This is a genomic window from Bradyrhizobium sp. U87765 SZCCT0048 (assembly GCF_018131225.1).
Lineage (GTDB): Bacteria > Pseudomonadota > Alphaproteobacteria > Rhizobiales > Xanthobacteraceae > Bradyrhizobium_A.
In genome coordinates this window covers 1,026,796-1,488,168 of the sequence record NZ_JAFCMM010000001.1, presented here as the reverse complement: position 1 = coordinate 1,488,168, position 461,373 = coordinate 1,026,796, and the positions used below count along the sequence as shown (strand labels likewise).

Sequence of the window (461,373 nt, the reverse complement as noted above, 5' to 3'; positions counted from 1 at the left end):
GTGTTCATGGCCTATCTCAACGGCCATCAGGACCATTTCACCATGATCGGCGGGCAGGAGAGCACACGCTCGACCGTGCATCTCGCCGAGATTTTCCGGCTCGCCGACAAGGCCGGTTTGTTCGCCGATCCGGCGCGCGCGACCGCCCGCATGAAGGCGGTGCTGGCAACACGGGGCATCGATAGCTGACATGCGTGACTTTTCGAGGGATCACCGGTGGTTGTCGCTGAATACGGCGACGGTCCGCCAGCAGGGCAATCTCGTCGAGATCGTCGACGCCTGCGCCCGCATGGGCATCCGCGCCATCGATCCCTGGCGCGACCAGGTCGCGGCGGTCGGGCTCGAGCGCGCGGTGAAGGCGGTGCGTGACGCCGGCCTCGAATTGTCCGGCTACTGCCGCGGCGGCATGTTTCCGGCGGACGCCGCCCATCGCCAGGCGATGCGCGACGACAACCGCCGTGCCGTCGACGAGGCCAAGGCGCTGGGGGCGCCCTGCATCGTGCTGGTGGTCGGCGGCCTGCCGCAGTATTCGCGGCCTGGCAGCGCGCCGTCAAAGGACATCGCCGGCGCCCGGCAACAGGTCGAGGACGCCATCGCCGAGATGCTGGAATATGCCCGCTCCGTCGGCATGCCGCTGTCGATCGAGCCGCTGCATCCGGCCTATGCGGCCGACCGCGCCTGCGTCAACACCACGAAGCATGCGCTCGACATCTGCGACCGGCTCGATCCGGAGACGTCGGGCATGCTCGGCGTCGCGCTCGATGTCTATCACATCTGGTGGGATCCGGAGGTGATGGCGCAGATCAAGCGTGCCGGCAAGAAGCGCCTGCATGCGTTTCATGTCTGCGACTGGATGGTGCCGACCAGGGATATCCTCAACGATCGCGGCATGATGGGCGATGGCGCCATCGACATTTCCTCGCTGCGCGCTGCGGTCGAGGCTGAAGGGTTCGCGGGCTATTCGGAGATCGAGATCTTCTCCCACGACTGGTGGGCGAAGCCGATGGACGAAGTGCTCACGACCTGCATTGAGCGGCACCGCACCGTGGTGTAGGACGCAACGTCCCGAGTGAGCTCGTTTTCGGTCATCCTGAGGTCGAGCGAAGCGAGCCTCGAAGGATGAACGGCCGAGGCTTTATCGCTCGGGCCGTCGCCCTTCGAGGGCCATGCTTCGCACGGCCACCTCAGGGTAACGGATCACGTGGGGGAATCTATCGCGTTCGGTGGGCGGCCAACGCTTTGTTGCCCCAATACCGCCGCCAGCCGCCCAGCCGGCATGCCTGCCAGTTCCCCCGCCGATATTGATGTCCGCCGGGGACAATGGTTAAGTCGGCCGACTGCGGTGCACAATGCCGCGCGGGCCGGCCGATCCGGCCCGACAACAACGAATGTCGGGAGAACCATCATGACAGCAGCATCGATCGTCGGCTGGGCGCACACGCCGTTCGGCAAGCTCGAGGCCGAAACCGTCGAGAGCCTCATCGTGCGCGTGGCGACGGACGCGCTGGCGGATGCCGGCGTCGCGCCCGGCGATGTCGACGAGATCGTGCTCGGCCACTTCAATGCCGGCTTCTCTCCCCAGGACTTCACCGCGTCGCTGGTGCTGCAGGCCGATCCGGCGCTGCGCTTCAAGCCGGCGGTGCGGGTCGAGAACGCCTGCGCCACCGGCTCGGCCGCTGTGCATCAGGCGATCAAGACCATCCGCTCCGGCGCGGCCAAGGTGGTGCTGGTGGTTGGCGTCGAGCAGATGACCAAGACCCCGGGGCCGGAGATCGGCCGGAACCTGCTGCGCGCGTCCTACCTGCCGGAGGACGGCGAGACCAAGGGCGGCTTCGCCGGCGTGTTCGGCAAGATCGCCGAGCAGTATTTCCAGCGCTATGGCGACCAGTCCGACGCGCTGGCGCTGATCGCGGCGAAGAATCACAAGAACGGCGTGGCCAATCCCTACGCCCAGATGCGCAAGGATCTCGGCTTCGAATATTGCCGCTCGGAGGGCGAGAAGAACCCGTTCGTCGCCGGCCCCCTGAAGCGCACCGACTGTTCGCTGGTGTCCGACGGCGCCGCGGCGCTGGTGCTGACCGACGCCGAGACCGCGAAGGGCATGCGCCGCTCGGTCGCGATCCGCGCCGTCGCCCATGCCCAGGACTTCCTGCCGCTGTCCAAGCGCAACATCGTCGATTTCGAGGGCTGCTCGGTGGCGTGGGGACGGGCGCTGGAAGCGGCCGGCATCACGCTGTCGGACCTGTCCTTCGTCGAGACCCACGACTGCTTCACCATCGCCGAGCTGATCGAGTACGAGGCGATGGGCCTCGTGCCAAAGGGGCAGGGCGCGCGCGCCATCAAGGAAGGCTGGACCTACATCGGCGGCAAGCTGCCGGTGAACGCCTCCGGCGGCCTCAAGGCCAAGGGCCATCCCATCGGCGCCACCGGCGTGTCGATGCATGTGATGAGCGCGATGCAGCTCACTGGCGAGGCGCCGGAGGGCATGCAGCTCAAGAGCCCCAAGCTCGGCGGCATCTTCAACATGGGCGGAGCGGCGGTCGCCAACTACGTCTCGATCCTCGAGCCATCGCGCTGACAGGGCGCTGACATGAACATCGCGGAGTGGCTGGCGGCGAGCGCCCGGCTGGTGCCGGCCGCTCCCGCTTTGCTCGGCGGGACCAAGGTCGAGGCCGACTATGCTACCTTCGCGCGGCGCGCGGCGGCGATCGCCGCCAACCTCGCCGCGCAGGGGCTTGCGCCCGGCGACCGTGTAGCGCTGTTCCTGTTCAATTCGACCGACTATCTCGAATGCCTCTATGGCATCTGGTGGGCAGGCGCGGTAGCCATCCCGATCAACGCCAAGCTGCACGCGCGCGAGGCGGCATGGATCTGCAGCAACGCGCAGGCGAAGCTCGCTTTTGTCGATGCTGAGACCGCGCCGCTGCTGGAGGCCGCGCGGGCCGATCTGCCCGCGGGCCTGCCGCTGATCACGGTCGGCAGCGCGGCCTACACGGCGTTGCGCCAATCCCTGTCATCCGCGCCGCCGGTGGCACGTGAGATCGACGATCTCGCCTGGCTGTTCTACACCTCGGGCACCACCGGGCGTCCGAAGGGCGTGATGCTGAGCAACGGCAACCTGCTGTCGGCGTCGCTGTGCTACCTCGCCGATGTTGACGAGGTTCATCCCGCGGATGCAGCGCTCTACGCCGCGCCGATGTCCCATGGTGCCGGGCTCTACAACTTCATCCATGTGCGGATGGGCTGCCGCCATGTCGTGCCGCCGTCCGGCGGCTTCGACGCCGACGAGGTGCTGACACTTGCGCGCGAGCTCACCTCGGTGTCGATGTTCGCAGCGCCCACCATGGTCAAGCGGCTGGTCGCGGCGGCGCGCAGCCGCGGCGAGACCGGGGAGGGCATCAAGACCGTCGTCTATGGCGGCGGCCCGATGTACCTCGAGGATATCAAGGAGGCGATGGCGGTGATGGGCCAGCGCTTCGTGCAGATCTATGGCCAGGGCGAGTCGCCGATGACCATCACCGCGCTGTCGCGGGCGCACCACGCCGACGTCGATCATCCGCGCCATCTCGACCGGCTGCGTTCGGTCGGCACGGCGCACAGCGCGGTGTGCGTGCGCATCACCGGCACTGACGGCGCGGTGCTGCCGCCGGATGCGGTCGGGGAGATCGAGGTCAAGGGCCCGCCGGTGATGCTGGGATATTGGAACAACCCAAAGGCCACGGCTGAGACGCTCGTTAACGGCTGGCTGCGCACCGGCGATGTCGGCCGGCTCGACGCCGACGGCTTCCTCACCCTCTCGGACCGCTCCAAGGACGTCATCATCTCCGGCGGCACCAACATCTATCCGCGCGAGGTCGAGGAGGTGCTGCTGGCGCATCCGTCGGTGGCAGAGGTCTCGGTGATCGGCGTGCCCGATCCGGAGTGGGGCGAGAATGTCGTCGCCTATCTCGTGCTCGCGCCGGGCGCGACGTTGGACATCGCGGCGCTCGATGCCCACTGCCTCGCCAACATCGCCCGCTTCAAGCGGCCGAAGAGCTATGTCGCGCTCGCCGAGTTGCCGAAGAACAACTACGGCAAGGTGCTGAAGACGACGCTGCGGGAATTGGCAGCGCGGCCGGGGTAAAGCGGTAGTGGCTAGCCATAGGAGCATGCCGCAATGTTGACCAGGGTCGTCAAACTTGCCGAAGAAGATGGCTGGATCCAGGTTGCTATTATTGCCGATGGGATGCAGCTTCAGTCGCTGTCGAAGCGGATCGAACGTGTCGGGTTTGGAGATGAAGCCGATGCGAAAGTGCTTGCGTGCTCGTTCGGCCCGCGAGATACCAAAAATATGTGGCGCTGATCAATGCGCTGGTTTCTACAGGTCGCGGCCATCAATACCTTGATCCGGTAAACGTTGAGGCAACAATAGAATTGTTGGTCTCGCTGAATGAGCTTTCTGCCTGAGTGGAAATTTAGGATTTCTGGCGGGCAGCGCAATCGGAGTGGTCGACGCCCTCTGCCCTTCCGGAGTGGACTCTTCCGATCGAGCCTTTCGCAGGATAGGGAGGGTGATCTAATGAAATACTCTTCGGGCGAGCAGATTCGATTGGGAGATCTGGTCAGATTGGGCGACGACTCCGAAGGAGTTGTTGTGTGCTCTATTGATGCTGATGAATATTCGCTTGAATATCCTAGAGCGCAATGGAGCTATCTCGGGCGGGGCGTTGTTGTCGTGTTCCCAAAGTTTGGTCCCATCCACTACCAGCAGCCAGAAGATGATTTGACGCTGGTCAGTCGCTGCATGTGAGCGCCAGCAAGACCACCGTCGAGGTCGGCTATGCCAGCTTCATTTCTCCCGGGAATCTAATCCCCATTCCATGATCTTTGACAGGGGCGCTGGCTTTTCAAGAGAGATATACATTATGACAAATGCTCAAACTCTCATCGGAACTCGAGAGCTCTCGCTTTCTGATGGAGGCAAAGTTGTTGTGTCGCTGTATCAACCCGTGATGTTCGCACCCCACGAATTTGGTTGCGCCTTTGAGGTCTCCGGTTTGAAGCGTGCCGAAGCAGGACGAGCTATTGGTGGTGACGCGCTCCAGGCTCTCCAACTCGCCCTCGTTCGGATCGGCATAGAGCTGTCGAAATCCGATGAGGGGCAACAAAAGCGACTGATGTGGAACGGAGATCCCGATCTGGGGTTCCCGTCGCCAGATTCTCTACGGTAGCATCCAGTCGGTATGAGGTCTCAGGAGGTTGAGCATGTCGGTGCGTGCCACGTTGACCTTGTCGCCAATTCTCGTCCATCGTTGAGTTCGCTCTGACGGTTGGGGGAGTGTTCCCCGAAGCCTGGCCAGCGAGCGGTGGAATTTTCCAGCGTCATGGCGCATGTTGGCAGGTGGGCCGATGAGCTACGCTCCAAAGATCGTTTTGCAACTGCCCCTGTCGAGCTTGGATGCGCTGGATGCGTTCGTCGAAGATTGTATTCGTGATGGCGTGTCACTCATTGCTATCGTCGGGAAAGACGCAAGTAAAGTCGACGACATCATCGACGAGCTTGTCGTCGGTGATGGTTCAGATCCAAGTCGCTTCATCACGACCTCGTTCCACCCAGATGAGACGGTGGAAGAGGTCTTGGAATTCGCGCGCGCTTGGGAGCGTGAAAAGGATCAAGCGGTTCAGCTTGTCAAGTTGTAAGGCTTGCAGCACGCCGCGTGCGAGCCATACTCACGGCGTCATGCGCAGGCTTGACCCGCGCATCCAGCTTGTTCGCGGTTTTTCATGAGCTCTTAAGCTGGATCACCGGGGCACGGCGCGGGGTCTGTCATCGGGCCACGCTTCGCGCGGATCCATTGGCGCCGGCCCAGGTGATGACGCAAAAATGGGCGCGCCACGTATCTCAGACGACGGCTATGGGCAACAAGTTCCGTCCCGTTCACAAGGCCATTATTCGCACGAGGCACACTGAACCGGATCGTCGTGCCCCGAAGCCGGGCATGACAAGGGAAACCGGTACTTCCGCATGTTTAAAACGTACGTTTGAAAGTTCAATTTTTGTTTCAGCCGGGTTAGCCACATGGCTTCTCGCTGATCATCTCTAAGTCTCAACGATTGCAATCGTTTGTCCCTCGGCGACCATGTCGTCGACGCCGACGAGCACCGACTTGATCGTGCCGGCCGCCGTCGCTGCGATCGGGATCTCCATTTTCATGGCTTCCACAAGCGCGATGTCGTCGCCTTCCGCGACGCTTTCGCCGGCTTTCATCAGCAAATCGCAGATGCGGCCTGCGACTTCTGTCGTGATCTTGATGTCTCCCACGTCACCTCCCTGAACGGTCATAGCTGTCTTGCGCACACACGCTACGCAAGTTTGCGTCCCGGCGCCTTTGCCGGTTGTCGCCCGAGATTGCCTGAGGTAGCGTATCGCACAAGTGGAATTATATTCCGCAGAGCGAAATTGAGGGAGTGAGCATGCGACATCCAGCAAGTCCCGGAAATGCCCATCTGGTCACGCGTGTGGGGGAGGCTGCCTGATGGGACGTCGATCCGAACGCCTGGGCCGGCACGGCCAAGTCGCTGTCGATGGCACCGTGGAGAACGATGTCATCCAGGTGGTGTCGCGCGCCTTCGATGTGATGCGCTGCTTCGAGGGCTATGAGTCCAGGCTCGGCAATCTCGAGATCGCCAATCGCTGCCGTCTGCCGCGTTCCACCGTCTCGCGCCTCACCCACACGCTGACCCGCATGGGGCAGCTCGTTTACCTCCCGCAAGATCAGAAGTATCGCCTCGGTCCCGGCGCCGTCGCGATGGGTTCGCAGATGATGCGCGGGCTGCGCTTCCGCGCGCTGGTGCGGATGCGGATGCAGGAAATGGCTGAACGCATTCCCGGCACTATCGGCCTTGTCGCGCCCGACCGCTTCCACATGGTCTATCTCGAATACGCGCGCGCCTATGATGCGGTCGGCCTGCAGTCGACCACCGGCAGCCGCATCGAGATCGCGCGCACCGCGGCCGGCCATGGCTACACCGCGGCGCTGCATCCCGATGCCTATGCGGCGCTGATGGCGGACATGGAGCGCGAGATCCCGCAGGACGCGAAGCTGCTGCAGCCGCGGATCGAGGCCAACCGCCGCTCGCTACGCGACAACGGCTATGTCATCTCCTGCGGTTTGTGGAACCCGCATATCAACGGCATCTCCGTGCCGATCTGGTCGCCGCAGTATCGCGACTATCTGGTGATCACCGTCGGCCTGCTGGCCGGCATGTATGACGAGGCGCGCATGCGGGTGGAGGTCGCGCCGGAGCTGCTGAAACTGTCGCGAGCGGTGATCGGCATGTCCGACAGCGTCGAGGACAATCCTTTCGTGGAAGCGCCGTCGGCGCGTCCGATCCGGAAGGGGCCATCGATTGTCGCCGGCGTCAGGGAGATGCGGAATGAACTGGAAGCCGGAGCTGGACGAGCTGACGCGGCGGCAAGCCTTCGCGCAGCAGATGGGCGGCGCCGGGAAAGTCAGGCGGCAACATGATGCGGGACGCCTGACGGTCCGTGAACGGATCGACAGGCTGCTCGACGCCGGCAGCTTCCACGAGATCGGCGCCATCGCCGGCAGCGGCGAATATGACGACAACGGTGATCTCGTCGACCTCACCCCGGCGAACTGCGTGTTCGGCCGGGGGCGGGTCGATGGCCGCACCGTCGTCGTGGTCGGCGACGATTTCACCGTGCGGGGCGGCTCGGCCGATGCGTCGCTGCCGCAGAAGCCGCTGATGGCGGAAACGATGGCGGCGGATTTCCGCCTGCCCATCATTCGTGTGATCGAGGGCTCCGGCGGCGGCGGTTCGGTGAAGACCATCGAGACGCGCGGCGCGGCGAACCTGCCGGGCGGCATTGGCGGCACGATGGGGTTCTACTTCACGACCACCAATCTTGCGCAGGTGCCGGTGGTCGGTCTCGGGCTCGGCTCGGTCGCGGGCCTTGGTGCGGCGCGGCTTGCCGCCAGCCACTATTCGGTGATGACCGGGACGTCGGCGATGTTCGTGGCGGGGCCTCCGGTGGTGGCGCGGCTCGGCGAAAAACTCGACAAGCAGGAACTCGGTGGCTGGGAGATCCAGACGCGCAGCGGTGCGGTCGATCATGCGGTCGACACCGAGGAGGAGGCATTCGCCTGCGCGCGGCGTTTTCTGTCCTATCTGCCGTCGTCGGTCTACGAACTGCCGCCAACGCTGGCCTGCGACGACGATCCCGAACGCGCCGACGAAAGTCTGCTGAAGGCCGTGCCGCGCAACCGCCGGCAGGTCTACAAGATGCGGCCGATCATCGACAGCGTCGTCGATCGCGGCACGTTCTTCGAGATGGGACAGAACTTCGGCCGCTCGATCATCACCGGTCTCGCACGGCTTCACGGCCGGGCGGTCGCGCTGATGGCGAGCGATCCCTATCACTACGGCGGAGCGTGGACGGCCGAGGCCTGCCAGAAGATCGTTCGGTTCGTCGATCTCGCCGAGACCTTTCATCTGCCCGTGGTCTATCTCGTCGATTGTCCCGGGTTCCTGATCGGGCTGGAGGCGGAACGCGCGGCCACGATCCGTCATGGCGTTCGCGCCATGGCGGCGATCAACCAGACGCGGACGCCGTGGTGCACGGTGATCATCCGCAATGCGTTCGGCGTCGCCGGCGCCGTCAATCAGCCGGCCGGCCGGCTGTCGCTGCGTTATGCCTGGCCGTCGGGCTATTGGGGGTCGCTGCCGCTCGAAGGCGGCATCGAGGCGGCTTATCGCGCCGAGATCGACGCCGCCCATGATCCGCAGGCCAAGCTGGCGGAGATCGAGGCGCGCCTCAACAAGCTGCGTTCGCCATTTCGCACTGCCGAAAAGTTCTGGGTCGAGGAGATCATCGATCCCCGAAAGACACGATCACTGTTATGTGATTTCGCCCGCCTGGCTGAACCTGTGCGCACGCCCGGCCCTGTCACAATGGCGATGCGGCCCTGATTTCACGGCGTTGCGCGTGAGCGCGACGCATGGCTGACCATCGGCGAGACGCCTCACGTTCGACGACGCGGCGCTTTACGGCATGGCGCGGTCTGGCTATCCAAGTGACGTCACTTTCGCGCCGTCATCGATGCGAGGCCGGATCGTCATGAAAACGCGCACGCAAAACCGGTGGCTTTGGCTGCTGGCTCTTCCCTACATCGGACTGCTCTGGGTCCCGTTCTACAATCAGCACGACCCGGTCCTGTTCGGCTTTCCCTTCTTCTACTGGTACCAGCTGGCCTGGGTGCCCATCACCTCGCTCCTGATCTGGATCGCCTATCGGGGAGTGAAAGATGAAGACTGAAGTCGATACCGTCGCCCTCGGCGTTTTCATTTTCTTCTTCATCCTGGTCACCATCATGGGCTTCGTCGCCGCCAAGTGGCGGCGTCCGGAAACCCTGGCACGCATCGACGAATGGGGCCTCGGCGGCCGCAACTTCGGCACCTGGATCACCTGGTTCCTGATCGGCGGCGACTTCTATACCGCCTACACCGTCATCGCCGTGCCGGCGCTGGTCTATGCGACCGGCGCCTACGGCTTCTTCGCGCTGCCCTACACGATCGTGGTCTATCCCTTCGTGTTTGCGGTGATGCCGAAGTTGTGGGAAGTCGCCAAGACGCACAATTACATTACCGCGGGCGACGTGGTGCGCGGGCAGTATGGTTCGAAGACGCTGGAGCTCGCGGTCGCCATCACCGGCGTCATCGCCACCATGCCCTATATCGCCCTGCAGTTGATCGGCATGGCGGCGGTCATCAAGGCGCTGGGACTGACCGGCGAGACGCCGCTGATCATCGCCTTCCTCGTGCTGGCGTTCTACACCTACTCGTCGGGCCTGCGCGCGCCGGCGCTGATCGCCTTCGTCAAGGACATCATGATCTATATCGCCGTGATCGCCGCGGTGGCGTTGATCCCGTCGAAACTCGGCGGTTACGGTGCGGTGTTCGCGGCGGCGGATGCCGCATTCAAGGCCAAGGGCTCCGGTGGCATCCTGCTCGGGGGCAACCAGTATGTCGCCTATGCGACGCTGGCGCTGGGGTCTGCGCTCGCCGCCTTCATGTATCCGCACACCCTGACCGGCATCTTCGCCAGCAACGGTGCCAACACCATCCGCAAGAACGCCATCCTGCTGCCGGCCTACACGCTGTTGCTCGGCTTGCTGGCGCTGCTCGGTTACATGGGCATCGCCGCGCATCTGCAGGTCGCCAGCAACAATGACGTAGTGCCGGCGCTGTTCCAGACGCTGTTCCCGAGTTGGTTCGCCGGCTTTGCGTTCGCGGCGATTGCGATCGGCGCACTGGTGCCGGCGGCGGTGATGAGCATCGGCGCGGCCAACCTGTTCACCCGCAACTTCTGGCGCGCCTATGTCAATCCCGACATCTCCGATGCCGGCGAGGCGCAGGTTGCCAAGATCACCTCGATGGTGGTGAAGGTGGGGGCGCTGGCCGCGATCGTCTTCCTGCCGCTGCAGTTCGCTCTTGATCTGCAACTGCTCGGCGGCATGTGGATCATCCAGACGCTGCCGGCACTGGTGTTCGGTCTGTTCGTCGGCTGGTTCCGTGCGCCGGCGCTGCTCGCCGGCTGGGCGGTCGGCTTCTTCGGCGGCACCTACTTCGCCTTCTCCGATGGATTGAAGCCGCTGCACACCTTGCATCTCGGCGACACCGCCATCACGCTCTACACCGGGCTGCTGGCGCTCGCGCTCAACATCGCCGTGGCGGTGATCGTGAACCTGGTGGTGCCCGCGAACAAGCCGGTGGTCGCCGCCGGCTGATCGTCAGGCGTTGCCGGCGCGGCCTGCGCCGCATCGACCGACACAAAATGGCCGGGCATGTGTCCGGCCATTTTTCTTTTTTAATGTGATCGGCGCATCGCGAAAGCCTCAGCGCGCATCCTCGACCATCATCGCCGATCCCTTTTCGGCGATCATCGCGGTCGGCGTGTTGGTGTTGCCCGAGGTGATGGTCGGCATCACCGAGGCATCGATCACCCGCAGGCCGCCGAGGCCATGCACGCGCAGCCGTTCGTCCACCACCGCCGTGGCGTCGTCGGCGCGGCCCATCTTTGCGGTGCCGACCGGATGGAAGATGGTGGTGCCGATATCGCCGGCGGCCTTGGCCAGCGAGCCGTCGTCGTCGCCGACCCTGGGGCCGGGCAGGTACTCGTCGGGCCGGTAAGGGGCGAGCGCGGCCTGTTTCATCAGCCGGCGTGTCACGCGGATCGCATCCGCGGCGACCTGGCGATCGTCGGCGGTGGCGAGATAGTTCGGCGCGATGATCGGCGGCGTATCGGGCTTGCTGTCGCGCAGGCGAATGGCGCCGCGCGAGGACGGGCGCAAGTTGCAGGCGGCGACGGTTATGGCAGGGAAGCGGTGCAGCGGCTCGCCGAACTTGTCGAGCGACAGCGGCTGCACGTGGAACTGGATGTTGGCGCGCTCCTGGTGCGGATCGGAGCGGGTGAAGATGCCGAGTTGCGACGGCGCCATGGTCAGCGGTCCGCGCCGGCGCAGCAGATAGTCGAGCCCCATCAGGCCGCGGCGCGGCAGCGAGTAGTAGGTCTCGTTGAGGGTGCGGATGCCATTGACCTTATAGATCGCGCGCTGCTGCAGGTGGTCCTGCAGGTTGCGGCCGACGCCGTCGCGTTCGAGCACGGTGTCGATGCCGAGCGGCGCCAGCCATTCGCGCGGGCCGATGCCGGAGCGGTGCAGCACCTGCACCGAGCCGATCGACCCCGAGCACAGCACGACCTCGCCGCGCGTGCGGGCTTCGACGATCTCGCCGCCTTGGATGAAGCGGACGCCGACGGCGCGGCCGTTCTCGACGATCAGGCGGTCGACCAGTACGCCGGTTTCGAGCCGCAGGTTCGGCCGGTTCAGCGCCGGCTTGAGGAAGCCGCGCGCCGACGACCAGCGCCGGCCGCGCTTCTGGTTGACATGGAAGTAGCCGATGCCTTCATTGTTGCCGGTGTTGAAGTCCGCGGTGCGCGGGATGCCCATCTCCGCAGCCGCATTCGCGACCGCATCCAGCACGTCCCATGACAGCCGTGGCGCCTCGATGCGCCAGCCTCCACCGACGCCGTGCATGTCGCTGGCGCCGAGGAAGTGATCCTCCAGGCGCTTGAACGCCGGCAACACGTCGTCCCAGCCCCAGCCGGCGAGGCCGAGCTGGCGCCAGTAGTCGTAGTCGGCCGCCTGTCCGCGCATCGAGATCATGGCGTTGATGGCGGAGGAGCCGCCGATCACCTTGCCGCGCGGGTAGGCGAGCGCCCGGCCGTTGAGGCCGGCTTCGGGCTCGGTGCGGAACATCCAGTCGGAGCGCGGATTGCCGATGGCGAAGAGGTAGCCGACCGGGATGTGAAACCAGATCCAGTTGTCGCGGCCGCCGGCCTCCAGAATCAGCACCCGCCGGCGTGGATCCGCCGACAGGCGGTTGGCCACGATGCAGCCGGCCGTGCCGGCGCCCACCACGATGTAGTCGAAATCCCCCTCGAGCCGCCTGGTCATTCCACCCCGTCACGTCACATGTCGTCATTCTGTCACGGGTTTTAGAGCATTTTTTCCCTGTCCGGGGAACGTGCGGAAAAGCCATATCCGTTGTGCGAAATGCCTGTGTTCGGGGCGATTCGGCCCTCGTGGTGACCGTTTTTGCCGCATCGCCGATCTTGGGCGAGAGCCCCGGCCCATGGTAGCCTCAAGGGGATCGCAAATGGTCGCCGTCTCCGCGGCGGCTGTATTTTTGGTTTTTGGTAGGACGTCATGCCCATCGTCAATCGGATCGCCGAACTTCACCCCGACATTACGGCCTGGCGGCGGGATCTGCATGCCCATCCCGAACTGATGTACGACGTGCACCGCACGGCGGCGTTCGTGGCCGAGCGGCTCAAGGAGTTCGGCTGCGACGAGGTGGTCACGGGCCTTGGCCAGACCGGCGTCGTCGGCGTCATCAGGGGGCGCAAGGCGGCGGAGGGCCGCAACGTCCGCGCCATCGGCCTGCGTGCCGACATGGATGCGCTTCCGATCGAGGAGGAGACCGGCGTTCCCTACAAGTCGACCACGCCGGGCAAGATGCATGCCTGCGGTCATGACGGCCACACCGCGATGCTGCTCGGTGCCGCGCGCTATCTCGCCGAGACGCGCAACTTCGCTGGCGACGCCGTGGTGATCTTCCAGCCGGCCGAGGAGGGCGGCGCAGGCGCGGCCGCCATGATCAAGGACGGCCTGATGGATCGTTTCGCGATCGATCAGGTCTACGGCATGCACAACATTCCGGGCATGCCGATCGGCAGCTTCGCCATCCGTCAGGGGCCGCTGATGGCCTCGATGGACAAGCTCGCCATCCGCATCGAGGGCAAGGGCAGCCACGCGGCCATGCCGCACAAGGGCATCGACCCGATCCTCGCCGGCTCGCAGCTGGTCACCGCGCTGCAGAGCATCGTCTCGCGCAGCGTCGATCCCCTTGAGTCCGCCGTGGTGTCGATCTGCAGCTTCCACGCCGGCCACACCACCAACGTCATTCCGCAATCGGCGGAACTGCTCGGCACCGTGCGCGTGCTGAAGCCGAAGATGCGCGACCTCGTGCAGCAGCGCGTGCAGGAGGTGGTGGCGGGCGTGGCGCAGGCCACCGGTGCGGCCATCGAGCTCGACTACAACCGCGGCTATCCGGTGCTGGTCAATCATCCCGACCAGACCGATATCGCCCTGAAGACCGCGGCCGAGATCGCCGGCGAGGCCAACGTCAACGCCAACGCCATCCCGATCATGGGCGCGGAGGATTTCGCCTACATGCTGGAAGCGCGTCCCGGCGCCTTCATCTTCATGGGCAACGGCGACAGCGCCGGCCTGCATCACCCCGCCTACAACTTCAACGATGAGGCGATCGTCCATGGCTCGTCGTACTGGGTGAAGCTGGTCGAGGGCACGCTGCCGGCCTGATCAGGCCGCGTCCGCCTGGCGCAGCGCCTTCGCGACCAGTTCGAGATCTGCGACGAAGGCCGCGTACTGCGCGGCCTTTTCGTTTTCGTCGGGCAGCCGCAGCAGATAGGACGGATGCACGGTGACGATCGCCTGCGCGCCGTCGTCGAGATCGATCAGCCGGCCGCGGCTCTTGCCGATCGGCGTTGCCTTGCCGAACACGCAATGCGCGGCGGTTGCTCCCAGCGCGACCACCAGGGTTGGCTTCACCAGCGCGCGCTCGCGCGCATACCACGGGCGGCACGCCTTGATCTCGCCGGCGTTCGGCTTCTGGTGCAGGCGGATCTTGCCGCGTGGCACGAACTTGAAATGTTTTACAGCATTGGTGACATAGACCTTGTCGCGGTCGATGCCGGCCTCGGCGAGCGCGCGGTCGAGCATCTGTCCAGCGGGGCCGACGAACGGCCGGCCGGCGAGGTCTTCCTTGTCGCCGGGCTGCTCGCCGACCATCATCACCGGCGCGTGGGGTGGCCCTTCGCCGAACACGGTCTGGGTCGCATCCTGCCACAGGTGGCAGGCGCGGCAGGCCATCGCCTCCTGGCGCAGATGCGCCAGCGCGTCACTGGTCGCGGGAGACTTGTCCATCACGGCGTCCTTTCGCTGCGGTGATCCATGCGGCGCGGTCGGCGGCTGGGCAACCATGTCCTGCGTCCGCTGGCCGGCTTTTCGGATCAGCGGGTCAATCAGCGAGGCCTCCGGCAGGTTCCGCCAGTACTTCACCGGCATCTCCGCCTTCATCGCCCGGACCTTGAGACGGGCCGGATTGAAGATGCTGGCGTAATAGGTGCGCCAGACGGTTTCCAGCGGATCGCCGGCCGGCGCGTCGGCCTTCGTCGCGCCTTCGGTGAACACGGTGTGGGAGCCGTCCCAGTGGGCGCAGCGGTCGGGGGTGAGGATGGACCAGGCCATGTCGGCGAAACGCTGCGCGAAGAATGGCGCGGTCGCCTCGACGATGTAATGAGCCGGTTCGAACCAGGCGACGTAGCGCGACTCGCGCTCGCGGCCGATCTCGCGGAAGCGGACGAAGGCCTGCATCTTGTGTTCATCGCGATGGACGTCGCGGGCAAGGCTGCCGATCCGCATGACATCCTCGTCGGTGGCGAGGCGCATCAACTCGGGTTCGGCGCGCAGGCGCCACAGCAGACGGTAGAGCAGGGCAAAACGCTGCGGCTCGCGGTTGAGAATGGCGCTGCGCGCCAGATTCATGAAGGCCGCGGGAACGTGCACGGCGGCGGCGTTGCCGTCCGGCTGTGGCAGCGGCGTCGGCGCGAACAGTACGGCCGCGCGGCCCTCGACATCCCAGGCGATGTCTGCCGGCGCGACATCGGCGCGCAGCAATGTACGCGCCGCCGTGCGCCAGCCTTCGAAATCGGTGTCGCTGGCAAGCAGGATATGATGCATGGTCGGGCCTCCTCACTCGAACACGAAACCAAGTTGTGCGGCGGGCGGCCGCAGGCGCTCGCGCAGGCGGTTGTCGTCGAGCTGGGACGGCGCGGGCGTGTGATCGGCGAGCGTGATGAACGGCAGCGTCTTGCGCCGCGGCACGTGCAGCCGCGCGAGATCGGCGACGCGCAGCCGTGTCAGGCGGCGGGCGTCGAGGATGCTGGCGACGGTGCGCGTACCGAAACCGGGCACGCGCAGCAGCTCCTCGCGGCTGGCGCGGTTGACGTCGACCGGAAAGCGCTCGCGGTGGCGCAGCGCGTAGGCGAGCTTCGGATCGATGTCGAGCGGCAGCATGTCGTCTTCGAGCGGGCTCGTCAGCTCGCCGAGGTCAAAACCGTAGAAGCGCAGCAGCCAGTCGGCCTGGTAGAGCCTGTGCTCGCGCACCAGCGGCGGTGCCTGCAGCGGCAGCGCGCGGCTGGCGTCGGGGATCGGGCTGAAGGCCGAATAGTAGACGCGCTTGAGATTGTACGAGCCATAGAGGTTGACGCTGGTCTGCAGGATGGTCCTGTCGCTGGCGGTGTCGGCGCCGACGATCATCTGGGTGCTCTGGCCCGCCGGGGCGAAGCGCGGCGCCGTCTTGCCGCGGTGGCTCCTGCCTTCGCGGGCTTCGTCCAGCTTGAGGCGCAGCCGGCCCATGGTGCGGCGGATGGCGCGCACGTCCTTTTCGGGAGCGAGCGTCGCGAGACTGCTTTCGGTCGGGACCTCGATGTTGATGCTGAGACGGTCGGCATATTTGCCGGCCTCGGTGATCAGCCGCTCGTCGGCGTCGGGGATGGTCTTGAGATGGATGTAGCCGCGGAAGTGATGGTCCTCGCGCAGGCTGCGCGCGACCCGCACCACCTGCTCCATGGTGTAGTCGGGGCTGCGGATGATGCCCGACGACAGGAACAGGCCCTCGATATAGTTGCGGCGATAGAAGGCGATGGTCAGTTTCACCACCTCGTCCACGGTGAAGCGGGCGCGCGGCACGTTGCTGGAGGCGCGGTTGACGCAGTAGAGGCAGTCGAAGCTGCAGGCGTTGGTCAGCAGCACTTTCAGCAGCGAGATGCAGCGCCCGTCCGGCGCATAGGAGTGGCAGATGCCCATGCCGGGGGCGGTCGAGCCGAGGCCCTTGCCGTCGGAGGAGTCCCGCGCCTCGGTGCCGCTGGAGGCACAGGAGGCATCGTACTTGGCGGCATCGGCCAGGATTTCGAGCTTGCGTCGCACGTCCATTCGATCAGGTCTCTGTTTTTATTCAGGAAAATAGCATCGGGAAAAGTCGCATTGACTCCGGCAGCCGGCTTTGCTTCACTGGAACATACCATGAACAAATGGCGCGGTCATTCGTTCAATCCGGGCGAATGATGTCAGGCCAGAGTTTTCAGGAGCGGCGCATGAGCGGCGCGCGCACGAGCACGCTTGCGACCTTGCGTGGAGCGATCGAACGCCTCGAGGCGGGCGAGACGCGCCATGCGGTGGCGCGCGTCGAACTCGGCCATCGCGGGGCGGATGCGACGCTGCAAGGCGGGGTCGTGCGCAGTGCGTTGCACGAGGTCTTTGCGCCGGAGACCCGTCAGACCGCATCCGCCACCGCGTTCGCCGCCGGCCTCGCCTGGCGCTGCGCGATGTCGCGTCCGCTGTTGTGGGTGCGGCAGGATTTTGGCCCGGGAGAAACCGGTGCGCTGTCGATGGGCGGGCTCGCCGAGCTCGGGCTCGATCCGCGCCGTATTGTGATGGTGCAGGCCACCGATATCGACATGGGGCTGCGCGTCACCGCCGATGCGCTCGCCTGTTCCGCGCTCGGGGCCGTGGTGCTCGATGTGTGGGGCGGCGCGCGCCAGTTCGACAGTGTCGCCAGCCGCAAGCTCACACTGGCGTCGCAGGCCTCGGGCGTCACCTGCCTGGTGTTGCGCACGGCCGCGGCACCGGTGGTGAGTACCGCCGAGACGCGCTGGGTCGTGCGTTCGGCACGCTCGCGCAGGACAACGGCATGGAGCGCATGGGGGGCGCCACAGCTAGACGTCGCGTTGGTTCGTCATCGTCATGGCCAGACCGGCCAGTGGATCATGGAATGGATGTGTGATGAGTGCCTTTTCCGTGAACCGTCGGCGCATTCTCAGCCTGCGGCTGCCACGCCTTCCTATCGACCGCCTGCGCCGCCGGCTGTCGCGCACCGCCGCGCCGGCTGACGTCGCGTCGTCGCCGTCCGTCCCGTGGGTGGTCGTCGGCAAGGTGGTCAACGCTCTGGTGATCACCGCGCTCGACGAGGTCGCGACGGCCTGCGGGCTCGAGGTCGGACAGCCGCTGGCCAATGCCCGCGCCATCTGTCCCGACCTGCAGGTGTTCGACGCCGACGAGGCCGCCGATGCGCAGGCGCTCGGCGCCATTGCCGACTGGTGTGATCGCTTCACACCCCTCGTGGCGTTCGATCCGCCGCACGGCCTGCTGCTCGACGTCTCCGGTTGCGCCCACCTGTTCGGTGGGGAGGCGGCGCTGATCGACACGCTGTGTGCCGCGCTCGCCCGGCAGGGGTTTGCCGTGAGCGCGGCGATCGCCGGCACGCCGGCCTGTGCCCGGGCGGTGGCATTTGCCGGGCGCGGGCGCGTGGTGGCACCGGGCGAGGAGGCCGCCGCAGTCCATCCCCTGCCGGTCTATGCGCTCGGCGCGGATGATGCAGTGACGCGCGGCCTGCGCCGCGCCGGCCTCAAGACCATCGGCGATGTCGCCTCGCGCGCGCCGCATGAGATCACGGCCCGCTTCGGCGCCGCTTTCACCGCGACGCTGCAGCAGGCGCTGGGGCGCGGCGACGCGCCGATCTCGCCGCGCCACCCGTTGCCCGACTACATGGCGGAGAAACGCTTTCCCGAACCGGTGGCGTCCGACGGGGCGATCATGGGTACGCTCGATGCGCTGGCGCGCATGCTGGTGACGACCATGGAGCGTCATGGCAAGGGCGCGCGCCGGCTGACAGCGGCGTTCTTCCGTACCGATGGGGCCGTGCGCACGCTTGCGGTCGAGGCTGGACGTCCCATCACCCGGACGGCGGTGGTGGAGCGGCTGTTTCGTGAACGCGTGGCCGCGCTTGCCGACCCGCTCGATCCCGGTTTCGGCTTCGACCTGATCCGGCTGTCGGCGAGCCATGTCGAGACGGTGGTGCAGGAGCAGCGCGACCTCGACGCCCACGCCCACGATGCGGACGAACTGTCGGCGCTGGTCGACCGCATCGCAGCGCGCATCGGCGGCCATCGTGTCGTCGTGCATCTGCCGCAGGATACCCACGTCCCCGAGCGTGCGGAGATTGCCGTGCCGGCCCAGCATCGCCTCGACGCCGCAGGGGTAGCGACGTGGCCGGCACGCATCGCGGCCGAGCCGCCGCTGCGGCCGCTGCGGCTGTTCGAAACACCCGAGCCGGTGGAGGCCATCGCCGAGGTGCCTGACGGCCCGCCGGCGCGCTTCAAGTGGCGGCGTGCCACCCATGCGGTGGTGCATGTCGAGGGTCCGGAACGCATCGCCATGGAGTGGTGGCGGCAGGACGAGGCGCTGCCCACGCGGGATTATTTTCGTGTCGAAGACGAAGCCGGCCTGCGCTTCTGGCTCTACCGTGACGGTCTCTACGGCGAGATGCACGATGCCGACGGCAAGGCCGTATCGCCGCGATGGTTCATGCACGGGCTGTTCGCATGAGTACGCCCGGCTATGCCGAGATCGGCATCACCACCAATTTCTCGTTCCTGCACGGCGGCTCGCATCCGCAGGAATATGTCCATGAGGCGAGCCGTCTGCGCCTGCCGGCGATCGGCCTTGCCGATCGCAACACGCTCGCGGGTGTGGTGCGGGCCTACAGCGAGCTCGGCAATGACGAGGTCACGCACAAGCCGAAACTCTTGGTCGGCGCGCGGCTGGTCTTCATGGATGGCACGCCCGATATCCTGGTCTATCCGCGCGACCGCGCCGCCTATGGCCGGCTCTGCCGGCTGCTCAGCCGCGGCAAGCTCGCCGCCGGCAAGGGCGAATGTCATCTCGCGCTGCCGGATCTGCTGGATTTTTCCGAGGGCCAGCTGCTGGTGCTGGCGTTGCCGCATCGTTTCGACGCTGCGGCGGCCCGGGCCTTGCTGGCGACATTGCGCGCCAGCGGCGCCGATGGCGTCTGGCTTGCCGCGAGCCTGCTGTACCGCGGCGACGACCGGCGGCGGCTGGCGCAGTTGCAGCACATTGCCGCGACCGCCCATGTGCCGCTGCTCGCCACCAACGAGGTGCTTTACCACGATCCCGGTCGCCGCCCGCTGCAGGACGTGCTGACCTGCGTGCGGGAGAAGACCACCATCGAGGCGGTTGGCCGGCGGCTCGCGGCGAATGCCGAGCGCCATCTCAAGCCGGCGGCGGAAATGGCGCGGCTGTTTCGTGATCTGCCGGACGCGGTCGCGGAGACCCTGCGCTTCGCCGACCGCATCACCTTTTCGCTCAGCGAGCTCAGGTACCAGTATCCCGACGAGCCGATCCCGCCGGGCAAGACGGCGCAACAGCATCTGCAGGATCTGGTGCGGGACGGCATTGCGCAGCGCTATCCCGGCGGCATCGAGCCGAAGGTGCAAAAAACCATCGACAAGGAACTGGCGCTGATCGCGACCCTTGACTACGCGCACTACTTCCTGACCGTCCACGACATCGTGCGCTATGCGCGTTCGAAAGACATCCTGTGCCAGGGGCGGGGGTCTGCGGCCAATTCGGCGGTGTGCTACGTACTCGGCATCACCTCGGTCGATCCGACCAAGGTCGACCTGCTGTTCGAGCGCTTCCTGTCGCAGGAGCGCAGCGAGCCGCCGGACATCGATGTCGATTTCGAGCACTCGCGGCGCGAAGAGGTGATGCAGTATGTCTTCAACCGCTATGGCCGTCACCGCGCCGCCATTGTCGCCACCGTGATCCACTACCGGCCGCGCAGTGCCATCCGCGATGTCGGCAAGGCGCTGGGGTTGACCGAAGACGTCACCGCGGCCCTCGCCGACACGGTGTGGGGCAGCTGGGGCGATGGCCTCAGCGACATGCAGATCAGGCAGGCCGGTCTTGATCCCGCCAATCCGATGATCCGGCGCGCGGTCGAACTCGCCGGCGAATTGATCAAGTTTCCCCGGCACCTGTCGCAGCATGTCGGTGGTTTCGTGCTGACCCAGGACCGGCTCGACACCTATGTGCCGATCGGCAATGCCGCGATGGACGACCGCACCTTCATCGAGTGGGACAAGGACGACATCGATGCGCTGAACATGATGAAGGTCGACGTGCTGGCGCTGGGCATGCTGACCTGCATCCGCAAGTGCTTCGATTTGATCGATGACCACAAGGGCAAGCGCTGGGAACTGGCGACGATCCCACCCGAAGAGAAACCTGTCTACGACATGCTGTCGCGCGGCGAGTCCCTCGGCGTGTTCCAGGTCGAGAGCCGCGCCCAGATGAACATGCTGCCGCGGCTTAGGCCGCGCACTTTCTACGATCTCGTGATCGAGGTCGCCATCGTGCGGCCGGGGCCGATCCAGGGCAACATGGTTCACCCCTATCTCAAACGCCGCAATGGTATTGAGAAGGTGGTATATCCGTCACCGGCGCCGGAGCACGGTCCGGCGGATGAATTGGAAAACGTGCTAGGGCGCACCCTTGGCGTGCCGCTGTTCCAGGAACAGGCGATGCGGATCGCCATCGAGGCGGCCAGGTTCACACCGGACGAGGCCAACCAGCTGCGTCGCGCCATGGCCACGTTCCGTCACATGGGCACGATCCATACCTTCGAACAGAAGATGATCGGCAATCTGACCGCGCGCGGCTATCCCAAGGAATTCGCCGAAAACTGCTTCAACCAGATCAAGGGATTTGGCGAATATGGTTTTCCGGAAAGCCATGCCGCGAGCTTCGCGCAACTGGTCTACGTGTCGTCCTGGCTGAAGCATTTCCATCCCGACGCGTTCGCCTGCGGCCTGCTCAACTCCCAGCCGATGGGATTCTATGCGCCGGCGCAGATCGTCAGCGACGCCCGCAAGAACGGTGTCGTGATCCGTGACATCGACGTGTCGTTCAGCGAGGGCCAGAACACGCTGGAGGATCGCTGCGGCCGCTATCATGCGCTCCGGCTCGGTTTCCGCCAGATCGATGGATTCCATGTGTTGGATCCCGATGTCAGGGACGAGGACGCGGCGGCGATGCGGGCGCGGCAGGCGGACGCCTGGGACATGCGGATCGCGCGGGCCCGCGCACGCCGGCCGTTCACGTCACTGGAGGAGTTTGCCCGCGACACCGGCCTGCCCAAGCGGGCGCTGATTCTGCTCGCCGACGCCGATGCGTTCCGCTCGCTCGGCCTCGACCGCCGTTCGGCTCTGTGGGCGGTGCGCCGCCTGCCGGACGACGTGCCGCTGCCGCTGTTCGCCGCCGCCACCGCGCGTGAGCAGCCGGACGAGGCGGCGCAGCCGCTGCCGGACATGGCGCTGTCGGAACATGTGGTCGCTGATTACCAGACTATCCGGTTGTCGCTGAAGGGGCATCCGATGCAGTTCCTGCGGGAGCGTTTCACCCGCGAGCGCGTGCTGTCCTGCCGGGACGCAGTCGCACGGCCGAATGGCGCCAGGACGGCAGTCGCCGGCGTCATCCTGGTGCGGCAGCGGCCGGGCAGCGCCAAGGGCGTCGTGTTCCTGACCATCGAGGACGAGACCGGCATCGCCAATATCGTGGTATGGCCGAAGGTGATGGAGCGCTTCCGCAAGGAAGTGATGGGCGCGCGCCTTGTGCTGATTGAGGGGCGCATCCAGAGCGCGGAGGGTGTGACCCATCTCGTGGCCGAGCGGCTGATCGATCGCTCGCAGGATCTGGTGGGGCTCGCCAACGATGCGCTGGTGCGGCCGTTGCTGCCGGCCGCGGCGACACCGGGGTCACCGCTCGCCGTGGAGCGCGAAGACGCCAGCCTGCCGGCGCCGAAACACCGCCATCCCCGCAATGTCCGCATTCTGCCGGCGTCGCGCGATTTCCACTGACCGGGATAACAGCACGGCCCGGCGGCCGCCGCGCTGTCCGTTGTGGTGCGCCGCCGGCACGCGGCCATGCGCGTGAAGGCGCGCAATTCGCTTGACCACCCCATGCCCGATGGCGACATTGGCCGCATCTGAGCGGATTTGACATTCGCTGTCGGGAGAACAAGCGATGGCGCGGGAACGAGTTCTGGTGACCGGTGGTGCGTCGGGTATCGGCCGTGCGGCGGTCGAGCGATGTCGTGCCGACGGCTATGATGTCGTCAGCATCGACCGTGTCGGGGATGGCCTGATCGCCGACCTGTCCGATCCGCAGGCGACCGCCAGCGCATTGGCCAAAGCGCTCGAGGGCGGCCCGATCACCCGTCTCGTCAACAATGTCGGCACCGTGCGCCCGGCGTCGCTGGAAGAGCAGACGCTGGCGGATTTCGACGCGGTGATGCAGCTCAACGTCCGCTGCGCGATGCAGTGCCTGCAGGCGCTGCTGCCTAGCATGAAAGCGGCGGGTTTTGGCCGCGTTGTCAACGTGTCCTCGCGCGCCGCGCTCGGCAAGGAACTGCGCACCGTCTATGCCGGCTCCAAGGCTGCGCTGCAGGGCATGGCCAAGGTCTGGGCGCTCGAGCTCGGCGAGCACGGCATTACCGCCAACGCCATCGGCCCCGGGCCGATCAAGACCGAGCTGTTCGACCGCGCCAACCCGCCGGACAGCCCGCGCACGCAGGCCATCATCGACGCCGTGCCGGTGCGCCGGCTCGGGACGCCACAGGACATCGCCAGCGCGATTGCGTTCTTTCTGCACAAGGACAGTGGCTTCATCACCGGCCAGGTGCTCTATGTCTGCGGCGGCATGACCGTCGGCGCCGCCGGCGCCTGACGTCGATCTCATCCGCCTGCCGAATGCGAGCCTTGTGATGCCGAAGATCTTTTCCGATCCCCAAACGCTGGCGGAAGAGATCGTCAGGGACGTCGGCCGGCGGCTCGTCGTCGGCCTGCCGCTCGGCCTCGGCAAGGCGAACCATGTCGTCAATGCGCTGTTCGACCGTGCCGCCGCCGATCGCAGCATTCATCTGACGATCTTCACGGCGCTGACGCTGGAAAAGCCGCGACCGTCCGCCGAGATCGAGCGCCGCTTCATCATTCCGGTGATCGACCGCCTGTTCGGCGGCTATCCCGATCTTGCCTATGCCCGTGCGCTGCACGACGGCACGCTGCCGCCCAACGTCGAGGTGCTGGAGTTCTTTTTCCTTGCGGGGCGCTGGCTGCGCAATCCGCCGGCGCAGCAGAACTATATCGCCGCGAATTACACCCATGCGGCATCCTACCTGCAGGCGCGCGGTCTTAATGTCATCGCTCAGCTCGTCGCCAGGAAAGTGGTCGACGGCGTACCGCGCTATAGCCTGAGCTGCAACACCGACACGACGCTCGACGTGCTGCGTGCGGTTCGCGCGCGCGGTGGTGCGATGCCGAAGATGATCGCGCAGGTCAATTCCGAACTGCCGTTCATGCCGGGCGAGGGTGATCTTGCGGCGGATCAGTTCGACGCCGTACTGGAAGGGCCGGCCTGCGATTTCCCGCTGTTCGCCCCGCCATCCGAGCCGGTGAGCGATACCAAGTATGCGATCGGCTTGCATGCCGCCGGTCTTGTGCGCGACGGCGGCAGCCTGCAGATTGGCATCGGGCAGGTCGGCGATGCGCTGGCGCAGAGCCTGATCATCCGGCATCGCACGCCGGAGCGTTATCGCGACCTCGTCGCACGGCTGGCGCCGGGTGGGCCGCCGCCGGAGACCGGCCGCTTCGACAAGGGCCTCTACGGCGTCAGCGAAATGTTCTTCGAGGCGTTCCTGGCGCTGATCGAGGCCGGCATCCTGACGCGCGAGGCGGATGGTGCGCGCCTGCATGCGGCCTTCTTCCTCGGACCGAAATCGTTCTACCGCGCGCTGCGCGAGATGGCGCCGGCGGATCTCGACCGCATCCGCATGACGCCGGTGTCGTTCACCAACGAACTCTACGGTGACGAGGAAGGCAAGCGCCGCGCCCGGGTCGATGCCCGCTTCGTCAACAACGCCATGATGGCGACGCTGATGGGCGCGGTGATCTCCGACGGTCTTGACAACGGCCAGGTCGTCAGCGGCGTCGGCGGCCAGTACAATTTCGTCGCCCAGGCGTTCGCACTGGAGGGGGCACGTTCGATTCTGACGCTCGAGGCGACGCGCGGCACCGGCCGCAAGGCGACGTCGAACATTCTGTGGTCATACGGCCACCAGACCATTCCGCGTCATCTGCGCGATGTCATCGTCACCGAGTACGGCGTCGCCGACCTGCGCGGCAAGTCGGACGCCGACGTCATCGCCGCGATGCTGGCGGTGACGGATTCGCGTTTCCAGGGCGAACTGATGGCGCGGGCGAAGGAGGCGGGCAAGCTGCCGCAGTCCTATGTGATTCCGCCAGCACATCGTGACAACCTGCCGGAGCGGATCGCGGCGGCGCTGAAGCCCGCGCGTGACGCCGGACTGTTGCCGATGTTTCCGTTCGGGACAGACTTCACGGATGTCGAGCAGCGGTTGATTCCGGCGCTGCAGCTGTTGCGGGAGGCGTCCGCGTCGCCATGGGCGCTGCTCGATCTCGGGCGCGAGGGGCTGCTGGGCGCAGGCCCGACGGCTGATGACGTGGCGTGCCTTGCCCGCCTTGGTCTCGATCGTCCGAAAAGCGTCGCCGATCGGGTGTTCAGGCTGCTGGTCGGCGCGGCGCTGCGGCGCGCGCGCATGGCATGAGGAGAACGCGCGGCGCCGATGCGCCGCGCGCGGTATCGGTCAGCGGTTCCTGAATTTGGCTGGGCGCTTCTCGATGAAGGCGGCCATGCCTTCGGAGCGGTCTTCCAGCGCGAAGGTCGCGTGGAACAGGTCGCGTTCGACGTTCATGCCTTCGGCGAGGGGCGTCTCGAACGCGCGGTTGACCGCGCTCTTGGCCATCGCAGCTGCGGGCTGCGACATCGCGCCGATCTTCTCCGCCATCGCCATCGCTTCGTCGAACAGCTTGTCGGCCGGCAAGATGCGGCTGACGAGGCCGGAGCGCTCGGCCTCGGCGGCGTCCATCATTCGACCGGTCAGGCACAGATCCATCGCCTTCGACTTGCCGATGGCGCGGGTCAGGCGCTGCGTGCCGCCGATGCCGGGAATGGTGCCGAGCGTGATTTCGGGCTGGCCGAACTTGGCCGTGTCCGAGGCGACGATGATATCGCACATCATCGCGAGTTCGCAGCCGCCACCGAGGGCGTAGCCGCTGACGGCGGCGATGGTCGGCTTGCGGCATTCCGCCACGCGGCTGCCGCGCACGGAGTGGAAGTCGGTGTTGAACATGTCGACGAAGCCTTTCGGCTGCATCTCCTTGATGTCGGCGCCGGCGGCGAACGCCTTTTCGCTGCCGGTGATGAGGATGCAGCCGATCGCCGTATCCGCCTCGAGCTGGTCGATCGCGATGGCGATCTCGCCGAACACGCCGAACGACAGTGCATTCAGCATCTTCGGCCGGTTCAGCCGGATGACGCCGACCGCGCCCTTGTGTTCAACAATGATGTGCTCGAACGTGCTCATGATCCATCCCGTGACAGGTTTGAGGTTGGGCTGCTCATGTCGGACGCAGCCGTGGATGAGCCGCAATCTGCCTGCTGAGCGCTGCGGCTGCAAGACCGCGGCGACCATCGGATGGACGAGGGGAACGCCGGTCCGCGACCGGGCCGGGCGCGATCTCAGGCGATGAACATGCGCGCCGCGGATGCCAGTGTCAGCAGGCCGCCGACCGCGATGAAGATCTTGCCGATCATCGACGCCTGATTCCAGGTGTCGTTCGAGCTGGCGCTCGCGAGCTGGTTGTTCGACGATGTCGGACGCAGCACGCTCGACGCGGGCTTGTTGCTGGCGGCGCGATCGAGATCGTTGAGTTCGTCGGAGGCAACGACCTGACTGCCGGTCTCACCGCCACTGTTCGTTGCGGCCTTTGCGCTCTGGTCACTGGTGCTCAGCGTGTCGCCGGACGACAGCGGTTGGGCGCTCTTGTCGGCGGCGGGCAGCGCTTCGGTCGTGGGCGCGCCGATCATCTGGGCGTTGGCATCGGCGACAGAAGGCCACACGTTGTCCCTGGCGTTGCCCGGCCCGCCGGCCTTGCCGGACTCGGCGCCTGCTGCCGCATTCCTTGCGGTGGCCTTGCCCGCGGTTGCGTCCACCGACTTGTCGGTGTCGTCAACCTTGTTGCCGGCATCCTTTTGGGCCGCGCTGGCCTTGGCGTGCTTGTCGGCCTTGCGTGATGCATGGCGGGCATGGCGGCCCTTCTTCTGTGCCGTCGGCGCGGGCTCGGCGGACTGTGGCGCGTCGGTGGCCGCGGCGGCGTCCTGGGCTTCGCTAGCCTGTGCCAGCACGATGCGTTGGCAGTCGGAGGTTTCGCAGGCCAGCACCGGCGATGCCCAGATGGCAGCCAGTGTCGTGGCAGCGATGATGGCCGAACGCCCGTTGGCCCTGATCTTCATGGCAAATATCCCCGTTTGCCGTCCCCGGCCGAGGCACAGGAGCCCCCGGTCGTGACCGCCGTTGGGCAAAAAAAGGGAATCTTCAGCCTTGTGCAGGGCAAAAGCGCGGCACCCGGAGGAGGGCCTCCAAGTCTCTGGCCGGGGCCGGCAAATCCGCTTCGTTCACGATCGCGTGATTGCAAGATTGGTCCGTAACAACGTACGAGGAGGGGCGAATTTGAAGGGAGCGCCTGTGCGCGGACGTGACAGTGAATGGACCGGCCTGATGCGGGCGGCCAATGGGGGCGACAATGTCGCCTACCAGACATTGCTCCGGGCTGTGACGCCGGTCCTGCGCGCCGCCGCGCGTCGCGGACTGGCACGTGCGGGCCAGCCGGTCGATCACGCCGAGGATATCGTGCAGGACATTCTTCTCGCCGTGCATCTGAAGCGGCACACCTGGGACGAGAACGCGCCGTTCGCGCCATGGCTGTTCGCGATCGCCCGCAACAAGCTGATCGATGCGCTGCGCCGGCGGGGCCGGCGTGTCTTTGTCAATATCGATGACTTCGCCGAGGTGATTCCAGGCGAACCTGCCGAGGAGCCGTTGCCTTCGGTCGATGTCGCCGGCCAGTTGAAGACTTTGCCTGCCCGCCAGCGCGATGTGCTGCAGTCCATCGCGGTGGACAGCGCTTCGATCAGGGAGACGGCGGCGAAGCTGGCGATGAGCGAGGGCGCGGTCCGCGTCGCGCTGCATCGCGGACTCGCCAGTCTCGCCGCTCGTTTCCGGAAGGACTGAGATGGATACCGATCGCCTGATCCGCACCCTTGCCGCCGACAACGACTGGCGAACGCCGCCGGTTCGCATGTGGCTGACTGTCGGCCTGATCCTGGCGGCTGCAGTGTCATCGATGATCTTCATGATGACGCTGCACATGCGCCCGGACATCCACACCGCGATGCGCAATCCGTTCTTCGATCTCAAGTTCGCGGTGACGCTGGCGCTGGCCATTCCTGCCATCGCGCTGGCCATGCGGCTGGCGCGGCCGGATGCGCGGGTCGGCGGGCGAGCCTGGTGGCTGGCCCTGCCCGTCGGTCTCCTGGTGTGCGGCATCCTCGCCGAAGCGATGGTGCCCCAACGCCTGAGCTGGAGCACCCGGCTGGTCGGCAACAATGCCCGGGCCTGCATGATGGCGATCCCGGCGATGTCTGTGCCGCTGCTGGCCGCGTCGCTGGCGGCGCTGCGCCATGGCGCGCCGACCCGTCCGGCGATCGCTGGCGCGGTTGCGGGCTTCGTCTCGGCGGGCCTCGCGGCGACCCTCTATGCCTCGCACTGCACCGACGATTCCCCGCTGTTCGTCGCGACCTGGTACACGCTGGCGACGGCCATCGTGGCCGGGCTGGGAGCGCTGATCGGGCGGCGTGTGCTGCGGTTCTGATCGGGTAAAAGCCAGGAATTCAAATAGCTTAATCGATTATTGGTATTTTAATACCGATTGCGTGTCTGGACCGATGCCTTGCCCTGAGCCCTGATTCAGGGGCAATTTGCGCGGGCGCTTCCACCCGCTTCGATTTTCCAGGCATTTAGCGAAGATTTTCACGTGGCATTCGAACCTCCCTTCAAATCGCCCCGACCAACCCAGCGAGTTGGCCGTTGAGTGCCGTCCAGGCGGCTTCGGATGAGGCCCTGATCTCCCGGATTGCGTCCGGCGACCGGCTCGCCATGCAGGTGCTCTATGCAAGGCACCATGTGCGGGTGTTTCGCTTTGCGTTGCGGCTGGTGCGGAACGAACAGGTCGCGGAAGACCTCATCAGCGAGGTGTTCCTCGATGTGTGGCGTCAGGCCGGCAAGTTCGAGGGCCGCTCGGCGGTCTCGACCTGGCTGTTGGCCATCACCCGTTTCAAGGCATTGTCGGCCCTGCGCAAGCGTAAGGACGCAGAACTGGACGACGAGACCGCAGCGTCGATCGAGGATACCTCGGACGACCCCGAGGTCGCAGTCCAGAAGAAGGACAAGGGCGAGACGCTGAAACGATGTTTGACCGCACTTTCGCCCGAGCACCGGGAGATCGTCGATCTCGTCTACTACCACGAAAAGTCCGTGGAAGAGGTAGCCGAGATCGTCGGCATTCCGGAAAACACGGTCAAGACGCGGCTGTTTTACGCGCGCAAGAAACTTGCCGAGCTGCTGAAAGCAGCCGGCGTCGAACGAGGTTGGCCATGACCGCGACGAGCAAGAAAATTCCCGAGGGCGAGCCAGGCGAGCTCGAGGCGCTGCTGCCGTGGCACGCCAACGGCACGCTCAGCGCACGCGATGCGCGGCGGGTCGACGACGCGCTGCGGCGCGATCCCGCACTGGCGCGGCAGTACGCGGTGATCCAGGACGAGCAGGCCGGCGCCATCTATCTCAACGAGACTCTCGGTGCGCCGTCGGCGCGGGCGATGCAGAAGCTGTTCGCCGCGATCGATGCCGAGCCGGCGCCCACGCCGTCGGCGGCGGCCGGCCTGTCGGCGCGCGTCAATGCATTTTTCGCCAGCCTGTCTCCCCGCGTGCTGGCGTTGTCCGCCACCGCGGCTGCACTGCTGGTGCTGCTGCAGGCGGGCGTCATCGGCACCGTGCTGGTCAAGGATCGCGGCGGCTACCAGACCGCTTCGTACCAGGGAGCGCCGCAGGCCGCTGGCGCCGTGATGCTGATCCGCTTCGCGCCGGACGCGCGGGTCGCCGATATCAATGCGTTCCTCGGGACCTACAAGGGCTCGATTGTCGATGGTCCGAAGGCGGGCATGTTCCGTGTGCGGTTCGGTGACAGCGCGCTGTCGAAGGACGACCTGGCGAAGCTGACGTCGCAGATCCAGTCGGAAAAGATCGTCGGTTTCGTCGCCACGGCGGAGTGAGCGGCGTTGGCTTGTCGATGACGCGGCGCCCGGCTCGGGCGCACGCCACCGACGCGGCGGGATGCGAAGGTATCTGACGCTCAGGGCACGGAGGGGTGCATGACCAAGCCTCGGAGCGGTTCCACGGCCGGGCATCGCCGGATCGTGTTCGGCGCGATGATCGCGGCCGCCACGCTTGCGATGTCGTTCGCCGTCGCCCGCGCGCAATCGATCATGAACCGCGGCCCGCAGGTCAACTCCATCAATGTCGGGCCGCGCGTCGCCCCCACGGTGGCGCCGACCGTGAGCGCGACCGTCGGTCCGCGCATGCCGAACGTCAATCTCGGCAACGGCCTGACGCCGAATGTCCGCTATTCGCCCAACCTCAATTATCAGGACCCGACGACCAGGGGGCAGACCAAGTCCGCCTCCGGCAACTCAGCCGGACAGTCCGGCGGGGGATCGTCGCCGCGCGGCAAGAAGAACAGCGCGCCTGACAGTGACCGCCGCTTCGTGCCGCGCGAGCTCGTCATCGAGGTCGACGGCAATCCCACCGACGCAGAAGCCGACGCGATCGCGCGCCGCCACCGTCTGACGCGGCTGCAGTCGCAGAGTTTCCCGCTGATCGGCAGCACCATGTTCCGCTGGCGGATTCCTGACAATCGGTCGGTGAGCACCGTGGTGCGGGAACTGGTCGCCGACAATGTCATCAAGTCGGCGCAGCCGAACTATCGTTTCACGCTGCAGCAGGCGGCCGTGGCGGTGGCTGAGGGCGATCCGGCGCAGTATGCGCTGGCACGATTGCGGCTGCCCGAGGCGCACGGGCTCGCGCGTGGTGACAACATCACCATCGCGGTGATCGATTCCGGTATCGATGTCAGTCATCCCGAACTCGCCGGCGTGATCGGCGGCACCTTCGATGCGCTTGGCAGCAAGGAAGGGCCGCACGCGCATGGCACCGGCATTGCCGGCGTGATCGCCGCCCATGCCCGCCTGATGGGCACGTCGCCGTCGGCCAATCTTCTGGCGATCCGCGCCTTCGGCGTCGCCGGCAGCAGCGCCGAGAGCACCTCGTTCGTGCTGCTGCGCAGCCTCGACTACGCTGTGTCGAAGGGGGCTCGTGTCATCAACATGAGCTTCGCCGGCCCGGAAGATCCGCTGCTGGGCAAGAGTCTTGCCGCCGCGGCCGGCAAGGGCGTGATCCTGGTGGCGGCGAGCGGCAACGCCGGGCCGAAATCGCCACCGCTGTATCCCGCTGCTGATCGCAACGTCATCGCGGTCAGTGCGACCGATGCATCGGACAGGTTGTTTCCGGCCTCGAACCGCGGCAGCCACATCGCGATCGCCGCGCCCGGCGTCGATATTCTGACTTCCGCACCCGACGCCAAATATCAGGTGACGTCTGGCACGTCGTTCGCCGCAGCCTACATCAGTGGACTCGTGGCGCTGATGCTGGAGCGCAATCCGGCACTGACTGCGAGCGATGTGCGCGGCATTCTTGCCAAGACCGCGCAGGATCTCGGCGCGCCGGGGCGCGATGATCTGTTCGGTGCGGGACGCGCCGATGCGCTCGCGGCCGTGCAGGCCGCCGGCGCGCCAGTAGCGACGGCGAGCGGTTCGGGCGCTGCGGCCGGAGAAGCGCCGCAGCCGACTGAGCATTGAACGGCGGCGACGCGCTCAACCACGACGATCGGTTCCGAATGCCGTCGCGCGGAGCATCGCACGGCGTGCATGCGCAGCGACAATGGAATGACGGGTGTCCTGTCTAAGGCTGTCTCCCGATCGTTCGATACTCTCAAAAAAAATCGCCACCGCTTTGAACGTCTCGTGCGCTGCCGCGACTATCTGTTGTGGGAGGGGCAACCTTCCCGGGCTGTTCGGCGCGAGCGCCCATCCACCCACGTGCCGAAACGGCTGGACCCGCCCGGTTGTCCCCCCGGGCGGGTCCTTTTTCAATCGGATCGGCGATGAGGCGCGAGGCAGTCATTCGGTGGTGTCCCGAGGTTCCGCGCAGCGTTTTCCGTCGCGCGGGACTGGCCGTGCTGATCGCCGTATCGGCGCTGTCAATGTCTGCGCAGGCGCAATCCCTCGAAGACGAGATTCGCGCTGCGTTGCAGCCACCGCCGTCCCCGAGCCGCAGCGTCGGCATGGCCGCGCCGGCTGGTTCCAGAACGGATTTGAAAGTCGATCCGAAACCGGATGGCGAAGACAAGGCGAGGGCCGCCGCCGACAGGCGCCTCGTCGATACGCTGCGCAGCCGCTCGATCACCATCGAACCTGCGGCGCCGCCGACGGCGACGGAGCGGGCGCAGGTCTATGCGATCGCCAGCGTGAAGCCGGCGATCGATCTCGAGATTCTGTTCGACTCCGGCTCCGCCGTGATCGGCGCGCGGGCCACGCCAGCGCTTGCTGCGCTCGGGCAGGTGCTGTCGCGGCCCGAGTTCAGGGGACAGGTGTTTTTCATCAACGGGTACACCGACGCCAAGGGACCGGCGCTGGTGAACCAGCGCCTGTCGCAGCGCCGCGCCGACGCGGTGCGACGCACTCTGATCACCCGCTTTCATCTCGCACCCGATACGCTGATCGCGATCGGTTTCGGCAGCGAGCGGTTGAAGGCGCCGTCCAGTCCGTTCGCGCCCGAGAACCGCCGCGTCCAGGTCGTCAACACCACGGTGACGGCCGCGCGCTAGCGGAAGCCATATGTGCGGCGGCAAGACGCGGTCTCGCACCCGATGGTTTTCCAGCCCCATCAAATCGGATAGACGAGGGCTTTTGAAGGACATGCGCATGCTCGGCCGTTTCTCTCCGTTTCGCCGTGGCGTGGCGCGTATCGCCATCGTCGCGGCGTTCGGGATGCTGCTTGGCGGCACGGCGATGCGGGCCCAGGATGCGGCTGTTCCGGTCGCCCCCGCCGATGCGGTGGCGAAGGCGGCCTTCGATATGCTCGATCGCAACTGCGCGCGCTGTCACCAGCAGGGGCGTCTCGTCGATCGCGACCGGCCCGCCAAGAACTTCGGCAACATCCTGCGGCTCGACCAGATCGCGGCCAACCCGAGCTACGTGCTGCCCGGCAATCCGCTGGGCTCGAAGCTGTTCCGCCAGATCGCCGACAAGGAGATGCCCTACGACGTCAACTACGAGGGCGCAACACGCTTCGGCAGCGTGTCGGAGAGTGATCTCAAGGCGCTGGAAGCCTGGATCACGGCGCTCGGCAGCCGCACCGCCGCGTCCTGCGAAGGCCGCAAGCGCATCACGACGGCGATGATGACCGAGGCGATGGCCGCCGATCTCGCGCGCCAGCCGGCGGCGCGGCGTGCCACCACGCGCTATCTGACGCTGACACATCTGGCGAACATCTGTACCGATGCGGCGGCGATGAAGGTCTATCGCCAGGGCGCCGTGAAGCTGCTGAACTCGCTGAGCCGTGCCTCGTCGGTGGTGGCGCTGGAGACTATCGATTCCGATGCAACCATCCTGCGCGTCAATCTCGCCGATCTCGGCTGGGATGCTGCGGACTGGGACAGCCTGCTCGCGGTCTATCCCTACAACATGCAGCCGGATCTGCCGGGACAGACGGCGCTGACGGACGCCACGCGCTCGCCGCTGCCTTATGTGCGTGCCGACTGGTTCGCGTTCGCCGCGTCCCAGCCGTCGCTCTATCACCAGCTGCTGCGCCTGCCGGCGACGTTCGTGGAGCTGACGCGCGATCAGGGCGTCAATGTCGAGAACGATATCCGCACCTTCGCCGCCCAGCGCGCCGGCTTCCAGAAGTCCGGCGTCAGCCAGAACAATCGCCTGATCGAGCGCCATCCCTCGCGCAGCGGCTACTTCTGGACGTCCTACGACTTCGCCGGCAACCGTGACCGCCAGAACCTGTTCGACTATCCGCTCGGACCGGGCGGCGAGGGCTTCTACCACGATGGCGGCGAGACCATCTTCAGCCTGCCGAACGGCTTTCAGGGCTACTATCTCAACAAGGCGAACGGCGAGCGTCTCGACAAGGGCCCGACCTCGATCGTTCGCGACGCATCGCGCAAGGATTTTACCGTCACCAACGGCGTATCCTGTATGGGCTGCCACGACCAGGGCATGCGCAAGGCGCGCGACGAGATCCGCGACAGCGTGCAGGGCTCGCGCGCGTTCCCGCAGGAGATGCGCAGCGTGGTCGAGGCGCTGTATCCGCCACGCGAGACCATGGATGCGACGATCGCCGCGGACGGCAAGCGCTTCACCGAGGCCATGATGCGGGCTGGACTCGAGCCCGTGCTCAAGCTCAACGGCGTGGAGATGACCAATGCGCTGTTCAAACGCTACGAGGACGATCTCGACCTGACGTCGGCGGCGGCCGAACTGGGACTGTCGGTGAAGGACTTCAACGCTGCCGCACAGGACGCCAATCTGCGGATCAGGCCACTGATCCGGCGGTTGTCCCAGGGAACGGTCCCGCGCGACCAGTTCGAGGTCATGTTCCGCGATCTCGCCGCCGAACTCACCAGCCTCAAACCGGTCCGGGTGGCGAATGCACGGCAGCCGGAAGTTTTCAGCCAGTCTCTTGCACAGCCGATCTCGCTGACCGACCTGACGCTGACTTCGGATGCGGACGGCTATCGCCAGGGCGACAGCCCGGTATTCACCATTGTCGCGCCGCGCGACTGTTTTCTGACCCTGACCGATGTCGATGAAAAGGGGGAGGGGACCGTACTGCTGCCCAACCGTTTCCAGCAGGACAACCGTGTCCGGGCCGGCATGCCTGTCCAGTTTCCCGGCATCGGCGCACCATTCAAATACCGCATGAAGGACAAGGGCACCGAGACGGTGGTTGCGGTTTGCGCCATCCGCCCCGATGGCGGCGATGCCATCCGCCACGATTTCACCCGTGATGCATTCACGGCGGTACCCGACTACACGGCGGCGCTGTCGCGCGCGATCGCCGTCGTCCCGGTGCCATCGGCCGCAGCGCCGGCCCTGTCGGGCGCGCCCAAGGCACCGCCGGCCGCGTCCGGCCCGTTGTTGCCGGACGCCTCGCGGGGCTCGTTTCGGGCGGCCATCAAGCTGCAGGTGAGATAAGTCCGGCGTATCATCCGGTTTTCAAAAATCAGTCATCAACCGATGCGATATGAGCGGCGGAAGCGGAGCTGATCGTGCCCCGACGATCGGCTTCTGCGCCATTCCTTCCCGCCAAGTGTGTCCAAATGCGGAATGTCAATTCTCGCATCTGGACAACTCACAATCTTTCCACAAAATAGTCGCATCGGCTGTTTGATTCGTCGTTGCGTCTGCGTCCGGCCTTTACTCCTTGCGGACTTTTTATGACTCAGCGACTTGAGACCCGGCCGCGCGCCGACATGACCCCGGGCGTCACCTACTTCGCCGAACCCGCTGTGCGGGGGCGCGCGCTGGCGGAGCAGCGGCTGGCCTATCTGACCGAGCTTTACGATAGCGGCCGTTGGCGCCGTTTCCACACCGAAGTCGACTTCCTGGTGAATGTGCGCGAGGCCAAGGCGGCCGTCGACGCCTGGTGCAGGATTCAGCAGTTCGATCCGGCGGGTGTCCGTTTGCGCCCAGGACCGTGTGCCGAGGTTGCGCCGTCGGCCGCGCCGCAACCGAGCGCCTCCATCGTGGCGTTGCTGGAGCGTGCGGCGCTGACTGCCGAGAAGAAGGCAGACCGGATCGAGGTCGCGCCTCGTCCGGCTGTGGTGCTGGAATCGTTGGTGCCGGAGCCTTTGGCATTAGAGCCCATCGCACCGGAGCCCTTGGTGCCAGCGTGCCAGGTGCCTCAGTCCGCGGCACCGCAGCCCGTGGCGGCGAGCGCGTTCGACGACGTATGGCCGGGCGAGGTCGCCGAAGTCGGCGAACAAAACGCCAATGCCGGTCTGCCGCAGGCGGCGCCGGAGCCGATCGAGACCAGCGCGCCGATCATTGCGCTGCTGGAGCGGCGCAAGGCCGTGGACAGCCAGCGTGAGGTGGAGGCCCGGCGGCCGTCGCTGCTGCCGCCGGTGATGTTTTCAACGTACGGTATTGGTGCCGAGCGCAATCTGCTGAAAGCGTGATGCGCCTTCGCGGGTGAGGTCGCCGCTGACCGGCTTGGCATGGTCGAGGCCGACGATGGCGCCACCGGCCGCGCCCGAGATCATGTTGCCACTGACCACCGCTGTGCCGGCGCCCGGGACGACCGAGACGCCGATGCCGACGAGCGCGTTGCGAACGACGTTACCCGTGATGGCGACATCCCGCAGATAGTTTCCCCAGCCGGCGATAATGCCGAACGCCGGGGCATTCTCGATCACATTGCCGCTGACTGCGGTGTCGGCCTCGACATAGATGCCGATGCCGGCGTCGTCGTCCGGCGCGGTGCCGGCGGGGCGCTTGGGCAGCAGGTTGCGGATGACGTTGCCCTGAACCGTGGCGAGGCGACCGCCCTCGTTGAAGTTGCAGACGGAGACGCCGACGGCGGCGCCGTCCACCGTGTTGCTGGCGATCACCGCGCCCTCGAAGCTGAATTCGGAGTAGAGCGCGACCTCGCGGACACTGCTGACGCTGTTGCCGACGATCTGGATATTGGCCGCCGAATTGCCGCGCACCGCCGAATAGTCGCAGTCGCTGATGCGGTTGCCGCGCACGATGACATTGCCCGCGCGAAACGCGTTGATGGCATTGCCGTATTGTCCGGAGCCGCCGGGGCCGGCCTTGATGCCCTCGATCCGGTTGTCGGTGACCAGCGTGCCGTCGTCGCCGGGCGCGCTCCGCAGGATCTCGACGCCGTTGACGTTGCAGGCCCGGATCGTGTTCTGGCCGACCGCGAGGCCACGGGCGTCGAACGAAATCACCGCGGTGGTGGCGATGTCGTGGATGCGATTGCCGCGTACCTCGCCACCGACATTCTCGAACCAGATGCCGGCGCCGCCGCTGGCCATGATCTCGCAGTCGGCGATGCGCAGGTCTTCGCCTTGCAGGCAATGGACAAGGCCGCGGCGCGTGGCCAGCGGCAGGCCGGCACCATCGAGGACGAGGCGGGTGAGACGGATACCGTTGCCGCCCTGGCTTTCGAACAGCGAGGGACCGTTCGTCAGTTGCAGCCGGCTGGCGCCGGCGACGCCGATAATCTGTGCGCCATGCGGCAGCCGCAGCAGGCCCGTGCGATAGGTGCCTGGCGGCAACGCCAGCGGCACCTGTGCCCGCGCGCAGTCGTCGATGGCGCGCTGCAGGGCGCGGGTCTGGTCGTCGGCGCCGTTGGGGCGCACGCCGTATTGGGAGGCATCGCGGCCAAGCGCCGAGGGCAGCGATGCGGCGGCCATGGCGAGCGACGGCGCGAGCGTAACGCTCGCAAGGGCAGCGGTCGAAGTGCGGAGCAGGCGGCGGCGATCGATATCCATGACGGGCTCCGGAACTGGCGCTGTCGGCGCGAAGGCAACTCGGCACAAGAATAACTTTGTCCGGCGGCACGTCGCTGCCGCATGGCGACGATTGTTGCGGGCGTGGTTAACCGCTGGCCGTCGTGCGCAACTGCTGGCGGGTCAACGCCACCAGGGTGACGAGCATCGCTTCGCCGGCATCGACCAGTTCCTCGAAGCCGACCCTTTGCCCTTGTCCCAATCGTCGGCCGGTTGCATCGCGGGGGATTGGCGGCACATGGACGAAAGCCGTGAGCAGCGGGCCGCCCGGCGCGCGGCTGGCCTCGATCGCCCGCCAGCTCAGGTAATTGCAGAGATAACGTCCGGCGTCGCGCGATGGCCGCGCCCAAACGCCGCTCTGCTGCGCGGCCCGCAGCAGGCGAGCGGTGTGCGGACCGAAGTGAAGGTCTGCCGCCGCCTCGTGAGCGATCTGCGCCGCCAGTCCGCGATTCTGGTCGGCGTCGGGCCACAATGTCGTGACGGCGTTGCGTGCCCGCGTTTCGATGCGCACGAACGGCGTGCGCTGGGCGAGGCCGAACATCAGCATGGCATGCGGCTGATGGAGAGCCAGCAGCGTGGGCAGGTCGCGGTCGACGGCGCCATAGCTGACATGGAAGGTGTGGCCTCGCAGCGCAACGTCGGCCAGCGCCGGACGGCGCAGCCTCATGAGGCGCGCGACCAGCCGTTCGGTCGGATTGTCGGGCGCGCCCGGGAAAGGGCCGAAGCCGGTGATCAGGATTCTGAGCCTGTCCATTCCCGGCGGGCCTCCGTGTCAGCTGTTTCGGGCGCCGGCGTCGAGCAGCCGCGCGATGGTGTCGGCGGCGATGGCGGGAGTGATGCGCCCCTCGGCGACCGACGTTTCGGTTTCCTTCACTCTGGCGCGGATGACGGGATCGGCACGCAGGCGTGCCCGCATGCGCTCTTCCAGCATCGACCACATCCACTTCACCTGCTGGGCGCGCCGCCGCGTGGCGAAATCACCGCAGGCGATCATTGCGGTGCGGTGATCGAGCACCTTCTGCCACAGCGCGGCGATGCCGCTGCCGGTCAGCGCAGAGTAGGTGACGACCGGCGGAAACCAGTGCTCCGAGCGTGGTGTCAGAATATGCAGCGCGGCGTTGTACTCGGCGGCGGCCGCTTTGGCGCGGGCGAGGTTGTCGCCGTCGGCCTTGTTGACCGCGATCATGTCGGCGAGTTCGACGAGGCCCTTCTTGATGCCCTGCAGTTCGTCGCCGGCGCCGGGCAGCATCAGGGCGAGGAAGAAATCGGTCATGTCGCAGACCGCGGTTTCGGACTGGCCGATGCCGACTGTCTCGACCAGCACGATATCGAAGCCGGCCGCTTCGCACAGCAGCATGGCCTCGCGGGTCTTGGCGGCGACGCCGCCCAGCGTGCCGGCCGACGGCGAGGGGCGGATATAGGCGTTCGCTTCCGCGGACAGCCGCGCCATCCGCGTCTTGTCGCCGAGGATCGAGCCGCCGGTGCGGGCGGACGAGGGATCGACGGCGAGCACCGCGACCTTGTGACCGCGGCCGATCAGCTCCATTCCGAGCGCATCGATGGTGGTGGATTTGCCGACACCGGGCGAGCCGGTGATCCCGACCCGGATGGCGTTGCCGGTCGCCGGCAGCAGCGCCTGCAACAGGTCGCGCGCGAGCGTCTGGTGGTCGGTGCGCCGGCTCTCGATCAGGGTGATGGCGCGCGCGAGGGCTGCGCGATGACCGCCACGGACGTCATCGGCGAAGCCCGTCAGGTCATTGGCAGGATCGCGTGCGGTCATGGCTGTTCAATAGTCGACCACGCGGACCGCGTCACTCCCGCGGCCATCCCGATTGGGCCGATTTTGCAGCCAAGCGATGCCGCAGTGACGACCATGGAGACGGCGGGCGTGGTGTAAACCTGATATTTTTCATGGGTTTATGCCTATCGTGGCGTGACACCGCATGGCGTGGTCGTTCGTGAACTTTCCGGCTGTCCACCGCCACTAACGGTCAGGTCGTTGTGCGGGAGGGGCTGATGGTGTGGATCACGGCCACGCGGACGGTGTGTTCGGCGGCTTTCATGATGCTGGGTGTCGGCCCGGCGCTGTGCGCAGACCTTGTCTGGCAGGTCGAAGGCCCATTCCGTTTCTTCCGCAACACCAGTTCCTTCGCGATGTATGAACGCGGTTATCCCGTTGCGCGCGATGGCGCGACGCGGCCGCCGGCCGACGCGATCTGGCGCACCGAGCGTCGTCTCAACGATCCCGATTGCCGCGACGCGACCACGCCGGACGCCTGCGCGGCGTCGGCGCGGGCGCGCTACGCCGCCTCGCGGCTCGGCTGGGCGGCACAGACCATCGATGCGGTCTGCTACGACAGCACGGCGGCGCGCTATCCCGTCACCTGCGAACGACGTTATTCCTGGGGCGTCGCGAAGGAGGACTACGTTCTTCCAGAGGCACACACCGTCGTCCTGCGCCTTGCGCCCGAGCGCCTCGCGGAGGTGCCGCAGGGCGATTGCACCTGGAGCTGGACCCCGCGCAAGGCCGGCGGCCGTGCCGAGAGCCGCAAGCTCGCCTGTGCCGCCGCACTGGTCATTCCACGCGTGCCGTTCGCGCTCGATCGTGCGGTGTCCGGCGTCAGGGTCGAGGTCACGCTGCCCGATGGCCGCACGCTGACCGACGGCAATGTCAGCGTCGACGATGTTCTGGTCGTGGCGATGGGGGATTCCTTTGCCTCCGGCGAGAGCAATCCGGACCGCCCGGTCACCTTCAGCGCCTCGCGCCAGATGATCTATGATCCGGCGCAGGCACGCGACGATCAGGTTGCGGCCCGCAAGGTCGAACCGCAGAATCGCGCCGCGGTGTTCGGCCTTGCGTCGTCGTCCGGCTTCGATCCCAAGCTGCTGCCGCGCCGGCTGCTGGAGGACGAGACCAGGGGGCTGAGCTACCGCCTGAGTTCGCCGGAATTCGCCGCTGCGTTCGCGAAGGCCGGGCCGCGCTGGCTCAGCCCGGATTGCCATCGTTCGCAGTACGGTTATCCATTCCGCGTCGGCCTGCAGCTCGCGTTGGAAAATCCGCACCGCTCGGTGACGCTGATCAGCCTCGCCTGCACCGGGTCGGAAGTGACCGAAGGGCTGTTCCTCGACAAGAAGGCGCGCGAGGGCGCCGCCAACGCGGTCGCGCGCGCCCAGCTCGACCAGCTCGCCGAGTTGATGTGCCGTGGCGCGCGGACGCAGGCAGCATCCTATACGCTGCCGGTCTATGCCAGCGGCAGCACGCAGATCTCCACCCGTATCGTCGCCAAGACCTGGTGCGCACCGCAGAGCCGCAAGCGGCCAATCGATACCGTGCTGCTGTCGATCGGCGGTAACGACGTCGGCTTCTCGGCACTGTTGCTTTACGCCATGACGGAAGGCGCGAGTGATCTGGCGCCGATCGCCGGCGCCATCGGCCAGCAGATCCGCTTCTCGCCGCAGGTGTCGCGTCTCTACATGGAACAGCTCGACAAGCGCATGAAGGCGTTGCGCGATGCACTGCAGGATGGCTTCGGCGTGCCGCCGCAGCGGGTGCTGCAGACGGCGTACGAGCCGATCCAGTTCGACGAGAACGGCGGCCTGTGCGGGAATGAGCCGGCGCTCGGGCTCGATGTCCATCCCAGGCTGCGGCTCGATCGCGTGCGCCTTGGCGAGACCGTCGACTTCCTGAAGGATTTCTTCACGCGCATGCGCTGCATCGACGATGCCCGTGCCGGCGGCTGTCCTGCGCTTGTGACCGGTAGCGGTACCGGCTTCCAGCTTTTGACCGATCATCAGGTCGAGTTCGCTAGGCGCGGCCTGTGCGCGCGCGATCCCCGGCGTGCGGTCGCCGATGGCGACCTCATGGCGATGCCGCGTCGCTGGCCCGACGCCGACGGCTATTCGCCGTACTCGCCCGCGGCGTTCCTGCCCTACGAGCACCGCTGGCGGCTGTTCCGCACACCCAATGACGCCTTTCTGACCGCGAATGTGCATTCGACGGCGTTCTCGCTGTTCGACATCCTGCAGCCGGTCTATGCCGGGATGTACAGCGGTGCGGTGCATCCGACCGCCGAAGGGCATGCCATCGTCGCCGATCATGTCGTGCGTCATGTCCGCGCCATCCTCGACAAGGCACCCGGGCGGGAAGCGGAGGCACGTTGAGCGCGGGCAGAACGAGCGGCTGACGCAGCGACGCTGCGAGCGACGCGCTGCTGAACGTGCTGGTTGTGGCGAGCAAGATGAACGCCGGAAACGGGAAAGCCGGCGAAGTTGCCCGATCAGGATCAGACTCTCTTTACCAACCGCCCAGTTCCATCGCACCGCAACAGAGGGGTTTAATCCCGCTCTAAGCGATGTTCAGCTTTGTTGGGGCCGAACGGATGGGATTCGGTCAAAGTTCATGACGTCGCTTCGCCTTCGAAAGCTCTATCGGCTGGCCGGTTGGATGACCGCGATCGGTTGTCTGCTCCTCGGCGGCGTCCTGTTCATGGCCAACCTCGAGGCGTATCAGCGCGATCGTACGGCGGCGCGGGAGCTGGAGCGCTTTCACCTCGCCCTGGTCGTGGCGAACCTGGTTTCGGCCGAGCGCGGCCCGGCCAACAGCCGGATCGGGGCCGCGCCGGATGCGCAGGTGCGTCTCGACGCCGACCTCGGCGCTGCGCGACGTCATTCCGACAACGCCATCAGCGCGTTCGAATCTTTCGCCCGCCGGACCTCGTCGGATGCAGACAGCGAGCTTGCGTTGATGGCCAGGGTCCGCATGGCGCTTGCGAGCGGGCGGGCCGCCGTCGATGCCATTTCCGCCGAGCTGCTTGCGCAACGCGACAGCGCGCGTGTCCGTGACGCCATCGAGAAGATGTTCGCCGCAGCGGACGTCGCGGCCGCGCTGCGAGACGATCTCGGCGGCGACATCATTCGCGACTATCCCCAGGCTGGCAACGAGGTGCTGCTCAGCACCATCTGCAGCAATCTGCGCGAGTATGCCGGCCGGCTCGGATCCTATGTGGTGATGATGCTGGCGTCGTCGGGAGCGCCCGATCGCGAGCTTCATGACCGCATCACCGCGACCGAAGGCCGACTGACGGAGCTTCGTGCGCTGGTGTCCAGCTACGCCGGCACACTGATCGACGATGCAGCAGTGCGCGCGGCGCTCGACGATGTCGACCGAAAATATTTCGGTGAGGCGCTGCCGTTTGCCCGTCAGGTGGCCGACAACATCGCATTGATGAGCGGTCGCCTCAGCCTCGCCGAATTCACCGCCGACTATGTGCCGGGCATGAAGCCGGTGGAGACGCTGCGCGAGCTGATCGGCCAGGCCTCGCATCAGCGGGTCGCCCAGGCGCGGGATCATGCCCAGAAGATGCTGGCGCTGACCGCGGCGCTGATGCTGTCGGTCTGGTCGGTGCTGATCCTGATCGGCGCGGCGCTGCACTATCTGCTGTTCGTGCCGCTGATGGCCGCACGGGAGCAGATCGTGGCGATCGCCCAGGGCGTGCTGACCGAGCCCGAGGGCGAACGCCGTCAGGGCAGCGAGGAAATGCAGGAGCTGTTCGACAGTCTCGACGTGCTGCGCCAGCAGCAGCGTCTGCAAAAGGATCTCGAACTCGATCAGGAGCGCATGGCGGCGAAGCTGAAGCGGCTGTCGGAGACCGACCCGCTCACCGGCCTGCTCAATCGCCGGGCGCTGGAGGCGGTGGGGCGGCGTGCCGTCGCCGAGGCCGACCGCAGCGGACGATCGCTGGCACTCATCATGTTTGACATCGATTACTTCAAGTCGATCAACGATACCTATGGCCACGGCGTCGGCGACGTGGTGCTGAAGTGTGTCGCGACGACGGTGCAGGCGCGCCTGCGGCCGGGAACGTCGTTCGCACGCCATGGCGGCGAGGAGTTCGTGGTGCTGGTCCAGGCCAGCCGCGACGACGAGGGACGGCTGATTGCCGAACGGCTTCGGACCGCTCTGCGGCTGATGGCGGTGCCCGACGTTCCCTCGACCTTGTCGGTGACCGCGAGTTTCGGCGTGTCTCTCTATCGCCCAGGCCAGATGAGCTGGGATGCGCTGGTCGCCGAAGCGGACCAGCGGCTCTATCTCGCCAAGCGCCTCGGGCGTAACCGGGTGTGCACCGAGAGCGATGACGAGACGGCGACGTCCCCGAAGGGGGATCGGCTCGCCAGTTGATCCCGGGCGGCCGCGGCACCGGCGTGGACCGATGCCGCGGCGATCCTGCCCGTCTCAGGTCCGCGTGATCGAGACGCCACCATCGACCAGCATCGCCGTCCCCGTGACGAAGCTCGCCGCGTCGGAGGCGAGATAGAGCGCGGCCTGCGCGATCTCTTCGGGCCGGGCGAGGCGCTTCAACGCATGCAGGCCCTCGATGAACGCGCGGCTCTCCGGTGTGTCGGCGACGCTGCGGCCCATCGGCGTATCGGTGCCGCCCGGCAGCAGCGCATTGGCGCGAATGCCGCGCCCGCCGAATTCCGCCGCGATCACCTGGGTCAATCCGACGAGGCCGGCCTTGCTCGCGGCATAGGCGCCCATGCCGGGAAAGCCGACGGTATGGCCGACGAAGGTCGAGGTGAAGATCAGCGAGCCGCCGCCGCGCGCCAGCATCGCCGGGATCTGGTGGCGGGCGGCGAGGAATGCGCTGGTCAGGTTGGTGTCGAGGGTCTCGCGCCACGCGGCGACCGGCAGGTCGGGCAGGGGGGCGGCAGTGCCGGTCATGCCGGCATTGTTGAAGGCGATGTCGAGGCCGCCGAAGCGCGCGGTTGCAGCGTCCACCAGCCCTTGTGCGTGAGAGTCGTCGCGGACGTCGCCGGCGAGCGCATGGGCGCGGCCGCCCGCCGCCTCGATCTCCGCGACCAGGGCATCGAGTTCGCCCTGGCGACGGCCTGATGCGATCACGGCCGCGCCCTCGCGTGCGAATAGCAATGCGGCTGCGCGACCGATGCCGGAGCTTGCGCCGGTGACGATCGCGACTTTGTCGTGAAGTGTGCTCATCGAGCCTCCTGAGTTGGCAGGCGGCTCTTTTGTCAGCGGGGCGAGGGGACGGCCACCCGTTTTCCGGACGGCTATTTGGCCTTGTCGACGGGCGGGCGCTGGCCGTCGAAAATCGCGCGGCCGTCCGCCGTCAGGAACGTCTTGAAGCGTTCCCATGGTACGAACGCCTCATAGCTGCCCTCGGCGTAGGAGCCGACCGCATAGGGCGAATAGATGAAAACGAGGCCGCTGCTCTTGCCCGCGACCGTCGAGGGCGCGAGGCTGACGGGCCCGATCTTCAACAGCTTCGGCTCGATGCCCTTGAACCAGTCCATTTCCGGACTGTCCTCGACGCCGCGCGCTTTCTTCTCCGCCTTGAGGGCGTCGATGATCGCGGTTCGCAGCGCCGACAGCGTCGGGCCGCCGTCGGCGAGCTCGGTGAAGAACGGCCGGATGCTGATGCGCTTGCCGACGGTGCGGTCCCACAGGATGGTGTCGAGAACCGTGTTGGGGTGGGCGCCGCCGGTGTAGCTGTATTCCTGCCGGGTGATGCTGACGTAGCGGTCGGCGACCACCGCATCGGTGGCGTACTGGCGCTCGAACGACCAGGGATTGCCGTCGCGGAAGAGCTCGGGCGAGGCCTTGGCTTCGGTCTCCGCCTCACGGCGGGACTTCTCCGCCCAACGCTTGCCCTCCGCCAGCAGGTTGGCGGCGAGCGGCGGGTCGGCCTTGATCGTGGCGTCGAGGCCGACGACGGTTTCGACGATCTTGCTCTTGAACGTCACACCGGCGTTGTCTCCGGTCGCGATGGCGCGAGGCGGAGAGAAGAGCATGAGCCAGGTCGCGACCGCACAGGCGGTCAGGCGCAGGGCGTTCGCCGGCGCACCGCGCCGCGCGGTCGGGAAGATTGGTCGCATGGGGTCTACTCTGCTGCCGCGCTGGAGTGGCCGAGCCGCGCGTTGAGCTTGTGGATCAGCTCCTCGGCGGCATCCGCGATCACCGTGCCCGGCGGGAAGATGGCTTCGGCGCCCGCCTTGTACAGCGCGTCGTAATCCTGCGGCGGGATCACGCCGCCGATGATGATCATGATGTCCTCACGGCCCTGCTTTTTCAGCGCGGCCTTGAGCTCCGGCACGGCCGTGAGGTGCGCTGCCGCCAGCGACGACACGCCGAGCATGTGGACGTCGTTCTCGACAGCCTGGCGGGCGGCCTCGTCCGCGGTCGCGAACAGCGGTCCGATGTCGACGTCGAAGCCGACGTCAGCGAACGCGGAGGCGATCACCTTCTGGCCGCGGTCATGGCCGTCCTGGCCGATCTTGGCGACCAGGATGCGCGGCCGCCGGCCCTCGGCCTCCTCGAACTGCTCGATCAGGGCCTGCAGTCGCTCCACCTTGTCGGACATCGCCGAAGCCTCGCGCTTGTAGACGCCGGTAATGGACCTGATTTCGGCGCGGTGGCGGCCGAATACCTTCTCCATGGCGTCGGAAATCTCGCCGACGGTCGCTTTCGCCCGTGCGGCGTCGATGGCGAGCGCCATCAGGTTGCCGGTGCCATCCTCGGCGGCGCGGCTGAGGGCGTGCAGCGCCGAGGCGACGTCGGCCTCCTTGCGCTCGCCGCGCAGGCGCTTGAGCTTGTCGATCTGCAGCCGCCTCACGGTCGAGTTGTCGACCTTGAGGACGTCGATCGCGGCCTCGCTTTCGGGGCGGTACTTGTTGACGCCGATCACCGACTGGCGACCGGAGTCGATCCGCGCCTGGGTCTTGGCCGAGGCTTCCTCGATGCGCAGCTTGGGAATGCCGGCCTCGATCGCCTTGGCCATGCCGCCGAGCGCCTCGACCTCCTGAATGTGATCCCAGGCCTTCTTCGCAAGATCGTGGGTCAGCCGCTCGACATAGCTGGAGCCGCCCCAAGGATCGATGATCCGCGTCGTGCCGCTCTCCTGCTGCAGGAACAGCTGGGTGTTGCGGGCGATCCGTGCCGAGAAGTCGGTCGGCAGCGCCAGCGCCTCGTCGAGCGCATTGGTGTGCAGTGACTGGGTGTGGCCTTGCGTCGCCGCCATCGCCTCGATGGTGGTGCGCGCGACGTTGTTGAAGACGTCCTGGGCCGTCAGCGACCAGCCCGATGTCTGGCAGTGGGTGCGCAGCGACAGCGATCGCGCATCCCTGGGGTTGAACGGCTTGAGTAGTTTCGCCCACAGCAGCCGGGCGGCGCGCATCTTGGCGACTTCCATGAAGAAGTTCATGCCAATCGCCCAGAAGAACGACAGCCGCGGCGCGAAGCGGTCGATGTCGAGGCCGGCGTTGATGCCGGCGCGGACATATTCGACGCCGTCGGCGAGCGTGTAGGCAAGCTCGAGGTCCTGCGTCGCGCCGGCTTCCTGCATGTGGTAGCCGGAGATCGAGATCGAGTTGAACTTCGGCATCCTCGTGGAGGTGAAAGCGAAGATGTCGGATATGATCCGCATCGAGCTCGCCGGCGGATAGATGTAGGTGTTGCGCACCATGAACTCTTTCAGAATGTCGTTCTGAATGGTGCCCGACAGCTTCTCCGGCGGTACGCCCTGTTCCTCGGCCGCGACCACGAACAGGGCGAGGATCGGCAGCACCGCCCCGTTCATGGTCATCGACACGCTCATTTGGTCGAGCGGGATGCCGGCGAACAGGGTGCGCATGTCGTAGATGGAATCGATCGCCACCCCGGCCATGCCGACATCGCCGGAGACGCGCGGATGATCGCTGTCGTAGCCGCGGTGGGTGGCGAGGTCGAACGCCACCGAGAGGCCTTTCTGGCCGGCCGCGAGGTTGCGGCGGTAGAATGCGTTGGAATCTTCGGCCGTGGAGAAGCCGGCGTACTGCCGCACGGTCCAGGGCTGGTTGACATACATGGTCGGGTAAGGGCCGCGCAGGTACGGTGCGATCCCCGGCCAGGTGTCGAGGAAGTCGATGCCGGCGAGATCGTTCTCCCCATAGGCGGGTTTGACGGCGATGCCTTCCGGCGTCTGCCAGGGCGCGGCGCTGCCATGGACACTCGCGGCGGCTCCAGCCGCAAACGCGATGCCGGTGAAGTCGGGAACGCGGGTCATGGAACCCCCATCTGAGCATAGGCTGCGTCGAGCGTCGCCAGGGCGTCGCCTCCCGCAAAAATGAAATCGCTGATGCCGGCCGCGCGCAGCGCGGCCTCCTGCTCGCCGGGGCGTCCTGCCAGGTAGAGATGGCGGGCGCCGGTGCTGCGCAGCGCCCGAGCCACGGGTTCCGCGAGGCTCGCGTAAATCTTGTCCGACGAGCACAGGCAGACGAGTATCGCGCCCGAGGCCTTGAAGGCCGCTGCGATGGCCGCGACGTCGGTGCCGCCCTCGCCATCCACCGCGGCGATACCGCCGGCCTCGAAGAAGCTTTTGGCGAAGGTCGCGCGCGCGGTGAAGTCCGCAGCGGTGCCGAGATTGGCGAGATAGACGGCCGGGCGCGATCCGGTCTGCGCCAACTGCCGGTCGGAGCGGTCACGCAGGCGCTCGAACGGTTCGGCGAGACGGGTCGGCGCGAGTGCGGCGAATTGGAATGCCGGCGCGCCGTAAGGCGGCAGTGTGACTGGATTGGCCGCGAGCACGGCGACCGGCGCCTCCTGCAGGTTCGGAAATTCGCTGGCGCCGGTGAGCACGTCCTTGCGGCGGGCAATGTTCCTGTCGCGTGCCGCGCGCACTGCGGCGACACGATCCTGGATCAGATTCTGCTTCAGCGCCGGGAATACGCCGCCGGCCTTCTCAATGTCCTGGAACAGCGTCCAGGCAGTGCCGGCCAGCTCGGCGGTCAATGCCTCGATGCCGCCGGAGCCGGCGGCGGGATCGGTGACCTTGTCGAGGTTGGATTCCTCCAGGAGGATGAGCTGGGTATTGCGGGCGATGCGGCGGGCGAGCGCATCCGGCAGCCCGAGGGCGAGCGTATGCGGCATCACGGTGATGCTGTTGGCGCCGCCGAGCCCGGCGGCGAACGTGGCGATGGTCGCGCGCAGCACGTTCACATAGGGATCGCGCTGGGTCAGCATGCGCCAGGCGGTGTCGGCAGCGACGACCAGCGGCTGTGGTTCGAGGCCGCAGTGGCGCTCGACATGGGCCCACAGCAGGCGCAGCGCACGAAATTTCGCCAGCGTCAGGAACTGGTCGGCATCGGCACTGAGGCGTGCGTAGATCATCCGCCGGGCAACGTCGAGCTCGACGCCGGCGGCTTCCAGGGCGCGCAGATAGGTGACCGCCGTCGCCACCACGAAAGCGAGTTCCTGGGCCTCCGAGCCGCCCGCGTCATGGACGACGCGGCCATCAGCGACAGCGAACGGGCCGGCAAAGCCGAGCCGTGCAAACTGGGCGACGGCGGGGCCGAAGAACGCGGCGATCTCCTGCCAGTCGTAGGGGCTGGCGCCGCCGGCCGCCGCGGCGCCGATGGGATCGAAGCCGAAACGGGCGTCGACGCTTGCCGGGGCGACATTCCGCCGGGCGAGCAACTCGGCGAAGTGGTGCGGCATGTCGCGGGTCTGTGGGCCGATCTGGAACTCGATGGCGATGCCGGCGTCAACATAGATGCCGTCGAGGATGCGCTCGAGCGCAGCGGCCGATGGCTCGAGGCCGAAGCCGTGGGCGCCGTGCGCGCCGGCGAACACCAGCGCCAGCCCATTGGCGCCGTTCTCGAGGTCCGTCAGCGCCTGTGCGTTTGCCGCCGTCGCGTCAGGATGATCGACGCGCTGCATGATGCGCCAGGGCGTTGCGGGGGCGCGGCCGGCGATGAGACCGGCATTGGCCGCACGGGAATAGATCGGCGCGATCGGCAGGCCGTCATAGGTCTTGCCGACGAGACGGTCGAACGGCGCGCCCTTGAGAACGCCATCGACCAGCTTCCTCCAGTCGTCTCGGCTCGCCGGCGGAAATTCCCGCGCCAGCGGCAGATCGTCGGTTTCTGCGGACATGAAAAGGGGTCGTCTCCCGCACAGGCCTTGTCGTTGCCGTGCAAAATGCCACGGCCGGCCGGCCCTGCCAATCACCGGTTACGGGGGACCCGGCAGGGCACGAATGCCGTCGGCGCTGAGCCCCTGGAGGGCGTCGCGCGGGGTCCGGCTGCCGATCAGGCGATCCGGCACGATCTCCGAGAGGGGAACGAGCACGAAGGCCCGCTCAAACAGGTGGGGGTGGGGCAGGACCAGATCCGGCTCGGCGAGCGCGATGTCGTCATAGGCGAGGAGATCGAGGTCGAGGGTGCGCGGCCCCCAGCGGGTCTCGCGCGCGCGGTCGCGGCCATGAACCGCCTCAACCGTCTGTAGTACGCGCAGCAGCGCGAGTGGCGAGAGGGCGGTTTCGATGCGGATGCAGGCGTTGATGAAAGGGGGCTGGTCGGCCTTGCCCCAGGGCGGGGTGATGTAGTCCGCCGAGCGTGCCAGCAGCGTGGCGCCGGCGTGGTCGCAGATCGCGGGAATGGCATCGGCGAAGGTCGCACGGACGTCGCCGACATTGCCCCCCAGCGCGATCAGCGCGTCGGCCACGGTTCAGTCCCCGACGCGGCTGCGCGTGATGGTGACGCCGACGTCATGGAAGATCGCCGGGATCGGCGCATGCGGCTTGTGCACCGTGACCTTGACCGCGCCGATGCGCGGGAAGGCGCCGAGGATGGCGTCCGCGACCGCGCCGGCCGCGCGCTCCAGCAGACGGTAGTTCTTGTCGGCGAACGCAGCGGTCGCGGCCTTTACCACGTCGGCATAGGACACGGTGTCGGCGAGCTTGTCGGTGCGCGAGGATTCCGACAGGTCGGTCGAAAGCTCGAGATCGATGACGAAGCGCTGGCCGACTTCGGCCTCATGCTCCATCACGCCGTGGCGGGCATGGATCAGCAGGCCCTGAATGAATATCGTGTCGGTCATTTTAGATCCTCGATCCGGGCTGCGACCCGCAGCGCCTGCACGGTCTCCGCGACATCGTGAGCGCGGATGATGCGGGCGCCGTTCTGTGCGGCGATCAGGTGGGCGGCAATCGAGCCGCCGAGCCGCTGTTGCGGTTCGGACGGGACCACCGTGGCGATAAAGCGCTTGCGGGAGGCGCCGACCAGCAGCGCGCAGCCGAATGTCTTCAACTCTGCGAGGCGCGCCAGCGCCGTCATGCTCTGCTCCGGCGTCTTGCCGAAGCCGATGCCCGGATCGAGCACGATGCGCTCTGTCGCGATGCCGGCCTTCGCCGCGATATCGAGCGTGCGCGCGAAGAACGCCTTGAGGTCGGCCATGATATCGAGGGCGGGCTCGACCGCGTCACGGTTGTGCATCACGACCACCGGCGCGCCGTGGGCCGCGACCACGGCGGCCATGTCGGGATCGCGTTGCAGCCCCCAGACGTCGTTGGCGATGGCGACGCCCTGGCCGAGCGCCCAGTCCGCCACGCGGGCCTTCATGGTGTCGATCGATACCGGCGTGCCGAGCGCGGTGATTTCGGCCAGGACGGGGCGAAGTCGCGCCAGTTCGTCGTCGGCGGTGACCGCCTGCATGCCGCCATAGGGACGGGTGGATTCCGCGCCGACGTCGATGATGTCGGCGCCCTCCGCGATCAGGCGGCGCGCCTGTTCCAGCGCGCGCTCCGGGCTGTCGAAACGGCCGCCGTCGGAGAACGAATCCGGTGTGATGTTCAGCACGCCCATCACCGCGGGCGTGCGACCGCGCAGCAGCGGCGCCAGATCGAACGGCGTCCGGGACGGCGGCGGCGAGGGCAGCGGTGCTGGCGTCATGCGGTCGCTTTGCGCGGTCCGCCGGGCGGAGTCAAGGCGCGAAACGACAACGTTGTGCTGCGGAGAAGGGGGCTAATAGGAAATTTTCAGGGGCAGCTTGCGGGCATGCTCGATCAGGCGCTTGACCGAGGCTTCGGAGGGCAGGACGTCGACCAGCTTGCGGCGGGCGTTGGCTTCCTTCATCGCCTGGGCGAGCCTCTCCGGATTGCGATGGACGAACTCCCGGACGGTGGTCACGCCGGCCGCGCGCAGCAGCTCGGCCTTGGCCTTGCCCATACCCTTGATGCGCATGCAGTCGGCGATGTTGGCCCACTCCAGCAGCTGTTGCTCGGCGAGGCCGGTCGTCGCCGCGAGCGCCTTGCGCCCCTTGACGGTGCGCGCCGCTTCGAGCAGCCCTTCAGTCGTGCGGATACCAATGGCTTTCAGTTTCGCTGCGGCCTGCCCGTTGAGGCCATCGATCTTGCTGATGGGGTATGTCATGACGCTGGACTGGACTGAACTGTATCAGGCGAACTGGCGCAGACCCGGGGTGCCGGCAATGATGTCGTCGATCGTGTCCATTCCAACTCTGTCGCGGCCGAACCTGAAAAGTTCACGCGCGACGTCCTGAATTTCACCCATGCCCAGCCCAAGCCCCATCAGCTTGCCGCCGAGGGCCATCAGGCCGCCGCCGAAGAAGCCACTGAGCTTGCTGGTGCCGCCGCTTGCAGCGATCACGGCGTCAGCACCTGGAATTTTGTCGATGAGAGCCTGAACCTTGTCGGCGGGGCCTTCGGTGCGAAGAAAACTCAAGATGATACCGATCGTCTTTTCCGCAACCGCTCTATCAATACCGACCTTCGCAGACAACTGCTCGATCAACTCGTCCATAACACCCCGCCTCAACCGGTTGCTTGCCGGCCCCTTCATTATAAAATTCATCTTGAGCTTTCGAGTGGAAAAATTCAAGCGAAGCGCGCGCGAGAAATTTTTGATTCAGTCCGAAGTCGCCCCGACTGTTGCCGCGATGCAAGGTGATCTGGCGCTTTATGTCGCATCTGCGGTGCCAGCAAGCCAACGCGAGCAACCGACTTCAACTTCGGGTTTTGTCGGTAAGGATTTCCTCACTCCGGTTCCGGTTTGAGAGTTTCATTACCGTTGTGGAATGAAGTAGAATTGATCATCCGATGTTCTCCGGAGCGATGCGATCCACGCGCCGGAATGTGACGAGGCGAGGCAAGACAAATGGCCACAGCGACGGCGGCGGACACCAGCGACTCCATCTTCATCGGCAAGGGAGAACAGCCCGCCTATCTGACCTTGTCGCTCGCAAACCGTCATGGGCTTGTGACCGGCGCGACGGGCACCGGCAAGACGGTGTCGCTGCAGGTCATGGCGGAGGGATTTGCCCGGGCGGGTGTTCCGGTTTTCGCCGCGGATATCAAGGGCGACCTGTCCGGCATCGCCGAGGTCGGCGAGGCCAAGGACTTCATCCTCAAGCGCGCCCAGGAGATGGGCCTCAAGTTCCAGCCGGACCAGTTCTCGACCATTTTCTGGGACGTGTTTGGTGAGCAGGGCCATCCGGTGCGGGCGACCGTCTCGGAGATGGGACCCTTGCTGCTGGCGCGGATGATGGATCTTAACGATGTGCAGGAGGGCGTGCTCAATATTGCCTTCCGCGTCGCCGACGAGCAGGGATTGCTGCTGCTCGACATGAAGGACTTGCGGGCGATCCTGAGCTTCGTGGCCGAGCACGCCGACGAATTGACAACACAATACGGAAACGTGGCGAAACAGACCGTCGGCACCATCCAGCGCCAGCTCCTGGTGCTGGAGAACCAGGGCGGCGCCAAGTTCTTCGGCGAGCCGGCGCTCGACCTCGCCGACTTCATGCGCACCGATCGCGACGGCCGTGGCATGGTCAACATCCTGGTCGCTGACAAGCTGATGCAGAGCCCGCGGCTCTATGCCACCTTCCTGCTCTGGATGCTGTCGGAGCTGTACGAGCACCTGCCAGAGGTCGGCGATCCGCCCAAGCCCAAGCTCGTGTTCTTCTTCGACGAAGCCCATCTGCTGTTCAACGATCCGCCCAAGGCGCTGATGGAGAAGATCGAGCAGGTGGTGCGCCTCGTGCGCTCCAAGGGCGTCGGCGTCTATTTCGTGACCCAGAACCCGATCGATGTTCCGGACAAGGTGCTGGCACAGCTCGGCAACCGTGTGCAGCATGCGCTCCGTGCGTTCACCCCGCGTGATCAGAAGGCCGTGGCTGCCGCGGCGGAGACCTTCCGTCCCAACCCCCAGCTCAACACCGCCAAGGTGATTACAGAGCTCGGGAAGGGCGAGGCGCTGGTCTCGTTCCTCGAAGGAAACGGCACGCCGGCGATGGTGGAGCGGATCATGGTGCGCCCGCCGTCGGCGCGCATCGGGCCGCTGACCCCCGAGGAGCGCAAGGCGATCATCGCGGCGAGCCCCGTCAAGGGCAAGTATGACACCGAGATCGACCGTGAGTCCGCCTACGAGGTGCTGCAGAAGCGTGTCGGCGGTGCGGCGGCCGGTGGCGGCGAGGGCGGCGGCGTGCTCGGCCAGCTCGGCTCGATCGTCGGCTCCATTTTCGGCACCAACACGCCGCGCGGCAAGCTCTCCACGGGACAGAAGATCGCGCGCGACGTCACCCGCACCGTGACCGACAAGGTGGTCGGCGGCGTCGTCGCCGACCTCGGCAAGTCGGTCGGCGGCTCGATGGGTGGCTCGATCGGTCGCGCGATCGTGCGTGGCGCGCTCGGCAGCCTGCTGAAAAGATAGCCATGATGTCGTCCGTTTGCCTCCGGACCTCCATGCAAGGAAAAGATTGAATGTCCGATACCGCCCGCCTGTCCGCGGTTCTCGACCGCATCGACGCCGACTTCGACAACAGCTTGCAGCGGCTGTTCGCGCTGCTGCGGATCAAGTCGATCTCCGCCGATCCGGCCTACAATGAGGACTGCCGCAAGACGGCGGCGCATCTTGCCGCGGACATCGCCTCGCTCGGTTTCGACGCCGAGGTCCGCCCGACCGCGGGACATCCGGCCATCGTCGCGAAGAGCAAGGAGGCACATGCGCCGGGCACGCCGCATGTGCTGTTCTACGGCCACTACGACGTCCAGCCGGTCGATCCGCTCGAGCTGTGGCACCGCCCGCCGTTCGAGCCGGTGGTCACCGATCACGCCGACGGTCGCAAGATCATCGTTGCCCGTGGCGCCGAGGACGACAAGGGTCAGCTCATGACCTTCGTGGAGGCCTGCCGTGCCTGGAAGGCTGTGACCGGCAAGCTGCCGCTCAACGTCACCTTCCTGATCGAAGGCGAGGAGGAAATCGGCTCGAAGAATTTCGGTCCGTTCCTCGCGAGCAACAAGGCCGACCTCGCTGCCGACTTCGCGCTGGTCTGCGATACCGGCATGTGGGACCGCAACACGCCGGCGATCACGACCGCGCTGCGCGGCCTCGTCTATGACGAAGTCCGCATCAAGGCTGCCAACCGCGATCTGCACTCCGGCGTTTATGGCGGCACCGCGCGCAACCCGATCCGGGTGCTGACCCGCATCCTCGGCGGTCTGCACGACGACAATGGCCGCATCACCATCCCCGGATTCTATGACGGGGTGAAGGATCTGCCTGCCGATATCCGGGCCCAGTGGGCGGCGCTCGACTTCACGCCGGATACCTTCCTCAAGCCGATCGGCCTGTCGGTGCCGGCGGGCGAGACCGATCGGCTGATGATCGAGCAGGCGATCTCACGGCCGACCTGCGACATCAACGGCATTGTCGGCGGTTATACCGGTGAGGGCTCGAAGACGGTGATCCCCGCGGAAGCGTCGGCGAAGGTCTCCTTCCGCCTCGTCGAAGGACAGGATCCCGAGAAGATCCGCGCCGCGTTCCGCGCTTATGTGACCGAACGGCTGCCGGCCGATTGCAGGGCCGAGTTCATCGATCATGCCGGCGCCCCGGCGATCGCGCTCGACTGGACCATGAAGCCGCTCGCCGCGGCCAGGCGCGCGCTGACCGACGAGTGGGGCAAGGAAGCGCTGCTGATCGGTTCCGGCGCCTCGATCCCGATCGTGGCTGACTTCAAGAGCACGCTCGGCCTCGATACCGTGCTGATCGGATTCGGGCTCGACGACGACAACATCCATTCGCCGAACGAGAAGTACGATCTGCAGAGCTTCCACAAGGGCATCCGCTCGTGGGCGCGGATCCTGGCAGCCTTCGCCGACGCGCCGCGCGGCTGACGCGCGCAAGGCCTTTGCGAGGGGCCTCCAGACGTGAAAAACGCCGCCCGGAATTGGGCGGCGTTTTGTTTCTCGGGAGCCGAAAAGGTGTAGAGGTATGTGGCGTCAGACCTAGCACATTTCGCCGCCCTGTGCACCCGCCGCGTGGTGGCGGGCGCCACAGGGGCGCGGGGCGGTTTGCTCAGGTCTTGTAGCTGGGATCGAGGCGGTCGAGCTTGCGCAGCAGCGGCGGCCACACCAGCCGGGTCGCGCGGCGCTCGGCGCGGTCGAGATCCGACACCAGGCGTTCGTTCTTTTCGATCACCAGCTTCTCGACCGGGTAGGCGGTCGGCCCGAGCATGCGGGTGCGCACCTGCATCGTGCAGGCGCGCTCGAGGTGATACATGCGCTCGAAGGCCGAGGCGACCGAGCGGCCCACGGTGAGAGTGCCGTGGTTGCGCAGCAGCAGGTGGTTTTTGTCGCCGAGGTCCTTCTGGATGCGTGGGCGCTCGTCGTGGTCGAGGGCGATGCCTTCGTAGTCGTGATAGGCGAGGTCCCCGGTCACGAGCTGGGCGGTCTGGTTGAGCGGCAGCAGCCCCTCCATGCAACTGGCCACCGCAGTGCCATCCGGCGTGTGGAGATGCAGCACGCAGCCGGCATCCTCGCGGACTTCGTGGATCGCCGAGTGGATGGTGAAGCCGGCCGGATTGATGTTGTACTCGCTCTCGGTGAGCAGGTTGCCGTCGAGGTCGACCTTGACGAGGCTCGATGCGGTGATCTCGTCGAACATCAGGCCGTAGGGATTGATCAGGAAGTGATGCTCGGGGCCGGGAACGCGGGCCGAGATATGCGTGTCGACGAGGTCGTCCCAGCCATACAGGGCGACGAGGCGGTAAGCCGCGGCGAGGTTGACGCGCTGCGTCCACTCCGCCTCGGTCATGGCGGATGGAATGTCCTTCAGGCGCGCTTCGGCGGGCGACATGGCGTCTCTCCATTGTCCGTGTTGTTGCATCCGGCTGATCGATACGAGCCTAGTGCCGGGGGCGGCCAGCGGCAACACCACGAGGGCCCCGAATCCCGCTTTCGCGCGTGCAGGCTGTCATGCCTGACGCGCGTCGCGGGTATGGGAGAGACGGTTATTTCAGGGGGCGGGAATCGCCAGCAGGTCGGAGATGTTGCGGCCGCGAATGTCGTAGACCCGGGCGAACACCACGTCGTCGCGCTTGATCTCCACCAGTACCGGAGCGGTGAGGCCCTTGCAGTAGAACTCGCCGAGCGTCATGGCGAAATCGGCGCCCTTGCTGTCCCAGCCGATGGTGAAGTCCTGCCCGAGCGCGACTTGTGCGGGCCGCTGCGGGCCGCACACCGCGACCTTCCACTTGCGGTCCTTCGGCGCTTCCTCGTCGCGTTCGTCGAGCAACTCCTGCAACTCGTCGGACGCCTGCTTGAAGGCGAGGCCCCAGTAATCGAGCATGTAGCGGGCATCGGCGGCGCGTACGGTGCCGGCGATGTGGTTGAAGTGGGTGTACTGGTAGGGATGCAGACGCACCATCTCGGTCAGCGGCAGCGCCAGGCCGAACACGAACACCGCAGCGGCGACGCTCTGGGCGCCGCGCCCGTGTTCCTTCAGCCAGTCAACCAGCCAGCCGAACGCGACACCGCCGAGCACAGTCATCGGCGGGATGACGAAGATGAAATGGCGAATACCGTTGTAGAGCGCGGGGCGCTTCACCATGGCGATGGCGAGCGGCAGCGTTGCGGCGAGCGTCAGCACGAGCAGCACGGTGCGGCGCTTGGCCGGCACCTCGGGGCGCAGCAGCGACATCAGCGTTCCGGCAATGCCTGCGGCGAGCAGTCCGAGCAGAATTTCCGGCAGTTGCAGCGCGAACAGCGTCGGCAGGTAAGACCACGGCATGTCGGGAACCGACACCAGTGCGCCGTCGAACATTTCTTTCCAGGGCTTCTCGAAGAAGTGCGAGAAGTAGGTCACGGCCTGGAACGGATTGGATGGTTCGATGATCGACCACGGCCAGATCAGTCCCATCACCAGATAGCCGAGCACGAGGCCGGGCAGCAGCACGTAGCAGACATGGGCGAAGCGGTGGGTCGCTTCGCGCACGCCTTGGGTGCGCACGTCGGCGATCCACAGCGGCAGGAAGCCGATCAGGGCATAGATCGCCGCGAGGCCGCCGAGGATGCGCGAGCCGATCGACAGTCCGGCGCCGAGACCGAGGATCAGCACGGTGTGGGCCGACGGCTTGGGATATTCCTGGGCGAGGCGCACGAGACCGAGCACGAGGATGATCATCGCCACGGCGAATGGTGCATCCTTCGGGTTCATGAACATGTGGCCGTAGAAAGTCGGGCACAGCGCGAGCAGCAGAAGGGTCGCGAGCCCGGCGATCGGGCCGCCGATGCGCCGTCCGACGCGCCAGGTGACGGCAAGGCCGATCACGCCGACGATGGCGCCGAGCAGGCGTCGCGTCTCGAACAGTTCCAGCGGCAGCACCTTGTGCATCAGCGCCGCGACCATGTCGAAGCCGCCGCCATACATGTAGAGGTTGGCGAACGACAGGGCGCCGGTGTCCTTGAAACCTGTGCCGTACATCTTCAGCAACAGGTCGGCATATTCGGCGTGGGTATAATCGTCCCATCCCAGGCCATAGTCCTGGAAGGTCAGTCCGGCAACAATGGCGACGATGCCAAGCGCAAGCCAGGCAAGGTCGTCGCAAATCTGTTCCATCGAGCGTCGTTGCGACGACTCAATGACCGAAGTCGTTATCGATGACATGATGAGAGTTGAACCCAGCGACCCCCGGAGGCCTCGCGTTCTGCTATTTTAGGCCTTCATCTTCCCCAGTAGCCCATATATAGCGCGGCATTCGCGTCAAGTAATTGCTAATTGTGGCGCAATTGGCCTGATGCGGCGCAACATTTGGGGCATGGTGAAATAATGCCGGCTCGTCGGGCACACTCGCGCCAAGGATGTACCGTCGTCGTCCTTCAATGATGGGGCGGGACAACCGTCGGTGTTGAGAAGGCGGCATTGTCCGCAATTGTCGGTTGTTCCGCCGAACGCTATGACGCTATCGTGGCGCAGGACGAAGCCGCGATAGGCGTGGAGTTGCAGATGCTTGGGCTCTTTGTGGCCGGACTGGTGTTTCTTGTGGTGGGGCTTCTGGGGATCGGCTTCGGCTTCCCGGTAAAGGAGTTCAGCTTCGGCAACACCCTGATCGTGACCGGCGCCCTCGCGGCCTGCACCGGCGCGCTGCTGATCGCAATCGGCCTGGTGGTGCGGGAACTGCGGGCCGTGGCCGAGGTGCTGGCGTCGGCGCCGCATCTGGATGGGCGCCAGGCGGATCCGCTGGCTGCACCGGCTCTGCCCCCGGTTCCGACCCGTCCGGCCGTCGAGGCCCGGGTTCCGGAACCCGCGGCGCGCGCCTCCGATGCGCCGCCCTGGCACAACGAGCGACCGGGACGCGAGCGCCTGCCGTCCGCTGTCGAATCGGAACCCGAGCCTGCAGCCGAGCCGGCTCCGCCTCCAGCTCAGGAGCCGGTGCGCAAGCGTCGCAATTTGCTGTTCACGTCGACCCGTCGCGAGCGGGAGGCATCTGAGGCCGCCGCCGCGGAGGCCGGGTCCGCGTCCCCGGCAGCGCCCGCCGGCGACGAGCCGCACCCCTCATTCGACGACGCCTGGCCCGCTTCCGAGCGCGGCCGCCCGCCGCGCCAGAACCCGCGCGAGACGGCGGATGTGAGACCGCCACCGCCACCGATTCGGCGGCCGTCGGAAGCGCCTTCGGTCTCGATCCTGAAGTCCGGCGTCGTCGACGGCATGGCGTACTCGCTCTATTCGGACGGCTCGATCGAGGCGCAGATGCCCGAGGGCATGGTGCGGTTCTCGTCGATCGACGAACTGCGCAAGCATCTCGAGCAGCGCGGCGGCTGAGCCGCCGCTGCGGATCTCGGGAATGACTGTCATGGGCAAATAGACGTGGTCCATGACAGCGTTGTTCTTGTCATGGCCGCAGTCGATCGCCCATAATCCCATGTATTCGGCAACGCGTATGCGCTCTCAAATCTTGAGATGCGGCGCGTTCGCGTTTTCTGTGAGATGCCCGCCATGAGCGATGCTCCGGCCAAGACCTTCATCGATCTGACGGCCGGTATCGTGTCGGCCTATGTCAGCAACAACACGACGCCAGCCTCGGAACTGCCGGCCCTGATCAATCAGGTCCATGCCGCGCTGGTGCGCGTCGCCGGCGGCCATGTCGAGGCGGCGCCGGAGCCTGCCAAGCCGGCGGTTCCCGTCAAGAAATCGATGACGTCGGATTATCTGGTCTGTCTCGAGGACGGCAAGAAGTTCAAGTCGCTCAAGCGGCATCTGCGCACGCAGTACAACATGTCGCCGGAGCAGTATCGCGAGAAGTGGGGCCTGCCACCGGACTATCCGATGGTCGCACCGAACTACGCGGTCGCCCGTTCCCAGCTCGCCAAGAAGATGGGGCTTGGCCAGCAGCGGCGGCGACGGCGGTAATCGCCGCAGTCGAACGCGCGGGCTGGCTGCCATCAGGCTGCCGCCAGGACCTCGCGGGCATCGCGGCGGATGCGTTCGACCATGGCACGGAAGCCATTCGAGCGCTGCGGCGTCAGATGTTCGCCAAGACCCAGTTCCTCGAACAGCGCAACGGCGTCCGTATCCAGAATGGTTCGCGCCGGCTTGTCCGAATAGAGCGCGAGGAGGATCGCGATGAGACCGCGCACGATGTGCGCGTCGCTGTCGCCGACATAGTGCAGCACGGTGCGGTCGGCCGAATCCTTGTTCGTGGTGCGGGCCAGCCAGACCTGGCTCGCGCACCCCTGCACCTTGTTCGCGGCGGAATGGTCCTGCTCGCTCATCGGCGCCAGCGCCCGCCCCAGTTCGATCACATAGCGGTAGCGGTCGTCCCAGTCGTCCAGCAGGGCGAAATTGTCCTTGATCTCGTCGATCGTCATCGTGTCCCGGATCCGTTTGTCCGAGACTTATATGAGTTCGCGGGCGCTCGAAAGCGATATCCGCCCGGACAAAAGGCGGCGGCCGGCCCGCTGGGCGGCCCGGCCTGACGGGCGACGGTCAATATAGGGAGGCGGGTTCCGCCTAGCCCGACGGCGTCGAGCCGGGTTCGGGGGCGCGCCATTCGATCCGCAGGTCTTCATTGGTCAGCGTGTCGCTGCCGATGCGTGCGGTCTCCACCCGGCCGACCGATCCGGTGTGATCGCCGCGCTTTTCGGTGATGATGTTGTAGAGCTTCTTGGCGCCGTTCTGCGCACGCTGCCCGATCACCGCCGCAGCCTGGCCGCCGACCGCGCAGGCGCTCGGCTGGCGCGTGCAGAACTGGCTCATGTCCGACACTGCCGCCGTTGCGGCGGAAATCGCATCCGCGGCGCCGACCTGCGCCTGCGGCGCCTTGGCGTCAGCAGCCGTCTCTTGAGATTTATCCGTTGGCAGCAGCACGAGCACCAGCCCGAGCCAGAATGCCATGCGAAGCAGGAAAAACATTTCGCCACCCGTCCTGTACTGTCGTCACCCCGTTGCGATTGGTCTCGCAATCTGCCGCCATCAGTAACAGGCATGGATAAATCCACGGTTTGAGCGCTGCGCGCAATTTGCAGAAAATTTGAACGATTTGGTTTGCCGTAAATTTTTGCTTGAGGCCGCACATCGGCTTTGTCGCGAATACGATTCGATTTTCGGAGGGGCGCGATGGCCGAAAGATGTGGCGTGTAGCCGCGGGCGGCGGCCGTGCACGATTTCGAAACCATACCCGGACATGCGCCGGAAACTTTACGTTCACCATGCGCGGCGAATAGCGGTGGTTTCCGCCGCAAACGCTGTGTTGCCGCGGGACAGTATCGCTGCCGCGAGGCTGCTTTAGCGTTCGCTTAAGCTGCCTCTGACACGATCGCGCAACGATAACGGGGGCGGTCCGGCGCGTCTTGGGGACGACCACGCCGAAGCGCGAGAACAACGTGACGGTTCTGAACAAAATTCGCGATCATCTCGACGCGCTGCTGCATCCGTCGGCACGTTATGATGCGATGACCAGTGCGCGACATCGCGCATTCATCGCTCCACGTCTGCTTGGCAGTCTCGCGGCGCTGGCATCGCTGCCGGTCTATCTCGCGGTGCGCGGCGCACCGGCCGAGATCGAGGTCGCCGTCTATGCCTGGCTGATCGCGCCGATCCTCGTCGCCTATTTCCTGTCGCGCACCGGCCGCTACGAAAGCGCCCATGTGCTGTCGTCCGTTGCGCTCGCCACCATGATAATGGCGGTGTCGATCGCGACCGGCGGCATCTCGTCGTTCGCGGCCGTGTGGTTCGTCGTGGTGCCGCTCGAGGCGGCGTTGTCGGCGTCGCGCCGTGTCGTCGGCTTCTCAGTCGGTCTTGCGCTCGCCTGCGTCGCCGGGCTGGTGCTGATCGAGGTGTCCGGAGTGCTGCCGCTGTCGCGCATGCCGTCGCACGCCGGCATGGCGCTCGAGGCAGCCGGCATCGCGTCGGCGACGCTGTTCGCCGCGGTGCTCGCTTTTGGCGCCGAGTCGCTTGCGCGCACGAGCAGCAAGCTGCTGATGGTCGAGGAGGAACGCTTCCGCCTGCTCGCGCTCAACATGAGCGACGTGATTTCCCGGCACCGGCGCAATGGCGCCGTGCAGTTCATCTCGCCGGCCGCGGAGACGATGCTAGGCGGCTCGCTGGCGAGCCTCTATGGTCATGGCCTGTTCGATCGCGTCCATGTCGCGGACCGTCCGGCCTATCTCAAGGCGCTGTCGGATGCGGCGCGGGGCGGCGAGGCGCGCAGCGTCGAATTCCGCCTGCGCCGCGAAGCGCCGCGCGCAGATGCGGCGGCCGGCGCCAACTGGATCTGGGTCGAGATGCGCTGCCGTCCGATGGAGCGCTCTCAGCTTTCGTCCGACGAGGGTGAGGGCGAGGTCGTCGCGGTGCTGCGCGATGTCACCGAGCGCAAGGTGCAGGAAGAGGCTCTTCAGGCCGCGCGGGTCGAGGCGGAACGGGCGGACGCCGCCAAGAGCCGCTTCCTCGCCACCATGAGCCACGAGCTGCGCACGCCGCTCAACGCCATCATCGGCTTTTCCGAGATGATTGTCCGCGAGGACGAGTTGATGATCACCGCCGAGCGCCGCAAGGAATACGCCGGCCTGATCAACGAATCCGGTCAGCATCTGCTGTCGGTCGTCAATGGCATCCTCGACATCTCGAAGATGGAAGCTGGCAATTTCGAGATCGCGCTGCATCCGTTCATGCCGCGCGAGGCGATTGTCGGCTGCTGCAATCTCATGGCGCTCAAGGCGCGGGAGAACGGCCTCGACCTGCGCACGCGCGTGCCGGACGATCTTCCCGAGGTCGTTGGCGACGTTCGTGCGTTCAAGCAGATCATGCTCAACCTCGTGTCCAACGCCATCAAGTTCACCGAGCGCAGCGGTTCGGTGACGGTGTCGTCCTGGGTCGAGGGCGCACGCCTCGTGCTGTCGGTTGCCGATACCGGTGTCGGCATCGGTGGCGAGGATCTCAAGCGCATCGGTGCGCCGTTCTTCCAGGCGGGCACGACCTATCAGCGACGGCACGAAGGCACCGGCCTCGGACTTTCGATCGTCAAGAGCCTCGCCGAACTGCACGGCGGCAACATGACGGTCGCGAGCCGGCTCGGCGAGGGGACCACGGTTACCATCATGCTGCCGCTCGTGGCGACGGCCAACAAACCGAAATCCAACGTGACCCCGCTCGCGCCCGCACAGCGTTCCGACCGCCAAGACATCCAGGTGAAGAAAAGTGCCTAAAGCCCTCGTAATCGACGACGACGATATCCAGCCGCGCCGCCGCGGCAGGGCCAAGCGGGCCGTGGTGGAGGACGTCGAGGTCGAGCGCAACCTGCTGATGCGGGTGCTGCTGTACAGTCCGAAGGATACGGTGGCCGGCGGCATCGCCCTGGTCGCGATCGGTGCGATCGTGGTCAATGCCATGTTCATGCAGCCTGGGCGCCATCCGGCGCCGATGTTTCATACCGCTTTCCCGCTTCCGGACAGTGCGCCGGCGGCCGCGTCCGCTCCGGTTGCGCAGTCTGCCGCGGCGTCGACAACCCAGTCCCAGGCCGTTCCGGCCGCAAGCCCGCTGCCGCGTCCGCGGCCGGTCGAAGCCGAGGTGCGGCCTGCCGATCCCGTGGCGCAGAAGCTGGCGGCTCATGGGCCGGCGAGCACCGTCGCCCGGCCTCCGGCCCCGATTCCGGCCACGCGCAGCGACCCGGTCGGCGATCTCATCGTGTCCACACGGCGCGTCGCCGCCGTGCAGCGCGCGCTAACCGATTTCGGCTATGGCCAGCTCAAGCCCACCGGGGTGATCGGCACCGACACCCAGACCGCGATTCAGAAGTTCGAGCGCGAGCGCAAGCTGCCGGTGACCGGGCAGATCTCCGATCGCCTGGTGCGTGAACTCGGCGCGATGACCGGCCGCGCCATCGACTGAGCGGATTTGCCTGGCTCAGTCGCCTGCCGTCGTGGCGGCGGTCGTCACAGAAACGGCTTTGTCCGGTCGCGCCGCTCCGTTATCGTCCTGCCATGCGTTTGAAATCGAATATCTGGGTGGCCGCCTATCTGCGCCGCTGCCAGGTCAACGGCGTGTTCGGTGCGGTGCGCCGGCGCGGCGCCGAGGAAGCGGGGGCGGTGTTCGTCAAGGTGGCGCTGCTCGACGGCTCCGCCCTGCTGTTCACGCCTGCGCCGCAGACCGCCTACGACAACAGCCGGCCGGTCGAGCGCGTGTTTACGCCGCTGTCGTCAGCGCCTGTGCCGGAGGCGGAGGTGGAAGAGCGGCTGACCAAGGAAATCCGGTTCGACCCCGACGTCTGGATTGTCGAGATCGAGGACCGCGAGGGGCGGCACTTCCTGGAACTGGCGCCGAAGTAGGCCTCAGCCGCGGTTTGGCTGCCGTGCGGGAAGCGGGGTGAACGCCGGCTGCACGGTCGGGCGAGGCTGGCTGGCCGCCGGGCGGGCGCGCTGCCGTTCGTCGTCGTACAGCACAGGGCGATGCCGCGCGCGGCCGGCGAGTGTGGTGCCCCGCCAGGCGGCCAGCATCACCAGGCCCATGCGCTCGCTGAGCGAATCGTACAGCCGCGCCAGCGTATAGACGCGCGACACCGATGCGCCGAGTTCTGGGTCGAGGAACAGCAGCACGCGCTGGAACGTCTCGCCGGGCATGTCGATCGCCTTCATGGCGCAGGCCAGCGGCTCGCCGCCCTGGTCCTCGACGATGCGTTGCGCGATCCGCACCGGCAGGATCAGCACTTCAGCGAGTTCAGCGGTGAAGCCGAGCAGGTCCGCGTCCAGCGCCATCTGCTCCAGCGCGGCGATTGCCCGCGCCGTCCGGCGCGCGTCGATCCGGGGGGCGGCCTTGAGCGGCGTTCTCTCGAGGTTGCGCAGGATCTCGAGGCGCTCGTGCGCGTCGGCCCTGAAGAACATGTCGTTGAGTTCAGACGCCTCGTGCGGCTGCATCGTCAGCGGCGGCGCGTCGGTCGCTTCGCCTTGTGGCTGTGGCGCGGCGGGACGGACAGGAGCCGGGGCGCGGCTCGTCAGCTTGGCGAGAATCTCTGGCGGCGTTCCCGCATAGATCGACAGCCGGGCGCGCACGGCCGCGCGGGTGGCGTCGTCGACTTCGTCGATCAGACGAGAGGTCAGCGCAACGAATTGCTGCTCCTCGTCGAGGGTGTGCGACGGGGTCTGGACATACAAATCGGTCAGCACGCGCAGCAGCGTCGGACGAATGTCGACGCCTTCGCGACGCGAAAGGGTGATCAGGCCATCAAGGCCAGGAACAGGAGGAAATGTTGTCATCGCTCATGTGCGGCCGCCTCCCGAATCCCAGATTCGCCCGAGAAGGCCTCCCGGCCGCGACATTAGCGAGGTGATTTTAACAGCCCCTTAACCCTAAGGGTTCCTGAGCAAATTCGTTCAAATGCAGGGGATCCGGCGTCGCTGCCGGCGGCCTCAGTCGACGATGCCGAACCCCGCCAGAGCGGCGCTCAGTCCGCCACCCGGCGTCGTCGCGGTGAATTGGCCCCAGCAGCGGAAGCCCGCGAACGGCCAGGCGCCGAAATAGAAGATGCTGACGCCGCCGCCGTTCGGGCCAGGCTTGGGCGGCGGCATGTCGAAGATCTTCGCCAGGATCTCACCGGATTCGCCGAACGTCGCGCCGGCGGACAGGATGTAACCACGGCACGGAAAGCACATCGCGTCGAAATAGCGGTTGCTGCACACCGGGCCGACGCCGCCGCTGGGATCAGTGAAGTGCGACTTGGAGAGGCCGATGGGGAGGCCTTTGCTGAGCGAACCGGCCAGCGCCTTGTAGCCGATACGCATCTCTTCGCCGGTGGCGCCGTTGCTCAGCACAACCGTGCCCTTCGAGTAGGTGCCGATCAGTCCGATCGACATGTCTTCGGACGTCTCGTAGCTCCAGTCCGTGGTGTACTGGAATTGAGACAAGCCGAGAATCGCCATGACGCTCTCCCCTCGATCATATGTCGCCGTTCGCCCGATCGAACGCGTCAGGCAACTGGTGAGACAACCGGGGGCGGCCCGAGGTTCAAGCGTCTGATCGCTCCGTGCGCGGCAGCGCTTGTGGCGTGTGCGCGCGGCAGTCCCGGATCAGATCGGGCAGGCTGCGCCCGCCGCGCCACACACCGCTGCATCCTGTTGACATCGTTGGTATTGTTAACAGCTCGTTAACCATAAGGCGGTCTTAATGATTGCACGCTGCAGGGGCTCTCGGGTGAGGACGGCGGCGGGGAGACGGCACTATGGGCACCATCATCGATTTCCCGACCGACGCGGTGACGCGCCGACTGGGGTCATGGCTGGATGAGGCGCCGCGCCCGGGCATGGGGACGGTCGTCATCCTTCCCGTCGTTCGGATCGAGCGTCACACCGACGAGACCACTGGCGGCAGTGGGCCCGCCGAGGGCGCGACCGCCGGCCGCCGCCGCCGCAGGCGCGCGCGGTCCTGATCTGTCATTCATGCGAGCCCGTCGAACCCTGAGCTTCGCGGGGCTTCAGTCCCGCTCCCTGTTTCCGACAGGCGCCGCGCTCGTGCTCGCGGCGTCTCTTGGCGGCTGCGCCAGTGGTGATTTCGGACGGACCCGGGACTCCGCGCTTAACGACGACATGCATCGCTGGGTCGGGGCCGAGGCGACCAGCAGCATCGGGCGACGGCCGTCGGACTTCCAGCTCACCGATTACGAGCGCACGCTGCGCGACCAGGCCTACGCCTTTATCGAGCCGCCGCACTCGCGGCCGTACTGGAAGGGCGTATTCGGCGACTACGATCCGATTCCGGCGCCGTGGCACCGCAAGGCGCGGTTCGATCCCACGATCTACGGCCGCCAGCTCATCGACGAGCCGCATCGCTCGCACGCCTCGCGCTACGCCCAGCTCATCGAGGACGTTCGCAACGACCTGACCCGGCTCGATCCATTCTTCACCACCTCGGCGCGCGTCGCCGATTTCGACCAGAAGCGCGGCGCCAGTCTGCGCTATATCGGCAATCTCGAACCGCGCGAGCGTGCCGATGCGCTGGCGCGAATGAAGGAGAACGCGCTGATCGTGCAGTGGGTGGGCATCTGCCTGCAGCAGCGCATCGCGTCCTATCGCTGGGCGCTGGAGCGCCTGGTGATCCATGCGCCCGACGGTCTCGCGGCGGAGGCCGATCGCCTGATCACCGAACTCGCGGCCCGCGCGGGAGCCGGCATCGGTGCAACGCCGGTCGTCGGGCAGGTCCTGACCGTCAAGGGATAAGCCGGCTGAACCTCCCGAGTGGCTGGTGCAACTAACGCTCGCACTTTCGTCCCGCCGGCTCCATTGTCGCAGGATCCGGATCCCCGATCATGAACGAGAGCCTGTCGATGCGAACCGAGTGGATCGTGCTGATCGTGCTGGTGGCGGTCGCCATCGCCGCCGTCGTCATTTTCAACCGCCTGATCCGTCAACGTAACCTCGTGCGCGAGGCCTGGAGCGGCATCGACGTCCAGCTGCGCCGGCGCAGTGACCTCATCCCCGGTCTCGTCGAGGTGGTGAAGGCCTATGCCGCGCACGAACGCGGCCTGTTCGACGATATCGCCGCGAGGCGGGCCTCCGCCGTGGCGGCCGACGGCACGGCGCAGAAGGCTGTCGCCGAGCAGGCGCTGCAGGGCTCGCTTGGCCGGCTGTTCGCCGTCGCCGAGGGTTATCCGCAGCTCAAGGCCGATCAGAATTTTCTCGCGCTGCAGCAGCAGATCGCCGACATCGAGGATCAGCTGCAGATGTCGCGCCGCTACTTCAATGGCACGGTGCGCGATTTCAACATCGCGGTGCAGTCGTTTCCCGACCTCGTGATGGCGCGGCTGCTCGGCTGGCATGAAGAGCACTTCTTCGAGATCGACCCGTCGTCAGCGGCGACGCCGCAGATCAACCTGTCGGGGGCCTGAGCAATGGCCATGTTCGGGAGGACGGCGGCCATTGTGATGGCGCTCGTGCTCATGGCGGCCGTCGTGCCGGCCGATGCGAACGAGCGCATCACCCGCTTTGTCAGTGACGTCACCGTTCAACCCGGCGGCCAGCTCGACGTCACCGAGACGATCACGGTGGCGGCCGAGGGGCAGTCGATCAAGCGCGGAATCCTGCGTGATTTTCCGACCAGCTACGCCAATCGCGACGGCACGCGGGTCGAGGTCGGCTTCGATGTGCGCAGTGTGACGCGGGACGGCATGACCGAAGCCTACGCCACCGAGCGGCTCGGCAATGGCGTGCGCGTCCGGATCGGTCGCGCCGACACGCTGCTCGCGAACGGCAGCCACACCTATGTCATCACCTATCGCACCACCCGGCAGGTCGGCTTCTTTGCGGAGTACGACGAGCTGTACTGGAACGCGACCGGAAACGGCTGGACCTTTCCCATCGATGTGGCGGAAGCGCACATTCACCTCCCCGAGGCGGTGCCGTTCCGGCAGTCGGCTTTCTACACCGGGCCGCAGGGTGCGCAGGGCAAGGATGCGCTCGTGGCCGAGCAGCGGCCGGGACTGATCGTCTTCCGCACCACGCAACAACTGCCGCCGCGCAACGGGCTCACGGTCGCGGCCGGCTGGCAGAAGGGCGTCGTGACGCCGCCCAGCACGGCGACCCAGGCGTCCGACTGGTTGCTCGACAACCTGCCGCTCGGCGTGGCTGCGTTCGGCCTCGTTCTGGTCGCCGGATATTATCTGATCGGATGGCGCCGCGCTGGCCACGATCCGCGGCGCGGCACCATCGTGCCGTTGTTCGGACCGCCCAAGGATATGTCGCCGGCAGCCGTGCGCTACATCGCTCGGATGGGCCTGGACGACCGGACGTTCACCGCTGCCATCGTCGGGCTCGGCGTGCAGGGCCATATCAGGCTTACGGAGCGCAAGAGCGGTCTGCGGATCGAACCGCGCGCCGACGGCAAGCCGCTTGTTGCGGACGAACAGGCGCTGGCGACCGCGCTGTTCGTAAGCCGTTCGTCGCCGATCGAGCTCGATCCCTCGAACAGCGACATCCTGCAGCGCGCGCGCAGGGCGCTGGGCGAGGCGCTACGCACGCAGTATGTCGGACGCATGTTCCACAACAACCGGTCGTGGTCGATCATCGGCCTGCTGGCGTCGCTTGCGGCGATCGTTGCGGCGGTGGCGTCGGTATTCGCGGGATGGGGCGTCGACCAGGGCGTCGCCACGGTGATCGGCATGCTGTCGCTGGTGCCGGCGATCATCGTGGTGACGTTGCTGTTCGTCGCCGGACCGCCGCGCAGCGTCGGCCCGATCGCGCTGCTGGTGTTCGGCTGCGTGTTCGCGTTCCTTGTCGCCAGCGGCGGCTATCATCTCGTGACGGCCAATGTGCACGGCTGGACCGAGGCGCTGCCGGCGGCGCTGCCGCTCGTGCTTCTGCCGCTGTCGCTGTCGGCGTTCGGCTGGATGAAGGCGCACACCGTGGAGGGGCGGGCCGTCACCGATCAGATCGAGGGCTTTCGCCAGTATCTCGGTGTCGCCGAGGAAGATCGGCTGAACGTGCTCAATCCGCCGGACAAGACCCCTGAACTGTTCGAGCGCTTCCTGCCCTACGCGATCGCGCTCGATGTCGAGAATGCGTGGGCGACGCGCTTTGCGGGCGTGCTCGCGGCGGCGTCGGTGGCTGCGGCCACTCAGGGCTGGTACCAGGGCGGCAGCGACCACGCCCACGACCCGGTGAGCCTCGCCAATTCGCTCGGCCATGGCCTGTCGCAGACCATTGCCTCGGCATCGACGCCGCCGGGCTCGAGCGGCAGCGATTCCTCGAGCAGCGGTGGCTCTGACGGTGGTGGATCGTCGGGCGGCGGTGGGGGCGGAGGCGGCGGCGACGGCTGGTGAGGTCAAGCCGCCTGGCTCCGCCGCGGCGGCTTGCGAGCCGGGCTGACGAGGCTGATCAGCGTCTGCAGCGCCGTGGACGGCGCCCGCGTCGCGCCATAGGCGAGGCCGACCTGGCGCGAGACGTCGACGTCGGCGATGTCGCGGACTGCGATATCGGGCCGCGCGCGGGCGACGCCTTCCGGCACGATGGCGATACCGATGCCGGCAGCGACCAGCGCCATGGCCCAGTCCTCGGATTCGGCGATCGCGACGGCCGGCGCGCGGCGACGACGGCCGAAGAAAGCGCTCTGTTCGCAGTGGCAGCGATCGACCAGCGGCACGTCGGCGAGATCGCCGGCGCGCAGCCGCTCCTTCAGCGTCAGCGGATGGGCCGGGGGCAGCGCGGCGACATAGCGGTCCGTCCACAGCGCGATGAACTGTTCGCGCGGCTTGACCATGCTGCGGGCGACGATGCGGGCGTCGGCCTTGTCGGTGGCGCCGACAAGGCGGAGCTGCAGCCGTCCATCCGCCGTCACCGGCTTGAGCAACGCGATGGTGCGGGGAATGTCGAGCGTGCGCATCAGGCCGAGCGTCAGCGTCGGCCGTTCCACCGGCGCGCGGAATAGCTGGCGTGCGGCATCGGCCTCGTCAAGGATGCGGCGAGCGATCGCGTCGAGCTTTTCGGCCGCCGCCGTCGGCGATACGCCCTTCTTGTGCCGGATGAACAGGCTGGCGCCGAGTTCGGCCTCGAGGCTCGCGATCGCAGCTGAGATCGACGGCTGCGACACAAAGCAGCGCCGCGCCGCTGCGGTCAGGCTGCGCGCCTCGAATACGGCCGAGAAGTAGCGCAGCTCGCGGATATCCATAATCAGTTCCTATGGATGATATCAGATAACAATAATTTACCTATGGGTATGCCGATGGCAAGCCATGCCGGTGACGTTTATGAACGAGGTCGGCATGCGCATCCATCATCTCAACACCGGGACCATGTGCCCGATCGGCCGCCGGCTGGTGAACGGCACCGGCAGCATCTTCCAGCGCGCCCGCATGGTGTGCCACTGCCTGTTGATCGAGACCGACGACGGTCTTGCCCTCGTCGACACCGGCATCGGGCTCGGCGACATCGCCGACGCCGCACGGCTCGGGCCACGATGGGTGCGCCAAACCCGGCCGCGGCTCGATCCGGCGGAAACGGCGCTGCATCAGGTCAGGGCACTGGGCTACGCGCCGGACGACGTGCGGCATGTGCTGCTCACCCATCTCGACCGGGACCACGCCGGCGGTCTGCCGGATTTCCCGAAAGCGAGGGTTCATGTCCATCGCCGTGAGTACGACATGGCGGTGGCGCAGCGCGTCGCCGCGCCTGCAGGACGCTATATCGCCGCGCAGTGGCGTCACGGGCCGGACTGGATGTTCTACGGCGACGGCGGCGAGGACTGGTTCGGCTTCAAGGGCGTGCGTGCGCTCGGCGATCGCGAGCCGGATCTTCTGATGATCCCGCTGCCCGGGCATACGCCGGGCCATTGCGGCATCGCGGTGCGCGGCAAGGACAGGTGGCTGCTGCATGCGGGCGACAGCTACTTCTTCCATGGCCAGATTCAGGATCCGCCGGTGCGGGCGCCGCTGATGCTCGGCTTCTTCCAGCGCAAGGCCGACATCGACCGGGCGGCGCGGCTCGCCAACCAGGAGCGGTTGCGCCAGCTCAACGCCTCGCATCGCGCCGAGGTGACGATCATCAACAGCCACGATCCGGAGGACTACGAGCGCTGCCGCTGCGGCCGGCACTGAGGCCGCCCGGTGTCTCAGCGGGTGGCGACGGGCGTCGTCTGCAGCTTGCAGCTCGCGGCGGCGAGCGAGGCCTGGGCCTGCGCCATCAGGCCCGGCTCGGGCGCCAACGCCTTCAGCACGATCAGCCCTGTGGTGCTCGGAGAATCGATGATCAGCCGATCGGCGGCGGTGACTTCCTCGTCCTCAGGCACCTCGGCATGCTGCGCTTCGGTCATAAGGTCGAGTTCAATGACCTTGCGGCCGGCGGAGCGGTCGTTGATGGCGTAGTAGGCGACATCGCTGCGGGTGTAGAATGACACTGAAGTGTAGGCCTGGCTGACCGGCACGGCGAGCTTGATCGATCCCTTCGACAGGTCATAGCGGCACACCGCGACGGCAAAGGCCGGATCCATGTAGGGCATCAGGGTATTGCCGGGCTCGGCGGCCGGCAACGCGGTCACGCCGTTGACCGTGGTGATCGGCGCGAGACGCGAATAGGCGTCGAGGCTGGCGATGCGCGGCAGCGCCAGCACGCTGACGAGATGGACGAGGCCGCCCAGCAGCAGACCGACGACCAGCGTGAACAGCAACCGGATCATGGGCACCCCACGGTGGCGATCGTGGGCATCGGTGCATCGCGCTGGGTGCGGGTCGCGACGCCGACAGGCGTATCGTACAGCCGCAGCATCAACTGGTAGCGATCGATGCCGCCGGTCGGCAGCCAGTTGCCGGCGCGGGCACGCGAGGTGATGCGCACCTCGAAGGCGCCGTCGGAGCCGCGCACGATTTCCTGACTGGTGAAGCCATAGCGGTTCATGCTGTTGGCGACGAGCTGTCCCTTGGCGTCGTACAGCGTCAGTGTCCAGAATCGCGCCGCCGGGGTCACACCGCTGACGACGACGTCGCAGCGGCCGTCGAGCAGCCGCTTGCTGTCGTCGGCCCGGGCGACGAAGGCAATGCCGTCGCCGGTGCCGATCGGCAGCTCGCCGCTGCGCGCGATGCTGGCGCGGGCGTAGGGATCGATGTCGCTGGAGCCGGTTCGCGGCCGCGCGGTCCAGGCGCCGATGGTCAGCGTGCCGAGATTGACGCCGCGAGTCGCGGTCATCCAGGTCGCGCCGAGGCCGACGGCGGTGGCCACGATCAGGGCCAGCAGGGAGGACAGGATCAGCCGCACGTCACACCGTCATCATCGGCGGTCAGTTCCGACGCATCGCGGGCGGAGCGCCGGCACCGTCGAGCTGCGAGGCGGGCGCCGCCGAGGCGAAGCTGTCCGGGAACGGCAGCGCGCTCGAGGTCGACGGCCTGGCCGGCGCGGCCGGCTTCGCCTGGTCGTTCTGCGAGGTTCGCGCCGCGGTCTTGGCCGCGTCGTCCATCATCTTTTCGACCCGCACCAGAATGTCGGCGCCGCGACGGGTGAGGACCGGCGGTGGTCCCGGCATGACCTCGGGCGCCTTGGCAGAAGCGCTGATCGCGTCAGCCGGCAGCTTCTTGCCCGCGCCGACGCCGGCGAGGTCGCGGATCTCGATGCCCTGGTGAGCGACCACCATGATGTCGTGCCAGGTCTGCGCCGGCAGCGAGCCGCCGGTCATGCGGTTGGTCGGCGAGTAGTCGTCGTTGCCGTACCACACTGCGCAGGTGAAGTTGCCGGTGTAGCCGACGAACCAGGCGTCGCGGAAATTGTTGGTGGTGCCGGTCTTGCCGGCGGCGGGGATGCCGTCGAGCTGGGCGCGCCGCGCGGTGCCTTCCTCGACGACGTGGCTCATCATGCCGGCCATGTCGGCGGCGACGGACGCCGGAATCGCCTGGTTCGGCTTCTTGCCGTCGCGGTCCCAGCGCCACACCAGATCGCCGGCGCCAGTGCGCACCTCGAGCACGGCATGGGGCGCCACGGCCTTGCCCTTGTTGGGGAACGTCGCGTACGCCACCGCGTGCTCGACCACGCTGACTTCGTCGGAGCCGATCGGCAGCGACGGCGTATCAGGCAGCGGCGCCTTGATGCCGAACTTGCGGGCGGTCTCGATGATCTTGGCGCGGCCGGCCTTGGGGCCGTCCTTGCCGCCGAGTGCGATCGACAGTTTCACCGGCACGACGTTGATCGAGCGGGTGATTGCCTGGGTCAGCGTCACTGCGCCGGAGTAGGATCGGCCGTAGTTTTGCGGGCACCAGTTGCCGATGCACACCGGGCCGTCGACCACGATCGAGGTCGGCTTGAAGCCGTTCAGCAGCGCCGTGGTGTAGACATAGGGCTTGAACGAGGAGCCGGGCTGGCGCATCGCATCGACGGCGCGGTTGAACTGGCTGGCGCCGTAGTCGCGGCCGCCGACCATGGCGCGCACGCCGCCGTCGAGGTCGCCGACCACGGTCGCGGCCTGGGTCGCATGATAGTCGCGGCCGAACTGGCGCAACTGGTTCTCGATGGCGTTCTCCGCCGCGCGCTGCACGTTCATGTCGATCGCGGTGCGAACCACGAACACGCGCTCGGTGTAGGACTTCGGGAACGTCGCGACGAGCTTGCGCATCTCGTCGAACGCCCAGTCGAGGTAGTAGTTCGGCGAGTTCTCGTCGCGGCGGTCGACCGCGGTGGCGGGATTGCGCCGGGCGCCGAACACCTGACCCTCGCTCATGAAACCGGCCTCGACGAGGTTGTCGAGCACGACGTTGGCGCGGGCGCGGGCGGCCGGCAGGTTGATGTGCGGCGCGTACTTGGTCGGCGCCTTGAACAGGCCGGCGAGCATCGCTGCTTCCGCGAGGTTCACGTCGCGGGCCGACTTGTTGAAATAGAAGTGTGCGGCGCCGTCGACGCCGAAGGTGCCGCCGCCCATGTAGGCGCGGTCGAGATAGAGCTTGAGGATCTCGTTCTTGGTCAGGCGCGTCTCGAGCCAGATCGCGAGGAACGCCTCGTTGACCTTGCGTTCGATGGTGCGCTCGTTCGACAGGAACAGGTTCTTGGCGAGCTGCTGGGTGATCGACGAACCGCCCTGGCGCACGCCGCCGGCCTGGGCGTTGGTGACGAGTGCACGGGCGGTGCCGGCGATATCGATGCCGAAATGGTCGTAGAAGCGACGGTCCTCGGTCGCGAGCGTCGCCTTGATCAGGTGGTCGGGAAACTCTTCCAGCGGAATCGAGTCGTTGTGCTTGATGCCGCGGCTGCCGATGACGTTGCCATAGCGGTCGAGGAAGGTGACCGCGAGATCGGACTTCTTCAGCCAGTCCTCGTCGGCGGTCTCGCGGAACGCCGGCACGGCGAGGGCCAGCATCAGGATCAGGCCGCCGAGGCCGATGGTGGCCATCTCCGACAGCGGTTCGACGATGACCCAGCGCTTCCAGCGGCCGACATAGAAGCGGTCCATGAAGGTGGAGAACCGCTCGAACAGCTCGCGGATGCCGGCGCCGGACGAGAACAGGGTGGAATCGATGCGCGCGTCGAGGTCCAGCAGGAAATGCCGGATCCAGGTCTTCCAGTTCTTCCGTTGACGATCGCGCACCGGAACCTTCGATCAGCTTCGCGCCGCTCACGGGGCCGACGGCGCGCCAGTGAGACGATGCGGATGCGATGAGGCAACCCTAAGGCGGCACCACCCGCCGCCGGGAAGCCGTCACCTTCTAGCCGAGGGCCGGTCATAAACCAATGGTCGACCTGACAATTTTGCAAACAGGGTTCACGCCGTCCCCGGTTTTCGGCATCACATGGCGGTTGCCGCTTCCCCTTCGCGGCGTGGCTGCCTAGAACAGGCGGACGGCCCAGCAGCAGGGATCTTCAGCGACCATGGCGGACGACGCCGGCCCGATTTCGGGCCAGGAAAATTTCTTCTGGAAAACCAAGACGTTGGAAGAAATGTCCGACGCCGAATGGGAATCGCTGTGCGACGGCTGCGCGCGCTGCTGCCTCGAGAAGCTGGAAGACGAGGACACCGGCAAGATCTACTTCACCCATGTCGGCTGCACCCTGCTGGATGCGGCGACCTGTGCCTGCAAGGATTACGCGAATCGGTCGGCCAAGGTCCCGGACTGCGTCCGCCTGAGCCCGGAAAACGTCCGCACCCTGAACTGGCTGCCGCCAAGCTGCGCCTATCGCCTCGTGGCCGAGGGGCGCGATCTGTACTGGTGGCATCCGCTGGTCTCCGGTGATCCGAACACCGTGCACGAGGCTGGCGTCTCGGTGCAGGGGCGCGTGCCCGTCAGCGAGGACGAGGTCGACGACGCCGATCTCGAGGGCCACATCGTTCGCTGGCCGGCCCTGCTGCCGCGGGACGCCCGTGGCTCGAAACGGCCTCGCAGGCTGTCGCGACCGAAATAACCGGGGTCACCATCGGGTGTCCCGCGATGCGGCTGGCGGATAGGGCCATGCTGCAACGCGTCTTATTGTCCGTGCGCGGCTTTGCTAGAAGATTGCGCTATTCCCCTTGCGATTTGCGGCGCAAACGCCGCGGAGTTCCATGAACAGTCTCGCCCGGAACCACGCCGCCTCCGCGGATGATGAAGGCATTGCGCTCGCAGCAGCCGAGGCGCCAGCCGCGCCCGCCGGCGTCGCCCCCTCGCTGCATGCGCTCTCCCATTCCGAGGTTCGCACCATCGTCATCAGCCTGATGGTGGCGATGTTTCTCACTGCGCTGGACCAGACCATCGTTGCCACGGCGCTGCCGACCATCGGACGCCAGTTTCTCGACGTCACCAACCTGTCCTGGGTGATCACGGCGTATCTTTTGTCGTCGACCTCCGTTGCGCCGGTGTTCGGCTCGCTCAGCGACATCTACGGACGTCGCGCCATGATGACGACGGCGCTCGGCCTGTTCCTGCTCGGCTCGGTGCTCTGCGCCGTCGCGCCGAACCTGCTCGTTCTGATCCTCGCCCGCTTCCTGCAGGGCCTTGGCGGCGGCGGCATCCTGCCGCTGGTGCAGACCGTGCTCGCCGACATCATCACCCCGCGCCAGCGCGCGCAGTATCAGGCGTTCTTCAGCATGGTGTGGGTGTCCGCCGGCATCGGTGGTCCAGTGCTCGGCGGCGTCATCGCCGAGCACCTGCACTGGTCGGTGATCTTCTGGATCAACGTGCCGCTCGTGCTGCTCGCGGCCGGCATCCTGCTGCCGAAGATGAAGAAACTGCCCATCCATCACCGACCGCGCAAGCTCGATCTCGTCGGCGGTGTGCTGCTCATGGCCGCCGCGATCACCTTCCTTCTGGTGCTGACCTGGGGCGGCAACAAGTACGCATGGCTGTCACCGACACTGGTGGCGCTGATGGGGGCGGTGCTCAGCTTGGCCGGCGTGTTCGTCTGGCATGCGCGTCGTGCCGACGAGCCGTTCCTGCCGCTGCCGCTGCTGACCGGACCGATCGTGCCCTATGCGATCACCGCCGCGGCGTGTGCCATCGGCGTCCTGGTCGGGCTCACCGTGCACATGCCGATGTACTACGAGTCGGTCTATCACCTGACCGCGAGCGAGGCGGGCCTTGCGTTGATTCCGATCGTCGCCCTGTCGGTGCCTGGCGCCACGGTCGCCGGCCGGGTGATGATGCACATGAAGCACTACAAGTGGATCTCGCTGCTGGGCCTCTCGGTCGGCGCGGTGATGGCCGTCGTGCTCGCCATCGTCACGCCGCTGCCGCTGTGGGGCCTGCTGACGCTGCTGGCGCTGCTGGCGCTTGGCCTCGGCACCACTTTCCCGGTGGCGGTGGTGTCGGTGCAGGCCGCGGTCGCCCGTCATCTGGTGGGAACGGTGACCGGCGCGATGAACTTCTTCCGGTCGCTGATGGCTGCGGTGACCGTGGCGCTGTTCACGGCAATCCTGCTGGCTGCCCTCGGCGCGTCCTCCTCGGGGATGCTGGAGCATCCCGACCTCGGCGCGACTTCGAGCGCCGACATGATCGCCGCGTTCCGCTACGTCTTCATTGCCGCGGCAGTGATGCTCGGCACCGGTGCGCTGGCCATCGCCCTGATGGTCGAGCGCCCGCTCGGCGATGCGCCGAAGCCGTCTGTGGACATGGCCGAATAAGCCTGCGCCGGGTGTTCGCCCCCGGTGCGGCGGCGCCTTGCCCCTTCGAAGGGGCTTGGCGCGGCCGTCATTCTTGTCTAATCCCCCGCCATCATCCACCAGACAAGCGGGAGCGACACGTGCAGGACAATCCGAAGGACAGGCTGGCCCTGCCGTTGAAGGGCTATCAGCTGGTGGACAACACCATGGACCCGACCGTGGTCGGCATCGCCTTCGAGACCGAGCAGGGGCCCTATATGTTCGTGGCCAACCGCGAGATCCTGGAGACGCTGGCGAAGGCGTTCCGCGCCAAGGCGGCGAGCATGCCGTCGCAGAAGCCGGCGACCTGATGCGCGGCTAGCCTCAGGGCGCCGGCGGCAGGCTCACGCGCCAGCCGCCTGCGGTCTGGGCGATCCAGTCGCGGTAGAGCGTCAGCGGGGTCACGCCGGTCAGGCCGCCACAGCCTGCGGTGTTGCCCGCGCCTGTGGACCAGCTGACCACGCCGACGATCGTGGCCCGGCCGGCCTGCGCCTCGAACACCGGAGCGCCCGAATCTCCGGTACAGGCGCCGAGGCCAGGGCGGGCGTTGTTGGTCGCGGGATCGACAAGGCGGATCTGCAATGTCCCGGGCTGGCCGGTGGCGACCAGGCTGGCGCTGCGCACCACGCCGCCGCTGCGGCCGTCGCCCTGGACCGTGACCCCGATACCCGACACCGTGAAGCTGTTGCCGGCCGCGAGCGCGCGGGGCGCTCCCAGCGGCGCCATGGACCGCCCGGTCATCGGCGCGGCCAGCTGCAGCAGCGCGACATCGGCGCTGGCGCGGTGGGCCATGATGCCCTGAACATTGAAGTCCGGATGCGCCGCGACACGGCGGACGTCGCGCAGCCGCGGCTGCCGGCCGGCGTCGTAGTCGACGATCTTGTAGGTCGCTCCCGGCAAGGTGCAGTGCGCCGCCGACAGCACGAGGTCGGGCGCGATCAGCGCGCCGGTGCAGAAATTACCGCGGGAACCGACGATCGTGACCACCGCGGTCGCGGCCGCATCGGCAGGCGCGCCGCCGACCATTGCGGCGGCTGGCGAGACGGCGGCGGAGGCGGTGGCGAACAGCAGCGGCAGGTGGCGAAGCATCGCGCGACAGAGCATCGTTGCCGGTGGCATGTCAACGTCGTTGCCCTGCGTCGTTGGCGCTGCCCGAGCGCCCGTGACATAGTCGGGCGAGGGGATTCGACCGCGGCGTCGGGCCGGGTCAGGCCGTGGCGATCAGCGACGGGGCGGCGCTGCAACGAAGACGGCCGCGTGACAAAATTGTAAGGTTGCGTGCAATTCGCTGTTCATCGGGCATTCACCCCGAAAGGGGTCTTGTTGAACAACGGCAATCTCGCCGGTTGAACGTTGCGGAGACGATCTTGCGCCTTCTAGTCGTTGAGGATGATCCTGATCTCAATCGCCAGCTCACCACCGCGCTGACTGATGCAGGCTATGTGGTCGACCGCGCCTTCGATGGCGAGGAAGGGCACTTCCTCGGCGATACCGAGCCTTACGACGCCGTCGTGCTCGACATCGGTCTGCCCAAGATGGACGGCATCTCGGTGCTGGAGGCCTGGCGCCGCAACGGCCGCAGCATGCCGGTGCTGATCCTGACCGCCCGCGACCGCTGGAGCGACAAGGTGCAGGGCTTCGATGCCGGCGCCGATGATTACGTCCCCAAACCCTTCCATCTCGAAGAGGTGCTGGCACGCATCCGCGCGCTGCTGCGGCGCTCGACCGGCCATGCGCAGAGCGAACTGACCTGTGGTCCTGTCCGTCTCGACACCCGCACCGGCCGCGTCAGCGTCGATGGCAATCCCATCAAGATGACATCGCACGAATATCGCCTGCTGGCTTACCTGATGCATCATGCCGGCCGTGTGGTGTCGCGCACCGAGCTCGTCGAGCATCTCTACGACCAGGACTTCGACCGCGATTCCAATACCATCGAGGTGTTCGTCGGTCGCATCCGCAAAAAGCTCGACGTCGATATCATCCAGACCGTCCGCGGGCTGGGCTACATGCTGACGCCTCCGGTCGATGCGCGGTAATTCACTCGCCACCCGCCTGTTCCTGTCGGCGACCGCGTGGGTGGTGGTGATCCTGGTGATCACCGGGTTCGTACTGTCGTCGGTCTATCGGCAGGCGGTCGAGCGTTCGTTCGACCGCCGCCTCAATCTCTATCTGCGCACCCTGATCGCGGAAGCGGCGACGCCCGAGGACAGCGCCGGCGAACGTCAGTTCCAGTCGCTCGGCGAGCCGCTGTTCGAGATTCCGCTGTCGGGCTGGTACTGGCAGATCGCGCGCATCGACGCCGACAAGCCGGACGTGCGCTCGTCGCGCTCGCTGTGGGACAAGCAACTGCCGAAGCTCGACGACGCCACCGGCGCGATGACGGCGGCCGGCGTGCGCATCGGTTACGTCAACGGCCCGGAAGATCAGCGTCTGCGCATCGTCGAGCGTCAGGTCGATTTCGGCAGCGACGGTAAATTCCTGGTCACGGTCGCCGGTGACGCCACCGAGATCTTCGATGAGATCCGTACCTTCGACTACTATCTCGGTGGCACGTTCCTGGCGCTGACGCTGGTGCTGGTGTTCACCACCATCTTTCAGGTGCGCTTCGGTCTTGCACCGCTCAAGCGCATTTCCGAATCGCTGGCGGCGATCCGCTCCGGCCGCGCCGAGCGGCTCGAGGGCCGCTTTCCCGTCGAGATCGCGCCGCTGGCGCGCGAGACCAATGCGCTGATCGACGCCAACCGCGAGATCGTCGAGCGCGCTCGCACCCATGTCGGCAATCTCGCCCATGCCATCAAGACGCCGCTGTCGGTGATCGTCAACGAGGCCAATGCCCACGGCGCCGATCCGTTTGCGGCCAAGGTGCTGGAGCAGGCCGAGGTGATGCGCAGCCAGGTCGCCCATCACCTGGAGCGGGCGCGCATCGCCGCCCGTGTCACGGTGGTCGGCACGGTCACGGAAGTCGCGCCGGTGATCGAGGGCCTGCGTCGCACCATGGAGAAGATCCACCGTGGCCGCGACCTCGCCATCGATGTCGAGAACGACGTGCAGCCGAAGTTTCGCGGCGAGCGGCAGGATCTCGAGGAGATGGTCGGCAACCTCGTCGACAATGCCTGCAAGTGGGCGCGCTCGCGGGTGCAGGTCGAGATCCTGATGGAAACCGCGACGCCGGAGCGGCCGCCAATGTTCCGTATCGTGGTCGACGACGATGGCCCCGGACTCTCCCCGGCCGAGCGGGCGCAGGTGGCGCGGCGGGGCCAGCGCCTCGACGAATCGAAGCCGGGGTCGGGGCTCGGCCTGTCGATCGTCATTGACCTCGCGGCGCTCTATCATGGCCGCCTGTCGCTCGACACCGCCCCGATCGGCGGGCTGCGGGCGGAACTGGTGCTGCCGGCTGCGTGATTTTGCCGTCGCTTTTCGTCTGACTTCCGCCGGATTCGTTCTGTTCCTGCGGTTTCCAGGCCGTCAGGGGCCATTGATTCAAGGGGGACATATGTCGAAGTCAACGATCGTTCTGGCCTCGCTCGCGGCGCTCGCGCTTGCCGGCTGCGCCTCGAACAGCGGGCCGAAGGAGAATGCCGGTACGGTCGGCGGAGCGCTCGCCGGCGCGCTGATCGGATCGACCATTGGCGGCGGCACGGGCGAACGGGTTGGTGCTGCGCTTGCCGGCGCCGCGATCGGTGGTCTGATCGGCAACCGCATTGGCGCCTCGCTCGACGATCAGGACAAGCGCTTCGCCTACGAGGCCGAAATGAACGCGCTCGAGCGTGGTCGTTCGGGAGCCGCGGTTGCCTGGCGCAACCCCGATAGCGGCCGCTATGGCAATATCGTGCCGGGCCCGGCATACGATCAGCGTGGCACCAAGTGCCGGCCTTACACCCACACCATTTACATCAACGGCAATCCGGAGATTGCGCGGGGCACCGCCTGCCGCAATCCCGACGGGACCTGGACGCAGCTGTCCTGACGCGGCGCGTTGCTCCGCAGTTTGCGGTCCACCGGCGGCCGGCACCGTGACCATGGTGCCGGCCGTTGTCGTCTGAAGTCAGCGTGCGGTCGCGGAGGCGAGCAGGTCGTCGACCGCGGCGGCGATCTCCTCGACATGGGTTTCCAGCGCGAAGTGTCCGGTATCGAGCAACTGGACGCGCGCGTTGGGGTTGTCGCGCCGGTAGGCTTCCGCGCCGGCCGGGATGAAGAACGGGTCATGCCGTCCCCAGATTGCCAGCAGCGGCGGCCTGGCCGTGCGGAAATAGGCCTGGAACGCGGGGTAAAGCTTCACGTTCGACGCATAGTCCAGCATCAGGTCGAGCTGGATGTCGACATTGCCGGGCCCCTCGAGCAGGGCGGCGTCGAGGATGGCTGCCTCCGGGGCGACCGCCCTGGGATCGGCGACACCGGTCAGATACTGGAATCGCGTCCCTTCGAGGGTGAGAAAGTCGCGTAGCGCATCGCGGTTTGCCGGGGTCGGATCGCTCCAGTAGGCGCGCAGCGGCGTCCAGGCTTCGCTCAGGCCTTCCTCGTAGGCGTTGCCGTTCTGAGAGACGATCGCCGTGATCTGTGCCGGCCGCGCCAGCGCCAGCCGCAGGCCCACCGGCGCGCCGTAGTCGAACACGTAGATGGCGAACCGATCGAGGCCGACGGCATCGACGAATGCCCCAACCGTGCGGGCAAGCGCATCGAATGAATAGGCATAGCCGCGCGCGGCCGGGACGGTGGTGAAGCCGAAGCCCGGCAGGTCCGGCGCGATCACGCGGTAGTGGACCGCGAGGCGCGGAATGAGATCCCTGAACATGTGCGAGGAGGTCGGGAAGCCGTGCAGCAGCAGAATGGCTGGCGCATCGCGCGGTCCGGCTTCGCGATAGAAGATTTCCACACCGTCCGCGGTGATCGAACGGAACGTGGTGCGGGGGATGACGGGCAGGCGGGATGTGGACATGACGACTCCGTCGAAACCGTTAAATTGGCGGTTTATTGGTTACATTGGGAGTGTAACTTGTCAATTGACATTTTAATGGTTACGAGTGGCTGCGATGACCGATCAGACGCCTCCCGATTTCGAGCAGCTCCGCCAGCAGGCACTTCGCCAGCCTGTCTCGGCGGACCATCCTGTGCTCGAGCTGCTCAATACCGTTCCCCACGTCAACGGCCGCGCGCTCGATCTGTGGGTATCCGACCGGGATGTCGCCGACTGGCTGCTGCGCCATGGCTGGCACGATGCGGCGATGGTCGCGGCGGCCGGCGACCGTGGGCTTTTGGCGGCCGCGCGGGCCTTGCGGGAGACAGTCCGCCGCCTGGTGACACAGCGGAAGCAGGGCGAGGCTCTCGATCTGGCGGAACTCAACGCGCTACTGGCGCATGGCGAGAGCCATCTCGAGCTGATCTCGGACGACAGTGGTACCCGGGTGCTGCGGCGACGCCGGGTACGTGCGCCGCTCGATCTGCTGGTGCCGGTCGCGGAGGCTGCCGCCGAGCTGCTGGCCGAGGGCGACTTCGATCTCATCCGCAAATGCGAGGATCCGACCTGCACGCTGTGGTTCTATGACCGCACCAAATCCCACCGGCGACGCTGGTGCAGCATGGCGGCCTGCGGCAATCGCAACAAGGTCGCCGCCTTTCGCCAGCGGCGCCAGCGGTAGCCAGGCGCAACTGTTGGAAACCGGTGCTCAAACCGTTGTTCCTAAACACGTTCTTAAGAACGGCGCTGGTATGACTTGGCAAAGGGTGAAAACCGCCTGAAAAGCGGTTGGTCACCCGTTGGAATGACGATTTTCGACCGGACCATCGGCTTATGGGCCTCTCGACACAGTCCACTGACCGCCTCAAGGAGTATCTGGCTCAGCTGCCTCTGAAATCGCAGGCGCTGCTGATGCGGGAGTTCGAGCGTGCGCTGGAGCGCGGGGAGAACACTGCGGTGGCCTCCCTCGTGCTCGAGCAATTGCGCATGATCGTACGCCGGTCCGACGACAACGAGCGGACCCGGACCGACGAGCCTTCGCGGCTGGTGTTCCGGCCGCTGGAACCCTTCCTGGTCGAGGGCAGTTCGCCGCTGCGGCCGGCCCAGGTTCGTCGGGCATCGCTCGGCCCGGTATGGGCCTGGCTGATGCGCGAGGGGGCGACCGCCGAAGTGCAGGCGCTGGAAGCGGCGCTGGATGCCGGTGGTGGGCCCGCGGTTGATCAGGCTGTTCGCAAGCTGCAGCTCGCGGCAGTCGCCGCGATGGAGCAGATCGTGTCGCCGGCGGGCCGGGGCGGGGATCAGCGCGCCGTGAGCCGGATCGGCGGCCCGAGCGTCGTGGAAGACCTCGTGTCGATCGTCGCCGTGCTCAAGAACCGCGAGCCGCTCGAGACGTTCGCGGCGCGGACGTCGAGCAGCATTCGCAATCTCGCCGATTCCCAGCTCGCGGCCGTTCAGACGGCGATCAATGTGCCGTCGCTGCAGACGCCGCAGACCCTGCCGTTCACGCTGTCGCTGCTGATGCAGCGTATGGCTTCACCGTGGCAGGTGATCCGCCTCGCGGTGGCGGTCGCCGGTTCCGACGACGAGATTCGCGTCGCGGCGACCACCTACGGGGTCGCTGTGACCATGGTGATCCACGACCTGTCCGAAATGGTCGCCGACCTGCGCCAGGACATGAAACAGGGTCGGATGGACAGTCTGTCGCATCATCTCAAGACCATTCATGACGGGTTGCGAGGCCTGCGCACCGAGCTCGATATCCGCACCGAGTCCGCCTGGGGAAAGCGGCTGTCGGCGATCCGCATCGACATTTCCAACACCCTGAAGTCGGAGATCGAAGGGGTGCCGGGACGGGTGAGGCGGCTGCTGCGCCAGCGTCCGGGCAAGGACATCCATGCTGGCTCCAAGCTCGATCCGACGGAGATCGACGAGACTGCGGCGCTGATCGATTTCGTTGCCATCTGCCGCACCTACGCCAGCGAGCTCGCGATCAACGAGGTGACGCTGCGGACGTTCTCCGACTTGCAGCACTATACCGAGGTCGCCACCGAGGCGCTGGTGGAGTCGCTGCGCGCCAGCGACAGCAAGACGCGCCCGTTCCGCAAGATGCAGATGGACACCGCGATCCGCTTCTGCGACCTGCTGTTCGGCCACGACTACGCTTCGCTGATGCGCAAGGCCGCGGACGTGGCGCTGGCCGGCGAGCGTAAGGGTTCCCGGGCCGCCGGCGAGCGCTGATTCCGCCCGTCGCGGCTGCGCTGGCGGCGCGGCTTTTTCTACCGGAAATGTCAATTGCACGTGGGTTCCAGTCATGATGTAACCCGCCCGGATGCTCGACGGCGCGTGTTCTGGAACCTGTTTCGATGTCGCTCTGGTTTGTTCTCGCCCTGATGACGGCGACGGCGGTGCTCGCCGTGCTGTGGCCGCTCGCGCGCCGCGGCGACACTGCGACCGGCGGCCGCGAGAGCATCGTCTACAAGGATCAGATCGCCGAGATCGCGCGGGACCGCGCCGCGGGGCTGATCGGCGTCATCGAAGCGGAGGCCGCGCGGGTCGAGATCGGGCGGCGGCTGCTGGCGGCCTCCGACGCCGATGCCGAGGCGGCGATTGTTCCACGCCCGGCGCTGCGCCGAGCTACGGCCATTCTGGCGTTGATCGGCCTGCCTCTGCTTGCGGTCGTGGTCTATCTGCGGCTGGGATCGCCGATGCTGCCGGATTTTCCGCTCGCCGAGCGTGCGCGTCAGCCGGTGGCGACCGCGTCCCTCGACAACCTGGTTTCCCAGGTCGAGGCACATCTGGAAAAAAATCCGACGGACGGCCGCGGCTGGGAGGTTCTGGCGCCGGTGCTCATGAAGCTCGGCCGCTTCGATGACGCCGTGCAGGCGTTCCGCAAGTCTCTGGCCACCAACGGCGAAAGCGCTGGACGCCATGCCGATCTCGGCGAGGCGCTGGCCGCCGCCGCCAACGGTGTCGTGACCGCGGAAGCCAAGGCCGAGTTCGAGCGCGCGGTGGCGCTGCACACCGACGAGGTCAAGGCCCGGTATTTCCTGGGTCTTGCTGCGGAGCAGGATGGGCGCACGGCGGAAGCCGCCACGATCTGGCGCGCGATGCTGGCGAACGCGCCGGCCGAAGCGCCATGGCGGCCGCTGGTGCAGGCGGCGCTGGTGCGCGTTGGAGGCGGCGTCACCGCGCCGGTGCTGTCGAACGACGAGATGGCGGCGGCCAAGGACATGACGGAGGCCGATCGCACCACGATGATTCGCGGCATGGTCGATCGCCTCGCCACGCGGCTGAAGCAGAACGGCAATGATGTCGACGGATGGCTGCGGTTGCTGCGCGCCTATAAGGTGCTCGGCGATGGTGACAAGGTGCGCGCGACGCTGGCCGAAGCCCGCGCCGCGCTCGGCGAGGATGCCGAGCGCCTCCGGCAATTCAACGACGGACTGAAGGGTCTTGGACTCGATGGCTGACCGTATCGCTTTCCAGTTTCTGTCGCAGAGCCGGCCATGACGCGCAAGCAGCGGCGATTGACGATGATCGGTGTGGCGGCGGTCGTGCTGTTGGCGGCCACCGGGCTGGTGCTCAACGCGCTGCGCGATTCCATCGTGTTCTTCTCGACGCCGTCGATGGCCGCGGAAAAGCATATTCCGGCGGGCAAGCGGTTCCGGCTCGGCGGCATGGTACGTCCCGGGTCGGTCGAGCGCGGCGATCATCTCACCGCACGCTTCGATGTTACCGATGGCAATGCGACGTTGCCGGTCGCCTATCAGGGCATCCTGCCGGATCTGTTCCGTGAGGGGCAGGGCGTCGTCGCCGAAGGCGCGATCGATGCCTCCGGCGTGTTCCGCGCCGACACCGTGCTCGCCAAGCACGACGAGACCTACATGCCCAAGGATGTCGCCGACGCCCTGAAGAAGCAGGGCCACTGGAAGGACGACTACGGCAAGGCCGCGCAGGGAGCCGCGAAATGATCGCTGAAGCCGGGCACTATGCGCTGGTGCTGGCCCTCGGGCTGGCGCTGATCCAGGCCACGGTCCCGGTGCTTGGCGCGCGCCTGCGTGACCCCGTGCTGATGGGCGTCGCGCCCTCGACCGCGATCGTTCAGATGGTTTTCGTGGTCGCGTCGTTCGCCGCGCTGGTGATGCTGCACGTCACCTCCGACTTCTCGGTGGTGAACGTCTACGAGAATTCGCATTCGCTCAAGCCAATGCTCTACAAGATCACCGGCGTGTGGGGCAGCCACGAAGGTTCGATGCTGCTGTGGGTGCTGATCCTCGCGCTGTTCGGAGGTCTGGTTGCGGCATTCGGCCGTAACCTGCCGCTGTCGCTGCGCGCGCTCGTGCTCGCCGTGCAGTCCTGGGTCGCGAGCGCGTTCTATCTCTTCATCCTGATCACTTCCAATCCATTCGCGCGGATCGCCAACCCGCCGATCGAGGGGCGAGACCTCAATCCGGTGCTGCAGGACATCGGCCTCGCGGTGCATCCGCCGATGCTCTATCTCGGCTATGTCGGCTTCTCGATCTCGTTTTCGTTCGCCGTTGCGGCGCTGATCGAGGGCCGTATCGATGCCGCGTGGGCGCGCTGGGTGCGGCCGTGGACGCTGATGGCCTGGATCTTCCTGACCCTCGGCATCGCCATGGGCTCTTACTGGGCTTATTACGAACTCGGCTGGGGCGGCTGGTGGTTCTGGGATCCGGTCGAGAACGCCTCGCTGATGCCCTGGCTCGCGGGAACGGCGCTGCTGCATTCCGCGCTGGTGATGGAGAAGCGCGATGCGCTCAAGGTCTGGACCGTGCTGCTCGCGATCCTCACCTTCTCGCTGTCGCTGCTCGGCACCTTCCTGGTGCGCTCCGGTGTGCTCACCTCGGTGCACGCCTTCGCCACTGACCCGACCCGTGGCATCTTCATCCTGCTGATCCTGTGTGCCTTCATCGGCGGCAGCCTGTCGCTCTATGCCTGGCGAGCGCCGACGCTCCGTCAGGGCGGGCTGTTCGCGCCGATCTCGCGCGAGGGCGCGCTGGTGCTCAACAACCTGCTGCTGACCACTGCCTGTGCCACCGTGTTTGTCGGCACGCTGTATCCGCTGGTGCTGGAGGTGTTGACCGGCGACAAGATCTCGGTCGGCGCGCCGTTCTACAACCTGACCTTTGCGCCGCTGATCCTGCCGCTGCTTGTCGCGGTGCCGTTCGGGCCGCTGCTGGCATGGAAGCGCGGCGACCTGCTCGGCGCGGCGCAACGGTTGATCGCTGCGGGCGGCATTGGGCTCGTCGCGGCTGCAGCCGTTGTCGCCTGGACGCAAGGCGGCGCGGTGCTGGCGCCGCTGGCGATCGGTCTTGCGGTGTTCGTCATTCTCGGCGCACTGACCGATATTGCCGAGCGCACGGCGTTGTTGTCCGCACCACCGTCGATCGCATGGCGGCGGGCACGCGGCCTGCCGCGCGCGGCATGGGGCACGGCGGTGGCCCACGCCGGTCTCGGGCTTACGCTGATCGGCATCGTCTGCGAGACGACCTGGAGCACTGAGCGGATCGTCGCCATGAAGCCGGGCGATACGGTCGCGATCAGCGGCTATCACGCCACGCTTGCCGATCTCGGGCAACGTCAGGGACCGAATTTCCGTGAGATGCTCGGCCGCTTCGTGATCGAGACCGACGGCCGCAGCATCGGCGTGATGACGCCATCCAAGCGCAGCTTCACCACGCGCGGCATGTCCACCACCGAGGCGGCGCTGCTGACCCGTGGCGTCAGCCAGCTCTACATCTCGCTGGGCGATTCCAATTCCGACGGTTCGCTGGCGGTGCGCATCTATCACAAGCCGCTGGTGCTGCTGATCTGGCTCGGCGCGGCGGTGATGGCGGCGGGCGGCGTGCTGTCGCTGTCGGATCGGCGGCTGCGGGTCGGGGCGCCGCGCGTCGCGCGCAAGGGCGCGCGGGCGCTGCAGCCGGCGGAGTAGGCGTCATGCGGATCGGGGTATTCGCGGCAGCAATGTTGACGGCGGCGCTGCTCGTCTGCAGCAGTCTTGCGCATGCCGTGCAGCCCGACGAGATCATGGCCGATCCAGCGCAGGAGGCGCGGGCGCGCGTGCTGTCGCGCGAGCTGCGCTGCATGGTCTGCCAAAACCAGTCGATCGATGATTCCGATGCGTCGCTGGCGCGCGATCTCCGCCTGCTGGTGCGCGAGCGCATCGCTGCGGGCGACAGTGACACCCAGGTGCTCGATTTCCTGGTCGCGCGTTACGGCGCGTTCGTGCTGCTCAAGCCGCAGTTCAACAACGAGACACTCGCGCTATGGCTGTTGCCGCCGCTGGTGCTGGTCGGCGGCGGGCTTGGACTGTGGTGGCATGTGCGCCGCAAGGCTGCGGCCGCCGCAGCTCCCGCGACAGCGGCGGTCGAGGGGTTGTCGCCTGCGGAAGAGACGCGCCTCAGGCAGCTGATGGCCACCGACGGTTCTTCGGATACTTCGTCATCCTGACGGGGTGGAGCGATGAGCGCCCAGCCTTGTGGGCGGGAACCCGCGCCGGCGTGATATTCGCCGCCCTGATGCGATCGTTTGGTCGCCGCGACAAGGCGTCGCTGTTTATTACCAAAGATTAATTCCGCCGACAGAGCGCCGTAAGGGCGCGACGCCCATCTTCAGGTCATCCAAGGTGCAGCCCGCACCGCCGCATAGCCGAAGGCCTGGAGATTCTTATGACTGAACGTCCCGTCGATTTTTCATCGCTGCCGTCCTATACGCCGCGCCGTTCGCGTCTGTCGCTGCGTCGTGCCGCGCTGATGGCGTCGGTTGTTGCCGGCCTCGGTGTCGCCGCCTACGGCTTCGGACCGGCGCTGAGCAACATGGACGTGCTGACGACGACTGCGCATGCGCAGGTCAGCACCACCATGCGCAACGCGCAGCAGCCGGTCGGCTTTGCCGATATCGTCGAGCATGTGAAGCCGTCGGTGATCTCGGTGAGCGTCAAGATCAATGAAAAGGTGACCTCGAACGACAGCGACGACTCGCCGTTCCCGCCGGGCTCGCCGATGGAGCGTTTCTTCCGCCGCTTCGGCGGACCCGATGGTTTTCCGGGGCGTGGCCCGCGCGGCCGTGGTGGGGTCGTGACCGGCCAGGGCTCGGGCTTCTTCATCTCCGCTGATGGCTACGCGGTGACCAACAACCATGTCGTCTCTGGTGCCGACAAGGTCGAGGTGACGACCGATGACGGCAAGACCTATGCGGCGAAAGTGATCGGGACCGACCCGCGCACCGACATCGCCCTGATCAAGGTCGACGGCCGCACTGATTTCCCGTTCGCCAAGCTGTCCGAGGCGCAGCCGCGCATCGGCGACTGGGTGCTGGCGGTCGGCAACCCGTTCGGTCTCGGCGGCACCGTGACGGCCGGCATCGTGTCGGCGCGCGGCCGCGACATCGGCAACGGCCCCTATGACGATTTCATCCAGATCGATGCGCCCGTGAACAAGGGTAATTCCGGCGGTCCGGCCTTCAACGTCGACGGCGAGGTGGTGGGCGTCAACACTGCGATCTATTCGCCGTCGGGCGGCAGCGTCGGCATCGCCTTCTCGATCCCGGCCGCGACCGTGAAGACGGTCGTCAAGCAGTTGCAGGACAAGGGCACGGTCAGCCGCGGCTGGATCGGCGTGCAGATCCAGCCCGTCACCGCCGAAATTGCCGACAGCCTCGGCCTGAAGAAGGCGGAAGGCGCGCTGGTCGCCGAGCCCCAGGCCAACGGTCCGGCGGCGAAGGCCGGCGTCGAATCCGGCGACGTCATCACCGCGGTCAACGACAAGCCGGTGCATGATGCCCGCGAGCTCGCGCGGACCATCGGCGGCCTCGCTCCGGGCAGCTCGGTGAAGCTCAGCGTGCTGCACAAGGGCCAGGACAAGACCATCAATATGACCCTCGGTGAATTGCCGAACACCAAGGAAGCCCGTGTCGGCGGCGACCAGGATTCCGAGCGCGGCAGCGCCACGCGCGGCATCGAGGTGCCCAAGCTCGGCCTCAACGTCGCACCGGCGAACGCTGTGGCCGGCGCCGGCAAGGAAGGCGTCGTCGTCACGGGTGTCGAGCCAGGCGGCATCGCCGCTGAGCGTGGCTTCAAGGAAGGCGATGTCATCCTCGAGGTTGCGGGCAAGGCGGTGGCGAGCCCGAACGAGGTGCGTGACGCGCTCGCCGCGGCCCGCAAGGACAACAAGAGCAGCGTGCTGATCCGCGTTCGCTCCGGCGACGGTTCGCGCTTCGTGGCGCTGCCGATCGGCCGCGGCTGATCCCAGCCAGACGAGTTGGGAAGAATCGCCGGCAAAGTCGCCCCCGCCGACGGTCCTTTCCGGGGGGCGGGCCGCAGGTCCGTCCCCCACCCATTCCCTTCCGGTGGATCCAGCCCCCTCCGTCGGAAGGTTTCAGGACGGGCGGTGAAGTGCCCCCAAGCTTCGCCGCCCGTTGCCTGTTGCATGGCGTAGCGTCCCGGCTGCCGGCGGCATGGCCTTGCATGAGGTTCATCCCCGCGCCATGGTGAAGAAGGCGAACCGTTCTTGACCGCGACCGAAACCCAGATGCGTCTGCTGATCATTGAAGATGACCGCGAATCCGCGGACTATCTCGCGAAGGCCTTTCGCGAGGTCGGACATGTTGCCGAACTCGCTGGTGATGGCGAGGAGGGCTTGTCGCTCGCCGAGAGCGGCGACTATGACGTCCTGATCGTCGACCGCATGCTGCCCAAGCGTGATGGCCTGTCGGTGATCGGCACGTTGCGCGGCAAGGGTAACCGTACCCCAGCGCTGATCTTGTCGGCCCTCGGTCAGGTCGACGACCGCGTCAAGGGCCTGCGCGCCGGTGGTGACGACTATCTCCCCAAGCCGTATTCGTTCGCCGAGCTGCTGGCCCGCGTCGAGGTCTTGTCCCGACGCAACAGCGGCCCCTCGGAAGAGACCGTCTACCGCGTCGGCGACCTCGAGCTCGACCGCCTGTCCCACCGCGTCATGCGCGGGCAGGACGAGCTGACGCTGCAGCCGCGTGAATTCCGGCTGCTCGAATACCTGATGAAGCATGCCGGGCAGGTCGTGACCCGCACCATGCTGCTGGAGAATGTCTGGGACTATCACTTCGATCCCCAGACCAACGTGATCGACGTGCACATCTCGCGGCTGCGCTCCAAGATCGACAAGGGCTTCAGCCGGCCGCTGCTGCACACCATCCGTGGCGCGGGCTACATGATCCGCGACGGGCTGCGGTGACAGCTTTCGGCAAACTGGTCCGGACCACCGCATTCCGGCTGACGCTGGTCTATCTGCTGCTGTTCGCGCTGTTCGCGGTGTCGCTGCTCGGCTATTTCGCCTGGAACACGCGCCGCCTGGTGACCGAGCAGATCACCAGCACCGTCAATTCCGATTTCATCGAGATGAACGACGAGTACGCGCGGGGCGGCCTGCGCGGGCTGGTCTATGCGATCGAGAGCCGCGCGCTGCGCCCCGGCGCCAGCCTCTATCTGATCACCACGTCGACCGGGCAGGCGCTCGCCGGCAATGTCGGCTCGCTCGCGCCGGGGGTGATGAACCATATCGGCTGGTCCGAGACCATGTACCGCCGGCTCGACGAGCAGGACAACTTCGACCACCGCGCGCTGGTGCGGGTGTCCGAGATGTCCGGCGGATTCCGCCTGCTGATCGGGCGGGATCTCGAGGAGCGGCGACGGATCTTCGGCATCGTCGCGTCGGCGGCGCAGTGGTCGGTGCTGATCGTCGTGGTGCTCGGCCTCGCCGGTGGCATTTTTGTCGCGCGGCGCGTGCTGCGGCGTATCGACGCAATGACCGGCACGACCCAGCGCATCATGGCCGGCGATCTCAGCGAGCGCCTGCCGGTCGGGCGCAGTGGCGACGAGATCGATCGCCTGGCGGAAAACCTCAATGCCATGCTCGAGCGCATCGAGATGCTGATGGTGGGTCTCAAGGAGGTCTCCGACAACATCGCCCATGACCTCAAGACGCCGCTGACGCGGCTGCGCAACCGTGCCGAGGAGGCGCTTGCCCGCTCCAGCAACGAGGCGGAGTATCGCGCGGCGCTGGAGCGCACGATCGACGAGTCCGATGGCCTGATCCGCACCTTCAACGCGCTGCTGATGATCGCCCGGGCGGAATCCGGCCAGGCGCGGGGCGATATGGTGGATTTCGACGCCGCCGAGGTCGCGCACGGCATTCACGAGCTCTACGAGCCGCTGGCCGAGGACAAGGGCCTGTCGCTATCCGTGGATGCGGAAGCGGCACCACTGCATGGCAATCGCGAGCTGATCAGCCAGGCACTGGCCAATCTCGTCGAGAACGCCATCAAGTACGGCATGCCGGCGGTGGCCGGCGAGGGCACCGCGACGGCAGCGCCAGCGCCTCCGGATATCGTGATCGCGGCGCGGCGTCAGGGCGACAGCGTACTGCTGAGCGTCACCGATCACGGGCCCGGAATTCCGCAGGCGGATCGGGCGCGGGCGGTGGAGCGTTTTGTCCGCCTCGAGGCCAGCCGGACCCAGCCCGGCTCGGGCCTCGGCCTCAGTCTGGCATCCGCGGTCGCGACCTTGCACGGTGGCGAGCTCAGGCTCGGCGATGGCGATCCCGGATTGCAGGCCACGCTCGCGTTCCCGGCGCCGTCGGTCGCCAAGCTTGCAATTCCGGCGCCGCTGGAACAAAAGACGGCATGATTTCAGCCGCGAAGGCCGACGCGGAGATGATCAGTCTCGCCGCGCGTTTTATCAGCGTGCCCTGCCTCTCCGATGCGGAGGCGGCGCGGCAGCGGCTCGACGAGTGGCTTTCGGAGGTCGCCCCCGAGACGGCGGCTGAGATCGGCCGGGTGTTCGCCAGCCATCCGCGGGCGCGGACGATTTTCGAAAGCATCGCGGAGGCATCGCCCTATCTGTTCGATCTCGCCCGCATCGATGCGGCCCGTGTGCTGCGCCTGCTGGAATGCGAGCCGGCCGCACACCTTGCCGACCTGATCACCCGTACCGCGGCGGCTGCGCCGGCGGCGGAGGATGAGGCCGGCGTGATGCGCCTGCTGCGGCGGACGAAGGCCGAGGCGGCGCTGTTGATTGCGCTGTGTGACATCGGCGAGGTTTGGCCTGTCATGACCGTGACACAGGCGCTCACCGACATCGCCGTGACCTCCGTGCAGTCGGCGCTGCGCTTCGTGCTCACGCAGGAAGCGGCGCGCGGTCGCCTGCAGCCGCCGTTGGCGGATCATGCCGAGGAAGGCAGCGGCCTGGTCGTGCTGTCCATGGGCAAGATGGGTGCCGGCGAACTCAACTATTCCAGCGATATCGACCTGATCGTGTTCTTCGATCTCGAGGCGCCGACGCTCGCCCCGGACATCGAGCCCCAGCCGTTCTTCGTCCGCGCCACCCAGGCGATGGCGCGCATCCTGCAGCAGCGCACCGCCGACGGATACGTCTTCCGTGTCGATCTGCGGCTGCGCCCCGATCCGGCGTCGACGCCGGTGGCGATCTCGACCGCGGCCGCGCTGCATTACTATGAGCGCGAGGGCCGCACCTGGGAGCGGGCGGCGATGATCAAGGCGCGGCCCTGCGCCGGCGATCTCGTCGCGGGCGAGGCGCTGGTGGCCGAGATCGCGCCGTTCGTGTGGCGCAAGCATCTCGATTTTGCCGCGCTGGCCGATGTTCACGACATGAAGCGGCAGATGCAGGCGTTCAAGGGGCATGCCGACATCGCCGTCGAGGGCCACAACGTCAAGATCGGCCGTGGCGGCATCCGTGAGATCGAGTTCTTCGCCCAGACCCAGCAATTGATCGCGGGCGGGCGTCATCCGGAACTGCGGGTTCGGCCGACGCTGGAAGCCCTTGGCATTCTCGCCGCGACCGGCTGGATCACCACGGACGCGCGCGATGAGTTGACCACAGCCTACGAATTCCTGCGCCGCGTCGAGCATCGCCTGCAGATGATCGCCGACGAGCAGACCCATACGCTGCCCGAGGAGCCGGAGGCCATCGCACGCTTCGCCCGCTTCTTCGGCTATGAGAGCCGCGATCATTTTTCGCGTGACCTGCTGGCCCAGCTCAACATCGTGCAGGGGCACTACAGCAAGCTGTTCGAGGGCGATCCTGCCGCATCGGTGACCGCGCCAGCGGTCAACTATGGCGCGGGCCCCGAGGATGCGCGGCTGCTGGAGCGGCTGCTGTCGCTCGGGTTCAAGTCGCCGCGGATGGTCGCCGGCACGCTGGAGCAGTGGTTCAAGGGGGACTACCGCGCGTTGCGTGTCGAGGCGACGCGGCAGGCGTTCGAGGCGTTCGTGCCGTCGCTGGTCGCTGGCCTCGCCAAGGCGGAGGATGCGGACGCCGCGGTGACGGTGTTCGATCGCTTCCTGCAGGCGCTGCAGCGTGGCGGCAGGCTGATCACGCTGCTCAGCCAGAACAGTGATCTCGTCGAGCTGGTCGCGCTGATCCTCGGGGCCGCACCGCGGCTCGGCGACATGCTGGCGCGTCAGCCGCAGATCATGGACGGCCTGATCGATCCGCGCTTCTTCGGCGCCATGCCGGATCAGCGCGAGATTTCCGAGCGGCTCGCCGCAACGCTGGCGGATGCCGGCCCCTATGAGGAATTCCTCGATCGCCTGCGGCTGTTCGGCCAGGAAAGCCTGTTCCTGATCGGCGCGCGTATCCTGTCGGGCACGGTGTCGGCGCAGCACGCCAGCGTCGCCTTCGCCGACGTCGCCGAAGGCATCGTGCGCACGGTGCACCGTCTGGTGGAAGACCAGTTCGCCAGCCAGTACGGCCGCATCAAGGGGCAGGAGACCGCCATCCTGGCGATGGGAAAGCTCGGCAGCCGCGAGATGACCGCGTCGTCCGATCTCGATCTCATTCTGGTCTACGATTTCGACGAGGACAGCCCGGATTCCGACGGCGAACGCTCGTTGCACGGGCCGCAATACTTCGCCCGTCTGACCCAGCGTCTGATCAGCGCCTTCACCACCCGCACCAACTACGGCGTGCTCTACGACATCGACATGCGGCTGCGGCCCTCGGGCCGCGCGGGTCCGGTCGCATCACGTGTGGATGCGTTCGCCGACTACCAGGAGCACGAGGCCTGGACGTGGGAGCACATGGCGCTGACGCGCGCCCGCGTGATCTCGTCGTCGCCGGCGTTGAAGGCACGCGTCGAGACGGTGATCCGGGCGGTGCTGACGCGGCCGCGCGATCATGCGATCACCGCCAACGACGTCCTGGAGATGCGCCGGGCGATCGGCGAGGAGAAGGGTGAGGACGATATCTGGGACCTGAAATACGCGTCCGGCGGCCTCGTCGACATCGAGTTCATTGCCCAGTATCTCCAGCTCATTCACGCTGCGACCCAGCCCGATATCCTCAGCGTCAGCACCGTGCAGGTGCTCGACCAGGCCGCAAGGCTCGGCATCCTGCCGCCGGCGACAGCCGACGTCCTGCGTTCAGCGGCCCGGCTGTATCACGACCTGACGCAGATCCTGCGGCTGTGTGTCAGCGCCAAGTTCCAGCCGGCGACGGCCGGCGAGGATCTGCTGCGTATTCTGGCGCGGGCGGGGGATGTTCCGAATTTCTCGGTGCTGGAAGCGCGGGTGAGGGAAACCCAGGTCGATGTCCGGCAGATCCTGCTGGAGCTGCTCGACGCGAAGGCCTAAGCCGCCGCAGCTGTCGTCAGGAGGGGCGGCAGCTCGGCGCCGCCGCGCGGCACGCTGACATACACCACCGTGCCGCAGCCGATCCGGGAGCGCAGGCGCATGGTGCCGCCGTGCAGCTTGGTCAGGGATTTCGCGATCGCGAGGCCGAGGCCCGAGCCGTGATAGGTCTTGGCGAGCTGGCTCTCGACTTGTTCGAACGGGCGTCCGAGGCGGGCCAGCGACTGGCTGGTGATGCCGATGCCGGTGTCCGCGATCATCAGCACGACGCGGTCTGACAGCGCGCGGCTGCGCACCGTGACACTGCCGCCATCGGGCGTGAACTTGACCGCGTTCGACAGCAGGTTGATCGCGATCTGCTTCATCGCGCGGCGGTCGGCGGTGACCGTGACGCCACCGGCGATCTCTGCCTTCAGCACGAGGCCCTTGTCCTCGGCGCGGCCGGACACCACGCGCAGCGATTCCGCCAGCGTCTGGCCGAGGTCGAGCGGCTCGAAATCGAGCTTCATGCGGCCGGCTTCGATCTTGGACATGTCGAGGATGTCGTTGATCACCTCCAGCAGGTAGCGGCCGCTGGTCAGGATGTCCTGGCAGTATTCCTGATATTTCTCTGAGCCGAGCCGGCCAAACATGCCGCTGCCCATGATCTCGGAGAAGCCGATGATGGCGTTGAGCGGCGTGCGCAGCTCATGGCTCATGTTGGCGAGGAATTTGGACTTGGTCTGGTTGGCTTCCTCGGCCCGGGTCTTCTCTTCGGCGTATTTCCGGGCGAGGTCGGCGAGCTCCTGGGCCTGCCGTTCCAGCGTCAGCTGGGTGAGCTTGAGGTCGGCGACCGTGGCGCGCAGGCGCAGGTCGTTCTCGACCAGCTTCTGCTCGTGGCGCTTGATCTGGGAGATGTCGGTCCCGACCGAGACGTAGCCGCCATCCTTGGTGCGGCGCTCGCTGATGTTGAGCCAGCTGCCGTCCTCGAGCTGGGCCTCGAAGGTGCGGGCGCCCGGGGCGAGGGCGTTCGCCTCGCGCAGGCGGGTGCGCACTTCGGGCATCCGGCCGACTTCGCTGACGGTCTCATAGGGCGTGCCGGGGATGACGGCCGAGTCCGGCAACTGATGCAGGCGCTGGAAGTAGGAATTGCAGAGCACCAGACGGTTGTCGGCGTCCCACAGCACGAACGATTCCGGAATCGTCTCGATGGCGTCGCGCAGCCGCAGGTCGGCCTCGATGGTCTTCTCGGCGAGGCTCTTCTGCTCGGTGATGTCGACGGCGATGCCGATCAGGTGAGTCTCGCCTTCGCTGCCGGCGGCGAGTTCGCAGCGCACCCGCAGCCAGATCCAGTGTCCGCCGGCATGGCGCATGCGGAAGGTATGGTCGATGCAATTGATGTCGCCGGAGATGAGCTGGTTGGCGGTCTCGAACAGGTCGATGTCGTCGGAGTTCACCAGCGCGTTGACCTCGCCGAAGGTCATCAGGTCGCTGCGGCTCTCGAGCCCGAGCAGGGTGAACATCGATTGCGACCAGAAGATCTTGCCGCGCGACAGGTCCCAGTCCCACAGACCGCAGCGGCCGCGGTTGAGCGCGGTGTCGATGCGGCTGCGGACGGCGTCGTTGATGATGTCGCCCTCGCGGGCGCGCGTCGACTGCCAGTGGAAGGCGAAGCCGAGAATCAGCACGACGAAGCCGGTGGTGGCCGACAGCGTGATCGACAGCGCGGCGTCCGAGCGCCACAGCGAGTCGGTCTGCTCCTGCACGACGATGGCCTGGCCGCCGAGCGAGCGGATCGGGCGCTGGGTCACCAGCGCATGGGCGCCGTTGGCGAGGGTGACGTCGAGGATTGGCGATGGCGTCTCGGTGCTGGTGGCCGACTGCAGCACATTGAGGGCGTCGAGCAGGCTGCCCGTCTCTTCCGACGACGAACCCATCGGCACGTGGGCGAGCAGCCGCTGCTCGGCGCCGGCGACGATGACATGGCGGCCGTTGACAATGCCCCAGCCGGGGATCAGGCCCGGCAGCAGGTTCTGCAGGCGTTCGGTTGAGACGGCGTGGTCGAGCGAAGTCCGGTCGGTGTGCGCGACGGCAGAGCGATCGAGGCGTTCGGCGAGGAGGTCGGCAAGTGCGACCAGGTCGCGCTTCATCGCCGTATGCTTCTGCCGCGTCTGATCGACGACCTGAACGATGGCGCCGATGCAGATGGTGAGAAGGAAGGCGATGATCAGGGTGGGGACTGCGCGCCGGAGCGCGGGTTCGGCAATCAGCAGGCGATGGTACGCCGGCTTCGCGATCGACTGCGCCAATCCTTTGATCGAATCGGATTGGACGCACGCGCTCGTCGCGTGTGCGCGCACCATGCCGTGACCCCCTTCCGGAATATACCCCGCCCAACGACCGGAAGGATGAACTCTGCATCACTCCGAATCATGGCTATTTGAGTCCAGATTTTTCGGCCTGTCGAGAGTCAACGATTCATTAACGCGGAAAAAAGTTGTCCCAAAGAGATTTCCCGCGCGTGATTGATGTTGACGTGAGTCCGAAACAGGAACGTCGCGTGACGCATGCGCTTCGTTGATGCTGCATCGGAAGGCGCAGTGTTCAGCGTTCCGGTTCGGCGTGGCTGATGACGCGCTTGACGCAGGGGAAGGCGCGCCGCAACGACCGCTCGATCGCGTCGGCGTGGCGATGGACCTCGATCACGCTCATGGTGGCGCTGGCCCGGCAGTGGAAGTTGACGATCTGGCCGGCGTCGGTGTCGCGAACCCTGACGTTGTGGATGTCGTGGATGGCGCCGCCCTCGGCGGCGATCCCGGTGAGCGCTTCGTGGATGCGGGCGGTGTCTTCGGCCGCGGCGTCGACGCCCTGCGGCAGTTCCGGCTCGAGCGGCTCGATGTGGGTGTCGACCTCGACGTCGGCGCCGAACTCGTCGCGGATCGCCTGTTCGAGGTGGAGCGTGATGCCGTGGGCGTCGACCAGGGCCATGTCGGCATCGACCTCGAGGTCGATGCCGATGGTTAGCCTGCCGCCGAGATCGTGCACCGTGACATGATGGATCGCGAGGCCGCGGTTGCGGGCGATCACCATGATGCGGTCGCGCACGGTCTCGCTGTCGCGGGCCACCGGCTCCGCCGTGAAGCTGAGATCGACGTCGTGCAGGGCCGCGGCCACCGCCTCCTGGGCCTTCAGCTTGATGACGGCGATCCGATCGAGCGGGTAGGTGCGTGGCACCTTCACGGTGGCGTCGATGAAATGCGTGGCGCCGACCATGCGCACCCGCAGCCGCTCGATGTCGATGATGCCGGGGACGGCCCGGATCGCCGCTTCCGCAGTCTCGGCGGCGCCCTTGGGCGCCTGGTCGAGCAGGGTCTCGACGGTCGAGCGGGCAAGGCGCAGGCCGAGCAGGGAGATCATCACCGCGACGCCGAGGGCTGCGGCGGCATCGCCCCAGTGGAAGCCGAGGGCGAACAGCGACAGGCCGATGATGACGGCGACCGAGCCGAACACGTCCGAGGCGAAGTGCAGCGCGTCGGCTTCGAGCGCCTGGCTCTTGGTATCGCGGGCGGTCTGGTGCAGGGCCCGGGCGCGCCAGAGGTTGACCGCGATGTCGACCACGAGAACGACAAAGGGAAGCGCCGAGATCGTTGTCGGCGTCGTTCCCTCGCGCAGCCGGCTGAACGCTTCGACGACAATGCCGCCTGCGAGAATGTAGAGCATCGCGATGACGCCGAGCGCTGACAGACTTTCCAGCTTGCCGTGACCGTAGTGGTGCTCGGCGTCTGCGGGCTTGTCGGAGACGCGGACCACGGCCCAGGTGATGACGGTGGCGACGAGATCGATGCCGCTGTGCAAAGCCTCCGAGATCAGCGCGATGCTGCCGATCGCAAGGCCGACGACGAGCTTGATCGCCGCCATGCTGGCGCTGGCGAGGATCGAGATGGCGGCGACGCGGGTTTTGACGGAGGAGGTGGCGGTGCTCATGGCGGCGGGTTTAGCAGTCCGTCCGCCGCCATCAAAGCCGCGAATCCGCGCACGGGTGCGGACTCAACATCTATGTTTGCTCTTGCAACTTATTCGCGGTTGAAGCTGCTACAGCGCGACGACGATCTTGCCGAGATGACGGTTGGCGGCCATGTGCGCGAACGCTGCGCCGATCTCCGCGAACGGGAACACGCGATCGATTGGCAGTTTCAAGTGGCCGCTTTCGACCGCGGGCCAGATGTCGTCGCGAACCGCGCGGAAGATCGCGCGGATCTCCTCCATTGTGCGGCTGCGGAAGGTGACGCCGACATAGGTGATGCGCCGCGCCGCGTGGGTGTCGAAATCGAAATCGGCATGGCTGCCGCCGAGCCGTCCGACATTGACGATGCGGCCGAGGACGCGGGTCGCGCGCAGGTTCTGGTTCGCCACGCTGCCGGAGATCTGGTCGATGATCAGGTCGACGCCACGGCCCTCGGTCGCGGCCAGCACCCGGTCGACCCAGCCACCGTCACGGGAATCGATCGCGAGATCGGCGCCGAAGCGCGCGAGCTGGCTGCGGCGCTCAGGGGTGGTCGACGAGCCGATCACGGGCCTCGCGCCCTTCAGCCGTGCGATCTGCAGCGCCATCAGCCCGACGCCGGAGCTCGCCCCCTGGACCAGCACGGACTGCCCGTCCTGCAGCATGCCGTTGGTGACAACGGCGTTGTGCATGGTGGTCAGCGCGAGCGGCAGTGTCGCTGCTTCTTCGTAGCTCATGCCATCGGGGATCGGGAACAGGCGGCCATGGTCCGCAAGGGTGTGGGCGGCGAATGCTGCTGCCCCCGATCCCATGACGCGGTCGCCGACCGCGACGCCTCGCGCCTCCGGACCGACGGCAGTAACCTCGCCGGCCCATTCCATGCCGAGCACGGTGCCGGGGCCGCCGGCCGCGCCATGGGCATGGCCCCTGGTCATGCCGATGTCGGCGCGGTTGAGACCGCAGGCATGGACGCGGATCAGCACCTGAGGCCCCTGCGGAGCGGCGGGCTCGGGAACGTCGGCGATCGCTGCGCCGCCGGTCGCGTAAACGTAGGCCTTCATGGGCGAGGGCTCCGTTGTGTCGTTGGCGTCTGTGTCGTTGACGTCAGCGGCGACCGCCGGCGGTGATGCCGCCGTCGATGGTCACAATGACGCCGCTGGTGTAACCGGAGCGATCGGAGGCCAGGAACGCCATCATGTCGGCGATCTCGCGCGGCTTGGCGGCGCGACCGAGCGGAAAGCCGGCCATGATCTCGGCATGGCGATTCTCGTCGCCGAAACGGTCGGCGGCCTGGCGCTTCGACAGGGCGATGATGCGATCGGTTGCGACCGGTCCGGGATTGATGCCGACGACGCGGATGTTATCCTTGAGGCTCTGGCCGCCAAGGGCACGCGTAAAGGCCATCAGCGCGGCGTTGCCCGCGCTGCCGGTGATGTAGTTGGCATCGAACCATTCGCCGGCGGCGCCGATATCGTTGATGATCACGCCATGGCCGCGACGCTTCATGGCAGCATAGACCAGCCGCGTCAGGTTGATATAGCCGAACACCTTGAGGTCCCAGGCATGCCGCCAGGTGGCTTCGTCGACCTTGTCGAGCGAGCCTCCGGGGATGTCGCCGGCATTGTTGACGAGCACGTCGACGTCGGCTGCGGCGTCCGCCAGAGCGGCGAGCTGGTCCGACTGGCGCAGGTCGACCGCGTGGACCGAGACCTCGATGCCATGGGCCTTGCGCAGGCGTTCCGCCAGCGTTTCGAGGGCATCGATGTTGCGGGCGGCGAGGCGCAGGTGGCAGCCTTCCTCGGCGAAGGCTTCGGCCGCGGCGGCGCCGATGCCCTTGGAAGCGCCGGTGATGAGGACGCGTCGTCCGCGCAGATGCAGGTCCATGTGCTAAACCTCGGGTTGTCCGGCTTCGTGAGACCGGCTGTGGCGGCGGCGTTGCGCCGATGGGCCGCTCCGGCCATTGTCGAGGCCATGAAAGACAGGATGGGAACCGAACTTTGCCGCCGGTGCGACGCGATGTCCACTGCGCAATGTTGCCGTAATGTGAATGTGAGACATCGAACCTCAGACAACGCTGGCGTATCACTTTGCGAATCTTGCTGGTCGAAGACGAGCCAGAAATGGCCGAAGCGCTGCGGACCGCGCTCAAGCGCTATGACATCGTGACCGATCATGTGCGCACGCTCGCCGACGCCGTCGAGGCGGTGGCGGTCGACGTTCATGGCGCGATCCTGCTCGACCGCCAGCTGCCCGACGGCGACGGCCTCAGCCTGATTCCACGCCTGCGGGCCAAGGGGCTCGGCGTTCCGGTCATCGTGCTCACCGCGCGCGGCGACCTCGCCGACCGGGTGACGGGACTGAACACCGGTGCCGACGACTATCTCGCCAAGCCGTTCGCCATCGAGGAACTGATGGCGCGGCTGCGGGCGATTCTGCGCCGCCCGGCGGATGTGGCCGCCGACATCATGCAGGCGGGCCGGCTGTCGTTCGACTTCGACAACCGAGTCGCGTCGGTCGGGGGTGAGGCACTCAACCTGCCGCGGCGCGAGCTGCTGGTGCTGGAGACGCTGTTGCGGCGGATGGGGCGCACGGTGCAGCGCGCCTCGCTCGAGCAGGCGGTGTACAGCTTCGACGACGAGATCCAGTCGAATGCGCTGGACACGCACGTGTCGCGGCTGCGCCGCAAGCTGACCGATGCGGAAGCGGGCCTCGAGATTCATGCCATCCGGGGCATCGGCTATCTGCTGAAGCCCGCACGATGAGCGAGCGGCCGCTCCGCTCCCTGCGGTCGCGTCTGATCTGGCGCCTCGTTCCCCTGCAGGCGGCGCTGCTCACCGCGCTGGTCGTGCTGGTGATCGGGGCGATGTGGGCCACCGGCTATCTCATCGACAACCGTGACGAGGACCGCGTCATCGATGTGGTGCAGGCCGCGATCGTACGCAATGCGTCCGGTGGACTGACGCTGCGCGCGACCGCGGATCTCGCGGCGCTGCGCGCCGACGATCCCGGCCTGTGGTTCGTCGTGCGTGATGGACAGGATCACGTCCTGACCGAGGGCGTGGTGCCGCCGGATTTCGCCGGTATCGGCGGCGCGCTCGACCAGATCAGCCAGGGGCGTCTTGGCTGGCAGATCGGCGACGATCCCGATCGGTATGCCGCGCGGTTCAAGCGGGTGACCACCGAGGCGGGGCCAGTGCAGATCCTCACCGCGTCGCAGGGCCCGATGCCGCTGCGCAAGGCGGTGCTGGTCGGGCTGTTGCTGTTCGCCGCGATCGGCCTGCCGTCGCTGCTGCTGATGACGCTGGCGACATTGATCGCGACCCCCGTGGTGGTGCGCCGTGCGCTCGCCGGGCTCGGCGATGCCGCCACGCAGGCCGGCCGGGTCGACTTCGATCGCCGCGGCGCGCGCCTGTCGCCGGCCGATATGCCGGCCGAGGTTGCTCCGCTGATCGATGCATTCAACGGCGCGTTGCGGCGTCTCGACCACGGCTACGAGCGGCACAAGCGCTTCCTGACCGACGCGGCGCATGAGTTGCGCACGCCGATCGCGATCCTGCAGACGCGTCTCGAAGGCCTGATCGACAGCGGCGACAAGGAGCGCCTGCTGGAAGACGTGTCGCGCCTGGCGACGCTCGCGGAACAACTGCTCGACTTGCAGCGCCTCGATCTGCACCCCGAGCTCATGGCACCTGTCGACCTCGTCGGCATCGGCGCCCGTGTGGCGTCCGATCTCGCGCCGCTGGCAATCATGGCCGGCTACGAGATGTCGTTCGTCTGCGAGGCCGAGACCGTCATGGTGACGGGCGACCAGGCTGCGCTCGAGCGCGCGGTGATCAATCTCGTGCAGAACGCCATTGCGCATGGCGGGCGCAAGGGCAGCATCACCATCAGCGTCGAGCAGCCCGGCACCATTGCGGTGTGCGATCAGGGACCGGGGATTGCGCCGGAACACCACGAACGGATTTTCGAGCCGTTCCATCGCCTGCAATCGCACAACCGCGGCGTCGGCCTCGGGCTCAACATCGTCCGCGAGATCGTGCAGCGCCACAACGGGCGGATCGCCGTGGCAAGCGGGCCGGGCAAGGGCGCCTGCTTCCGGATGTCGTTTCCCGTGCTGTAGTTATTTTCGCGCGTGCGCCGCGAATCGCAATGTCCCCATCATCTGGCTGCGTCACAAGGCAGAAGCCTTTTCGATCGCAGTGGATTGCCGGAATGATGACAACAAACGACGTGTTTTCCTTCTTTCGCGCCTGGGTGACGCAGCCGGCCCGTGTCGGCGCCATCGCGCCGTCGGGCGCGGCGCTGGCCCGTCTGATCACCAGCGAGATCGGTCCGAACACCGGACCGGTGATCGAACTGGGGCCGGGCACCGGTGTCTTTACCGAGGCGCTGCTCGCGCGCGGCGTGCAGCAGGAGAATCTTGCCTTGATCGAGTACGGCTCGGATTTCGTGCGGCTGCTGCAGCTGCGCTTTCCCGACGCACGGGTATTGTGGATGGATGCCGGGCAGATCAGTCAGCACAACCTGTTCGACAGCCAGTCGGTCGGCGCGGTGGTGAGCGGCCTGCCGCTGCTCAACATGACGCCGCGCAAGATGATGGCGATTCTCGGAGGCGCATTCAACTATCTGCGCCCGGGAGGCGCGTTCTACCAGTTCACCTATGGTCCGCGCTGCCCGGTACCGCGGCCGCTGCTGGACCGTCTCGGCCTGAAGGCGACCTGCATCGGCAGCGCGCTGCTCAATGTTCCACCGGCGTCCGTCTATCGTATCAGTCGCCGCAAGCCGCTCCGGATCGGCTGAGCATTCGACGCCGGCCGCATTTCCTGTCATAGGGAGGCCCGTGAATGCGAGGAGCAGTACGGGTATGCGGATCTTCATTTTCGGGCTTGGCTATTCGGCGGAGATCATCGCGCAGCGTCTGCTGATTGCTGGCGCCGGCGTGGCGGGAACCGTGCGCACCGCCGCCAAGGCGGAACGCCTGTCCGATGCTGGCCTGACCGTGCGGTTGTTCAGCGGCGAGGAGCACGATGCCGCGATCGCCGAGGATCTTGCCGCGAGCGATGCCGTGCTGATCTCGGTGCCGCCGCAGGGCGGGCAGGATCTGGTGCTGCGCATCCATGGAGCGGACCTCGCGGCAGCATCGCACCTGCGCTGGATCGGCTATCTCTCGACCGTTGGCGTCTATGGCGACCACGGCGGCGGCTGGGTTGACGAGGGCACGGCGGAGACGCCGTCCGACGGCCGCTCTCGGGAGCGTCTCGCGGTCGAGCGGCAGTGGCTGGCCTTTGGTGCCGAGCGCGACATCCCGACCCATATCTTCCGCCTCTCGGGGATCTATGGGCCGGGGCGCAACCAACTCGTGCAACTGGCCGAGGGCAAGGCACGGCGGATCGTCAAGCCGGGGCAGGTCTTCAACCGCATTCATGTCGCCGATGTTGCGCAGCTCGTCGAGGCGTCGCTGGCGCGGCCGCGCGCCGGCGCGATCTACAACGGCGCCGATGACGAGCCGGCGCCGCCACAGGACGTCGTGACGTTCGCCGCAGCGCTGTGCGGCGTCCAGCCGCCGCCGGAAATTGCCTTCGACGAGGCCGATATGACGCCGATGTCGCGCAGCTTCTTCATGGAGTGCAAACGGGTGCACAGCCAGCGCACCCGCGCGGAGCTTGGCGTCACGCTGCAGTATCCGACCTACCGTGAGGGGCTCACGGCGTTGCGTGCGGCCGGCGACGGCCCGGCCTGAGGCGAACGTTGTCAGCAGCGGCGCTGCGCGGTAAGCAGGGCTGAACGACCGCTACCCTGAGGATTCCCGTCATGACCGACCAGCTTCCGGACCGCCTGTCCGTCGACCCGAAGAGCCCGTACTACAACGCCGACGTGCTGGCGCGGGACATCGGCATCCGCTTCAAGGGAGTCGAGAAGGACAACGTCGAGGAGTACTGCGTCAGTGAGGGCTGGGTACGCGTGCCGGTCGGCACGGCAAAGGATCGTTTCGGCAATCCGATGACCATCAAGCTCAGCGGTCCCGTCGAGCCGTATTTCCGCGACAAGACCTGAATATTTCGGAGGCGCCGATGTCCGTCATCGTCACTGCGCTCGACCATCTCGTCCTCAATGTTCGCGACGTGGAAATTTCAGCGAGGTGGTACCAAAAAGTGCTGGGCATGGAGCGCCGGGATTTCGATCCGGGGCAGGGCAAGCCGCCGCGTGTATCGATGGTGTTCGGCCATCAGAAGATCAATCTCCGCCCGCTGACGGCCGACAAGGTCGAGTGGTTCACGGCCGACCACGAGACTGCGGGCAGCGACGATCTCTGCTTCCTGACGACCGCCTCGCCCGACGAGGTGGTGCGGCATCTGCAGGCCTGTGGTGTCGCGATTGCGGAGGGGCCGGTCGCCAAGCAGGGCGCGCGCGGCGTTCTCGCATCGGTGTATTGCCGTGATCCGGATGGCAGCCTGATCGAAATCTCTTCATACTCCGCCTGAAGGCGTCGCGCGATCCGTGCCGCCCAAGGAAGGTGCCGCGGGCCGTGCTCGCGGCTGTGAAGAACGGGGAGGAAAACCATGCGCGCCTATGCCGTCAAAATGTTCTGCGAGCCGATCGCCGAGATCGATGTGCCCGATCCGCAGCCCAAGGGCGCCGAGGTGGTGATCGAAGTGACGCGCTGCGGCGTCTGCCACAGCGATCTGCATCTGCAGGAGGGATACTATGATCTCGGCGGCGGCAAGAAGCTCAGCCTTGCCGATCGCGGTGTGACGCCGCCGGTGGTGCTCGGCCACGAGGTGCTCGGGCGGCTGGTGGCCAAGGGGCCGGATGCGCCGATCGGCGACGACATGATCGGCCGGACGTTCCTGGTCCATCCCTGGCTCGGCTGCGGCGCGTGCGAGATCTGCCGTCGCGGCGAGGAGAACCTCTGCCCCAAGCCGAATTCGATCGGCGTCCATCGCGCCGGTGGCTACGCCGAAAAGTGCCTCGTGCCGCATCCGCGCTATCTCGTCGACGTCACTGGTATCGATCCGACGCTGGCGGCGACCTATGCCTGCTCCGGTCTCACCGCCTACAGTGCGCTGCGCAAGGTCGATATCGCCGGTGATCGCGACTGGCTGTTGATTCTCGGCATCGGCGGCGTCGGTCTCAGCGGCCTTGAGATCGCCAAGGGGCTCGGTTTCAGGAACATCGCGGTCGCCGACATCGATCCGGCCAAGCGCGAGCTGGCGCTGGCGAGCGGGGCTGGCGTGGTGGTCGATCCCCGCGACAAGGACGCACTGGCGACGCTGCAGGCGAAGACCGGCGGTGTCGGTGCGGCGATCGATTTCGTCGGCGCGCAGGCGACGGCGGAGTTCGGCATCGCGGCGATCCGCAAGGCCGGCACCTACGTCGTGGTCGGCCTGTTCGGCGGCGATATCACGCTGTCGCTGCCGCTCTTGGTGCTGCGCGCCATCAACCTGCGCGGCTCCTATGTCGGCAATCTTGGCGAGCTCAAGGAGCTCATCGACCTCGTCAAGCAGGGAAAGGTGCGGGCGATGCCGGTCGAGGCCGTGCCTATGGCGCAGGCCAATGCCGCGCTGGACCGGCTGCGTGCCGGCAAGGTTCGCGGCCGCCTGGTGCTTGAGCGCGCCTGAGCGCAGAACTTTCGATGTCGTGAAATCAGGCGCGGCCTGCGGGCCGCGCCTTTTGCGTTGGATGCTTCAGGCGCCGACGCCGGCGAGCGACAGCACGGTGTGCAGCAGCACGTTGGCGCCGGCGGTGCAGTCGGCCTGGGTCGCGTCCTCAATTTCGTTGTGGCTGATGCCATCCTTGCACGGCACGAAGATCATCGCGGTTGGCATCACGCCGGCCATGTTGCAGGCGTCATGGCCGGCGCCGGAGGTGATGCGGCGGCTGGAATAGCCGAGCGCGTCGCTCGCGGTCTGCACGGCCTCGATCATGCGGGTGTCGAAGTGGGTCGGCTCCTTGCGCCAGATCATGTCGAGGTCGACGGCGACCTTGCGGCGGGCGGCGATCTCGGCGATTGCCGGACGCAGCGCACGGTCGAGCGCTTCGAGCGTGTTGCCGTCGGGGCTGCGGAATTCCATGGTGAAGGCGATGTCGCCGGGAATGACGTTGCGCGAGGGGTTGTCGATCACCGCTTCGCCGACCGTGCCGACCGCGTTCGGGCCGTGCTCGCGCGCGATCTTCTCGACCGCGAGGACCACTTCAGAGAGCGTTGCCAGCGCGTCGCGGCGCAGCGGCATCGGGGTCGCGCCGGCGTGGCTGGCGAAGCCGGCGATCCTGCCGTCGTACCAGATGATGCCCTGGCCATGATCGACGACGCCGATGGTCTTGTTCTCCGCTTCCAGGATCGGCCCTTGCTCGATATGCAGCTCGACGAAGCTGCCGAGCCTGATCGCGCCGACGGGCTCGGTGCCGCGATAACCGATGCTGTCGAGCGCCTGGCCGACGCTGATGCCCTCCGCATCGGTCCGGCCGAGGATGTCGTCGGTGGTGTAATCGCCGGCGTAGGCGGCCGACGCCATCATGGCTGGTGCAAAGCGCGAGCCCTCTTCATTGGTCCAGTTGATGATGCACAGCGGCGCGTCGGTTTCGATGCCGGCGTCGTTGAGGGTCCGCACGACCTCGAGCGCCGCGAGGGTGCCGAGAATGCCGTCGTACTTGCCGCCGGTCGGCTGGGTGTCGAGATGCGAGCCGAGGCCGATCGGCAGCTTGGTCATGTCGCGGCCGCGACGAATGGCATACATGGTGCCGAGTGCGTCGACATGCACGGTGCAGCCGGCTGCCTCGCATGCGGCGCGAAACCAGTCGCGCACCTTCTTGTCCTCGGGGCCGAGCGTCAGGCGACGGACGCCGCCCTTTGGCGTCGCGCCGAACTGCGCCGTCTCGTGGATGGCGCCCCACAGCCGGGCGGAATCGATCTGGAGGTTGGAGAGATGCTTTGCCATGTGCGGGGACTTTCCTGACAGTCGGAGGCCGGTTGCGGCATAGCATCATTCGGCGGGTCGCGGAACGGGCCGTGCCGTATGGCGGCTGCTGCAATTGTCGCCGCCGGCTGGTCGTTTCGCGGGCAAATCACGGCAACGCCGCTGCAGACGACAGCAGGCGTGAAGACTTCAGCCCAGCATGCGGGTGTCGCCGCAGATCGAGATCGCCTGGCCCGAGATGGTGCGACCGCGCGGGCTGCACATGAACACGATCTGGTCGGCGATCTGCTCCGGCGTCACGTACTCCTTGATCGAGGTGAAGGAGAAGGCGATGTCCTCCATCTCCTTGTAGGAGACACCGCGCTGCTGCGCCTTGGCCTCGAGCACACGGCGCTGGCGGTCGCCGGCGACGAGGCCGGGCAGGATGGCGTTGACGCGGATATTGTCGGGGCCAAGCTCGATGGACAGCGATTTGGTAAAGCCGATCACGCCCCACTTGGCGGCGGCGTAGGGCGAACGCAGCGCAAATCCGAGCCGGCCGGCCGCCGACGACAGGTTGACGATCGAGGCATTGGTGCTCTGCCGCAACAGCGGCACCGCGAGCCGCGCGCAATTGAACTGGCCGGTGAGGCAGACCTGCAGGCAGCGGTCCCAGTCTTCCGGATGCATCTCTTCGACGCGCGCCGTGGGACCGGCGATGCCGGCGTTGTTGACGAGGACGTCGAGGCCGCCGAGTGCTTTGGTGACGTTCTCGAACAGGGGGGCGACGGCGGCGCGGTTCGCCACATCGCAGGTGAAGCGGGAGAACTGCGGATCGCTCGCAGCGCGCGCGGTGAGCGCGGCTTCGTCGACGTCGCAGATGGCGACGCGCGCGCCTTCGCGAACGAAGGCCTGGGCGATGGCGAGACCGATGCCGCTGGCGCCGGCGGTGACGAGAACGCGCAGGCCCTTGATATCGAGATCCATGTCAGCTCCGGAATTTAAGTCAGTCGGGCAGGCCGCCGCGCGAGAGGATGAAGCTCGAAGCGCCCTGGATGTCGGCGGCGATGCCGGCGCGGGCGCCTTCGCTGTTGCGCGCCGTGATCGCCCGCAGCACGGCATCATGCTTGGCGACGATGCCGCTGGCGGCAAGGCGCTGCGGATTGGCGCGCAGGTCGAGGTTGATCACCGGGCCGGCCTTGAGCCACAGCGCGCGGATGATCTCCAGCAGCGTGGGCGAATGGGCGGCGGCATACACCGCGAAATGAAAGCCCTTGTTGAGTTCCACGGCACGGGCGAGATCGGGCTCAGCGGCTTCGCTCTCCTCGCGCATGGCCGCTTCCGCAGTGATGAGACCTCCAAGATCCTCGGGGGTGTGCAGGGCGGCGGCCTGGGCTGCGGCATACCCCTCGATCTCGATCCGGATGCGCGTCAGGTCGCGAAACTGTTCGGCGGACATCACCGGCACGCGCACGGCGCGGTTAGGCGCGACTTCCAGCGCGCGGTCGGCGATCAGGCGCGACACCGCTTCGCGCACCGGCATGATCGAGACGCCGAGGACTTCTGCGGCGCCGCGCAGTGACAGCTTTTCGCCCGGCGCGAGGCGGCCGGAAATCAGGAGATCGGCGAGCTTGGCATAGGCGCGCTCGCCAAGCGTCTGCCGGTCGAGCGGCTCAACGATGCTCAGTGCGGTGGTGGACGACCCCACGGCTGATCTCCTGCAGACAGTTTCCCCAAGACGCCAAGCCGGTGCGAGCCGGAGACAGGCGTCATGTGATGTTTGCCGGGTTTTGTCCCTCCGGACCAGCGGTCGCACCGCCGGCCAACGAAAAGGGGCTGGACAACCCGATGACGTTTTGTCAGTCTAACTGTGATCACAGATCACGGCAAGGTAGATCAAACGCGCGGCTACAGCGCGAAGTCTCGCCGGACAACGACAATCGCCATTCGCGGCGAAGCCGCACAGGGAGGCACGTCCATGTCGCAAGAAGGCCGTCTCACGCGCCGAACATTGTTGAAGGGAACCGCCGGCGCCGCACTGGTGTCCGGCCTGTCTGCGCCGTCGCTGCTGCTGGCGCAGACACCGGACGTGGTCCGGATCGGGCATCTGACGCCGCGCACCGGCTTTCTCGGTCCGCTCGGTGAATATGCGGTGATGGCGATCGACCTTGCCGTCGAAGAGATCAATGCCGGTGGCGGTGTGATGGGCCGCAAGGTCGAACTGCTGAAGGAAGATTCGGTCAATCCGCAGACCGCCTCGACCAAGGCCGAGCGCATGATCGAGCGCGACAAGGTCGCCTGTATCATCGGCGAAATCTCGTCGGCCTCGGCGCTGACCATTGCCCAGGTCGCCCAGCGCAACAAGACGCTGTTCATCAACACCGGCGCCAACTCCGACGCGCTGCGCGGTGCCGATTGCAAGCGCTACATGTTCCATGTCGAGTCGCAGAACTCGATGTATGTCAAATCGGTCGGTCGCTCGTTCCTGCGCGATGGCCTGGTCAAAGGCAAGAAGTGGTACTCGCTGACGGCCGACTATGCCTTCGGTCATGATCTGCTGCGCGTCGCCAAGCGCTTCATGGGGAACAATGGCGGTGACTTCGCGGGCGACGAACTGGTGCCGACCGATGCGACCGATTTCTCGGCGTACCTGCTCAAGATTCGCGCCAGCCAGCCCGATCTCGTCGTGCTCAACCTCTCGGGCACCCAGATCACCAACTTCCTCAAGCAGTATGCCGAGTTCGGCCTGACCTATCCGGTTGGCGGCTTCGGCTTCGACACTGCGCTCGCCTGGGCGGCCGGCAAGGGCAGCTTTGTCGGCACCTGGCCCTGCGTCTGGCACCATCTCGTCGACACGCCGAACAGCAAGGCGTTCGTTGCGGCCTTCACCAAAAAGTACGGCAAACCACCAGAGAACCAGGCGTGGGGCGACTACGTCGCCGCCAGGATCGTCGCAGAGAGCATCAACGAGCTGAAGTCGCCGGACTCCACGAAAATGGTGGAGCACTTCGAAAAGGGCGCCAAGTTCGACGTGATGAAAACCCGTGCCGGCTATTTCAGGGCTTCCGACCACCAGCTGATGCACGAGATGTATGCCATCACCGCATTGCCGGCGGACAAGATCAAGAACCAGTGGGACATCTTCACGTCGAGCGACCCAGTCCCCGGACCGAACGAAGATCTCGAGGTCATTGCCTCAACCAAGGAAGAAAATACCTGCACGTTCGCCCCCTGAGCGTGCAACCTGCCGCAGCCCTCCATGGGTTCAGCCCTGGAGGGCTGCGTCTTCCTTCCTTTTCCGGATGCGCAGGACGAAGCCGCCCGTTCCATGCGGCTGCGTCCGATAGCGATCGTCCATCAACAGGATCGAGACCGTGTCGGTGATGCTTTTCGTCCAGCAGCTGCTCAACGGCCTGCTCGATGGTGTCTACTATCTCCTGATCGCGCTGGGTCTGTCGCTGATCTTTTCGCTCGGCGGCATCGTCAACCTCGCGCATGGCGCATTCTTCGCCATCGGCGCCTATCTGACATTGGTACTGTCGCCCTATCTCGGCTTCGGCGGATCCTTTGTCGCCGCTCCCGTAGCAGTGGCGCTGCTCGGTCTCGTCATCGAACGCCTGCTGTTTCGCCGCTTCTACCGCGCCGATCCTATCCTGTCGCTGCTGTTGACCTTTGGTCTTGCGATGGTTGCCGAGCAGGCGCTGCGCATGATCTTCGGTGCGCCGCCGCTGTCCTATGCCATCCCGCCGGCACTGCGCGGACAGGTGGTGGTCGGCTCCTTCATCTATTCGTACTACCGCACGGTGCTGCTCGGTGTCGCGACGGTCTGCGTGCTCTTGCTGTGGCTGCTGCTGCAGAAGACCGCGTTCGGCCGCGTGGTGCGGGCAGGCGTGCAGAACCCCGACATGGTCGGGGCGCTGGGCATCTCGCTGCAGCCGTACATGTCCACGGTCGCCGCACTCGGCATCGGGCTCGCCGGGCTCGCCGGCGTGCTGCTGGCGCCGATCTATTCGGTGCATCCGGCGATGGGAAACGAGATCATCACCCCGGCCTTCGTGGTCGTGGTCATCGGCGGCCTCGGCTCGTTCTGGGGTGTGGTGGTCGCGGCGCTGCTGGTCGGCCTCGTCAAGGGGACGATGATCGCGATCGGCTATTCCGCAGCCTCGACCGCGGCGATCTACCTGTTGATGTTGCTGGTGCTGCTGTTCCGCCCGCGCGGCCTGTTCGGCGAGCGCATCATGCGGTTCGAGTAAGCGGCAGGTGACTCCGATGACGCACAAGCTGCCGCTCCCCCTGATCATCGTCGCCGCGGGCCTGCTGCTGCTGCCAGCGGCGATGCTGGCGATCGGGTTGACCATGACGTCGGCGACCGAGGTCGTGGTGTTCGCCATGGCCTGCATGGCGCTCAACATCCTGGTCGGCCACACCGGCCTCGTGTCGTTCGGCCACGGGGCCTGGTTCGGGCTCGCCGCCTATGCCGCCGCTATCGTCCAGCGCTCCTGGATGCCAGGCTCGTTCTTCGGTCCGGCGCTCGCCGGTCTCGCGCTCGTCGCGGTCGTCGCCGCCGCCTTCGGCTTCCTGATCCTGCGGCGGCGCGGCGTCTACTTCTCGCTGCTGACGCTGGCGCTCGCAGCCATGCTCTATGTCATTGCGTTCCGCTGGACGGATGTGACGGGCGGGGAGAACGGCATCGGTGGTATTACTCGCCCGACGTTGCTCGGCGTCGATCTCGAATCCTCGTCCAGCTATTACTGGTTTGTCGCGGCGATCGCCTTCGTCGTGGTGGCGCTGCTGTGGCGCTTCCACAATTCGACGGTCGGCTCCGTGCTGGTGGCGATCCGCGAGAACGAGCAACGGGCGCGCTTCCTCGGCTACGCCACCACCCGTTACAAGCTCGCCGCCTTCACGCTGTCGGCCACCATCACTGGCCTTGCCGGCATTCTGCTGCTCTACAAGAACCGCATGACCTCGGCCGATCCGATCTCGGTCGGGTTCTCCGGCGAGCTGCTGGCGATGGTGGTGATCGGCGGCATGCGCAGCTTCCTCGGCCCGGCGCTGGGCGCGCTGTTCTATGTCATGTTTCGCGAGTTCCTGAGTATCTATTCGGAGAACTGGCTGTTCTGGCTGGGGCTGGTGTTCGTCGGCTTCATCGTGTTCTCGCCCTCGGGATTGACCGGCGTTGCCGGACGGCTGCTGGCGCCGTTCCGCAAAGTGCCCGTGGAGGATGCCGCGATGGCGGCCCGGCGCATCGAGGCGCTGCCGCTGCCGGACATGCTGCGGCCGCAGGCCGCGTTCGATGGCGCGATCCTCGCCGCCCGCCAGATGACCAAGAGTTTCGGCGGCATCCGCGCGGTGCAGGGCATCGACATCGCCATCGCCGACCGCTCGCTGCACGCGCTGATCGGGCCGAACGGCGCGGGGAAGACCACGGCGTTCAACCTGCTGTCCGGCCTGCATGTGCCGGACGACGGCGCGGTCACGCTGATGGGACAGGCGATCGCCGGCCGCGCGCCGGAAGACATCGCAGCCGCCGGTATCGGGCGCTCGTTCCAGATCACCAACCTGTTTCCGGGATTGTCGGTCGCGGAGAATATTCGCCTGGCAGTACAGGCGCGCCATCCGCGCCGCGCCGATCCCTTCACGCCGGCGCTGTCGATCGCCGATATTAACACCCAGGCCGACGAGATCATCCGCTATCTCGGCCTTGCCGGCATCGAGCGCGCCGAGGCCGGCTCGCTGTCCTATGGCGGCCAGCGGCTGCTCGATATGGGGCTTGCGCTTGCCACCGCGCCGCGGGTGCTGCTGCTCGACGAACCGCTCGCGGGCCTTGCCGCCGCCGAGCGCGAGCGCATCGGCGCCATCATCAAGCGCATCTCCGCGGACATCCCGGTGCTGCTGGTCGAGCACGACATCGATCGCGTGTTTCAGCTTGCCGACCACGTCACGGTCATGAACGAGGGACGGGTGCTGCTCGACGGCTCGGTCGAGGACGCACGCTCCAGTCCGAAGGTGCAGGAGGTCTATATCGGCTCCGGCACGGCGGCGATCGCCGCGCAGGTACGCGAGACCGCGGCGACGCCGGGCTTGCTGATGGCGGTCAAGGATGTCGACACCTTCTATGGCAAGAGCCATATCCTCAAGGGCGTCGATTTTCCGCTGCACCACAATGAAATCATCGCATTGCTCGGCCGCAACGGCGCCGGCAAGTCGACCTTGCTGAAGACGCTGATCGGTATTGCGCCGGCGTCCACGGGCTCGATCGTACTCGCCGACAACGAACTGGTCGGGCGCAGTCCCGCAGAGATCGCGCGGCTCGGCATCGGCTATGTGCCGCAGGGCCGCGGCCTGTTCGCCGGCATGACGGTGGAGCAGAACCTCGAGCTCGGCGGCCTCAAGCGGCAGACCGGCCATGGCGTGCACTGGACGCGCGAGCGCATCTACGAGTACTTCCCGCGCATCCGGGAGCGGCTGCACAGCCCGGCGGACTATCTCTCCGGCGGCGAGCAGCAGATGGTCGCGGTCGCCCGCGCGCTGTCCGGCGATGTGCGGGTGCTGCTGCTCGACGAGCCGTTCGAGGGACTGGCGCCGGCGGTGGTCGAGCAGCTGTTCCACACATTCGATCGACTGCGCAACGAAGTCGCCATTGTCATTGTCGACCATAATCTCGACCTCGCACTGGCGTTGTCGGACACGACGGTGGCGCTGGAGCGCGGGCAGGTGATCCATCGTGGCCCGTCGCGCGCGTTGCGCGAGGATCTGGACCTGCGCCGCAAGGTCTTGTGGCTCTAGGGAGAGGAAGACAGCACATGGCGGAAAAGGCAGGACAGGTCGCGATCGTCGGCGTTGGATTGATCGGCCGGGCATGGGCGGCGGTGTTCGCGCGCGCCGGCTGGACCGTGCGGCTGACCGATCCGCATGCACCGACATTGGCCGCCGCGCCGGAACTGATCACGGGCGAACTCGCTGGTCTTGCCCGGCATGGTCTCGTGACGGATCCTGCTGCTGCGGCGGCACGGATTTCCGTGGCGCCGAACCTCGCCGCCGCGGTCGACGGCGTCGATTTCGTCCAGGAGAACGGTCCGGAGACGGTGGAAGCCAAGCGACAGATCTTCAGCGAACTCGATCGCCTTGCGCCGCCGCAGGCGCTGCTGGTGTCGTCGACTTCAGCGATTGTCGCCTCGCGCTTCACCGAACGGCTCGCCGGCCGCGCACGCTGCCTGATCGGTCACCCGGTCAACCCGCCGCATCTCGTGCCGCTGGTCGAATTGTGCGGAGCGCCGTGGACATCGCCGGACGCGATCGTGCAGGCGCGGCAGATCTATCAGGCCGTCGGCCAGGTGCCGATCACGGTCAGGCGCGAGATCGATGGCTTCATTCTCAACCGCCTGCAGGGCGCGCTGCTGGCGGAAGCGTTCCGTCTCGTTGGCGAGGGCTTTGTGTCCGCGGAGGATCTCGACCACACCGTCAAGGATGGTCTTGGCTTGCGCTGGTCGTTCCTCGGGCCGTTCGAGACCATCGAGCTTAACGCGCCCGGCGGCATTCCCGACTACTGCGCACGCTACACCGGCTTCTACAAGCAACTGGCCGCAACGCCGGCCCGGGCCGACGTCTACGAAAGCCCCAATGTCGATGCGGTGATCGCCGCGTGGCCGCACACGCCGGCACCGGAGCGGATTGCCAGGCTGACCCGGCGACGCAACGAGCGCCTCGCGGCGCTCGCCGCGCACAAGGCCGCCCAACACGATTGAACGTCACGTCAAGGAGAAGCGAACCATGGCCCGTAAAGTCATCATCACCTGCGCCGTCACCGGCGCCATTCACACCCCGTCGATGTCCAGGGCGCTGCCGGTGACACCGGAGGAGATCGCCGACGCGGCGATCGAAGCGGCCGAGGCGGGCGCTGCGATCGTGCATCTGCATGCGCGCAACCCGAAGACCGGACAGCCTGACCAGAGCCCGGAGGCGTTCGCGCCGTTCCTGAAGGTGATCAAGCAGCGTTCGGACTGCGTCATCAACCTGACCACTGGCGGCGCGCCGACCATGACCGTCGACGAGCGCGTGCGGCCCGCCGCTGTTTACAAGCCGGAGGTGGCGTCGCTGAACATGGGGTCGATGAACTTCGGCTTCTTCGGCATGCTCAACCGCTTCAAGACCTTCCAGCATGAATGGGAACGCAAGCATGTCGAAAACAAGGACATCGTGTTCCGCAATACCTTCGCCGACATCGAGTACGTGCTGACGACATTGTCGGGCTCTGGCACTCGCTTCGAGTTCGAATGCTACGACACCGCCCATCTCTACAACCTGAAGTACTTCCTCGATCAGGGATTGGTGAAGGCGCCGCTGTTCGTACAGACCGTGTTCGGCCTGCAGGGCGGCATCGGCGCCCATCCGGACGATGTCATGCATATGAAGCGGACGGCGGACCGTCTGTTCGGTGACCAGTACCAATGGTCGGTGCTGGGCGCCGGGCGCAACCAATTGCCGATCGCGGCGATGGCGGCGGCCATGGGCGGCAATGTCCGCGTCGGCCTCGAGGATTCGCTGTGGGGCGGCCCCGGGAAGCTCGCGCAATCCAACGCCGAGCAGGTGCGTCTCGTGCGCCAGATCATCGAGGGCCTCGGTCTCGAGATCGCGAGCCCCGACGAGGCGCGCGAGATCCTCGACCTCAAGGGCGGCGACAAGCTGGAAGTGTAGGGTCTCGTGACCCGGCGCCCTGAGTGCACAGCCCCGGCTTTGGCCGGGGCGTTCTTTAAAAGCCGCAAGTCGGGCAGGCCCGACTTGCGATGCGCAGTACGGCCCTCGACGGGCGACGGCCCGATCATCGGCCACGGTGCGGTTCATTCTTCGAGGCTTGCTATCGCGAGCACATCAGGATGACGGATGAAGCGCTCGGCCGCAGAGCTCTCTACACCCGCACGGCGCTGGTGATGCGGTCGGCGTCGCCGAATACGCGCAAGTAGCGCGCGATTTCTTCCGGCGCGCCGGTCGCCTTTTCGGTGTTGTCCGAAAGCTTCACCGCGGGGCGGCCGTTGACCTCGGTGACCTTGCACACCAGCGAGATCGGATCGAGGTCGGCGGTGCCATCCGGCGTGCAGCCGATGAAGTCGTTGGTGAGGTTGGTGCCCCAGCCGAAGCTGGTACGCACGCGGCCGGCAAAATGGCGGTGCGTCTCCTCGATGGTGTCGACGTCCATGGCGTCGGAGAAGATCAGGATCTTCCTGCGGGGATCGCGTCCCTTGTCCTGCCACCAGCGGATGATCTGTTCGCCGGCAGAAATCGGCGGCGCGCTGTCGGGACGGAAGCCTGTCCAGTCCGCGACCCAGTCGGGCGCGTCGCGCAGGAACGCAGTGGTGCCGAACGCATCGGGCAGGGCGATCAGCAGGTTGCCGGCGTAGCTCTTGCGCCATTCGTCGAGCACACGGAACGGCGCCTGGCGCAGCTCGTCGTCGTTGCGGGCAAGGGCGGCTGCGACCATCGGCAGCTCGTGCGCATTGGTGCCGATCGCCTCGAGATCGTTGTCCATTGCCAGCAGCACGTTCGACGTGCCGGTGAACGAGCGGCCGAGCCCTTCCTTCACCGCCTCGACGCACCAGCGCTGCCACAGGAAGCCATGGCGGCGGCGGGTGCCGAAGTCCGACAGCAGCAGGCCGTCGAGCTTCTTCAGGCGCTCCACCTTGGTCCACAGCTTGGCCTTGGCGCGGGCATAGAGCACGTCCAGCGCAAAGCGGCCGTGGCCCTTCATCGCCTGGCGCGAGCGCAGCTCGTTGACAATGGCGAGCGCTGGAATCTCCCACATCGTGGTGTGGGTCCAGGGGCCTTCGAAATGCAGCTCGTACTGGCCGTCGACCTTGCGCAGGTCGTAGTCAGGCAGGCGGAAGTCGGCGAGCCAGGCCAGGAAGTCCGACGAGAACATCTGGGTCTTGCCGTAGAACGTGTTACCGGCGAGCCAGATGTGCTCCTTTTTCGATAGCTGCACCGTGCGGGCGTGATCGAGCTGGGCGCGCAGCTCCTTCTCGTCGATGACCTCGGCAAGGCGGATGTTGCGGCTGCGGTTGATCAGCGAGAATGTCACCTCCACGTCGGGGTGCAGCTCACGGATCATCTGCAGCATCAGCAGCTTGTAGAAGTCCGTATCCAGAATGCTGCGGATGATCGGGTCGAGCCGCCAGCCGTGGTTATAGGTTCGCGTGGCAATATCGGTGACAGTCATCGATCTGGCTTACATCCGGCGGGTCGTGGTCGCGGCGTCGGCCATCATGCTAACCGACGCCGAGGGTTCTTCCTATAGCAGTGCAACCATCTGTTTCGTCAATGGATTTCCGCAGCGCGGGCGAGCGCGGCCCGGAGCTTGTCGAGGCTGAAGGCGTCGCTGCGGGCGATTTCCAGGATTGGCTCCTCACGCCGGGCGCAGAGGTCGGCGGCCTCGGGCAGGCGGGCAGCGACGTCGGCGGGGATCACCACGGCGCCGTGCCGGTCGGCATGGACGAGGTCGCCGGAGCGCACGGTCATGCCGGCCACGTTGACGGCATCGCCGAAGCCGGCGAGATGGACATGGGCGTGGGACGGACCGATCGAGCCGGCGAGCGCCTGGAAGCCCGGCGCCCATTGCGGAATGTCGCGGATCGAACCGTCGGTGACGACGCCGAGGCAGCCGAGCGCCTTGTGCAGGGCGCTGTTGACCTCGCCCCAGAACGCGCCGAAGCCGATGTTGGCGCCGTCGAGATCCTGGATCACGCTGATGCGCGGGCCGTGGCCGGCGCCGACATACTCATAATACGCCAGCCGCTGCTCGCGCTGGGCCGCCGCCGGCAGGGCCGAGGCCGTGGTCGCACGGATGGTTGCGGTGCGGGCATAGCCGACAACCGGCGGCAGGTCGGGGAAGGGACAAACCAGCGGCTTGACCGTGTAGCCGATGAGCCGGCGCTCAGGCGCCACCAACTCCATCGCATTGCAGATGGTCGGGGTATCGTAGCGCGCGAGTGCGGTCAGCACCGACGGGGGAAGAGGGGCGGTCTCGGTCACAGGGCTCTCCGGCTTAAGATGTGGGTCGCTTCCTCGGGCGTGCCGCCAAGACTGCCTTGCGACGATCGCCGCCGCAAGGCCGCACCGCTTCGATGCAACACCGTATGACGCGATTGCATATTGCCCATCGCCGTTCGTTTGGGGATGCTGCGAGACGGCCCGCATGAGGCGCGACAATGGCGCACCTTCGATCGCCGGACGATCATCTCAAAGGATGGATATGACCACGAACAGGAAGAAGCTGCTGATCGTCGAGACCATGCCGCAGGATGGCTGGGCGGTATTCGAGGCGCGGGGCGATATCGACGCGGTGCGCTTCTCCAACGCGATCTCGGCGGCCGACTTCAATGCCCTGCTGCGCGAGCACGCGCCGGTGCATGGCGTCGCGCTCGGCGCGACGGCTTTCGGCAGGGCAGAGCTGGAGTCCGCTGGCGGCATCGAGGTTGTGGCACGGATGGGAGTCGGCTTCGATGCGGTCGATGTGCCGGTCATGACCGGGCATCGGGTACCGGTGATGACGACGGGCATCGCCAATTCGCCGTCGGTGGCCGAGGCCGCGCTGTTCATGATGCTGGCGCTGGCCAAGCGCGCAGCCGAACTCGATGCGCTGGTCAAGTCGGGGGGATGGAGCAGGCGTCTGGGCGCGATCCCATACGACCTCTACGGCAAGACCGTGCTGGTGGTCGGCTTCGGCCGTATCGGCAGCCGTACCGCGAAGCGCTGCCTGGCGATGGACATGACCGTGCTGGTGCACGATCCCTTCAAGCCGGACGCGGACATAGAGGCCGCCGGTTACACGCCGGCGCCTGACCTCGACGCTGCGTTGCCCGTCGCTGACTTTGTGACGCTGCACTGCCCGAAGACGCCGCAGACGCTGCGCATGATCGACGCGGCGCGGTTGAAGCGGATGAAGCCGACGGCCTATCTCATCAACACCGCGCGCGGCGGCATTGTCGACGAGGCAGCGCTCCATGCCGCGCTGACCAGCGGCGCACTGGCCGGCGCAGGTCTCGACGTGTTCGAGAAGGAGCCGGCCCCGGCCGACAATCCGCTGTTCCGTCTCGACAACGTCATCACCGCGCCGCACGTCGCCGGTGTGACGAGCGAGGCGCTCGATCGCATGGGGCTGCAGACTGCCCGCAACATCGTCAGCGCCCTCGACGGGGCGCCGATCGCGGACAACGTGGTCAACCGTGAGGTCCTCGGATAAGGTGCGCGCTGCGTCGCCGCGTTGAAGAGGATCCGCATGACCACCGTGCTCGCCACGAAGATCGCCCGGGAGTACGGCACCCCGGCCGTCGTCATCGATATGGACCGTGTCGAGCGCAACATCGCCCGCATCCAGGCGGCCTGCGATGCCGCAGGGGTCGCCAACCGTCCGCACATCAAGACCCACAAGAGTCCGTATTTGGCCGGTCTGCAGCGCGCTGCCGGAGCAAAGGGCATCACCTGCCAGAAGCTCGGCGAAGCCGAGGTGATGGTGGATGGCGGTCTCGACGACATCCTGATCAGCTACAACCTGCTCGGCGAGCAGAAGATGCAGCGTCTCGGCGCGCTGATGCGGCGCGCCGCCGTTACCGTCACCACCGACAACCCGGTGGTACTGGCGGATCTGCCAACGGCCGCCACGGCTGCCGGTCGGCCGGTGCCTGTGGTGATCGAGTGCGATACCGGCCGCAAGCGCGCCGGCGTCGAGACCCCGGGCGAGGCGATCGCCCTGGCCCGGCAGATGACGGCGATGACGGACCACGTCACGTTCGCCGGCTTCATGCTGTATCCGACCGAGAGCGGCTGGCCCGAAGCGCAGCGCTTCCTGGACGAGGCGCTCGCCGGCGTACGTGCGCTCGGCCTCGAACCGTCGATCGTCTCCACGGGCGGTTCGCCCAATCTGAAGAATCTCGGTCAGTTGCGCGGCGCCACCGAGCATCGTCCGGGCACCTACATCTACAACGACCGCATGCAGGTCGCGGCCGGCGTCGCCGGCTGGGAAGACTGCGCGCTGACGGTCTATTCCGCGGTCGTCAGCCGTGCGGCGCCCGAGCGCGGCATCCTCGATGCCGGCTCGAAGACGCTGACCGCCGACACCGGCGGTCTCGACGGCTATGGCCTGATCCTTGAGCATCCCGAGGCCAGGATTGCACGCTTCGCCGAGGAGCACGGTTTCCTCGATCTCTCCCGCGGCAATACCCGTCCGCAGGTCGGTGACGTCGTGCGCATCGTGCCGAACCATGTCTGCGTCGTCGTCAATATGGTCGACGAGGTGGTGATGGTCCGCGGCGACGACATCGTTGGAACGCTGCCGGTGGCGGCGCGCGGCCGGCTGCGCTGAGCGCAGTGGCCTCCTGTTCCGGCTCGAACCTGTCGCTCAGGCATGGGCCTGGCGGCGCGCCGGTTGCCGCGCCTCGCGGTCGTTGTCGGCGTCCGCGCGGTTGCCGACCTGCACCACGATGGTCTGGTTCGGCTGGGCGATGGTAATCCCGGCTTCCTGGAAGCGGCGCTTCATCCGGCGATTGAATTCGCGCTGCACCGGCCAGCGGCCACCATCGGTGCAGGGGATCTGACCGACCAGCGTCGCCATGGCGCCGTCGACCTTGTCAACGCCCCACAGATCGAGATCGCTTCGGATCAGGTTCTGGTATTTCGGCTCGCGGCGCATCTCGGCGGCGATCTCCTTGAGGATCTCGCCGGCGCGATCGGTGTCCTCGCCATAGGCGACGCTGACGTTGACCGCCGCGTTGCCGACACCGCGGCTGTTGTTGGTGACACTCGTCACGGCGCTGAACGGCACGATATGCACCGCGCCGTCGCCGGCGCGCAGGCGGATGGTGCGGATCGACAGGTTCTCGACCACGCCGGTGAGGCCCGAGACAGTGACGGTGTCGCCGACCTGGACGACGTTCTCGAGCAGCAGGAACAGGCCGGTGATGACGTCCTGCACCAGCTTCTGCGAGCCGAAGCCGATGGCAATGCCGATGATGCCGGCGCCGGCCAGCAGCGGCGCGACGTTGACGCCGACCTCGCTGAGCGCGGTCAGTGCCACGATGGTGACAATGACGCACAGCAGTGCAGTGCGCAGCATCGGCATGAAGGTGCGCAGCCGCGCGGCGCGCACGAAATGGCCCTCGCGCGTCAGGCGCGCGAGCTGGCGATCGAGCACCGCATTGACCGCTTCCCATACGGCCACGGCTGCGGCGACGGCGATGCCGATGGTGATCACCGCCGAGATCAGCCGGCTGCCGATCTGGCCGCCATAGAACCAGACGATGGCGTCGACGCCCCAGACCTCGAGCAGCGCGACGAACCCGATCGCGGCGATGACGCCGGCGACGATCCGGCGCAGCACCGGCAGATAGAGGTTGGCGCGGGCCTCGAGACCCGGGTAGCGCTGCATCATATCGGGATGGATGCGGAAGACGCGGTCGATCGCGCCGAGCACGAGGATCGAGACGATCCGCGTTACCAGCACCACGGCAACGGTACCGACGAAATACTGCAGCAGCAGCGCATAGCCGTTGCGAACGTTGAGCGCCCAGATCGTCCACAGCGCCAGCACCAGCGCGATCGCCAGAAGGTGCCACAGCCCGGCGGCGCGTTCGCGCAATGCCGCAAGGAATCCGGTGGCGTTGCGTTCCGGACGGATCGCCTGGGCGATCTGGCGGCGACATTGCAGGATGATGACGACGACGAACAGATGGACGGCGAGCATGACCAGCCGCATCAGTGCGAAATAGCCGGCGCGATAGAGGCCGAGCAGCAGCGCGACGTTGGCGAGGGCTGCGCCGAACGCGCCCACGGTGGTGATGCGCCAGACCCAGATGTCGATATAGGCGGCGGTCTCGTCGCGAACGGTCATCAGGCTGAGCGGTCCAGCGGAGACCACCGTGCGGCTGATCGCAATGAGGCCGCGGCTCAGCACATAGGCGTTGACGATGGCGAGGATCGCAAGGCGGGTGGTGGCAATCTGATCGACGACGCTGCCGAGCAGGGCCGAGGCCGCAGCGGCGAAGGCGACCAGCGGTAGCAGGCTGAGCACCAGCTTGCCGAGGATGAAGGGCAGGCGGATCATCGATTGCCAGGCGCGTGTCAGCACGACACGCCGGCGGCGAGGCGGGGGAATCAGCGCGGCTTCGACGGGGCCGCCGGCGGGCGCGTCGCCAGCCATGATGGGGCTGGCCACGGTGTGAGCCACCGGCACACGGCTCTCCAGCCATTGCAGCGGTCGCCGCACGGCGCGGCCGATCAGCCACTCGGCCACCAGGGCGCATCCCAGCACCAGCGCGAGCTTCCAGCCGATGTCCATCAGCAACTGATAGGACGCGGGGTCCGTCGCGGTGCGCTCGAGCCAGTACCACAGCAGCGGAAAGCGGGTGATCGAGCGGGCGGCGTCGGCGACATCGCGCGACAGGTCGCCGAGCTGCTCGGAGACCGACAAGAGCAACTGGGCGCCGAGGCCGTCCGCGGACAGCTGCGGCGTCGCCGCAGGCGTCTCTGCCGGCGGGGGTGCCGGTGTGGCAGGCGTGGCCTGCGTCGGTGACGCATTTGCGACAGCGCGCAGCGTGTCGATGAGCTGGGCACGCTTGGCGTCGTCCTGCAGGGTTTCGAGCGCGCGTCGGGCCTGGTCTGCGGTCACCGGCGGCACGGTCGCCGTCGGTGGCTTTGTGGCGGGCTGAGCGGAAGCGGCGAGGGGGACTGCCAGCAACAGGACAGCGAGCACAAGATGGATTGCGCGCGGCATGCGAACTCTCTCTGAATATGAAGTGCCTGTTTCGCCTTCTTCGGATGGCGGAAATGCGCCGCTCCTGCGACGATCTCTTGGCATTTGCGCGTGGGCTTTTGAATCCGCGTCACGCGGCGCGGATGGCGAGGCGGCGGGCTTCCTGTTCGATCAGGCGGCGGTAGTGCCCGTCGCGGGCGATCAGCGAATCGGGCGAACCATCTTCCACGGCGCGGCCGGAATTGAGGACGATGATGCGGTCGAAGCTGCGCAGCGTCGACAGGCGGTGGGCGACGGCAATCACCGTGCGTCCGCGCATCAGGCGTTCAAGCGCGACGCGAATGGCTTCCTCGGATTCGGAATCGAGCGCTGACGTCGCTTCGTCCAGCAGCAGGATCGGGGCGTTCTTGAGAAAGGCGCGAGCGATCGAAATGCGCTGGCGCTGCCCGCCAGACAGCTTCAGGCCGCGGTCGCCGACGATAGTATCGAGACCGCGCGGCAGCGCCTCGATGAACAGGTGGCAGCGTGAATCGACGGCCGCCTGCCAGACCTCCTCGTCGGTGGCGTCCGGCCGGCCGTAGCGGATGTTCTCGCGCAGCGTGCGGTTGAACAGCGCGGTGTCCTGCGGAACGGTGGCAATCGCCTGACGCAGACTGCTCTGGGTGATGCGTGCGATATCCTGACCGTCGATCAGGATTCGGCCGTCGTCGAGGTCGTGAAAGCGCTGAAGCAGCGCCAGCAGCGTGGATTTGCCGCCGCCCGAGCGACCGACGAGACCGACGCGCTGGCCGGCCTGGATCTCGAGCGCGAGGTCGTTGAACACCTCCCGGCCGTCTGGATAGCGAAAGGCAATGTTCTCGAAGTTGATCCGTGCTCCCTGCGGCACCAGCGCGACGGCTTGCGGGTGATCCTGCAACTGATGGGGCACGAGCAGGGTCGTCAGGGCCTCTGACAGGCGAGCCATGTGTTGGGTGACGTCGACAAGGGCGACCGCGAGGTCGCGTGTCGCGCTGAGGACGGAGATGCCGAGCGTACACACCAGCACGACGTCGCCGGCGCTTGCCGTGCCCTGTTGCCAAAGATGGATCGCCCAGGCGAGCAGGCCAAGCGTCAGCAGCACGGTCGCGAGCGCATGGCCGAGACGCAGCTTTTCGAGATAAAGCAAGCTGCGCCGCCGCGCGCTGAGCTCACGCGCGACCGTCTGGTCGAAGCGGACGTGCTCGCGTACGAGGCCGCCGAACGCGCGGACAAGCGCCATGTTGCCGACCACGTCCACCATTTCGCCGTCGACGTCCGCGGCCTTGTCGGCGAACGCATGGTGCAATGGCCGTCCGGCAGCCGCGAATCGGAACATGACGACGACCACGACGCCGGCGATCACCACCAGCGTGGCGGCCATCGGGCCGTTGACCGTGGCGAGGAACGCGATGGCGCCGATGGTCGCGAGACAGGGTGGCAGCACATTCCACATGAACATGTTTTCAATCGCGAACGCGGCGTTCGAGGTCGCGGTGATGCGGCTCGTCAGCACGCCGGGCAGGCGGTCGGCGAAGAAGCTGTGGGCGTGGGCCGTGAGATGGCGGAACAGGTCACGCCGCAAGTCGCCGGTCACCTGCACGAATGTGTAGCTCGCGACCCAGCTTGCCACCCGCCAGCAGAGATTGTCGGCCGCGATCAGTGACACCAGCAACACGAAGGGCGCCCACGGGCTGCGATCGGGGCGAACTGTCGACGACAGCGTGTCGACGAGCACTTTCACGCCATACTGCGTGCTCACGGAACAGGCGACGGCGAGGACGACCGCGCCCAGGATCAAGGCATGGGACAACTTTCGCCGAAGCACGTAGTGCAGCAGAAACGCCACCGGTCGTTTCGCCCAGCGACAAGGGTCATTCATATGGCCACCTGGGTGCGGGAACATCGATGGGGATGCCAGTTGTCCCGACAAACGCGGCTCATTTGCGACAGCAGGGCTGCGTTTGCGCGAGGCGAGCCATGAGCGGAACAACTGTCAGCAATGCTGATTATCGAGGTCGACCGGCGTTCTGATGGCGACCTCTGCGAGAGGCGCGTGCAGGGCGGGCTGGGCGGTCATCCTCGCTTCTTCCTTCCGGTTCATCTTCTGTGGAGACCTCCGACATGCGTATCGCGCAAATTTCTCCGTTGACCGAGGCGGTTCCTCCCAAGCTTTATGGCGGAACCGAACGGGTGATTTCCTGGCTCACCGATGAACTTGTGTCACTCGGCCACGACGTTTCGCTGTTTGCGAGCGGAGATTCGACGACGCGGGCGCGGCTGGAGCCGATGTGGCCGCGGGCGCTGCGCCTCGACGGCTCGGTGCGCGATCCGAACGCACTCCACATGATGATGATCGAGCATGTCTGCCGGCGTGCCCACGAATTCGACATCCTGCATTTTCATCTGGACTATTATCCGTTCTCGGTCATGTCGCGGCAGCCGACGCCATTTGTGACCACGCTGCACGGCCGCCTCGATTTGCCCGAGCACCAGCCAATGTTTGAAACATTTTCGTCAATTCCCGTCATCTCGATCTCGAATGCGCAACGCCGGCCTGTCCACCATGCGCGCTGGGTCGGCACCGTTCACCATGGATTGCCGCACGACCTGCTGACCCCGCAGCCGAAAACGCCGGCGTATCTCGGCTTTCTCGGGCGCATCTCACCGGAAAAGCGTGTCGACCGGGCGGTGCGCATTGCGGAGCGTTGCGGACTGCCGCTGAAAGTGGCGGCCAAGGTCGATCGCGTCGATGCCGATTACTTCAACGACGAGATCCGCGGTCTGTTGGCCCAGCCTCATGTCGAATTCATCGGCGAGATTTCCGATGACCAGAAGTCCGAGTTCCTCAGCGGTGCGCTGGCGTTGATCGTGCCGATCGACTGGCCCGAGCCGTTCGGCCTTGTCATGATCGAGGCGATGGCCTGTGGAACTCCGGTGATTGCCTATAATCGCGGCTCGGTTCCCGAAGTCGTCGAGGACGGGGTCACCGGTTTCATTGTCGAGGATGAGACCAGCGCGGTCGCCGCGCTGCGTAACATCACAAGCCTGTCACGAACCGTGATCCGGCAACGTTTCGAGGAGCGCTTCACGGCGTCGCGCATGGCGAAGGACTATCTGGATATCTACGGAAACGTCGGCCGCCTGCGTTCGGCGAGCATCGAACCGTTCAAGCCGCGCCGGGTGGCCGGCTAGGCCGGCGGCCGATCGTCCCGGTCGCCATCGTCGGGCGGCCGGGTTTCAGGCATCCGCCACAGCAACAGCAGCAATCCTGTCGCGGCGATGATCGCAAGACACAGGAACGTAGTGTGGCTGTTGAAGCGATCGGTCAGATAGCCGGCCAGCGTCGTGCTGATCGAGGCGCCGATGCCCATGGCACAGCCGATCGTGCCTTGTGTGAGGTTGAATCGCCCGGAATCCCTGGTCAGATCGGCGATGGTCAGGGGCACGAGCACGCCAAGAACCGCAGCTGACAGGCCGTCTAGCAACTGGATGGCGACCAGGAACGGCGGACTGCTGACCAGCGAGAACAGCAGTGCGCGGCAGGTCAGTGCGGCAAAGCCGGCGATCAGCAACGGGCGGCGGCCCCAGGTTTGCGCCTTGCGTCCGACGGCGGGCGACAGCACGGCGACCAGAAACTGGGGAACGACCATCGTGACGGCGATCAGCGCGGTGGCCGATTGGCTGGAGCGGATCGTGAGTATGCTCGCGACCAGCGGCAGGATCGCCGCGTTGGCGAGGTGAAACAGCATGACGCCAAGCGCGAACACCAGCAGCGCGCGGTTGCGAAGCAGGCTGCCGAAGCCGCTCAGCAAATTCATTGGATGCGCCTGCCGCCCGCCATGGGCACGGACGGAGTCGATTTCCGCGGCGCGTATATGCCACAGCGCCGCCAGCGCCGGCAGCACGAACGCCGCAGTGACATAGAATACGGCCTGGTTGGACAGGTAGTAGCCGCAGGCGCCCATGCCGGCGGCGGCCAGCCCGGTGCCGACGGAAGCGAACGCGGCATTGCGCCCGAGCCGTTCGCCGATCTCGCGCCGCTCGACCAGGCCAAGGCTGAGCGAGGCAATGGCCGGACCCAGCACGCAGCTCGCCGCGGCCTGCAGCACGCGCGAGGCCAGCACCACCGGAAACACCGGCCAGAGCGCCAGCATCAAGGCGCTGGCGCCGATCAGCACGACGGCAATCGCAGCCGCGAGACGGGGCGAGCGCAACGCATCGAGCAGCGCACCACCCGGCACCTGGCCGAACAGCGAGATCAGGCCACCGACCGTGAGGATCAGCCCGATGTCGACCTGGGTCCAGCGATGGGTGGTGAGGTAGACCGCGACGAACGGGCCGAAGCCGGTCTGCACGTCGGCGACGAAGAACACGAACCAGTCGAGACCGCGCCGGCTGCGGGGCGAGGCGCCACCCGGCCGCGTCGCCGCGGCTGGATGCCGTTGCCTGATCTTGCCCCCGTGGCTGTCACCATCCATCCTCCGGCCCGCACATCACTGCGGCTGTTGTTGCGGCGGAGAGGTTTGCGGCGGCTGAGGGTAGGGGATCTGCGCCGCGTCGCGCGATGGTGTCGGTGCTGCGGTAACTGCTGGTTCTGTGCGAGGGCGGCCAAGCACGACGATCTGCTCACCGGCCTTGTAGGCTGGTGCGACGCGGAGCTGATCGCGGGTCAGGTCGACGGTGAGGGCCTCCGATTTCTGGTCGGATGGAAAGCGCAGGGCGCGCCAGTCGACGGCAATCTGGCGGGTGCCGACGCCGAGAAAGCCGCCGAAATCAATGATCGCGGCACGGATCAGGCCGGTCTTGTCGACGATGACATCGACGATGCGGCCCATGTCCTCACCGCTGCTGCTGCGGACCCGCTTGCCAAGAATGCTCTCGACCTTCTGGCCATCGATCACCACGGCGGGAATGCCGGCATCGGGGCCGGAGTCGGCCGCGGCTTGCGGCGTCGCTATTGCGGAGGCTGACGGCGTCGCGGGTGGAGAAGCTGGCGGTGGGGGCGGCAAGGCGGAAGACGGCGACGCCGGCTGGGCGGGGGCATCGGATTGAGCAGGTGCCTGGGCGTTTGTACTGCCGATGCCAAGCGCAGTGCAAAGCAGGACCGTCCGCCCGGCGATACGGACCTGGCGCCATCGATGCACAGGCTCTCCGGTTGCGCCTCTCGACATGCATCGATCTCCCTTCTGCTCCGTGACGGCGCGACCGACAATGATCGCACATGAGGCCGGGCGTGCGATCGCATCCGCGCGCCGCGTCCCGCAGCCTCATTGGAGGCCGACCTCATGCTCTCATCACGGCGGGGATGTGGCAGTTCCAGCTGGAACCCGCCCATTGGAGATTGCAGTGCATGTATCGCGATGCGCCGGAACAAAATCGCGCGTCCGGCGTTTCCTGCGACCTCTATCGCTCACAACATCCGGCGGTCCGTTGTCGATTTCATCGCCTGCATCCCTTGTCGAAGTGGTGTCCACCCCGGACGAAACGCCGTTCTACATCGCGGCGAAGGGGCCGACCGCGCGTCCGCGCCGCACGCTGAAGCATAATGACACGTTCGCGCTGGTCGATGATCATGGTGACGTCGGCGCGTCTCCGGGCGAGCCCGATGGCATCTTCAATCACGACACACGTTATCTGTCGCGGCTGGAACTGACGATCAACGGCGTGCAGCCGTTGCTGCTCGGTTCGAACATCCGCGATGACAACACGCGCCTCGCCGTTGATCTCACCAACCCGGATATCTACGTGCGCGACCGCCTGGTCCTGCCGAAGGACACGCTGCACATCGTCCGGACGTCGTTCATCTGGAATGACATGTTCTACACCCGGTTTGGCATCACCAATCACGGCGACCGGCGGGTCGACCTGACGCTGGCGCTGGCCTTTGGCTGCGACTTCGCCGACATCTTCGAGGCGCGCGGGATGCGGCGCGCCCATCGCGGCACCTTGCGGCCGGCGGTCGTCGAGGCGCAGGACGTCCAACTCGCCTATACCGGTCTCGACGATGTGACGCGTGCGACCTCGCTGCATTTCGCGCCGGCGCCCGATCGACTGACCGGGGATGCGGCATCCTATCGTTTGACGCTGGCGCCTCATGAGCGGCAATCGATCTTCCTGACCGTAGGTTGCAACGACGGCGAGCAGCGCCAGTCGCCGGACTTCTTCCGGGGCATGGCGCAGGCGTCGCGCACACTGCGGCGGTCGCGGCGCGCGGCCATCGGGATTGGCACGTCAAGCGACGTGTTCAACCAGGTCGTGTCACGTTCCCTCGTCGACCTGCGCATGCTGACCACCGAAACCCGGGAGGGCGCCTACCCTTATGCCGGCATCCCCTGGTATTCGACGACATTCGGGCGCGACGGCATCATCACAGCGCTCGAGATGCTGTGGTGCATGCCCGCGCTGGCGAAGGGCGTGCTGTCGCGTCTTGCGGCGTTCCAGGCGATCGAGGCCGATCCGCTGAACGATGCCGAACCCGGCAAGATCCTGCATGAGATGCGCGGCGGCGAGATGGCAAAGCTGCGCGAGGTGCCGTTCGGGCTGTACTATGGCAGCGTCGACGCCACGCCGCTGTTCGTGTTGCTCGCCGGCGAATACGCCGCGCGCACCGGCGACGACGATACCATCCGGATGCTGTGGCCGAACATCGAGGCGGCGCTGGAGTGGATGCGCGTTCATTCAGCGCAGGACCCGCGAGGGTTCCTGCGCCACTCGCGCAACACCACGGACGGCCTCGCCAATCAAGGCTGGAAGGATTCGTTCGATTCCGTGTTCCACGCCGATGGCCGGCTCGCCGAAGGCTCTATCGCTCTCGCTGAGGTCCAGGCCTACGTGTTCGCGGCGAAGCGCTCGATCGCCCGGGTCGCACGGCGGCTCGGCCATCTCGACCTCGCGGCCCGGCTCGAAATCGATGCGGCCATTCTCGCCATGCGTTTCGATCAGGCGTTCTGGTGCGAGGATATCGGCACCTACGCGATCGCCCTCGACGGCAGCGGCGAGCCGTGCCGGGTGCGCACTTCGAATGCCGGCCATGTGCTGTTCGGCGGGCTGGCGTCCGCCGAACGCGCGCAGCGTGTGGTCGCCGGATTGATGGAGCCGCGCTTCTTTTCCGGGTGGGGGATTCGGACTGTGGCGTATGGCGAGAGCCGCTACAACCCGATGTCGTATCACAACGGCTCGATCTGGCCGCACGACAATGCGCTGATCGCGGCCGGCTTCGCCCGCTACGGCTTCAAGGCCGCCGCTGCCGAGCTGTTCGAGGCGGTGAGCGGCGCGGCGTCCTACATGGAACTGCGCCGGCTACCGGAGCTGTTCTGCGGCTTCCGCCGCATCCGGGGGCAGGCGCCGACGCTCTATCCCGTGGCCTGTTCGCCGCAAGCCTGGGCCAGCGGCACGCCGATCGCAATGCTGCAGGCCTGCCTCGGGATCGAGTTCGAGCCGGAGCAGAACCGCATCCGGCTGGTCGATCCGATGCTGCCGCCATTTCTCGACATGGTGGTGCTGCGCAACCTCGAACTCGGCAATGCCAGGATCGACATGGCGCTGTCACGCTATGGCGAGAACGTATCGTTGCAGATCCTGCGCAACGACGACGGCATCGAGGTGTCGGTCAGCCATCGGCGGCCGCAGGCAACGGAACCGCCTGCGGCGTGAGATCCCGGCCTAGAAGCGAGCGCGGGAATCGTGACGTGACAGGCGCGACAGCAGGTAGTCGACCTCCGCACGCGCCGTTGCGGTGAGGCTGCTGCCGGGCTTGCGCTGGGCGTCCGAGGCGATCGCGCCGCGCTTCTGCAGCACGTATTTACGCACGGCGAGGCCGACGCCCTGCTGCTGCTCGTAGCGAACCAGCGGCAGATGGGCATCGAAGATGTCGTGGGCCTTGTCGCGCTCGCCGGCCTTCGACAGCCGCACCACGTCGACCAGCATCTCCGGGAAGGCATAGCCGGTCATGGCACCGTCGACGCCACGCTCCATCTCGAAGTCGAGGAACAGGCCGCCATTGCCCGTCAGGATCGAGATGTGCTTCATCGATCCGTCCTTCTCGAATCCGCGCATCGCCGTGATCTTTTCCAGGCCCGGCCAGTCCTCGTGCTTGAGCATGACGCAGGACGGATGGTTCTGCACGATCTGGCGGAGCACCTTCGGCGTCATGACCACCGTCAGCGTCAGCGGATAGTCCTGGATCACGAACGGGATGTCGCTGCCGATCGCCTCGATCGCCTGGGCGTAATAAGTGACGATCTGGTCGTCGGTGCGCAGGTGCGACGGCGGGGCGATCATCACGCCGGCGGCGCCGCGCTCCATCGCGCCATGGGCGAGCGAGCGCATTGCCGCAAAGCCGGGTGCGGACACGCCGACGATCACCGGCACACCGGCGCGGCTGACCACCGCCCTGGTGACGGCCAGTGATTCCTCCTCGCTGAGCTTGGGCGCCTCGCCGAGAATGCCGAGGATGGTCAGCCCGGTGGCGCCGCAGCCGACATAGAAATCGGTCATGCGGTCGACCGAGGCGAGGTCGAGACGCCCGTCCGGATGGAACGGGGTTACCGCGATGGAATAGACGCCGTGGGCGGACTCGTCGAGCTTCATGGTCGGATTCCCGGTGAGACTGGAGCGCCGGCAGGCCGGTGCGGCTCCCTGATGCGCTTTTAGGCCATCGCGGCAGGCATTGCATCATCCATCGCGTCGCAGCAGCCGGCGCCCGGGCCGGCATGTTCGACCCGCATGGTGGGCATCGCAAGGTCGTGATGACGTTGGCGGCCGGACGGGGTGTCGTTATGGTATCGAAGGAAGCAGACAGCGACACAGGGACGGCACGCCACATGACCAAGGGATTGCGCAAGGGCCTCACGAGCTACGGTGACGCCGGCTTCTCGCTGTTTCTTCGCAAGGCCTTCATCAAGGCCATGGGCTATTCGGACGATGCTCTCGAGCGCCCGATCGTCGGGATCACCAACACCTACAGCGACTACAATCCCTGTCACGGCAACGTGCCGGTACTGATCGAGGCGGTGAAGCGCGGCGTGATGCTGGCCGGCGCCATGCCGATGGTCTTCCCGACCATTTCGATCCATGAAAGCTTTGCCCATCCGACATCGATGTACCTGCGTAACCTGATGGCGATGGACACCGAGGAGATGATCCGTGCCCAGCCGATGGACGCGGTGGTGGTGATCGGCGGTTGCGACAAGACGCTGCCGGCCCAGATCATGGCGGCGGTGAGTGCCGACCTGCCGACCGTGGTGCTGCCGGTCGGCCCGATGGTGGTCGGCCATCACAAGGGCGAGGTGCTCGGCGCCTGCACCGATTGCCGGCGGCTGTGGAGCGCCCATCGTGCCGGGGAGATCGATGCCGACGAGATCGCCGCGGTCAACGGCCGCCTAGCGCCGTCGGTCGGCACCTGCATGGTGATGGGCACCGCCAGCACCATGGCGTGCATCACCGAAACGCTGGGCCTGTCGCTGCCGATGAGCGCGACCATTCCCGCGCCCCATGCGGAACGGGTGCGTTGCGCCGAGGCGAGCGGCCGCCGTGCCGCCGAGATGGCGGTGAGCGGCGCGCCGCGGCCGAGCGAACTGCTGACGCCGGCGGCGTTCCGCAATGCCCAGGTGGTGCTGCAGGCGATTGGCGGCTCGACCAACGGCCTGATCCATCTCACCGCGATTGCCAACCGCACGCCACAGCGCGTCGATCTCGATGCTTTCGACACGCTCGGCCGCGAGGTGCCGGTGCTGGTCGACCTCAAGCCGTCCGGCGAGCACTACATGGAGCATTTCCACCATGCCGGCGGCGTGCCCAAGCTGCTGGCGCAACTCGGCGACCTCATCGATCTCGACGCGCGAACCGTCGCCGGCGGCACGCTGCGCGACGTCGTCGCGCAGGCCGAGGAGGTGCCGGGGCAGGATGCGATCCGGCCGCGCAGCCGCCCGATCAAGCCGGAAGGCGCGATGGCGGTGCTGCGTGGCAACCTCGCGCCGCGTGGCGCCGTGATCAAGCATGCGGCGGCGAGCGAAAAGCTGCTGCAGCATACCGGGCGTGCGGTGGTGTTCGATTCGGTCGAGGACATGACGCTGCGGATCGACGATCCCGAACTGGAGGTCGAGGCCGACGATGTGCTGGTGTTGCGCAATGCCGGCCCCAAGGGCGCGCCGGGCATGCCGGAGGCTGGCTACCTGCCGATCCCCAGGAAGCTCGGCAGCCGCGGCGTCAAGGACATGGTGCGCATCTCCGATGCCCGCATGAGCGGCACGGCGTTCGGCACCATCGTGCTGCACATCACCCCGGAGGCGGCCGTTGGCGGTCCGCTGGCATTGGTGCAGACCGGCGACCGCATTCGGCTCGACGTGCCGGCGCGCCGCATCGAGTTGCTGGTCGACGACGCCGAGCTCGCGCGCCGCCAGACGGCGCTGGCCGCGGCGCCGGCCAGAAGCGGTCCGGTGCGCGGTTATGCCAAGCTGTTCGACGCCTCCATCCTGCAGGCGGATGACGGCTGCGACTTCGACTTCATGACCCGAACGGGCGTCGCCGAGAACTGATCTCGCATGCGCCCGTCCGCGTTCAAGACGCGCGGGCGATGCGGTTCAGCGCCAGAGCTGCCACGCAGGCGAGCAGAGCGGGCACGGCGGCCGCGGCGAACAGCGTGTCGGCGCCGACATGGCGGGCAAGCATGATGCCTCCGACGAGCGGCCCGACGATCGAACCGATGCGTCCGACACCGAGCGCCCAGCCGACACCGGTCGAGCGCATGGCCGTGGGATAATAGGTCGCGACCAGCGCATTCGCCGCGGTCTGTCCGCCGACGATGCAGAAGCCGGCACAGAAGATCGCCACGGTCACGAGCGCGATCGAGTGTCCGGAATAGCCGATGGCGACGACGGCGACGGAAGCCGCGAGATAGGTCAGGGCCAGCGCACGGAAGGAGAAGCGGTCGACGAGGCGCCCCAGCGCGAACACCCCGACGACGCCGCCGACCTGCAGCATGGCGCCGACCGCGGCCGCGACGGCGATCGAGGCGCCGAGGTCGTTGAGAACGGTCGGCAGCCAGTTCGACAGCAGGTAGAGGTCGAGCAGGCTCATGAAGAACACCACCCAGAACAGCAGCGTCGCAGGAGTGCGCCGTTCGCTGAACAGATGGGCGACAGGCAGGCCGGCGAGCCTGGGTTCATGCACCCCGAAGCGCGCGCCCGGCGCGAAGGCGAGCGTTGGCGCAATCCGCTGCAGCAACGTCGCGACACGGCTGTGGTCGCGCCCCGTCAGCGCGAGGAAGCGGATCGATTCCGGCAGCTGGCGCGCCAGGAAGGGAGCGTAGAGCAGAGGGGCCGCGCCGCCGACGATAAAGACCGAGCGCCAGCCGAACGCCGGGATCAGCGCCGCCGCCAGCAGGCCACCGACCGCCGCGCCGATCGAGAAGCCGACGAACATGAACATCACCATGGTGCCGCGGCGGCGATGCGGGCTGTACTCCGAGGTGAGGGCGATGGCATTGGGCATCGCGCCGCCGAGGCCGAGCCCGGTGATGAAGCGCAGCGCCATCAGTGCGTCGAGATCGTTGGCAAGCACGGTCAGCAGCGTGCCGAGCCCGAACGCGATGGTGCTGAACACGATGATGCGTTTGCGACCGATGCGGTCGGCGATGGGGCCCAGCACCAGCGCTCCGATCATCAGGCCGAACAGTCCGCTGCTGAACACCGGGCCGAGCGCTCCTCGGGCGAGGTGCCAGTCGCGGGCAATGTCGGGGGCAACATAGCCGATCGCCTGGGTGTCGAAGCCGTCGATGAACAGCACCGCGGCACACAGCAACAGCAGTTCGATCTGAAAGCGCGACACCGGCTCGCGGTCGATGACCTCAGCGACATCGATGGTCTGCGCCGCCGAAGCAGCGTCGATGGTGTCGGCCAGAGCTGCCGTCATGTGTGCACCCTCCCAGTTGGCCCCGCCGTCCGAGGCGGGTTTCGGTCCGGCGATGGCTGTCGCAGTCCGAAATATTGTAAAATCTCTTATTGCGAGATTATGATGAGATATTGCCGTGGGTCCGGGGCGAATTTCAAGCGCTTTTGCCAATCTCCCGACGCCATGGCAGAGGACAGGCCAGCGGCCGGCGGCGCGGGCCGTGCGTCGGGTTGATGCGGCGATGAGAGCGTCGGGGCGTCGAAGGGCATGAAGGCGAGCAACAGTCTGGAGCGGGTGCTGGCCGTGCTCGAGGTGTTTTCCGAGCAGCGGCTGGAGTGGACGCCTGAGGAACTGATGCAGGAGCTCGGCTACAGCCGGCCGACGCTCTACCGCTATCTCAAGACGTTGCGCGACGCCGGCCTGCTGATGTCGACGGGCAATGCCGCGTTCACGCTCGGCCCGCGGGTGGTCGAGATGGACTATCTGGTGCGCAAGTCCGACCCGCTCGTGGTTCATGGTGCGCCGCATCTGAAAACCTTGATCGCCGAGCGGCCGTGCACGGCGCTGCTCGTGCGCTGGTACGGCAACAAGATCCTCTGCGTCGCCTCGGATGCGTCCGCGGCCCATCCGGCGAGCAGTTATCCGCGCGGGCGCCCAATGCCGCTCGGCCGCGGCGCAATCGCGCGATCGATCATCGCGTTCCTGCCGCGCGCGCGGTTGATGGCGCTGATCGAGCGCAATCTCGCCGACTTCCGCGCGGTGGGACTGGGGACGAGCGCAGAAGAGATCCATGCCAGCCTGCGCAAGGTGCGCAAGGCAGGCTTCGCCGTTGCGTTCGGCGAGGTCACGCCCGGTGCGGTCGGCATCGCCGCGCCGATCTTCGATGCTGCCGGCCATCCGGTCGCCAGCCTGTGCATGACCATCGCCGGGCATCTCGTCAGCGGTGCCGACATCGATCGCATCGGGCCGCATCTCCACGATGTGGCGCTGCAGATCGGGCAGGAAAGCTTTCCGGTCTGACCTCTGCCGCGTGGAGCGCCGCGGCCGGCGAGGGGCGGGCCCTCGGGATTCGCGCCGCGGGATGAGGGTGCGCGCTGTCAAGCCAACCCAGGATCGCGATATATCAAAATCTCGCATTATGAGATTTTACTTGATCGATCTTCAGGGAGCGTGTGTTAATGGCCACCCGGCCGCAGTGCGGTCGGGTGGCCGGCGAGCGCTCGCCGGCGTCGAATTCCGGGACAGTTACCGATGTCGAACGCAGGGGACGCTGAGGTTGTCATTGTCGGCGGTGGGCCGGTCGGCACGGGGCTTGCGATCGAGCTCGGCCAGCGCGGCGTGCGCTGTCTCCTGGTCGAGCGCTACACCGAGCCGCAGCCGATCCCCAAGGGACAGAACCTGACCCAGCGCACCATGGAGCATTTTCACTTCTGGGGCGCGGAGAAGGAACTGCGGGCGGCGCGGACGATTCCGAGAGATTATGGCATAGGCGGCATGACCGCGTATGGCACTCTGCTCGGCGAGTACCATCACGACTGGATGCAGCGCGAACTGGTCCGGCCGTTCTATTTCACCGACAACGAGCGCCTGCCGCAGTATGCGACAGAGGCGGTGTTGCGCCGGCGTGTCGCCGAAATCCCGACGGTCGAGACGCTGTACGGCTGGAATGTCGAGACCGTCCGGCAGGATGACGGCGGCGTCAACGTCGGGATCGCGGAACGCAACGGCGAGGGGCGGCGCACGCTGCGCGCCGCCTATGTGGTCGGCTGCGACGGCAGCCGCTCGACCGTCCGCGACCAGGCCGGGATCACCCAGACCCGCTTCGATCACGACCGTTTGATGGTGCTGCTGGTGTTCCGCTCGACCGGCCTGCACGAGCTGCTGTCGCGTTATCCCGGCAAGTCGTTCTACTGCGTGCTGCATCCGGAGTTGAAAGGCTACTGGCGCTTTTTCGGCCGGGTCGATCTCGGCACGACGTTTTTCTTTCATGCCCCCGTGCCGCTGGACACGACGAAGGACAACTTCGATTTCCGGCGTCTTCTCCACACAGCCGCGGGCGCCGAGTTCGATGTCGCGTTCGATCACATCGGCTTCTGGGATCTGCGGATCGCCATCGCCGACAGCTACCGTCACGGCCGTGTCTTCGTCGCCGGCGATGCGGCCCACAGCCATCCGCCCTATGGCGGCTATGGCATCAATACAGGTCTGGAGGATGCCGCCAATCTCGGCTGGAAGCTCGCGGCGACATTGCGCGGCTATGCCGGATCGAGCCTGCTCGACAGCTACGATGAGGAACGCCGGCCGGTGTTCGCCTCGACGGCGCGTGACTTCATCGAGAAGGCGATCCATACCGATCGCGATTTCCTGCAGCAGTTCGATCCACAGCGCGACCATGCCGCGTTCGCGGCCGCGTGGGCCGAGCGGACGTCCGGGGCACGCGACGAGGTCCACTCCTTCGAGCCGAACTACGAGGGGGCGTCGATCGTGCAGGGCGGTGCCGGCGCGCCGAGTGCGATCGGCCGGCATGCTTTTGCAGCGCGCGCTGGTCATCATCTGACGCCGCAGCCGTTGTCGTCGGGGCGCAACGTGTTCGACGAACTGGGCGAGGGCTTCACCCTGATCGACCTCGGTGCGCCACCGGCATTCGTGCAGGAATTCCGCCGTGCCGCAACAGCGCTGGGCGTGCCGCTGACGATCGTCACCGACAGCAGGGCGGACGGGCGCGAGCGTTACGAGGCCGCACTCATTCTCGTGCGGCCGGACCAGTTCGTCGCCTGGGCGTCGGGGGAAGCCGTCGGATGTCCCGCCGATATTCTCCGGCGGGCGATTGGTGCTGCGCCATAACCTGCACGGCCATGCGCCATCCGGTGAATTCCGTGACACGAGAACCGACTCGCGACCATTCCGGTGAACACAGGTCGAGCGAAGGCGCCAGCCCGACCTCCTGACAGCATGCAGCGGCTTGTCTCCGGCCGAGCGCGCGGGCTAGACTGCCGGCAACGCACGTCGACAATCCATCAATGAAAACAATCAATCAATGAAATCAGAGGAAACGTCATGTTGAAACGGGCCAGCGCAGCCGTCGTCGCCGCATGGGCGATGGCAGGCACCGCCATCGCCGCGGATGCCCCGAGCGAGATCAAGATCGGAACCCTGTATGCGTCGGCCGGTCGTTACGCGTCCATTTCCATGCCGGTGCACAGCGGCCTCAAGTTGTGGGTCGAGCAGAAGAACGCGGAAGGCGGCATGTATGTGAAGGCTTTCGACAAGAAACTGCCGATCAAGCTCGTGGCCTATGACGACCAGAGCAACACCGCGACAGCCTCGACGCTCTATAACCAGCTCATCACCCAGGACAAGGTCGACCTGCTGGTCGCCGATTCCGGCTCGGTGCTGACGGCGCCGGCGGTAGCGATTGCCCGCGACCGCAAGATGTTCCTGTTCAACCAGACCGGTACCGGCGCCAGCTTCTTCTCCAAGGAAAATCCCTATATCGCGCTGATGGCCGATCCGGTCTCCACCGTGTGGCCCAAGCCCATCGCGGATTTCCTGATCAACGATGGCCCCGCGCTTGGCATCAAGAAGGTCGCGATTCTCTACGCCACCAACGAGTTCACGGGTACCCAGGCCACCGCGGTGCGCAACTTCCTCAAGAGCGCCGGCTCTCAGATCGAGATCGTCTACGATCAGGGCGTTCCGACCGAGACCACCAACTACACGGTGATCATCAACAACATCAAGGCGGCGCAACCCGACGCGGTGATCCATCTCGGCTACGCGCCGAACGACATCGCCTTCCTGCGCAACGTTCAGGACGTCGGCGTCAAGTTCAAGATGCTGTTCTGCATCTATCCCGGCCTCGAGACCGAACTGCTGGAGAAGAACGTTGGCAACAAGGGCCTCGAACACGTCTTCACCTACGTGCCGTCGTCGGAGCTCGCCTACGAAACCAATTTCGGCATGAAACTCCCCGAATTCCGCGCGGCCTGGGACAAGAAGTATTCCGACGGCAAGGTCGAGTTCGGCTTCAATTCGGTCGCCGGCTACACCACCGGCCTCGTGATCGAGAAGGCGATGTCGGAGGCGACGAGCCTCGACCAGCTCGAGATCCGCCGCGCGGTGTTCAGCCTGTCGGGCAAGCTCAAGACGCTCGATGGCACCTTCGCGCTCGACGAGACCGGTGGCCAGATCGGCGAATTGACGCCGCTCGGCCAGCTCGAACTCGGCGACCACGGCCACCTCAAGTTCGTCACCGTCTATCCGCATGACGTGGCGACCGGCAAGCCGGTCTATCCGCGCCCATGATCGCAGTCAGGCGAGCGGCTTCGATCTGCGGGGGACGTCGGCGATGCTGTATCCACTGATCGCGGGCGTCCTGTTCGGGCTGTACTTCAGCCTGGTCGGGATCGGCCTCAATCTCGTGTTCGGCGTCATGCGCATCGTCAACCTTGCGCATGGCGACTTCCTGATGCTGGGCGCGTTCATCGCCTTCGGCGTGGTAACGCTCGGTGGTTTCGATCCTCTGTACGCGGTGCCGCTCGCCTTCGTCACCTTCCTGATCGGCGGCCTGCTGCTGTACCATGTGCTAGTGCCGCGGCTGCAGCGCGCCAAGGATCCGGAGATGCTGTCGATCATCCTGTTCTTCGGGCTGTCTCAGGTGATCGAAGCGGTGATGACCATCGGCTTCGGTACCAGCGAGCGCTCGATTCAGAGCCGCGAGCTTGGCCGCAGCGTCGCGGCGCTGCGCGCCCGGGTGCTCGGCGGCGACGTCGACACCGGTCCGCTCGAGCTGTTCGGCCAGTCGTTTCCCGCATCCTGGATGGCTGCGGCCGTGACCAGCCTCGTCTGCATCCTGCTGGTCTACCTCTATCTCTACCGCAGCCGGCTCGGCACCCTGACGCGGGCCGTGATGTCGCGCCGCGACGAGGCGCTGGCGTCGGGCATCGACGTCGATCGCGTCTCGGCGGCGGCCTTCGGCATCGGCCTCGGGCTCGCCGCCATCGCCGGCGTGTTCGCGCCGTTCATGTTCGGCTCGTTCACCCCGGCGTTCGGCGTCGACGCCACCGTCACCTCGTTCGTCGTCGTGGTGCTGGGCTCGCTCGGCAACCCGCTGGGCACCGCGCTCGGCGGCATCATCTATGGCGTATCCTACATGTTCGTGCAGACCTACCTCAGTTCGTGGGCGGACCTGCTGCCCTATGTGCTGCTGATCGCGATCCTTCTGCTGCGGCCGAGCGGTCTGCTCGGAAGGCGGGTGCGTGTTGCCTAACGCCGTTCGCCACCTGCTCTTGATCGTCGCGCCGCTGATCGCGGTGTTCGCCGTGCTTCCGTCGGTCTACGACAACCATCTGCTGCTGTTTAATTTTGTCATCTTCCTGGTTCTCGCCCAGGGGGTGAACATCATCTATGGCTTCACCGGCTATCTGCCGTTCGGCTATGTCGGCTTCTTCGGCGCCGGGGCCTACGGCTTTGCCATCATGGTGATGCACCTGCAGGCGCCTGCCGTGATCGCGGTGCTGGCTGCGGGTGTCGTGGCGCTGCTGCTGGCGCTGCTGTTGACGCCGCTGCTGCGGCTGTCCGGGGCCTACTTCTCGATTGCCAACCTCGCCGCGGCGCTCGCGGTGCTGCATTTCGTCGCCAACCCGGCGCTGGAGACGATCACCCGCGGCCCCTATGGCGTGTCGCTGACCGGGACCTTCAATCCATCCATGGCCTATGTCATTGCTCTGGTTCTGCTGGCAGCGACCCTTGGCGTCGTGGTGTTTCTGAAGAACTCCAGTTTCGGCCTCGCGTTGCAGGCGGTGCGCGAGGATCCGGTCAGTGCGGCGATGGCTGGCGTTCCGGTGGTGCGGATGCGGGTGATCGCCTGGCTGCTCGCCGCCGTGGTCGCGGGTTTCGCCGGCGGAGCGTTCGCCTGGTACGTGTCGGTGTTCTATCCCGACAATGTGTTCAGCTCCGAGTTCAGCATCTTCGCCATTGTGTTCGCGCTGTTTGGCGGCGTCGCCACCATCGTCGGGCCGATCGTCGGCGTGATCATTCTCTATGGCGTCTACAATGTCATCGGTTTCACGACGCCGCAGTATTTCCAGCTGATCTACGGCCTTCTGATCATGGGGCTGGTGCTGTTCCTGCCCGCGGGGCTCGCCTCGCTCGCAACCCGCCGAGGCTGGCATGTCCCCTGACGGTGCGCGCATTCTCGATGTCTCCGGTCTGATCAAGCGCTTCGGCGGCTTCCATGCGCTCGACGGCCTGAGCTTTCATGTCGCCGCCGGCGAGATTCTCGGCCTTGTCGGCCCGAACGGCTCCGGCAAGACCACGGCCATCAATGTCATCTCCGGTCTCTATCGGCCAGACGGCGGGGAGGCGATGTTCGACGGCGCCTCGATCGGCGGGATCGCTTCGCACCGCCTCGTGCGCCGTGGCATCAACCGCACCTTTCAGGTTCCCAAGCCATTCCTGTCGCTGACGGTGCGCCAGAATGTCGAGGTCGCGCTCGCCTATGGCCAGCGGTCGGGTGGGGCGGCACACAACATCAACGACCTGCTCGAGGACTATCATCTGGCGGCCTTTACCGCCCGACCGGCGAGCGAACTCAACAGTGTGCAGCAGAAGATGCTGGATCTCGTCCGGGCGCTGGCGACGCGGCCGAAGCTGCTGCTGCTCGACGAATTGGCGGCGGGCCTCAATCCCACCGAACTCGACTGGATCTCGGACAAGATCAAGGCGCTGGCCAGGAACGGTGTGGCGATCATCGTGGTCGAACACCTGATGGGGTTTATCGAGCATGTCACCGACCGTGTCATAGTCATGAACGCCGGCCGTGAGATCTTCGAGGGCAAGCTGGCGGTCGCGGTCCAGGTGCCGCAGGTGATCGAGGTGTTTCTGGGAGGCCAGCATGCTGCCTGAGACGCCGCTGATGCAGGCGCACGGCATCGATGCCGGCTACGGCACCATGCAGGTGCTGTGGGGCGTCGATCTCGACGTCCGGCCCGGCGAGACCGTGCTGCTGCTCGGCGCCAACGGTGCGGGCAAGACCACGTTCCTGAAGTCTCTCGTCGGGCTGGTGCCGGTACGCCACGGTCGCATCGATCTCGCGTCCACCGAGGTGACGCGGATGCGCTCCAGCGACCGCATGCGGCTCGGCATGACCTATATGTCCGAGCTCGGCGTGTTTCCCGATCTCTCGATCGAGGAAAACATCCGCGTCGGAGCCCAGGCGCTGGGCCATCCCGATCCCGGCGCGCGGGTCGACGAGCTCTACGGGCTGTTTCCGGTGCTGCGTGACAAGCGCCGCGCACCGGCGTCCAGCCTGTCGGGCGGTCAACGCAAGATGCTGGGGATCGCCAAGGCGCTTGCCGCCGAGCCGAAGCTGCTGGTGATGGACGAGCCGTCGGCGGGGTTGTCGCCGTTGTTCGTCAAGGAGGTGATCCGCATTCTCGGCGACCTGCGCCAGCATGGCATCGCATTGCTCATCGCCGAGCAGAACATCTCGTTCCTGGACATCGCGACGCGGGTGTTCGTGCTCGAAGGCGGTCGCATCCGCTTCTCCGGCACCGTTGCCGAGATGACGGACAACGATGCCTTGCGCCGGGCGTATTTCGGGCTCAAGTAGAGACATGACCAACTCGCTCGCCACCATGGTCGCGCCCAACGGCGCCCGTAAATTGCCGGCCGACCATCCCCACCTGCCGATCACCATCGCGGCGATCGCGGCCGAAGCTGCGGCCTGCCGCGCCGCCGGCGCACAGGCGCTGCACCTGCATGTGCGCGACGACGCGGGACGGCATACGCTCGATGCCGCGCGCTATCTCGCGGCGACCGAGGCCGTGCGGCGGACGGCCGGGCCGGACATGGTTGTCCAGATCACCACTGAAGCCGTTGGTATCTTCAAGCCACACGAGCAGATGGCGACCGTGCGCGCGGTGATGCCGCAGGCCGTGAGCATCGCGCCGAAGGAATTGATCCCCGACAGTGCGGCGGAGGCGGCGGCCGCCGAGTTCTACGGCTGGGCCCACCGCAGCGGCATCGCCGTCCAGCACATCGTCTATGCTGTCGCCGAGCTCGACTGGCTGCTCGACCTGATCGGCCGGGGGATCGTGCCCGGCGCGCGGCACTCGCTGATCTTTCCGCTCGGCCGCTATGTCGCGGGCCAGGAGAGCGATCCCTCGGAGCTTGCGCCGTTCGTCACGCGGCTGGGCGAACACGGCGGCACAGGCCGGTTCGACTGGTGGGTGTGTGCGTTCGGGCGTGCCGAGACCGCATCGCTGGTCGCGGCCGCCGCGCTCGGCGGCCACTGCCGTGTCGGTTTTGAAAACAGTTTTTTCAATGCCGACGGCAGCCAGGCGGGCAGTAATAGCGAGCGGGTGACGAACGTGCAGGCCGCGGTCGCCGGCCTGCGGCGTCCTCCGGCGTCGCGCGAGGAGACGCTGAGGTTGCTCGGTCGTCCGGCGTGAGGGCGCAGCATTCGCCGCGCCCTCGCATCGTCACTTGATCATCGGGCAGCCGCCTTCGGCGATCGGCCGGAACGCCTTGTCAGCGGGAATGGTCGAGATCAGCTTGTAGTAGTCGTAGGGGTACTTCGACTCCTCCGGCTTCTTGACCTCGAACAGATGGACTGGATGGATCACTCGTCCGTCCTGGCGGATCGCCAGTTCGCCGAACAGCTTGTCGGTGCCCTTGAAGGTCTTCATCTGCGGCACGACGATCTTGGCGTCGTCGCTGCCAGTCGCCGCCACAGCGTTGAGATAGGCGAGGGTGGAGGCATAGACGCCAGCCTGGTTGCCGCTTGGCATCTTGCCGTTCATCCCCGGCCGCTGGGCGAAGCGTCTGGCGAACGCACGGGTATCGTCATTCATGTCCCAGTAGAACGCCTCGGTGAGCAACAGGCCCTGGGCCGCCTTCAGTCCCATACCATGGACGTCGTTGATGAACAGCAGGAACGCGACCAGCGACTGGCCGCCGTCCTTGAGACCGAACTCGCCGGCTTGCTTGACGGCATTGATGGTGTCGGCGCCGGCATTGGCGAGGCCGATCACCTTGGCCCTGGATCCCTGCGCCTGCAGCAGCAGCGAGGCGAAGTCCGAGGTGCCGAGTGGGTGGCGGCTCGCGCCCAGCACCTTGCCGCCATGCTTCTGGATATAGCTGGTGGCTTCGGCCTCGATGCCCTGTCCAAGGGCGTAGTTCACCGTGAGGAAGTACCAGTCGTTGCCGCCGCGCTGCATCATCGCCGCCGCGGTGGTGTTGCCGGTCGACCAGGCGTCGTTGACCCACTGGACGGTGTTGGGTGAACAATCCTTGCCGGTGAGGTCGGAGCTTGCGGTCGACGACGCCAGCAGGGTCATGGGTGTGCCGCGCAGCAGCGCGTTGACGCCCAGGCCGACGGCGGAGTTCGGCACGTCGACCACGGCGTCGACCTTGTCGACATCAAGCCACTTGCGCACGATCGCGGTGCCGACATCAGCCTTGTTCTGATGATCGGCGTAGACAATCTCGACCTTGATGGCCTTGCCGCCGCCGTTGAAATCCTCGGCGGCCATGCGCGCGGCCTCGACCGAGCCCATGCCGTTGGTGTCCTGGAACACGCCGGAGATGTCGTTGAGGACACCGATGCGGACGACATTGTCCGAGATTTCGGCATAAGCCGGCGTCAGCGCCGCACAGGACAGCGCGAGCGCCAGCGATCGTGTCAACACGTTCATGAAAGATCTCCCTCGGGATGGTGATGTGATCCCCCGGTCGTGACGCCGGAGGTTGGAAACGACGGCCCTGCTGCGAGGGCGCGTCAGACCTGCCGATCGGGCAGGCGGAGCACGAGCCCGGCGAGATCCGGGACGATCTTGAGCTGGCAGGAGAGGCGACTACTCGGCAGCCGTTCCGCAGCCGCGCCATCGAGCAGCGCATCCTCGTCGTCGCCGATCGGCGGGACGCGATCGGTGAAGGCGTCGTCGACATAGACGTGGCAGGTCGCGCACATCGCGTTGCCGCCGCACTCCGCGACGATCTCGGCGATGCCGGCGCGGGTCGCGGCCTGCATCGCGCTCTCGCCGTCGGTGGCGTCCACCGCCTGGGCGTGGCCGTCGGGATGAATGAAGGTGATGGTGGTCATGTCGGTCGGGCTCATGCCGGCTTGAAGGTGACGGGAAGGTGCTCGAGACCGCGCAGCGTGTTGTTGTAGCGGCGCGTCACGGGCCCGGTGATCTCGATGGTGGCGACGCGGCGCGCGAGCGCCGACAGCATCACTTCGCCCTCCAGACGGGCGACGAGCTGGCCGACACACATGTGGATGCCGCCGCCGAATCCGACATGGCCGCTGGTGCGGCGGGTGATGTCGTAGCTGTCGGGGGCATCCCAGCGGCGCGGGTCGCGGTTGGCGGCGCCGAGGAACATCAGCACCTTCTCGCCCTCGCCGATGGTCAGGCCGCCGAGTTCGACGTCACGGGTCGTGGTGCGAAAGAAGGTCTGCACCGGACTTTCCAGCCGCACCGCTTCCTCGAAGGCATTGCGCGCCAGCGATGGATCGGCACGCAGCCGCGCCCACTGGTCGGGGAAGCGTGCGAGGCAGTAGATCGCGGCGCCAAGGCCGTTGACGGTGGTGTCGAGGCCTGCGCTGAGCAGCGAGCGCACCAGCAGGGGCGCTTCGGCCGCGGTGATGTCGCCGACATCGACGCGGGCATGGATGCAGGCGCCGAAGCCGCCGGGGGCGAGGTTCTCGCGCTGGCATTGTTCCTGGACGTAAGCCTGGTGTGGCGCGGAGCGCTCGATCGCGGTCTGGCGTAGCTCGTTCGGCGGGCCGAAGGCGTTGAACACGAGGCCCGCATAGGGCAGCAGGTGCTCGCGCCCGTCCTGCTTGAGGCCGAGCGCATCGGGAAACACCGAGAGCGGATAGGCTTCGGCGAAATCGGCGATGGCGTCGAAACTGCCTCTGGCGACAAGCTCATCCGCCTTGGCCTCGGCGGCGGCGGCGAAGCTGTCGCGGATCTGCTTCATCACCGCTGGCGACAATACGCGGTTGAGCACCGCGCGCGTGCGGGTGTGGGCCGGCGGGTCGGCCTCCAGGATCAGGCTCGGCGGCCGCCACGGCTTCTCCCTGGCGAAGTCGCTGAGGCCGACGCCGCGGCTGGAACAGAAGGTCTGCGGGTCGTTGAGCACCGCATGGACCTCGTTGTAGCGGGCGACCGCGTGCACGTTCCACGTGTCGAGATAGACCACGGGTCCTGCGTCCCGCAGCGCCTCCTGTGCCGGGAACGGATCGTCGAAATAGGCGATCGAGAACGGGTCGATGTCGAGGCGGGGAATCGCCGCCGACGGTGGACGGGCGCCGGTCGACGGCGTCGGGGACGAGGTGGTCGCGGCCATGGAAGCCTCCAAGATTGGTCTTGTAAAACGCCGGTCGGTGTCTCTATCTCTTGCGGTCAGTGAAACGATCGATGTGCGGCGCCGCGCGCGGCCTGGATGCAGGGACAGTCAAGAGCATGGCCAAGGACAAGGCGGCGAGCGGAGTGCGGTCCGCCGCGGTTCAGAAGGCGGTCCGGAACGGCGAGATGCTCGATCTCGAGCGCTACGTCCCGGCCCTGATCACCTTCATCGCCAACAAGCTGTCGCGTAGCGCCACAACCTACTATCAGAAGCATTTCGGCGTGAACGTCACGGAATGGCGGATCCTGTCGCTGCTGGCGCTGGAGCCGGGCATCCCGGCGTCGCGCATCTGCCATGTCATCGGCTTCGACAAGGGGCCGGTGAGCCGGACGCTGGCGCTGCTGCAGAAGCGCGATCTCGTGATTATCCGTACCGATCCGCAGGATGGCCGCAGCCACTCGATCTCGCTGACGCCCAAGGGGCGCACCACCCATGACGGTGTCATCGCCGTGGCGCTCGACCGCGAGCGGCGGCTGTTGGCCTGCCTGCGCAAGGACGAGCAGGAGACGCTGATCAAGCTGCTGCTGCGCATTCACGGCAATCTCGGCGCCGTCGTCGACCTCGCCGAGCCGGATGCCGCGGACTGACGACGTGCTCATGCCGCGGCCGCCCTGGCGCTGGCCAGCGCCTTGAGATCGAAGGTCGGATCCGCCGCCTGCGCGGGCGTCAGAGCGGTGCCGAGCAGCCGCCGGCCGACCATGTGATCGCCGGGCCTGTTGACGGACTCGACGCCCGCGAGCCGTCCGTCGCGGAAGCAGAACACCGAAAAGGCACGGCTATCGGGGTCGCCGCGCACGACATGATGGTCGTGCGGCGCGGGCAGTCCCGCGATCTGCAGCTTCAGCGGGCCCTGGTCGCTCCAGAACCACGGTACGGCGCCGTAGGGCTGCGCCGCCCCGGTAAGACGCGCGGCGACGCAGCGGGCGTGATCGACGGCGTTCTGCACCGACTCGATGCGGCCACGCAGGCCATCCGCGAACGGTTGTGGAAATGCCGCGCAGTCGCCGATCGCCGAGATCGCCGGATCGTCCGTCGCGAGATGGGCGTCGACGACGATGCCGTTGTCGGTGGCAAGGCCGGCGTCGGCGGCGAGTTCGATGTTGGGGACGACGCCGATGCCAACCAGCACGAGGTCGGCGGCATGGCGAACGCCGTCGGCCGTCTCGACCGCGGTGACATATCCCTTCGGACCGATCAGACGTGTGACGGCGGCGTCGAACACGAACCGCACGCCGGCGGTCTCGTGGGCGCGCTGGAAGAACGACGACATGGTGGTGGACAGCGCCCGCGCCATCGGCCGTGCGGCGGCTTCCAGCACCGTTACCGCGCAGCCGCGTGCGGCGGCAAACGCAGTGAGTTCGAGGCCGATGAAGCCGGCGCCGACGATGACCACGCGTTCGACGCCGGCAAGGCGGCCGCGCAGCCAGTCGCCCTCGGTCGCAGTGCGGAGATAGGCAACGCCGTCGAGGTCGCTGCCCGGCACGGCGAGCCGGCGGTTGCGTGTGCCGGTGGCGAGCACGAGATGGTCGTAGGGTAGCGCGATGCCATCATCGAGGCTGACCTGCCGGCTGGTGCGGTCGATCGCGATGGCGCGTCGGCCCGCGGTGATGTCGATGTTCGCCTGAGTGAAGAACGCCGCCTGCCGCAGCGCCAGCGTGCTGCGGTCGGTGGTGCCCGCGAGGTAGGCCTTCGACAATGGCGGTCGCTGATAGGGCAGGCCGTCCTCGTCGCCGACAAGGCGGATAGTGCCGGCAAAGCCATTGTCGCGCAGCGAGGCTGCGGCCTGGAAGCCGGCCTGGCCTGTGCCAATGATCACGACATGACGACAGTCGTCGCCGGCGCGCGCGTCCATGCGTTGTCCCTCCCAGCCGCGATCCCGGCGGGTGGCCCGCTCTGACGTCCGATCGCTGACGTGACGGGAGCCTCTCATGTGTTTGTTGCCTTGGCAACCAAAATCTTATGGGTAATCCTGCCACGGGGACGCCGGTTTCCGGGACTTTTCCCATCGGGATTCACCCCGCTGAAACCCGCGGCAGGCATGCTGCGGCAACGTTTCGGGAACGGATTCGCGGCGACATGATCGACGGGCAGCAGGGATCGGCGCTGGCGGTGCGCGGATTGACCAAGCATTTCGACCGCCCGGCGGTCGATGCGCTCGACCTCACGGTGCACGCGGGCGAGTTCTATGCGTTGCTCGGCCCCAACGGCGCCGGCAAGACCACGACGCTGCGGATGGTGGCCGGCCTGTTGCCGCCCGATGCCGGCGCGATAGCGGTGTGGGGTATCGATGCGCGGCGTGATCCGGTCGCCGCCAAGCAGGTGACGGCGTGGGTCTCGGACGAGCCGATGATCTACGACAAGCTCACGCCCCTCGAATACCTCGAGTTCATCGCGGGGCTGTGGGGGTGTGACGCGAGGCAGGCCGATCACGCGGCGCACGAGCTGCTGGCATCGCTCGGGCTCGCGGCGCACCAGCACGAGCGCTGCGAAGGTTTCTCCAAGGGCATGCGTCAGAAGGTGGCGCTCGCCGGCGCGCTGATCCACGAGCCGCGCCTGATCATCCTCGACGAGCCGTTGACCGGCCTCGACGCGGTATCGGCGCGCCATGTCAAAGGCCTGCTGCAGGCGCGGGTGCGCGCCGGCTGCACCGTGATCATGACCACCCACATCCTCGAGGTCGCCGAGCGCATGGCCGACCGGATCGGCGTCATCGCCGCCGGTCGGCTGATCGCCGAAGGCACGCTCGCGGAATTGCGCCAGCGTAGCGGCGAGGCCGAGACGACGCTGGAGGAAATGTTCGTCGCGCTGGTCGGCGGCGAGGCCGCGGCGGCATGAGCGCAAGCCTCGCTTTCGTCGCGCGGCACGAGATCCGCCTCGCATGGCGCGATTTCATCGGCATGCTGACGGCGGGACGTCCGCGGCGCGCCCGCGGCGCGATCGTCGGGCTCGTGGCGCTCGCGCTGTTCCTGCACTTGCCGGCCTACGCCATCGTCGGCCGTTTCGCTGATATCGCCGACCGGCCGGACAAGGCCTCGCTGATCGTGATCGCTGCGAGCCTTGCACTGGCTTGGGCGCTGATCCTGTCGCAGGCGATGGAGTCGGTGACGCGGATGTTTTACGCGCGCGCGGACCTCGACCTGATCATGTCGTCGCCGGTGACGCTGTCGCGGCTGTTTTCGGTGCGCATGGCGGCGATCGCTCTCGCCGTCACGGTCATGGCGCTGTTGCTGTCGGTGCCGTTCGTCGACGTGCTGGTGATTGGCGGCGGGGTGCGCTGGCTGGCGAGCTTCGGCGTCATTGTCGCGGTCGGCGTCTCGGCGGCGGCGGTGGCGATCGCGCTGACCATCGTTCTGTTCCGCAGCATCGGCGCCAGGCGGACGCGGCTCGTCGCCCAGATCACCGCGGCGGTGATCGGCGCGGGCTTCGTGATCGCGCTGCAGATTGCCGCGATCCTGTCCTACGGAACGCTGTCGCGCTTCGCGGTGCTGACGTCGTCGGCGGCCGCCGTCTATGTTCCGGACGAGGCCAGCGTGGTGTGGTGGCCGGTGCGGGCGCTGCTTGGCGAGTGGCAGCCGCTGATCGCGTTGCTTGCCATCAGCCTGCTGCTGCTCGGCAGTATCATGCTGGTGGTGGTGCCCGGGCTTGCCGCGGATATCGCGCGCGCGTCGGCGTCGACGGTTGCAATCGGGCGGTCCGCCGGTTCGACCCGGCGGTTCGCGGTGGCTTCGCGGGCCCAGGCGCTGCGACGCAAGGAGTTGATGCTGTTGCGTCGCGATCCCTGGCTGGTATCGCAGACGCTGATGCAGCTGCTCTACCTGGTGCCGCCGGCGGTAATGCTGTGGCGCAGCTTTTCCGACAGCGGCGTGGCGCTGATGCTGATCACGCCGGTGATCGTGATGGCTGCGGGCCAACTTGCCGGTGGCCTCGCGTGGCTGACCATTTCCGGCGAGGATGCTGCTGATCTCGTGGCGACGGCGCCGCTGCCGCCGGCGCGGGTGATCCGCGCCAAGGTCGAGGTCGTTCTCCTGGTCATTGCGCTGGTGGCCGCGCCGCTGGTGCTGCCGCTGCTGTGGATTTCGCCGTTCCAGGCTGCGGTCACCGCGGCCGGCGTGATCGTCGCGACACTGTCGGCGGCCGCCGTCCAGCTCTGGTTCCGCGTACAGGCGCGGCGCAGCCAGTTCCGCCGCCGCCAGACGTCGTCGCGCGTCGCGACCTTCGCGGAGGCGTTCTCGTCGATCGGCTGGGCGGCGACGTCGGCGCTGGCGCTCGCCTTGCCGGTGCTCGCCGCCATCACCGCCGGCCTGACGCTGGCGATGCTGGCGCTGACCTGGAAGATCAGTCCGCGGCCGCGGTGAAGCGGCCGGCCGATACTGCGCGCGCGGCGACGTCGCCGATCGCACCGACGACGGCGTCGGTGATGCCCGGATCCTGCAGCGAGTGGCCGGCTCCCTCGACCACGCGCACCTCCGCGTCCGGCCATTGTGCGACCAGCGCATGCGCCGTCGCCGGCGGACACAGCAGGTCGTAGCGTCCCTGCACGATGACGCCGGGCACGCCGCGCAGCCGGTGCGCACCGTTCAGCAATGCATCGGGGGGCAGAAAGCACGCGTTGCTGAAATAGTGCGCCTCCATGAACGGCGTCGTCGGCAAGGGCCGGACGCGGTCATGCAGGGCGTCGCGATCGACCCGTGTGCGGCCGGGACGTAGCTCCGACAGCGCGCGCTCGGTGTCGTACCATGCCCGCACCGCGGGGGTGTGCACGGCGGGATCGGGGTCGAGGATGCGTCGCCAGTAGGCATCGAGAGGGGCCGAGCGCTCCTGCGGCGGCAGCACCGCGAGGAAGTCGTCGAACAGCGCGGGATGAACGCGGGGCAGGCCGCCAAGAAAGGCCCAGTCGAGCTCGGCGCGGGTACCGAGGAAGGTGGCGCGCAGCACCAGACCGGCAACGCGGTCGGGGTGCTGCTCGGCGTAGGCCAGCGCGAGCGTCGCGCCCCACGAGCCGCCGACTACCAGCCAGCGCTCGAAGCCGAGCAGGTTGCGGATCGCCTCCATGTCGGCGACGAGATGCGCCGTGGTGTTGGCGGTTCGTGCGCCACGCGGGCGGCTGAGGCCGGCGCCGCGCTGATCGAACAGCACCACATGGAAGCGTGTCGGATCGAACAGCCGGCGATGGTCGGGCTGGCAGCCGCTGCCGGGGCCGCCATGGAGGTAGACCGCCGGCATGCCACGCGCATGGCCGACCGTTTCGACATAAATTTCGTGCCCGTCACCGACGGGCAGCATCTGGCGCGTCAACCGCCCGTCGGGTTGAGCGTCGCGACCGTCAGGCGCCATGGCGCGTCATGCCCTGTGTCATTCGATCCCTCGTCTGCCGGGTGGCCGATGAGGCCGCCGGTCGGGCAGATATAGGGAGGCTGCAGCCGGATGCGAAGCACCCCGCCACCGGAGATTGCATGGGATCGCCGGGGCGGGGCACCTTCGTAATCACATCCCGCTATACGGGATGTCACGACTGGAGGCGAGGTCGTGCGGCTCAGGCCGCACTCGCCTGGGTCTTGCCGCCGCGCTCGGCGAGATGCTTGGCGGCGATGTAACCGAAGGTCAGCGCCGGGCCGAGGGTGATGCCGCCGCCCGGATAGTTGCCGCCCATGATGCTGGCCATGTCGTTGCCCGAGGCATAGAGACCGGGAATCGGCTGGCCGGCGTCGTCGAGGACGCGGCTGTGCTGATCGGACCGCAGCCCGGCGAAGGTGCCGAGGTCGCCGACGACCACTTCGACAGCATAGAACGGGCCGGTCGCGATCGGCGCGAGGCAGGGGTTGGGCTCGAACTCCGGATCGCCGTTGAAGCGGTTGTAGGCGGTCGAGCCCTTGCCGAAGGCGCGATCCTCGCCCTGGGCGATGTCCGCGTTCCAGGTCGCGATGGTCTGTTCAAGGCCGGCGGGATCGATACCAGCGGCCTGGGCGAGCGCGGCGACGGTGGCGCCGGTCTTGAGATAGCCCGAGCGGATGTTGGGGCCCACCGGCACCGGGAACGGCTTGACGAAGCCGAGGCCGAAACGGCTGAGGAACGGCTTGTCGACGATCAGATACGCCTTCGCCGGCTTGTCGGTGCCGCTCGCGGCAAACAGCGCCTGGCAGAAGTCGTGGTACGAGTTGGCCTCGTTGACGAAGCGCTTGCCGTTCGGCAGCACCGCGATCAGGCCGGGCTTCGCGCGGTCGATGAAGTGCGGGAAGATGCCGAAGCTGCCGTCGCGCCGCGGCACGCGCGACACCGGCACCCACGCCGCGGCGTTCGGGTAGCCCTTTTCGACCGCAGCGCCGATGTCCTCGCCGAGACGCAGGCCGTCGCCAGTGTTGGTGACGGGGGCGGGCGAGTGGTGGCCGGTGTTCTCGCGGTCGTGCGGGAACATGGTGCGGCGGCGGGCCATATCCTGCGGGAAGCCGCCGGCGGCGAGCACGACGCCGCAGCGGGTGCGGACCTCGACCTCGCCATTGGCGGTCTTGACGATCGCGCCGGTCACCTCGTTGTTGTCACGGATCAGTCGCTGCACCGGCGCATCGGTCCAGACATCGACGCCGACGTCGAGCGCGCTGCGGAACAGCCGCGCCGCCAGCGCATTGCCGTTGGTGAGCAGCATGCCGCGACGATAGAGCGCGAGATCGCGCATGTGCGAGGTGAGACGTCCGGCGACATAGGCGGCCGACCTGACCGAGCGGGTGACGTTGAAAAAGTGCTTCAGCTCCGGGCCCGAGCCGATCATCAGACCGACGAAGGTCAGCTCGGGCAGCGGCGGACGCAGGCGCTTCAGCTCCTTGCCGAGGCCTTGCGCGCGATAGGGCAGCGCCTTGATCGAGCGGCCGCCCGAGCGACCACCCGGTGCGTCCGGATGGTAGTCGGAGAACGCCGACGCCGGCTCGAACTGCAACTGTGTCTTGTTATGGAAGAACGCGATGGCCTCCGGACCCTCCTCCAGGAAGGCGTCGACATTGGCGGCGTTGAAGTGGTTGCCGGCTTCGTGGCGCAGGTAGGTGCGCGCAGCCTCGACCGAATCCTTGATGCCGTCGGCCTGCGAGATCGGGTTGTTCGGCACCCACATGAAGCCGCCGGACAGCGCGGTGGTACCGCCGACAAAGGGAGCCTTTTCGGCGAGGATGACCTTCAGGCCGCGGGCGCCCGCGGCCACGGCCGCGGCGAGGCCGCCGGCGCCGGAGCCGACGACGAGCACATCACAATTGACGGTCTTTGCCATCTCAGTTCTTTCCTTGTGTGAGGCCGACATCGCCGGCGTGTTGGCTGCGCTGTCTGACGACGTCGCGTCGTTGGCGCAAGGTTTGTCCCATCGTTTCCTCGCGCTTGGCGAGCCAGACGCCATGGCGGACCGGCCAAGCGTCGTAATCCGGATCGAGCCCCAGCGTCTCGCGTGCGCGGCGTGGCCAGTAGGGATCGTTGAGCGCTTCGCGGGCGATCGCGATCAGGTCGGCGGCGCCGGTCTGCAGAACCTCTTCGGCCTGCTCGCCGTCGACGATCAGGCCGACCGCCTGGGTGACCACGCCGGTCTCTTCGCGGATCTGGCGGGCGAAGCCGACCTGAAAACCGAGGCCGCGGGGCACCGTGAGGCGGCGCGTCTCTTCGGTGAGGCCGCCGGACGAGACGTCGATGACGTCGACGCCGCAGCGTGCAAGTTCGCGGGCGAGAACGACCGAGTCCGCGACGCTCCAGCCGTCCGCAGCGCCGTCGACCGCCGAGATGCGGCAGAACAGCGGCTTGCCGGCCGGCCATTCGGCGCGCACGCGCTGCGCGATCTCAAGCGCAAGACGCATGCGTCCAGTGCGGTCGCCACCATAGCCGTCGGTGCGGTGGTTGGAGATCGGCGACAGGAAGCTCGCAACAAGGTAGCCGTGGCCGAAATGCAGGTCGATGGCATCGAAGCCGGCGGCGTCCGCGCGCCGCGTCGCCGCGGCGAACTCCTCGATGATCGCAGCGATGCCGGTGTCGTCGAGCGCCTCGGGCACGCTCCATTCGGGCCCCGCAGCGCGCGCGCTCGGGCCGAGGCGGCACCATGGCGTACCGTCGGCGAGACGAAGCTCCTCCGTCGTCAGGGCGCGGCCCCCCTCCCACAGCGCCTGCGAGCCGGCCTTGCGGCCGGCATGGGCGAGCTGCACGCCGATTGGTGCGCCCTGCGCATGGACGAAGTCGACGACGCGCTTGAGAGGTGCGACCTGGTCGTCGCGCCACAGTCCGAGATCGCACACGCCGATGCGGCCGTGCGGCGACACCGCGGTGCTCTCGGTGAAGATCAGGCCGGCGCCGCCAAGCGCGAATTTACCGAGATGCACGAGATGCCAGTCGGTGGCGCGGCCCTCGTCGGCGGCGTGCTGGCACATCGGCGAGATCACGATGCGGTTTCGCAGCACGAGTTCGCGCAGGGCGAGCTGCGAGAACAGCAGGGGCGCGCGTTCAGACGATTTCATGGACGTCCACCAGGAATGTGGTGATGCTCTGAAGGAAGCCCAGCGCATGGCGCTGCGATACCTCGGCAGCCGGCGACTGGAACGCGGCGACGAGATCCTGCTGGGTGTGAAACCACATTTCGACGATGCCGTCGGGCGCGCCTCCGTCCGCGTCGGCGTCGATGCCGGGGGCAGGGCCACATGCCGTGACGACGTTTTGCCGATAACCGGCGATCGCGGGGAAGCGTGCGACCATCGGGGCGTGCACCTCCAGCCACTCGCGGCGGAAGTCCTCGGGCGACAGGCCATCGCGGCGCTGCAGGATCGACATCCGCTTGATCGCGGGTCTGCCCTGCGGCGCGACCACGGTGATCTGGTCGGCGACGATGACGCGCGTCGCCGCCATGCAGTGCGGCGAATCCGCGACAACAGCCTGATAGGGCTCGGACGCGATGGCGCGCTCCATTGCCGCAGCGTCGTCGAACCACAGTTCGGAAAAGCCGTCGAGATCCCAGCCGCCGCGCGCATGGTCGATCGCAAGCTGGGTTTTGTCGATGATGTGATTCTGATGATAGGCGCGCAGCCCCGGCATCCTGGCGGCGAGCGGGCCGTGCACCTCGCGCCAGTGGCGGCGGAAGTCGGTGGTGGAGAGGCGTGGCAGCTTGCGCAGCAGTCCCATACGCACGATCATGCCGCCATCCTCGCGATGGCTGGTGCGATGCGGATCGCTGCCGCGTTGCGGTGCGAGCTCCGTGCCGCGTCGTCTCCCGTCCGTGTCATTGCTGGCCTTGTGGTTGGCGAGTTCGGTGGTTGCCGATCCTGCGACCGTGCGCCGCATAATTAGAATATAGCGAGTGGATTCGGTTATGACAAATTATCTGGGAGTGCCTACGGATTTGGCTATTGCGTATCAGTTAGCCACTTGCTAATCGAAAGTCTGCCGATTTCCAGGTGAAAAGAGCCGGTCAAACGCGGTGGAAAGCTTCAGGCTGCCGCAGCGGGGCCTGCGCTGCATCCAGTGGGTAGGGCGGGGCCCGAAAGCGGCGACGTCCGGCCATCCAAGGGGAGGAACCATGACTGACATCAAGAAACTGAGCCGCCGTGCCTTCAACCAGACCGCGCTGACCGGCCTCGTGGCCGCGTCTGTTGGTTCGTGGATGGCGGGCAGCGCCCGCGCCGAAGGCGACATCAAGGTCGGCTTTAATGGCGACCTCTCGGCTTCGCCGTCCGCTCAATCGGGGCGTGCAGCGGTGGTCGGCATTCAAGCTGCGATCGAAGATCTCAAGGCCAAGGGCCAGAGCTTCTCGCTCGTCGTGCGCGACGATCTCTCGCAGCCGCCGAAGTCGATCCAGAACATGTCCGACCTGATCGACAGCGAGAAGGTGGTCTCGGTGTTCGGTCCGACGAACTCCGGCAACGCGCTGGCGTGGAAGCAGATCCCGAACCAGAAGCGCATCCCGGTGATGGGCTGCATCGGTTCGGCCACCGACATCACCAAGCCGGTCAGCCCGAACGCCGACAACTACATGTTCCGCGTCGGCAGCGTCGATCGCACCCAGGTCGTGGCGCTGATGGCCTATGCCAAGAAGAGCCCGAACGCCAAGAAGATCGGCTTCCTGACCGAGACCACCGGCTATGGCCAGGGCGGGCTCAAGGACCTGCAGGAGATTGCTGCGCTGCAGGGCCTGAATGTCGTCGCCAACGAAAAGTTCAACGTCAACGACACCGACATGACCTCGCAGCTCGGCAAGCTCAAGGCTGCCGGCGTCGACACCGCGCTGGTGTGGGCGCAGGGCACGCCGATCGGCCAGTTGATGCGCAGCATGGAGAAGATCGACTACTTCCCGGTGGTGCTGACCAGCTGGGCCGCCGACAATCTCACCTTCATCAACGCCTCCGGCCCGGCGCTTGCCGAGAAGCCGATCTTCCTGCGTACCGTGTCGGAATCGCGCACCGCATCCCAGCAGGCGTTCTTCGACCGTATCCGCCCCAAGATCGACGCCGATTCCGCGTTTTCCTTCGCGGTGCACGGTTATGACGCCATGATGCTGCTGGCGCTGGCCATCAAGCAGGCCGGCTCGACCGACGGCGCCAAGGTCCGCGAGGCGCTCGAGGATCTCAAGACGCCGTTCGAAGGTTACGCCAAGTCGTACAACAAGCCGTTCAGCAAATCGGAGCACGACGCGCTGACCGCGGCCGACCAGCGCTGGACCTGTTGGCGCGGTGGCAAGCTCGCCGCGTTCAAGGACGCGGTGGTCGAGGGGCTCAAGCCCGAAGACTTCAAGGGCTGACGTTCAGAAAAACGCCGCCCGCCCCTGGGGATAACCCCGGAGGGCGGGCGTGCGCTCGTTTTTTGCGGTAGTTTCTCCGTGGTTTTCTAGTCAGGGGTGTTCGCGGTGCTGGCGACCTATCTGCAGGTGTTGGTGAGCGGTCTCGCCGTCGGCGGCGTCTACGCGCTCTTGGCCTTGAGCTTCAGCATCACCTTCACGACGACCAAGACGCTGAACTTCTCGCAGGGCGAGTTCATCAGCTTTGGCGCCTTCGTCGGCGTCACCGCGCTCTATGTCCTGTCCGCCCGTAACGGCAGCACCGGTTTCGCCGGGCTGACCGACCAGGCCTCCGCCGGCTTCAACTATCCGATCGCCGCCCTCGTCGTCGGCTGCGTCACTGGCGTGCTCGGCATCGCGATCTTCGTCGCCGCGGTGCGGCCGTTCGCTGGCAAGCCGGGCATGTCGTGGGTGATGAGCACGATCGGCTTCGGCATCATCCTCCAGAGCATCGGCCTTGCGATCTGGGGCCCGGCCCCGGTCAAGCTGCCATCGCCGTTCGGCGACGACGTGCTGCGTTTCGGCGGCGTCGGCGTGCGCCCTCAGGAACTGCTGGTGCTGGCGTTCGCCGTCATCGCGATGCTGGCGCTCGACGTCGTGATGCGCCGCACCCGCATCGGCAAGGCGATGCGCGCGGTCGCGCAGAACCCGGCCGTCGCCTCGCTGATGGGCATCAATGTCGCCGCCGTCATGATCGGCGCGTTCGTGCTGTCGTCGGCGCTCGCCGGCCTTGGCGGCATCCTGGTGGCGCCGATCGCCTCCGCGTCGCTGTTCATGGGCCTCGGCATTGCGCTCAAGGCGTTCTCGGGCGCCATCATGGGCGGTCTCGACAACCCGCGCGGCTGCATCTTCGGCGGCTTCGTCCTCGGCCTGCTCGAGCAGACGGTGGCGCTGTGGCAGGCGCAGTGGCGCGAGATCGTGATCTTCGCCCTCATCATCCTGGTTCTCGCCGTGTGGCCCAACGGGCTGTTCGGCTCCCGCTCGCTCGACAAGGTCTGATCTGATGCGTGGGACATTGGCTGCGGCGGCCCTGGCGCTCGTCGGTGTGGTGCTGGTGTACGTCACCGGCAACGACTTCTATCTCCGGATCATGTTCTCGATCTGCATCTACTTCCTGTGCGCCACTGGCATGAACGTGCTGGTCGGTTTCGCCGGGCAGAAGTCGCTGGGGCAGGCCGGGCTGTTCGCCGCCGGCGCCTACGCCGTGGCGCTGCTGACGACGTCATGGGACATGAACCCATGGCTGGCGCTGGCGATCGCGGTCGTGGTGTCGGCGCTGTTCGGTGTGCTGATCGCCGCGCCGTCGCTGCGCGTGAAGGGACCGAGCCTCGCCATGGTCACGCTGGCGTTCGGCATCGTCGTCGAGAAGCTGGTGACCGAGGCGTCCGACCTGTTCGGCGGTGCGATGGGCATCTACGCTATTAAGCCGCTGACCATCGCCGGCGCGCCGTTCGACATGAAGCAGTGGGTGTGGTTCGCCATCGCGCTGTCGCTGGTCGTGCACCTGCTGCTGCGCAATGTGCTGACCGGCCGGCTCGGCCGCGCGCTGCTGTCGATCCAGGCTGACGAGGTTGCGGCGGCGTCGATGGGCGTGCCTGTGCTGCGGTACAAGGTGCTGGCGTTCGTGATCGCGGCAGCGACCTGCGGTCTCGCCGGTGCGCTGGTCGCACAGCAGAACCAGTATATCAATTCCGACTTCATCAACTTCAACCTCTCGGTCTTCATCCTGCTGCTGGTGATGTTCGGCGGCAGCGGCTCGATGGCGGGTCCGTTGCTCGGTGCGGTGTCGCTGACGCTGATCGGCAGCTTCCTGGCGCGCTGGAGCTGGGCGGAGCACTTTGCCAACGGCGCGCTGCTGCTGTTCGCGCTCTATGTGATGCCGCGCGGCCTTGCCGGCGTTCTGTCAGACCTGCTTGACCGCGTCCGTGGTGCATCGGCGGTCCCGGCGGTTGCTGGCCAAGGCGAGAGCGCCCCGGCGCTGTTCCCGCGCGACGGCGCGGCGGTCAACGAGACGCTGCTGCAGACCACGGATGTCTGCAAGGCCTATGGCGGCGTGCGTCCGGCGCGGGATCTCAGCGCGAGGCTGACGTCTGGCCACATTCACGCACTGATCGGCCCCAACGGCGCCGGCAAGAGCACCTTCATCAACATTCTGTCCGGTATCGTGAAGCCGGACAGCGGCGAGATCGTCTTCCGGGGCGAGCGTTTGACCGACAAGCCGGTGCACGCCATCTGCAGCCGTGGCATCGCGCGCACCTTCCAGAATTTGCGCCTGTTCAAGGATCTCAGCGTCCGCACCAACATTCTGGTCGGCCAGCATCGGCGGATGACCAACGGCTTCTTCGTCTCGATGTTCGGCGGCGGCCGCCAGCAGGAGGCACAGGCGTCGCGCCGGGTCGAGACCATCATGCAATTCGTCGGCCTTGCCGCCGATGCCGACAAGCCGGCAGGCGCGCTGGCGTACGGTCTGCAGCGCCGGGTGGAGCTCGCGCGGGCGCTTGCGACCGAGCCTGAATTGCTGTTGCTCGATGAGCCGGCGGCGGGTCTCAATCCGCAGGAGACGGAGGAACTGGGCGGCCTGATCGAGCGCATTCGCGACCAGGGCATCACCATCCTGCTGGTCGAGCACCACATGGATATGGTGATGAAGATCGCCGACCACGTCATCGTGCTCGACTATGGCGAGAAGATCGCCGAGGGGCCGCCGTCGATCGTGCAGACCGACAAGCGGGTGATGGAGGCCTATCTCGGCGTCGACGAGGCCGACGAGCCTCCGGTTGTGGCGACGGCGTCGTAGGGATTACGTGACATGACGATGCTGCAGCTCAAGAATATCAGTGTGTCCTACGGCCCGATCGAGGCGGTTTCCGATGCATCGATCGAGGTCGAGCAGGGCCAGGTGGTGGCGATCGTCGGCGCCAACGGCGCCGGCAAGACCACGTTGCTCAAGGCCATCGCCGGCCTGATGCAGCCGCGCACCGGCGAGATCGTCTTCGAAGGCCAGACGATCACCGCCTCGCCACCGCATCGCCGCGTGCAGTACGGCATCGCGCTGTCGCCGGAAGGCCGTCAGGTCTTTCCCGACCAGAGCATCCGCGACAATCTCGAGCTCGGCGCCTATGCGCGGCGGCTGACGACCGCGGAGCTGAACGAGGCACTGGAGGAGCAGTATCGCCTGTTCCCGCGGTTGCGCGAGCGTCAAAACCAGATGTCGGTGACGCTGTCGGGTGGCGAGCAGCAGATGCTGGCGATCGCCCGCGCGCTGATGGGCGCGCCGCGCCTGTTGTTGCTGGACGAGCCGTCGCTCGGCCTTGCGCCGCTGATCATCAAGGAAATCTTCGCGATCATCCGCGACCTGCGGTCCCGCGGCATCACCATCCTGCTGGTCGAGCAGATGGCGAACCTGGCGCTGCGCCTCGCTGACCGGGCCTATGTGCTCGACAGCGGCCGCATCACCATGAGCGGCACAGGCGCCGAATTGCTGGCGCATCCGGAAATCCGCAAGGCCTATCTCGGCAACGCGCACTGAGGATGTGACGGCAAGCGCCGTGCCGATGCACGGCGGCTTGGCCGACGCGTCTTCGTATCATGTCTTGTATTCAAGACTTGCGCGTGCGCGCCTTGGGCTTGGCTGCAGCTGTTCGGGCGGCAAGATCGGGACGATAGCCGAGTTGCTCCGACAGGCGGTTGATGATCTCGATGACTGGCTGCATGTTGGCGCTGCCTGGACGCACGTCGAGCTCCGAATTCGGGCCGATTGCGGTCATCGCAAACTGCATCTTCTGGCTTTGGTCGAACACCGGAACGCTGACCGCATTGATGCCGGGCACCGGTACACCCTCGGTGGTGGCGTAACCCTGGCGGCGGATGTCCTCGAAGTCCTCGGCGAACGCCTGGCGTGACTTGCCGCTCGGCAGGTGCTGGCCTTTCTGCTCCGCACGCATTTCCCTGGCGAGCAGTGTCCGTACGCTTTCCAGCGGATAGAGCGCGGCGAACAGGCGCCCGGTCGCCGTTCCGGTCAGGGTGTAGAGTGCGCCGGCGCGCAGATTGACGTGCACCGGATAGATCGCCTCGTGAACCTGGATGATGGTGGGGCCATGTGGTCCCCACACCGACACCGTGACCATGTAGCCGGTTTTTTCGGAAATTTCGGTGGCGACGGTGCTGGCCATGCGGAGGGGGTCTGTTCCACGCATGCGCACGAGGCCGAGTTGCAGCGCCAGCGGGCCGAGGAAATAGCGCCCGGTGGCGGAATCCTGTTCGACCAGCCCGAGCTTGCGGTAGCTGACGAGATAGGCATGGGCCTGCGCCGACGTCATCCCGGCGCGGGCCGCGAGATCGCGCAGCATGGTCGGCTGGCCGAACTCGATCAGCGCCACGAGAATACGGCCTCCGACCTCGATCGACTGGACTCCTCGGCCTTCCACTTTCATCCGCCCGACGTCTCCTCTTGGATGTCGACCGGTATAGCGATTCCGGATCGGCAAGGGGAGGCCCTTGGCGGGTTTTACCGCGCCTGTCACCGATGCGCGTGTTGCGTCAATCGTGCAGCGCCATGTCCTGCAGGATCCGGCGGACATCCTCCTCGGTGGCGGAGCGCCGGGCGGCCGGCTGTGGCGCCGCCGCCGGAGCGGCGTGCGCCGCCGGTGCCGCATGGAGCGGGGCCGGTGCGGCAGCATCGGCGTCGCCGGCGCCATACGCACGAATGAGCACGGTTGCCGCCAGCACACAGGCGAGGCCGAGCGCTGCGACTTCGAGCAGGCGGTCCTTCAGTGCCGGCGCAGCCGTGCGTGTCGATATGGAGCGGTTCTCGAACATGCCGCCATGGTGGCGGGTCAGAGTAAGGGTGGCAATTCGCAGTTTTCGTGAGGTGCCTTCGGCATCGCCGAAGGCTAATGGTCCAAGAGGCGCCCAGGGGGTATCCCGACGTTGGGGCGGCCGATCGGGGCCGCGCCAGTTGATTTCATGGGGACGGCGCCGGGCCGGCAGCTTTCTTGCATGATCCTCGCAAGGTAGACTTGCACAATTTTGTCACATTGGCTGGGAGAGGTCGTCGTGAGTCAGATCGAGGGTACAGCGGGGATGGTGCTCGCCACGGAGACGGTTCGCGACTCGAAGTCCAGCGCACAAAAGGCTCTGTGGGGATCGGCGCTCGGCTACGCCATGGACGGCTTCGACCTGCTGATCCTTGGCTTCATGCTCGGCGCGATCTCCGCGGACCTGCACCTGAGTTCGACCCAGAGCGCGTGGCTCGTGACCGTGACCTTGATCGGCGCCGTCGTCGGCGGGATCGTCTTCGGCATGCTGTCGGACCGGCTCGGCCGCGTGCGGGTGCTGACCTGGACCATTGTGCTGTTCGCCGTCTTCACCGGCATGTGCGCACTGGCGCAGGGCTACTGGGACCTGCTGATCTACCGCGCGATCGCCGGCCTCGGGCTCGGCGGCGAATTCGGCATCGGCATGGCGCTGGTGGCGGAGGCCTGGCCCGCGGCCAAGCGTGCGCGGGCCTCGTCGTATGTCGGCCTCGGCTGGCAGTCGGGCGTGCTGGCCGCGGCGCTGATCACGCCGCTGCTGTTGCCGGTGATCGGCTGGCGCGGCATGTTCATCGTCGGCATCTTCCCGGCGCTGATCGCCTACTTCATCCGCCGCCATCTTCACGAACCGGACGTCTTCGTCGCCAACAAGGCGCAGCACCAGGGCGCGGTGTTCTCACTCAAGCTGCTGATGACCGACCGCGAGACCATAAAGACCAGCCTCGGTATGATCATTCTCTGCTCGGTGCAGAACTTCGGCTACTACGGCATCATGATCTGGCTGCCGAGCTATCTGTCCACCCAGTTCGGCTATGGTTTGACCAAGACGGCGCTGTGGACCGCAGTGACCATCGCGGGCATGGCTCTTGGCATCCTGATGTTCGGCCACATCGCCGACCGTCTCGGCCGACGTCCGGCATTCCTCGGCTACATGATCGGTGCAGCCATCATGGTCGTGGTCTACTCACAGCTCGTCAGCCCCATGGCGCTGCTGATCGGCGGCGCGGTGATGGGATTCTTCGTCAACGGCATGCTCGGTGGCTACGGCGCGCTGATGAGCGAGCTGTATCCCACGGCCGCGCGTGCGACGGCGCAGAACGTGTTCTTCAACATCGGCCGCGCGGTCGCCGGCTTCGGGCCGCTGCTGGTTGGCATCGTCAGCAAGGACTACGGCTTCCAGACCGCGATCGCCGCGCTGGCGTTGCTCTACATCGTCGACATCGTTGCGCTGCTGCTGCTCGTGCCGGAACGTCGCGGCGCCGAGCTGGCGTAGCGGTGGCTCACGGCGCCATCGTGCTGGTCGTTCAGACCAGCTCGGTGGCCGCGAGGCGATTGAGCGCCTTGACCTGCTCCGATGGCGGCAGGCGGATCGAACGTTCAGCGTCGCCGACGGTGGTCAGCAGCCGCTGATAGGCCTGCTGCGCGACGTCTGCGGGCAGCGGCTCCTCGTCGTAGGATTCGATATGGCGGCCGGCGAGACCGGCGAGCAGATGGTACAGGGCGCCGTGCTCGGCGTCGGTTGACGCGAGTTCGAGGGCTTTGCGCTGCAAGGAAGCGTAGGTCCGCAGACCCGGGTGCTGGCCAACGAGCCAGTCATATAAGTCAGTCACGTGTCGTTCCCTCCCTCCATTCGAGAAGAAACAACCATTTATATCATGGATTTTGCCGTTTCCAATGCCCAGGCGTAGCGGCAGGCATTTCGATTGCTGCAGGGCAGGCCGGCCAATTTGCAGAAAACGGCGTCATTGTAAGGTATTCGAAATTGCCTATATACTTTATGGGGAGTCCTGCGGGGCTCCCTCGTTGATCTCGTTTGACCGTCAGGCCCGTCGTTCCGGCGGGCCGTCGCCGTTTTAGGGGTTGCCGACTTTTAGGGGTTCTGGACTGATGACCCGTTCCAATCGCACCGATCACATTCGGCTCACCTCACACCCGGTGCCGGGCGCGAAGCATGAGTTTCCCATCACATGGGGCGCGTCGACCGCGCGCGAGCGCGGGCCGGTGATCGGCACGGTATCGCGGCCGCAGGATCGCAACGTCATCGGCAGCCATGGCGGCTCCTATGCCGTCTATCGGGCGCTCGCGGTGTCGTCGGGAGCGCTCGATCCGATCCGCCGCCCCGATCTCACCAATACCTATCCGGCGGCGACCATCGGCCCGTTTCCGCAGTGGAGCGATCCGTCGCGCATTGTCGCGCTCGATCCGTGGGGACATCTCGTCGCCGAAACCTTCCGCAAGGAGATCGCCGAAGGCATCGACATTCGCCCCAGCATCGCGGTGACCCGTGCGCGGCTCGACCTGCCGGAGCTGCAGGCCGCGCTCGCCGCCAAGCGCCTCGAGGCCGATGGCGACGTGGTGCATGCCAACGGCAGCGTTTCCGTCGTCAAGATCGCGATCGACCCGGTGTGGTACCTGCCGGCCATCGCGACGCGCTTCGGCACCAGCGAGACCAACCTGCGCCGCGCGCTGTTCGAGCAGACCGCCGGCATGTTTCCCGAATTGGTCACCCGTCCCGACCTGCAGATCTTTCTGCCGCCGATCGGCGGCACCACGGTCTACCTGTTCGGCGATGTCACCCGGCTGCCCGACCATCGCACGCGCATCACCTGCCGTGTCCACGACGAGTGCAACGGCTCGGATGTTTTCGGCTCGGATATCTGCACCTGTCGGCCCTATCTCATCCATGGCATCGAGGAGTGCGCCCGTGCCGGCCAGACCGGCGGCCTCGGCGTCATCGTGTACAATCGCAAGGAGGGCCGCGCCCTCGGCGAGGTCACCAAGTTCCTGGTCTACAACGCGCGCAAGCGCCAGGAGGATGGCGATGCCGCGGCTGCCTATTTCGAGCGCACCGAATGCGTCGCCGGCGTACAGGATGCGCGCTTCCAGCAGTTGATGCCGGACGTCATTCATTGGCTTGGCCTGCCGCGCATCGACCGCTTCGTGTCCATGAGCGATATGAAGTACGACGCACTGACGTCCCAGGGCATCGAGATCGTCGAGCGCGTTCCGATTCCCGACGACCTGATTCCGGCCGACGCCCATGTCGAAATCGCCGCCAAGAAGGCGGCGGGCTATTTCTCCGTCGAGAAGCCGGCTTCAAGCGAGCTCGACGATACCGTCGGCCGGTCGCTCGACAAGTACTGACCGCTGGATGCACGGGGTGTGACGCGCGATATGGTCGATGCACAGTCACTGTTGTCGGCTGAGGCGGTGCGCGAACGGGCGCATCGGCTCCTGCAAGTCGGGCTCGAGGATCGTCTGCCGCATTTCCGGGTCGATCTCGCCAGGCTCGATACCGCGGTCGATCTGGTGCTCGCCACCATGCGCCGCAACTATCCGCTCGGTGAGATTCCCTTTCATTCACGCTGGCGTCACTTCATAATCGACGGCGAGGACCGCTGGGCAGCGATCGCTGCCAGCGCTGGCTGGTCCGATCCGATTGCCAGGGCGCGCGCCGAGTTCGATCTCGCCATCGTCAGCGTGTTGCTCGATGCCGGCGCGGGCGCGCTCTGGCGCTATCACGACAATGTCAGCGATGTCGCGATCGGCCGTTCCGAGGGGCTCGCGCTCGCCAGCCTCGACATGTTCGATTCCGGCGCATTCTCGGCGACGGAGGATGACCCGCTGCGGGTCGATGCCGAGGCGCTGCTACGCCTCACCGCCGACGATGTGCGGCGCGGCTTTCAGGTCACCGAGGACAATCCGCTCGTCGGCATCGAGGGGCGCGTCGAGTTGCTGCGACGGCTCGGTGCGCAGCTCGCGGCGCAGCCGGCGGTGTTCGGCGGCGCGGGCGGGCCGCGCCCCGGCGGTCTTGTCGATCATCTGCTGTCCCGCGCCGGCGGCGGCGCCATCGCCGCGCCGGATATCCTGTCGGTGGTGCTGCAGCAGCTCGGACCGATCTGGCCGTCGCGGCTCGATCTCGGCGGCGTTCCGCTCGGCGACTGCTGGCGGCATCCGGCGCTGGTCACCGACGATGCGTCGAGCGGCCTCGTGCCGCTGCACAAGCTGTCGCAATGGTTGACCTATTCGCTGATCGAGCCGCTGCAGCGCGCCGGCGTGACGGTCGCCGATATCGACGGCCTGACCGGGCTTGCCGAATACCGCAATGGCGGTCTGTTCATCGACACCGGCGTGCTCGCCTTCCGTGACCCGGCGGCGGCGGAGCTGGACTACGACGTCTCCTCACCTCTGATCGTCGAGTGGCGTGCGCTGACGGTGGCGCTGCTCGATGGGCTGGCGCAGATCGTGCGCGAGCGTCTCGGTGTTGACGCGGCGGCGTTTCCGCTCGCCAAGATCCTGGAAGGCGGCACCTGGGCGGCTGGACGCACCATTGCCTTCGAGCGCCGGCCCGACGGTTCGCCGCCGATCCGTGTCGTCAGCGACGGCACGGTATTTTGAAGCAATCAAGAAACGCAGCGCACGGAGACAGCCATGGACGGCGTCACGATTGTCGATCACCCGCTGGTGCAGCACAAGGTCACGCTGATCCGCGACAAGTCGATCTCGACCAAGTCGTTCCGGGAGTTGCTCAAGGAAATCGGCATGCTGCTGTGCTACGAGGTCACGCGCGACCTGCCGTTGACCGAGGTCGAGGTCGAGACGCCGCTGGCGCGGATGCAGTCGGCCAGGATCGCAGGCAAGAAGCTGGTGTTCGTGCCGGTGTTGCGTGCCGGCGTGACCTTCGTCGACGGCATGCTCGATCTCGTGCCGACAGCGCGTGTTGCCCATATTGGCCTCTATCGCGATCCCGAGACCTTCACTGCCGTCGAATACTTCTTCAAGGCCCCCTCCGATCTGCATGAGCGTCTCGCGATCGTCGTGTCGCCGGTCCTGGCGACGGCGAACACTGCGGTGGCCGCTGTCGACCGCCTCAAGGAGCGGGGCGCCAGGGAGATCCGCGTGGTGTGCCTCCTGGCCGCCCCCGAAGGGATCGAGCGGCTGCGTGGCCTTCATCCGGATGTGCCGGTATGGACAGCGGCGATCGACGAGGGGCTCGACGACAAGGCGTTCATCATCCCGGGCCTCGGCGATGCGGGGGACCGTGCCTACGGTACGCGGTGACCGCCGTCCGGTGGCTCAGGCTGGAATGCCGTTGGTCAGCAGCTCGCGGGCGATGATCGAGCGCTGGATCTGGTTGGTGCCCTCATAGATCTGGGTAATCTTGGCGTCGCGGTAGAGCCGCTCGACCTCGAAGCCGCGGATGTAGCCGCTGCCGCCGAAGATCTGCACCGCGTTGGCCGTCTGGGCGACGGCGACGTCGGCGGCAAAGCACTTGGCCATCGAGCAGTAGATCGTCGCCGGTTCGCCGGCATCGAGGGTGCGTGCCGCCTGATGGACCAGGAGACGGGCCGCGGTGATGTCCTTGGCCATGTCGGCGAGCATCCACTGCAGGCCCTGAAAATCGACGACGCGCTGGCCGAACTGCTTGCGGGTGCCGGCGTACTCCAGCGCGGCCTCGAGGCCGGCCTGGGCGATACCGACCGCAAGCGCTGCGATGCCGATCCGGCCCTTGTCGAGGGCGCTCATCATGATGTGGAAGCCGCGGCCCTCGGCGCCGAGCAGGGCATCGGCAGGAAGCTCGACATTCTCGAAGTGCAGCGCGCCGACCTGGGACGCGCGCTGCCCCATCTTGTGTTCCTTGGCGCCGCGCGACACGCCGGGCCGGTCGAACTCGACGATGAAGATGCTCATGCCGCGCTTGCCGGCGGCCTTGTCGGTGCGGGCGAGCACGAAGCCGACGTCGGCGACGGGCGCATTGTGGATCCAGAGCTTGGAGCCGTTGAGACGCCAGCCGGTGGACGTGCGCTCGGCGGAGGTCTTGATACCGGAGACGTCCGTGCCTGCATCGGCCTCGGTGATGCAGTAGGCCGGGCGCAGTTCGGCGCGCAGCAGGCGCGGCAGCCATTTGTTCTGCTGCTCGACGCTGCCGTGCACCGCGAGAAGGGTCGCGATCAGCTCGTAGAGGCCGCACTGGTCGGCGACCGACGAATAGCCGCGTGACAGCTCCTCCATCACCAGTGCGTAGGACAGGGCGTCGAGGCCGGCGCCGCCAATCTCGGCGGGCGCGGTGATGCCGAACAGGCCGAGCTCTCCCATGGCCTTGTAGATGTCGTGGGGGAAAGCCTCGTCGCGATCCAGGGCTTCCGCCTGCGGGCGGACGACCTGCTCGGCAAAGCGGCGAGCGGTCTGGCGGATTTCGCGGTGGGTCTCGGTCAATTGCATGGCTTGGGCTTTCAGGGTGGGTCCGGCGGTGGTCAGTGAGTTGCAGCCACCCATTTCATGATGTGCGTGCCGACCAGACACGGCTCGCCGTCCTGGTTGACCACCTCGACACGCGAGCGCGACCGCCCCGCGGCGACGTCGATCTCCTCGATGGTGTAGCTTGCCGTCAGCGTGTCGTTGATGAACACCGGGCGGGTGAAGCGGATCCGGTCGTAGCCAAGGGACACGGAGGTCGCCGTCGAACCGCGCTCGACGGAGCGGCGCGACATCATCGAGGCCGTGGTCGACAGCAACCCCATGACAAGAGCGCCGTGGGCGATCCGGCGTCCGAACGGCGTCGAGCGGGCGTACTGCTCGTTGACATGAAGCGGATCGAAATCGCCGGTCAGCCCGGCGAACAGCACGAGATCGGCCTCCGTGATCGTCTTGGCGAAGGTCGCGGTCTCTCCCACCTTGAGAAAGGTGTCCATGTCAGTTCACTCCAGGTCGGTTTGCTTCAAGTCGGCTCACTTCAAGTCAGTTCATTCCGGCGCCAAAGAAGGCGGCGAGCTCGTCCGCCTGGCCTTCGAGCATGATGCGGCCATTGAAGGTGCGGCAGCCGCGCGCTCGGGAGGCGGCGAGCAGGGGCGTGACCTCCGGCTTGATGATGACGTCGACCACCATCGTGTCGGCTGAAAGTCCGTCGATCGGCGCCGGCAGGCCGTCGCCCGGAGCCATGCCGATCGGTGTGGCGTTGATCAGCGTGTCGTGACCGGCGAGATCGACGGCGCCGGCGCGCACGGCACATGCCGGATAGGCACTGCGGGCACGGTCCGCGAGCGCCGTCGCCTTGTCCGCATCGACGTCGAAGATCGTCAGCGCGGCGATGCCGGCGTCGGCGAGCGCGACCGCGACGGCGCTGCCGGCGCCGCCTGCGCCGATCAGCATGACGCGCCGACCGGCGAGCCTGACGTCCGCTTTGCCGAGGCCGCGCACCAGGCCGCGGCCGTCGAACATGTCGCCGCACCAGCGGCCATCCGGCTCGCGCCGGAGCGCGTTGGCGGCGCCGACTTGCTGCGCCATCGGCAGCACGTCGTCGATCAGCGGCAGGATGCGGCTCTTGTAGGGCACGGTGACGACGATGCCGTCGAGGTTGCCGATCGCCATCAGCCCGCGCACGGTCGCCTCGAAATGATCGGGCCTGACGTTGACCGGTATCATCACCGCATCCATGCCGGTGGCGACAAAGCGTGGATTGAGCACGCGTGGTGACTTCACCTGGGCGATCGGGTCACCGATGATGGCGAACAGGCGCGTGGTGCCGTCGATGATGATCTGCTCGGCCGGGTTGCGTTCGGTCATGGCCGTATTTGTCATCGGCCCGCTCCGGCGACGGCGCGCGCCCGCTCGCGGGCAGGCGTGTCGCTGCGTGGCCGTGCGGCAAGGTCTGCTGCGAGCTGCAACGGCTCAGGTCGGAACAGGCGCGGGTCCATGGTTTTCAGCGCGGCGGAGATGATCGGACGGAAACCCATCCGGCCGATGACGTCCCGTTCGACGTCGGCGCCCGGCGCAATCTCGATCAACTCCACGCCGCGCTCGGTGAGCTGAAAGACCGCCCGTTCGGTGACATAGAGCACGTGCTGGCGTCGCCGGCTGCCATAGGGCCCGCTGTAGGTGATCTGCTCGACATTGGCGACGAACTTGGGATGATCGCCGTCGCGCACGAGCTGCATGCGGCCGCCCGGCCAGCCGATCTCCGACTTGCCGGCGGTGAAGGTGCCGCTGAAGACCACGGTCTTGGCATTCTGGCTGATGTTGATGAAGCCGCCGGGACCGACGATGCGTTTGCCGAACCGGCTGACGTTGACGTTGCCCGCGGCATCGACCTCGGCAAACGACAGGAACGCGAGATCGAGGCCGCCGCCGTCGTAGAAGTCGAACTGGTAGGGCTGGTCGATTACCGCGGCGTAGTTGCGCGCAGCGCCGGCATCGCCTCCGGAGGCCGGCGCGCCGCCGACGAGACCTTGCTCGTTGGTGAAGCAGACCTCGTCGAGGATGCCTTCCTCGGCGCCGACATTGGCGATCCCGGTCGAGATGCCGGATCCGAGATTGCAGATTGCGCCGGGAAACAGCTCGAGCGCGGCGCGGCGGGCGATGACCTTGCGGGCGTCGAGCGGCAGCAGCGGGATGTCGGACAGCGGCATGCGCAGCTCGCCGGCGTAGGACGGGCTGTACTCGACCTCATAGGTCTGCCACTGGGTTGGTTCGACGACGACGAAGTCGACGAGAATGCCGGGGATCTTCACTGCCTTCGGCGGCAGCGTGCCGCGTTTCGCCATGCGCTTGACCTGGACGATCACGATGCCGCCGCAGCGCCTGGTGGCCTGGGCCTCCGACAGCATCTCCAGGAACACCGCCTCCTGCTCCATCGTGATGTTGCCGTCCTCGTCGGCGGTGGTGCCGCGCAGGAAGCACACGTCGATGTGGAACGGCTTGTAGAACAGGTATTCGTCGCCGCGGAAGTCGATGAGCTCGACGAGGCCTTCGGGCGCGCACTTGCTCTGGCGGCCGCCGCCGTGGCGGGGATCAACAAAGGTGTGCAGGCCGGTCTTGGTGATGAGGCCCGGGCGGCCGGCGGCGATTTCGCGCATCAGCTGCGACAGCGCGCCTTGCGGCAGGGTATAGCCCTCGATCTTGTCGGCGATCGCCAGATCCGAGATCCTCGGCGAATTGACGAAGGTGCCGCAGACGATCCGCTTGAGCAGGCCTTCATGGGCGAAGTGGTTGGCGCCGCGCGTGGCGCCGTCGCCGAGGCCGACGGGATGCACGGCGGTGATATTGCGTGGCTGGCCCTCACTCAGGAAGCGGCGCTCGACGGCGGCCATCAGCGCTTCCGGCACGGCATGGCCGCCGCCGGAACCGCCGATGACAACGGTGTCGTTGGAGCGGATGAGCTGGACGGCTTCGTCGGCAGTGACGCGTTGCACGGTGCCTCCTAGTTGAGCTGGTCAGGGAAATGGCAGGCGGCGAAATGGCCGGCGGCATGTTCGGTCAGAGGCGGCGGCGTGCTGGCGCAGACGGGCTTTGCGATCGGGCAGCGCGTACGGAAGCGGCAGCCCGACGGCGGCGCGATGGCGCTCGGCGGCTCGCCGCCGAGCTGGACGTGCCGTCGCGCCCGCTCGACTGCGGCGTCGGGAATAGGCACAGCCGAGATCAGATAGCGGGTGTAGGGGTGCAGGGGGCGGGTGAAAATCGCGTCGGACGGGGCGATCTCCATCACCTTGCCGAGGTAGAGCACCACGATGCGGTTGGAGATGTGGCGCACCACGGCGAGATCATGGGCGATGAACAGGTAAGTCAGCGCGAAGCGTTCCTGCAGATCGAGCATCAGGTTGATGATCTGCGCCTGGATGTTGACGTCGAGGGCGGAGATCGGCTCGTCGGCGACAATGAATTCGGGGTCGACGGCGAGGGCGCGCGCGATCGAGATGCGTTGGCGCTGCCCACCCGAGAACTCATGGGGATAGCGCTGCGCCGACTTCGGATTCAATCCGACGGTGCGCAATAGCTCGTCGATGCGGCTGCGGACCTCCGCAGACGTGCTGACGAGGCCATGGAAGCGTAGCGGCTCGCCCAGAATCTCGGCGACACTCATGCGCGGATTGAGCGAAGCGTAGGGGTCCTGGAACACCATCTGCATCCGCTTGCGAAGAGGCCGGATCTCCTTCTGCGAGCTGCGCGCGATGTTCTGGCCGTCGAACAGGATGTCGCCGGCATCGGGCGTGTGGATGCGGATGACATTGCGAGCGAGCGTGGACTTGCCGCAGCCGGATTCGCCGACCAGGCCGACAGTCTCGCCGCGCCGAACGTCGAGGTCGACATGGTCGACGGCGTGGACGAAGCGCGGCGCTTCGAAGAAGCCGCGCCGCGGCAGCGCAAAGCGCTTGACCAGCCCGCGCACCTGAAGGATTGGCGCGGCCTCGGCGCGCGCGACGGGCTCTGGCCGTTCGGCGGACACGACGGCGGCCGGCTCGGCGCGGGTCCGTGGCGTCAAGGCCGCGCCGCGCTGGGTGACCCAGCAGCGCGCCTTGCGCTCGGGCAGCACCTCGGCGAGCTCGGGATGGACGTCGCACTGGGCGACCCGGAACGGGCAGCGCTCGGCGAAGCGGCAGCCCGGCGGATGGTTGAGCGGGTCCGGCGGCTGGCCGTCGATAGTGGTGAGACGCCGGCTCGTTGACGCGGCATCGTCCATGCGCGGCACGGCGTTGATCAGCGCCCAGGTGTAGGGATGGCGGGGATCGGCCAGCAGGTCCTCAGTCGGGCCGTCCTCGACGACCTCGCCGCCATACATCACGATGGTGCGGCTGCAGACACGGGCGATGACGCCGAGATCGTGGCTGATCAGCACGATGGCCGTGCCAAAGTCCTGGTTGAGCTCCCGCAGCAGCTCGAGGATCTGGGCCTGAATGGTGACGTCGAGCGCGGTCGTCGGCTCGTCGGCGATCAGCAGCGACGGCTCGTTGCTCATGCCGAGCGCGAGCATCACGCGCTGGCGCATGCCACCCGAAAACTGGTGAGGGTAGCTGTCCACCGCGCGTTCCGGGGCGCTCACTCCCATGCGGCCGAGCAGGCTGACGGCCCGCTGTCCCGCCTGCTCGGGGCTGTAGCGGCCGTGCACCACCATCGTTTCGACCAGCTGGCGGGCGATCTTCAGCACCGGGTTGAGCGAGGTCATCGGGTTCTGGAACACCATGGCCAGGCGATCGCCGCGCAGGCTGCGCAGTTCGTCAGGGCTCGCCTTGAGCAGGTCGCGGCCCTGGAAGCGGACCTCGCCGCCGACCACGCGGCTCGGCTCCTCGAGCAGGCGCATCAGGCTCAGCGCCGTAATGCTCTTGCCCGAACCGGACTCGCCGACGATGCCCAGCGTCTCGCCGGCGCCGACCGTGAAGCTGACGCCGTCGACCGCGCGGACGATGCCCTCGTCGGTGAAGACCTGCGTCCTGAGATCGCGCACGTCCAGCGCCGGGACGGCTGGGGCAGGACTGCCGCTGCTGATCGTCATGCCATCTCTCATCGCATGCGCGCCTTCGGGTCGAGCCAGTCGCGAACGCCGTCGCCGAGGAAGTTGAAGCCGAGCACCACCGTCAGGATCGCAAGGCCCGGAAAGGTGGCGACCCACCATTGCTGCACGAGTTCGCGCCCTTCGGCGACCATCGAGCCCCATTCCGGGGTCGGCGGAACGACGCCGAGGCCGAGGAACGACAGGCCGGCGAATGTCATGATGGCGTTGCCGAGATCCAGCGTCACCAGCACCACGAGCGGACCGACGGCATTGGGGATGATGTGGCGCAGCAGGATGCGCGACGGCGCGAAGCCCATCACGACGGCGGCCTCGACATACTCTTGCGACCGCTGCACCAGCACCAGGCTGTGGGCGAGACGCGCGAACTTCGGCCACCACACGATCAGCATGGCGATCATGGTGTTGAACGCGCCGATGCCGAGCGCCGCTGCGATTGCCAGCGCGAGGATGATCGGCGGAAAGCACAGCACGAGGTCGGTCATCCGCATGATGAGGTTCTCGGTCCAGCCGCGGGCGTAGGCGGCCATGCCGCCGACCAGCGTGCCGAACAGCGCCCCCAGCAACACGACCAGCAACGCCGTGCTGAGCGACACGCGCGCGCCGTAGAGCAGGCGGGTGAGCACGTCGCGTCCGAGCACATCAGTGCCGAGCCAGTGTGCGGCGGACGGCGGCTGCAGGCGGTTGGCGACGTCGACGAAGTCGGGCGCGTAGGGCGTCAACAGCGGTGCCGCCAGCGCGATCAGCAGCCACAGCACCACGATGGCTCCGCCGAAGGCGGGGAGGCCGTAGCGCCGGCGCCAACGCTGGGCGGCGGTAGGCACAGCCTGGACTGCAGGCGCCGCCGGCGATTGATCGACGGTGATGCTCATCGGTTCACCCGGGGATCGAGCAGCGCATAGCTGATGTCGGTCAGGAGGTTGACCAGCAGGTAGACCAGCGCGACGATCAGTGTGATGCCCATGATGGCCGGCATGTCGAGTGTGGCGGCGCTGCGGAACGTGTAGCGGCCGAGGCCCGGCCAGGAGAACACGGTCTCGGTCATCACCGCGCCGGTGAGCAGGTTGGCGTAGGCGAGGCCGCCGAGCGTCACCACCGGGATCAGCGCGTTGGGAAGCACATGACCCATGATGATCGTCCGCGGCTTGAGGCCCTTGGCGCGGGCGACGCGGACGTAATCCTGCTGGATGCTCTCGAGCATGCTCGCGCGGGTGGTTCGCGTGATCAGCCCGAGTGTCGCGGCGGCGAGCACGATCGACGGCAGTACGAGATGGGCGGCGGCGTCGCGGAATGTGTCCCAGTCGCCGGCGAAGAGGGTGTCGATCAGCATCAGTCCGGTGACGGTGGGAGGCGGGAAGGCGATGGGATCGAGGCGCCCGGGCCCCGGTGCGATCTCCAGGCCGCCATAGAAGATCGCCAGCACGATGAAGGCGAGCCAGAAGGTGGGGGAGGAGACGCCGATCAGCGACACCATGCGCGCCAGATGGTCGATCCAGCTGTCGCGGCGCACGGCGGCGACGATGCCGAGCGGAATGCCGATGACGAGGGCAAGCAGGAAGCTGATGGTGGCGAGCTCCAGCGTCGCCGGAGCGAATTGCGCGATGTCCTGCAACACCGGGCGCTGGGACGAGATCGAAATGCCGAGATCGCCGTGGAGCAGTCCTTTGAGGAAGATGAAATAACGCTCCCACAGCGGCAGATCGAGCCCCCACTTGGCGCGCCACTCGGCGACAAATTCCTTGTTGGATGCGGCGACGTCGCCGAGCTGGGCGAGGATCGGATCACCGGGGACCATGTTGGCGATCAGGAAGATGATCAACGTGGCAAGGAGCGCCATCACGATCGTCAATCCGAGCCGCGAAACGATGAAGCGCAGCATGGCCTGCTCCGCTAGCGAGAGCGCAGGGCGTGACGGCGCACATCTGTCGAGACCGGCGGCGGGCGCAAGCTGCGAGCAGCCATGGAACCTCCCTTCGCATTATATGGGATATTTCCCTTATTAGATCGTTCTAAATTTTCAGTGACGGCGTGTCAATCGTGATTTAACGTCGAAGCCAATCAAGATCGTCGCAGGTGCGATCGCGCGTGCAGGACGATGCACGCAGCGGCTGCGGCACGGGAGGCGGACGGTGGCGATTTTCCGCGGGAGATCAGGTGCGGCGAGGCGGGCAGCTCGACTCGCGCAGAACCAGCTTTGGTTGCATCACGACGCGGCGCGGCGGTGCATCCGGGTGTTCGATCCGTTGCAGCAGCAACTGCGCGGCAGCAACGCCGATGCCGATGGAGTCGATCGCCACTGTCGACAGCGCCGGCGTCCACAGCTCGGCCTCGGCGAGGTCGTCATAGCCCATGACCGCAAAGTCGCGGCCGGGCTCGAGGCCGACCTGCCGCAAGCCGAGCATGACGCCGAACGCGATGACATCGTTGAAACACACTGCGGCGGTCGGCGGATTGGGATTGGTGAGGAGGGCCTTCACGGTCGCCGCGCCGAAGCTGCGGGTCGGCGGGCCGGGAATGATCAGCTCCTCGTCGATGGCGATGCGATGTCTCGCAAGCGCTTCGCGATAGCCCTTGCGGCGCTCGGCGCCGGTGGAGATCAGGTCAGTGCCGCCGATCATTGCGATGCGCCGGTGGCCGAGCTCGATGAGATGCTCGGTCGCCATGCGCATGCCCTCGAGGTTGGCGTGGCCGGCGTAGTCGAGACCGCAGCCGGCGACGTTGCGCGAGATCAGCACGCAGGGAATGCCCTGGTCCTTCAGCCGCTTCAACGTCTGGCGGGTGGTGCCCTGGGACGGGCAGATGGCGAGGCCGTCGGCGTTGTACTCGCGCATGGTGGCGATGAACTGGTCCTGGCGCGCCGGATCCTCCTCCGAATTGGCGATGAAGACCGTGCGGCCGAGATCCCAGAAGGCGCGCTGGATCGCCGCCGTCAGCTCGGCGAAATAGGGGTTGGTGATCTCGTTGATGGCGACGCCGATGGTGTGGGAGCGCTGGGTGCGCAGGTTGGCCGCGCCGCGGTTGTAGACATAGCCCAGCGCGCTGACCGCCTCGAGCACGCTCTCGCGCGTCCTGTCCGCCACCAGCGGGCTCTTGCGCAGCACCAGCGACACGGTCGCCCGCGACACGCCGGCATGCCGCGCCAGGTCGTGCAGGGTGACGCGCTGCGGCTTCGGCAGGCTCTTGCTGGGGCGCTTCATGATCGCTTCGTGCACCTGTTTGCAGCGGTTCGTCAAACCTGAATACGTGAGAGGAAGCCCAGATGGAAGACGAAGTATTGCTTGAGCGCGATGGCGCGGTCGCGGAAATCGTGCTGAACCGGCCGGCCAAGATGAATGCGATCACGCCCGCCATGGCGGCGAGCATCGAGCGGATCTGCCGCGATCTCGACCGTGCCGCGGATGTCCGGGTGATCCTGCTGCGCGGCGCCGGCGAGCGCGCGTTCTGCGCGGGCAGCGATCTCAACGCGCTGGCGGCCTATCCCACGGCCTGGGATTTCCGCAACCGCCGCGAATACGCGACATTCGTGCGCAACATGCGCAAGCCGGTGATTGCGGCGCTGCATGGCTGGGTGCTCGGCGGCGGCGCGGAAATGGCGCTTTCGGCCGATCTGCGGGTGATGGGACGCGGCGCGCGGCTCGGCTTTCCGGAGGTGCAACGAGGGTGGGTCGGCGGCGGCGGCGCCTCGCAGATGCTGCCGCGCCTGATCGGCTACGGCCAGGCGATGCGGCTGTTGATGTGCGGCGATCCGATCGATGCCGCCGAGGCCCATCGGCTCGGGATCGTGGAATACATCGTCGACGATGGCGAGGTACTGGCGACGGCGCGCCAACTTTGCCGCAAGCTCGCAGGCTTCAGTCCGGTGGCCGTCGAGTCGGTCAAGGCGGCGGTGCGCATGGCGCTGTCGTCGACACTGCCGGCGGGCTTGGCGTATGAGAACGAGATGAATACCCTGTGCTTCTCGGCGGGAGACCACATGGAGGGAATTCGCGCCTTCCAGCAGAAGCGGGAGGCGGAGTTCAAGCAATGACCATCGGCGTCGCCATCGTGGGCCTCGGAATGGCCCACAAGCCGCATATCCAGAGCCTGCGTGAACTGGCCGACCGCGTTCGCATCGTGGCGTGCCAGGCGCCCAGCGCGAGCCGGCGCGAGACGTTCGCCCGGCTCCATCCGGACCTGCCGGTGACCGGGGATCTCGACGCCGTGCTCGGCGATCGATCGGTCGAGGCGGTGATTCTGCTGACGCCACCGCTGACCCATCACGACCTCGTGGCGCGATGCGCGGCGGCCGGCAAGCACGTGCTGCTGGAGAAGCCGCTGGACGTCACGGCCGAGCGGGCGCGGCAGTCGGTCGACGCGATGCAGCGGGCGGGGCGCACGTTCGGTGTCGTGCTGCAGCATCGCTTCCGCACGGCGGCGCGCAGGCTAGCGTCCACTCTGCACAGCGGCGAGCTCGGCCGGCTGGTGTCAGGCTCGGCATCGATCCGGTGGTGGCGCTCGCCGGAGTATTTTGCCGAGCCCGGGCGAGGCATGATGGCCCGCGACGGCGGCGGCGTTCTCATCACCCAGGCGATCCATACCCTCGACCTGTTCCAGAGCCTCGCCGGGCCGATCGCGCGGGTGACGGCAATGGCAACGACGTCGCCGTTGCGGCGCATCGACACCGAGGATATCGTGGCAGCGGCGGTCGCGTTCGAGAACGGTGCAATCGGTACCATCGACGCGACCACCGTCTCGTTCCCCGGCTTCTCGGAGCGCATCGAGCTCGCCTGCGAGAATGGCACCGCGGTGCTGGAGGCGGAATCGCTGGCGGTGTTTTACCGCGACGGGCGGGTCGAGCGCTTCGACGGCGGCGAGTCGAAGAGCGGCGGCGCCGATCCGATGGCGTTCTCGAACCAGGCTCACAAGGCGCTGATCGAGGACTTTCTCGATGCCATCGCCGCCGGCCGCGAGCCCGTGGTCAGCGGCCGCGAAGCGCTGAAGGTGCATCAGCTCATCGAGGCGCTGTTGCAGTCCTCGGCATCCGGCCGCCCGGTCGCGCTCGGCTGACGCCTGGCGCGCCTCCCCCGCGAACACGTCGTTCGCGGACGGCCGGCATGGCCCGGCCGCCCGCCGATCGCCTCACGCCTTCGGCTTGGTATCGTACATGTCGATCTGCCAACCGGCCGCGGTGAGAGGCAGTTTATCAAGGGTGTTGCGCACCGCGATCTGATAGATCGGCTGGAACAGGATGATCAGGTTGGCCTGGTCGACGACGCGCTTCTGGTACGCGACCCACAGATCCGCCTGCTTCTGGGGATCCTGCTCGCCCGCGGCGGCATGGACGAGCTTGGTGACGTCCTCCGGCACGGCCCAGTGCACGCGCCGGGCGACCCGCTCGACAGTTGCCGCCGCCCACAGCAGGTTCTCCACTGCCGGCGGATTCCAGAACGTCAGCACGCCGCCCTGGGCCTTGTTGCCGGTGTAGGTGGTGCGCAGGTTGACCTGGTCCATCGGCGTCAGCTTGACACGGATGTTGATGCGGGCGAGGTCGGCCTGAATCTTCTGGGCGAGCGTCTGGTAGGTCACGCCGGCGATCGCCGCAGTGCCATAGGCGAGCTCGAATTCGAAGCCGTCGGCGAGACCCGCGCCTTGCAGCAGCGCCTTGGCCTTGGCGAGATCCTGCGGGAATCCGATGTCGCGCGCGATCTTTTCCGTCGATCCGGACACCCCGATCGGCAGGAAGTTGGCGGGCCGCACCGCCGCGCCGCCGAGCAGATTGGTGATGATGCCGTCATAGTCGATGGCATAGCCGATCGCCTGGCGCGCTTCCTTGACGGCGAGCGCCTTGTTGTACTCGGCCTCCTGAGTCAGCGCCATGTAGACGAAATCGAGGCTGGTGAGGGCTTCGAGGCGCAAATTGGCGTCGGCTTTGACGGTTGCGATCTGCTCGGGGATGAGGTTGAAAGCGATGTCGACGTCGCCGCGACGGATCGAGAGCAGTTGCGCAGCGCTGTCGCCGATGTGGCGGATGATCACCCGTTCGAACGGCGGCTTGCCGCGCCAGTAGTTGTCGTTGCGTACGAACTGGATCTGGGCATTGCGCTCCCAGCCGACGAGACGGTAGGCGCCGGCGCCGGCGGAGTTGCTGTTGAGCCAGGTGGTCGCCTTGTCCTTGGTCTTGGCTTCGATGCTGGCGTCGCCGCCGTGCTGCTCGAGTAGCTTGCGGTCGTAGATGACGAATCCGGGCGCGGCGAGGATGGTCAGCAGCGGCTGTGACGGATCCTTGAGGACGACGTCGACGGTCGTGGCATCGACGATCTCGGTACGATCGACATGGGCGATGTACTGGGCTGTCTGGTCACCGAGGTACAGCACGCGATCGAGCGACCATTTGACATCCTCGGCGGTCATCGGATTGCCGCTGGCGAACTTGACGCCTTCGCGCAGCGTGAAGCGCCATCCCTTGCCGTCGGGCGTGCGCGCCCACTTGGTGGCGAGGGCGGGGCGGATGGTGATGTAGTCGCCCGGCGCCATGGTGACCAGCATGTCGTAAGCCGCCAGCAGGGTCATCGGCGGCGTGTACTGGGCCTGGCGCGCCGGGTCGAGCGTGATGGTGTCGCTGATGTCGAGCCCGATCACCAGCGTGTTCTTGCGCGACTGCGCGAACACGCGGTCGGGCAGCCCGGCGGCAAGGGCGGTGCCGCCGATGCCGAGAAGCTGGATCATGTCGCGCCGGCTCAGCCAGCCATAGGTTTTCGTCATTGCTGCTCCTCCCCAGGAATGCGCCGGCTGTGCCGGTCGCGGTTGTCAGATCGCTCTCGGAAATCCGTGACTCCGCTTGTGGTTGTTCTCGATCTGCGGCTCTTGCCGTGGCCGCTTCAACTGGTCGGCCGACTCCGCGCGACCAGGATGACCTCGCCGTCCTGGACCGTGTCGCCGTGTTGATTTCTGACGTCGAAACCCAGCGTCAGGATGTTGCGGTCTCCCTTGCTGTTGAGGCGCTTTGCCTTGATCGTGACATGCACGCCGATGCGGTCACCGGCGAAGATCGGGCCCTTGAAGCTCCAGTTCCAGCCGAGCGCGGCCACCACCAGGATGCGCACCGGTGAGCGGTTCTTGAGGCCGTCGGCCATGGCGAGGCCGAGCAGGCCATGGGCGACGCGGCCTGGAAAGCCTTGCTCGCGGGCGAAGGCGTCGTCGACGTGGAGGTCGAAAAAGTCGCCGGAGACGCCGGCAAAATTGACGATATGCGCCTCGGTCACGACGATATGGCCGGTGTCGTAGTGGTCGCCGACGATGAGATCCTCGAACCAGTATTCGCCAGGCGGCAATCGTCTCGCGGTCTCACCGGTCATCAGCGGTCTCCTTAGAGCTTCGGCAATGCCAACCCGCCGTCGACATGGACCACCTCACCGGTGGTGTAGGGGAAAACGCCGCTGGCGAGCGCTGCGACGGTGCGGCCGACATCCTCCGGCTCACCCCAGCGCGACAGCGGCGCGCCATTGCTGGCGAACAGCTGGTCGTACTTGTCGCGCGCCACGGCGGTCATGGCGGTGCGGATGACGCCGGGGCGGACCTCGTAGGTATGGATGCCTGCGCCGGCGAGGCGCAGTGCGAACAGACGGCTCATCATGCTGAGGCCGGTCTTGGAAATGCAGTACTCGGCGCGGTCGGGGGAGGCGGCTTCGGCGTTCATCGACGAGATGGTGATGACACTGCGAAAGCCGACCGGGGCGGCCGACAGCATCCGCCTGGTGCAGGCCTGCGTCAGGAAGAACGGTCCACGCAGGTTGATGGCCATCAGCCTGTCGAAGCTCTCGGGCGTGACGTCGAAGAGATCGCCGCGCGTCGCCACCGAGACGCCGGCGTTGTTGACCAGGCAGTCGATGCGATCGAAGGCCGACCACGCGGCGTCGAGGAGGTCGCCATGGCGATCGATCGCCGCGATGTCGCCGACCGCGCTGCGGGCTTCCGTGCCGCGATCAGCCAGCAGGCGCAGCGTTTCGGCGAGGTCCGCGGTCATGGCAAGGTCGTTGATCACCAGGCGGAACCCCTGTTCCGCGAGGGCGAGCGCGATGCCGCGTCCGATGCCGCGGCCGCCGCCGGTCACGAGCGCAACCCTGCCTGTTCCCGCCGCCATGTGTCTTCCCCGTCTCTCGTCGATTTTTAGATCGATCTAATATGGATCGATCTCATACGGCATGAGGGCGTGCGATGGCAAGCCGCAAAATCAAGCTCCGGGCGAGACGGCGCCGGGCGTGCTGCGCACGCACATGATCAGACAGGAGGAATCCTGCATTGGCGCGAGGCGGCGCTGGTGCGCAGTGACAAGCGGTCGCGGCGAGCGATCGCTGGTGATGCACGCAGATGGCGAGCGGGGCGCACGACGTCGACGGTCGCGATCTCGCAGAGAGCGAGGGCGGTTCTGCGGTCAGGCCGGGGTGGCCTGACGGGCGCTGCTCAAGCTGAAACCCGCATAGTCGTTCGCAGCGATCTCCGCGCAGATCTGCCGATAGGCCGGTACGCCACCGATATAAGGCATGAAGATCCGCGGTTTGCCGGGGATGTTCGCCCCCATGTACCAGGAATTGGCTTGAGGATAGAGCGTACGGTGCGCGACCTCGTTGACGTGTGCGACCCAGTCGTCCTCTGCCGCGACGGTCGGCTCGATCCGATCGAGGCCGCGGGCGCGCATGTGTGCGATGCAATCGGTGATCCAGTCGACATGCTGTTCGATCGACACGATCATGTTGCTGAGTACCGACGGGCTGCCCGGTCCCGTGATGATGAACAGGTTCGGGAAGCCGGCGCTCATCAGTCCGAGATGGCAGCGCGGTCCCTCGACCCATTTCTGGTTGAGGGTGCGGCCGTCGCGGCCATGGATATCGATTTTGGCGACCGAGCCGGTCATGGCGTCGAAGCCGGTCGCGAACACGATGGCATCGAGCGCATACTCCTTTGCACCGGCGCGCAGCCCGTTCGGCAGAATGCGTTCGATCGGCTCCGCGCGCACGTTCACCAGGGTGACATTGGGGCGATTGAAAGTCGCGTAGTAGTCGGTGTCGACGCAGATCCGCTTGGAGCCGATCGGATGGTCGTTCGGCTGCAGCAGCCTGGCGACGGCCGGATCACGCACGATCTCGGCGATCTTGCCACGCACGAAATCGCAGGCGGTATCGTTCGCCTCCTTGTTGAGCAGCAGGTCGTTGTAAGACGACATGAAGCTGATGCCGCCACGCGCCCAGCCGGCCTCATAGGCGGCGCGGCGGCCCTCGGCGGTATCCTCCATGGCGCTCTTGTCGGGGACCACCGTGAGGATGCCGTTGCGGGTTTCTTCGCGAGCGCGTCGTCGCCGAGCGGCGTAATCGGATTTCCACGATGCGGCGTAGTCCGTTGAAATGGCCGCATTGTGCGCCGGCACGCTGAAGTTGGCAGTGCGCTGGAACACGAACAGGTGTGCCGCCTGCTCCGCGATGATCGGGATCGACTGGATGGCAGAAGAGCCGGTGCCGATCACGCCGACGCGCTGGCCGGTGAAGTCGATCGTCCGATGCGGCCAGTGGCCGGTGTGGTAGGTCTTGCCGGCGAAGTCGTCGAGCCCCGGAAAGTCGGGAATGCGCGCGTTGGACAGGCAGCCGGTGGCAAGAATCAGATAGCGCGCGGCGGTCTCGGCGCCGTCCGAGGTGCTCACCGACCACGTCCCCGAGGCGTCGTCGAAACGCGCGGCGGTGACGCCGGTATCGAACTGGATGTCGCGGCGCAGGTCGAAGCGGTCGGCAACGTGATTGGCGTAGCGCAGGATTTCCGGCTGCGGTGCGTACCGCTCGCTCCATTGCCAGTCCTGCTGGAGATCTTCGGAGAAGCCGTAGGAGTATTGCATGCTCTCGACGTCGCAGCGGGCCCCGGGATAGCGATTCCAGTACCAGGTGCCACCGACACCGCTGCCCTGTTCGAACACGCGAGCGGAGAGCCCAAGGCCACGCAGGCGATGGAGCATGTAGAGCCCGCCGAAGCCGGCGCCGACGATTACGGCGTCATGGCTGCGCAACGCCGGTGCAGCTGAGTTCGGTTGCAGGGCGTCCATGGCGTCACCTCCCGATTTTCTTGTCGTTGTGCAGCCAGCATTCTATGGGCCGCCGTGGATCGCAAGCTGCAAATCTGCGGTGACGCTCGGCTTGGCAGACAAGGCGTCCGTGGCGCGGAATTATCGTGCCTTGAGCCATGCACCGATTTCGTGCAGCGCGCTTTGCGCCGCTGGCAACAGCTTGCTCATGGTGATGAAGCCGTGGAATTGGCCGGGATGGGTCTGATAGGTCACGGCGACGCCGGCGTCCGTGAGGCACTTCGCGTATTCATCGCCTTCGTCGCGCAGCGGATCGGCGCCTGCTGTCAGTACGAAAGCTGGCGGCAGGTCAGCGAAGCTGCGCGCACGCAGCGGTGACGCCCGCCAGTCGTCGCGCTCGGCCGGGGTGTTGAGGTAGTGGTCACGAAACCACGCCATCACGGCGTGAGTCAGCAGGCAGTCGGTCTCCGGTTCGCTGTGCGAGGGATGACGGAAGGAGAAGTCGGTCGCGGGATAGATCAGCACCTGGCCGGCGAGCGCGGGTCCGCCATCGCGCGCAGCCAGCGCCACGACCGCGCTGAGGTTGCCGCCTGCGCTGTCGCCGCCGACGAAGAGATGGCCTGCATCGATTCCGAGCTCCTGCGCCTGGGCGGCGACCCACCGCGTTGCGGCGATGGCGTCGTCGGCGGCAGCCGGAAACTTGTGCTCCGGAGCGAGGCGGTAGTCGACCGCGATCACCAGCAGTTTGCCCTCGTCGGCGATCGTGCGGCACACCACGTCGTGGGATTCGAGATCGCCGATCACCCAGCCGCCGCCATGGAAGAACACGAGGCAGGGTGACAGTCCGCCGGATTGCCGCAGCCCGAGGGGTGTGTAGAGCCGTGCCGGGATCGCTCCTGCCGGGCCGGGGAGGGTGAAGTCGCGGATCTCCGCGAGCGCCGGTGGCTCCGGATTGGTCAGGGTCCGCGCCGCAAGATAGTAGTCGCGCGCTTCCGGCGCGGTGAGCGTCTCATAGGGCGGCCGCCCGGCGTCGCGAAAAGCCTGCAGTACTGCGGCGGCGTCGGGGTCGAGGATCACGGGCATCTGGAGGCCTTCTTGCTTGCTTGGGATGATCGGCGTCTGGGTCAGCCGGCGGTGCGCCCGCCGTCGACGGTGTAGGATGATCCGGACACGAAGCTCGCGTCATCGGACGCGAGGAAGGCGACGACGGCCGCAACCTCGTCGCTGAGACCGAAACGGCGAGCCGGCGTGCGGTCCAGAACCTTGCGGTCTGGAAGCGGAGTACCGTCGGGGGCGAGGCCCTCGAGGATCGATGTCATCATCCGGCTCTCGATCTGGCCGGGGCAGACGCAGTTGATACGAACCTTCGTGCCGGTACATTCCAGCGCCGCGCTTTTGGTCAGGCCGATGACCGCATGCTTGCTGGCGCTGTAGGCGGCGATCCGTGGGGTGCCGATCAGGCCGGCGATCGACGCGGTATTGATGATGCTGCCCGCGTTCTGCCGGTACATCACCGGCAGCACGTGTTTCATGCCCAGAAAGACGCCGACGACATTGACGTCGAGCACGCGGCGAAAGGTGTCGAGCGAATAGTCGGGAATCGGCCCGACATCGCCCTCGATGCCGGCATTGTTGAAGAACACGTCGATCCTGCCGAGCATTTTGGCCGTGTGGGCGACGAAAGCCGCGACCTCGTTCTCCTGGGTGACGTCGGCGGTCAGCGACAGGGCTGCACCGCCGGGAAGCATGGCCACCGCGCCGGCGAGGCGGGCTGCGTCGCGATCGATCGCCACGACGCGGGCACCGCGCGCGGCGAGGAGGCGGGCTGTCGCCGAGCCGATTTCGCCCGCCGCGCCTGTGACCAGCGCGACCTTGCCGTCCAGAGTGCGGTCGATCATCGGCCAGGTTCTCCCCGAGTATTTTTTTGATGACCCGAGCGCGTGGTGCCGCGCCGGTCTTGTCACAAGTATTTCATTGGATCGTCGGCATGGCCAGTACAGACCATGTCATGGTCTGCATTATTGCGGTTAGGCTTGCGGAGCGGCGCCGGGATCGTCAGCCTGTCAGTCAGCCGATGGACGACGAAGTTGTCGTGTGATGAGGAAGCGCTCGCTTGTGATTCTTCCGCACGGTGTGGTTAAATGCCGCGCAGCGGTCTTTTGTCGGGTGAGGTCAAAGCGGGATGCAACGGTCACTGAATTCTACAGGGACGTTCACGCACGGCCTTGATCGGCTGCCACGCATGGCACTCTTGGGAGTGCTGTTCGCGCTGGCAGGCTGCAACGAAGGCACGAACCAGCAGGCTGCGGCGCCGCCACCGCCACCTGTGACCGTGGCGCCGCCGGTGCAGCGCAGCGTGACCGACTGGGACGAGTTCACCGGGCGCTTCGAGGCGGTCGAGCAAGTCCAGATCCGTGCCCGTGTCACCGGTTTCGTGACAAGCGTGGAATTCAAGGATGGGGCCATCGTCAAGGCCGGCGACCTTCTCTATGTCATCGATCCCCGGCAGTACGAAGCCGTGGCCGAGCAGGCGCAGGGGCAGCTTTCTGACGCCAAGGCCAAGGTCGATCTCGCCGAGCGCGAGCTGACGCGCGCGACCGAGCTCAACAAGTCGCAGTTCGCGGCCGAAAGCGTGGTCGACCAGCGTCGGCAGGCGCTGCAGGCGGCCCAGGCCGCAGTGCTGCAGGCCGAAGGCGCGCTGCAGCGCGCCAACCTGGATGTCGAGTTCACCAAGGTCAAGGCGCCGATCGACGGCCGCGTCAGCCGCCATCTTGTCAGCGTCGGCAACCTCGTGCAGGGCAGCGAGAGCGGCGCCACGCTGCTGACGTCGATCGTCTCGCTCAACCCCATCCATCTCTATTTCGACATGGATGAATCCATTTACATGCGTAACAGCCGCCTGTGGTTCGAGGGCCGCCGGCCGAGCTCCCGCGATACGGCAAACCCGGTACAGGTGATCCTCTCCGGTGAGACGAAGCCGTCGCATCAGGGGGCGGTGGACTTTCTCGACAACCGCCTCGACGTCTCGACCGGCACGCTGCGCGGACGTGCCCTGATCCCCAATCAGGACCTGTCGATCCTGCCGGGCCAGTTTGCCCGCGTCCGGGTGATCGCCAGCGCGCCCTATCAAGGCCTCCTCGTGCCGGACACCGCGATCGCGACCGACCAGTCGCGCAAGATCGTGCTGGTGGTCAGGGATGACAACACCGTGGAGGCGCGCCAGGTAACGCTGGGGCCGCTCGATGACGGTCTGCGGGTGGTGCGCGACGGCCTCAAGCCTGACGACAAGGTGATCGTCGACGGCCTGCAACGCGCGAGGATCGGGGCCAAGGTGGCGCCGCATGCGCCGGCGACGGGTGCGGCCAAGCCATGAATCTCGGTCGTCTCTCCATCAATCAGCCGATTCTCGCGATGGTGCTGTCCATCGTGCTGTTGATCGTCGGCGTCATCGCCTACAACACATTGCCGGTCGCCGAGTATCCGCAGGTGGCGCCGCCGACCATCGTGGTCACCACCCTGTATCCCGGCGCCTCGGCCCAGACGGTGTCCGAGACGGTCGCGACCCCGATCGAGCAGGAGATCAACGGCGTCGAGGACATGCTGTACCTCTACAGCCAGGCGACCTCGAACGGCCAGCTCACCATCACCGTCACCTTCAAGCTGGGGACCGACCTCGACAAGGCCCAGGTGCTGGTGCAGAATCGCGTCGCCATCGCCCAGCCGCGCCTGCCGCAAGAGGTGCAGCGCAACGGCGTCACCACCCGCAAGAACAGTCCCGACCTGCTGATGGTGGTGTTCATGCTGTCGCCCGACGACAGCTACGACCAGCTCTATATCAGCAACTATGCGCTGCGGCAGGTCCGTGATCCGCTGTTGCGTCTTGATGGCGTCGGTGACATTCAGGTGGCGGGTGCGCGCGACTATTCGATGCGACTGTGGCTCGATCCGGACAAGATCGCCAATCTCGGCATGACCGCCGGTGACGTGCTGACCGCAGTCCGCGCCCAGAATCTGCAGATCGCCGGCGGCCTCATCGCCGAGCCGCCAATCAGCGATCGTGCGCTGCAGCCGAACCTGACCTTCACCGGACGACTGAAGGACCCGTCGCAGTTCGAGGACATCGTGCTCAAGCCCGGAGCGGATGGCCGCACCGTTCGGTTGCGCGATGTCGCCCGCGTCGAACTCGGCGCGCTGTCCTACACCACCAACAGCTTCCTGCTGCAGAAACCGGCGGTGGCGATGCTGGTGTCCCAGCGTCCGGGATCGAATGCGCTTGCCACCGCCAAGAACATCTCCGACACGATGGCGCAGCTCAAGGCCGATTTCCCGCCGGGGTTGACCTACAACATCGGCTACAATCCCACGGAGTTCATCGCCCAGTCCGTCAGCGAACTGATCAAGACCATCTATGAGGCGATGATCCTTGTCGTCGTCGTGGTGTTGCTGTTCCTGCAGGGCTGGCGACCGGCGATCATCCCGATTCTCGCGATCCCGGTGTCGCTGGTCGGCACCTTCGCGGTGATGGCCGCTCTGGGCTATTCGATCAACAACCTGACACTGTTCGGTCTGGTGCTGGCGGTCGGCATCGTGGTCGACGACGCCATTGTTGTCGTGGAGAATGTCGAGCGTCACCTCGCCATGGGCAAGAACCGCCGGGATGCGGCGTTGCGCACGATGGAAGAGGTCGGCGGCGCGCTGGTGTCGATCGCGCTGGTGCTGTGCGCGGTGTTCGTGCCGACCGCATTCCTCGGCGGCATTTCCGGCCAGTTCTTCCAGCAATTCGCTGTGACCATCGCGGTCGCAACCGCGATCTCCTGCTTCTGCTCGCTGACATTGTCGCCGGCTCTGGCGTCGCTGATCCTGCAGCCGCATGCACACAAGACGCCGCCGGCGTCCTGGAACGTTGTCGCTCGCGGCTGGAACGCGTTCACCGGTGCTTTCAACAGGACGTTCGATCGCCTGGCGCATGTCTATGGCGATCTCGCCGGCTTCGTGATCCGTCACTCGCTGGTGATGCTGGTCGTCTATGCCGTGCTGATAGGCTCCGCCGGCTGGCTGCTCGTGACGACGCCGCAGGGCTTCATCCCGGCGCAGGACCGAGGCTATGTCATCGTCTCGGTGCAGTTGCCGGGCGCGGCTTCGCTCGCCCGCACCACCGAAATCGTCCGCCAGATCGAGACCATCGCGCTCGGTGTGCCCGGCGTCGTTCGTGTGCCGGCATTCGCGGGTTTCTCCGGCGCTACCCGTACCCAGACCAGCAATGCTGCCGCGCTGTTTCCGGTGTTCGACGATCCGGAAGTGCGGGTGAAGAAGGGCCAGACCGTCGCTTCGATCACGGCCGAGTTGCGTAAGCGGCTTGGTGCCATCGAGGGGGCGTTCATCGTGGTGATCCCGCCGCCGGCAGTACCCGGCATCGGCACCGGCGGTGGCTTCGCGATGCGTATCCAGGACCGCCAGGGGCGGGGGCCCGAGCTGCTCGCCGCCGCCACCGACGAGCTTGTTGCCGCGGCGCGTCGCACGCCGGGACTGACCGCGGTGTTCTCGCCGTTCTCGGCCAGCACGCCGCAGGTGTTCGTGGATATCGATCGCGCCCGGGCGCAGATGCTCGGCGTGCCGCTCCAGAATGTCACCGAGGCGATCGAGACCTATTTCGGTTCGTCTTATGTCAACGACTTCAACATTCTTGGTCGCACCTATCACGTCACTGCACAGGCCGATTACAAGTTCCGCAAGGAGACTGCGGACCTCGCGCGCCTGCAGACCCGCAACAATGCCGGCAACATGGTGTTGCTTGGCAGCGTGGTCGACTTCCGTGACGTCGCCGGGCCCGACCGTGTCGCGCGCTACAACCTTTATCCGGCGTCCGAGCTCCAGGGCGACACCTTGCCCGGCACCAGTTCGGCGACCGCGATCGCCAAGATAAAAAAGCTTGCCGAGGACATGCTGCCGACCGGCTTTTCGTTCGAATGGACGGATCTGTCATACCAGCAGGTCAACGGCGCCAATGCCGGTCTCTACGTCTTCCCGATCTGTGTGTTGTTCGTCTATCTGGTGCTGGCTGCGCAGTACGGCAGCTGGACGCTGCCGTTCGCGGTCATCCTGATCGTGCCGATGTGCCTCCTGGCGGCGACGCTCGGCGTGCGGCTGATGGGGCAGGACGTCAACATCCTGACCCAGATTGGCTTCGTGGTGCTGGTGGGACTCGCCGCAAAGAATGCGATCCTGATCGTCGAGTTCGCGCGCGACATCGAGCTCGAGGGGCGCGATCGCCTCGATGCGGTGATCGAGGCCTGCCGGCTGCGCCTGCGGCCGATCCTGATGACGTCGTTCGCCTTCATCCTCGGCGTGCTGCCGCTGGTGCTGTCGTCGGGCTCCGGTGCGGAGATGCGCCAGGCGGTCGGTGTCGCGGTGTTCTTCGGCATGCTCGGCGTGACGCTGTTCGGTCTCGTGTTCACGCCGATCTTCTATATCCTGGTGCGACGGCTCGCCCCGGGTTCGGTCGCGGTGCCCAAACCCGAGGCCACCGAGGCGGCGCATTAGGGCTGCGGGATCTTCGCCGCGGTGATGACGCCCTTCCAGCGCGCGATCTCGGTCGCGACCATGTCGCGCATCTCGTCCGGCGAACTGCTCCGTGGCTCGTTGCCCATCGCTTTCAGCCTCTGCTGGATTTCCGGGCTGTCGAGCACGGCGCGGACCTCGCGGTTGAGCCGCGCGACGACCGGCGCCGGCACGCCCCTGGTCGTGGCGAGCCCGAGCCAGGACCTGACCTCGTAGCCGGGCACCGTCGCCGCGACCGGCGGCAGGTCCGGCAGCGAAAACCAGGGTTGCGCGCTGGTGACGGCAAGGCCCCGGATGCTGCCGGACGCGAGTTGCGGCGCGGTCACCGTGAGAGTGTCGATCACGACGTCGATCTGGCCGCCGAGCAGGTCGTTGATCGGCCCGCCACCACCGCGGTAGGGCACGTGGACCATGCGGATGCCAGCCATCGACGACAGCAGCTCGCCGGCGAGATGCTGGGTGGTGCCGATTCCGACCGAACTGTAGGTGATGGCTTCCGGCTTCTGCTTCGCTTCGGCGATGAGATCGGCAAGCGTGCGGAAACGATGGTCGCTCTTCACCGCGATCACCAACGGGAAGAAGATCACCGTCGAGACCATCTGGAAATCGTCGACCGGCTTGAATGGCAAGGTGCGGTACAGCGCCCCCGCGGTCGAGTGACCGCCGGTGAGCATGATCAGCGTATAGCCGTCGGGCGTCGCCTTGGCGACATGGTCGGATGCGATGGTGCCGCCGGCGCCGGCGCGGCTCTCCACGATCACCGGCTTGCCGAGGCGCTGTGACAGGCCGTCGGCGACGATACGGGCGATGACGTCGGCATTGCCCCCCGCGGCAAAGCCATGGACCAGGGTGATCGGCCGGCTCGGGTAGTTGTCCTCGGCGACCGCAGTCGCGGTGAGCATGAGCCCGACAATGAGCCCTGCGATGGCAGAACGAAGCTGCACGTCTTTCCTCCCCAGCATGCGCCGCGGCTTGGTCGCCCGGTCGCGATCGGTCACCCAGCTTCCCCTGCAATTCCGTGGCGGCGCAAGGGGTTGGCGGCTGGCATGAGAGGCGGGAACGAGGCGCGTCCTATTCAAACTCCGTATATTCGTTGACGGATAATATGGTCCGGGCTATGCGTGGTGCATGACCGCACGCCCCTCCACCCCGCTCGCCCTTGCCGTGCTGGCGCTCACCTTCGAGCGTCCGATGCACCCCTATGAGATGGCGGCGCTGCTCAAGCAGCGACACAAGCACGAGAGCATCAAGCTGCGTTACGGCTCGCTCTACACGGTGATTGACGCGCTCGCCGCGCGGGGACTGATCTCGCCACTGGAGACGTCGCGCGGCGGGCGGCGGCCGGAGCGGACGGTCTACATGCTGACGCCGGACGGCCGCGCGCAGCTCGGCACGTGGATGCGTGAACTGATCGGCACGCCGGCGAAGGAGTTTTCACAATTCGAGGCCGGCCTCAGCCTGCTGCCGGTGCTGCCGCCCGACGAAGCGGTCGTGATGCTGCGCGCGCGCGCCGAGCGGCTGCGCGATACCGTCGCGCAGATGTCGGCGCAGATTGAACAAGTCGGAGCACAGGAACTGAGTGCACTCACCGGGCCTGACGAGCAGTTGCCAACGCCCTTGTTAGGCCAGAAATTTCCGCCAATCTTCATGGTCGAGAGCGAATTTCGCCGCGCGCTGCTCTCTGCCGAACTTGCCTTCGTCGATGATCTCGTGCGCCGCATCACCGAAGAGGGCTGGGGCCCCGTCGGTCTCTGGCGTGACGTCCAGGGCATGTGCGAAACCAACTACCGCGCGCGAATCGATCGGGGTAGCGAGCTGGCAAAAACGGCTGGCCGACGTGCGCGGGGCGCGGGGACGACAAGGCGATGACCGAGGACAAGGCCAAGCTGCTGCGATCGCTGACGATCGACCGGACGTCCACGCCAGCGCCGGCCGCGCGCGGGCGTGCGCGGTTGCCGTGGCTGGTCGGTGCGGGCGTGCTGCTGGTTGCGCTCGTCGGTGCGGCCATGGCGTTTGACGTCGGCCGGTTCTTTCGTCCCGAACCAGCCGTCGTCCAGACGGCGGCTCCGGCCGCCCCTGCAGCCTCGCGCGTGTCGGCGCCGCCGCAGGCCCAGCCTGCGCCGCAGCCGGTCACCGCCGGCGAGCCCGGCAGCCTCGCCGCGTCGGGATATGTGGTGGCGCGTCGCCGCGCGACGATCGCGGCCGAAATCACCGGCAAGGTCGTGGAGGTGCTGGTCGAGGAAGGCATGGTCGTCACGGCCGGACAGGTCACCGCGCGGCTCGACAGCGTGCTCGCCGAGAAGGATCTCGCGCTCTCGAAGTCGCGTGTCGAGGCGTCCAGCGCCGCGGTCGCCGCGATCTCCGCCGATCTCGACGACGCCAACCGCATCATGGCGCGCACGCGCAGCCTGCAGCAGAACCGCTTCGCGAGCGAGGCCGATCTCACCAAGGCCGAGGCGCGCGTCGGCGTGCTCGCCGCGCAGATGCGCCAGGCGCAGGCCCAGTACGAGAGCGCCAAGGTCGATGCCGAACGTGCCGCCGCGGTGCTCGACAAGCATCAGATCCGCGCGCCGTTCAGCGGCGTCGTGGTCGACCGCAGCGCCCAGCCCGGCGAGATGATTTCGCCGATGTCGGTCGGCGGCTTCACCCGCACCGGCATCTGCACCATCGTCGACATGGACTCGATCGAGATCGAAGTCGACGTCAACGAAGCGTTCATCGGCCGTGTCACGCCGGGCGGCGCCGTGACGGCGGTGCTCGATGCCTATCCGGACTGGCAGATTCCGGCCTCGGTGATTGCGATCGTGCCGACCGCCAACCGCGACAAGGCGACCGTCAAGGTGCGCATCCGTCTGGAGAAGAAGGATCCGCGCATCCTGCCTGACATGGCTGTGAAGGTGACATTCCTGCGCCCGGCGAAGGCCGGGACCGCTTCCGGCGCATCGCCGATCGAGAACTAGAGTGACAAGGGAGCTTGCCGTGACGAGCGAACATCCGATGGTCCGCCTTGCGGGCGTCAGCAAGGGCTTCACCAAGGGCCGCGAAACCATCACCATCTTCGACCAGCTCGACATGGTGATCCCGCGCGGTGACTTCATCGCCGTGATGGGGCCGTCCGGCTCCGGCAAGACCACGCTGCTCAACCTGCTCGGTGGCATCGACCGCAGCGATCGCGGCGAGGTGACGATCGCCGACAGCCGCATCGACGGCTTGTCGGAGAGCGAACTGGCGCGTTGGCGTGCCGCCAATATCGGATTCATCTTCCAGTTCTACAATCTCATGCCGATGCTGACCGCGGCGCAGAACGTCGAGTTGCCGCTGCTGCTGACAAAGCTGCATCGCAAGGAGCGGGCGGAGCGGGTACAGACCGCGCTGTCGGTGGTCGGTCTCGCCGACCGCGTCAAGCACTACCCGCGCGAGATGTCGGGTGGCCAGCAGCAGCGCGTCGCGATCGCCCGCGCGATCGTGTCAGATCCCAATCTGCTGCTGTGCGACGAGCCGACCGGCGACCTCGACCGGACGTCGGCCGACGAGATCCTGTCGATCCTGCAACTGCTCAACAAGGATCTCGGCAAGACCATCGTCATGGTCACGCACGATCCGGCGGCGGCGCGCTATGCGCAACGTACGCTGCATCTCGACAAGGGGCGGTTCGTGGCCAAGGAGCTGGCGGCGTGAACGACTTCGACCTCGTCCGCAAGAACCTGTTCCGCCGCAAGCTGCGCGCGATCCTGATGATCGTGTCGATCCTGGTCGCGTTCATGATCTTCGGCGTGCTGGCCGGGTTCTACCGCGCGTTCACCTCGGGCGAGGACCGCGCGGCCGCCGACCGCATGATCACGGTCAACAAGATCAACTTCACCCAGCCGATGCCGATCGCCTATGTCAACCGCGTGCGTGCCGTCGAGGGCGTACGGCAGGTCACCTATGCCAACTGGTTCGGCGGTTATTATCAGGATCCCAAGAACTTCCTGATCGCCATGGCGGTCGATCCCTTGACCTACTTCGACGTCTACAGCCGCGATCTCGACATCGCGCCGGACGCGTTGCAGGCGTTCGCCCGAGAGCGGACTGCCGCGGTGGTCGGCGAGAAACTGGCGCAGAAGTGGGGCTGGAAAGTCGGCGACCGCATTCCGATCGGCAGCAATATCTTCTCGCAGAAGAGCGGCGGCACCAGTTGGGACGTCACCATCGCAGGCATCGTCAAGGGCAAGTCCGAGGCGATCGACACCAACTTCCTGCTGCTGCAGTTCGCCTATTTCGACGAGACGCGCAGCTTCGGCAAGGACACTGTGGGCTGGATCGTGCTGCAGACCCGCTCGCCGGCGGACAATGACCGCGTCGCGAAGGCTATCGACGCAATGTTCGCCAACTCCAGCGCGGAGACCTCCACCGACACCGAGAAGGCGTTTGGCAAGGCGTTCGCGGCGCAGTTCGGCAACATCGCGCTGATCGTGGTGCTGGTGGTGGGCGCCGCCTTCGTCACCATCCTGATGATCGTCGGCAATACCATGGCGCTGACCATCCGGGAACGGACCCGGGAAATCGGCGTGTTCAAGACCCTGGGCTTCTCCGGCGCCCGGATCCTGCGCATGGTGCTCGGGGAATCGATCCTGCTGGCGCTGCTCGGTGGCATCCCCGGCCTCGTGATCGCGGCGCTGGTCACCATGGCGCTGCGCACCAGCCTTGCCAACGTCGCACCGTCATTTGCGGTGTCACCTGACATCGCGCTGATGGGCATCGGGCTGATGATCGCGCTCGGGGTGATCACGGGGATCATCCCGGCGCTCAACGCCATGCGGCTGAAAATCGCCGCTGCGCTCGGACGGGGATAGCTCCATGCGCTCGCTCTTGCTTCAGATGCTGGCCGTTACGTCGATCAACCTGCGGAGCCTGCCGCAGCGCCGCTGGCTGTCGCTGTCCACCGTGGTGGCGATCGCGCTCGTGGTCGTGGTGCTGCTCGCTTTCCTGGCGATGGCCAACGGCTTTCAACGCACCATCGCCGGCTCGGGTGCCGATGACATTGCGATTGTGATGCGCGCCGGGTCGCAGGCCGAAATCAACAGCACGGTGACGCGCGACCAGGGGCGCCTGATCGAGGATGGCCCCGGCATCGCCCGTGGCGGCGACGGCAAGCCACTGATCTCGCCTGAGCTCTATCTGGTTGTCGACGGCCTCAAGCGCACCACCCATACCAAGGCCAACCTGCCGCTGCGCGGTATCAGCGAGCAGGGCGCGGCGCTGCGCAGGCGCATCACCATCACTGCCGGGCGAATGTTCAACCGCGGCGCCAACGAGATCGTCGTCGGCAAGGGGCTGGTGCGCGAGTTCGAGGGCTTCGACGTCGGCAGCACGGTGGCATTCGGCACCACACGCTGGACCGTGGTCGGGATCTTCGAGGCCGCCGGCAGCGTGTTCGAATCGGAGATCTGGGCGGACCTGCCCGTTCTGCAGAGCCTGTTCAACCGCAACAACGTGTTTCAGACCGTCCGTGTCAGGCTGACATCACCTGCGGCGCTGACCGAACTGAAGGCCTATAGCGACAACGATCCGCGGCTCAAGCTCGACGTCAAGTCCGAGACGGCCTATTTCGCTGAACAGGCCTCGCGCACGTCCGACCTCATCCAGAAGCTCGGCTGGCCGCTCGCGATCGCCATGGCGTTCGGGGCGCTCGCCGGTGCACTCAACACCATGTATTCGTCGGTAGCGGCGCGGGCGACCGAAATCGCCACCCTGCGCGCCATCGGCTTCGGCGGCTTCGCCGCTTTTGTCGGCACGCTGGTGGAGTCGCTGTCGCTCGCCGCGATCGGTGGTCTCATTGGCGCCGCGGCAACCTACCTGATCTTCGACGGGGTTTCGGCATCGACGCTGGGCAGCAACTTCACGCAGGTGGTGTTCGACTTCAAGCTCACGCCGGCGCTGATGGTGCAGGGCGTGATCCTTGCGCTGGTCGTTGGCCTGATCGGCGGCCTGTTCCCGGCAGTGCGCGCCGCGCGCATGCCGATCGTCGCTGGACTTTATGGCTGAGCCGGTCCGGGCTTGGAGGTCTTCTAGCTCTAAGGTTGCTCTCTGCCCGTTGAGCCAGCGGCGGCGCAGGCCTAGACCATGTCGATGCGGCGCACGATTGCCGCGTCTGGCAAGGGAGAGTGCGCATGCGCGAGCCACGTCGTATCGAGGTTGATGGCGATCCGGACGTGCAGGGTGAGCTCCAGCAGACGCTCCTGACGATATTCTGTCGCACGCTCGATAGTTCGCGCCTGCCGCCGATGACGGTGCTGGGGATGATGGCCGAGGCGCTCGGTGGCGTCTACAGGCAGGCGGCCACGGCGCACCTGACCCAGCCGTGTCCGTGCGGCTGGCGGCCGATGACGGAGGCCGATATCGCAGCGCTGCGCGCGGCAGTGGAGACGGCGGCGAAGCTGCGTACCAGTGCTGATCTGGCCTGGATGGAAGTGGTCGGTCGGGCCTGAGGTCGCTCGGCTACTTCGGCGCGGCGTCTGGCGCGATGGATGTCGTCAGGCCGAAGCGTCCGTGAAGGCCGGCGAGCAGCAGGCGCCCGATGCCCTGCAGCCAGCTCTGGCGTTGCAGCCATGTCATGACGATCGGTCCTCGCCGGTGGTGATCCCGCCGGCCATGGTGACGCGCCGCGTACAAAAGCAAAGCTTGAATAACGTGCGTATGCTGCTCAGTTCTTGAGCAGGCGCGCCGTCGTGTCGCGCCCCATGCGTGCAGAAAATGACGGCAATTCAATCTCGCGGCGACTGGCACGCCTCGTGCATCAGAGGCTTTGAGTTGGTTGCTAGGGTTCCGGCTTTGCGTCTGCAGAGCGCTGGTCCGAGAGCGGCCGCTTGCGGGGGAGACATCCCCGCAGGTGCACGGCGGGACAAAAGCCCGGGAGACCTCGTTGAGCCAAGGGATTGGCAACGCGATGGTCTGTCGCCGATCCCTTTTTGTGAATTCGCAAGAGGGATCTGCCAAATGATCAGACTGACATCTCAACTGCGCTCGACCGTTGTCCGCACGTTCATTGCGGCGTCTGCGGTCGCTATCGCGTTCGTCGCACCGGCGGAGGCCGCGCCGAAGAAGGACTTCAAGGTCGCCTGGTCGATCTATGTCGGCTGGATGCCGTGGGGCTATGCCGCCGACACCGGCATCGTCAAGAAGTGGGCGGACAAGTACGGCATCACCATCGAGGTGAAGCAGTTCAACGATTATGTCGAGTCCGTCAATCAGTACACGGCGGGCGCCTTCGATGCGGTGACCATCACCAACATGGACGCGCTGTCGATCCCCGCGGCCGGCGGTGTCGATACCACGGCTGTGGTGATGGGGGACTTCTCCAACGGCAATGATGCGGTGATCCTCAAGGGTAAGCCGGATCTTGCTGCCATCAAGGGGCAGAAGGTCAATCTCGTCGAATTCTCGGTGTCGCACTATCTGCTCGCCCGGGCGCTTGAAACCCGGCATCTCGCCGAAAAAGACATCAAGGTCGTCAACACCTCCGACGCCGATCTCGCCGCAGCCTACAAGACGCCCGACGTGACCGCGGTGGTGACCTGGAATCCGATCGTCTCGGAGATCATGGCGTCGCCGGACGCTAAGAAGGTGTTCGATTCCTCGCAGATTCCCGGCGAGATCATGGATCTGATGGTCGTCAACACCGCTGTGCTCAAGGACAATCCGAACTTCGCGCGGGCGCTGGTTGGCATCTGGTACGAGACGCTGGCCCGCATGGCCGGCGAGGGCGCCGACGGCAAGGCGGCGCGCGAGGCGATGGCCAAGGCCTCGGGCACCGATCTCGCCGGCTTCGACAGCCAACTGGCTTCGACCCGTCTGTTCGACAAGCCGTCCGACGCCGACGCCTTCACCCGCAGCGTCGCCGTCGGCACCACCATGGACCGTGTCCGCAAGTTCCTGTTCGACAAGGCCTTGCTCGGCAAGGACGCCAAGTCGGCTGACGCGGTCGGCATCGAGCTCGGTGACAAGACGGTGCTTGGTGACAAGGCCAACGTCAAGCTGCGCTTCGAGCCCGCCTACATGGACGAGGCCGCCAAGGGCAAGCTGTAAACGGCTGACCCGAGTCACGGGCGAGACACCGACGAGCGGGGAGCGAGCATGCGTCTGATGAATTTGAGACCGGGCCGGCAGGGGGCGTTCTATCTTGCTGCCCTGCCGTTCGTGCTGGTGCTCGCCGCCTACCTTGCGGGTTCGGGTCTGCGGCTCGCGGACAATCCCAACGACAAGTTGCTGCCTGCGCTATCCAGCATGGCGCAGGCGGTCAAGCACATGGCGTTCGAGACCGATGCCCGCACCGGCACGATCCTGATGCTGACCGACACGCTAGCGAGCCTCGGCCGGCTCGCTTCGGCGCTCGCGATTTCGACCGCTGCGGCGCTGGTGCTCAGTGTCGTCGTCGGCCTGTTGCCGGCGGCGACCGCGTTGCTGGCGCCGTTCATCAATGTCGTCTCGATCGTGCCGCCGCTTGCACTTCTGCCGATCCTGTTCATCGTCATGGGTCTTGGCGAGAACGCCAAGATCGCGCTGATCGTGATCGGCACGCTGCCGTGCATCGTCCGCGATCTGATCATGAAAGTGCAGGAGTTGCCGCGAGAGCAACTGATCAAGGCGCAGACGCTCGGCGCGTCGACGTGGCAGGTAGCGTTGCGCGTCGTGCTGCCGCAGCTGTTGCCGCGCCTGCTGGATTCACTGCGGCTGCAACTGGGACCGGCCTGGCTGTTCCTCATCGCGGCGGAAGCGATCGCGTCCGACAGCGGGCTCGGCTACCGTATCTTCCTGGTGCGGCGTTATCTCGCGATGGACGTGATCATTCCCTACGTCGCCTGGATCACACTGCTCGCCTTCTTCATGGATGCCGGTCTGCGCCTGCTGCAGCGCAAGGCGTTTCCTTGGTTCGCCGCGGTGAGGGCGGCATGAGCGCGATCCGGTTCGACGACGTCTGGAAGGACTATGACGGCCATATCGTGCTGGAGCGGATCACGCTCGATGTCGCGCCGCGCGCCTTCATTGCACTGGTCGGCCCCTCCGGCTGCGGCAAGACCACCTTTCTGCGGATGCTGCTCGGCGAGGAGAGCCCGACGCGCGGCGCCATTTATGTCGATGGCCGGGCGCTGCGGCCGGAGCCGGATGCTGATCGCGGCGTCGTCTTCCAGCGCTATTCGGTGTTTCCGCACCTGACGGTGTTGCAGAACGTGCTGCTCGGCCGCGAGCTGCAGCGGGCGCCGCTGACCGGCCGGTTGTTCGGTGCGGCAAGGCGTGCCGCCAGCGAGGAGGCGCGGGCGCTGCTCGCCGAAGTCGGCCTCGCCGGCCACGAGGCAAAATATCCGGCGGCGCTGTCCGGCGGCATGCAGCAGCGCCTCGCGCTGGCGCAGGCGGTGATGCGCCGGCCGAAGGTGCTGCTGCTCGACGAGCCGTTCGGTGCGCTCGATCCCGGCATCCGTGCCGACATCCACGTGCTGATGAAACGGCTGTGGAACGAGACCGAGCTCACGGTGGTGATGGTGACCCATGACCTCAGCGAAGCCTTTCGCCTCGCCACCCGCGTCATTGCGTTCGAGCGCCATCGCGACCGCCCGGAGGAGCGCGAGCGCTACGGCGCGACTATCTCGCGCGACCTCGAGATCTATCCGCGGCGCGTCGCCGACGCGCAGCGCCCATCGCTTGTCCGCTCCGGCCGGGACGACCCGGCCGCCCAGGGAGCATGATCCGGGACGACCCGGCACCTGTCCGAGAGAGGGCAACCATGATCCTGACGCAAGAGCAGCAGGCCGAGATCGCCGCAAACCGACGTCGCTATGAAGAGTTGAAGGCGGCCGGCCAGGGGCAGGCGCCGCGCGCGCTGCCGCCGCTGACGGCCCGCGACGGCGCTCCGATCGCCGAAGCCGCCATCGATCATCGTGAGACCATCGCCGACGGCTGGTACTGGACGACGCGGCTGAAGCGTGGCGAGGCGCTGCGGCTTGTCAACACCGGCGGGCAGTCCTGCGTCAGCCTGCTTGCCTGGAGTGCCGCCGAGCCCAGCGAGAGGCTCAACCATGCCGACACCATCAAGGTGCAGTGGGCGGCGAGTCTGCGCAGGGGACGGGTGATCTTATCCGACATGGGGCGGGTATTGCTGAGCATGGTGGAGGATACCAGCGGTGCCCATGACACCCTCGCGGGAGCGTCGTCCGCTGTGACCAATGCCGAGAAGTACGGAGCCGGTTCGTATCGCAACAGCCGCGACAATTTCATTCTCGCCGCCGGCAAGCTCGGCCTTGATCGCCGCGACGTCATGCCGTGCATCGCGTTCTTTGCCCCGGTGGCCGTGGATGGGACGGGGCGTTTGGTGTGGCAGGAAGAGCGGCGGCGTGCAGGTGACTTTGTCGACCTGCGGGCGGAGATGGATCTGCTGGTTGCGTTGTCCAACTGTCCGCACCCGCTCGATCCCCTGCCGACGCCGCGGCGGGGGGCGGTCGAGGCCATCCGCTATCGGGCGGGACCAGCCGCCCCGGACGATCCCTGCCGCACCGCAAGTGCGGAAGCTTTGCGCGCCTTCGAGAACAACGCGCTGTCCGACAGCGCCATCGCCGGGTGACCGCCATGACCATGCATACCATTCCCGCCGACGCCCGGGTCGTGATCGACACCGAGATCGCTGCCTGCGCTCCATGGTCCGCGATCATCCGCAAGGGCCAGCGGCTGCGCATCATCGACAGCCACGGTCAGCAGGCCGTCGACACGCTGTTCTACAACGCCGCCGATCCGCAGGAGCGCTACAGCGGCCAGGATACCCTGCGTGCGCAGGGGGCGGCCTATGTCAGCACCGGCACCCGCATCGTCTCGAACGAGGGGCGGACCATGCTGCGCATGGTGGCGGACAGCTGCGGCCTGCACGACACCTCCGCCGGCGCCTGCTCGTGCGAAAGCAACACCGTGCGCTTTGGCCGTCATACCCGCTATCTCCATGCCTGCCGCGAGAACTTCCTGATCGAGGCGGCGAAGCACGGCCTGTCGAAGCGCGACATCGTGCCGAATCTCAACTTCTTCATGAACGTGCCGATCGATCCGGAGGGGAATTTCACCGTCGTCGACGGGGTGTCGAAGCCCGGTGACCATGTCGAGCTGCTGGCCGAGATGGACGTGCTCTGCCTGATCTCCAACTGCCCGCAGATCAACAATCCCTGCAACGGCTTCTTTCCGACGCCGGTGCAGGTGGTGGTCTTCGAGGCGAAGGGGGACTGAGCATGTTCAGGAAGGTTCTGATTGCCAACCGCGGCGAGATCGCCGGGCGGATCGGCCGGACGTTGCGCCGGATGGGCATCGCGTCGGTCGCGGTCTACTCCGACGCGGATCGCTTCACCCGTCCGGTGCTGGATGCCGACGAGGCCGTCCGCATCGGGCCGGCTCCGGCCGCCGACAGCTATCTGAATGTCGATGCGATCGTCGCGGCGTGTCTGCAGACGGGCGCCGACGCGGTCCACCCCGGATACGGCTTCCTGTCCGAGAGCCGGCATCTCGCCGAGGCGCTCGCGCGCCACGGCATTCGCTTCATCGGGCCGCGGCCCGAGCATCTCGAGGCTTTCGGTCTCAAACACCGGGCGCGGGAGATCGCGGTCGATGCCAGCGTGCCGCTGTTGCCGGGTTCGGGGTTGATCGAAACGGAGACCGAGGCGGTCGCAGCCGCTGCCGGGATCGGTTACCCAGTGATGCTGAAGAGCACGGCCGGCGGCGGCGGCATCGGCATGCAGTTGTGTCACGACGTGGCCGCGCTGCGAGACAAGTTCGCCACGGTCCAGCGCACGGCACGGGCGAGCTTCGGCGACGCGCGTGTCTATCTCGAACGCTTCGTCGCCGAGGCGCGCCACATCGAAGTGCAGATCTTTGGCAACGGCAACGGCGGTGTGATCGCGCTTGGCGAGCGCGACTGCTCGCTGCAGCGGCGTAACCAGAAGGTCGTGGAAGAGACGCCTGCGCCGGGGCTGAGCGAGGCGGTGCGGCGGCGGCTGCATTCCGCCGCGGTCACGCTGGGCCAGCGTGTTGCTTACGAATCCGCCGGCACCGTCGAGTTCATCTACGACGTTGCGCGCGAGGATTTCTATTTTCTCGAGGTCAACACCCGCCTGCAGGTCGAGCACCCGGTGACCGAGGCTGCATTCGGCATCGACCTCGTCGAATGGATGGTGCGCCAGGCCGCGGGCGAGGATGTGCTCGCCGGTCTGCCGCCGCTCGCGCCCTGCGGGGCGGCGATCGAGGTCAGGCTCTATGCCGAGAACCCCGCCGCGGGTTTCCGGCCGAGCGCCGGCCGCCTGACGGAGGTGCGCTTTCCGGCGGGGGCGCGGATCGACGGCTGGATCGAGACCGGCGTCGAGGTGACGCCGTTCTACGATCCGATGCTGGCCAAGATCATCGTCGCGGCCGATAGCCGCGCAGACGCCATCGAGCGCCTGCAGCAGGCGCTGCAGGCGACCACGGTTGCCGGCATCGAGACCAATCTCGACTATCTGCGCACGGTCGTCGCGGCCGAGCCGTTCCTAACCGGGCGTGTGGCGACCAGCGTGCTCGGCTGCCTGCCGTTTACGCCGCGCACCGTCGATGTGCTGGCGCCGGGCGCGCAGTCCGGATTGCAGGAACTGCCCGGGCGGCTGCATCTGTGGCACGTCGGCGTGCCGCCGAGCGGTCCGATGGACGAACGCTCGTTCCGCCTTGCCAACGCCATCGTCGGCAACGCGGAGACGACGGCGTCGCTGGAGCTGACGGTCAATGGTCCGACACTGCGTTTCAACGCCGACGCGGTCATCGCGCTGGCTGGTGCGCGCATGCGAGCGACCCTCGATGGTGTTGCCATCGATCATCAACGACCGATCGTCGTGCGCGGCGGCCAGGTGCTGGCCATCGGCGCAATCGAGGGTGCCGGCCAGCGCTGCTATCTCGCGCTGCGCGGCGGCTTCGAGGCGCCGCAGATCCTCGGCTCGCGAGCAGTGTTCGCGCTGGGAGCATTCGGCGGGCATGCCACCGGCGTGCTGAAGGGCGGAGACGTGCTGCACATGGCCGATGCCGAGGCGGCCGGACCGCCGCGTTTGCCGAGCGACAAGGAGGTGCCGGAGCTGACGCGGGCCTGGACTATCGGTGTGGTCTACGGTCCACACGGCGCCCCGGATTTCTTCCTCGATGGCGATATCGAAACCCTGTTCGCGGCGACCTACGAGGTGCATTTCAACAGTGCCCGCACCGGGGTTCGGCTGATCGGGCCGAAGCCGGCCTGGGCGCGGCCGGATGGGGGCGAGGCGGGCCTGCATCCGTCGAACATCCACGACAACGCCTATGCGATCGGCGCCATCGATTTCACTGGCGATATGCCGATCATTCTCGGCCCGGACGGCCCGAGTCTCGGCGGCTTCGTCTGTCCGGCGGTGGTGGCGCGTGACGAACTGTGGAAGGTCGGTCAGTTGCGTCCCGGCGATACCGTGCGGTTCGTGGCGCAGCGGCGCGACGATCCCGTCGCCGGCCCACTGGTCGCACGCGCAGCGCCCGACCTTGGCGCGGCCGTCGTGGGCCGTGACGACCGCGGCGCAGTGCCGGTGGTCTATCGCCGTGCCGGCGATGACAATCTGCTCGTCGAATACGGACCGATGGAGCTCGATATCGGTCTGCGGCTGCGGGTGCATGCGCTGGCTCAGGCCGTCGAGCGCGCGAAACTGCCGGGCCTGATCGACCTGACGCCGGGCATCCGCTCGTTGCAGGTGCACTACGACAGTGCGGTGCTGTCGCGGCGGCGCCTGCTCGATGCGCTGCGGGCGCTCGAGCGCGACCTGCCGGCAGTGGATGCGATGACCGTACCGAGCCGGATCCTCCACCTGCCGCTGTCGTGGAACGATCCGGCCGCGGTGCTGGCGATGCAAAAGTATCAGGAACTGGTGCGGCCCGATGCGCCGTGGTGCCCTTCGAACATCGAGTTCATCCGCCGCATCAACGGGCTTGGCAGCGAGGACGATGTGCGTCGCATCGTGTTCGACGCGAGCTACCTGGTGCTCGGCCTCGGCGACGTCTATCTCGGCGCCCCGGTCGCGACCCCGCTCGATCCGCGCCACCGCCTGGTGACGACCAAGTACAACCCCGCAAGGACCTGGACGCCGGAGAACGCGGTCGGTATCGGCGGCGCCTACATGTGCATCTATGGCATGGAAGGCCCGGGTGGCTATCAGCTGTTCGGCCGTACCATCCAGGTCTGGAACACATGGCGGACGACGCCGGTTTTCGCGCCGGGGCATCCCTGGCTGCTGCGCTTCTTCGACCAGATCCGGTTCTTTCCGGTCGATGCCGCTGAACTGATGGAAGCACGCGAGGCGTTTCCGCACGGCGCCTATCCGCTGAAGATCGAGGAGACGGAATTCTCCTATGCCGAACATGTGCAGCGACAAGCCGCCGCGCACGACAGCATCGCGACGTTCAAGGCTGGCCAGCAGGCCGCATTCGAGGCCGAGCGCAGCCGCTGGAAAGCGCTCGCGCTCGACGAGGTGCGCGACGATCCCGGTGGGCCCGTGGGGGACGACGGCATTCCGGACGGTACGACCGGAGCTTTCTCGGAGGTGCCGGGCAATGTCTGGAAGATCCTGGTCGAGGAGGGGGCGAGGGTTGCGGCCGGCGAGACCCTGGCGATCATCGAATCGATGAAGATGGAGATCGGCGTGCCCGCGCCCGTGGGGGGCAGGGTGGCGCAGGTCCGCATCCGGCCGGGCCAGACCCTGCGGGCCGGCGACGTCGTCGTTCTGATCGAGGCCGCCTCAATGCCGCAGGAATAGAAAGTGTGGCGAGGACAGCGAGGCAATTTGCCCGAATTTCGTCCTCGCCACCGGGCTGAAATCCGATTATGTCGTGGTCGTGTGTGCGCTGCACAAAAGGTGGTGCAACCCCTGCGCGTACCGAGGCGACTGGAGATCGAGTGTTTTGACGACCACCTGGAATACGAAGTACGGTTCGCGGCGGCTCAAGGTCGACCTGCCGACCCTGGAGGAGGCGATCTACGCCGCCGCCGGGATCACGGACGATCGCGAGCAGCAGGCCGATATTGCAGCAGCGCTGATGGGCATGCCGCTCGATCAGGTTCGCACCGAAGTCATGAAGACCCGGGTGCGGAGCGCGGCTGAACCGGTCCGGCAGATCATCGAGGGCGTCGGTGCGCGCCGTGGTCCACGGGTGGTGGTGGTCGAGCAGAAGTCGGCCAGGCGCCGGCGGATCATTCCAGGCTGACGGGGAAGGACGGGGTTTGCGATGGCGTTTCAGTGTACGACCCCGGCCATTCCAACCATTCAGAGCGACGACGATACGGTCCGGATTACCCGCTGGGACTTCGTTCCCGGGGCCGTGACCGGCTGGCATCGCCACGGCTGGCCCTATTTCGTGATCATGCTCACCGATGGCGTGCTGCGCATCCATGACGGCGCGGTCGTCAGCGATGTGCCGTTGTCCGCAGGGCAGTCCTATCGCCGGTTGGCCGGCGTGGAACACGATGTCATGAACGGTTCCGAACACCCGATTGCGTTCGTCGAGATCGAGGTCAAGCGTCCCGAAGCGCTCGCCGGCTGAGCGTTACCGGTTACCGACGGCGTCCATCTGCCGTGCAGTTGCCCGTTTTCACACCAACGAATAATGGCGGTTGTTCGCCAATTCGGGCTATCATCGTTCCGCCGGTGCTGCTTTCTTCATCGGCTAACAACGGCGTCGGCCCGATGGGCAGGCGCGCAATAACATCCGGCCCAGCAGACGACATCGGCGACAAGCCGGGCGCGGGACGGGAGGGGGCCATGAATGGGACTGCGCAGGCGTCAGGACCTCCTGACGATCGCACACGGACAATCGAGCCATATTGCGCAACAGCGCGAGCCGTGCCGTGATCGCTGGTCTTCGCCGGTGTCCGGGAGGCCGGACCGCGACCGATGCCTGTTGCCCATGACCGTTGCCCATGACCGGGGGAACGCGCGGTGTCCGCCGAACTTGTCCTGGTCCGAATTATGCAAGCATTTCGCCGCTCCCGGCGGGACGGAGTGGACGCGGCCAGGCCCGCGGTCACCCCGTTCGCCGGACAGGCGGTGCAACCACCACGGCCTGAGCTTGAGAGGAGGAGAAAGACGAATGAAAAACTATGTGATCATCGGCGCCGCGATCGGGGCGCTCGCACTGGGCGGTGGCCCGGTGGCGGCGCAGCAACTGACCGGCACGCTGAAGAACATCAAGGACACCGGCACGATCACGATCGGCTTTCGCGATTCGTCGATTCCGTTTTCCTATCTTGACGACAATCAGAAGCCGGTCGGCTTCGCGATGGACATCTGCTATCGCATCGTCGATGCGGTGAAGAAGGAGCTCAAGCTCGACAAGCTCGAGGTCAAGCTCAACCCGGTGACCTCGGCGACCCGCATTCCGCTGATGGCCAATGGCACCATCGATCTCGAATGCGGCTCGACGACCAACAACGTCGAGCGTCAGAAGCAGGTGTCGTTCACCAATACCCACTTTTTGACCGCCAGCCGCTTCGTCTCCAAGAAGTCGAGCCACCTCAACACCATCGACGACCTCAAGGGCAAGACGGTGGTGTCGACCTCGGGCACGACCAACATCAAGCAGCTCAACGAGGTCAACGCGGCGCGCAGTCTCGGCATCAATATCGTGCCGGCCAAGGATCATGCCGAAGCATTCCTGATGGTCGAGACCGACCGCGCCGTGGCGTTCGTGATGGACGACATCCTGCTGGCGAGCCTCGCCGCCGGATCGAAGGATCCCGACGCCTACGTCATCTCGAAAGACGCGTTCTCCAAGCCCGAGCCTTACGGCATCATGGTGCGCAAGGACGATCCGGCCTTCAAGAAAGTGGCCGATGATGCGACCGCGGCGCTCTACAAGAGCCCGGAAGGCGCCAAGATCTATGACAAGTGGTTCACACAGAAGATCCCGCCGAAGGGGCTGAACCTCAACGTGCCGATGGGGCCGGAGCAGAAGAGGGCGTTCGCCGAACCGTCGGACTCGCCCGATCCCGACGCCTATATTCCCAAGTAACGGGACTGGCAGCCCGCGCCGCGGCGACTTGCCCGCGGCGCGGGTGCCCGCTGTGATCCGGAGGTCGGGGGACCGAACGTGAATTATCACTGGAATTGGCGGATTTTCTGGGAGCCGTCGCCGAGCGGCACCGGCACCTATCTGGACATGCTGCTGTCCGGCCTGTGGTTGACCATCGCAACGGCGCTGTGCGCCTGGGTCATCGCGCTGGTGGCTGGCGCGATCATCGGCGTAATGCGCACGCTGCCCTCGAAGACCGCGCAGCGCATCAGCTTCGCCTATATCGAGCTGTTCCGGAACATGCCCCTGCTGGTGCAGCTGTTCCTGTGGTTCTTTGTGCTGCCCGAAGTGCTGCCCCGCAGCTGGGGGCTGTGGCTGAAACAGCTGCCCAATGCGCCGTTCCTGACGGCGGTGATCGGTCTTGGCCTGTTCATGTCGGCGCGCGTCGCCGTGCAGCTCTCGGCCGGCATCAACGCGCTGCCGCGCGGCCAGAAGATGGCCGGCACCGCGCTCGGCCTCACGACCGGGCAGACCTACCGCTACATCCTGTTGCCGATGGCATTTCGCATCATCCTGCCGCCGCTGACATCGGAATTCCTCAACACCATCAAGAATTCCTCCGTGGCGATCACCATCGGCCTGATCGAGCTGACCGGGCAGGCGCGCGCCATGCAGGAGTTCTCGTTCCAGGTGTTCGAGGCCTTCACGGCCGCGACCATCCTCTATCTGATGGTCAATATCGTGGTCGTCGTCGCCATGCGTTTCGTCGAGCGCGGGGTTGCGATCCCCGGCTACATCACCGGCAAATAGCGAGGCGTCATGTTCGCGAATTTCGACTTCGACGTCATCCGCCGTTCGCTCGGCTATCTGTTCTTCGACGGCATGACCTTCACGCTGACGCTGACGGCGCTCTCGGCGTTCGGCGGACTGGTGTTTGGCACCTTGATCGCTCTGATGCGGCTGTCGAACCTCAAGCTGCTGGGACGCATCGCCGGGCTCTACGTCGACCTGATGCGGTCGCTGCCGCTGGTGCTGGTGATCTTCTGGTTTTATTTCCTCGTGCCTTACATCGGCCAGTGGCTGACGGGCGCGTCGCGGCCGATCCATGTCGGCGCGTTCACGTCCTCGCTCGTGACCTTCATCCTGTTCGAGGCGGCGTATTTCTCCGAGATCATGCGCGCCGGCATCCAGTCGATCTCTCGCGGCCAGCCGGCGGCGGCGCAGGCCCTCGGTCTGACCTATGCCCAGACCATGCGCTACGTCGTATTGCCGCAGGCGTTCCGCAAGATGCTGCCGGTGCTGCTGACCCAGACCATCGTGCTGTTCCAGGACACTTCGCTGGTTTATGTGCTCTCGATCCCCGATTTCCTCGGGGCCGCCAGCAAGGTGGCGCAGCGCGACGGGCGTCTGGTCGAGATGTACCTGTTCGCGGCCGTCGTCTACTTCGTCATTTCGTTCATCGCGTCGGCCGGCGTCAGGCGGCTGCAGGCGCGCATCAGCTTTGCCCAGTAACGGATTCCTCATGATCGAGATCAGTCACATCAGCAAGTGGTACGGCACCAGCTTTCAGGTGCTGAAGGACTGCACCACCAGTGTCGCCAAGGGTGAGGTCGTGGTGGTGTGCGGACCGTCAGGATCGGGCAAGTCGACCCTGATCAAGTGCGTCAACGCGCTCGAGCCGTTCCAGGAAGGCGACATCACGATCGACGGCATCAAGGTCAATGACCCGAAGACCGATCTGCCCAAGCTGCGGTCGAAGGTCGGCATGGTGTTCCAGCACTTCGAGCTGTTTCCGCATCTCAAGATCGTCGACAATCTCTGCCTTGCCCAGGAAAAAGTCCTCGGCCGCAAGCACGACGAGGCGCTTGCCAAAGGCATGGCGCTGCTCGACCGCGTCGGCCTGAAGGCCCATGCCGAGAAATTTCCCGCCCAGTTGTCGGGCGGTCAGCAGCAGCGTGTCGCCATTGCGCGGGCGCTGGCGATGGATCCCATCGCCATGCTGTTCGATGAACCAACCTCGGCGCTCGATCCGGAAATGATCAGCGAGGTGCTGGACGTCATGGTGCAACTCGCCCGCGACGGGATGACCATGATGGTGGTGACCCACGAAATGGGGTTCGCCCGCAAGGTCGCGCAGCGCGTGGTCTTCATGGACCGCGGCGAGATCGTCGAGGATGCCCGTACCGAAGATTTCTTCGGCAAGCCGCGCAGCGACCGCGCCCAGAACTTCCTCTCCAAGATCTTGTCGCATTGAGGGTTCATAACGGCCAGCGGACGCCTATCGCGCGCCGGTCTATCGTCGAGGAGATATCGCTTTGAGTCGCATCGCTTACGTCAACGGTTCGTTCGTACCCCTGGAGGAGGCCAAGGTTTCGGTCCTCGACCGTGGGTTCCTGTTCGCCGATGGCATCTATGAAGTCTCGGCGGTGCTCGATGGCAAACTGGTCGACAACGATTCCCATCTGACGCGGTTGCAGCGTTCGGTCGGCGAGATCGCCCTGGCGCTGCCGGAGACCCTCGAGCGGATCAAGGAGATCCAGAAGGAGCTGATCGCGCGCAACAGCCTTGTCGACGGCCTCGTCTATCTGCAGGTGACGCGCGGCGCCGCCGAGCGCGACTTTCCGTTCCCCAAGGACGCCAAGCCGACGCTGGTGATGTTCACGAGTGTCAAGGACATCGTCAACGCGCCCGCTGCCAAGACCGGCATCGCGGTCAAGACCGTGCCGGACATCCGCTGGGCGCGGCGCGACATCAAGAGCGTGGCGCTGCTGGCGCAGGTGCTGGCCAAGCAGGCGGCGGCCGAGGCCGGCTGCCAGGAGGCCTGGATGGTAGAGGATGGTGCCATCACCGAGGGCGGCTCGTCGTCGGCATTCATCCTGACCCAGGACGACACCCTGGTGACGCGACAGAACTCTAACGCGATCCTGCCGGGATGCACCCGCAAGGCGGTGGTCGCGCTCGCCGCCGAACGGCAGCTGCGCATCGAGGAGCGGGCATTCACGGTTGCTGAGGCGCTCGCCGCCAAGGAAGCCTTTATCACCAGCGCGTCCAGCTTCGTGCAGCCGGTGGTCAAGATCGACGGTGAGGTCGTCGGTGGTGGCAAGCCCGGACCGGTCGCGACGCGGTTGCGCGAGATCTATATCGATTTCGCCCGCGCCACCGGCGACTGACGGGGCAGGCGCGTCTTCATTGACGAACGGCGGTGTGAAGCGCTCGGCAGCTTCACACCGCGGAAGGCGCGAGCGACCGCATTTCCTGTCCGCGGAAATCTCGCGACCGCAACATTCCGATCCGGCCTGCGACCGGTGATCCCGGACGGCACGTCTGGGGTTGGTCGCGTGCCGATCCGCCATCTTCGCTTCTCTTCGGTATCAGACACAACGCGTCGGGCTGGACCATGGCCCACGCTCTGGGCTGGTCATGCCGCACTGCGCCATTGCCATGGCGCGTTTCAAAATGGCGCGTTCCAAAAGCAACATCGACGAACGGCGCATAGGTCGCGCTCTGGTGCACGACATTTCACGATCGTGAAGCGCGTGGCTGCGCGCTTCGTCTTGCCGTGATCGCAGCGGTGGTTACACTGGTATGCCAAGAGGCTGATCAACAGGCCTCGCCAAGCGAGAGAGGAACCGATCATGCATGACCAGAATTTCCGGCGTGCGCCGGGATCGATGCGATCCATTTTCCTGACCTCCGCCCTGGGCCTGTCCCTCGGCGTCTCCGCACTTCTCGGCGCCGGTCCGGCGCGCGCCGCAGACCCCATCAGGATCGGCATCATTGCCGAGGCGCAGGCGATCGCCGGCGCCTCGATTCCGCAGGCGGCACAACTGGCGGCCGATGAAATCAACGCCAAGGGCGGCGTCGACGGCCGCAAGATCGAGATCATCACCTACGACAACCACAGTTCGTCGGCGGACTCGGTCCGCGCGTTTCAGCGCGCGGTCAACGAGGACAAGGTCAATGTCGTCATCGCCAGCTTCATCAGCGAGGTGGTGCTGGCGCTCGAGCCATGGGCCTCGCGGCTGAAGACGCCGTTCATTACCCCGGGCGCGGCGTCGAACGAAATCAGTCTCAGCGTCCACAAGGACTACGACAAGAACAAATACACCTTCCACGGCTATCTGACGTCGGCGGCGCTGGCGCTGTCGGTCTGCGATGCCGCGAAGGATCTCCTTGTCGACGACAAGAAGATGAAAACCGCGGTGATCATGAGCGAGGATGCGGCGTGGACCAAGCCGCTCGACATCGGCTACGAGGAGTGCCTGCCGAAGATCGGGCTCAAGGTGCTCGACCACATCCGCTTCTCGCCGGATACCACCGACTTCACGCCGATCTTCAACAAGATCGAGGCGGCGAAGCCCGACGTGATCATCACTGGCATCTCTCACGTCGGCGTGCAGCCAACGGTGCAGTGGAAGAACCAGCAGGTTCCGATCCCGATGCTCGGCATCAGCTCCCAGGCGACCAACAGCACCTTCGGCAAGGACACCAACGATGCGGCGAACGGCGTGCTCTACCAGGGCGTGTCGGGGCCCGATGTCGCGGTGACACCGAAGTCGATTCCATTCGCCGAAGGCTTCAAGGCCAGGTTCGGCAACTATCCGTCCTATGCGGGCTACACCGCCTATGACGAGGTTTACTTCATCGCCGACGCGGTCAAGCGGGCAGGGACGACCGATGCCGATCCGCTGGTCGCTGCACTGGAAAAGACCGACTGGGAGGGCACGATCGGGCGGGTGCAGTTCTACGGCAAGGACGATCAATTCACCCACGCGATCAAGTACGGCAAGGGGCTGATCACTGGCCTGATGCTGCAATGGCAGGACGGCAGGCAGATCAGCGTCTGGCCCAAGGAGGTCGCGAAGGGACAGCTTAAATTCCCGAGCTTCATCAAGGTCACGAGCAACTGACGGTGCCGACAGCGGCGCTCCCGGAGATGTTCGGGAGCGCCGTGCCGTTTTCCTCCAGTGACGGCCGGCTCGGCCGCGGCGTGACCTGATGCTTGTCCTGCAGATCTTGATCGACGGCTTTGCCGTCAGCGCCCTCTATGCGCTTGGCGCGATGGGCTTCACGCTCATCTTCGGCGTTTCCGGTGTGCTCAACCTGTCCCATGGCGCCATCATGGTGCTGGCCGCGGTCGCGGCCTGGGCCGCGGCGAGCGTGCTCCATCTCGACACCTACAGCGGCGCACTGATGGGCGTCGGTGTCGCGCTGGTCGCCGCGCTGATCACCTACTTCGCGGTGGTGCAACCGATCCAGCGCTCCCGCAAGATTCCGAACGAGGAGAAGGAGATTTTCGTGCTCACAGGCACGCTGCTCTGGGGCATCATGATCCAGGAGCTGATCGCCTACTTCTTCACCAACAACGCCAAGACGGTTCTGCCGATTGTCGAGGGCGTGGTCAGCATCGCCGGCGTCCGCACCCCGCGCAACGAGATCTTCACTGCGCTGGTTTGTTGCCTCGTGATCGCGCTGCTGTGGCTGCTGGTCAATCGCACCCGCACCGGCAAGGTGGTGCTCGCGGCATCGATGAACCCGCGTGGTGTCACGCTACTCGGCTTCGAGCTGACCAACGTCTACATCGTGGTGTGGAGCATCTATGGCGTTCTCGCTGGGATCGCCGGGGTACTGCTCGGCATGTTTCTCGGCGTCAGCTCCTACAGCGTCGGGCCGCTGACGGCGAGCGCGTTCTCCATCGTCGTGCTTGGCGGCCTAGGCAGCGTGTCGGGTTCGCTGATCGCCGCGCTGGTTGTCGGCTATCTCGAAACCATCACGGCGTACGTGATCTCACCGGCCTATCGCACCATTCCCGCGCTGCTGCTGCTGGTCGCGGTCATGTACATTCGGCCGCAAGGCCTGCTCGGGAGGCGCTGAGCATGGGAGACATTCTTCGTTCGCGACCGCTGTGGATCGGCCTTGTCGTGGTGATCCTCGCCGCGACGCTGCCGCTCTACGTGTCCGGCTACATTCTCGGCCTGCTCACGGTGGCCTACTACTTTGGCGTGTTCGCGATGGCGTGGGACCTGCTGTTCGGCTTCGCCGGCGAGGTCAATTTCGGGCCGACCTTCCTCATCGGGGTCGGCGCCTATACGGCCGGCATCGTCAACAACCAGTATGGCCTGTCGGTCTATCTCTGCATCGTCCTCGGTGCGCTGGCGTCGGTGGTGGCGGGGCTGGTCCTTGCGCTGCCGGCGCTGCGGGTCCGCGGCCCGTATTTCGGCCTCACCACGCTCGTGGCGGTGCTGATGCTGCAGAACTTCATCGTCGTGTTCGCCGACCTCACCGGCGGCGAGATCGGCCTCACCATTCCCGATGTGATCACCATCAGCGCCGACATCAACTACTGGATCGCGCTCGGCTTCATGGCGATCAGCGCGGCCATTCTCTACGGTCTGTCGCGCTCGCCGGTCGGACTGATCCTGCAGGCGAGCGGCCAGGATCCGGTGCAGGCCGGGGCGCTTGGCTTCAACATCGTCAAGCACAAGCTGGCCGCCTTCATCGTCAGCGCGTTCTTCTCCGGCCTGTCGGGTGCGCTGCTGGTGTTCTACTTCGGCACCGCCTCGGTCGGCACCGTGGTCGATGTCGCTGTTGGCGTGCAGGTCATCGTTGCGGCCGTGCTCGGCGGGCGGCGCACGGTGCTGGGGGCCGCGCTCGGCGCCATCTTCCTGATCGTCGCGGGCGAGTTCCTGCGGCCGACTGGCGAGCTCGCCACCTTCATCGTCTCGACGGTCGCATTGCTCGCGATCCTGTTCATCCCGAACGGCTTCCTCGGCTATGCTTTGTCACGGGGAGCGCGCTCGTGAGTGCAGCGGTGCAATCGGCGCCGGTCCTCGAGGTACGGGGACTGGTCAAGCGTTTTGGCGGCCTCACGGCAGTCAAGAACCTCAGTCTCGATCTTCATGGCGGCGAGATCCTCGGCCTGATCGGCCCCAACGGTTCGGGCAAGTCGACCGCGATGAAGTCGATCATGGGCATCGAGCGGCCGACCGCCGGCACGGTGCGGTTCGAGGGCGACAACATCGCCGGGCAACCTGCCCATCAGATTGCCCGGCGTGGTTTCGGCATGGTGTTCCAGCACTCGCGGCCGCTCAACCGCCAGACCGTGCTCGAAAACATCATGGTCGCGCTGCTGCCGGACAGCCTGTTCAAACTGTTCGCCGACCATGCGCTGATCGCGCGGGCGACATGGATCGCCGAGCGGGTCGGGCTCGGCGCGGTGATCGACCGCCGGCCGCCGACCCTGCCGTTTGCCGATTTGCGCCGGCTCGAGCTTGCCAAGGCGATCGCGCGCGACCCCAAGGTGGTGCTGGTCGACGAGCCCTTCGCCGGTCTGACGCTGGCGGAAGTCGCGACCTTCTCCGACCTGATCCGAAGCTTTCGTGACGAGGGGCGAGCGGTGCTGCTGGTCGACCACAACGTCAAGAGCGTGGCCGCGCTGGTCGACCGGGTGCTGGCGATGTATCTCGGCGAGGAGATTGTCACCGGCCGCGCCGACGAAGTGATGCGCAACGACACGGTGCGGCGCGTCTATCTCGGCGGCGCGATCGAGACGTCGGCCCGCCCCGAGACCAGCTTTGCCGACGAGGTGCCGCTGCTGCAGGTGCAAAACCTCAGCGTCTCCTATGGCAAGGCGCAGGCGCTGCAGGACGTGTCCATCCACGTCCATCAGGGCGAGTTCGTCTCCGTGGTCGGTTTGAACGGTGCCGGCAAGACGACGCTGTTCAACGCCATTTCCGGTCTGCTGCCCTTCAAGGGCGAGATTGTTCGCGACGGCGCGTCATTGCGCGGCCAGACACCGGCGAAGATTGCCCGCAGCGGCATCGTCCATTGCCCGGAGACGCGCGAGCTGTTCGGCGAGATGACGGTACGCGAGAACCTCGATCTCGGCGGCCAGCACCTCGACGACGCGGCTCGTAGCCGCCAGCTCGCCTGGCTGTTCGAGTTGTTCCCGATCCTGAAAGAGCGCCAGGGGCAGATGGCGCAGACGCTGTCCGGCGGCGAACAGCAGATGCTGGCGATCGGCCGCGCGCTGATGATGCAGCCCAAGATCCTGATCCTCGACGAACCGACCCTCGGCCTTGCACCCGTGATACTGGAACAGCTGTCCAAGGCGCTGACCCGGCTGCGCCAGACCACCGCGATCACCGTGCTGCTCGGTGAGCAGAATGTGACCTTCGCGCTGCCCCATGCCGACCGGGTTTATGTGCTGGAACACGCACGGATCGTGTGGGAGGGAGATCCCGGCCGCTTCGCCGAGGAGGCGGGTGAGGGGTATCTATGAGCGGCGGGGTGGTATCCGCGTAGAGAAAATCGGGGCGAACCCGGATTTACAGCTTGCGTGAGCTGGCCGATGATACCCGTCCTGCAACGATCCGCATTTCGGCAGCGGTCAAGGGGGCGATCATGTTCCAACTGTTTTCGCGTGCGCGCTCCGGCGGGACCTTTCGCGCTCGATCGGCAGGGCGAGACGCGGAGACCGACGGTGGCCGCATCGCCTCGATCGTCCAGGCGATCGATGGTGCGGTCGGAGCCGCGGAAACCGAGTGGTCGGGGCTCAACACCCGCATCGACGATGTGCTGGCGCGCGCCGCGGTGACGCTTGGCAACGACAGTGACGAGTACCTGCACCGCGAGCCGCTGGATACCCACCATCAGAACCTGTTCGATCAGGAGATCGCCAACGGCCAGCGCCGCCTCGACGAACTCTCCCACAGCATCAAGCACTTCAAGTTCGTGAAGGCTGCGCTGCTGTCGCGGTTCCCCAACTTCCGCATGCCGGCCACGCCCGCCAACTAGCACGCCTGTATTCAGAACGTCGGCGGGGTGCAGGCGCTGATCACCTCGCACGGCGCCGGACCGACGCAGCGAAAGCGGTGTGGCCGCCGGCTCTCGAAATAGTAGGCGTCGCCCGGGCCGAGGATCTTGCGCTCGTCGTCGACCGTGACTTCGAGCCGTCCACTGAGAATGACGCCGCCTTCCTCGCCCTCGTGCACCAGCGGCACCTTGCCGGTCTCGGCTCCCGGCTCGTAGCGCTCCTTGAGGATCTGCAGCGCGCGTCCCAGCATGCTCTCGCCGACCTGGCGGAACGAGATCGGGCCCTTGCCGATCTCGACGAGTTCGTCCGCCCGGTAGAACACCTGCTTGGGGCGATCGGGCTCGAACGAGAAGAACTCCGCGAGGCCGATCGGGATGCCGTCGAGAATGCGCTTGAGTGCGCCGACCGACGGGTTGGTCTGGTTCGACTCGATCAGCGAGATCGTGGAGTTGGTCACGCCTGTGCGCTTGGCGAGCTCGCGCTGGGAGAGATTGTGCCGAATTCGCAGGTATCGCAGCCGGTTGCCGATGTCGTCGCTCATTGCGGTGTCCGTGGGGACCGTCGGACCGAGCCGGCGGGTGTTGGGGTTGTTCAGAATACAACAAATACGCAATTTTGATGCAAGCAATTTCAATGGGTTATTAGAAATGAGAAAAGGACTATTCAACGCCCGCGCACACGTGGTTCCCTTCCTTCAACGAAAGGAAACGTCCCCCATGACCATTCAAGCCACGGCCAACGCGCTCGACCTGTCCAACTACTGGATGCCGTTCACGCCGAACCGTCGTTTCAAGCGCGAGCCGCGGCTGCTAACGAGTGCGCAGGGGATGTACTACACGACCGCCGACGATCGCCGCATCCTCGATGGCTCGGCCGGACTGTGGTGCGTCAACGCCGGTCACGGGCGGCGCGAGATCGCCGAGGCGGTGGAGCGGCAGTTGTCGACGCTCGACTATGCGCCGTCGTTCAACATGGGCCATCCGCTGGCCTTCGAGTTCGCCGAGAAGCTTGCGGCGATGGCCCCGGGTGGCGGCACCCTCGACCGGGTCTTCTTCACCAACTCAGGCTCTGAATCGGTCGACACCGCGCTCAAGATCGCGCTCGCCTATCAGCGCGCGATCGGCCAGGCCGGCCGCACCCGTCTGATCGGCCGCGAGCGCGGCTATCACGGCGTCGGGTTCGGCGGCGTCTCGGTTGGTGGCATCGTCAACAACCGGCGAGTCTTCCCGTCGCTGCCGGGCACGGACCATCTGCGCCACACCCATGACCTGTCGCGCAACGCCTTCTCCCGTGGCCTGCCGGAGCATGGCGCGGAACTCGCCGACGATCTCGAGCGGCTGGTGGCGCTGCATGGCGCAGAGACGATTGCCGCCGTCATCGTCGAGCCGATTGCCGGCTCCACCGGCGCGCTGCTGCCACCGAAGGGCTATCTGCAACGGCTGCGTGAGATCGCGACCAAACACGGCATCCTGCTGATTTTCGACGAGGTGATCACCGGTTTCGGCCGCCTCGGCACGCCGTTCGCCACCGACTACTTCGACGTGACGCCGGATATCGTCACCACGGCGAAGGGTTTGACCAATGGCGCGATCCCGATGGGCGCGGTGTTCACAAGCTCGGCGATCTATGATGCGCTGATGCACGGCGACGAAAGCCAGATCGAATTCTTCCACGGCTACACCTATTCGGGGCATCCCGCGGCCTGCGCGGCAGGCCTTGCGACGCTTGGGATCTACGAACGCGAGAAGTTGCTGACCCGTGGTTCCTCGCTTGCCGCCGGCTGGTCGGACGCGATGCACACGCTGCGCGACTGTCCGCATGTCATCGACATCCGCGCCATCGGGTTGATCGCCGGCATCGAGCTGGCCTCGCGCGACGGCGCTGTTGGTGCGCGCGCCGGCGAGGTGTTCGCCGAATGCTACCGCCAGGGCGTCATGGTGCGTGTGACTGGCGATGTCATCGCGCTGTCGCCGCCGCTGATCATCGAGGAAGCGCAGATCGGACAAATCGTCGCAACGCTGCGTGCAGCGATCGCGCAGGTGAAGTGACGACAGGGCGACGCCGGCGGAAAACGTAAGGCCAGGGAGGGCGCCGCCGAACGATCATCAAGGCTGACCCGAGCACTGCGACAGCGGCTGCCGGGCGGCCTTTTTCGGGAATTCATTTGCAATCGATTGCATGCCGGCTATTCTTCGACTTTCGGGAGGAGAAGATCGGATCATGAAAAAGATCGGACAACGGATCACACGACGCCAGTTCACCATCGGAGCGGCAACTGCCGCGAGCGCTGCGCTTCATGCGCCTTACGTGTTCGCGCAATCCGGCTTTCTGGAGCCGGCGCGCATTCGCATGGGATACGCGCCTTACATTTCCGGCGGGCCGTACTTCATCGCGCAGGCGAAGGGCTATTTCAAAAAGCTCAACATCGAGATCGAGCCGACGAGCCATGTCGATGGCTCGCTGTCGATGCCGGCGCTCGCCGCCGGCGAGCTCGACATCACCGGCGCGACGCTGAGTGCGGGCCTGTTCAACCTGATGGCGAAAGGCACCGGACTACGCCTGTTCTTCGAGCGCGGACGTGAAGCGCCGGGCTGGGGCTCCAATGCGATCATGGTCTCGAACGAAATGTGGGAGAAAGGTTTTCGCGGTCCGGACGGTTATCGTCTCGCCAAGGGTCGCAAGATCGGCATCTCGTCGCGTGGCAGCGTTGCGCAATATCTTCACACGGTCGGGCTCGACAAGGCCGGCCTGAAGGAAGGCGACCTCGATTGGCAGTGGGGCCTGACGCCGCAGGCGAGCCTGCCGCTGATGCAGCAGAACCGCATCGACATCCTCAACATGCCGCTGCCGGGCGCCTACGCCGCGCAGAACAAGGGCATCGGCAAGGTCGCGACCTGGAGCGACGAACTGGCTCCGGATTTCGTGCTGGCGTGCTCGGTCGCCAGCGAGAAATTCCTGCGAGAGAAGCACTCCGCGGCGGTACGCTTCTCGATGGCAATCATGCAGGGCAACATCGAGTTCATGGCGGCGGCGAAGTCCGGCAATCCGGAAATCCTCAAGATCATCGCCGACGCCACGGGCCTCACCGTGCCGATCATCGATGAGACGCGGCCGCGCTGGACGTTCATGGCGATCGACGGTCTGCCGAACATGCCCTCGATCGTGGCGCAGCAGAAGTTCTGGCGCGAGCGCACCGACCTGCTGGCGAAGTCGGTGCCGGAAGATCAGATCTTTGACGACCGTGCGATCCGCGAGGCCAAGCAGCGGCTCGACGACAAGAACCCGTTCATCTGATCCCGTTCACGTCCACATCCTCCCGAAGGAGCGCGTGTCGTCCGATGTCGTTCGAATACATTTCCATCGAAGGTGTGTCCCACCGCTTTCTCAGCCGCAACCGGCAGCCGACGACGGCGCTGACCGACGTCTCCGGCCTGTTTCCCGCCGGAAAGGTGACGTCGATCGTCGGTCCGTCGGGATGCGGCAAGTCGACCTTGCTGCTGATCATGCGTGGGCTGGTTGCGCCGGCACAGGGACAGGTGCGCTTCCTCTACCGCGACGCCGCCGGCGCGCTCGCGCCCGGTGAGGCGCCGCGGATGGCGACAGTGTGGCAGTCGTTCAACCTGCTGCCATGGCGCACTGTCGCCGACAACGTCGCCTTCGGGCTCGAACTTCAGGGCGTGCCGCTCGCCGAGCGACGCGAACGCGCGGCGGAGGCGATCCGTTCGGTCGAGCTCGCGGGGTTCGAGAACCACTATCCCGGCCAGCTTTCCGGCGGCATGAAGCAGCGTGTCGGCCTTGCTCGCGGCATGGTGATGTCGCCGGATATTCTGTTTCTCGACGAGCCGTTCGGCGCGCTCGATGCACAGACCCGCCTCTATCTGCAGGAGCAGCTGTCCGCGCTGGTCGAACGCCATGCCAAGACCGTGGTGCTGATCACCCATTCGATCGAGGAGGCGATCTTCCTCGGCGATCATGTGGTGGTGATGACGGCGCGGCCGGGGCGCATCGCCGCCAGCCTGCCGGTCGACCTGCCGCGGCCGCGTGACCTCGACGTGCAGAAAGACAAACGCTTTGGCGAGCTGTTCGCCGAGATCTATGGCCTGCTGCGCGACGAAGTGCGCAAGGCGATGATGAACTGAGGACGCGCCATGACCGACGTCAATCATCTCGCCACCGACATCGCTGCCCCCAAGCCCGTCGCCGACGAGCGGCTGCGCGACGACACATGGTGGTACGGGCCCGTCGCCATCGCCTGCTTCCTGGCGTTCTGGGAACTGGCCGTTCGGTTGGGCAATATCCCGGAAATCTTCCTGCCGCGGCCGTCGCTGGTGGTCGTCGCGCTGTACGACCTGTTTGCGCACAAGCAACTGCTCTACGATCTCTTCATCACCCTGGTGCGGATCTTCGGCGGCTTCTTCCTCGCCGCGATCGTCGGCATCACGCTCGGCCTGTTGATGGGCATGTCGCGGCGGATTTATGCGATCGCGGACATTTTCGTCGCCGCGCTGTATCCGGTACCGAAGATCGCGCTGCTGCCGCTGCTGGTGATCTGGCTCGGCACCGGCAACGCCTTCCAGATCGCGCTGTCGGCGCTCGGCTGCATTTTTCCGATCCTGATCAACACCATCATCGGCGTGAAGCAGTGCGACGAGGGGCTGATCCTCGCGGCGCGCGACCTCGGCGCCAGCAAGGTGCAGATCCAGCGCAAGGTGGTGTTGCCGGCGGCCGTGCCGGCGATCTTCGGCGGGCTGCGGCTCGCGCTCGGCATCTCGATCATCCTGGTGGTGGCGGCGGAGATGCAGACTGCACGCTACGGCCTCGGCGCCAAGCTGCAGCTCGCCGGCCAGGTGCTGGAGACCGGGCAGGTGTTCGCGATCCTGCTGCTGCTCGCGATCATCGGTATCGCGCTGACCAAGGTACAGGATCGCATCGGTGCGGTGGTCGATCGCTGGCGCGCAAAATAATCAACGATAAACAAGCATGGAAACGGCTCCATCGCGAGCCAGGGGAGGATGACGGATGAAACGAACCCTGATCGAATGCGGCTGGCTGGTCACCATGGACGACGCCATCGGCGATCACCGCCGTGCGCGGGTGCTGGTCGAGGGCAATCGCATCGTGGCAGCCGGGCAGGGGATCACCGCGGATGCCGACGAGGTCATCGACGCCAGCGACATGATCGTGATGCCGGGACTGATCAACGCCCATCTGCACACCTGGCAGACCGGCTTGCGCGCCATCGGCTCGGAGTGGCTTGGGCCGGATTATCACAAGAACATCCACGCCAATCTCGCCACTCACTATGGCCCCGAGGACAACTATCTCGGCAACCTCGTCGGTGCGCTGGCGCAGATCGACGGTGGCGTTACCACGGTGCTGGACTGGTGCCACAACCTGACCTCGCTGGAGCACGCCGAGCGGTCGGTCGACGGCCTGGAGGCATCGGGCATCCGCGCCGTGTTCGCCCATGGCACGGCCAAGCCGCCGACGCGGCCGGGCGAGGTGCCCTATACCCATGTGCCTCATCCCCGCGACCGCATCGAAGCATTGCGCAAGTCGCGCTTTGCGTCCGACGATCGGCTGGTGACGCTGGCGATGGCGATCCTCGGCCCGCACTGGGGCACTTACGAGGTCGCCGAACAGGACCTGCGGCTGGCGCGCGAGCTCGGCTTGCTGTCGACCTCCCATGCCACCCGCAAGATCGCCGACCAGGTAGCCCCGGGCGGCTACAAGCGGCTGGTGGAGGCCGGACTGATCGGCCCGGACCACAACCTCGTCCACGGCAACTACATCGAGGATGAGGAGCTCAAGCCGCTGGTCGAGGCCGGCGCCTCGGTCACGGCGACGGTGCTGGTCGAGCTCCATGGCCATGCCGCCGATCCGGTCACGCTGCGGGTGCGGGCGTTCGGCGGCCTGCCGTCGATCGGCATCGATGTCGAGCCGATCGTCACCGGCGAGATGTTCCGCGAGATGCAGGCCGCGCTGCTGCATGCCCGTTGGGCGGCGCTCCGGGAAAATGCTGCCGCCGGCCGGCCGCCGTTGCAGGTCATGCCGGTGAGGTCGCGTGAAGCTCTGCTGTGGGCGACCATCGGCAACGCGCGGGCGATCGGCCTCGAAGACCAGATCGGCTCGATCACGCCCGGCAAGAAGGCCGATCTGGTGATGTTGCGGGCCAGCGACCTCAACCTGTTCCCGGTGCACGATCCCTTGCTGTCGATCACCGATCAGGCCCATGCCGGCAATGTCGATACCGTGATGATCGACGGCGTCGTCCGCAAGCAGGGCGGCCGACGCGTGTTCCCGGATGACGTGCTGGCGCGCCGCCGCGCCGAGCTCGTCACCTCGGTCGAGCGTGTCATGCGCGCCGGCGGTTTCGTGCTGAAGGCGGCCTGACCGCAAGCCGGGTGGGGGTGCAGCCGCGCCCGGCTTGCTCGACGTTGCGACGCAGGCCCTTGGGGCCGGGGAGAGAGCCACATGACAAGAACACGGGTGCGCTGTGGATGGCTGGTGTCGATGGACGATGCCATTGGCGACCAACAGAACATCGACCTCGTCATCGCCGATGACCGTATCGAGGCTATCGGCCGCGATCTGACGATGGCGGTCGACGAGGAGATCGACGCCTCCAGCATGATCGTGATGCCGGGCCTCATCAACATGCATCTGCACACCTTCCAGGCTGGCTTTCGCGGCGTCGGCTCAGAGTGGCTGTCGGCGGACTACTTTCGGATCCTCTATGGCGACATCGCCACGCGCTTCACGCCAGAGGACAACTATCTGGGCACGCTGTTCGGGGCCCTTGGTCAGCTCGATGCCGGCGTCACCACGCTGCTGGACTATTCCCACAACCTGCGCTCGCTGGAGCAGGCCGAGCGCTCGGTCGATGCGCTGGTCGATGCCGGGCTGCGCGCGATGTACATCCACGGCGACGGCTTGCGCGAACCGGCGAAGCCGGGCGCCTTGCCGGCGCGGCGGCTGCATCCCGCCGATCGGGTCAAGGCGTTGCAGGCGAGCCGCTTCGCCCATGCGGGCCGGGTGACGCTCGGCCTCGGCATCGCCGGACCGCACTGGGCGGACTGGGAGGCGTCGCTGCACAATGTCCGTCTCGCCAGGGATCTCGGCCTGCTGGCATCGTCCCATGTCACCAAGTCGCGGGCCAACGCCATCGTGCCGGACGGCTACGATCGGCTGCTGGCGATGGGGTTGCTTGGCCCGGACCACAATCTTGTTCATTGCCATCATCTGTCGGCGGACGAGATCGGCCGGCTGCTCGACGCCGGCTGCTCGATCACCTGCACCAACATGAACGAGCTGCACGACTATCCCAACATGACCGCGATGCTGCGCGTGATCGCCCATGGCGCGACGCCATCGATCGGCGTCGATGTCGAGGCGATGGTGACGGGCAGCCTGTGGCGCGAGATGCAGATGGCGCTGCTGTTCGCGCGCAACGGCGGCCTGCTGCAGAAGAGTGCGACCCCGATGATCCGGTCGCGGGAGGCGCTGCGCTGGGCGACCACGGCCGGCGCGAAGGCGCTGATGATGGAACGCGACATCGGCGCGCTGCGGCCGGGCATGAAGGCCGACCTGATCATGCTCGATGCCGGCGAGCTCAACCTGTTCCCGGTGCACGACCCGGTGTTCGCCGCGGTCGAGCAGTCGCATCCCGGTAATGTCGACACGGTCATCGTCGACGGCATCGTGCGCAAGCGCCACGGCCGCCTGCTGTTCGACGCGGGCAAGCGCAAGGCGCTGGGCGAGAAGCTGATCGACTCGGTGACGCGATTGTCGGCTGAGTCCGGCTACGCCCTGCCGGGGGTGTGAGAGGTCAGGGCGCCGGCAGGAACTTGGCGCTCGACCACCCGCCATCCACTGGCAACGTGACGCCGGTGATGAAGCTCGCGGCCGGCGACGCCAGGAACACGCAGGCCGCGGCGATCTCGTCGGCACGGCCGGGGCGGCCGAGCGGGCAGTTGTCGATCATCATGGTGCGGAACCAGGGATTGGTGCCGAGCCGTGTTTCCGTGAGCGGCGTGGCGATCAGGCCGGGGGCGACGGCGTTGACGCGGATCCCGTCGCGGCCGAACTCGGTGGCGAGCTGCTGGGTCATACCGATGACAGCCGCCTTGGTCGGCGCATAGGCCGAGCTGTTCGCGGCGCCCACCATGCCGAACACCGAGGCGATGTTGATGATGGCGCCGCCGCGGCCCTTCATGGCGGCGATGACCTCGCGGCACAGCCGGAACGGCGCGGCGACGTTGACGGCGAGATAGCGCGCGAGATCCGCGTCGCTCGTGAGTGCAATCGACTTGGCGTCGCCGATGCCGGCATTGTTGATGAGCACGTCGACCTCGCCGAAGCGGGCGCGGCAGGCGGCGAGCACCGCATGGCCGGCGTCCTCGGCGGTCAGATCCTGCGTCAGTCCGCCGAATTGCGGATGCGCGGTCAGCACGGCCGGCGCCTCGGTGCGGTCGGTGCCGAGCACGCGGGCGCCGGCCTGCAGGAAGGCCTGCGCGGTGGCGAGGCCGATACCGGACGAGGTACCGGTGATGATGACGATGCGGCCGGTGATGTCGAACAGTGCGGTCGAGGCGCTCATCCCGAAGTCTCCTGTTGTTCTTGTTGTCGTTCTCGTCTTGTTTTTTTTGGTCGATGTGAGCGGACGGCGAGGCGCCGCTAGGAGGCCAGCACGTCGCGCCAGGCTTCCGGCTGGATGACGTCGTCATGGCCGCAATACTGGCGCAGGTGACGCTGCAGGTTGAGGCCGGCGTAATAGACGTGCTCGCGCATCAGCGATTCCGCACGCCATTCCTTGCGATGCAGGATGGCGTCGAGCACGCGATGGTGGTCGTCGTGCGAGCGCCGCAGGATCGGCAGGTCCTGCCAGAGAATGATGCGGTCGGACAGCAGCGGCATGTTCTGCGCCGAGCGGATCGCTTGTTCGAGCCGGGCGCTGTGGGCGGCGCGGATAACGGTGCCGTGGACCGCCATGTTCATTGCGCGGTAGGGCAGCAGGTCGTCCGGCTCGAAATGATCCTTGGTCAGGATGCGATCGCCGTCGGCCAGCGCCGCGCGGATCGCGGCTTCGTCCTCCTCGCTCAGCCCGCGCTCGGCGGCGCGCCGGGCGGCGAGGCCTTCCAGCGTGGCGCGGACGTCATAGGCGTCCATCAGTTCCGACAGGTCGAAGCGCCGGACGAAGTAGCCTCGGTTGGGGTGGTAGACGAGAAAGCCCTCGCTCGCGAGCGTGCTCAGTGCTGTTCGCACGGGGGTGCGCGACACGCCGAGACGCTCGGCGATCGGTTGCTCGTTGGCGTGCTCGCCCGGCTGCAATTCTCCCTGAACGATCAGTTCGCGGATGTCGTCGGTCACGGTCTGGGACCGCGTGCGGTTGGCAGCCATGTGGATCCTATTGGATACAATCTAAGCGTTAGGAGGTTTTTTATTCCTTGAAATTGGTCTTTACAAGGGTAATTGTATCCAATTATAAGCCGCCCCCGATCGGAAGGTGCTCATGGACGGAATTGCTGGACGGCTGTTTCTCATCACCGGCGGGGCGCGCGGCATCGGCCGGGCGACCGCTGAGGCGATCGCCGCGGCCGGTGGCGATGTCGCGCTCGCGGACATGGACGGCGCGGCCGCGTCGCAGACCGCGCGGGAGATCACCGATCGTTTCGGCACCCGCGCTGTGGGGCATGCGCTCGACGTGCGCGACCTCGACGCCACCAAGGCGGTGGTCGCGGCGATCGAGCGCGGCACCGGCCCGATCGCAGGCCTCGTACCGGCGGCGGGCATCACCCGAACCCAGCCGGCGGAGACCATGGACGGCGCGGCCTGGCGCGACGTCATCGACATCAACCTGTCCGGTACGTTCTACAGCTGCCAGGCCGCAGCCGAGGTGATGTTGCCGCGCCAGCGTGGCGCCATCGTCACGCTGGCCTCGATCACGTCGTTCGGCGGTCAGGCGGGGCGGGCGAACTACGCCGCATCGAAATGGGCGGTGGTCGGGCTGACCAAGACGCTGGCCATCGAGTGGGGCAACCGCGGCATCCGCGTCAACGGCGTCGGGCCCAACGCGGTCGATACGCCGATGCTGCGCGGCGGCGTGCCCGAGCGCTTCGTCGACGGGGTGATGTGCGACCGCACGCCGCTCGGCCGTGTCGCACAGGCGAGTGAGATCGCCGCCGTCATCCTGTTTCTGCTGTCCGACCACGCGTCCTACGTCAACGGCGCGGTGATCCCGGTCGACGGCGGTTTGACTGCCGGCTTCCTGACCCACGCCAGGGGCCGCGACTACGCCAGCAAGATCCTGGACGCCCAGCAGTAGCTGGCGTCCGGGCAAGCAAGAACCAAAACGAGAGGGAGGGCCGTCATGGCTGTTGTGAAATCATTGTTGAAGATGCTGGCTGCGGGCGTGTCACTCGCTGCGCTGATGGGAGCGGCGTCAGCCGAACCGCTGAAGATCGCGATGATCGAGGCGTTGTCGGGTCCGGCGGCGCAGACCGGCATCGCCTTCACCGAAGGCATGCGCTACGGCGTCGCCAGGATCAACGAGGCCGGCGGCTTCAACGGCGACAAGGTCCAGCTGATCGAGTACGACAACCAGGGCGGCCCGACCGGCGCCGCCGACAAGCTCAAGACCGCCATCGCCGACGGCGCGCGGGTCATCTCCTCGGCGTCATCGTCCGCCGTCGCCGCCCAGCTCACCGAGGACATTCGCAAGTACAACCTGCGCAATCCCGGCAAGGAGATCATCTACTACAACGTCGGCTCGGAAGCTTATGAGCTGACCGCGGAACGCTGCCACTTCTGGTTCTTCCGGATGGGATCGAACCCCTATGTGCGCATGCAGGCGCTGGTCAAGGTGATGAAGGAGACCGGCGTGCTCGGCACCAAGGTGTACTCCATCAACCAGAACTATTCCTACGGCCACGACATGCAGGCTGCCCAGGCCCGCGCGGTCAAGGAAGCCGGCGCCACCGTGGTCGAGGCAGTACTGCACGACGTCAACAAGATCCAGGATTTCTCGCCCTACATGGCGAAGATCAAGGCGTCCGGCGCCGAGACGGTGCTGACCGGCAATTGGGCCAACGACATCATCCTGTTGCTCAAGGCCGCGGGCGACGCCGGCTCCAAGGTGCGCTTCGGCAACACTTCGCTGGATACGCCTGGCACCCTCGGCAACGCCGGCCCGGCCGCGCTCGGCTCCTACCTCGTCAAGATCTACAACCTCGAGGCTGGCGGCGAGAAGGGCAAGGCCTTCATCGAGGACTTCAAGACCCGTATCGGTCATTATCCCTATTCCGAGGAGCCGACCGCGGTGTTCGCGCTGATGCTGCTCGGCGAGGCGCTCAAGACCGTCGACTTCAAGGGCGGGGCGATCGACGCCAAGGCGCTGGCGCTGGCCATCGAGACCGCGAGCTGGGAGTCGCCGATCGGGCCGTGGTCGGTGCGCAAGGACGACCACCAGGCGATTCTGCCGATCACCGTCAGCGAGGTGTCGAAAGCTGCGACCCACAAGGTCGACGGCACCGACATGGGCTTCAAGCTGCTGAAGGTGGTCGACGCGAAGACCGCCGCCATCGAGGTCGCGCCGTCCTGCAAGATGCAGCGGCCGAACTGATCGCCAATCGCTAACGGGAGGCGCGCGCCGCGGGGGCGGCGCGCGGACACGCGATGGAATTCATCGTCGTTTCCACCATCAACGGCCTGATCTATGGCCTGCTGCTATTCATGGTGTCGGCCGGCCTGACGCTGGTGTTCGGCATGATGGGCATCATCAATTTCGCCCATGCCTCGTTCTACATGATCGGGGCGTACCTGGCGTACTCGCTGGTCAAGCTGATCGGTTTCGCGGGCGCCCTCATCGTCGCGCCGATCCTGGTCGGGATCATCGGCATTGTGGTCGAGCGCTTCCTGTTGCGGCCTGTCCACAAGTTCGGCCATGCCCACGAGCTGCTGATGACCTTCGGCCTCGCATTCGTGGCCGAGGAACTGATGAAGCTGGTGTTCGGCAATTATGCGGTCCCCTATGGGGTCCCCGCAGCGCTGCGTTTTCCGGCGTTCTCGCTGTTCGGCACTGATTACCCGTTCTACCGCATCTTTGTGGGCCTGACCGCGCTCGTGCTGTTCAGCATTCTGTTCTATCTGCTGCGCCGTACCCGCATCGGCATCGTCGTGCGCGCGGCCGTGCAGCGGCCGGCCATGACCGGCGCGCTCGGGCACAACGTCGATACGTTGTTCATGGGCACCTTCGGCCTCGGCGCCTGGATGGCGGGCGTTGCTGGCGTCGTCGGTGGCGCGCTGCTCACCACCAGCCCCAACATGGCGCTGGAGATGGGCGTGCTGGTGTTCGTCGTCGTCGTGGTCGGTGGCCTCGGCTCGCTGGAGGGCGCGTTCGCCGCGTCGCTGATCATTGGTCTGTTGACCTCGCTGTCGATCGGCATCGACGTTTCGGTGGCGGACCTGTTCGGCTATGTCGGCCTCGGTAGTGTCGTCACCGCGCTCGGCGGCCCGCTCGTCGTCAAGCTCTCGACCTTCGCCGGCGCCATGCCGGTGCTGGTGATGCTGATCGTGTTGATGGTCCGGCCCGCCGGCCTGTTCGGAGATCGTCTGTAGGATGACCGCCATGCCTCTCACCGCTTCGTTGCATCCACTGGGCGGCGCGGCGCTGTCCCGGTCGCGGATCGGCGCCGCCGCCCTCGTGCTCGTGGTGGTGGTGCTCGCCGCGGCGCCGTTCCTGCTCGCCGACGCCACGCTCGGCGTGCTCGGCAAGGCGCTGATCGCCGCGCTGTTCGCGCTCGCTTTCAATCTGCTGGCCGGGCAGGCGGGCATGTTGTCGTTCGGCCATGCCGCCTATTTTGCCATCGGCGCCTTCGCCGCCGTTCATGCGATGGTCGCGGTCGACCGCGGCGTGCTGTGGCTGCCGACGCCGTTCATTCCGCTGGCCGGTGCGCTGGCGGGCGGGCTTGCGGGGGCGGTGTTCGGCTTCTTCGCCACCATGCGCAGCGGCGTTTATTTCTCCATGGTGACGCTGGCCGTCGCCGAATTGCTGTACACGCTGGCGCCCAATCTGCAGGGCGTCTTCGGCGGCGAGACCGGCATCTCCTCGTTCCGCCAACCCTTCGCATTGTGGAATTTCGGCTCCGAGCAGCATGTCTACACCCTGGTGCTGGTCTGGACGCTGCTGTCCGCGGGGCTGCTGTGGGCCTATACCCGCAGCCTGTTCGGCCGCCTGACCATCGCGCTGCGGGAGAACGAAAAGCGGCTGCCGGCGCTGGGCTACAACGTCCACGCCACCAAGATCCTGGTGTTCGCGGTGTCCGGGCTGTTCTCGGGCGTTGCCGGCGCGCTGCTCGCCGTGTCGAACGAGAGCGCCAACTATGTCCTGTTCCAGCTCAGCATGTCGTCGAGCGTGGTGCTGACCACCTTCATCGGTGGTTCGACGCTGTTCCTCGGTCCGGCAATCGGCGGCTTCCTGATGAGCCTGTTCGGTCATGTGGTGTCCGACCTCACCCGCTCGTGGCTGCTCTATCAGGGCATCATCTTCATCGTTGTGATGCTGAAAGCGCCGAACGGCATCGCGCAGTGGAGCCTCGACTGGGTCGATGCGATCGGTCGTGATGGCTGGCGGGCTGCCGGCCGGCTCGTCCTGCAACTGCTGACCCTCGCGCTCGCCGCGCTTGGTCTCGTGCTGCTGTGCGAGCTCTGTGCCACGCTGTTCGCCCGTGACTACGCCGCCGAGGTCGAGCGCACCGGCATATGGCCGGCGATCTCGGTGTTCAACCGCGCCTGGCTGCCGACGTCGCCGAGCACGTGGCTGATGCCGGTGATGCTGGTCGGAGCAGCCGCCCTGGTACACTGGTCCACCCGTCGCCTCAAGGTGCGCCCATGACGCCGGCCCTTCAGATCAACGGCCTCAAGAAGTCGTTCGGCGACGCCGAGATCATCCGCGGCCTCGACCTTACGGTCGGGGAGGGCGAGCGCCATGCCATCATCGGCCCCAACGGCGCGGGCAAGTCGACGCTGTTCAACCTCGTCACCGGCTACTACCAGCCGACCGCCGGTGACATCCGTCTGCGCGGGGCCAGCATCGGCGGCATGGCGCCGCACAAGGTCAATCGCGCCGGACTGTCGCGCTCGTTCCAGACCACGACCGTGTTTGCGCGCCTCAGTGTCTTCGAGAATCTGCGCATCGCGGTGATGGCCCGCCACGGCCGCCGTTTCAGCCTGTTCCGCCGTGCTGCCGCGGCGCGCACCATCAACCGCGAGACGGAGGAGTTGCTGGAACTGGTCCGTCTCGAAGGGCTCGCCGCCAAGATGGCGGGCGATCTGACCTATTCGGAGCAGCGGGCGCTCGAGATCGGCATGACGCTGGGGCCGGGCGGGCAGGTGATCATGCTGGACGAGCCGACCGCCGGCATGTCGCGCGAAGAATCCAGCTACACGGTGGACCTGATGAGCCGTGTTACCACCGGCAAGACCCTGATCGTGATCGAGCACGACATGGACGTCGTATTCTCGCTGAGTGATCGCATCTCGGTCCTGGTCTACGGCCAGATCATCGCCTCCGACACGCCCGCGGCCATTCGCGACAATGCCCGCGTCCAGGAAGCCTATCTCGGCGAGGGCCACGCATGAGCGCGCTATCGATCCGCAACCTGCATGCCCACTACGGCAAGAGCCATGTGCTGACCGGCGTCGACATGGCCATGGAGCAGGGCGAAATCGTTGCCGTGCTCGGCCGGAACGGCTCGGGGCGCTCGACCATGCTCAAGACCATCGTCGGTCTGGTGACGCCGAGTGCGGGTTCGGTCCGCCTCGGCGACCGGGAGCTGGCGGGCGCGCCGGCGCATCGCATTGTGCGCCACGGCATCTCCTTCGTGCCCGAGGAGCGGCTGGTGTTCGATTTTCTCACGGTGGAGGAGAACCTGCAGGTGGGCCAGCAGCCGCCGGTCGCAGGCGCCCCGGCGTGGACCATCGAGCAGATGTACACTTATTTCCCGCGCCTGAAGGAACGACAGCGCACAAAGGCGGGCAATCTGTCCGGTGGCGAGCAGCAGATGCTGACCCTGTGCCGCTCGCTGCTCTGCCATCCCCGCATCATCCTGATCGACGAGCCGACCGAAGGGCTGGCGCCGAAGATTGTCGAGGGGCTGGTCGACGTCATGCAGGACATCGCCCGCCGTGGTGTCGGCATCGTGCTGGTCGAGCAGAAGATGACCATCGCGCTGCGTATCGCCGGACGATGCCTGGTGATGGGACGCGGGCAGATCGTTTTCGAGGGGACGCCGGAAGCGCTGCGTGGCGACGCGCAGACCCGGCGCAATTGGCTGGAAGTCGCGTAGGGCTCGGTTTCAAGGCGTTCAATCAACTGCACCGCGCCGCAAGGGACGGGCGGAATCGGCTCCAAGGTTCAAGAAAAGACAGGAAACAAGAGTGATGGTCGGTTCGCAGTGGGATCACGAGATCGATGTGCTGGTGATGGGCTCCGGCGCCGGCGGCATGGCCGCCGCGCTGACGGCGGCCCATGCCGGCCTCGCCGTGATGGTGGTCGAGAAGACGGAGTATTTCGGCGGCAGCACCGCGGTGTCCGGCGGAGCCGTGTGGATTCCCGAAAATCCCCTGATGGCCTCAGTCGGCCACAGCGACAGCCGCGCCAGCGTCTGGCGCTACCTCGAGCAGACGCTCGGCAACCGGCTGCGTCGCGACATGGTGGAGGCCTACCTCGACGCCGGTCCGCGCATGGTGTCGTTCATGGCCGCAAACACCGCCGTCAAGCTGGTGCCGCGGGCCTACTCGCCGGACTATGAACCGGAACTCGAAGGCGCCTCCCTCGGCGGCCGCACGCTCGATCCGGCGCCGTTTGACGGCCGCGAACTCGGGCGGCGCTTTGCCAGCGTGCGGGCGCCGCTGCATACCTTTGTCGCCCTCGGCGGCATGATGGTGGACCGCAAGGACATCGCCAACCTGTTGTCGGCGCACAGGTCGGCGAAGTCGTTCACGGCGGCGGCGAAGCTGATCGGGCGCTACCTGTCGGACCGCCTGCGCTATCCGCGCGGCACCCGGCTGATCCTCGGCAACGCGCTGGCCGCTCGACTGCTGAAGTCGGCGCTGGATCGCGGCATCGACCTGCGGCTGCGCACCAGCATCAGCGAGCTGATCGTCGAGAACGAACGGGTCGTGGGGGCAGTGATCGAGGCGAGCGGGCAGAAGCAGCGGGTCCGCGCCCGCAAGGCTGTGGTCCTCGCCGGCGGCGGGGCGCCGCAGAACCCGCAATGGCGGGCCGAGCATGTAGCGTTCGCCGGCCAGCACACCAGCATGTCGCCCCCCGGCAATGTTGGCGACGGCATCAGGCTTGGCATTTCGGCCGGAGGCATCATGGAGAGCGAGGCGGCGGAGCCGGCTTTCCTGACCCCGGTGTCAATCCTGAAGAAGAAGGACGGCTCGACCACCGTCTTTCCCCACCTGGTGCTCGACCGCCAGAAGCCCGGCGTCATCGCCGTCAACAGCAGCGGCCGGCGCTTCGTCAACGAGGCGACCTCCTACCACAGCTTTGTCGAGGGCATGTACCAGGCGCACCAGAGTGTGCCGTCGATCCCGTGCTATCTCGTGTGCGACGCAGCGTTCGTGCGGACCTATGGGCTCGGCCTCGCGCGGCCGGGTCCTTATCTGCATGGCCCGCTGATCCGCGCCGGCTACCTGATCGAGGCGCAGAGCCCTGCGGAATTGGCAAAGGCCATCGGCGTTGATGCCGCCGCGCTGGCGGAAACGGTCACGAACCACAACCGCTATGCGCAGACGGGCGTCGATCCGGAGTTCGGCAAGGGCAGCTCGGAATACAACCGCTATCTCGGCGATCCCGACCACAAGCCCAATCCGTGCCTCGGCCCGATCGTCAAGCCGCCGTTCTACGCGGTACGGATCTGGCCGGGCGATATCGGCTCTGCGCTCGGTCTGAAGACCGATACCCATGCCCGGGTTGTCCGCGAGGATGGCGAGCCGATCGCCGGCCTCTATGCCTGCGGCAACGACATGCGCTCGATCATGGCCGGCAACTACCCGGCCGCAGGCATCACCCTCGGTCCGGCGCTGACCTTCGGATACATTGCCGGCTGCGACATTGCCGGGCGGGCGCCGTAACGCCGCGATCGCCACCCGTTCCACCGATCCGTTCCTGTCTGATGGAGGTTTCCGATGCTGAAAGTGTTCTACTCCCCCGCGTCGCCGTTCGTTCGCAAGGTGCTGGTGACGGCCCACGAGACCGGTCAGTTCGACAAGGTTGAGAAGCTGCCGAGCGCGGCGCACCCGATCAACCGCGACATGACCATCGTGGCGCGCAATCCGCTCGGCAAGGTGCCGACGGCGCTGGCCGCGGACGGCACCGCGCTGTTCGACAGCCGCGTCATCTGCGAATACCTCGATGCCCAGTCGACCGGCACCAAGGTGTTCCCGGCGGCCGGACCGCAGCGCTGGGCCGCGCTGGTCCAGCAGTCGCTCGGCGACGGCCTGATCGATGCCGCACTGCTCGCGCGCTATGAAACCGTGGTGCGTCCGCCCGAAATGCAGTGGAAGCCATGGCGCGACGGCCAGATTGCCAAGATCGACTCGGTCCTCGACCAGATCGAGGCGCTGGCGCCGCAGCTCGGCGATGCCGTCACCATCGGCACCATCACCCTGGGATGCGCGCTCGCCTATCTCGACTTCCGCTTCCCCGACCATGGCTGGCGCGATGGACGTTCCAACGCGGCGCAGTGGTTCAAGCTGTTCGGCGAACGGCCGTCGATGGCCGCGACCTACGCCCATGACGCGCCGGCGCGCTGACGGGGAGGCGGATCATGGCTGAACAACGGCTCTCCGGCCGCGTCGCGGTGGTCACCGGCGCTGCCCGCGGCATTGGTTTCGCGACCGCGAAGCGGCTCGCTGCCGACGGCGCTCATGTGGTGCTGACCGATGTCGATCGTCATGTCGAGGAAGCGGCGGCAGGTCTGGCGCGCGACCATGGCGGCCGGGCCGAGGCGCGATTGCTGGATGTGCGCGATGAGGCGGCCTGCGAGGCGCTGATCGCCGGCCTGCGGCAGGTCGACGTCATGGTCAACAACGCCGGCATCTTCGACGTCAAGAAGACCGAGGACCTCACCACCGAGGACTTCCGCCGGATGTACGACATCAATCTCGTCGGCATGTTTGTGCTGGCGCGGGCGGCGGCGCGGCGCATGTCGGCGAGCGGGCGCATCGTCAACATCGCTTCGCGGGCCTATCTCGGCGCCATCGACTACGCCCACTACGTCGCGTCGAAGGCGGCGGTGGTCGGCCTCACGCGGGCCCTGGCGCTGGAACTCGCGCCGCGCGGCATCCTTGTCAACGCGGTGGCGCCGGGTGTTATCGACACCCCGATTCTGGCTGCCTGGAGTGATGAGGCCCGGGCCAAGCTGGCGTCGGTGCAGCCAGTGGGGCGACTCGGCCGCCCCGAGGACATCGCCAACATGGTGGCGTTCCTGGCCTCGCCTGCGACCGACTTCATTACGGGCCAGGTTATCCTGGTCGATGGTGGCCGGTCGCTCGGCGGTCTCACCGGCTGATCGGCACGGCGGAGCTGCGACGGCTCCGCTCCGTACGTCAGGGGAGCGGGCGTGGTGACGGCTGGAGATTGTTGCTTGAATGTCGTGGCCTGAAGACGCGGCCTTGCAGAGGAGGGGCGGCGCCGCGACGCGGCGCTGGCCTGATCAGTAACGCTCTGACTTACGGAAAAATTCGGCCCATAGGCAGCAACCGACTGCCCATGGGTCGAAATTTCATCATTCGTTGCCGCGTAACAGATAGGGCCGGAGAGACGTTGGCGTCTGCCGGGCGATGATCCCGCGGAAAGCGAGTCTCGGCTTGGAAGCGCGGCGCGTGTCGCGACGTGCGAAGATTACTTCTTCTTCTTCGCGGTCTTCTTCTTGGCGGTCTTCTTGGCCGCCTTCTTCACCGTCTTCTTCGCCTTCTTCGCTTTCTTCGCCATGATGTCCTCCATCAGACCAAAAGGGCTCAAACGAATCTGCGCGGATCGGGAATCGATCTGCACAACAACAAGATTACACCACAATTCAATAATTGATACGCCGCCCCCTCAATCTGTTGTTGACGACGCGATGAAGTTGGCGGGGGAGGTGGGCCGCGCGTGCGAGGCGAGCGCCGCGACGATCCACTGATCCATGGTGTCGGCTTGAAGCCGCGCAACCATCGATACATCCGCATTCCGGCGGCTGCGACATGATGAGCCGAAGCGCTCAGACGATGCATCGGCATCGGCATCGGCATTGGCATCGTCCGCGTTCGGGCGCGGTGCGCATCGTCGGCTTTTGCGATCGCGTGTTCCGAGGATATTCAGTGGGCCGTCCAGGACGCCGTCGTCGTCGGTACCACGCCGTCTGTTCTCTTTCTCGCGCTGGTCTCCTGCCATGCGGCGATGGTCGCCAATGGCGCCGCGCTGACGCAGTTGCCGTGACTGGATGCGTCGGCACTGCGCGTCGGTCGACGCTGCGGCCGTTCGACACGGTCGCCAACTTCAATGGCGGTTCGCGGACGTGAACGTGCCGCCCTGGATGATGCCGCGCCGCGCCGTCCGGTCGCGGAAATTCCCAAGGCTTGCTCGCGGGTTGGCGGCGACGCCAGGTCATTGTTGCAGTGCGAAGGGCATGTCACGGCGGCGTCGCTTTCCCCTGCAAAATTCGGGGTTGCCGGAGATACTTTGACATCAAACTAGATACTTTGATATCCAAGTATCTTGTCGGGCTCCGGCAGGTTTGCTAGTCGTCCGCCAACAAACGCCGGATCAAGCATCGCAACCGATGCGGATGAGTGAGGGAGAGCGCCATGAATGTTCAGCTTTTGATCGACAATTCTGATCTCGACGCCGCGAGCGGGCGCAAGTTCGAGCGCACGAACCCTGTCACCGGCGCGGTCGCGACCACGGCTGCCGCCGGCGGCGTCGAAGACGCCAAGCGCGCCGCCGATAGCGCCGCGCAGGCGTTCCCGGCCTGGGCGGCGCTGTCGCCGACCGAGCGGCGCATGCTGCTGCTCAAGGCCGCCGACGTAATGCAGGGCAAGGGCGCCGATTTCGCCGCGCTGATGACGGAAGAGACCGGCGCTACCGCGCCGTGGGCCCACTTCAACGTCATGCTGGCCTCCAACATGCTGCGTGAAGCCGCGGCGATGACCACCCAGATTTCCGGCGAGGTTATTCCGTCCGACAAGCCGGGCACGCTCGCCATGGCGGTGCGCAAGCCGGTCGGCGTCTGCGTCGGCATCGCGCCGTGGAATGCCCCGGTCATCCTTGGCACCCGCGCCGTGGCCATGCCGCTGGCGTGCGGTAATACGGTGGTGTTGAAGGCCTCCGAGCTGTGTCCTGCGACCCAGCGCCTGATCGGTCAGGTGTTCCGCGAGGCCGGTTTCCCGGCCGGCGTCGTCAATGTCATCTCCAACGCGCCGGCCGATGCCGCCGCCGTCGTCGAGGCGCTGATCGCCCATCCCGCGGTCAAGCGCATCAATTTCACCGGTTCGACCCGCGTCGGCCGCATCATCGCCGAGACCGCCGGGCGCCATCTCAAGCCGGTCCTGTTGGAACTCGGCGGCAAGGCGCCGCTGGTGGTGCTCGACGACGCCAACATCGATGACGCCGTCGATGCCGCGATCTTCGGCTCGTTCGCCAACCAGGGCCAGATCTGCATGTCGACGGAGCGGATCATCGTCGACGAGAAGATCGCCGATACCTTCGTCGCCAGGTTCGCTGCCCGCGCCAAGAAGCTCCCCGCCGGCAATCCGCGTGAGCACGTCGTGCTGGGCTCCCTCGTCAGCGTCGAGGCGGCCGAGAAGGTCGAGGAGCTGATCGCCGACGCAAGGGCCAAGGGCGCCGAGGTGGTCGCGGGCGGTGGTCGTACCGGCTCGATCATGGAAGCGACCGTGATCGATCGCGTCACTCCGGCGATGCGCATCTACAGCGAGGAGTCGTTCGGCCCGGCCAAGAGCGTCATCCGGGTCAAGGGCGACGACGAGGCGGTGCGGGTCGCCAACGACACCGAGTACGGGTTGTCGTCGGCGGTGTTCAGCCGCGACATCAACCGCGCGCTCAGCGTCGCCGGCCGGATCGAAAGCGGCATCTGCCACATCAACGGTCCGACCGTGCACGACGAGGCGCAGATGCCGTTCGGTGGCGTCAAGGGGTCGGGTTATGGCCGGTTCGGTGGCCGCGCGGCGGTGGCGGAGTTCACCGATCTGCGCTGGGTGACCATCGAAAGCCATCAGCACTACCCGTTCTGAACGGTTGAGCATCGTGGCCGATCACAAGACCAAAGCGTCCGCGAAGACCTCGTCGCCATCCGGCGGCGAGGAGGCCTATGTGCCGCCGGCGCTCGCGAACCTGATCGGCTACTACCTGCGCATTGCCCAGGAGGCTTCCTTCCAGGCGATCCGCCAGGGGACCGGCAAGAGCGATCTCAAGCCCGGCTGGTACACGCTTCTGACCATCCTGTCCGAAAATCCGGGCGTCACGCCGACCGAACTCAGCAAGCTGTGCGGCCGCGACCGTTCGACGCTGACCTCGACGCTCAACGGCCTCGACGCCCGCGGCCTGATCGCCCGCCGCCGCAAGGCCGGCGACCAGCGCAGCTACGGCGTCAAGCTGACCGCGGCGGGAGAGGCCATGTTGCGGAAACTGCAGGTGATTGCACGCGCGCACGACGAGCGGCTCGATGCCATCGTCGGCAAGGACAAGCCGCTGCTCATGACGCTGCTTCGCCGCATCGTCGACGAGCTCGGCAACGGATATCCGCCCCCGCCTGCGCGAGGGCTTGGCAAGACCAGCCGAACTAGATAACATGTTAAATAACTAGCATGACGGAACAGCCGGGCTTCCCGGTCAAGTTCGGCTTTCACCACCGAGGGAGGAGAGACCTTTGAAGAAGACGACACTGCTGGCGCTCGCGATGGCGGGGACGATGTCCGCGCTGACCCCGGCGATGGCGCAGGACAAGACCATCACCCTGAAGATCTCGCTGTGGGTGCCGCCGGCGCATCCGCTGGTTCCGGCGACCCAGGCCTGGGCCGCCGATCTCGAAAAGGCCTCGGGCGGCACGATCAAGGGTATCGTGTTCCCCTCCGAGCAGCTCGGCAAGGCGTTCGACCACTACGACATGGCGCGCGACGGCATCGCCGACGTGACCTACGTCAATCCCGGCTACCAGCCGGGCCGCTTCCCGATCGTGGCCGCCGGCCAGATCCCGTTCACCTTCGGTGACGGCAAGAAGGGAACGATGGCGCTCGATGAGTGGTACCGCAAATACGCGCCGACCGAGATGAAGGACACCAAGCTGTGCTTCGCCTTCATCCACGATCCCGGTTCGCTGCATGGCAAGAAGAAGATCGTCGTGCCGAGCGATCTGAGCGGCCTGAAGGTGCGTCCCGCCCAGAGCACGTTCGCCGAAATGGTCAAGCTGCTCGGCGGCACCAACGTGCAGGCGTCGGCGCCTGAATCGCGTGACGCGCTGGAGCGCGGCGTCGCCGACGAGATCGCGTTCCCGTGGGGTTCGGTTTTCCTGTTCGGCATCGACAAGGTCGTGAAGTACCACATCGACACGCCGCTCTACACCACGGTGTTCACCTACAACGTCAATCTCAAGACCTACAATGCGATGTCGGACGCCCAGAAGAAGGTGTTCGACGACCACTGCTCGCCGGAATGGGCGGCCAAGGTCTCCGACCCGTGGACCGAGTTCGAGGCTAACGGTCGCGTCAAGATGCGCGCCCTGCCGGGGCATGAGGTCTACAAGCTGACGGACGAGCAGATCGCACAGTGGAAGACCGCGACGCAGGTGCTGCGGTCGAGCTGGGCGGACTCGGTCAAGGCCGCTGGCGCCGACCCGGTCAAGGTTCAGGCGGACCTCGACGCCGCCATCAAGAAGCACGACGCCGGTATCTGAGCCGCGTCTCCCGACAGCGTGCGGCGGTCGATGTCGGCCGCCGCACGGATCTTCTGTTGCTCTGGACTGCCTGTTTCACCCGTTCCACCCCCAGGGACCCGATGACCGCACAACCGGAAGTCAGTCAGGACGGCGCGCTAGCGCCGTCACCGTCAGGCAGCAAAAGCCTGATGGACCGCTTCATTGACACGATCGAGCTGATCGCCGCCGCTTTCGTCGGCATCGTGGCGCTGAACACCTTCATCGCCATCGTCATGCGCAAGTTCTTTGCCGTGACCATCCCGGACTACTACGACTTCGGCCGGCTGCTGCTCGGCATCCTGATCTTCTGGGGCATTGCGGCGACCAGCTACCGCGGGTCTCACATCACCGTCGATCTTGTGTGGGCGAATGCGACGCCGCGCTACCAGCGGCTGATCGATATCTTCGCGACGCTGGTGCTGCTGTTCGTGGTGACCGTGCAGACCATCACGCTGTTCGACAAGGTGCACACCACCTACCAGGACAACGTGCTGACCTACGACCTGCGGCTGCCGAACTGGCCGTTCTTCGCGGTCGCCTGGATCGGCGACGTCTCGGCGGTGCTGCTGATCGCGATCCGGACCTATCGCCTGATCTTCCATCCGGAAGATGTCCATGATGCCAAAGTCAAGACAGCGGAGTGAACGGCCGTGACCCCTGAAACCGTCGCCGTCCTCGGCTTCGTCTCCCTTTTCGTCCTGATGCTGCTGCGCGTGCCCGTCGGCATGGCCATGGGCCTCGTCGGCGTCACCGGCTTCGGCTACCTGACCGGCTTCGGCCCTGCGCTCAAGCTGGTCGGCCAGACCACCATGCGCACGGTCACCGACTACACCTTCGGCGTCATCCCGATGTTCCTGCTGATGGGCGCCTTCGTGTCGGTGTCCGGCATCAGCCGCGAGCTGTTCCGCGCCGCCAACACCTTTGTTGGCCACTGGCGCGGCGGCCTCGGCATCGCGACCATCGCTGCCTGCGGCGGCTTCGCCGCGATCTCCGGCTCGTCGGTGGCGACCGCCGCGACCTTCTCGGCGGTGGCTTACCCCGAGATGCGGCGCTTCAACTATCCGCAGTCGTTCGCGACCGGCGTCATCGCGGTCGGCGGCACGCTCGGCGCGATGCTGCCGCCGTCGACGGTTCTGGCGGTGTACGGCATCATCACCCAGCAGGACATCGGCAAGCTGTTCGTCGCCGGCATCATCCCGGGCCTGCTGGCGATCGCTATGCACATGATCACCATCGCCATCATCGGCCGGGTGCGGCCGGGCTTCCTGCCGGCGGGCCCCAGGAGCAGCTGGGCCGAGCGCACCACGGCGCTGCGCGACGTGTGGTCGCCGCTGCTGCTGTTCGTATTCGTGATCGGCGGGCTCTATGGCGGCCTGTTCATCCCGACGGAAGCGGGCGCGGTCGGCGCGGTCGGCGCCTTTGTCATCGGCGTTGCGCGCGGCAAGCTCAACGGCCAGGGTATCCTGCAGTCGCTGCTGCAGGCGACGCGCACGGCGGCGGCGGTATTCACCGTGCTGATCGGCGCGCTGTGCTTCGGCTACTTTCTCACCATCACCCAGACGCCGCAGCACGTCACCACGTTCCTGACGGGTCTTGGCATCGGCGCCTACGGCGTGCTGGCGCTGATCCTGCTGATGTATCTCGTGCTCGGCTGCCTGATGGACGCCATGGCGATGATCATCCTCACCGTGCCGATCGTATTCCCGGTGGTCACGGCATTGGGCTTCGATCCGATCTGGTTCGGCGTGATCATCGTGATGACGGTCGAACTCGGCCTGATCCATCCGCCGGTCGGCATGAACGTGTTCGTGATCAAGAGCGTGATCAAGGACGTCAACATGTCGACGATTTTCGCCGGCGTGCTGCCGTTCGTGGTCACCGACCTGATCCGCCTCGTCATCCTTATTCTCTTCCCGCTGCTCGCCACCTGGCTGCCGCAGCAAATGATGGGACAGTAAATGACCAAAGCAACCGACAACGCCGCCGGTGCGGCGTCGACCGACACCCCGAAGATCACCGCGGGCGGCGCGGTGCTGGCCCGCCTCAAGGCGGTCGGCGTCGACTACATCTTCGCCAACTCCGGCACCGACTTCCCGCCGATCATCGAGGGATTGGCGGAAGCCACGGCGAAGGACATCGATTTACCCCGGGCGATCGTGATCCCGCACGAGCATGCCGCCATGGGCATGGCCCACGGCTACTATCTCGGCACCGGCCGCGCCCAGGCGGTGATGGCGCATACCAATGTTGGCCTCGCCAATTGTGCCATCGGCGCGATCAACGCGGCGACCGAGCACATTCCGGTGCTGCTATTCTCGGGCCGCACGCCGGTGACCGAAAGCGGCCGCCTCGGCACCCGTACGGTGCCGATCGGCTGGGGCCAGGAGATGCGCGACCAGACGGCGCTCGTCCGCGAAGCGTCGAAGTGGGACTACGAGCTGCGTTTCCCCGAGCAGGCGCTCGAGATCATCGACCGCGCCTATGCGATCGCGAACTCGACCCCGAAGGGGCCGGTGTATCTCAGCCTGCCGCGCGAAGTGCTGTGCGAGCTATGCCCGGCGGATCAGCTCGACGCACTGCCGCGCATGATGCCCGCCATCGCCGCGCCGCAGCCGTCGGCACTGGATGTTGCGGCGCAGTTGATCGCCAACGCCAAGAAGCCGGTGATCATCGCCCAGCGTGGTACGGGATCGGCCGAGGGTTTTGCGACGCTCGCCGAGCTGGCGCAGACTTGGGGCATTCCGGTGTCGCAGTATTGGGCGGTCAAGCTCGCCATCGCCACCGACCATCCGATGTCGGTCGGCAGCGACCCGAAGCCGTGGCTCAAGGACGCCGATGTGATCATTGTCATCGACTCGCTGGCGCCGTGGTCGCCGGCGGCGCACGAGGTGCCGCCGACTTGCAAGGTGATCCAGATCGGGCAGGATCCGCTGTATGCGCGCTTCCCCGTCCGCAACTTCCAGGCCGACGTGTCGCTGGTCGGCGAGGCCACGGACATCCTGGCCGAACTCGCAACGCGGCTGCAGCCTCATCTTGACGCTACGGCCGCGGTTCGCGACAGCCGTCGCGCCGAGGTGACTGCGGCGCACACCGCGCGCCGCGCGGAGGTTCGCAAGCAGGCCGAACTCGGCAATGGCGACCTCATGACCAAGGCGTGGGTCAGCCACTGCCTGTCGGAGGCCATCGCCGGGCTCGATGCCACCGTGCTGTCCGAACTCGGCGCACCGCTGGAGCCGATGACCCTCGGTGCCCACCAATCCTGGTACCAGGAGCCGCATTCCGGTGGTCTCGGCTGGTCGTTCCCGTGCGCGCTCGGCCTGCAGCTCGCAGGTCCCGACCGCCTCGTGGTCGCCACCATGGGCGATGGCTCGTACATGTTCAGCAATCCGGTGGCCTGCCATCAGATCGCCGAGGCCATGAACCTGCCGGTGCTGGTGCTGATCCTCAACAACTCGGAATGGGGCGCTGTGCGCCACTCGGTGCTTGACGTCTATCCGAAGGGGTTTGCGGCGAAGACCAACAAGATGCCGTTGATCTCGCTGGAGCCGTCGCCGGATTTCACCAAGGTCGCGGAAGCGAGCCGTGCCTTCACCATCAAGGTGGAAAAGGGCGATGAGCTTGCGGCGGCGCTGAAGCGGGCGATCACCCACGTGCGCACCGAGAAGACCCAGGCGCTGGTCGAAATCCGTATCGCGCCGTGACCATGACCGCACCCGGCACGTACTCGATCGACAGCCTTCGTGAGAAGGCGCGCAGGCGCATTCCGCGTTTTGCGTTCGATTTTCTCGACGGTGGCGCGGGCACGGAGGCGGGGCTCAACCGCAACCGCGCCGCGCTCGAGAGCCTGCGGCTGTTGCCGCGGGCGATGGTCAATGTCGAAGGGCGGTCGCTCGCGACGAGCTTTCTCGGCCGGCAGTGGTCGGCGCCGTTCGGCGTCGCGCCGATCGGCATGGGCAACCTGATCTGGCCGGGCGCGGACGAACTGGTCGCGGCGGCGGCGCGGGACGCGGATATCCCCTACATCCTGTCCACGGCGGGCACCACCGCACTGGAGCGGATCGCGGCGATTGCGCCGGAGCACGCCTGGTTCCAGCTCTATGTCGGCAAGTCACAGGCGATCGTCGACGATCTGCTGGAGCGTGTCGCGCGGGCGGGCTTTCAGGTGCTGGTGGTCACGGTCGACGTGCCGGCGCCGGGCCGCCGGCTGCGCGACCAGCACAATGGCCTCAGCCTGCCGCTCAAGCCGTCGGCGATGTGGGGCATCGAGCTGGCGAGGCATCCGGCATGGAGCTTCGCTGCCCTGCGCAAGGGTGCGCCGCGCTTCGCCAACCTCGAGCCCTACGCCGAGCGCAACGCCAGCGCATCGTCGCTGGCGACCCTGATGGCCGAACAGAGCTCGGGCCGGCTCGACCTCGACCTCGTCCGTGCGATCCGGGCGCGCTGGAAGGGAAAGATGATCCTCAAGGGCATTCTGTCGCCCGAAGACGCGGCGCGGGGGCGCGACATCGGCGCCGATGCGGTGGTGGTGTCGAACCATGGCGGCCGCCAGCTCAGCGGCGCGGCGGCGACCATCGAGGCCCTGCCGGCGATCCGTGCCAAGGTCGGCCCGGACTTTCCGCTGATCTTCGATGGCGGCATCCGTGCCGGCGAGGACGTCGCCAAGGCGCTCGCCGCCGGCGCGGACTTCACGCTGATCGGGCGGGCGGTGATGTATGGCGTCGCCGGCATGCCGGGCGGCGCCGGTCATGCGATCAATCTGCTGAAGGCCGAGCTCGGCCAGACCTGCGCGCAGCTCGGTGTGACATCGCCGGCCGAGATCAACGAGCGCTTCCTGTTCGCGGGCGGCCGCTGAGGCCGCTCAATTTACGCCGCGCAGTTCGACGAACTGGCATAGCAGGCTGGCGCCGATCGGCAGGATGTCGTCGTTGAAGTCATAGGCCGGGTGGTGGACCATCGGCGATTCCGGACCCGTCCCCTGACCCACCAGCAGGTAGGCGCCGGGTCGCTGCTGCAGCATGAACGCAAAGTCTTCGGCGGCCATCAACGGTGGAAACGCGGCCGCAAAGCCGTCGCGGCCGAGTGTGGCCTCGATCGCCGCGCCGGCCTGCCGGCTGGCAGCGGCATCGTTGATCAGCACGGGGTATTCCCGGATGTAGGCGATATCTGCCTGTGCGCCGTAGGCCTGCGCGACATGCTGCACGGTGCGGCTGAACCCGGCCTCGATGATTGCGCGCGCCGCTTCGTCAAGCGCACGGACCGTGCCGGCGAAACGCGCCTCGCTCGCGATGACGTTGTGGGTGGTGCCAACATTCATCTGGGTGACGCTCAGCACCGCCGCCTGCAGCGGGTCGGTGTTGCGTGCGACCAGCGCCTGCAGCGCCACCACCACATGCGCCATGGTCAGGCCGGGATCGATCGTCTTGTGCGGCATCGCCGCATGGCCGCCGACGCCGCGGATCGTCACCTCGAAACGATCGAATGAGGCGAGGGCCGGCCCCGGACGAACCGAGGCCTGGCCGAACGGCAGCAGCGGCATGTTGTGCAGCGCATAGATCTCGTCGCAGGGGAAGCGCTCGAACAGGCCGGCCTCGACCATCACACGGCCGCCGCCGAGACCTTCCTCAGCCGGTTGGAACACGACGACGACGCGGCCGTCGAAATCACGCGTCGCGGCGAGATGGAGCGCGGCGGCGAGCAGCATCACGGTGTGGCCATCGTGGCCACAGCCATGAAAGCGACCGGGAATGGTCGATCGCCACGGCCTGTCGCCGGCCTCGTCCATCGGCAGCGCATCCATGTCGGCGCGGAGGCCGATGCTGCGCGAGCCCGGGCGCCCCTCGATCACGCCAACGACGCCGGTACCGGCGAGCCCGGTGTGAACGGCGATCCCGGCAGCCCGCAACCGGTCGGCGACGAATGCGGCAGTTTCGACCTCCTCGAAGCCGATCTCGGGGCGGGCATGCAACTGCCGGCGCCAGGCGGTCATTTCGGCGTGCCGGGCGACAATCGACGGGATCAGGTCCATGGCGGCATATTCCCTGCAGGATGGCGGTTGGCGTCAGGTCGCGGCGCTCTCGGCGCCGGCATTGATCGCCTTGAAGGAAGCAGCGGTGGAGAACGTCCCACGGCCGATAGCGTAGACTTCACCTTGATCGTCGCTGATTTCGATGTCGGCGACCGACAGCGTCTTGCCCGCCCGCACCAGCCGTCCGGTGGCGATCAGGTCGATCTTCGCCGGCGATTTGAGAAAGTCGACACGGAAGTTCGCGGTCAGAGTCGGGCGGCCGGTCTTCAGGCCGCAGGCGACCGCACCGGCGACATCGATCAGCGCGGCAATGACGCCGCCATGGTAGACGCCGGCATCGGGGAAGATGCTGAGCTTAGGATCATAGGGCAGGCGCAGCACCACGACACCGGCGGCTTCGTCGGCCCGGTCGAGCCTGAGCCCGATGAACTGGTGAAAGGCGGCCGTTTCCACGATGCGGCGGAAGGCGTCGATGTCGAGCATGATCAGGAGACCTCATTGAAGGGGGCGACTTCGAAGGCAAAGGCAAACGCGCCGAGCGCGTCCTTGATGGGCTGCACGCAGGCGGGCGCGGCACGCACCTTGACGAGCAGGCCGTGGCGCGGATGGGGCGCAATGGTGATGGCCGCTGGCTGGTCGAGCCCGGTGATGGCGTGGACGAGGCGTTCGACGGCGCGTTGCGTGATGTCCAGCTTCAGCGGCTGCTTGTGCACCTTGCCCACTGCCGTGACCGGCAGCTGCGGCAGGATGATGATCTCCTTGGGGATCGCGGCGCGCTCCCGGATGCGCCGGGATGCGAAGGCGAGCAGCTCCGCCTCATCGACCGCTGCGCCCGGGCGCAGCTGGACATAGGCAACAGGAACTTCGCCGGCGTAGGCGTCGGGACGGCCGACCGCCGCCGCCAGCGTCACGCTGTCGTGGGCCGCGAGGGCATCCTCGATCGTGCCGGGATCGATGCCATGCCCACCGCGCTTGATCAGCTCCTTGGCGCGGCCGGTCACCCACACGAAGCCGTCGCGATCGACGCGGCCGAGATCACCGGTGTCGAGCCAGCCATCGGCAAAGAAGGGTTGCTCGTCGGCGCTGCGGTTGAGATAGCCGGAGAACACCATGGGGCCGCGGATCGCCAGCACGCCGATGTCCTCACCGGCATCGCCGATGACGTGGCCGTTCGTGTCCGTCCGCATCGCACGGACTTCGCAATAGGGCAGCGGTAGCCCGACCGAGCCCTGCCGGTTGGCGCCTTGAAACGGGCCGCTGGTGACGGCGAGGGTCGCCTCCGTGAGGCCCCATGGCTCGACGACCGGGACGCCGAGCCCGCTGCTCAGGCGCTCGCCGACCGCTCGCGGCAAGGCCGCCGCGCCATTGATCAGGAGGCGGAGGTTGGGCAGGTCGGCGCGATCGGGCAGGTTGCCGGCGAGCTGGGCCATGACCGTCGGAGGTCCGACGACGACGCTGGCCCTTGAGGCGGCGATGGTCGCAGGCAACGCGGCGACGACTCCCTCGCCACGATAGCCGAGCGGCCCGAGGATCGCGAGACTGCCGCCGGCGCTGAGTGGAAACAGCGAGCAGGCGAACAGGCCACCGACATGGAACATCGGCATCGCGCAGAGCACGCGATCCCGCGCGCTGTAGCCATAGCCGAAGCAGGAGATCAGCGCGGCCGCGGCCAGATTGTGTGCTGTCAGCGGCACGAACTTCGGCAGGCCGGTGGTGCCGCCGGTGTGGAATAGCGCGACCTTGTCCTGCGGCGCTCGCGACGGCAGCGCCGGGGCATTGGCGGTCGCGATGGGCAGACGCGCGGTGTCGATCTCGATCAGCGGCAATGCCCGCGCTTCACAATTCGCGCGCAGGATCGCCAGCATCTTTGCCAGCGCCGGCGGCGGGTCGGCAGGCACGAGAACCACTTTGGCGCCGCTCTCCGCGATCAGCGTCATGACCTGCGCCGGTTCGAGGTAGAAGTTTATGGGTGCGAGCGTCGCCATGGCGAGGGCGGCAATCGTTGCCGCGACGGTCGCCGGGCCGTTCGGCAGCAGCGTGGCCACGACATCACCGGTGCGGATGCCGGCCTGCAGCAGCCGGACGGCGATGGCGCGCGCGCCATCGTGCAGTTGTTGCCGCGACGCGGTGGCCATGACGTCGCCGGCGCGCCCGGAAGAAAAGTAGTGAATGGCGTCCGCCTCGCCATCACGGTTGGCGTGCGCCGTGATCATGGCGACGATGTCACGGCCATCGAGACGCCGGTCGAGCGGGACGGCGGCGAAGGCGGCGACGTCGGCGGCTGTCGCGAAACGGTGAGGCGTGCTGGTCATCGGGCCACCATCTTCGCTCAGGGTTTCACGATGACCTTGCCGACTACGGCGCGCTCCTCGATGGCACGCACCGCGGCGATGCCGTCCGACAGCGCGCAGACCCGGTCGATTGGCGGATCGAGCCGTCCCCGGGCGACGAGGTCGAGGCAAGCCTCCTGATCCGCGCGGTCCCAGCCGGTCGAGCCGATGATGCTCATCTCCGACATGAACAGGTAGGGGATGTCGGTGACGGCGGCATAGCCGCCGGTGCCGCCGCAGCACAGCAGCCGGCCGAACCGCTTGACGCAGCGCATCGACGGCGCCCAGGTGTCGCCGGCGGTGAAGTTGACGACGACGTCGACGCCGCCGCCGCGCAGCAGGCTGCCGGTGGTCTCGCGCACATACTTGTCGATCTTGACGGTGCTGTAGTTGATGGCCTCGTCCGCGCCCAGATCCCGCAGCCGCGCGCACTTGTCGTCGCTTCCCGCGGCGGCGATGACCTTGCAACCGGCGAGTTTCGCCAGCAGCACGCAGGCCGTTCCGACGCCACCCGACGCGCCGAGCACCAGCACGGTCTCGCCGGCCTTGATCTGCCCGCGGGTGTGCAGCATGCGGTGCGCGGTGCCGTAAGCGCAGGGCAGTGCGGCTGCCTTGTCGTCCGGCACATTGTCGGGGATGCGCATCAACTGGCTCGCGCGCACGGTGCAGTATTCGGCCATCGCGCCATTGCGCGTTTCGCCGAGCATTTCGAAATTGCCGGTGCTCCAGTCGACGTGATGCGACACAGGCAGAACGCGCTCGCCAATGCTCCAGCCTTCGACGCCGTCGCCGAGCTTGTCGATCACGCCGGCGCAGTCACCGCCGGTGATTCCCGGCAGCTCGACCTTGATGCCGGGCATGCCGCGCCGGGAGAAGATGTCGAGGTAATTCAGGCCGCACGCGCGCACGCGCAGGCGCACCCAGCCGGGCTTGGGTTCGGGAAGCGGCAGGTCGCCATACTGCAGAACCGACAGGTCGCCGTGGGTCTCGAAAAAAACAGCCTTCATCTGCGCCTCAATTCGCTCAATAAATCTTCTTGCATATTCTGCATATGATTGCACAATGTGCAATAAGAGAAAACTACGGAGGGATGACGTCATGTGGAAGCGTGTTGTGTGGGCGCTGGCGATTGCCTGCGCCGTGACATCAAGTGCGTCGGCGCAGAGCAAGCGCGTCGCGATCGCCGGATGGGGCCCGCATCCGACGCTCAACGAGACGATCGCCGGCTTCAAGAAGGGGCTGGCCGAAGGCGGTTTCGTCGAGGGGCGCGATGTGACGTTCGACGAGACCAACGTCAATTTTGACGCGGCACTGATTCCGCAGATGCTGACGCGGCTCGCCGGCGCGCAGCCGGACCTGATGGTGACGGTCGCGACGCCGGTGTCGATCGCCGCACGCAATCAGTTGCGCTCGCGCAGCTTTCCCATCGTGTTCATGCCGATCGCCGATCCCGTGCATGCCAGACTGGTGCCGTCATGGGACACGGGCGATCGCCTGATGACGGGATCATCGGTAGCGCTCGACTATGTGGCAGGGCTGACGTTCTTCAGAGGTTTGCTGCCGGACATGAAGCGGCTCGGCGTTCTCTATGATACCGGTGACGACAGCTCGAAAGCTGCGGTCGACGGCCTGGAGGCTGCGGCCGCGGGCAGCGGTGTCGTCATAACCAAGATCGGCGTCGACAATCCCAACGAGTTGTCGCAGCGCGTGCAATCGGCGGTCGGACAGGTCGATGCCCTGTTCACGGTGGCATCGGGGCGCATCCAGCAGGGCATGGCCGCGATCTCGGCCACTGCCGACCGGGCGAAACTGCCGGTCATCACCTCGATCCCCGATGCGGTGCGTCAGAATTACGCGCTCGCCGCGTTCGCGGTGTCGTTCGCCCAATCGGGCGAGGCTGCCGGCCGCATCGCCGCGCGGGTGCTCAAGGGCGCCGATCCCGCGACCATTCCGCCCTATCGCGCCACGGCCGCAGAGCATGTGCCGCTGATCAGCAGCCGCAAGCTGGCGATGCTGGGGCTCAAGGTTCCGTCCGGCCTTGCCGCCTGCAACTGCCTGGTGGATTGAAATCGATGATCGTCGTTTCCGGTCTACGAAAGGTCTTCAACGCGGGCTCCGCGTCGGAGAAGATCGCTATCGCCGGCCTCGATCTCGAGGTGGCAGCTGCGGACGTCGTCGCGGTGATCGGCGGCAATGGTGCCGGGAAGAGCACACTGCTCAATCTTCTGGGGGGCGGGCTGATCACCGACGCGGGTCGGATCACCATCGACGGCGCTGATGTCACTGGGATGTCCGAGCACGTCCGTTCCAGCATCATCGCACGGGTGTTCCAGGACCCGATGATCGGCACCGCGCCGTCGCTCACGGTCGGCGAGAACATGACGCTGGCCCTGATGCGGGCGGACGGTCGTGGCCTGCGCCGCGCAGTCACTCGGGCGCGGCTCGACGAATTCCGCGACGCGCTCGCCGGCCTGCGGCTCGGGCTCGAGAACAGGCTCGACGCGCTGGCTGGCAGCCTGTCGGGCGGGCAGCGGCAGGCGCTGGCGCTGGCGATGGCGACGCTTCGGCCGCCAAAACTGCTGTTGCTCGACGAGCATACGGCCGCGCTCGATCCACGAACATCTGAACTGGTGATGGAAGCGACCGCGGCACTGGTGCGTCGGGGCAAGCTGACCACGCTGATGGTGACCCACAACATGCAGCATGCGCTGTCCTATGCGTCACGCATCGTGATGATGGATGCCGGACGCATCGTCGCGGATATCGGACAGGAGAAGAATGCGATGACGGTGGCCGATCTTGTCGCGCGCTTCCATCTCACCGACGATCGCATCGTTCTGGCGCGGGCGGGTGCGCGATGATCGGCGTCTTCCTCAATCTCGTTCCCGTGACGCTTGTGCAGAGCCTGGTCTACAGCCTCGTTGCCATCGCGATCATGATCCCGTTCCGCACCCTGTCGCTGCCTGACCTCACGGTCGAAGGCAGCTTCCCGCTCGGCGGCTGCGTCGCCGCGGCGCTGGTGACGGCAGGGCTCAATCCCTGGGCGGGTACCTTCCTCGCCGTCGCGGCAGGCGTGCTGGCCGGTGCGGCGACGGCGATGATCCATCTGCGCCTGCGTATTCCGTCGCTGCTGGCCGGCATTCTGGTCGCGACCATGATCTGGAGCGTCGACCTCAGGGCAATGGGCATGCCGAACCGGTCCGTCGCACCCGAGCTCTCGCTCTATGATACGATCACGCCCGAGATCCTCCTCAGCAACTGGCTTCAGGTTGCCGTGTTCGCGGCGCTCGTCGCGGCCATCGTGCTGGCGCTGATCGGCTTCTATCGCGCCGAGATGGGGTTGTCGCTGCGCTGCGTCGGGGCCAACGCCCGGCTGTCGCCGGCGCTCGGCATTTCGGCGAAGGGCTATATCGTGCTCGGGTTCGGCCTCGCCAACGGTCTCGCTGCCCTTGGCGGCGCGCTGGTGGTGCAGCAGCAGGGATATGCCGACGTCACCATGGGCTTCGGCATCCTGGTCAATGCGCTGGCGGCGCTGATCATTGGCGAAGCGATCGTCGGCCAGGCGTCGATCGAGCGGCAGATCATCGCGCCGGTCATCGGCTCGATCGTCTACTACCAGCTTGTCTCGCTGGGGCTTGCGACAGGACTGCATCCGTCCGATCTCAAGTTCCTGACCGGGGCTTTCGTTCTGATCACGCTCGGACTGCCGCTGCTCACCGGGCGTGCGAAGTTGGCGGGCGGGATATGACCGTGGCGCGGGCGACGGACGAGGGGCGGCGGCAACGCCGCGGCCTCGGTCTGATCGGCGGCATGAGCTGGCGATCGACTGCGCTTTATCATGAGCGGCTGAACCGCGCCGCCGAACGGACGTTCGGCCCTCATGGCACGATCGTGGGGCAGATCGACAGCCTCGATTATGCGGAGCTGTTGTCGCTCGCGTCTCGCGGCGACATGGCGGCAATCGAGGCGCGCCTGGTCGATGCCGCGCGCCGCCTGCGTCGTGTCGGTTGCGAGGTGATCGCGTTGACCGCGGTCACCGCCCATCACTGGCATGGCGCCGTCGCGGCCGCGGTCGACGTGCCCGTGCCGCATGTGCTGTCGGCGGTGGCGGAGAGGCTGCAGGCGGGCGGGCTCGTCGAGGTCGGTGTGCTCGGCACCGCTCTGACGTGTGGTTCGCTGGCCATTCGCAGCCGTATCGAGGACGGCCGACGGCTGCTGTTTCCGGACGATGGCGCGCAGGGACGCGTCGATGACCTGATCCAGCGGATCCTGACGGTCCAGGGCGCCGATGACGCGGGGCGCGACACGCTGGCCGAGGTCGCCCTGACCCTGCAGGATCGCGGCGCCCGTGCCATCGTCCTGGCCTGCACGGAGCTCCCCCTGCTGCTGCCGGTTTCGACGATCGCCCTTCCGGTCGTCGATGCCGTCGCGCTGCACATCGATGACATCTTCGACCACATCTGTGAGTGAAACCATGGCTGACTATCCCATCGCCGAAATCGATCACCTCCTGACTTACGTGCGCGACCTCGACGCCGCCGCCTCGCTGTTCCGCTGCATGGGTTTCACGCTGTCGCCGATCAGCCGCATCGAGCCGATGGGCATTTCCAACCATCTCGTGCTGATGCAACCCCGCACCGCCGGGTTCGCCAACTATATCGAGCTGATGGCGTCGCACGACCGCACGCGGCTGCCGCCGGCGATGGCGCGGACGCTGTCGGGCGGGGAGGGCGTCAAGTCGATGGTGCTCGGCGCCCGTGATGCTCAGGCGGCTCACGCTGCAATGACCGCTGCCGGGTTCGATGCCGGCTCGCCCGTTCATGTGCGCCGTGAATGGGTGGTGGCGCCCGGCGAGTCCGTGTTTCCGGAGTTCGATGTCATTCTGCCCGTCGACACGCCGCTCGCTTTCAACGCCTGTCGCTATTACGATGTCAGCCTCTACCTGCGCCCGGCATGGCTGTCCCATGCCAACACCGCGCGGGGGCTGAGCGGGGTGTTCGCCGTCGCCGACGATCCCGATCGCTGGCGCGCGGATTTCACCGGCTTGTTCGGCGGTGCACGGGATGGCCGGCCGAGCCCCGGGCAGGTCTGGCTGGACGTGTTGTCGCCGGCCGAGGCCAAGCAACGCCTGGGCGTGAGCGCTACCCTTGATGGCGCGGGTGCCCGCTACGTCGGCTACCAGATCGAGGTCGCGTCCATTGCCGCGCTGCGCGCTTGCCTCGAACAGGGTGACGTTAGCCATCGTGTGAACAGCGACGCCGTTTACATCGATCCGGAAATCGGCTTTGGAAACCTGATCGTTTTCCAACAGCACGGACGCTAGCATGGCAAAAAAGACCAAGCCGGCCGGTCGTGGGTCCTCATCGGGCTCACGGCGGTCGGCCGCCTCCGATCGCATCCAGGGAATTCAGTCGGTCGAAATCGGCTTCTCGGTGCTGGACGTTCTCGCCGACAGTCCCGGGCCGTTGACGCTGGGAGAGGCGGCGCGTCGGGCGGGGCTGTCATTGAGCCAGACCCGCCGCTATCTCGTCAGCCTCGTGCGCTGTGGCCTTGCCACCCAGGACGACGCGACCGGTCTCTACGACCTGGGATCGCGGGCCCTGCGTGTCGGCCTTGCAGCGCTCGCCCGCGTCGAGGCCATCGACCTCGCGACGGCTGCGCTCAAGGAGCTGGTGGCGCGCACGCTGGAAGGTGGTACGCTCGCGGTCTGGGGCGACGGCGGCCCGACCGTGGTACGCTGGTTCAGGGGCGGCGGCATTGGCGTGACGTCGCTGGGGCTCGGCACCGTCTTTCCGCTGTTCGCCTCGGCCACGGGACATGTCTTTCTCACCTACCTGACCGAGGACAACACCCGCGGGCGCCTCGAGCGCGAACTCGGCGCCAGGTTTCTCGCGTCGCCCGAGGGGCGTCGGGCGGTCGATGGCGTCAAGGCAAAGGTGCGCAAATCGGGCTTCGGCTGGCTCAAGGGCCATTTCGTCGAGAATATCCGCGGCGCCGCGGCGCCGGTGTTCGACTCCCAGGGTGAACTCGTGGCCGTGCTCGCCATCGCCGGCCCTGATGGTCAGGCAACCGACGGCGATCCGTCGGTGCAGGCGCTGGTCGAGGCCGCCGCGCAAGTCTCTCGTCAGTTGTGCTTTTCAGGAATTCCACGCGTGAACCAGAAATGAGCGATGATCCGACGGTCTTTACTCTCACAGTGCCGATCACGGGTCCCGCGGCGGCCGATCGCGACTGGGCAACCCAGGCGCTGGGCCTGATCGAGACCGACCAGCGGCGGTCCGCCGACACCCACCTGCTGCACTTCGATGCGCCGGCGCTGAAGGGCTTGTCGATCTATCTCAAGGATGAATCGACCCATCCCACGGGCAGCCTCAAACACCGTCTGGCGCGGTCGCTGTTTCTTTATGGCATCTGCAACGGCCGTATTCGCGGCGATACGCCGATCGTCGAGGCCTCGTCCGGCTCGACCGCGGTGTCGGAAGCCTACTTTGCGCGGCTGCTCGGCCTGCCGTTCTATGCGGTGATGCCGGGGAGCACGTCGCGCGAGAAGATCGAGGCGATCGAGCGCCAGGGTGGGCACTGCCACCTCGCGCAGCGTCCGTCCGAGATCTATGCCGAGGCGACGAGCCTCGCCGAGCGCCTGAAGGGCGTTTATCTCGACCAGTTCACGTTCGCCGAGAGAGCCACCGACTGGCGCGGCAACAACAACATCGCTGAGTCGATCTTCCAGCAGATGAGCGGCGAGCCGCATGCGGTGCCTGCCGTCATCGTGATGAGCGCTGGCACCGGGGGCACGACCGCCACCATCGGGCGTTACATTCGCTACAGGCGTTTCAGCACCCGGCTGTGTGTCGTCGACGTCGAGAACTCGGTGTTCTTCGATGCCTATCGGCAAGCCGACCGCGGCGTCACCAGCGACCTGCCGTCGCGCATCGAAGGGATCGGCCGGCCACGCGTCGAGCCGTCGTTCCTCAGCGAGGTGATCGACGAGATGATCCGCATTCCGGACGCGGCGTCGCTGGCGGCGATGCGGGTGCTGTCACGCCGGCTCGGCCGCAAGGTCGGCGGATCGACCGGCACCAATTTCTTCGGCCTGTGTCTGGTCGCCGCGCGAATGCAGCAGGCTGGCCAGGAGGGGTCCCTGGTGACATTGATCTGCGACGGTGGCGACCGCTATCTCGGCAGCTATTACAACGATGGCTGGATCGCCGCGCAGAATCTCGGTCTGGGCCCCTATGAGCGGGCGATCGACCGGTTCCTCGACGGGGAACCACTGGTTGTTGAAACCGTTTAGCTTGGTCGCGGCGCGGGAACGAACGCCGGCGTTGCTGGTTGGGGTGATCGCCATACGCTGCCTGACCCAGAGTGGGTTCCACGCGGATGGTGTTGCAGCCGCGGCAAGCGGCGCCGAATCGCGAGGAGATGCCCGTGTCCTGGTCCGACCGTTTCCCCGAGCCAATCGTCCTGTCCTCCGGCACCTGCCTGCGCACCTTGCATGATGCCAAGGTGTATCTGATGAACCTGCCGCGCCCCGCCGACGCCGAGCAGGACCGCGTGCTGCATGATGCGATCGAGGCGTTGATGCGGGCCGGGGAGAATGAAGCCTGCCTCATGCACGGCCATCTCGGGGTGATGCGGGTCGTGGGCGGCCTCGCTGTCGTGCCACAAGGTCATGCGACCATCGCGCCATTGTCCTGATCCGTCCCTTGACCGACGGTCCCCGAAGGGCCGCTGTCAGGTCGATCGGCGAATTCGACGAATGAGGACCGCAGCGGGGCTCATTTCACCGGCACGCTGACACCGGTCTTCACCCGGTTCATCGCGACACTAGGTGTGTAAGTCCTTGGGTGTGGTAGTGCTTGACGTTCCTGTTCTCGAGGAACAGGAGGCGGCCCCGGCCCTCGTATTCCTCCATGGTCGAGACCATCAGCACCAGCAGGAAGTCGTTTGCGCCGGTGACGTCGTAGCACTGCTGCACTTCCGGCACCGACGCGAACCATGGCCAGCCGCTTCTGGGGATCGATCAGGAGATGTTGGGGCCGGCCGCAGCGGCCCGGGTCGGCAGCATGCTGGCTCTCCTGCCAAGCCATCGGGCGATGGCCTTGCACAGCGGTCGCGGCCTCCTCGCCCGCATGGCGCGAGATGATCGGGTTGGACGCGCAGGCGCGCGTCTTGCTGTTCAACACCGAGGGCGCAACCGCGCCTGACGTCTATCAGAGCCTGACCGGCCTCGATCCGACCGAACTGCGGCCGGCGAGGCCGCCGTCGCCATGATGTCGCCGATGAGATGGGCAGGGATAGAGCAGGTGTCAGGGCCGCGTCGCATCGACGACGCCGCCGATCAGGTTATGGCGGGCAAGCGCGTCGACATTGATGCCGTCGGCGTCGCCGGCGGGCCGCAACGCGGCCAGCGTTGCCTGGATAGCGGCGTGCTCGCTCCGGCGCGCGGCCTCGGCCTCGACCCGGGTGACGGCCTTGAAGGTCACCGTCTGGCCGGCCTTGCGGCGGCCGAGCAACGGCAGGTCGGCGGAGATCACGGTCGCGACCTTCGGATAGCCGCCGGTGGTTTGCGCGTCCGCCATCAGCACGATCGGCAGGCCGGAGCCGGGGACCTGCATCGAGCCGGCAACGATACCGTCGGACACGATGTTGTAGCCGCGGCTGTGATGCAGGGCGGGGCCGGCCATGCGGAAGCCCATGCGGTCCGATGCGGGGGCGATCGTGTAGGTCGACGACAACAGCAGTGTGATCGACGCTGCGTCGAAGTAGTCGTCCTGCGGTCCGAGCACGATCCGGATCGGCTGCGCGAACTGCAGGTCCTGGGCGGCGGGAAGCGCGAGTTCCGTGCGTGCGGGGACGTCGTCGCGATGGCCGTGCAGGATGTCGCCGGCCAGCAGCGCGCGTCCGGACAGGCCGCCGAAGGCCGCGCGGGTGTAGGTCGACAGACTGCCGAGGCACAGCGGCGCGTCGAATCCGCCCTCGAATGCCAGATAGCTGCACAGCGCTTCGCCGCCAAGGCGGATGCGGACGACGTCGCCTTTCACCGCGCGCAGGCTCTGGCCCGCGGGGGCCTGTTCGTCACGGCCGAGAATGTCGATCTGCGCGCTGCCGCCGACCAGCGCGAGCCGCACCGACGGCGCAAGGATCTCGCATTCGGGCCCCGAACCGATGAGCTCGAGGCAGGCGGCGTCCAGTGCATTGCCGACGAGGCCATTGGCGAGCACGAAGCTCAAGCGGTCGAGCGGGCCGGAGACGGGCACGCCGATGTCCTGATGGCCGCGCCGGCCGGCATCTTGCAGTGTCGAATGGAAACCGGGCTTGATGACCTTGACGAGTGGACTCATGGGCCGATCTCTTGGCTGGCCGGGACAAACTCGTTGCGCTCGACCGCGGCCTTGATGCGCGCGAATTCGGTTGCGTCGATCGACTCGAACGTCACTGCGTCGCCCGCGGCGAGCAGCGCTCCGCGCGGGCTCGCCGCATCGAAGAACCGAACCGGTGTGGTGCCGATCAGATGCCAGCCGCCAGGACTTTCGTACGGATAGACCGCGGTCATGTTGGTGGCGATCGCCACCGATCCCGGCGGCACACGCGTGCGCGGGTCCACGCGCCGCGGCAGCTGCAGCGCCGGAATGACGTCGCCCATATAGGGATATCCCGGCACGAAGCCGATCATGTAGATGTGATAGCGCGTTGCCGCGTGAAGCCCGGCGACCTCGCCGGGGGTGAGAGACAGCGTGCGCGCGATCTCCTCGATGTCCGGCGCGTGAGATGGCTCATAGCAGACCGGGATGTGCCACAGCTGTCGTGTGCCGTGGGTGATCGTCTGGCTCTGGCGGGCAATCTGCGTCACCGCGGCTTCGATGTCGTCGCCGGCGGTGATCAGCGAGTCGTAATGGATCATCAGCGAGCGGAAGGTCGGCACCAGTTCGATGACGCCGACGATCGCCGCACGGTCGACGGCGTCCGCGAGCGCCAGCACCTGGTCGTTGATGGCGCGGTCCACGGTTTCGCCAAACTCGACGACGACGGCGCTGTCCGATGCCTGCAGGAAACGGAATCCGGTCATGTGCGTCGGCTCCCTGTATCCCATTGTCCTACTATCAATGGTGCCGTGCGATCAATCCAAGTTTCAACGAGACGGTTCACCGGCTGAAAGGCTGGCGCCGCCAGAACCCGCGTCGAGGGAGGTGTGAAGTCGATTTCCGCGAATTTGAACGCCGATACGGCGGAGGGGTTTGGCGCCTGCAATATCGGCGACGACGACGCGATTCCGAAGATCATCAAGTCGGCGAACGTCGCCTGCGGCTTTCATGCCGGCGATCCGCTGATGATGCACTCCGTGGTGCAGCGGGCTATGGCCGAAGGCGTCAGCATCGGCGCGCATCCAGGCTTCAACAACCTGTGGGGGTTCGGCCGGCGCCAGATCGACATGAATTTGGCCGAGCTCGAATACCTGATCGCGCGCCAGATCGGCGCGCTGCAGGCGCTGGCGTCCTGTTCCAACGTCAAGGTCACCCATGTGAAGCCTCACGGCGCCCTCAACAACATGGCGGCAGTGCGGGAGGACGATGCCATGGCCATCGGCCGTGCGCTCAAGACCGTTGATCGGGACCTGATCTATGTCGCGCTGGCTGGCTCCGAAATGGAGAAAGCGGGTCGGCGCCTCGGCTTGCCGGTGGCGCGGGAGCGGTTCTGCGACCGGCAGTACGATGACGATGGCAACCTGACCTCGCGCAAGATTCCGGGAGCCATGCTGAGGGATCCTCAGGCCGCGGCCTGAGCCGGGGCGGCGGCCAGCCGGCCCATCACAGGCAGCCGCCCTTTTCCCGGGGGGCGGGAACGTCAACGCACGTTCTGGATCATGCGGCGTCGTGAAAACGTGCCCGCAAGCGATTGGCGACGTGGCCAGCCGCAATTCCTGCCGCCAGCCCGACCACCTTGACCACCGCATCGTGCAGGCGGGCGTGACGTCCCGAGAACAGAACCTGCGCCAGTTCGAAAATACCTATCGCAAGCCCCAGGGCGATGAAAATCACCACCAGGCGATTGGGATAGGCGAGTGCGAACAGGCCGCCGACGAAGGCCAGGGCCGCGGCACGTTCGATGTTCGGAGACAGATGGGTCACCGGCCGCAGACCGATCGGTCCGTCGGTCACCACGACGATGGCAAGGATCGAGGCCCACGCGAGCACGCGTAGAATTGTCTGCAATGTCATGGAGCTCGGATCCGCCGCGGTCAACTCCGATTGTTGTCGGCAAATTTGCGAAAAATTGTTTAACGTCGCTTTGCAAACTCCTAACCGTCGCTCTTAGGGTTAATGCCTGCTTAACGCGATCTCTCGGATTGCGGTGGGGTAAGCCTAACGCGCGATCAGAGTTTTGAAATGCTTTCTCTTTGGCGGTCCGGTGATTAACTACCGATGACCCTAGGGGAGATTGCAAAGTGAAAGCGTGGCTCAGCGACTCTGATCTCATCGAACTGGCTCCCGGCACGATGCTGGAGCAGGGCGCTCGCCTACCCAAGATCAAGGCGCAAATTCCCGTCAACACGGCGCCGCGCCGCATCAGCATCTTCGGCCTCGGCTATGTCGGCGCCGTTTCGGCTGCCTGCTTCGCCAAGGTTGGCCACACGGTGATCGGCCTCGACGTCAATGATATCAAGCGGCAGTGCTTCCGCGAGGGCAAGCCGCCGGTGGTCGAGCCTGGCCTTGGCGAAATGATGCAGGAGTTGGTGCAGATCGGGCGCCTGACGGCGGTCGATGACGTGCAGCAGGCGATCGACGACACCGATGTCTCGTTGATCTGCGTCGGTACGCCGAGCCGCGACAATGGCAGCATCAATATCGATATCGTCTGCGGCGTGGTCGCCGAGATCGGTCGCGCGATCCGCAACAAGAAGGGCAGCCATCTCGTCGTCGTGCGTTCGACGATGATTCCCGGCACGATGCGCAACACCATTATTCCGATCCTCGAGCGCGAGTCCGGCCGTCGCTGCGGCGAGGGTCTATCGGTCGCCTATAACCCCGAGTTCCTGCGTGAGAGCACCGCAGTTTCCGATTTTTTCTCGCCGCCAAAGACCGTGATCGGTACCGACGAACCGGCAGCCGGCGACCAGGTTGCCGGTCTCTATGAGGGCATCGTCGCACCGGTGTTCACCGTTGCGTTCGAGACCAGCGAGATGATCAAGTATGCCGACAACACCTGGCATGCTCTGAAAGTGTGTTTCGGCAACGAAATCGGCAACATCTGCCAGGCGCTGAACATCGATAGCCACGAACTGATGGATGTGTTCTGTTCGGACACCAAGCTCAACATCTCCCCGACCTATCTCAAGCCTGGCTTTGCCTTCGGCGGTTCGTGTCTGCCGAAGGATTCGCGGGCGCTGACCTATCTCGCCCGTCAGCTCGACGTCGAGGCGCCGATCCTGTCCAACATCCTGCCGAGCAACCGCATCCAGATCGAGCGCGCGATCAGCAAGGTGATCGGCTTCGGCCACCGCAACATCGCGGTGCTGGGCTTCAGCTTCAAGCCGGGCACCGATGACCTGCGCGAGAGCCCGCAGGTCGAACTAATCGAGCGGCTGATCGGCAAGGGCTACAACCTCAAGCTCTACGATGCCAGCGTCAACCTGTCGGCACTGACCGGCGTCAATCGCCGTCACATCGAGCAGGCGATCCCGCACATCGGCTCGATCATGATGTCGTCGATGCGCGAGACCGTGGAAAGTGCCGAAGTCATCATCATCGGCAATGCATCGCCTGAGTTCCGCAATATCGAAGCTCTGATCCGCGAAGACCAGATCGTCCTCGACCTTGCCCGCCTCTGGGACACCCCGAAGCTGGGAGCACGCTATGTCGGAATCAACTGGTGACAGCAGACTGGTCAGGAACGGCCGGCCGCTCCGCGTCCTGATCATCGTCGAAAATCTCGCGGTTCCGTTCGACCGGCGGGTGTGGTCGGAAGCCAAGACGCTGGCGCGCGCCGGCTGCACGGTCTCGGTGATCTGTCCGAAGGGTTTTGGGGCCGACCGGTCCTACGAGTTCATCGACGGCGTTCATATCTATCGCCACAATATGCCGTTCGAGGCGAAGCGGGCGTCGGGTTATCCGCTGGAGTACGGCTGGGCGCTGTTGTGCGAGTTCTTCCTTGCCTGGCGGGTGTTGTTCGCGCAGGGCTTCGACGTCATTCATGCCTGCAATCCGCCGGATACGATCTTCCTGATCGCGGGCTTCTTCAAGTTCCTGTTCGGCAAGAAGTTCATCTTCGATCATCATGACATCAACCCCGAACTCTACATGTCGAAATTCGGGCGCAAGGACGCATTCTATCGCCTGCTCGTGCTGCTGGAATGGTTGACCTTCAAGACCGCGGATATTTCGCTGGCGACCAACGAATCCTATCGCGAGATCGCGTTGACGCGCGGCCAGATGGATCCCGATGACGTCTTCGTTGTGCGGTCGGGACCCGATCTGACCCGCATCCAGCTGCTGCCGCCGAACGATTCGCTGCGCCAGGGGCGGCGCTTCCTGGTTGGCTATGTCGGTGTCATCGGCGCGCAGGAAGGCATCGATCTGTTGCTTGCCGCGGTCAAGACGATCGTCGAGGATCACGGCCGGAACGATATTCATTTCGGCATCGTCGGTGGTGGTCCCGCGCTCGACGAGATGAAGCGTCTTGCCGTCACGCTTGGCGTGCAGGATTATGTGACTTTCACCGGCCGCGCCAGCGACCACGACCTGTTCGAGATGCTGAACACGGCGGATGTCTGCGTCAATCCGGACAAGGCCGACGACATGAACGACAAGTCGACCATGAACAAGATCATGGAGTACATGGCGCTCAGCAAGCCGATCGTCCAGTTCGACCTGACGGAAGGCAAGGTGTCGGCGCGCGATGCCTCGCTTTATGCATTGCGCAACGATCCCCGTGACATGGCGGCCAAGATCCTGCAGCTGCTCGACGATCCGGCGCGGCGCGCCGTCATGGGTACGTTCGGCCGGCGCCGGGTCGAGAACGAATTGTCGTGGGCGCACGAGGCGCCAAAACTGCTCAGCGCCTACGCCGCGCTGGCACGGCGCAGCTGGGCAGTTCGCAAGGGAGCCGGCGAGCCGCGCGTGACGCCGTCCCAGGCCCGTCCGAGGTGATGCATTATCATGGCTGTGGCGCACAAGCTCGGCTGGTACGTCAATCGCCTGCGAGCGATGGATGCGCGCGAGATCTGGCATCGGGTCGGTGAAGCCGCCAAGCGTCGCGTGGCGGCGCGGCGGAACTATTGCTGGGATGACTTCGCGCCGCACACCGGTCGCCTGCCGGCGATCGTGATCGACCGCGCGGCGCTGTCACTGGTGAGCGACGATGTTCGCCAGGCCTGGCGTACGGTCGCTCCGTCGTCCGATGGCCCCGGCATCTACCGCGCGCTGGGGCATGCTTTCACGATCTCGAAAGGGATCGACTGGCATCGTGATCCGGTCTCCGGCTTGCGCTGGCCGGACGATGTCTACTGCTTCGCCATCCCCTATCGTCACGATCGCGAGCGTGGTGACGTCAAGCTGGTGTGGGAGCTCAACCGCCTGCAGTTCGTGCCGGTGATCGCGGCGCTTGCGGTTACCGACGGCGAGGAGCAGCTCGCGCAGTCTGCGCTCGATCTGATCGACAGCTGGATCGACGCCAATCCACCGTTCAGGGGCGTCAACTGGGTCTCGGGCATCGAGCTGGCGTTGCGCGTCGTCGCGATCACGCTGACCGTGGGCCTGCTCGGCGAGAGGCGGGTCGGAGCACGTCTCAGCCGCAAGATCGCGTCCTGTCTCGCGGCGCATGCCTACTGGCTGCAGCGCTATCCCTCAAAGCATTCGTCGGCCAACAATCATCTGATTGCGGAAGCCGCGGCGCTGTTCGTCCTCGGCACGCTGTGGCCGGACGCCGGTCTCGGCGAGGCGGCAGCCGAAGGGCGCCGGATCCTGATCGAGGAGGCGTTCCGGCAGATCCACGACGATGGCGTCGGCGCCGAGCAGTCTCCGACCTACACGGCATTCACCTGCGAATGGTACCTGCTCGCCTTCATGATCGCCGCGCAAGCCGGACAACCCTTTCCGGCCGACGTCATCGGTCGGATCGGGGCCGCGGGGGATTGCCTGCGCTGGATCACCGACAGCAACGGCCATCAGCCGCGGATCGGCGACGACGACGAGGGGCGGGTGATCTCCTCGGGTGAGGGGCACGAGGCCTTCTATGTCGCGTCAGTCGTCAACGCCATTGCGGTCGCCACCGGGCGTGACGATCTGGCGATGGCGTTCGGCGGTCCGCAACTGCGCAATGTCGTGATTGGTTGGCGCGCGGCAGCGCTGCCGAAGCTCGAGGGGGTCCGTACGTTCGCTGAAGGCGGCTACACGGTTTACCGCGGCACGCTTGGCCGCCGCGCCGCGCTGGTGGCGATGGATCACGGGCCGCTCGGCTATCTGTCGATCGCCGCCCATGGCCATGCCGATGCATTGTCGCTGATGCTGCATCTCGACGGCCAGCCGGTGTTGGTGGATGCCGGCACCTATCTGTATCACGCCGGCGGAGAGATCCGCGATCGTCTGCGTGGCACCGCCGCGCACAATACCTTGTGCATCGATGGGGTGGACCAGAGCAAGATCGCAGGCGCCTTCAACTGGCGTCATGCGGCAACGACAGAACTGGTGGCAAGCGGGGATGGCGCCGGCGGCGGGGTCGTCGCCCGTCATGATGGCTATGTCCGCGACTATGGCCTGATCTGCCAGCGGAGCGTCGCGATCGACGCTGATGGCCTGATGATTGTCGATGAGCTGCTGTCTGCAGGCCGTGGCGGCTCGGCTGCCCTGAGCAGTATCCGCATCGGCTTCCTGCTGCATCCCGATCTGTCCGCGACCCTGGATGGCTCGATGGTGGTCGTCAGCCGGGCGAGGGCGCCGCTGCTGGCTTTCACCATCCCCGGCAACATGTCCTGCCGGTTCGAGGCCGCGGAGTATTCCCCGGCCTTCGGCGTGATGCGCGCCGGCACGCGTATCGTCTTTGCGGCGGCCGATCCTGAGGAGCGGCGTTTCGAGACACGGATTGCGGTGCAGCCATGGGAGGGCGCCGCGCGGATCGCGATGGCGGCCGTGCGGCTGCAGCCGGACCAGGCGCCATCGATTGCCGCGACCGACGGCGCTGCGGAGCCGGGGCGATGATCGCGGGCGCCAACGTCCTGTTGTATTTCGGCGCCAACCTGGCGCCACGGCTGTCGACCTTCGTGCTGCTGCTCGTTCTGACGCGGCTTCTGCCGGTCGAGGAGTACGGCTTGTTCGCGCTGGTGGTCACCACCGGTGAGATTCTCGACATGGCGGTCGGCGGCTGGGTTCGCCTGTTTATCCTCAGCAGCGACAGCGGTCGCGGGGAGCCGTCGCCGGCCCAGTTCGGCCGCACGCTGGTGCTGACGGTCGGCTCGTGTCTCGTGTCGCTGGTCGGGGCGGTCGTGCTGGCACTCGTACAGCCGAGCCTTGCAGGGCCGTTTACGGTCGCAGTGCTGGTCTATGTCGCATCGTTCGCCATCCTGCGGCTTGGGCTGACGCTGTTGCAGACGCGCCAGAACCACAAGCTCTATGCGGCGATCGAGGTCGGTCGCGCCGTACTGTCGCTCGCCTGCGCAATCGGCGCCGAGGCGATGTTCGGCTCCTCTTTCCTCACGGCATCGCTGGGCGTGTCGCTGGCGACCCTGGTCATGGGCCTGATCGGGTGCGCGGCCGCGTTCCGCGACATGCCTCGCCCGACCATTCCGCTCGCGGGATATCGCGCCGCGCTCGCCTTCGGTCTGCCGATCGTGCTGGTGACGGTGCTCGGGCAGGTCGTGGGCTGGCTCGATCGCTTCATCCTCAATCATGCGATGGGGCCGGCCAGCGTTGGTCTTTATGCGGCTGCGTTTGCGCTGGCACGCCAGCCGATCGAACTGTTCAGCGGCTCGCTCAATCCCTATACTTATCCGACCCTGGTCCGCAGCTATCTGAGCGATGGCCGCGAGGTCGCCGGGCGGGTGCAGGCTGGCACGCTACTGGCGCTGCTGCTGTTGTGTGGCGCGGTGACAATTGGCGTCGCCGTGCTGGCGCAGCCGTTCGGCGCCCTCGTGCTGCCCGAGGCCTATCGGATCGAGGCAACGCGGGTGATGCCGTGGATCGCGCTGGCGACGCTGTGCACCAGCCTGAAGAACTTTTGCTTCGACAACGTGTTCTTTGTGGTGCGCAAGAACTGGCTGCAACTCGTCAGCATGGTGCCCCCGGCAATCGTGTCTGCGGTGCTCGGCCTGCTGGTCATTCCAATCGGCGGACCGCAGGCCGCCGCCATGGTCGCCGCACTGTCGGCCCTGGTCGCCTTGATCGGCAGCGCCGCGCTGTCGCTGCGCCAGCTGCCATTCACGATCGCGCCTCGCGCCCTCCTCGGGCTTGTGGTGTCCAGCGGCCTCGGCGCGCTTGCCATGATCGCCGTGCGGTCACTTGTCGCCGGTGCGCCATCGATCGTCGTTCTGCTCGTCTGCACACCGGCTTTTGCGGTGGTCTATGCGGCTGGCTTGGCGCTGTTCGGCTTCTCCCTCAGGCGGATGTTCGATCGGCCGTGGGAGGTGTGGCATGGCGATGCCGCGCTGCGACCACCGGTCAGCGCGTCAGCATCCTGTTGAACAGGGCGAGATAGTTCGTGACAGCGGTTGCCACGTCGAACGTCCTGGCATGAGCGACACGAGGCAAGGGATCACCCGGATCGTCCAGTGCGTGATTGATCGCACCTGCGAGAGCGGGGATGTCGCTGTTGTCGACGAGCGTACCGAAACCACCATGCGCCAGAATTTCGTCCGGGCCGCCGCTGCGGGTCGCGACCACCGGCAGGCCGGAAGCCAGCGCTTCGACCACCACGTTGCCGAACGCCTCCTTGGGCGAGGCCAGGGCAAAACAGCGCGCGGTGGCGTAACAGGGCCATGGATCGTCACGATAGCCGGCGAGTTCGAGCCGCTCCGCGACGCCGAGGCGCTCTGCCTGGGCCTGGAGGGCGGCGCGTTCTGGCCCCTCGCCATAGATGACCAGCCGTGCATCGGGTCGCAGGTGCGGCAGCGCCTCGATGAGGTCGGAAAAGCCCTTTTCGGGACTGAGACGGCCGACGCTCATCACGATCGGCGGGCGCTGCGCCAGCGCTTCGCGGCTCACCGGCAGCGCGCGCTCGACGGAAACCGGATTGTAGATCCGTGTGATACGTTCGCGCGGCACGTGCCAGTCGTTGCAGAGGTGATCGGCGAGGCCGTCGGACACGCAGACCATGCCGGCATGACGCGACAGCCTGCGGGCAAAAGTGTAGGAGGCATGGCCGAGACGGCCGCGGCCGACGTCGGAGCGGCCGTGATACGACAGGACGATTGGAACGCCGGAGCGGGCCAGCACGCGCGCCGCGGCGAGCTTGACATTGGCGCCGCCGCCGATGGCGAGCACGATATCGGGCCGCTCCGTGCGCAGGAAGCGGGCCAGCTTCAGCGTCGCGGAGGCGTGGGATTGCCCGAGAACGGTTACCGGGATTCGCTGAGCGACCAGCGCGCGATTGTCGCTCGCCTCGAAGTCGACCACCAGGCTGATGCGCCAGCCAGCTTCGAACAAGCCGGTCGCCAGCAGTGCGGCGACGCGTTCGGCGCCGCCACGGTTGAGGGCGGCAACATAGATTGCGAGATGTCCTGGCTGTATCAACATCGATTGTAATCTGAACGATTAAGGTAAACGCAGAATTTAGACATTGAAGTAAGGCCGGCGAAGCAGAGAGCGAGTAAATCGGGTAGTCTGCTGCCGCAACGGGACAGGAGAAGGACGAATGACTCTTCTTGATGTCGCAAGAGGTGCCTACGTCAGGTTGCCATTGTCAACCCGTGCCTACGTCGGGCGGGTGCTTAAGCATGTTCCGACGTCGATGAAATTCGGCGGCACGTACCGCCATTGGCGCGAGCAGATCGCGAAATCGCGCGAGGATGTCGCCTTCGTCGAGTCCTATCGTCGGACGCAGCTGTCCGAGGTAGTCGATCGCGCATTGAAGAATGCGCCCTATTACGCTCGCACCATCGGACCGCTGATCGGTGAGCGGCGGGGCGGCGCCCTGATGGATCCGGATGTCTGGTCGCGTCTGCCGGCGCTGTCGCGCCAGACCGTGCTCGACCACCGTCTCGAGATGTGCACGGTTCCACCGGAGACGCTCGACCGTGCGTCGACGGACGGCTCGTCGGGCCAGCCGCTGTCATTCCTGCTCGATCGCAATCGCAGCCCGATCGAATACGCCTTCATTCATGACGCCTGGTCGCGGGCGGGTTTCACTGCCGGCGACTGGCGCTGTGTGTTCCGCGGCTTCGATCTGATCGATGGCGAGCATCGGCATCTGGAGCGGGAGCCGGCGCTGCGCGAACTGCGTGTTTCGGTCTTCCATCTCAATGATGAGACCATGGCGAGCTATCTGCAGGAGATTCGCGACGGCAAGATCGCGTTCATCCATGGCTATCCTTCGGCCATCGCAATCTTCGCCGAGTACCTGATCCGCAAGGGCCTTGCGCCGCTGTCGCAGATCCGCGGCATGTTTCCGATCTCTGAAAAGTTCTACCCGCATCAGCGCGAGCTGATCGCCCGCGCCTTCGACCAGGCCAGGATCGTGCCGTTCTACGGCCTCAGCGAGAAGGTCGCTTTTGCTGTCGAGCGTGACGGCGAGCCGGACACTTACGAGTTCAATCCGCTTTACGGCTATACCGAGCTCGTGGACGACGACGGTCGTCCGGTCACGACGCCAGGGACAGTCGGCCGTATCGTCTCGACTGGCCTCCTTTACAAGGGGATGCCGCTGATCCGCTACGACACACGCGATGTGGCCGAGCTGGTCGAGGTGCCGCATGTCGCCAATGGCTTCAAACTGGTGGTTCGGCGCATGACGCCGCGACGCAACAGCGAGTATGTGGTCGGCAAGTCGGGGACGCTGATTCCGTTCGCGGGCCTGTGTGTGCCCATCGACGATCGCGACATGACGCGCGAAATTCAATTCATCCAGACGACGCCTGGTGAGATCGACCTGATGATCGTGACGGAGAACGGCGAACAGCCGGATCTGTCGAATTATCTCCAGCGCATGGCGCTGCGTGCGGCGGGCGACCTGTCGATCCATCTGAAGATCGTCGATCAGCTGCCGATGTCCGGGCGCGGCAAGCGCAAGTTCATCGATCAGCGATTGCAGGTTCCGCACGATTGAGATGCGTTGCCCGAAGGAGCGCAGGCTTCGTTCAGCGGGCAGCCGCCTTGAGATAGACAGCCCGCAGGGCGTCGGCAAGCGCGGATACCGTGAAGCGCTTGCGATAGATGCCGCGTGAAGCCGCCTGCATCTCCTTCAGACGGGCGCGGTTGGTGGCGAGCATGGCGAGGGCCGCGGCGATTGCGTCCGGCTCGCGCCGCACCAGGGCGCCATTGACGCCATCCTCGACGATGCTGCGGACGTTGCCGACGTCGGTCGCGACAAGAGCGGCGCCGGCACAGGCGCCCTCGATCAGGCTGAGGGGCAGCGCCTCGGTCCGCGACGGCAGCACCACGATGTCGGCTTCGCGCATGTAGCGATGCATGTCGTCCGCTTCGATCCATCCGGTGAACGTCATCTGGCCGCGCAGGCCGGCCTGATCGGCCATCGCGGAGAAGGTCGCGACCTCGCCGTTGCCGGCGGCCACGCAGTGCCAGTCCGTCACGGTTTGTCCAAGCCGGGCGAGGGCGGGGATCAAGACCTGCATGCCCTTGTTTTCGGTCAGGAGGCCGGAGAACAGAATATGCAGCGGCTGGCCGCTTTTTTGCTCGAGTACGCCTTCGCCAGCGAAATCGGGAATGCCGTTGGGGACGATGACGATGCGGTCGGCGTCGACGCCGATGCGGCGAAAGCCATCAGCGTGGGCCTGGCCGAGCGCGATGACGATGTCGGCGCCCGTCGCGATTGCCTTGAACAGTCGGCCTGCCGGCGTGCGCGCCGCGACCTTGTCTTCGATGAACTGACCGTGGAAGTGGACGACGATCCGGGCCCCGAATGCCCGGGCGAGCTTCAGGATGCTGTACTTGCGCGGCAGGCTGCCACCGGTGGCGAAGTTGATGTGTACGATATCGGGGCGAAAGCGAGCAAGCTGGCCGGCGAAGCGGGCGAGAATCAATGGAAAGGTTGCAATCCAGCCGTTGCCGCTGGCGCCACCGCGCGATTGCGCAAAACGCAGATCGATACCCGCCATGCCGTGCGTTTCGACATGGCCGCGCAGGTAGAAATAGAGTCGGTCGATGCCGCCGCGGCCCGATGGGCCAAATGGTGTGACGCAGAGAACGCGAAGAGCTGACATCGGCGGGCTTTCGTGACCGGTGCGGGATGTTGGTAAACGGCGGCAAGGCAACACAGGGGCAGGGACACCGTATGCTTAGACAAGCATTAAGACTGCGGGGTTAAAGTTTATTGCCGGTCATTGCCATCCGCCCCGTTTCATGGCCAGCCAGAAGGTGGCGCAATGCCATCGGACGGTAGCCCTGTGATCGTGAGCCAGCTCTACATGGTCTTTGTTGCTTTTGTCCTGCCGGGGATCGGTCCTGCTCGCCGCGCTTGTCGCGCGTGGCGCATGGCCGCCGGAGCGATCCTGCTGGCTATGGCGGCGATCGGCACGGCATCGGCCGATACCAGCGCGTCGTTCCGCCACGGTGTCGGCGTGCACCGGCCGCTCAATTGGGCGTCGGTCTCGCCGGCGGATCCGACGCTCTACGTGTGGCCGCCCTTCGCCACCGCCGAGCACGCCGTTGCGGACGGATTGATCGCGCGGCTTCGTCCCGACGGCTTCGACTTCGTGCGCCTGACCGTGGATCCCGGGCCGTTCCTGCAGACGACGGGCAAGCGGCGGCAGGAGCTCGACGTCGTTCTCGCCACGACGATCCGCCGGTTCCGTAGCCAGGGCCTCGGTGTCCTCATTAACTTCCACGGCAATTCGCAGGTCGCGACGGTCCGGCCCGAGGTGGTGTTCGGCGATCATGGCGGGCCGTTGTTTGCCGCGTATGTCGCTCTGGTCGGGCACACGGCGCGGCTCTTGGCCGATTTGAAGGACCCGGGCGTGGCACTCGAGCCGGTGAATGAGCCTCCGGCGGGCTACGACGAGGGCAGCGCGGCGAACTGGCAGAGGATGATGGAGGCGCTTTACCGCGCCGCTCGGCAGCAGGCGCCGGATCTTCTGATCGTGGTGACAGGAGCTCAGGGCGGCAGTCGACGTGGCCTGATGCGGCTCGATCCCGCGCCGTTCCGCGACGGCAATGTGCTCTACTCCTTCCATTATTACGAGCCCCACATTCTGACGCACCAGGGCGTCGAGTCGCGCAGCCCCGAAGACAGCGAGATCTGGCGCTATCTGCAGGCGTTGCCGTATCCGGCGACGGCAGCCGATCGGCCGGCGGTCATCGCGGCCGTGCAGGGCAGGATCGACAAGGATCCGGAACTTTCGGATGTGGATCGCGTGCGTCTGTCGCGTGCCGCCGCGCGCGGCATCGATGGCTACTTCAAGCAGGAGTGGAAGGCCGCGACCATTGCAGCGGCGTTCGACGAGGTCGTGGCCTGGAGCGCGCGCCATGGCATCGACCCCGGCCGGATCCTGCTCGGTGAGTTCGGCGCGACGCGGATCGCGCCCCCCAATCCGCCCCATGACGCCGCGAGGGCCGCATGGCTGCGCGATGTTCGCTGCGCCGCCGAACAGCGGCACTTTCGCTGGTCGATCTGGGAGCTGAACGGCAGCGGCGGGATGGCGATCGTCGAGCCGCACGCGCCCGAACGGCTCGATCGCACCACGCTCGACGCGCTCGGGCTCGACACGGCGGCTGCCTCCATGCGGGAATGTCACTCATGACCGGCGGTTTGCAGCGACGCTCGCTTCATCTCAGGCTCAACAGCGCGCGGTTGTGGCGCTGGCAGCGCGAGCTCGTCGCACGTCTCGCAGCGCATCCCGACGTCGATCTCACCGTGTCGTTCGTGGACGGCAAGCCACTGCCGTCGGCGTTCGTGCTGCTGACCACCATTGAGCGGTTCGCGTTTCGGCTGCGTGGCGGCCATGCCTGCGATCATCTCGACCGCACCGCTTTCGGCGGCCCTTGGCTCGGCGAAGCGCCCGCCGGGGCGTTGACCCTCGACCTTGGCGGCGATGCAGCCGGCCACGCGGCGGCGCAAACGATCCGGCTGCGCTACGACGGCGCGACGGATGACGATGCGCTGCTTGTCGCCGTGCTCGATGGCCGTTGCTGCGAAATGACGGCCGTCGAGGACGGCACCGGCCGGGTGCTCGACACGGCCCGGCCAGCGATCGAGGATCCGGCGGTGCTGACGCGTGCGCTCGACTGCGCGTTCACGGGGCTGCTGCGCTTTTGTGTCCGTATCCTGGCCGGGCCTGATGCCGGTACCGGCGCAATGGCCGTGCGCGCTGGGCGTGCGTCGCCGACCGTACGGGTCGGGACGGTGGCGAGATTCATTGGGCGCATGCTGGCTGAAAAGATCGACCATCGTCTCAAGCGTCTGTGTGGCCAGGCGCCGCGCTGGTTCGTTGCCTGGCGGCCGCTTCAGGCCGAAGACGGCGGTGTCACACTGCCTGGAATGGAGGCGTATCGTCGTCTCGCCGACGACGGTTCGCGCTACTATGCCGATCCGTTCGTGTTCAGGCGCGGCAACGAGACCTTTCTGTTCGTCGAAGAGTATGTCGGCGCGACCGGCAAGGGCATCATCTCGGCAGCGTCGTTCGATCCTGCCGCCGGCTTCACCACGCCGAGGCCTGTGCTGGAGACGGCCGTGCACCTGTCCTATCCGCACGTCTTCGAGCACGACGGGCAGGTGTGGATGATCCCCGAAACCCTGCAGGCCCAGTCGATCGAGCTCTACCGTGCCGAGCGGCTGCCGGACGTTTGGGTGCATGAGACGACGTTGCTCAACGGCGTCGATGGCTCCGACGCCACGGTATTTCAGCACAATGGCACCTGGTGGATGTTCGCAGCGACGCGGGATTGGCTGGGGTCGAACTGGGATACCCTGAGCGTGTTCCAGGCCGAGCGTCTGCAGGGGCCATGGCGTCCCCACCCGGCCAATCCGGTCCTGATCGACAGCCGCAGCGCGCGCCCGGCCGGGCAGGTGTTCCTTCACGGCGGTGCGCTGTTGCGGCCGGCGCAGGATTGCTCGGACGGATATGGCGCAGGACTCGCGATCTGCCGGATCGACCGGCTCGATGACGAGGTGGTCCGCCAGAGCGTGGAGGCTGTCGTCCGCATGCGGGGAGAGGGCGTCTCCCGCGGGCCGCACACGCTGAACCGCGGGGCCGGGATTGAGGTCATTGACCTCTATGGCGTCCGGCGCTGATGCGGGTTGCGGCAGGCGGTCGCGCCGGATTGTGCGCCCGTTTTGAGCGAAATGTTAACCATATTCGCGGCAGACTGGCAGCGCGTGCCCGAGCCTTCGGCCCGGGCACGCGCATGTGCGTGTCGCCGAGGTTGTTGCAAGGTCGTTCCATGAGTACGCGCCGATCAAACCTGCCGTTGCCGGGGCGACCGATGGAGCGGTGCGACCGGATCCGGCGCAGCGCGCTTGCGAATACGGCTGGGGCGGCCTGATGGTCGCGTTCGTCGACACGCAGCAGGCGCCGGCAGCGGTCATCGATCTGCGCGGTCTCGTCCGCGTGCTCGGCCGGCGCAAGGCCTGGATCGCCGCGGCGAGCGTGTTGTGCACGGTGATCGCGCTCATCGTCGCCCTGTCGATGACGCCGCGCTACATTTCCCAGATCAAGCTGCTGATCGATCCGCGTGGCTTGCAGATCCTGCCTAACGATATCAACGGTGGCGCAGCAGCCTCGACGGAAGCCACCTTCGCGGTGCTCGAGAGCCAGGTCCAGGTCATCACGTCGACCGAAGTTCTGCAGAAGGTCATCGCCAGGCTCAAGCTTCAGGACGATCCGGAGTTCGTCGCGCCCGGCACGCTGCAGACGTCCGATGGAGCCGAAGCTCCGCCAAGCATGGACGGGCAGACATGGGCTGCGCTGCGGACGCTGCGCAAGCGGCTGGATGTGCGCCGGCCGGATCGGACCTTTATCCTGGACCTCTCGGTCTGGACATCGTCCGGCGAGAAGTCGCGCCAGATCGTCAGTGCCGTCGCGCAGGCTTATCTCGATGTCCAGGCCCAGATGCAGGCCGAGACGGCAAGCCGCACCGCGGCCGCGCTCGAGGCCCGTCTTGGCACGCTGCGCCAGAGCGTCGCTGCCGCGGAGCAACAGGCCGAGGCCTATCGCACGGCCAACAACCTGGTGGGGGCCGAAGGCCGTCTGCTCAGCGACCAGGAACTGGCCGATCTCACCAATCAACTCTCGGCCCAGCGCATCCGGACCGCCGAACTCCAGGCCCGCCTCGACGTGCTGCGCAAGCGCAGCGAGGGGGCGCCCCTCGACACATTCGCCGAAGCGCTGCAGTCCTCGACCATCACCGACCTGCGGGCACGCTACGCCGAGGCCAAGAAGGCCGAGGCCGACAGCGTCGTCTCGCTCGGTCCGCTCCATCCGGCGGTGATCGCCGCGCAAGCGCAGGTCAAGCAGGTCCGCGAGCTGATCGACACGGAGCTCGGCCGTGTGCAGCGCAGCCTCGAGACCGAATATCAGCGCGCCAAGGCGGTCGAGACCGAGCTGACCCGGCAGATCGCTCTGGCCCGCAAGGTTTCGGCGTCGGATCGGCCGCCGGTGCTCAAGCTCAAGGAACTGGAGAACGAGGTCGCGGCCCGGCGCGCGGTCTACGAGACGGTGCAGCGCCGCGCCAAGGAGATCCGCGAAGAGGGCATGCTCGATCGTACCAACGCGCGGATCATTTCACCGGCGACGCTGCCGCTGCCTGAATATGTGGTATCGCGGATGATTGTGCTGGCCGGCGGCGCGGCGTTCGGCCTGCTGCTCGGTGTCTTCCTCGCCGCGTTCCGCAATCAGTTCGATAGCTCGGCCTGGGATGCCGATCAGCTGTTCGAGCGCACCGGGCTCTTCAATCTCGGCAGCGCGGCGCGCAAGGACGTCATCGCGGTGAGCCAGTTGAACGATCGCGAGGCACTCAAGCGTCTCGAAGGGCTGCGGCCGCTGCCCGACATGCTGGTGACGGCGCTGGGCAAGTCACCCGGCGCGGTGCTGGTGGTCGGTGCCGGCAGCGCAGCCTCGAGCGCGGCCATGACCGTGGTTCTGGCGAAGCTCGCCGGAGAAGCGGGACTGCGCGCCCTCGCTGTCGACGGCACCGCCCGGGCCCGGACGATCACGCGGCAGTTTGGTCTCGGCGACAAGGCGGGCTTCGCCGAGGCGAAGCAGGATCTGCTGCCGCTGAGCCTGTTCGAGGTGACGATGCCGACGGGCGTCCGCGTACTTCCTGCCGGTGGGGCCGCCAAGGTGGCGCATCCGGCTGGCATGGCCGCCACGTGGCAGGACGCGCCCGTGCCCTACGACATGACTCTGATCGATGGCGGTTCGCTCGACGAGCGCGACTATCTGATGTCGCTCGGGCTCGCCGGCATAGTCGTCATCGTGGTCGACGCCGGAAAGAGCCATTGCGATCGCATCGCCCGCAGTCTTCAGGTGCTCAATCCGCATCACGCCCGCCTCGTCGCCACGGTGTTGCAGAGCTGACGCGGCCGGCTGGGCGCGCCGTCAGGCATTCTCCACGAGGAAATCGAGGAATGTGCGGACCTTCGGCGGCACGTGCCGGGTGCCCTGATAGACCGCGGACACCGGTAGCGGCGGCGGGCGGAAGTCGCCGAGCACTTCGACCAGGCGGCCGCTGACGAGATCGTCATGGACGGTGAAGTCGAGCAGCCGTGCAAAACCCGCATCGTTCAGGGCCGTCGTCAGCACGCCGAGAGGATGATCGAAGGTCATGCCCGGTTGCACCGCGACGGTGCGAATGCCGCCCTCGCCATCGGAGAAGGCCCACGGCATCAGACGGCCGGTATCGGGCATCAGCAGCCCGAGGCAGGCATGGTCGCGCAGATCGTCGGGAACGCGTGGTGTCCCATGCTGGCGGAGATAGGCTGGTGACGCGACGACGCAGGTCTGTGCGTCGTGCAGCTTGCGCACCACGAGGCCTGAGCCGCCGACGGCGCCGAGCCGGATCGACATGTCGACATTCTCGGCGACGAAGTCGATCACCGCATTGCTCAGCGAGGCCTCGACCCTGATCTGGCCGAGATAGCGTTCGACGTAGCGCGGCAGCAGCGGCAGCACGCGCTTTACGCCATACGTGTAGGGGAGGCTCAGCCGCAGGATGCCGCGCGGCATGCCGCGATGGCGCGTCAGCGTCTTCTCGACCTCATGTATGGTGTCGATCGCGTTGCGGCAGGTCGTGTAGTAGGTGCGGCCTTCCTCGGTCAGTCGGACGGCGCGGGTGGTGCGCTGGAACAGCTTGATGCCGAGCCGGTTCTCCAGCCGCTGCACCGCCTTGCTGATCGCGGAGGGCGTGGTGCCGAGTTCGGTCGCCGCCGCGGTAAAACTGCGGGCGCGCGCTGCGGCGCAGAACAATTCCACAGTGCTGAGCCGATTGGTGCTGCTGACGGTCATGCGCTCGATATCTTCCCGGCCGCGGCGGCGGCCTGGCGCCACGGTTCATTTGTGCCCGTTTGGCACAAATGAAGTGCCCGGTCATGCCTTCTGTCAAGGCGGGTTCGTTCCTAGAGTGCGGCGCACACCAAGATGGTGGCGACGGCGGCACGGGGCATTCGGTTCGCCGGCGGAATCCAGGGAGGACGAGGCAGGTGAAGACCTTCAGGAGGATGGTGTCCGCGCTCGCGCTGGCGGGCGGGATGGTCTCGGCGGCGCATGCGCAGGTGTCCGATGACGTGGTCAAGATCGGTGTGCTCACCGACATGTCGGGGCCGGCGTCGACGGCCACGGGACCGGGGTCGCTGGCGGCCGCGCAGATGGCGGTCGACGATTTCGGCGGTCAGGTGCTGGGCAAGCCCATCAAAGTCATTTCCGGCGATCATCAGCTCAAGCCCGACATTGGCGCGGCCCTGGCCCGGCGCTGGTATGACGTCGAGCAGGTCGATCTGATCGTCGACGTTCCGGTATCGGCGGTCGGTCTTGCCGTGCAGGGGGTGGCGAACGATCGCAAGAAGCTGTTCATCACCCAATCGACCGGTGCGGCCGACTTCCATGGCAAGTTCTGCAATCCCTATTCGATGCAGTGGGTGTTCGATACGAGAGCGCTGGCGGTCGGGACGGCGCAGGAGGTGGTGAAGCGCGGCGGCGACAGCTGGTTCTTCATCACCGACGATTATGCCTTTGGCCATTCGCTGGAGCGTGATGCATCCACGGTGATCAACAAGATGGGCGGCAAGATCCTCGGCTCGGTCCATCCGCCGTTCGCGACGCCGGATCTCTCGTCGTTCATCCTGCAGGCCCAGGCCTCCAAGTCCAAGATCATCGGCATCGCCGGCGGTCCGCCCAACAACACCACGGCGATCAAGACCGGCGGCGAGTTCGGCGTGTTCAAGGGCGGCCAGCAGATGGCGGCGCTGCTCGCGCTGATCACCGACATCGACTCGATCGGGCTGCAGTCGGCTGAAGGTCTGCTGCTGACGACGTCGTTCTACTGGGATCTCGACGATACCACGCGGGCGTGGTCGAAGCGCTACTTTGCCAGGATCAACCGCATGCCGACGATGTGGCAGGCCGGGGTCTATTCGGCGGTGTCGTCCTATCTCAACGCCATCAAGGCGGCGGGCACGGACGATCCGCTCAAGGTCGCAGCGAAGATGCGCGAGACACCGGTTTCCGACATGTTCACCCGCAACGGCAGGCTGCGCGAGGACGGCTTGATGGTGCATGACCTGATGCTGGTGCAGGTCAAATCGCCGGCAGAATCGAAGTATCCGTGGGACTACTACAAGATTCTCGCGACCATTCCGGGGGATGAGGCCTTCGGCCCGCCGGACCCCGCCTGTCCGCTGGTGAAAAAATAGCGGACGGAGAGCCTGCACGTCGAGTGGCCTGATCCGCCGTCCGGCCTGATCCACGGGACCCAACCGTGCATCGGGCCGGCGGCGGAGAGAACTTCCGTCGGACTACTTCTTGAGCACGCCTGCAATCGCGTCCAGTGTGAGGGACGGGACGAACGTCTTGTCGATATAGCGGGCGCGGACGTCGTCGGGCTCGAGCTCCTTCAGCTTTCTTGGCGCAATGGCGTCGCCATGTCCCTGCGTCCAGGCGGACTCCCAGAGCATGGCGAGATAGCATGCACCAAGCGCCATCACCTCGACGGTCTGCTCTCCAAGATCATCCCACATGGCGTCGAGCGTTGCCTTGCCGGTCCCGGCGCCGGCGTTCTCATAGCTGTCGAGAATGGTCATCGGCGGCAGGATTTTGGCGACGCGATCCATCAATGTCACGGTCGCCTTCGCGACGTCATGGCCGGTGCTGCAGAGTGTGAGCCCGTGACCATCGCCGGCGTCGAGTTTGGCCTTGATCGCGGGCAACAGATCCGCGGCCTTGTACGCCAGCATCTTGGTCTCGTAGATGCTGTGCACGCCCTTGCCGTAGGGTACGTCTTCATCCTCACCGGATCGGGGATGGTGGCGGGTGACGATGCGTGACGGATCACCGTCGGACAGCACCGAGCCGTGGAGCGGCTGAGATCCGTCGCCCATGTAATGCGCGGCGGTGCCAGCTGCCGTGAGGAAGCCGACGACGTCGCCCTGCTCGGCGAACGCGGTCATGGCATCGAAAAACTGCCAGAGCCGGAATGGCAGCAGACCTTGCTTGAACTTGGAGCGATACCGCTTCGCTTCGTCGGCATTTCCTTCGGTGTCGGCCTTGGCGGCGAGATCGGCGTAGAATGCCTGCCAGGCTGCGACCGTGAGGTTGTTGTCATCGGCCAGGCACATCTCGCGGAAGGTCTTGCCGCCGGCACCGACGACGGCATCGATATCGGCATAGTGGTTGGGATGCTCGGGGCCATCGCTGCCGTGCGGGCCAGCCGAAACGTCGCGACCACCTTCACGGCCGTTCTTGCCATGGTCGAGTTTCTTCCAGATCTCGTCGGGCGCGTCAGCCAGCGGAACGAACGCGTCGCCGAGCTGCCCCACCGATGCGTCGAAATCCTTGTCCTCGATCTTGTCCAGATCGAAGCTCAGCAGGCTGCTGTTGGCATTCAGAAAGCTCTTGAGGCGGCTGTTCCTGACCAGGGAAATGGCAAAGGTTGCGATGCTGTAGTGACCGGTGCGGCCCCAATAGCCCGAGACGCCGCGAGACTGGTCGGTGACCAGCTCGACGTCGAGCAGCCGGCAGACGTTGCTGAGGCTGGTTGCGATCGCGAATGTCGAGCGATGGCCGTCCTCGTCGAAAGTCTGTCCGCCCCATTCGACGGCGAGCGGCCTGAGATCGCGATCCAGCAGCGGCGTCGCCGGGCCTTTGGCCGGATCGGTGACGTCGAGATGCCAGATCATGCCGGAGTCGCCGTGGTGGGTGGCGGTACCGTCGCGCGGACTGATGAGAAAGTCTCCGACATAGTCGTATCCGCCGACCGAGCGGTAGCGGTAGAACAGCGCCTTGATCGTTCCGCTGAGAATGCCGGACGCCGCGCCGCGGCCGATAACCGGTTGATCGATCAGCCTGAGCGACAGGTTGCGCTCATGAACGTCGGCGAGCGGGCCCGATGGCGGGAAGCCGAAGGTGTTGGACGTCCAGTCGTCGATCGCGTCGAGCTTGACCAGGCCGGCGTCGAGGGCGACGTAAGAGCGGCGCCCCGGGAAGTCCGAATAGACGTCGGAGAACGATTTCCGGGTCAACTGGTGAGCCGAGCTGACGCCGATGGTGGTCTTGCCGCCGCGGAGCTGACTCCTGATCACCGTGCCTGGTTCGCCGCAGGCGTGACGTGCAGTGAGCGCATAAGTCGTCTGGCCATCGGAGACAAGGCATCCGGCGGTTGCAAACCGCTCGATGCCTTGGGAGGTGATGATGATTGGAGCGCCGCCGCCGAGCTGGTAGGCGGGAAGGTTGCCCGGCGCATCATAGGCGGCGTCATCCCGGCTCGCAGCCTCGTCGACCTGCACGACGCAAACGGGGACGGCCCTGCCGTCAGCAAGGTACAGCGTCTTCGGAACGATCTGGGCCGGATTGTAGCGCCCACCGGGGCCGAATGCTTCCTCGGCAGCCCATGATCGCACGAAGGCCAGGATGCAAGGCCACGAATAGTCGCGCACTTCGGAGTTTCGCAACGTGCGTGGATAGGTCTTCTTGTTGGGCGGCGACTTCGCTTCGCCCTTGCGTCTGGGCCACTCCTCGTCCTTCCGGATGAGATAAAGCCCGATCGCGGTGCCCACAACGTTGGCCTTGCTCAGCAGGTGGTAATGATAGGTGTCGCGTGCTTCGAGCAGGTCGTGAACCGACAGGCTGGCGAAATTGTAATCGAGATCGAGAACTGTCATGGCGCTATCCAGCAAATGGACCGTCGTGCGATCATGCCGACGGATCATGAAAATGAATTGGTCGCAAACACGATATGAAAACAAAGCTGGATGCTATCAGGCAGACGGCGCGGTCGCCAGTTGACGCGCGAACGGGGTGCTGCGTCGAAACGTCCGATCAGGAGGCTTGCCAAGCGGCTTCATGTTCGTGTCATGATATTGAAGTGTACTGAGCTTGGTCTCGCGGCCGGTTGGTCTGCATTCGGTCATCGGGCGTGCCGGTCCCGCCGCGTCGCTGCCCCGTGAGCCGGTCGGCGTCATTTCAAGGAAATTTCCAAAACTGCTTCGCGCCAAACCGCTGGCCGCAGGCCTTGCACCGTCTCCGCAATCCAAAGAAGCTTTCCCGAAGCTGGACAGTCGATCCGGCGGGGACCCATGAGCGTTGCTGCCGGTTTTGCCCGGCGGCGCGGGTCTGGGAAGGAAACAGGGTCGGACCAGCCGGAAGCTGTGTATTGCAGCCGGGCTGCCCCGACGCATGGGGGAGGAAACCCAGTGCTGGACGCATATTTCAAGCTCAAGGAGCAGGGCACTTCGGTGCGCACGGAGGTCATTGCCGGGATCACCACGTTCCTGACGATGTCCTACATCATCTTCGTCAACCCTGAGATCCTGTCGACCACCGGCATGGATCGTAATGCGGTGTTTGTCGCCACGTGCCTCGCGGCAGCGCTGGGCTCGCTGGTGATGGGGCTGTACGCGCGCTGGCCGATCGGCATGGCGCCAGGCATGGGCCTGAACGCCTTCTTCGCCTTCACCGTGGTCGGCGCCATGGGGTTTTCCTGGCAGCAGGCCCTTGGCGCCGTCTTCATCTCGGGCATCATCTTTCTCGTCCTGACGGTCAGTGGTGTGCGCAGCTGGCTGATTTCCGGTATTCCGCACTCGATGCGCAGCGCCATCGGCGCCGGTGTCGGATTGTTCCTGGCTATCATCGCGCTCAAGAGCTCCGGCATCGTCGTCGCCAACCCGGCGACTTATGTGACGCTCGGTGACGTGACCAAGGTTGGCCCGCTGCTGGCGATCCTCGGCTTTTTCATCATTGCCGGCCTCGACGGACTCAAGGTGCGGGGCGCGATCCTGATCGGCATTCTGGCGATCACGGTGCTGTCGATGGCGCTCGGCGTCAGCAAATTCAATGGTGTGGTGTCGGCGCCGCCGAGCATTCTGCCGACCTTCCTGCAGCTCGACCTTCTCGGGGCGCTGCATGGCGGATTGCTGCATGTCATCCTGGTGTTCGTGCTGGTCGAGGTGTTCGACGCGACGGGAACGTTGATCGGCGTCGCCAAGCGCGCCGGGCTGATCGAGGAGGGCAAGCCCAGCCAGCTCGGCCGTGCGCTGCTCGCCGACTCGACCGCGATCGTTGCCGGCTCGCTGCTCGGGACCAGCAGCACCACCGCTTATGTCGAGAGCGCTTCGGGTGTACAGGCTGGCGGCCGTACCGGATTGACGGCTCTGGTGGTGGCGCTGCTGTTCGTTGCGGCGCTGCTGTTCTCTCCTTTGGCGGGCTCGGTCCCGGTCTATGCCACAGCGCCCGCGCTGCTGTATGTCGCAGGACTGATGTTGCGCGAACTTGTTGAAATCGATTGGAACGATGTCACGGAGGCCGCGCCCGCGGCTCTGACCGCGCTGATGATGCCGTTCACCTACTCGATCGCCAATGGTCTGGCGTTCGGCTTCATCAGCTACGCGGTGCTGAAGACGGTGACGGGCCGGTTCCGTGAAGTCCATGCGGCGACCTGGCTGGTGGCAGCGCTGTTCGTGATCCGCTTCGCGCTCGTCGCCGGCTGACACGGTCGAGCCCCAAAAAAGACGGCCCGGGCCTTCGTGGGCCTGGGCCGTTCTGTTTTGTCTCGGGTTTGAGTGAAACCGCTCGTCCGGAGCGCGGCGCGACCGCTGGTGGGGCGCGCCGCGTTGTATGGACCGCCGCTCTCAGAACTTGACGGACACGCCGGAATGCAGCGACTTCTCGGTGCAGCTCTTGTTGTTGACGCCATTGGCGAAGAAGCAGACGCCGTTGGCGGGATTGCCGTCGTCGAGGCCGAACTTGTTCTCCCAGTAGCGGTAGGCGACCCAGACATCGACGAAGTGAGTGTATTTCGGCCCCCAGAACGCTTTGCTGGCGTCGAAGGTCAGGCGGATCGGCTCGCTGTTGATCTCCATCTTGGTCGCGTTGGTCGCCGGGATGGTGTAGTTGCCGTAGGCTCCGGTGCCCTTGGGCCCGTAGAAGCCGGCGCGGCCGCTGACCGCGAAGTACCGCAGGCTCTCCGGCAGGAAGCCGAGATCCATGTAGTAGTTGACCTCCACCGCCCAGGTCGGATGGAAGTGGGTGTTGCCGTCGGGAATGCCGGTGAAGCCGGCCGGCATGAAGCCGGGCGTCAGGAAGGCGTTGTGATTCCACTCCTGGTAATACAGCGGCGAGACGTTGAAGAAGCCCTTGTAGGGCAGGTCGAAGGCGAACTGCAGGCCGGCGACGACGTCCTTCTTGTTCGGCGCCAGGAACTGGTTCTCGGTCTCGCCGTCGGCGCCGACGATGAACGAGATGTTGCTGAGCGGGCCGATCGAGAACGCCTTGGTGTTGAAGATCTGATTCCAGCCGAAGGTGCTGCGGAACAGGCCGTAGAACTCCATGGCGCCGGCGCAGTTGTTGGCAACGCCGACGGTCGGCAGGCAGGGCGACGCCGGATCGCGGCTGTCGGACTTCAGCAGCTCGAGGTTGATGAAATTGGTGCCGTAGGCCCAGACGTCGAAGTGGGTGAAGGCGAACACCTGCTTGGCGGTGCGATCGGCCGCGCCCGGCGACGTCGCGGTGAACTGATAGGCGTAAGTCAGGCGGTTGTCGTTGACGATGAAGAACGGCAGGTCGAGCACCGACTTCGGCGCTTTCGTCGGCATGTCGACGTCGGCGGCAAGGGCAGAGCTCGCCATGAATGTGAGGCTGGCCGCAATGGCAATCGATTTGCAAGACATGGATATTTCCCCCTGAATGTTTGATTTGCTCTGTGCTTTGGACATGACGAGGCGATCGGCGAGCGCCTTGCGGCACTCGTCGTTCATTGGCTTCAGCGCCGTACGTTCCCCCAACGTACCTGCGGGCCTGATGTGAAAAGTGGTCAGTTGCGCCGACGCCCGTCACGGTGACGAGGCGTCGGAAGTCCGGAAAATGGCAGCGCGTCTGCTGGCGCGATCACGCAACCCGGCGACTGGCGTCGGTTTGTGCGGTCACGTCGGCGGCAAAAATCGTGATCAATTCGGCGGCGGCGAGTGCGGCAATCACGGCGGGGCGCTTGTCGCGAACGGATGGACTGCCGATCGGGCAGGTGATGCGTGCAATGTCGCGCGCGTCGATGCCCTGCTGGCGGAAAGCGGCTTCGAAGCGCTTGCGCTTGGTGCGCGAGCCGATGATGCCGAGATAGCGAAAGTCGCCGCGCTCCAGCACCGCGCCTGCAATCAGGGCGTCGAGCGCGTGGCTGTGGGTCATCACGAGATAGGCGGCATCGGTCGGCGCAGCCTCGACCTCGGTCAGGGTGCGGTCAGTGACGACCTGCACGATGCCACGCGCGTCGAAGCCGGCGAATTCGGCGGCCCGGTTGTCGATCAGGCGGACATGGAAGGGCAGGGGCGCCAATGCACTGGCGAGCGCGCGGCCGACGAACCCGGCGCCGAAGATCAGAATCTGCGGCCGGCTGGCGCGCTCGGCAGCTTCGCTCGTGATCATCGCCGCGAGGGTCTGCGCATCGGCGCGCGCGATGGTCAGGGTGACATGGCCGCCGCAGCACTGGCCGATCGCGGGACCGAGCGGAATCTCCAGGGTGCGATGGCTGCCGCCGGAGGCAAGCAGCTCGCGCGCCACGGCGATCGCGTCCCATTCGAACCTGCCGCCGCCGATGGTCCCTTCCGTTTGGTCGACGGTGACCAGCATGGCCGCGCCGGCTTCCCGCGGCGTCGACCCCCGCGCGTCGGCGACGACCACGCGCGCGACGTCAATGCCGGCTGCAAGGAAGGTCGCGAGCGTCTCGGCGAGGCCCCGGGTCATGGCATCCTCACGCTTTCGCTGCGGCGCGCATCCGCTCGACGGCGTCGAGCACCCGTTCGGGCGTCGCCGGGGCATCGAGGCGCGGACAATGGCGATGGCCGGCCACGCTGGCCACCGCATCGGAAATGGCATGCAACGCCGAGACGCCGAGCGGCAATGGCGGCTCGCCAACCGCCTTGGAGCGGAAGATGCTCTCCTCGCGGTTTTGCCCGTCGTACAGCGCGACGTTGAAGATGCGCGGTCGATCGCTGCAGGCCGGGATCTTGTAGGTCGATGGCGCATGGGTGCGCAGCCGGCCCTTGCCGTCCCACCACAGCTCTTCCGTGGTCAGCCAGCCGGCGCCCTGGACGTACGCACCTTCGATCTGGCCGATGTCGAGGATCGGATTGAGCGAGCGGCCGCAGTCGTGGAGGATGTCGACGCGTTCGATACGATATTCGCCGGTCAGCGTGTCGATGGCCACCTCGCTGCAGGCTGCGCCATAGGCGAAGTAGTAGAATGGACGGCCGCGGCCGGCCTGGCGATCCCAGTGGATTTTGGGCGTCTTGTAGAATCCCGTCGCCGACAGCTGGACACGGGCGAGATAGGCCTGCTTGACCACGTCGGCGAAAGGAACCTCCTGGCTGCCGATGCGCAGGCGGTTCGGCAGGAAGGCGACCTCGTCCCTCGGCACGCCCCACTTCTCCGAGGCAAAGGCGATCAGCCGCTCCTTGATGGTCAGTGCGGCGGCTTCTGCTGCCTTGCCATTGAGGTCGGCGCCGGACGATGCGGCGGTCGGCGACGTGTTCGGGACCTTGGCGGTGGTGGTGGCGGTGATCTTGATGCGGGAAATGTCGATCTGCAGCACCTCTGCCACGACCTGGGCGACCTTGATGTAGAGGCCCTGGCCCATTTCGGTGCCGCCGTGATTGATCTGCACGCTACCGTCCGTATAGACGAGCAGCAGGGCACCCGCCTGGTTCGACGACGTCAGCGTGAACGAAATGCCGAATTTCACCGGCGTCAGCGCGATTCCGCGCTTGATCACCGGGCTGCCCGCATTGGCGCTGTGGATCGCCGTACGGCGCGCCCGGTAGTCACAGTCGCGCTCCAGCTTCTCGACCAGTTCGAGGGCAATATTGTCTTCCACCGTCTGGTGGTAGGGCGTGAGGTCGCGGCCGGCGTCGCCGTAGAAATTGCGCTTGCGCACATCCAGCGGATCGAGGCCGGTGGCGTAGGCGATCTCCTCGATCAGGCGCTCGGCGCCGACGATGCCTTGCGGACCGCCGAAGCCGCGGAAGGCCGTGTTGGACACGGTGTTGGTCTTCAGCGGTTCGGACACCGCGCGCACGGCGGGATAGAAGTAGCAGTTGTCGGCATGGAACAGGGCGCGGTCGGTCACGGGACCGGACAGGTCGGCCGACCAGCCGCACTTGGCGGCAAAGGTCATGTCGACGCCGTGGATACGGCCGTCGTCGTCGAAGCCGATGTCATAGTCGACGGTGAAGTCGTGACGCTTGCCGGTCATTACCATGTCGTCGTCGCGGTCGGGACGAACCTTGGCGGCGCGATTGAGGTGCTTGGCGACGATCGCGGCGTAGCAGGCGAAAGCGCTGCACTGGGTTTCCTTGCCGCCGAAGCCGCCGCCCATGCGCCGGACTTCCACGGTCACGGCATGAGCCGCGACGCCGAGCGTCGCCGCCACCATGTGCTGCACTTCGGTGGGGTTCTGGGTCGAGGAATAGACGGTGACGTCGTCCTCCTCGCCGGGCACGGCGAAAGCGATCTGGCTTTCGAGGTAGAAGTGCTCCTGACCGCCGATCTGCAGCCGGGCCTGGATACGGCGCGGGGATGCGGCGAGCGCGGCGGCGGCATCGCCACGCACCAGCGTCATGGGAGTGGTCACCATCTTGCCGGCGACCTTGGCGGAGTCGATGTCGAGCACCGCCGGCAGGTCGTCATAGGTGACGGCGGCGAGGCGCACCGCGGCGCGGGCTTCGAGGCGGGTGCGCGCGGCGACCATGAAGAGCGGCTGGCCGACGAATTCGACGCGGTCGCGGGCCAGCAGCGGCTCGTCATGAAGGTGCTGCGGACTGACGTCGTTGGCGCCGGGAATATCCGCGGCGGTGAACACCGCCAGCACGCCAGGGGCGGCGCGCACCTTCGACAGGTCGATATCCACGATGCGGGCGTGCGCCCGCTCGCTGAGCCCGACATAGACATGAACCATGCCTTCCGGCTCGGGCATGTCGTCGATGTAGATGGCCTCTCCGGTGACATGGCGTCGGGCGCTGTCATGTGGCAGCGATGCCGACACGCCGCTCTTCAACGCCGCCTGTTGTGGGAATGTGCGTTCAACCCTGGACATGTGCGATCGCCTTGTCGCCGACGAGCCTGGTCTCGATCCCGGGATGCATCAGTTCGAGATGAAGCCGTTCGATGAGGTTCCGTGCGGCCCGCAGCCGGTAGTCGGCGCTGGCGCGCATGTCGGTCAGCGGGCTGAAGTCCTGCGCCAGAGCGGCCTTGGCCGCGGCCACCGCAGCCGTGTCGAACACCTGGCCGCGCAGCGCTTGTTCGGCCGCAGCCGCGCGCTTCGGCGTGGCGGCCATGCCGCCAAAGGCGAGACGGATGTCGGCGATGCGATCGCCGTCGAGCCGGACCCAGAACGCGCCGAGCACGGCGGAGATGTCCTGGTCGAAGCGCTTGGAGATCTTGTAGGCGCGGAAGCGTTCGCCTGATGCGGGTTTGGGGACGGTGATCCGCTCCACGAATTCGCCGGGCCGGCGGTCCTGCTTGCCATAGGCGATGAAGAAGTCGGCGAGCGGCAGCGCGCGGCGCTCGGCGCCACGGCGCAGATGCAGCGTGGCGCCCAGCGCGATCAGCGCCGGCGAGGCATCGCCGATCGGCGAGCCGTTGGCGATGTTGCCGCCGATGGTGCCGGCATTGCGGATCGGCGTCGAGGCGAGGCGGCGGATCAGTTCGCCGAGGTCGGGATAGTGGCGGGCCAGGAGGTCGCTGGCGTCGCTGTAGGTGACGCCGGCGCCGATGTCGATCGCGCCGCCGTGGTCGTCGAGAACCCGCAACTCGCGCACCCGTCCGATCCAGACCAGCGTCGGCAGTGAGCGCATGTGCTTGGTGATCCACAGCCCGACGTCGGTCGAGCCGGCGACGATGGTGGCATCAGGGTTGGCGATGAGGAGGTCTGCCAGCGCGTCGGCGGTGGCTGGCGCATAGAAGTTGCCGGAGGGATCGCCGACATGGACGGTGGCATCGTCCTGCAACGCCTCGAGGCGCGACAATGTCTCGGCGGCTTGGCGGTCGAACCGATCGGCTTCGTTCCCGGCGCAGGCCTGCCGCGCGGCACGCGCGATCGGCGCATAGCCGGTACAGCGGCAGAGGTTGCCGGACAGGGCGTCGTCGATCGCCTGGTCGGTGGGAGCAGGGCCGCTCACCTTGCTGAAGGCGAACAGCGACATCACGAAACCCGGGGTACAGAAGCCGCACTGCGAGCCGTGCTGCTCGACCATCGCCGCCTGCACGGCATGCAGTGTGCCGTCGTTGTTCTTGAGATGCTCGACGGTGAGAAGCTGGCAGCCGTCGAGGCTGCCTACCGGCTGGATGCAGGCATTGACCGCACGATAGGTCAGCCGGCCGTTGTCCGGCCGCACCACTACCACGGTGCAGGCGCCGCAATCGCCTTCGTTGCAGCCTTCCTTGGTTCCGAGCTGACGCTTGGTGAGACGCAGCCAGTCGAGGACCGTCATCGTCGGGGCGATGCGATCGATCTCCTGCAGATCCCAGCCGAAGAAGAAACGAATGTGAGGTCGCAAGCGAGGTCCTCCGTCCGGGCAGTCAGCTGCCGCGGTAGGTACTATAGCCATAAGGTGAGATCAGCAGTGGCACATGGTAGTGGGCATTGGCGTCGGCGATGCCGAACCGGATCGGGATCTCGTCCAGAAACGGCGGCTCGGGAAGGTTGCCGTACTCGCGCCGCAGATAGGCGCCGGCGTGGAACACGAGCTCGTAGCGGCCGGGAACCATGGTGTCGCCGGAGAGCAGGGGGCCGTCGCAGCGTCCGTCGAGGTTGGTCTGGGTCTCGAGCAGGACCGTCGGTCCCCGGGCCTCGAGGCGGGACAACACGATGCCCAGGCGCACCGCCGGTCGGCCGTTCGTGGTGTCGAGGACGTGCGTCGTGAGACGCCCGCTACCGTGCTGGCTGGTCATAAGCGTTTCCTGTTGGGCCGCTATCCACGCGGCTTCCTTCAGCAGGAATAGTGCCACGTTCGCCGTCAACCGGCTTGCCGGGAGCTTCGGAAACATCTTTTGAAATTCCCGAAAGGCCAGCCGGCCGCAGCGCGCATAGTGTTGCGCGCTGTTTGCGCAAGGATATCACGCTCCATGACCGATACCACCGACTATCCCCGGGACCTCGCCGGCTATGGCCGGACCGTGCCGCAGGCCGCCTGGCCCGGCGGCGCCCGGATCGCCGTGCAGATCGTGATCAACTACGAGGAGGGCGGCGAAAACTGTATCCTCCATGGCGATGCCGCCTCGGAGGCGTTCCTGTCGGAGATCGTCGGTGCCCAGCCCTGGCCTGGGCAGCGCCACATGAACATGGAGTCGATCTACGAATATGGCAGCCGGGCCGGCTTCTGGCGGCTGTGGCGGCTGTTCACGCAACGAAACATTCCCGTGACCGTCTATGGCGTCGCCACGGCGCTGGCGCGCAATCCGGCGGCAGTCGTGGCTATGAAAGAGGCAGGCTGGGAGATCGCCAGCCATGGTTACAAGTGGATCGAGTACAAGGATATGCCGGCTGCGGCCGAGCGCGATGATCTCCTGCGCGCCATCGCACTGCACCGCGAGGTGACCGGGATGCGGCCGACGGGATGGTACCTGGGGCGCTGTTCCGAACACACCACGCGCCTGGTGATGGAGGAGGGCGGCTTCCTCTACTCGTCCGATTCCTATGCCGACGACCTGCCGTACTGGATTGAGGGCCCGCGCGGCCCGCACCTGATCGTTCCCTATACGCTGGACGCCAACGACATGCGCTTCGCCACCGCCCAGGGCTTCAACACCGGCGACCAGTTCTTTACCTACCTGAAGGACTCGTTCGACGTGCTCTATGCGGAGGGCGAAACGGCGCCGAAGGTGCTGTCGATCGGCCTGCATTGCCGGCTGATCGGACGCCCGGGCCGCATCGCCGCCCTGATGCGCTTCCTCGACTATGTGGCATCCCACCAGCAGGTGTGGTTCACCCGCCGTATCGATATCGCCCGGCACTGGCTGCGGCATCATCCGCCCGTCGGCGGCTTGCCGCCGAGCCGGATGTCGCTGATACAGTTCGTCGAGACCTTCGGCGACATTTTCGAGCATTCCCCCGAAATCGCCGAGGCTGCCTATCGCGGCGGCCTGCGCGCGGCCGACGATGTGGCGGAGGGACTGCATGCCAGCATGGTGGCCGCGATGCGGGCGCAGCCTGCGGCGCGGCAGCGGGCCCTGATCGATGCCCATCCGGATCTTGCCGGACGGCTGGCGCTCGCCAAGCAACTGACCGAGGACTCCACCCGCGAGCAGGGCGGCGCCGGCCTCGACCGGCTGACGCCGGCCGAGCTTGCCGAATTCACCGCGTTGAACGACCGTTACCGTGCCCGCTTCGGCTTTCCCTATATCCTCGCGGTGAAGGGGCGGGACAAGGCGGACATTCTCGCCAACTTCAAGAGCCGGATCGACAACAGTGTCGAGGCGGAGTTCGATGAGGCGTTGCGCCAGATCGAGCGGATCGCCTTGCTGCGGCTCAGGGATCGCCTGCCATGACCGATACCTTTCCGTTCGCCGTGGAGCGCGCGCTCCGCGGCCGCGTGCTGAGCTTCCAGGCCGATCCCCGGCTGGTCGGCGGCGCCGCCAGCCATCGCTATTGGGAAGACGGTCTGGTGCTGGTCGCGGGCGGCCGGATCGTCGCCGTTAGCGAGGCGGCGGCGCTGCTGCGCCGGTTGCCGCCGGATGTTGCCATCGACGACCATCGCGGCCGGCTGATCCTGCCCGGCTTCATCGATACGCACATCCACTACCCGCAGACCCGGGTCATCGCGTCCTATGGCGCGCAGCTGCTCGAGTGGCTGCAGAAATACACCTTCGTCGAGGAGCAGAAGCTGCGCCAGCAGGGCCATGCCGAATATGTCGCGCGCTTCTTCTTCGACGAGCTGCTGCGGCAGGGCACGACAACAGCAGTGGTCTATTGTTCGGTGCATCCGCAATCGGTCGAGGCGTTCTTTGCCGAGAGCGAGCGGCGCGGCACGCGGATGATCGCCGGCAAGGTGATGATGGACCGCAACGCGCCGGAGGCGCTGACCGACACGGCGGCGAGCGGCTATGAGGAAAGCCGTGGGCTGTTGCAGAAGTGGCATGGTCGCGGGCGGCAGCTCTACGCCATCACACCGCGCTTTGCGATCACCTCGACGCCGGAGCAGCTCGAGGCGAGCGGCGCGCTGGTACACGAGTTTCCCGACGCCTATGTGCAGACCCATCTCGGCGAGAATCTCGCGGAGATCGCACTGGTCAAGGAGCTGTTTCCAGCGGCGAAGACCTATACCGGGGTCTATGAGCGCTACGGATTGCTCGGGCCGCGGTCGATCTTCGGCCACTGCATCTATCTCGAGGACAGCGAGGTCGCAGCGCTGGCGGACAGTGGCTCGATCGCGGCGTTCTGTCCGACCTCGAACCTGTTCCTGGGCTCGGGCCTGTTCGACATGCGCCGTCTGCACCAGCACGGCGTGCGCGTCGGCGTTGCGACAGATGTCGGTGGCGGCACCAGCTATTCCATGCTGCAGACCGCCAATGAGGCCTACAAGGTGCTGCAGATGCAGGGCCAGAGCTGGCCGGCGCTGCAGGCGTTCTACATGATGACTCGCGGCAACGCCGCGGTGCTCGGCCTCGACGATCGCATCGGCCGTCTGGAGGAAGGTTTTGAAGCCGACATCATCGTGCTCGATGCTCGCGCGACCCCGGCCATGGCCCATCGCATGGAGTGCATCGACGGCGATCTCGCCGAGGAGCTGTTCCTGCTGATGACCCTCGGCGATGACCGCTGCGTGGCGGAGACCTATGTCGCGGGAAGGCCGGTGAAGCCGAAGGCCGTGTGAGCGCCCGTCTTCGGCTGGAAGCGATCGCACTTCCTGTATTTCTGCGTCATCACCGGGCCGGCGCGCCAGCGCCGTGACCCGGTGATCCAGCTTCAAGAAGCGCGTGTCGTGTGGCGATCAAGCTGGATGCGCGGATCAAGCCCGCGCATGACGCCGAGGATGGAGCGGCCTACATCTTCTTCCCGACCGTCGCGAGCTGCTTCGTCACATGGCGGCGGATGCCGTCGACCGACATGTCCACGAACGCCTTGACCCGCAGCGGCAGCATCTTCCGGGTGGGGTAGAGCACGCCCAGCGTCACCGGCTGTGGCGACGCCTCCGGCAGGATCTCCACCAGGCGGCCGCTGGCGATGTGCTCGGCGACCTCGAACAGCGGCATCATGATGATCCCTTGGCCAGCGAGTGCCCATTCGATCAGCACATCGCAATCGTCGGCGTCGAGCTGGCCGGACACCGGCAGGGTGGTCGGCTCGTGGTCGACCATCAGCGTCCAGCGAAACTGCTGTGAGCCGGGAAAGCGCAGCAGCAGGCAGCTGTGGCGGAGCAGCTCCGACGGCACTGCCGGCGTGCCGTGCTTTTCGAGATAGGCCGGGGAGGCGCACAGCACCCGCTCGATGTCGGCGATCTTGCGCAGCGTGAAGGTGGAATCCCGCAACTGGGCGAGGCGGATGGCAACATCGACGGATTCCTGCACCAGGTCGAGCAAGTGGTCCGACAGCCGCAGGTGAATGTCGGTCTCGATGTGCTCCTCGCGGTAGCGCGCGGCGAGGCCGCAGATCACCCGCCGCCCGAGGCCGAGGGGGGCGGTCACCTTCAGCGTGCCGCGCGGCGCGGCGCCGGCCTCGGTGACGCTGACCTCGGCGCGCTCGACGGATTCGATGATGTCGAGGCAGCGCTCGTAGAACACCCGCCCGGCCTCGGTCAGGTTCATGCGGCGGGTGGTGCGGCTGACAAGGCGGCAGTTGAGATGGGTTTCCAGCGCCTGGATGCGGTAGCTGATGACCGACGGAGACATCCGCAGGCTGCGCCCGGCCGCCGAAAAGCTTCCGGATTCGGCCGCCCGCATGAAAATCCTGACGTTTTCCAGCGAGATCATGGGACCTCCGATTTGTCGAATGTTTCGAAAGATATTCCCGAAATCCGTGGATGCGCAATGGAATTGGCCCGATTAGTGTATCGGGACCGGGAGTGGACGATCGGGAGAGGGCGATGATTCCGTATATTCTGGAGTGGGGGAGCCTGCTGCTGCGCTGGCTGCATGTGATTGCGGCCATGGCGTGGATCGGATCGTCGTTCTTCTTCATGCATCTCGACGCCAGCCTGCGGGCGGCGGCGGACATCCCGGCCGGCAAAGGCGGCGTCGGCTGGCAGGTGCATGGCGGCGGCTTCTACGAGATGCGCAAGTATCTGGTCGCCCCGGATTTCATGCCGGAGGAGCTGACCTGGCATAAGTGGCAGGCCTACACGACCTGGATCTCCGGCTTCTTCCTGCTGGTCTGGATCTACTACGCCCAGGCGAGCCTCTATCTCGTCAACCCGGATGTGCTTCCGCTCACCGGCCTGCAGGCCTCTGCCGTCGGCATCGGTGCGCTCGCGGGCGGCTGGGTGATCTATGACCAGCTCTGCAAGTCATCGCTCGGCAAGAACGAGACCGTGCTCGGTCTGATCGGCCTCGTGATCATCGTCGCGGCGAGTTACGGATTCACCCTGGTGTTCAGTGGCCGCGGCACGCTGATCCATGTCGGCGCGCTGATGGCCACCTGGATGGCCGGCAACGTGTTCATGATCATCATCCCCAACCAGCGCAAGGTTGTGGCGTCGCTGATGGCTGGCGAGGCCCCCGATCCCGCGCTCGGCAAGCAGGCGAAGCAGCGCTCGACCCACAACAACTACCTGACGCTGCCGGCTGTGCTGCTGATGCTGTCGAACCACTATCCGGTGCTCTACGCCAATCCGGCCGTGATCCCGCCGATCGTGTTCCTGATCACCATCTCCGGCGCGTTGCTCCGCCATTTCTACAACGTTCGGCACTCCGACCACGACAAGTCGCCGTGGTGGGTGTGGGCCGTGGTCGCCGTGGCGCTGTGGCTCACGTTCTGGATCGCGATGGCGTCGTCGCCCACCGGTCGGGCGCAGCTCGGCCTGTCGGAAGCGCCAGCTGCCGTGTCCACGGCGGCGGCGCAGCCGCACCAGCAGCCGCCGCCGGCCAAGGTGGTTGAGATTGTCACCTCGCGTTGCGCGATGTGCCATGCCGCCGAGCCGGTGTGGGACGGCATCCAGATCGCGCCGAAGGCGGTGCTGCTGGATACGCCGGCGCACATCGCCCGGCAGGCCGAGGCAATCAAGCTGCAGGCGGTGGTCAGCCGCGCGATGCCGCCGAACAACATCACCGACATGACCGTGGACGAGCGGCTCGCGCTCGCCGACTGGCTGCGTCGCGCGACCAACTGAGCGGAGGACCAATGTCTGATCCAGCCAAGGCGATTGTGGCGGCCGATGGTCTCGGTGATCGGGTGATGGCGCGCCTCGAGGCGCTTGCGGCGCTGACCGACGAGCCCGGTGCGTTGACACGGCTTTATCTCTCTCCGGCTCATCGCCGTGCGGTCGACGCCCTGACGGGTTGGTTCCGCGAGATCGGCGTCACGGCGACGGTCGATGCCATCGGCAATGTCGTGGCGCGCTATGAAGGCGAAAAGCCCGGGGCGCCGGCGCTGATCATCGGCTCGCACATCGATACCGTGCGCAACGCCGGCAAGTATGACGGCAATCTCGGCGTCATCGCGGGTCTCGTTGCGATCGAGGAACTGGCACGCCGCGGCGAGCGGCTGCCGTTCGCCGTCGAGGTCGTGGCCTTCGGCGACGAGGAAGGCGTTCGTTTTCCGGTGACGCTGTCGGGCTCGCGGGCGCTGGTCGGAACGTTCGATCCGGCGGGCCTCGATGCGCGCGATCAGGACGAGGTGTCGCTGCGCGAGGCGCTGGTGTCGTTCGGTTGCGATCCGGCCGGGATCGGCGCTGTCGCCCGCAACGCAAAGGACGTGCTCGGCTTCCTCGAGATGCATATCGAACAGGGGCCGGTGCTGGAGGCAGAGCACCTGCCGGTCGGCATCGTCACCGCCATCAACGGCGCGACACGCCTTGCCGTGACGATGCGCGGCGTTGCCGGCCATGCCGGCACCGTGCCGATGGCGCTGCGCCGCGATGCGCTGGCATGTGCCGCGGCGGGCCTTGTCGCGATCGAGGATCTGGCGCGGGGGCAGGCCGATCTCGTGGCCACGGTTGGCCGGATCGAGGCGAAGCCCGGCGCTGTCAATGTCATTCCCGGCGAGGTGCGCTTCACCATCGATGTGCGCTCGCCCGACGACGCGCAACGCAAGGCTGCTGTTGTGCAGATCCGCGAGCGCCTGAGCGCCATCGCATCGGAGCGCGGCATCACGCTGGACATCGCCACCACCCACGAGGCGGGTGCCTGCGCCTGCGATCCGGCGATCATCGCCCAGGTCGAGGACGCAGTGGTGCGTCAGGGCGTACGGCCGCTGCGACTGCCGTCCGGTGCCGGCCACGACACCATGGCGGTCGCCGCGCTCTGTCCGGTCGGCATGCTGTTCGTGCGCTGCGCTGGTGGCATCAGCCACAACCCGCTCGAGCAGATCACCGCAGGAGACGCCGACATGGCGATGCGGGTGCTGCTCGACGCCATTCGTCATTTCCGGCCCGTGCGGGCCGTCTGAACCGATTGCTGGAGACCCTGACATGACTGTTTCGATCGATGGCCTGACGCTGACCGGCGATCAGGTGCTGCGCGTCGCCCGTCCGACCGAGGGCCGCTTTGCCTCCGCCGCGCTCGATGCCGCGGCGCGCGCCAAGGTGGTCGCGGCGCGTGCCTACATCGACGCCAACTTCATGCGCGACGACGCGCCGCTGATGTACTCGTTCAACACCGGCGTCGGCCTGTTCAAGGACCAGCGCGTGATGATGGCCGAGATGGCCGAGTACCAGCGCAAAACCGTGTATGCCCATGCCACCGGCATCGGCGAACCGTTCGCCGAAGACGTGACGCGGGCCACCATGCTGTTGCGTGCCAACGCCTTTGCGTCGAACTATTCGGGTCCGCGCATCGAGGTGGTGGACCGTCTGCTCGCCTGCCTTAACGCCGGCCTGCATCCGGTGATCCCGCAGAAGGGCTCGGTCGGCGCCTCCGGCGACCTCGCGCCGCTCGCGCACATGTCGGGTGCGATCTGCGGCTTCGACGAGGCCGAGATGATCTACAAGGGCCGCCGCATGCCGGCGCGCGAGGCGCTGCGCGAAGCTGGGCTCGATGTCGACTTCCCGCTGTCCGCCAAGGATGCCTCGGCGCTGATCAACGGCTCGACCGTGTCGCTGGCGCTCGCGGTCCTGGCGATCGAGGATGCCAAACGCATTCTCAAGCATGCCGACATCGCCATGACGCTATCGCTGGAGTGCATGCGCGGCGAGCTCGCGGCGTTCGATCCGCGCGTCCATGCCGCGCGCCCGCACGAAGGGCAGGCGGCGAGCGCACGTAACATTCGCCGTATCGTCGAAGGCTCGCAGCGCTGCTCGGAAGAAGCGCGCGTAACCATCTATCCCGACGAGAACCGTGCGCCGGGCAAGCCGCCCGCGCCGCGGGTGCAGGACGTCTATTCGCTGCGCTGCACGCCGCAGGTGCATGGCCCGATGCGGGACGCGCTCGGCTATGTCGGCAAGGTCATCGGCACCGAGATCAACTCGGCGACCGACAACCCCCTGATCTTCGACGATGGCGAGGGCGGCTACACTTGCATCTCCGGCGGCCATTTCCATGGCCAGTACGTCGCCCAGGTGATGGACCTCTTGGCGATCGCCACCACCGATCTCGGTTCGATCAGCGAGCGCCGCCTCGCGCGGCTGATCGATCCGACCATGAGCTACGGCCTGCCGCGCAACCTGCTGGCCGGCAAGCGCGGTCTCAACACCGGCTACGCCACCGTACAGTGCTCGATGTCGGCGCTGGTGATGGAAAACCGCACGCTGTCGACGCCGGGCTCGGTGGACTCGATCCCCGGCAAGTCCAACGCCGAGGACCATGTCTCGAACTCGACCTGGTGCGGCCGCAAGGCGCGCACGGTGGTCGAGAATGTCGAGCAGATCGTCGCCTGCGAGATCCTGATGGCCGGGCAGGCGCTGTCTCTGGTCGAGGAACATGCCAAGGACCATCCGATCGGCAAGGGCAGCCGCGCGGCGCTCGAAGCGCTGCGCAGCGTGGTCAAGCCGGCGCTGTCGGGCGATCGCTGGTACCATCACGAGATGATCGATGCCCTGGCGCTGGTGCGCTCGGGCGCCATCGTGGAGGCCGTCGAAGCCGCCGTCGGTCCGCTCGAATAGCCGGCGTGCCTGCGGCGGAGCGCATCTCCGCCGCAGCTTTGCTCATGTCAAACGCCCGTCGCTCGACAGGATCGCGCCATGCCCCGGACTTTGCTCCTCAAGAACGCCGACCTGCTGGTGACCATGGACGACGCCCGTCGCGAGATTGCCGACGGCGGGGTCTATGTCGCTGACAACGCCATCGTCGCGGTGGGGGCCTCTGCCGAACTGCCGCAGGTGGCCGACGAGGTGATCGACCTCGCGGGCCATGTGCTGTTGCCGGGGCTCGTCAACACCCACCATCACATGTACCAGAGCCTGACGCGGGCGGTGCCGGCGGCACAGGACGCTGAGCTGTTCGGCTGGCTGAAGGCGCTCTATCCGATCTGGGCCGGCCTGACGCCGGAGATGGTGCATGTCTCGACGCAGACGGCGATGGCCGAGCTGATCCTGTCGGGCTGCACGACGTCGAGCGATCATCTCTACATCTATCCGAACGGTTGCCGGCTCGATGATTCCATTGCGGCGGCGGAGGCTATCGGCATGCGCTTCCATGCCGCGCGCGGCTCCATGAGCGTCGGCGAGAGCAAGGGCGGCCTGCCGCCGGACCGGGTGGTGGAAGAGGAGGCGGCGATCCTCAGGGATAGCCAGCGTCTGATCGAGACCTTCCATGATAGCGGCCGCTATGCGATGCGGCGCGTCGTGGTAGCGCCGTGCTCGCCGTTCTCGGTCAGCCGCGACCTGATGCGCGAGGCCGCACAGCTCGCCCGCAGTTATAAAGTGTCGCTGCATACGCATCTGGCGGAGAATGACAACGACGTCGCCTACAGCCGTGAAGTGTTCGGCATGACGCCGGCCGACTATGCCGAGGATCTCGGCTGGGTCGGCCGCGATGTCTGGCATGCCCATTGCGTCAAGCTCGACGAGGCCGGCATCAGGCTGTTCGGGCGCACCGGCACCGGGGTCGCCCATTGCCCGTGCTCCAACATGCGGCTTGCCTCCGGCATCGCGCCGATCGGGCGCATGCGGTGCGAGGGCGTGCCGGTGGGGCTCGGTGTCGACGGCTGTGCGTCCAACGATGCCGGCCATCTGCTCGGCGAGGCGCGCCAGGCGATGCTGCTGGCCCGGGTCGGTCACGGCCCGGCGGCGATGTCGGCGCGGCAGGCGCTGGAGATCGCGACACGCGGCGGCGCTGAAGTGCTCAACCGCGACGATATTGGTGCGCTGGCGCCGGGGATGGCCGCCGACATGGTGGCCTTCGACCTGCGCACCCTCGGCTTCGCCGGTGCGCGCCATGATCCGCTGGCCGCGCTGGTGTTCTGCGCGCCGGCGCAGGTCGCCGTCAGCGTCATCAATGGCCGCGTCATCGTGCGCGACGGGCACATCCTGACCATCGATTTGCCGGTGCTTGTCGAGCGCCACAACGCTCTGGCTCGTCGGTTGATCAACGGCGAAACGGCCTGACCGCCGACAGCGGCCGCAGGCTGAGTTCCATCTCCAGTTGTTTTTGTGCGGAACAACGCGACGGCGCAGATGCCGGCGCGCATGTCATTTTGCGAGCAGGTCGCCGCTCATTTTCGCAATTTTTACGGAAGTCCTTTCTGGCATGGCGGACTACCCGATGGCGGCGGTCTCGCCGATCATCCAGCCTATAAAATCATAAATGGAGGAATCGTCGTGCTATCGATCACCGATGGCGCTCGCAAGGAGCGTCCCGAAGACGTGCGGCTGGGGGCGGGAGCCAATCTGGCTTTCGGCTTTCAGCATGTCCTCACCATGTATGGCGGCATCGTCGCCGTTCCGCTGATCGTCGGCCAGGCTGCGGGATTGCCGCCGGCAGAGATTGGCCTTTTGATCACCGCTTCGCTGTTCGCAGGTGGTCTTGCGACCATTCTCCAGACCATGGGCATGCCGTTCTTCGGTTGCCGTCTGCCGCTGGTGCAGGGCGTGTCGTTCGCCGGTGTCGCCACCATGGTCGCTATCGTCACGAGCCGCGACGGCGGCGGTCTGCCGGCCGTGCTCGGCGCGGTGATGGCTGCGTCGTTCGCCGGCCTTCTGGTCACGCCGGTGTTCTCGCGGATCATCCGCTTCTTTCCGCCGCTGGTCACCGGCATCGTCATCACCACCATCGGTCTCACCCTGATGCCGGTCGCCGCCCGCTGGGCGATGGGCGGCAACAGCAACGCGCCGGACTTCGGCAGCATGGCCAATGTCGGCCTCGCTGCCATCACGCTGGTCCTCGTGCTGTTGCTGAGCAAGCTCGGCAGTGCCGCGATCTCGCGACTGTCGATCCTGCTTGCCATGGTGTTCGGCACGATGATCGCGCTCGCGCTCGGCATGGCCGACTTCTCGAAGGTCGGTACCGGTCCATCCATCGCGCTGCCGAGCCTGTTTCACTTTGGCTGGCCGACCTTCAACATCGCCGCCATCGTCTCGATGGCGATTGTCATCATCGTGACGCTGGTCGAGACGTCGGCGGACATTCTGGCTGTCGGCGAGATCATCGGCACCAAGGTCGATTCGCGGCGTCTCGGCGACGGCCTGCGCGCCGACATGCTGTCCAGCACCATCGCGCCGGTGTTCGGGTCGTTCACCCAGAGCGCGTTCGCGCAGAACGTCGGCCTGATCGCGGTCACCGGCGTGACCAGCCGCTTCGTGGTTGCAACCGGCGGACTGATTCTGGTGACGCTCGGCGTGCTGCCGGTGATGGGACGGGTCGTCGCCGCGGTGCCGCCGTCGGTGCTCGGCGGCGCCGGCATCGTGCTGTTCGGCACGGTGGCGGCGAGCGGCATTCGCTCGCTGTCCAAGGTGGACTACACCAACAACATGAACCTGATCATTGTCGCGACCTCGATCGGCTTCGGCATGATCCCGATCGCCGCGCCGCAGTTCTACGAACATTTCCCGGCGTGGTTCGCCACCATCTTCCACTCGGGCATCAGCTCTGCGGCGATCATGGCGATCGTGCTGAACCTGCTGTTCAATCATCTCCGGGTGGGCAATTCGGATCAGCAGTCGGTGTTCGTTGCCGGCACGGAGCGCATCATCCGCTATCAGGATATCGCCGTGCTTCATGACGGCGACTATTTTCTTAACGGCAAGCTCTACGACCAGAAGGGCAACGAGGTGCCGGTGATGGCGCACGCCCACTGACGGCGGCGCCGGAACGGACAGCGGGAAGGGCGCTGGCCCTTCTCCCAAACAATTCAGGCGGGGCTGATCGGCCCCGCCTGTGAATGATACGTGATCGGGGCGCCTCAGGCGCCCTTTTCGCACTTCTTCATGAAGCTGTTCTTGGCCGCGCCGGACAGCGGCTTGCCGTCCGAACTGACCGCCTTGGTGGCGCAGGTGTCGGCCATGCACTTCTTCATGAACGACGTCTTGGCCGCGCCCGCGAGCGCCTTGCCGTCCTTGCCGACCGCCTTCGTTTCGCAGGAGGTATCCTGGGCGAACGCAGCGCCCATCGTCAGCATCGACACCACAGCAGCAACAACGATCCGTTTCATGCTCGCCTCCTTTGCAACAGATCGCGCGAGTTTGACCTTGAAACGTTCGATGGATCAACGGCCTGCGCGGCATTTTCGTGCCGGTTTCGTGCTTTGGCTCCTGTGAAGCTGAAATGAATTTCCCCTATAGTATTGAAAATTAAAGGGTATTTTCCATGTTGAGTGGCATGATGAAAATATTGTTCTCGCGATTTTGCGATTGATTGGCGGTGTGTGCGTGCCATATGTGCGCCGGAAAACCGCGATCATGCGGGCGAATCCCGACCCGATGTCCGGCCGGGGCGCCGGACTGGTCGTTCATCACCGCCGAAGGATGCCGCGCTCGTGCCCATCTCCCAGTCTCCGTCTCCGCAACTGTCGCTCGCCAAGGACAAGATCCGCGTCCTGCTGCTCGAGGGGGTCAATGACAGCGCTGTCGAGCTGGTTACCGGCGCGGGCTACACCAATGTGACGCGCCTGCCCAAGGCGCTCGACGGCGCCGCGCTCAAGGAAGCGTTGCATGGGGTGCACCTCCTCGGCATCCGCTCGCGCACCCAGATCACGCCGGAGGTGCTCGAGGCGGCGGACCGCCTGATCGCGATCGGCTGCTTCAGCGTCGGCACCAACCAGGTCGATCTCAATGCCGCGCGCCAGCACGGCATCCCCGTGTTCAACGCGCCGTTCTCCAACACCCGCAGCGTCGCCGAACTGGTGATCGGCGAGATCGTCATGCTGCTGCGCCGGGTGATCGGACGCTCCAACGGCGCTCATGCCGGGCTCTGGGACAAGTCTGCGAACAACAGCCACGAAGTGCGCGGCAAGACGCTGGGCATCGTCGGCTACGGCAACATCGGCTCGCAGCTCTCCAACCTCGCCGAGGCGATGGGCATGCGGGTGGTCTATTACGACCACACCGACAAGCTGCGCCACGGCAATACCGAGCCGAGCACGAGTCTGCAGGACCTGCTGGGGCAGAGCGACATCGTCACGCTGCACGTGCCGGAGACCCCGGCGACCCAGGGGATGATCGGCCGCGACGAGATCCGGGCGATGAAGAAGGGCGCCTACTTCATCAACAACAGCCGCGGCACGGTGGTCGACCTCGATGCGCTGGCCGAAGCCCTGCGCGACGGTCATTTGCGCGGCGCGGCGGTCGACGTCTTTCCGGTCGAGCCGGGCGCCAATGGCGAGCGGTTCGTCACACCGCTGCAGGGCCTCGACAACGTCATCCTCACCCCGCACATCGGTGGCTCCACGGAGGAAGCGCAGGAGCGGATCGGCGCCGAGGTGGCGCGCAAGCTGATCGACTACAGCGACACCGGCTCGACGGTGGGCGCGGTCAACTTCCCGCAGGTGCAACTGCCGGCGCGCCCGCAGGGCACGCGCTTCATCCAGGTGCAGCGCAACCTGCCGGGCATGCTCGGCCGGCTGAACGATGTGCTGGCGCGGCGCTCGGTCAATATCGCGGCGCAGTACTACGAGACCTACAGCGACGTTGGTTATGTAGTGCTCGACGCGGATGCGTCCGCAGCCGACACCCAGCAGGTGCTCGCCGACATCCGGGCGCTCGACGGCACGATCCGCGCGCGGTTGCTGTACGAATACAAGAACTGATCACACGGTTGAGAAAAGAAGCGCCGGGGCGAGGTCCCCGGCGCTTTGCGTTTGGGAAATGCTGCAGCCGTGTTCAGTGCGGCGTCAGCAGGTGGTCGAGCCGGATCGGGAAGTGACGCGGCCGGACCCCGGTCGCGTGCCACACTGCATTGGCCACGGCGCCGGCGCTGCCGGTGACCCCGATCTCGCCGACGCCCTTGATGCCGAGTGCGTTGACGTGCGGATCGTGCTCGTCCACCGTCACGACGTCGAGGGAAGGAACGTCCGCGTTCACCGGCACATGGTACTCGGCGAGGTTGGCGTTCAGCGTGCGACCGCTGCGCCGATCCATGACCGCCTCCTCGTGCAGCGTGAACGACACGCCCCAGATCATGCCGCCGAGCAACTGGCTGCGCACCATGCGCGGGTTGATGATCCGTCCCGCGGCGAAGGCGCCGACGAGCCGGCTGACCCTGATCTGGCCGAGGTCGGGATCGACCTTGACCTCGGCGTACACCGCACCATGGGCATGCATGGCGTAGGTTGACTGAGCGGCGGGATCGGCGGCGCCGTTGCCGCGCGCCTCGACTTCGGCAAGGCCCGCACGTGCGAGTATGTCGCCGTAGCTCTCGCTGCGGCCGTCGTCGTCGCGGCGAAACAGGCGGCCGTTGCGCGCCGTTACGCCGGCGTTGTCGGCGCCGAACAGCGGCGAGCGACGGTCGGTGGTGGCGAGCGCCGCCAGCTTGGCGATCACCGCCGCGCCGGCATTGTGGATCGCCATGCCGGCGGTGGCGGTGTGTGCGGAGCCGCCGGCGATGCCCGCGTCCGGCAGGTCCGAGGTGCCGGCCTGGAAGGTGACGGCATCGACATCGAGGCCGAGCGCATCGCCCGCGATCTGGGCGAGGGCGGTCCACGCGCCCTGGCCCATGTCATGGGCGCCGGTTTCCATCACGCCCGAGCCGTCGCGCCGCAGCACCGCACGGGCTTCCGCCGCGAACATCAGCGCCGGGAAGGTCGCCGTGCCCATGCCCCAGCCGACCAGGAAGCCGGCCTCGTCGCGCATCTGCCGCGGCGCCAGCGGTCGCCGTGCCCAGCCGAAGCGCTCTGCTCCCTGCGTATAGCACTCGCGCAGGGCCTTGGAGGAGAACGGCTTGCCGGTCATCGGCTCGATGTCGGCATAGTTGCGCAAGCGGAAGGCGAGGGGGTCCATGCCGCAAGCGTGCGCAGCCTCGTCGATGGCGCTCTCGAGGGCCAGCGAGCCGGTGGCTTCGCCGGGCGCGCGCATGAACAGCGGCGTGCCGGTATCGACGCGCACGGCATCATGGGAGGTCGCGATCGCCGCGCTGGCGTAGAGCGAATGCGAGGCGTTGGCCGCTGGCTCGTAGAAGTCGTCGAAGCTGCTGGATGCGATGCGCGCGTGATGATCGATGGCGGTCAAGGTGCCGTCGGCGGCGACGCCGAGCCGCAGCCGCTGGCGGCTCGCCGAGCGGTGGCCGACCGGGCCGTACATCTGGTCGCGGCGCAGCACCAGCTTGACCGGACGTCCGACAAGCCTTGCGGCCAGCACGCCGAGGATCTGCGGGCCGGAGATCAGGCCTTTCGAGCCGAAGCCGCCGCCGAGGAACGGGCTGCGGATGTGGATGCGATCCGGCGGCATGCCGAGGAGGCCGGCGAGGCGCCCCTGGGCCATGGCGAGGCCCTGGGTCGGGGTGTCGATGGACAGGATGTCGCCGTCCCACGCGGCGACGATGGCGTGAGGTTCCATCGCGTTGTGGTACTGCAATGGCGTCTCATAAGTTGCCTCGACGCGGTGCGCGGCATGGCCGAGCGCGGCCTCGACATCGCCATGCCGCTCACTCGCGGGATTGCCGACGCCCACGGCCGGTGGCACGAACGGCTCGCCGGCATCGAGACCGATGCGCGGCGGCAGCACGTCGTAACGCGGCGCGAGCAGTGCTGCGCCTTCGGTGGCGGCCTCGAGCGTCTGCGCGATCACCACGGCGATCGTCTGCTGCGCATAGCGCACTCCGTCATTCTGCAGCAGATCGAGGCGGAACATGAACGGGTGGGCCTTGGCGTCGGGATCGTCCGCCAGCGGTGGACGGTTCGCCGGCGTCATCACCTCGACGACGCCAGGATGGGCCTTGGCCGCGGCGACATTGAGAAACGCGACGCGCCCGCGGGCGATGCTGCTGGTCGCGAGCACGGCATAGAGCATGCCGGGCGGATGGTTGTCGGCGGCATAGCGCGCGCGACCGGTCACCTTGAGCACGCCGTCGCGGCGCGTCAGCGGCTGGCCGATGTTCGACCCCTGTCGCAGGTGGGCGGGGTCGCGGGTGAGACTGATCTCAGAGGACATGAACGGCTCCGGGAACCGAGGAGAACGGCGAGGCAGGCAGCGCAGGCACACGATCCGGCGTGCCGGCGGCGGCCAGGCTCAGGGCGCGGACGAGGGTGCGCCGCGCCAGCTCGATCTTGAAGGCATTGTCGCCGGACGGTGTCGCCCCGGCGAGAGCGGCCTCGGCGGCATTCTGGTATGCGGCCCGGGATGGCGCTGTGCCGGCAAGCGCGCTCTCCGCTTCGCGTGCCCGCCACGGTTTGGCTGCGACGCCACCGAGCGCCAGCCGCGCCGCCGTGATCTTGCCATCGGCGACGGTCAGCGCCGCGGCCGCCGACACCACGGCAAAGGCGTAGGAGGTGCGCTCGCGCACCTTGAGGTAGCGCTCGTGTGCGGTGAAGGCACGGGCCGTGGCAGGCAGCCGCAGCGCGACGACGAGATCGCCGGGCGCGAGGGCGGCCTCTCGTTCGGGTGTCACGCCGGGCAGACAGTGCAACGCTTCGAGCGCGATTTCACGTCGTCCGTCACGGCCCTCGATTTCGACGACGGCGTCGAGCGCGACCAGCGGCACGCAGAAGTCGGATGGGTGAGTGGCGATGCAGTGCTCGCTCCAACCGAGCACGGCATGCAGGCGGTTGTCGCCGCCGCGGGCGTCGCAGCCCGCGCCCGGCGTGCGCCGGTTGCAGGCGCTGTCGGCGTCGTAGAAGTAGGCGCAGCGTGTCCGCTGCAGCAGGTTGCCGCCGACGGTGGCGGCGTTGCGCAGCTGGGCGGAGGCGCCGGACAGCAGCGCTTCGGCGACAGCAGGATAATCTTTGGCGAAATCGCGATCGTGCGCGAGATCCGCATTGCGCACCAGGGCGCCGATCCGCACGCTGCCGTCGGCGTGATGCTCGATACGATTCAATTCGGGCAGGCGCGAAATGTCGACGAGGCGTGTCGGCTGCGTGATGCGGCCCTTCATCAGGTCGAGCAGGTTGGTGCCCCCGGCAAGGTAGGCGGCGCCGGGTTCCCCGGCCGCCGCGACAGCTTCGGCGATCGATGCCGGACGAACATATTCGAATTCGTTCATGCCGCGCGCTCCTCGCTGGTCGTCGTTTCGGTGCGGGCGAGGGCGCGCTGCGCTTCGATCACGGCTTCAGTGATGCCGGCATAGGCGCCGCAGCGACAGAGATTGCCGCTCATGGCTTCGCGAATGCGCTCGGGATCGTCGCCGGTCTGCGCTTCGCGGATCAAGCCGATGGCGCTCATAATCTGGCCGGGGGTGCAGAAGCCGCACTGGAAGCCGTCATGGGCGATGAAGGCGGCTTGCACCGGATGCAGCGTGTCGCCATGGGCGACACCTTCGATGGTGAGGATGTCGGCACCGTCGAGGCTGGCGGCGAGGGTGAGGCAGGAGTTGATACGGCGGCCGTCGACCAGCACGGTGCAGGCGCCGCACTGGCCGCGGTCGCATCCTTTCTTGGTGCCGGTGAGGTCGAGACGTTCGCGCAGGAGGTCGAGCAGCGTCACGCGCGGGTCGTCCAGCGCGACATCACGCCGCTCACCGTTGACGGTGAGGCGGATCAACATGTTCATACGGTGTTCCGATCGATGCTATGGTCAGCAGAATCGTCAGGAGTCGTCGCTGCCCGGCAACGCGTCGGGCTGCAGATCGTTCATCGTGCGCGGACCGCGTTCTCGATCGAGCGGTGGGCGTAGCCGATGATGTGGTGTAGTATACGGAGGCTTCCTCCGTTTTTCAAGTGAGGTCGGAAAGAAGGCCAGTGATGAAATGACAGGCCGGTCCGCAGAGGGCTCTCGCAAGCCGCGCGCCGATGCGCTCCGCAATCGCGAGCGTGTGCTCGAAGCTGCCAAGGCTGTGTTCAGCGCGGGCGGCGCGGACGCCAGCCTCGAGGCGGTGGCGCGTCGGGCCGGCGTCGGGATCGGGACGCTCTATCGCCACTTTCCAACCCGCGAGGCGCTCTACGAGGCAGTGTACCGGCGCGAGGTCGACCAGCTCGGCGAACTCGCAGACGCGCTGAAGAATGCGGACTCGCCGGTCGAGGCGCTGCGACAGTGGCTGCACTCCAATGTCGCGTTCGTCGCCACCAAGAAGGGCATGGCGGCGGCGCTGGCACTCGCGGCGCATGGGTCGTCGTCGGATCTTGTCGCCTTTTCGTTCGAGCGGCTGACCAGGGCGGTCGGCGCGCTGCTCACCCGTGCGGTCGAGGCCGGAGAAATCCGCGCCGACGTCGGTCCTGAGGATCTGCTGCGCGCGCTGATCGGCATGTGCTACCTGCACGATCAGCCCGGCTGGCAGGCGAGCGTGCTGCGTCTGCTCGATGTCTTCATCGATGGCCTGCGGGTGCGGCCGGGCACGTCGGGCGAAAGCAGTCCGGCCGGCGGCAAGGCGCCGGGGAAGCGCGCACGTTAATGCCGCGGTTGTGACATTCGTATCACCCTGCTGTAGTCCGATTGACGAATGCCGCATCCACCGCTGCGTCGCCACTTAGCGACATGCACGGTCGATTGCTCAAGGGCGCTGTCCTGGAGATGGCAAGCCGCAGCACATTCGCCCTGCGATGCTGCGCAGCAGGGCACGGATTTGCCGGGCATGTGGCGGATGGCATACCGGATATCGTTTTTTGTTGCGGCTGGTTGATCTCACCATGGGCGCCGCCGCACGATCACGCACGGTATGCCCACCGGGCTGACGGGGAGACAACGATGAGCTTCAGGTTCAAGGACGTGTTTACGGGAACGCAGACGGCGCTCGGTGCGGATCCCGCGCAGGCGCAGGCCACGTTCGAGGCGCAGAGCCGCCAGGGGCACGGCCTCGATAGCGCCGTGACGGTCCGTCAGTTCACGGTGGGCGTCGACGAGCCCGCGGGCCTCGGCGGTCAGGACACTGCGCCCAATCCGGTCGAGTATGTTCTCGCGGCCCTCGGCGCGTGTCAGGAGATCACCTATCGGCTCTATGCCGATGCCCTCGGCATTCCGCTGAACGGCGTCTCGGTCAAGCTGGCCGGCGCGATCGATCTGCGCGGGTTTTTCAATGTCGATGACAGCGTGCGTCCAGGCTTTCAGGCGATCCGTGCTGACGTGGTTCTCGACAGCCCGGCGTCGGACGCCGATCTCGCCCGCCTGAAGGAGGTCGTCGATCGTCATTGTCCGGTGCTGGACATCCTGCGCAACCCGACGCCGGTGGAACTCGCGCTTCACAAGGGAGCGGTGAGCGCTGCCGCGTGAGCGGCTGGCGGCGCAGGACGGTGTTCAGCCGGCGTCGTTGCTCTTGCTGCGCGCGCTGGCCTGGCTGACGAAGCTGCCCGGCGGCACGTTGTCGGTCAGCCAGACGTTGCCGCCGATCGTCGAGCCGCGCCCGACCACGACACGGCCGAGGATGGTGGCGCCGGCATAGATCACGACATCGTCCTCGACGATGGGGTGGCGCGCGCCACCCTTGACCAGGCTGCCAGTGCCATCCTTCGGGAAGTGCCGTGCGCCGAGGGTGACGGCCTGGTAGATGCGGACGCGTTCGCCGATGATCGTGGTCTCGCCGATCACCACCCCGGTACCATGATCGATGAAGAAGCTCGGCCCGATGGTTGCGCCAGGATGGATGTCGATGCCGGTGCGGGCATGGGCGATCTCGGCGACCAGGCGGGCGACAAGACGCGCGCCGAGCTGATGCAGCACATGGGCGAGACGGTGATGGATGATCGCGGTCATGCCGGGATATCCGATCAGGATCTCCGGAAAATTGGTCGCCGCCGGATCGCCGCTGAACGCCGCGCGCAGGTCGCTGACGAGCAGGCCGCGGATTTCCGGCAGGCGCGAGGCGAAGGCGCGAACCAGCGCTGTCGCATCCTCGCGATGTTGCTCTGATGCGTCTTCGCGCGACACGAAGATCGCGCCGCGATGAACCTGCTCGAGCAGGCCGTTGAGAGCGACGTTCAGCGTATTGCCGACGAAATAGTCGATGGTCTCGCGATCGACATCGGACTGGCCGTAATGGCGTGGAAACAGCGCCTCGATCAGGCCGTCGAGCACCTTGCCGAGCGCCTCCCGGGAGGGGGCACGGCGAGCCGGGTCGTCGTTTCGGATGTTGTGCAGTTCGTCCCGCGACCGGCGCAGTTCGGCGACGATGGTGTCGAGGCGCCAGCGCGGTCCAGGGCGCGTGCGCTCGTCGATGTCGTCACTGTCGCTTATCCGCAACGCGTCGCTTGCCATGTGATCCCCCTTCAGATCATCAATCCAGCCATTCGTGACAACGGGCTGTCAAGGAACAGGCGTGCTCAATGCCCGCGTGCCACCGAGCGATAGAGCAGCCTTGCTCCGCCATCGAGCAGGAAGCCCAGAAACCCGATGATCAGCACCATCGCCATCAGTTCCGGATAGGCGAGGCGATCGCGGGTATCGAGAATGAAGTAGCCGAGCCCGGCGGAAACCCCGAGCATCTCGCAGGGCACCAGCACGATCCAGACGATCCCGATGGACAGCCGCAGTCCCGTCAGGATGTAGCCGAGGATGCCGGGAACGATCACGTGCCGCAGCGTCTCCCATCGTGTCGCTGACAGGCTGGCCGCGAGGCGCAGCCAGCTCGGCTCCAGACGTCGCACGCCCTCGGCCGTATTCAGCAGAATCGGCCAGACGGCGGCAAAGGTGAGCAGGAAGTAGATCGGCCGGTCGCCGACGCCGAAGACCATCACCGCAAGGGGCATCCACGACAGCGGCGAAATCATGCGCAGGAACTGGAAGGCAGGCGAGGTCGCTGCGTTCAACCATCCGGAGCGCCCGACGGCGAGGCCGAGCGGCACGCCGATCACGAGCGCCAGAGCAAGGCCGACGGCGATGCGGCGAAGGCTGACCAGCAAATGAACCGGCAGGTCCGACTGGGTCGCCAGCAGCCCGAGACTATGGAAGGTACTGGACGGCGAGAAACGCTGGATGAAGCCGGCGGGAGCGAGGACATCGGTGCCCAGCCACCACGCCAGGAGGAGCAGGCCGAGGCCCGTCAGGCCCAGCGCGCCTCTGCCGAGAGATGCGCGCAGGTGTGCGACGATCGCGCCGGTGTCCGATCCATCGGACCGGCGGTTCGTGACGATCGGAGCTCCGTCGGCAGACCAGCTCGCTGTCACGCGACGACGAGCTCCGAGCGGGTGAACGATTCCGGCAAGCCGAATGCGGCCATGCCCCCCGATGCGGTGACGGCCGCCTTGACGAACCGGTCATCGACGAGTTCGCGAGCGGCTGCGGCCGGGTCAAGGTTGGCGAGAAAGCCATGTTCGCCCTCGATCAGCGTGTCCTTGAGGCGCCGCACGAGTTCCTCCGTATAGCTCGGGTACGGGTAGGGCTGGAAATCGATGCGCCGCTCCCGCCAGTCCGGATTGCGGATCGCTCCGGATTTCAGGTAGGCGACATTGTCGCTGTCGGGCGGCGCCAGCACCTTTTCCAGCACGGCGGTCGCATGCGGCGTGTATTTGTTGACGCCGTCCTTGGACAGCAGCGCGGCGGTCTCGGCGCGGTTCTCGCGGGTCCAGAGCTGCGCCTTGACCATGGCGTTGACGACCTTCTGCGACCAGACGGGACGCTCCTGCAGGTCGCGCTCATGCATGAACACGACGCAGCAGGCGTGATCCTTCCAGACATCGCCGGTGAAGCGCAGGATCTTGCCGACGCCCAGGGTCTCTGCGGTCGCGTTGAAGGGCTCCGCGACGATAAATCCGGCGATCTGTCCGGACGCCAGGGCGGGCACCATATCGGCCGGCGCCATCACGATCAGATTGACTTCGTTCGCCGCAGGCGATCCGGTCCGCTTGGACACTGGAACGAGGCCGTTCTCTCGCAGCAGGGTCTGCAGCACGACATTGTGGATCGAATACCAGAACGGGATGGCGACGCTCCGGCCGCCGAGATCCTTCACAGTCTCGATCTGTGGCGCGACACTGAGACCGGAGCCACCGGTATGATTCCATGCGACGACCTTGGCCGGCGCCTTGCTGCCGAAGCGCGCCCATACGGTCATCGGCGACAGCAGATGGACGACGTTGACCTGACCGGAGATGAACGCTTCCAGCACCTGGGCCCAGCTGCGCAGCAGCACGGGCTTGTCCGCCTTGAGGCCTTCCGCGTCGAAGAAGCCCTTGCCGTGCGCGACCAGCAACGGTGTGGCGTCGGTGATCGGAAGATAACCGATCCGGACCGGTGCGTCGCCCTCCTGAGCACGGCTCTCATAGGCGCGCAGCAATGGCAGTGCGCCCGACGCGGTGAACAGGGCGGACAGCTTCATCATGTCGCGGCGTGAAACGTCGTCGAAAGGCACGGGCGGGTTCTCCGGTCAGTGGCGGCGCATGGCGGCGCGCAGGGTACTGAGAATGTCGATGCGGATGGCGCCGAGCGCGGCCACATCGTCGTCACGCGGTTTGGGCAGGGTGATCGTCCACTCTCCGATCCGGGAGGCCGGCGTTCCGCCGAGCAGGACGATGCGGTCCGATACCAGCAGCGCTTCATCGATGTCGTGGGTGATCAGGATCGCCGCCGTACGGAAGTCGCGCACCACCTTGAGCAGAAGCTGCTGCATTTCGGTACGCGTGATCTCATCGAGAGCGCCGAACGGTTCGTCGAGCAGAAGAATGTCCGGCTTGCGCGCAAGACAGCGCGCCAACGCCGTGCGCTGCGCCATGCCGCCCGACAATTGATCCGGGAAATGTTGACGCGCGGCGGCAAGGCCGACTTCTTCGATCGCCGCGTCGATGCGGGCGCGACGGGCCTGCGGCGACAGCCGTGGCTGGTGCTTGAAGTCGAGGCCGAACGCGACGTTACGCTCCAGTGTCAGCCAGGGCAGCAGACTGGGATCCTGGAAGGCGACGGCCATCCGCGGGTGAACGCCGCGGAGTGGCGTTCCAGCCAGTGCGACAGAACCGCTGGACGGCGACTGCAACCCGGCGAGCACGCGCAGAAGGCTCGACTTTCCGACACCGCTGGGGCCGAGAATGCTCACGGTCTCGCCTGCAGACAGGGCGAAGTCGAAGCTCTGCAGCACCGCCTGTTCGCGCCCGGGGTATCGCAGTTCGAGGGCGCTGGCCGTGAGGAGGGGAGCGGTCATGCGGTTGATCCGGCCGCGACTGGTCGCCGCTCATGGGTGTTGAGCGCGGTTTTGAGCTGGACCAGGCTCGGTGTGATGATCGGGATGAATGCAACTTCGCGCAGGCGACGCTGGAAGCCTGCGCCGGGGGCGCAGAGGTAGGCCTTCCCACCTGTCGCGGAAAGTTCGAGCTGCACCGCGTCGTTGGCGATTTCGGCAAGGCGGATCCGGATCCGGAACAACTCGGCGGGGCGCTCGACGAACAGGTCGCCCGGAAGGCCGGCAAGCAGCTCGGCGGTGGCACGTTCGAGGTCGTTCGCCAGCGCGTCCGCCGGTGCGGCCAGGATGTCCCGGCCGCCGGCGAGGCGTGCGCGGACCTCCAGGAGCGCGCGCTCGGCAAGGCCGATCGCCATGGCGCATTGCAGGCCCAGGAACGCCGGCCGGACCTTCGGCAGCCACACGCTCGCGTTGGGATGCAGGATGCGGTCCGTCCCGATCCGCACGTCATCGATGTCTATGGCCGCCGTGCTGGTTGCACGCATGGCCATGAGATCGAGGTCAGGCGAGCGTGCGAGACCTTCGTCTTCGGAAGCGAGGCTGGCGACGAAGGCGGGCTGGTGGCCGTCGCCATCGATGGCCGCGGCGACATCGAATCCTGCCGGTTGCAGATTGGTGACCCAAGGCAGCTTGCCGTCGATGCGCAAGCCATGCTCGGCTCGGCGCGACCGCACCTGCAACGGCTCGAGGCCCGACAGGAATTTCATGGCATTGGACAGCCCGGTCGCGCCAGCTCTCCGGCCTGCGAGCAGATCCGGAAGCAGCCTGTCGCGCAGCGCGGCGTTCGGACTCTGCAGCAGGTATTCGATGAAGGTTCGATGTCCCCAGAACACGAAGCCGGCAGCCAGCGACAGCCGCGACACCGCCGCGATGGCTTCGACAGCGCCTCTGACATCACCGTTCGAGCCGCCGAGGGCGGCGGGAACGCCGATCCTGAACAGCCCGGCCTGTGCCAGCCGTGGCAGCACGCCCGCGTCAGCGTCGGTGGTGTCGAGCCGCGACGCCTCGGCCTCGAGCCAGCCTGACAGGTCGGAGGGGAGCGTGACTGACATGACGTGCGCCGCGCGCCTATTCGGCCGCCGCGACGGCGGATGGCCAGCGGTAGGCTTCCAGCTCGGGATTCAGGGCCGGCTGGCCGAGGTTGTTGGCGAAATTGCACAACGTCGCGAGACTGACACCGAGCACGACTTCGAGCGCATTGGCGTCGCTGAAGCCCGCGGCCTGGAATGCCTGCAGCTCATCGTCGCCGACGGCCCCGCGGCCCCGGATCACGGCATGGGTGAAGTCGGCGACCGCATTCAGTCGCGCGTCCGGTCCGGCTGCCTGGGTGCGCAGGGCGTCGATCGCATCGCTGGAAAGACCGACCTTCTTGGTGGCGATGGCGGTATGTCCAGCGACACAGAAGCCGCAGCCATGGGTCGCCGCGGCCGTGATCTGCACAGCTTCGCGTTCAGCGAGACTGAGGCCGGCACGCGCGTTGATTGCGGATACGGTCTGGTAGGCTTCGAGGGCGGCTGGCGCATTGGCCAGCAAACGAACGAGGTTGGGCAGGTAGCCATTGTTGGCGAGCGCGGTCCGCAGCCCGGCGCGGGCAGCCTCCGGGGCGTCATCGATGGTGCGAAGCGGCAAGCGGGACATCGGAATCTCCGGCGAAAGCAAATCGGCTGGCCGCTGTCATCGAGCGGTACGCCGAAGGTTGGCATGTGACGGGATTTAGCCAAACTGCGTGCGAGGTGGGTAGCTGCGCTGGAAAAAGATGAAATTATTCCGCCGTGCGGTGAGAGCGCGGAGGCGGCATGCTCCGCCGTTCGCGATCGGCAGGGTTTTCTTCCGAACCCGACAGCGCAAATGAGAACCGGATCGCCCTCGGCGATCCGGCAGTCTCGGGAGACGTACTGCTGGCGAAAGCGTTCGCTCTACCAGGTGGTCAGAATGGTGCCGTTGAACTGCTTCTCGGTGTAGGCCTTCACCTCGGGCGAGCGGTAGATCTCCACAAAGCGCTTGAGCAGCGGATTGTCCTTGTTCTTGGCACGCACCGCAAATACCAGGTTCCAGTTGCTGTCGGCGCTTTCGAGCAGCAATGCCTTCTTCGGATCGAGGCCGGCATTGAGGGCATAGTTGAGATTGACCGCCGAGAAATCGAGATCCGCGAGCGAGCGCGGCAGTTGTGCCGCATCGAGTTCGACAATCTTCAAATGCCTGGGATTTTCGGCGATGTCGGCGACAGTCGCCTTGATGCCCGTGCCCGGCTTGAGCTTGATCAGCCCCGCCTTCTCGAACAGCTGCAGGGCGCGTGCGCCATTCGACGGATCGTTGGGGATCGCGGCGCTGGCGCCGTCGCGAATCTGGTCGAGGCGCGTCACCTTGCTTGAATAGAGGCCGATCGGCACGATGATGCTCTTGGCGATCGAGACGATGTCGTAGCCGCGCTGAGCGACCTGGTTGTCGAGATAGGGTTGGTGCTGGAAGTTGTTGATGTCGAGGTCGTCCTGCGCAAGCGCGGCGTTCGGCTGGGTGTAGTCGGTGAATTCCGTGATCCGCAGCTCGATGCCTTCCTTGGCGGCGAGCGTGCCGGCATAGCGAAGGATGTCCGCGTAGGGGCCGGCGGTCACCCCGATGCGGATGAGCTTGCCGGTGTCGGCCTGGGCCTGCGCGACGGCGAAGCCAAGGATCACGGTCGCAGCGGACAGAAGCTTTCGTATCATCGGTGGAATTTTCCTCGAACAGTGGAACGATCTTTTGATGAAGCTAGGAGTGCACCGCACGTCCGGTCAATTTTGTATTTGGCGGTGATCGTGGAATGGGATGATCGCCGTGGTCGTCATTCTGGAATGGACATGTCGTCGGTTCTCCGCGTGGTTTTGTCTGGACGTGCGAGCCAGTGGTCCACGGAGCCGGTTATGTCCGGTCGTCCTTGTCGTGATCGAAAGCAATCCGTCGTCCGGCGCTGTCGGATCGACAGGACGTGCTGCGATCCCGTTGAAATTCAAAAACGGCTTCTCCGAAAATCATGGCATCGATGGTGCTCCATACGTCGTGGAATGCGTTCCAGCGTTTCAAGCCGACGTGCAGCCGATCTTTTGCGCAACCTTCGGGATTCGTCATGCCGCTGACCTCGTCTTCGCCAGTCGCTTCCATCACGTCGCCGGCCGCGGCGAGCTGGCGTGCCGCCGCCGATGAGGTTGCAGCGCATCTGCGATCGACCGCGGTCGAGCGGGAGCGGCGCGCGCAGGCGCCGCACGACGAAGTGGCGTGGTTGCGCAAGGCCGGCCTCCTCACGCTGCTCAATCCGGAGGAATGGGGCGGCGGCGGCGCGTCATTCGGCGATGCCTTCGCAGTTGTGAGGATCATCGCGCGGGCGGACGCCTCGATCGCCCAGATCCTCAGCTATCATTATCTGCTGTCGCACAGCGCCTTCTGGCGTGCCACGCCGGACCAGGCCGAGCGCCTGATCCGCGCCTCGGTCGCCGGTCAGTGGTTCTGGGGCGGGGCATCCAATCCGCGTGATCCACTGCCGCCACTGACACCGGACGGCGATGGCTTCCGCCTCAGTGGCCGCAAGACGTTCGCCTCCAACGCCTCGCTGGCCGACCGCATCACGCTGCGGGCTGGCCTCGGCGATGACGTGGTCCTGCTCGCGGTGCCCGGCGACAGTGTCGGCATCAGCCATGGCAACGACTGGGACGCGTTCGGGCAGCGCCTGACGGAAAGCGGCAGCGTTTCGTTCGACCGCGTTCGGATCGAGCGCGATCATATACTGGGGCCGCTGCCGGCGCCGGCGGTGACGGCGCTACCGGCATTGACCACGCTGGTGGTGCCGATCCATCAGCTGCTGTTCGTCAATTTCTATCTCGGAACGGCTGAAGGGGCCCTCCAGGAGGCAGCCGCCTACATTCATGGGACGGCCAAGCCCTGGCAGACATCGGGCGTCGCGGCCGCCAGCGAGGATCCTTACATCCTTGCGCAATATGGCGAGCTCCACGCAGAGTTGCGGGCAGCCCTCGCGCTGGCGGATGTGGCGGCGGCGGATATCGAAGCCGCGATTCACCGCGGCGACGGTCTCACGTCGCAGGAACGAACCGCCGCCGCGGCGACGGTCTATGCCGCGAAAGTAAACAGCACGCGTGTGGCGCTCGAAATCACGTCGCGAATCTTCGAACTGATGGGCGCGCGGGCGACGTCGGCGCGCTATGGCTTCGATCGCTTCTGGCGCAACATCCGGACTCACTCGCTGCACGATCCGGTGGTCTACAAGGCACGCGAGGTTGGCAACTTCGTGCTCAACGGCCGTATCACGCCGGATGCCCTCTACACGTGAGCATGATCGGCAGGCGCAGCGCGTCGGAGCATGTCCTTCCCGCCGCTGGTCCTATTGGAACAGCCAGACGAATGTCGTGAGGAAGGCCGCATGTCCTGCGACAAGGCAGATCATCGCGGGGAGATGCAACTGGTGGTCACGAAGCCAGACACTGAAGCGCTGCATGGCCGTCAACCTTTCGCCTGCCGGGCTTGTCTTGCATGAGATCCTTCGGGAGACGCAGCCGGTTGCTCGAAGGGGACCATTGCGGCAGCGCACGGTCAAGATCGCCACAAAAATGAAACGATCGCTGTGGTCGGAAGCCTTGTTCCTGTAACGCCTGAGATGTGAAGCCGGGCTGCGGCAGCGCGATTCTTCTCCGGTCGACCCGGTGTCCCCGCGAGGCGTGGCGCGTCAGGCGGTCTCGCTGAAGATGCCATTGAGCACGAACTTGTAGCGTTCGGGGCGGACGAAGAATGTCGAGTGCTCGGCGCAGCCGCCGTCACGAAAATAGGATGTGCGCTCCATCGTCAGCAGCGCGGCGCCGGGGATGGTCTGCAGGGTGCTCGCAAGGTCCTTGCCGGCGACCTGTGCGCCGAGCTCCATTCTGGCCTGAACGACCGGCGTGCCGGCGAGGTCGGCGATCACGGCATAGGTCGGCCGGCGCTCGATATCGGTGCGGCTGAGGCCGGCGAGATCCACCGGCAGATGGCTGCGGCCGAGCGCGATCGGTTCGTCGTCGATCAGGTGCAGCCGCTGCAGCAGCAGGCATTGCGTTCGCCGTGCGCCGAACAGCGGCTTCAGCGACGCAGGCGTTGCGACCATGCGGAGCGCCGTGATGCGCATGGTCGCTGCAAAGCCCTGGCGACGCAGCGTCTCATGAAAGCTGCGCAGCACATTGAGTTCATGGCGCACCTCCTTGCCGGCGACGAAGGTCCCTTTGCCCTTGCGGCGATCGATCAGGCCGTCCCTGTCGAGGGCGTCGAGCGCGAGGCGTACGGTGACGCGGCTGACGTCGAAGCGCGCGCCGATCTCGGCCTCCGACGGCAGTCGTCCCGAGGGCTCGAAGTGGCCGCTGGCGATCTCGTGGCGGAGCCGGTCGGCGATCTGCTGGTAGAGAGCAGTCGCATTTTCTCTCACGAGAGGCATTTTGTCCTCGTTGTACCGCCGGGGAGGGGCGGATCTTTCGTTTTGCTGTGCGCGTCGGCGTGCAGGTTGCGGCCACGTCAACCTGTATCATAATGTATTATATGCTTGCTTCTCGCACCAGGATTTCCGACGCCGTGCCGACCCGCTCCGCGCGCGGCGCTGCGTTCGCCGCCAGCCGCGTCGACTTTGCCTATCAGCCAGGACGCGACATCTTCCGCGGTCTGTCGCTCCAAGCGCGTCCCGGCGAATTCGTGGCGCTGCTCGGGCCGTCGGGCTGCGGCAAGTCGACCCTGCTCAATCTGTTGTCCGGTTTTCTCGCGCCGGACGCCGGAGCGGTTACCATCGGCGGCCGAGCGGTGACCCCGGAAATGCCGGAACTCGGCTATGTGTTCCAGGCGCCGAGCCTGTTTCCGTGGCTGAGCGTGTTGGAGAACGTCCGGTTCGGCTTGCGCATGGCGGGGGAATTGACACCGGATGCGCAGCGGGACCGGGCCCGTCGCGCGCTCGCGCTGGTCGGACTTGCGGATGCCGAAAACGAACTGCCGAACAGGCTGTCGGGCGGCATGCAGCAGCGCGTGGCGTTGGCACGTGCGCTCGTGCTCGAGCCTGGCGTCCTGCTGATGGACGAGCCGTTCGCGGCGCTCGACGCAATCACCCGGGGCACCATGAACGAAGAGTTGCTGCGGCTGTGGGCACAGCTCGGACAGACCATTCTGTTCATCACCCATGATGTCGAGGAAGCGATCTTCCTGGCCGACCGTGTCGTGGTGCTCGGCCTGCCGCCCCACGGGATCGATTGTGAGGTCGTCATCGATCTGCCGCGGCCACGTGACCGGCTGCGCACGCGTGCAATGCCGCGGTTTGCAGAACTCAATGAATTGCTGTTGCGGCGGATCGCCGCCGTCATGACGGCGCGATCGAAACCGTCGCTCGTCTCGGACAATGGACCTGTGCAATGATCGGACGTTTGGTATCGGGGCTCGCCGTACTCGCGGCGCTGGGATGGTCGGGCGCCGACGCGGCCGAGCCGCTGCGGATCGGCTGGGTCGCGGCAATGGCCAACGCGCCGGCGCTGATCGCCGAGCGCAAGGGTTTCTTTGCTGCGGAGGGACTGGCCGTCGAGCTCAAGCCTTTCGGCGATGGCCCGGTCATCCAGCAGGCGATGGCCAGCGGGGAGCTTGATGTCGGCTACATCGGCGCGCCGCCGGTCTACCAGTGGTTCTCGCGTGGGCTCGACAGCCGCATCCTCGCCAAGGTGAACTATGGCCAGGCGGCGCTCGTCGCGCAGGCCGCCAATGGGCCGATCAGGAGCCTGCAGGATCTGCGCGGCCGGCGGCTCGCCGGTGTTGCGCGGGGCAGCGGCATGGATGTGCTGCTGCGTGGCTATGTCCTCAAAGACGCCGCGAAGCTCGATCCCGATGCCGATCTGTCGCTGTCGCAACTGCCGGTCGGCAACATGAACGCGGCGCTCGACACCGGAACGGTGGACGCGGTGTTTTCGTGGGAGCCGTTCGTCAGCCAGTCGGTGCTGCGCGGCGCCGGTCGTGTCGTGTTCGACGTCAATGCCGCCATTCCCGGCTATCCCTGGTACGTGGTGATGGCGCCGGCGAAGACGCTGAAGGATCGTCCCGAGGATCTCGTCAAGTTGCTGCGCGCGCATCGCCGCGCCATCGCCTTCCTGCGCGATCATGCGGCCGAGGCCGATGCGATCATCGCCCGCGAATTCAAGCTCGAAGCCGTGACGGCGCCGGACGGCCGCACGCTGGCCCCCGAAGCGGTGGTCGCGGAGGCGCGCAAGCGGTTGGGCTGGTCGGATGAATTGACCCTCTCGGATCGCGCCTTCATCCAGCGTTTGATGGACTACTCCCGTGACCTCGGCTTTCTCGCTCGTCTGCTCAAGGTCGAGGAGATCGTCGACGATGGTCCGTGGAAGCGCGCCGTCGAGCAGAACTGACCGCGCGATGGCGTTGCCGAAACCATCCTGGAGCTGGGCGTCTTTGCCGGCGCTGCTGCTGGTCTGGGTCATTGCTGCGAGCCGGGTGCCGCCTTACGTGCTTCCCCAGCCGTGGGAAGTCGCGCGCGAAGCGTTGCACTGGATCGGGCGCGGCGATCTCGGTCGTCAGGTGTGGGCGAGCCTGTTGCGCGAGGCCGGCGGCTTCAGTGCGGCGGTGATTGTGGCGCTTGCCATCGGCACGGCCGCGGGGCTGTCGCCGCGCTTCCGTAGTTTCGTGACGCCGCTGGTCGGCCTGTTCATGGCGATTCCGCCTATCGCCTGGGCTCCCCTTTGCCTGATCTTCTTCGGCCTCGGCTATCTTGCGATTGCGGTGGTGATCTTCATTGCCGCGGTGTTCCCGATGGCCCTGACCATCCAGGAGGGGGTGGTCGGCATTGTCGGCGGCCAGGTACGCGCAGCGCGCACTCTCGGCGCCAATCGTCTGCAGCTGTTGCGGCATATCTATCTTCCTGCGTCCTTGCCGTTCGTCACTGCGGCGTTGCGCATCGGCTTCAGCCAGGCGTGGCGGGCGCTGGTCGCGGCGGAAATGATCGGCGCTTCGCAGGGCATCGGCTGGATGGTGGCCATGGGCGGCCAGGTCGGCAATGCCAGTCAGGTGCTGCTGGGCATCGCGCTGATCGGTCTGATCGCATGGCTGGCCGAGAGCCTCGTCTTCCGCCGGATCGAACATCATTACCAGGCTTGGCGGGCCACCTGATCTTCATCTTGCATCGAGCGAGCATCTCATGACCACACCGACTGATCCGCGCGCCCGGGCTGGCGCCTTCGTCGCGCCAAAAGGCCTCTATGAGCAGAACAAGGCGCTGCCGTTTCTGGGGCGCGTCAGTTGCAACCGCTCGCGGCTTGTCGCCGGGGAGTGGGCCGAGCTCGAGCTGGTCTACGAGGTCGGCGCGGTCGGCCTTGCCGATGGTGCCTGGCTGAAGCTGGCCTTCAAGTTCTACTCGGACTGGGCCCTGTTCCAGACCACCGATCCCGCGGGCGCCAACTACGTCTCCGCCGAATATCACGCCGGCCCCGTGCTGCCGGGGCAGAGTCCGTCCACCGTGCAGGCGCTGAAGGTGCGTTTCGACCAGAAGGGACATGAACGGCCCTTCCAGAAGGCGGTGATCATCGACATCGTCGATGGCTATCTCAACCCCGGCGATCGCATCGTGATCCGGCTCGGCGACCGCCGGCAGGGCGGTGGCGGCACGCGAGTGCAGAGCTTCGTCGAGACGGATTTCCGCTTCCGTCTGTTCATCGATCCGCTCGGCAGCTCGAAATTCGCCGAGGTTCCCGGTGACTGCGTCATCGACATCGCGCCGGGTACGCCGGTCGCGCCCTCGCTGCTGGCGCCGCGTCTGGTCGCGCCGGCGGCGCCATTCGACGTCGTGGTGCGCCTCGACGATCTCTGGGGCAATACCTGCCGCGAACTGGCGCCCGCCGGTGAACTGCGTCTGACGGGGCCGGAGGGCGCGGCGCGGACCGTGCCGCTGGTGTTTGCATCAACCGGCTGGAGTGTCGCCCGTGCCGCACAGATCGAACTTGCACAAGCCGGCGAGTGGCGGCTGGAGGCGAAGGTCGATGGCGTTGCGGATGTCGCACTTGGCTTCGTCCAGGTCGAGCCGCTCGCGGAGGGACAGCGCCCGCTCTATGCAGATCTTCATGTCCATTCTCACGACACGGTGGGCACCAACGATACGCTGTACAATCTCGCCTACGGCCGCGACGTTGCCGCGCTCGACGTCGTCGGCTACACCGTCAACGACTTCAACATTCGTCAGGCGCACTGGGAGCAGGCGGTGGAGATCATCGCCGGGCTGAACCAGCCCGGCCGCTTCGTCTGCTTTCCTGGCACGGAATGGTGCGGTAACTCAGCGGCCGGCGGCGACCGCAACGTCGTGTTCATCGGCGAGGGCAAGCCGCGCTTTCCATTCGATTCCGAAGGCCGCTCCGTACGGTCGTTCGAGTGGAACGAGACCACGAACGGCACGATCCGGCCCGGGGTATGGCCGGTCGACGAGCTCTACGCGGCCTATGCCGACGATCCGGAAAGCCATCTTCTGATTCCGCATGTCGGCGGGCGGCGCTGCATTCTCGACTGGCATCATCCGGAGCTGGAGCGTCTGGTCGAGATCGGCTCGTCCTGGGGCCAGTTCCACTGGTTCTACACTGATGCGCTCGCGCGCGGTTATCGCGTTGGTGCCTCCGCGGCGGGCGACGAACACCAGGGGCGCTGTGGCGGCGGCGCGCCTGCGACGGCGGTGTTCGGCTCGCGTGGCGGCTTGACAGGCGTGCTCGCCGAACGGCTCGATCGCGCCAGCGTCGGCCGCGCCCTCCGCGCACGACGCACCTTCGCAACTACCGGCGAGCGCAGCTTCGCAAGCCTTCGGCTCGGCCATGCCTGGATGGGTGAGGTCGCGACATCGGATCTGCGCACGCCGCTGACCTATCGTCTGCTCGGCGATCAGGGGTGGGAGGCGGTGCGGTTGTTCGATGGCGACAGGGAGATCTGGCGGCGCGACCTTGCCGTGGAGGCCGGCCTGTCGCCACGCAACGTACGTGTGCGCCTGTCGGGCGCGCGCATCAAGGATCGCTATCGCGCGGCCTGCTGGACCGGCGAAATCTCGGTGATCGGCGCGGCGATCCTCGACGTGCGCGGGGTCGGCTTCGATCATCCCGAGCAGCGCGCTTGGCGCCAGGACGCCACGACGGTCGGCTTCAGCACAGCGACCCATGGCGATAGCGATGCGATCGAGCTGACCTTGTCGTCACTCGATGGGGTCGAGATCGCGGTGAGCGGCACCATCGCGGGCTATGTGAAGGTCGGCGATCCGTTGCGGCCGCCGCCACATGTGCACGCCCCACGTTTCGAACTGGCGGTGTCGGGAAGCCAGCTGGTCGCAGGCAGCCGCTCGCTCGCGTTGAGCGGGGTCGAACTCGAGGTGGTGGTAGAGCGTATCGCGGACGGTCCGCTGCCGCGCGACGTCGCTGGCGAGATCGATCTCGGGGCGCTCGATCTCGCGTCCGGGCGCGAGCATCCGCTGTTTGTCACCGCGCGCCAGCGCGATCAGTCGCGGGTCTGGACGTCGCCGATTTTCCTGACGCCGGCCGTTTGACGGCTCGCATCGGGCTGACGCGTTCGCGTCAGCACGATGCCGGTCAGGGCATGGGCCGTGGCGGCGTCACGCCGCTGGCGGGCGGAGGCGGCATGGATGGCGTCGACCGGATCGGTGCCGGCGGTGCGAGCGGACGCGGTGGTGCGCCGGCGGCCGGCGGCGGCGGAAGAGGTGCCGTTCTGTGGACAGGTGCTGGTGCTGGCGCCGTCATGGCGGGCCGTGGGGCTGCGGCCGGGGGCTTGCGCTGGATCGCGAGCTTGGCAACGTCGCGGATCATCTGCTCCTGGTTCGCCTTCAACTGCTCCTGGCTGGCCTTGAGCTGCTCGACATCGCGCGCCAGTGCCGAGAGGCTCTGGTTGATGGATTGCAGAGCCTGGGCCGTGTCGGCTGCGGGGACCGATACAGCAGCCGGACTCGGAGCACCCGGGGATGTTGGCGCAGCCGGAGACGTGACGCTGGCTGGAGCGGCCTCTGGGGCCACTGCCGCGGGTTGCGCGGGCGCATGCGCCAGCAGCGGCGCGAGCTGGGGAGCCCAGTGCGCCAGCATGCGCTTGCCGCTGTCACCATAGGATTGCCAGGCGAGGGTGGCGATGCCGCCCAGCATCACCGCGATCAGGAAGCGGCCGGCGGTGCGCAGCGGGCGCGGGCCATCCGACAGCGGGACCCCGATCGGCAGCGGATCGACGATGACGTCGTCGATCTTTCCGTCGACCGCGGTCGCACGAAACGTCGTGTCCACCGAAGGGATGGAACGGCTCGCCGCCGGCTCCGGGGCGGGTTCACCGAGGGATGGCGCGGCGGTATCGACGACGATGCGCGGCGCCTCGGGCGCCAGCGGCGGTGGTCCGCCATCGGCTGCAACCTTATCGGCGCTTGCAATCAGGATGATGTCGTGAGGATCGGTCCGCGTCGGCGGCTCGGCCTCTTTGGGTTTCAGGATGGAGAGCATCGGCGTGCTTTGGTCCCCGCAGGCATGGCGATGGGGCGCCAGTGCAACCGGCACAGCGCCCATGATCAGACCCTGTTATTCCACACGCCGGTTTGACCAAACCAAGGCCCTTCCGTGGAGAGTGTTGGGCCTGTTCCATGCCAGCGGCTCACGGAGGCCGGGGATTGTTTTCCTCGGACGAGGCCGATGTCATCACCGATGGCGGTCGATCCATGCGGCGATCATGTCGACCACGGCAGTCTCGATGCCGAAATAGCCATGCGGGGTCAGCGAGCCGCAAGTGCGCGTCGATCGTGCCGTGCCACCGCTGATTTCAGCGACATGGACGTCGGGCGATGCGGTCATCGCCGCCGCGATGCGGGGCGCGTCCTCGGGCGGCGCGACATCGCAGCGGTCGTCGCGGTTGGCGACGACGAGCGCCGGCACGCGAACGGTCTCAGGCCCCGCACTGAAGACGGTTTCGCCGCTGCCGCCGAGCCGCGAGACCGACTCGGTCAGGATGACACCGGATATGGCTCCTGGCGCGGCATGGGCCGCGCCGTTCAGCGCCGCGATGGCGCCCTGACTGGTGCCGAGCAGGAAGACGGGCGCGGGAGCCTGCCGATGCGCGAATGCCACGAGATCCCGCGCGAGCGCGGCATATTGCGGCGAGCTGCGCGAGCCGCGCAGGTTGGCGCCGTCGATGGTGTCGGGAATGACGACGGCGTAGCCGTGCTTCACCCACAGCGCGCGGGTGCGGACGACGAAATTGTCGCCATGTCGGATGGTACCGCTCTCGTCGAGGCCGATATCGCCGGCGCCGCCGGGAAACATGATGAGGATCGCCCGGGGCTGTGGCGCTGCGGCGTAGAGCACACGTTGCCGCCGGCCGTCGGTGAGGGGCACCTCGGCCGTTCGTTCGATGATGTCGTGGCCGGAGGCAGGCATCGACGGGCGGTCAGGAACGCGATCGTCCGCACGGGCGATCCGGCCAGGGGACACGATCGCAATCGCGATGGCGGCCGCTGATACGAGCCACCACGAAGAGCATTGTCGACGGAGGTGTGGCAGGGCGGGCATCGATCCAGGCAGGACGCGGGTGAACGGCTGCGTCCAACCTAGCCCGAAACTCGAGTTCGCGCGATCCCCGACGGGCCGGACGCAACATCCGGCCCGTCGCAGGAATGGCTCATTTGGTGGCGGTTGCCTCGCCGGCCGCCAGCTCCCCCGCGCGCAGCCGGCCAAACACCAGCGTGAGGAGTGCGGCAACCAGCGGCATCACCGCCACCACGAGCAGGCCAGCCGAGAACGTGCCGGTGGTTTCCTTCATCCAGCCGATCAGGTAGGGCCCGCCGAAGCCGGCGAGATTGCCGAGCGAGTTGATCAGCGCGATGCCGCCGGCAGCGGCGCTGCCGGTGAGGATCGCCGAGGGCAGCGTCCAGAACAGCGCGAACGCGCAGTAGATGCCGATCGAGGCCACCGTCAGCGCGATCATCGTGGTCATTGGTGAGCCCGCATAGGCCGAGGCGGCGAGGCCGATCGCTGCCAGCGCCAGTGGCAGGGCGTTGTGCCAGACACGCTCGCGGCGCCGATCGGAACTGAGGCCCCAGAACACCATGGTCAGTGCACCGAACAGATAGGGGATCGCTGTCACGAAGCCGGTCTGGATGTTGGTGAGTCCGAACGCCTTGACGATCTGCGGCAGCCAGAAGCTGGTGCCATAGATCGCCGCGACCAGCCCGAAATAGATCACGCTGAGCCCCCACACATCGGGATTGGCCATTGCCTGCCCAAAAGTGAGATGGCGGACCTGCTCCTTGGCAGCCCGTTCCCGCGCCAGCTGGTCGATCAGCCAGCGCTTCTCGTCGGCATTCAGCCAGGTTGCCTGTTCGGGACGGTCGGCGAGATAGAACAGCGTTAGAATGCCGAACAGGACCGAGGGAATGCCCTCGATGATGAACAGCCATTGCCAGCCGCGCAGGCCGGCGATGCCGTCCATGTCCAGCAGCATGCTGGAGATCGGCGCGCCGATGGTCGAGGACACCGGCACCGCGATCAGGAAGCCGGCAATGATCCGCGCGCGATATTCCGCCGGAAACCAGTAGGTCAGGTACAGGAGAATGCCTGGAAGAAGCCGGCCTCTGCGATGCCGAGCAGGAAGCGCATGATATAGAAGCTCGATGTGCCGGAGATCAGTACCATCAGCATCGACACGATGCCCCAGCTGATCATGATGCGCGCGATCCAGCGCCGTGCGCCGACCTTCTCCAGCGCCATGTTGCTGGGGACTTCGAACAGGAAGTAACCGAAGAAGAAGATGCCCGCGCCGGTGCTGAACACGATCGGCGAGAAGCCAAACTCCTTGTTCATCCCGAGTGCGGCGAAACCGATATTGATACGATCGATGTAGGCGAAAAAATAGCACAACACGAGAAATGGGATGAGGCGCATCATGGCCTTGCGGACGGTGCGCTTTTCGAGGCTGTCGTCCCCAGCCCCGACGATGGTGTCTCCAATGCATATGACATGGCCGTTTCCTGGTCCCTGTTTGGTTGTTGTTTCTCAGTTGCGTGAGATCACCGGGGCGATCGTCATCATCATCATGCCGTCATGGCTGCCTCCCTGTTGCGGACCCGTATCGCGCGGCGCCGGCATCGCTGGTCAATGAGCTGTCATGAAGCGCCGGTCCCGGAGGCCCCGCTTTCGCGCCGGGGCGACTGGAGCAGGCTGACGATCATGCCGGCGGTGACGATGGCGATGCCGACAAGCGCCAGTGGCGGCGGCTGTTCGCCCAGCAGCAGCGCCGCCTCGATGGTCGCGAGCACCGGCACGAGGGCGGCGAAGGTCGCTCCGATGGCCGGTCCGAGGATCGCGACGCTGCGGCTGAAGACGTAGAGCCCGAGGATTGAGACCAGGACGCCCTGATAGACCGCCTGGATCGCGATGGCGCCGATCGGGGCGTGCAGCAGCGCGGTGCCGCGGAACGCGAGGTAGAGCGGGGTATAGATGATCGCCGAGCCGACGGAGACGATCGCGGTCGCGAGCAAGGCATCGACGGCCCAGACCTTGGTGGTGATGTTGTAGATCGCCCACAGCAGGCCACCGAGCACAAACAGCGCGATGGCGGTCCAGCCGCCGCCTGCCGTCAGGACGTTGCTGCCGGCGAGCGCCATGCCGAGCAGCACGATCGTGATGCCGGCGAGCTGCATCGCCGACAGCCGCTGCCGCGTGAGAAAGCGGCTGAAGATCGCGGTCAAGGCGATCATGCTGCCTGGCGTCAGGGCGAAGAAGCCGGCCGCGGCGTGGCTCAGCCCCGCGGCGACGGCGAGAATGTAGGGCGCGCCGACGCCGGCGATCATCAGCGCAATGGGCGCCGGGGCGAGGCCGCCGAGGCCTCGCCGCAGCATCACCGGCAGCAGCAGCGTGCCGGCAACGACGAAGCGGATGAATGCGATATCGTAGGAATCGAGCGGCGAATGGGCAACCCCGAGACGGGTGACGACGGGAAAGCCGCCCCACACGAGCGCCGCGAGAAGCCCATAGCCGACACCTTTCAATCGCGTATTCATTGCCTGCATCATTCCCGTCTTCCAGGCCGAGCGTCTCCGCAAGGCCGCTACATGCAGCGTCGCCGGCGCAACGCCTCGTCCGGCGCGGGGCGTCGGTCGGGGAAGCGGAAGCATGACTGTCCGGAACCTGGGCGTCGCGTGACGCGGGGCGGGGGAGAGGCCAGCGACCGTGGCCTCGCGCCAGCGGCGATGCCTCTTGCCGGCGTCCATAGCCCGGCATGGCGGCGGCGACGACAGCCGATTAGTCATGCCAGCTCTTCGGACGCGGCAGTCCGATGTTCTCCCGCAGCGTCTTGCCTTCGGCCGTCAGGCACGGTGTAGAACACGATGATGAAGCCGTCGCAGGCCTCGCCTTACAGCCACTCCTCCATCTGGTCGGCAATCTCCCGGGGTGAGCCGACCATCTCGCCGGTGCCGGATTCGGCCGCGCGCTTGGCGAGTTCGCGCATGGTGAGGCCCTCGCGGCGGGCGAGCGCCAGCCATTCGCGCTGGTTGCCCTGACCCTGCTCGGTCTTGGGCAGGTCCGGCAGCGGCTTGTCGGGATCGTATCGGGAGACGTCGACGCCGAGGCGGATCGACAGGTTGGGGATGTTGCTGTCGACATGGACGAGATCGTCCATGTAGCGCTTCTTGCGCAACGCGTCCTTGCGGGTCTCTCCGACATAGACCTGGTTGGCGGGTAGAATCTTGACATGGTCGGGATTGCGGCCGGCGGCGATGGCGCGGTTTTTGACGTCCTTGTAGAACGCGCGGCCGGTCTCGAGGCTCCGGGCGTTGCCGAACACGAGGTCGGCGGTTTCGGCGGCCATCTGTCGTGCCGATTCCGAGGCGCCGGCGAGGGCGACCACCGGCCAGCCCTGCACGGGCCGGGCGACGTTGAGCGGGCCCTTGACCGAGAAATATTTTCCCTTGTGCTCCAGTGCCCGCACCTTGTCGGGATTGAAGAAGACGCCGCTCTCCTTGTCCATCACCAGCGCATCGTCGGCCCAGCCGTCCCACAGTCCGGTGACGATCTTGAAGAACTCCTGCGCCTGCTCGTAGCGATCGTCGTGGCTCAGCGCCATGTCGAGGCCGAAGTTCAGCGCAGCCTCGGGATTGACGGTGGTGACGATGTTCCAGCCGGCGCGGCCGCCGCTGAGGTGATCGAGCGAGGCGAACCGCCGCGCCACCAGATATGGCTGCTCGTAGCTCGTCGTCGCGGTGGCGATCAGGCCGATATTAGTGGTGCAGGACGCGATCGCCGGCAGCATGATCATCGGATCGAACGATGTCACGGTGCCGCTGCGCATGATCGCGTTGCGCGGCATCGGCGGCAGGCTTTGCTGGACGATGCGCCGCGTTTCGGACTGAAGACTCGCATCCGCAATCGCGAACTGCACGATGTCGCGCGCGAATGCATCGAGCTTGCCCACTCGGGGCTGCGGCGGCGCGGTCGGCTCGATCATCTCGGCCGCGACGAGAGCTGTTATCTCGCGCTCGACCGGATCGTCGACAGTGGCCGGACCGCAGCCGAGGAGATGGTCGCGCTGTTCAACGGGCCATGGCGCGGATCGGTCGCGCCCACCTGCGAGGCGTACGGGCTTTAGACCTCGTCACGCGCGAAGGGGACAGTTCACGCTCGCTCGATTTTCGACTGGTCGAGCTTGCTGCTGTAGATCGCGGTCTCCATCAGCAGCGTCAGCGCGATGCCCGGTGGCAGCACGCCCTTGACGTTCTGGATGGGGCGGTTCGCGGCCTGAGCCGCGATGGCCGACCACCATGCGACCGGCGCCGCGCCGTAGGCGTGGCTGGCGCCCGGAAGCGCTCCGGAAAAGCAGGTGGTCGCCACCGGCCAGACAGCCTTCAGCAGGTCCCGCACCGGAAGTTGAGCCTGATGCTGAGCGGGCACGGACGACTTGCCTTCGTTCGGCCCGCCGATGGTCGAGGCGACATGCTTGAACATCGCGTCGAGCCTGGGCAGGCGCTGGGCGTCGATGCCCGCGCTCACGGCGCCGCCGGCTGCAAGCGACCAGACGCAGCGGTTGCCTTCGGCCGCGGTCGCCGGCACCAGCATGTGATTGAGGCTGTCACCGAACCAGTACTGCTCCCCCGAGGCTGCGGCGACACGTTTGATGTCGGCCGTCGCCCCCGCGCCAGCGGCGAAGAGCGTGCGTTGTGCGGCGTAGCCGGCGATGGCGCCGACGGCTGCAATATAGGTTTCGGCGTGGATCCTGCCGCCGACGGTCACGCGCCCCGGCAGGTTGTTGACCAGGTGCCCAAGAGCGAAGTTGCAGGCCACGGCGTCCGGTGCGTCTTTCCACGGCAGCTCGTTTGCGACGTTCTTCATCATTTTGTCCTCGGACAATGCGCGAGAGGGGGAGAGGCCGATGGCGCAGCAGGCGAGAAAGGTTCTTCGGCTCGGTCCAGGCATCGTGGCAGCTATGGGGAGTGGGATTGTCCCCCGTCAGTATCGCTCCAGGCGGAGACACTGCCATGTCAAAGCATAGCCGAAGATACGGGTGTCGTGATAGGCCGCTCGGTCGCCGGTCGCCGCGGCCGAGGCGTTGCCTTCGTTGCGTGTGGCGGGCGTGCCCGGTCGCTGGAGGGAGAGTGATCAGCCATACGGCTGATTGCGCGGTCTTGTCGGGGACAGGAGGGTGCCGGTTCCACCCTGTCCGGAGCCCCTGCATATGGTGTCTGCAGTTTCGCCCGCCGATCTCGTTCTGACCAATGGCCGGATCTACACCATGGATCGGGCCCGCAACTGGGCCAGCGCGGTTGCCATCAGAGGAGGCAGGATCGTCGCGGTCGGCGGTGACGCCGAAATCAAGCCGTTGATCGGGCCACGCACGGAGGTCCGTGACCTTGCGGGACGGATGGTGATGCCGGGCATTGTCGATGTCCACAACCACATCATCAGCGGCGGCCGGGCGGATCTCTACGAAACGCGGCTGCCACCGGGCATCGGCGTTGCCGAGATCGCTGGGCGTGTCGCAGCGTCGGCCCGCAATGCACCTCCCCGCGGCTGGATTGTCGGCGGGCGCTGGGAGACGGGCCAACTCGGCCTGCTCAACACCGCCGAGGCGCTTGCCGCGCTCGATGCGGCGAGCGGTGATCATCCGGTGCTGCTGCGCGACGATTCCGGCCACAATCGCTGGCTGAACTCGGCCGGCTTGCGCCTTGCCGGCATCACGGCGGAGACCGTGCCACCGGACAATGGCGAGATCGGCCGCGATGCGATGACCGGCGCGCTGACCGGCGTACTGATCGAAACGGCCTCGGCGCTGGGTGAAGCCGCGCTTGTCGAGGCCGGTCACTACACGGCGCAGATGGATCGTGACGCGGTGCGGCGGGCTGTTGCCATTCTCAACGGCTTCGGCGTCACTTCATTTCTGGACGCCGCCACCATGCAACCGACGCTGGCGGCGCTGAAGGGGCTGGATGATCGTGGCGAGCTGTCGGCCTGGGCGGTCGCCTCGCTGCCGGTCAGCTATCCGGCGGCGATGATCGGGCCGGTGGGCGATGCGCTGTTCGCCATGCGCGAGGATTATCGCAGCACACATGTCCGGCCGGACTGCGCCAAGATCTTCCTCGATGGCGTGCCCGGAGCGAAGACCGCGGCCTTCCACGAAGCGTATGTGACGGACGCGCTGCATGGCTGCTGCTTTCGCGGCATGACCATGTTCACGGTGCCGGATCTCGTACGCTGGATCGGCAAGTGCGAGAAGCAGAATATCGCGGTCAAGATTCACTGCGCCGGCGATGCGGCCGTGACACAGGCGCTCGACGCCATCGAGGTCGTGCGCAGCTTCAACGGGCCGACGTCGCTGATGCACCATGTCGCCCATGCCAGTTACATCCTGCCCGCAGACATTCCCCGCTTCGCAGCGCTTGGCGTCGCGGCCGACCTGTCGCCGATCATCTGGTATCCAACCCTGTTTCTGGAAGGCCACAAGGCAGCGATGGGCGAGGAGCGTGCCACGCGGTTCTGGCCGAACCGCAGCCTGCACGAAACCGGCGCGCTGATGGCCGGCGGTTCCGACTGGCCGGTGGTGTCCAACCCCGATCCATGGACGGGCATCGAGGGCATGGTGACGCGGCGCAATCCGTCCGGCGCGTTTCCCGGCGTCGCGCTATGGCCCGAGCAGGCGCTCGATCTCGCGACTGTGCTGGAGATCTACACCATCAACGGCGCACGGGTGCTGGGGCTGGAGCAGGTCACCGGTTCGATCGAGATCGGGAAATCAGCCGACATGATCATCCTCGACCGCAACGTGTTCGAGATGCCGGCCGACGAGATCGCCGACGTCAAGGTGCTGGCGACGTTGTTCGAGGGACGGGCCGTCCACACCCACGCTGGCGCGTGAACGAGAATCTGGCCGTTACGCCCGCACCGAGAAGCGGTCGAACGCGGTCAGGCTCCGGGTCATCAGGTCGACCTCGCGCTGGTAGATCGTGGTCTGCAGGAAGGCGAGCTCAGCCTCGCGGGCGTTTTCGTCGACGTCGATGTACCAGGATTTTGGCCGGCCATCCGAGCCGTCGCTCCAGCGATAGCCACGCCGTTTGAGCTCGTCCTTGAGGTCGAACGGCGCGTGCTGCGCCCAGATCCGCACGGTCCTGCGCCGGGCCTTATCGAGCAGGGTGGCGAGGACGGTCCTGTTGATCTCCGCAAGCTGGACGGCAAGGATCTCCAGCAGCGCCTGGCAGTCGTCCACCGCGCGGTGCGCTTCATGGAAGAAGCCCGCCTTCATCAACAGATAGGACAGCCGCGAGCCTTCGAAGCCGTGGTCGCGCCACTCGACCTCGCTGACCGAGCAGGCCCAGGCCTTCTGGGCGAATGGCGGGCAGTAGCGCTCCATGAACTTGCGGTCGAACGCGGCGTTGTGGGCGATCACGATGACGGCATCGGCGGCGAAGGCCGCGATCGCATCGACATCGAGCTTGTGGCCGCGGACCATGGCGTCGGTGATCCCGGTCAGTGCCGTCACCTCGTCGGGGATCGTGCCCGACGGCTGATTGAAGCACGAGAAGGTATCGATGACGCGGACGATCTGGCCATCGGGGCGATAGGTGAACTTGACCATCCCAAGCTCGATGATTTCGTCGCGGGAGACATCGAGGCCCGTCGTCTCGACATCGAGGATGAGGCCGGTCCGCGTGGACTGGCTGTCGCCCGAGGTGAACTCGCTCCGCGGCACGAGGCGGCGGAGGATGCGGTAGTCGGGCGATCGCTCCAGCGTGGCCGCCAGTTCGGCCAGGTTCAGGTGCTCGGTCATGATCCGGCTTATAAATGAGTCGCGGAATGCTGGCGCGGGCCCCTGGCCGGGGTTATCCACCTCCGGGAACCCGGTGCTGATTGACAGTGGGGGCGGCGGCGGGCCCGCGACAACGGGCGCAGAGGTGGCCTGCGGAACCGCGCTTGCCGGCCCCAGCCCGATCGGCAATGGTGGAGCGCGACAGGAGTTGAGCTGCGACATGAGCTTCCACGCGATCTATCGACACGGTTTTGCCCGGGCGGCGGCCTGCGTCACGGTCACCAGCGTTGCCGATCCGGCGGCCAATGCCGCGGCGGTCTGTGGGGCGGCGCGGACATGTCACGACCGGGCCGTCGCGGTCGCGGTGTTTCCGGAGTTGTGCCTGTCGGGCTATGCGATCGAGGACCTGCTGCTGCAGGCGCCGCTGCTCGACGCCGTCGAGCGGGCGGTGGCGGACGTGGTGCAGGCCTCGACCGAGCTGATGACCGTCCTGATTGTCGGCGCGCCGCTGCGGTTTGGCGCGCGGGTTTACAACTGCGCCGTCGTCGTTCATCGCGGGCGCATTCTCGGCGTCGTGCCCAAGAGCTACCTGCCGACCTATCGCGAATTCTACGAGGGGCGCCATTTCGCCTCGGGTGCCGGCATCACCGGGCAGGAGATCGTGATCGCCGGGGCTGCGGCGCCGTTCGGCGTCGACTTGCTGTTCTCGGCCGACGACGTTCCCGGCCTCACGGTCGGCGTCGAAATCTGCGAGGACATGTGGATTCCGGTGACCCCGGGAGCGGAGCTTGCGCTCGCCGGCGCCACCGTGCTGGTCAACCTCTCGGGCAGCCCGATCACCATCGGCCGGGCGCGGTCCCGCGCGCTGCTGTGCCAGTCGACCTCCGCGCGCTGCCTCGCGGCCTATGTCTACGCCGCAGCCGGGCCCGGAGAATCCACCACCGATCTCGCCTGGGACGGCCAGACGTCGATCTTCGAGAACGGCGTGTTGCTGGCGGAGGGCGAGCGCTTCTCGCAGCAGGGCCAGATCACGTTCGCCGACCTCGATCTCGACCTGCTGCGGCAGGAGCGCCTGGTGATGGGAACGTTCGACGACAACGCCCGCCAGTCCGCGAGCGGCGGTCGGGCGTGGCGGCGGATCCTGTTCTCCCTGCAGCCGCCGCTGGCCGACGTCGGCTTCGCGCGTCCGGTCGAACGCTTTCCGTTCGTGCCGAGCGATGAGGCGCGACTCGCGCAGGATTGTTATGAGGCCTACAACATCCAGGTCGCTGGCCTCGTGCAGCGCATGCGCGCGACCGGCACCAAGCGGCTGGTCATCGGTGTCTCGGGCGGCCTCGATTCCACCCATGCGCTGATCGTGTGTGCCCGCGCCGTCGATCAGCTCGGCCTGCCGCGCACCAACATCCTCGCCTACACCATGCCGGGCTTTGCCACCGGCGATCAAAGCAAGGGCTTTGCCTGGGCGCTGATGCGTGCGCTCGGCGTCAGCGCCGCCGAGCTCGACATCCGCGCCACGGCGACGCAGATGTTGAAAGACATCGACCATCCATTCGGGCGGGGCGATGCCGTCTACGACATCACCTTCGAGAACGTCCAGGCGGGCCTGCGCACCGACTACCTATTCCGCCTTGCCAATCATCACCATGGCATCGTCATTGGCACCGGCGACCTGTCCGAGCTGGCGCTCGGCTGGTGCACCTACGGCGTCGGCGACCAGATGGCGCACTATAATGTCAACTCGGGGATTCCGAAGACGCTGATCCAGCATCTCATCCGCTGGGTTGTTGCCTCCCGCCAGTTCCCCGACGAGGTTGGTGTGACACTGACCTCGATCCTGGCCGCGGAAATCTCACCGGAGCTCGTGCCGGTGGCGGCGGGCGAAAAGCCGCAGAGCACCGAAGCGTCGATCGGCCCGTACGAGCTGCAGGACTTCAACCTGTTCTACACGCTGCGCTATGGCTTCCGCCCGTCGAAGATCGCGTTCCTGGCGCTGCAGGCCTGGCGCGACGTCGAGGCCGGCGCCTGGCCGCCTGGTTTTCCCGAGGCGACGCGGCGCGCCTATGAGCTGGCGACCATCCGGCGCTGGCTCGAAGTGTTCCTGCGGCGCTTCTTCGCCTTCAGCCAGTTCAAGCGCTCGGCCATGCCGAACGGCCCCAAGGTGTCGGCCGGCGGCGCACTGTCGCCGCGCGGCGACTGGCGGGCGCCATCGGACGGCAATGCCAAAGCATGGCTCGACGATCTCGAGCGCAACGTGCCGTCGGCCTGATGCGGAGAGGGACCTGCGGTCCGCTCACCGCACTGCTGCGACCGGCGCGGTCTGATCTGCGGCCGGGCGATGGCGCTGGATCAATTTGGCGAGGATCGCGGCCATCTCCTCCATGCGTGGGCGCATGCGATATTCAGGCCCGGCGATGACCGCGGAGAGACGGCGGTCGCCGATCGGCAGCGGCAGGGCGACGCCGGCGAGATCGCGGCTGTAGTCGGCGAAGCTCAGGCAATAACCGCGTTCGGTCGATTTTCGCAGCTCCGCCTCGACCGCGTCGATGCTGATCGGCGTGGTCGGCCCATATTGCTTGAATTCGATCTTGCGATAGAGCGCATCGCGCTCCTGCGGACTGTACTGCAGCAGCAGCGCGCGACCGCTGGAAGCGGCGTGGATCGGCACGCGATGGCCGATCTGGGCGAAGTAGCGGATCGCGGCGCTGGATTCCACGACATCGATGAAGATGGCGAGGGTGCCGGACGGCGCCGCGATCGCCGCGGTCTCGCCGCTCTCGGCCGAGATGTCGGTGATCAGGGCGTGGGTCCATTCCGGCAGCGGCTCGACCTCGGCGACGGCGCGGGCCTGCGCCAGCCAGCGCAGGGTGGGATAGTAGCCGCCGCGCGGCCGTGGCTCGTAGAGATAACCCTTTTCCGACAGGGTGGTCAGGAGATTGAACGTGCTCGACCGCGGCCAGCCGAAATGGTCGGCGATATCAGCGAGCGACGCCGGCTGCCTGGTCCGCGCGAAGTATTCCAGGATGTCCAGTACGTACGCGGCCTGTCGAACGATCATTATCGATCCCAGCTAGAGCCCGGCACCAGGGGCGGGAAGCTCTGTCAATCCAAGGGTCTTCATAGCCGCCCTCAGATGCGGCTTGTCAATCATCTTGCCGTCGATCCGGATCACCCCGAGGTCGGGATTGGCGGCGAACGCGGCGACGATTTTTTCAGCGAAGGCCCGTTCCGCCGCAGTCGGTTCGAACGCCGCGTTGACGATGTCGACATGCTTGGGATGGATGATCGCCTTGACCGAGAAGCCGTCGCGACGGGCGGCGCGGGTTTCCTGTTCAAGGCCGACAAGATTCTCGATGTCGGTGTAGACCGTATCGATGGCGGCGACGCCGGCGGCGGCGGCGCCCATCAGGCAGAGATCACGCGCGAGGCGGTAGGGACTGTGGAACTGGCCGCCGCTGCCGTTCTCGGTGGCGCCGAGCGAAGCAGCGAGATCCTCCGCGCCCCACATCAGGCCGACGAGCCGTGGCGAGCAGTCCGTATAGGTCCCAAGGCCGAACACCGATCCGGCGGTCTCGGTCGCTACCACCACGATGCGTGTCGCGCCAACGGCCGATCCGGTCGCCGCTTCGAAAGCGTCGAGCCAGAAGCCGAGCTGGCGGACGTCGTCACCGCCGCGGCATTTCGGCAGCACGATGCCGTCGGGCGCGGCTGGCATTACCGCAGCCAGATCCTGCAGTGTCATGCCAGTGTCGAGTGCATTAACCCGCACATAGAGCTGCTGGCCATCGCGACGGTTGCCGAGCATTGTGCGCGTCAGGTCGCGCGCTTCGTTCTTCTTGTCCGGCGCGACGGAATCCTCGAGATCGAGGATCAGCGCGCTGGCTTGCCCCTGCGATGCCCGCTTGAATTTGCGCGGGCTGTCGCCGGGGACGAACAGCATCGAGCGCATCACGCCGGCCTCCGGTGCATCAACGCGCTGCGGCGGCAACTACCGACCACCTCATTGTCCTGATTCAGAGCATGATGCCGGAATTCGACGATGCCGGCGTTCGGCCGCGACTTCGAGGCGCGCACCGACAGTACCTTGGTGGTCGCCCGCAGCGTGTCGCCATGAAACACCGGTTTGGGGAAGACCACGTCGGTCATGCCGAGATTGGCGACGGTGGTGCCGAGCGTGGTGTCGTACACCGTCATGCCGATCATGATGCCGAGTGTATAGAGGCTGTTGAAGATGCGCTGGCCGAATTCGGTCTTGGCGGAGAAGTGCGCGTCGATGTGCAGCGGCTGCGGATTGAGCGTCAGCAGGCTGAACATGGTGTTGTCCATCTCGGTGACGGTGCGGGTGAGGGCGTGGGTGAATTCCTGCCCCACGGTGAAATCCTCGAAATACAGGCCTGCCATGGTCGTCCTCTGCTGAAACGTTGGTCTTGTTTGCTTGTCTTCGTGTTGTCCGGTGCGCTGTAGTTCTTGCTGGCAGACGAAGCGGTTGTTCCGTCATCCTGAGGTGCGAGCGAAGCGAGCCTCGAAGGATGCTCGGCCTGGGCGCGGGATCAGCACCCGGGCCGTCGCCCTTCGAGGGCCTCGCTTTGCGAGGCCACCTCAGGGTGACGGATATTCCGCCTGTCTGGAATATCGGTCATTGGTTGCCTTCTGAGCCAGATCTTGCCGACTGGGCGCCAAGAAACACCGCATTCTGCGATGCGAGTCGCTCGATCTCCTCAGGCGTAAACCCGGCGTTGCGCAGGATCTCGCGGCCGTGCTCGCCCAGCGTCGGCGCCGGGCCGCCGGGCTGCGGTTGGCTGACGCTCCAGGTCGAGGGCACCTGCATCTGCCGGACACGGCCCTCGGTCGGATGGTCGACGGTCTTGAAGAAGCCGACGGCGTTGAGATGCGGGTCGTCGAGAATGCTTTCCAGCGTGTGCATCGGCATCACCGGGATGTCCGCGGTCTCGAGCAGGGCGCGCCATTCCGCGGTGGTGCGTGTCAGGAAGATCTGGCCGATCTCCTCATAGATCTCGTCGATGTGCTTGTGCCGCGCCGCGTGGTTGGCGAAGCGCGGCTGTTCCAGGAAATCGAGCCGGCCGATCGCCTCGAAGAAGCTGCGCCACTGCTTGTCGTTGTAGATGAGAACACAGAGATGGCCGTCGCTGGTCCTGTACGGCTTGCGGTAGCGCGACAGCAGGCGCGCGTAGCCGCCATGATCGAGCGGCGGATCGTAGGTCAGGCCGCCGAGATGGTCGATCAGCACGAAGTCGGTCATGCATTCGAACATCGGCACGTCGATACGCTGGCCGACGCCGGCGCGCTGCTGATGCATCAGGCCGCCGAGAATGGCGTTGACCGCCATCAGTCCGACGACGCGGTCCGCCATGGTGATCGGGACATAGCGCGGGGTGCCGTCACCGGCCGCCGCCAGCAGGGTCGGGATGGTCGAGGCGCCCTGGATCAGGTCGTCATAGGCGGGTTTGGCCGCGTAGGGGCCGCTCTGGCCATAGCCGAACACGCCGACATAGACGAGGCGCGGGTTGATGGCGGACAGCGTCTCGTAGTCGAGACCGAGGCGGGCCATGGCTTGCGGCCGCACATTATAGACGAGCGCGTCGGCGGTCTCGACGAGGCGCAGCAGGGCGTCGCGGCCGTCCTTGTTCTTGAGGTCGATGGCAATGCTGCGCTTGCCGCGATTGGCATTGAGGAACATGCCGCCCATTCCCGGCGTCCGCCCCGGCCCGATCTGCCGGACGATGTCGCCTTCGGGGCTTTCGACCTTGATCACATTGGCGCCCATGTCGGCCAGGATCTGCGTCGCATAGGGGCCCATCAGCACCGTGGTGAGATCGAGAATGGTCAGGCCGTCCAGGGGACCCATGGTGCGATTTCCTTCCCGCAGAATATTATGTGATTGTTTTGTCCATTTACGTGGACATTAAATTTGGAGAGCGCGCTGTCAACGTGCGGGGCGCGCATTTCTGTTCGGATAATTCAGCATATTGACGGTTTAATCCACGTATATGTACAAATTATCCAAACAAGACGAGCCCAGCCAAGAGACATCGGGAGAAAACGCATGAAGACATCGTTGGGATGGGCCGGTTCGCTGGTCGCCCTGTCGCTTGCCGCAGGTGTGGCCGCTCCGGCGCAGGCCCTTGAGCTGAAGGTCGCGGATTCGTTTCCAGCCGGCCACTACCTCGTCCGGCTGATGCTCAAGCCGTGGATGGACGAGGTGACCGCGCGCACCAGGGGCGCGGTGACCTTCAGTTACTATCCCAACCAGCAGATCGGCAAAGCCGCTGATCTGTTGCGGCTGACCCAGTCGGGCGTCGTCGACATCGGTTACATCGCGCCGTCCTACGCCTCCGACAAGATGCCGCTGTCGGAGGTCGCGCAATTGCCCGAGGCGTTCCACACCAGCTGTGAGGGCACGGCGGCGTACTGGAAGAGCGCGCGGCAGGGCGTGCTCGCCAAGCAGGAATATGCGCCGAACAAGATCCGCCTGCTGATGGAAGTGGTACTGCCGCCCTATCAGATCTACAGCACCAGGCAGAAGGTCGAGACGCTCAAGGATGTCCAGGGACTGAAGCTGCGCACCACCGGTGGCGCGCAGGATCTGACATTACGGGCGATCGGGTCGGTGCCGGTGCGGATGTCGGCGCCCGACGCCTATGAATCGCTGTCGCGCGGCACGCTCGACGGCCTGCTGTTTCCGATGGAGAGCGTCACCTCTTATGGCCTGGAGAAGCTGGTGAAGCACGCCACCGATGGCGTCAGCTTTGGCAGTTTCATCGTCGCCTATTCGATCAGCCAGGCGGCCTGGGACCGGCTGCCGGCCGATGCAAAGGCCGCGATGGATGAAGCCTCCGAGGCCATGCAGGCCAAGGCCTGTGCCGACGTCGACAAGGAACAGGACGGCTCGCGTCAGCGCCTCGAGCAGGCGGGCGTCACCTTCGAGGCGATCCCGCCGGCGACGCGCGCGGAGATGAAAGAGAAGTTCAAGGGAGTCGGCAAGGATTGGGCGGCCGCGCTCGATGCCCGCGGCAAACCGGCATCCGCCGCGCTCAAGGAGTTCGAGGCGCTGCTCGCCGAGGGAGTGAAGAAGTGATCCGGCGGATCGGCGACGTTCTTGCCGCGATCGAGCGCATCCTGACGTTCATCGCGGTCGCATTCCTGTTCATCATCATGGTGCTGGTGGTCGCCGACGTTTTCATGCGCTACGTCGTCAACCGCCCCTTCAGCTTCACCTATGACCTGATCGGGCTCTACCTGCTCGCCGGGGTGTTCTTCCTCACGCTGTCGGATGGCTTGCGCGAGCACGCTCATGTCGGCGTCGACATCCTGCTGCATCGCTTTTCGCCGGCGGGACGCCGCCTGTCCGAGATCGTCACGGCGCTGGTCGGGCTGTTCGTGTTCGGACTGATCTCGCAGGTCGGCTTCGAGCGCGCGCTCGACAACTACCAGCAGGGCGACGTGCTGGGGGGGGCCATTCCGTGGCCGACCTGGATCTCCGCGGCGCTGGTGCCGTTCGGCTGCGGCGTGCTGGTGCTGCGGCTGCTGCTGCAGCTTGTCGGCCATCTCCTCAGCCTCGCCACCGGGCGCGACCTTTATCCGCTGCCGCCCATCACCGGGGCCGGCGAAGCCAATTCCTTCGAATAGCGGGCAACATCGGACATGACTCCTCTTCTCGTTCTCGGCCTGCTGTTTGGCCTGCTCGCGATCGGCACGCCGGTTGGCTTTGCCATGGCGTTCGCCGGCTCCGTCGGCCTGATCATCGTCGGCGGCGTGCCGACCCTGTACGGCATCCTGCAGACGGCACCGCTCTCCACTGTGTCGTCCTACGAGCTGATCACCATTCCGATGTTCCTGCTGATGGCGGATCTTGTGCTGCTGTCGGGCGTCGCGGACGATCTGTTCAAGACCGCGTCGGCCTGGGTCGGCCGCATTCCCGGCGGTCTCGGCATGGCGACCGCGCTCGCCGGCGCCGGCTTCGGCGCGATCTGCGGCACCAGCACCGCGTCGGCGGCGACGCTGTCCTCGACCAGCCTGCCGGCGATGATCCGCCAGGGCTATGAGCCGAAGATGGCGGCGGGCGTCGTGGCGATCTCCGGCACGCTGTCGATGCTGCTGCCGACCAGCGTCGCGCTGGTGATCTTCGGCCTGCTCGCCGAGGTCAATATCGGCAAGCTGCTGATCAGCGGCATCATTCCGGCGATACTCGTCACCATCACCATCATGGCCACCATCTATCTGCTGGTCTGGCAGGATCCGTCGCGCGCACCGCGCACCAAGTCAGTGCCGTGGCGCGAGCGCTTTGCGCTGCTTTGGCAGGTTAGCCCGATGGTGATCCTGTTCTCGATCGTGACCGGCACCATCTATCTCGGCGTTGCGACACCGACGGAGGCCTCGGCGTTCGGAGCCTTCGGCGCCTTCGTGCTGGCGCTGTGGAAGCGCAGGATCACGCCGGCCTCGCTCTACAAGACGCTGCTGCGCGCCGCCCACGGCACCTGCATGATCGTGATGATCCTGATCGGCGCCTCGATCTTCGGCTACTTCTTCACCCTGACCCATGTGACCCAGGATCTCGTTGCATGGATCGGCAGCCTGCCGACGTCGCGCTGGGTGATCATCACGCTGATCCTGTGCGGCTATATCGTGCTGGGCTCGTTCATGGACCAGATCGCGATCCTGGTGCTGACGGTGCCGATCGTGATCCCGCTGATCAAGACGCTGGGCTTCGATCCGATCTGGTTCGGCGTCATCAAGATCGTCACTGCGGAGGTCGGCATGATCACGCCGCCGGTGGGGCTCAATTGTTTCATCGTCGCGCGCTACGCCAACCGGCCTGTGGCGGAGGTGTTCCACGGCACATTCCCGCACTTCATTGCCCACCTGATCGCCATCGCGATCCTGGTCGCATTCCCCAGCATCATCCTGTGGCTGCCGTCGCAGATGGGCAATTGAGGCGCTGTTTTCGAGGAGCATTCCATGAAGTCGATCCTTGCTGGTTGCCTTGTCGGAGGTGTTGCCGCCGCGCTGCTGGCGCCGGCCGTCCGCGCGGAAGACGCCGCTATCACGCTGCGGCTCGCCGACAGCCTGCCGATCGGCCATGTCATCCATGAAGCGGTCACCAAGCCGTTCATGGCGGCGGTCGAGCAGCGCACCGGCGGCAAGCTCAAGCTCACGCACTATCCGGCGGAGCAACTCGGCAAGGCCAAGGACTTGTTGCGGCTGACGCAGTCGGGTGTGGTCGATATCGGCTACATCGTGCCGTCCTATGCCTCCGACAAGATGCCGCTGTCGGCGGTCGCGGAGCTGCCCGGCGGCTTTCGTGATGCCTGCCAGGCGACACAGGCCTACTGGAATCTGGCGGAGGACGGTCAGTTCCTCGGCGTGAAGGAATATGCGCCTAACGCCATCCGGCCGCTGGTCACTTTCGTGCTGCCGACCTACCAGATCGTTCTGTCGACGCGGAAAACGGTGAACAGCCTGGCCGACATCGAGGGGCTCAAGATCAGGACTGCCGGCGGCGCGCTCGACCTGATGGTGCGCAGCATCAAGGCGGTGCCGATCCGGATGTCACCGCCGGAAATCTACGAGGCGATGTCGCGCGGCACGCTCGACGGCGCGATGATCGGCTACCAGAGCGCGGCGTCCTATGATCTGATCGGCCTACTCAAGACCGGCACGGTCAATGAGCCACTGTCGTCGGTGGTGATCACCTACTCGACCAGCGCCGCGAAATGGAAGGCTCTGCCGGAGGCGTACCGCCAGGTGCTGGCGGAGGAGGGCGAGCGCATCACCCGCGAGAGCTGCGCCAAGTTCGCGCGCGCGGAAGATGAGGCGTTGGCGAAAGCCAAGGACAAGGGCATCCGGCTGATCCATTTTGCACCGGAGGATGACAAGACCATGACTTCGGTGTTCGATCTGGTCGCGCACGACTGGGCGTCCGGCCTCGACGGTCGCGGCAAACCCGGCAGCGAGGCGCTGGCGGTATGGGCCGCTGCGCTCAAGGCCGTGCCCGGACAGCACTGATCGATGTAGCCTTCCCGACGATCGCACGACGGTTATCAAGCAGGACGAACGACATGGATTTCGCGCTCACCGACAATCAGGAAGCCATTCGCGACGCCATCGCGAAGATCTGCAGCGGCTTCGACGACGCCTACTGGTTGAAGAAGGATCACGACGGCGGCTTCCCGCACGACTTCCACAAGGCGCTGGCGGATGCCGGCTGGCTTGGCATCTGCGTGCCGGAAGCCTATGGCGGCTCCGGTCTCGGCATCACCGAGGCGGCGATCATGATGCGCACGATCTCGGAGTCGGGCGCCGGCATGTCCGGCGCGTCGGCCGTGCACATCAATGTGTTCGGCCTCAATCCGGTGGTGGTGTTCGGCACCGAGGAGCAGCGCAAGCGCATGCTGCCGCCGATGGTCGAGGGGCGCGAGAAGGCCTGCTTCGCTGTCACCGAGCCCAACACCGGCCTCAACACCACGCAATTGAAGACGCGCGCGGTCGCCAAGAACGACCGCTACATCGTCAACGGCCAGAAAGTGTGGATCTCGACCGCGCAGGTGGCGCACAAGATCCTGCTGCTGGCGCGCACCACGCCGCTGGAGGAGGTGAAAAGCCCCACCCACGGCCTCAGCCTGTTCTACACCGATTTCGACCGCAAGCGGATCAAGGTCCACGAGATCGAGAAGATGGGCCGCAAGATCGTCGATTCCAACGAGCTGTTCTTCGAGGATTTCGAGATCCCGATGGAAGATCGCATCGGCGAGGAGGGCCGCGGCTTCCAGTGCATCCTCGAGGGCATGAACCCGGAGCGGATCCTGATCGCCGCGGAAGCGGTCGGGCTCGGCAAGCTGGCGCTGGCGCGCGCCACCGACTACGCGAGGACGCGCAACGTGTTCAACCGCCCGATCGGCCAGAATCAGGGAATCCAGCATCCGCTGGCGGTGAACTGGACCGAGCTCGAGGCCGCCTGGCTTATGGTGATGTCAGCGGCGTGGCAGTACGACAACGGCATGCCGTGCGGCGCCGCTGCCAATGCCGCAAAATATCTCGCGGGCGAAGCGGGCTTCAAGGCGTGCGAGCAGGCGGTGATGACCCATGGCGGCTTCGGCTATGCCAAGGAATTCCATGTCGAGCGCTACCTGCGCGAGGTGCTGATCCCGCGCATCGCGCCGATCAGTCCGCAGCTGGCGCTGAGCTTCATCGCCGAGAAGGTGCTGGGCCTGCCGAAGTCGTACTGACGATCACAACCGGCGAGGCGAGCGTATCCAGATGGATGACATCAAGACCGTCGATACGCTCGATTTCGCCGGCCTGATCCGGGCAGGCGATGTCGTGGTGTGCGGGCAGGCGACGGCCGAGCCGCGGACGTTGACGCAGGCGCTGGTCACGCAAAAGGACCGCCTGCCGCCGTTCACTGTCGTGGTCGGGCCGCTGTTCTCGCGCACCTTCATCCCTGAGGGCACCGGAACCATTCGCTTTCGCAGCTATGGCGCGATCGGCGAGGCGCGGCGGTTGGCGCAGGCGGGGCGTCTCGATGTCATTCCCAGTCACTACAGCGCGTTCTGCGCCGACTTTGCTTCCGGCCGCCACCACGCAGATGTCGTTCTGGTGCAGCTCGCGATCGACGATGCCGGACGTCTCAACGCCAGCCTGTCCAACGACTATGTCGTTGATGCGGCAAGGCGTGCGCGGCTTGTCATCGCCGAGATCAACCCGCATGCGCCCTGGACATTCGGTGCGGAGTGGCCCGCTGATATTCCACTGCACGTTCGTGTGGCCGCGAGCGAGCCGCCGCTGGAGCTGCCCTCAGTGGAGCTCGACGACATTTCGCGGCGCATTGCCGCCCATGCGGCCGGACTGATCGCCGACGACAGCACGTTGCAATTCGGCGTTGGCCGGATTCCTGACGCGATCCTGTCGTCGCTGTCCCATGTCCGCGACCTCGGCATCCACTCCGGCCTGATCAACGATGCGGTGGTGGACCTCATCGCCTGCGGTGCTCTGACCAATGCCCGTAAAGGCATCGATATTGGCCTCACTGTCACCAACCAGCTGATCGGCACACGGCGGCTCTATGACTTCGCCCACCGCAATCCGGCGATCGCGGTGCGGCCGACGTCCTATACCCATGCCGCTGTGGTGCTCGGTCGTGTCAATCGCCTGGTCGCGATCAACTCGGCGCTGCAGGTTACCCTTGATGGTAGCGTCAACGCCGAGACCATCGATGGCGTTGCCATCGGCGCGATCGGCGGCCAGGTCGATTTCGTTCGCGGAGCGAATGCCTCGCCGGGCGGCCGGGCGATCATCGCGCTGCCGGCGACGACGCCCAGGGGCGCGAGCCGGATCGTGACTGAAGTGGAGACGGTGACGACGTCGCGCGCGGACATCGACGCCATTGTCACCGAATGGGGGGTCGCCGAGTTGCGCGGCTGCGACCTTACTGAACGGGCGCGGCGGATGATCGCCATCGCCGCGCCGGAGCATCGCGAGCGGCTGACGCAGGATGCGTGGGAGAGGGGGCGCAAGGCATGACACCGTCCACTACAAAGAATGTCTCGGGCGATCAGCACAAGGGGCCGCTGCACGGCCTGCGCATTGTCGAGTTCGCCGGCATCGGCCCCGCGCCGATGACCGCGATGCTGCTCGCCGATCTCGGCGCCGACGTCATCCGCATCGACCGCCTGCAGCCGAGCGGCCTTGGCATCGCCAAGCCCAAACAGTTCGATTTCCTGGCGCGGGGCCGGCAGGCGGTGGCGATCGATCTCAAGCACCCCGATGGTGTCGCATGCGCGCTTGATCTCGTCTCGGCCGCTGATGGTCTGATCGAGGGCTTCCGCCCCGGCGTGATGGAGCGCCTGGGGCTCGGTCCTGACGTGTGCCTTGCGGCCAATCCGCGGCTGGTGTACGGCCGCGTCACCGGCTGGGGGCAGGGTGGCCCGCTGGCGTCGGCTGCGGGCCATGATCTCAACTACATCGCGTTGTCCGGCGCGCTCCATGCCATCGGCCGTGCCGGGGCGCCGCCGACCCCGCCGCTCAACCTCGTCGGTGACTTCGGTGGCGGCGGGCTGTACCTCGCGTTTGGCATGGTCTGTGCGTTGCTCGCCAGCCAGCGCTCGGGCGTCGGGCAAGTGGTCGACGCCGCGATGATCGATGGCGCGGCGACGCTGATGACCTCGATCTACGGCATGATCGGCGCCGGCCTGCATGGCGGCGAGCGCGGGACCAACATCCTGGATTCCGGGGCGCCGTACTACGATGTCTATCGCTGTGCCGATGGCGGATATGTCAGCGTCGCGCCAATCGAGGACAAGTTCATCGCCGAGCTGCTGCGGCGGCTGGATCTGGATGCCGCGACGTTCCCCGACATGGCGGATCCCGCCAACTGGCCGGCGGCGCGAGCCATTCTGACCGAAACGTTCGCACGCAAGTCGCGCGCCGAGTGGTGCGCCCTGCTGGAAGGCACCGACGTTTGCTTCGCGCCGGTGCTGTCCGCAGCGGAGGCGCCGCATCATCCGCATGTCGCGGCGCGTGGGACCTTCGTGACGATCGATGGCGCGATCCAGCCTGCGCCCGGACCGCGCTTCAGCCGGACGCCGCCGCCGCTGCCGCGTAGCGCCCGGCAAAGCCAGGGCGATACCGCCGAGTTGCTGCAGCGCTGGGCGGTCGCGCCGGAGCGGATCGCGACGCTGCGTGCCAGCGGCGTGGTGCGCTGATGGAGCGCGCCTCGCGCCATGATCCGGCGGTGCGCGCGCGGGCCGAATCGAAGTTTTTCGCGGCCAGCTCGTGTCACCGATGTCCGGCCGCCAGCACGGCGTCCACCGCCTCGACGAAGCCGTTGCCGCCGGGGCCGTCCGTGATCCATGCCGGCGGAACGGCAATCTCCGCGAGATAGTTCCGCACGGTGCTGACGCCGACGCTGTGGCGGAAGAAGCCGAACATCGGCGCATCGTTGGTCGAATCGCCGCAGAACAGCACCGCGTCGCGGTCGGCATCGATATCGATGCCGTAGCTCTCGGCCAGCACACGCCTGGTCATGGCGAGCTTGTCGTAGCCGCCGAGCCAGCCGAGCACCCAGAGATTGTTGATGGTCGCGCTGGCGCCGGCCTCGCGCAGCGCCGACAGCAGGGTAGCGTCTTCGGCCGGGGTGCCCGCTCTGGCGAAGGCAAGGCTGGTGAGACGAAACGCCTGGTCGTCCGCGAGCCGTGCCGATGGCCGCGACGACCGGATGTAATCGCCCATTGCCGCAAGGCGGCTGAGTACGGTCTGGCGGTCGCCGCCGTGCCAGTATTGTCGCGCGACGCCATGGTCACCGTCACGACGATAGAACAGGCCGCCATTCTCGCCGATCACGCCGTCGACGGGCCACATCTGGGCCATCTGGTCGCACCAGCCGGCAGGCGCTGCGGTGACGGGAATGACCTTTATCCCCGCCTGTTGCAGGCGTTCCAGCGCATCGTAGGTGCGCGCTGCCAGCCGTCCCTTGAAGGTCAGGGTCTCGTCCATGTCGGTCAGCACGACGCGGATGCCCGCAAAGCTGGAGCTGATAGCCGCAGATAAAGATTTCACCGGCTAGGCCTCGTGAACAATTCGCCCGCCGACGATCGTCATTCGGCATGCGAGGTCCTTGAGCGCATCGACGGAAATGCCGGTGGGATCATCCGACAGTACGGCGATATCAGCGGCGAACCCCGGTTTCAGCGGACCTTTCCAGTCCTCGTCGAAGGTGAGGGCGGCGCCGGCGACCGTGAACAGCCGCAGGGCCGTGGCGGCGTCGAGCCGCTGGTCGGCGCCGATCACCGTTCCGGTTTCGCGTTCCTGCCGGGCACAGGCGACCCACAGCGTGAAGAACGGATCATACGGAATGTTGTCCGTCGCGAGCGCCAGCGGAATGCCGGCGTCGAGCAGCCGGCGGTGCGGCACGATATGGCTGCCACCGTCGGCCTCGTCGAGATAACGCCGGCCGCCCTTCCACAGGTAGTAGGTCGGAATGGTGGTGACGAGCACGCCGAGCCGCGCCAGCGCGGTGATATCGGCGTCGCGGGCCCGGCCGATATGCTCGATGACCCAGCGCCGGGGCCGCAACGGATAACGCTCGTTGACGGCCTCGAGCACCGGCACGATCTCGTGGAGCTGGTCGCCGACGATGGTGTGCAGCCGCAGGTCGAATTCGGCGGCGAGGAAGCAGGTTTCTCGGAAATCGGCTGGCGTCACCGCCTGTTCGACGAAGCCTGACCATCCAGTGTCCGGCAGATGGGCGCGGGCGCAGCAGGCGACGGTGGCGTCGCCACCGTAGGCGATGTGCAGGCCCGACACGCGCAGCCAGCGATCGCCGAGACCTGTGCCGCGCGCGGTCGCCAGCCAGTCGCGCATGATGCGGCGGGCTTCGGTCAGGTCACTCCAGCTCGGGCTGACCACGAGGCCGGCGCGCACGGTCAGCTCGTTGCGTTCCCACAGGCGGCGATAGACCGAGATCGTCTCGGCGGCCGAGCCGTGGCCTTCGTAGATGCTGGTGGTGCCCTTGGCGTTGTAGAGCTGCTGCGACAGCCGCACGCCGTCCAGCCGCTCGGCGAAACCGAACCGCGGCACCGCGGGGAGAATATCGAACTCGACCGTCGGGCGGTTGTTGCGCTCGACGATGATCCCGCTGGGGTGGCCGTCGGTCTCACGCTCGATCTCGACACCGGCGCAGCGCGGCGTCGACGTCCCGTTGAGTCCGTTCAGCGCCAGCGCACGCGAGTTCAGCGCCGAATGGCCCGGTGGCTTGCCCCAGTTGCCGAACACGCCCTGGATGTAGACGGGATGATCGGGCGCGGCGGCGTCGAGTTCGTGGCGGTTCGGAAGGCGGCCTTCGGCAAGGGTTTGGGGCCCGTCGAAGAAGAATGGCGGTGTGCCGACCGGCATGGTGACGATCCATGCGCCCGGCGGCGTACGGGCCGCGGCCGTGCGGATGCGGTCGAGGATATCGGCGATGCTGCGCACGCCGGCGAGCGAGGGGCGCTGCCGCTTCAGCCCCTCGCGCTCCATATGCGCATGGGTGTCGTTGAAGCCGGGGATGACGCAGGCGCCATCGAGGTCGATCACGCGCGCGCCCGGCGCAGCCGCCAGAACGGTATCGTCGTCGCCGACCGCAGCAATGACGCCCTTGCGGATGGCGAGCGACCTCGCCCGTGGGCGCGCGTCGTCACAGGTGATGATGCGCGCGTTGCGCAGCACCAGATCTTCGGCAGGAAGCATGGCGTTTACGAGCCGCCCTCGTACCAGGGGAACAGGCGCCGCGCGAGCGCGACGAAGATGCGGTCGGCGAGGAAGCCGAAGATCCCCAGCAGCACCAGCCCGATGAACATGATGTCGACGCGGAACAACTGGTGTCCCTGGGACATCATGTAGGCGACCCCGGCGGACGCGCCGGATAGTTCGGCGGCGACGAGGACGATCAGCGACACGGCGATTGCCTGGCGAATGCCGGACAGGATGAACGGCAGCGCCGCCGGGAGCACGATCAGCAACAGCGTGGCGATGCGGCCGGCGCCGAGGCAGGCGGCCGAGCGCAGATAGACCACATGGACGTCGCGAACGCCGATGAAGGTGGTGATCCAGATCGGAAAGAACGCGCCCCACGCCACCAGTGCGACCTTCGATGGCTCGCCGATCCCGAACCACAGGATGCACAGCGGCACGAGGGCGATGGTCGGAATGGCGCGGAAGCCATGCAGCAGCGGCTCGGCGAGGTATTGCAGCGTGCGAACGCGCGCGGTGACAAGGCCGGCGGCGAGGCCGAGGATCAGGGCGACGGAAAAGCCCGAGGCCGCCCGGCCGAGGCTGATGACGATGTTGCGGGCGATTTCGCCCGACCACAGCATCGGGATGAAGGTCTGGATCACCTGCGACGGTGGTGGAAACAATACCTCGTTGATCCACGTGGAATAGCGCGGGATCGCTTCCCATACCGCGATGAAGATCAGGACGCCGAGGATGTTGAGGCCGGTGCGGCGCCACAGCGCGAGGCGCTGGGCGCGCAGGAAATCCGCCTTGAAGGCGTCCTCGAAGGAAACCGCAGGCTCGCGCACGGTCTGGGAGGTGTGGCCATCGGACGACACCAGTGTCATGCCGCTCTCCGTTCGGTCTCCGCCAGCCGGCCGGAGATCGTGGCATACAGAGTGCTGAAATCCGCCGCGGCGCGGTTGCGCGGGTAGGGAGCGTCGATCGTGAGGTCGGCCTTGATCGTTCCGGGGTGGGCGCCCATGACGACCACGCGCTGGGCGAGGAAGGCCGCTTCGTCGATGTTGTGGGTGACGAAGACCACGGACACGCCGGTCTCGCGCCATAACCGCAGCAAGTCCTCCTGCAGTGTCTGGCGAGTCATGGCGTCGACGGCGGCAAACGGCTCGTCCATCAGCAGGACTTCGGGTTCGACGACGAGCGCGCGGGCGACGGCCACGCGCTGGCGCATGCCGCCGGACAATTCGTGAGGATACTTGTCGGCCGCATGCGCGAGGCCGACGCGCGCCAGCGCGTCGCGCGCGAGGTCGCGGCGGCGACTGCGAGCGTCGCCGCGCATGCGCAGGCCGAACTCGACGTTCTGCATGGCGGTCATCCATGCGAACAGCGCGTAGTCCTGGAATACGACGCCGCGTTCCGGTCCGGGGGCGGTGATCGGCCGGCCATGGAAGGTCACGCTGCCGCGGGTCGGTCCCAGAAAGCCGGCGATGAGCTGCAGCAGGGTGGTCTTGCCGCAGCCGGACGGTCCGATCAGGCAGACGAACTCGCCCTTGCCGATCTGCAGCGATACGTCACGCAGCGCCCAGGTCGGCGTGCCGTCCCGGCCGGCATAGATCTGCGAGACGGCCGCGATGTCGATCAGCGAGGACGATGCCGTGGTCATGCCAGCGTCACGCGGTCGGGCCGGGCGGCCTTTGTCGGCCCTTCGGCGACGAGGCCACGGAGCAGCGTGCGGAGATCGCCCTTGGGCGCCTTGCCGAGGCCAGCGGTGATGGCCCATTCCGCCTGCGCCACGAGATCGTCGATAAAACGGTCGTCGAAGCCGATCTTGAAGGTAAAGGTCGATGTCGATTCCGCGATGTCGGCGGCAGGCGTCTTGATCCGGTCCGCAATCAGCTGCGGCCACGCCTTGTCGGAGGCGATGCGCTGTTCCGCGGCGAACAGTGCCTGGATCGCGGCCTTCACGAGGTCCGGCTTGTCCTTGAGCACCTTCTCGGTGGTGAGCAGCAATTGGTGGCTCTGGAAGTACTTCTCGATGCCGTCGAAGCTCATCTCGGCAACCTTGCCGCCGGACTGGCGCTGCGCCACCGCCACGGTCTGGCTGCTCCAGGCGAAGCCATCGATGTCGCCGCGCACCAGCGCCGTGGTCATGTTGGCCGGCGGCAGGTCGACGACGGTGATGTCGCCGCTCTTGAGGCCGGCGAGCTCGAGATATTTGGCGAGCAGATACTGTCCGGATGTGCCGACGCGGGTCGCGATCCGACGCCCCCTGAGGCTTGCCGGCACCTTCGGATCGATGCCGCTGTCACTGCGCACGGCGATCTTCATGTCGCGCGAGTAGCGGCTGTAGTTGGCGACGGCCACCGGCCGCAGGCCGGTGAGCGCCGCGAACACCAGCGGGGTGTCGGTCGAGGCGGAGAAGTCGGCCGAACCGGACAGCAGCGCCTGCATCGCGTCGCGGCCGGATTCGAACGAGGACGTCGACAGCTCGACATTCGCCTGTTTCCAGTAACCGGCCTCTTCGGCGACGTACGGCAGGGCCCAGGTGTAGCCGACGCTGCCATAGGCGAGGGAGCCCTTCAGCGCCTGCTGGGCGATAGCCGGAGACTTGATGAGGCCCGTGGCCGTGATGGCGCCGGCGGCGGCGATGAACTGGCGGCGCGACAGCGCCGGCGAGCGGCCCTCGCGTGCGGGGGAACGGAATGTCATGAACGTCGGAATCGCATGCTGGAGGTGAAGAGGGGTGAATGCCGGGCTTCTGCGAAGGACACCGGCGTTCCCTCTATTTGCTTGCATCCACGTGCACGTGGCAATTGCGGAGAATCCGCGTTTTCGAGCCGTGCATGCCAACGGGCGCGCGATCACGGAAAAATTCTTTCCCGCCCTGTATGCCAGATGGCGCGATGCGCGACCGATGGCCGCGACGGCCGCCATCAGGCCGTGGAGCAGCCATGCGAAAAGTGACTTGCATGATAATAGCTACCAAAGCATGATCGCCATCATTCATTCTCCACCATCGGACCTGTCCATGCGGCGAACGAGTTTCCGGTCGATGACCTGTCCGATTGCCCGCGGGCTCGATCGCGTCGGGGAATGGTGGAGCATCCTGATCCTGCGCGATGCCTTCAACGGGTTGACGCGGTTCGATCAGTTCGAGGACAGCCTTGGCATCGCCCCCAACATGCTGGCGCGTCGCCTCAAGGCGCTGGTCGCAGCCGGCTTGCTGGAGAAGCGCCGCTACAGCATTCATCCGCCCCGGTTCGAGTATGCGCTGACCGAACGCGGGCGCGACTTTCGCCCCGTGCTGGTGATGCTGCAGACATGGGGCAACACCCATTTCGCACCGGAGGGCAGAAGCGTGATTACCATCGACAGCCGTACAGGCCGCGAGGCCCGCCCGGTGGTGATCGATGCCGAGAGCGGCCTGCCGATCACCGATCCTGCCTTTCGTTCGGCCCCCGGGCCGGCCGCGAGCGAACGCACCCGGCGTCGCTATGCTCCGAGGGCTGTCAAGGAAACTGCAATATGACCGATCTGGCGGCCGAGGCCGACGACATTACTACTGCGGCTTTGCGGTCATCGCCGGCTCCCGTCATCGATGCGCGGACACGTCGCCTGCTCGAGGCGCCGGTCGTGCCGTTGCTGCTGCGCATGGCCTGGCCGAATGTGCTGATCATGGTCGCGCAGGCCGCGACCGGTCTGATCGAGACGTGGTGGGTCGCCAAGCTCGGCACCGATGCGCTTGCCGGCATGGCCCTGGTGTTTCCGACCGTGATGCTGATGACCATGATCTCCGCCGGCGCCATGGGCGGCGGCATTTCCTCGGCGGTGGCGCGCGCGCTCGGCGCCGGGCGTCGGCCGGATGCCGACGCTCTGGTTCTGCATGCCGCCTTGATCAGCATCGCGCTCGGCCTGATCTTTTCGCTGGTGTTTCTGGTGTTCGGCGCGCCGATCTACCGCGCCCTCGGCGGCGATGGCGGGGAACTCGAAGCCGCACTGATCTATTCCGACACGGTGTTCGCCGGCAGCGTCTTTATCTGGCTGATGAACGGCTTCGCCAGCGTCATTCGCGGCACCGGCAACATGATATTTCCGGCGCTGGTGACATCCGTCGGTGTCGTGTTTCTGATTCCGGTTTCGCCGCTGCTGATCTTCGGCGCGGGCCCGATTCCGCCGCTCGGTGTCGCGGGGGGCGGCATCGCGATGGTGCTGTTCTATGCCGCCGGCACGATCGCGATGGCCTGGCATATCCTCGCGGGTCGCAACGCGGCGCGCTTCGTCTGGGTGAGGCCGCGCGCGGCTTTGTTCACAGGCATCCTGAAGGTCGGCGCGGTGTCGGCGATCGCCTCGATTCAGACCAATCTGACAGTTGCTGGCGCAACCGCACTGGTGGCGTCGGCCGCCGGGGTCAGCGCCATTGCCGGTTTTGGCACCGGCGCGAGGCTGGAATATCTTTTGGTGCCGCTGATCTTCGGTATTGGCGCGCCGCTGGTCGCGGTGGTCGGCACCAACATCGGCGCCGGCCAGCGCGAGCGAGCGCTCCGGATCGCCCTTGCCGGCGGTGCGCTTGCGTTCATCGCCACGGAAACCCTCGGGCTCGCTGCGGCCACCTGGCCCGAGCGCTGGCTGCTGCTGTTCAGCAGCGATCCCGAGATGCTGGCGGCAGGTAGTGCCTATCTGCGTATCGTTGGGCCGACCTATGGCTTCTTCGGGCTTGGTCTCGCCCTCTATTTCGCATCCCAGGGCGCAGGCCGGCTGATCTGGCCACTCGCCAGCGGCTTCCTGCGCCTTGCCATCGCTCTTGGGGGAGGCTGGCTGGCGTTGCGCTGGTTTGGCGCGATCTCGGCGGTGTTCGCCGCACTCGCCGTCGCGTTGGTGGTCTATGGCACGACCATCCTGCTTGCGGTCCGGTCCGGCGTCTGGTTCCGGTAACGAGGCACGGACCTCTCGATGGCGGACCGGCCTCGACCGTTCTGCGCCGGTGGCGAGCGTTACCAGGTGCCGGCGAACGTCTGCTGCACGGCCTTCGGATCGGATATGCCGTTGGCGAGCAGAAGCTGCAGCAGCAGGCGGGCTTTCTGCGGGTTCAGGTCGAGCGAGACGACGAGGCCGAGCTGGTCGTCGTTGACCTCGACATTGCGGTTGACGAATCCCGAGCCGACCCGGGTCGAGCGCACGACCACAACGCCTTGCTTCGCCGCGGCGGCAAGCGCATCGATGGCTGCCTTCGAGCTGTTGCCGTCGCCGACGCCCGCGAGAACGATGCCCTTGGCGCCGCGCTTGACGGCGTCCTCGATGGGCGCGGCATCCATGTTGGCATGGGAATAGACGATGTCGACCCGCGGCAGTGGCGGCGCTGCCGGCAGTTTCAGCCTGGATCCCCTGGCGGCCGTGCCGGGCTGGAGAAAGCGCACCGATCCGGTGTCGACATAGCCGACGGGGCCGGCATCCGGTGACCTGAACGTGTCGACGCTGGTGGTATTGGTCTTCTGCGCCCAGCGCGCGCCGTGGATGGTGTCATTGAGCACCACGAGGACGCCGCGGCTGCGGGCCTCGGGCGTCGCGGCGACTCTCACGGCCTCATAGAGATTGGCCGGGCCATCGGCCCCGATGGCGGTTGACGGACGCATCGAGCCGACCAGCACGACGGGAATGTCGGTATCGAGCACCGTCTGGAGGAAGAAGGCGGTCTCCTCCATGGTGTCGGTGCCGTGGGTGATGACGATACCGTCGGCTTCCCTGGTCTCGATGGCCGACTTGATGCGGCCGGCAAGGTCGAACCAGACCTTGTCGTTCATGTCCTGGGAGCCGATCGCGGAAATCTGCTCGGCGGAAATCCGCGCGAGCTTGTCCATGCCGGGGACCGCAGCGATGAGATCGGCCGCGCTGACCTTGCCGGAGTCATAAGCGTTGCCGGCGCGCGCGCTGGCCTGTCCGGCGATGGTGCCGCCAGTGCCGAGCACCAGCACGCGCGGCAGCGGCGTATCCGTTGCTGTCTGCGCGGCGGCTGGCGGCAGCGATAACCCCGCCACCAGCACGGCGGTTGGGGCCATGGTACCGAGCGCCGCGCGGCAAAGCCGAGCAAGGGGGAGCAGCATCATCTCGTATCCTTCACCGACGATGGAACGTATCGAGGATGTGATGCGTCAGGCGACGCCCGGCGCGCTCCCCGGGAGGAGCGCGCCGGATCGCGGATCACTTCTTGGCCTTCTCGTACTCGGCATGATATTCGGCGGCAAGCTTGCGCAGCGCCGCGCCGATCGCCGCATACTGATACTCGTTGAGATTTGCGAGCGAAGCCCGGCCGGACGGGTGCTGCACGCCGAAGCCGCTGCCCGGGAGCAGCACGATGCCGGTCTCGTCGGCGATGCGGAACAGAATGTCGGTCGGATTTTGTGTCTTGAGCACCCATTCGGCGAAGGCGTCGCCATAGAGCTGTCGGGACACGTCTTCGAGGCTGACCAGCGTATAATAGTCGACGCTGTTGGCGTCGCTGCGGATCGGCAAGCCGAGCTTGCCGTAGAGCGTCGCGTCGCGCCGGCGGATCAGCGCCTTGACCGCTTGCTTGTAGGCCTGTGGGGCGTCCATCAGGTTGAACAGCGAGAACAGCACCATCTGCACCTGCTGCGGCGTCGACAGGCCGGCGGTGTGGTTGAGCGCCACCGCGCGGCTGTCGGCGACCAGGCGGTCGATGAACTTGACCTTGCGCGGTTCGGTCGTCAGCGAGGCATAGCGGGCGTCGAGCTCCTTCTTCGCCGCTTCCGGCAGCCTGGCGATGGCCTTGTCGATGATGTTGTCGCGGGCAGTAGCGATGACGCCGAGCCGCCAGCCGGTGGCGCCGAAATATTTCGAGAACGAGTACACCAGGATGGTGTTCTGCGGGCAGATCGCGAACAGCGACTGGAAGTCGTCGGCGAACGTGCCGTAGACGTCGTCGGTGAGAATGATCAGGTCGGGGCGCTTCCTGACCACCTCGGCGATCGCCGCAAGGCCGGCGTCGTCGATCTTGACTGAGGGCGGATTGCTGGGGTTGACCAGGAAGAACGCCTTGACCGCCGGATCCTCGAGCTTCTTGATCTCGGCGGCCGGATACTGCCACGCGGCCTTCGGATCGGCCTGGATCAGCACTTCCTCGAGCTGATAGTCGTTGAGGAGGGGGATTTCGAGGTAGGGCGTGAACACCGGCGAGCCGATTGCGATCTTGTCGCCGGGTGCGATCAGCTTGTTCTCGCGCATCGAGTTGAAGATGTAGGCCATCGCCGCGGTACCGCCCTCGACGGCGAACAGGTCGATGTCTTCGGTCAGCGCGCCGTGCGCACCCATCTCGCGAATGATGTACTCGCGCACGATCTTTTCGCTGATGCGCAGCATGCGGTCCGGCTCGGGATAGTTGGCACCGAGAATGCCGGCGACCATCTCCAGAAGAAATTCATCGGCATTGAGGCCGAGCTGGTCGCGGACATAGGACAGCGCCTTGCCGAGGAATACGACGCCGGGTTTGTCGCGGTTGGTCGCGACGAACGCATCGAAGCGGGCGGCAAGACCGTCGCTGCGCGCGAGGCCGCCGACGCCCTCGGACATGTAGGAGAACGACAGTTCGGCCTCGGCGACCGCGAACAGGCCAAGCTGGAAGAAGGCCCGCCGCGGTATGGTGGCGAGGAAGTTGGGATTGCCGCGCCCGGCGTTGAGCATCAGGCGGTCGGAGTGGCTCGACGCCAGCTGAATCAGGTTGTCCTTGAGCTCGAACGGGCTCAGCTTGGAAAACTTGGAGTAGTCCGTCTTGGCCATTTCAGGTCTCCTCTTCGGTACTGTCGTGTGGCCATCGGCGTTACGCGAACGCAACGATCAACGGGCCGAGCAGGGTCAGGAACACGTTCGCGAGCGCGTATGTGATCGCGAAGGGAACGGTCGGGATCGAGTTGGCGGCCTTGTCGAGGACGCCGCCGAATGCCGGGTTGGCGCTGCGCGAGCCGGACAGAGCACCGGCGAAGACGGCGGCGTTGTCGTAGTGCAGCACGTAGCGCCCGAACAGCATGGTCAGCAGCAGCGGCACCAGCGTCACCACCACGCCGATCATGAACAGCGTGAGGCCGCTGCTCGCGATGGTGTGGAAGGCCTGCGAGCCGGATTGAAGGCCGACCGCCGCGACGAAGCCGGCAAGGCCGAGGTCCTTGAGCAGTTGGGACGCTGGCGCAGGCAGGTTCCCCATGGTCTGATGCCGGCTGCGCAACCAGCCAAACAGCAGGCCCGATAGCAGCGCGCCGCCGCCGGCGCCGAGCGTCAGCGGGATCGAGCCGATGCGCAGAACGAGCAGGCCGACGAGTAGGCCGACCACCAGGCCGGCGCCATGAAACACGAAGTCGGTCTTGATGTCGGCGGAGACCGGTGGACCGGCTTCGGCGACGACACGCTTGATGTCCTGCTCGGTGCCGTAAAGGGTGATGACGTCCCCGGACCTGACGATCGCATCGTCGTTGAGCGGCACAGGCTCGTCGGCGCGGCTGATGCCGAGGACATAGACGCCATGGCGCAGCGTCGGACTTGTCGAGCGCTTGATCTCGCCCAGCGACTTGCCGGCATAGGCGGCGTTGCGCAGGATGATGTCCTGCGTTTCCATGATCAGATCCATCCCGGGCTCGGTCTGAAGTTCGCTGCCCAGGCCATCGGCCGCCGCGACGACGCCGGCGCGGCGTCCGACGACAAGCGCGATATCGCCCTCACGCAACGCGATCTCCGGACCAATCGGGATCAGCTTGCCGTTGCGCTTGATGCGCTCGACGGTGATGGTCGAGGCGCCGGCAGCATTCTCGATCGCCGCGACGGTCTTGCCGGCACCGGCACTGATGGCATAGAGCCGGCCGACGATCTCCGGGATCGCAGGCTCCTGGCCCGGGGCGAACACCAGCGCGCCCTTGAGGCGCTCGGCCTCCGCCTTGATCGCGTCGTCGCGGATTTCCCGGCCCATCAGTCGCGGCAGCACGTTGACGCAGACGATGATCGCACCGAGCGAGCCGAAGATGTAGGTGACCGCGTAGCCGATGGCGACATTGGCCTGCAGCTTCTGCACCTCCGCGGCCGGCAGGCCGAGGCGGGCGATGGCGTCGCTGGCGGTGCCGATGATGGCGGACTGGGTCATGCCGCCCGCGGCGAGGCCGGCCGCCATGCCCTTGTCGAGCGCAAAGAGTTTCGCCATCACGATGACGGTGACAAGGCCGACCACCGCCATGAAGACGGCGAGGAAGATCTCCTTCAGCGACTGTGGTCCCAGCGACTTGAAGAACTGGGGACCGCTCTCGAAGCCGACCGCGTAGATGAACAGGGCGAACAGCAGCGACTTGACGCCATTGTCGACGGAGACGCCGACAAGGCTGAGCACGACGGCGACCAGCAGGGAGCCGGCGACGCCGCCAAGCTGGAACTTGCCATAGTGGATCTGTCCGATCCAGAAGCCGAGCGCCAGCGACAGGAACAGCATGATCTCGGGCGACTGCTTCAGGGTCTGCTGTATCCATTCCATTGGCATCTCCTTTTGATCGGTCAGGTTTCGGTACAGCTCACGGTAACGACGTCGCGAGCCCGACGACGACCGGCCCCATCAGCGGCAGCAGCACGTTGGAGATCGCATAGGTGACGGTGTAGCCGACCACCGGCATGGTGCTGCCGGATTGCGCGACCAGTGCGGTGATGGTCGGCGTGCTGCAATGCTGGCCGGCGATGGCGCCGAGCAGGATCGGCGCCTCGATCCGCAGCAGCCGCGTGCCGACCAGTAGAGAGACGGCGGCCGGAACGACCGACACGAGCAAGCCGAGAATCGGCAGGACGGCGCCGTAACGCATGATGAGCGCGATCGCCTCCGGGCCGGCCGACAGTCCGACGGCGGCGATGAAGGTGGCCAGACCGAAATCCTTCATGAACTCCGCTGCGGCCGTCGGCAGGGCGCCATGGCGAGGGGCATGCATGTGCAGCCAGCCGAACAGCAGGCCGGCGATCAGTGCACCTCCGCCGGTGCCGAGCGAGAGGTTGAGGGCACCGATCCGGAGACCGAGCGCGCCCAGGAAGATACCGGCGACGATGCCGGCGCCGAGGAAGATGAAGTCTGTCTTGTCGGTCGGGGGCAGCGGATGTCCGAGTTCCTTGATGGCGCGGTCGATCGCGTCGTCGGTGCCGTAGAGGGTCAGCACGTCGCCTTGTTCCAGCCGTGTGCCAGGCAGCACCGGCACTGTCCGGTCGAGCCGACGGATTTCGGAGATGAAGACGCCGCGGCTGAGTTCATAGCCGGCGGTCCTGTGCAACTCGCGAATGCTCAGTCCGAACGTCTCACGGCGAACGAGAACGAGGTTGCGTGACTTGATCGGCACATTGGTGCCGACCGGGACGGGAACCTCGTCGCCGAGCGTCTCCTGGATCGCGATCACGCTGCTGCGGCGGCCGATCAGGAACAGGATGTCGTCGGGCTCGATCCGCATGCCGACATTGACGTCGAGAATATCCTTGCCGCGTTTGATGCGCTCGACGGTGACGGCATTGTGCCGGCTGTTCTCGAAGTCCCGGATCGTCATGCCGGCGACCGGGCCGGCACGGAAGGCGCGGCCGACGATGGTGGGAAGGGCCTGTTCGGAATCATCGCTGTCGTCAGCGCCCAGTTCGTGGGCGAGCCTGCGGGCGTCGTCCTTGAGATCGACGCGCAGCAGCAGTGGCGCGATCTGGGTGGTAAAGACGACAATGCCGACGAGACCGAACAGGTAGGTCACCCCATAGGCGGTGGCGAGGTTTGCCTGCAGGCGGGCGATCTCGTCGGCAGGCAGGGCCAGGTGCGACAGTGCTTCCGCTGCGGTGCCGAGCACGGCGGATTCCGTTGCGGAGCCCGCGAACAGCCCCGCAGTGGTGCCGGGATCGAAGCGCAACACCACGACAGCGACCGCCAGCATCGCCAGCACGGTCACGACCTCGATCACGGAGAAGATGCCGTAGCGCCAGCCCGAGCGGATGTTGGCGAAGAATTGCGGCCCTGCGGTGAAGCCGAGAGCGAAGATGAAAAGTGCGAAAGCCGTATCCTTGAGATCGCTGCCGATGGTGACGCCGAGCTGCCCGAGCGCCAATGCGACAAAGAGCGTGCCGCAGACGCCGCCAAGCTGGATCGGTCCGACACGCAGGAGGCCGAGGCCGTGGCCGAGACAGACGCAGACGAACAGTGCGACTACCGGCTGTGTCAGAAACGAAGCGACGCTGCTCGATACCACGCCATCAGTCCTTTACACGTCGTCGACACGATCGAACTTGATCAGACGGCGGATCGGACGCGTGCCGATCCGGGCGGCATTGCGATGTGAGCGCCAGGACGTGCGTTCACTGAAAAGCATCGTGGACCGACGGACGTCGATCGGAATGGACCAGTAGAGATCAGATCAGGATTGACAGGTGTATGAAGCGCGGTCCGTCAAAGACTGTAGGGCGCAAAGGCATCTAATTACTCCCCGGAAGTATTGCTTCGAAAGCAAGTCAAATTCTACGGGTCGGCTCATGCGTGCGTATGATCCTGCACAGCGGGACGCCGCATGTCCAGTGATCCCGACAGTCGAGCAGCGGCGTGTAAGCGAGGTCGTCAGAGTGGTCGGCGTCGAGGGGCTGCGATGACGCAAGACGCCGTCACAACGGCGTGATGCTGTCAGCCGTACCGGAACCCGGCGTCGTGGCCGGTCGCTTTCTGAGGGCGGGCAGCTTGAAACATCGAGCGCCCCGAAGGTAGCTTACGGGCAGGGCATCCGATGCGCCTGCCAGATTCGCAGTCAGGATGCGGGTAAGGGGAGCGAGCGCCATGACGATCCACGCGGTCCTGCCGCCAAGGGAGCGCGACTACAGGCTTGACCTGCTCCGTGGGTTCGCCAACTGGGCCATTTACCTCGACCACATCCCGAACAACGCGGTGAACTGGATTACCCAGCGCAATTTCGGCTTCAGCGATGCGGCCGACCTGTTTGTGTTCATCTCGGGGTATACCGCGTCGTTCGTCTACGCGCGCATCATGCTCGAACGTGGCTTCGTGATCGGCGGCACGCGTCTCGTCAAGCGCGCATGGCAGATCTATGTCGCGCACATCGTTCTGTTCGTGATCTACATCGCCGAGATCGGCTATCTCGCAGCGCGTTATCACGATCCCAATCTCGAGAATGAGTTCAATGTCGCGGGCTTCATGCGCGATCCGGCCGAGACGCTCTACCAGGGCCTGATCCTTGCCTTCAAGCCTGTCAACATGGATGTGCTGCCACTCTATATTCTGCTGATGCTGTGCTACCCGGCGGTGCTGTGGTTGATGTTGCGCCGGCCCAACCTGACGCTCGCGGCCTCGTTCCTGCTCTATCTCGCTGCGCGGCATTTCGGCTGGAACCTGGCGGCGTACCCGGTCGGCTCCTGGTACTTCAACCCGTTCTGCTGGCAGTTCCTGTTCGTGTTCGGTGGCTGGTTCGCGCTCGGCGGCGCTGCGGAGTCGATGGCCCTGATCCGGTCGCGGGCCCTGCTGATCGTCGGCGGCGCCTATCTGGTGTTCGCGCTGGTGATGACGATGGCCGGACGCTTTCCCGAGTTCGGGGCGACGATGCCGAGCTGGCTCGTCGATGCCTTCAACCCCAACGACAAGACCAACCTCGCGCCCTATCGGCTGGTCCACTTCATCATTCTCGCGTTTTTCATTACGCGCTTCATGCCGAGGGACTGGCCCGGCCTGCGGTGGCCGGTGTTCGCGCCGATGATCAAGTGCGGCCAGCAATCGCTCGAAGTGTTCTGCGTCGGGGTATTCCTGGCGGTCGTCGCCCACATCATCCTGGTCGAGGTCTCCGATACGGTCTGGATGCAGATCGTGGTGAGTATCGGCGGCATCGTTCTGCTGACACTCCTTGCTTACTATCGCTCGTGGTCCAAACGAGTCGACAAGCGGCCGCCGAAGCCGGTTGCAGGCACAGCCCCGCTGCCGTAGGCGTAGACGCGCGGGAGGCCGGCATAGAATCGTCCCGCAGGCCGCAGGCGTGGAAGGAGCAAGTGGATTGAAGGTGCTGAAAGGCGTGCTGCCGCTGAACCGGGCGGGAGCGCTGCGCGACGCGATGGCGGGCATCATGCTCGCGGCGATGAACATCCCGCAGGTTCTGGGATACGCGCGGATCGCCGGCATGCCGGCGGTTGCCGGGCTCTATACCGTGCTGTGGCCGACCATTGCGTTCGCGCTCTTCGGTGCGTCGCGCCACCTCGTGGTCGCGGCGGATTCGGCGACTGCGACCATCCTGGCGAGCAGCCTGCCGGCCATGGCGTCGCCCGGCAGTGCTGAGTATGTCACGCTGGCCTGCACGGTCGCGCTGCTGACCGCCGCCATGTTGCTGCTGGCACGCATTTTCAAGCTTGGCTTTCTCGCCGATTTTCTGTCACGCACCGTTCTGGTCGGCTTTCTTGCCGGCGTCGGCGTGCAGGTGTGTATCGCGATGCTCGGCGACATGTTGGGTCTCGATATCCATGCATCGCGGACCCAGTGGCAGCTCATCGCGATTGTCAGCGAGCTTTCGCGGATTCATCAGTTGACGCTGTTGATCTCGGCGGTCGTCGTGGTCGTCATTCTCGGCTGCAGGGTGTCTTGGCCCCGCCTGCCAGTGCCATTTCTGGTGGTGGTCGGGGCGATCCTCGCCAGCGACCTGTTCGATCTGGCCGGTCGGGGCGTTTCGGTGATCGGGCCGGTGGCCGGCGGTTTGCCGACCCTGCGATGGCCGATCGCCGGCTGGCAGGCGGTGCTGGATCTCCTGCCGATCGCGGCGGCCTGCTTTGCGATGATCGTGGCGCAGAGCGCGGCAGCGAGCCGGGCATTCGCCGAGCGCTTCCACGAGCGGGTCGATACCGACACCGATATTCTGGGCCTCGCCGCGGCCAATGCCGCAGCTGCGGTGACCGGCGCCTTTGTCGTCAACGGCAGCCCGACGCAGACGGCAACCGCAGCGCTCGCCGGTGCGCGCAGCCAGTTCGCGCAACTGGTGTTCGCCGGCATCGTGATCGTCGTGCTGCTCTTCCTGACCCGCTGGTTTGCCTATCTTCCGCACTGCGTGCTGGCATCGGTCGTCTTCACCATCGCGGTCGGGCTGATCGATGTCCGTACGCTGCGCGGCATGTTGCGCGAGAGCCCGGGCGAGTTTGCGCTCGCGTCGGCGACCGCCGCAGCCGTTGTGCTGATCGGTGTCGAGCCGGGTATCCTGCTGGCGGTCGCGCTGTCGCTGTTGCGGCATGTCCGCCACAGCTACCGCCCGCACACCATGCTGCTGCGGCCCGGACCTGACGGACGTTGGCGCCCGGAGCCGGTCGAACTCGGGGCTGAAACCTCGCCGGGAGTGATCGTCTATCGGTTCGGGGCCGACCTGTTCTACGCCAACGACCACTTCTTTGTCGGACAGGTTCGCAAGCTGATCCGCAATGCACCACATCCGGTCCGACGGTTCGTGATCGATGCGGCCGCCATCACCGCGGTCGACTATTCGGCGGCGCGTTCGGTCTCCGATCTCTGCCGCACGCTCATCAGTGGAGGCGTCGATATCGTCTTTGCCCGCGTCAGCCCGTATCTGCGGGCGGACATGGAACGTCACGGCATTACCGAAGTTCTCGGCGAGAGGCGCATTTTCGCCACCCTGCATGAGGCCCTCGAGGTCGATGGCGATGGCGATGGCAGCCATGTGCTGGCCAATCACGCCGTATAGCGATCAGTCGTTCAAGCGGCAGGCCGTTCATGGGCTGTCGTCAAACCGTAATATTGCCTGACTAGTTTCCGCGCCGCCGTCGGGGCGGCTGACGCGCAGATCCCCCGGCGACTGATTCATCGTGGGGCGCGGGGGCCGGCATCGCTGTCCTGATCTGCACGGACGGGCAGTGGGAATGTTGCGATCGGTTCGGACCGTCGTTCAGGCAAAGGCCGATCACGTCAGGCGGTCGGGCATGGCGCTGGCTTGCGCGAGCGTCGTGACGCTGGCTGGCGCGGCGGCCCAGACGTCGAACGCCCCGCGCGCCTTCGATATTCCGTCCCAGTCGCTCGATGCAGCGCTCAGCCGCTATGGCGACCTCACCGGGCGCGAGGCGCTCTATGATGCCAGCATCGCGGCGGGGCGGGTGTCTGCCGACGTCCATGGTGTCCTGACGCCGAACGAAGCGCTTGATCGCCTGCTGTCGGGAACCGGGCTGTCGCCGCGTTTCGTTGCGGACAACTCGTTCGTCCTGCTGTCGGCGCCGCAGTCCGCCGCGGCCGGACCTGCACGGGCAATGCCGGCAGCCCACCAGCGTTACTATGCGACGATTCAGCACAGCCTGCTCGATGCGTTGTGCCGGACGCGCGATGCGCAGCCAGGACTCTATCGCCTTGTCGCCGTGTTCTGGATCGGCGCGGCCGGGCGGGTCGAGCGTGCGCAGCGGATCGGCTCGGCGGGGTCGGCCGAGGCCGACCGGCAGATCGACGTCACGCTCAGCGGCATGATGTTCGATCCGCCACAGGCGGATTTTGGCCAGCCGGTGCTCGTTCTGCTGGTGCCGCAGGCGCCGAACATGCGTGCAGTCTGTGATGGCGTCGGAGCGGCGGTGCGCCGGACCGCGCCATGACCGAGACCGCACTTTCCGTCATTCGGCGTCTTTTCGTCGATCGGTATGACGACCTCAAGAAGAAGCTGACCAAGCGGCTGGGATCGGCGGATCTCGCCGGCGATGCCATGCAGGATGCCTGGCTGCGGCTGGCGCGCGTGGACTCGATCGGCGTCGTGCAAAGTCCCGGCAGCTATCTGTTTCGGATCGCCCTCAATGCCGCGGCGGATCAGCGCCGCCTGGAGCGCCGGCATATGTCGGCGGTCGAGATCGACAGTGTGCTGGAGCTGCCCGACGACGCGCCGACGGCGGAAGAGGTCGCGATCGCGCGGTCGGACTTCGAAGCCTTCAGGACGATCATGGCCGAGCTGCCGGCGCGGCGGCGCGTGATTTTTCTGGCCGCGCGGCTCGGTAACGTTCCGCGCCAGGAGATCGCCGATCGGCTCGGCGTCTCGCGTCGTCTTGTTGCCAAGGAGCTTCTGCTGGCGCATGAGCACTGCATCGTACGCTATCGCGCGTTGATGCAAGGGCCGACGAAGGGCTCGGAATCGGAATGAGCGGAGCGAACCATCACGGCAGTCTATTGACGCCCATCGAACGCGATGCGGTCGCCTGGGTGCAATTGCTGGCGGCCGGCGAGGCGACGTCGGCCGATGCCGCGGCATTCGCGACATGGCGGGCGCAAAGCCCGGCGCATGCAGCGGCGTTCGCCGAGGCGGAGCGGGTATGGGGCCGCACGGCGACGGTCGGTCGCGCCCTGCAGGACCCCGGCGTGGACTATCGTGCGGAGCTCGACACGCTGGCGCGACGGGGCCGGACGATCCATCGCCGCGCGATGCTGGGAGGCGGACTTGCCGTTGTTGCCGCGGCCGCGGCCTATGGCGTCACCGATCCGCCGTGGCGAATGTGGCCATCGCTGTCGGAGCTTCGCGCGGATTACCGCACGGGGACTGGGGAGCAGCGCGCCGTCACTGTCGCCGGCGATGTCGCTGTTGATCTCAACACCCAGAGCAGTGTTGCGGTGCGAGCAGCCGGCGACGCCGAGGACAGGATCGAGCTGATCACCGGTGAGGCGTCGTTCGCGACGAAGAGCGCGCGGCGATCTCTGGTGGTGATCGCGGCTGACGGCATGACCGTCACCGATGGTGGACGCTTCGATGTTCGCCATATGCAGGCAGGCAGCGGCGCGCCGGTCAGCGTGACCTGTCTCGAGGGGCTCGTGCGCATCGAACATCGCGCCGGTGTCGCGGCGCTGCGTCCCGGACAACGTGTGCGATATGACACGGCCGATCTGGGACAGATTGTCGCGGTCGATCTCGGCGCGGCGTCCGATTGGCATCGTGGCATCGTCGAGTTCCGGGCGACGCCGCTCACCGAAGCGGTCGAGGAAATCAATCGGTATCGGCCGGGCCGGATCGTCCTGATGAATGCGGCGCTGGGACAGCGTCAGCTCAGCGGCCGCTTCCGCATCGATCAAATGGACAAGGTTCTGCTGCAGCTCGAGCATGCCTTCAATGCGCGACTGCAACGGCTGCCGGGCGGCATCGTGCTGCTGAGCTGAGGGCCTCTTTGTCGCACCCCTGAAAATTTGTCCGGCGGCCGTGCTCAATCGGCAGCGGAACGCTGTCTTACCGGTGAGACCCCTGGGTGATCTCCACGCTATGGCGCGGGGATATACCGTCGTTTGAAGGATCTGGCCGATGTACGTCCGCGCTGTCACGTCTCCCGTGACCTCAGGCTATGGTTCGCGCAGGCGTACCGCGCTGATGGCGGGGGCGAGCCTGCTGACCCTGCTCGTCGCCGGCATCAGTGACGCTTCGGCGGCACAGCTCGGCGGCGGCGTCGGCGTGCCGGCGGCGAATTATACAGTCGATGCGGCGGCGATGGCGGCGCAGCAGGCGGCCGCCGCGGCCCAGCAGGGCCAGAGCGCGATGCGTCGTTCGATCGAGGCGATCCAGGCGATGCAGGGCGCCCAGGCTGCGGCGCGCGCCGCGGCGGCGGCTGCGCAGCGCTCGGCGACCATGCCTCAGGTCGTCGTTCCCAATGGTCTGGGGGCGGGGGGCTTGCAGGTCGCGCCCGGGGGGACGTGGAGTGGCGCCAGCACGCCGGTGCAGAGTGCGGGCGGCAACGGCACGACCGTCACGATCAACCAGACGGCGCCACAGGCGATCCTGAACTGGCAGACATTCAACGTCGGCGCCCAGACCACGGTCAACTTCAACCAGCTGGCATCGACCTGGACCGCGCTGAACCGTGTCACCGGCAATGCCGGCCCGAGCCAGATCCTCGGCCAGATCAACGCGCCGGGCCAGGTGCTGGTGATCAATCAGAACGGCATCATCTTCGGCGGCGCTAGCCAGATCAATGTCGGCTCGCTGATCGCCTCGGCCGCCAACACTGCCGACCAGCAGTTCCTCACCAAGGGCATCTATTCGCCCCAGAGCGGAACGACCTATCTGCCGAGCTTCACGGGCGCCGGCGGCAAGATCATCGTCGAGAGCGGCGCGCTGCTCACGACCAGCGCACCGTCGTCGGTGACATCCGCCGGCGGTTTCGTCGCGCTGCTCGGCGCCGAGGTGCGCAATGCCGGCACGATCTCGACGCCCAAGGGGCAGGCGCTGCTCGCCGCCGGCGACGACTTCGTGTTGCGTCCGGGCTACGGCACGGCAGCGAATGTGTACTCCACCACGCGTGGCAACGAGGTCGCGCCGCTGCTCCAGGCGGGCAGCAGCAGCGGTCTGGTTCGCAACAATGGACTGATCCTGTCGCAGCAGGGCGACATCACGCTCGCGGGGCGCGGTGTGCTGCAGGATGGCGTGCTGGTCTCGACCACGTCGGTCAACCAGCGCGGCACCATCCACCTGCTCAACAGCGCAAGCGATGTCGCTGGCGGCGTCACGCTGACCGGCAACAGCCTCAGCCTCATTTTGCCGGAACTGGAATCGCCGGCGACGGCATTGAACTCGCAACGCGACGCCATGATCGCGGCGGCGGGGCTCAATCTGTTCGCCACGGGCGTGTTCGACAACCTGAGCAAGCTTGCCGATCGGCCGGATTTGTCGCGGATCGAGATCGTCGCCGGCGGACTGGTCAATTTCCAGAGCGGCTCGCTGACCATGGCTCAGGGCGGTCAGGTCGCCGTCAGTGCCGGCAAACGGGTGTTCACGGAGAACGGCGCCACGGTCGACGTCTCCGGCGTCCGCAATGTGATGCTGCCGATGAGCAGCAACGCTATCAAGCTCAATATCCAGGGCACCGAGCTGCGCGACTCGCCGCAGAACCGCGATAGCGGTGCCCTGTTCAACAAGAACGTCTGGATCGACGCGCGTTCGCTGACATTGGTGCCCGCGGGCACGGGCGGTTACGCCAGCGACCGCTACTACACCAAGGGCGGTCTGCTCGAAGTCGGCGGCTATCTCGGCAACACCGCCCACACCATCGGGGAGTGGACCGCGGTCGGCGGCACCATCACGCTCGCGGCGCCCGAAGTGGTGACCCAGCGTGGTTCGGTGTTCAATATCTCCGGCGGCTCGTTGAGCTACCAGGGCGGCTTCATGCCGCAGACCTTCGTGCTCGGCAGCGACGGGCGCGTCTATGACATCAACAATGCGCCGGCCGATCTCGCCTACAGCGCCGTGGTCACCGGATTCATGGTGCAGCACAAGCAGGGGGGCCGGGTCGATCCAAAGCTCACCGAGATCTACGCCAGCCCTCTCGGCCGCGGGCCGGTGCGCTGGGAGGACGGCTACACCGTCGGGCGCGATGCCGGCCGGCTGATCCTGTCGACGCCGACCTCGGTGTTCGAGGGCCAGATCGTCGCCGATGTCATCACCGGTCAGCGCCAGTCCGAGCGGCGGCCTGCCAATGTGTCCGATGGCTACAAGCTGCCCCAGGGAGTCGTCGCGCGCGCCGGAGCGCTGGCGCTCGGCCAGTATACGGCCGACGGTCTGGTCGATGGCTATGGTTCCGACGTGAAGTTTGGAGCGCCAGCCCCGGTCACCGCGGGGCTCGGCGCCATCGATGCATTGCCGACGGTGCGAACCAACACGGTCTGGTTCGACGCGGCACAGCTCAGCGGCTTCCAGCTCGGCGGCATCAGTGTGGCGAGCCGGAAATCGATCGTCATCGATGCACCGCTCGTCCTCGGCAAGGGAGGCCAGGCGAACTTCATCGCGCCGGTCGTCGAGATCGGCGGCAATATCATGGCGCAGTCCGGCAGCGTCAGCGTCAGCAACATCCTGCGCAGCGATCTCAGCACCATTCCTCCGGTCGCGCTGGTCAGCGCGGGGCGATCGCAACTGACGCTGCGCGAAGGCGTGACGATCGACGTCCGCGGGCGCTGGAGCAATCGGGGGCTGGATCCGGCGAGCGGGGGCGAAGTGGCTTACGCCGACGGCGGCAGCGTCACTTTCGAGAGCACCCAGGGCGTGCTGATCGGGGACGGCAGCGTGATCGATGTGTCGTCCGGTGGCGGCTTGCTGCCATCCGGTAAAACCGTCAGCGGCAAGGGCGGCAACGTGACGCTGATTGCCGGCACGCCGCTGGGGACCGCCACGAACAGCGGCCGCCTCGTGCTCGACGGCGAACTGCGCGGCTATGGCCTCGGTGGTGGCGGGACGCTGAAGGTGGAGACGGGATCGGTGCTGGTGGCCGCGGCGGGGACACCCGTCGCTGCGACCCAGACGCTGCTGAGGCCGGATCTGTTCCGTCGCGGCTTTGCGACCTATGACATCAACGGCTATGATCGCCTGGCGGTCGCGAACGGCACGACCATCGATGTGACCGTGCCGGTCCTTCGGGTTGTGGAGGGGGCCTTCGCGGTGCCGACCGGCGCGGATCCGGCGCGGGCGCTGGCGCTCTGGACCCCACCGCTTTACCTGGAAAATCCGGTGAGCGGGGTCATGACTCCGCGCACAGGCGCGAGCCTCAAGCTGCGCTCGGAGCGGATGGGGCGGGGCGGGGCCCTCGACATCGGTACCGGGTCGACGATCTCCGTCGATCCCGGCCAGACGATCGCGCTGAGGGGCGGCAGCCAGATCACGGTCGATGGCCATCTCAATGCCTTCGGCGGCGTTATCTCCATCACCGAGGCGCGCGCTTCGCTCGATACCTTCGAGAACCAGCCACACAGCCGCTCGATCTGGATCGGCGACAACGCGGTCTTCGACGTTGCCGGCCGGAACTGGACCGCGACCGATGTCCACGGCCGGCGCTATGGCGTCGTGCAGGCCGGCGGTCGTATCGAGATCGGCGGCGCGCTGAACTGGGAGGTCGACAAGACGATCGACCAGCGTGCTCCCGACCTGCACCTGATCATCCGTCCGGGCGCGGTGCTCGATGCATCAGGCACCAGCGCGGTCCTCGACCTGCCGGGGCTCACCCGGAATTCTCCGTATCGTCCGGTCACCGTCGCCACTGACGGCGGCACGATCGTGCTCAAGTCGGCGATCAGTCTCCATCTCGACGGCACCATGCGCGCGGCGAGCGGCGGCCAGGGCGCCGCCGGCGGTACGCTCGCCGTGGCGCTCGGCGGCGCGTACTATTGGGCCAAGGGCGCGCTCGCTTCGGTGATGGTGCCGCGCGTGTTGACGCTGAGCCAGACGCAGGGAGCCAGCGACCTTGCCGCCGGTCTCGTCGCGGGCGCCGCCGATCCGGCATTGACCTTCGGCAGTGGGCGCCTTGGCGTCGACCGCATCATGGCGGGTGGGTTCGACAATCTCTCGCTTTTCGCAAACGCCCGTGCTGATGGCGATCTGACCCTGACGATGGGGCAGAGTCTGCGGCTGTGGCGCGGTATCAGCTTGACTCCGGGCGCCGCAGCCGGCCGCACGATCTCTCTCGCCGCACCGCGTCTCGTGCTGGGCGGCGCGGCCTATACCAAGCTCCCGGGCAGCGACTACTATACGGAAACCTACGATCCGATCCGCGTCGATGGGCGCAGCGATCGCCTGGTCGCAACGGCCGATCTGATCGAAGTTCGCGACGCCGTCGAGTTCGTCGGATTCGATGACGTCAGGCTCACGAGCCGGGGCGACCTGCGCTTCCTGCAACAGACCTATACATCGACGGGCCGGGACCAGAGTTATCTCGTTGCTCCCAAGGTTCTGACGGTGACGGCGGCGCAGATCTATCCAGCCACCGGCGCCGCCGGGTTCCTGGGCGTGGGCTCTCTCAAAAGCAACTCATTCGCGGTGAGCCCCGCAGGCCAGCTGATCATTGCGTCCCATGGCGGCGCGGCGCCCGCCCAACCCTATTCGGTGGGCGGCGGGCTTCAGTTGTGGGCGGCGAACATCGAGCAGGGCGGCGTGGTGCGTGCTCCGCTCGGTTCGATCCAGTTCGGCTCGGATATCGATACAACCCCGAAGATCCGCTTCCGTGACGGCAGCCTGACCTCCGTCAGCGGGGCTGGCCTCGTCATGCCGTATGGCGGCACGGTCGACGGCATCACCTATCTCTACAACGGTCAGCCGATCAAGATTCCAGCGGCCGGCGGCACCTCCATTGCGACTGCAAAGCAGATCGAGATCAACGCGCAGTCGGTCACCGTCGACAGCGGCGCAGTGCTCGACCTGTCGGGCGGCGGCAACCTGACCGGCGCCGGTTTTGTTTCGGGGCGCGGCGGTTCGGTCGACGTCCTGCGGACGGCCCTCGTCAATGCCAATCCGTCCTTCACCTTCAGCCAGGCCGGCAGCGAGGTCTACGCCATCGTGCCGGGACAGCGCGGCAGCTATGCGCCGGTCGATCCGGATTCCGGCGCGGGCGCGCCGGCCGTCGGCCGCCAGGTCACCATTGCTGATGGCGTGCCGGGCCTGCCGGCCGGCACTTACACGCTGATGCCGTCGACCTACGCGCTGCTGCCCGGCGCCTTCCGTGTCGAGATCGGCAAGGGCAGTGCCCCGTACCTGTCGGGCACGGGACAGACGGGTAGCGGCTCCTTTGTCACGCCGGGCTATCTTGGCGTGGCGAACACCGCCATCATGGCTACACAGGCGAAGGCTCTGCTCATCACGCCGGCCGACGTGACCCGCCGGCACAGCGGTTACAACGAGACCGGCTACAACGACTTCCTGCTGGCGGATGCGGCGCTGCGCGCCGTTGCACGGCCGATGCTGACGATCGATGCGAGGTCGCTCAAGTTCCGGTTCGGCGCTGGCGCCGGCATGGGGACGACGCCGGCACTGACGTTCAACGGCTCGACATTGTTTGCGCCCGAAGCAGGCAGCGGCGGCGCCGCCGGCACGCTGGTCGTCGTCACGGACAGTCAGGCCACGGGCATCGAGATCCTCGGCAACAAGGGACAGGCGCCCGTCAGCGGCGCCAAGGGCGTCGTCCTGTTCGCCGATCAGCTCAACGCGCTGGCGCCCGGTCGCATGCTTGTGGGCGGGACGCTTGAAGTCAATGGAGATACCGCGGCTATATGGGCATCCACGCGCGCCGTCATCGTTCGCGGTGGGGCGACCCTGTCGGCGGCCGAGGTCATTCTGGCTGCCGGAGCCGGCGGTCGCGGCATCGTGGTGGAGAGCGGCGCGACGATCTCGACAATCGGCAAGGGCAAGCCCGGCTTCGATTCCAGCGACGGTTATCTCTTCAGCCCCGTCGGAGCAGCGTTCGTGGTCTCGAACGGATGGAGCAATTTGCTGGCGCCGTCCAGTGTTGAGAGCGGGCAGGTGACCATCGACATCGGGGGGTGCGTCAGCCTGTGTTCGGGCGCGACCCGTATCGTCTCGGAAGGGACGATCGCTGCTGCGACCACAAGCGGCTTCACCCTGCGCGACACTGTCAGCTACGGCACGAAGAACCTCGTGCTGGGCGTGTCGGCGGTCAATCTGGGGTCGACGGCGGCGCTGGCCGAAGCCGGGGCGTCGGGCCACCTGCCGCCGGGCATGGCGCTGAACCAGGATGTGCTGGGCGGCCTGCTCAAGGGCAATACCGCGATCGGCGCCCCTGCGCTTGAAACGCTGATGCTGAACGCCAAGGAGTCGGTCAACGTCTACGGCTCGGTGGTTCTCGATACATTCGACGCGTCCGGCCGCTCCAGGCTGCAGCGGCTCGTGTTCGGCGCGCCCGCGATCTACGGCTACGGCACGGCCGCCGACGCCGTGACCATCCGCACCAACGAGTTCGTGTGGGCGGGGACCGTCGCGCGCAGTTCTCAGTCGAACCGCCCTGCCGATCTCGATCCGCTGGCCCCGGGCGCGGCGATGCTGGATCGTCTCGGCGACAGCACCCTGAATATCATCGCCGATACCATCCGCCTTGACTACGCGCCCTACACGCGCCCGGTGACGCAGGTGCCTGCGAACCGTCTCGCGCTCGGCTTCGCCGCGGTCAATCTCACGGCCGGCACCGCGATCACGGCGGGCGGCAAGGGATCGCTCAACGTCTATCGCGACCAGAACGGCTATGTGACCGGCCAGGGCTGGCAGTACAGCGGTGGTGATCTCACCATCAATACGCCCCTGCTGAACGGGCGGGGCGGAGCGGTGCTCGCCGTCAATGCGGGGGGCGCCATCGACATCCGCGGCGCGGGCGGCACGCCGGCGGCCAGCAATGTTCTGGGTGCGGAGTTGCGCTTCAACGGCGATACGATCCGTCTCGATACGGCGGTCGTGCTGCCGTCGGGCAAGCTCACGCTGGAGGCCACGCGCGACGTCGTTCTGGGCGACGCGGCCCGCATCGATCTCGCGGGGCGCGAGATCACGCTGTTCGATGTTCGCCGATACAGCTGGGGCGGTGACCTGGTCCTGACCAGCCGCACCGGCGATATCCGTGCGGCGGCAGGCTCGGTCATCGATCTTTCGGCGCGCAACAACCACGGCGGTACGCTCGCCGCGACGGCGCTGGGCGAGCAGGCCGGCCGCGTCGCCCTGCTGGGTACGGTGCGGGGCAAGGCCACCGGCAACTACGATGCCGGCGGCACCATCGTGCCGTATCTCGGCGCAGAACTGACGCTGCGTGCGCAGCGTCTCGATGATTTCGCCGCGCTGAACGCGCGGTTGAACGATGGCGAGGTGTTCGGCGCCCGGCGCTTCCAGCTCAAGCAGGGCAGCCTCGCCGTCGGCGACGAGGTGAGGGCGCGCGAGATCCAGATCGTGGTCGACGGCGGCGATCTGACCGTCAACGGCCGTCTCGACGCCAGCGGCTATCAGGTCGGCGCGATCCGCCTTGCGGCGAAGGGCAACCTGACAATCAACGGCATGCTGGACGCCCATGGCCGCGGCCTGCGCGTCGACAGCTACGGCCGCATCATCGAGAGCCCGAACCGCGCGATGATCGAGCTCACGAGTAGCGAGGGGCGCCTCGTGCTCGGCGCACAGGCATCGTTCGATCTGCGGGCCGGCACGGAATCGCGTCTCGCCGATGGCAAGGCGCGCGGCACGCTCGACCTGATCGCATCTCGCGTCGGCGCCAACGACGTCGCGGTCGATGTGCTGGGAGCGGTCGATATCAAGGGCGCGCGGACCGTCGCCGTCTATGGCCTGCGGGCCTATGAGCCGCCGCTGGCGACGGTGCCCGACGTCACGGGCACGCGGCCCCAGGAGATTACCCAGGGCTATCTCGATGCCATCGACCTCGACAGCCAGGCTTTCATGAATGCCGCGCTCGGCAACGCTGCATTGTCGTCGCGTCTCGCCGGTCTCGGCGCCTATCATCTGCGACCCGGTGTCGAGATCGTCGGCAAGGTCAGCGCCGACAATCCGAAGGGCAGTCTCACGGTCGTCGGCGACATCGATCTCTCGGGTTATCGCTACGGCCCCGGGGCGGATCGCATCAATCCCGCGAGGCGCGGGTTTGGCGAGCCGGGCATGCTGATCCTTCGCGCCGCCGGTGATCTCAGCATTCATGGCAGCATCAACGACGGCTTCGCGCCACCGCCCGATACGCCCGACGACAAGGGCTGGTATCTCAACGAGAGCCGCGACAATCTCGGCGATGGTCTCACGCCTTTCGCCGGCGATATCGTCATGCCGATCGGCGGCGTGAACCTGGAGCCGGGAACGGTGTTCGCGGCCGGTGTGAAACTGAATTACGACGTGCCGGTCCAGGCGCTCACCCTGCCGGCCGGCACCACGCTGCCGGTGCAGGTGACGTTGACCGCAGCGCTGTCGCTGCCGGCGGGCCTCGTGCTCGGCGCCGACGTGGTGACGGCCGATGGCGTGCTCTACAAGGCTGGCACGGTTCTGCCCCAGGCGCTGACGCTCGCCGCCAACAGCAAGCTGGGCGCGGGCTTCCAGCTGCGCGACGCCGCCGCGGTCGCGGCGCTCGTCTGGCCCAAGGGCGAGAAGCTTCCGGCCTACATGACTACCAGCCAGCGTGTGACCCTGGCGCGGGGATCGCTGATCCCCTCGATGACCAAGGTCGTGCTGGAGAACCACCAGCCCGTCAATCTGCGGCCGGTCGGTCCGGACGGCAGGCAGGGGCGCAACTGGGCGCTGGCGCCGATGCTCGGCGAGGGTGCGACCTCGTGGGACCTGACCGCGGTCGCGGGCGCCGACCTCGGTTCATCCGACAAGCGGGCGCGCAATGCGCTTGGCACGGGTGACATCGTGCTGGCCGATACCCACTATGGCTCGATCGGCAAGGTCACGACGCGTTATGAAGGCGGCGGTGGCGGAACAGGCCCGTTCGTCTTTACGAAGGAAGCCGCGCTGGTCTGGTTCGAGGATGAAAAGTACGCCGGCCTGACCGAGGCGGAGATGGACGTGTTGTTTCTCACGGACCCCAATTTCGGGATGACGTTCGTCGAGATGTTCGGTAGGTCGCTGGAGAAGTTCTGCGCTGGAAGTACCTATTGTGTGAGGAAACCCGATGTGATCCTCAACATGGACGGCGCGATGGGCTTTTTCGGCGACGCAAAATACGCGAACCTCAACGAAGCGCAGCTCAACGCGCTCGTGTTGGCCGACTACCAGACGGATCTCACGACTTTTCTCGGTCAAAAATTCGCGGATTTCTGTAGATCGAATGCCTCCTTCTGTGGCGTCCGTGGCGCGGAGCCGCCCAAGGAGATCAAGGAGTACGCCTTCGGCGAGGGCGCGAGCAACTTCAGCGTGCTGCGCACCGGGACGGGCAATCTCAACCTCGGCGCGGGACGCGACGTCCGCATGATGTCGATGTTCGGTGTCTACACCGCGGGTACGCAGACGTCGCTCGCGGGGCGCGATAATACGCCGTTCAACCTGCCGCGCGGCCAGTTCGGTCAGTATGTGCTCGGCGATATCCAGGGCAGCGGCGGCTACGACGCGGCGCTCGCCAACTGGCGGCCCTGGTATCCGGATCTCGGCGGCAACCTCACCGTGTCCGCCGGCCGCGACATCATCGGCGACAGCCTGGGCGAGGATGCCCAGAATTCGGTTCGCTATCCGGACCAGAGCCAGGCCAAGGTGTCGTCGTCATGGGTTGGCTCCTGGCTGTGGCGCCAGGGCAGTGGCGACACGCCGGGCATGGACCCGGTCGCGACCAGCTGGTGGATCAATTTCGGCGCCTATGCGGTCAACGACTATACGCAGTCGAAGCAGCCGCGTATCGTCGGCTTCACCGGCTTCGGCACGCTGGGCGGCGGCGATGTCACCATCAACGCCGGGCGCCATGCCGGCCTCGTTGACGAGCGCGGCGGCGCGCTGCGGGGCGGCACGTTTGCTGCCAGGTCCGAGGGCCTCGTGGTCGCGGTCGGCTCGACCGGCCGGGTGGCCGGTGGCGACCTGATCCTGACCGGCGGCGGCGACCTGACGCTGCGCACCGGCGACGCGTTCAATCCCAACGCCCTCGCGTCACAGCAGAATGGCGGCTCGGGAGGAATTGGCCGATCGACATCAGACAATCTCGATCTCAATGGCGTGCTGGTGAATCTCCGCGGCACGCTGCACCTGTCGACCTCTGCGCTGGGCATCATGATGCGCCGCTATGTCGTCGATGATGGTGGCCTGCGGCCGGACAGCCTTCTCGCTGATCTGGCCACCCCGGCGATGGGCGGGCCGGTGCTGATGCTGGGCGACGCGACGGCCTGGCTCGACACCCGCGGCGATCTGGTGCTCGGCGGCGTCGGCGATCCCGGTCGCGTCTTTCAGCTGAACTCCTCGCCCTATACCCGCAGCGGCCAGGCGCCGACCACGGGCGGCGGCGACGGCTGGTTCTCGCTGTGGACGCCCAGCACGGCCGTCAACCTGTTCTCGGCCGGCGGCGACCTCACGCCGATGACGGTCGGCGGCGCCATGTGGACGGGGCGGAATCTGTCCGCCGAGTATCTCGGCCAGATGGCGCGATCGGTCTATGTCTATCCATCGATCCTGCGGGCCGTGGCCGCGAGCGGCGACATTCGCATTGGCCAGAATATTGCCACCGGAGACTCGTTGCAGTGGACCAGCCTGACGCTGGCTCCCTCGGCCACCGGTCAGCTCGAGGTGCTGGCGCGCGGATCGATCCTGGGCGGAGCCGGCAGGCACGATTTCATCCAGTCGGGAGCGGATACGGCGTTGCCGTCGCCGTTGCGGCCGGCGTTCGCCGCGTGGGACAAAAGCGACAACTTCCTGTTCGGCAATGTCTCCGTCACGGGTGTTGAAGCTACCCGGGCATCGGACACCCTGTTCGCCTTCGGTCCCAACACGATCCTCAGCACAGCGCTCCATGGGGCTGACCCGACGCCGGCGCGCTTCTACGCCGTCGACGGCAGCATCGTCGGCCTGTCGTTCGGCAGCGTGACTACGATGACGGACGCACCGTACAAAGTGACGCGGACACTCAAGACCTGGTACGAGGGAGCCACCGCCGCGCGGGTCCTCGCCGGACAGGACATTCTGGAGACAAAACTCTTCGCGGTGAACAACAGTCCGCTCGATGTTTCGTTGGTCCAGGCCGGGCGTGACATCATCCATGCCGATGTGACCGTGGCAGGCCCCGGCCTGCTGGAGATCGCCGCCGGACGCCATCTGCGCCAGGAGGACGTCGCTAACGTGCGTACGCTTGGTTCGATCATCGCCGGTGATAATCGTTCGGGCGCGAGCGTCGTCCTGTCGGCAGGCGCGGGCGGTGCGCAATGGCAGGCCGTGCGCAACCGCTATCTGGATATCGTCAATCTGGCCGATCCGGATCGCCCGCTGGCGAGCCAGCCCGGCAAGGCGGTCAAGCTCTACACCGCCGAGCTTGCGGCCTGGCTGAAGGAGCGTTTCGGCGTCGAAGGCAGCGCGGCCGAAAACCTCGCCACTTTCGACGCTCTTCCGGCGGACCAGCAGCGCATCTTCCTGCGGCAGGTCTACTACACGGAGTTGCGGGACGGCGGGCGCGAGTACAACGATCCGGCGTCGCCGCGCTTCAACTCCTATCTCCGCGGCCGCGAGGCGATCGCCACGCTGTTCCCGGAGACGACGGCCGGTGACATCGTGATGTTCGGCAAGGCCGGCGTGCACACCGACTTCGGCGGCGACGTCCAGATGATGGCGCCGGGCGGCCGCATCGTGATCGGTGTGGAAGGTGTGGTGCCGCCGGCCACGGCCGGCGTGGTGACCCAGGGGCGGGGCGGCATCGGGCTCTACGCCAGGGGATCGATCCTGCTGGGACTGTCGCGCATCATGACGACCTTCGGAGGCGACATCCTCGCCTGGTCGGCGGAGGGTGACATCAACGCAGGCCGCGGTTCGAAGACCACCCAGGTCTTCACGCCGTCCAAGCGGATCACCGATCTCTATGGCCGTATCACGCTGTCGCCGCAGGCGCCGGCGACCGGCGCCGGCATCGCGACGCTGCCGTTCCCCGAGGTGCCTCCGGGCGACGTCGACCTGATCGCGCCGCTCGGCACCATCGATGCGGGCGAAGCCGGCATCCGTTATTCCGGTAACATCAATGTCGCGGCGCTACAGATCGTCAACGCAGCCAACATCACCGGGCAGGGGACCGCAACCGGCATTCCGACCGTGCAGGGACCCCCGAGCCTGGCGCTGACGGCGGCCGCGAACACCACCGCGGCGACCCAGCAGGCCGTGCCGCCGCCGGCCCGCAATGACAGCCAGTCGTCGATCATCATGGTCGAGGTGCTCGGCTATGGTGGTGGCGCAGACGACAAGGAGCGCGAGGCGCCGCGCGCGACGCGGGAGCGCAGCAGCAGCTACGATCCGAATGGTGTGCTGCGTGTGCTCGGCAATGGCACGTTCTCGCCGGAGCAGACGCAGCAGCTGACCGCCGAAGAACGCAGCAAGCTGGCTGGCACGGTCAACTCCGGCGTGGCGCCGTGAGAAGGGCGCGGACGGGCGGCGTCCGGTCCGCGATTTGCTGCGTCATTGCCGCTGTGGCGGTCCGAGAGCCAGGCCCGGGTCGTCGTCGGATTGCCAGGTCGCTGATCATGCGACCGGCTTAAGATAAAAGCCTGATTGTGGATGTCCGTTGCGCCGTGGTTCAGGCGCAGTCGTTTGCGGCCATGCCCCGGTTCCTCGCCTGGCGGCTGAGGCGCCCCTGTTCCATTGCGGGGGGAGCAGGTATGCTGGCGGCCATGGCGAGCCGTTCGCTGTGGAGCGGCCGTAGCAGTGCTGGTGGAGGTCGTGAATGATCCGAAACAACGTTCGCTGGATGGCCATCGTTGCGGCCGTGACTGCGCTCGCGTGTTCGGCCGGCGTGGCGCAGGCGGCGCAGTGCGGCAGCTCGCCGGCGGGCTTCGAGGCCTGGAAGGAATCGTTCGCAGGCGAGGCGAAAGGCCAGGGCATCGGCGCGACTGCGATCGCAGCGCTGATGCAGACCAACTACGCCAGCGCCACCATCGCAGCGGACCGCAGCCAGCACAGTTTCAGCCTGTCGCTCGACCAGTTCCTCGCCAAGCGCGGCGCCACCACTATCGTCGCGCGCGGCCGTTCGCTGAAACAGTCCCATGCGGCGATGTTCGCCTCGATCGAGCAGCGCTATGGCGTGCCGCCGGGACCCCTGATCGCGATCTGGGGGATGGAGACCGGCTTCGGCAGCCAGCGCGGCAACCAGAACATGCTGTCGTCGATTGCCACGCTGGCTTATGACTGCCGGCGCCCTGAATTCTTCACCGAGCAGCTCTATGCCGCGCTGAAGCTGATCGACCGCGGCGCGCTGTCTGGCAGCACGCGCGGATCGATGCATGGCGAGGTCGGGCAGACGCAGTTCATGCCCAAGAACATTCTCGCCTATGGCACCGGCAATCTCGATGTCGCGGCAAACGCGCTGAGCTCGACCGCCAACTTCCTGCGCGCCCATGGCTGGCGCGCTGGCGCAGGCTATCAGCCGGGGGAAGCGAACTTCGCGGCGATCCAGGCCTGGAATGCGGCGCAGGTCTACCAGAAGGCGATCGCGCTGATGGGACGGCAGATCGACGGCGAGGGAACTGCGGCGACCCGCTGATCCCGTACCGGATGTCTTGCTTCGGCGCATCGTTCCTCGGACAGGGATCGTCTGTCGCCGCGTCGACTGGCGGCCTGTGCGGATCGACCAAACCGGACCGGCGAGGCGCCATCCCGTCTTGATCGCGCTGCGATCTCCTGTAGGTTGCCCGCGACGAGGTCCGGTACCTCTTCCTGTTCTCCGTCGATGGCGCGCCGTTGATTGATCGTTGCAGAGTTCGCAGGGCATGGCTCATCGCCGTTGCCACGCTCGCTGTTGCCCTCGCCGGGACCGGCGGTGCGCATGCCGACGGCACGACCGGCGCTGGTGCGACGCGTCATTATCGCATTTCCATTCAGGCTCTCGACCGCGCGATCCAGGCCTATGTGCGCGCGAGCGGGGTCCAGGTGCTGTTCGAAAGCGAACTGACGGCCGGACGGTGGTCGGGCGAGGTCAATGGCGATTTCACGCCAGAGCGGGCGCTGACCTCCTTGCTGTCTGGCACGGGCCTCGTGGCGCGGCGGACCGATGTCGATGCCTTCGTGATCATGCCGCCGGCGCAGGGCGCTCCGGCGCCATCGGTCTCGACGGCACGGCCTGATGACCGCTTCCTGACAGCGCTGCAGGCCGGCATCCTCCGCGCGCTCTGCCGCGATGAACAGACACGACCCGGTCGTTACAAGGTGGCGATCGAGCTCTGGATCGGTTCGTCCGGCGAGGTTCAGCGCAGCGCACTCGTCGGATCGACCGGCAGCGACGAGCAGGACGCGGCCATGGTCGCGGCGTTGCGGCGCATCTCGATCGGGCTGCCGCCGCCTGCGGGCAGTGCCCAGCCTTTCATCCTGTCGATCGGGCCTCGTCCACCACGCGAGACCGGCGATTGCGCGGGGTGAAACGGCCATGCCGGTAGACCCGCACCGGCATCAAGTTGCTGATCTGTCATAAACCCGTGTTATTCGCCCAAGTGGTTTCGCTGAGCGTAAGCCACCGGCAGGTCCTGGATGGATCGCGGCCGGTGGGAGGGGTCTGTTGCACCTATGACAGGGACGACATGGGCTGCACTGCGGGCCCTGCTGGTCGACAGATATGGTGACTTCAGGGCCCGTCTGACGCGCCAGTTCGGATCGGAGGAGCTCGCGAGCGAGACGCTGCACGAGACATGGCTGCATCTGCACCGTCACGACGAGGCCGGCGCGGTCCAGCGGCCGGCCGCCTTCCTGATGCGGATCGCGGCCAATATCGCCCGCGACCGCCAGCGTGCGGAACGGCGGCGGTTGCGGCGCTCCGAGGTGAATGCGGCGCTCGAGATCGCCGATCCGGCCCCGGGGCCGGCGCGGGAGGCCGAGGCGCGGCGCGATCTTTCGCTCGCGGAGCGGGCGATCGCCGAGCTGCCGGAGCGGACACGCGCCATCCTCGTCGCGTCGCGCTTGGAGGGCCAAACTCATCAGGCCATCGCGTCCCGGCTCGGCATATCCCGGCGTACCGTCCTGTATGAGCTGCGGCGTGCCATCGCCCATCTCGACGCACGGCTGGAAGAAGGTGGATTTTCCGGTTGCGCACCTGAGCCCCCGGAATCGTCTTAGAGACGACATGTCGCTATCATGAGGACGAAACACTTGGTGATTTGCGCCGGACCGCGGACAGGACGCTTTTGAACGATGACAGACGCCGATGTCCGGCATGGCGAGGGCGAGGCTGTCCGGCGTGAAGCCTGGGACTGGGTCCTGCGACTGACGTCGGGAGACGCAACGCCTGTCGATGTCGCCGAGCTCGAACGCTGGTGTGCCCGCAGTCCGCTGCATGCGGAAGCGTTCGCGCGCGCCAGCGGGCGCTGGCGCACGTTCGGGCCGGCCATCGCCAATGTGGCGCAGCGTGGACAGCTCGCGTTGTCCGCTCCGCCGCAGCGAGCGCCCTTGCGGGTCGGACGACGCGCCTTTCTCGGTGGCCTGCTGGCGGCGTCCGCCGCAGGGGCCGCGATCGCGGTCGTCCAGCCCCCGCTTGGTCTGTGGCCGTCCGCCGGCGAATTCGCCGCGGACTATCGCACTGCGCCGGGGGAGCAGCGGCAACTCGTGGTCGCCGAGAACCTGTCGGTCGAGATGAACACGCGCACCAGCCTCAACGTGCGTGCAGCGGGGCCTGAACGCGACCGCATCGAGTTGATCTCCGGCGAAGCGGCCATCGCCACGCGGGCGAGGCCCGTCGAGGTGATCGCGCGCAGCGGCGTCCTGACGGCCGACCGGGCAAGCTTCAACGTGCGTGCCGACGGCGTGAATGTATGCGTGACATGCCTCGAGGGCATCGTCGTCCTGACGCAGGGCGGACCATCGGTCTCGCTCGGCAAGGACCAGCAGATCACCTACGCGGCGCATGGTTTTGGCGCGCCTGCGACAGTCGATGTGGGCATCGTGACCGGATGGCGCGACGGCGACCTGTATTTTCAGAATGAGCCGCTGGCGCATGTGATCGACGAGATCAATCGCTACCGTTCCGGCAAGATTTTGCTGGTCAACCGGGAACTCGGCCATCGGCGTTTCACCGCGCACTTCAAGTTGGCGCGGATCGATGCCGTGGTCGGCCAGCTGCAGGCGGCATTCGGCGCGCGCGTGACCTCGCTTCTCGGAGGGATCGTCCTCGTCAGCTGACCGAGGTCGCGCGCAGGTTGCGTTGAGGTTGGCATTCGCTCCGGCGCGCACTTTTCCAAAAATAATCCGCACCTGCCTTTGCGCACCTTGGCGTGCAGAAACGTCAAGAGCCCGGTCGGACGTCATCGGCGCCTTGCGGGGCTGTGGTGACGTTTCGTCCGCGCACGCTCCCATCACGCCTCGCGTGACAGCCTCCACAAGGTGCTCCTTCGATGCCGGCTCGCTCCAACGTCATTCGCCATCGCCGCCCGCGTACCGTCCATGCATCGGGCGTGACTGGCACGCCGAGGTTGCAACGCGCCGCTTCGCGCGGGGCACTGCTTGCGGGGGCGAGTTTGCTGACGATCCTGGTGGTCGGAGGATCCGGCGCGTTCGCCGCGCAACTCGGCGGCGGCGTCGGCGTGCCGGCCACGGCCTATACGATGGATGCCGCGGCCATCGCCGCCCAGCAGGCGGCGGCCGCTGCCCAGCAGGGCCAGAGTGCGATGCGGCGCTCGATCGATGCGATCCAGGCGATGCAGGGGGCACAGGCGGCGGCGCGTGCCGCGGCTGCGGCTGCGCAGCGCTCGGCGACACTGCCGCAGATCGCAGTACCCAACGGTCTGGGGGCAGGCGGCCTGCAGGTCGCGCCGAATGCGCCGTGGAGCGGGGCCAATGCGCCGGTACAGAGCGCGAACGGCAGCGGTACGACGGTCACGATCAATCAGACTGCGCCGCAGGCGATTCTGAACTGGCAGACCTTCAATGTCGGCGCGCAGACCGCCGTCAACTTCAATCAGCAGGCATCGAACTGGACGGCGCTCAACCGTGTCATCGGCAATGTCGGCCCGAGCCAGATCCTCGGCCAGATCAATGCGCCGGGGCAGGTGCTGGTCATCAACCAGAACGGCATCATCTTCGGCGGCGCCAGCCAGATCAATGTCGGGTCGCTGATCGCCTCGACGGCGAACAGCACGGGCATCTATTCACAGTCGGGCGGCAGCAGTCTGGTGCCGAGCTTTACGGGAGCTGGGGCTAAGATCATCGTCGAGAGCGGCGCCCTGATTACGACGAACGCTCCGGCGTCCGTCACCTCCGGCGGCGGCTTCGTGGCGTTGCTCGGCACCGAGGTGCATAACGCGGGCACCATCGCCACGCCCAAGGGGCAGGCCATTCTCGCGGCTGGCGACGACTTCATTCTGCGACCGGGCTACAGCAGCGACGGCAACAAGTTCTCGACCACCAACGGCAATGAGATCGCGCCCGTCATTCATGCAGGGAGCGCCAGCGGTACCGTCGGCAATACCGGCCTGATCTTCTCCCAGCAGGGCGACATCACCCTGGCCGGCCGCACGCTGACCCAGGATGGCATGCTCGTGTCGACCACCTCGGTCAATCAGCGCGGCACCATCCATCTGCTCAATTCGGCGAGCGATGCAGCGGGCAGCGTGACGCTGACCGGCAACAGCCTGAGCGTGATCCTGCCGGAGCTGTCGTCGCCCGATACGGCGCTGAACTCCCAGCGCGATGCGCTGATCGCGGCATCCGGGCCGAATACGCTGGCCCCGGGTCAGTTCAACAATCTGTCCCCATTGGGCGACCGCAAGGACCAATCCCGCATCGAGATCGTCACCGGCGGCCTCGTCAACTTCCAGAACGGCTCGTTGACCCAGGCGAAGGGCGGCCAGATCGCCGTGTCGGCCGGCAAGCGCGTGTTTACCGAGAGTGGCGCGACGCTCGACGTCTCCGGCGTGCAGGGCGTGCCGCTGCCGATGAGCGCCAATGCCATTAGCGTCAACATCCAGGGCAACGAGCTGCGCGACTCGCCGCAGAACCGCGACAGCGGGCTGTTGTTCAACCAGAACGTCTGGATCGACGCGCGCAGCCTGACGCTGGTGCCGGCAGGCACCGGCGGCTACGCCACCGATCGTTACTATACCGCAGGCGGCCTGCTGGAAGTCTCGGGCTATCTCGCCAACACGCCGCACACCATCGGCGAGTGGACCGCGATCGGCGGCAGCATCACGCTGGCGGCGCCTGAAGTGGTGGCGCAGCAGGGCTCGACGTTCAACATCTCCGGCGGCTCGGTCGTCTATCAGGGCGGCTTCCTGCGCCAGACCTATGTGCTCGGCAGCGACGGCCGAGTCTATAACGTCAACTCCGCGCCGGCCAATCTGACCTACTCCGCCGTGGTGACCGGCTTCGTGGTGCTGCACAACCAGGGCGGTAAGAACGATCCGAAGCTGACCGAGATCTACGCGAGCCCCCTGGGCTTCGGCGGCAGCGTCTGGCAGGACGGCTACACGGTCGGCCGTGACGCCGGCCAGCTCATCCTGTCGACGCCGACTTCGGTATTCGAAGGCCAGATCGTCGCCGACGTGGTCAAAGGTCTTCGGCAGGTCAATGCGCGGCCTGCGAGCGTGACCGATGCCTACAAGCTGACGCAGGCCACCGCGCCGGTCGCCGGCACGCTGGCGCTCGGCCAGTACAGCGGCCCGGGACTGACGGGAGCCTACAAGACCGATGTGAAATTCGGTGCCGTCGCCTCGATCACCGGCGATCTCACGGCGTCCGGTGCACTACCGGCCGATCGCGCCCATACCGGCTGGTTCGACGCGTCGTCTGTCAGCGGCTTCAACCTTGGCGGTCTCAACATTGCCTCCGCGGATACGATCACTGTCGCCGCGCCGCTGCAATTCGCTCCGGGCGCACAGGTCCGGCTCGTCGCTCCGAATGTCAATGTCAACGCAGGCATCACCGCCCATTCCGGCAGTGTCACCGTCAGCAATATCCTGAGCGGCGCGACCGGCACGATTTCGCTGACGAATGCGGATGGCGGCGCACAGCTGACCCTGGCGCAGGGTGTCGCCATCGACGCCAGCGGCGTGTGGATGAATGGCGCAACTGATCCGGCCGGCCTGTCGAATCTCGCTTTCCTCAACGGCGGCAACGTCACTTTCGACTCGACCGGGAACGTGACGCTGGCAGCCGGCAGCCTGATCGACGTGTCGTCCGGCGGCGCCATTCTCGCGAGCGGCAAGACGCAGGGCGGCAAGGGCGGCAATGTCACCATCAAGGTCGGCGATATTCAGCAGGATGCTTCATCGGGCGACGGCACGCTGGTGCTTGGCGGCAATATCCGGGCCTACGGCGTCAGCGGTGGCGGTGCGCTGACGATCTCCTCGCCCGGCAATCTCATCATCGGTGAGGATGCCGATTTCGCAGCCGGCATCCTGCCGGCGGGCAAACCGGCGCCCACCAGTGTGAAGCTCAAGCAGGCGCTGACCATTCCGGCCGGCCAGCCATTGCCCGCGGCGTTGACCTTGACCTTCACCAGCATTCCCCTGGATACGCCGACGACGATTCCCTACCAACTCGGCGCAGCCGTGCCGACCGTGCCGACCGGTGCCGACTGGACTATCCCTCGTGGTGTCAGCATCCACGACACCGATGGAAATCTGTACAATGTGGATAACGGCGCGACCGTCATGCCTGCGGGAACCGTCATCCGGGATTGGAATGGCGCAATTCCGGTCAACACGACGACGATCACGTCGGCGATCTTTCCCAACGGTTTTCCGGTTCAACCTTATCAGACCACCTTTGCGGCGGGATCGATTCAACCGACCGCGATGACTTATCAGGTCGGCGCCATTATTGCGGCGGGCGCCGTTCTGCCGCAGACGGTGTCCATTGCAGCCGCGCCTGTGCTCAGCCCGTCGTTCTTCTCCGCCGGATTCTCGAACTACACTGTCAATGGCGCGCAGGGCGTCGCCGTCACCACCAACACCATCCTGAACCCGGTCATGCCGGTGTACCGGTTTACGGCTGACAGCTTTGCCGTGCCGTCCGGCAGCCGTCCGTCGTCGGCGTTGTCGCTGTGGACGCCGCCTGTCTTCATCGAGAATCCTGTTGCTGCCACGCTGACCCAGCGCGGGGGCGTCAGCCTGATGTTGCAGTCCAATATCCAGGGCGGCACGGGCGGCGGCGCCATTGTCATCGGCGCGGGGGCATCCATCACTGTCGATCCCGGGCAGAGCATCGCACTTAGCAGCTTCGGGCAGACCACAGTATATGGCAATCTTACCGCGCATGGCGGCAGCATCACCCTCGCCAACATCGCGGATGGCACCCAGTTCGACGCCGCTCGCAATTTCGATGCGTACGGCAATGGCCGCGGCATTTCGATCTGGGTGGATTCCGCGGCGCACCTCGACGTCTCCGGCCTGCCTTACCAGACCGCGGACGCTGCCGGTCGTGCCTACGGCAAGGCCACCGGTGGTGGCTCGATCGCGATCAATGGCGGTGGCGCATTCGTGCTGATCCGCCCCGGCGCCGAGCTTAACGCCGATGGCTCGCGCATCGCGATCGATCTGGCTGCGGGGAGCAACCGCGCCAGCCAGCCGCTGGGCTGGGCGACCAATGGCGGCGCGATCACGCTGTCCTCGAGCAGCGGGCTTTATCTCGACGGCAACATGCATGCCTTCGCCGGCGGGGCGAATGCGTCCGGCGGCAGCCTCTCGATTGCCCTCAACACGCCGATCTTCCGGGGCGATTCCTTTCTGTACGGCCTGCCGTCCAACATCTTCGGTCCCAGCAAACTGACGGTGACACAGACCTATCAGCCGTCGCCGCTTCCAGCGGATATTGCACCCGGCTTGGATGCGTCGTCCCTGACGTTCGGGCAAGGCGCGGTGAGCGTGGCCAGGATCAAGGCCGGCGGTTTCGACAGCCTGGTTCTGAACTCGGGCGACTACATGCAGTTCATGGGCGACATCGCGCTGTCGTTGGGCCGCAGCCTCACTTTGACGGCAAGCGCCTTCACATCGGGCGCCATGTCGGCCACGCCGGCGGTTTCGAGTAGCAAGGTTTTGGTTTCCGCACCCTACATACTGCTGAATGGCACCATCGTCGACGTCAAGGATCCCAATGTCCGTGCTTTCGGCAACCCGAACGCAGGCGGGGCAATCACCAACGCCAAGTTCGAAGCCGATGCGCAGCAGATCGATATTCAGGGTCCGGTGCAGTTCGCGACCAGTCTGGGTGTCTACGATTCCACGACCAATCTGACCACCTATAGCTATGCGCCGGGGTTCCTGACGACGATCTTGAGGAGCCAGGGCGATATCCGCTTCCTGTCGTCGAGCACCCCGCAGGGGACACAGCTCACGACCGACTGGAATCTCGATCTCGAGGCGGCACAGATCTATCCCGCCACCAAGGCCCTTGCGACCGTGATCGCCGGCCTGCGCGGCAACGATCCGACCGTGGCGCTCGGTCCCAATTCGAACGTGACGCTGACGATCGGCCGTACCACCAGTTCGATTCCCGATGCGCCCCTGTCTGTGTTTGGCAATCTCACCTTGACCGCGCCCCGCGTCGAGCAGGGCGGCATCGTGCGGGCGCCTTTCGGCGGCATCGTTCTGGGCACGGGCAATGCGCCCCTGACCAGTCGGGTCGACCTGCTGCCTGGCAGCTTGACGTCGGTGTCGATGGCCGGCGTGACCATTCCCTATGGCGGGACGGCTGACGGCGTCACCTACAGCTACAATGGCGTCGCGGTGAAGGCCATGGACCTCACCAATTTCAGCAACGTCGGATATCAATCCAGTGTCACGCTCGACGCGCAGTCGGTCAACGTGGCCGCCGGCGCGACGATCGACCTGTCCGGAGGCGGCAAGCTCAGCGGCGCGGGCTTCATCTCCGGACGGGGTGGTTCGCTCAACATCCTCAATACCCCGCTCGTCAATGCCAATCCGACGACGCCCGTCAGCCAGGCTACGGACAAGGTGTATGCTATCGTTCCCGGTTACGCCTCCGGCTATGCGCCGGTCGCTCCCGAGAACGGCGCAGGCGATCCCGTGGTCGGGCAGCAGATCACCGTCCCGGCCGGCGTGCCGGGGCTTGCAGCAGGCACCTACACCTTGCTGCCATCGAACTACGCGCTTCTCCCGGGCGCCTACCGGATCGAACTCGCAAGCAGCAGCGCAAATCCAGCGATCGGTCCGACGGCCATCGGCAACGGCACCTACGTGGCGTCGGTCTCCACCGGCATCGCCAATACGGCGATCCGGAGCAGCCTGCCGGTGACGGCGCTGATTACTGCAGGGACGTCGGTTCGCCACTACTCGCAGTACAATGAGCAGAGCTACAGCGACTTCTTTATCGCGAACGCAGCGCAGTTCGGCGCGCAACGTCCGCTGCAGCCAGCCGACGGCAAGACGCTGAACTTGAAATTCGAGCCGCCTGCGCCGGGCACGACAGCGTCAGCGCTGTCATTCGGCGGCACAGTCCTGTTCCAGGGCGCGCAGGGCGGGGCGGCCGGCCAGGTCGGGCTGATGAATGTCGACGAAATCTATACCGATCCCGCGACCGCGGCATTCGCGGGGGTTGCGCTCCGTGCGGCTGATATCAACGCCATCAAGGCGTCGCGGCTGTTCGTCAACGGCACGGTTGGGATCGTCAATGGCGTGATGGTCTTCAATCAGCCTTATCGCTATGGTGGATACAATCTTTCCATTCGCGACGGCGTCAGCCTGTCCGCCGGCGAAATCTTCATCATCGGCAACAATATCACGATCGGCAACGACGTGACGCTGAGCACGGTTGGGCAGGGCGCGGCGCTCGTTGATTCCACATTGACCGGGGTAAGCTACTCGCCCAACGGTCTCACGGTCCTCGCGCTGTCCAACGGCAACCTCAATTTCCTCGGGGCGACCCCCGGCTCGTTCGGCAGCGCTGCGGGCACGATCACGGTGGGCGCTGGGTCGTCGCTGTTCTCGGAAGGCACGCTGGCGTTTGCCAGCACCGGCGCATCGAGCCTCGATCCGTCGGCTCACTTCGGATCGCGTAACATCGCGCTCGCGGTCGGCACTCTCAACATCGGCGATGCTGCGACGGTCGCGGCGGCAGGGGCCCCGGCCGGCGTCCTGTTCAACCAGGCGCTGTTCAACACGCTGGTCAATGGCGACCCCGCCCATGGCGCGCCCGCACTGCAGACCATCACGCTCAGCGCTGCAAACGCCATCAACCTGTTCGGCTCGGCCGGTCTCGATGCGACCGCTTCGGGGGTCAACCTGACCTTCAACGCGCCGGCGGTCTACGGCTACGGTTCGGCGGGCGACAGCGCAACCATCGCCGCCGGCAAGATTACCTGGAACGGCATCGCCGGCGCCACGCCGCCTCAGATTGCGCCCGGAGGGCCGGGCACCGGAGCGGGCACGCTCAATCTCGTCGCCGGCGAGATCGACTTCGGCCAGTTTTCGCCGTTGAATTCCGCCTCGGTGAGCCGCGTTGTCTACGGCTTCGGCAATGTCAATCTGATCGCCAGTTCGAAGATCGTTTCGGCGGGCAACAGCTCGCTCTACGTCTACCAGGCGCCGAGCTCCGATTCTGCCGCCGTGTTCGGCCAGAGCGGCACCGGCGGCAACCTGACGCTATCGACGCCGCTGCTCACCGGCGCGCAGAAGTCGGTCATGGCGTATGCCACCGGCGGCGCGCTCAATGTCGTCACGCCCGCCGGCATCGCGCCGAGCGCGGTGCGCACCACGGTGGCTGGCGCCGAGATTGATCTCACCGGTGACCACGTCGCCATTGCCAGCACCATCCTGCTACCGAGCGGCAAGCTGGTGGTCAACGCCACCACCGACATCGCCCTGAATGCCGGAGCACGCCTCGATCTCAGCGGCCAGCCGTCGATGATCCAGAAGGCAACCGTCTACGGCTTCGGCGGCACGCTCATCCTCAACAGCGCCCAGGGCGGCGTCACCCAGGCGGCCGGGTCGGTAATCGACGTGTCGGCCATCAATGCCGGCGCGGGCTCGGTCACGATCGCGGCAGCCAACGGACAGGTCGCGCTCGGTGGCGTGCTGAACGGCAGTGCCACGGGGGGCGCCGCCAGCGGCGCATTCACTGTCACAGCCGGGACGCTCGCCGACTTCGCAGGGCTCAACGCCACCCTCAACCAGGGCGGCTTCTTCGAGAGCCGCAGCTTCGACATCAAGACTGGCGATCTCTCCATCGGCGACGGCGTCAGGGCGCACAATGTCACCGTCTCGGTCGACGGCGGCAGCCTGACCGTCGCCGGCACCATCGATGCCTCCGGCGCGGCGCCCGGCACCATTCGCCTGTCAGGAATGAACGGGCTGACATTGGCCTCGAATGCTGTGCTCGATGTCCACGGCACGGTGCTGCAGGTCGACAGCTACGGCCAGCCGATCGAAGCCAAGAATCGCGGTCATATCGAACTCACCGCGGCCGGGGGCACGCTTACCTTGTCGTCCGGGGCGACGATGGATCTCAGCACCCCGGACGGTGTGGCCTACGGCGATGTGGTCCTGAACGCACAGCGCACCGCGGAAACCTCGGGCGATATCGCCATCGCCGCTGCTGGACCGCTCACGATCAGGGGCGCGCGCGACATCGCGCTCAACGCCTTCTGGACCTATGATCTGCCTGGCGGCAGCACCATAAGCCAGGGCACGCTCGACGGCTACGATATCGCGAGCACGGCGTTCATGAATGCCGCGCTTGCCAGCGGCACGCTGCCCGGCAAGATCAGTGGCCTGTCCGCCTACGGCAGTGCGTTCCATCTGCGGCCGGGTGTCCAGATCACGTCGAGTGGCGATCTCTCGACCTCGGGCGATATCGATCTTGCGAAATATCGCTACGGCGCGAACGCTAATCGCGACAAGACGTCTAGCAGCTACGGCGCGGGCGAGCCATTGGCTCTGGTCATCCGAGCGAGCGGTAATCTCGCGATCAACGGCAGCATCTCAGACGGCTTCATGGATGGTGTTGGACAGCCATCTACCAATCGCGCCATTTTAGCTTCTGAAGTATCCGGTAGTTCTCTTTTCACCAGCTCTGCGGTGTACTGGCGACTCGCTGCGGGCCAGACGGCCATTGTAACCGCGCCGGAAGGTTGGACTGTTCCGAAGACGTTGACTGGAGGTCCGCTGGCGCTTCCTTTCCGGCCGCAAGCTGCCGATGGCACCATCTATGCGTCGGGATCGGTCATTCCGTATAACACCAAGTTGACGCGCCTTTTGATCCCCAAAGGCATCGAGAACTCCGTCGTCGGCTTGTCTCTTGTGATCGCGGGCAGTCCGCCTCCTGCCGCGACGACCCCGCGCGCGGCCTTGTTGCCCGCAGGCTCGCTCTCCGCGTCGATCCGCCTGGTGGCCGGCGCCGACCTCGCGGCAGCAGACCAGCGCGTGCTTCAGACCACGCGGGCGCTCAACGGCGGCGGCAATCTCACGCTCAGCGATCAGAATTATAGTTCGTCGAACAACGGCACGTACTTCAGCGTGCTTCGCACCGGGACCGGAAGTCTCGAATTGCTTGCCGGCGGAAGCTTCAGCGAGGCGACGCCTTATGGCGTCTACACCGCAGGTACTCAATCGGCGCCGGTCCTGACCGCGGATGGCAGCAATCCCTACGATCTGATCGGAACCGCGAGCGGCGGCCTTCTGCAGGCGTGGTATCCGGAGCACGGCGGCGACCTGCTGCTGTCGGCACAGCAGGATGTTACCGGCTTCATTCAGATCGCCGACAGGCAGAACCGTTGGGTGGATTCCGATCAGTCCGGCAACTGGCTGGGGCGCCAGGGCGGCACCGTGGTGTCGTCGGATCCCGCGGCATGGTGGATCAACTTCGGCAGGATGGCGAAGGCGGATCCGAATGCTCCCTCGTCGTCGCTGATCGGCTTCCAGGGCATCGGCACGCTCGGCGGCGGCAACCTGACTGTGGTTGCCGGACGCAACGCGGGGGCCAACAATCTCAGCGGAGACCAGCACGTATCCCTGGGCCTCGATCTTGTGGTGGCGTCGACAGGCCGGATCCTGGCAGATGGCTCGTTGCTCCAGACGGGTGGCGGTGATCTCAGGCTCAGCGTCGGCGGCACCCTCAATGGCATCGATCCGAACGTCACGCGTATCCAGAATCTGATCCCCGATTATTTCGGTGCAGTAACCGACTTGCGTGGCAATATTTTTGTCAACGCGGGTTCGGTCGGCGCCATCGCGCAGCAGCCGGGAGCCGTTGCTGGTTCGGTCGATCCGAGGCCGGTCGGTCCCACGGTCTTCAGGTCCGCGTTGTTCACGCCGGGACCAATCCTTGCTCCGGGCGATGGCAGCGTCAGCATGACGGCGAGGGGTGATCTCGTCGTCGGTGGCGCGAGCGATGCGGGCATGGTCGACATTCCCGACGTCAACGGCACGCCCTATCATCAGGTCGATACGACCTTCGTCCTGCAGGGCGGTTCGAGCCGTTTCACGCTGTGGACCCAGCCGAGTGCGATCAACGTCTATAGCGCGGGCGGCGATGCAGCCGCCCTGGGAGGAAACGGCAACAAACTTGCCATCTATCCCGGTACGCTCACGATGACGGCGGCCAATGGCGATCTCCGCTTTGGCGGAGCCGGTCTGCCGATTGAATTGATGTTATCGCCGATGGGCCAGCTGGAGCTGCTGGCGTCAGGCTCGATCTACGGGCAAGGGCAGGTGATCGGCTTGTCCGGCGCAGACATGAGCCTGCTGGCGACGCCGCTCCATCCCGTGTTCTCGTACAAGCTGACGACGAACGCGAGCCCGACGGCGCCCTACCAGAACTGGAACAGCAACCCGATCGCATTCGGTCCGGATACGCCGCTGACCAATCTTCATGCCGGCGACGACCAGCCCGCATTGGTCTATGCCGGCGTCGATATCGACGACCTGACACTTGGGCAGGTCGGTCAGGTGTACAGGCAAGGGTCGTTCGTGCCGACATTGGCGACCTGGTACATGGCGGCCAAGCCGTTCGAGGTGATCGCGGGACGTGACATCGTCGGCACCGGCAAGGTCGCCAGCGCGTTCCTCAATATGAACGCCAACGACATCACGCTCATCCAGGCCGGGCGCGACATCATCTACGATTCGGTAACCGTCGCGGGCCCGGGGCTGCTTCAGGTGCAGGCCGGACGCAATCTGTATCAGGGCTACTATGGCGCGCTGGTCAGCGCGGGCGATCTGGTCAACCCGGCCAACAGTGCGGGGGGCGCAGGCGTCGTCACCCTGGCCGGCGTTGGCGCGGGCGGTCCTGATTATGCCGCTTTCGCGAGGCTGTATTTCAACGCCGCCAACCAGTTGCCCGTGGATGGTGCGCCGCTCGCCGGCAGCGGCAAGGTGGCTCACGCCTACGATCAGGAACTGCTGACGTGGCTGCAGCAGCGCTTCGGCTACAAGGGAACGGCGGCCGATGCGCTCGGCTATTTCCTGACGCTGCCGGCGGAGCAGCAGGGCGTGTTCGTCCGGCAAGTCTACTATGCAGAGCTTACCGCCAGCGGCCGCGAATACAACGACGCGAACGGTCCGCGACCGGGAAGCTACCTGCGCGGACGCGAGGCGATTGCAAGCCTGTTCCCGAACCAGGATGCGCAGGGTAAGCCGATCACCTATTCGGGTAACGTCACCATATTTAGTGGCTACATACCGGATGTGTTGGACACCACGAAAACCGTGCTCACCGACGGCGGCATCAGGACCCAGTTCGGCGGAGGCATCGAGGTCCTGGCGCCCGGCGGGAAGGTCCTCGTCGGTGTCGAGGGCATCACGCCCGGCGCCGCAGCGGGTCTCATCACGCAAGGCGCAGGCGATATCGACGTCTATTCACTCGGCAGCGTGCTGCTCGGCCAGAGCCGCGTGATGACGACGTTCGGCGGCAACATCATGGTGTGGTCGGCGCAGGGCGACATCAACGCCGGCCGTGGTTCGAAGACGACGACCATCTTCACGCCGCCGAGGCGCGTCTACGATGCGTATGGCAATGTGACATTGGCGCCGGTGGCGCCGGCATCAGGCGCGGGCTTTGCGACCCTCCAGCCGATCCCGCAGGTGCCGCGCGGCAATATCGACCTCGTGGCGCCGCTTGGCACCATCGATCTCGGCGAAGCGGGCGTTCGCTTCTCCGGCAATCTCAACCTGGCCGCGCTTCAGGTGCTGAATGCGGCCAACCTCAGCGGGCAGGGCTCGGTGACCGGCGTTCCCACGGTGCAGGGGCCGCCGACGGCGGCGCTGACCGCGGCATCGAACACCACCGCGGCCACCCAACAAGCTGTGCCGCCACCTGCGCGCAACGATGGCCAGGCGTCGATCATCATGGTCGAGGTGCTCGGCTATGGCGGGGGCAATGGTGGTGGCGACAACAGCCCATCGGACGAGGAACGCGCGCGTCGCTCGCAGGAGCGGCAGAGCTACAACACCAACAGCGCGGTTCAATACGTTGGCGCCGGCGTGATGACCGAGGATCAGAAGCAGCGGCTCGTCCGCGACGGAGCGCTGTAAGCGATGAGCAATGTGATCTGCGCGGTGGATCGGCTCGGCGATCGTGTCGTCGCAGCCGGCAGCCGCCGGGTCATGCCGGCGGACTGGCAAAATCCTCGGCCGCCGGCTCGTCGGCATTGGGATCGCCGGGCGCCGTCGCCCAGGCGAGCTCGACCAGCGTCACGATGCGTCGGCCGGCGCCGTCGAGCTGGCAGACGATGAGGCCCTGTTCCTCGATGTAGCTGATCAGGCGTCGTGCGCGGCGTAGGGAGTGGGTGCCGTAGGCGCGCGCGATCGCCGCGTCACCGGGACAAGGCTGGCCTTCCTTCGCCGCACGAGCGATCATCATGAACACGCCCTGCATGTCGTCGGGCAGGATCGAGGCGCGGAGCGAGACGTCCTGCCAGGCGCCGTCGTCGGCCATGTCGGCGCCGAGACCGGCACGGGCATGGGTCAGCATGCGGCGGAATTCGTTGAGATCGGGCACGGCCGAGCCCAGCCCCTCGATCCGGCAGCGGACGACGAACTCCTGGTAGAGGATACCGATGGCGCGGAAGCCGGCATCGGGCTCTGCCAGAATGGCGCGAAGGATACGGTCGAGCCGTTCGCGCCGTTCCGCAAGTTCCTCTGCGCTGGGCGGCTGCTCTGCCGGCTCGGGACGGACCTCGATCGCGGCCGACTTCGCCGCCATCAACTGGTTGAGGAGATCAGGCGACGGCGGCGGCCGGCGCTGCGGTCGCGCGGTGGTGTCCGGCGGCGGCGCGGCGAGAATGATGGCGCGCGCGTCTTCCAGCGTCGCCTCGGGCAGCGGCATCAGCCGGGGCGTGGCGTTGCGCGGATGGGTTTCCGTCGGTCCGATGCGCAGGCCGAGCGGGCGGCGGGACAGCGCCGGCCCCAGCGCCATGAACTGGCCGCGCTGCAGGTCGCGGAAGGCTTCCGCCTGGCGTCGCTCCATGCCGAGGAGGTCGGCGGCGCGCGCCATGTCGATGTCCAGGAAGGTGCGGCCCATGAGGAAGTTGGACGCCTCGGCCGCGACGTTCTTGGCGAGCTTCGCCAGGCGCTGGGTCGCGATCACCCCGGCGAGCCCGCGCTTGCGGCCGCGGCACATCAGGTTGGTCATGGCGCCGAGCGACAGCTTGCGCGCCTCGTCCGAGACCTCGCCGGCCACGGCAGGCGCGAACAGCTGCGCCTCGTCCACGACCACGAGCATCGGGTACCAGTGGTCGCGGCCGATGTCGAACAGGCCGCCGAGGAAGGCGGCGGCGCGGCGCATCTGGTTCTCGGCGTCAAGCCCTTCGAGGTTGAGCACCGTGGAAACGCGGTGGATGCGCGCACGCTCGCCGGCGACCTGCAAGCCGCGCTCGGTGTGATCTTCCGCGTCGATTACGAGATGGCCGAATCGCTCGGCGAGGGTGACGAAGTCGCCTTCCGGGTCGATGATGGCCTGCTGCACCCACGGGGCGCTCTGTTCCAGCAGCCGTCGCAGCAGATGGGACTTGCCGGAGCCCGAATTACCCTGCACCAGCAGGCGGGTGGCCAGCAGTTCCTCGAGGTCCATGGCCGCTGCGGTCCCCGCCGCGGTCTGTCCCATCTCGATCGCAACCGTCATCATTCGACTCGAAATTTCCCAAGAGGGCTTATCAACCCCATGGCGGTCCGTCGAGCGTCGTGCCGCCCGATCGCCGAATGGTCCACATCGATGGCGTCCAGGGATGGGCGAGCGCGGAATTCCTGGCCGTCAGACCTGGTGATTCGCTGGGATGGCCCGCGGAATGCGGTCGCGGGGCCGGGTTCCGGCATCGCCGATCCCGCCTTGACGATCACGACGGGGCCGGCGAAAGCTGGAGCGGGCCGGAGCGGCCCGACCCCTGCGCCGCGGCCCGCGCGGCACGGCGACAGGGGAGTATCGCCGGACCGAGAACAGCATTGCACACACGGATCGACGTCGGGGCCGCCATCGACGACAGCACCACCAGCGCCTTCCAGATTCGCGTCTTCGTGCTGTGCTTTCTGGTCGCGCTGTGCGACGGCTTCGACACGCAGGCGCTGGCCTATATCGCTCCTGTCATCGCATCGGACTGGCAATTGCCGGCGCGTGTCTTCGGTCCAGTGTTCGCCGCCGTGCTGCTGGGCGCGATGATCGGCGCGTTCGCGTTCGGCCATCTCGCGGACCGCATCGGGCGACGGCGTGTGCTGCTGCTGTGCGTCGTCCTGTTCGGCGTGCTCAGCGTCGCGTCGGCATTCGCCTGGTCGATCGAGGCGCTGGCCGTGATCCGCTTCCTCTGCGGCCTGGGACTCGGCGGCGCCGTTCCCAACATCATGGCGCTGGTGTCCGAATATGCGCCCGCGCGGCGGCGCCGGACATGGGTGGCGATCACGCTGGCCGGAATCGCGGTCGGGGCTGTTCTTGCCGGCATGGTCTGCCTGCCGCTGATCACGCTGTTCGGCTGGCGTTTCATCTTTGTCGTTGGTGGTGTCCTGCCATTGGGCCTTGCGCTCGTTCTGGTGCGCGCACTGCCGGAATCGATCGGGTTTCTGGTGGCGGAGCCCGACGGCCAGACGACGATCGCGTCGATCCTGCGGCAGATCGATCCGCGCGGTGGGTTCAAGGACAGCGATACGTTCGCGCTTCCGGCGGCGCCGGCCCATCGAGGATCGTTCGCTTCGCTGTTTCGCGACGGTCTCGCGGTCGGCAGCGTGTGTCTTGCGCTGGCGTTCTTTTCGAGCCTGCTGCTGGTCTATCTGTTCACGAGCTGGATCCCCATGCTGCTGCATCAGGCGGGCCTGCCGCTGCATGATGCGGTGCTCGGCGCGATCGTCTTCAACCTCGCGGGGATGGCCGGCGGCATCGTCTGCACCCAGCTCGTCGATCGCGGGCTCGCTCATCCGGTCGTCGTCCTCGTCGTCGCCTATCTTCTTGGCGCCGTCGCGGTGCTGTCCATCGGTGTCTCGGGCATGGCGTTCGGGCCGATCATGGCGGCGATCTCGTTCAGCGGCTTCTGTGTCATCGGCGGCCAGCTGGCGTTGAACGCCCACATCGCCGGCTACTATCCGGTCGCTGTGCGCGGGACGGGCATCGGCTGGTCGCAGGTGGTCGGCCGCATGGGATCGTTGCTCGGGCCGCTGGTAGGAGGTGCGCTGGTTGCGCTGGAGATCCCGCCGGCACAACTGTTCCAGGTCAGCTGCGTTGCGCCGCTGTTGTCGTGCGCTGCGCTGTTGGCCTTTGCACTGCTGTCACGGCACGTCCGTGACGCGGGTCCGCGCCGGTCTCTCCCGTGACGACGAGGGCGCCGCCGGCTGAAGGTCGCCCACCGTGCCATTTTATCTCATCGATGTGATCGTCGGCAGATGCGGCGGCCATCGGCGCCGATTGCAGCGCATGCGACAGCGATGTGAAGTCGCGTGCAGGGCTGTGATGCGCCCGGCGGATTGCTTCGGCTGTGACTTGTCCGGGAATGTCATCTTTTGGCCTCAACCGAAAAGTCTGGCTTCCCCTGTGGTCATGTTGCTTGCCAAGGGAATCTCATGTCAAGAGTCGGAATCTGGATGGTCATTGCGATGTCATGTATCGGCCTTGCCGGAATTCCTGCCCTGGCACAGGCCGATAATCCATCGTTGCAACTGGCGTTCTGGCCCTGGGATTCCAGCAAGTCCGAGACGCCGCCGCAGCCCGAGCCGCGCAAGACCGCAGATGCAGCGGCTTCGCCGGCCCGTGATGTCAGGGCGGCATCTGACTTTCTGCAGGTGGTGCGGACGGTGCGCAGCGCCTGCGCCGACGCTGCGTGGACGTTATGGGCATCCAATCGCTATCAGGACTGGCGTCGCGGGCGCACACCCATCCTGGCGATGAACTATTCGGTGCGAACGTTCGACAAACTGCCGCCTGTGCCGGAGCTGTTCGGGGCCGGGCTTGGGCAGAGGATGAGCGACGCCATGGTCAAGGCCAACGATCTCGTCAAGTCCAGTAGCCCCGTCTTCAAGGATCTCGCCAACTACATCAACGCCAAGGACTACGAGGCCGACAAGTTCAGGAAAGGCGACGGCCTCAACGACCAGCTCGTCGCCATCGGCAAGTCCTGCCATGCGGTGGCAGGCGAGCTGGAGCAGCTCCATGTCGAGGCCATGGCCGCCGTCATCCCGCGTGTTGCGGCGAACGCGCCGCGTGCGGACGTAGTCGCCACGATGCTCTCGGACTGGCAGCAGGCGCGCGCGCTCGCCGATGAGCTCGGAAAGCATGAGGCGCTCGATCTTGCGAAGGTCGAAAGCCAGGTGACGGCGCTCTCGGAGCTCGCCGACAAACGGCGGGCGGAGTTCGCTGCGGACATGTCCAGGCCGGGCAGTGCGCTCGCCGACTTTTATGACCGTGATCTGAACGAGATGATCGCCGTGCGCATGCGCAAGGCCGTCCGCGAGGTCAAGGGCAAGCCGGCTGCGCTGAAGGAGGCTGCCGAAGATCGGCCGCGGAGCACGTTCCCGAACATTCGTGAGCAGATCGAGCTTGCCATGCCGGCGGACATTCTGCGATTCATTGGACAGTAACGGACCGGGCATCCTGGCGCGCGGGGAGAGGATCTCGCGGCGACAGGATATCTTCAAGGGTAATGGAATAAGGGTATTACGGAATGTCTTCATCGATTGATGCTGCGGCGAAGAAACCGCGCCGCGGGCTGCGGACCATCGCCTGGGGAGCCGCGGCTCTTGTGGTGCTCGCCGTTGTCGCTGGCGTCATCTGCAAGCTGCGTGTCGACGAACTCGTGGCGCGTGCCCGGGCAGGCGGGGTCAAGCTCGGTGCGGTCGAACTTGCCTGGCCGGGGCATGTTCATCTGCGCGACGTGTCGCTGCCGCTGGAGGGAGGCCGGTCGATCGACGTCGGCACGGTTGTTTTGCGCCCGCGGGTGTTCTCATATGGCGGCGGCGTCCATGGCGAGAACGTCCGGATCGACGGTCGCAGGATGACCTGGACGATTCCGCAGATCGACATCGAAGGTGCCAATCTCGATGCGACCACCCTGCGCAGCATGCTGACGGGCGATGCGAGGACGCCGGCCGATCGCGTTGCGCAATTCGAGGCCGACCGTATCGTGATGCCGTCGGTCCTGTTCGCTCAGACCGTGAAGCTCGGAAAGCAGAACGTCGTCTATCGTGACGTGACCGTCGAGAAGTTGGCGCAGGGACGGGCGGCGATCGTCCGCGCCGGCGGCGCACAATATGACATGGTGGCCGATATGCCCGGCAAAACGAAGTCGCCGGGGAACATATCGGCGTCGATGGGCGCGATGACAGCGCAAGATGTCGGGATCGCCGATACCGTCCGACTCTATACGGAAGTGGCCAAACCGGGCGAGGACAGCGTTCTGCGTCTGCACGGCGCATTCAGCGTCAAGGATATCCGCGAACAGATCGAGGACGGGGTCGTAACCATGACCGAGGCGCGCGGCGATGGCTTTCGCGTGCGTCTGCAGTCGCGCCCGTTGCTCGACATCATCAACGAGCTGAGCGCGACTGACGCGCCCGAGAGCCTGCCGGCCGCGGAGCGGCAGGCGTATGTCCACCGGGCACTTTCGGTTCTCGACATGATCGTCGACGGCAACATGGAGTTCCGGGATGTGCATGTCGCCGTGGTGGCCCGGCAGCCCGGTCGCGACATGACCGTCTACGGGGATATCGACAGCGTCGGCGTCGCCTTCGGCGATCGCAAGGCCGATCTGCGTGTCGGCCGGATGGCATTCTCGGGCGGGCCGTCGGACAAGTTCTCGGTCGGCGAGTTCGAGGTGAAAGGCTTCTCCTGGGCGCCGACCGTTGCAGCGCTTGAAAAGGGGCAGGCGGCCGGGCGGGAGACGTCATCGCCATCGTCGCCCTCGGCGTTGATGCCCGAACTCGGCCACTGGCGGGTCGCAGATGTCGTGGTCGATCTGCCGAAGGGCGGCGCCGGCGCAGGGGCGAACCGGAATGGTGGCGGAAACACAACGGGGCCGCGGCTCAAGTTCGCGCTCAAGAGCGGCGAGCTGCGCATGTTACGGCCGGTCAACGGCATCCCGTCGTCGTTCCGCAGCGCGGTCACCGATCTGATGATCGATCCGGCGGGCGCGCAGTCGCCCGCGTTCGATGTCCTGCGTGAGCTTGGCTACGGTCAGGTCGCGGCCTCGTTCGCGCTGGATGTCGATTGGCATGAAGCGGAGCAGACGCTGGCGATCGACGAGGTCTCGCTGAGCGCCAGGGACGTTGGCGGCATCCGGATGACGGGCTCGTTGGGGGGCGTCAAGCGCGAGCTGTTCACCGACGATCCGGTACAGGCAGAGCGGGCGACGCGTACCCTGACCGGTCGCGCGGTGTCGCTGCGCGTCGAGGACAGTGGCCTGTTCGATCGTCTGCTGAAGCTGCGCAGCGAGAAGGCTGGGGTCACGGTCGAGGAAACGCGCGCATCGCTGATCAGGATGGCGCAGGATGTCCTGCGTGACCTCGTTCACGATGCGGACAAGGCCCGCGATCTCGACGCCGCGATCAGCGGATTCATCACCAGGCCCGGCGCATTGCTGGTCTCGGTGAAGGCCAAGCAGGAGGCGGGACTGAGCCTTGCCGACATCGAGGCGGCGGAGCAGGATCCTGATGGCTTTCTGGCCAAGATCGACATGTCGGTGACGCGGCAGTAGCGAAGACGTCGGCCGCGCTGCCGGAAAACGGTCGATCATTCGAACGGAGGAGGATGGCCCGGACCTGTGTGGCTGACCCAGTGCACCCAGACGCGCACGCCCCGCGACTTCAGCGTGTCGAACACCCGTCGCGTGGAGTGTCCGGCGGCGCTGACTTCCGCGTAGAGGCTGTTGCTCATCATCCTGATCTCCTTCAGGGACGGGAGATCCAGCAACGCCTCGAGGTGGGTCACGCCGGTGTCGCAGCTCAACCGCGCGAGCCTGCGCAGCGGGACTAGCTGGCGAGCGTCGATGCCGTCGATCATCGAAATGATCCGCAACTCCGTCAGGTTCGGGCATTTCTCAATGCCCGCGATATCGCCAATGGTGAAGGTATCGTCCTCGCCGTCCCAGAAATACTGGACGTAGGGATAGATCGTTGCGCCGCCGTCGAACTCCAGGCGCTCGACGGCCGCGAGGAGATCTTCGGTCAGGGGATAGCGCGCCAGATAGTCCCGTGCTTGCGGGATGAGGGCATAGCCCTCGTCATCGAGGTCGACCGGACGGCCGAGCGCATGGGCGGCAAGTTGTTGAGGCGTGCCGAGGTCGATGGCCTTGGCGTCGAGAAGAGACGACAGCACGGCCAGCTTGAAGTTGACGTCGATGAACGGGGCCGCGGCTGCACCGCTCGCCGCCGGATAGGGCGGTGCGGTCGGCGCGGGATAGGCCGCGCCGGGGATCGCAAGGCTCATGCGGTTGATGGTTTCGAGGGTGAACGTGACCTGCAGTTGCGATCCGTCGGGAAAGGATCTGTTGCCGATGCGCACGCCGGGCATCGATGCGAGATCGGCGCCGACCTTGAGGTCGGGCATGGCGGCTTGCGCGCTCTTCAGTGACATCCCCATCCATAGGCCGTCGATCGTCCCGGAAAAGCGGTGATCGTAGCTGATGGCGCCGACTCGGCCTTCGCGATCGATCCGGACGATGATGCCATGGCTGTTTTCCAGCACATCGACCGTGCCGCCCTTGTGCGGCGCCAGTTCGCGCCACGCGGCTCCGACTGCGTCTGCGACGCGCGAGACCGGCATGCCCGGGCGAAGGGCGTCGAGCGCTTGCGGATCCGGTGGCCGGTTCGATTGAGCCATCGCTGTCGTTACTCCCGATCTCAGCCCCGCGAGCGCGAGGAGACCGCTCGCCACAAACTGTCGCCTCAACATGCAACGGCTCCATCATGGCAAGCGAATGACCGCACGGATTTCGAGGCGGTATTTGCCGCCGGCATCGTCGATCACATCGTCCTGTTTGTCGGGGCCGCACTGGAACCAGCGAGCAAGGGCGAATCGGCCGAACGGCTTGGCATTCCGTTTCAGTCGCACGTTTTGCGCAGCTGGTTCAACGCGCTGCCGTCGCGTCGGTCGTCTGCAGGCCGGAACGCCGGAGGTGAGCGACAATGTCGTGCAGCACGGCTTCCTTGCGCCGTGACATGGCCTTCTTGCTCTTGTAGGAGCTGATGGTGAGGCTTCTCGCCGGCACCAGAGGTGTCGCTACCAGCTCGCCGAGCTTGACCTCGTTGTCGGCGCTGCCGGCAGGAACCAGCGCGACGCCGGCGCCGGTCATGACGGCGACCTTCATCGTCTCGATATTGTCGACCACCGCGCGGATCCGCGGGCGAAGTCCGAGATCGTCGAACATCTCGCTGACGATCTGGCCGTAGCCGAGCGCCAGCTCGCTCATGACAAAAGGCTCGTCGGCCAGCAGCCGCAGGTCGATCACCGGCTTGTTGTCCGCAAGACGATGCCCCGAGTGAAGGATGGCGATCATCTCGATCTCGGCGAGACGCTCTGGCGTGAGGCCGGCCGGGATGCGATCCGGCGCGACTTCCACCGCGACACCGAGATCCAGTCGGTCATGGTAGAGTTCCTCGAACAGCAGGCGCGGCGGCGCCGTGCGGATCTCGAGCTGAAAGCTCTCGGGAATGACATCCGCACTGAGGAAGCGCGGCAGCAGGCTGGCGGCCAGACCCGAAGCGATGCCGATGCTGATGGTCTCGCCGCCGACGCCGCTAAGGCGGCGCGCGACGTCGTCGAGGCTCATGACATCGTTGGCGACACGCTCCGCCTCGTGAAGGAACATTCGGCCACGCTCGGTCAGTTCGACGCCGCGGCCGACACGCTTGAACAAGGGAAAGCCGATGCGCTCCTCGAGCTGCTTGACCTGTTCGGAGACGGCGGACTGGGACACGTTGAGACGGCTGGCCGCCTTCGTGAAGCTGCGTTCGCGAGCGACTGACAGCGAGTACCGGATCTGGCGGAATTCCATGCAGGCGGTCCTTGCGGTGTTGAAGCGGTGGCCCCCCGGCGGCGATGGGGGCTTGCTCCTATTTGAAATAGCGATAGCAGCGCTTTCTCACCTTACCATGCCACCAAAAGAAGCATGATATGAGCGATTTTTGAGCGGGGTAGACACTCGTTTGGCAAAGCTATCGGTTTGGCCGATGAATCCTTCAGGAAGAGCTATTGGACCTCGCGGCCGCGGCCGTCCATGGTTGTCCCACGACAGCAAGAGCCGGCTGCAGACCGGCCATCCAGAGGCCGTCCCGGCCGGGGGCATCGCCACCCGGACCGACGACACAAGGAGGAAACGATGGACACCAATCGAAGGGGGACGTGGCTGCCAACCTGGTCGCTCAAGGAGGATGGCGTGATCGCGCCGGACGAGCGGCTGCCGTGGGGCCAGACGATCGTGGTCGGGGTGCAGCATGTCGGGGCGATGTTCGGCGCCACGGCGCTGGCGCCGATCATCATGGGATTCGATCCCAACGTGGCGATCTTCTTCTCCGGCATTGGCACGCTGATCTTCTTCCTGATGGTCGGCGGGCGCGTGCCCAGCTACCTCGGGTCGAGCTTTTCCTTCATCGCGGTGGTCATCGCCGCGACGGCCTACACGGGCTCAGGTCCCAATCCCAACATTGCCGACGCGCTCGGCGGCATCATCGCCGCGGGACTGCTCTACGCCGTGATCGGTGTCGTCGTGATCCTGGCGGGGACCCGCTGGATCGGATTGCTGATGCCGCCTGTCATCACTGGCGCGGTTGTCGCGGTGATCGGCCTCAACCTGGCTGGCCTTGCGGTGAAGAGCATCAGCGCGACCGGCTTTGATACGGTGGTGGGTCTGGTCACGATCGTGACGGTGGGCCTGATTGCGGTTTATGCCGAGGGGCTGGTGCGCCGTCTGCCCATTCTGCTCGGGGGTGTCGCGGGCTATGTCGCCTATTTCGTCGGAGCCAACATGTTCGGTCTCGCCAAGCCGATTTCGTTCGCGGCGATCGAGAGCGCTGCATGGTTCGGTCTGCCGAACTTCGTCAGCCCGACATTCACCACCCACGCCATCGGTCTCATTGCGCCTGTCGCGCTGATCCTGGCGGCCGAAAATCTTGGCCACATCAAGGCGATCGGGATCATGACGGGTCGCAATCTCGATGCCGACATCGGGCGTGCGTTTCTCGGCGATGCCATTGCAACGGTGGTGTCGGCGAGCGGTGGCGGCACGGGTGTCACGACCTACGCCGAGAACATGGGGGTGATGGCGGTCAACCGTATCTACTCGACCCTGGTGTTTGTCGTTGCCGGTGTGTTTGCCATCCTGCTCGGCATGTCGCCGAAGTTCGGAGCCGTGATCCTCACCATCCCGGGGCCGGTGATCGGTGGTCTTTCGGTGGTGGTCTACGGCATGATCGCGGCGACGGCCGGACGAATCTGGGTCGAGAATAATGTCGATTTCTCGGATGCCCGCAACCTGATCACGGTCGCGGTGGTGCTCACGGCCGGCGCGGGCGACCTGACGCTGCACCTTGCCGGCTTCACGCTGGGCGGCATCGGCAGTGCGACATTCGGAGCGATCATTCTCTACTATCTGCTGGGACGCAAGGAGCGATCGGGCGATCTCGGCGGCATGAAGGCGAAGGCGCAATCCATCGGCGTCGGCGATTTTTGAGGAAGGAACAAGGTGGTGGTGCTTGATATGGTCGATCTCTGCATTCGCAATGCCCGGCTGCGGCACAAGGGTGATGAACTCTTCGACATCGCGATCACGGACGGTCGGATCTCCGCGATCGGTGGCGGGCTGAGCGTTCTGGCGCAGGACGAGATCGATGCCGAAGGCAGTCTGGTGACGGTTTCGTTCGCCAACCCGCATCTGCATCTGTGCAAGGTCTGGACGTTGCCGATGATGAACGAGGCGGCGCTCTCGGCCTATCACGGCGCCGATATGGGCAAGGCGCTGGCGGCGATCGATCTCGCCCGCGTGGTCAAGGACAACTACGATGCGTCCTGGATCACGCGGAACGCCCGCCGCGCAGTGGCGCTCGCGGCGCTGCACGGCAACCTGCATATCCGTGCGTTTGCCGATGTCGACAGCAAGGCGCGTCTCGAAGGGGTCAAGGCCCTGATCGCGGTGCGTGACGAATTCCGCGGCATCGTCGACGTGCAGGTCGTCGCATTCGCCCAGGACGGCATCATCAAGGATCCCGGCACGGATCGGTTGATGCACGAAGCCATGGCGCTGGGCGCGGATGTGGTCGGCGGCATTCCCTGGATCGAATTCAGCGATCAGGAGGCGCAGCAGCATATCGACTTCTGCTTCGACCTGGCGCGAACCCATGATGCCGATATCTCGATGCTGCTCGACGATGCCGGAGACGCCAGCCTCCGGACCCTCGAAATGATGGCGACCGAGACCATCAGGCGGGGCTGGCAGGGACGGGCGCTTGCCCACCACTGCCGTGCCATGGCGCTGTATGGCGAGCCCTACCTGCAGCGGCTTTCTGGTACCTTGCGCAAGGCCGCGGTCTCGGTGGTCAGCGATCCGCATACCGGTCCGCTGCATGCCCGCGTCAGGGATCTGCTCGGCGAAGGCATCAATGTCTGCCTCGGTCAGGACGACATCTCCGACGCCTACTATCCGTTCGGCCGCAACAACATGCTGGAAGTGGCCTTTCTCGCCTCGCACATGCTGTGGATGACCGGGCGCGAGGAGATCGAGAAGCTGTACGACATGGTCACGGTCGCACCGGCGAAGGCGATGAATGTATCGGGGCACGACATCGCCGTCGGCGCGAACGCCAATCTCGTCGTGCTTGGCCAGCCCGATGTCATCGAGGCGCTGAGATATCACGCCCCGCCGCGCCATGTCGTGAGCCATGGCCGCCGTGTCGATCTCGATCGCATGCAACATCTTGCGCGCGGAGGCGCACCGGCGAGCGCGACCGGCGGCTAGCTTCGCCGGCCCGAACGTCCAAACGATCAACCCGCCGATTGCGCGCTTGACGCGCCACGGCATCGCACACCCTCAACCGATCCAGTCAAAAAGGAGCTCAGCACATGGCCATCGACGTTGTGAAAGTGGAAATCAAGAGCGTATCGGATGCGTCCGGTCTCGCTGAATACATCGCGAGCGGCCGTTTCAAGGCCGACGAGGTCGTCGCCGTGATCGGCAAGACCGAAGGCAATGGCGGCGTCAACGACTTCACCCGCATTCTGTCGGACCAGGCGTTTCGTGGCGTGCTGATGAAGCACGGCACGCGTTCTGAGGCGGAAGTCCGGGAAATTCCCATGGTCTGGTCCGGGGGCTGCGACGGCGTCATCACCCCGCACGCCACGGTGTTCGTGCGCACGGGCGAGACCGGCAAGGCCGGCGAGATGCGCCTGACCCTTGGCACCGCGCTCAGCCCGCAGATCCTGCCCGAGGACATCGGCCGGCAGGCGATGGTCGAGAAGGTCGCGGAAGGGGTGCGCGCGGCGATGCGCAATGCCGGCATCACCGATCCGAAGGACGTCCACTATGTGCAGACCAAGACGCCGCTGCTGACCATCGAGAGCATCCGCGATGCGCGCTCCCGCGGCCACGATGTCGCTTGCGAGCTCCACGAGTCGATGGGGGTCTCGAACGGAACAACGGGGCTTGGCATCGCTGTCGCGCTCGGCGAGATCGATATGCCAAAGGCCAGCGCGATCTGCCATGACCTCGATCTGTACTCCTCGGTCGCATCGTGCTCTTCGGGCGTGGAACTCGATCGCGCCCAGATCGTCCTGCTCGGCAACCGCGCCGGCGCCGGCGGGCATTTCCGTATCGGCCACAGCGTCATGAAGGATGCGCTCGACATCGACGGCATCTACCAGGCCATCCGCAATGCCGGGCTCGATCTGCCGGAGCGGGCACGTGCGAGCGATCTCAAGGGGAAGGTGGTCAACTGCTTCATGAAGTGCGAGGCCGACCACTCGGGCACGCTGCGCGGCCGCCGGCAGATTATGCTCGATGATTCCGACGTGCATCATCATCGCCATGCCAAGGCCGCGGTCGGCGGCGTTGCGGCGGCGGCGATCGGTGATCCAGCGGTGTTCGTCTCTGTCGATGCGATGCACCAGGGGCCGCATGGTGGCGGCCCGGTCATCGCCATCGTGGATGTGGGGTGACGCCATGGCCGCGGACGATCTGACCCGGTTGTCGGCCTGCGAACTCGCCGCGAACATCCGTTCGCGGCGGGTGAGCCCCGTCGAGGTTCTGGATGCCCACCTTGCGGTGATCGATCGCCTCAATCCCGGTCTCAACGCGATCGTGACCCTTGCCGCCGACGAGGCGCGTGCCGCGGCACGGCGCGCGGAGGCCGCGGCCATGGCGGGCGAGGAGGTCGGCGTGCTGCATGGCCTGCCGGTGGTGATCAAGGACGTGACGCCGACCAAGGGCCTTCGCACCACGTTCGGCTCGCCGCTGTACCGGGATCATGTCCCGGCGGAGGATGCCACGGTGGTGGCGCGGCTGCGCCAGGCCGGTGCAATCATCCTCGGCAAGACCAACACGCCGGAATTCGCGGCGGGCGCCAACACCGTCAACGCGGTGTTCGGCGCCACGCGCAATCCCTGGAATCCGGCACTGAGCCCGGCCGGCTCGTCCGGTGGCTCGGCCGTTGCCGTGGCGACCGGCATGTCGGCGCTGGCGCAGGGCACGGACTTCGGCTGCTCGATCCGGATTCCGGCATCATTTTGCGGGATCGCCGGCATCCGGACCACACCGGGCCTGGTCCCCAATCAGCCGATGCATCTGCCGGGCGATGCCGGACAGGTGCACGGGCCGCTGGCGCGCAGCGCCGACGATGCCGCGCTGATGCTCGACGCCATGGTCGGCCTCGATCCCTGCTGGCCGATGTCGGCAGCGCCGCCCTGGTCGAGTGTGCGGGCGGCGATGTCCGAGCGCAAGGATCCACGCGGCTTGCGGGTTGCCTACGTCTCCGACATCGCGGGCATTGGCGTCGATGCCGAGGTCGAGGCGATCTGCCGCAAGGCTGCCTTTGGCCTCGTGGATGCCGGTGTGCGGGTCGAGGAGATCGCCTTCGACGTGTCCGAGGGGATCGACGCCTACAAGTCGCTGCGCGGCGCCTGGATGGTGGGACAGCAGCTTGAGCGGATCGACCGGCTGGATGAGCTCGGCGCCAATCTCGCCGGCAACGTGCGCGACGGGCTGAAACTCAGCGTGCTCGATATCGCCAGGGCCGAGCACGTTCGCGAGCGCATCCTCGCGCGTTTCACCGAGCAGTTCGGCCGTTTCGATTTTCTGATCACACCGGCGGCTCCGGTCTCGCCATTTCCGGTCGAGCAGAATTTCCCCGACACGATCGGTGGCCGGCGGCTCTCGAATTACATCGACTGGATCGCGCCTGCGTTCCTGGTCACCCTTGTCGGATTTCCGGCGGGCTCGATACCGGCCGGAAAGACCGCGGCTGGTCTGCCGGTAGGGCTGCAGATCGTCGGCCGGCGGTTCGCCGAACCGGCGATCCTCGCCCTGATGAAAATCGTGGAGCAGGCCCATCCGATCGGTCGGCCGCCTGTGGTGGGTCGTGCGCCGACGGGGACCTGAGCGGTCATTCTCCTGGGAGTGGATTATGTCTCTGAAGCAGGTCCAGTCGCTGCTGCCGCCGTTGCCGGCCGTCTTTCGCGGCAGACCGGCAGGGCGCGGGCCAAGGCCCGCGCCGGGCGGCGGGGCGACGACGGCGATCGAACATCTCATCGGCCTCGCCGAGCGTCTGGTCGGCGAGCGCAGCGAGGCCACGAGCGTCGCGCTGTCGGGGGAGATCCTGCGGAGCTATCGCACGTTCGATCCGGCCGAACGCGCGGTCTTTCTGGCAGGTATCGCCGCCCGGTTCGGCTCCGATCTCGTCGCCCTGCAGGAGGCGGCGCGCGCTTTCCTGGCCAATCCCGACCAGAAAGGCACGGCCCGTCTGCTGACAGCTGCCGAGCCGCGGCGTCAGGAACTGCTCCGCGCCCTGAATCACGCTCCGGGGGGGACCCATGCGCTCGTCCGCATGCGGGAAGATCTCATGCAGGCTGCGGCGGGCGCTCCAGCGCTCGCAGCGTTCGACGACGATTTCGTCCATCTGTTCGCGTCCTGGTTCAACCGTGGTTTTCTCACGCTGCGCCGCATCGACTGGCGGACTCCGGCGACCATCCTTGAACGCATCATTCGCTACGAGGCCGTCCATGCCATCGGCGACTGGGCCGAGCTGCGGCGCCGTCTCGATCCGCCGGACCGTCGTCTCTATGCGTTCTTTCATCCGGCATTGGACGATGAGCCGCTGATCTTCGTCGAGGTGGCGCTGACGACGACGGTGCCGTCCGCGATCGGTCCGTTGCTCGCGAAGGATCGCCCGGTTCTGCCGGCCAACGAGGCGACGACCGCGGTGTTCTATTCGATCTCGAATGCCCAGCGCGGCCTGCGTGGCGTGCCGTTCGGCAATTTTCTGATCAAGCAGGTCGTCGAGGACCTGCGGCGCGAGCTGCCGCGGCTCGGGACCTTTGTGACGCTATCGCCTGTCCCGGGCCTCGCGGCTTGGCTGCAACGGCTTCGCGATGATCTGGACGCGGCCGTTGTGTCGCCGCGGACGAGGCGGCATCTGCGCCTGCTCGATCGGCCGGGCTGGACGCAGAAAACGGCGGCCCGCGACCTGATCGCGCGAGCGTTGCGGCCGCTCGTCGCACACTATGTCCTGAACGCGCGGACGGCGGACGGGCAGGTCATCGATCCCGTCGCCCGCTTTCATCTCGGGAACGGGGCACATCTCGAACGCATCAATATGCTGGGCGACCAGTCCGTCCGAGGCCTGCGGCAGTCGCACGGCGTCATGGTCAACTATGTCTACGATCTCGCCGGGATCGCCCGCAACCAGGCGGCGTTCGCGCGCCGTGGTGAAGTGGCGGCATCGTCCGACATCCGCAAAGCCGCGCGCAGCCTTGCGCCGAGCCGCACCCCATCCATCCTCAGGAGTATTCGACCGTGACGTCAGCCAATCTCTTCGCGCGCATGTCCAGCGGCATTGCCGATCCTGCCCGGCTGGCGATCGAAACGCCGGACGGATTGTCTTTGAGCTATGGCGATTTGTTCGACCGGGCCGCACAGGCCGCGAATGCGTTGACGGCGCTCGGGGTCATGCCCGGAGATCGTGTCGCGGTGCAGGTCGACAAGTCGCCGGACATGGTCGTCGTGTATCTCGCCTGCCTGCGAGCCGGTGCCGTCCTGCTGCCGCTGAACACGGCCTATACGCTCGCCGAGCTCGGCTATTTCCTGTCCGACGCGGCGCCGCGCCTCATGATCTGCCGGCCGTCGTCGCTGGAGGTCGTCCGAAACCTGGCGCGCACGGTCGGGGTTGCGCATGTCGAAAGCCTGGGCATTCGCCGCGACGGCAGCTTTGCCGCGAAAATAGCCGGAGCTTCCGACACGTTTGCGACCGTGCCGCGCGAGGGCGACGATCTGGCGGCCATTCTCTACACGTCGGGCACGACCGGACGCTCCAAGGGCGCGATGCTAACCCACGGCAACCTCCAGTCGAACGCGGCCGCGCTCGCCGATCTCTGGCGCTTCGATGCCAATGATGTCCTGATTCATGCGCTGCCGGTGTTTCACACCCACGGGCTGTTTGTCGCGATCAACGTCACGCTGCTGGCTGGCGCGCGGCTGATCTTCTTTCCGGCCTTCGATGCCGATGCCATCGTCGCGGCGCTGCCGCGCGCCACCGTGCTGATGGGCGTGCCGACCTTCTATGTCCGCTTGCTCGGCCATGCGGGTCTCACGCGCGAGACGACGGCGGGCATCCGCCTGTTTGTGTCCGGGTCGGCGCCGCTGCTGCAGGAGACCCATCTGGCGTGGCGGGACAGGACCGGACACGCGATTCTCGAACGCTACGGCATGACCGAGACCAATATGATCACCTCGAACCCGTACGCGGGCGAACGGCGGGCAGGGACGGTCGGCTTTCCGCTGCCGGGAGTCGATCTGCGGATCGCCGATCCCGAGACAGGTGTCGAACTGGCGCGGGGCAGCACCGGGATGATCGAGGTGCGGGGGCCGGGCGTGTTCAGAGGGTACTGGAACATGCCGGAGAAGACGCAGCAGGAATTTCGCCCGAACGGCTTTTTCATCACCGGCGATCTCGGGAAGATCGACGACGACGGCTACGTCCAGATCGTCGGCCGTGCCAAGGATCTCATTATCTCCGGAGGATTCAATGTCTATCCGGTCGAGGTCGAGGCGGAGGTCGATGCGCTCGATGACGTGCTGGAAAGCGCGGTGATCGGTCTGCCGCATCCCGATTTCGGCGAGGGCGTTGCGGCCATTGTCGTCGCCGCGCCCGGTGCCGACCTGTCGGAGCATACCATCCTCGACGCCCTGAAGGACAGGCTCGCGCGCTACAAGCAGCCCAAACGGGTGATCGTTGTCGAAGCCTTGCCGCGCAACGCCATGGGCAAGGTGCAGAAGGCGGCGCTGCGCGAGGCGTACAGCGATCTGTTCTCGGCGCAGGCTTGAGCACGGTGTCACGCGGCGGGAGATCGACGAAGGGGTAACGCCATGCTGGTCATGACGCGTCAGATCAAGGCGGCGCGCTCGCTGCTCGGTTGGGCTCAGCCCCAACTTGCGCGTCAGTCCGGTGTGGCGATCTCGACAATCCGGCGCCTCGAGGGATCGAAGGAGCAGTCGATTCCGGCGCATGTCGCAACAGTCGACCGGCTGCGCCATGCGTTCGAGCAGGCGGGCATCGAGTTCATCGGATTCCCCTGTCCGGGCGTTCGACTGAAATTCAACGACGATATGTCGGCATAGTTCTGGGAATCCCGTCTGCAATTGTGCAGGGGGATCTTCCTGCCGCGCAAAATCATCATGCTGTCTTCAAATGATATCTTTTGCAGTATTACTTGTATCCATGTCATTCATTGGCAACGCTTAAAGTAATTCATTATTCTCATTATGTATTCGCGTTGTCTTTTACTCGCGAAGACGTCGTAATCCTCTCGCTGCGACGACATGGCGCAGCGATGATCGGGCGCAGCCCGACATCCATTCAATGGAGGGGGAAATGCATTTGCGAAACGGCAAGCCGGCCTGGCTGACGAAACTGATCGGAGCCGCGCTGACCATCACAGGGCTATCGGTCGGGATGGCGTTTGCCGCCGACATCGACGCGCCGACAAAGGCGCCGAAGTCGGTGCTCGACGTGCCGTGGTTCATCGTCAACGACAACCGCTTGACTTACGCATACGCGTTTACGGCGACCGAACCTGGAGCTGCTTCTCGGACGGCCAAGCAGGTTTTCGCTTTCACCCATTTCGACGTCTGGGCCTACGGCACCAATTTCGTCGAGCTGGAGATGCTGAAATCAGACAGCCGTGATCCGGCGTCGCCCTGCCTGGGCACCGTGGGCGTGCCGAATGCCTGCGCCGGGACCGCGGAGTTCTATGGCCTGTTTCGGAGCACGTTCGGCTGGAATCAGATCTTCGACACCAAGGCCTTCACGATCGGTCCGCTCAGCAACATTTCGTTCGTAATTGGAGCGGATACGGAGGTCGAGAACCAGTTTCTGGCGCCGAACAAGAAGGACATTGTTGCGGGTCTGCAGTTCGCGTTCGACCTGCCGTACAAAGGCTACTTCAACGTCTCGCCGGTGTACTATCAGGAATGGAATCACAATGCATTCCTGATGCCGGGCTTCATGCCAGCCGGCTTTACCGGTCTTCCTGACGGCAATACGCGCTTTCATCCGACCTGGTCGGTCGAGCTCAATTACTACATGGATCTCGGCTTCCTGCCGGAGAGCATGCAGTATTTCGCAGTGAGCGGCCGCGCCAGTTTCCGCGGATCGAAAGGCGACGGTTCGTACGGCGGGCTGACCGTTCCCAGCTCCAACAACACCAGGATGGAAATCAACAGCGAGCCAGTTCGTCTGACCTTCGACGCCAGCAAGCTGCTGTGGGGGAAGAAGTACAGCCACTTCGTGGACGTCTGGGTGGCCTACCTCTACTGGCACAACAAGTTCGGCCTCGATGACAGCAATCCTGCGGTTGGAGCGTGCTTCTTCGCGAATGGTGTCAACAACAAGAGCTGCACCGAGAAGTCCCTGTACTCCGGGATCTCGGTGAAGTTCTGAGCCGATCCGGGCGTGCGCCGGCACCCCGACCTGTCCCGATGGGCGTCAATCTCGCCGGTAACGGGCTCTCGGGCGCCGGCTTACGTTCGCAGCATCACGCATTGATCGGGCCTGTCGGGCGCCCGTCGGCGTCTCGCCTTGCTCTCATCACATCGAAAGGAACTGCGCTGTGACAACGCATCGAAATGTCGTCCCTCTGCTTCTGGCGACCGTGCTCTGCCTGATGACGGCCGATCGCACAACGTACGCCTCCGATTTCCAGACCGAACTCGCGGAGGCGAAAAAACTTCGCAACATCATCGAGCGGAAGGAAAAGGCCGACCTGCTGATCAGGAACATCAACATCGTTGATGTCTATCGCGAGGCGGTCCATCCGGGATCATTGCTGATTACCGATGGCAGGATCGCCGCGATTGACCCCGAAGCCGGCACGGCGCGGGAGGAATTCGACGGGCAGGGACTGTACGCGGTGCCTGGCCTCATCGACGGGCATTTCCATGTCGAATCGCAACTGGTGACGCCAACGGCCCTGGCGGAAGCCATGGTTCCGCACGGCATCACCACCGTTTTCGCCGAGTGTCTGGACCTCGTCAGTGCCGCGGGTGACGACGGCCTGAAGGCTGCGAAGGTGCTTTTCAACCGGCACGAGGAGCTGCCTTACCGGATCTATCCCTTCGCTCCGGGCAAGAAGGTCAAATTCGATATCGTCAGCGGGATGCTGGATTGGGATTTCATCCTCGGACTCGGCGAGATGAATCCGTCGAAGGTCTTCAACGATGGTTACGAGGACCTGAAGAAGGTCGCCTATGCGCGTTCGAAGAACAAGCTGATCTCGGGCCACGTCAGCGACATCGCGCCCTATCAGGAGAACTTGTTTCCAGCGCTGGGGCAGATGGACGATCACGACAACTGGAATGTCGGCGACATCGATAACAATCTCAGGATCGGCCTGCCGTCCTTCCTGATGTACGGCCTGCATGGCATCGACAATATCGTGCCCGGCCTCGTCAATGCGCGCATCCCGACAGAGAACGTCATGATGTCGACCGACAATCTGGCGGTCGAGCATATGATGCGGGTCGGCCATCTCGACGTAGCGATTAAGGATGCCGTCGCGCGCGGGCTGGATCCGATCACTGCGATCAAGATGACCAGCTACAATACGGCCAAGCACTTCAAGATGGAGGACAAGCTCGGATCGCTCACGCCGGGCCGCTTCGCCGACATCGTCCTGGTCGACGATCTCCGGAGCTTCACGCCTCGGTATGTCTTCAAGGGCGGTCAGCTCGTGGCCCAGGACGGAAAGCTGCTCAGGAACGCGACCATCGACTACACGAGCCTCGTGACGAGGCCGACCAGGGGGCTCGACGACTTCAAGCTCGGGGATCTGAAGGTCAAGCCGATCGAGGTCTCCGCGGATCGCAGCAGGGCCAAGGTAACTGTCTTCAATTTCTTTGGTTTTGGTCCGCAGGGGTTCTCGCACGACGTCTGGCTGCCGATGGCTAATGGCGAGATCGTTCCCGAGTTGAACGGGGAGAAGCTGCTCCACTTCGCCATCATCCAGCGCTATGCGAAAGACAACCAGCGGACGATCGTGACCGGCTTCATTCGCCAGTTCCCGATGAAGAGCGGTGCTGTCGCGGTCGGGTTCTCAGCGCCCCGTCCCAATGTCATCACCATGGGGACAAACCTCAACGACATGTATGTCGCGCTCAAGGAAGCCGACAAGTCCATGGGCGGGTTTGTTGCCGCGGACGCTGGCAGCGTAAAACAGGCCGTGCCCATGGCGATCTACGGCATGATGACGGACTATTCGGTCTCCGAGCTCATCAAACGGTCCGATAAGCTGGACGAGGCGCTTGACGCGATGGGGCACAAGAAGTCTGGCACGGCCGTCAACACGCTTCTGGAGGTGTTCTACTTGGCGGATCGCCATGGATTTCTGGAGTAGATGGGATTGCTGAAGTAACTGCCTCCGAATAGCCATCACGCGCGCCGTGCAACACGATGGCGGCATCGTGTTGCGCGGTCCTTCCCTTGACGTGTCCCGCTGCCTGGTCCGAAGCGGCCCCCCGGTCTTGGCCATGCTCTCAATCATGGCCATGGGCGCCAGCGGCGGGAGCCACTGGCGATGGGAGGAACGTCGGTTCGGCCCAGCTGGAAGAAGTTGCGTTAAATCAGCTGGTTAGATGGTGGCCACAGCCCGCCGGATGCGCCGGTAGGCCTCAAGCGACAGGCTCCGAGTCGTAAACGAGTCGCTAATGCGGCGAGAAATAAGCCTGAGGCGGCCATTGTGCGACTCGGACTATAGCTCGGCTCCGAAAGACGACTGGAGCGGGACGGAGCCGCATCATGAACAACGCTTTCGAGGTGTTCGTTGACTGCCGAGCCGCCATCAAGCGCCTTCATGCGCAACTGGTGGTCGGAGGCGTGATGCTCGCGGCGACGCTGCTCGTGCTGGCGCGGGTGGTGACGTGTCTGGCGGCGCAGGCCGATCTGGCTCTCGAAACCCGGGTGATGGTGCTCGACATGACCGTGACGACGACGGCGCCTTCATCCGCTGGATGCGATGGCGGTCGCGTGTCTGGCCAGCCGGAGGCGCGCGCAGCCCGTTTGCTGCTGGTCTGTCGTGGTTGATGGCGGCGGCGGCTCGAGATCGGTGCGCGAAGCCGGGTTGTTCGGCAACGGCAAAACCGGACCCATGTGCACCGCCTTGAGGCTGTTGCAGCCATTGCTGCACATGGGTCTGGTCTCAGTCCTGTAATCGCCATTCAGCTCCGGCTGGTATTCAATTGACGGCCGGCACGGCAGATGGCGACTGCGTATCACGCGTCGGGCGTGATTACTTCTTGGCCTTCTTCTTCTTGGCGACCTTCTTTGCGACCTTCTTGGTCGCCTTCGCCGTCTTCGCTTTCTTCGCCTTCTTCGCTTTCTTGGCCATATGGTCCTCTTCGCTTGATGATGCGCGATCGAGTGAAACGATCATCGCTCTCGACGCGCAGTGATGAGCATACACCAGACTCCTAAAAATAATACCATCAAGTGTATCGTCGCAGGCAGGATGGTCGTCGCTCGTCGCCGTGCGCCTCGCGTGCGTGATGGAGGCCGTCACGACGGCCTCGCGAGGTGAACCTGCCGCGTTGTCGCCGCATCGGCGAGCGTCGGCGATGTCGACATGGAGGGCCGTGTTGCCGGTCGCGGCACGCGGTGGGCAGGCGAGGGTGTTCGCGGCCGGACACGAACCGCCAAGATGGTGACAAGACGCGTTGTTGCGGAACCGCGGCGCGGAACGGCCGTGCGTTCGAGGTGCGTGAGCTGTCTGGAGGCCGCCCGAGAGACCCTTTATACCGGGGGACGGTGAACGACGAGACGATGCTTCTCCGGCGCACGGCGATGTCGTCCGGGGTTTTGGAGAGAACGGGAGCGCGATCGATGAGCGAGGGTGGGCTGTCCGGCGTGCCGATGGACGAGTTGATGCAACGGCTGTTCGACGCCTGCAGGAATGGCCGCGAGGCCGACATTCCGGGTCTGCTGCACGCCGGCGTCGATGTCGATGCACGGGATGGGCGCGGCTTCAGCCCGCTGATCATCGCAAGCTACAACGGCCACGAGGCGGTGACCGCACTCCTGCTGGCCGAGGGCGCCGATCCCAATGGCATTCATGCACGAACCGGCAATACAGCGCTGATGGGCGTCGCCTTCAAGGGATATGAGGCGATCGCCCGCCGGCTGATCGCCGCCGGGACGAACGTCAACGCCCGGACGGGGACCGGCCAGACGGCCCTGATGATGGCGATCTCCTATGGCCAGAATGGCATCGCCGAGTTGTTGCTGGCCGCCGGCGCCGACGCCGGCATCAAGGACAGCACCGGCAACACCGCGCTGTCGGTCGCCCGGGCGCGTGGCAATGCTGTCATGGCCGACCGGTTGTCGGGGGAGGGATCGTTGCCATGATCGTGCGGGGCCGCCCGAGTTTTCGGGACGTCATCTTTGCGGTTCGCGGCTCGATCCTGCGGCGCATCGTGCGCCCGCTGCTGTTCATGCTGGTCGTGTCCGGCGTGGCGGTGCTCCTCGCCCAGGCCCACCCGTTGTACTTTGCGGGGCTCGCGGCGATGCCGTTCACCCTCATCGGCCTGTCGCTGTCGATCTTCATGAGCTTCCGCAACACCGCCTGCTACGATCGGTGGTGGGAAGGCCGCAAGCTGTGGGGCCAGCTCATCATCGCCAGCCGTTCGTTCTCCCGCCAGGTCGCCACGGTCGAACCGTCACGGCGCGATCCGCTGCTGCGGGGGCTGTGCGGTTTCGCGGCAGGCCTCGCGGCGCGCTTGCGCGGCAGCGACGAGTATGCGGCGATCGCCCGCCATGTCGGTGACGGCCCGTGGGCCGGCGCACCGAACCCCACGGATGCCGTGCTTGCCGCCGTCGGACGCGGCTGCCGGGAGCTCGCCGGTGCCGGTCCGACCGACGCCATCCACTATTCACTGCTGGAGACGCAACTGAACGAGATGGCGCATGTTCAGGGCGGCTGCGAGCGCATCAAGTCCACCCCGCTGCCGTTCTCCTATTCCCTGCTGCTCCACCGCACGGCTTATGCCTTCTGCCTGCTGTTGCCGTTCGCGCTGGCGCCCTCGCTTGGCTGGTGGACGCCGCTGCCGACCGTCCTCGTCTGCTATGCCTTCTTCGGGCTGGATGCCCTTGGCGACGAATTGAGTGATCCGTTCGGAACGGAGCCGAACGACCTGCCGCTCGATGCCATGGTCAGAACCATCGAGCGCGATCTGCTCCATGCCATGGGCCGGGATCTGCCACCTCCGCTCGAGGCGCGCGACTACGTGCTGCTGTAGCATCGCCGCGGCGTCATGCCGCGCCGATGCCGGCTGGCTCAATACTGGTCGAGGTCGCGCCGGACCTGCTGCAGCACCTGCTCCGGTGCGCGCACGAGCTCGGAGCGCGACAGCGGCTCGCCATCGCCGGGGCGTGTGGTCGCCACCATGCCGATCTTGGCGACGGTGAGGTCCTCGTGGACGGGATCGCAGCGGTCGGCCTTGACGCCGGGGATGACGACGAGATCCTCGTGACCGCGGAAGCGGGCCGCCAGCGCCCATTCGACCTCGCGCGGATTCTCGATGTCGATGTCGTCGTCGACCACTGTCACCAGCTTGAGCAGGTTGACCTGGCCCATGGCGAGCAGGACGGCGCGTTTGCCCTCGCCGAGGCGGGGGCGGTGCATCGAGATCACGGCGTGGAGGCGGCCCATGCCGCCTTCGGTGATCAGGACACGGCGCACCGCCGGGATCATGCGCTGCAGCGCCTGGCACAGCGTTGCCGCGATCGCGATGCCGCCGAGCAGGCAGTGTTCGCTGGCGTAGCCGGGCAGGATCGCCTGGTAGATAGCGTCGCTGCGGCGGGTGATGCAGCGGATGGTTCCGCCGATGCCAGGGCCGTAATTGACATAGAAGCCGTGGAATTCCGACACCGGCCCTTCGTCGATCAGCTCGTCCGGGTCGAGCTCGCCCTCGAGCACGATTTCGGCATGGGCGGGGACTTCGAGATCCACCGTCCGGCATTTGACCAGTTCCAGCGGCTCGCCAAGCAGGCCGCCGATGTTGTCGTATTCGTCGTCGCCGAGGCCGAGATAGAGCTGCGATCCCAGCAGCACGGCGGTGTGGTTGCCGATCGCCACCGCGATCTCGAGCTTGCGGCCCATCGCCTTGGCCTTGTCGGCGATCAGGTAGAGGTGATGGTTCTTGGCGATGCCCGCCATGATTCGGCCGCCGCCTTCGAGGCGCAGGCGGGCGATCGAGACGTTGCGCCGTCCGGTCTCCGGATCCCTGGCGATGATCACGCCGGCGGTGATGTAGGGGGCGACCTCGCGCTCGAACCAGCTCGGCACGGGCAAGCGGGCGAGGTCGATGGCGTCGGTCTGCACCACGGCCTGGACCGGTGCGCTGTCGACCATTTTGGGAGCGATCGGACGGTGCAGCGCTGTGGCCAGGCGCTGGTCGAGGTCCGAGACCGGAATGCCGAGGCCGAGCGCATAGCGCTCGCGGCTCGACAGCAGGTTGCCGACCACCGGTATGGGCGATCCCCCGACGTTCTCGAACAACTGGGCTGGCCCGCGATCACGCAGCGCCAGCACGGCGCCGAGCTCGAACTTCGGATCGACGTTGCGGGTGACGCGGTGAAGGTCGCCGCGGGCGTCCAGCGCGGCGATCAGGCCGCGCATGCTCTGGTCAGTCATGGTGTCGTCGCCGGTCCGGTGGTTGGCGTTTCAGAGGCGGAAGTGGTTGATGCCGGTCTTCCGGATTTCGTCATACGAATCCTCGTAGCCGGCGTCAGCATAGCGCATCACGCCGGTGGAGGTGTCGTTGGTCAGGGTCAGCGCTAGCCGCTCGTCGGCGGCAGCGGTGCCGTCGGCGATCAGCGTCACCCCGGCGCTGGTCATGTAGCCGGAATAACCACCGCCGCCGGAATGGATCGCAACGAGGTCGGCCTGGGAGGCGCAGTTGACCATGGCGTTGAGCAGCGGCCAGTCGGCGATGGCGTCGGAGCCATCCCGCATGTTCTCGGTCATGATGTTGGGGTGGGCCATCGCGCCCGCATCCAGGTGGTCACGCGTGAACGCGATCGGGCCGGACAGGCGATGCTCGCGCACCATGCGGTTGACGGCGAGGCCGAGTTCAGTGCGCTCGCCATGGCCGAGCCAGGCGATGCGCGCCGGCAGCCCCTCGAACGGCACATGCTTGCGCGCGAGGTGCACCCAGTTGGACACGATCTGGTTGTCCGGGAACTTTTCCAGCAGGAGGTCGTCGATCTTGCGGATGTCGTCGGGATCGTTCGACAGCGCGATCCAGCGGAACGGGCCGATGGCGCGGGCGAACAGCGGGCGCAGGAAGGCTTCGGTGAAGATCGGAATGTCGAAGGCGTTGGCAACGCCGCCGTTCTTTGCATGGGTGCGGATCAGGTTGCCGTTGTCGAACACCACGGCGCCCCTGGCCTGGAACTCGAGCATGGCCGAGACATGGCGCACGATCGACCGCATCGACTCGTCCATCAGCAACTGCGGATTCTCGGTGCGCAGCGCGCGAACTTCCGCGAGCGGCCGGCCTGCGGGGACATAGCCGTAGACGAGGTCGTGGGCGGCGGTCTGGTCGGTGACGACGTCGGGGACGATGCCGCGCCGGGCGATTTCGGGATAGATATCGGCGGCATTGGCGCACAGGCCGACAGACAGCGGTCGTTTCTCGGCCTGCGCGGTGCGGATCATCGCCAGCGCCTCGTCGAGCGAGGCGGCCTTGGCATCGAGGAAGCCGATCGCCATGCGCTTGTCGATCCGCGTCTCGTCGACCTCGATGCACAGGATCGCGGCTTCCGCCATGGTGCCGGCGAGGGGCTGGGCTCCGCCCATGCCGCCGAGACCTGCGGTCAGCACGAACCGTCCGGCGAGGCTGCCGCCGAAGTGGCGGGCGGCGATCCGCATGAAGATCTCATAGGTGCCCTGGATGACGCCCTGCGAGCCGATGTACTGCCAGTCGCCAGCCGTGAGACCGCCCCAGCAGATCAGGTTCTTGTTGGCGAGGTCGTAGAACTTCTCGGCCTTGGCCCACTGGCCGACCATGTTGCAGTTGGCCATGATGACCACGGGCGCGCGGGCGTGGGTGCGCAGCACGCCGATCGGCTTGCCGGACTGCACCAGCAGCGTCTCGCCGGTGTCGATGGTCTTGAGCGCCTCGACGATGCGGTCATGGGACGGCCAGTCGCGCGCGGCGCGGCCGAGCGCGGCATAGACGATGAGGTTGTCAGGGTCCTCGCCGACGGCGAGGACATTCTCCAGCAGGCGCAGCAGCCCTTCCTGCCGCCAGCCGCGGCAGCGGATCTGGCCGCCCGAGGTCACATTGAAGCTGCGTGCCATGTCGGTCGTCCTCAGCGGAGCGCGTAGTCGGTCAGGTTGATGCCGAGCGCCTTCTCGACCACCGGATAGACCGAGGGGTCGGTGACGCTGGACGACAGCGGAATGACGGATTTGGGAATGCGCAGCACCAGCAGCTCGTCGCCCTCGCGCAGCTCGCCGACGCTGACCGGCTCACCCTGCGGATTCAGCGTGGTGATGACGTCCGGGAAGCCGGAGAGACGCTCGCCGTCGGCGCTGTCGACCGCCATGTATTCGTTCATGACATGCAGCGTCACCGCCTTGGCGCCGTCGCCGATGGTGATAGTGCCGACGTCGAACGCCTCATTGGTGTAGACGACCGCCTTCCTGCGCACCTTGCCCTGGCCGATGATGGCGCCCCTGGTCTGCTTGACGATGGCGTCGATCACGGCCGAGCCGCCTTTCGGCTCGGCATCGATGATGGCTTCGCCGAGCCCCAGCGCGATCGAAATGCCGCCGAGCGCGGCATTCTTCTTCACATACGAGGCGGGCAGGGGATTGCGGCAGGACGCGATGAAGCCGCCGGACATGTCGGACGCCGTGCGCAGGACCGGCGAGATCTTCGCGGTGGCGCCGCGGATCACCAGCTCGATGTAGGAGTTCTTGCTGCGGTTGCCGCCGACGGCCGACTGGATCATCTGCTGTGGCGATTTGGCGAGGCCGATCGAGCCCATGTCCCCGGTGGGATGGGCGCGGATATCGCCGACGGCATCGACCACCTTGGTGCCGAGGATGGCGGACGGCAGCCAGCCGTTGAGCGTGCTGGACTTGCCGTTCTGGCCGATCATCAAGCCGTAGATCGGAGCGCCGAGCGCCTCCTGGACGAGCTGCACCGCCTTGACGTAGTCGACGCCACGCATTTCCCACTCGGTGGTGCCGGCGGGCGCGCCGATCGCGGCAGCGGTGGCGATCCAGGCGTCGTCGGGGACTTCGTCCATCGACACCAGCTCGGGCTTGCCGGCGTTCACCGCGGCAGTGCCGAGCATCCGGCCATGGTCGGCCCAGCCGCCGCCGCCGGCGGCGAACACCGAGCCGCCCTTGACGGCCGCTTCGACATCTTTCGGTCCCAGAATACGTCCCATGTGGCTCTCCTTCGGCCGGTTACGGCGTCAAGTGTTCTGCCCGTCGAGCAGGCGGATGGCTTCGAACAGGGTGGCGGCGCCGGTGGCCAGCGCCTCGGGCTCGGCCCATTCCTCGGGGCAGTGACTCTTGCCTTCGCGGCAGGGAATGAACAGCATCGCGCTCGGCCCGATGCGCGACACGAACGCGGCGTCGTGGCCGGCGCCCGACGCCAGCGACATGGTGGAATGACCCAGCTTGTCGGCGGCGCGCTGCAGCACGTCGCGCAGGTGAGCGTCGCACGGCGAGGGCAGGTTGCGCGACAGCACGGAGAAGCTGGCGCGCGCGACGCCGGTCCGGATCGCGATAGCCTGGCTCTCCTGGTCGAGCCACGTGGCGAAGTCGTCCATCACGGCGGCGTCTTCGGCGCGAATGTCGACGATCATGCGCGCTCCACCGGGAACGACATTGGCGGCATTGGGGCTGATCTCGAGCACACCGGTGGTGGCCACGAAGTGGCCCTCGCCACGGTCGGCGATGTCCCTGGCGCGCGCGGCGATCGCGGTCACCAGACCGGCCGCGGGCACGGCGGCGTCGTGCCGATAGGCCATCGGGGTCGTTCCGGCATGGTCGGCCGCGCCGTGGAATACGATCTCGACACGGACGATGCCGACGATCGCGGTCACCAGCCCGAGCGGGATGGCGTTGCTCTCGAGCACAGTGCCCTGCTCGATGTGGAGTTCGAGATAGCCGGCGATGGCGGATGGCCTGGCCTCATCGAAGCGCGCCGGGTCGCCGCCGACACGGGTGATAGCTGCGGCCAGCGTCTCGCCCTTTGCGTTGGTGTAACCAAGCATCTTCGCATCGAGCGCACCAACCATGGCGCGGCTGCCGACGCAGGAGACGCCGTACTCGCTCGGCTCCTCGGCGAGAAAATCGACGATCTCGATGGGATGGCGCGGCGTGTAGCCGGCCTCTTTCAGTGCGCGCACGGCTTCGAGCGCCGTGAGGATGCCGGCAATGCCGTCGAAGCGGCCACCCGACGGCACCGTGTCGGAATGCGAGCCCAGCATGATCGGCGGCGCGTCCGGCACGCTGCCTTCGAGGCGGGCGATCACGTTGGCGCCGGTGTCGAGCCGCACCGACAGGCCGGCGGCCTCGAACCGCTCACGCAGCCATTGCCGCCCCTCGAGGAAGCGCGCCGAAAACGACCGGCGCGTGTAGGGGCGATCTGGATCCGTGATGGCTCCCAGAGCCATCACGTCGTTCCACAGACGGTCGCTGTCGATCGGCGGACGGGAGGCGCTCATCAGTGCGCGGCCCCGAGGCGGGTCGCGGCAGGCAATGGCCGGACGAAGGCGCCGCTGCCGGGCTCGGCGAGCACGTCCTTGCCGTCATAGATCATCCTGCCGCGCAGGAAGGTCACAACCGGGCGATAGGGCAGCTCGATGCCGGCGTAGGGGCTCCAGGTCACGAAGTTATGGCCACTGGCGGCGGGATCGTAGCGGTGCGGCGCATGCGCCATCACCACGATGTCGGCGTCATGACCGGGCGCGATCGCCCCCTTGCGGTCGCCGATGCGGAACAGCCGCGCCGGATTGGCCGCGAGCAGGCGGGCCGCCCAGGTCACGTCGATGTTGCGTTCGGTCAGGCCCTTGAGCAGCAGGGAATAGAGCACTTCGAGACCGGGTACGCCCGACGAGTTCTTGAGCATGTCCGGATTGGTCTTGCGGTCCTCCGACCAACTGACATGGTCGGTCGAGACCACGGTGACATTGCCGGCGGCGAGATGCCGCCACAGTGCCTCGACCTCGCGGCGCGGCCGGATCGGGGGATTGATCTTGGCCTTGCCACCGAGACGGGCGACGTCGTTCTCCTCGTCGAGGACGAGATAGTGGATGCAGGCCTCGATGGTGCTGTCAAAACCCTGCCGGCGGTAGCTCTCGCAGAGGTCGTAGCCGCGGCCGACCGAGCAGTGGACGATATGGGAGGAGCAGCCGGCCTGGGCGCCGATCTCGTAGACCTCGGCCATCGCCAGTGTTTCGGTCACCGGCGGGCGGGACAGGCCGTGGGCGCGATGGTCGCGAATGCCGGAGTCTTCCACGGCCTTCATGGCCGCGCGCACCATCTCGTCGTTCTCGTTGTGGACGCCGGCGGCGAGGCCATGCTTGCCGATCTCGACGAAGCACTCATAGAGCGTCTGCGGCGCGATGCGGGGGAAGCGCTTGGGGTCGGTGCAGAAGGTGGAGAACTTGAACGCCGCCGCGCCGGCCTCGACCATGCCGGCGATGTGCCTGGCGCCGTCCTCGGGGTTGATCGTGCCGTAGAGGGCGAAGTCGACGCGCGTCTGGGCGCCGGCCTCGGCGATCTTCTGCCGCACGCGGTCGCCGGTGCAGACCAGGAATCCGGCGTCGTAGGGCATGTCGACCACGGTGGTGACGCCGCCGGCCGCGGCGGCGCGGGTCGACCAGATGAAGTCTTCCTGGCCGAGCTGCGACTTGGAGTGGACCTGGGAGTCGATCGCGCCGGGCAAGACATAGGCGGCGCCGAAATCCTGCCGCTCGCGGGACTGGGGCGCGCGGCCGCTGCCGACGCGCTCGACCACGCCGTTGCGCACGGCGACATAGCCATCCTCGATCACGCGATCGGTGAGGACGACACGGCCGGTGACGACCAGATCAAAATCACTCATGTGACACCTGTTTTGCCCTCTTCAGTGGGGCGAGTTGACGAAGACGTCGAACAGCTCGTCGTTGCCCTGCGCGTCGGCCGACGCGCCGGTGAACGCCAGGGAGCCTGACGTCATGATGCAGACATGGTCGGTGAAGCCGAGCGCCCGCGACGTGTTCTGTTCGACCAGCAGGATGGTGACGCCGTCGGCCTTCAGTGCGGTGAGGGCGTCGAAGCACAGGTCGACCATCTTCGGCATCAGGCCGAGCGACAGCTCGTCGATCAGCAGCAGCTTTGGCTCGGCCATCAGCGCGCGTCCCATGGCCAGCATCTGCTGCTCGCCGCCGGACAGCGAGCCCGAGACCTGCTTGCGCCGTTCGGACAGGCGCGGGAACAGACTGTAGACGCGCTCGCGGTTGCGGCGGTCGTCGGCCATGGAGCGGCGATAGCCGCCCACGGTGAGGTTCTCCTCCACCGACAGGTCCGAGAACAGCCGCCGTCCTTCCGGCACCAGCGCGATGCCGAGATCGACCCGGCCGATCGGCGGCAGATGGGTGATGTCCTGGCCCTCGAACAGGATGCGGCCGCCATGGATGGTGGTGTGGCCCATGATCGCCATGATGGTCGAGGTCTTGCCGGCGCCGTTGGGGCCGAGCAGGGCCAGCGACGACCGCGCCGCGAGCTCGAACGACACGTCCTGCACGGCCCGCACCGAGCCGTAGCCGCAACTCAGGGATTCAAGCCGCAGCATGGTCCGCCGCCTTTCCGACATAAGCCTCGCGCACCGCCTTGTCCGCGATGACGCTGTGCGGATCGCCGTCCGCGATGATACGGCCGCCGTCGAGCACCAGCATGCGGCGGCACACCCGCAGCACCTCGCGCAGGTTGTGTTCGATCAGAATGGTGGTGACGCCGGCGGCATTGAGCCTGGCGATGGTGTCGACCTGCTCTTCGGCCTCGCGGTGGTTGAGGCCGGCGAGGGGCTCGTCGAGCATGATCAGCTTCGGCTCCACGGCAAGCGCGCGGGCGACCTCCAGGCGCTTGAGATGGCCGAGCGGCAGCGCGGTCACCGCCTTGAGCTCCTGACCGGCGAGGCCGACCCGCGCCAGGATCGCGGCAGCGCGTTCCTCCTCGGCCTTGCGGGCGCGGTGGAACAGCACCGTCAGCGGATTGGATGTGAAGCGATGGCCGGCGGCCAGCACGACATTGTCCAGCACCGTCATGGAGCGGAACGGGCGGACGATCTGGTGGGTGATCGCAAGACCCTTCTGGACCCGCCGCGCCGTCGGCAGCGCGGTGACGTCCTCGCCGTCGATGACGATCTGCCCGCTGTCGGGGCGGGCCACGCCGGCGATGATCTTGAGCAGGGTGGTCTTGCCGGCACCGTTGGGGCCGATCAGTCCGACGATCTCGCCGCTCGCCACGGCGAAGTTGACGTCGGTGAGGGCCTGGACGCCGCCGAAGCGGATGGCGACGGATTGAACGCGGAGCGTATCGGTCATGCGTTTCGTCCCTTGGCGGCAAATCCCTTGGCGGTCAGCGAGGCGACGATCCCGGCGAGGCCGCCCGGTGCGAACCGCATCACCAGCACCAGCAAGCCACCGAAGATCAGCAGGCGATACTCGTTGATGAAGCGGAAGGCCTCGGGCAGCAGCGTCAGGATGATGGTCGCGACGACCACGCCCCAGGTCGAGCCGTTGCCACCGATGACGACCATTGCCATCAGCGTCACCGAGAGGATGAACCCGAACGAGTCCGGCACGATGAACTGGGTGAAATACGTATAGAGGCCGCCGGCGAGACCCGCGATCGCCGTGCCGATGGCGAAGGCGACGAGCTTGTAGGTCGCGGCGGGGATGGCGATGGTGCGCGCCGCCTGCTCGTCATCGGCGACCGCGCGGAACGCAAAGCCCATCCAGCTGCGGCTGAGGTAGAGGCTGAAGGCGATGGTGGCGAGGGCGGCGATCACGATCAGCACGGCGTTGCCGGCTGGGCCAAGCCCGCTTGGCGGGATCTTGCTGATGCCCATTTCGGCGCCTAGCCAGGCCTGCTTGCGGACGAAGCCGACCAGCAGGAATCCGACGCCGATGGTGGTGACGGCGAGAAAGTCCTCGCGCAGCCGCACCGAGGCGAAGCCGACGACCACGCCGAGGACACCGGCCACCAGCAGGCCGGCGAGCAGGGCGACGGGAACCGGATAGCCGGCCACCGCACACAGCGCCGCGGCATAGGCGCCGGCGCCGAAGAAGGCGCCATGGCCGAGGCTGACCTGGCCGCAGAAGCCGCTGATCAGGTTGAGGCTGACCGCCAGCATGATGTTGATGCCGACGATCGACAGGAGGCTGTAAGTATAGAGTGTCATGCGGTGCGCGCTCCGGTGAGGCCCTGCGGGCGCAGCATCAGGATGACGATCAGGAACAGGAAGGCGAGCGCGTCGCGGTCGAGATAAGCGCGTAGCGCGATGGTGCCGTAGGATTCAATCAGGCCGAGAGCGAAGGCGGCGATCAGGGTGCCGCGGATGCTGCCGAGGCCGCCGAGCACGATGATGGCGAGCGCCTTGTAGCTGACGACGAAGCCCATCGACGGCTCGACGAAGTTGTTGAGAAGGGCGATCAGCGCTCCGGCGAGGCCGGCGAGCGCCGAGCCGATGAAGAAGTTGAGATAGCGGACCTTGATCGCGTCGACGCCGAAGCTGGTCGCGATCGTCGGGTTGGAGACGGTGGCGCGCCAGGCGACGCCGATTCGCGTCCGGGTGGTGAACAGGCCGAGCGCGACGAGGCACAAGGTGGAGACCACCAGCATGGCGATCTGAACGGCATTGATGGTCAGGCCGAACACGTCGAAGACCTGCATCGGCCATGGATTGGATCGGAACGTCAGGCCCTGTTCGCCGAACAGGATGCGGAAAGCGTCCTCCATGAACACGAGGAGGCCCATCGAGGCGACCATCGCGACATAGGGTGGGTGCGCGAGCAGCGGCTGATACAGCAGGCGATAGATCGCGCCGCCCATCAAAGCCGACACCAGCATCGCGGCGAAGATGCCGAGCGCGATGCTGCCGGTGGCGTTCGCCACGATCACGGTGACGAACGCGCCGAGCGCATAGACCGACGCATGGGCGATGTGCAGGATGCGAAGCAGCCCGTAAACCAACGTCAGCCCGACCGCCATCAGGGCGTACATGCTGCCGAAGATCAGGCCGTTGAGGGTCAGGTCGAGATAATACACGGCAAAGGTTCCGGATCCGGGGAAGGGGCGCCGTGCGTCGGCGCCCCGTCAGGTCAGGCGATCATGCGAGGCGCGATCACTCGGTCGGCGGCGCCAGCAGCTTGAGGTCGTCGATCCAGGCGAAGTGCTTGAACTGACCGTCCTTCACCACGTTGACGTTCATCGGCATGTTGATCTCGCGCAACTGGTTGAAGCTCACGAGTTCGCCGGCGAGATGCGAGAAGTTCTTGGTCGCTGCCAGTGCGTCGCGCACCTTGGCGGGGTCGGTGCTGCCGGCGCGCTTGATGGCGTCGGCCATCAGGACGATGGCGGAGTAGACGGTCGCGCCGACGTTCTCGCCGGGATAGCCCGCGCGCTTCTGGAATTCGGCGAGGTAGGTCTTCAGTTCGGCGTTGTCGCGGTCGCGGTTGAGGCCGCCGACGATGTAGACGCCCTCCACCGCGGGACCGGCGATCTCGATCAGCTTCTGCGCGTCGAACGCCTGCGAGCCGATGATCGGCACGGTGATGCCGGCGGCGCGGATCTGGCTGACCAGCGGGCCTGCGGTGAAGAAGTAGCCGGTGATGTAGATCGCCTTGGGATTGTCGCGCTTGACGCTGGCGACGATCGAGCCGAACTGGCGGTCGCGCAGCGGATAGGTGTACTCGCCGATCACCTTGATGCCGAACTGGCCGGCCGCGCTCTTGAAGCCTTCGAGCGTCGCCTGGCCATAGTCGTTGTCCATCGAGATGACGGAGATGTCCTTGATACCGAGGTTGTCGCCGATGAACTTGGCGGCGGCGCGGCCTTGCGGCTGGCCAAGGTGGACGGTGCGGAACGCGTAGTCGCCGGAGCGGGTGATGTCCGGATGCACGCCATAGGCGGAGATGAACGGCACCTTGCCGGCCTGGAAGATCGGCGCCGCGGCGCGGCCGGAGGCCGAGTAGCTGCCTGACACCGCGAACTTTACGCCGTTCTGGCCGACCAGCTTGTTGGCGGTGAACACCGCCTCGTCGGTCTTGGCCTGGTCGTCGTAGGTGACGAGCTCGACCTTCTGGCCGAGCACGCCGCCAGCGGCGTTGATGTGCTCGACCGCCAGCTCGGACGCCACCTTGGCCGAGACGCCATCGGTCGCCGCAGGGCCGGTCAGCGGCGCCTGGAAACCGATCTTGATCTGCGCGGCGGCCGGCGAGGCGGTGAGGGTTGCGAACGCCAGCACGGCGACGCCTGCGGCCGTGGAGACGGAAGAGAACAACCAAGCTGCTGAAGATTTCATCGCGTCTTGTCCTGTCTGCGGCACGGGGCGGAGAGAACGTTCTCCCCACTCCCGCGGTCCGGTGGTGAAAGGGCCTTGCGGCACGGGTGATCTCAGCGCCTCCCGGAGCAACGCTTGGCCGAAATTGTGGAACCCGGCCGTGGTGGTGGCTAATACATATTCCCAATGATGGATATCAGAAGTTCTGATACCATGCGGCCAAAAGGGGCACGATCGACCATGGATTTCAGGCAGGCGCGCTACTTCGTCGCCGCGATCGAGCAGCGCAACATGAGCGCGGCCGCACGGGTCTGCCGTGCCTCGCAGCCAACGCTGAGCGCGCAGGTTCGACGGCTCGAACTCGAGCTCGGCGAAACGCTGTTCAACCGCACGGTGCTGGGACTGCGGCCGACGCCGGCGGCGATTTCGCTCTATCGCCGCCTGTCGCCGCTGCTCGCCGAGGCCGCCCATGCGCTCGACTATCTGCGGGGCGGCGAGGAGCGCGAGGTGCGTGCGCTGACGGTGACGGTCGAGACCGCGGCGGCGAGCCAGCTCAGCCTGCTGGCGCGGGCCTGCGCCCGGCAGTTGCAGCTCGAAATGCCGCATCTGCGCATCGTCCATCGCTCGTTCGAGATGGCGTCGCGGGCGGAGCCGGCCGGCGGCGTCAGGTTGTCGCATGGTCTGGCGCGCGGTCGCGCGCGCAGCACGGCAGCGGGCGACCGCTGGGTGCTGGTGGAGCTGGGCGTGCCGCTGCGGGGCGGCGGCCGGGCGGTGCAGCGCGAGGAACTTGCCGGGGTCGACGGCTATATCGACGTTCCCTTGGTGTCATCTGACATCCAGTCGGCGCTGGTGCGCTGGAGCCGGTCCGGCGCCGAGATTGCGATGAACATGAGCGAGGAGGACGCCACCGGCGTCGTGACCGCGATTCTGCTGCGCAACCGCGGCTGGGCGCTGGTGCCGCGCATGGCGGTCAAGCCGGACCTGCTGCGGCATCCCCGGCTGCGGATCCGCAATGTCGATGCGGGATTGCCGGGCCTCGAGATCTCCGTGCAGCTCGGCGAGGCGTCCGATCCGGTTCAGCGCGCCTTTGCTGCGCGTTTCAAAGGCGCGCTGGCGCGACGGGCTGGTGCCGTGGATGTGGCGCAGCCGCTGACGCTGCCGGACCTCAGGCAGGTGCGCTATTTTCTGCGGGTGATGGACGAGGGCAGCATCTCGCGGGCAGCTGCGGGGCTCAATATCGTGCAGCCGGCCATCAGCATGCAATTGCGCGTGCTCGAACGTCGCCTCAAGGGGCGGCTGTTCGACCGCAGTCCGCAGGGCATCGTGCCGACGCCATTCGGCCGCAAGGCACGCAGGATGCTGGCGCCGATCGTCGATACGCTGCAGGCGACGGCGCGGGGGACGACATCGGGACGCGGGCCGACGCGGCAGGTGCTGCGGGTGGGGCTGCTGCCTGGCCTCGACGAGGAGAGCCTGCTGGTGCGGGCGACGACCTCGACGATCGTCGACTGGCGAAAGGGCTTTCCGCAGATCGATCTGCGTGTGGTCGAGGCCCACAGCGGCGTGCTGCTGCAGTGGCTCGAGGACAATATCGTCGACGTCGTGGTGGTCGAGGACATGCACGGCCTCACATCATTCAAGGAGACGGTGCTGTCGTCGGAACCGCTGGCGGTGCTGACCAGTGCGCAGCATCCGGCGCACGCGCCGGGGCCGATCGGAATGAGCGAGATCGCACGGCTCAATCTCGTTCTGCCCTCGCAACGTCATGGCCTGCGCGCGTTGCTCGATCGCAAATTTACCGAGGAAGGGCTGGTGCTGGCGCCCAAGCTCCAGCTCGACTCGATGGCCGCAGCCGTACGGCTGGTCAAGGAGGGCGGCTGGGCGACGGTGCTGCCGCCGTCCGCGGTGCGCCAGAGCATCGACCGCGGCGTCCTGAGCGCTCATCCGATCATTCGTCCGTCGATCCTGCGGCAGCTCCGTTCCGTCCAGTTGCCAAGGCATCCCAAGCGGACATCGCAGAACGAGTTCATCCGGTTCCTGCGCATGCGGCTGTCCACGCTGTTGACTCGCGATGTGCGCTGACGCATAGGCAGGCCCGTTCGAACGGGAGCATGATGTGACGGACCGGCCGCGCCTGGTGGTGGGAATTTCGGGAGCCTCGGGCGTCGCCTACGGCGTGCGCCTGCTCAGCTTGTTGCGTCAGACCCCGGTCGAGACGCATCTCGTGGTCTCCAGGGCGGCGGAGATCGCCATGGCTCATGAAGGGCCGCTGAAGGTCGCCGATGTGCGCGCGCTCGCCGACAAGTGGTACAAGGCTGACGACATCGGCGCGTCGATCGCCAGCGGCTCGTTCAGGACGCGGGGCATGATCATCGCGCCGTGCTCGGTGCGCTCAATGTCGGAGATTGCCACCGGCGTGACGTCGTCATTGTTGACGCGCGCGGCCGACGTCGTGCTGAAGGAGCGTCGCCGGCTGGTTCTGATGGTGCGGGAAACGCCGCTGCACACCGGGCACCTGCGCACCATGACTGCGCTGTCCGAGATGGGCGCGGTCATCTTTCCGCCGGTTCCGGCATTCTACGCCGATCCGCAGAGTATTGCCGACATGGTCGATCATACGGTCGGGCGGGTGCTCGACCTCTATGACATTGATGTCGGTGCGGTGAAGCGTTGGGAAGGCAAGAACGGCTAGGAAAGGCAGCCAGAATTTCGCCCCGCAGCAGCGATCAGCTGCGACGGGCCTTCGTGGGCGGCCTCCCGGTTTGCCGCTCCTCGCGCAATTCCTGTTGTTCTTCGTCGTGCGCTTCCCTGGCGAGACGCAGGGCGCGCAACCGCGCCATGTTCTCTCGCACGAAGGCATCGCGCGCGCGGCGTTCAGCCATCGCGACGACACCTTCTGCTGCGGCCTTTGCGCGACGTTCCCTGAGAGCTTGCGGATCATAGGTCATGGAGGGTCAACGACCCGGCGGCATCTTTGTTCCGTTCCGCCTCGCTGCGGGTTCCCGACGTTGCGGTGTCCTGCGGGCGCTTCAGGACGGTGCGAGATCCGCGTCGCGATGGATCGTGCTGCGGAGCCGCGCCACGGACGCCCGTTCGATCAGTTCCGGTTTCAGCACCACGCGTGACGTCTTGATCGGCGTTTCGTTGATCAGCGCGATCAGAAGGCTCGCAGCCTGCGCGCCAAGTTCCGTTGTCGGTGTCAGAATTGTGGTCAGCGCGGGGGCGATGGCGTCCATGAACTGCATGTTGTTCATGCCGATGATCGAGATGTCGTCGGGGCAGCGGATGCCGCGCGCCTGCAGATGGCGCAGCGCGCCGATCGCCAGCATGTCGTTGGCCGCTGCGATCGCGGTGATGTCCGGATGGCTGCGCAGCAGTTCGGCACAGGCGATCTCGCCGTCCTCCACCGTGAACTCGGCGCCGAACACGATCGCCGGCACCACGCCGTCGCGGGCGAGGGCGCGGCAGGCATTGCTGAAACCGCGGTGACGGCCGTAGCCGGTCGAGACGTTCTGCGGGCCGGCGATGTGCGCGATGCGGCGGTGACCCCGCGCGGCGAGATGCCGGACGGCGATCTCCATCGCCCTGGCGTCGTCGACCCGTACGCTGGGGATCAGGTCGGACTCGGGATCGCGGAAGACGGCGACGGTCGGGACGTTGGCCTCGATGCACGCATCTACTGCCGGATCGCAGCGCGCGAAGGTCGCAACCGCGAGGCCCTCGACGCCCTGGCGGATGAAGCGTTCGATCACCGCCGCCTGCCGTCCCGGGACGTTGTCGGTGTTACCGACCAGGGTGACGTAGCCAATCTCCGCAAAGCGATCCTCGATGGCCCGCACGATCGGAGGGTGGACCGGGTCGCCGAGGTTGGAGACGATCACGCCAATGGTGCGCGAACGCTGGGTGCGCAAGCCCGATGCAAGCGCGTTGGCGCGATAGCCCAGCTCCTTCACGCACGCCTCGACCCGTTCGACCATCTCCGGTGAGATCAGATGGCGCTTCTCGGGGTTGAGCGCGCGCGACACCGTCGACCAGTGCACGCCCGCGAGCTTCGCCACATCGATGATGGTGGCGCGGCTCGGACGGTCGCTCGACGCGGTCTTCGACGTTGGCTTGCGCGGCATTCAAGATCCCGTGAGTCTGTCGGACATCCTTTTAGCTCAACTCCGGGACGATGGCACGCGAGGTTCGCGCCTTCGAACCAGGGCCGTGCTGCGATCCGCCGCAGGGCAATCGAGATGCCAGCAAAATCCACGACTTGTGCACTTGCGAAGAGCGGGTTCGCAAAAACAGGCTAAAATCCCCGTTGACAAACGTGTGCATGAACCGTACCCCTGCAGCCGGGAAAACGTGGGCGCGCCTTGTCGAGGCGCGAACACGCGCAAGAAAAACCGTGCGCTGCGCCTGGCGGCGCGCATAACGTGGCGCGTGCGAAGGATTTGGGCGATGGACCGTTTCGTCTATCAGTCGGCACCCATGCGTGTGCTGTTCGGCTCGGGAACGCTGGCGGAATTGCCGGCGGAGCTCGAGCGGCTGTCGATCGCGCGCGCGCTGGTGCTGACCACGCCGCCTCAGGAGCCGCAGGGCCACGAGATTGTCGCGTTGCTTGGCGATCGCGCCGCCGGGCTGTTCGCCGGCGCGACCATGCACACGCCCGTTGACGTCACCGAGCGGGCGATGGCGCAGGTCCGCGCGCTGAATGCCGATGGTGTCGTGGCGGTCGGCGGCGGCTCGACCACCGGTCTCGGCAAGGCGATCGCACTGCGCACCGACCTGCCGCAGGTGGTCGTGCCGACGAGCTATGCCGGCTCGGAGATGACGCCGATTCTCGGCGAGACCCGTGACGGCCTCAAGACCACACAGTCCAGCCCCAAAATCCTGCCGGAGACGGTGGTCTACGATGTCGATCTGACGCTGTCGCTGCCTGCAAGCATGACAGCAACCTCGGGCATGAATGCGATCGCGCATGCGGTCGAGGCGCTCTATGCGCGCGACCGCAATCCGATCATCTCGTTGATGGCGGAGGAAAGCATCCGCGTACTCGCCCGTGGCTTGCCGCGGATCGTGGCCTCGCCCGGCGATCGCGAGGCGCGTTCCGATGCGCTCTATGGGGCGTGGCTCGCGGGTACGTGCCTCGGCGCCGTCGGCATGGCGCTGCATCACAAGCTCTGCCACACCCTTGGCGGCACCTTCGACCTGCCGCATGCCGAGACCCACACCATCGTGCTGCCGCATGCCATGGCCTACAATGCTCCGGCCGTGCCCGATGTCGCGGCGCGGATCGCCCGGGCGCTTGGCGCAGCGGATGCGGCGCAGGGGCTTTATGATCTCGCGCGCAGCCTGCAGGCCAAACTCGCGCTGCGCGACATCGGCATGCCGGAGGCGGGCATCGACAAGGCCGCGGAGTTGGCGGTGACCAATGCCTACTGGAATCCGCGTCCCCTTGAACGCGGCGCCATTCGCGACCTGATCGCGCGAGCCTGGGCCGGCGAGGCGCCGGTCACGGTTGCGCTGGTGTGAGGCCGGGATGACGCGCACCCTGATCAAGGCCGCAACCGTCATCACCATGGACGAGCGCCTCGGCGACATGGCCGGCGCCGACATTCTCGTCGCGGGCGGGCGGATCGTGGAGATCCGGCCGGGCATCGATGCCGACGACGCCGATGTGGTCGAGGGGCGGGGACGCATCGTCATCCCAGGGCTGATCAACGCCCACATGCACACCTGGCAGACGGCGCTGCGCGGCTATGCCGCCAACTGGACGCTGCTGGCCTATTTCCGCCGCATGCATGCGGGGCTTGCAACGCTGTTCACGCCGCAGGACATCCATATCGCAACGCTGGTCGGGGCGATCAACCAGATCAACATGGGCACAACGACCCTGGTCGACTGGTGCCACAACAACCCGACGCCGGCGCACACCGACGCCGCCGTGCGCGGGCTGCTCGAGAGCGGCATCCGTGCTGCGTTCTTCCATGGCTCGCCCAAGCCGGAGCCGAAGCCCGGCCAGCCCCATTTTTCGGAGGTGCCGCATCCGCGCGCCGAGGTCGAACGGCTGCTGTCGGGTCCCCTTGGCTCAGGTGACGGTCTGGTCAGGCTCGGCCTGGCGATCCTCGGTCCTCACTATGCGACGCTGGACGTGTCACGGCATGACTTCCGCATGGCGCGCGAACTCGGCCTCATCGCCTCGATGCATCAGGGTGGCGGACCGGCGAAGACTCCAGGTGGCTGGGAGGCGCTGATCGCCGAGAATCTCGTCGGGCCCGGCGTCAACATCGTCCACGGCAACGACCTGTCGGACGAGCTGCTGCGCCGCTTCGTCGATCTCGGCGTGTCGTTTTCGGTGACCCCCGAGAACGAGATGATCCAGGGCCATGGCTTTCCCATCACCGGCCGGCTGCTGAAGCTCGGCGCGCGGCCGTCGATCGGTATCGATCTGGAGTCGGTGCTGGCCGGCGATCTGTTCGGCGCGACGCGGGTAGCGCTGTCGACCCAGCGGGCGCTCGACAATGCCGCGGCGCGGCAAGCGAACGGTGCGATCCCCGACCAGACGACCATTCCGGCACGCGAGGCGCTCCGCTGGATCACGGTGGAAGGCGCGCGCATGCTCGGCCGCGAGAGCGAGATCGGTTCGCTGTCCCCGGGCAAACGCGCCGACCTCGTGGTGATCGACGCCGATGCGCTCAACCTGTTTCCGGTGCACGATCCCGTGGCGACCGTGGTGATGCAGACCAGCCTCGCCAACATCGAAGCCGTCATGATCGATGGCGTCTGGAAGAAGCGCGGGGGACGGCTGCTCGCGAGCGGCCTTGATGGCCTCAAGCAGCAATTGGCGCAATCGGGCGAACGGCTCGTGCGCGGAATCGAAACTCAACAGCAGGCGAGCTGACCGATGACCATCACGACCAATACCTCCATCGCCTGGATTGGCGTCGGCAAGATGGGGTTGCCGATGGCGGCGCGCGTGGTGGCGGCCGGCCATCCGGTAACCGGCTATGACCCGAGCCGCGAGCGTCTCACGGCAGGGCAAGCACAAGGCATTCAGCCGGCCGCGTCCGCGACCGAGGCGGCCACTGGGAAGCAGGTGGTATTCACCTCGCTGCCGGACGACGCGGCGCTGCGCGCGACGGTGCTCGCGGACGGCGGGTTGTTGCAGGTCATGGCGGCTGGCGCTGCGCTGATCGAAACCAGCACGGTCAGCGCCGAAATCTCCGCCGAAGTCGCTGCGGTTGCTGCGGCGCGCGGGATTGCGTACCTGCGCGCGCCGGTGTCCGGCAACGCCAGCATCGCCCACACCGGCGCGCTGACCTGTTTCGTGTCCGGACCCAAGGCCGCGTTCGAGGCAGTTCGCCCGCTGCTTGCGGCCATCACCCGGGCGCAGACATATCTTGGCGAAGCCGAGGAAGCCCGCTTCGCCAAGCTCGCGGTCAATCTGATGATCGCGGTGTCCGCCGGCATGATGGCTGAAAGCCTCGCGCTGGCGCGCAAGGGTGGCATCGTCTGGCAGGATATCCTGCAGGTGCTGGACGACAGCGCGATCGCCTCGCCCATGGTCAAGTACAAGACCGCGCCACTGCGCACGCGCGATTTCCTTTCGACCTTCTCCTGCCGGCAGATGGCCAAGGATCTCGACCTCATCCTGTCCGCCGGCCACAGCGTCGGCGTGCCGCTGCAGCTCGCCGCCCAGGTGCGCGAGACCTACGGATCGCTGGTCGCCCAGGGCGACGGCGAAACCGACTTCATTGCCACCGTCCGCCATGTCGAGCGCCTGTCGGGGCTCGACGAACCCAAGCTGTGATCATCAGCCCTTGCGAGAGCTGCCATGCGCAATTTCAACGAGCACACCATCACCGACGCCGTGATCGCCCGGAACAGCGAGACGTGCGAGCCGCGCATCAAGGAGATCAGCGAAGCGCTGGTGCGTCATCTCCATGCCTTCGTGCGTGAGGTGCGCCCCACCCAGAAGGAGTGGGAGCAGGGCATCGATTTCCTCACCCGCACCGGTCACATGTGCGACGACAAACGTCAGGAATTCATCCTGCTGTCGGACGCGCTGGGGGTGTCGATGCTGGTCGATGCCATCAACCATCCGCAGCCGGAGGGCGCGACCGAGACCACGGTGCTCGGCCCGTTCTATGTCCAGGCTGCGCCCGACAAGGCGCTCGGCGAGGATATCTCCGGCGGACTGGAAGGCGATCCGCTGCTGGTCACCGGCTCGGTGTCGTCGCCTGATGGCAGGCCGCTCGCCGGCGCGACCATCGACGTCTGGCACTCGGACGACGACGGCTACTACGACGTGCAGCAGCTCGAGAAGATCGGCGATCTGGCGATGCGCGCGCGCTTCCATGCCGACGACAACGGGCGCTTCCATTTCTGGTCGATCAAGCCGGCCGCCTATCCGATCCCGCATGACGGCCCGGTCGGGCAGATGCTGGAGGCGCAGGGCCGCCATCCCTGGCGGCCGGCGCATGTCCACTTCATGATCTCGGCGCCGGGCCATGAGCAACTCGTCACCCATGTGTTCGTCGCTGGCGACAAGTATCTCGACTCCGACGTGGTGTTCGGCGTCAAGGACAGCCTGATCCGCGAGTTCGTGCGCCGCGAAGCGGGGACGGCCCCCGATGGCCGGCGCATGGACGCACCGTTCTATCATCTCAACTACGATTTCGGATTGAAGCCGGGCGCATCGCGCTGACGGCACGACCGGCCAACGGACCGCGCAAGAGTCCGCCGCCGCACTTGCTTACGGGGAGGGTGACATGGGACTGCCGCTCGATACCACGAGCCTGCTCGAGAGCCTGACACAGATGGTCGGGGAGCGAGCCACTACCGCGCGCGGCGTGCTGGAGCAGCACGGCCGCAGTGAGGCCTATCACGCCAGCCGGCCGCCGGATGTGGTGGTGTTTCCGGAGACCACGCAGGAGGTCGCCGAGATCGTGCGGCTGTGCGCGCGCGTCGGCATGCCCATCGTACCGTTCGGCGCCGGCACGTCGCTGGAGGGCAATGCGGCGGCGCTGTCCGGCGGGGTGTGCTTCGACTTCGCGCGCATGAATCGCGTTCTCAAGGTTCACGACAAGGATATGGACGTGGTGGTGCAGCCCGGCATCACCCGCAAGCAGCTCAATGCGCAACTGCGCGATACCGGCCTGTTCTTCCCGATCGATCCCGGCGCGGACGCTTCGATCGGCGGCATGTCCTCGACGCGCGCATCCGGCACGATGGCCGTGCGCTACGGCACCATGAAGGACAATGTCATGGCGCTCGAGGTCGTGCTGGCCGACGGGCGGATCATCCGCACCGGCGGCCGCGCCCGCAAGTCCTCCGCCGGCTACGATCTGACACGGCTGTTCGTCGGCGCCGAGGGCACGCTCGGCGTCATCACCGAGATCACGCTCAAGCTGCATCCCTGGCCGCAGGCGATCTCGTCGGCGGTGTGCAGCTTTCCCACCCTGCACGACGCGGTCGAGACGGCCATCAGCATCATCCAGTGCGGCATCCCGGTGGCGCGCGTCGAACTGCTCGACGACGTCATGATGCGGGGCATCAACGGCTACGCCAAACTCGGCTACCGCGAGGCGCCGACGCTGTTCTTCGAATTCCACGGCACCGATGCCGGTGTCGGCGAGCAGGCCGAGTTCGCGGAGGCGATTGCCGCCGACCATGGCGGAGAGGGCTTCCAGTGGGCCCGCGCCGCCGAGGACCGCACCCGCCTGTGGCACGCCCGCGACAATACGCTGTATGCCGGCATGAGCCTGAAGCCGGGCGCGCGGGCGATGATCACTGACGTCTGCGTGCCGATCTCGCGGCTCGCCGAATGCCTGGTCGAGACGCGCCGGGATGTCGAGGCGAGCGGGCTGATCGGCCCGATCGTCGGCCATGTCGGCGACGGCAACTTTCACATGCTGATGCTGATCGATCCCGGCAACGCCGACGAAGTCGCCCGCGCCAAGGGGGTGCACAGCCGCATGGTCGCCCGCGCCATCGCCATGGAAGGCACCTGCACCGGCGAACACGGCATCGGCGCCGGCAAGATCGGCTTTCTGCAGGACGAGCACGGCGATGCCGTCGATGTCATGCGCAGCCTCAAGGCAGCGCTCGACCCGGCGGGCCTGATGAACCCCGGCAAGATTTTCACGCTGGCCAAGGAGGGGCGGTCATGACGGAGGTCATTTCAGCGGCTGCGCCGCGGGCTGCGGGCCAGGCGGCGCCGCTGTTCGAGCTGCGCGGCATCAGCAAGGAGTTTCCCGGCGTCAAGGCGCTGGACGACGTGTCGTTTGCGGTATGGCCGGGCGAGGTTCACATGCTGCTCGGCGAGAACGGCGCCGGCAAGTCGAGCCTGATGAAGGTGCTATGCGGGGCCTATCGCGCCGACCGCGGCGAATTCTATGCCAACGGCGACAAGGTCGAGATCAATTCCGCCGCGGACGCCCAGCGTCTCGGCATTGCGGTGATCTTCCAGGAATTCTCGCTCGTTCCCTATCTCAACATCGCCCAGAACATCTTTCTGGGTCGCGAGCCGGCCGGGCCGCTGCCGGGCACCATCGATCGCCGCCGCATTCTGTCCGATGCCAAGCGCATCCTCGACATGGTCGGATTCGACATCGATCCCTCGACCAAGGTCGAGAAGCTCGGCGTCGCGCAGCAGCAGATGGTTGAGATCGCCAAGGCAATCAGCCAGAACGCCCGCATCCTGGTGATGGACGAGCCGACGGCGGCGCTGTCCGACCGCGAGTCGGAGCTGCTGTTCGCGCTGATCGCACGCCTCAAGGCCGACGGCGTCGCCATCATCTACATTTCCCACCGCATGGCCGAAGTGTTCGCCATGGGCGATCGCATCACCGTGCTGCGCGACGGCCGCCGCATCGACGAGGTGCTGCCGGGCGAGGCTTCGCCGGACCAATTGGTGCGGATGATGGTCGGCCGCAATGTCGACATGAGCTACCCCCGCAATTTCGCGACCGAGCCCGGCCGCGTCGTGCTGGAGGTCAAGAACCTGTCGGCATCGACCGGCATCTCCGACATCAATCTCACGGTGCGGGCCGGCGAGATCGTTGGCCTGTGCGGCCTTGTCGGGGCCGGCCGCACCGAGGTGGTGCGGGCGATCTTCGGCGCCGACAAGGCGTCGGCCGGAGAGATCATCTTCGAGGGCAAGGCGAAGAGCGGCGGTCCGGACGAGGCGTCACGGCTCGGCCTCGCCCTGATCCCGGAAAGCCGCAAGACCGAAGGTCTCGCGCTGCTGCGTTCGGTCGGCGACAACCTCGTGGTCGCGGCGATGCGCAAGCTGTTCCCGAGCGGACTGTTCGACCGTGGCGCGGCCAGCCGCACCGCGGATGGTCTCGTGCAGCAGTTGCGCATCGCGACTCCCGGCGCCAAGCAGGCGGTCGGCCTCTTGTCCGGCGGCAACCAGCAGAAGGTGGTGATCGGCAAGTGGCTCGCCGCCGGCGCCAAGCTGTTCATTTTCGACGAACCGACCCGCGGCATCGACGTCGGCGCCAAGTCCGAGATCTTCGCGCTGATCGATCGCCTGGTGGCGGAAGGGGCGGCGGCCCTGATGATCTCGTCGGAGCAGGCCGAGATCTGCCATGTCTGCGACCGCGCCTATGTGATGCGCGACGGCCGCATCGCCGGCGAACTGTCGCGCGCCGAACTGACTGAGGAAAACATCGTGAGGCTGGGGATGCACCATGCGTGAGACCGTGATCGCCCTGCCGGCCAATCCGCTGCAGCGGATTCCCGGCGTCGCCGTGATGCTCGTGCTGCTGGTCGTGCTGTTCGGCCTGATCGCGCCGGGCTTCCTGTCCGTGCCCAACATCTCCAACGTGCTGGTGCAGTCCACCATCCTGCTGATGCTGGCGCTGCCGATGACCCTGATCATCATGACCGAAGGCCTCGACCTGTCGATGGGCGCGGTACTGACGCTCACCTCGCTGGTGGTCGCCATTGTCGCGGTCGCCACCAAATCGGTGGTGCTGGCGCTCGGCGCCGCCGTGCTGGTTGGCGTCGGCTTCGGCATTGCCAATGGCTGGCTGGTCGCCTTCGTCGGCATTCCGCCTTTCGTCGCGACGCTCGGCACGCTGGGCATGGCGCAGGGCTTGTCGCTGATCGTCAGCGACGGCCAGAGCGTGGTCGGCATCCCGGCTGGCCTGCGCGGCGTCTATTCCGGCGAGGTCGCGGGCATTCCCGCGCCGATCCTGCTGGCGCTCGGCACCTATCTCGCGTTCCACGGGCTGCTGTATCACACCCGCTTCGGCACCTACATCTTTGCGCTCGGCGGCAACCGCGAGGCGCTGCGCTATGCGGGACGTTCGCCCGGCCTGCTGCTGGTCGGCGTCTATGCCATCGGCGGCGCCATGGCGGGGCTCGCCGGCCTGCTGATGACCGCGCGGATGAACTCCGGCCATCCGACCGCAGGTCTTGGCCTCGAGTTCGACGCCATCGCGGCTGTCGCAGTGGGCGGGACCTCGTTCGAGCGCGGCAATGGCTGGCTGCTCGGCACCGTGCTCGGCGTCATCGCCGTTGGCGTGCTGCGCAACGGTCTCAACCTGCTGGCGCTGCCGTCCTCCGTCCAGGTGGCGAGCGTCGGAATCCTGGTGATCGTTGCACTGTTCGTCGATGGATTGCGGAGCCAGTCATGACCGATGTGAGCAAACCGATGGCTGCGCCGCCGCGCGCGTTCATGTCCGACGACGTCGTCCAGGTGTTCTACCGCCTGCTGGCGGCGCTGCTGATCTGCGTCGCGCTGAGCCTGCTCAGCGACTCCTTCCTCAATCTCAACAACATCCTCAACGTGCTGCGGCAGGCGAGCCTGATGTTCTTCATCGCCGCCGGCCTGACGCTGGTGGTGCTGACGGCTGGCCTCGACCTGTCGGTGGGCGCCAACGTGGCACTGTCGGCCTGCCTTGCGGGCACCGTGATCAAGCTGACGGGCTCGCCGGCGCTCGGCGTTCTGACGGGCCTTGCCGTCGGCGGGGCGGTCGGCCTGCTCAACGGCCTGATGGTGACGGCGCTGCGCATTCCCTCGTTCATCGCGACCTACGGCATGCTGTGGGTGCTGCACGGCCTGACCTACTGGTACATGGCCGGCGATACCATCCACGGTTTTCCGCCCGGCTTCCGTCAGATCGGCAGCGGCTATCTGCTTGGCCTGCCGATCCCGGTCTACCTGCTGCTGATCTTCCTCGCCATCGGCACCATCTTCGCCCAGCGCACCACCTGGGGGCAGGAGATCTATGCCATCGGCGCCAATCCGGTCGCGGCCCGGCTGTCGGGGATCCCGGTGTCGCGGCGTCTGGTGCTGGTCTACGTCATGTCCGGCCTGATGGCCGGCCTGGCGTCGATCATCTTCCTGGCGCGGCTGAACTCAGCCGAGGCGGATATCGGCGAAAGCCTGACGCTGCCGGCGATCGCCGCGGTGTTGATCGGGGGGACGTCGCTGTTCGGCGGCATCGGTACCGTGTTCGGCACCTTCGTCGGGGCACTGATCCTGACGCTGGTGCTCAACGGCATGAACCTGCTGCAGGTCAGCGCCAGCTGGCAACCGCTCGTCACCGGCGTGATCGTCATCCTCGCAGTCTGGCTCGACATGAAGACGCGCCGCCGCGGCCAATAACGACAATCGGTTTCAACAAGCCTGGAGAGGGAACGAACCATATGAAGACAACGAAACTTGCCATTCTGTCCGTGCTGGCGTCGACCGTCACTGCGGGCAGCGCGTTCGCCGACAACGAGACCATTGCGGTCTTCACCAAGAACCAGACCAATCCGTATTTCCAGACGGTTCGCGTCGGCTCCGACGCCGCCGCCAAGGCCCTCGGCGCCAAGACGCTGCACTACATTCCGACCAAGCCGGACAGCATTCCCGAGCAGCTCAGCCAGATCGAGGACGTCATCGTCAAGAAGCCGAGCGCGATCGTCTTCATCCCGGTCGACTACAAGGCGATGGTGCCGGGCGTCGAGGAGATCAACAAGGCCAAGATCCCGGTGGTCAACGTCACCGACCGCTCGGAAGGCGGCCGCTTCGTCGCCTTCGTCGGCGCCGACGATTACAGCCTCGGCCTCGAAACGGCGCGTTATCTGCTCAAGGCGATCGGCGGCAAGGGCAACGTCGTGATCCTGGAGGGCGTCAAGGGCTCGCTGACCAACGTCGATCGCGTCCGCGGCTTCTATGATGCGCTCAAGGAAAATCCCAATGCCAAGGTGGTCGCCGCCCAGCCGGCCAACTACCAGCGCCTGCAGGCGCTGCAGGTGATGGAAAACCTGATGCAGTCCAACTCGCAGATCGATGGCGTGCTCGCAGCCAACGACGCGATGGCGATCGGGGCGATCGAGGCGCTCGACGGCGCCAACCGCAAGGCTCAGGTCATCGGCGTCAACGGCACCAAGGAGGCGGTCGACGCCATCAAGGCCGGCAAGCTGCTCGCCAGCGGCGACTACAACGGCTTCGTGCAGGGCTGCGTCGGCACCATGATCGCGATCCGCTCGCTGCGCGGCGAACCGGTGATCAACGAGATCGTTCTCAAGCCGACGGTGATCTCGAAGGAGAACTACCAGCCGTACGACGTGCCGCTCGAGACGCGCAAGTGCCCGAGCTGGGACGAGGCGGTCAAGCTCGGTAACAAGTGATTCAGCAGGTGGGCATGGCCGGCCTCGGCCGGGCCGTGTCTGCTACGACCACACAAGACATCCCGCGCGTCCATCGTCGGCGCGCGGGATCGACCTTTTCAACGACGATCTTTCGGAGACTTGCCGATGCTGTTCGCCATTCATGCTCTCGACCGCGCGGGCGCGCTGCCGGTCCGGCAGGCCAATTATGACGCTCACAAGGCGTTCCTGTCTGACACCTCGGCGTTCGGCCTCAGCATCGTGATGTCCGGTCCGCTGGTCGCCGACGATGGCCAGACCATGATTGGCAGTCTGTTCCTGGTCGAGGCCCCCGACCGGGCCGCCGTGGAAAAATTCCATCACGCCGACCCGTTCTTCGCGGCCGGAATCTGGGAGCGGGTGGCGATCACCGCGTTCCTGCGCCGGCAGGGCTGAACGAGTCCCGAGAACCGCGACATCGGCCGCATCGCGCGGCCGGTCCCGCGGTTGCCGGATCAGTGTCCTCCGCCACCGGCGGCGGGGTTCTTCGGCTTGCCCGTCAGCATCAGGGCGATGGCTGCGAGCACCAGCACGAACGCGATCACCGCGAAGGTGTCGCTGAACCCGAGCACCAGCGCCTGGCGCTTCACTGTATTGCCGAGCGCGACGATCGCCTGGTGATGCGCCGCGTCCGGATCGGTGACACCGTGGGCCTGAAAGTAGGCGGTCAGCTGCGCGATCCGGGTGCGAACTTCCTCGCGATTGAGGTTGACGGCCTGGCCGATGATGTTGGAGTGGAACTGCTCGCGCTTGGTGACGATGGTGGCGAGCACGGCCGTGCCGATCGCGCCGCCGAGATTGCGCATCATGTTCGAGATGCCTGAAGCGGCGGCGGCATCCTGCGGCGCCACGCTGCCGAGTGTCACGGCGCTGAGCGGGGCTAGCAGCAGCGCCTGTCCGACTGCGCGGATGATGTTGGGCAGCCACAGCTGGTCTCCGGCATAGTCGACGGACATCGCGGTGTTGGCATATGAGCTATAGGCGAACAGCAGCGTTCCGACGAAGGCGATATAGCGAGCGTCGAAGCGCTGCATCAGCTTGGGGACGAACGGGATCAGGATCAACTGCGGCAGGCCGGTCCAGGCCAGGACCGCGCCGATCTGCTCGGCGTTGTAGCGCTGGACCTGGCCCAGATAGGCCGGCAGCAGGTAGACCGAGCCGAACAGCGCGAAGCCGACGAACACCGCGGCGAGGGTGCCGAGCCCGAAGCTGCGACGGGTGAGGAGGCGCATCTGCAGCAGCGGCTTCTCGACACGCAGCTCGATGATGATGAACAGCGTCAGGCTGACGGCGGCAATGATCGCGAGCCTGACGATGAACGGCGAGCCGAACCAGTCGTCCTTGTTGCCTTCCTCGAGCACGGCCTGCAGCGCCGACAGGCCGATCGCCATGGTCGCGATGCCGGCCCAGTCGCCTTCGCGCAGCAGGCCGAAGCGCATCGGTTCACGTTCGAGTGTGACATACAGCGTCGACACCATGATGATGGTGGGGATGACATTGACGAAGAAAATGGTCTGCCAGCCATAGTTCTCGGTGAGATAGCCGCCGATGGTCGGGCCGATCGCCGGCGCGAAGGTCACGGCGAGGGAGAACATCGCAAGGCCGATCGGCTGCTGTGCCTTGGGCAGCTTGGTGAACACGAGGGTAAAGGCCATCGGGATCAGCACGCCGCCGAAGAACCCCTGCAGGCCGCGCATCGCGATCATCGTCGGTAGGTCGGTCGCGAACGCGCAGGCCACAGAGAACGCTGCGAACAGCGTCGCATGCACAAGGATGATGTTGCGGAACGAGAACACCCGGCTGAGGTAGTCGGTGAGCGGAATGACGACGATTTCGCCGATCAGGTAGGACGTCGAGATCCACGAGCCGTTGTCGCTGCCGGTACCGATGCCGCCCTCGATGTCGAGGAGCGAGGCGTTGGTGATCTGGATGTTGAGGATCGCCATGAACGCGCCGATCATGGCGGCCATCACGGCGATCCACACGGTGAGAGGGGCGCGAGCGGTGGCGGGGGTGGCCGGGCGCGTCAGCGTTCCATTGGAAAGGGCCATGTCGGACATGACATCACCTCGTGCTCTCGAATGATGCGTCGCTTGTGCGAACGGCCGCTTCTGCCGGCTTGCCGGTGCTTCCACGGGTGTCGATGGTCGAGATCACCGACATGCCCGGGCGCAGTTCGATGGCGGCGCCCTGGTCGAGCGCGATCTTGACGGGAATGCGCTGCACCACCTTGGTGAAGTTGCCGGTGGCGTTGTCGGGCGGCAGAAGCGCAAACTCCTGGCCGCTGGCCGGCGCCAGGCTGTCGACATGACCGTGCACGCGCTGGCCCGGGAACATGTCGACGGCGATGTCCACCCGTTGTCCGGCGCGGACGTCGGTGAGCTGCGTCTCCTTGAAGTTCGCGACGACGTAGGCTGAGGCGACCGGCACCAGCGACATCAGCTGCGTGCCGGCCTGGACGAACTGTCCAGGACGAAGGGTGCGGTTGCCGACGATCCCTTCGATCGGTGCGGCGATCACGGTGTAGCCGAGGTTGAGCTCGGCCTGGCGGGCGATGGCGGCGGCGCGAACGGCCGCGGCCTCAGCCTGCGCGATCTCCGCCTTCGACAGTTCGAGTTGACGCTGCGCGGAGGCGAGGTTGGCGGTGTCACGGGCGATCACCGCCGCGGCGCTGGCCGCGCGCGATTGCGCCTGCTGGGCGTTCTGGACGCTGCCGAAGCCGGTCTTGGCGAGATCGCTGTAGCGCTTATTTTCCTGGCTGGCGAAGGTCTCGTTGGCGGTGTCGACGTCGAGCGTTGCCTGCGCCGCGGTGATGACCGAACGCTGCACGTCGAGCTGGGCGCGCTTGCTCGCGAGCGCCGCCTCGGCTGCGCTGACGTCGGCGCGGGCCTGGTCGAGGGCGACGCGGAAGTCGCGGTCGTCGATGCGTGCCAGCACCTGTCCGGCCTTGACCGGCTGGTTGTCGGCGACCAGCACTTCGCCGATGTAGCCGGAGATCTTGGGCGCGACGGTGGTGTTGTCGGCCTTGACGTAAGCGTCATCGGTCGAGACCAGGAATCGTCCGGTCGTCCAGTAGTCCCAGCCGTACCAGCCGCCGCCGGCAAGCAGGGCAACCGCCGCGCCCGCCAGCAGCAGCGAGCGCAACTGCGGCCGGCGTCCGGCAGGGACCTTTGCGTGGGGCTTTGGTTCGGCCGTGGCCGCACGGTCAAGGGCGGGCCGCAGTTCCTGAACATTCCCGGTGGCAGACATGTCGGCGTCGAGGGCTTCCAATGGCTGGGTCATGGCTCGGCTCCGGTGAGCTAACTCTCTGGCGTTTCGATCGAATTGTGCGAGGGCGTTGATCCAGCGCGGTCGCATTTAGGAAACTCGATATTTTCCAAAATAGGTGCGGCGGCACGGACGTCAATAGAATGATAGGCATCATTTAATTGCATGGCTCGTGACGGCGGCCGCGCCGGGGCGGGCACGGCGCGTCATCCACGGTTCAGCGAAGCTGCGAACGCGCGGCAAAAATGACGAAGGGACGGGCGTCAGGCGGCGCGGCGGGTGCGCACCGCCGGCGCGGTCAGGCCGGCGATCTCATGTCAGGTCGCGGTCCGGGCGTTGCGCCGGATCGCCTGGGGCGGCTGTCCGAAGGCGCGGACGAAAGCCCGCCGCATGCGTTCGCGATCGGCGAAGCCGGTTTCGGTGGCAACCACGTCGATCGGATGGCGACTCTGCTCCATCATCAGGCGTGCCGCCTCGAGACGCAGGTTCTCCACGGCCTTTGCCGGGGTCTGGCCGGTCTCCGCCCGGAAGGCGCGGCTGAACTGGCGCGGGCTGAGATGCGCGGCTTCCGCGAGCTCGTCCACCGACAGCGCCGATCGCAGATTGCTGCGGGCATAGAGCAGGGCGTTCTGGATGCGGTCGGATTTCGGGGAGAGCGCCAGCAGCGCCGAGTGCTGCGACTGGCCGCCGCCGCGCCGCTGATAGAGCACGAGCCGCTGAGCGACCGCGCGGGCGAGATCTGCTCCAAAATCCTTCTCGATCATGCCGAGCGCCAGGTCGACGCCCGCGCTCATCCCCGCGGAAGTCCACACCGGCCCATCGATGATGAAGATGCGGTCCTCCTCCACGCGCACCGCGGGATAGCGGGCCTTGAGTTCGCGCGCCGCCAGCCAGTGCGTAGTGGCACGCCGGCCGTCGAGAACGCCGGCTTCGGCGAGCACGAAGGCGCCGACACAGATCGAGGCCACACGACGGACCGATGAGAGGGCGTCGCGGGCGAAGGCGACCACGGCCGGCGGCGGCTCGGCGAGATCGAGACCGGTGCCGAAGATCAGGGTGTCCTGATCGGGAGTGCCAAGCGGCCGCGTCACGATCGGAATGCCCAGCGAGTTGGCCAGGAGGCCGCCGGATTCCGACAGGATCTCAATGGCGTAGAGGTTCTCCCCGGAAGCCAGGTTGGCGAACTCGAACGCCGACGCGGCGGCAAGGCTCATCAGCTGGAAGCCCGGCGTCAGCACAAACCCAATCCGCAGCATGGCGGGTCCCTCCAGGTTGGACATGGCTGAAAAGGTGGCATCTATGACATTTCAGTCAAGAGGCCAGCGACCTAGGTTCTGGGAGCGCCCCGCGATTGCGCCGGGCACGACGGAGTTCGAACCATGACACAGGCACACAAGGGAACGGCGCTGGTGACCGGCGCCTCGTCTGGCATCGGCGCGCTGTACGCCGACCGGCTGGCGAAGCAGGGCTATGACCTCATTCTGGTGGCGCGCAGCGCCGACAAGCTGCGCGACCTGGCGCGGACCATCAGCGACACCACCGGCCGCTCGGTCGAGGTGGTTCAGGCCGATCTTGCCGATCCGGCCCAGCTGCGGCGGATCGAGCAGGTGCTGAGCACCGATGCCAGCATCACCATGCTCGTCAACAACGCCGGTGTTGGTGCCACTGCGCCGCTGCTCGGCAGCGATATCGACGCCATGCAGGCGATGATCGCACTCAACGTGGTTGCGCCGACCCGGCTTGCCTACGCAGTTGCGCCGGCTTTCGTGACGCGCGGCCGCGGCACCATCGTCAACATCGCCTCGATCGTGGCCATCGCGCCGGAGCTGTTGAACGGCGTCTACGGCGGCAGCAAGGCATTCGTTCTGGCGTTCACGCGATCGCTGCAGTATGAACTCGCAGACAAGGGTGTCCGCGTGCAGGCGGTGCTGCCTGGCGCGACCGCGACGGACTTCTGGGGCATTGCCGGCACGCCTGTCGAGCATCTGCCGGGCGAGATCGTGATGCCGGCGACCGCCATGGTCGACGCCGCGCTTGCGGGACTTGAGCTCGGCGAGGTCGTCACCATTCCGTCGCTGCCGGACGCCGCCGACTGGCAGCGCTTCGAGGCGGCACGCGATATCCTGCGGCCCAACCTGTCGCGCGCGGTGCCTGCGGAACGCTACTTCTCTGCAGCATGAAAAGTCCGGTGACGGGCATGCAGGCCGTTGTTCACGCGGCCAGTGCCGTGGCCGTTGCGCTGGGCCATATCGAATAGAAGGAGGCAGCGCCGGCCGTCCGGCCGACGCTGCAGATGATGGCTGCTAGATGCCGGCGCCGTGCCGGGCGATGGCCGCCTGAAGCTCCGCGGCGATCTCGTCGGGGTTGCCGCCGGCTTTCTTCACCGCGTCGGCCCAGCTCGCGCGCAACGGTTCGAGCGTCGTCTTCCATTGCGACAGCTGTTCGGCGGTGAGGGAATAGACCTCGTGTCCCGGCAGAGCCTTCGCCTTGGCGCGGCCCGCGGCCTCGAAGTCGTTCCACGGTCCGGATAGCTTCGCGGCCCATTCCGAGGTGCAGTGATCGTCCATCACCTTCTTCTGGGCCGGCGACATCGCGTTGTAGGTGTTCAGGTTCATGCTGTAGGTGAACACCGTGGAGTAGAGCGGGGCGTCGAGGTGATACTTGACCACTTTGTCAATGCCGTAGAGGAAGATCGATCCCCACGGAAAGGCGATCTCGTCGGCGACGCCGCGTTCGAGGGCGTCACGCGATTCCGGAGCGGAGGCCTGCACGTTGGTGCCGCCCAGCAGCTTCACCATCTCGGCGATGGTGCTCTGCGCCGGACGCACCTTCACGCCTTTCAAATCCTCCGGCACGACGATCTTCTTCTTGCCGTGCAGCGTGCCGGGATCATGGATGAAGGCGAAGCAGAACTTGGTGTCCTTCATCTCCGTGGGCGCATGCTTGCGATACCATTCGTCGAGCGCCAGCGTGCCCTTCTTGGCATCGCCGAACTGGAACGGCAGCTGGCCTGCGGCGATGATCGGAAATCGTCCCGGCTGATAGCCCGGATTCACATAGGTCACGTCGGCGATGCCGTCGCGCGCCATGTCGTAGTGATCGAACGCCTTGCCGAGCTGTTCGGACGGAAACACCGTGGTCTTGATGGTGCCGCCGGAGGCCTTCTCGATATCGGCAGCCCAGGCCTGGGTCGCCGGCGTCAGCGGATGCGCCGGCGGCGCCCACAGCGAGATCTTGAGGTTGATCGTCTTGTCCTGGGCCATGGCGGGCACTACCGCCAGGGCGGCGAGGCCGGCGATGACGCCGGCGGCAAGGATGCGTTTGCGCGGCGGCATTTTCGCACGTGCGGGCCGGCGATGTGGTGTCGTCATGATGGTCTCCCCCTGTTATCGTTGTGATGCTTGAGCGTCAGCCGGGCCCGGGCCGATCAGGCAGCGAGCGGAGCCAACTGGTCATGGCCTGATGCTCGGCCTCGGCCGCGGCGCTGAAGGTGCGCGCGCGCAGGAAGCCGTGAATAAGGCCGCGTCCCGGTCGAAACAGCACCGGGACTCCTGCGGCGCGCAGCCGCTCGGCATAGGCTTGTCCTTCGTCGCGCAGCGGATCGTGCTCGGCGACCACGATGAAGGCATCCGGCAGTCCGGCGAGGTTCGGCTCGGTCATCGGCACCGCCAGCGGCGATGCGCGCTGGCCTTCGTCCGGACAATACTGGCGCCAGAACCAGATCATCTCGGCGGCCTTGAGGTAGGGCGCGTGCGCCTCGCTGGCATAAGACGCGCGGGAGAAGTCGACGTCGACGCAGGGATACAGCAGAAGCTGGCCGCGGATGCGCCGGCTGCTGCCGCGAAACGCCAGCGTCATCGCTGCGGCGAGATTGCCGCCGGCGGAATCGCCGCCGACGGCGATCGCATCCGCGGCGATGCCGAGCTCGGCCGCATGGTCGAACGTCCAGGCAACCACGGCCCGGCAATCGTCGACGGCGGCGGGGAAGGGATGTTCGGGGGCGCGGGTGTAGTCGATGCTGATGACGACGCATGGCGTATCCATCGCTAGCGCCGCGGTGATGGCGTCGTGGCTGTCGATGCTGCCCACCACCCAGCCGCCGCCATGCATGTAGATCAGCGCCGGCAACGGCGAGCTGGCGCGGGGCCGGTAGATGCGAATGCGAACAGGGCGCGGTCCGTCGATGGTCCGCGTCTCGACAGCGAGGTTGTCCGGGTAGGGAACGCGAGCAGCCGCCGACAGGCGCTCGATCCGTTCGCGCCAGACATCGACCGGCAAAGACAGCGGCGGTTCGGGCCAGGCCTCCTCGAGGCGGGCGATGAACGGGGCGAGTTGCGGGTCGATCGCCATGGTCGTTATTCCGGTGTCGTGGTGGCGGAAGGCGTACGATCACCGAAGATCGCTTTCGGCATGCGCGCGTGGATGCCGTTGGTGCCGTTCACGACCTGTGTCACCAGCAGATCGGCCTGCAGCGAGCACAGCGCGTAGGCGTCCGACGGCTTCATGCCCTTGGTGTCGGAGAGCAGCTCCACCATGTCGAGTACCGCCTGACGCGCGGCTTCGCGCAGGTCCTCGTCGAGGCCCATGGTGATGAAGTGGTCGGGCGTCTCGGCCCATGGACGCCTGATCGTGCGGCCCTTGATCACGGTGAGGCGCAGCTCGGCCGCGGTCATCGCCGTCTCGAGCGCTGTCTGGACGACCTCGCCGCTGCCCTGAACGGCATGGGCGTCGCCGGCATAGAAGCCCGCGCCGGGCACGAACACCGGCAGGTACAGCACCGTGCCGGCAACAAGGTCTGAGCAGTCGATGTTGCCGCCGAACACGCCGGGAATCGCCGAGTGACGCGGCGTGTCGCCGGGCGGCAGCACGCCCATGATGCCGAGGAACGGCCGCAGCGGAATGGTGATGCTGTCGCCGAAGCGCGTGGTCATGGTGGCGCGGTCGAGCGGAAAGTGGCGCAGCTCGGCGTCCGGAAATATGTCGGCGAGCAGGGCGCGGCTCTGGCTGCCGGGAAAGATGATGTTGAGGCCATGGTCGGCGACGTCGAGCCGCAGGATCTCGACCTTCAGCATGTCGCCGGGCTCGGCGGTCTCGACCGCGATCGGGCCGGTGAGGGTGTGGGGTCCACGGCCTTCGCCGCGGAAGCGGTCGCGCAGCGCGAGCGCCCCGGCGAGGTCGAGCGAGGCTCCGCCGGCGTTGTCCCACATTGTCCAGGTGTCGAGCACGACGGTGTCGCCGGACATGATGGTCCGGATCGGCCGCGCGCGCGGGTCGATGATCCCGCCCTGAACCGTGTCGGGGCCGGCCTTGATGAGATGAGTTGTCATGACGCGTTCCGTAACCCGCCGTTCGGTATCCGCGCGCAGCGTCGCTTGACGCTGGCTGCGCGTTGCCGAGGCCGTCAGCCGACGGGGCCCTTGCCCTGCAGCGATTCCACGAGCTTGTTGACGGCGACGGCCGCGCCCTTGCCCGCTTCGTTGCCGAAGATCAGCCGGGCGAACTGGCCGCCGAGATAGGGATGCAGGCCCATGTCGTAGAGCGCGAGGAAGTTGCGGGTTTCGATCGCCGCGCGCTCGTCGGGATGCAGGGGATAGCGATCGAGGACCGCGGCCTCGCTGGCAGCGAACTCCTCGCGCAGCGCTGGCGACCACTTGAGGTCCTGGATGAGATCGTGAGTGGCGAGCGATGCTCTGAACTTCTCAAGGCCCATGATGTCTCTCCTCGTTCACGCTGTCGCGTGCTGTTTCGGCTGGTTGGCGTCCATGTCCCAGAGCACCGCGCCGACGCCGCACTTGAAGTCCTTGTGGACGGTGTAGCCGAAGCTCTTGCCGGGTTTCGAGCCGATCGCGCCGAGAACGACGACCCAGGCGAGAAGCTCAGCGGTGCCGCCGGAGCCGGCGGCTTCCATCCGCTCCAGTGTCAGTTCGCGAAGCAGCTTGTCGTGATCACCGGACGCGACGAGGTCGAGGAACCAGCGGTCGAACTCCTCGTCGATGAAGTAGTAGCGCGCGCCGCCCGGTTCGTGGCTGAGGCCGCCCGAGCCGAGCAGGGCCACGCGCATGTCGGCGGGAAGGTCGTTGCGGATGAAATCGCCGAGTGCCTTGCCTACTTCGTAGCAGCGGTGCTGGTTCGGGATCGGCGGCACGGTGCAGTTCTGCAGCACCGGGACGACGGGAATGCCGGCGCCCTGGATATTGGTGAGCAGCACGGGCACCGAGATGTTGTCGTCAAACTTGAGATTGTTGGTCTCGGCGAACATGCGGATGCCGCGTTTGGTCATGCCGTCGAACAGCGCGCCGGCGATGTCCGGGGCGCCCTTCACCGCATAGTCCTCGCAGCCGATCCACGGCTTGAACCACTCGTAGGGGCCCCGGTGTTCGGGGGCCATGCCGATCAGGAAATCCGGATAGGTGCGGATGCGGCTGTTGGCGAGATGATCGTTGGCGAACACGATCAGGACGTCCGCCTTCGCCTGCGCGATGGCATCGGCGAGGTTGCGATAGGTGTTGACCACGACGTCCTTGACGTCGGCGGGGGCTGCTTCGAGCAGCCCGATCAGGCCCGGCGCATGCGGTGCGCCGGCTGCGAATACGATTTCCGCCATCAGTTCCTCCCTGGCTGCCCAAACGTCGCCTACGAATCCAATATTGTCAAGATTTTCGGAAATCCATTTTGTGTTGGATTTTGGGTTGCCGTCACGGATACTGTCCAGCGGATTCGCCAGCGATCTGGGACGACCATGACCAGCTATCTGAAACGACCGGCGCACCGATGGGGGCCGGGCCCGACGCGGGGCGAGGTTCCCAAGACCCTCGCGGGGCGGGTCGCGCAGCAATTGCGTCAGGACATCATCCGGCATCGGCTGGAGCCCGGTGAGCGGTTGCAGTTCGAAAAGCTCAGCAAGCTGTATGACGTCGGCACGAGCCCGTTGCGCGAGGCGCTCTTCCAGGTTGCCGCGCAGGGCCTTGTCATGGCGGAGGACCACAAGGGCTTCTTCGTGGCGCCGATCCATTTCGACGAGATGTTCGACGTCTCAAAGCTGCGCGCCAACCTCGAGTGTTTCGCCATTCGCGGCGCGATCCGCGAGGGCAAGGAGGACTGGGAAGTCGATCTGCTTGCGGCCTTCCATCGTCTCAAGCGCGCGGGCCTCGCGGTCACGCCGGGCGAAGAGGATGAAGACAAGCGCACGGAGTGGGAGGATCGCCACCGCGACTTTCACTACGCGCTGTGCAAGGGCTGCGGCTCGCCCTGGCTGCTGCACTTCTTCGACGAGCTCTACGATCACATGGAGCGCTATCGTCGCTATTTCTGGAAGTACGCCGAGCGGGCGGTTGCCGCCGACAGCGAGCACGAAGCGATCATGAAGGCCGCGCTCGATCGCGACGAGGATCTTGCGGCGAGCCTGCTGCAGGCTCATTTCGAGCGACAGGCCAAGCTCACCATGGTGTTGCGCCAGCGGGTGGAGCGGGCCACCGCACCGGCCGATTGAAACCGCGTTTGACGTGAGGTCCGGCGGACCGCGAACGCGAGGTCCGCCGCAGTCGTGTGCAGCCGTGAGCCCCCGAGGGCGGCTCGGCATCGCGACGTCAGGGCGTCGAAAGCGGCAGCGTTTCCTCCGGCGCCTGTTCGCGCACGCTCCGAAGCTCGTACCACAGGGCGTTGAGGATCCCGACGGTCGTGGCCAGCCCGAGGCCGAGGATCCAGGAAAAGTACCACATGTGATGTGTTTCCTTCGCTTGGTTCAGTACGCGTGTCCGCTCTTGACGTTCTTCTCGCCAACCTTGCCCCACAGCACGCGGTAGACCCAGGCGGTGTAGCCCAGGATCAGTGGCATGAAGATCGCCGTGGCGAACAGCATGTTGCGCAGCGTCGCGCGGCTCGAGGAGGCATCGAACACCGCCAGCGAGTGGGCAGGATTGGTGCTCGACGGCAGCAGGATCGGGAACATGGCGACGCCGACGGTGGTGACGATCATCGCGACGCCGAGCTTCGACGCGAGGAAGGTCAGCCCTTCCTTGCCGGACCGAAAGCCGAGCCAGGCGACGAGCGGGGCGACGATGCCGAGGAGGGGCACCAGCCAGAGCACCGGATGGGCGTGGAAGTTGGCGAGCCATGCGCCGCCGTCTGCGACGACCGTCTTGGTCAATGGATTGGACGGGCCATCCCACACGATCGGCGAGGTGACGCGGTAGCCGCCCAGCAGGCCGAGGGATGTCAGCACGCCGCCACCGGCGAACAGCAGCGCCGTGGCGAGCGCGGCGCCGCTGCCGATCGTGCGTGCGCGCTGCGCGACCATGCCTTCGGCCTTGAACGTCAGCCAGGCGGCGCCGTGCATCACGATCATTGCGAGTGAGACCAGGCCGCAATACAGCGCCAGCGGGTTCAGCAGCCCGAACAGGTTGCCTTCATAGACCGGCCTGAGATCGGGGGTGAAATGGAACGGCACGCCCTGCAGCGTATTGCCGATGGCGACGCCGAAAATCAGCGCAGGAACCGCACCGCCGACAAAGAGGGCCCAGTCCCAGCGCGTGCGCCAGGCTGGATCAGGACGCTTGGAGCGGTACTTGAAGCCCACCGGACGCAGGATCAGCGCCAGCAGGATGATGAACATCGCGAGGTAGAAGCCGGAGAAGCTGACGGCATACAGCGCTGGCCACGCGGCGAAGATCGCGCCGCCGCCCAGAATGAACCACACCTGGTTGCCTTCCCACACCGGTCCGATGGTGTTGATGGCGACGCGGCGTTCGAGGTCCGTCTTTGCCACGAACGGCAGCAGCGCACCGACGCCGAGATCGAAGCCGTCGGTGACCGCAAAGCCGACCAGCAGGACGCCGAGCAACCCCCACCAGATGATTCTCAGGGTCGTGTAGTCGAACAGGAAGTCGATCATGGTCATGATCCTTTCCGGGCGGGGGTCATTCGGCGGGCTGAAGGCGCGACGGGGCCGGCGACAGGGCGTCGACGACGTCGGCGACCTCCGGTCCCTTGCGGATCGCGGCCAGCATCAGCCTGACCTCGATGATGGCGAGCACGCCGTAAACCACCGTGAAGCCGGTGATCGTGATCAGCAGATTGGTCACGCCGAGTTGCGAGGTGGCGAGGAACGTCGGCAACACGCCTTCGATGATCCATGGCTGGCGGCCGAACTCGGCGACGAGCCAGCCGAGTTCGATCGCGATCCAGGGGATAGGGAGCGCCAGCACGGCGAGCCTGAACAGCCAGCGCGGAGCTTCGGCTTCCCGCGCCGTGTGCCAGAGCGATACCGCGAATACGGCAAGCAGGATGAAGGCACCCAGCACCATGAAGCGGAAGGCGAAGAACAGCGTCGGCACCTGCGGGACCGTCGACCATGCGGCGTCGTCGATCTGCTGCGGACTAGCCTTGCGCGGATCCTCCACGAACTGCTTGAGGAGCAGGGCATAGCCGAGGTCGGCGGAAGCCGTGTCGAAAGTCTTCCGCGCGGCGCTATCGGAGCGATTGACCTTCAGTCGCTCCAGCGCATCGTAGGCGGTGATGCCGTTGCGGATGCGCTCCTTGGCGTGGTCGACGAGTTGATCGATGCCGGCGATCGGCTTGTCGATCGAACGCGTTCCGATCAGGCCCATCACCCAGGGAATGTGAATGGCGAAGTACGTCTTGCGTTCGGATTTGCTGGGAATGCCGATGGCCGTGAAGGGCGCGGGCGGCGGCTCGGTCTCCCACATCGCCTCGATCGCCGCGAGCTTCATCTTCTGGTTGTCGGTGAGCGCGTAGCCGCTTTCGTCGCCGAGCACGATGACCGACAGTGCCGACGCAAGGCCGAAGGCCGATGCGATGACGAAGGACCGCTTGGCGAGCGCGACATGGCGGCCGCGCAGCAGATACCAGCCGGACACGCCGAGCACGAATGTCGCGCCGCACACATAGCCGGCCGAGACGGTGTGGACGAATTTCGCCTGCGCCACGGGATTGAACAGGACGGCGATGAAGTCGGTGACCTCCATGCGCATCGTGTCGGGATTGAACGCGGCGCCGACCGGGTTCTGCATCCAGCCATTGGCGATGAGAATCCACAGCGCCGAGAAGTTGGTGCCGAGCGCCATCAGCCAGGTGACGGCGAGATGCGCGCGCGCCGACAGTCGCTCCCAGCCGAAGAAGAACAGGCCGACGAAGGTCGCCTCGAGAAAGAACGCCATCAGGCCCTCGATGGCGAGCGGCGCGCCGAAGACGTCGCCGACATAGTGCGAGTAGTAGGCCCAGTTCATGCCGAACTGGAATTCCATGGTGATGCCGGTGGCGACGCCCAGGGCGAAGTTGATGCCGAACAGGACGCCCCAGAACCTCGTCATGTCGCGCCAGACGGCGCGGCCGGTCATGACATAGACCGTCTCCATCATCGCGATGAGGATGGACAGGCCGAGTGTCAGGGGAACGAACAGGAAATGATACATCGCGGTCAGGGCGAACTGCAGCCGCGACAGGTCGACGAGCAGATGGTCTATCATCAAGGCATCCTTCCAGGCTGACCGTCGATAAGTTATTCTGTTTTCGTGAAAGTTGATATGGGTCAAACTACCATCGGTGATGCCTGCCACAAGCGTGCGGTGCAAACGCGCCGACCGATGATTGTGCGATGGTGCCTGCTGTGATCGGCGATTCCTTCAATGCCATGGAAGGCGCGCGAAAGGCCGGAAATCACAGGCTTCTCGCGTTGCTCGCCGTCCGCTCCCTGCTGCGGCTGGGCTTCCTTGCGTCCGCCGCGATGATCGTCGGCGAACTGGTTCTTGGACAAAATGTCCACATCTGGCTGGCCGGCGCGGGGCTCGGTCTGCTCGTTCTCGCCATTGTCTGCGGACTGTGGGGGGAGAGGATGCAGGCGGTACTGGAAGCGGCGGTCGCGACCGCGCTCCGCACCGACATGGCGCGCCGTCTCGAAGAACTGGCGACGCGTCAGGTCCAGGCCATTCCGGTCGGGCAGCTTGTCGTCGCGCTGCAACGCCATCCCGACGCGGTGGCCGGCCTGGTCATCGGGCATCGCGCGGCCGCGGCGATGATGGCTGTCGGGCCATTGCTTGCGGCGGCGGCGCTGATGATGGTGTCATGGCAGGCGGCACTGATGGTGCTCGCGCTGACCCCGGTCATGATCCTTTTCTTCGTTCTGGTCGGTGACGTGATTCGCAGGCGCGCGCATGCGCAGGAGCAGGCTTTCGGGCATCTGGCAGGTCAGTTCGCCGATCGCATCCGTACACTCCCGACAATTCTCGCCAACGAGGCGCTGGCGAACGAGGAGGCCAAGCTGGCCGCGCGCCTGCGCGATCTCGCCGGCCGGACCATGGGCGTGCTGCGGGTCGCGTTTCTCAATGCCGGCATCATCGATTTTTTCGCCTCGCTGTCGATCGCCATGCTGGCCGTCTTTCTCGGGCTTGGGCACCTTGGTCTGGCGCACGTTCCCGGTTTCAGCGGGCTGGCATTGTGGCAGAGCCTCTTCATTCTGATGATCGCCCCGGAATACTTCGCGCCGTTCCGGCGCTTCGCGGAGCAGTATCATACCAAGGCGGAAGGAGAGGCTGCGGCGGTGGCGCTCGATGAGCTGCTGTCGCCGCCGCCCGGTTACGCGGGATCCGATGCCGTCGACGGCGTGTCGCTCGCGCTCGGCGCACTTCCGTCGCGTGGTCTTGTCGCCGTGACCGGTCCGAGCGGGGCGGGCAAGACCACGCTGCTGCGCCAGCTCGCGGGAGAAGGGGCGCGCGCGGTGGCGCCTGCCGTGTCATGGGTGTCGACCGAGTGCTTCATGCCGCAGGGCACGCTGGCGGATGCCATCGCATGGAACGGCGGCGTACGCGAACGCAGCCGGCTTGCCGAGGCCGCCGCGCAGGCCGGGCTGCTCGACGAGGCCTATCTGCCCGGTGGTCTCGATGCGCCCGTTACGGCTGGTGGCGCGAACCTGTCCGGCGGGCAGCGGGTGCGGATTGCGGTTGCCCGCGCTTGGGTGTCGGGGCGAACGGTATTCGCCGACGAGCCGACGGCAAAGCTCGACGCCGGCAATGCCCGGCGGGTTCGTGCGATGCTGCTGAACATGGCCGCCGATCGTCTGGTCGTGGTCGCGACCCATGACCGGGAGCTGGCGCGTCTCGCCGACCGCGAGATCGTGCTGGGCGCTTCTGTGGCCGAGGCAGCTGACGCATGACCGGGGAATCTGCTGCGCAATTCGACAGGGAGGCCTTGCGTAGGACAAGCCGCAGGTCGTGGCGCCGCGCGATGGTGCTTGCCATTGTCGGCCTCGCCTGTGCCGTGCTTCTTGGCGGGCTCTCCGCCTGGTTTCTCGGAGCGGTCGCGGTCGCCGGGCTCTCGGCCGCGGCGCTGACGTTCAACTTTCACGCGCCCGGCGCGCTGGTGCGGCTGTTTGCCATCGGCCGGACGCTTGCCCGATACGGCGAGCGGCTCACCGGTCACCACGCTGCATTGACCGATCTGGTCGTGCGCCGCGCCCAGCTGTTCGGTGCCATGGCCCGTGCGGACAGCGCGCGGCAGGCGAGTTGGCAGCTCGGCGATCAGGCGCGGCTGACCGAATATCTCGATGATGTCGATGATCTCGACTATGGCCGGCTGCGCGCCGATCTGCCGGCGATCACCATGGCGGTGGGCTTGTGCGCCGGGCTCGCGGCGACGTTGATGGTCGCGCCGCTGGCGCTCGTTGCGATTGTCTCGCTGCTTGTGGCGTGCGTGATCGTCGGCTCGCGTGCGGTCGGCGTCGCGGCCGCAATCCTCGAAGCCGGGCGTGCGTGCGGCCGGAAGAGCGCGGAGATCGCGGGCGCCGCCGCTGCCGCAGTGGTCTCTTTGCGCGCCGAGGGCGCCTGGCAGGCGAGTTTCGCACCGGCGCTGCATGCTCTGGCGCAAGCGCACGGGCTCAGACTTCGCCTGCGCCGGTTGCAGGCGAACGTCGACGCGTTGTGTTCGGCCATCGGGCCGATCGCCGGAGCGAGCGTCATCGCCGCGGCGTGGTTCTCCGGTGCGCGCGGCGAGGCTCTGCTGGTGCCCGTCTTCGTCGCGTTCGCCTGGCTTGCGCTCGCCGAAGCCCTGCAGGGAACGTCGAGAATGATCGTCGCCAACCAGCGGCGCGTGATCGCCGGGCGCGAGATCGCCCGGTGGACGGCGCAGCCGTTGCCAGAGAGTGCGCCGGAGCGTCGTGTGCCATTGTCGCTCGCCCGCGCGGGCCTGCCGCGCTGCGCGCCCGATGGACGCTCGCTCGGAAGCTTCGTCGATCTCGACCTGCGACGCGGCCGGCCGACGATCCTCATCGGCGCCAGCGGCTCCGGCAAGACCAGCCTGCTGAAGCAGATCGCGGGCTGGATCGGCGACGACAACCTGGCCGCGGACGACGGTGCGATGTTCGGTGCGCGCGATCGCCGTGCGATCGCAATGGTCTGTCTGCACGACGCCGCGATTCTAGCCGATACGGTGCGCGCCAACCTGTTCGCCCCCGATGCGACAGACGTGGACCTGTGGGCTGCGCTCGCCGCCGTCGAGATGGACGAGCGGATCCGCCGTGGCGGCGGCCTCGATGCCTGGATCACCCAGGAGACCCTGTCGTTCGGCGAGGCCCAGCGCCTGAACCTTGCAAGGGCCTATCTGACCGATCAGCCGCTGGTGCTGCTCGACGAGCCGGCCGAACATGTCGACGAGGTGCAGGCGAAGCGCATTCTCGGGCGGCTGTTCAGCCGTCTCGCCGATCGCGTCGTGGTGGTGTCCAGTCATCACCCCGTGGTCGTGCCGGATGCGCGGACGCTGGCGTTGTGACGCGCGGAGGGAGCGGGCTCCCGTCGCTTGGTCGTTGTCCCCACGAAAAGCCCTTCAGCGCGCTGGAGCAATCTCTCGGGGCCAATTTCACCGTGACGTTCTGAGCGCGGCCGGATGGCCGCGCGTCGTTATGATTGTTCGACGATCGCTTGCCTGGATCAGGTGTCAGGTACGATCGTCTGATTTGCCAAGGAAGCGATCGAGCACGTTGCGCGTCACCTGCTGGGTGTAGAATTCGTCACGCGCCAGCCCCATCACCCACTCGCAGCTGCCGGCGGTGAACACCTCACCCTTGCCGCGTGGCATCGATACGATCATGCCGGAGCCGTAGCGATGCTTCTGGAGCGCTTCGGGCGATGTCGAACCTGACAATCGCCTGGCCTTGTTGGCAAGGCCGCTGTCGCGCAGATAATAGCGGAAGCCTTCGCCGGCATACTCGTCCTCGACATAGACCGCAGGGCCCATCGCCAGGATCTCGACGCTGTCCGGTGCACCGTCCTCGTGCGTCGGATAGGGCAGGCCATGGCGGAAGGTGTAGTCGAGGCCGTCGACCTCGTAGGCGAAGATGCTGGCGTCCTCGCCGAGAATATCGCCGTAGTGGGTGTCGGTGTGGTCGAACGCCCAGTGCTTGGGGCGATACACAGTGAAGCCGCGGCTGCCGCGCGGGGCAAAGCCGCCCCATGAGGCATAGACACCGCGCATGCCATTGACGCCGAATGTGGTCGCCCCGGGATGCGCCACGGCCGGATCCTCCCAGCCGCAAGTCAGCAGATGCTTATCGGCGGTGTCGCGCACCGGATCCTCGTCGTGGGCGCGGGCCTTGTAGCAGATCTGCCGGGCGCCGTC

At 66.4% G+C, this 461,373-nt stretch carries 385 protein-coding genes, 1 pseudogene and 1 riboswitch (2 of these 387 cut by a window edge); of the genes and pseudogenes, 232 read left to right on the top strand and 154 right to left on the bottom strand.

The window, feature by feature from the left end; genetic code table 11:
- The 8 genes from JQ639_RS06440 to JQ639_RS06405 form a co-directional block, all read left to right on the top strand.
- A protein-coding gene (locus JQ639_RS06440) for a dihydrodipicolinate synthase family protein (protein WP_211970361.1) crosses the window boundary here: on the top strand, positions 1-189 show its final stretch. 1,002 nt of this gene lie to the left of the window's left edge; 189 of the gene's 1,191 nt are visible here — the last part of the coding sequence; its start codon lies beyond the left edge, outside the window; the stop codon is at positions 187-189.
- Between the two features lies 1 nt (position 190).
- Positions 191-1,054, top strand: coding sequence for a sugar phosphate isomerase/epimerase family protein (locus JQ639_RS06435; RefSeq protein WP_211970360.1), 864 nt, complete (start codon positions 191-193; stop codon positions 1,052-1,054).
- A 351-nt stretch (positions 1,055-1,405) separates the two neighbouring features.
- Positions 1,406-2,578 (top strand): acetyl-CoA acetyltransferase, encoded by a 1,173-nt coding sequence (locus JQ639_RS06430; RefSeq protein ID WP_211970359.1) that lies wholly within the window; start codon positions 1,406-1,408, stop codon positions 2,576-2,578.
- A gap of 12 nt (positions 2,579-2,590) precedes the next feature.
- Entirely contained in the window at positions 2,591-4,123 is a 1,533-nt protein-coding gene (locus JQ639_RS06425; RefSeq protein WP_211970358.1) for an AMP-binding protein, read from the top strand.
- A gap of 33 nt (positions 4,124-4,156) precedes the next feature.
- A complete protein-coding gene (locus JQ639_RS06420; RefSeq protein ID WP_211970357.1) occupies positions 4,157-4,342 on the top strand; it encodes a hypothetical protein in 186 nt (61 codons plus the stop codon).
- A gap of 216 nt (positions 4,343-4,558) precedes the next feature.
- Positions 4,559-4,789 carry a hypothetical protein gene (locus tag JQ639_RS06415; protein ID WP_211970356.1) on the top strand — a complete coding sequence of 77 codons (231 nt, stop codon included), beginning with the start codon at positions 4,559-4,561 and terminating at the stop codon, positions 4,787-4,789.
- A gap of 115 nt (positions 4,790-4,904) precedes the next feature.
- Positions 4,905-5,210: a DUF6968 family protein gene (locus JQ639_RS06410; RefSeq protein ID WP_211970355.1), complete on the top strand. Its 306-nt coding sequence runs from the start codon at positions 4,905-4,907 to the stop codon at positions 5,208-5,210.
- Positions 5,211-5,388: 178 nt separating this feature from the next.
- Complete coding sequence (locus tag JQ639_RS06405; protein ID WP_211970354.1) at positions 5,389-5,679, top strand: DUF7684 family protein; 291 nt, start codon at positions 5,389-5,391, stop codon at positions 5,677-5,679.
- A gap of 400 nt (positions 5,680-6,079) precedes the next feature.
- Here JQ639_RS06405 and JQ639_RS06400 read toward each other — a convergent pair whose 3' ends face one another.
- The gene (locus JQ639_RS06400; protein WP_211970353.1) at positions 6,080-6,301 is read right to left on the bottom strand and encodes an acyl-CoA carboxylase biotin carboxyl carrier protein subunit; all 222 of its coding nucleotides are present in this window, start codon (positions 6,299-6,301) and stop codon (positions 6,080-6,082) included.
- A gap of 214 nt (positions 6,302-6,515) precedes the next feature.
- Here JQ639_RS06400 and JQ639_RS06395 point away from each other — a divergent pair, with 214 nt between their 5' ends.
- The 4 genes from JQ639_RS06395 (at position 6,516) to mctP (ending at position 10,790) form a co-directional block, all read left to right on the top strand.
- Positions 6,516-7,508, top strand: coding sequence for an IclR family transcriptional regulator (locus JQ639_RS06395; protein ID WP_211970352.1), 993 nt, complete (start codon positions 6,516-6,518; stop codon positions 7,506-7,508).
- Positions 7,417-8,973, top strand: a complete 1,557-nt coding sequence (locus tag JQ639_RS06390; protein WP_211970351.1) for an acyl-CoA carboxylase subunit beta — start codon at positions 7,417-7,419, stop codon at positions 8,971-8,973. Before JQ639_RS06395 ends, JQ639_RS06390 begins: the two co-directional genes overlap by 92 nt.
- A gap of 148 nt (positions 8,974-9,121) precedes the next feature.
- Positions 9,122-9,319, top strand: coding sequence for a DUF3311 domain-containing protein (locus JQ639_RS06385; RefSeq protein ID WP_211970350.1), 198 nt, complete (start codon positions 9,122-9,124; stop codon positions 9,317-9,319).
- Entirely contained in the window at positions 9,309-10,790 is a 1,482-nt protein-coding gene (gene mctP, locus JQ639_RS06380) for a monocarboxylate uptake permease MctP (protein WP_211970349.1), read from the top strand. The genes JQ639_RS06385 and mctP overlap by 11 nt, the downstream gene beginning before the upstream one ends.
- A 3-nt stretch (positions 10,791-10,793) precedes the next feature.
- Here the strand turns inward: mctP and JQ639_RS35795 are convergent, their stop codons facing one another.
- Together JQ639_RS35795 and JQ639_RS06375 are read right to left on the bottom strand one after the other, a co-directional pair.
- Positions 10,794-10,880, bottom strand: coding sequence for a zinc-finger domain-containing protein (locus JQ639_RS35795; RefSeq protein ID WP_371745185.1), 87 nt, complete (start codon positions 10,878-10,880; stop codon positions 10,794-10,796).
- Positions 10,881-10,898: 18 nt separating this feature from the next.
- Entirely contained in the window at positions 10,899-12,518 is a 1,620-nt protein-coding gene (locus JQ639_RS06375; protein ID WP_211970348.1) for a GMC family oxidoreductase, read from the bottom strand.
- 252 nt (positions 12,519-12,770) lie between these two features.
- Between JQ639_RS06375 and JQ639_RS06370 the strand changes: the two genes are divergently transcribed.
- Positions 12,771-13,946, top strand: coding sequence for a M20 aminoacylase family protein (locus JQ639_RS06370; protein ID WP_211970347.1), 1,176 nt, complete (start codon positions 12,771-12,773; stop codon positions 13,944-13,946).
- Here JQ639_RS06370 and JQ639_RS06365 read toward each other — a convergent pair whose 3' ends face one another.
- Together JQ639_RS06365 and JQ639_RS06360 are read right to left on the bottom strand one after the other, a co-directional pair.
- The gene (locus tag JQ639_RS06365; protein WP_211970346.1) at positions 13,947-15,386 is read right to left on the bottom strand and encodes a UdgX family uracil-DNA binding protein; all 1,440 of its coding nucleotides are present in this window, start codon (positions 15,384-15,386) and stop codon (positions 13,947-13,949) included. It lies immediately after the preceding gene.
- Between the two features lie 12 nt (positions 15,387-15,398).
- The gene (locus tag JQ639_RS06360) at positions 15,399-16,640 is read right to left on the bottom strand and encodes a putative DNA modification/repair radical SAM protein (RefSeq protein WP_211970345.1); all 1,242 of its coding nucleotides are present in this window, start codon (positions 16,638-16,640) and stop codon (positions 15,399-15,401) included.
- Between the two features lie 161 nt (positions 16,641-16,801).
- Here JQ639_RS06360 and JQ639_RS06355 point away from each other — a divergent pair, with 161 nt between their 5' ends.
- The 5 genes from JQ639_RS06355 to JQ639_RS06335 all read left to right on the top strand — a co-directional run bounded on the left by JQ639_RS06355 (position 16,802) and on the right by JQ639_RS06335 (position 25,188).
- Complete coding sequence (locus tag JQ639_RS06355; protein ID WP_211970344.1) at positions 16,802-17,596, top strand: ImuA family protein; 795 nt, start codon at positions 16,802-16,804, stop codon at positions 17,594-17,596.
- Complete coding sequence (locus JQ639_RS06350) at positions 17,490-19,091, top strand: Y-family DNA polymerase (RefSeq protein ID WP_211970343.1); 1,602 nt, start codon at positions 17,490-17,492, stop codon at positions 19,089-19,091. The genes JQ639_RS06355 and JQ639_RS06350 overlap by 107 nt, the downstream gene beginning before the upstream one ends.
- The gene (locus JQ639_RS06345) at positions 19,088-22,423 is read left to right on the top strand and encodes an error-prone DNA polymerase (protein WP_211970342.1); all 3,336 of its coding nucleotides are present in this window, start codon (positions 19,088-19,090) and stop codon (positions 22,421-22,423) included. Before JQ639_RS06350 ends, JQ639_RS06345 begins: the two co-directional genes overlap by 4 nt.
- A 166-nt stretch (positions 22,424-22,589) precedes the next feature.
- The gene (locus JQ639_RS06340; protein ID WP_211970341.1) at positions 22,590-23,291 is read left to right on the top strand and encodes an SDR family oxidoreductase; all 702 of its coding nucleotides are present in this window, start codon (positions 22,590-22,592) and stop codon (positions 23,289-23,291) included.
- Between the two features lie 37 nt (positions 23,292-23,328).
- Complete coding sequence (locus JQ639_RS06335; RefSeq protein ID WP_211970340.1) at positions 23,329-25,188, top strand: acetyl-CoA hydrolase/transferase C-terminal domain-containing protein; 1,860 nt, start codon at positions 23,329-23,331, stop codon at positions 25,186-25,188.
- A 39-nt stretch (positions 25,189-25,227) separates the two neighbouring features.
- Here the strand turns inward: JQ639_RS06335 and JQ639_RS06330 are convergent, their stop codons facing one another.
- Both JQ639_RS06330 and JQ639_RS06325 read right to left on the bottom strand, forming a co-directional pair.
- Positions 25,228-26,007, bottom strand: coding sequence for an enoyl-CoA hydratase (locus JQ639_RS06330; RefSeq protein WP_211970339.1), 780 nt, complete (start codon positions 26,005-26,007; stop codon positions 25,228-25,230).
- A 155-nt stretch (positions 26,008-26,162) separates the two neighbouring features.
- Positions 26,163-26,936, bottom strand: a complete 774-nt coding sequence (locus tag JQ639_RS06325; protein ID WP_211970338.1) for a hypothetical protein — start codon at positions 26,934-26,936, stop codon at positions 26,163-26,165.
- 232 nt (positions 26,937-27,168) lie between these two features.
- Between JQ639_RS06325 and JQ639_RS06320 the strand changes: the two genes are divergently transcribed.
- The 8 genes from JQ639_RS06320 (at position 27,169) to JQ639_RS06285 (ending at position 35,839) form a co-directional block, all read left to right on the top strand.
- Positions 27,169-27,714 carry a sigma-70 family RNA polymerase sigma factor gene (locus JQ639_RS06320; RefSeq protein ID WP_211970442.1) on the top strand — a complete coding sequence of 182 codons (546 nt, stop codon included), beginning with the start codon at positions 27,169-27,171 and terminating at the stop codon, positions 27,712-27,714.
- 1 nt (position 27,715) lies between these two features.
- A complete protein-coding gene (locus JQ639_RS06315; protein WP_211970337.1) occupies positions 27,716-28,354 on the top strand; it encodes an NrsF family protein in 639 nt (212 codons plus the stop codon).
- Positions 28,355-28,569: 215 nt separating this feature from the next.
- Positions 28,570-29,139, top strand: coding sequence for a sigma-70 family RNA polymerase sigma factor (locus JQ639_RS06310; RefSeq protein ID WP_211970336.1), 570 nt, complete (start codon positions 28,570-28,572; stop codon positions 29,137-29,139).
- Positions 29,136-29,810 (top strand): hypothetical protein, encoded by a 675-nt coding sequence (locus JQ639_RS06305; protein WP_211970335.1) that lies wholly within the window; start codon positions 29,136-29,138, stop codon positions 29,808-29,810. Before JQ639_RS06310 ends, JQ639_RS06305 begins: the two co-directional genes overlap by 4 nt.
- Before the next feature lie 99 nt (positions 29,811-29,909).
- Positions 29,910-31,451: a S8 family serine peptidase gene (locus JQ639_RS06300; RefSeq protein WP_249123671.1), complete on the top strand. Its 1,542-nt coding sequence runs from the start codon at positions 29,910-29,912 to the stop codon at positions 31,449-31,451.
- A gap of 515 nt (positions 31,452-31,966) precedes the next feature.
- Positions 31,967-32,479: an OmpA family protein gene (locus JQ639_RS06295; protein ID WP_249123670.1), complete on the top strand. Its 513-nt coding sequence runs from the start codon at positions 31,967-31,969 to the stop codon at positions 32,477-32,479.
- A gap of 97 nt (positions 32,480-32,576) precedes the next feature.
- The gene (locus JQ639_RS06290) at positions 32,577-34,856 is read left to right on the top strand and encodes a DUF4384 domain-containing protein (RefSeq protein ID WP_249123669.1); all 2,280 of its coding nucleotides are present in this window, start codon (positions 32,577-32,579) and stop codon (positions 34,854-34,856) included.
- 242 nt (positions 34,857-35,098) lie between these two features.
- Positions 35,099-35,839, top strand: coding sequence for a TIGR03809 family protein (locus JQ639_RS06285; protein ID WP_211970334.1), 741 nt, complete (start codon positions 35,099-35,101; stop codon positions 35,837-35,839).
- On the opposite strand, the gene JQ639_RS06280 is transcribed toward JQ639_RS06285, so the two are convergent.
- The 3 genes from JQ639_RS06280 to meaB form a co-directional block, all read right to left on the bottom strand.
- Complete coding sequence (locus JQ639_RS06280) at positions 35,795-37,162, bottom strand: TIGR03808 family TAT-translocated repetitive protein (protein ID WP_211970333.1); 1,368 nt, start codon at positions 37,160-37,162, stop codon at positions 35,795-35,797. The two genes, JQ639_RS06285 and JQ639_RS06280, sit on opposite strands and share 45 nt — an antisense overlap.
- Positions 37,163-37,268: 106 nt before the next feature.
- On the bottom strand, positions 37,269-37,934 hold the full coding sequence (locus JQ639_RS06275; protein WP_211970332.1) for a pyroglutamyl-peptidase I: 666 nt from the start codon (positions 37,932-37,934) through the stop codon (positions 37,269-37,271).
- A gap of 18 nt (positions 37,935-37,952) precedes the next feature.
- Positions 37,953-38,960 (bottom strand): methylmalonyl Co-A mutase-associated GTPase MeaB, encoded by a 1,008-nt coding sequence (meaB, locus tag JQ639_RS06270; protein WP_211970331.1) that lies wholly within the window; start codon positions 38,958-38,960, stop codon positions 37,953-37,955.
- A gap of 236 nt (positions 38,961-39,196) precedes the next feature.
- Between meaB and JQ639_RS06265 the strand changes: the two genes are divergently transcribed.
- Positions 39,197-41,341: an SGNH/GDSL hydrolase family protein gene (locus JQ639_RS06265; RefSeq protein ID WP_211970330.1), complete on the top strand. Its 2,145-nt coding sequence runs from the start codon at positions 39,197-39,199 to the stop codon at positions 41,339-41,341.
- 238 nt (positions 41,342-41,579) lie between these two features.
- Positions 41,580-43,358, top strand: coding sequence for a GGDEF domain-containing protein (locus JQ639_RS06260; protein WP_211970329.1), 1,779 nt, complete (start codon positions 41,580-41,582; stop codon positions 43,356-43,358).
- A gap of 54 nt (positions 43,359-43,412) precedes the next feature.
- Here JQ639_RS06260 and JQ639_RS06255 read toward each other — a convergent pair whose 3' ends face one another.
- From JQ639_RS06255 to JQ639_RS06215, 9 genes are all read right to left on the bottom strand, one after another.
- A complete protein-coding gene (locus tag JQ639_RS06255) occupies positions 43,413-44,177 on the bottom strand; it encodes an SDR family oxidoreductase (RefSeq protein ID WP_211970328.1) in 765 nt (254 codons plus the stop codon).
- A 71-nt stretch (positions 44,178-44,248) separates the two neighbouring features.
- Positions 44,249-45,073: a DUF3298 and DUF4163 domain-containing protein gene (locus JQ639_RS06250; protein ID WP_349644752.1), complete on the bottom strand. Its 825-nt coding sequence runs from the start codon at positions 45,071-45,073 to the stop codon at positions 44,249-44,251.
- 5 nt (positions 45,074-45,078) lie between these two features.
- Positions 45,079-47,238, bottom strand: coding sequence for a methylmalonyl-CoA mutase (gene scpA, locus JQ639_RS06245; RefSeq protein WP_211970327.1), 2,160 nt, complete (start codon positions 47,236-47,238; stop codon positions 45,079-45,081).
- Positions 47,235-49,106, bottom strand: a complete 1,872-nt coding sequence (locus JQ639_RS06240; RefSeq protein WP_211970326.1) for a methylmalonyl-CoA mutase subunit beta — start codon at positions 49,104-49,106, stop codon at positions 47,235-47,237. Before JQ639_RS06240 ends, scpA begins: the two co-directional genes overlap by 4 nt.
- Before the next feature lie 78 nt (positions 49,107-49,184).
- Positions 49,185-49,676: a 2-amino-4-hydroxy-6-hydroxymethyldihydropteridine diphosphokinase gene (gene folK, locus JQ639_RS06235; RefSeq protein ID WP_211970325.1), complete on the bottom strand. Its 492-nt coding sequence runs from the start codon at positions 49,674-49,676 to the stop codon at positions 49,185-49,187.
- 3 nt (positions 49,677-49,679) lie between these two features.
- Entirely contained in the window at positions 49,680-50,051 is a 372-nt protein-coding gene (gene folB, locus JQ639_RS06230) for a dihydroneopterin aldolase (protein WP_211970324.1), read from the bottom strand.
- Positions 50,048-50,902, bottom strand: a complete 855-nt coding sequence (gene folP, locus JQ639_RS06225) for a dihydropteroate synthase (protein ID WP_211970323.1) — start codon at positions 50,900-50,902, stop codon at positions 50,048-50,050. The genes folB and folP overlap by 4 nt, the downstream gene beginning before the upstream one ends.
- A gap of 72 nt (positions 50,903-50,974) precedes the next feature.
- A complete protein-coding gene (locus tag JQ639_RS06220) occupies positions 50,975-51,382 on the bottom strand; it encodes a DUF4332 domain-containing protein (RefSeq protein WP_211970322.1) in 408 nt (135 codons plus the stop codon).
- 24 nt (positions 51,383-51,406) lie between these two features.
- Entirely contained in the window at positions 51,407-51,772 is a 366-nt protein-coding gene (locus JQ639_RS06215; RefSeq protein WP_211970321.1) for a DUF2267 domain-containing protein, read from the bottom strand.
- Positions 51,773-51,836: 64 nt separating this feature from the next.
- Here JQ639_RS06215 and JQ639_RS06210 point away from each other — a divergent pair, with 64 nt between their 5' ends.
- From JQ639_RS06210 to JQ639_RS06200, 3 genes are all read left to right on the top strand, one after another.
- A complete protein-coding gene (locus JQ639_RS06210) occupies positions 51,837-52,025 on the top strand; it encodes a hypothetical protein (protein ID WP_211970320.1) in 189 nt (62 codons plus the stop codon).
- 101 nt (positions 52,026-52,126) lie between these two features.
- Positions 52,127-53,683, top strand: a complete 1,557-nt coding sequence (locus JQ639_RS06205) for a helicase HerA-like C-terminal domain-containing protein (protein ID WP_211970319.1) — start codon at positions 52,127-52,129, stop codon at positions 53,681-53,683.
- Between the two features lie 50 nt (positions 53,684-53,733).
- A complete protein-coding gene (locus JQ639_RS06200) occupies positions 53,734-55,146 on the top strand; it encodes a M20/M25/M40 family metallo-hydrolase (RefSeq protein ID WP_211970318.1) in 1,413 nt (470 codons plus the stop codon).
- A 181-nt stretch (positions 55,147-55,327) separates the two neighbouring features.
- Here JQ639_RS06200 and JQ639_RS06195 read toward each other — a convergent pair whose 3' ends face one another.
- Positions 55,328-56,107 (bottom strand): class II aldolase/adducin family protein, encoded by a 780-nt coding sequence (locus JQ639_RS06195; protein WP_211970317.1) that lies wholly within the window; start codon positions 56,105-56,107, stop codon positions 55,328-55,330.
- Between the two features lie 159 nt (positions 56,108-56,266).
- Entirely contained in the window at positions 56,267-57,916 is a 1,650-nt protein-coding gene (locus tag JQ639_RS06190) for a glycosyltransferase family 39 protein (protein WP_211970316.1), read from the bottom strand.
- 255 nt (positions 57,917-58,171) lie between these two features.
- Here JQ639_RS06190 and JQ639_RS06185 point away from each other — a divergent pair, with 255 nt between their 5' ends.
- A complete protein-coding gene (locus JQ639_RS06185) occupies positions 58,172-59,071 on the top strand; it encodes a DUF2254 domain-containing protein (RefSeq protein ID WP_349644753.1) in 900 nt (299 codons plus the stop codon).
- A 174-nt stretch (positions 59,072-59,245) separates the two neighbouring features.
- Complete coding sequence (locus JQ639_RS06180; RefSeq protein WP_211970315.1) at positions 59,246-59,659, top strand: Ros/MucR family transcriptional regulator; 414 nt, start codon at positions 59,246-59,248, stop codon at positions 59,657-59,659.
- 32 nt (positions 59,660-59,691) lie between these two features.
- Here the strand turns inward: JQ639_RS06180 and JQ639_RS06175 are convergent, their stop codons facing one another.
- Entirely contained in the window at positions 59,692-60,117 is a 426-nt protein-coding gene (locus JQ639_RS06175; RefSeq protein WP_211970314.1) for a SufE family protein, read from the bottom strand.
- A 142-nt stretch (positions 60,118-60,259) separates the two neighbouring features.
- Entirely contained in the window at positions 60,260-60,661 is a 402-nt protein-coding gene (locus tag JQ639_RS06170; RefSeq protein WP_211970313.1) for a DUF5330 domain-containing protein, read from the bottom strand.
- 470 nt (positions 60,662-61,131) lie between these two features.
- Between JQ639_RS06170 and JQ639_RS06165 the strand changes: the two genes are divergently transcribed.
- The 3 genes from JQ639_RS06165 (at position 61,132) to JQ639_RS06155 (ending at position 64,071) form a co-directional block, all read left to right on the top strand.
- On the top strand, positions 61,132-62,952 hold the full coding sequence (locus JQ639_RS06165; RefSeq protein ID WP_349644754.1) for a PAS domain-containing sensor histidine kinase: 1,821 nt from the start codon (positions 61,132-61,134) through the stop codon (positions 62,950-62,952).
- On the top strand, positions 62,945-63,634 hold the full coding sequence (locus JQ639_RS06160; RefSeq protein ID WP_211970312.1) for a peptidoglycan-binding domain-containing protein: 690 nt from the start codon (positions 62,945-62,947) through the stop codon (positions 63,632-63,634). Before JQ639_RS06165 ends, JQ639_RS06160 begins: the two co-directional genes overlap by 8 nt.
- 92 nt (positions 63,635-63,726) lie before the next feature.
- Positions 63,727-64,071 carry a DUF1491 family protein gene (locus tag JQ639_RS06155; protein ID WP_211970311.1) on the top strand — a complete coding sequence of 115 codons (345 nt, stop codon included), beginning with the start codon at positions 63,727-63,729 and terminating at the stop codon, positions 64,069-64,071.
- Between the two features lie 3 nt (positions 64,072-64,074).
- On the opposite strand, the gene JQ639_RS06150 is transcribed toward JQ639_RS06155, so the two are convergent.
- Together JQ639_RS06150 and JQ639_RS06145 are read right to left on the bottom strand one after the other, a co-directional pair.
- Positions 64,075-64,995, bottom strand: a complete 921-nt coding sequence (locus JQ639_RS06150) for a DUF2336 domain-containing protein (protein WP_211970310.1) — start codon at positions 64,993-64,995, stop codon at positions 64,075-64,077.
- A 153-nt stretch (positions 64,996-65,148) separates the two neighbouring features.
- Positions 65,149-65,658 carry a hypothetical protein gene (locus JQ639_RS06145; protein WP_211970309.1) on the bottom strand — a complete coding sequence of 170 codons (510 nt, stop codon included), beginning with the start codon at positions 65,656-65,658 and terminating at the stop codon, positions 65,149-65,151.
- A gap of 299 nt (positions 65,659-65,957) precedes the next feature.
- Here JQ639_RS06145 and JQ639_RS06140 point away from each other — a divergent pair, with 299 nt between their 5' ends.
- The 4 genes from JQ639_RS06140 to JQ639_RS06125 all read left to right on the top strand — a co-directional run bounded on the left by JQ639_RS06140 (position 65,958) and on the right by JQ639_RS06125 (position 69,548).
- On the top strand, positions 65,958-66,164 hold the full coding sequence (locus JQ639_RS06140; RefSeq protein WP_211970308.1) for a hypothetical protein: 207 nt from the start codon (positions 65,958-65,960) through the stop codon (positions 66,162-66,164).
- A 10-nt stretch (positions 66,165-66,174) separates the two neighbouring features.
- On the top strand, positions 66,175-66,951 hold the full coding sequence (locus JQ639_RS06135) for a hypothetical protein (RefSeq protein WP_249123668.1): 777 nt from the start codon (positions 66,175-66,177) through the stop codon (positions 66,949-66,951).
- Between the two features lie 89 nt (positions 66,952-67,040).
- The gene (locus tag JQ639_RS06130) at positions 67,041-67,619 is read left to right on the top strand and encodes a LemA family protein (RefSeq protein WP_249123667.1); all 579 of its coding nucleotides are present in this window, start codon (positions 67,041-67,043) and stop codon (positions 67,617-67,619) included.
- A 36-nt stretch (positions 67,620-67,655) separates the two neighbouring features.
- Positions 67,656-69,548, top strand: coding sequence for a DUF2207 domain-containing protein (locus JQ639_RS06125; RefSeq protein ID WP_211970307.1), 1,893 nt, complete (start codon positions 67,656-67,658; stop codon positions 69,546-69,548).
- Between the two features lie 2 nt (positions 69,549-69,550).
- Here JQ639_RS06125 and JQ639_RS06120 read toward each other — a convergent pair whose 3' ends face one another.
- Positions 69,551-70,393: a LysR family transcriptional regulator gene (locus JQ639_RS06120; protein ID WP_211970306.1), complete on the bottom strand. Its 843-nt coding sequence runs from the start codon at positions 70,391-70,393 to the stop codon at positions 69,551-69,553.
- A gap of 94 nt (positions 70,394-70,487) precedes the next feature.
- On the opposite strand from JQ639_RS06120, the gene JQ639_RS06115 reads away from it, so the two are divergent.
- Positions 70,488-71,318 (top strand): MBL fold metallo-hydrolase, encoded by an 831-nt coding sequence (locus JQ639_RS06115; protein WP_211970433.1) that lies wholly within the window; start codon positions 70,488-70,490, stop codon positions 71,316-71,318.
- A 14-nt stretch (positions 71,319-71,332) separates the two neighbouring features.
- On the opposite strand, the gene JQ639_RS06110 is transcribed toward JQ639_RS06115, so the two are convergent.
- The 3 genes from JQ639_RS06110 to JQ639_RS06100 are packed head-to-tail and all read right to left on the bottom strand — an operon-like array spanning position 71,333 to position 74,782.
- Positions 71,333-71,896 carry a DUF1254 domain-containing protein gene (locus JQ639_RS06110; RefSeq protein ID WP_211970305.1) on the bottom strand — a complete coding sequence of 188 codons (564 nt, stop codon included), beginning with the start codon at positions 71,894-71,896 and terminating at the stop codon, positions 71,333-71,335.
- Entirely contained in the window at positions 71,893-72,471 is a 579-nt protein-coding gene (locus tag JQ639_RS06105; protein ID WP_211970304.1) for a DUF1214 domain-containing protein, read from the bottom strand. Before JQ639_RS06105 ends, JQ639_RS06110 begins: the two co-directional genes overlap by 4 nt.
- A gap of 22 nt (positions 72,472-72,493) precedes the next feature.
- Positions 72,494-74,782, bottom strand: coding sequence for a transglycosylase domain-containing protein (locus JQ639_RS06100; protein ID WP_211970303.1), 2,289 nt, complete (start codon positions 74,780-74,782; stop codon positions 72,494-72,496).
- 281 nt (positions 74,783-75,063) lie between these two features.
- On the opposite strand from JQ639_RS06100, the gene JQ639_RS06095 reads away from it, so the two are divergent.
- From JQ639_RS06095 to JQ639_RS06085, 3 genes are all read left to right on the top strand, one after another.
- Positions 75,064-75,594, top strand: coding sequence for a YcgN family cysteine cluster protein (locus tag JQ639_RS06095; RefSeq protein WP_211970302.1), 531 nt, complete (start codon positions 75,064-75,066; stop codon positions 75,592-75,594).
- 139 nt (positions 75,595-75,733) lie between these two features.
- Positions 75,734-77,287, top strand: coding sequence for an MFS transporter (locus JQ639_RS06090; RefSeq protein ID WP_211970301.1), 1,554 nt, complete (start codon positions 75,734-75,736; stop codon positions 77,285-77,287).
- Positions 77,288-77,406: 119 nt separating this feature from the next.
- A complete protein-coding gene (locus JQ639_RS06085; RefSeq protein ID WP_211970300.1) occupies positions 77,407-77,616 on the top strand; it encodes a hypothetical protein in 210 nt (69 codons plus the stop codon).
- Positions 77,617-77,629: 13 nt separating this feature from the next.
- Here the strand turns inward: JQ639_RS06085 and JQ639_RS06080 are convergent, their stop codons facing one another.
- Positions 77,630-78,394 carry a S1 family peptidase gene (locus JQ639_RS06080; RefSeq protein ID WP_211970299.1) on the bottom strand — a complete coding sequence of 255 codons (765 nt, stop codon included), beginning with the start codon at positions 78,392-78,394 and terminating at the stop codon, positions 77,630-77,632.
- A 278-nt stretch (positions 78,395-78,672) separates the two neighbouring features.
- Between JQ639_RS06080 and JQ639_RS06075 the strand changes: the two genes are divergently transcribed.
- The 3 genes from JQ639_RS06075 to JQ639_RS06065 all read left to right on the top strand — a co-directional run bounded on the left by JQ639_RS06075 (position 78,673) and on the right by JQ639_RS06065 (position 81,275).
- Positions 78,673-79,344, top strand: a complete 672-nt coding sequence (locus JQ639_RS06075; protein WP_211970298.1) for a response regulator transcription factor — start codon at positions 78,673-78,675, stop codon at positions 79,342-79,344.
- Positions 79,334-80,710 (top strand): ATP-binding protein, encoded by a 1,377-nt coding sequence (locus JQ639_RS06070; protein ID WP_211970297.1) that lies wholly within the window; start codon positions 79,334-79,336, stop codon positions 80,708-80,710. The genes JQ639_RS06075 and JQ639_RS06070 overlap by 11 nt, the downstream gene beginning before the upstream one ends.
- Before the next feature lie 91 nt (positions 80,711-80,801).
- Complete coding sequence (locus JQ639_RS06065; protein ID WP_211970296.1) at positions 80,802-81,275, top strand: RT0821/Lpp0805 family surface protein; 474 nt, start codon at positions 80,802-80,804, stop codon at positions 81,273-81,275.
- Positions 81,276-81,353: 78 nt separating this feature from the next.
- On the opposite strand, the gene JQ639_RS06060 is transcribed toward JQ639_RS06065, so the two are convergent.
- A complete protein-coding gene (locus JQ639_RS06060; protein ID WP_211970295.1) occupies positions 81,354-82,244 on the bottom strand; it encodes an alpha/beta fold hydrolase in 891 nt (296 codons plus the stop codon).
- 94 nt (positions 82,245-82,338) lie between these two features.
- Here JQ639_RS06060 and JQ639_RS06055 point away from each other — a divergent pair, with 94 nt between their 5' ends.
- The 10 genes from JQ639_RS06055 (at position 82,339) to JQ639_RS06010 (ending at position 95,906) form a co-directional block, all read left to right on the top strand.
- On the top strand, positions 82,339-82,944 hold the full coding sequence (locus JQ639_RS06055) for a CGNR zinc finger domain-containing protein (protein ID WP_211970294.1): 606 nt from the start codon (positions 82,339-82,341) through the stop codon (positions 82,942-82,944).
- Between the two features lie 152 nt (positions 82,945-83,096).
- Positions 83,097-84,500, top strand: a complete 1,404-nt coding sequence (locus JQ639_RS06050) for a hypothetical protein (protein WP_211970293.1) — start codon at positions 83,097-83,099, stop codon at positions 84,498-84,500.
- Positions 84,501-84,625: 125 nt separating this feature from the next.
- On the top strand, positions 84,626-85,732 hold the full coding sequence (ccmI, locus tag JQ639_RS06045; RefSeq protein ID WP_211970292.1) for a c-type cytochrome biogenesis protein CcmI: 1,107 nt from the start codon (positions 84,626-84,628) through the stop codon (positions 85,730-85,732).
- A gap of 36 nt (positions 85,733-85,768) precedes the next feature.
- Positions 85,769-86,233 carry a cytochrome c maturation protein CcmE gene (gene ccmE / locus JQ639_RS06040; protein ID WP_211970291.1) on the top strand — a complete coding sequence of 155 codons (465 nt, stop codon included), beginning with the start codon at positions 85,769-85,771 and terminating at the stop codon, positions 86,231-86,233.
- A complete protein-coding gene (locus JQ639_RS06035) occupies positions 86,230-88,215 on the top strand; it encodes a heme lyase CcmF/NrfE family subunit (protein WP_211970290.1) in 1,986 nt (661 codons plus the stop codon). The genes ccmE and JQ639_RS06035 overlap by 4 nt, the downstream gene beginning before the upstream one ends.
- Before the next feature lie 5 nt (positions 88,216-88,220).
- Complete coding sequence (locus JQ639_RS06030; RefSeq protein WP_211970289.1) at positions 88,221-88,733, top strand: cytochrome c-type biogenesis protein; 513 nt, start codon at positions 88,221-88,223, stop codon at positions 88,731-88,733.
- A 218-nt stretch (positions 88,734-88,951) separates the two neighbouring features.
- Positions 88,952-90,526 (top strand): Do family serine endopeptidase, encoded by a 1,575-nt coding sequence (locus JQ639_RS06025; RefSeq protein WP_211970288.1) that lies wholly within the window; start codon positions 88,952-88,954, stop codon positions 90,524-90,526.
- Positions 90,527-90,811: 285 nt separating this feature from the next.
- The gene (locus JQ639_RS06020) at positions 90,812-91,492 is read left to right on the top strand and encodes a response regulator transcription factor (RefSeq protein ID WP_211970432.1); all 681 of its coding nucleotides are present in this window, start codon (positions 90,812-90,814) and stop codon (positions 91,490-91,492) included.
- Positions 91,489-92,943 carry an ATP-binding protein gene (locus JQ639_RS06015; RefSeq protein WP_211970287.1) on the top strand — a complete coding sequence of 485 codons (1,455 nt, stop codon included), beginning with the start codon at positions 91,489-91,491 and terminating at the stop codon, positions 92,941-92,943. Before JQ639_RS06020 ends, JQ639_RS06015 begins: the two co-directional genes overlap by 4 nt.
- On the top strand, positions 92,940-95,906 hold the full coding sequence (locus tag JQ639_RS06010) for a bifunctional [glutamine synthetase] adenylyltransferase/[glutamine synthetase]-adenylyl-L-tyrosine phosphorylase (RefSeq protein ID WP_211970286.1): 2,967 nt from the start codon (positions 92,940-92,942) through the stop codon (positions 95,904-95,906). The genes JQ639_RS06015 and JQ639_RS06010 overlap by 4 nt, the downstream gene beginning before the upstream one ends.
- Here the strand turns inward: JQ639_RS06010 and JQ639_RS06005 are convergent.
- The 4 genes from JQ639_RS06005 to JQ639_RS05990 all read right to left on the bottom strand — a co-directional run bounded on the left by JQ639_RS06005 (position 95,903) and on the right by JQ639_RS05990 (position 101,769).
- A complete protein-coding gene (locus tag JQ639_RS06005) occupies positions 95,903-98,245 on the bottom strand; it encodes a PAS domain-containing sensor histidine kinase (protein WP_211970285.1) in 2,343 nt (780 codons plus the stop codon). The two genes, JQ639_RS06010 and JQ639_RS06005, sit on opposite strands and share 4 nt — an antisense overlap.
- A 241-nt stretch (positions 98,246-98,486) precedes the next feature.
- Positions 98,487-99,866, bottom strand: coding sequence for a cation-efflux pump (locus tag JQ639_RS06000; protein WP_211970284.1), 1,380 nt, complete (start codon positions 99,864-99,866; stop codon positions 98,487-98,489).
- 108 nt (positions 99,867-99,974) lie between these two features.
- A complete protein-coding gene (locus JQ639_RS05995; RefSeq protein WP_211970283.1) occupies positions 99,975-100,946 on the bottom strand; it encodes a zinc-binding dehydrogenase in 972 nt (323 codons plus the stop codon).
- 43 nt (positions 100,947-100,989) lie between these two features.
- A complete protein-coding gene (locus tag JQ639_RS05990; RefSeq protein ID WP_211970282.1) occupies positions 100,990-101,769 on the bottom strand; it encodes an SDR family oxidoreductase in 780 nt (259 codons plus the stop codon).
- Between the two features lie 203 nt (positions 101,770-101,972).
- Here JQ639_RS05990 and JQ639_RS05985 point away from each other — a divergent pair, with 203 nt between their 5' ends.
- The 7 genes from JQ639_RS05985 to JQ639_RS05955 all read left to right on the top strand — a co-directional run bounded on the left by JQ639_RS05985 (position 101,973) and on the right by JQ639_RS05955 (position 107,504).
- Positions 101,973-102,647, top strand: a complete 675-nt coding sequence (locus JQ639_RS05985) for a response regulator transcription factor (protein WP_211970281.1) — start codon at positions 101,973-101,975, stop codon at positions 102,645-102,647.
- On the top strand, positions 102,644-104,005 hold the full coding sequence (locus tag JQ639_RS05980) for a sensor histidine kinase (RefSeq protein WP_211970280.1): 1,362 nt from the start codon (positions 102,644-102,646) through the stop codon (positions 104,003-104,005). The genes JQ639_RS05985 and JQ639_RS05980 overlap by 4 nt, the downstream gene beginning before the upstream one ends.
- A 92-nt stretch (positions 104,006-104,097) precedes the next feature.
- Positions 104,098-104,685, top strand: a complete 588-nt coding sequence (locus JQ639_RS05975; protein ID WP_249123665.1) for a class I SAM-dependent methyltransferase — start codon at positions 104,098-104,100, stop codon at positions 104,683-104,685.
- 64 nt (positions 104,686-104,749) lie between these two features.
- The gene (locus JQ639_RS05970; protein ID WP_211970279.1) at positions 104,750-105,625 is read left to right on the top strand and encodes an SDR family oxidoreductase; all 876 of its coding nucleotides are present in this window, start codon (positions 104,750-104,752) and stop codon (positions 105,623-105,625) included.
- A 71-nt stretch (positions 105,626-105,696) separates the two neighbouring features.
- Positions 105,697-105,939, top strand: coding sequence for a DUF3297 family protein (locus tag JQ639_RS05965; RefSeq protein WP_211970278.1), 243 nt, complete (start codon positions 105,697-105,699; stop codon positions 105,937-105,939).
- Positions 105,940-105,956: 17 nt separating this feature from the next.
- Positions 105,957-106,367: a VOC family protein gene (locus JQ639_RS05960; RefSeq protein WP_211970277.1), complete on the top strand. Its 411-nt coding sequence runs from the start codon at positions 105,957-105,959 to the stop codon at positions 106,365-106,367.
- A gap of 78 nt (positions 106,368-106,445) precedes the next feature.
- Positions 106,446-107,504: an alcohol dehydrogenase gene (locus tag JQ639_RS05955; protein ID WP_211970276.1), complete on the top strand. Its 1,059-nt coding sequence runs from the start codon at positions 106,446-106,448 to the stop codon at positions 107,502-107,504.
- A 66-nt stretch (positions 107,505-107,570) separates the two neighbouring features.
- Here the strand turns inward: JQ639_RS05955 and JQ639_RS05950 are convergent, their stop codons facing one another.
- From JQ639_RS05950 to JQ639_RS05940, 3 genes are all read right to left on the bottom strand, one after another.
- Entirely contained in the window at positions 107,571-108,821 is a 1,251-nt protein-coding gene (locus JQ639_RS05950; protein WP_211970275.1) for a Zn-dependent hydrolase, read from the bottom strand.
- Between the two features lie 168 nt (positions 108,822-108,989).
- Positions 108,990-109,766 (bottom strand): SDR family oxidoreductase, encoded by a 777-nt coding sequence (locus tag JQ639_RS05945; RefSeq protein WP_211970274.1) that lies wholly within the window; start codon positions 109,764-109,766, stop codon positions 108,990-108,992.
- Positions 109,767-109,785: 19 nt separating this feature from the next.
- Positions 109,786-110,487 (bottom strand): GntR family transcriptional regulator, encoded by a 702-nt coding sequence (locus tag JQ639_RS05940; protein ID WP_211970273.1) that lies wholly within the window; start codon positions 110,485-110,487, stop codon positions 109,786-109,788.
- A gap of 270 nt (positions 110,488-110,757) precedes the next feature.
- Between JQ639_RS05940 and JQ639_RS05935 the strand changes: the two genes are divergently transcribed.
- From JQ639_RS05935 to kce, 5 genes are all read left to right on the top strand, one after another.
- Positions 110,758-112,014, top strand: coding sequence for an ABC transporter substrate-binding protein (locus tag JQ639_RS05935; RefSeq protein ID WP_211970272.1), 1,257 nt, complete (start codon positions 110,758-110,760; stop codon positions 112,012-112,014).
- Between the two features lie 148 nt (positions 112,015-112,162).
- The gene (locus tag JQ639_RS05930) at positions 112,163-113,032 is read left to right on the top strand and encodes a branched-chain amino acid ABC transporter permease (protein WP_249123682.1); all 870 of its coding nucleotides are present in this window, start codon (positions 112,163-112,165) and stop codon (positions 113,030-113,032) included.
- 16 nt (positions 113,033-113,048) lie between these two features.
- A complete protein-coding gene (locus JQ639_RS05925) occupies positions 113,049-115,568 on the top strand; it encodes a branched-chain amino acid ABC transporter ATP-binding protein/permease (RefSeq protein ID WP_211970270.1) in 2,520 nt (839 codons plus the stop codon).
- Positions 115,569-115,585: 17 nt separating this feature from the next.
- Positions 115,586-116,527 (top strand): 3-hydroxyacyl-CoA dehydrogenase, encoded by a 942-nt coding sequence (locus tag JQ639_RS05920; protein WP_211970269.1) that lies wholly within the window; start codon positions 115,586-115,588, stop codon positions 116,525-116,527.
- A 25-nt stretch (positions 116,528-116,552) separates the two neighbouring features.
- Positions 116,553-117,476 carry a 3,5-dioxohexanoate:acetyl-CoA acetone transferase gene (gene kce, locus JQ639_RS05915; RefSeq protein ID WP_211970268.1) on the top strand — a complete coding sequence of 308 codons (924 nt, stop codon included), beginning with the start codon at positions 116,553-116,555 and terminating at the stop codon, positions 117,474-117,476.
- 211 nt (positions 117,477-117,687) lie between these two features.
- On the opposite strand, the gene pncB is transcribed toward kce, so the two are convergent.
- Positions 117,688-118,992, bottom strand: coding sequence for a nicotinate phosphoribosyltransferase (gene pncB / locus JQ639_RS05910; RefSeq protein ID WP_211970267.1), 1,305 nt, complete (start codon positions 118,990-118,992; stop codon positions 117,688-117,690).
- Positions 118,993-119,090: 98 nt separating this feature from the next.
- Entirely contained in the window at positions 119,091-119,804 is a 714-nt protein-coding gene (locus JQ639_RS05905) for an RraA family protein (protein WP_349644755.1), read from the bottom strand.
- 220 nt (positions 119,805-120,024) lie between these two features.
- On the opposite strand from JQ639_RS05905, the gene JQ639_RS05900 reads away from it, so the two are divergent.
- Entirely contained in the window at positions 120,025-121,014 is a 990-nt protein-coding gene (locus JQ639_RS05900; protein ID WP_211970266.1) for a hydroxyacid dehydrogenase, read from the top strand.
- A 36-nt stretch (positions 121,015-121,050) separates the two neighbouring features.
- Positions 121,051-122,133 carry an alanine racemase gene (locus JQ639_RS05895; RefSeq protein ID WP_211970265.1) on the top strand — a complete coding sequence of 361 codons (1,083 nt, stop codon included), beginning with the start codon at positions 121,051-121,053 and terminating at the stop codon, positions 122,131-122,133.
- A 36-nt stretch (positions 122,134-122,169) separates the two neighbouring features.
- Here JQ639_RS05895 and JQ639_RS05890 read toward each other — a convergent pair whose 3' ends face one another.
- Both JQ639_RS05890 and JQ639_RS05885 read right to left on the bottom strand, forming a co-directional pair.
- Entirely contained in the window at positions 122,170-124,539 is a 2,370-nt protein-coding gene (locus tag JQ639_RS05890; RefSeq protein ID WP_211970264.1) for a mechanosensitive ion channel domain-containing protein, read from the bottom strand.
- A gap of 109 nt (positions 124,540-124,648) precedes the next feature.
- Positions 124,649-126,415 (bottom strand): ABC transporter ATP-binding protein, encoded by a 1,767-nt coding sequence (locus JQ639_RS05885; protein WP_211970263.1) that lies wholly within the window; start codon positions 126,413-126,415, stop codon positions 124,649-124,651.
- A gap of 242 nt (positions 126,416-126,657) precedes the next feature.
- On the opposite strand from JQ639_RS05885, the gene JQ639_RS05880 reads away from it, so the two are divergent.
- Complete coding sequence (locus JQ639_RS05880) at positions 126,658-127,728, top strand: glycosyltransferase family 4 protein (protein WP_211970429.1); 1,071 nt, start codon at positions 126,658-126,660, stop codon at positions 127,726-127,728.
- Here the strand turns inward: JQ639_RS05880 and JQ639_RS05875 are convergent.
- Together JQ639_RS05875 and JQ639_RS35620 are read right to left on the bottom strand one after the other, a co-directional pair.
- Entirely contained in the window at positions 127,725-129,014 is a 1,290-nt protein-coding gene (locus JQ639_RS05875; RefSeq protein WP_211970262.1) for an MFS transporter, read from the bottom strand. The genes JQ639_RS05880 and JQ639_RS05875 overlap by 4 nt on opposite strands.
- 15 nt (positions 129,015-129,029) lie before the next feature.
- Positions 129,030-129,440 (bottom strand): PRC-barrel domain-containing protein, encoded by a 411-nt coding sequence (locus JQ639_RS35620; RefSeq protein WP_349644756.1) that lies wholly within the window; start codon positions 129,438-129,440, stop codon positions 129,030-129,032.
- A 526-nt stretch (positions 129,441-129,966) separates the two neighbouring features.
- On the opposite strand from JQ639_RS35620, the gene JQ639_RS05865 reads away from it, so the two are divergent.
- On the top strand, positions 129,967-132,189 hold the full coding sequence (locus tag JQ639_RS05865) for an amylo-alpha-1,6-glucosidase (RefSeq protein ID WP_249123664.1): 2,223 nt from the start codon (positions 129,967-129,969) through the stop codon (positions 132,187-132,189).
- Between the two features lie 9 nt (positions 132,190-132,198).
- Here JQ639_RS05865 and JQ639_RS05860 read toward each other — a convergent pair whose 3' ends face one another.
- A complete protein-coding gene (locus JQ639_RS05860; protein WP_211970259.1) occupies positions 132,199-133,125 on the bottom strand; it encodes a dihydrodipicolinate synthase family protein in 927 nt (308 codons plus the stop codon).
- Between the two features lie 233 nt (positions 133,126-133,358).
- Here JQ639_RS05860 and JQ639_RS05855 point away from each other — a divergent pair, with 233 nt between their 5' ends.
- A complete protein-coding gene (locus JQ639_RS05855; RefSeq protein WP_211970258.1) occupies positions 133,359-135,071 on the top strand; it encodes an IlvD/Edd family dehydratase in 1,713 nt (570 codons plus the stop codon).
- 22 nt (positions 135,072-135,093) lie between these two features.
- On the opposite strand, the gene JQ639_RS05850 is transcribed toward JQ639_RS05855, so the two are convergent.
- Complete coding sequence (locus JQ639_RS05850; RefSeq protein ID WP_211970257.1) at positions 135,094-136,446, bottom strand: MFS transporter; 1,353 nt, start codon at positions 136,444-136,446, stop codon at positions 135,094-135,096.
- A gap of 246 nt (positions 136,447-136,692) precedes the next feature.
- Between JQ639_RS05850 and JQ639_RS05845 the strand changes: the two genes are divergently transcribed.
- The 8 genes from JQ639_RS05845 to JQ639_RS05810 all read left to right on the top strand — a co-directional run bounded on the left by JQ639_RS05845 (position 136,693) and on the right by JQ639_RS05810 (position 144,878).
- Positions 136,693-137,445, top strand: coding sequence for an IclR family transcriptional regulator (locus tag JQ639_RS05845; RefSeq protein ID WP_211970256.1), 753 nt, complete (start codon positions 136,693-136,695; stop codon positions 137,443-137,445).
- Between the two features lie 231 nt (positions 137,446-137,676).
- The gene (locus JQ639_RS05840) at positions 137,677-139,269 is read left to right on the top strand and encodes an FAD-dependent monooxygenase (RefSeq protein WP_211970255.1); all 1,593 of its coding nucleotides are present in this window, start codon (positions 137,677-137,679) and stop codon (positions 139,267-139,269) included.
- 213 nt (positions 139,270-139,482) lie between these two features.
- Complete coding sequence (locus tag JQ639_RS05835) at positions 139,483-140,730, top strand: amino acid ABC transporter substrate-binding protein (protein WP_211970254.1); 1,248 nt, start codon at positions 139,483-139,485, stop codon at positions 140,728-140,730.
- 43 nt (positions 140,731-140,773) lie between these two features.
- Positions 140,774-141,694, top strand: a complete 921-nt coding sequence (locus JQ639_RS05830; protein WP_211970253.1) for a branched-chain amino acid ABC transporter permease — start codon at positions 140,774-140,776, stop codon at positions 141,692-141,694.
- Positions 141,684-142,607 carry a branched-chain amino acid ABC transporter permease gene (locus JQ639_RS05825; RefSeq protein ID WP_349644757.1) on the top strand — a complete coding sequence of 308 codons (924 nt, stop codon included), beginning with the start codon at positions 141,684-141,686 and terminating at the stop codon, positions 142,605-142,607. The genes JQ639_RS05830 and JQ639_RS05825 overlap by 11 nt, the downstream gene beginning before the upstream one ends.
- Entirely contained in the window at positions 142,597-143,331 is a 735-nt protein-coding gene (locus tag JQ639_RS05820; protein WP_211970252.1) for an ABC transporter ATP-binding protein, read from the top strand. Before JQ639_RS05825 ends, JQ639_RS05820 begins: the two co-directional genes overlap by 11 nt.
- A complete protein-coding gene (locus JQ639_RS05815) occupies positions 143,321-144,037 on the top strand; it encodes an ABC transporter ATP-binding protein (protein WP_211970251.1) in 717 nt (238 codons plus the stop codon). Before JQ639_RS05820 ends, JQ639_RS05815 begins: the two co-directional genes overlap by 11 nt.
- A gap of 4 nt (positions 144,038-144,041) precedes the next feature.
- Positions 144,042-144,878 (top strand): beta-keto acid cleavage family enzyme, encoded by an 837-nt coding sequence (locus JQ639_RS05810; protein WP_249123663.1) that lies wholly within the window; start codon positions 144,042-144,044, stop codon positions 144,876-144,878.
- Positions 144,879-144,908: 30 nt separating this feature from the next.
- Here JQ639_RS05810 and JQ639_RS05805 read toward each other — a convergent pair whose 3' ends face one another.
- From JQ639_RS05805 to JQ639_RS05795, 3 genes are all read right to left on the bottom strand, one after another.
- Positions 144,909-146,123 (bottom strand): ABC transporter substrate-binding protein, encoded by a 1,215-nt coding sequence (locus JQ639_RS05805; RefSeq protein WP_211970250.1) that lies wholly within the window; start codon positions 146,121-146,123, stop codon positions 144,909-144,911.
- 83 nt (positions 146,124-146,206) lie between these two features.
- Positions 146,207-146,530, bottom strand: coding sequence for a 2Fe-2S iron-sulfur cluster-binding protein (locus JQ639_RS05800; RefSeq protein ID WP_211970426.1), 324 nt, complete (start codon positions 146,528-146,530; stop codon positions 146,207-146,209).
- 11 nt (positions 146,531-146,541) lie between these two features.
- Positions 146,542-147,780, bottom strand: coding sequence for a cytochrome P450 (locus JQ639_RS05795; protein ID WP_211970249.1), 1,239 nt, complete (start codon positions 147,778-147,780; stop codon positions 146,542-146,544).
- 185 nt (positions 147,781-147,965) lie between these two features.
- Between JQ639_RS05795 and JQ639_RS05790 the strand changes: the two genes are divergently transcribed.
- Positions 147,966-148,427: a MarR family winged helix-turn-helix transcriptional regulator gene (locus JQ639_RS05790; RefSeq protein WP_249123679.1), complete on the top strand. Its 462-nt coding sequence runs from the start codon at positions 147,966-147,968 to the stop codon at positions 148,425-148,427.
- Positions 148,428-148,435: 8 nt separating this feature from the next.
- On the opposite strand, the gene JQ639_RS05785 is transcribed toward JQ639_RS05790, so the two are convergent.
- Entirely contained in the window at positions 148,436-149,692 is a 1,257-nt protein-coding gene (locus JQ639_RS05785; protein ID WP_211970247.1) for an NAD(P)/FAD-dependent oxidoreductase, read from the bottom strand.
- A 224-nt stretch (positions 149,693-149,916) separates the two neighbouring features.
- Between JQ639_RS05785 and JQ639_RS05780 the strand changes: the two genes are divergently transcribed.
- Both JQ639_RS05780 and JQ639_RS05775 read left to right on the top strand, forming a co-directional pair.
- Positions 149,917-150,675 carry an ABC transporter ATP-binding protein gene (locus JQ639_RS05780; RefSeq protein WP_211970246.1) on the top strand — a complete coding sequence of 253 codons (759 nt, stop codon included), beginning with the start codon at positions 149,917-149,919 and terminating at the stop codon, positions 150,673-150,675.
- Positions 150,672-152,195 carry a permease gene (locus JQ639_RS05775; protein ID WP_211970245.1) on the top strand — a complete coding sequence of 508 codons (1,524 nt, stop codon included), beginning with the start codon at positions 150,672-150,674 and terminating at the stop codon, positions 152,193-152,195. The genes JQ639_RS05780 and JQ639_RS05775 overlap by 4 nt, the downstream gene beginning before the upstream one ends.
- Here JQ639_RS05775 and pip read toward each other — a convergent pair.
- From pip to JQ639_RS05755, 4 genes are all read right to left on the bottom strand, one after another.
- A complete protein-coding gene (gene pip / locus JQ639_RS05770; protein ID WP_211970244.1) occupies positions 152,176-153,174 on the bottom strand; it encodes a prolyl aminopeptidase in 999 nt (332 codons plus the stop codon). The two genes, JQ639_RS05775 and pip, sit on opposite strands and share 20 nt — an antisense overlap.
- Before the next feature lie 199 nt (positions 153,175-153,373).
- Positions 153,374-155,092 carry an FAD-dependent oxidoreductase gene (locus JQ639_RS05765; protein WP_249123662.1) on the bottom strand — a complete coding sequence of 573 codons (1,719 nt, stop codon included), beginning with the start codon at positions 155,090-155,092 and terminating at the stop codon, positions 153,374-153,376.
- Position 155,093: 1 nt separating this feature from the next.
- Positions 155,094-156,314, bottom strand: coding sequence for an NADH:flavin oxidoreductase/NADH oxidase (locus JQ639_RS05760; protein ID WP_211970242.1), 1,221 nt, complete (start codon positions 156,312-156,314; stop codon positions 155,094-155,096).
- Complete coding sequence (locus JQ639_RS05755; protein ID WP_211970241.1) at positions 156,301-156,984, bottom strand: EthD domain-containing protein; 684 nt, start codon at positions 156,982-156,984, stop codon at positions 156,301-156,303. Before JQ639_RS05755 ends, JQ639_RS05760 begins: the two co-directional genes overlap by 14 nt.
- 382 nt (positions 156,985-157,366) lie before the next feature.
- Between JQ639_RS05755 and JQ639_RS05750 the strand changes: the two genes are divergently transcribed.
- The 4 genes from JQ639_RS05750 to JQ639_RS05735 all read left to right on the top strand — a co-directional run bounded on the left by JQ639_RS05750 (position 157,367) and on the right by JQ639_RS05735 (position 162,149).
- Positions 157,367-158,584, top strand: coding sequence for an ABC transporter substrate-binding protein (locus JQ639_RS05750; protein ID WP_211970240.1), 1,218 nt, complete (start codon positions 157,367-157,369; stop codon positions 158,582-158,584).
- A gap of 105 nt (positions 158,585-158,689) precedes the next feature.
- Complete coding sequence (locus tag JQ639_RS05745) at positions 158,690-159,619, top strand: branched-chain amino acid ABC transporter permease (protein WP_211970239.1); 930 nt, start codon at positions 158,690-158,692, stop codon at positions 159,617-159,619.
- A gap of 4 nt (positions 159,620-159,623) precedes the next feature.
- Positions 159,624-161,417, top strand: coding sequence for a branched-chain amino acid ABC transporter ATP-binding protein/permease (locus JQ639_RS05740; RefSeq protein WP_211970238.1), 1,794 nt, complete (start codon positions 159,624-159,626; stop codon positions 161,415-161,417).
- Positions 161,418-161,435: 18 nt separating this feature from the next.
- Complete coding sequence (locus JQ639_RS05735; RefSeq protein WP_211970425.1) at positions 161,436-162,149, top strand: ABC transporter ATP-binding protein; 714 nt, start codon at positions 161,436-161,438, stop codon at positions 162,147-162,149.
- Positions 162,150-162,219: 70 nt separating this feature from the next.
- On the opposite strand, the gene JQ639_RS05730 is transcribed toward JQ639_RS05735, so the two are convergent.
- Both JQ639_RS05730 and JQ639_RS05725 read right to left on the bottom strand, forming a co-directional pair.
- Positions 162,220-163,053 carry an IclR family transcriptional regulator gene (locus tag JQ639_RS05730; RefSeq protein ID WP_211970237.1) on the bottom strand — a complete coding sequence of 278 codons (834 nt, stop codon included), beginning with the start codon at positions 163,051-163,053 and terminating at the stop codon, positions 162,220-162,222.
- A 106-nt stretch (positions 163,054-163,159) separates the two neighbouring features.
- Positions 163,160-163,438, bottom strand: coding sequence for a hypothetical protein (locus JQ639_RS05725; RefSeq protein WP_211970236.1), 279 nt, complete (start codon positions 163,436-163,438; stop codon positions 163,160-163,162).
- A gap of 237 nt (positions 163,439-163,675) precedes the next feature.
- On the opposite strand from JQ639_RS05725, the gene JQ639_RS05720 reads away from it, so the two are divergent.
- Positions 163,676-164,926, top strand: a complete 1,251-nt coding sequence (locus JQ639_RS05720; protein WP_349644758.1) for an MFS transporter — start codon at positions 163,676-163,678, stop codon at positions 164,924-164,926.
- A gap of 31 nt (positions 164,927-164,957) precedes the next feature.
- Here the strand turns inward: JQ639_RS05720 and JQ639_RS05715 are convergent, their stop codons facing one another.
- Positions 164,958-165,263 (bottom strand): hypothetical protein, encoded by a 306-nt coding sequence (locus tag JQ639_RS05715; RefSeq protein ID WP_211970235.1) that lies wholly within the window; start codon positions 165,261-165,263, stop codon positions 164,958-164,960.
- Between the two features lie 277 nt (positions 165,264-165,540).
- Here JQ639_RS05715 and JQ639_RS05710 point away from each other — a divergent pair, with 277 nt between their 5' ends.
- From JQ639_RS05710 to upp, 3 genes are read left to right on the top strand one after another with little or no spacing between them, the layout of a single operon-like run.
- Positions 165,541-166,797 (top strand): GTP cyclohydrolase II, encoded by a 1,257-nt coding sequence (locus JQ639_RS05710; RefSeq protein WP_211970234.1) that lies wholly within the window; start codon positions 165,541-165,543, stop codon positions 166,795-166,797.
- A gap of 30 nt (positions 166,798-166,827) precedes the next feature.
- A complete protein-coding gene (locus JQ639_RS05705) occupies positions 166,828-168,051 on the top strand; it encodes a URC4/urg3 family protein (protein WP_211970423.1) in 1,224 nt (407 codons plus the stop codon).
- Positions 168,052-168,084: 33 nt separating this feature from the next.
- Positions 168,085-168,714 carry a uracil phosphoribosyltransferase gene (gene upp, locus JQ639_RS05700; protein WP_211970233.1) on the top strand — a complete coding sequence of 210 codons (630 nt, stop codon included), beginning with the start codon at positions 168,085-168,087 and terminating at the stop codon, positions 168,712-168,714.
- Positions 168,715-168,729: 15 nt separating this feature from the next.
- On the opposite strand, the gene JQ639_RS05695 is transcribed toward upp, so the two are convergent.
- The 8 genes from JQ639_RS05695 to JQ639_RS05660 all read right to left on the bottom strand — a co-directional run bounded on the left by JQ639_RS05695 (position 168,730) and on the right by JQ639_RS05660 (position 178,131).
- Entirely contained in the window at positions 168,730-169,875 is a 1,146-nt protein-coding gene (locus JQ639_RS05695) for an acyl-CoA dehydrogenase family protein (protein WP_211970232.1), read from the bottom strand.
- Positions 169,876-169,907: 32 nt separating this feature from the next.
- The gene (locus JQ639_RS05690; RefSeq protein ID WP_211970231.1) at positions 169,908-170,345 is read right to left on the bottom strand and encodes a MaoC family dehydratase; all 438 of its coding nucleotides are present in this window, start codon (positions 170,343-170,345) and stop codon (positions 169,908-169,910) included.
- A gap of 46 nt (positions 170,346-170,391) precedes the next feature.
- On the bottom strand, positions 170,392-171,231 hold the full coding sequence (locus JQ639_RS05685) for a shikimate dehydrogenase family protein (protein ID WP_211970230.1): 840 nt from the start codon (positions 171,229-171,231) through the stop codon (positions 170,392-170,394).
- The gene (locus JQ639_RS05680) at positions 171,228-172,841 is read right to left on the bottom strand and encodes an acyl CoA:acetate/3-ketoacid CoA transferase (RefSeq protein ID WP_211970229.1); all 1,614 of its coding nucleotides are present in this window, start codon (positions 172,839-172,841) and stop codon (positions 171,228-171,230) included. Before JQ639_RS05680 ends, JQ639_RS05685 begins: the two co-directional genes overlap by 4 nt.
- Before the next feature lie 8 nt (positions 172,842-172,849).
- Positions 172,850-174,916, bottom strand: a complete 2,067-nt coding sequence (locus JQ639_RS05675) for an ABC transporter ATP-binding protein (RefSeq protein ID WP_211970228.1) — start codon at positions 174,914-174,916, stop codon at positions 172,850-172,852.
- Positions 174,917-174,924: 8 nt separating this feature from the next.
- On the bottom strand, positions 174,925-175,806 hold the full coding sequence (locus tag JQ639_RS05670) for an ABC transporter permease (protein ID WP_211970227.1): 882 nt from the start codon (positions 175,804-175,806) through the stop codon (positions 174,925-174,927).
- Positions 175,803-176,813: an ABC transporter permease gene (locus JQ639_RS05665; RefSeq protein WP_211970226.1), complete on the bottom strand. Its 1,011-nt coding sequence runs from the start codon at positions 176,811-176,813 to the stop codon at positions 175,803-175,805. Before JQ639_RS05665 ends, JQ639_RS05670 begins: the two co-directional genes overlap by 4 nt.
- A gap of 271 nt (positions 176,814-177,084) precedes the next feature.
- Positions 177,085-178,131, bottom strand: a complete 1,047-nt coding sequence (locus tag JQ639_RS05660; RefSeq protein WP_211970225.1) for a LacI family DNA-binding transcriptional regulator — start codon at positions 178,129-178,131, stop codon at positions 177,085-177,087.
- A gap of 62 nt (positions 178,132-178,193) precedes the next feature.
- Between JQ639_RS05660 and JQ639_RS05655 the strand changes: the two genes are divergently transcribed.
- Complete coding sequence (locus JQ639_RS05655) at positions 178,194-178,961, top strand: enoyl-CoA hydratase/isomerase family protein (protein WP_211970224.1); 768 nt, start codon at positions 178,194-178,196, stop codon at positions 178,959-178,961.
- Positions 178,958-179,980: a Gfo/Idh/MocA family protein gene (locus JQ639_RS05650; RefSeq protein ID WP_211970223.1), complete on the top strand. Its 1,023-nt coding sequence runs from the start codon at positions 178,958-178,960 to the stop codon at positions 179,978-179,980. The genes JQ639_RS05655 and JQ639_RS05650 overlap by 4 nt, the downstream gene beginning before the upstream one ends.
- Positions 179,981-180,052: 72 nt before the next feature.
- Here JQ639_RS05650 and JQ639_RS05645 read toward each other — a convergent pair whose 3' ends face one another.
- The 6 genes from JQ639_RS05645 to JQ639_RS05620 form a co-directional block, all read right to left on the bottom strand.
- Entirely contained in the window at positions 180,053-181,675 is a 1,623-nt protein-coding gene (locus JQ639_RS05645) for an ABC transporter substrate-binding protein (protein WP_211970222.1), read from the bottom strand.
- Positions 181,676-181,791: 116 nt separating this feature from the next.
- A complete protein-coding gene (locus JQ639_RS05640) occupies positions 181,792-182,268 on the bottom strand; it encodes a MaoC family dehydratase (protein WP_211970221.1) in 477 nt (158 codons plus the stop codon).
- A gap of 11 nt (positions 182,269-182,279) precedes the next feature.
- Positions 182,280-183,053: a 3-ketoacyl-ACP reductase gene (locus JQ639_RS05635; protein WP_211970220.1), complete on the bottom strand. Its 774-nt coding sequence runs from the start codon at positions 183,051-183,053 to the stop codon at positions 182,280-182,282.
- Between the two features lie 291 nt (positions 183,054-183,344).
- A complete protein-coding gene (locus JQ639_RS05630; RefSeq protein WP_211970219.1) occupies positions 183,345-184,997 on the bottom strand; it encodes a flavin-containing monooxygenase in 1,653 nt (550 codons plus the stop codon).
- 120 nt (positions 184,998-185,117) lie between these two features.
- Positions 185,118-186,059, bottom strand: coding sequence for a LipP1 family hormone-sensitive lipase (gene lipP1, locus JQ639_RS05625; protein WP_211970218.1), 942 nt, complete (start codon positions 186,057-186,059; stop codon positions 185,118-185,120).
- Positions 186,060-186,100: 41 nt separating this feature from the next.
- Positions 186,101-186,874: an SDR family NAD(P)-dependent oxidoreductase gene (locus tag JQ639_RS05620; protein ID WP_211970217.1), complete on the bottom strand. Its 774-nt coding sequence runs from the start codon at positions 186,872-186,874 to the stop codon at positions 186,101-186,103.
- 344 nt (positions 186,875-187,218) lie between these two features.
- Here JQ639_RS05620 and JQ639_RS05615 point away from each other — a divergent pair, with 344 nt between their 5' ends.
- The gene (locus tag JQ639_RS05615) at positions 187,219-188,349 is read left to right on the top strand and encodes an efflux RND transporter periplasmic adaptor subunit (RefSeq protein ID WP_249123661.1); all 1,131 of its coding nucleotides are present in this window, start codon (positions 187,219-187,221) and stop codon (positions 188,347-188,349) included.
- Complete coding sequence (locus tag JQ639_RS05610; RefSeq protein ID WP_211970215.1) at positions 188,346-191,516, top strand: efflux RND transporter permease subunit; 3,171 nt, start codon at positions 188,346-188,348, stop codon at positions 191,514-191,516. Before JQ639_RS05615 ends, JQ639_RS05610 begins: the two co-directional genes overlap by 4 nt.
- Here JQ639_RS05610 and JQ639_RS05605 read toward each other — a convergent pair.
- Positions 191,513-192,478 carry a tripartite tricarboxylate transporter substrate binding protein gene (locus JQ639_RS05605; protein ID WP_349644759.1) on the bottom strand — a complete coding sequence of 322 codons (966 nt, stop codon included), beginning with the start codon at positions 192,476-192,478 and terminating at the stop codon, positions 191,513-191,515. The genes JQ639_RS05610 and JQ639_RS05605 overlap by 4 nt on opposite strands.
- Positions 192,479-192,662: 184 nt before the next feature.
- Here JQ639_RS05605 and JQ639_RS05600 point away from each other — a divergent pair, with 184 nt between their 5' ends.
- From JQ639_RS05600 to JQ639_RS05485, 24 genes are all read left to right on the top strand, one after another.
- Positions 192,663-193,403: a PadR family transcriptional regulator gene (locus JQ639_RS05600; RefSeq protein WP_211970214.1), complete on the top strand. Its 741-nt coding sequence runs from the start codon at positions 192,663-192,665 to the stop codon at positions 193,401-193,403.
- Complete coding sequence (locus JQ639_RS05595; protein WP_211970213.1) at positions 193,400-194,494, top strand: efflux RND transporter periplasmic adaptor subunit; 1,095 nt, start codon at positions 193,400-193,402, stop codon at positions 194,492-194,494. Before JQ639_RS05600 ends, JQ639_RS05595 begins: the two co-directional genes overlap by 4 nt.
- Before the next feature lie 37 nt (positions 194,495-194,531).
- Positions 194,532-195,212 carry an ABC transporter ATP-binding protein gene (locus JQ639_RS05590; RefSeq protein ID WP_211970421.1) on the top strand — a complete coding sequence of 227 codons (681 nt, stop codon included), beginning with the start codon at positions 194,532-194,534 and terminating at the stop codon, positions 195,210-195,212.
- Positions 195,209-196,369 carry an ABC transporter permease gene (locus tag JQ639_RS05585; RefSeq protein ID WP_211970212.1) on the top strand — a complete coding sequence of 387 codons (1,161 nt, stop codon included), beginning with the start codon at positions 195,209-195,211 and terminating at the stop codon, positions 196,367-196,369. The genes JQ639_RS05590 and JQ639_RS05585 overlap by 4 nt, the downstream gene beginning before the upstream one ends.
- 4 nt (positions 196,370-196,373) lie before the next feature.
- Positions 196,374-197,561 (top strand): ABC transporter permease, encoded by a 1,188-nt coding sequence (locus tag JQ639_RS05580; protein ID WP_211970211.1) that lies wholly within the window; start codon positions 196,374-196,376, stop codon positions 197,559-197,561.
- A gap of 125 nt (positions 197,562-197,686) precedes the next feature.
- On the top strand, positions 197,687-198,004 hold the full coding sequence (locus tag JQ639_RS05575) for a hypothetical protein (protein WP_249123660.1): 318 nt from the start codon (positions 197,687-197,689) through the stop codon (positions 198,002-198,004).
- A 318-nt stretch (positions 198,005-198,322) separates the two neighbouring features.
- A riboswitch (guanidine-I (ykkC/yxkD leader) is annotated at positions 198,323-198,434 on the top strand.
- 78 nt (positions 198,435-198,512) lie between these two features.
- Complete coding sequence (locus tag JQ639_RS05570; protein ID WP_211970210.1) at positions 198,513-199,601, top strand: putative urea ABC transporter substrate-binding protein; 1,089 nt, start codon at positions 198,513-198,515, stop codon at positions 199,599-199,601.
- Positions 199,602-199,649: 48 nt separating this feature from the next.
- Positions 199,650-200,468 carry an ABC transporter permease gene (locus tag JQ639_RS05565; RefSeq protein ID WP_211970209.1) on the top strand — a complete coding sequence of 273 codons (819 nt, stop codon included), beginning with the start codon at positions 199,650-199,652 and terminating at the stop codon, positions 200,466-200,468.
- Positions 200,465-201,256, top strand: a complete 792-nt coding sequence (locus JQ639_RS05560) for an ATP-binding cassette domain-containing protein (protein ID WP_211970208.1) — start codon at positions 200,465-200,467, stop codon at positions 201,254-201,256. Before JQ639_RS05565 ends, JQ639_RS05560 begins: the two co-directional genes overlap by 4 nt.
- 38 nt (positions 201,257-201,294) lie before the next feature.
- Complete coding sequence (locus JQ639_RS05555) at positions 201,295-202,128, top strand: urea amidolyase associated protein UAAP1 (RefSeq protein ID WP_211970207.1); 834 nt, start codon at positions 201,295-201,297, stop codon at positions 202,126-202,128.
- 11 nt (positions 202,129-202,139) lie between these two features.
- Positions 202,140-202,775: an urea amidolyase associated protein UAAP2 gene (locus tag JQ639_RS05550; RefSeq protein ID WP_371745184.1), complete on the top strand. Its 636-nt coding sequence runs from the start codon at positions 202,140-202,142 to the stop codon at positions 202,773-202,775.
- A gap of 2 nt (positions 202,776-202,777) precedes the next feature.
- Positions 202,778-206,332, top strand: coding sequence for an urea carboxylase (gene uca, locus JQ639_RS05545; RefSeq protein WP_211970205.1), 3,555 nt, complete (start codon positions 202,778-202,780; stop codon positions 206,330-206,332).
- 145 nt (positions 206,333-206,477) lie between these two features.
- Positions 206,478-206,780, top strand: a complete 303-nt coding sequence (locus JQ639_RS05540) for a hypothetical protein (RefSeq protein WP_211970204.1) — start codon at positions 206,478-206,480, stop codon at positions 206,778-206,780.
- 21 nt (positions 206,781-206,801) lie between these two features.
- Positions 206,802-207,116 (top strand): cupin domain-containing protein, encoded by a 315-nt coding sequence (locus JQ639_RS05535; RefSeq protein WP_211970203.1) that lies wholly within the window; start codon positions 206,802-206,804, stop codon positions 207,114-207,116.
- A gap of 546 nt (positions 207,117-207,662) precedes the next feature.
- Positions 207,663-208,583, top strand: coding sequence for an amino acid ABC transporter substrate-binding protein (locus JQ639_RS05530; protein ID WP_211970202.1), 921 nt, complete (start codon positions 207,663-207,665; stop codon positions 208,581-208,583).
- A gap of 78 nt (positions 208,584-208,661) precedes the next feature.
- Complete coding sequence (locus JQ639_RS05525; RefSeq protein WP_211970201.1) at positions 208,662-209,393, top strand: amino acid ABC transporter permease; 732 nt, start codon at positions 208,662-208,664, stop codon at positions 209,391-209,393.
- Between the two features lie 9 nt (positions 209,394-209,402).
- Entirely contained in the window at positions 209,403-210,095 is a 693-nt protein-coding gene (locus JQ639_RS05520) for an amino acid ABC transporter permease (protein WP_211970200.1), read from the top strand.
- A 10-nt stretch (positions 210,096-210,105) separates the two neighbouring features.
- Complete coding sequence (locus tag JQ639_RS05515) at positions 210,106-210,837, top strand: amino acid ABC transporter ATP-binding protein (protein WP_211970199.1); 732 nt, start codon at positions 210,106-210,108, stop codon at positions 210,835-210,837.
- Between the two features lie 61 nt (positions 210,838-210,898).
- Positions 210,899-211,753, top strand: coding sequence for a D-amino-acid transaminase (locus JQ639_RS05510; RefSeq protein WP_211970198.1), 855 nt, complete (start codon positions 210,899-210,901; stop codon positions 211,751-211,753).
- A gap of 501 nt (positions 211,754-212,254) precedes the next feature.
- A complete protein-coding gene (locus JQ639_RS05505; RefSeq protein ID WP_211970419.1) occupies positions 212,255-213,493 on the top strand; it encodes an ABC transporter substrate-binding protein in 1,239 nt (412 codons plus the stop codon).
- 88 nt (positions 213,494-213,581) lie between these two features.
- On the top strand, positions 213,582-214,457 hold the full coding sequence (locus JQ639_RS05500; protein WP_211970197.1) for a branched-chain amino acid ABC transporter permease: 876 nt from the start codon (positions 213,582-213,584) through the stop codon (positions 214,455-214,457).
- A gap of 2 nt (positions 214,458-214,459) precedes the next feature.
- On the top strand, positions 214,460-215,386 hold the full coding sequence (locus JQ639_RS05495) for a branched-chain amino acid ABC transporter permease (RefSeq protein ID WP_211970196.1): 927 nt from the start codon (positions 214,460-214,462) through the stop codon (positions 215,384-215,386).
- Positions 215,387-215,394: 8 nt separating this feature from the next.
- On the top strand, positions 215,395-216,864 hold the full coding sequence (locus JQ639_RS05490) for an ATP-binding cassette domain-containing protein (protein ID WP_211970418.1): 1,470 nt from the start codon (positions 215,395-215,397) through the stop codon (positions 216,862-216,864).
- A gap of 122 nt (positions 216,865-216,986) precedes the next feature.
- Positions 216,987-217,379 carry a hypothetical protein gene (locus JQ639_RS05485; protein ID WP_211970195.1) on the top strand — a complete coding sequence of 131 codons (393 nt, stop codon included), beginning with the start codon at positions 216,987-216,989 and terminating at the stop codon, positions 217,377-217,379.
- 11 nt (positions 217,380-217,390) lie between these two features.
- Here JQ639_RS05485 and JQ639_RS05480 read toward each other — a convergent pair whose 3' ends face one another.
- Positions 217,391-217,939 carry a cupin domain-containing protein gene (locus JQ639_RS05480; RefSeq protein ID WP_211970194.1) on the bottom strand — a complete coding sequence of 183 codons (549 nt, stop codon included), beginning with the start codon at positions 217,937-217,939 and terminating at the stop codon, positions 217,391-217,393.
- A 175-nt stretch (positions 217,940-218,114) separates the two neighbouring features.
- Between JQ639_RS05480 and aptA the strand changes: the two genes are divergently transcribed.
- From aptA to JQ639_RS05450, 6 genes are all read left to right on the top strand, one after another.
- A complete protein-coding gene (gene aptA, locus JQ639_RS05475) occupies positions 218,115-219,446 on the top strand; it encodes an omega-aminotransferase AptA (protein ID WP_211970417.1) in 1,332 nt (443 codons plus the stop codon).
- Between the two features lie 172 nt (positions 219,447-219,618).
- Entirely contained in the window at positions 219,619-220,692 is a 1,074-nt protein-coding gene (locus JQ639_RS05470) for an ABC transporter substrate-binding protein (protein WP_211970193.1), read from the top strand.
- A 44-nt stretch (positions 220,693-220,736) separates the two neighbouring features.
- Complete coding sequence (locus tag JQ639_RS05465; protein ID WP_211970192.1) at positions 220,737-221,537, top strand: ABC transporter ATP-binding protein; 801 nt, start codon at positions 220,737-220,739, stop codon at positions 221,535-221,537.
- 9 nt (positions 221,538-221,546) lie between these two features.
- Positions 221,547-222,362: an ABC transporter permease gene (locus JQ639_RS05460; protein WP_211970191.1), complete on the top strand. Its 816-nt coding sequence runs from the start codon at positions 221,547-221,549 to the stop codon at positions 222,360-222,362.
- A 55-nt stretch (positions 222,363-222,417) separates the two neighbouring features.
- Positions 222,418-223,791 carry an amidohydrolase family protein gene (locus JQ639_RS05455; RefSeq protein WP_211970190.1) on the top strand — a complete coding sequence of 458 codons (1,374 nt, stop codon included), beginning with the start codon at positions 222,418-222,420 and terminating at the stop codon, positions 223,789-223,791.
- A gap of 81 nt (positions 223,792-223,872) precedes the next feature.
- Positions 223,873-225,222: an amidohydrolase family protein gene (locus JQ639_RS05450; RefSeq protein ID WP_211970189.1), complete on the top strand. Its 1,350-nt coding sequence runs from the start codon at positions 223,873-223,875 to the stop codon at positions 225,220-225,222.
- Between the two features lie 4 nt (positions 225,223-225,226).
- Here the strand turns inward: JQ639_RS05450 and JQ639_RS05445 are convergent, their stop codons facing one another.
- Positions 225,227-225,997, bottom strand: a complete 771-nt coding sequence (locus JQ639_RS05445) for an SDR family NAD(P)-dependent oxidoreductase (protein ID WP_211970188.1) — start codon at positions 225,995-225,997, stop codon at positions 225,227-225,229.
- 77 nt (positions 225,998-226,074) lie between these two features.
- Positions 226,075-226,797 (bottom strand): GntR family transcriptional regulator, encoded by a 723-nt coding sequence (locus JQ639_RS05440; RefSeq protein ID WP_211970187.1) that lies wholly within the window; start codon positions 226,795-226,797, stop codon positions 226,075-226,077.
- A 112-nt stretch (positions 226,798-226,909) separates the two neighbouring features.
- On the opposite strand from JQ639_RS05440, the gene JQ639_RS05435 reads away from it, so the two are divergent.
- The 9 genes from JQ639_RS05435 (at position 226,910) to JQ639_RS05395 (ending at position 235,976) form a co-directional block, all read left to right on the top strand.
- Complete coding sequence (locus JQ639_RS05435) at positions 226,910-227,722, top strand: SDR family NAD(P)-dependent oxidoreductase (protein WP_211970186.1); 813 nt, start codon at positions 226,910-226,912, stop codon at positions 227,720-227,722.
- A gap of 45 nt (positions 227,723-227,767) precedes the next feature.
- Entirely contained in the window at positions 227,768-229,018 is a 1,251-nt protein-coding gene (locus JQ639_RS05430; RefSeq protein ID WP_211970185.1) for an ABC transporter substrate-binding protein, read from the top strand.
- A gap of 53 nt (positions 229,019-229,071) precedes the next feature.
- Positions 229,072-230,013 (top strand): branched-chain amino acid ABC transporter permease, encoded by a 942-nt coding sequence (locus tag JQ639_RS05425; RefSeq protein WP_211970184.1) that lies wholly within the window; start codon positions 229,072-229,074, stop codon positions 230,011-230,013.
- A gap of 10 nt (positions 230,014-230,023) precedes the next feature.
- Entirely contained in the window at positions 230,024-231,289 is a 1,266-nt protein-coding gene (locus JQ639_RS05420) for a branched-chain amino acid ABC transporter permease (RefSeq protein WP_211970183.1), read from the top strand.
- Positions 231,286-232,035 carry an ABC transporter ATP-binding protein gene (locus JQ639_RS05415; RefSeq protein ID WP_211970182.1) on the top strand — a complete coding sequence of 250 codons (750 nt, stop codon included), beginning with the start codon at positions 231,286-231,288 and terminating at the stop codon, positions 232,033-232,035. The genes JQ639_RS05420 and JQ639_RS05415 overlap by 4 nt, the downstream gene beginning before the upstream one ends.
- Positions 232,032-232,742, top strand: coding sequence for an ABC transporter ATP-binding protein (locus JQ639_RS05410; RefSeq protein ID WP_211970181.1), 711 nt, complete (start codon positions 232,032-232,034; stop codon positions 232,740-232,742). The genes JQ639_RS05415 and JQ639_RS05410 overlap by 4 nt, the downstream gene beginning before the upstream one ends.
- A gap of 94 nt (positions 232,743-232,836) precedes the next feature.
- Positions 232,837-234,537, top strand: a complete 1,701-nt coding sequence (locus JQ639_RS05405) for an FAD-dependent oxidoreductase (protein WP_211970180.1) — start codon at positions 232,837-232,839, stop codon at positions 234,535-234,537.
- Between the two features lie 57 nt (positions 234,538-234,594).
- Positions 234,595-235,218, top strand: coding sequence for a glutathione S-transferase (locus tag JQ639_RS05400; RefSeq protein ID WP_211970416.1), 624 nt, complete (start codon positions 234,595-234,597; stop codon positions 235,216-235,218).
- Between the two features lie 14 nt (positions 235,219-235,232).
- Entirely contained in the window at positions 235,233-235,976 is a 744-nt protein-coding gene (locus JQ639_RS05395; protein WP_211970179.1) for an SDR family NAD(P)-dependent oxidoreductase, read from the top strand.
- Between the two features lie 530 nt (positions 235,977-236,506).
- Here the strand turns inward: JQ639_RS05395 and JQ639_RS05390 are convergent.
- Complete coding sequence (locus JQ639_RS05390; protein WP_211970178.1) at positions 236,507-236,839, bottom strand: hypothetical protein; 333 nt, start codon at positions 236,837-236,839, stop codon at positions 236,507-236,509.
- A 413-nt stretch (positions 236,840-237,252) separates the two neighbouring features.
- Between JQ639_RS05390 and JQ639_RS05385 the strand changes: the two genes are divergently transcribed.
- From JQ639_RS05385 to JQ639_RS05355, 7 genes are all read left to right on the top strand, one after another.
- Positions 237,253-238,695, top strand: a complete 1,443-nt coding sequence (locus JQ639_RS05385) for an aldehyde dehydrogenase (RefSeq protein ID WP_211970177.1) — start codon at positions 237,253-237,255, stop codon at positions 238,693-238,695.
- Positions 238,696-238,708: 13 nt separating this feature from the next.
- Positions 238,709-239,251 carry a MarR family winged helix-turn-helix transcriptional regulator gene (locus tag JQ639_RS05380; RefSeq protein WP_211970176.1) on the top strand — a complete coding sequence of 181 codons (543 nt, stop codon included), beginning with the start codon at positions 238,709-238,711 and terminating at the stop codon, positions 239,249-239,251.
- 109 nt (positions 239,252-239,360) lie between these two features.
- Positions 239,361-240,353 carry a TRAP transporter substrate-binding protein gene (locus tag JQ639_RS05375; RefSeq protein ID WP_211970415.1) on the top strand — a complete coding sequence of 331 codons (993 nt, stop codon included), beginning with the start codon at positions 239,361-239,363 and terminating at the stop codon, positions 240,351-240,353.
- 101 nt (positions 240,354-240,454) lie between these two features.
- The gene (locus tag JQ639_RS05370) at positions 240,455-241,018 is read left to right on the top strand and encodes a TRAP transporter small permease (protein WP_211974952.1); all 564 of its coding nucleotides are present in this window, start codon (positions 240,455-240,457) and stop codon (positions 241,016-241,018) included.
- A gap of 6 nt (positions 241,019-241,024) precedes the next feature.
- Positions 241,025-242,332, top strand: a complete 1,308-nt coding sequence (locus JQ639_RS05365) for a TRAP transporter large permease (RefSeq protein WP_211974986.1) — start codon at positions 241,025-241,027, stop codon at positions 242,330-242,332.
- Entirely contained in the window at positions 242,333-244,075 is a 1,743-nt protein-coding gene (locus JQ639_RS05360) for a thiamine pyrophosphate-requiring protein (protein ID WP_211971016.1), read from the top strand.
- Between the two features lie 2 nt (positions 244,076-244,077).
- Positions 244,078-245,226 (top strand): alpha-hydroxy acid oxidase, encoded by a 1,149-nt coding sequence (locus JQ639_RS05355; protein WP_211971014.1) that lies wholly within the window; start codon positions 244,078-244,080, stop codon positions 245,224-245,226.
- 6 nt (positions 245,227-245,232) lie between these two features.
- Here JQ639_RS05355 and JQ639_RS05350 read toward each other — a convergent pair whose 3' ends face one another.
- From JQ639_RS05350 to JQ639_RS05335, 4 genes are read right to left on the bottom strand one after another with little or no spacing between them, the layout of a single operon-like run.
- Positions 245,233-246,399: a M20 aminoacylase family protein gene (locus tag JQ639_RS05350; RefSeq protein ID WP_211971012.1), complete on the bottom strand. Its 1,167-nt coding sequence runs from the start codon at positions 246,397-246,399 to the stop codon at positions 245,233-245,235.
- Between the two features lie 33 nt (positions 246,400-246,432).
- The gene (locus tag JQ639_RS05345) at positions 246,433-246,882 is read right to left on the bottom strand and encodes a PaaI family thioesterase (RefSeq protein WP_211971010.1); all 450 of its coding nucleotides are present in this window, start codon (positions 246,880-246,882) and stop codon (positions 246,433-246,435) included.
- A 2-nt stretch (positions 246,883-246,884) separates the two neighbouring features.
- Positions 246,885-248,711 (bottom strand): AMP-binding protein, encoded by a 1,827-nt coding sequence (locus JQ639_RS05340; protein WP_211971008.1) that lies wholly within the window; start codon positions 248,709-248,711, stop codon positions 246,885-246,887.
- A gap of 17 nt (positions 248,712-248,728) precedes the next feature.
- A complete protein-coding gene (locus JQ639_RS05335; protein WP_211971007.1) occupies positions 248,729-249,736 on the bottom strand; it encodes a quinone oxidoreductase family protein in 1,008 nt (335 codons plus the stop codon).
- Positions 249,737-249,827: 91 nt separating this feature from the next.
- Between JQ639_RS05335 and JQ639_RS05330 the strand changes: the two genes are divergently transcribed.
- The 8 genes from JQ639_RS05330 (at position 249,828) to JQ639_RS05295 (ending at position 256,427) form a co-directional block, all read left to right on the top strand.
- Positions 249,828-250,796, top strand: a complete 969-nt coding sequence (locus JQ639_RS05330) for an ABC transporter substrate-binding protein (protein ID WP_211971003.1) — start codon at positions 249,828-249,830, stop codon at positions 250,794-250,796.
- A gap of 5 nt (positions 250,797-250,801) precedes the next feature.
- Positions 250,802-251,590: an ABC transporter ATP-binding protein gene (locus JQ639_RS05325; RefSeq protein ID WP_211971001.1), complete on the top strand. Its 789-nt coding sequence runs from the start codon at positions 250,802-250,804 to the stop codon at positions 251,588-251,590.
- Positions 251,587-252,477, top strand: a complete 891-nt coding sequence (locus JQ639_RS05320) for an ABC transporter permease (protein WP_211970999.1) — start codon at positions 251,587-251,589, stop codon at positions 252,475-252,477. The genes JQ639_RS05325 and JQ639_RS05320 overlap by 4 nt, the downstream gene beginning before the upstream one ends.
- Positions 252,474-253,199 (top strand): aspartate/glutamate racemase family protein, encoded by a 726-nt coding sequence (locus JQ639_RS05315; RefSeq protein ID WP_349644802.1) that lies wholly within the window; start codon positions 252,474-252,476, stop codon positions 253,197-253,199. The genes JQ639_RS05320 and JQ639_RS05315 overlap by 4 nt, the downstream gene beginning before the upstream one ends.
- Complete coding sequence (locus JQ639_RS05310; RefSeq protein ID WP_211970995.1) at positions 253,171-254,052, top strand: VOC family protein; 882 nt, start codon at positions 253,171-253,173, stop codon at positions 254,050-254,052. The genes JQ639_RS05315 and JQ639_RS05310 overlap by 29 nt, the downstream gene beginning before the upstream one ends.
- A gap of 1 nt (position 254,053) precedes the next feature.
- Positions 254,054-254,896: an IclR family transcriptional regulator gene (locus tag JQ639_RS05305; RefSeq protein ID WP_211970993.1), complete on the top strand. Its 843-nt coding sequence runs from the start codon at positions 254,054-254,056 to the stop codon at positions 254,894-254,896.
- Positions 254,893-256,023: a PLP-dependent cysteine synthase family protein gene (locus JQ639_RS05300; RefSeq protein ID WP_211970991.1), complete on the top strand. Its 1,131-nt coding sequence runs from the start codon at positions 254,893-254,895 to the stop codon at positions 256,021-256,023. The genes JQ639_RS05305 and JQ639_RS05300 overlap by 4 nt, the downstream gene beginning before the upstream one ends.
- A gap of 86 nt (positions 256,024-256,109) precedes the next feature.
- Positions 256,110-256,427: a hypothetical protein gene (locus JQ639_RS05295; protein ID WP_211970989.1), complete on the top strand. Its 318-nt coding sequence runs from the start codon at positions 256,110-256,112 to the stop codon at positions 256,425-256,427.
- A gap of 118 nt (positions 256,428-256,545) precedes the next feature.
- On the opposite strand, the gene JQ639_RS35225 is transcribed toward JQ639_RS05295, so the two are convergent.
- Positions 256,546-256,662, bottom strand: a complete 117-nt coding sequence (locus tag JQ639_RS35225) for a hypothetical protein (RefSeq protein ID WP_371745191.1) — start codon at positions 256,660-256,662, stop codon at positions 256,546-256,548.
- Between the two features lie 209 nt (positions 256,663-256,871).
- Between JQ639_RS35225 and JQ639_RS35495 the strand changes: the two genes are divergently transcribed.
- Positions 256,872-257,003: a hypothetical protein gene (locus tag JQ639_RS35495; RefSeq protein WP_256443105.1), complete on the top strand. Its 132-nt coding sequence runs from the start codon at positions 256,872-256,874 to the stop codon at positions 257,001-257,003.
- Between the two features lie 35 nt (positions 257,004-257,038).
- Here the strand turns inward: JQ639_RS35495 and JQ639_RS05285 are convergent, their stop codons facing one another.
- Positions 257,039-258,073 carry a 5-oxoprolinase subunit C family protein gene (locus JQ639_RS05285; protein ID WP_211970987.1) on the bottom strand — a complete coding sequence of 345 codons (1,035 nt, stop codon included), beginning with the start codon at positions 258,071-258,073 and terminating at the stop codon, positions 257,039-257,041.
- Complete coding sequence (gene pxpB / locus JQ639_RS05280) at positions 258,070-258,798, bottom strand: 5-oxoprolinase subunit PxpB (protein WP_211970985.1); 729 nt, start codon at positions 258,796-258,798, stop codon at positions 258,070-258,072. Before pxpB ends, JQ639_RS05285 begins: the two co-directional genes overlap by 4 nt.
- Positions 258,799-258,921: 123 nt before the next feature.
- On the opposite strand from pxpB, the gene JQ639_RS05275 reads away from it, so the two are divergent.
- A complete protein-coding gene (locus JQ639_RS05275) occupies positions 258,922-259,512 on the top strand; it encodes a 5-oxoprolinase subunit PxpA (RefSeq protein WP_349644724.1) in 591 nt (196 codons plus the stop codon).
- A gap of 79 nt (positions 259,513-259,591) precedes the next feature.
- Here the strand turns inward: JQ639_RS05275 and JQ639_RS05270 are convergent, their stop codons facing one another.
- Positions 259,592-259,948, bottom strand: coding sequence for a VanZ family protein (locus tag JQ639_RS05270; protein ID WP_211970978.1), 357 nt, complete (start codon positions 259,946-259,948; stop codon positions 259,592-259,594).
- Between the two features lie 227 nt (positions 259,949-260,175).
- Here JQ639_RS05270 and JQ639_RS05265 point away from each other — a divergent pair, with 227 nt between their 5' ends.
- Genes JQ639_RS05265 through JQ639_RS05250 form a run of 4 tightly spaced genes read left to right on the top strand, consistent with a single transcriptional unit; the run spans position 260,176 to position 266,400 of the window.
- A complete protein-coding gene (locus JQ639_RS05265) occupies positions 260,176-261,603 on the top strand; it encodes a nucleotide sugar dehydrogenase (RefSeq protein WP_211970976.1) in 1,428 nt (475 codons plus the stop codon).
- The gene (locus tag JQ639_RS05260; RefSeq protein WP_211970974.1) at positions 261,584-262,876 is read left to right on the top strand and encodes a glycosyltransferase family 4 protein; all 1,293 of its coding nucleotides are present in this window, start codon (positions 261,584-261,586) and stop codon (positions 262,874-262,876) included. Before JQ639_RS05265 ends, JQ639_RS05260 begins: the two co-directional genes overlap by 20 nt.
- Positions 262,877-262,885: 9 nt before the next feature.
- Positions 262,886-264,922 carry a heparinase II/III family protein gene (locus JQ639_RS05255; RefSeq protein ID WP_211970972.1) on the top strand — a complete coding sequence of 679 codons (2,037 nt, stop codon included), beginning with the start codon at positions 262,886-262,888 and terminating at the stop codon, positions 264,920-264,922.
- The gene (locus JQ639_RS05250; protein WP_211970971.1) at positions 264,919-266,400 is read left to right on the top strand and encodes a lipopolysaccharide biosynthesis protein; all 1,482 of its coding nucleotides are present in this window, start codon (positions 264,919-264,921) and stop codon (positions 266,398-266,400) included. Before JQ639_RS05255 ends, JQ639_RS05250 begins: the two co-directional genes overlap by 4 nt.
- Here the strand turns inward: JQ639_RS05250 and JQ639_RS05245 are convergent.
- Positions 266,378-267,451, bottom strand: coding sequence for a glycosyltransferase (locus tag JQ639_RS05245; RefSeq protein ID WP_211970969.1), 1,074 nt, complete (start codon positions 267,449-267,451; stop codon positions 266,378-266,380). The two genes, JQ639_RS05250 and JQ639_RS05245, sit on opposite strands and share 23 nt — an antisense overlap.
- 118 nt (positions 267,452-267,569) lie before the next feature.
- Here JQ639_RS05245 and JQ639_RS05240 point away from each other — a divergent pair, with 118 nt between their 5' ends.
- Positions 267,570-268,979 carry a phenylacetate--CoA ligase family protein gene (locus JQ639_RS05240; protein ID WP_211970966.1) on the top strand — a complete coding sequence of 470 codons (1,410 nt, stop codon included), beginning with the start codon at positions 267,570-267,572 and terminating at the stop codon, positions 268,977-268,979.
- Positions 268,980-269,010: 31 nt separating this feature from the next.
- Here the strand turns inward: JQ639_RS05240 and JQ639_RS05235 are convergent, their stop codons facing one another.
- Complete coding sequence (locus tag JQ639_RS05235; protein WP_211970964.1) at positions 269,011-270,147, bottom strand: glycosyltransferase family 4 protein; 1,137 nt, start codon at positions 270,145-270,147, stop codon at positions 269,011-269,013.
- A gap of 135 nt (positions 270,148-270,282) precedes the next feature.
- Between JQ639_RS05235 and JQ639_RS05230 the strand changes: the two genes are divergently transcribed.
- The 3 genes from JQ639_RS05230 (at position 270,283) to JQ639_RS05220 (ending at position 275,403) form a co-directional block, all read left to right on the top strand.
- A complete protein-coding gene (locus JQ639_RS05230; protein ID WP_211970962.1) occupies positions 270,283-271,629 on the top strand; it encodes a glycoside hydrolase family 5 protein in 1,347 nt (448 codons plus the stop codon).
- On the top strand, positions 271,626-273,119 hold the full coding sequence (locus JQ639_RS05225; RefSeq protein ID WP_211970960.1) for a glucosamine inositolphosphorylceramide transferase family protein: 1,494 nt from the start codon (positions 271,626-271,628) through the stop codon (positions 273,117-273,119). Before JQ639_RS05230 ends, JQ639_RS05225 begins: the two co-directional genes overlap by 4 nt.
- Positions 273,120-273,318: 199 nt before the next feature.
- The gene (locus JQ639_RS05220; protein ID WP_211970959.1) at positions 273,319-275,403 is read left to right on the top strand and encodes a GumC family protein; all 2,085 of its coding nucleotides are present in this window, start codon (positions 273,319-273,321) and stop codon (positions 275,401-275,403) included.
- A gap of 21 nt (positions 275,404-275,424) precedes the next feature.
- On the opposite strand, the gene JQ639_RS05215 is transcribed toward JQ639_RS05220, so the two are convergent.
- Positions 275,425-276,330, bottom strand: coding sequence for a LysR family transcriptional regulator (locus JQ639_RS05215; RefSeq protein ID WP_211970949.1), 906 nt, complete (start codon positions 276,328-276,330; stop codon positions 275,425-275,427).
- A 212-nt stretch (positions 276,331-276,542) separates the two neighbouring features.
- On the opposite strand from JQ639_RS05215, the gene JQ639_RS05210 reads away from it, so the two are divergent.
- Entirely contained in the window at positions 276,543-277,733 is a 1,191-nt protein-coding gene (locus JQ639_RS05210) for an ABC transporter substrate-binding protein (protein ID WP_211971018.1), read from the top strand.
- A 102-nt stretch (positions 277,734-277,835) separates the two neighbouring features.
- Here JQ639_RS05210 and JQ639_RS05205 read toward each other — a convergent pair whose 3' ends face one another.
- Positions 277,836-280,196: a hypothetical protein gene (locus JQ639_RS05205; RefSeq protein ID WP_211970947.1), complete on the bottom strand. Its 2,361-nt coding sequence runs from the start codon at positions 280,194-280,196 to the stop codon at positions 277,836-277,838.
- Between the two features lie 531 nt (positions 280,197-280,727).
- Here JQ639_RS05205 and JQ639_RS05200 point away from each other — a divergent pair.
- A complete protein-coding gene (locus JQ639_RS05200; RefSeq protein WP_211970943.1) occupies positions 280,728-282,020 on the top strand; it encodes an NCS2 family permease in 1,293 nt (430 codons plus the stop codon).
- 141 nt (positions 282,021-282,161) lie between these two features.
- Here JQ639_RS05200 and JQ639_RS05195 read toward each other — a convergent pair whose 3' ends face one another.
- The 5 genes from JQ639_RS05195 to uraH form a co-directional block, all read right to left on the bottom strand.
- The gene (locus JQ639_RS05195) at positions 282,162-283,205 is read right to left on the bottom strand and encodes a hypothetical protein (RefSeq protein ID WP_211975026.1); all 1,044 of its coding nucleotides are present in this window, start codon (positions 283,203-283,205) and stop codon (positions 282,162-282,164) included.
- Positions 283,206-283,416: 211 nt separating this feature from the next.
- Complete coding sequence (gene xdhC, locus JQ639_RS05190) at positions 283,417-284,265, bottom strand: xanthine dehydrogenase accessory protein XdhC (protein WP_211969094.1); 849 nt, start codon at positions 284,263-284,265, stop codon at positions 283,417-283,419.
- A gap of 7 nt (positions 284,266-284,272) precedes the next feature.
- Positions 284,273-286,612 (bottom strand): xanthine dehydrogenase molybdopterin binding subunit, encoded by a 2,340-nt coding sequence (gene xdhB, locus JQ639_RS05185; RefSeq protein WP_211969095.1) that lies wholly within the window; start codon positions 286,610-286,612, stop codon positions 284,273-284,275.
- Positions 286,599-288,125, bottom strand: coding sequence for a xanthine dehydrogenase small subunit (gene xdhA, locus JQ639_RS05180; RefSeq protein ID WP_211969096.1), 1,527 nt, complete (start codon positions 288,123-288,125; stop codon positions 286,599-286,601). The genes xdhB and xdhA overlap by 14 nt, the downstream gene beginning before the upstream one ends.
- Complete coding sequence (uraH, locus tag JQ639_RS05175; protein WP_211969490.1) at positions 288,097-288,468, bottom strand: hydroxyisourate hydrolase; 372 nt, start codon at positions 288,466-288,468, stop codon at positions 288,097-288,099. The genes xdhA and uraH overlap by 29 nt, the downstream gene beginning before the upstream one ends.
- A 174-nt stretch (positions 288,469-288,642) precedes the next feature.
- Here uraH and puuE point away from each other — a divergent pair, with 174 nt between their 5' ends.
- Together puuE and guaD are read left to right on the top strand one after the other, a co-directional pair.
- Positions 288,643-290,064, top strand: a complete 1,422-nt coding sequence (puuE, locus tag JQ639_RS05170; RefSeq protein ID WP_211969097.1) for an allantoinase PuuE — start codon at positions 288,643-288,645, stop codon at positions 290,062-290,064.
- The gene (guaD, locus tag JQ639_RS05165; RefSeq protein WP_211969098.1) at positions 290,061-291,389 is read left to right on the top strand and encodes a guanine deaminase; all 1,329 of its coding nucleotides are present in this window, start codon (positions 290,061-290,063) and stop codon (positions 291,387-291,389) included. The genes puuE and guaD overlap by 4 nt, the downstream gene beginning before the upstream one ends.
- 169 nt (positions 291,390-291,558) lie before the next feature.
- Here the strand turns inward: guaD and JQ639_RS05160 are convergent, their stop codons facing one another.
- On the bottom strand, positions 291,559-292,485 hold the full coding sequence (locus JQ639_RS05160; RefSeq protein ID WP_211969099.1) for a LysR family transcriptional regulator: 927 nt from the start codon (positions 292,483-292,485) through the stop codon (positions 291,559-291,561).
- A 113-nt stretch (positions 292,486-292,598) separates the two neighbouring features.
- Between JQ639_RS05160 and JQ639_RS05155 the strand changes: the two genes are divergently transcribed.
- The 5 genes from JQ639_RS05155 (at position 292,599) to JQ639_RS05135 (ending at position 299,900) form a co-directional block, all read left to right on the top strand.
- Positions 292,599-293,840, top strand: a complete 1,242-nt coding sequence (locus JQ639_RS05155) for a urate hydroxylase PuuD (protein WP_211969100.1) — start codon at positions 292,599-292,601, stop codon at positions 293,838-293,840.
- An 11-nt stretch (positions 293,841-293,851) separates the two neighbouring features.
- Positions 293,852-295,117, top strand: a complete 1,266-nt coding sequence (locus tag JQ639_RS05150) for an allantoate amidohydrolase (RefSeq protein ID WP_211969101.1) — start codon at positions 293,852-293,854, stop codon at positions 295,115-295,117.
- 22 nt (positions 295,118-295,139) lie between these two features.
- Entirely contained in the window at positions 295,140-296,768 is a 1,629-nt protein-coding gene (locus JQ639_RS05145; RefSeq protein WP_211969102.1) for an HAL/PAL/TAL family ammonia-lyase, read from the top strand.
- 78 nt (positions 296,769-296,846) lie between these two features.
- The gene (locus JQ639_RS05140; protein ID WP_211969103.1) at positions 296,847-298,211 is read left to right on the top strand and encodes an 8-oxoguanine deaminase; all 1,365 of its coding nucleotides are present in this window, start codon (positions 296,847-296,849) and stop codon (positions 298,209-298,211) included.
- Between the two features lie 213 nt (positions 298,212-298,424).
- Complete coding sequence (locus tag JQ639_RS05135; protein WP_349644725.1) at positions 298,425-299,900, top strand: nucleobase:cation symporter-2 family protein; 1,476 nt, start codon at positions 298,425-298,427, stop codon at positions 299,898-299,900.
- Between the two features lie 104 nt (positions 299,901-300,004).
- Here the strand turns inward: JQ639_RS05135 and JQ639_RS05130 are convergent, their stop codons facing one another.
- Positions 300,005-300,253 (bottom strand): hypothetical protein, encoded by a 249-nt coding sequence (locus tag JQ639_RS05130; protein WP_211969104.1) that lies wholly within the window; start codon positions 300,251-300,253, stop codon positions 300,005-300,007.
- Between the two features lie 324 nt (positions 300,254-300,577).
- On the opposite strand from JQ639_RS05130, the gene serA reads away from it, so the two are divergent.
- Positions 300,578-301,846, top strand: coding sequence for a phosphoglycerate dehydrogenase (gene serA, locus JQ639_RS05125; RefSeq protein ID WP_349644726.1), 1,269 nt, complete (start codon positions 300,578-300,580; stop codon positions 301,844-301,846).
- A gap of 73 nt (positions 301,847-301,919) precedes the next feature.
- Here serA and JQ639_RS05120 read toward each other — a convergent pair whose 3' ends face one another.
- Genes JQ639_RS05120 through JQ639_RS05110 form a run of 3 tightly spaced genes read right to left on the bottom strand, consistent with a single transcriptional unit; the run spans position 301,920 to position 305,738 of the window.
- Positions 301,920-304,184, bottom strand: a complete 2,265-nt coding sequence (locus JQ639_RS05120) for a xanthine dehydrogenase family protein molybdopterin-binding subunit (protein WP_211969105.1) — start codon at positions 304,182-304,184, stop codon at positions 301,920-301,922.
- Positions 304,174-305,232: an FAD binding domain-containing protein gene (locus JQ639_RS05115; RefSeq protein WP_211969106.1), complete on the bottom strand. Its 1,059-nt coding sequence runs from the start codon at positions 305,230-305,232 to the stop codon at positions 304,174-304,176. The genes JQ639_RS05120 and JQ639_RS05115 overlap by 11 nt, the downstream gene beginning before the upstream one ends.
- Positions 305,229-305,738: a (2Fe-2S)-binding protein gene (locus JQ639_RS05110; protein ID WP_211969107.1), complete on the bottom strand. Its 510-nt coding sequence runs from the start codon at positions 305,736-305,738 to the stop codon at positions 305,229-305,231. Before JQ639_RS05110 ends, JQ639_RS05115 begins: the two co-directional genes overlap by 4 nt.
- A gap of 196 nt (positions 305,739-305,934) precedes the next feature.
- Between JQ639_RS05110 and JQ639_RS05105 the strand changes: the two genes are divergently transcribed.
- Together JQ639_RS05105 and JQ639_RS05100 are read left to right on the top strand one after the other, a co-directional pair.
- A complete protein-coding gene (locus JQ639_RS05105) occupies positions 305,935-306,576 on the top strand; it encodes a TetR/AcrR family transcriptional regulator (protein WP_211969108.1) in 642 nt (213 codons plus the stop codon).
- Between the two features lie 293 nt (positions 306,577-306,869).
- Entirely contained in the window at positions 306,870-307,391 is a 522-nt protein-coding gene (locus JQ639_RS05100) for an OsmC family protein (protein ID WP_211969109.1), read from the top strand.
- Positions 307,392-307,415: 24 nt separating this feature from the next.
- Here JQ639_RS05100 and epsC read toward each other — a convergent pair whose 3' ends face one another.
- From epsC to JQ639_RS35215, 8 genes are all read right to left on the bottom strand, one after another.
- Positions 307,416-308,372 carry a serine O-acetyltransferase EpsC gene (gene epsC / locus JQ639_RS05095; protein ID WP_211969110.1) on the bottom strand — a complete coding sequence of 319 codons (957 nt, stop codon included), beginning with the start codon at positions 308,370-308,372 and terminating at the stop codon, positions 307,416-307,418.
- Positions 308,373-308,437: 65 nt separating this feature from the next.
- Positions 308,438-309,280: an ABC transporter permease gene (locus tag JQ639_RS35220; protein ID WP_211969111.1), complete on the bottom strand. Its 843-nt coding sequence runs from the start codon at positions 309,278-309,280 to the stop codon at positions 308,438-308,440.
- A complete protein-coding gene (locus JQ639_RS05085; protein ID WP_349644727.1) occupies positions 309,277-310,464 on the bottom strand; it encodes an ABC transporter substrate-binding protein in 1,188 nt (395 codons plus the stop codon). The genes JQ639_RS35220 and JQ639_RS05085 overlap by 4 nt, the downstream gene beginning before the upstream one ends.
- 15 nt (positions 310,465-310,479) lie before the next feature.
- Complete coding sequence (locus JQ639_RS05080) at positions 310,480-311,247, bottom strand: ABC transporter ATP-binding protein (RefSeq protein ID WP_211969112.1); 768 nt, start codon at positions 311,245-311,247, stop codon at positions 310,480-310,482.
- Complete coding sequence (locus tag JQ639_RS05075) at positions 311,244-312,335, bottom strand: acyl-CoA dehydrogenase family protein (RefSeq protein WP_211969113.1); 1,092 nt, start codon at positions 312,333-312,335, stop codon at positions 311,244-311,246. Before JQ639_RS05075 ends, JQ639_RS05080 begins: the two co-directional genes overlap by 4 nt.
- A 16-nt stretch (positions 312,336-312,351) precedes the next feature.
- Entirely contained in the window at positions 312,352-312,921 is a 570-nt protein-coding gene (locus JQ639_RS05070) for a carboxymuconolactone decarboxylase family protein (RefSeq protein WP_211969114.1), read from the bottom strand.
- A gap of 278 nt (positions 312,922-313,199) precedes the next feature.
- The gene (locus JQ639_RS05065; protein ID WP_211969115.1) at positions 313,200-313,988 is read right to left on the bottom strand and encodes a MetQ/NlpA family ABC transporter substrate-binding protein; all 789 of its coding nucleotides are present in this window, start codon (positions 313,986-313,988) and stop codon (positions 313,200-313,202) included.
- Between the two features lie 193 nt (positions 313,989-314,181).
- On the bottom strand, positions 314,182-314,547 hold the full coding sequence (locus tag JQ639_RS35215; protein WP_249123567.1) for a hypothetical protein: 366 nt from the start codon (positions 314,545-314,547) through the stop codon (positions 314,182-314,184).
- Here JQ639_RS35215 and JQ639_RS05055 point away from each other — a divergent pair.
- Positions 314,477-315,601: an acyl-CoA dehydrogenase family protein gene (locus tag JQ639_RS05055; protein ID WP_249123531.1), complete on the top strand. Its 1,125-nt coding sequence runs from the start codon at positions 314,477-314,479 to the stop codon at positions 315,599-315,601. The genes JQ639_RS35215 and JQ639_RS05055 overlap by 71 nt on opposite strands.
- A 393-nt stretch (positions 315,602-315,994) precedes the next feature.
- Here the strand turns inward: JQ639_RS05055 and JQ639_RS05050 are convergent, their stop codons facing one another.
- Complete coding sequence (locus JQ639_RS05050; RefSeq protein WP_211969118.1) at positions 315,995-316,729, bottom strand: GntR family transcriptional regulator; 735 nt, start codon at positions 316,727-316,729, stop codon at positions 315,995-315,997.
- A gap of 92 nt (positions 316,730-316,821) precedes the next feature.
- Between JQ639_RS05050 and JQ639_RS05045 the strand changes: the two genes are divergently transcribed.
- The 4 genes from JQ639_RS05045 to JQ639_RS05030 are packed head-to-tail and all read left to right on the top strand — an operon-like array spanning position 316,822 to position 321,841.
- Positions 316,822-317,688 (top strand): ABC transporter ATP-binding protein, encoded by an 867-nt coding sequence (locus JQ639_RS05045; RefSeq protein ID WP_502748155.1) that lies wholly within the window; start codon positions 316,822-316,824, stop codon positions 317,686-317,688.
- Positions 317,685-318,683: an ABC transporter substrate-binding protein gene (locus tag JQ639_RS05040; RefSeq protein WP_211969120.1), complete on the top strand. Its 999-nt coding sequence runs from the start codon at positions 317,685-317,687 to the stop codon at positions 318,681-318,683. Before JQ639_RS05045 ends, JQ639_RS05040 begins: the two co-directional genes overlap by 4 nt.
- Positions 318,684-318,690: 7 nt before the next feature.
- Positions 318,691-319,440, top strand: a complete 750-nt coding sequence (locus JQ639_RS05035) for an ABC transporter permease (protein ID WP_211969121.1) — start codon at positions 318,691-318,693, stop codon at positions 319,438-319,440.
- Positions 319,441-319,468: 28 nt separating this feature from the next.
- Complete coding sequence (locus tag JQ639_RS05030) at positions 319,469-321,841, top strand: PHP domain-containing protein (RefSeq protein ID WP_211969122.1); 2,373 nt, start codon at positions 319,469-319,471, stop codon at positions 321,839-321,841.
- Between the two features lie 43 nt (positions 321,842-321,884).
- On the opposite strand, the gene JQ639_RS05025 is transcribed toward JQ639_RS05030, so the two are convergent.
- The 5 genes and pseudogenes from JQ639_RS05025 to JQ639_RS05005 all read right to left on the bottom strand — a co-directional run bounded on the left by JQ639_RS05025 (position 321,885) and on the right by JQ639_RS05005 (position 327,645).
- Positions 321,885-322,790, bottom strand: coding sequence for a hypothetical protein (locus JQ639_RS05025; protein WP_211969123.1), 906 nt, complete (start codon positions 322,788-322,790; stop codon positions 321,885-321,887).
- A gap of 192 nt (positions 322,791-322,982) precedes the next feature.
- The gene (locus JQ639_RS05020) at positions 322,983-323,717 is read right to left on the bottom strand and encodes an alpha/beta hydrolase (RefSeq protein ID WP_249123499.1); all 735 of its coding nucleotides are present in this window, start codon (positions 323,715-323,717) and stop codon (positions 322,983-322,985) included.
- A gap of 241 nt (positions 323,718-323,958) precedes the next feature.
- Positions 323,959-325,223, bottom strand: a pseudogene (locus JQ639_RS05015) (MFS transporter).
- 218 nt (positions 325,224-325,441) lie between these two features.
- Positions 325,442-326,338, bottom strand: coding sequence for a DMT family transporter (locus tag JQ639_RS05010; protein ID WP_211969124.1), 897 nt, complete (start codon positions 326,336-326,338; stop codon positions 325,442-325,444).
- A gap of 353 nt (positions 326,339-326,691) precedes the next feature.
- Positions 326,692-327,645 (bottom strand): NtaA/DmoA family FMN-dependent monooxygenase, encoded by a 954-nt coding sequence (locus JQ639_RS05005; protein WP_211969125.1) that lies wholly within the window; start codon positions 327,643-327,645, stop codon positions 326,692-326,694.
- A 12-nt stretch (positions 327,646-327,657) separates the two neighbouring features.
- Here JQ639_RS05005 and JQ639_RS05000 point away from each other — a divergent pair, with 12 nt between their 5' ends.
- Positions 327,658-327,924 carry a glutamate-cysteine ligase family protein gene (locus JQ639_RS05000; protein WP_211969126.1) on the top strand — a complete coding sequence of 89 codons (267 nt, stop codon included), beginning with the start codon at positions 327,658-327,660 and terminating at the stop codon, positions 327,922-327,924.
- A 26-nt stretch (positions 327,925-327,950) separates the two neighbouring features.
- Here JQ639_RS05000 and JQ639_RS04995 read toward each other — a convergent pair whose 3' ends face one another.
- Complete coding sequence (locus JQ639_RS04995) at positions 327,951-328,664, bottom strand: hypothetical protein (RefSeq protein WP_211969127.1); 714 nt, start codon at positions 328,662-328,664, stop codon at positions 327,951-327,953.
- A 343-nt stretch (positions 328,665-329,007) separates the two neighbouring features.
- Here JQ639_RS04995 and JQ639_RS04990 point away from each other — a divergent pair, with 343 nt between their 5' ends.
- The gene (locus JQ639_RS04990) at positions 329,008-330,684 is read left to right on the top strand and encodes an amidohydrolase (RefSeq protein WP_211969128.1); all 1,677 of its coding nucleotides are present in this window, start codon (positions 329,008-329,010) and stop codon (positions 330,682-330,684) included.
- A 15-nt stretch (positions 330,685-330,699) separates the two neighbouring features.
- On the opposite strand, the gene JQ639_RS04985 is transcribed toward JQ639_RS04990, so the two are convergent.
- Positions 330,700-331,593 (bottom strand): 3'-5' exonuclease, encoded by an 894-nt coding sequence (locus JQ639_RS04985; protein ID WP_211969495.1) that lies wholly within the window; start codon positions 331,591-331,593, stop codon positions 330,700-330,702.
- 199 nt (positions 331,594-331,792) lie between these two features.
- On the opposite strand from JQ639_RS04985, the gene JQ639_RS04980 reads away from it, so the two are divergent.
- The gene (locus JQ639_RS04980; RefSeq protein WP_211969129.1) at positions 331,793-333,838 is read left to right on the top strand and encodes an NAD(+) synthase; all 2,046 of its coding nucleotides are present in this window, start codon (positions 331,793-331,795) and stop codon (positions 333,836-333,838) included.
- 24 nt (positions 333,839-333,862) lie between these two features.
- Here JQ639_RS04980 and JQ639_RS04975 read toward each other — a convergent pair whose 3' ends face one another.
- From JQ639_RS04975 to JQ639_RS04960, 4 genes are all read right to left on the bottom strand, one after another.
- The gene (locus JQ639_RS04975) at positions 333,863-334,627 is read right to left on the bottom strand and encodes an IclR family transcriptional regulator (protein ID WP_211969130.1); all 765 of its coding nucleotides are present in this window, start codon (positions 334,625-334,627) and stop codon (positions 333,863-333,865) included.
- Positions 334,628-334,639: 12 nt separating this feature from the next.
- Positions 334,640-335,518 (bottom strand): HpcH/HpaI aldolase/citrate lyase family protein, encoded by an 879-nt coding sequence (locus tag JQ639_RS04970; RefSeq protein WP_211969131.1) that lies wholly within the window; start codon positions 335,516-335,518, stop codon positions 334,640-334,642.
- Positions 335,518-335,970, bottom strand: a complete 453-nt coding sequence (locus tag JQ639_RS04965; protein WP_211969132.1) for a MaoC family dehydratase — start codon at positions 335,968-335,970, stop codon at positions 335,518-335,520. The genes JQ639_RS04970 and JQ639_RS04965 overlap by 1 nt, the downstream gene beginning before the upstream one ends.
- Before the next feature lie 235 nt (positions 335,971-336,205).
- Positions 336,206-337,435: a CaiB/BaiF CoA transferase family protein gene (locus JQ639_RS04960; protein WP_211969133.1), complete on the bottom strand. Its 1,230-nt coding sequence runs from the start codon at positions 337,433-337,435 to the stop codon at positions 336,206-336,208.
- Between the two features lie 198 nt (positions 337,436-337,633).
- Here JQ639_RS04960 and JQ639_RS04955 point away from each other — a divergent pair, with 198 nt between their 5' ends.
- The 7 genes from JQ639_RS04955 to JQ639_RS04925 are packed head-to-tail and all read left to right on the top strand — an operon-like array spanning position 337,634 to position 345,287.
- Entirely contained in the window at positions 337,634-338,665 is a 1,032-nt protein-coding gene (locus JQ639_RS04955; protein WP_211969134.1) for a TRAP transporter substrate-binding protein, read from the top strand.
- The gene (locus JQ639_RS04950; protein WP_211969135.1) at positions 338,662-339,216 is read left to right on the top strand and encodes a TRAP transporter small permease; all 555 of its coding nucleotides are present in this window, start codon (positions 338,662-338,664) and stop codon (positions 339,214-339,216) included. Before JQ639_RS04955 ends, JQ639_RS04950 begins: the two co-directional genes overlap by 4 nt.
- Positions 339,217-339,231: 15 nt before the next feature.
- Positions 339,232-340,521: a TRAP transporter large permease gene (locus tag JQ639_RS04945; RefSeq protein WP_211969136.1), complete on the top strand. Its 1,290-nt coding sequence runs from the start codon at positions 339,232-339,234 to the stop codon at positions 340,519-340,521.
- A gap of 24 nt (positions 340,522-340,545) precedes the next feature.
- Entirely contained in the window at positions 340,546-341,592 is a 1,047-nt protein-coding gene (locus tag JQ639_RS04940) for a TRAP transporter substrate-binding protein (RefSeq protein WP_211969137.1), read from the top strand.
- Positions 341,593-341,645: 53 nt separating this feature from the next.
- A complete protein-coding gene (locus tag JQ639_RS04935) occupies positions 341,646-342,812 on the top strand; it encodes an acyl-CoA dehydrogenase family protein (RefSeq protein ID WP_211969138.1) in 1,167 nt (388 codons plus the stop codon).
- A gap of 31 nt (positions 342,813-342,843) precedes the next feature.
- Positions 342,844-344,106 (top strand): acetyl-CoA hydrolase/transferase family protein, encoded by a 1,263-nt coding sequence (locus JQ639_RS04930; RefSeq protein ID WP_211969139.1) that lies wholly within the window; start codon positions 342,844-342,846, stop codon positions 344,104-344,106.
- Positions 344,103-345,287, top strand: coding sequence for a CaiB/BaiF CoA transferase family protein (locus JQ639_RS04925; protein ID WP_211969140.1), 1,185 nt, complete (start codon positions 344,103-344,105; stop codon positions 345,285-345,287). The genes JQ639_RS04930 and JQ639_RS04925 overlap by 4 nt, the downstream gene beginning before the upstream one ends.
- Positions 345,288-345,360: 73 nt before the next feature.
- On the opposite strand, the gene JQ639_RS04920 is transcribed toward JQ639_RS04925, so the two are convergent.
- From JQ639_RS04920 to JQ639_RS04900, 5 genes are read right to left on the bottom strand one after another with little or no spacing between them, the layout of a single operon-like run.
- Complete coding sequence (locus tag JQ639_RS04920) at positions 345,361-346,140, bottom strand: HAD family hydrolase (RefSeq protein ID WP_349644729.1); 780 nt, start codon at positions 346,138-346,140, stop codon at positions 345,361-345,363.
- 3 nt (positions 346,141-346,143) lie between these two features.
- On the bottom strand, positions 346,144-347,808 hold the full coding sequence (locus JQ639_RS04915) for an amidohydrolase (protein ID WP_249123500.1): 1,665 nt from the start codon (positions 347,806-347,808) through the stop codon (positions 346,144-346,146).
- A gap of 5 nt (positions 347,809-347,813) precedes the next feature.
- Complete coding sequence (locus JQ639_RS04910) at positions 347,814-348,680, bottom strand: ABC transporter permease (RefSeq protein ID WP_211969141.1); 867 nt, start codon at positions 348,678-348,680, stop codon at positions 347,814-347,816.
- Positions 348,677-349,456 (bottom strand): ABC transporter ATP-binding protein, encoded by a 780-nt coding sequence (locus JQ639_RS04905; protein WP_211969142.1) that lies wholly within the window; start codon positions 349,454-349,456, stop codon positions 348,677-348,679. Before JQ639_RS04905 ends, JQ639_RS04910 begins: the two co-directional genes overlap by 4 nt.
- Positions 349,453-350,502 carry an ABC transporter substrate-binding protein gene (locus JQ639_RS04900; RefSeq protein ID WP_211969143.1) on the bottom strand — a complete coding sequence of 350 codons (1,050 nt, stop codon included), beginning with the start codon at positions 350,500-350,502 and terminating at the stop codon, positions 349,453-349,455. The genes JQ639_RS04905 and JQ639_RS04900 overlap by 4 nt, the downstream gene beginning before the upstream one ends.
- Positions 350,503-350,821: 319 nt before the next feature.
- Here JQ639_RS04900 and JQ639_RS35790 point away from each other — a divergent pair, with 319 nt between their 5' ends.
- Both JQ639_RS35790 and JQ639_RS04890 read left to right on the top strand, forming a co-directional pair.
- Positions 350,822-351,322 carry a winged helix-turn-helix transcriptional regulator gene (locus JQ639_RS35790; protein WP_211969498.1) on the top strand — a complete coding sequence of 167 codons (501 nt, stop codon included), beginning with the start codon at positions 350,822-350,824 and terminating at the stop codon, positions 351,320-351,322.
- Positions 351,319-352,725 (top strand): MATE family efflux transporter, encoded by a 1,407-nt coding sequence (locus tag JQ639_RS04890; protein WP_211969144.1) that lies wholly within the window; start codon positions 351,319-351,321, stop codon positions 352,723-352,725. The genes JQ639_RS35790 and JQ639_RS04890 overlap by 4 nt, the downstream gene beginning before the upstream one ends.
- Before the next feature lie 59 nt (positions 352,726-352,784).
- Here the strand turns inward: JQ639_RS04890 and JQ639_RS04885 are convergent, their stop codons facing one another.
- The 4 genes from JQ639_RS04885 to aspT (JQ639_RS04870) all read right to left on the bottom strand — a co-directional run bounded on the left by JQ639_RS04885 (position 352,785) and on the right by aspT (JQ639_RS04870) (position 359,033).
- Entirely contained in the window at positions 352,785-353,846 is a 1,062-nt protein-coding gene (locus JQ639_RS04885) for an asparaginase (RefSeq protein WP_211969145.1), read from the bottom strand.
- A 142-nt stretch (positions 353,847-353,988) separates the two neighbouring features.
- Positions 353,989-355,581: a bifunctional aspartate transaminase/aspartate 4-decarboxylase gene (locus tag JQ639_RS04880; protein ID WP_211969146.1), complete on the bottom strand. Its 1,593-nt coding sequence runs from the start codon at positions 355,579-355,581 to the stop codon at positions 353,989-353,991.
- 40 nt (positions 355,582-355,621) lie between these two features.
- The gene (aspT, locus tag JQ639_RS04875) at positions 355,622-357,310 is read right to left on the bottom strand and encodes an aspartate-alanine antiporter (RefSeq protein WP_211969147.1); all 1,689 of its coding nucleotides are present in this window, start codon (positions 357,308-357,310) and stop codon (positions 355,622-355,624) included.
- A gap of 37 nt (positions 357,311-357,347) precedes the next feature.
- Entirely contained in the window at positions 357,348-359,033 is a 1,686-nt protein-coding gene (gene aspT, locus JQ639_RS04870; protein ID WP_211969148.1) for an aspartate-alanine antiporter, read from the bottom strand.
- A 575-nt stretch (positions 359,034-359,608) separates the two neighbouring features.
- Between aspT (JQ639_RS04870) and JQ639_RS04865 the strand changes: the two genes are divergently transcribed.
- The 11 genes from JQ639_RS04865 (at position 359,609) to JQ639_RS04815 (ending at position 393,652) form a co-directional block, all read left to right on the top strand.
- Positions 359,609-360,763 carry an OpgC domain-containing protein gene (locus JQ639_RS04865; protein WP_211969149.1) on the top strand — a complete coding sequence of 385 codons (1,155 nt, stop codon included), beginning with the start codon at positions 359,609-359,611 and terminating at the stop codon, positions 360,761-360,763.
- Entirely contained in the window at positions 360,738-362,513 is a 1,776-nt protein-coding gene (locus tag JQ639_RS04860) for a SulP family inorganic anion transporter (protein WP_249123501.1), read from the top strand. Before JQ639_RS04865 ends, JQ639_RS04860 begins: the two co-directional genes overlap by 26 nt.
- 235 nt (positions 362,514-362,748) lie before the next feature.
- The gene (locus tag JQ639_RS04855) at positions 362,749-363,402 is read left to right on the top strand and encodes an STN domain-containing protein (protein WP_211969150.1); all 654 of its coding nucleotides are present in this window, start codon (positions 362,749-362,751) and stop codon (positions 363,400-363,402) included.
- Complete coding sequence (locus JQ639_RS04850; RefSeq protein WP_211969151.1) at positions 363,399-363,938, top strand: RNA polymerase sigma factor; 540 nt, start codon at positions 363,399-363,401, stop codon at positions 363,936-363,938. The genes JQ639_RS04855 and JQ639_RS04850 overlap by 4 nt, the downstream gene beginning before the upstream one ends.
- A complete protein-coding gene (locus JQ639_RS04845) occupies positions 363,935-364,942 on the top strand; it encodes a FecR family protein (RefSeq protein WP_211969152.1) in 1,008 nt (335 codons plus the stop codon). Before JQ639_RS04850 ends, JQ639_RS04845 begins: the two co-directional genes overlap by 4 nt.
- A gap of 139 nt (positions 364,943-365,081) precedes the next feature.
- Complete coding sequence (locus JQ639_RS04840; protein ID WP_249123502.1) at positions 365,082-377,606, top strand: filamentous hemagglutinin family protein; 12,525 nt, start codon at positions 365,082-365,084, stop codon at positions 377,604-377,606.
- A gap of 307 nt (positions 377,607-377,913) precedes the next feature.
- Entirely contained in the window at positions 377,914-378,729 is an 816-nt protein-coding gene (locus JQ639_RS04835) for a lytic murein transglycosylase (RefSeq protein WP_211969153.1), read from the top strand.
- Positions 378,730-378,926: 197 nt separating this feature from the next.
- The gene (locus tag JQ639_RS04830) at positions 378,927-379,601 is read left to right on the top strand and encodes a secretin and TonB N-terminal domain-containing protein (protein ID WP_211969154.1); all 675 of its coding nucleotides are present in this window, start codon (positions 378,927-378,929) and stop codon (positions 379,599-379,601) included.
- A 108-nt stretch (positions 379,602-379,709) separates the two neighbouring features.
- The gene (locus tag JQ639_RS04825) at positions 379,710-380,291 is read left to right on the top strand and encodes an RNA polymerase sigma factor (protein WP_249123503.1); all 582 of its coding nucleotides are present in this window, start codon (positions 379,710-379,712) and stop codon (positions 380,289-380,291) included.
- 75 nt (positions 380,292-380,366) lie between these two features.
- Positions 380,367-381,350 (top strand): FecR family protein, encoded by a 984-nt coding sequence (locus JQ639_RS04820; RefSeq protein WP_211969155.1) that lies wholly within the window; start codon positions 380,367-380,369, stop codon positions 381,348-381,350.
- A gap of 335 nt (positions 381,351-381,685) precedes the next feature.
- Entirely contained in the window at positions 381,686-393,652 is an 11,967-nt protein-coding gene (locus tag JQ639_RS04815; RefSeq protein WP_211969156.1) for a filamentous hemagglutinin family protein, read from the top strand.
- A 70-nt stretch (positions 393,653-393,722) separates the two neighbouring features.
- On the opposite strand, the gene JQ639_RS04810 is transcribed toward JQ639_RS04815, so the two are convergent.
- Positions 393,723-395,240 carry a helicase HerA domain-containing protein gene (locus JQ639_RS04810; RefSeq protein WP_211969157.1) on the bottom strand — a complete coding sequence of 506 codons (1,518 nt, stop codon included), beginning with the start codon at positions 395,238-395,240 and terminating at the stop codon, positions 393,723-393,725.
- Positions 395,241-395,557: 317 nt separating this feature from the next.
- On the opposite strand from JQ639_RS04810, the gene JQ639_RS04805 reads away from it, so the two are divergent.
- The 3 genes from JQ639_RS04805 to JQ639_RS04795 all read left to right on the top strand — a co-directional run bounded on the left by JQ639_RS04805 (position 395,558) and on the right by JQ639_RS04795 (position 400,281).
- Positions 395,558-396,910 carry an MFS transporter gene (locus JQ639_RS04805; protein ID WP_211969158.1) on the top strand — a complete coding sequence of 451 codons (1,353 nt, stop codon included), beginning with the start codon at positions 395,558-395,560 and terminating at the stop codon, positions 396,908-396,910.
- A 186-nt stretch (positions 396,911-397,096) separates the two neighbouring features.
- Positions 397,097-398,170 carry a YiiG family protein gene (locus JQ639_RS04800; RefSeq protein WP_211969159.1) on the top strand — a complete coding sequence of 358 codons (1,074 nt, stop codon included), beginning with the start codon at positions 397,097-397,099 and terminating at the stop codon, positions 398,168-398,170.
- A gap of 83 nt (positions 398,171-398,253) precedes the next feature.
- Positions 398,254-400,281: an aq_1923 C-terminal domain gene (locus tag JQ639_RS04795; RefSeq protein WP_211969160.1), complete on the top strand. Its 2,028-nt coding sequence runs from the start codon at positions 398,254-398,256 to the stop codon at positions 400,279-400,281.
- A gap of 35 nt (positions 400,282-400,316) precedes the next feature.
- Here the strand turns inward: JQ639_RS04795 and JQ639_RS04790 are convergent, their stop codons facing one another.
- Together JQ639_RS04790 and JQ639_RS04785 are read right to left on the bottom strand one after the other, a co-directional pair.
- Entirely contained in the window at positions 400,317-401,477 is a 1,161-nt protein-coding gene (locus JQ639_RS04790) for a DUF7256 domain-containing protein (RefSeq protein WP_249123504.1), read from the bottom strand.
- 175 nt (positions 401,478-401,652) lie between these two features.
- Positions 401,653-402,579, bottom strand: coding sequence for a LysR family transcriptional regulator (locus tag JQ639_RS04785; RefSeq protein ID WP_211969161.1), 927 nt, complete (start codon positions 402,577-402,579; stop codon positions 401,653-401,655).
- Positions 402,580-402,903: 324 nt separating this feature from the next.
- On the opposite strand from JQ639_RS04785, the gene JQ639_RS04780 reads away from it, so the two are divergent.
- The 12 genes from JQ639_RS04780 (at position 402,904) to JQ639_RS04725 (ending at position 417,567) form a co-directional block, all read left to right on the top strand.
- Positions 402,904-404,253, top strand: coding sequence for a solute carrier family 23 protein (locus JQ639_RS04780; protein WP_211969162.1), 1,350 nt, complete (start codon positions 402,904-402,906; stop codon positions 404,251-404,253).
- 12 nt (positions 404,254-404,265) lie between these two features.
- Positions 404,266-405,534 (top strand): amidohydrolase family protein, encoded by a 1,269-nt coding sequence (locus JQ639_RS04775; protein WP_349644731.1) that lies wholly within the window; start codon positions 404,266-404,268, stop codon positions 405,532-405,534.
- Between the two features lie 104 nt (positions 405,535-405,638).
- Positions 405,639-406,730, top strand: coding sequence for a cyanuric acid amidohydrolase (gene atzD, locus JQ639_RS04770; RefSeq protein WP_211969163.1), 1,092 nt, complete (start codon positions 405,639-405,641; stop codon positions 406,728-406,730).
- A 4-nt stretch (positions 406,731-406,734) separates the two neighbouring features.
- Complete coding sequence (locus JQ639_RS04765) at positions 406,735-408,168, top strand: amidase (RefSeq protein WP_211969164.1); 1,434 nt, start codon at positions 406,735-406,737, stop codon at positions 408,166-408,168.
- A gap of 25 nt (positions 408,169-408,193) precedes the next feature.
- The gene (locus JQ639_RS04760; protein WP_211969165.1) at positions 408,194-409,585 is read left to right on the top strand and encodes a malonyl-CoA decarboxylase; all 1,392 of its coding nucleotides are present in this window, start codon (positions 408,194-408,196) and stop codon (positions 409,583-409,585) included.
- Positions 409,582-411,108 (top strand): malonate--CoA ligase, encoded by a 1,527-nt coding sequence (locus tag JQ639_RS04755; RefSeq protein WP_349644732.1) that lies wholly within the window; start codon positions 409,582-409,584, stop codon positions 411,106-411,108. The genes JQ639_RS04760 and JQ639_RS04755 overlap by 4 nt, the downstream gene beginning before the upstream one ends.
- A gap of 42 nt (positions 411,109-411,150) precedes the next feature.
- The gene (locus JQ639_RS04750; protein WP_211969166.1) at positions 411,151-411,402 is read left to right on the top strand and encodes a helix-turn-helix domain-containing protein; all 252 of its coding nucleotides are present in this window, start codon (positions 411,151-411,153) and stop codon (positions 411,400-411,402) included.
- Positions 411,403-411,655: 253 nt separating this feature from the next.
- Positions 411,656-412,723, top strand: a complete 1,068-nt coding sequence (locus tag JQ639_RS04745; protein ID WP_211969167.1) for a hypothetical protein — start codon at positions 411,656-411,658, stop codon at positions 412,721-412,723.
- A gap of 169 nt (positions 412,724-412,892) precedes the next feature.
- Positions 412,893-414,674, top strand: a complete 1,782-nt coding sequence (locus tag JQ639_RS35610; protein ID WP_211969168.1) for an adenine deaminase C-terminal domain-containing protein — start codon at positions 412,893-412,895, stop codon at positions 414,672-414,674.
- A gap of 401 nt (positions 414,675-415,075) precedes the next feature.
- Positions 415,076-415,360 carry a hypothetical protein gene (locus JQ639_RS04735; RefSeq protein WP_211969169.1) on the top strand — a complete coding sequence of 95 codons (285 nt, stop codon included), beginning with the start codon at positions 415,076-415,078 and terminating at the stop codon, positions 415,358-415,360.
- 795 nt (positions 415,361-416,155) lie between these two features.
- The gene (locus tag JQ639_RS04730) at positions 416,156-416,677 is read left to right on the top strand and encodes an ankyrin repeat domain-containing protein (protein WP_211969170.1); all 522 of its coding nucleotides are present in this window, start codon (positions 416,156-416,158) and stop codon (positions 416,675-416,677) included.
- Positions 416,674-417,567 (top strand): bestrophin family protein, encoded by an 894-nt coding sequence (locus JQ639_RS04725; RefSeq protein WP_211969171.1) that lies wholly within the window; start codon positions 416,674-416,676, stop codon positions 417,565-417,567. The genes JQ639_RS04730 and JQ639_RS04725 overlap by 4 nt, the downstream gene beginning before the upstream one ends.
- A 38-nt stretch (positions 417,568-417,605) precedes the next feature.
- On the opposite strand, the gene JQ639_RS04720 is transcribed toward JQ639_RS04725, so the two are convergent.
- The 10 genes from JQ639_RS04720 to JQ639_RS04675 form a co-directional block, all read right to left on the bottom strand.
- Positions 417,606-418,964 carry a UbiD family decarboxylase gene (locus JQ639_RS04720; RefSeq protein WP_211969172.1) on the bottom strand — a complete coding sequence of 453 codons (1,359 nt, stop codon included), beginning with the start codon at positions 418,962-418,964 and terminating at the stop codon, positions 417,606-417,608.
- Positions 418,965-418,994: 30 nt separating this feature from the next.
- Entirely contained in the window at positions 418,995-420,635 is a 1,641-nt protein-coding gene (gene ertB, locus JQ639_RS04715; protein ID WP_211969173.1) for a thiourocanate hydratase, read from the bottom strand.
- A gap of 11 nt (positions 420,636-420,646) precedes the next feature.
- A complete protein-coding gene (gene ertC / locus JQ639_RS04710; RefSeq protein ID WP_211969174.1) occupies positions 420,647-421,735 on the bottom strand; it encodes a thiohydantoin desulfurase in 1,089 nt (362 codons plus the stop codon).
- Between the two features lie 27 nt (positions 421,736-421,762).
- Entirely contained in the window at positions 421,763-423,022 is a 1,260-nt protein-coding gene (gene ertE / locus JQ639_RS04705; protein ID WP_211969175.1) for an N-carbamyl-l-glutamate amidohydrolase ErtE, read from the bottom strand.
- Positions 423,022-424,404 carry a hydantoin-5-propionate amidohydrolase gene (gene ertD, locus JQ639_RS04700; protein ID WP_211969176.1) on the bottom strand — a complete coding sequence of 461 codons (1,383 nt, stop codon included), beginning with the start codon at positions 424,402-424,404 and terminating at the stop codon, positions 423,022-423,024. The genes ertE and ertD overlap by 1 nt, the downstream gene beginning before the upstream one ends.
- Before the next feature lie 21 nt (positions 424,405-424,425).
- Positions 424,426-425,133 (bottom strand): ABC transporter ATP-binding protein, encoded by a 708-nt coding sequence (locus tag JQ639_RS04695; RefSeq protein ID WP_211969177.1) that lies wholly within the window; start codon positions 425,131-425,133, stop codon positions 424,426-424,428.
- Positions 425,120-425,884 (bottom strand): ABC transporter ATP-binding protein, encoded by a 765-nt coding sequence (locus JQ639_RS04690; RefSeq protein WP_211969178.1) that lies wholly within the window; start codon positions 425,882-425,884, stop codon positions 425,120-425,122. The genes JQ639_RS04695 and JQ639_RS04690 overlap by 14 nt, the downstream gene beginning before the upstream one ends.
- On the bottom strand, positions 425,881-426,744 hold the full coding sequence (locus JQ639_RS04685; RefSeq protein WP_211969179.1) for a branched-chain amino acid ABC transporter permease: 864 nt from the start codon (positions 426,742-426,744) through the stop codon (positions 425,881-425,883). Before JQ639_RS04685 ends, JQ639_RS04690 begins: the two co-directional genes overlap by 4 nt.
- Positions 426,741-427,610: a branched-chain amino acid ABC transporter permease gene (locus tag JQ639_RS04680; RefSeq protein WP_211969180.1), complete on the bottom strand. Its 870-nt coding sequence runs from the start codon at positions 427,608-427,610 to the stop codon at positions 426,741-426,743. The genes JQ639_RS04685 and JQ639_RS04680 overlap by 4 nt, the downstream gene beginning before the upstream one ends.
- Before the next feature lie 76 nt (positions 427,611-427,686).
- Positions 427,687-428,865 carry an ABC transporter substrate-binding protein gene (locus tag JQ639_RS04675; protein WP_211969181.1) on the bottom strand — a complete coding sequence of 393 codons (1,179 nt, stop codon included), beginning with the start codon at positions 428,863-428,865 and terminating at the stop codon, positions 427,687-427,689.
- 219 nt (positions 428,866-429,084) lie between these two features.
- On the opposite strand from JQ639_RS04675, the gene JQ639_RS04670 reads away from it, so the two are divergent.
- Positions 429,085-430,926 carry a LysR family transcriptional regulator gene (locus JQ639_RS04670; RefSeq protein WP_211969182.1) on the top strand — a complete coding sequence of 614 codons (1,842 nt, stop codon included), beginning with the start codon at positions 429,085-429,087 and terminating at the stop codon, positions 430,924-430,926.
- A 34-nt stretch (positions 430,927-430,960) separates the two neighbouring features.
- The gene (locus JQ639_RS04665; RefSeq protein ID WP_211969183.1) at positions 430,961-431,536 is read left to right on the top strand and encodes a UbiX family flavin prenyltransferase; all 576 of its coding nucleotides are present in this window, start codon (positions 430,961-430,963) and stop codon (positions 431,534-431,536) included.
- Positions 431,537-431,570: 34 nt separating this feature from the next.
- On the opposite strand, the gene JQ639_RS04660 is transcribed toward JQ639_RS04665, so the two are convergent.
- The gene (locus JQ639_RS04660) at positions 431,571-431,792 is read right to left on the bottom strand and encodes a transcriptional regulator (RefSeq protein ID WP_211969184.1); all 222 of its coding nucleotides are present in this window, start codon (positions 431,790-431,792) and stop codon (positions 431,571-431,573) included.
- Between the two features lie 81 nt (positions 431,793-431,873).
- Positions 431,874-432,968, bottom strand: a complete 1,095-nt coding sequence (locus JQ639_RS04655) for a LacI family DNA-binding transcriptional regulator (protein WP_211969185.1) — start codon at positions 432,966-432,968, stop codon at positions 431,874-431,876.
- A 322-nt stretch (positions 432,969-433,290) separates the two neighbouring features.
- On the opposite strand from JQ639_RS04655, the gene JQ639_RS04650 reads away from it, so the two are divergent.
- From JQ639_RS04650 to JQ639_RS04605, 10 genes are all read left to right on the top strand, one after another.
- A complete protein-coding gene (locus JQ639_RS04650) occupies positions 433,291-434,364 on the top strand; it encodes a maleylacetate reductase (RefSeq protein ID WP_211969186.1) in 1,074 nt (357 codons plus the stop codon).
- Between the two features lie 7 nt (positions 434,365-434,371).
- A complete protein-coding gene (locus JQ639_RS04645) occupies positions 434,372-435,733 on the top strand; it encodes an amidohydrolase family protein (RefSeq protein WP_211969187.1) in 1,362 nt (453 codons plus the stop codon).
- A 3-nt stretch (positions 435,734-435,736) separates the two neighbouring features.
- Entirely contained in the window at positions 435,737-436,642 is a 906-nt protein-coding gene (locus JQ639_RS04640; RefSeq protein ID WP_211969188.1) for an NAD(P)-dependent oxidoreductase, read from the top strand.
- Between the two features lie 24 nt (positions 436,643-436,666).
- Positions 436,667-437,539 (top strand): intradiol ring-cleavage dioxygenase, encoded by an 873-nt coding sequence (locus JQ639_RS04635; protein ID WP_211969189.1) that lies wholly within the window; start codon positions 436,667-436,669, stop codon positions 437,537-437,539.
- A 64-nt stretch (positions 437,540-437,603) separates the two neighbouring features.
- A complete protein-coding gene (locus tag JQ639_RS04630; protein ID WP_211969190.1) occupies positions 437,604-439,004 on the top strand; it encodes an FAD-linked oxidase C-terminal domain-containing protein in 1,401 nt (466 codons plus the stop codon).
- Complete coding sequence (locus JQ639_RS04625) at positions 439,001-440,536, top strand: sugar ABC transporter ATP-binding protein (RefSeq protein WP_211969191.1); 1,536 nt, start codon at positions 439,001-439,003, stop codon at positions 440,534-440,536. The genes JQ639_RS04630 and JQ639_RS04625 overlap by 4 nt, the downstream gene beginning before the upstream one ends.
- Positions 440,529-441,479 (top strand): ABC transporter permease, encoded by a 951-nt coding sequence (locus JQ639_RS04620; RefSeq protein ID WP_211969192.1) that lies wholly within the window; start codon positions 440,529-440,531, stop codon positions 441,477-441,479. Before JQ639_RS04625 ends, JQ639_RS04620 begins: the two co-directional genes overlap by 8 nt.
- Entirely contained in the window at positions 441,476-442,453 is a 978-nt protein-coding gene (locus tag JQ639_RS04615) for an ABC transporter permease (RefSeq protein WP_211969193.1), read from the top strand. The genes JQ639_RS04620 and JQ639_RS04615 overlap by 4 nt, the downstream gene beginning before the upstream one ends.
- Before the next feature lie 41 nt (positions 442,454-442,494).
- Positions 442,495-443,466, top strand: coding sequence for a sugar ABC transporter substrate-binding protein (locus JQ639_RS04610; RefSeq protein WP_211969194.1), 972 nt, complete (start codon positions 442,495-442,497; stop codon positions 443,464-443,466).
- A 126-nt stretch (positions 443,467-443,592) separates the two neighbouring features.
- Positions 443,593-443,880, top strand: coding sequence for a YciI family protein (locus tag JQ639_RS04605; protein WP_211969195.1), 288 nt, complete (start codon positions 443,593-443,595; stop codon positions 443,878-443,880).
- Between the two features lie 59 nt (positions 443,881-443,939).
- Here JQ639_RS04605 and JQ639_RS04600 read toward each other — a convergent pair whose 3' ends face one another.
- The 3 genes from JQ639_RS04600 to JQ639_RS04590 all read right to left on the bottom strand — a co-directional run bounded on the left by JQ639_RS04600 (position 443,940) and on the right by JQ639_RS04590 (position 448,007).
- Positions 443,940-445,544: a DHA2 family efflux MFS transporter permease subunit gene (locus JQ639_RS04600; protein WP_211969196.1), complete on the bottom strand. Its 1,605-nt coding sequence runs from the start codon at positions 445,542-445,544 to the stop codon at positions 443,940-443,942.
- A 4-nt stretch (positions 445,545-445,548) separates the two neighbouring features.
- Entirely contained in the window at positions 445,549-446,766 is a 1,218-nt protein-coding gene (locus JQ639_RS04595; protein WP_211969197.1) for an HlyD family secretion protein, read from the bottom strand.
- Positions 446,767-447,068: 302 nt separating this feature from the next.
- Positions 447,069-448,007 carry a GlxA family transcriptional regulator gene (locus JQ639_RS04590; RefSeq protein ID WP_211969198.1) on the bottom strand — a complete coding sequence of 313 codons (939 nt, stop codon included), beginning with the start codon at positions 448,005-448,007 and terminating at the stop codon, positions 447,069-447,071.
- Between the two features lie 123 nt (positions 448,008-448,130).
- Between JQ639_RS04590 and JQ639_RS04585 the strand changes: the two genes are divergently transcribed.
- The gene (locus tag JQ639_RS04585; RefSeq protein ID WP_211969199.1) at positions 448,131-448,931 is read left to right on the top strand and encodes an SDR family NAD(P)-dependent oxidoreductase; all 801 of its coding nucleotides are present in this window, start codon (positions 448,131-448,133) and stop codon (positions 448,929-448,931) included.
- A gap of 123 nt (positions 448,932-449,054) precedes the next feature.
- Here JQ639_RS04585 and JQ639_RS04580 read toward each other — a convergent pair whose 3' ends face one another.
- From JQ639_RS04580 to JQ639_RS04560, 5 genes are all read right to left on the bottom strand, one after another.
- The gene (locus JQ639_RS04580) at positions 449,055-450,086 is read right to left on the bottom strand and encodes a TRAP transporter substrate-binding protein (RefSeq protein WP_211969505.1); all 1,032 of its coding nucleotides are present in this window, start codon (positions 450,084-450,086) and stop codon (positions 449,055-449,057) included.
- Positions 450,087-450,159: 73 nt separating this feature from the next.
- Positions 450,160-451,101: an alpha/beta hydrolase gene (locus JQ639_RS04575; protein WP_211969200.1), complete on the bottom strand. Its 942-nt coding sequence runs from the start codon at positions 451,099-451,101 to the stop codon at positions 450,160-450,162.
- Between the two features lie 5 nt (positions 451,102-451,106).
- Positions 451,107-452,078, bottom strand: coding sequence for an acetamidase/formamidase family protein (locus JQ639_RS04570; RefSeq protein ID WP_211969201.1), 972 nt, complete (start codon positions 452,076-452,078; stop codon positions 451,107-451,109).
- A 74-nt stretch (positions 452,079-452,152) separates the two neighbouring features.
- Entirely contained in the window at positions 452,153-452,461 is a 309-nt protein-coding gene (locus JQ639_RS04565) for a hypothetical protein (protein WP_211969202.1), read from the bottom strand.
- Between the two features lie 15 nt (positions 452,462-452,476).
- On the bottom strand, positions 452,477-453,355 hold the full coding sequence (locus JQ639_RS04560; protein ID WP_211969203.1) for a DODA-type extradiol aromatic ring-opening family dioxygenase: 879 nt from the start codon (positions 453,353-453,355) through the stop codon (positions 452,477-452,479).
- A 135-nt stretch (positions 453,356-453,490) separates the two neighbouring features.
- Between JQ639_RS04560 and JQ639_RS04555 the strand changes: the two genes are divergently transcribed.
- Positions 453,491-454,240, top strand: coding sequence for a GntR family transcriptional regulator (locus JQ639_RS04555; RefSeq protein ID WP_211969204.1), 750 nt, complete (start codon positions 453,491-453,493; stop codon positions 454,238-454,240).
- A 97-nt stretch (positions 454,241-454,337) separates the two neighbouring features.
- On the opposite strand, the gene cydX is transcribed toward JQ639_RS04555, so the two are convergent.
- From cydX to JQ639_RS04540, 3 genes are read right to left on the bottom strand one after another with little or no spacing between them, the layout of a single operon-like run.
- Positions 454,338-454,469 carry a cytochrome bd-I oxidase subunit CydX gene (gene cydX, locus JQ639_RS04550; protein ID WP_211969205.1) on the bottom strand — a complete coding sequence of 44 codons (132 nt, stop codon included), beginning with the start codon at positions 454,467-454,469 and terminating at the stop codon, positions 454,338-454,340.
- Positions 454,470-454,492: 23 nt separating this feature from the next.
- Complete coding sequence (gene cydB / locus JQ639_RS04545) at positions 454,493-455,641, bottom strand: cytochrome d ubiquinol oxidase subunit II (protein ID WP_211969506.1); 1,149 nt, start codon at positions 455,639-455,641, stop codon at positions 454,493-454,495.
- Between the two features lie 25 nt (positions 455,642-455,666).
- Positions 455,667-457,235: a cytochrome ubiquinol oxidase subunit I gene (locus JQ639_RS04540; RefSeq protein ID WP_211969206.1), complete on the bottom strand. Its 1,569-nt coding sequence runs from the start codon at positions 457,233-457,235 to the stop codon at positions 455,667-455,669.
- Between the two features lie 128 nt (positions 457,236-457,363).
- Here JQ639_RS04540 and JQ639_RS04535 point away from each other — a divergent pair, with 128 nt between their 5' ends.
- Together JQ639_RS04535 and JQ639_RS04530 are read left to right on the top strand one after the other, a co-directional pair.
- Entirely contained in the window at positions 457,364-458,917 is a 1,554-nt protein-coding gene (locus JQ639_RS04535) for an ATP-binding cassette domain-containing protein (RefSeq protein ID WP_211969207.1), read from the top strand.
- A gap of 71 nt (positions 458,918-458,988) precedes the next feature.
- The gene (locus JQ639_RS04530; protein ID WP_249126383.1) at positions 458,989-460,527 is read left to right on the top strand and encodes an ATP-binding cassette domain-containing protein; all 1,539 of its coding nucleotides are present in this window, start codon (positions 458,989-458,991) and stop codon (positions 460,525-460,527) included.
- Between the two features lie 165 nt (positions 460,528-460,692).
- On the opposite strand, the gene JQ639_RS04525 is transcribed toward JQ639_RS04530, so the two are convergent.
- Positions 460,693-461,373 carry the 3' portion of a N,N-dimethylformamidase beta subunit family domain-containing protein gene (locus tag JQ639_RS04525; protein WP_249123542.1) on the bottom strand. Its footprint extends 963 nt past the window's final position, so 681 of the gene's 1,644 nt are visible here — the last part of the coding sequence; its start codon lies beyond the right edge, outside the window; it ends in the stop codon at positions 460,693-460,695.

Bases quoted from the DNA above. Each gene is read 5' to 3' on its own strand.
- JQ639_RS06435 (WP_211970360.1), top strand. From the start codon at position 191: ATGCGTGACTTTTCGAGGGATCACCGGTGGTTGTCGCTGAATACGGCG.
- JQ639_RS06430 (WP_211970359.1), top strand. From the start codon at position 1,406: ATGACAGCAGCATCGATCGTCGGCTGGGCGCACACGCCGTTCGGCAAG.
- JQ639_RS06425 (WP_211970358.1), top strand. From the start codon at position 2,591: ATGAACATCGCGGAGTGGCTGGCGGCGAGCGCCCGGCTGGTGCCGGCC.
- JQ639_RS06420 (WP_211970357.1), top strand. From the start codon at position 4,157: ATGTTGACCAGGGTCGTCAAACTTGCCGAAGAAGATGGCTGGATCCAG.
- JQ639_RS06415 (WP_211970356.1), top strand. From the start codon at position 4,559: ATGAAATACTCTTCGGGCGAGCAGATTCGATTGGGAGATCTGGTCAGA.
- JQ639_RS06410 (WP_211970355.1), top strand. From the start codon at position 4,905: ATGACAAATGCTCAAACTCTCATCGGAACTCGAGAGCTCTCGCTTTCT.
- JQ639_RS06405 (WP_211970354.1), top strand. From the start codon at position 5,389: ATGAGCTACGCTCCAAAGATCGTTTTGCAACTGCCCCTGTCGAGCTTG.
- JQ639_RS06395 (WP_211970352.1), top strand. From the start codon at position 6,516: ATGGGACGTCGATCCGAACGCCTGGGCCGGCACGGCCAAGTCGCTGTC.
- JQ639_RS06390 (WP_211970351.1), top strand. From the start codon at position 7,417: ATGAACTGGAAGCCGGAGCTGGACGAGCTGACGCGGCGGCAAGCCTTC.
- JQ639_RS06385 (WP_211970350.1), top strand. From the start codon at position 9,122: ATGAAAACGCGCACGCAAAACCGGTGGCTTTGGCTGCTGGCTCTTCCC.
- mctP (WP_211970349.1), top strand. From the start codon at position 9,309: ATGAAGACTGAAGTCGATACCGTCGCCCTCGGCGTTTTCATTTTCTTC.
- JQ639_RS06375 (WP_211970348.1), bottom strand. From the start codon at position 12,518: ATGACCAGGCGGCTCGAGGGGGATTTCGACTACATCGTGGTGGGCGCC.
- JQ639_RS06370 (WP_211970347.1), top strand. From the start codon at position 12,771: ATGCCCATCGTCAATCGGATCGCCGAACTTCACCCCGACATTACGGCC.
- JQ639_RS06365 (WP_211970346.1), bottom strand. From the start codon at position 15,386: ATGCATCATATCCTGCTTGCCAGCGACACCGATTTCGAAGGCTGGCGC.
- JQ639_RS06360 (WP_211970345.1), bottom strand. From the start codon at position 16,640: ATGGACGTGCGACGCAAGCTCGAAATCCTGGCCGATGCCGCCAAGTAC.
- JQ639_RS06355 (WP_211970344.1), top strand. From the start codon at position 16,802: ATGAGCGGCGCGCGCACGAGCACGCTTGCGACCTTGCGTGGAGCGATC.
- JQ639_RS06350 (WP_211970343.1), top strand. From the start codon at position 17,490: ATGAGTGCCTTTTCCGTGAACCGTCGGCGCATTCTCAGCCTGCGGCTG.
- JQ639_RS06345 (WP_211970342.1), top strand. From the start codon at position 19,088: ATGAGTACGCCCGGCTATGCCGAGATCGGCATCACCACCAATTTCTCG.
- JQ639_RS06340 (WP_211970341.1), top strand. From the start codon at position 22,590: ATGGCGCGGGAACGAGTTCTGGTGACCGGTGGTGCGTCGGGTATCGGC.
- JQ639_RS06335 (WP_211970340.1), top strand. From the start codon at position 23,329: ATGCCGAAGATCTTTTCCGATCCCCAAACGCTGGCGGAAGAGATCGTC.
- JQ639_RS06330 (WP_211970339.1), bottom strand. From the start codon at position 26,007: ATGAGCACGTTCGAGCACATCATTGTTGAACACAAGGGCGCGGTCGGC.
- JQ639_RS06325 (WP_211970338.1), bottom strand. From the start codon at position 26,936: ATGAAGATCAGGGCCAACGGGCGTTCGGCCATCATCGCTGCCACGACA.
- JQ639_RS06315 (WP_211970337.1), top strand. From the start codon at position 27,716: ATGGATACCGATCGCCTGATCCGCACCCTTGCCGCCGACAACGACTGG.
- JQ639_RS06305 (WP_211970335.1), top strand. From the start codon at position 29,136: ATGACCGCGACGAGCAAGAAAATTCCCGAGGGCGAGCCAGGCGAGCTC.
- JQ639_RS06300 (WP_249123671.1), top strand. From the start codon at position 29,910: ATGACCAAGCCTCGGAGCGGTTCCACGGCCGGGCATCGCCGGATCGTG.
- JQ639_RS06290 (WP_249123669.1), top strand. From the start codon at position 32,577: ATGCTCGGCCGTTTCTCTCCGTTTCGCCGTGGCGTGGCGCGTATCGCC.
- JQ639_RS06285 (WP_211970334.1), top strand. From the start codon at position 35,099: ATGACTCAGCGACTTGAGACCCGGCCGCGCGCCGACATGACCCCGGGC.
- JQ639_RS06280 (WP_211970333.1), bottom strand. From the start codon at position 37,162: ATGGATATCGATCGCCGCCGCCTGCTCCGCACTTCGACCGCTGCCCTT.
- JQ639_RS06275 (WP_211970332.1), bottom strand. From the start codon at position 37,934: ATGGACAGGCTCAGAATCCTGATCACCGGCTTCGGCCCTTTCCCGGGC.
- meaB (WP_211970331.1), bottom strand. From the start codon at position 38,960: ATGACCGCACGCGATCCTGCCAATGACCTGACGGGCTTCGCCGATGAC.
- JQ639_RS06265 (WP_211970330.1), top strand. From the start codon at position 39,197: ATGGTGTGGATCACGGCCACGCGGACGGTGTGTTCGGCGGCTTTCATG.
- JQ639_RS06260 (WP_211970329.1), top strand. From the start codon at position 41,580: ATGACGTCGCTTCGCCTTCGAAAGCTCTATCGGCTGGCCGGTTGGATG.
- JQ639_RS06255 (WP_211970328.1), bottom strand. From the start codon at position 44,177: ATGAGCACACTTCACGACAAAGTCGCGATCGTCACCGGCGCAAGCTCC.
- JQ639_RS06250 (WP_349644752.1), bottom strand. From the start codon at position 45,073: ATGCGACCAATCTTCCCGACCGCGCGGCGCGGTGCGCCGGCGAACGCC.
- scpA (WP_211970327.1), bottom strand. From the start codon at position 47,238: ATGACCCGCGTTCCCGACTTCACCGGCATCGCGTTTGCGGCTGGAGCC.
- JQ639_RS06240 (WP_211970326.1), bottom strand. From the start codon at position 49,106: ATGTCCGCAGAAACCGACGATCTGCCGCTGGCGCGGGAATTTCCGCCG.
- folB (WP_211970324.1), bottom strand. From the start codon at position 50,051: ATGACCGACACGATATTCATTCAGGGCCTGCTGATCCATGCCCGCCAC.
- folP (WP_211970323.1), bottom strand. From the start codon at position 50,902: ATGACGCCAGCACCGCTGCCCTCGCCGCCGCCGTCCCGGACGCCGTTC.
- JQ639_RS06220 (WP_211970322.1), bottom strand. From the start codon at position 51,382: ATGACATACCCCATCAGCAAGATCGATGGCCTCAACGGGCAGGCCGCA.
- JQ639_RS06215 (WP_211970321.1), bottom strand. From the start codon at position 51,772: ATGGACGAGTTGATCGAGCAGTTGTCTGCGAAGGTCGGTATTGATAGA.
- JQ639_RS06205 (WP_211970319.1), top strand. From the start codon at position 52,127: ATGGCCACAGCGACGGCGGCGGACACCAGCGACTCCATCTTCATCGGC.
- JQ639_RS06200 (WP_211970318.1), top strand. From the start codon at position 53,734: ATGTCCGATACCGCCCGCCTGTCCGCGGTTCTCGACCGCATCGACGCC.
- JQ639_RS06195 (WP_211970317.1), bottom strand. From the start codon at position 56,107: ATGTCGCCCGCCGAAGCGCGCCTGAAGGACATTCCATCCGCCATGACC.
- JQ639_RS06190 (WP_211970316.1), bottom strand. From the start codon at position 57,916: ATGTCATCGATAACGACTTCGGTCATTGAGTCGTCGCAACGACGCTCG.
- JQ639_RS06180 (WP_211970315.1), top strand. From the start codon at position 59,246: ATGAGCGATGCTCCGGCCAAGACCTTCATCGATCTGACGGCCGGTATC.
- JQ639_RS06175 (WP_211970314.1), bottom strand. From the start codon at position 60,117: ATGACGATCGACGAGATCAAGGACAATTTCGCCCTGCTGGACGACTGG.
- JQ639_RS06170 (WP_211970313.1), bottom strand. From the start codon at position 60,661: ATGTTTTTCCTGCTTCGCATGGCATTCTGGCTCGGGCTGGTGCTCGTG.
- JQ639_RS06155 (WP_211970311.1), top strand. From the start codon at position 63,727: ATGCGTTTGAAATCGAATATCTGGGTGGCCGCCTATCTGCGCCGCTGC.
- JQ639_RS06150 (WP_211970310.1), bottom strand. From the start codon at position 64,995: ATGACAACATTTCCTCCTGTTCCTGGCCTTGATGGCCTGATCACCCTT.
- JQ639_RS06145 (WP_211970309.1), bottom strand. From the start codon at position 65,658: ATGGCGATTCTCGGCTTGTCTCAATTCCAGTACACCACGGACTGGAGC.
- JQ639_RS06140 (WP_211970308.1), top strand. From the start codon at position 65,958: ATGGGCACCATCATCGATTTCCCGACCGACGCGGTGACGCGCCGACTG.
- JQ639_RS06135 (WP_249123668.1), top strand. From the start codon at position 66,175: ATGCGAGCCCGTCGAACCCTGAGCTTCGCGGGGCTTCAGTCCCGCTCC.
- JQ639_RS06130 (WP_249123667.1), top strand. From the start codon at position 67,041: ATGAACGAGAGCCTGTCGATGCGAACCGAGTGGATCGTGCTGATCGTG.
- JQ639_RS06125 (WP_211970307.1), top strand. From the start codon at position 67,656: ATGGCGCTCGTGCTCATGGCGGCCGTCGTGCCGGCCGATGCGAACGAG.
- JQ639_RS06120 (WP_211970306.1), bottom strand. From the start codon at position 70,393: ATGGATATCCGCGAGCTGCGCTACTTCTCGGCCGTATTCGAGGCGCGC.
- JQ639_RS06115 (WP_211970433.1), top strand. From the start codon at position 70,488: ATGCGCATCCATCATCTCAACACCGGGACCATGTGCCCGATCGGCCGC.
- JQ639_RS06110 (WP_211970305.1), bottom strand. From the start codon at position 71,896: ATGATCCGGTTGCTGTTCACGCTGGTCGTCGGTCTGCTGCTGGGCGGC.
- JQ639_RS06095 (WP_211970302.1), top strand. From the start codon at position 75,064: ATGGCGGACGACGCCGGCCCGATTTCGGGCCAGGAAAATTTCTTCTGG.
- JQ639_RS06090 (WP_211970301.1), top strand. From the start codon at position 75,734: ATGAACAGTCTCGCCCGGAACCACGCCGCCTCCGCGGATGATGAAGGC.
- JQ639_RS06080 (WP_211970299.1), bottom strand. From the start codon at position 78,394: ATGCTTCGCCACCTGCCGCTGCTGTTCGCCACCGCCTCCGCCGCCGTC.
- JQ639_RS06070 (WP_211970297.1), top strand. From the start codon at position 79,334: ATGCGCGGTAATTCACTCGCCACCCGCCTGTTCCTGTCGGCGACCGCG.
- JQ639_RS06065 (WP_211970296.1), top strand. From the start codon at position 80,802: ATGTCGAAGTCAACGATCGTTCTGGCCTCGCTCGCGGCGCTCGCGCTT.
- JQ639_RS06060 (WP_211970295.1), bottom strand. From the start codon at position 82,244: ATGTCCACATCCCGCCTGCCCGTCATCCCCCGCACCACGTTCCGTTCG.
- JQ639_RS06055 (WP_211970294.1), top strand. From the start codon at position 82,339: ATGACCGATCAGACGCCTCCCGATTTCGAGCAGCTCCGCCAGCAGGCA.
- JQ639_RS06050 (WP_211970293.1), top strand. From the start codon at position 83,097: ATGGGCCTCTCGACACAGTCCACTGACCGCCTCAAGGAGTATCTGGCT.
- ccmI (WP_211970292.1), top strand. From the start codon at position 84,626: ATGTCGCTCTGGTTTGTTCTCGCCCTGATGACGGCGACGGCGGTGCTC.
- ccmE (WP_211970291.1), top strand. From the start codon at position 85,769: ATGACGCGCAAGCAGCGGCGATTGACGATGATCGGTGTGGCGGCGGTC.
- JQ639_RS06035 (WP_211970290.1), top strand. From the start codon at position 86,230: ATGATCGCTGAAGCCGGGCACTATGCGCTGGTGCTGGCCCTCGGGCTG.
- JQ639_RS06030 (WP_211970289.1), top strand. From the start codon at position 88,221: ATGCGGATCGGGGTATTCGCGGCAGCAATGTTGACGGCGGCGCTGCTC.
- JQ639_RS06025 (WP_211970288.1), top strand. From the start codon at position 88,952: ATGACTGAACGTCCCGTCGATTTTTCATCGCTGCCGTCCTATACGCCG.
- JQ639_RS06020 (WP_211970432.1), top strand. From the start codon at position 90,812: ATGCGTCTGCTGATCATTGAAGATGACCGCGAATCCGCGGACTATCTC.
- JQ639_RS06010 (WP_211970286.1), top strand. From the start codon at position 92,940: ATGATTTCAGCCGCGAAGGCCGACGCGGAGATGATCAGTCTCGCCGCG.
- JQ639_RS06005 (WP_211970285.1), bottom strand. From the start codon at position 98,245: ATGGTGCGCGCACACGCGACGAGCGCGTGCGTCCAATCCGATTCGATC.
- JQ639_RS06000 (WP_211970284.1), bottom strand. From the start codon at position 99,866: ATGAGCACCGCCACCTCCTCCGTCAAAACCCGCGTCGCCGCCATCTCG.
- JQ639_RS05995 (WP_211970283.1), bottom strand. From the start codon at position 100,946: ATGAAGGCCTACGTTTACGCGACCGGCGGCGCAGCGATCGCCGACGTT.
- JQ639_RS05990 (WP_211970282.1), bottom strand. From the start codon at position 101,769: ATGGACCTGCATCTGCGCGGACGACGCGTCCTCATCACCGGCGCTTCC.
- JQ639_RS05980 (WP_211970280.1), top strand. From the start codon at position 102,644: ATGAGCGAGCGGCCGCTCCGCTCCCTGCGGTCGCGTCTGATCTGGCGC.
- JQ639_RS05975 (WP_249123665.1), top strand. From the start codon at position 104,098: ATGATGACAACAAACGACGTGTTTTCCTTCTTTCGCGCCTGGGTGACG.
- JQ639_RS05970 (WP_211970279.1), top strand. From the start codon at position 104,750: ATGCGGATCTTCATTTTCGGGCTTGGCTATTCGGCGGAGATCATCGCG.
- JQ639_RS05965 (WP_211970278.1), top strand. From the start codon at position 105,697: ATGACCGACCAGCTTCCGGACCGCCTGTCCGTCGACCCGAAGAGCCCG.
- JQ639_RS05960 (WP_211970277.1), top strand. From the start codon at position 105,957: ATGTCCGTCATCGTCACTGCGCTCGACCATCTCGTCCTCAATGTTCGC.
- JQ639_RS05955 (WP_211970276.1), top strand. From the start codon at position 106,446: ATGCGCGCCTATGCCGTCAAAATGTTCTGCGAGCCGATCGCCGAGATC.
- JQ639_RS05950 (WP_211970275.1), bottom strand. From the start codon at position 108,821: ATGGCAAAGCATCTCTCCAACCTCCAGATCGATTCCGCCCGGCTGTGG.
- JQ639_RS05945 (WP_211970274.1), bottom strand. From the start codon at position 109,766: ATGGATCTCGATATCAAGGGCCTGCGCGTTCTCGTCACCGCCGGCGCC.
- JQ639_RS05935 (WP_211970272.1), top strand. From the start codon at position 110,758: ATGTCGCAAGAAGGCCGTCTCACGCGCCGAACATTGTTGAAGGGAACC.
- JQ639_RS05930 (WP_249123682.1), top strand. From the start codon at position 112,163: ATGCTTTTCGTCCAGCAGCTGCTCAACGGCCTGCTCGATGGTGTCTAC.
- JQ639_RS05925 (WP_211970270.1), top strand. From the start codon at position 113,049: ATGACGCACAAGCTGCCGCTCCCCCTGATCATCGTCGCCGCGGGCCTG.
- JQ639_RS05920 (WP_211970269.1), top strand. From the start codon at position 115,586: ATGGCGGAAAAGGCAGGACAGGTCGCGATCGTCGGCGTTGGATTGATC.
- kce (WP_211970268.1), top strand. From the start codon at position 116,553: ATGGCCCGTAAAGTCATCATCACCTGCGCCGTCACCGGCGCCATTCAC.
- pncB (WP_211970267.1), bottom strand. From the start codon at position 118,992: ATGACTGTCACCGATATTGCCACGCGAACCTATAACCACGGCTGGCGG.
- JQ639_RS05900 (WP_211970266.1), top strand. From the start codon at position 120,025: ATGACCACGAACAGGAAGAAGCTGCTGATCGTCGAGACCATGCCGCAG.
- JQ639_RS05895 (WP_211970265.1), top strand. From the start codon at position 121,051: ATGACCACCGTGCTCGCCACGAAGATCGCCCGGGAGTACGGCACCCCG.
- JQ639_RS05890 (WP_211970264.1), bottom strand. From the start codon at position 124,539: ATGCCGCGCGCAATCCATCTTGTGCTCGCTGTCCTGTTGCTGGCAGTC.
- JQ639_RS05885 (WP_211970263.1), bottom strand. From the start codon at position 126,415: ATGAATGACCCTTGTCGCTGGGCGAAACGACCGGTGGCGTTTCTGCTG.
- JQ639_RS05880 (WP_211970429.1), top strand. From the start codon at position 126,658: ATGCGTATCGCGCAAATTTCTCCGTTGACCGAGGCGGTTCCTCCCAAG.
- JQ639_RS05875 (WP_211970262.1), bottom strand. From the start codon at position 129,014: ATGGATGGTGACAGCCACGGGGGCAAGATCAGGCAACGGCATCCAGCC.
- JQ639_RS05860 (WP_211970259.1), bottom strand. From the start codon at position 133,125: ATGAAGCTCGACGAGTCCGCCCACGGCGTCTATTCCATCGCGGTAACC.
- JQ639_RS05855 (WP_211970258.1), top strand. From the start codon at position 133,359: ATGACCAAGGGATTGCGCAAGGGCCTCACGAGCTACGGTGACGCCGGC.
- JQ639_RS05850 (WP_211970257.1), bottom strand. From the start codon at position 136,446: ATGACGGCAGCTCTGGCCGACACCATCGACGCTGCTTCGGCGGCGCAG.
- JQ639_RS05845 (WP_211970256.1), top strand. From the start codon at position 136,693: ATGAAGGCGAGCAACAGTCTGGAGCGGGTGCTGGCCGTGCTCGAGGTG.
- JQ639_RS05840 (WP_211970255.1), top strand. From the start codon at position 137,677: ATGTCGAACGCAGGGGACGCTGAGGTTGTCATTGTCGGCGGTGGGCCG.
- JQ639_RS05835 (WP_211970254.1), top strand. From the start codon at position 139,483: ATGTTGAAACGGGCCAGCGCAGCCGTCGTCGCCGCATGGGCGATGGCA.
- JQ639_RS05830 (WP_211970253.1), top strand. From the start codon at position 140,774: ATGCTGTATCCACTGATCGCGGGCGTCCTGTTCGGGCTGTACTTCAGC.
- JQ639_RS05820 (WP_211970252.1), top strand. From the start codon at position 142,597: ATGTCCCCTGACGGTGCGCGCATTCTCGATGTCTCCGGTCTGATCAAG.
- JQ639_RS05815 (WP_211970251.1), top strand. From the start codon at position 143,321: ATGCTGCCTGAGACGCCGCTGATGCAGGCGCACGGCATCGATGCCGGC.
- JQ639_RS05810 (WP_249123663.1), top strand. From the start codon at position 144,042: ATGACCAACTCGCTCGCCACCATGGTCGCGCCCAACGGCGCCCGTAAA.
- JQ639_RS05805 (WP_211970250.1), bottom strand. From the start codon at position 146,123: ATGAACGTGTTGACACGATCGCTGGCGCTCGCGCTGTCCTGTGCGGCG.
- JQ639_RS05800 (WP_211970426.1), bottom strand. From the start codon at position 146,530: ATGACCACCATCACCTTCATTCATCCCGACGGCCACGCCCAGGCGGTG.
- JQ639_RS05795 (WP_211970249.1), bottom strand. From the start codon at position 147,780: ATGGCCGCGACCACCTCGTCCCCGACGCCGTCGACCGGCGCCCGTCCA.
- JQ639_RS05790 (WP_249123679.1), top strand. From the start codon at position 147,966: ATGCTCGATCTCGAGCGCTACGTCCCGGCCCTGATCACCTTCATCGCC.
- JQ639_RS05785 (WP_211970247.1), bottom strand. From the start codon at position 149,692: ATGGACGCGCGCGCCGGCGACGACTGTCGTCATGTCGTGATCATTGGC.
- JQ639_RS05780 (WP_211970246.1), top strand. From the start codon at position 149,917: ATGATCGACGGGCAGCAGGGATCGGCGCTGGCGGTGCGCGGATTGACC.
- JQ639_RS05775 (WP_211970245.1), top strand. From the start codon at position 150,672: ATGAGCGCAAGCCTCGCTTTCGTCGCGCGGCACGAGATCCGCCTCGCA.
- pip (WP_211970244.1), bottom strand. From the start codon at position 153,174: ATGGCGCCTGACGGTCGCGACGCTCAACCCGACGGGCGGTTGACGCGC.
- JQ639_RS05765 (WP_249123662.1), bottom strand. From the start codon at position 155,092: ATGGCAAAGACCGTCAATTGTGATGTGCTCGTCGTCGGCTCCGGCGCC.
- JQ639_RS05760 (WP_211970242.1), bottom strand. From the start codon at position 156,314: ATGAAATCGTCTGAACGCGCGCCCCTGCTGTTCTCGCAGCTCGCCCTG.
- JQ639_RS05755 (WP_211970241.1), bottom strand. From the start codon at position 156,984: ATGATCGTGCGTATGGGACTGCTGCGCAAGCTGCCACGCCTCTCCACC.
- JQ639_RS05750 (WP_211970240.1), top strand. From the start codon at position 157,367: ATGACTGACATCAAGAAACTGAGCCGCCGTGCCTTCAACCAGACCGCG.
- JQ639_RS05740 (WP_211970238.1), top strand. From the start codon at position 159,624: ATGCGTGGGACATTGGCTGCGGCGGCCCTGGCGCTCGTCGGTGTGGTG.
- JQ639_RS05735 (WP_211970425.1), top strand. From the start codon at position 161,436: ATGCTGCAGCTCAAGAATATCAGTGTGTCCTACGGCCCGATCGAGGCG.
- JQ639_RS05730 (WP_211970237.1), bottom strand. From the start codon at position 163,053: ATGAAAGTGGAAGGCCGAGGAGTCCAGTCGATCGAGGTCGGAGGCCGT.
- JQ639_RS05725 (WP_211970236.1), bottom strand. From the start codon at position 163,438: ATGTTCGAGAACCGCTCCATATCGACACGCACGGCTGCGCCGGCACTG.
- JQ639_RS05710 (WP_211970234.1), top strand. From the start codon at position 165,541: ATGACCCGTTCCAATCGCACCGATCACATTCGGCTCACCTCACACCCG.
- JQ639_RS05705 (WP_211970423.1), top strand. From the start codon at position 166,828: ATGGTCGATGCACAGTCACTGTTGTCGGCTGAGGCGGTGCGCGAACGG.
- upp (WP_211970233.1), top strand. From the start codon at position 168,085: ATGGACGGCGTCACGATTGTCGATCACCCGCTGGTGCAGCACAAGGTC.
- JQ639_RS05695 (WP_211970232.1), bottom strand. From the start codon at position 169,875: ATGCAATTGACCGAGACCCACCGCGAAATCCGCCAGACCGCTCGCCGC.
- JQ639_RS05690 (WP_211970231.1), bottom strand. From the start codon at position 170,345: ATGGACACCTTTCTCAAGGTGGGAGAGACCGCGACCTTCGCCAAGACG.
- JQ639_RS05685 (WP_211970230.1), bottom strand. From the start codon at position 171,231: ATGACAAATACGGCCATGACCGAACGCAACCCGGCCGAGCAGATCATC.
- JQ639_RS05675 (WP_211970228.1), bottom strand. From the start codon at position 174,916: ATGACGATCAGCAGCGGCAGTCCTGCCCCAGCCGTCCCGGCGCTGGAC.
- JQ639_RS05670 (WP_211970227.1), bottom strand. From the start codon at position 175,806: ATGAGCATCACCGTCGATCAATCGCCGGCGGCGCCTGCAGTCCAGGCT.
- JQ639_RS05665 (WP_211970226.1), bottom strand. From the start codon at position 176,813: ATGCTGCGCTTCATCGTTTCGCGGCTCGGATTGACGATCGTGATGGCG.
- JQ639_RS05660 (WP_211970225.1), bottom strand. From the start codon at position 178,131: ATGAAGCGCCCCAGCAAGAGCCTGCCGAAGCCGCAGCGCGTCACCCTG.
- JQ639_RS05655 (WP_211970224.1), top strand. From the start codon at position 178,194: ATGGAAGACGAAGTATTGCTTGAGCGCGATGGCGCGGTCGCGGAAATC.
- JQ639_RS05650 (WP_211970223.1), top strand. From the start codon at position 178,958: ATGACCATCGGCGTCGCCATCGTGGGCCTCGGAATGGCCCACAAGCCG.
- JQ639_RS05645 (WP_211970222.1), bottom strand. From the start codon at position 181,675: ATGACGAAAACCTATGGCTGGCTGAGCCGGCGCGACATGATCCAGCTT.
- JQ639_RS05640 (WP_211970221.1), bottom strand. From the start codon at position 182,268: ATGACCGGTGAGACCGCGAGACGATTGCCGCCTGGCGAATACTGGTTC.
- JQ639_RS05635 (WP_211970220.1), bottom strand. From the start codon at position 183,053: ATGGCGGCGGGAACAGGCAGGGTTGCGCTCGTGACCGGCGGCGGCCGC.
- JQ639_RS05630 (WP_211970219.1), bottom strand. From the start codon at position 184,997: ATGGACGCCCTGCAACCGAACTCAGCTGCACCGGCGTTGCGCAGCCAT.
- lipP1 (WP_211970218.1), bottom strand. From the start codon at position 186,059: ATGCCCGTGATCCTCGACCCCGACGCCGCCGCAGTACTGCAGGCTTTT.
- JQ639_RS05620 (WP_211970217.1), bottom strand. From the start codon at position 186,874: ATGATCGACCGCACTCTGGACGGCAAGGTCGCGCTGGTCACAGGCGCG.
- JQ639_RS05615 (WP_249123661.1), top strand. From the start codon at position 187,219: ATGGCACTCTTGGGAGTGCTGTTCGCGCTGGCAGGCTGCAACGAAGGC.
- JQ639_RS05610 (WP_211970215.1), top strand. From the start codon at position 188,346: ATGAATCTCGGTCGTCTCTCCATCAATCAGCCGATTCTCGCGATGGTG.
- JQ639_RS05600 (WP_211970214.1), top strand. From the start codon at position 192,663: ATGACCGCACGCCCCTCCACCCCGCTCGCCCTTGCCGTGCTGGCGCTC.
- JQ639_RS05595 (WP_211970213.1), top strand. From the start codon at position 193,400: ATGACCGAGGACAAGGCCAAGCTGCTGCGATCGCTGACGATCGACCGG.
- JQ639_RS05590 (WP_211970421.1), top strand. From the start codon at position 194,532: ATGGTCCGCCTTGCGGGCGTCAGCAAGGGCTTCACCAAGGGCCGCGAA.
- JQ639_RS05580 (WP_211970211.1), top strand. From the start codon at position 196,374: ATGCGCTCGCTCTTGCTTCAGATGCTGGCCGTTACGTCGATCAACCTG.
- JQ639_RS05575 (WP_249123660.1), top strand. From the start codon at position 197,687: ATGCGCGAGCCACGTCGTATCGAGGTTGATGGCGATCCGGACGTGCAG.
- JQ639_RS05570 (WP_211970210.1), top strand. From the start codon at position 198,513: ATGATCAGACTGACATCTCAACTGCGCTCGACCGTTGTCCGCACGTTC.
- JQ639_RS05565 (WP_211970209.1), top strand. From the start codon at position 199,650: ATGCGTCTGATGAATTTGAGACCGGGCCGGCAGGGGGCGTTCTATCTT.
- JQ639_RS05560 (WP_211970208.1), top strand. From the start codon at position 200,465: ATGAGCGCGATCCGGTTCGACGACGTCTGGAAGGACTATGACGGCCAT.
- JQ639_RS05555 (WP_211970207.1), top strand. From the start codon at position 201,295: ATGATCCTGACGCAAGAGCAGCAGGCCGAGATCGCCGCAAACCGACGT.
- JQ639_RS05550 (WP_371745184.1), top strand. From the start codon at position 202,140: ATGCATACCATTCCCGCCGACGCCCGGGTCGTGATCGACACCGAGATC.
- uca (WP_211970205.1), top strand. From the start codon at position 202,778: ATGTTCAGGAAGGTTCTGATTGCCAACCGCGGCGAGATCGCCGGGCGG.
- JQ639_RS05535 (WP_211970203.1), top strand. From the start codon at position 206,802: ATGGCGTTTCAGTGTACGACCCCGGCCATTCCAACCATTCAGAGCGAC.
- JQ639_RS05530 (WP_211970202.1), top strand. From the start codon at position 207,663: ATGAAAAACTATGTGATCATCGGCGCCGCGATCGGGGCGCTCGCACTG.
- JQ639_RS05520 (WP_211970200.1), top strand. From the start codon at position 209,403: ATGTTCGCGAATTTCGACTTCGACGTCATCCGCCGTTCGCTCGGCTAT.
- JQ639_RS05515 (WP_211970199.1), top strand. From the start codon at position 210,106: ATGATCGAGATCAGTCACATCAGCAAGTGGTACGGCACCAGCTTTCAG.
- JQ639_RS05505 (WP_211970419.1), top strand. From the start codon at position 212,255: ATGCGATCCATTTTCCTGACCTCCGCCCTGGGCCTGTCCCTCGGCGTC.
- JQ639_RS05500 (WP_211970197.1), top strand. From the start codon at position 213,582: ATGCTTGTCCTGCAGATCTTGATCGACGGCTTTGCCGTCAGCGCCCTC.
- JQ639_RS05495 (WP_211970196.1), top strand. From the start codon at position 214,460: ATGGGAGACATTCTTCGTTCGCGACCGCTGTGGATCGGCCTTGTCGTG.
- JQ639_RS05485 (WP_211970195.1), top strand. From the start codon at position 216,987: ATGTTCCAACTGTTTTCGCGTGCGCGCTCCGGCGGGACCTTTCGCGCT.
- JQ639_RS05480 (WP_211970194.1), bottom strand. From the start codon at position 217,939: ATGAGCGACGACATCGGCAACCGGCTGCGATACCTGCGAATTCGGCAC.
- aptA (WP_211970417.1), top strand. From the start codon at position 218,115: ATGACCATTCAAGCCACGGCCAACGCGCTCGACCTGTCCAACTACTGG.
- JQ639_RS05470 (WP_211970193.1), top strand. From the start codon at position 219,619: ATGAAAAAGATCGGACAACGGATCACACGACGCCAGTTCACCATCGGA.
- JQ639_RS05465 (WP_211970192.1), top strand. From the start codon at position 220,737: ATGTCGTTCGAATACATTTCCATCGAAGGTGTGTCCCACCGCTTTCTC.
- JQ639_RS05460 (WP_211970191.1), top strand. From the start codon at position 221,547: ATGACCGACGTCAATCATCTCGCCACCGACATCGCTGCCCCCAAGCCC.
- JQ639_RS05455 (WP_211970190.1), top strand. From the start codon at position 222,418: ATGAAACGAACCCTGATCGAATGCGGCTGGCTGGTCACCATGGACGAC.
- JQ639_RS05450 (WP_211970189.1), top strand. From the start codon at position 223,873: ATGACAAGAACACGGGTGCGCTGTGGATGGCTGGTGTCGATGGACGAT.
- JQ639_RS05445 (WP_211970188.1), bottom strand. From the start codon at position 225,997: ATGAGCGCCTCGACCGCACTGTTCGACATCACCGGCCGCATCGTCATC.
- JQ639_RS05440 (WP_211970187.1), bottom strand. From the start codon at position 226,797: ATGGCTGCCAACCGCACGCGGTCCCAGACCGTGACCGACGACATCCGC.
- JQ639_RS05435 (WP_211970186.1), top strand. From the start codon at position 226,910: ATGGACGGAATTGCTGGACGGCTGTTTCTCATCACCGGCGGGGCGCGC.
- JQ639_RS05430 (WP_211970185.1), top strand. From the start codon at position 227,768: ATGGCTGTTGTGAAATCATTGTTGAAGATGCTGGCTGCGGGCGTGTCA.
- JQ639_RS05425 (WP_211970184.1), top strand. From the start codon at position 229,072: ATGGAATTCATCGTCGTTTCCACCATCAACGGCCTGATCTATGGCCTG.
- JQ639_RS05420 (WP_211970183.1), top strand. From the start codon at position 230,024: ATGCCTCTCACCGCTTCGTTGCATCCACTGGGCGGCGCGGCGCTGTCC.
- JQ639_RS05415 (WP_211970182.1), top strand. From the start codon at position 231,286: ATGACGCCGGCCCTTCAGATCAACGGCCTCAAGAAGTCGTTCGGCGAC.
- JQ639_RS05410 (WP_211970181.1), top strand. From the start codon at position 232,032: ATGAGCGCGCTATCGATCCGCAACCTGCATGCCCACTACGGCAAGAGC.
- JQ639_RS05405 (WP_211970180.1), top strand. From the start codon at position 232,837: ATGGTCGGTTCGCAGTGGGATCACGAGATCGATGTGCTGGTGATGGGC.
- JQ639_RS05395 (WP_211970179.1), top strand. From the start codon at position 235,233: ATGGCTGAACAACGGCTCTCCGGCCGCGTCGCGGTGGTCACCGGCGCT.
- JQ639_RS05390 (WP_211970178.1), bottom strand. From the start codon at position 236,839: ATGGCAGGAGACCAGCGCGAGAAAGAGAACAGACGGCGTGGTACCGAC.
- JQ639_RS05385 (WP_211970177.1), top strand. From the start codon at position 237,253: ATGAATGTTCAGCTTTTGATCGACAATTCTGATCTCGACGCCGCGAGC.
- JQ639_RS05375 (WP_211970415.1), top strand. From the start codon at position 239,361: ATGGCGGGGACGATGTCCGCGCTGACCCCGGCGATGGCGCAGGACAAG.
- JQ639_RS05370 (WP_211974952.1), top strand. From the start codon at position 240,455: ATGACCGCACAACCGGAAGTCAGTCAGGACGGCGCGCTAGCGCCGTCA.
- JQ639_RS05360 (WP_211971016.1), top strand. From the start codon at position 242,333: ATGACCAAAGCAACCGACAACGCCGCCGGTGCGGCGTCGACCGACACC.
- JQ639_RS05355 (WP_211971014.1), top strand. From the start codon at position 244,078: ATGACCGCACCCGGCACGTACTCGATCGACAGCCTTCGTGAGAAGGCG.
- JQ639_RS05350 (WP_211971012.1), bottom strand. From the start codon at position 246,399: ATGGACCTGATCCCGTCGATTGTCGCCCGGCACGCCGAAATGACCGCC.
- JQ639_RS05345 (WP_211971010.1), bottom strand. From the start codon at position 246,882: ATGCTCGACATCGACGCCTTCCGCCGCATCGTGGAAACGGCCGCCTTT.
- JQ639_RS05340 (WP_211971008.1), bottom strand. From the start codon at position 248,711: ATGACCAGCACGCCTCACCGTTTCGCGACAGCCGCCGACGTCGCCGCC.
- JQ639_RS05335 (WP_211971007.1), bottom strand. From the start codon at position 249,736: ATGAAGGCTGTTTTTTTCGAGACCCACGGCGACCTGTCGGTTCTGCAG.
- JQ639_RS05330 (WP_211971003.1), top strand. From the start codon at position 249,828: ATGTGGAAGCGTGTTGTGTGGGCGCTGGCGATTGCCTGCGCCGTGACA.
- JQ639_RS05325 (WP_211971001.1), top strand. From the start codon at position 250,802: ATGATCGTCGTTTCCGGTCTACGAAAGGTCTTCAACGCGGGCTCCGCG.
- JQ639_RS05320 (WP_211970999.1), top strand. From the start codon at position 251,587: ATGATCGGCGTCTTCCTCAATCTCGTTCCCGTGACGCTTGTGCAGAGC.
- JQ639_RS05315 (WP_349644802.1), top strand. From the start codon at position 252,474: ATGACCGTGGCGCGGGCGACGGACGAGGGGCGGCGGCAACGCCGCGGC.
- JQ639_RS05310 (WP_211970995.1), top strand. From the start codon at position 253,171: ATGACATCTTCGACCACATCTGTGAGTGAAACCATGGCTGACTATCCC.
- JQ639_RS05305 (WP_211970993.1), top strand. From the start codon at position 254,054: ATGGCAAAAAAGACCAAGCCGGCCGGTCGTGGGTCCTCATCGGGCTCA.
- JQ639_RS05300 (WP_211970991.1), top strand. From the start codon at position 254,893: ATGAGCGATGATCCGACGGTCTTTACTCTCACAGTGCCGATCACGGGT.
- JQ639_RS05295 (WP_211970989.1), top strand. From the start codon at position 256,110: ATGGTGTTGCAGCCGCGGCAAGCGGCGCCGAATCGCGAGGAGATGCCC.
- JQ639_RS35495 (WP_256443105.1), top strand. From the start codon at position 256,872: ATGATCGGGTTGGACGCGCAGGCGCGCGTCTTGCTGTTCAACACCGAG.
- JQ639_RS05285 (WP_211970987.1), bottom strand. From the start codon at position 258,073: ATGAGTCCACTCGTCAAGGTCATCAAGCCCGGTTTCCATTCGACACTG.
- pxpB (WP_211970985.1), bottom strand. From the start codon at position 258,798: ATGACCGGATTCCGTTTCCTGCAGGCATCGGACAGCGCCGTCGTCGTC.
- JQ639_RS05270 (WP_211970978.1), bottom strand. From the start codon at position 259,948: ATGACATTGCAGACAATTCTACGCGTGCTCGCGTGGGCCTCGATCCTT.
- JQ639_RS05260 (WP_211970974.1), top strand. From the start codon at position 261,584: ATGTCGGAATCAACTGGTGACAGCAGACTGGTCAGGAACGGCCGGCCG.
- JQ639_RS05255 (WP_211970972.1), top strand. From the start codon at position 262,886: ATGGCTGTGGCGCACAAGCTCGGCTGGTACGTCAATCGCCTGCGAGCG.
- JQ639_RS05250 (WP_211970971.1), top strand. From the start codon at position 264,919: ATGATCGCGGGCGCCAACGTCCTGTTGTATTTCGGCGCCAACCTGGCG.
- JQ639_RS05245 (WP_211970969.1), bottom strand. From the start codon at position 267,451: ATGTTGATACAGCCAGGACATCTCGCAATCTATGTTGCCGCCCTCAAC.
- JQ639_RS05240 (WP_211970966.1), top strand. From the start codon at position 267,570: ATGACTCTTCTTGATGTCGCAAGAGGTGCCTACGTCAGGTTGCCATTG.
- JQ639_RS05225 (WP_211970960.1), top strand. From the start codon at position 271,626: ATGACCGGCGGTTTGCAGCGACGCTCGCTTCATCTCAGGCTCAACAGC.
- JQ639_RS05215 (WP_211970949.1), bottom strand. From the start codon at position 276,330: ATGACCGTCAGCAGCACCAATCGGCTCAGCACTGTGGAATTGTTCTGC.
- JQ639_RS05210 (WP_211971018.1), top strand. From the start codon at position 276,543: ATGGTGTCCGCGCTCGCGCTGGCGGGCGGGATGGTCTCGGCGGCGCAT.
- JQ639_RS05205 (WP_211970947.1), bottom strand. From the start codon at position 280,196: ATGACAGTTCTCGATCTCGATTACAATTTCGCCAGCCTGTCGGTTCAC.
- xdhC (WP_211969094.1), bottom strand. From the start codon at position 284,265: ATGACCCGGGGCCTCGCCGAGACGCTCGCGACCTTCCTTGCAGCCGGC.
- xdhB (WP_211969095.1), bottom strand. From the start codon at position 286,612: ATGTCCAGGGTTGAACGCACATTCCCACAACAGGCGGCGTTGAAGAGC.
- xdhA (WP_211969096.1), bottom strand. From the start codon at position 288,125: ATGGCTATAGTACCTACCGCGGCAGCTGACTGCCCGGACGGAGGACCT.
- uraH (WP_211969490.1), bottom strand. From the start codon at position 288,468: ATGACCAGCCAGCACGGTAGCGGGCGTCTCACGACGCACGTCCTCGAC.
- puuE (WP_211969097.1), top strand. From the start codon at position 288,643: ATGACCGATACCACCGACTATCCCCGGGACCTCGCCGGCTATGGCCGG.
- guaD (WP_211969098.1), top strand. From the start codon at position 290,061: ATGACCGATACCTTTCCGTTCGCCGTGGAGCGCGCGCTCCGCGGCCGC.
- JQ639_RS05160 (WP_211969099.1), bottom strand. From the start codon at position 292,485: ATGATCTCGCTGGAAAACGTCAGGATTTTCATGCGGGCGGCCGAATCC.
- JQ639_RS05155 (WP_211969100.1), top strand. From the start codon at position 292,599: ATGATTCCGTATATTCTGGAGTGGGGGAGCCTGCTGCTGCGCTGGCTG.
- JQ639_RS05150 (WP_211969101.1), top strand. From the start codon at position 293,852: ATGTCTGATCCAGCCAAGGCGATTGTGGCGGCCGATGGTCTCGGTGAT.
- JQ639_RS05145 (WP_211969102.1), top strand. From the start codon at position 295,140: ATGACTGTTTCGATCGATGGCCTGACGCTGACCGGCGATCAGGTGCTG.
- JQ639_RS05140 (WP_211969103.1), top strand. From the start codon at position 296,847: ATGCCCCGGACTTTGCTCCTCAAGAACGCCGACCTGCTGGTGACCATG.
- JQ639_RS05130 (WP_211969104.1), bottom strand. From the start codon at position 300,253: ATGAAACGGATCGTTGTTGCTGCTGTGGTGTCGATGCTGACGATGGGC.
- JQ639_RS05120 (WP_211969105.1), bottom strand. From the start codon at position 304,184: ATGTCCTCTGAGATCAGTCTCACCCGCGACCCCGCCCACCTGCGACAG.
- JQ639_RS05115 (WP_211969106.1), bottom strand. From the start codon at position 305,232: ATGAACGAATTCGAATATGTTCGTCCGGCATCGATCGCCGAAGCTGTC.
- JQ639_RS05110 (WP_211969107.1), bottom strand. From the start codon at position 305,738: ATGAACATGTTGATCCGCCTCACCGTCAACGGTGAGCGGCGTGATGTC.
- JQ639_RS05105 (WP_211969108.1), top strand. From the start codon at position 305,935: ATGACAGGCCGGTCCGCAGAGGGCTCTCGCAAGCCGCGCGCCGATGCG.
- JQ639_RS05100 (WP_211969109.1), top strand. From the start codon at position 306,870: ATGAGCTTCAGGTTCAAGGACGTGTTTACGGGAACGCAGACGGCGCTC.
- epsC (WP_211969110.1), bottom strand. From the start codon at position 308,372: ATGGCAAGCGACGCGTTGCGGATAAGCGACAGTGACGACATCGACGAG.
- JQ639_RS05080 (WP_211969112.1), bottom strand. From the start codon at position 311,247: ATGACCGCTCCCCTCCTCACGGCCAGCGCCCTCGAACTGCGATACCCC.
- JQ639_RS05075 (WP_211969113.1), bottom strand. From the start codon at position 312,335: ATGTCAGTCACGCTCCCCTCCGACCTGTCAGGCTGGCTCGAGGCCGAG.
- JQ639_RS05070 (WP_211969114.1), bottom strand. From the start codon at position 312,921: ATGTCCCGCTTGCCGCTTCGCACCATCGATGACGCCCCGGAGGCTGCC.
- JQ639_RS05065 (WP_211969115.1), bottom strand. From the start codon at position 313,988: ATGATACGAAAGCTTCTGTCCGCTGCGACCGTGATCCTTGGCTTCGCC.
- JQ639_RS05050 (WP_211969118.1), bottom strand. From the start codon at position 316,729: ATGCCTCTCGTGAGAGAAAATGCGACTGCTCTCTACCAGCAGATCGCC.
- JQ639_RS05045 (WP_502748155.1), top strand. From the start codon at position 316,822: ATGTATTATATGCTTGCTTCTCGCACCAGGATTTCCGACGCCGTGCCG.
- JQ639_RS05040 (WP_211969120.1), top strand. From the start codon at position 317,685: ATGATCGGACGTTTGGTATCGGGGCTCGCCGTACTCGCGGCGCTGGGA.
- JQ639_RS05035 (WP_211969121.1), top strand. From the start codon at position 318,691: ATGGCGTTGCCGAAACCATCCTGGAGCTGGGCGTCTTTGCCGGCGCTG.
- JQ639_RS05030 (WP_211969122.1), top strand. From the start codon at position 319,469: ATGACCACACCGACTGATCCGCGCGCCCGGGCTGGCGCCTTCGTCGCG.
- JQ639_RS05025 (WP_211969123.1), bottom strand. From the start codon at position 322,790: ATGCTCTCCATCCTGAAACCCAAAGAGGCCGAGCCGCCGACGCGGACC.
- JQ639_RS05020 (WP_249123499.1), bottom strand. From the start codon at position 323,717: ATGCCTGCCTCCGGCCACGACATCATCGAACGAACGGCCGAGGTGCCC.
- JQ639_RS05010 (WP_211969124.1), bottom strand. From the start codon at position 326,338: ATGAATACGCGATTGAAAGGTGTCGGCTATGGGCTTCTCGCGGCGCTC.
- JQ639_RS05005 (WP_211969125.1), bottom strand. From the start codon at position 327,645: ATGCCGCGCAACGCGATCATGCGCAGCGGCACCGTGACATCGTTCGAT.
- JQ639_RS04995 (WP_211969127.1), bottom strand. From the start codon at position 328,664: ATGAAGAACGTCGCAAACGAGCTGCCGTGGAAAGACGCACCGGACGCC.
- JQ639_RS04990 (WP_211969128.1), top strand. From the start codon at position 329,008: ATGGTGTCTGCAGTTTCGCCCGCCGATCTCGTTCTGACCAATGGCCGG.
- JQ639_RS04985 (WP_211969495.1), bottom strand. From the start codon at position 331,593: ATGACCGAGCACCTGAACCTGGCCGAACTGGCGGCCACGCTGGAGCGA.
- JQ639_RS04980 (WP_211969129.1), top strand. From the start codon at position 331,793: ATGAGCTTCCACGCGATCTATCGACACGGTTTTGCCCGGGCGGCGGCC.
- JQ639_RS04975 (WP_211969130.1), bottom strand. From the start codon at position 334,627: ATGATCGTTCGACAGGCCGCGTACGTACTGGACATCCTGGAATACTTC.
- JQ639_RS04970 (WP_211969131.1), bottom strand. From the start codon at position 335,518: ATGCGCTCGATGCTGTTCGTCCCCGGCGACAGCCCGCGCAAATTCAAG.
- JQ639_RS04965 (WP_211969132.1), bottom strand. From the start codon at position 335,970: ATGGCAGGCCTGTATTTCGAGGATTTCACCGTGGGGCAGGAATTCACC.
- JQ639_RS04960 (WP_211969133.1), bottom strand. From the start codon at position 337,435: ATGGGTCCCCTGGACGGCCTGACCATTCTCGATCTCACCACGGTGCTG.
- JQ639_RS04955 (WP_211969134.1), top strand. From the start codon at position 337,634: ATGAAGACATCGTTGGGATGGGCCGGTTCGCTGGTCGCCCTGTCGCTT.
- JQ639_RS04945 (WP_211969136.1), top strand. From the start codon at position 339,232: ATGACTCCTCTTCTCGTTCTCGGCCTGCTGTTTGGCCTGCTCGCGATC.
- JQ639_RS04940 (WP_211969137.1), top strand. From the start codon at position 340,546: ATGAAGTCGATCCTTGCTGGTTGCCTTGTCGGAGGTGTTGCCGCCGCG.
- JQ639_RS04935 (WP_211969138.1), top strand. From the start codon at position 341,646: ATGGATTTCGCGCTCACCGACAATCAGGAAGCCATTCGCGACGCCATC.
- JQ639_RS04930 (WP_211969139.1), top strand. From the start codon at position 342,844: ATGGATGACATCAAGACCGTCGATACGCTCGATTTCGCCGGCCTGATC.
- JQ639_RS04925 (WP_211969140.1), top strand. From the start codon at position 344,103: ATGACACCGTCCACTACAAAGAATGTCTCGGGCGATCAGCACAAGGGG.
- JQ639_RS04915 (WP_249123500.1), bottom strand. From the start codon at position 347,808: ATGCTTCCTGCCGAAGATCTGGTGCTGCGCAACGCGCGCATCATCACC.
- JQ639_RS04910 (WP_211969141.1), bottom strand. From the start codon at position 348,680: ATGACACTGGTGTCGTCCGATGGCCACACCTCCCAGACCGTGCGCGAG.
- JQ639_RS04905 (WP_211969142.1), bottom strand. From the start codon at position 349,456: ATGACCACGGCATCGTCCTCGCTGATCGACATCGCGGCCGTCTCGCAG.
- JQ639_RS04900 (WP_211969143.1), bottom strand. From the start codon at position 350,502: ATGACATTCCGTTCCCCCGCACGCGAGGGCCGCTCGCCGGCGCTGTCG.
- JQ639_RS35790 (WP_211969498.1), top strand. From the start codon at position 350,822: ATGCGGCGAACGAGTTTCCGGTCGATGACCTGTCCGATTGCCCGCGGG.
- JQ639_RS04890 (WP_211969144.1), top strand. From the start codon at position 351,319: ATGACCGATCTGGCGGCCGAGGCCGACGACATTACTACTGCGGCTTTG.
- JQ639_RS04885 (WP_211969145.1), bottom strand. From the start codon at position 353,846: ATGGCCCCAACCGCCGTGCTGGTGGCGGGGTTATCGCTGCCGCCAGCC.
- JQ639_RS04880 (WP_211969146.1), bottom strand. From the start codon at position 355,581: ATGGCCAAGACGGACTACTCCAAGTTTTCCAAGCTGAGCCCGTTCGAG.
- aspT (WP_211969147.1), bottom strand. From the start codon at position 357,310: ATGGAATGGATACAGCAGACCCTGAAGCAGTCGCCCGAGATCATGCTG.
- JQ639_RS04865 (WP_211969149.1), top strand. From the start codon at position 359,609: ATGACGATCCACGCGGTCCTGCCGCCAAGGGAGCGCGACTACAGGCTT.
- JQ639_RS04855 (WP_211969150.1), top strand. From the start codon at position 362,749: ATGGCGCTGGCTTGCGCGAGCGTCGTGACGCTGGCTGGCGCGGCGGCC.
- JQ639_RS04850 (WP_211969151.1), top strand. From the start codon at position 363,399: ATGACCGAGACCGCACTTTCCGTCATTCGGCGTCTTTTCGTCGATCGG.
- JQ639_RS04845 (WP_211969152.1), top strand. From the start codon at position 363,935: ATGAGCGGAGCGAACCATCACGGCAGTCTATTGACGCCCATCGAACGC.
- JQ639_RS04840 (WP_249123502.1), top strand. From the start codon at position 365,082: ATGTACGTCCGCGCTGTCACGTCTCCCGTGACCTCAGGCTATGGTTCG.
- JQ639_RS04835 (WP_211969153.1), top strand. From the start codon at position 377,914: ATGATCCGAAACAACGTTCGCTGGATGGCCATCGTTGCGGCCGTGACT.
- JQ639_RS04825 (WP_249123503.1), top strand. From the start codon at position 379,710: ATGGATCGCGGCCGGTGGGAGGGGTCTGTTGCACCTATGACAGGGACG.
- JQ639_RS04820 (WP_211969155.1), top strand. From the start codon at position 380,367: ATGACAGACGCCGATGTCCGGCATGGCGAGGGCGAGGCTGTCCGGCGT.
- JQ639_RS04810 (WP_211969157.1), bottom strand. From the start codon at position 395,240: ATGACGGTTGCGATCGAGATGGGACAGACCGCGGCGGGGACCGCAGCG.
- JQ639_RS04795 (WP_211969160.1), top strand. From the start codon at position 398,254: ATGTCTTCATCGATTGATGCTGCGGCGAAGAAACCGCGCCGCGGGCTG.
- JQ639_RS04790 (WP_249123504.1), bottom strand. From the start codon at position 401,477: ATGTTGAGGCGACAGTTTGTGGCGAGCGGTCTCCTCGCGCTCGCGGGG.
- JQ639_RS04785 (WP_211969161.1), bottom strand. From the start codon at position 402,579: ATGGAATTCCGCCAGATCCGGTACTCGCTGTCAGTCGCTCGCGAACGC.
- JQ639_RS04780 (WP_211969162.1), top strand. From the start codon at position 402,904: ATGGACACCAATCGAAGGGGGACGTGGCTGCCAACCTGGTCGCTCAAG.
- atzD (WP_211969163.1), top strand. From the start codon at position 405,639: ATGGCCATCGACGTTGTGAAAGTGGAAATCAAGAGCGTATCGGATGCG.
- JQ639_RS04765 (WP_211969164.1), top strand. From the start codon at position 406,735: ATGGCCGCGGACGATCTGACCCGGTTGTCGGCCTGCGAACTCGCCGCG.
- JQ639_RS04760 (WP_211969165.1), top strand. From the start codon at position 408,194: ATGTCTCTGAAGCAGGTCCAGTCGCTGCTGCCGCCGTTGCCGGCCGTC.
- JQ639_RS04750 (WP_211969166.1), top strand. From the start codon at position 411,151: ATGCTGGTCATGACGCGTCAGATCAAGGCGGCGCGCTCGCTGCTCGGT.
- JQ639_RS04745 (WP_211969167.1), top strand. From the start codon at position 411,656: ATGCATTTGCGAAACGGCAAGCCGGCCTGGCTGACGAAACTGATCGGA.
- JQ639_RS04735 (WP_211969169.1), top strand. From the start codon at position 415,076: ATGAACAACGCTTTCGAGGTGTTCGTTGACTGCCGAGCCGCCATCAAG.
- JQ639_RS04730 (WP_211969170.1), top strand. From the start codon at position 416,156: ATGAGCGAGGGTGGGCTGTCCGGCGTGCCGATGGACGAGTTGATGCAA.
- JQ639_RS04725 (WP_211969171.1), top strand. From the start codon at position 416,674: ATGATCGTGCGGGGCCGCCCGAGTTTTCGGGACGTCATCTTTGCGGTT.
- JQ639_RS04720 (WP_211969172.1), bottom strand. From the start codon at position 418,964: ATGACTGACCAGAGCATGCGCGGCCTGATCGCCGCGCTGGACGCCCGC.
- ertB (WP_211969173.1), bottom strand. From the start codon at position 420,635: ATGGCACGCAGCTTCAATGTGACCTCGGGCGGCCAGATCCGCTGCCGC.
- ertC (WP_211969174.1), bottom strand. From the start codon at position 421,735: ATGGGACGTATTCTGGGACCGAAAGATGTCGAAGCGGCCGTCAAGGGC.
- ertE (WP_211969175.1), bottom strand. From the start codon at position 423,022: ATGAGCGCCTCCCGTCCGCCGATCGACAGCGACCGTCTGTGGAACGAC.
- ertD (WP_211969176.1), bottom strand. From the start codon at position 424,404: ATGAGTGATTTTGATCTGGTCGTCACCGGCCGTGTCGTCCTCACCGAT.
- JQ639_RS04695 (WP_211969177.1), bottom strand. From the start codon at position 425,133: ATGCTGCGGCTTGAATCCCTGAGTTGCGGCTACGGCTCGGTGCGGGCC.
- JQ639_RS04690 (WP_211969178.1), bottom strand. From the start codon at position 425,884: ATGACCGATACGCTCCGCGTTCAATCCGTCGCCATCCGCTTCGGCGGC.
- JQ639_RS04685 (WP_211969179.1), bottom strand. From the start codon at position 426,744: ATGACACTCTATACTTACAGCCTCCTGTCGATCGTCGGCATCAACATC.
- JQ639_RS04675 (WP_211969181.1), bottom strand. From the start codon at position 428,865: ATGAAATCTTCAGCAGCTTGGTTGTTCTCTTCCGTCTCCACGGCCGCA.
- JQ639_RS04670 (WP_211969182.1), top strand. From the start codon at position 429,085: ATGGATTTCAGGCAGGCGCGCTACTTCGTCGCCGCGATCGAGCAGCGC.
- JQ639_RS04660 (WP_211969184.1), bottom strand. From the start codon at position 431,792: ATGACCTATGATCCGCAAGCTCTCAGGGAACGTCGCGCAAAGGCCGCA.
- JQ639_RS04655 (WP_211969185.1), bottom strand. From the start codon at position 432,968: ATGCCGCGCAAGCCAACGTCGAAGACCGCGTCGAGCGACCGTCCGAGC.
- JQ639_RS04650 (WP_211969186.1), top strand. From the start codon at position 433,291: ATGGACCGTTTCGTCTATCAGTCGGCACCCATGCGTGTGCTGTTCGGC.
- JQ639_RS04645 (WP_211969187.1), top strand. From the start codon at position 434,372: ATGACGCGCACCCTGATCAAGGCCGCAACCGTCATCACCATGGACGAG.
- JQ639_RS04640 (WP_211969188.1), top strand. From the start codon at position 435,737: ATGACCATCACGACCAATACCTCCATCGCCTGGATTGGCGTCGGCAAG.
- JQ639_RS04635 (WP_211969189.1), top strand. From the start codon at position 436,667: ATGCGCAATTTCAACGAGCACACCATCACCGACGCCGTGATCGCCCGG.
- JQ639_RS04630 (WP_211969190.1), top strand. From the start codon at position 437,604: ATGGGACTGCCGCTCGATACCACGAGCCTGCTCGAGAGCCTGACACAG.
- JQ639_RS04625 (WP_211969191.1), top strand. From the start codon at position 439,001: ATGACGGAGGTCATTTCAGCGGCTGCGCCGCGGGCTGCGGGCCAGGCG.
- JQ639_RS04620 (WP_211969192.1), top strand. From the start codon at position 440,529: ATGCGTGAGACCGTGATCGCCCTGCCGGCCAATCCGCTGCAGCGGATT.
- JQ639_RS04615 (WP_211969193.1), top strand. From the start codon at position 441,476: ATGACCGATGTGAGCAAACCGATGGCTGCGCCGCCGCGCGCGTTCATG.
- JQ639_RS04610 (WP_211969194.1), top strand. From the start codon at position 442,495: ATGAAGACAACGAAACTTGCCATTCTGTCCGTGCTGGCGTCGACCGTC.
- JQ639_RS04605 (WP_211969195.1), top strand. From the start codon at position 443,593: ATGCTGTTCGCCATTCATGCTCTCGACCGCGCGGGCGCGCTGCCGGTC.
- JQ639_RS04600 (WP_211969196.1), bottom strand. From the start codon at position 445,544: ATGTCCGACATGGCCCTTTCCAATGGAACGCTGACGCGCCCGGCCACC.
- JQ639_RS04595 (WP_211969197.1), bottom strand. From the start codon at position 446,766: ATGACCCAGCCATTGGAAGCCCTCGACGCCGACATGTCTGCCACCGGG.
- JQ639_RS04590 (WP_211969198.1), bottom strand. From the start codon at position 448,007: ATGCTGCGGATTGGGTTTGTGCTGACGCCGGGCTTCCAGCTGATGAGC.
- JQ639_RS04585 (WP_211969199.1), top strand. From the start codon at position 448,131: ATGACACAGGCACACAAGGGAACGGCGCTGGTGACCGGCGCCTCGTCT.
- JQ639_RS04580 (WP_211969505.1), bottom strand. From the start codon at position 450,086: ATGCCGCCGCGCAAACGCATCCTTGCCGCCGGCGTCATCGCCGGCCTC.
- JQ639_RS04575 (WP_211969200.1), bottom strand. From the start codon at position 451,101: ATGGCGATCGACCCGCAACTCGCCCCGTTCATCGCCCGCCTCGAGGAG.
- JQ639_RS04570 (WP_211969201.1), bottom strand. From the start codon at position 452,078: ATGACAACTCATCTCATCAAGGCCGGCCCCGACACGGTTCAGGGCGGG.
- JQ639_RS04565 (WP_211969202.1), bottom strand. From the start codon at position 452,461: ATGGGCCTTGAGAAGTTCAGAGCATCGCTCGCCACTCACGATCTCATC.
- JQ639_RS04560 (WP_211969203.1), bottom strand. From the start codon at position 453,355: ATGGCGGAAATCGTATTCGCAGCCGGCGCACCGCATGCGCCGGGCCTG.
- JQ639_RS04555 (WP_211969204.1), top strand. From the start codon at position 453,491: ATGACCAGCTATCTGAAACGACCGGCGCACCGATGGGGGCCGGGCCCG.
- cydX (WP_211969205.1), bottom strand. From the start codon at position 454,469: ATGTGGTACTTTTCCTGGATCCTCGGCCTCGGGCTGGCCACGACCGTC.
- cydB (WP_211969506.1), bottom strand. From the start codon at position 455,641: ATGATCGACTTCCTGTTCGACTACACGACCCTGAGAATCATCTGGTGG.
- JQ639_RS04540 (WP_211969206.1), bottom strand. From the start codon at position 457,235: ATGATAGACCATCTGCTCGTCGACCTGTCGCGGCTGCAGTTCGCCCTG.
- JQ639_RS04535 (WP_211969207.1), top strand. From the start codon at position 457,364: ATGGTGCCTGCTGTGATCGGCGATTCCTTCAATGCCATGGAAGGCGCG.
- JQ639_RS04530 (WP_249126383.1), top strand. From the start codon at position 458,989: ATGGTGCTTGCCATTGTCGGCCTCGCCTGTGCCGTGCTTCTTGGCGGG.